The 461,373-nt window shown below is 48.2% G+C and carries 418 protein-coding genes, 3 tRNA genes, 1 other RNA gene, 6 pseudogenes, 2 riboswitches and 2 other annotated features (2 of these 432 only partly in view); of the genes and pseudogenes, 267 read left to right on the top strand and 161 right to left on the bottom strand.

What is annotated here, in order from left to right; all coding sequences use genetic code 11:
- Positions 1–1,820, top strand: partial view of an ABC transporter permease gene (locus LACPH_RS08130; RefSeq protein WP_306386596.1) — the 3' portion only. 256 nt of this gene lie to the left of the window's left edge; only the last 1,820 of its 2,076 coding nucleotides appear in the window; the start codon falls outside the window, past its left edge; it ends in the stop codon at positions 1,818–1,820.
- Positions 1,821–1,988: 168 nt separating this feature from the next.
- Here LACPH_RS08130 and LACPH_RS08125 read toward each other — a convergent pair whose 3' ends face one another.
- Positions 1,989–2,495, bottom strand: a complete 507-nt coding sequence (locus LACPH_RS08125; protein ID WP_025012703.1) for a hypothetical protein — start codon at positions 2,493–2,495, stop codon at positions 1,989–1,991.
- 68 nt (positions 2,496–2,563) lie between these two features.
- Here LACPH_RS08125 and LACPH_RS08120 point away from each other — a divergent pair, with 68 nt between their 5' ends.
- From LACPH_RS08120 to LACPH_RS08110, 3 genes are all read left to right on the top strand, one after another.
- Entirely contained in the window at positions 2,564–3,301 is a 738-nt protein-coding gene (locus LACPH_RS08120; RefSeq protein WP_306386595.1) for an MBL fold metallo-hydrolase, read from the top strand.
- Between the two features lie 251 nt (positions 3,302–3,552).
- A complete protein-coding gene (gene spxA, locus LACPH_RS08115; protein ID WP_010487825.1) occupies positions 3,553–3,951 on the top strand; it encodes a transcriptional regulator SpxA in 399 nt (132 codons plus the stop codon).
- A 635-nt stretch (positions 3,952–4,586) separates the two neighbouring features.
- Positions 4,587–5,270, top strand: coding sequence for an adaptor protein MecA (locus LACPH_RS08110; protein ID WP_010487827.1), 684 nt, complete (start codon positions 4,587–4,589; stop codon positions 5,268–5,270).
- Positions 5,271–5,385: 115 nt separating this feature from the next.
- On the opposite strand, the gene LACPH_RS08105 is transcribed toward LACPH_RS08110, so the two are convergent.
- From LACPH_RS08105 to LACPH_RS08090, 4 genes are all read right to left on the bottom strand, one after another.
- On the bottom strand, positions 5,386–7,203 hold the full coding sequence (locus LACPH_RS08105) for a glycerophosphoryl diester phosphodiesterase membrane domain-containing protein (RefSeq protein WP_370531173.1): 1,818 nt from the start codon (positions 7,201–7,203) through the stop codon (positions 5,386–5,388).
- The gene (locus LACPH_RS08100) at positions 7,200–8,141 is read right to left on the bottom strand and encodes a dihydroorotate oxidase (protein ID WP_306386594.1); all 942 of its coding nucleotides are present in this window, start codon (positions 8,139–8,141) and stop codon (positions 7,200–7,202) included. Before LACPH_RS08100 ends, LACPH_RS08105 begins: the two co-directional genes overlap by 4 nt.
- Before the next feature lie 129 nt (positions 8,142–8,270).
- A complete protein-coding gene (locus LACPH_RS08095; protein WP_306386593.1) occupies positions 8,271–8,453 on the bottom strand; it encodes a hypothetical protein in 183 nt (60 codons plus the stop codon).
- Positions 8,454–8,465: 12 nt separating this feature from the next.
- Positions 8,466–8,852, bottom strand: a complete 387-nt coding sequence (locus tag LACPH_RS08090; protein ID WP_047107557.1) for a hypothetical protein — start codon at positions 8,850–8,852, stop codon at positions 8,466–8,468.
- 167 nt (positions 8,853–9,019) lie between these two features.
- Here LACPH_RS08090 and LACPH_RS08085 point away from each other — a divergent pair.
- From LACPH_RS08085 to argR, 3 genes are all read left to right on the top strand, one after another.
- Positions 9,020–9,090, top strand: a tRNA-Gly gene (locus tag LACPH_RS08085).
- A 219-nt stretch (positions 9,091–9,309) separates the two neighbouring features.
- Positions 9,310–10,992 carry an arginine--tRNA ligase gene (gene argS / locus LACPH_RS08080; RefSeq protein WP_306386592.1) on the top strand — a complete coding sequence of 561 codons (1,683 nt, stop codon included), beginning with the start codon at positions 9,310–9,312 and terminating at the stop codon, positions 10,990–10,992.
- A 49-nt stretch (positions 10,993–11,041) separates the two neighbouring features.
- Positions 11,042–11,497 carry an arginine repressor gene (gene argR / locus LACPH_RS08075; protein ID WP_306386591.1) on the top strand — a complete coding sequence of 152 codons (456 nt, stop codon included), beginning with the start codon at positions 11,042–11,044 and terminating at the stop codon, positions 11,495–11,497.
- A gap of 98 nt (positions 11,498–11,595) precedes the next feature.
- On the opposite strand, the gene LACPH_RS08070 is transcribed toward argR, so the two are convergent.
- The gene (locus LACPH_RS08070; protein WP_306386590.1) at positions 11,596–12,426 is read right to left on the bottom strand and encodes an RluA family pseudouridine synthase; all 831 of its coding nucleotides are present in this window, start codon (positions 12,424–12,426) and stop codon (positions 11,596–11,598) included.
- Between the two features lie 111 nt (positions 12,427–12,537).
- On the opposite strand from LACPH_RS08070, the gene LACPH_RS08065 reads away from it, so the two are divergent.
- The 3 genes from LACPH_RS08065 (at position 12,538) to LACPH_RS08055 (ending at position 16,110) form a co-directional block, all read left to right on the top strand.
- A complete protein-coding gene (locus LACPH_RS08065; RefSeq protein ID WP_306386589.1) occupies positions 12,538–14,580 on the top strand; it encodes a PBP1A family penicillin-binding protein in 2,043 nt (680 codons plus the stop codon).
- A 22-nt stretch (positions 14,581–14,602) separates the two neighbouring features.
- Complete coding sequence (locus LACPH_RS08060) at positions 14,603–14,950, top strand: YlbF family regulator (RefSeq protein ID WP_306386588.1); 348 nt, start codon at positions 14,603–14,605, stop codon at positions 14,948–14,950.
- Between the two features lie 191 nt (positions 14,951–15,141).
- Positions 15,142–16,110, top strand: a complete 969-nt coding sequence (locus LACPH_RS08055; RefSeq protein ID WP_087912309.1) for a 3'-5' exoribonuclease YhaM family protein — start codon at positions 15,142–15,144, stop codon at positions 16,108–16,110.
- Positions 16,111–16,202: 92 nt separating this feature from the next.
- Here LACPH_RS08055 and LACPH_RS08050 read toward each other — a convergent pair whose 3' ends face one another.
- The 3 genes from LACPH_RS08050 to LACPH_RS08040 all read right to left on the bottom strand — a co-directional run bounded on the left by LACPH_RS08050 (position 16,203) and on the right by LACPH_RS08040 (position 18,046).
- On the bottom strand, positions 16,203–17,108 hold the full coding sequence (locus LACPH_RS08050) for a peptidylprolyl isomerase PrsA (protein ID WP_010487850.1): 906 nt from the start codon (positions 17,106–17,108) through the stop codon (positions 16,203–16,205).
- A gap of 147 nt (positions 17,109–17,255) precedes the next feature.
- The gene (locus LACPH_RS08045) at positions 17,256–17,615 is read right to left on the bottom strand and encodes a YtxH domain-containing protein (protein WP_306386587.1); all 360 of its coding nucleotides are present in this window, start codon (positions 17,613–17,615) and stop codon (positions 17,256–17,258) included.
- Positions 17,612–18,046 carry an HIT family protein gene (locus LACPH_RS08040; RefSeq protein ID WP_010487852.1) on the bottom strand — a complete coding sequence of 145 codons (435 nt, stop codon included), beginning with the start codon at positions 18,044–18,046 and terminating at the stop codon, positions 17,612–17,614. The genes LACPH_RS08045 and LACPH_RS08040 overlap by 4 nt, the downstream gene beginning before the upstream one ends.
- A 97-nt stretch (positions 18,047–18,143) precedes the next feature.
- Between LACPH_RS08040 and LACPH_RS08035 the strand changes: the two genes are divergently transcribed.
- From LACPH_RS08035 to trmB, 4 genes are all read left to right on the top strand, one after another.
- Positions 18,144–18,875 carry an ABC transporter ATP-binding protein gene (locus LACPH_RS08035; RefSeq protein WP_306386586.1) on the top strand — a complete coding sequence of 244 codons (732 nt, stop codon included), beginning with the start codon at positions 18,144–18,146 and terminating at the stop codon, positions 18,873–18,875.
- The gene (locus LACPH_RS08030) at positions 18,872–20,086 is read left to right on the top strand and encodes an ABC transporter permease (protein WP_306386585.1); all 1,215 of its coding nucleotides are present in this window, start codon (positions 18,872–18,874) and stop codon (positions 20,084–20,086) included. The genes LACPH_RS08035 and LACPH_RS08030 overlap by 4 nt, the downstream gene beginning before the upstream one ends.
- A 209-nt stretch (positions 20,087–20,295) precedes the next feature.
- The gene (locus LACPH_RS08025) at positions 20,296–21,069 is read left to right on the top strand and encodes a phosphotransferase family protein (protein ID WP_306386584.1); all 774 of its coding nucleotides are present in this window, start codon (positions 20,296–20,298) and stop codon (positions 21,067–21,069) included.
- Positions 21,070–21,473: 404 nt separating this feature from the next.
- Positions 21,474–22,112 (top strand): tRNA (guanosine(46)-N7)-methyltransferase TrmB, encoded by a 639-nt coding sequence (gene trmB / locus LACPH_RS08020; protein ID WP_306386583.1) that lies wholly within the window; start codon positions 21,474–21,476, stop codon positions 22,110–22,112.
- Here the strand turns inward: trmB and LACPH_RS08015 are convergent.
- Positions 22,109–22,450 carry a hypothetical protein gene (locus LACPH_RS08015; RefSeq protein ID WP_306386582.1) on the bottom strand — a complete coding sequence of 114 codons (342 nt, stop codon included), beginning with the start codon at positions 22,448–22,450 and terminating at the stop codon, positions 22,109–22,111. The genes trmB and LACPH_RS08015 overlap by 4 nt on opposite strands.
- Positions 22,451–22,612: 162 nt before the next feature.
- Between LACPH_RS08015 and LACPH_RS08010 the strand changes: the two genes are divergently transcribed.
- The 20 genes and pseudogenes from LACPH_RS08010 to LACPH_RS07920 all read left to right on the top strand — a co-directional run bounded on the left by LACPH_RS08010 (position 22,613) and on the right by LACPH_RS07920 (position 47,378).
- Positions 22,613–22,930: a thioredoxin family protein gene (locus LACPH_RS08010; protein WP_010487858.1), complete on the top strand. Its 318-nt coding sequence runs from the start codon at positions 22,613–22,615 to the stop codon at positions 22,928–22,930.
- Positions 22,931–22,944: 14 nt separating this feature from the next.
- Positions 22,945–23,583, top strand: coding sequence for a YtpR family tRNA-binding protein (gene ytpR, locus LACPH_RS08005; protein WP_306386581.1), 639 nt, complete (start codon positions 22,945–22,947; stop codon positions 23,581–23,583).
- Between the two features lie 171 nt (positions 23,584–23,754).
- Positions 23,755–24,540 (top strand): annotated as a pseudogene (locus tag LACPH_RS14295) (DNA translocase FtsK); the annotation flags it as partial.
- A gap of 87 nt (positions 24,541–24,627) precedes the next feature.
- Positions 24,628–26,130: pseudogene (locus LACPH_RS14290) on the top strand (DNA translocase FtsK); the annotation flags it as partial.
- Entirely contained in the window at positions 26,127–27,449 is a 1,323-nt protein-coding gene (murC, locus tag LACPH_RS07995; RefSeq protein WP_306386579.1) for a UDP-N-acetylmuramate--L-alanine ligase, read from the top strand. The pseudogene LACPH_RS14290 and the gene murC, both read left to right, overlap by 4 nt.
- A 271-nt stretch (positions 27,450–27,720) precedes the next feature.
- Complete coding sequence (locus LACPH_RS07990) at positions 27,721–29,241, top strand: AcpB/EbpR/MafR family transcriptional regulator (protein WP_306386578.1); 1,521 nt, start codon at positions 27,721–27,723, stop codon at positions 29,239–29,241.
- Between the two features lie 416 nt (positions 29,242–29,657).
- Positions 29,658–33,164: a cell surface protein gene (locus LACPH_RS07985; protein ID WP_306386577.1), complete on the top strand. Its 3,507-nt coding sequence runs from the start codon at positions 29,658–29,660 to the stop codon at positions 33,162–33,164.
- A 34-nt stretch (positions 33,165–33,198) separates the two neighbouring features.
- On the top strand, positions 33,199–33,975 hold the full coding sequence (locus LACPH_RS07980) for a WxL domain-containing protein (protein ID WP_049172123.1): 777 nt from the start codon (positions 33,199–33,201) through the stop codon (positions 33,973–33,975).
- A gap of 5 nt (positions 33,976–33,980) precedes the next feature.
- On the top strand, positions 33,981–34,352 hold the full coding sequence (locus tag LACPH_RS07975) for a hypothetical protein (RefSeq protein WP_306386576.1): 372 nt from the start codon (positions 33,981–33,983) through the stop codon (positions 34,350–34,352).
- 85 nt (positions 34,353–34,437) lie between these two features.
- On the top strand, positions 34,438–35,460 hold the full coding sequence (locus tag LACPH_RS07970) for a WxLIP family cell surface protein (RefSeq protein ID WP_370531172.1): 1,023 nt from the start codon (positions 34,438–34,440) through the stop codon (positions 35,458–35,460).
- 292 nt (positions 35,461–35,752) lie between these two features.
- Positions 35,753–36,463: a Bax inhibitor-1/YccA family protein gene (locus LACPH_RS07965; protein ID WP_306386574.1), complete on the top strand. Its 711-nt coding sequence runs from the start codon at positions 35,753–35,755 to the stop codon at positions 36,461–36,463.
- A gap of 173 nt (positions 36,464–36,636) precedes the next feature.
- On the top strand, positions 36,637–39,282 hold the full coding sequence (gene polA, locus LACPH_RS07960) for a DNA polymerase I (protein ID WP_087912296.1): 2,646 nt from the start codon (positions 36,637–36,639) through the stop codon (positions 39,280–39,282).
- An 11-nt stretch (positions 39,283–39,293) separates the two neighbouring features.
- Positions 39,294–40,142 carry a DNA-formamidopyrimidine glycosylase gene (gene mutM, locus LACPH_RS07955; protein WP_306386573.1) on the top strand — a complete coding sequence of 283 codons (849 nt, stop codon included), beginning with the start codon at positions 39,294–39,296 and terminating at the stop codon, positions 40,140–40,142.
- Positions 40,139–40,741, top strand: a complete 603-nt coding sequence (gene coaE / locus LACPH_RS07950) for a dephospho-CoA kinase (protein WP_087912294.1) — start codon at positions 40,139–40,141, stop codon at positions 40,739–40,741. The genes mutM and coaE overlap by 4 nt, the downstream gene beginning before the upstream one ends.
- Positions 40,742–40,795: 54 nt before the next feature.
- Positions 40,796–41,263: a transcriptional regulator NrdR gene (nrdR, locus tag LACPH_RS07945; RefSeq protein ID WP_005687991.1), complete on the top strand. Its 468-nt coding sequence runs from the start codon at positions 40,796–40,798 to the stop codon at positions 41,261–41,263.
- Between the two features lie 68 nt (positions 41,264–41,331).
- Positions 41,332–42,681 carry a replication initiation and membrane attachment family protein gene (locus LACPH_RS07940; protein ID WP_306386572.1) on the top strand — a complete coding sequence of 450 codons (1,350 nt, stop codon included), beginning with the start codon at positions 41,332–41,334 and terminating at the stop codon, positions 42,679–42,681.
- Positions 42,681–43,616 carry a primosomal protein DnaI gene (gene dnaI, locus LACPH_RS07935; RefSeq protein ID WP_306386571.1) on the top strand — a complete coding sequence of 312 codons (936 nt, stop codon included), beginning with the start codon at positions 42,681–42,683 and terminating at the stop codon, positions 43,614–43,616. Before LACPH_RS07940 ends, dnaI begins: the two co-directional genes overlap by 1 nt.
- Before the next feature lie 555 nt (positions 43,617–44,171).
- The gene (thrS, locus tag LACPH_RS07930) at positions 44,172–46,145 is read left to right on the top strand and encodes a threonine--tRNA ligase (protein ID WP_049172139.1); all 1,974 of its coding nucleotides are present in this window, start codon (positions 44,172–44,174) and stop codon (positions 46,143–46,145) included.
- A gap of 155 nt (positions 46,146–46,300) precedes the next feature.
- Positions 46,301–46,693 carry a hypothetical protein gene (locus tag LACPH_RS07925; RefSeq protein WP_306386570.1) on the top strand — a complete coding sequence of 131 codons (393 nt, stop codon included), beginning with the start codon at positions 46,301–46,303 and terminating at the stop codon, positions 46,691–46,693.
- Positions 46,683–47,378: an enhanced serine sensitivity protein SseB C-terminal domain-containing protein gene (locus tag LACPH_RS07920; protein ID WP_306386569.1), complete on the top strand. Its 696-nt coding sequence runs from the start codon at positions 46,683–46,685 to the stop codon at positions 47,376–47,378. Before LACPH_RS07925 ends, LACPH_RS07920 begins: the two co-directional genes overlap by 11 nt.
- A 2-nt stretch (positions 47,379–47,380) precedes the next feature.
- On the opposite strand, the gene LACPH_RS07915 is transcribed toward LACPH_RS07920, so the two are convergent.
- Complete coding sequence (locus LACPH_RS07915) at positions 47,381–48,334, bottom strand: sugar-binding transcriptional regulator (protein WP_306386568.1); 954 nt, start codon at positions 48,332–48,334, stop codon at positions 47,381–47,383.
- Between the two features lie 120 nt (positions 48,335–48,454).
- Here LACPH_RS07915 and LACPH_RS07910 point away from each other — a divergent pair, with 120 nt between their 5' ends.
- Positions 48,455–49,204 (top strand): DeoR/GlpR family DNA-binding transcription regulator, encoded by a 750-nt coding sequence (locus tag LACPH_RS07910; protein ID WP_306386567.1) that lies wholly within the window; start codon positions 48,455–48,457, stop codon positions 49,202–49,204.
- A gap of 318 nt (positions 49,205–49,522) precedes the next feature.
- On the opposite strand, the gene LACPH_RS07905 is transcribed toward LACPH_RS07910, so the two are convergent.
- Entirely contained in the window at positions 49,523–51,976 is a 2,454-nt protein-coding gene (locus LACPH_RS07905) for a glycyl radical protein (protein WP_306386566.1), read from the bottom strand.
- A gap of 314 nt (positions 51,977–52,290) precedes the next feature.
- On the opposite strand from LACPH_RS07905, the gene LACPH_RS07900 reads away from it, so the two are divergent.
- The 5 genes from LACPH_RS07900 (at position 52,291) to rplT (ending at position 55,389) form a co-directional block, all read left to right on the top strand.
- The gene (locus LACPH_RS07900; RefSeq protein WP_306386565.1) at positions 52,291–53,079 is read left to right on the top strand and encodes a glycyl-radical enzyme activating protein; all 789 of its coding nucleotides are present in this window, start codon (positions 52,291–52,293) and stop codon (positions 53,077–53,079) included.
- Between the two features lie 158 nt (positions 53,080–53,237).
- Positions 53,238–53,939: a fructose-6-phosphate aldolase gene (locus LACPH_RS07895; protein ID WP_306386564.1), complete on the top strand. Its 702-nt coding sequence runs from the start codon at positions 53,238–53,240 to the stop codon at positions 53,937–53,939.
- 265 nt (positions 53,940–54,204) lie between these two features.
- Positions 54,205–54,720 (top strand): translation initiation factor IF-3, encoded by a 516-nt coding sequence (gene infC / locus LACPH_RS07890; RefSeq protein ID WP_171024638.1) that lies wholly within the window; start codon positions 54,205–54,207, stop codon positions 54,718–54,720.
- Between the two features lie 77 nt (positions 54,721–54,797).
- Positions 54,798–54,998, top strand: a complete 201-nt coding sequence (rpmI, locus tag LACPH_RS07885) for a 50S ribosomal protein L35 (protein WP_003565872.1) — start codon at positions 54,798–54,800, stop codon at positions 54,996–54,998.
- A 34-nt stretch (positions 54,999–55,032) separates the two neighbouring features.
- Positions 55,033–55,389 (top strand): 50S ribosomal protein L20, encoded by a 357-nt coding sequence (gene rplT, locus LACPH_RS07880; protein WP_025013361.1) that lies wholly within the window; start codon positions 55,033–55,035, stop codon positions 55,387–55,389.
- 135 nt (positions 55,390–55,524) lie between these two features.
- Here the strand turns inward: rplT and LACPH_RS07875 are convergent, their stop codons facing one another.
- From LACPH_RS07875 to LACPH_RS07855, 5 genes are all read right to left on the bottom strand, one after another.
- Positions 55,525–56,088 (bottom strand): LOG family protein, encoded by a 564-nt coding sequence (locus tag LACPH_RS07875; protein ID WP_306386563.1) that lies wholly within the window; start codon positions 56,086–56,088, stop codon positions 55,525–55,527.
- 73 nt (positions 56,089–56,161) lie between these two features.
- The gene (locus tag LACPH_RS07870; RefSeq protein WP_306386562.1) at positions 56,162–57,130 is read right to left on the bottom strand and encodes an NADP-dependent oxidoreductase; all 969 of its coding nucleotides are present in this window, start codon (positions 57,128–57,130) and stop codon (positions 56,162–56,164) included.
- Positions 57,131–57,135: 5 nt separating this feature from the next.
- Positions 57,136–57,777 carry an alpha/beta hydrolase gene (locus LACPH_RS07865; protein WP_306386561.1) on the bottom strand — a complete coding sequence of 214 codons (642 nt, stop codon included), beginning with the start codon at positions 57,775–57,777 and terminating at the stop codon, positions 57,136–57,138.
- Between the two features lie 15 nt (positions 57,778–57,792).
- On the bottom strand, positions 57,793–58,761 hold the full coding sequence (locus LACPH_RS07860) for a ring-cleaving dioxygenase (protein ID WP_306386560.1): 969 nt from the start codon (positions 58,759–58,761) through the stop codon (positions 57,793–57,795).
- Complete coding sequence (locus LACPH_RS07855) at positions 58,754–59,653, bottom strand: VOC family protein (protein ID WP_306386559.1); 900 nt, start codon at positions 59,651–59,653, stop codon at positions 58,754–58,756. Before LACPH_RS07855 ends, LACPH_RS07860 begins: the two co-directional genes overlap by 8 nt.
- Before the next feature lie 242 nt (positions 59,654–59,895).
- On the opposite strand from LACPH_RS07855, the gene LACPH_RS07850 reads away from it, so the two are divergent.
- From LACPH_RS07850 to LACPH_RS07795, 12 genes are all read left to right on the top strand, one after another.
- Positions 59,896–60,432 (top strand): YqeG family HAD IIIA-type phosphatase, encoded by a 537-nt coding sequence (locus LACPH_RS07850; RefSeq protein WP_025013367.1) that lies wholly within the window; start codon positions 59,896–59,898, stop codon positions 60,430–60,432.
- Positions 60,413–61,537, top strand: a complete 1,125-nt coding sequence (gene yqeH, locus LACPH_RS07845; RefSeq protein WP_306386558.1) for a ribosome biogenesis GTPase YqeH — start codon at positions 60,413–60,415, stop codon at positions 61,535–61,537. Before LACPH_RS07850 ends, yqeH begins: the two co-directional genes overlap by 20 nt.
- Positions 61,538–61,621: 84 nt before the next feature.
- Positions 61,622–61,933 carry a YhbY family RNA-binding protein gene (locus LACPH_RS07840; RefSeq protein ID WP_047107524.1) on the top strand — a complete coding sequence of 104 codons (312 nt, stop codon included), beginning with the start codon at positions 61,622–61,624 and terminating at the stop codon, positions 61,931–61,933.
- Between the two features lie 8 nt (positions 61,934–61,941).
- Positions 61,942–62,592: a nicotinate-nucleotide adenylyltransferase gene (locus LACPH_RS07835; protein WP_025013370.1), complete on the top strand. Its 651-nt coding sequence runs from the start codon at positions 61,942–61,944 to the stop codon at positions 62,590–62,592.
- Positions 62,585–63,184: a bis(5'-nucleosyl)-tetraphosphatase (symmetrical) YqeK gene (gene yqeK / locus LACPH_RS07830; RefSeq protein WP_070650473.1), complete on the top strand. Its 600-nt coding sequence runs from the start codon at positions 62,585–62,587 to the stop codon at positions 63,182–63,184. The genes LACPH_RS07835 and yqeK overlap by 8 nt, the downstream gene beginning before the upstream one ends.
- Before the next feature lie 3 nt (positions 63,185–63,187).
- On the top strand, positions 63,188–63,547 hold the full coding sequence (rsfS, locus tag LACPH_RS07825) for a ribosome silencing factor (protein ID WP_306386557.1): 360 nt from the start codon (positions 63,188–63,190) through the stop codon (positions 63,545–63,547).
- Positions 63,544–64,281: a class I SAM-dependent DNA methyltransferase gene (locus LACPH_RS07820; protein ID WP_306386556.1), complete on the top strand. Its 738-nt coding sequence runs from the start codon at positions 63,544–63,546 to the stop codon at positions 64,279–64,281. Before rsfS ends, LACPH_RS07820 begins: the two co-directional genes overlap by 4 nt.
- A 49-nt stretch (positions 64,282–64,330) precedes the next feature.
- A complete protein-coding gene (locus LACPH_RS07815; RefSeq protein WP_306386555.1) occupies positions 64,331–65,467 on the top strand; it encodes a nucleotidyltransferase in 1,137 nt (378 codons plus the stop codon).
- Between the two features lie 65 nt (positions 65,468–65,532).
- Positions 65,533–66,081 carry a YceD family protein gene (locus tag LACPH_RS07810; protein WP_306386554.1) on the top strand — a complete coding sequence of 183 codons (549 nt, stop codon included), beginning with the start codon at positions 65,533–65,535 and terminating at the stop codon, positions 66,079–66,081.
- A gap of 268 nt (positions 66,082–66,349) precedes the next feature.
- Positions 66,350–67,768, top strand: coding sequence for an NADP-dependent phosphogluconate dehydrogenase (gene gnd, locus LACPH_RS07805; RefSeq protein ID WP_010487912.1), 1,419 nt, complete (start codon positions 66,350–66,352; stop codon positions 67,766–67,768).
- Positions 67,769–68,156: 388 nt separating this feature from the next.
- Positions 68,157–68,843, top strand: coding sequence for a response regulator transcription factor (locus LACPH_RS07800; protein ID WP_003565833.1), 687 nt, complete (start codon positions 68,157–68,159; stop codon positions 68,841–68,843).
- Positions 68,843–70,429 carry a HAMP domain-containing sensor histidine kinase gene (locus LACPH_RS07795; RefSeq protein ID WP_306386553.1) on the top strand — a complete coding sequence of 529 codons (1,587 nt, stop codon included), beginning with the start codon at positions 68,843–68,845 and terminating at the stop codon, positions 70,427–70,429. Before LACPH_RS07800 ends, LACPH_RS07795 begins: the two co-directional genes overlap by 1 nt.
- A gap of 242 nt (positions 70,430–70,671) precedes the next feature.
- On the opposite strand, the gene yidC is transcribed toward LACPH_RS07795, so the two are convergent.
- Both yidC and LACPH_RS07785 read right to left on the bottom strand, forming a co-directional pair.
- On the bottom strand, positions 70,672–71,661 hold the full coding sequence (gene yidC / locus LACPH_RS07790; RefSeq protein ID WP_049172171.1) for a membrane protein insertase YidC: 990 nt from the start codon (positions 71,659–71,661) through the stop codon (positions 70,672–70,674).
- Between the two features lie 58 nt (positions 71,662–71,719).
- On the bottom strand, positions 71,720–72,001 hold the full coding sequence (locus LACPH_RS07785; RefSeq protein ID WP_025013374.1) for an acylphosphatase: 282 nt from the start codon (positions 71,999–72,001) through the stop codon (positions 71,720–71,722).
- Positions 72,002–72,245: 244 nt separating this feature from the next.
- On the opposite strand from LACPH_RS07785, the gene LACPH_RS07780 reads away from it, so the two are divergent.
- From LACPH_RS07780 to LACPH_RS07725, 12 genes are all read left to right on the top strand, one after another.
- Complete coding sequence (locus LACPH_RS07780) at positions 72,246–73,007, top strand: TrmH family RNA methyltransferase (RefSeq protein WP_306386552.1); 762 nt, start codon at positions 72,246–72,248, stop codon at positions 73,005–73,007.
- Positions 73,008–73,090: 83 nt separating this feature from the next.
- Positions 73,091–73,594, top strand: coding sequence for an HD domain-containing protein (locus tag LACPH_RS07775; RefSeq protein WP_306386551.1), 504 nt, complete (start codon positions 73,091–73,093; stop codon positions 73,592–73,594).
- A 540-nt stretch (positions 73,595–74,134) separates the two neighbouring features.
- On the top strand, positions 74,135–74,521 hold the full coding sequence (locus tag LACPH_RS07770) for a winged helix-turn-helix transcriptional regulator (RefSeq protein WP_010487928.1): 387 nt from the start codon (positions 74,135–74,137) through the stop codon (positions 74,519–74,521).
- A gap of 379 nt (positions 74,522–74,900) precedes the next feature.
- The gene (gene pheS, locus LACPH_RS07765) at positions 74,901–75,947 is read left to right on the top strand and encodes a phenylalanine--tRNA ligase subunit alpha (protein ID WP_306386550.1); all 1,047 of its coding nucleotides are present in this window, start codon (positions 74,901–74,903) and stop codon (positions 75,945–75,947) included.
- Position 75,948: 1 nt separating this feature from the next.
- Complete coding sequence (pheT, locus tag LACPH_RS07760) at positions 75,949–78,360, top strand: phenylalanine--tRNA ligase subunit beta (protein ID WP_306386549.1); 2,412 nt, start codon at positions 75,949–75,951, stop codon at positions 78,358–78,360.
- A gap of 178 nt (positions 78,361–78,538) precedes the next feature.
- A complete protein-coding gene (gene mltG / locus LACPH_RS07755; protein ID WP_306386548.1) occupies positions 78,539–79,690 on the top strand; it encodes an endolytic transglycosylase MltG in 1,152 nt (383 codons plus the stop codon).
- 237 nt (positions 79,691–79,927) lie between these two features.
- The gene (gene udk / locus LACPH_RS07750) at positions 79,928–80,566 is read left to right on the top strand and encodes a uridine kinase (protein ID WP_306387691.1); all 639 of its coding nucleotides are present in this window, start codon (positions 79,928–79,930) and stop codon (positions 80,564–80,566) included.
- Positions 80,567–80,632: 66 nt separating this feature from the next.
- Complete coding sequence (greA, locus tag LACPH_RS07745; RefSeq protein ID WP_010487938.1) at positions 80,633–81,103, top strand: transcription elongation factor GreA; 471 nt, start codon at positions 80,633–80,635, stop codon at positions 81,101–81,103.
- A gap of 228 nt (positions 81,104–81,331) precedes the next feature.
- Complete coding sequence (gene liaF, locus LACPH_RS07740) at positions 81,332–82,036, top strand: cell wall-active antibiotics response protein LiaF (RefSeq protein ID WP_306386547.1); 705 nt, start codon at positions 81,332–81,334, stop codon at positions 82,034–82,036.
- On the top strand, positions 82,033–83,097 hold the full coding sequence (locus LACPH_RS07735) for a sensor histidine kinase (protein WP_306386546.1): 1,065 nt from the start codon (positions 82,033–82,035) through the stop codon (positions 83,095–83,097). The genes liaF and LACPH_RS07735 overlap by 4 nt, the downstream gene beginning before the upstream one ends.
- A complete protein-coding gene (locus LACPH_RS07730; protein ID WP_039639112.1) occupies positions 83,090–83,755 on the top strand; it encodes a response regulator in 666 nt (221 codons plus the stop codon). Before LACPH_RS07735 ends, LACPH_RS07730 begins: the two co-directional genes overlap by 8 nt.
- Positions 83,736–84,035, top strand: coding sequence for a HesB/YadR/YfhF family protein (locus LACPH_RS07725; RefSeq protein WP_010487945.1), 300 nt, complete (start codon positions 83,736–83,738; stop codon positions 84,033–84,035). The genes LACPH_RS07730 and LACPH_RS07725 overlap by 20 nt, the downstream gene beginning before the upstream one ends.
- A gap of 95 nt (positions 84,036–84,130) precedes the next feature.
- On the opposite strand, the gene LACPH_RS07720 is transcribed toward LACPH_RS07725, so the two are convergent.
- Positions 84,131–86,725 (bottom strand): YfhO family protein, encoded by a 2,595-nt coding sequence (locus tag LACPH_RS07720; RefSeq protein WP_306386545.1) that lies wholly within the window; start codon positions 86,723–86,725, stop codon positions 84,131–84,133.
- Between the two features lie 145 nt (positions 86,726–86,870).
- On the opposite strand from LACPH_RS07720, the gene LACPH_RS07715 reads away from it, so the two are divergent.
- From LACPH_RS07715 to LACPH_RS07695, 5 genes are all read left to right on the top strand, one after another.
- Positions 86,871–88,997, top strand: a complete 2,127-nt coding sequence (locus LACPH_RS07715) for a peptidoglycan D,D-transpeptidase FtsI family protein (protein WP_306386544.1) — start codon at positions 86,871–86,873, stop codon at positions 88,995–88,997.
- Positions 88,998–89,186: 189 nt separating this feature from the next.
- On the top strand, positions 89,187–89,876 hold the full coding sequence (locus LACPH_RS07710; protein WP_306386543.1) for a rhomboid family intramembrane serine protease: 690 nt from the start codon (positions 89,187–89,189) through the stop codon (positions 89,874–89,876).
- Positions 89,873–90,127, top strand: coding sequence for a YqgQ family protein (locus LACPH_RS07705; RefSeq protein ID WP_049169498.1), 255 nt, complete (start codon positions 89,873–89,875; stop codon positions 90,125–90,127). Before LACPH_RS07710 ends, LACPH_RS07705 begins: the two co-directional genes overlap by 4 nt.
- Positions 90,120–91,082 carry an ROK family glucokinase gene (locus LACPH_RS07700; protein ID WP_010487954.1) on the top strand — a complete coding sequence of 321 codons (963 nt, stop codon included), beginning with the start codon at positions 90,120–90,122 and terminating at the stop codon, positions 91,080–91,082. Before LACPH_RS07705 ends, LACPH_RS07700 begins: the two co-directional genes overlap by 8 nt.
- A 22-nt stretch (positions 91,083–91,104) precedes the next feature.
- Positions 91,105–91,512, top strand: a complete 408-nt coding sequence (locus tag LACPH_RS07695; RefSeq protein WP_010487956.1) for a rhodanese-like domain-containing protein — start codon at positions 91,105–91,107, stop codon at positions 91,510–91,512.
- A gap of 70 nt (positions 91,513–91,582) precedes the next feature.
- Here LACPH_RS07695 and LACPH_RS07690 read toward each other — a convergent pair whose 3' ends face one another.
- Positions 91,583–91,762 carry a DUF3042 family protein gene (locus tag LACPH_RS07690; protein WP_010487958.1) on the bottom strand — a complete coding sequence of 60 codons (180 nt, stop codon included), beginning with the start codon at positions 91,760–91,762 and terminating at the stop codon, positions 91,583–91,585.
- Between the two features lie 68 nt (positions 91,763–91,830).
- Here LACPH_RS07690 and miaA point away from each other — a divergent pair, with 68 nt between their 5' ends.
- On the top strand, positions 91,831–92,790 hold the full coding sequence (gene miaA, locus LACPH_RS07685; protein ID WP_306386542.1) for a tRNA (adenosine(37)-N6)-dimethylallyltransferase MiaA: 960 nt from the start codon (positions 91,831–91,833) through the stop codon (positions 92,788–92,790).
- Entirely contained in the window at positions 92,774–94,036 is a 1,263-nt protein-coding gene (locus LACPH_RS07680; protein WP_025013682.1) for a methionine gamma-lyase family protein, read from the top strand. Before miaA ends, LACPH_RS07680 begins: the two co-directional genes overlap by 17 nt.
- A 107-nt stretch (positions 94,037–94,143) precedes the next feature.
- Here LACPH_RS07680 and LACPH_RS07675 read toward each other — a convergent pair whose 3' ends face one another.
- Positions 94,144–96,234 carry an Orn/Lys/Arg family decarboxylase gene (locus tag LACPH_RS07675; RefSeq protein WP_306386541.1) on the bottom strand — a complete coding sequence of 697 codons (2,091 nt, stop codon included), beginning with the start codon at positions 96,232–96,234 and terminating at the stop codon, positions 94,144–94,146.
- 306 nt (positions 96,235–96,540) lie between these two features.
- On the opposite strand from LACPH_RS07675, the gene LACPH_RS07670 reads away from it, so the two are divergent.
- The 4 genes from LACPH_RS07670 to LACPH_RS07655 all read left to right on the top strand — a co-directional run bounded on the left by LACPH_RS07670 (position 96,541) and on the right by LACPH_RS07655 (position 102,630).
- Complete coding sequence (locus LACPH_RS07670; protein ID WP_010487965.1) at positions 96,541–96,903, top strand: MerR family transcriptional regulator; 363 nt, start codon at positions 96,541–96,543, stop codon at positions 96,901–96,903.
- Between the two features lie 18 nt (positions 96,904–96,921).
- Positions 96,922–98,262, top strand: a complete 1,341-nt coding sequence (glnA, locus tag LACPH_RS07665) for a type I glutamate--ammonia ligase (protein ID WP_010487966.1) — start codon at positions 96,922–96,924, stop codon at positions 98,260–98,262.
- A gap of 241 nt (positions 98,263–98,503) precedes the next feature.
- Positions 98,504–100,897 carry a Xaa-Pro dipeptidyl-peptidase gene (locus LACPH_RS07660; protein ID WP_306386540.1) on the top strand — a complete coding sequence of 798 codons (2,394 nt, stop codon included), beginning with the start codon at positions 98,504–98,506 and terminating at the stop codon, positions 100,895–100,897.
- Positions 100,898–100,968: 71 nt separating this feature from the next.
- Positions 100,969–102,630: an ATP-binding cassette domain-containing protein gene (locus tag LACPH_RS07655; RefSeq protein WP_306387690.1), complete on the top strand. Its 1,662-nt coding sequence runs from the start codon at positions 100,969–100,971 to the stop codon at positions 102,628–102,630.
- Positions 102,631–102,709: 79 nt separating this feature from the next.
- Here LACPH_RS07655 and LACPH_RS07650 read toward each other — a convergent pair.
- A tRNA-Arg gene (locus LACPH_RS07650) sits at positions 102,710–102,783 on the bottom strand.
- A 355-nt stretch (positions 102,784–103,138) separates the two neighbouring features.
- Between LACPH_RS07650 and LACPH_RS07645 the strand changes: the two genes are divergently transcribed.
- From LACPH_RS07645 to recN, 16 genes are all read left to right on the top strand, one after another.
- The gene (locus tag LACPH_RS07645; RefSeq protein ID WP_010487969.1) at positions 103,139–103,261 is read left to right on the top strand and encodes a hypothetical protein; all 123 of its coding nucleotides are present in this window, start codon (positions 103,139–103,141) and stop codon (positions 103,259–103,261) included.
- Between the two features lie 211 nt (positions 103,262–103,472).
- Positions 103,473–103,712: a hypothetical protein gene (locus LACPH_RS07640; protein ID WP_306387689.1), complete on the top strand. Its 240-nt coding sequence runs from the start codon at positions 103,473–103,475 to the stop codon at positions 103,710–103,712.
- A gap of 192 nt (positions 103,713–103,904) precedes the next feature.
- Positions 103,905–103,973: a sequence feature (ribosomal protein L21 leader region), on the top strand.
- A gap of 30 nt (positions 103,974–104,003) precedes the next feature.
- Positions 104,004–104,315 (top strand): 50S ribosomal protein L21, encoded by a 312-nt coding sequence (gene rplU, locus LACPH_RS07635; protein ID WP_005684402.1) that lies wholly within the window; start codon positions 104,004–104,006, stop codon positions 104,313–104,315.
- 11 nt (positions 104,316–104,326) lie between these two features.
- Positions 104,327–104,677: a ribosomal-processing cysteine protease Prp gene (locus LACPH_RS07630; protein WP_010487974.1), complete on the top strand. Its 351-nt coding sequence runs from the start codon at positions 104,327–104,329 to the stop codon at positions 104,675–104,677.
- Between the two features lie 18 nt (positions 104,678–104,695).
- Positions 104,696–104,986 (top strand): 50S ribosomal protein L27, encoded by a 291-nt coding sequence (rpmA, locus tag LACPH_RS07625; RefSeq protein ID WP_003564659.1) that lies wholly within the window; start codon positions 104,696–104,698, stop codon positions 104,984–104,986.
- A gap of 75 nt (positions 104,987–105,061) precedes the next feature.
- Positions 105,062–106,129, top strand: coding sequence for a M24 family metallopeptidase (locus LACPH_RS07620; protein WP_306386539.1), 1,068 nt, complete (start codon positions 105,062–105,064; stop codon positions 106,127–106,129).
- 87 nt (positions 106,130–106,216) lie between these two features.
- Positions 106,217–106,780 carry an elongation factor P gene (gene efp / locus LACPH_RS07615; RefSeq protein ID WP_010487979.1) on the top strand — a complete coding sequence of 188 codons (564 nt, stop codon included), beginning with the start codon at positions 106,217–106,219 and terminating at the stop codon, positions 106,778–106,780.
- Between the two features lie 20 nt (positions 106,781–106,800).
- Complete coding sequence (locus tag LACPH_RS07610) at positions 106,801–107,256, top strand: Asp23/Gls24 family envelope stress response protein (protein WP_010487980.1); 456 nt, start codon at positions 106,801–106,803, stop codon at positions 107,254–107,256.
- Between the two features lies 1 nt (position 107,257).
- The gene (gene nusB / locus LACPH_RS07605; RefSeq protein WP_010487981.1) at positions 107,258–107,665 is read left to right on the top strand and encodes a transcription antitermination factor NusB; all 408 of its coding nucleotides are present in this window, start codon (positions 107,258–107,260) and stop codon (positions 107,663–107,665) included.
- Positions 107,666–107,787: 122 nt separating this feature from the next.
- A complete protein-coding gene (gene folD / locus LACPH_RS07600; protein WP_306386538.1) occupies positions 107,788–108,639 on the top strand; it encodes a bifunctional methylenetetrahydrofolate dehydrogenase/methenyltetrahydrofolate cyclohydrolase FolD in 852 nt (283 codons plus the stop codon).
- The gene (gene xseA / locus LACPH_RS07595; RefSeq protein ID WP_306386537.1) at positions 108,632–109,981 is read left to right on the top strand and encodes an exodeoxyribonuclease VII large subunit; all 1,350 of its coding nucleotides are present in this window, start codon (positions 108,632–108,634) and stop codon (positions 109,979–109,981) included. Before folD ends, xseA begins: the two co-directional genes overlap by 8 nt.
- Entirely contained in the window at positions 109,974–110,201 is a 228-nt protein-coding gene (locus LACPH_RS07590) for an exodeoxyribonuclease VII small subunit (protein ID WP_010487989.1), read from the top strand. The genes xseA and LACPH_RS07590 overlap by 8 nt, the downstream gene beginning before the upstream one ends.
- A complete protein-coding gene (locus LACPH_RS07585; RefSeq protein WP_306386536.1) occupies positions 110,198–111,046 on the top strand; it encodes a polyprenyl synthetase family protein in 849 nt (282 codons plus the stop codon). The genes LACPH_RS07590 and LACPH_RS07585 overlap by 4 nt, the downstream gene beginning before the upstream one ends.
- Positions 111,046–111,876: a TlyA family RNA methyltransferase gene (locus tag LACPH_RS07580; protein WP_306386535.1), complete on the top strand. Its 831-nt coding sequence runs from the start codon at positions 111,046–111,048 to the stop codon at positions 111,874–111,876. Before LACPH_RS07585 ends, LACPH_RS07580 begins: the two co-directional genes overlap by 1 nt.
- Before the next feature lie 102 nt (positions 111,877–111,978).
- Entirely contained in the window at positions 111,979–112,431 is a 453-nt protein-coding gene (locus tag LACPH_RS07575; protein ID WP_010487998.1) for an arginine repressor, read from the top strand.
- 4 nt (positions 112,432–112,435) lie between these two features.
- Complete coding sequence (gene recN, locus LACPH_RS07570) at positions 112,436–114,133, top strand: DNA repair protein RecN (RefSeq protein ID WP_306386534.1); 1,698 nt, start codon at positions 112,436–112,438, stop codon at positions 114,131–114,133.
- Positions 114,134–114,375: 242 nt separating this feature from the next.
- Here the strand turns inward: recN and LACPH_RS07565 are convergent, their stop codons facing one another.
- Positions 114,376–114,678, bottom strand: coding sequence for a hypothetical protein (locus LACPH_RS07565; RefSeq protein ID WP_306386533.1), 303 nt, complete (start codon positions 114,676–114,678; stop codon positions 114,376–114,378).
- Between the two features lie 99 nt (positions 114,679–114,777).
- Between LACPH_RS07565 and LACPH_RS07560 the strand changes: the two genes are divergently transcribed.
- Positions 114,778–115,485 carry a patatin-like phospholipase family protein gene (locus tag LACPH_RS07560; RefSeq protein ID WP_049169510.1) on the top strand — a complete coding sequence of 236 codons (708 nt, stop codon included), beginning with the start codon at positions 114,778–114,780 and terminating at the stop codon, positions 115,483–115,485.
- 80 nt (positions 115,486–115,565) lie between these two features.
- On the opposite strand, the gene LACPH_RS07555 is transcribed toward LACPH_RS07560, so the two are convergent.
- Positions 115,566–117,023 carry an ISNCY family transposase gene (locus LACPH_RS07555; RefSeq protein ID WP_306386520.1) on the bottom strand — a complete coding sequence of 486 codons (1,458 nt, stop codon included), beginning with the start codon at positions 117,021–117,023 and terminating at the stop codon, positions 115,566–115,568.
- Positions 117,024–117,204: 181 nt separating this feature from the next.
- Between LACPH_RS07555 and gmk the strand changes: the two genes are divergently transcribed.
- The 25 genes from gmk (at position 117,205) to ftsY (ending at position 147,263) form a co-directional block, all read left to right on the top strand.
- On the top strand, positions 117,205–117,831 hold the full coding sequence (gene gmk, locus LACPH_RS07550; RefSeq protein ID WP_025012432.1) for a guanylate kinase: 627 nt from the start codon (positions 117,205–117,207) through the stop codon (positions 117,829–117,831).
- A gap of 58 nt (positions 117,832–117,889) precedes the next feature.
- Positions 117,890–118,138 carry a DNA-directed RNA polymerase subunit omega gene (gene rpoZ, locus LACPH_RS07545; RefSeq protein ID WP_010488005.1) on the top strand — a complete coding sequence of 83 codons (249 nt, stop codon included), beginning with the start codon at positions 117,890–117,892 and terminating at the stop codon, positions 118,136–118,138.
- A gap of 215 nt (positions 118,139–118,353) precedes the next feature.
- Positions 118,354–119,553, top strand: coding sequence for a bifunctional phosphopantothenoylcysteine decarboxylase/phosphopantothenate--cysteine ligase CoaBC (gene coaBC, locus LACPH_RS07540; protein WP_049169488.1), 1,200 nt, complete (start codon positions 118,354–118,356; stop codon positions 119,551–119,553).
- Between the two features lie 4 nt (positions 119,554–119,557).
- Positions 119,558–121,975, top strand: a complete 2,418-nt coding sequence (gene priA, locus LACPH_RS07535) for a primosomal protein N' (protein WP_306386532.1) — start codon at positions 119,558–119,560, stop codon at positions 121,973–121,975.
- Between the two features lie 58 nt (positions 121,976–122,033).
- Positions 122,034–122,990, top strand: a complete 957-nt coding sequence (fmt, locus tag LACPH_RS07530; RefSeq protein WP_306386531.1) for a methionyl-tRNA formyltransferase — start codon at positions 122,034–122,036, stop codon at positions 122,988–122,990.
- Complete coding sequence (gene rsmB / locus LACPH_RS07525) at positions 122,977–124,317, top strand: 16S rRNA (cytosine(967)-C(5))-methyltransferase RsmB (protein ID WP_306386530.1); 1,341 nt, start codon at positions 122,977–122,979, stop codon at positions 124,315–124,317. Before fmt ends, rsmB begins: the two co-directional genes overlap by 14 nt.
- A 9-nt stretch (positions 124,318–124,326) precedes the next feature.
- Positions 124,327–125,070 carry a Stp1/IreP family PP2C-type Ser/Thr phosphatase gene (locus LACPH_RS07520; RefSeq protein WP_047106281.1) on the top strand — a complete coding sequence of 248 codons (744 nt, stop codon included), beginning with the start codon at positions 124,327–124,329 and terminating at the stop codon, positions 125,068–125,070.
- Positions 125,067–127,058 carry a Stk1 family PASTA domain-containing Ser/Thr kinase gene (pknB, locus tag LACPH_RS07515; protein ID WP_306386529.1) on the top strand — a complete coding sequence of 664 codons (1,992 nt, stop codon included), beginning with the start codon at positions 125,067–125,069 and terminating at the stop codon, positions 127,056–127,058. The genes LACPH_RS07520 and pknB overlap by 4 nt, the downstream gene beginning before the upstream one ends.
- Positions 127,055–127,960 (top strand): ribosome small subunit-dependent GTPase A, encoded by a 906-nt coding sequence (rsgA, locus tag LACPH_RS07510; RefSeq protein WP_010488012.1) that lies wholly within the window; start codon positions 127,055–127,057, stop codon positions 127,958–127,960. The genes pknB and rsgA overlap by 4 nt, the downstream gene beginning before the upstream one ends.
- A gap of 153 nt (positions 127,961–128,113) precedes the next feature.
- Entirely contained in the window at positions 128,114–128,764 is a 651-nt protein-coding gene (gene rpe, locus LACPH_RS07505; RefSeq protein ID WP_306386528.1) for a ribulose-phosphate 3-epimerase, read from the top strand.
- Positions 128,761–129,429 carry a thiamine diphosphokinase gene (locus LACPH_RS07500; RefSeq protein WP_306386527.1) on the top strand — a complete coding sequence of 223 codons (669 nt, stop codon included), beginning with the start codon at positions 128,761–128,763 and terminating at the stop codon, positions 129,427–129,429. The genes rpe and LACPH_RS07500 overlap by 4 nt, the downstream gene beginning before the upstream one ends.
- A gap of 155 nt (positions 129,430–129,584) precedes the next feature.
- A complete protein-coding gene (gene rpmB / locus LACPH_RS07495) occupies positions 129,585–129,770 on the top strand; it encodes a 50S ribosomal protein L28 (protein ID WP_010488015.1) in 186 nt (61 codons plus the stop codon).
- Positions 129,771–129,992: 222 nt separating this feature from the next.
- Positions 129,993–130,355, top strand: a complete 363-nt coding sequence (locus LACPH_RS07490; protein ID WP_010488017.1) for an Asp23/Gls24 family envelope stress response protein — start codon at positions 129,993–129,995, stop codon at positions 130,353–130,355.
- Positions 130,356–130,414: 59 nt separating this feature from the next.
- A complete protein-coding gene (locus LACPH_RS07485; protein WP_306386526.1) occupies positions 130,415–132,091 on the top strand; it encodes a DAK2 domain-containing protein in 1,677 nt (558 codons plus the stop codon).
- A gap of 109 nt (positions 132,092–132,200) precedes the next feature.
- Positions 132,201–134,240, top strand: coding sequence for an ATP-dependent DNA helicase RecG (recG, locus tag LACPH_RS07480; protein ID WP_306386525.1), 2,040 nt, complete (start codon positions 132,201–132,203; stop codon positions 134,238–134,240).
- Between the two features lie 23 nt (positions 134,241–134,263).
- Positions 134,264–135,313, top strand: a complete 1,050-nt coding sequence (gene plsX, locus LACPH_RS07475) for a phosphate acyltransferase PlsX (RefSeq protein ID WP_306386524.1) — start codon at positions 134,264–134,266, stop codon at positions 135,311–135,313.
- Positions 135,314–135,343: 30 nt separating this feature from the next.
- Positions 135,344–135,586 (top strand): acyl carrier protein, encoded by a 243-nt coding sequence (gene acpP, locus LACPH_RS07470; RefSeq protein ID WP_047106272.1) that lies wholly within the window; start codon positions 135,344–135,346, stop codon positions 135,584–135,586.
- Positions 135,587–136,055: 469 nt separating this feature from the next.
- Positions 136,056–137,078 (top strand): ABC transporter ATP-binding protein, encoded by a 1,023-nt coding sequence (locus LACPH_RS07465; protein WP_010488029.1) that lies wholly within the window; start codon positions 136,056–136,058, stop codon positions 137,076–137,078.
- Positions 137,079–137,080: 2 nt separating this feature from the next.
- Complete coding sequence (locus tag LACPH_RS07460) at positions 137,081–138,034, top strand: ABC transporter ATP-binding protein (RefSeq protein WP_010488031.1); 954 nt, start codon at positions 137,081–137,083, stop codon at positions 138,032–138,034.
- Positions 138,034–138,996 (top strand): oligopeptide ABC transporter permease, encoded by a 963-nt coding sequence (opp4B, locus tag LACPH_RS07455; protein ID WP_025012446.1) that lies wholly within the window; start codon positions 138,034–138,036, stop codon positions 138,994–138,996. Before LACPH_RS07460 ends, opp4B begins: the two co-directional genes overlap by 1 nt.
- Before the next feature lie 16 nt (positions 138,997–139,012).
- Complete coding sequence (locus LACPH_RS07450) at positions 139,013–139,924, top strand: ABC transporter permease (protein WP_087912241.1); 912 nt, start codon at positions 139,013–139,015, stop codon at positions 139,922–139,924.
- A gap of 192 nt (positions 139,925–140,116) precedes the next feature.
- Complete coding sequence (locus tag LACPH_RS07445; RefSeq protein ID WP_306386523.1) at positions 140,117–141,907, top strand: oligopeptide ABC transporter substrate-binding protein; 1,791 nt, start codon at positions 140,117–140,119, stop codon at positions 141,905–141,907.
- Between the two features lie 91 nt (positions 141,908–141,998).
- Complete coding sequence (gene rnc, locus LACPH_RS07440; RefSeq protein WP_010488038.1) at positions 141,999–142,694, top strand: ribonuclease III; 696 nt, start codon at positions 141,999–142,001, stop codon at positions 142,692–142,694.
- Between the two features lie 19 nt (positions 142,695–142,713).
- Positions 142,714–146,268 (top strand): chromosome segregation protein SMC, encoded by a 3,555-nt coding sequence (smc, locus tag LACPH_RS07435; protein ID WP_306386522.1) that lies wholly within the window; start codon positions 142,714–142,716, stop codon positions 146,266–146,268.
- A complete protein-coding gene (ftsY, locus tag LACPH_RS07430) occupies positions 146,268–147,263 on the top strand; it encodes a signal recognition particle-docking protein FtsY (RefSeq protein WP_087912238.1) in 996 nt (331 codons plus the stop codon). The genes smc and ftsY overlap by 1 nt, the downstream gene beginning before the upstream one ends.
- A gap of 92 nt (positions 147,264–147,355) precedes the next feature.
- Here the strand turns inward: ftsY and LACPH_RS07425 are convergent, their stop codons facing one another.
- Together LACPH_RS07425 and LACPH_RS07420 are read right to left on the bottom strand one after the other, a co-directional pair.
- Entirely contained in the window at positions 147,356–147,670 is a 315-nt protein-coding gene (locus LACPH_RS07425) for a hypothetical protein (protein WP_010488042.1), read from the bottom strand.
- Positions 147,671–148,110: 440 nt separating this feature from the next.
- Positions 148,111–148,302 carry a hypothetical protein gene (locus LACPH_RS07420; RefSeq protein WP_306386521.1) on the bottom strand — a complete coding sequence of 64 codons (192 nt, stop codon included), beginning with the start codon at positions 148,300–148,302 and terminating at the stop codon, positions 148,111–148,113.
- 240 nt (positions 148,303–148,542) lie between these two features.
- On the opposite strand from LACPH_RS07420, the gene LACPH_RS07415 reads away from it, so the two are divergent.
- The 6 genes from LACPH_RS07415 (at position 148,543) to trmD (ending at position 152,343) form a co-directional block, all read left to right on the top strand.
- A complete protein-coding gene (locus LACPH_RS07415; protein WP_049169472.1) occupies positions 148,543–148,884 on the top strand; it encodes a putative DNA-binding protein in 342 nt (113 codons plus the stop codon).
- 12 nt (positions 148,885–148,896) lie between these two features.
- Complete coding sequence (gene ffh, locus LACPH_RS07410) at positions 148,897–150,333, top strand: signal recognition particle protein (RefSeq protein ID WP_010488046.1); 1,437 nt, start codon at positions 148,897–148,899, stop codon at positions 150,331–150,333.
- Positions 150,334–150,428: 95 nt separating this feature from the next.
- On the top strand, positions 150,429–150,704 hold the full coding sequence (rpsP, locus tag LACPH_RS07405) for a 30S ribosomal protein S16 (RefSeq protein ID WP_003564756.1): 276 nt from the start codon (positions 150,429–150,431) through the stop codon (positions 150,702–150,704).
- 12 nt (positions 150,705–150,716) lie between these two features.
- A complete protein-coding gene (locus LACPH_RS07400; RefSeq protein WP_049169471.1) occupies positions 150,717–150,971 on the top strand; it encodes a KH domain-containing protein in 255 nt (84 codons plus the stop codon).
- Between the two features lie 69 nt (positions 150,972–151,040).
- Complete coding sequence (gene rimM, locus LACPH_RS07395; protein WP_049169470.1) at positions 151,041–151,559, top strand: ribosome maturation factor RimM; 519 nt, start codon at positions 151,041–151,043, stop codon at positions 151,557–151,559.
- Complete coding sequence (trmD, locus tag LACPH_RS07390; protein ID WP_306387688.1) at positions 151,549–152,343, top strand: tRNA (guanosine(37)-N1)-methyltransferase TrmD; 795 nt, start codon at positions 151,549–151,551, stop codon at positions 152,341–152,343. Before rimM ends, trmD begins: the two co-directional genes overlap by 11 nt.
- Before the next feature lie 159 nt (positions 152,344–152,502).
- Here the strand turns inward: trmD and LACPH_RS07385 are convergent, their stop codons facing one another.
- Complete coding sequence (locus tag LACPH_RS07385) at positions 152,503–153,960, bottom strand: ISNCY family transposase (protein WP_306386520.1); 1,458 nt, start codon at positions 153,958–153,960, stop codon at positions 152,503–152,505.
- A 229-nt stretch (positions 153,961–154,189) separates the two neighbouring features.
- On the opposite strand from LACPH_RS07385, the gene rplS reads away from it, so the two are divergent.
- The 6 genes from rplS to LACPH_RS07355 all read left to right on the top strand — a co-directional run bounded on the left by rplS (position 154,190) and on the right by LACPH_RS07355 (position 159,535).
- Positions 154,190–154,537 (top strand): 50S ribosomal protein L19, encoded by a 348-nt coding sequence (gene rplS, locus LACPH_RS07380; protein WP_010488055.1) that lies wholly within the window; start codon positions 154,190–154,192, stop codon positions 154,535–154,537.
- Between the two features lie 516 nt (positions 154,538–155,053).
- Positions 155,054–155,230, top strand: coding sequence for a hypothetical protein (locus LACPH_RS07375; RefSeq protein WP_010488057.1), 177 nt, complete (start codon positions 155,054–155,056; stop codon positions 155,228–155,230).
- 31 nt (positions 155,231–155,261) lie between these two features.
- The gene (locus tag LACPH_RS07370) at positions 155,262–155,507 is read left to right on the top strand and encodes a DUF896 domain-containing protein (protein ID WP_049169468.1); all 246 of its coding nucleotides are present in this window, start codon (positions 155,262–155,264) and stop codon (positions 155,505–155,507) included.
- 60 nt (positions 155,508–155,567) lie between these two features.
- Complete coding sequence (locus LACPH_RS07365) at positions 155,568–155,789, top strand: YneF family protein (protein WP_010488061.1); 222 nt, start codon at positions 155,568–155,570, stop codon at positions 155,787–155,789.
- A gap of 190 nt (positions 155,790–155,979) precedes the next feature.
- The gene (locus LACPH_RS07360) at positions 155,980–157,737 is read left to right on the top strand and encodes an ABC transporter ATP-binding protein (protein ID WP_306386519.1); all 1,758 of its coding nucleotides are present in this window, start codon (positions 155,980–155,982) and stop codon (positions 157,735–157,737) included.
- Positions 157,727–159,535, top strand: coding sequence for an ABC transporter ATP-binding protein (locus LACPH_RS07355; protein ID WP_306386518.1), 1,809 nt, complete (start codon positions 157,727–157,729; stop codon positions 159,533–159,535). Before LACPH_RS07360 ends, LACPH_RS07355 begins: the two co-directional genes overlap by 11 nt.
- Before the next feature lie 82 nt (positions 159,536–159,617).
- Here LACPH_RS07355 and LACPH_RS07350 read toward each other — a convergent pair whose 3' ends face one another.
- The 3 genes from LACPH_RS07350 to LACPH_RS07340 form a co-directional block, all read right to left on the bottom strand.
- Positions 159,618–160,400 carry a DUF1003 domain-containing protein gene (locus LACPH_RS07350; protein ID WP_047106258.1) on the bottom strand — a complete coding sequence of 261 codons (783 nt, stop codon included), beginning with the start codon at positions 160,398–160,400 and terminating at the stop codon, positions 159,618–159,620.
- Between the two features lie 38 nt (positions 160,401–160,438).
- Positions 160,439–161,833: an amino acid permease gene (locus LACPH_RS07345; protein WP_306386517.1), complete on the bottom strand. Its 1,395-nt coding sequence runs from the start codon at positions 161,831–161,833 to the stop codon at positions 160,439–160,441.
- A 185-nt stretch (positions 161,834–162,018) separates the two neighbouring features.
- The gene (locus LACPH_RS07340) at positions 162,019–162,669 is read right to left on the bottom strand and encodes a lysophospholipid acyltransferase family protein (protein ID WP_049169464.1); all 651 of its coding nucleotides are present in this window, start codon (positions 162,667–162,669) and stop codon (positions 162,019–162,021) included.
- A gap of 82 nt (positions 162,670–162,751) precedes the next feature.
- On the opposite strand from LACPH_RS07340, the gene LACPH_RS07335 reads away from it, so the two are divergent.
- The 26 genes from LACPH_RS07335 to lepA all read left to right on the top strand — a co-directional run bounded on the left by LACPH_RS07335 (position 162,752) and on the right by lepA (position 193,771).
- The gene (locus LACPH_RS07335; RefSeq protein ID WP_306387687.1) at positions 162,752–163,486 is read left to right on the top strand and encodes a tRNA1(Val) (adenine(37)-N6)-methyltransferase; all 735 of its coding nucleotides are present in this window, start codon (positions 162,752–162,754) and stop codon (positions 163,484–163,486) included.
- On the top strand, positions 163,476–163,742 hold the full coding sequence (locus LACPH_RS07330) for a GIY-YIG nuclease family protein (RefSeq protein ID WP_306386516.1): 267 nt from the start codon (positions 163,476–163,478) through the stop codon (positions 163,740–163,742). The genes LACPH_RS07335 and LACPH_RS07330 overlap by 11 nt, the downstream gene beginning before the upstream one ends.
- Positions 163,743–163,897: 155 nt before the next feature.
- On the top strand, positions 163,898–164,686 hold the full coding sequence (gene rpsB, locus LACPH_RS07325) for a 30S ribosomal protein S2 (protein ID WP_010488078.1): 789 nt from the start codon (positions 163,898–163,900) through the stop codon (positions 164,684–164,686).
- Between the two features lie 84 nt (positions 164,687–164,770).
- Positions 164,771–165,652, top strand: a complete 882-nt coding sequence (gene tsf / locus LACPH_RS07320; RefSeq protein WP_306386515.1) for a translation elongation factor Ts — start codon at positions 164,771–164,773, stop codon at positions 165,650–165,652.
- Between the two features lie 226 nt (positions 165,653–165,878).
- Positions 165,879–166,598 carry a UMP kinase gene (pyrH, locus tag LACPH_RS07315; protein ID WP_010488080.1) on the top strand — a complete coding sequence of 240 codons (720 nt, stop codon included), beginning with the start codon at positions 165,879–165,881 and terminating at the stop codon, positions 166,596–166,598.
- Positions 166,598–167,155 (top strand): ribosome recycling factor, encoded by a 558-nt coding sequence (gene frr, locus LACPH_RS07310; protein WP_010488081.1) that lies wholly within the window; start codon positions 166,598–166,600, stop codon positions 167,153–167,155. Before pyrH ends, frr begins: the two co-directional genes overlap by 1 nt.
- Before the next feature lie 372 nt (positions 167,156–167,527).
- The gene (gene uppS / locus LACPH_RS07305) at positions 167,528–168,280 is read left to right on the top strand and encodes an undecaprenyl pyrophosphate synthase (RefSeq protein ID WP_306386514.1); all 753 of its coding nucleotides are present in this window, start codon (positions 167,528–167,530) and stop codon (positions 168,278–168,280) included.
- Positions 168,281–168,315: 35 nt separating this feature from the next.
- On the top strand, positions 168,316–169,104 hold the full coding sequence (locus LACPH_RS07300) for a phosphatidate cytidylyltransferase (RefSeq protein ID WP_010488089.1): 789 nt from the start codon (positions 168,316–168,318) through the stop codon (positions 169,102–169,104).
- Between the two features lie 16 nt (positions 169,105–169,120).
- Positions 169,121–170,362: an RIP metalloprotease RseP gene (gene rseP / locus LACPH_RS07295; RefSeq protein WP_306386513.1), complete on the top strand. Its 1,242-nt coding sequence runs from the start codon at positions 169,121–169,123 to the stop codon at positions 170,360–170,362.
- 23 nt (positions 170,363–170,385) lie between these two features.
- A complete protein-coding gene (locus LACPH_RS07290) occupies positions 170,386–172,116 on the top strand; it encodes a proline--tRNA ligase (RefSeq protein ID WP_087912226.1) in 1,731 nt (576 codons plus the stop codon).
- A 128-nt stretch (positions 172,117–172,244) separates the two neighbouring features.
- Positions 172,245–176,579 (top strand): PolC-type DNA polymerase III, encoded by a 4,335-nt coding sequence (locus tag LACPH_RS07285; RefSeq protein WP_306386512.1) that lies wholly within the window; start codon positions 172,245–172,247, stop codon positions 176,577–176,579.
- A 252-nt stretch (positions 176,580–176,831) separates the two neighbouring features.
- Positions 176,832–177,311 (top strand): ribosome maturation factor RimP, encoded by a 480-nt coding sequence (rimP, locus tag LACPH_RS07280; RefSeq protein ID WP_306386511.1) that lies wholly within the window; start codon positions 176,832–176,834, stop codon positions 177,309–177,311.
- Between the two features lie 16 nt (positions 177,312–177,327).
- Entirely contained in the window at positions 177,328–178,539 is a 1,212-nt protein-coding gene (gene nusA / locus LACPH_RS07275) for a transcription termination factor NusA (RefSeq protein WP_049169458.1), read from the top strand.
- Positions 178,540–178,550: 11 nt separating this feature from the next.
- The gene (gene rnpM / locus LACPH_RS07270) at positions 178,551–178,844 is read left to right on the top strand and encodes an RNase P modulator RnpM (protein WP_010488102.1); all 294 of its coding nucleotides are present in this window, start codon (positions 178,551–178,553) and stop codon (positions 178,842–178,844) included.
- A gap of 2 nt (positions 178,845–178,846) precedes the next feature.
- Positions 178,847–179,146: a YlxQ-related RNA-binding protein gene (locus LACPH_RS07265; RefSeq protein WP_049169456.1), complete on the top strand. Its 300-nt coding sequence runs from the start codon at positions 178,847–178,849 to the stop codon at positions 179,144–179,146.
- Between the two features lie 20 nt (positions 179,147–179,166).
- Positions 179,167–181,953 carry a translation initiation factor IF-2 gene (infB, locus tag LACPH_RS07260; RefSeq protein WP_306386510.1) on the top strand — a complete coding sequence of 929 codons (2,787 nt, stop codon included), beginning with the start codon at positions 179,167–179,169 and terminating at the stop codon, positions 181,951–181,953.
- A gap of 193 nt (positions 181,954–182,146) precedes the next feature.
- Complete coding sequence (rbfA, locus tag LACPH_RS07255; protein ID WP_003565780.1) at positions 182,147–182,500, top strand: 30S ribosome-binding factor RbfA; 354 nt, start codon at positions 182,147–182,149, stop codon at positions 182,498–182,500.
- 128 nt (positions 182,501–182,628) lie between these two features.
- Positions 182,629–183,420 (top strand): DUF475 domain-containing protein, encoded by a 792-nt coding sequence (locus LACPH_RS07250; protein WP_306386508.1) that lies wholly within the window; start codon positions 182,629–182,631, stop codon positions 183,418–183,420.
- A 54-nt stretch (positions 183,421–183,474) separates the two neighbouring features.
- Positions 183,475–184,383 carry a tRNA pseudouridine(55) synthase TruB gene (gene truB, locus LACPH_RS07245; protein WP_306386507.1) on the top strand — a complete coding sequence of 303 codons (909 nt, stop codon included), beginning with the start codon at positions 183,475–183,477 and terminating at the stop codon, positions 184,381–184,383.
- A gap of 5 nt (positions 184,384–184,388) precedes the next feature.
- Positions 184,389–185,333 (top strand): riboflavin biosynthesis protein RibF, encoded by a 945-nt coding sequence (gene ribF, locus LACPH_RS07240; protein ID WP_306386506.1) that lies wholly within the window; start codon positions 184,389–184,391, stop codon positions 185,331–185,333.
- A 1-nt stretch (position 185,334) separates the two neighbouring features.
- Positions 185,335–186,480 carry a radical SAM family heme chaperone HemW gene (hemW, locus tag LACPH_RS07235; protein ID WP_306386505.1) on the top strand — a complete coding sequence of 382 codons (1,146 nt, stop codon included), beginning with the start codon at positions 185,335–185,337 and terminating at the stop codon, positions 186,478–186,480.
- A gap of 158 nt (positions 186,481–186,638) precedes the next feature.
- Positions 186,639–187,685 (top strand): heat-inducible transcriptional repressor HrcA, encoded by a 1,047-nt coding sequence (gene hrcA, locus LACPH_RS07230; RefSeq protein ID WP_049169452.1) that lies wholly within the window; start codon positions 186,639–186,641, stop codon positions 187,683–187,685.
- A 66-nt stretch (positions 187,686–187,751) separates the two neighbouring features.
- Positions 187,752–188,345, top strand: coding sequence for a nucleotide exchange factor GrpE (gene grpE, locus LACPH_RS07225; protein WP_306386504.1), 594 nt, complete (start codon positions 187,752–187,754; stop codon positions 188,343–188,345).
- A gap of 30 nt (positions 188,346–188,375) precedes the next feature.
- Positions 188,376–190,244, top strand: a complete 1,869-nt coding sequence (gene dnaK, locus LACPH_RS07220) for a molecular chaperone DnaK (RefSeq protein ID WP_306386503.1) — start codon at positions 188,376–188,378, stop codon at positions 190,242–190,244.
- 113 nt (positions 190,245–190,357) lie between these two features.
- Complete coding sequence (gene dnaJ / locus LACPH_RS07215) at positions 190,358–191,530, top strand: molecular chaperone DnaJ (RefSeq protein ID WP_049169449.1); 1,173 nt, start codon at positions 190,358–190,360, stop codon at positions 191,528–191,530.
- Between the two features lie 402 nt (positions 191,531–191,932).
- Positions 191,933–193,771 (top strand): translation elongation factor 4, encoded by a 1,839-nt coding sequence (lepA, locus tag LACPH_RS07210; protein WP_306386502.1) that lies wholly within the window; start codon positions 191,933–191,935, stop codon positions 193,769–193,771.
- 155 nt (positions 193,772–193,926) lie between these two features.
- On the opposite strand, the gene LACPH_RS07205 is transcribed toward lepA, so the two are convergent.
- The 3 genes from LACPH_RS07205 to LACPH_RS07195 form a co-directional block, all read right to left on the bottom strand.
- Positions 193,927–194,157, bottom strand: coding sequence for a hypothetical protein (locus LACPH_RS07205; protein ID WP_306386501.1), 231 nt, complete (start codon positions 194,155–194,157; stop codon positions 193,927–193,929).
- A gap of 5 nt (positions 194,158–194,162) precedes the next feature.
- A complete protein-coding gene (locus tag LACPH_RS07200) occupies positions 194,163–194,639 on the bottom strand; it encodes an ASCH domain-containing protein (RefSeq protein WP_306386500.1) in 477 nt (158 codons plus the stop codon).
- Positions 194,640–194,832: 193 nt separating this feature from the next.
- A complete protein-coding gene (locus LACPH_RS07195; protein ID WP_049171355.1) occupies positions 194,833–195,204 on the bottom strand; it encodes a hypothetical protein in 372 nt (123 codons plus the stop codon).
- Between the two features lie 293 nt (positions 195,205–195,497).
- Between LACPH_RS07195 and recJ the strand changes: the two genes are divergently transcribed.
- The 9 genes from recJ (at position 195,498) to LACPH_RS07150 (ending at position 203,242) form a co-directional block, all read left to right on the top strand.
- Entirely contained in the window at positions 195,498–197,792 is a 2,295-nt protein-coding gene (gene recJ / locus LACPH_RS07190; protein ID WP_306387686.1) for a single-stranded-DNA-specific exonuclease RecJ, read from the top strand.
- Positions 197,789–198,316, top strand: a complete 528-nt coding sequence (locus LACPH_RS07185) for an adenine phosphoribosyltransferase (RefSeq protein ID WP_010488148.1) — start codon at positions 197,789–197,791, stop codon at positions 198,314–198,316. Before recJ ends, LACPH_RS07185 begins: the two co-directional genes overlap by 4 nt.
- 87 nt (positions 198,317–198,403) lie before the next feature.
- Positions 198,404–198,904 carry a Cys-tRNA(Pro) deacylase gene (gene ybaK / locus LACPH_RS07180; protein WP_087912218.1) on the top strand — a complete coding sequence of 167 codons (501 nt, stop codon included), beginning with the start codon at positions 198,404–198,406 and terminating at the stop codon, positions 198,902–198,904.
- Between the two features lie 16 nt (positions 198,905–198,920).
- Complete coding sequence (locus LACPH_RS07175; protein ID WP_049171364.1) at positions 198,921–199,238, top strand: DUF960 domain-containing protein; 318 nt, start codon at positions 198,921–198,923, stop codon at positions 199,236–199,238.
- A gap of 121 nt (positions 199,239–199,359) precedes the next feature.
- A complete protein-coding gene (locus tag LACPH_RS07170) occupies positions 199,360–200,136 on the top strand; it encodes an N-formylglutamate amidohydrolase (RefSeq protein WP_306387685.1) in 777 nt (258 codons plus the stop codon).
- 1,377 nt (positions 200,137–201,513) lie between these two features.
- Positions 201,514–201,601: transfer RNA gene (locus LACPH_RS07165), tRNA-Ser, on the top strand.
- Positions 201,602–201,861: 260 nt separating this feature from the next.
- A complete protein-coding gene (locus tag LACPH_RS07160) occupies positions 201,862–202,248 on the top strand; it encodes a hypothetical protein (RefSeq protein ID WP_010488153.1) in 387 nt (128 codons plus the stop codon).
- Positions 202,248–202,451, top strand: coding sequence for a hypothetical protein (locus LACPH_RS07155; protein ID WP_087912215.1), 204 nt, complete (start codon positions 202,248–202,250; stop codon positions 202,449–202,451). The genes LACPH_RS07160 and LACPH_RS07155 overlap by 1 nt, the downstream gene beginning before the upstream one ends.
- A gap of 404 nt (positions 202,452–202,855) precedes the next feature.
- Entirely contained in the window at positions 202,856–203,242 is a 387-nt protein-coding gene (locus LACPH_RS07150; protein ID WP_010488156.1) for a DUF1093 domain-containing protein, read from the top strand.
- 164 nt (positions 203,243–203,406) lie between these two features.
- Here the strand turns inward: LACPH_RS07150 and LACPH_RS07145 are convergent, their stop codons facing one another.
- The gene (locus tag LACPH_RS07145) at positions 203,407–203,655 is read right to left on the bottom strand and encodes a hypothetical protein (RefSeq protein ID WP_010488157.1); all 249 of its coding nucleotides are present in this window, start codon (positions 203,653–203,655) and stop codon (positions 203,407–203,409) included.
- A gap of 104 nt (positions 203,656–203,759) precedes the next feature.
- Between LACPH_RS07145 and LACPH_RS07140 the strand changes: the two genes are divergently transcribed.
- From LACPH_RS07140 to LACPH_RS07105, 8 genes are all read left to right on the top strand, one after another.
- Complete coding sequence (locus tag LACPH_RS07140; protein WP_306387675.1) at positions 203,760–204,365, top strand: DNA-3-methyladenine glycosylase; 606 nt, start codon at positions 203,760–203,762, stop codon at positions 204,363–204,365.
- Positions 204,362–204,856 carry a DUF3013 family protein gene (locus LACPH_RS07135; protein WP_306387674.1) on the top strand — a complete coding sequence of 165 codons (495 nt, stop codon included), beginning with the start codon at positions 204,362–204,364 and terminating at the stop codon, positions 204,854–204,856. The genes LACPH_RS07140 and LACPH_RS07135 overlap by 4 nt, the downstream gene beginning before the upstream one ends.
- 61 nt (positions 204,857–204,917) lie before the next feature.
- Positions 204,918–205,871 carry a 50S ribosomal protein L11 methyltransferase gene (gene prmA / locus LACPH_RS07130; RefSeq protein ID WP_306387673.1) on the top strand — a complete coding sequence of 318 codons (954 nt, stop codon included), beginning with the start codon at positions 204,918–204,920 and terminating at the stop codon, positions 205,869–205,871.
- The gene (locus LACPH_RS07125) at positions 205,871–206,599 is read left to right on the top strand and encodes an RsmE family RNA methyltransferase (protein WP_306387672.1); all 729 of its coding nucleotides are present in this window, start codon (positions 205,871–205,873) and stop codon (positions 206,597–206,599) included. Before prmA ends, LACPH_RS07125 begins: the two co-directional genes overlap by 1 nt.
- Before the next feature lie 37 nt (positions 206,600–206,636).
- Complete coding sequence (locus LACPH_RS07120) at positions 206,637–206,960, top strand: membrane protein (protein ID WP_049171380.1); 324 nt, start codon at positions 206,637–206,639, stop codon at positions 206,958–206,960.
- Between the two features lie 337 nt (positions 206,961–207,297).
- Positions 207,298–209,523, top strand: coding sequence for a RelA/SpoT family protein (locus tag LACPH_RS07115; RefSeq protein ID WP_306387671.1), 2,226 nt, complete (start codon positions 207,298–207,300; stop codon positions 209,521–209,523).
- 123 nt (positions 209,524–209,646) lie between these two features.
- The gene (gene dtd, locus LACPH_RS07110) at positions 209,647–210,093 is read left to right on the top strand and encodes a D-aminoacyl-tRNA deacylase (RefSeq protein ID WP_306387670.1); all 447 of its coding nucleotides are present in this window, start codon (positions 209,647–209,649) and stop codon (positions 210,091–210,093) included.
- Entirely contained in the window at positions 210,093–210,719 is a 627-nt protein-coding gene (locus LACPH_RS07105; protein ID WP_306387669.1) for an HAD hydrolase-like protein, read from the top strand. The genes dtd and LACPH_RS07105 overlap by 1 nt, the downstream gene beginning before the upstream one ends.
- Positions 210,720–210,799: 80 nt before the next feature.
- On the opposite strand, the gene LACPH_RS07100 is transcribed toward LACPH_RS07105, so the two are convergent.
- The 4 genes from LACPH_RS07100 to LACPH_RS07085 all read right to left on the bottom strand — a co-directional run bounded on the left by LACPH_RS07100 (position 210,800) and on the right by LACPH_RS07085 (position 213,406).
- Entirely contained in the window at positions 210,800–212,122 is a 1,323-nt protein-coding gene (locus LACPH_RS07100; RefSeq protein WP_306387668.1) for an N-acetylmuramoyl-L-alanine amidase family protein, read from the bottom strand.
- A gap of 140 nt (positions 212,123–212,262) precedes the next feature.
- Positions 212,263–212,448 (bottom strand): HAD family hydrolase, encoded by a 186-nt coding sequence (locus LACPH_RS07095; RefSeq protein WP_306387667.1) that lies wholly within the window; start codon positions 212,446–212,448, stop codon positions 212,263–212,265.
- Positions 212,449–212,479: 31 nt separating this feature from the next.
- Positions 212,480–212,866, bottom strand: coding sequence for an HAD family hydrolase (locus LACPH_RS07090; protein WP_370531197.1), 387 nt, complete (start codon positions 212,864–212,866; stop codon positions 212,480–212,482).
- Between the two features lie 81 nt (positions 212,867–212,947).
- Entirely contained in the window at positions 212,948–213,406 is a 459-nt protein-coding gene (locus LACPH_RS07085; RefSeq protein WP_306387665.1) for an HIT family protein, read from the bottom strand.
- A gap of 627 nt (positions 213,407–214,033) precedes the next feature.
- On the opposite strand from LACPH_RS07085, the gene hisS reads away from it, so the two are divergent.
- The 5 genes from hisS to LACPH_RS07060 all read left to right on the top strand — a co-directional run bounded on the left by hisS (position 214,034) and on the right by LACPH_RS07060 (position 219,815).
- Positions 214,034–215,317 carry a histidine--tRNA ligase gene (gene hisS, locus LACPH_RS07080; RefSeq protein ID WP_049171389.1) on the top strand — a complete coding sequence of 428 codons (1,284 nt, stop codon included), beginning with the start codon at positions 214,034–214,036 and terminating at the stop codon, positions 215,315–215,317.
- A gap of 1 nt (position 215,318) precedes the next feature.
- Positions 215,319–217,124 carry an aspartate--tRNA ligase gene (gene aspS, locus LACPH_RS07075; RefSeq protein WP_306387664.1) on the top strand — a complete coding sequence of 602 codons (1,806 nt, stop codon included), beginning with the start codon at positions 215,319–215,321 and terminating at the stop codon, positions 217,122–217,124.
- A gap of 93 nt (positions 217,125–217,217) precedes the next feature.
- Complete coding sequence (gene msrB, locus LACPH_RS07070) at positions 217,218–217,661, top strand: peptide-methionine (R)-S-oxide reductase MsrB (RefSeq protein WP_306387663.1); 444 nt, start codon at positions 217,218–217,220, stop codon at positions 217,659–217,661.
- Positions 217,662–217,892: 231 nt separating this feature from the next.
- Positions 217,893–218,813: a YitT family protein gene (locus LACPH_RS07065; protein WP_010488175.1), complete on the top strand. Its 921-nt coding sequence runs from the start codon at positions 217,893–217,895 to the stop codon at positions 218,811–218,813.
- 114 nt (positions 218,814–218,927) lie between these two features.
- Complete coding sequence (locus tag LACPH_RS07060) at positions 218,928–219,815, top strand: deoxyribonuclease IV (protein WP_306387662.1); 888 nt, start codon at positions 218,928–218,930, stop codon at positions 219,813–219,815.
- Here LACPH_RS07060 and LACPH_RS07055 read toward each other — a convergent pair.
- The gene (locus LACPH_RS07055; RefSeq protein WP_049171399.1) at positions 219,812–220,642 is read right to left on the bottom strand and encodes a pyruvate, water dikinase regulatory protein; all 831 of its coding nucleotides are present in this window, start codon (positions 220,640–220,642) and stop codon (positions 219,812–219,814) included. The two genes, LACPH_RS07060 and LACPH_RS07055, sit on opposite strands and share 4 nt — an antisense overlap.
- Before the next feature lie 280 nt (positions 220,643–220,922).
- On the opposite strand from LACPH_RS07055, the gene rpsU reads away from it, so the two are divergent.
- The 11 genes from rpsU (at position 220,923) to glyS (ending at position 229,741) form a co-directional block, all read left to right on the top strand.
- Complete coding sequence (rpsU, locus tag LACPH_RS07050; RefSeq protein ID WP_005687665.1) at positions 220,923–221,099, top strand: 30S ribosomal protein S21; 177 nt, start codon at positions 220,923–220,925, stop codon at positions 221,097–221,099.
- 27 nt (positions 221,100–221,126) lie between these two features.
- On the top strand, positions 221,127–221,561 hold the full coding sequence (locus tag LACPH_RS07045; RefSeq protein ID WP_306387661.1) for a GatB/YqeY domain-containing protein: 435 nt from the start codon (positions 221,127–221,129) through the stop codon (positions 221,559–221,561).
- A 379-nt stretch (positions 221,562–221,940) separates the two neighbouring features.
- The gene (locus LACPH_RS07040; protein ID WP_010488201.1) at positions 221,941–222,927 is read left to right on the top strand and encodes a PhoH family protein; all 987 of its coding nucleotides are present in this window, start codon (positions 221,941–221,943) and stop codon (positions 222,925–222,927) included.
- Between the two features lie 3 nt (positions 222,928–222,930).
- Positions 222,931–223,389: an rRNA maturation RNase YbeY gene (gene ybeY / locus LACPH_RS07035; protein WP_049171404.1), complete on the top strand. Its 459-nt coding sequence runs from the start codon at positions 222,931–222,933 to the stop codon at positions 223,387–223,389.
- Positions 223,373–223,771, top strand: coding sequence for a diacylglycerol kinase family protein (locus LACPH_RS07030; protein ID WP_070651915.1), 399 nt, complete (start codon positions 223,373–223,375; stop codon positions 223,769–223,771). The genes ybeY and LACPH_RS07030 overlap by 17 nt, the downstream gene beginning before the upstream one ends.
- A gap of 2 nt (positions 223,772–223,773) precedes the next feature.
- Positions 223,774–224,163: a cytidine deaminase gene (locus tag LACPH_RS07025; RefSeq protein ID WP_010488204.1), complete on the top strand. Its 390-nt coding sequence runs from the start codon at positions 223,774–223,776 to the stop codon at positions 224,161–224,163.
- The gene (gene era, locus LACPH_RS07020) at positions 224,160–225,062 is read left to right on the top strand and encodes a GTPase Era (RefSeq protein WP_306387660.1); all 903 of its coding nucleotides are present in this window, start codon (positions 224,160–224,162) and stop codon (positions 225,060–225,062) included. The genes LACPH_RS07025 and era overlap by 4 nt, the downstream gene beginning before the upstream one ends.
- Complete coding sequence (recO, locus tag LACPH_RS07015) at positions 225,062–225,877, top strand: DNA repair protein RecO (RefSeq protein ID WP_306387659.1); 816 nt, start codon at positions 225,062–225,064, stop codon at positions 225,875–225,877. The genes era and recO overlap by 1 nt, the downstream gene beginning before the upstream one ends.
- Before the next feature lie 111 nt (positions 225,878–225,988).
- A complete protein-coding gene (locus LACPH_RS07010) occupies positions 225,989–226,300 on the top strand; it encodes a hypothetical protein (RefSeq protein WP_306387658.1) in 312 nt (103 codons plus the stop codon).
- Positions 226,301–226,773: 473 nt separating this feature from the next.
- A complete protein-coding gene (glyQ, locus tag LACPH_RS07005) occupies positions 226,774–227,670 on the top strand; it encodes a glycine--tRNA ligase subunit alpha (protein ID WP_029345495.1) in 897 nt (298 codons plus the stop codon).
- Position 227,671: 1 nt separating this feature from the next.
- On the top strand, positions 227,672–229,741 hold the full coding sequence (glyS, locus tag LACPH_RS07000; RefSeq protein WP_306387657.1) for a glycine--tRNA ligase subunit beta: 2,070 nt from the start codon (positions 227,672–227,674) through the stop codon (positions 229,739–229,741).
- Between the two features lie 132 nt (positions 229,742–229,873).
- Here the strand turns inward: glyS and LACPH_RS06995 are convergent, their stop codons facing one another.
- Positions 229,874–230,056 carry a hypothetical protein gene (locus LACPH_RS06995; RefSeq protein WP_306387721.1) on the bottom strand — a complete coding sequence of 61 codons (183 nt, stop codon included), beginning with the start codon at positions 230,054–230,056 and terminating at the stop codon, positions 229,874–229,876.
- Here LACPH_RS06995 and dnaG point away from each other — a divergent pair.
- The 9 genes from dnaG (at position 229,982) to LACPH_RS06950 (ending at position 238,800) form a co-directional block, all read left to right on the top strand.
- Positions 229,982–231,706 carry a DNA primase gene (dnaG, locus tag LACPH_RS06990; protein ID WP_306387684.1) on the top strand — a complete coding sequence of 575 codons (1,725 nt, stop codon included), beginning with the start codon at positions 229,982–229,984 and terminating at the stop codon, positions 231,704–231,706. The genes LACPH_RS06995 and dnaG overlap by 75 nt on opposite strands.
- A 13-nt stretch (positions 231,707–231,719) precedes the next feature.
- Positions 231,720–232,970 carry an RNA polymerase sigma factor RpoD gene (gene rpoD / locus LACPH_RS06985; protein WP_080958079.1) on the top strand — a complete coding sequence of 417 codons (1,251 nt, stop codon included), beginning with the start codon at positions 231,720–231,722 and terminating at the stop codon, positions 232,968–232,970.
- A gap of 149 nt (positions 232,971–233,119) precedes the next feature.
- Positions 233,120–233,830, top strand: coding sequence for a tRNA (adenine(22)-N(1))-methyltransferase (locus LACPH_RS06980; RefSeq protein WP_306387656.1), 711 nt, complete (start codon positions 233,120–233,122; stop codon positions 233,828–233,830).
- A complete protein-coding gene (locus LACPH_RS06975; RefSeq protein WP_306387655.1) occupies positions 233,817–234,611 on the top strand; it encodes a Nif3-like dinuclear metal center hexameric protein in 795 nt (264 codons plus the stop codon). The genes LACPH_RS06980 and LACPH_RS06975 overlap by 14 nt, the downstream gene beginning before the upstream one ends.
- A 175-nt stretch (positions 234,612–234,786) precedes the next feature.
- Positions 234,787–234,975 (top strand): 2-hydroxymuconate tautomerase, encoded by a 189-nt coding sequence (gene thmT, locus LACPH_RS06970; RefSeq protein ID WP_025012407.1) that lies wholly within the window; start codon positions 234,787–234,789, stop codon positions 234,973–234,975.
- Positions 234,976–235,009: 34 nt separating this feature from the next.
- Positions 235,010–235,357, top strand: coding sequence for a metal-sulfur cluster assembly factor (locus LACPH_RS06965; protein ID WP_306387654.1), 348 nt, complete (start codon positions 235,010–235,012; stop codon positions 235,355–235,357).
- Between the two features lie 107 nt (positions 235,358–235,464).
- Positions 235,465–236,208, top strand: a complete 744-nt coding sequence (locus tag LACPH_RS06960) for an SAM-dependent methyltransferase (RefSeq protein WP_306387653.1) — start codon at positions 235,465–235,467, stop codon at positions 236,206–236,208.
- Between the two features lie 317 nt (positions 236,209–236,525).
- Positions 236,526–237,482: an ABC transporter permease gene (locus LACPH_RS06955; protein WP_087912188.1), complete on the top strand. Its 957-nt coding sequence runs from the start codon at positions 236,526–236,528 to the stop codon at positions 237,480–237,482.
- Complete coding sequence (locus tag LACPH_RS06950) at positions 237,469–238,800, top strand: RsmF rRNA methyltransferase first C-terminal domain-containing protein (protein WP_306387652.1); 1,332 nt, start codon at positions 237,469–237,471, stop codon at positions 238,798–238,800. Before LACPH_RS06955 ends, LACPH_RS06950 begins: the two co-directional genes overlap by 14 nt.
- Positions 238,801–238,888: 88 nt before the next feature.
- Here LACPH_RS06950 and fni read toward each other — a convergent pair whose 3' ends face one another.
- The 3 genes from fni to mvk are packed head-to-tail and all read right to left on the bottom strand — an operon-like array spanning position 238,889 to position 241,836.
- Positions 238,889–239,923, bottom strand: a complete 1,035-nt coding sequence (gene fni / locus LACPH_RS06945; RefSeq protein WP_306387651.1) for a type 2 isopentenyl-diphosphate Delta-isomerase — start codon at positions 239,921–239,923, stop codon at positions 238,889–238,891.
- Complete coding sequence (gene mvaD, locus LACPH_RS06940; RefSeq protein WP_087912185.1) at positions 239,889–240,893, bottom strand: diphosphomevalonate decarboxylase; 1,005 nt, start codon at positions 240,891–240,893, stop codon at positions 239,889–239,891. Before mvaD ends, fni begins: the two co-directional genes overlap by 35 nt.
- Positions 240,894–240,900: 7 nt before the next feature.
- Positions 240,901–241,836 carry a mevalonate kinase gene (gene mvk, locus LACPH_RS06935; protein WP_306387650.1) on the bottom strand — a complete coding sequence of 312 codons (936 nt, stop codon included), beginning with the start codon at positions 241,834–241,836 and terminating at the stop codon, positions 240,901–240,903.
- A 122-nt stretch (positions 241,837–241,958) separates the two neighbouring features.
- Between mvk and LACPH_RS06930 the strand changes: the two genes are divergently transcribed.
- From LACPH_RS06930 to LACPH_RS06890, 9 genes are all read left to right on the top strand, one after another.
- The gene (locus LACPH_RS06930) at positions 241,959–245,498 is read left to right on the top strand and encodes a PD-(D/E)XK nuclease family protein (RefSeq protein ID WP_306387649.1); all 3,540 of its coding nucleotides are present in this window, start codon (positions 241,959–241,961) and stop codon (positions 245,496–245,498) included.
- Entirely contained in the window at positions 245,495–249,205 is a 3,711-nt protein-coding gene (addA, locus tag LACPH_RS06925; protein WP_306387648.1) for a helicase-exonuclease AddAB subunit AddA, read from the top strand. The genes LACPH_RS06930 and addA overlap by 4 nt, the downstream gene beginning before the upstream one ends.
- A gap of 43 nt (positions 249,206–249,248) precedes the next feature.
- The gene (locus LACPH_RS06920) at positions 249,249–252,029 is read left to right on the top strand and encodes a helicase C-terminal domain-containing protein (protein WP_306387647.1); all 2,781 of its coding nucleotides are present in this window, start codon (positions 249,249–249,251) and stop codon (positions 252,027–252,029) included.
- A gap of 171 nt (positions 252,030–252,200) precedes the next feature.
- Complete coding sequence (locus LACPH_RS06915) at positions 252,201–252,692, top strand: cell wall elongation regulator TseB-like domain-containing protein (RefSeq protein WP_025012400.1); 492 nt, start codon at positions 252,201–252,203, stop codon at positions 252,690–252,692.
- A 52-nt stretch (positions 252,693–252,744) separates the two neighbouring features.
- On the top strand, positions 252,745–253,920 hold the full coding sequence (locus LACPH_RS06910) for a pyridoxal phosphate-dependent aminotransferase (RefSeq protein WP_025012399.1): 1,176 nt from the start codon (positions 252,745–252,747) through the stop codon (positions 253,918–253,920).
- A 30-nt stretch (positions 253,921–253,950) separates the two neighbouring features.
- Positions 253,951–255,249, top strand: coding sequence for an asparagine--tRNA ligase (gene asnS, locus LACPH_RS06905; RefSeq protein ID WP_087912180.1), 1,299 nt, complete (start codon positions 253,951–253,953; stop codon positions 255,247–255,249).
- Between the two features lie 54 nt (positions 255,250–255,303).
- Positions 255,304–255,924 (top strand): DnaD domain-containing protein, encoded by a 621-nt coding sequence (locus tag LACPH_RS06900; RefSeq protein ID WP_306387646.1) that lies wholly within the window; start codon positions 255,304–255,306, stop codon positions 255,922–255,924.
- A gap of 68 nt (positions 255,925–255,992) precedes the next feature.
- Positions 255,993–256,646, top strand: a complete 654-nt coding sequence (nth, locus tag LACPH_RS06895) for an endonuclease III (RefSeq protein ID WP_306387645.1) — start codon at positions 255,993–255,995, stop codon at positions 256,644–256,646.
- The gene (locus LACPH_RS06890; protein ID WP_306387644.1) at positions 256,643–257,107 is read left to right on the top strand and encodes a deoxycytidylate deaminase; all 465 of its coding nucleotides are present in this window, start codon (positions 256,643–256,645) and stop codon (positions 257,105–257,107) included. The genes nth and LACPH_RS06890 overlap by 4 nt, the downstream gene beginning before the upstream one ends.
- Before the next feature lie 187 nt (positions 257,108–257,294).
- On the opposite strand, the gene LACPH_RS06885 is transcribed toward LACPH_RS06890, so the two are convergent.
- Together LACPH_RS06885 and recU are read right to left on the bottom strand one after the other, a co-directional pair.
- Complete coding sequence (locus tag LACPH_RS06885; protein ID WP_306387643.1) at positions 257,295–259,601, bottom strand: PBP1A family penicillin-binding protein; 2,307 nt, start codon at positions 259,599–259,601, stop codon at positions 257,295–257,297.
- The gene (recU, locus tag LACPH_RS06880) at positions 259,594–260,220 is read right to left on the bottom strand and encodes a Holliday junction resolvase RecU (protein WP_049170407.1); all 627 of its coding nucleotides are present in this window, start codon (positions 260,218–260,220) and stop codon (positions 259,594–259,596) included. Before recU ends, LACPH_RS06885 begins: the two co-directional genes overlap by 8 nt.
- Before the next feature lie 66 nt (positions 260,221–260,286).
- On the opposite strand from recU, the gene LACPH_RS06875 reads away from it, so the two are divergent.
- The 6 genes from LACPH_RS06875 to LACPH_RS06850 all read left to right on the top strand — a co-directional run bounded on the left by LACPH_RS06875 (position 260,287) and on the right by LACPH_RS06850 (position 264,416).
- On the top strand, positions 260,287–260,862 hold the full coding sequence (locus LACPH_RS06875) for an SLOG family protein (protein ID WP_049170408.1): 576 nt from the start codon (positions 260,287–260,289) through the stop codon (positions 260,860–260,862).
- 55 nt (positions 260,863–260,917) lie between these two features.
- On the top strand, positions 260,918–261,316 hold the full coding sequence (gene gpsB, locus LACPH_RS06870; RefSeq protein WP_010488257.1) for a cell division regulator GpsB: 399 nt from the start codon (positions 260,918–260,920) through the stop codon (positions 261,314–261,316).
- A gap of 12 nt (positions 261,317–261,328) precedes the next feature.
- Positions 261,329–261,694, top strand: an RNA gene (gene rnpB / locus LACPH_RS06865) — RNase P RNA component class B.
- A gap of 270 nt (positions 261,695–261,964) precedes the next feature.
- Positions 261,965–263,116 carry a THUMP domain-containing class I SAM-dependent RNA methyltransferase gene (locus LACPH_RS06860; RefSeq protein WP_306387642.1) on the top strand — a complete coding sequence of 384 codons (1,152 nt, stop codon included), beginning with the start codon at positions 261,965–261,967 and terminating at the stop codon, positions 263,114–263,116.
- Positions 263,117–263,119: 3 nt separating this feature from the next.
- On the top strand, positions 263,120–264,055 hold the full coding sequence (locus tag LACPH_RS06855; protein WP_306387641.1) for a phosphoglycerate dehydrogenase: 936 nt from the start codon (positions 263,120–263,122) through the stop codon (positions 264,053–264,055).
- 133 nt (positions 264,056–264,188) lie between these two features.
- Positions 264,189–264,416, top strand: coding sequence for a hypothetical protein (locus tag LACPH_RS06850; protein WP_025012388.1), 228 nt, complete (start codon positions 264,189–264,191; stop codon positions 264,414–264,416).
- 82 nt (positions 264,417–264,498) lie between these two features.
- Here the strand turns inward: LACPH_RS06850 and lplA are convergent, their stop codons facing one another.
- Both lplA and LACPH_RS06840 read right to left on the bottom strand, forming a co-directional pair.
- Complete coding sequence (gene lplA / locus LACPH_RS06845) at positions 264,499–265,512, bottom strand: lipoate--protein ligase (RefSeq protein ID WP_049170414.1); 1,014 nt, start codon at positions 265,510–265,512, stop codon at positions 264,499–264,501.
- A gap of 184 nt (positions 265,513–265,696) precedes the next feature.
- Positions 265,697–266,875: pseudogene (locus LACPH_RS06840) on the bottom strand (RNA-guided endonuclease InsQ/TnpB family protein); the annotation flags it as partial.
- 722 nt (positions 266,876–267,597) lie between these two features.
- Between LACPH_RS06840 and LACPH_RS06835 the strand changes: the two are divergent.
- Positions 267,598–269,502, top strand: a complete 1,905-nt coding sequence (locus LACPH_RS06835; protein ID WP_306387640.1) for a M13 family metallopeptidase — start codon at positions 267,598–267,600, stop codon at positions 269,500–269,502.
- Between the two features lie 237 nt (positions 269,503–269,739).
- Positions 269,740–270,630 (top strand): LysR family transcriptional regulator, encoded by an 891-nt coding sequence (locus LACPH_RS06830; RefSeq protein ID WP_049169839.1) that lies wholly within the window; start codon positions 269,740–269,742, stop codon positions 270,628–270,630.
- A 167-nt stretch (positions 270,631–270,797) separates the two neighbouring features.
- Here the strand turns inward: LACPH_RS06830 and nrdF are convergent, their stop codons facing one another.
- From nrdF to nrdH, 3 genes are all read right to left on the bottom strand, one after another.
- Positions 270,798–271,778: a class 1b ribonucleoside-diphosphate reductase subunit beta gene (gene nrdF / locus LACPH_RS06825; protein ID WP_049169838.1), complete on the bottom strand. Its 981-nt coding sequence runs from the start codon at positions 271,776–271,778 to the stop codon at positions 270,798–270,800.
- A 53-nt stretch (positions 271,779–271,831) separates the two neighbouring features.
- Positions 271,832–274,003 carry a class 1b ribonucleoside-diphosphate reductase subunit alpha gene (gene nrdE, locus LACPH_RS06820; RefSeq protein ID WP_306387639.1) on the bottom strand — a complete coding sequence of 724 codons (2,172 nt, stop codon included), beginning with the start codon at positions 274,001–274,003 and terminating at the stop codon, positions 271,832–271,834.
- 69 nt (positions 274,004–274,072) lie between these two features.
- The gene (gene nrdH / locus LACPH_RS06815; RefSeq protein ID WP_010488276.1) at positions 274,073–274,303 is read right to left on the bottom strand and encodes a glutaredoxin-like protein NrdH; all 231 of its coding nucleotides are present in this window, start codon (positions 274,301–274,303) and stop codon (positions 274,073–274,075) included.
- A 318-nt stretch (positions 274,304–274,621) separates the two neighbouring features.
- Here nrdH and LACPH_RS06810 point away from each other — a divergent pair, with 318 nt between their 5' ends.
- Together LACPH_RS06810 and LACPH_RS06805 are read left to right on the top strand one after the other, a co-directional pair.
- Positions 274,622–276,073, top strand: coding sequence for a helix-turn-helix domain-containing protein (locus LACPH_RS06810; RefSeq protein ID WP_306387638.1), 1,452 nt, complete (start codon positions 274,622–274,624; stop codon positions 276,071–276,073).
- A 137-nt stretch (positions 276,074–276,210) separates the two neighbouring features.
- Positions 276,211–276,537 carry a hypothetical protein gene (locus LACPH_RS06805; protein ID WP_306387637.1) on the top strand — a complete coding sequence of 109 codons (327 nt, stop codon included), beginning with the start codon at positions 276,211–276,213 and terminating at the stop codon, positions 276,535–276,537.
- Positions 276,538–276,706: 169 nt separating this feature from the next.
- Here the strand turns inward: LACPH_RS06805 and cls are convergent, their stop codons facing one another.
- Positions 276,707–278,176 (bottom strand): cardiolipin synthase, encoded by a 1,470-nt coding sequence (gene cls / locus LACPH_RS06800; RefSeq protein ID WP_306387636.1) that lies wholly within the window; start codon positions 278,174–278,176, stop codon positions 276,707–276,709.
- A gap of 299 nt (positions 278,177–278,475) precedes the next feature.
- On the opposite strand from cls, the gene LACPH_RS06795 reads away from it, so the two are divergent.
- Complete coding sequence (locus tag LACPH_RS06795; protein ID WP_306387635.1) at positions 278,476–279,078, top strand: nitroreductase family protein; 603 nt, start codon at positions 278,476–278,478, stop codon at positions 279,076–279,078.
- A 119-nt stretch (positions 279,079–279,197) separates the two neighbouring features.
- On the opposite strand, the gene LACPH_RS06790 is transcribed toward LACPH_RS06795, so the two are convergent.
- Positions 279,198–279,596: a ribonuclease HI family protein gene (locus tag LACPH_RS06790; RefSeq protein ID WP_306387634.1), complete on the bottom strand. Its 399-nt coding sequence runs from the start codon at positions 279,594–279,596 to the stop codon at positions 279,198–279,200.
- Between the two features lie 24 nt (positions 279,597–279,620).
- Here LACPH_RS06790 and LACPH_RS06785 point away from each other — a divergent pair, with 24 nt between their 5' ends.
- The 14 genes from LACPH_RS06785 (at position 279,621) to LACPH_RS06720 (ending at position 295,822) form a co-directional block, all read left to right on the top strand.
- On the top strand, positions 279,621–280,025 hold the full coding sequence (locus LACPH_RS06785; protein WP_306387633.1) for an EbsA family protein: 405 nt from the start codon (positions 279,621–279,623) through the stop codon (positions 280,023–280,025).
- A gap of 12 nt (positions 280,026–280,037) precedes the next feature.
- A complete protein-coding gene (locus tag LACPH_RS06780) occupies positions 280,038–281,711 on the top strand; it encodes a formate--tetrahydrofolate ligase (RefSeq protein ID WP_306387632.1) in 1,674 nt (557 codons plus the stop codon).
- Between the two features lie 108 nt (positions 281,712–281,819).
- Positions 281,820–282,287, top strand: coding sequence for a signal peptidase II (lspA, locus tag LACPH_RS06775; protein WP_025012380.1), 468 nt, complete (start codon positions 281,820–281,822; stop codon positions 282,285–282,287).
- A complete protein-coding gene (locus LACPH_RS06770) occupies positions 282,284–283,204 on the top strand; it encodes an RluA family pseudouridine synthase (RefSeq protein WP_306387631.1) in 921 nt (306 codons plus the stop codon). Before lspA ends, LACPH_RS06770 begins: the two co-directional genes overlap by 4 nt.
- 376 nt (positions 283,205–283,580) lie before the next feature.
- Positions 283,581–284,129, top strand: coding sequence for a bifunctional pyr operon transcriptional regulator/uracil phosphoribosyltransferase PyrR (gene pyrR, locus LACPH_RS06765; protein ID WP_010488286.1), 549 nt, complete (start codon positions 283,581–283,583; stop codon positions 284,127–284,129).
- Positions 284,130–284,132: 3 nt separating this feature from the next.
- Complete coding sequence (locus tag LACPH_RS06760; protein ID WP_010488287.1) at positions 284,133–285,440, top strand: uracil-xanthine permease family protein; 1,308 nt, start codon at positions 284,133–284,135, stop codon at positions 285,438–285,440.
- Positions 285,427–286,368 carry an aspartate carbamoyltransferase catalytic subunit gene (locus LACPH_RS06755; protein ID WP_306387630.1) on the top strand — a complete coding sequence of 314 codons (942 nt, stop codon included), beginning with the start codon at positions 285,427–285,429 and terminating at the stop codon, positions 286,366–286,368. The genes LACPH_RS06760 and LACPH_RS06755 overlap by 14 nt, the downstream gene beginning before the upstream one ends.
- An 8-nt stretch (positions 286,369–286,376) precedes the next feature.
- Entirely contained in the window at positions 286,377–287,651 is a 1,275-nt protein-coding gene (gene pyrC / locus LACPH_RS06750) for a dihydroorotase (RefSeq protein ID WP_306387629.1), read from the top strand.
- Positions 287,648–288,730, top strand: a complete 1,083-nt coding sequence (locus LACPH_RS06745) for a carbamoyl phosphate synthase small subunit (RefSeq protein ID WP_010488293.1) — start codon at positions 287,648–287,650, stop codon at positions 288,728–288,730. The genes pyrC and LACPH_RS06745 overlap by 4 nt, the downstream gene beginning before the upstream one ends.
- Before the next feature lie 2 nt (positions 288,731–288,732).
- Positions 288,733–291,915, top strand: a complete 3,183-nt coding sequence (gene carB, locus LACPH_RS06740) for a carbamoyl-phosphate synthase large subunit (protein WP_306387628.1) — start codon at positions 288,733–288,735, stop codon at positions 291,913–291,915.
- A 52-nt stretch (positions 291,916–291,967) separates the two neighbouring features.
- Entirely contained in the window at positions 291,968–292,837 is an 870-nt protein-coding gene (locus LACPH_RS06735; protein WP_306387627.1) for a dihydroorotate dehydrogenase, read from the top strand.
- Positions 292,834–293,553, top strand: a complete 720-nt coding sequence (gene pyrF, locus LACPH_RS06730) for an orotidine-5'-phosphate decarboxylase (protein ID WP_306387626.1) — start codon at positions 292,834–292,836, stop codon at positions 293,551–293,553. Before LACPH_RS06735 ends, pyrF begins: the two co-directional genes overlap by 4 nt.
- Positions 293,546–294,187 carry an orotate phosphoribosyltransferase gene (pyrE, locus tag LACPH_RS06725; protein ID WP_306387625.1) on the top strand — a complete coding sequence of 214 codons (642 nt, stop codon included), beginning with the start codon at positions 293,546–293,548 and terminating at the stop codon, positions 294,185–294,187. The genes pyrF and pyrE overlap by 8 nt, the downstream gene beginning before the upstream one ends.
- 561 nt (positions 294,188–294,748) lie before the next feature.
- Positions 294,749–295,822, top strand: a complete 1,074-nt coding sequence (locus LACPH_RS06720; protein WP_370531196.1) for a PTS sugar transporter subunit IIC — start codon at positions 294,749–294,751, stop codon at positions 295,820–295,822.
- 140 nt (positions 295,823–295,962) lie between these two features.
- Here the strand turns inward: LACPH_RS06720 and LACPH_RS06715 are convergent, their stop codons facing one another.
- From LACPH_RS06715 to LACPH_RS06705, 3 genes are all read right to left on the bottom strand, one after another.
- On the bottom strand, positions 295,963–296,274 hold the full coding sequence (locus LACPH_RS06715; RefSeq protein WP_025012370.1) for a MazG-like family protein: 312 nt from the start codon (positions 296,272–296,274) through the stop codon (positions 295,963–295,965).
- A gap of 13 nt (positions 296,275–296,287) precedes the next feature.
- The gene (locus tag LACPH_RS06710; RefSeq protein ID WP_306387623.1) at positions 296,288–297,988 is read right to left on the bottom strand and encodes an NFACT RNA binding domain-containing protein; all 1,701 of its coding nucleotides are present in this window, start codon (positions 297,986–297,988) and stop codon (positions 296,288–296,290) included.
- Positions 297,989–298,123: 135 nt separating this feature from the next.
- The gene (locus LACPH_RS06705; protein WP_306387622.1) at positions 298,124–298,396 is read right to left on the bottom strand and encodes an AbrB/MazE/SpoVT family DNA-binding domain-containing protein; all 273 of its coding nucleotides are present in this window, start codon (positions 298,394–298,396) and stop codon (positions 298,124–298,126) included.
- A 186-nt stretch (positions 298,397–298,582) separates the two neighbouring features.
- Between LACPH_RS06705 and LACPH_RS06700 the strand changes: the two genes are divergently transcribed.
- The 15 genes from LACPH_RS06700 to LACPH_RS06630 all read left to right on the top strand — a co-directional run bounded on the left by LACPH_RS06700 (position 298,583) and on the right by LACPH_RS06630 (position 311,441).
- Positions 298,583–299,449 carry a DegV family protein gene (locus LACPH_RS06700; protein ID WP_049169823.1) on the top strand — a complete coding sequence of 289 codons (867 nt, stop codon included), beginning with the start codon at positions 298,583–298,585 and terminating at the stop codon, positions 299,447–299,449.
- A 74-nt stretch (positions 299,450–299,523) separates the two neighbouring features.
- On the top strand, positions 299,524–300,084 hold the full coding sequence (locus LACPH_RS06695; protein ID WP_025012366.1) for an NUDIX hydrolase: 561 nt from the start codon (positions 299,524–299,526) through the stop codon (positions 300,082–300,084).
- A 298-nt stretch (positions 300,085–300,382) separates the two neighbouring features.
- Positions 300,383–301,480: a histidinol-phosphate transaminase gene (hisC, locus tag LACPH_RS06690; RefSeq protein ID WP_306387621.1), complete on the top strand. Its 1,098-nt coding sequence runs from the start codon at positions 300,383–300,385 to the stop codon at positions 301,478–301,480.
- A gap of 141 nt (positions 301,481–301,621) precedes the next feature.
- Positions 301,622–301,876 (top strand) — a binding site (T-box leader).
- A 148-nt stretch (positions 301,877–302,024) separates the two neighbouring features.
- Positions 302,025–303,173 (top strand): ATP phosphoribosyltransferase regulatory subunit, encoded by a 1,149-nt coding sequence (locus LACPH_RS06685; RefSeq protein ID WP_306387620.1) that lies wholly within the window; start codon positions 302,025–302,027, stop codon positions 303,171–303,173.
- Positions 303,170–303,799, top strand: a complete 630-nt coding sequence (gene hisG / locus LACPH_RS06680; RefSeq protein ID WP_306387619.1) for an ATP phosphoribosyltransferase — start codon at positions 303,170–303,172, stop codon at positions 303,797–303,799. The genes LACPH_RS06685 and hisG overlap by 4 nt, the downstream gene beginning before the upstream one ends.
- A gap of 1 nt (position 303,800) precedes the next feature.
- Positions 303,801–305,081 (top strand): histidinol dehydrogenase, encoded by a 1,281-nt coding sequence (gene hisD, locus LACPH_RS06675; RefSeq protein WP_306387618.1) that lies wholly within the window; start codon positions 303,801–303,803, stop codon positions 305,079–305,081.
- A 41-nt stretch (positions 305,082–305,122) separates the two neighbouring features.
- Positions 305,123–305,707 (top strand): imidazoleglycerol-phosphate dehydratase HisB, encoded by a 585-nt coding sequence (gene hisB, locus LACPH_RS06670; RefSeq protein ID WP_306387617.1) that lies wholly within the window; start codon positions 305,123–305,125, stop codon positions 305,705–305,707.
- Positions 305,707–306,333 carry an imidazole glycerol phosphate synthase subunit HisH gene (hisH, locus tag LACPH_RS06665; protein WP_306387616.1) on the top strand — a complete coding sequence of 209 codons (627 nt, stop codon included), beginning with the start codon at positions 305,707–305,709 and terminating at the stop codon, positions 306,331–306,333. The genes hisB and hisH overlap by 1 nt, the downstream gene beginning before the upstream one ends.
- Positions 306,311–307,060: a 1-(5-phosphoribosyl)-5-[(5-phosphoribosylamino)methylideneamino]imidazole-4-carboxamide isomerase gene (gene hisA, locus LACPH_RS06660; protein ID WP_306387615.1), complete on the top strand. Its 750-nt coding sequence runs from the start codon at positions 306,311–306,313 to the stop codon at positions 307,058–307,060. Before hisH ends, hisA begins: the two co-directional genes overlap by 23 nt.
- Positions 307,029–307,787: an imidazole glycerol phosphate synthase subunit HisF gene (gene hisF, locus LACPH_RS06655; RefSeq protein ID WP_306387614.1), complete on the top strand. Its 759-nt coding sequence runs from the start codon at positions 307,029–307,031 to the stop codon at positions 307,785–307,787. The genes hisA and hisF overlap by 32 nt, the downstream gene beginning before the upstream one ends.
- Entirely contained in the window at positions 307,784–308,107 is a 324-nt protein-coding gene (gene hisI, locus LACPH_RS06650; RefSeq protein ID WP_306387613.1) for a phosphoribosyl-AMP cyclohydrolase, read from the top strand. The genes hisF and hisI overlap by 4 nt, the downstream gene beginning before the upstream one ends.
- A gap of 6 nt (positions 308,108–308,113) precedes the next feature.
- Positions 308,114–308,446, top strand: a complete 333-nt coding sequence (gene hisE, locus LACPH_RS06645; protein ID WP_306387612.1) for a phosphoribosyl-ATP diphosphatase — start codon at positions 308,114–308,116, stop codon at positions 308,444–308,446.
- An 80-nt stretch (positions 308,447–308,526) separates the two neighbouring features.
- Positions 308,527–309,615 (top strand): histidinol-phosphate transaminase, encoded by a 1,089-nt coding sequence (hisC, locus tag LACPH_RS06640; RefSeq protein WP_306387611.1) that lies wholly within the window; start codon positions 308,527–308,529, stop codon positions 309,613–309,615.
- Between the two features lie 146 nt (positions 309,616–309,761).
- Complete coding sequence (locus tag LACPH_RS06635) at positions 309,762–310,559, top strand: fumarylacetoacetate hydrolase family protein (RefSeq protein WP_306387610.1); 798 nt, start codon at positions 309,762–309,764, stop codon at positions 310,557–310,559.
- Positions 310,560–310,805: 246 nt separating this feature from the next.
- The gene (locus LACPH_RS06630) at positions 310,806–311,441 is read left to right on the top strand and encodes a nitroreductase family protein (protein ID WP_087912145.1); all 636 of its coding nucleotides are present in this window, start codon (positions 310,806–310,808) and stop codon (positions 311,439–311,441) included.
- 181 nt (positions 311,442–311,622) lie between these two features.
- Here the strand turns inward: LACPH_RS06630 and LACPH_RS06625 are convergent, their stop codons facing one another.
- On the bottom strand, positions 311,623–312,825 hold the full coding sequence (locus LACPH_RS06625; RefSeq protein ID WP_306387609.1) for an MFS transporter: 1,203 nt from the start codon (positions 312,823–312,825) through the stop codon (positions 311,623–311,625).
- A 97-nt stretch (positions 312,826–312,922) separates the two neighbouring features.
- Between LACPH_RS06625 and LACPH_RS06620 the strand changes: the two genes are divergently transcribed.
- From LACPH_RS06620 to LACPH_RS06605, 4 genes are all read left to right on the top strand, one after another.
- Positions 312,923–313,618 carry a response regulator transcription factor gene (locus LACPH_RS06620; protein WP_306387608.1) on the top strand — a complete coding sequence of 232 codons (696 nt, stop codon included), beginning with the start codon at positions 312,923–312,925 and terminating at the stop codon, positions 313,616–313,618.
- Positions 313,611–314,570 (top strand): sensor histidine kinase, encoded by a 960-nt coding sequence (locus LACPH_RS06615; protein WP_306387607.1) that lies wholly within the window; start codon positions 313,611–313,613, stop codon positions 314,568–314,570. The genes LACPH_RS06620 and LACPH_RS06615 overlap by 8 nt, the downstream gene beginning before the upstream one ends.
- Positions 314,571–314,663: 93 nt before the next feature.
- The gene (locus LACPH_RS06610) at positions 314,664–315,434 is read left to right on the top strand and encodes an ABC transporter ATP-binding protein (protein ID WP_306387606.1); all 771 of its coding nucleotides are present in this window, start codon (positions 314,664–314,666) and stop codon (positions 315,432–315,434) included.
- Positions 315,431–317,416, top strand: coding sequence for an FtsX-like permease family protein (locus LACPH_RS06605; protein WP_306387605.1), 1,986 nt, complete (start codon positions 315,431–315,433; stop codon positions 317,414–317,416). Before LACPH_RS06610 ends, LACPH_RS06605 begins: the two co-directional genes overlap by 4 nt.
- A 116-nt stretch (positions 317,417–317,532) precedes the next feature.
- On the opposite strand, the gene LACPH_RS06600 is transcribed toward LACPH_RS06605, so the two are convergent.
- From LACPH_RS06600 to parE, 8 genes are all read right to left on the bottom strand, one after another.
- The gene (locus LACPH_RS06600; protein ID WP_047106130.1) at positions 317,533–317,886 is read right to left on the bottom strand and encodes a hypothetical protein; all 354 of its coding nucleotides are present in this window, start codon (positions 317,884–317,886) and stop codon (positions 317,533–317,535) included.
- A gap of 104 nt (positions 317,887–317,990) precedes the next feature.
- On the bottom strand, positions 317,991–319,112 hold the full coding sequence (gene xerS / locus LACPH_RS06595) for a tyrosine recombinase XerS (RefSeq protein ID WP_306387604.1): 1,122 nt from the start codon (positions 319,110–319,112) through the stop codon (positions 317,991–317,993).
- A gap of 1,061 nt (positions 319,113–320,173) precedes the next feature.
- A complete protein-coding gene (locus tag LACPH_RS06590; RefSeq protein ID WP_047106129.1) occupies positions 320,174–321,106 on the bottom strand; it encodes a manganese-dependent inorganic pyrophosphatase in 933 nt (310 codons plus the stop codon).
- Between the two features lie 28 nt (positions 321,107–321,134).
- Positions 321,135–322,103 (bottom strand): LysR family transcriptional regulator, encoded by a 969-nt coding sequence (locus LACPH_RS06585; RefSeq protein ID WP_274784846.1) that lies wholly within the window; start codon positions 322,101–322,103, stop codon positions 321,135–321,137.
- Between the two features lie 120 nt (positions 322,104–322,223).
- On the bottom strand, positions 322,224–323,075 hold the full coding sequence (pflA, locus tag LACPH_RS06580) for a pyruvate formate-lyase-activating protein (RefSeq protein WP_274784845.1): 852 nt from the start codon (positions 323,073–323,075) through the stop codon (positions 322,224–322,226).
- Positions 323,076–323,213: 138 nt separating this feature from the next.
- Entirely contained in the window at positions 323,214–325,475 is a 2,262-nt protein-coding gene (gene pflB, locus LACPH_RS06575) for a formate C-acetyltransferase (RefSeq protein WP_010488355.1), read from the bottom strand.
- Positions 325,476–325,728: 253 nt separating this feature from the next.
- On the bottom strand, positions 325,729–328,170 hold the full coding sequence (gene parC / locus LACPH_RS06570; protein WP_274784844.1) for a DNA topoisomerase IV subunit A: 2,442 nt from the start codon (positions 328,168–328,170) through the stop codon (positions 325,729–325,731).
- A gap of 6 nt (positions 328,171–328,176) precedes the next feature.
- Entirely contained in the window at positions 328,177–330,189 is a 2,013-nt protein-coding gene (gene parE, locus LACPH_RS06565; protein WP_049169803.1) for a DNA topoisomerase IV subunit B, read from the bottom strand.
- 311 nt (positions 330,190–330,500) lie between these two features.
- Between parE and plsY the strand changes: the two genes are divergently transcribed.
- Positions 330,501–331,124: a glycerol-3-phosphate 1-O-acyltransferase PlsY gene (plsY, locus tag LACPH_RS06560; RefSeq protein ID WP_049169802.1), complete on the top strand. Its 624-nt coding sequence runs from the start codon at positions 330,501–330,503 to the stop codon at positions 331,122–331,124.
- An 80-nt stretch (positions 331,125–331,204) separates the two neighbouring features.
- Here the strand turns inward: plsY and LACPH_RS06555 are convergent, their stop codons facing one another.
- The 19 genes from LACPH_RS06555 to LACPH_RS06465 all read right to left on the bottom strand — a co-directional run bounded on the left by LACPH_RS06555 (position 331,205) and on the right by LACPH_RS06465 (position 354,812).
- Positions 331,205–332,083: an aldose 1-epimerase family protein gene (locus LACPH_RS06555; RefSeq protein ID WP_274784843.1), complete on the bottom strand. Its 879-nt coding sequence runs from the start codon at positions 332,081–332,083 to the stop codon at positions 331,205–331,207.
- A gap of 39 nt (positions 332,084–332,122) precedes the next feature.
- Positions 332,123–333,532: an ATP-dependent protease ATPase subunit HslU gene (gene hslU / locus LACPH_RS06550; protein WP_049169800.1), complete on the bottom strand. Its 1,410-nt coding sequence runs from the start codon at positions 333,530–333,532 to the stop codon at positions 332,123–332,125.
- A 32-nt stretch (positions 333,533–333,564) separates the two neighbouring features.
- Positions 333,565–334,089: an ATP-dependent protease subunit HslV gene (gene hslV / locus LACPH_RS06545; RefSeq protein WP_025013523.1), complete on the bottom strand. Its 525-nt coding sequence runs from the start codon at positions 334,087–334,089 to the stop codon at positions 333,565–333,567.
- Positions 334,090–334,208: 119 nt separating this feature from the next.
- Entirely contained in the window at positions 334,209–335,105 is an 897-nt protein-coding gene (gene xerC, locus LACPH_RS06540; RefSeq protein WP_274784842.1) for a tyrosine recombinase XerC, read from the bottom strand.
- A gap of 210 nt (positions 335,106–335,315) precedes the next feature.
- On the bottom strand, positions 335,316–336,635 hold the full coding sequence (trmFO, locus tag LACPH_RS06535; RefSeq protein WP_274784841.1) for a methylenetetrahydrofolate--tRNA-(uracil(54)-C(5))-methyltransferase (FADH(2)-oxidizing) TrmFO: 1,320 nt from the start codon (positions 336,633–336,635) through the stop codon (positions 335,316–335,318).
- Positions 336,636–337,130: 495 nt separating this feature from the next.
- Positions 337,131–339,215 (bottom strand): type I DNA topoisomerase, encoded by a 2,085-nt coding sequence (gene topA, locus LACPH_RS06530; RefSeq protein WP_049169797.1) that lies wholly within the window; start codon positions 339,213–339,215, stop codon positions 337,131–337,133.
- A gap of 265 nt (positions 339,216–339,480) precedes the next feature.
- Complete coding sequence (gene dprA, locus LACPH_RS06525; protein ID WP_306387603.1) at positions 339,481–340,296, bottom strand: DNA-processing protein DprA; 816 nt, start codon at positions 340,294–340,296, stop codon at positions 339,481–339,483.
- A 51-nt stretch (positions 340,297–340,347) separates the two neighbouring features.
- Positions 340,348–341,106 carry a ribonuclease HII gene (gene rnhB / locus LACPH_RS06520; protein WP_306387602.1) on the bottom strand — a complete coding sequence of 253 codons (759 nt, stop codon included), beginning with the start codon at positions 341,104–341,106 and terminating at the stop codon, positions 340,348–340,350.
- Positions 341,090–341,950 (bottom strand): ribosome biogenesis GTPase YlqF, encoded by an 861-nt coding sequence (gene ylqF / locus LACPH_RS06515; RefSeq protein ID WP_087913256.1) that lies wholly within the window; start codon positions 341,948–341,950, stop codon positions 341,090–341,092. Before ylqF ends, rnhB begins: the two co-directional genes overlap by 17 nt.
- Positions 341,951–342,603: 653 nt before the next feature.
- Entirely contained in the window at positions 342,604–343,314 is a 711-nt protein-coding gene (locus LACPH_RS06510; protein ID WP_274784839.1) for a uracil-DNA glycosylase family protein, read from the bottom strand.
- Positions 343,315–343,408: 94 nt separating this feature from the next.
- Positions 343,409–343,744, bottom strand: a complete 336-nt coding sequence (locus LACPH_RS06505) for a DUF6176 family protein (RefSeq protein WP_087912126.1) — start codon at positions 343,742–343,744, stop codon at positions 343,409–343,411.
- Positions 343,745–344,006: 262 nt separating this feature from the next.
- Positions 344,007–346,154: a hypothetical protein gene (locus LACPH_RS06500; protein WP_274784838.1), complete on the bottom strand. Its 2,148-nt coding sequence runs from the start codon at positions 346,152–346,154 to the stop codon at positions 344,007–344,009.
- Positions 346,105–349,683, bottom strand: a complete 3,579-nt coding sequence (locus LACPH_RS06495; protein WP_306387601.1) for a DEAD/DEAH box helicase family protein — start codon at positions 349,681–349,683, stop codon at positions 346,105–346,107. Before LACPH_RS06495 ends, LACPH_RS06500 begins: the two co-directional genes overlap by 50 nt.
- A 225-nt stretch (positions 349,684–349,908) precedes the next feature.
- Entirely contained in the window at positions 349,909–351,378 is a 1,470-nt protein-coding gene (locus LACPH_RS06490) for a S41 family peptidase (RefSeq protein ID WP_440941493.1), read from the bottom strand.
- A complete protein-coding gene (locus LACPH_RS06485; RefSeq protein ID WP_010488395.1) occupies positions 351,320–351,562 on the bottom strand; it encodes a YozE family protein in 243 nt (80 codons plus the stop codon). Before LACPH_RS06485 ends, LACPH_RS06490 begins: the two co-directional genes overlap by 59 nt.
- Before the next feature lie 2 nt (positions 351,563–351,564).
- Positions 351,565–352,083, bottom strand: coding sequence for a peptide-methionine (S)-S-oxide reductase MsrA (gene msrA / locus LACPH_RS06480; protein ID WP_025013418.1), 519 nt, complete (start codon positions 352,081–352,083; stop codon positions 351,565–351,567).
- Positions 352,084–352,107: 24 nt separating this feature from the next.
- Complete coding sequence (locus LACPH_RS06475) at positions 352,108–352,749, bottom strand: YpmS family protein (RefSeq protein ID WP_274784836.1); 642 nt, start codon at positions 352,747–352,749, stop codon at positions 352,108–352,110.
- Positions 352,750–352,754: 5 nt separating this feature from the next.
- Positions 352,755–353,600 carry an SGNH/GDSL hydrolase family protein gene (locus LACPH_RS06470; protein WP_306387600.1) on the bottom strand — a complete coding sequence of 282 codons (846 nt, stop codon included), beginning with the start codon at positions 353,598–353,600 and terminating at the stop codon, positions 352,755–352,757.
- Positions 353,601–353,969: 369 nt separating this feature from the next.
- A complete protein-coding gene (locus LACPH_RS06465) occupies positions 353,970–354,812 on the bottom strand; it encodes a DegV family protein (RefSeq protein WP_025013421.1) in 843 nt (280 codons plus the stop codon).
- Positions 354,813–355,005: 193 nt separating this feature from the next.
- Between LACPH_RS06465 and trhA the strand changes: the two genes are divergently transcribed.
- Positions 355,006–355,647 (top strand): PAQR family membrane homeostasis protein TrhA, encoded by a 642-nt coding sequence (gene trhA, locus LACPH_RS06460; protein WP_025013422.1) that lies wholly within the window; start codon positions 355,006–355,008, stop codon positions 355,645–355,647.
- Positions 355,648–355,788: 141 nt separating this feature from the next.
- Here trhA and LACPH_RS06455 read toward each other — a convergent pair whose 3' ends face one another.
- The 5 genes from LACPH_RS06455 to LACPH_RS06435 form a co-directional block, all read right to left on the bottom strand.
- Positions 355,789–356,280: a dihydrofolate reductase gene (locus tag LACPH_RS06455; protein WP_274784834.1), complete on the bottom strand. Its 492-nt coding sequence runs from the start codon at positions 356,278–356,280 to the stop codon at positions 355,789–355,791.
- Positions 356,281–356,396: 116 nt separating this feature from the next.
- Positions 356,397–357,347, bottom strand: coding sequence for a thymidylate synthase (locus tag LACPH_RS06450; protein ID WP_274784833.1), 951 nt, complete (start codon positions 357,345–357,347; stop codon positions 356,397–356,399).
- A 27-nt stretch (positions 357,348–357,374) separates the two neighbouring features.
- Positions 357,375–359,267 (bottom strand): ABC-F family ATP-binding cassette domain-containing protein, encoded by a 1,893-nt coding sequence (locus tag LACPH_RS06445; protein WP_274784832.1) that lies wholly within the window; start codon positions 359,265–359,267, stop codon positions 357,375–357,377.
- A 95-nt stretch (positions 359,268–359,362) separates the two neighbouring features.
- Positions 359,363–359,818 carry a hypothetical protein gene (locus LACPH_RS06440; RefSeq protein ID WP_025013426.1) on the bottom strand — a complete coding sequence of 152 codons (456 nt, stop codon included), beginning with the start codon at positions 359,816–359,818 and terminating at the stop codon, positions 359,363–359,365.
- A 125-nt stretch (positions 359,819–359,943) separates the two neighbouring features.
- Entirely contained in the window at positions 359,944–361,140 is a 1,197-nt protein-coding gene (locus LACPH_RS06435; RefSeq protein ID WP_274784831.1) for a CCA tRNA nucleotidyltransferase, read from the bottom strand.
- Between the two features lie 101 nt (positions 361,141–361,241).
- Here LACPH_RS06435 and LACPH_RS06430 point away from each other — a divergent pair, with 101 nt between their 5' ends.
- Positions 361,242–362,120: a YitT family protein gene (locus tag LACPH_RS06430; RefSeq protein WP_087912116.1), complete on the top strand. Its 879-nt coding sequence runs from the start codon at positions 361,242–361,244 to the stop codon at positions 362,118–362,120.
- 11 nt (positions 362,121–362,131) lie between these two features.
- On the opposite strand, the gene LACPH_RS06425 is transcribed toward LACPH_RS06430, so the two are convergent.
- The 8 genes from LACPH_RS06425 to LACPH_RS06390 all read right to left on the bottom strand — a co-directional run bounded on the left by LACPH_RS06425 (position 362,132) and on the right by LACPH_RS06390 (position 370,886).
- Entirely contained in the window at positions 362,132–363,400 is a 1,269-nt protein-coding gene (locus LACPH_RS06425; RefSeq protein ID WP_274784830.1) for a tetratricopeptide repeat protein, read from the bottom strand.
- A 302-nt stretch (positions 363,401–363,702) separates the two neighbouring features.
- Complete coding sequence (gene hbs / locus LACPH_RS06420; RefSeq protein ID WP_003658248.1) at positions 363,703–363,978, bottom strand: non-specific DNA-binding protein Hbs; 276 nt, start codon at positions 363,976–363,978, stop codon at positions 363,703–363,705.
- Positions 363,979–364,211: 233 nt separating this feature from the next.
- Positions 364,212–365,519 carry a ribosome biogenesis GTPase Der gene (gene der, locus LACPH_RS06415; RefSeq protein WP_025013430.1) on the bottom strand — a complete coding sequence of 436 codons (1,308 nt, stop codon included), beginning with the start codon at positions 365,517–365,519 and terminating at the stop codon, positions 364,212–364,214.
- A 141-nt stretch (positions 365,520–365,660) separates the two neighbouring features.
- Complete coding sequence (rpsA, locus tag LACPH_RS06410) at positions 365,661–366,974, bottom strand: 30S ribosomal protein S1 (protein ID WP_274784829.1); 1,314 nt, start codon at positions 366,972–366,974, stop codon at positions 365,661–365,663.
- Positions 366,975–367,062: 88 nt separating this feature from the next.
- Complete coding sequence (gene cmk / locus LACPH_RS06405) at positions 367,063–367,728, bottom strand: (d)CMP kinase (RefSeq protein WP_274784828.1); 666 nt, start codon at positions 367,726–367,728, stop codon at positions 367,063–367,065.
- Between the two features lie 65 nt (positions 367,729–367,793).
- Positions 367,794–368,450, bottom strand: coding sequence for a LysM peptidoglycan-binding domain-containing protein (locus tag LACPH_RS06400; protein ID WP_274784827.1), 657 nt, complete (start codon positions 368,448–368,450; stop codon positions 367,794–367,796).
- Between the two features lie 59 nt (positions 368,451–368,509).
- The gene (locus tag LACPH_RS06395; protein WP_274784826.1) at positions 368,510–369,919 is read right to left on the bottom strand and encodes a RecQ family ATP-dependent DNA helicase; all 1,410 of its coding nucleotides are present in this window, start codon (positions 369,917–369,919) and stop codon (positions 368,510–368,512) included.
- Positions 369,906–370,886, bottom strand: coding sequence for a helix-turn-helix domain-containing protein (locus tag LACPH_RS06390; protein ID WP_274784825.1), 981 nt, complete (start codon positions 370,884–370,886; stop codon positions 369,906–369,908). Before LACPH_RS06390 ends, LACPH_RS06395 begins: the two co-directional genes overlap by 14 nt.
- 82 nt (positions 370,887–370,968) lie before the next feature.
- Here LACPH_RS06390 and LACPH_RS06385 point away from each other — a divergent pair, with 82 nt between their 5' ends.
- Positions 370,969–371,226, top strand: a complete 258-nt coding sequence (locus LACPH_RS06385) for a ferredoxin (RefSeq protein WP_274784824.1) — start codon at positions 370,969–370,971, stop codon at positions 371,224–371,226.
- 171 nt (positions 371,227–371,397) lie between these two features.
- On the opposite strand, the gene LACPH_RS06380 is transcribed toward LACPH_RS06385, so the two are convergent.
- The 11 genes from LACPH_RS06380 to dnaE all read right to left on the bottom strand — a co-directional run bounded on the left by LACPH_RS06380 (position 371,398) and on the right by dnaE (position 383,457).
- A complete protein-coding gene (locus LACPH_RS06380) occupies positions 371,398–371,976 on the bottom strand; it encodes an ECF transporter S component (RefSeq protein WP_049169776.1) in 579 nt (192 codons plus the stop codon).
- Between the two features lie 97 nt (positions 371,977–372,073).
- A riboswitch (FMN riboswitch) is annotated at positions 372,074–372,192 on the bottom strand.
- A gap of 76 nt (positions 372,193–372,268) precedes the next feature.
- A complete protein-coding gene (locus LACPH_RS06375) occupies positions 372,269–373,015 on the bottom strand; it encodes a pseudouridine synthase (RefSeq protein ID WP_274784823.1) in 747 nt (248 codons plus the stop codon).
- Positions 372,999–373,616, bottom strand: a complete 618-nt coding sequence (gene scpB / locus LACPH_RS06370) for an SMC-Scp complex subunit ScpB (protein ID WP_025012923.1) — start codon at positions 373,614–373,616, stop codon at positions 372,999–373,001. The genes LACPH_RS06375 and scpB overlap by 17 nt, the downstream gene beginning before the upstream one ends.
- Positions 373,616–374,341 (bottom strand): segregation and condensation protein A, encoded by a 726-nt coding sequence (locus LACPH_RS06365; protein WP_274784822.1) that lies wholly within the window; start codon positions 374,339–374,341, stop codon positions 373,616–373,618. The genes scpB and LACPH_RS06365 overlap by 1 nt, the downstream gene beginning before the upstream one ends.
- Positions 374,316–374,702 carry a riboflavin biosynthesis acetyltransferase RibT gene (locus tag LACPH_RS06360; RefSeq protein WP_010488456.1) on the bottom strand — a complete coding sequence of 129 codons (387 nt, stop codon included), beginning with the start codon at positions 374,700–374,702 and terminating at the stop codon, positions 374,316–374,318. Before LACPH_RS06360 ends, LACPH_RS06365 begins: the two co-directional genes overlap by 26 nt.
- Positions 374,703–374,767: 65 nt before the next feature.
- Entirely contained in the window at positions 374,768–375,649 is an 882-nt protein-coding gene (gene xerD / locus LACPH_RS06355; protein ID WP_274784821.1) for a site-specific tyrosine recombinase XerD, read from the bottom strand.
- A gap of 4 nt (positions 375,650–375,653) precedes the next feature.
- Entirely contained in the window at positions 375,654–376,535 is an 882-nt protein-coding gene (locus tag LACPH_RS06350; protein ID WP_274784862.1) for a S1-like domain-containing RNA-binding protein, read from the bottom strand.
- A 41-nt stretch (positions 376,536–376,576) separates the two neighbouring features.
- A complete protein-coding gene (locus LACPH_RS06345; RefSeq protein WP_010488461.1) occupies positions 376,577–377,038 on the bottom strand; it encodes a DUF441 domain-containing protein in 462 nt (153 codons plus the stop codon).
- Positions 377,039–377,263: 225 nt separating this feature from the next.
- Complete coding sequence (pyk, locus tag LACPH_RS06340; RefSeq protein WP_010488463.1) at positions 377,264–379,030, bottom strand: pyruvate kinase; 1,767 nt, start codon at positions 379,028–379,030, stop codon at positions 377,264–377,266.
- 59 nt (positions 379,031–379,089) lie between these two features.
- The gene (gene pfkA / locus LACPH_RS06335; protein ID WP_010488465.1) at positions 379,090–380,049 is read right to left on the bottom strand and encodes a 6-phosphofructokinase; all 960 of its coding nucleotides are present in this window, start codon (positions 380,047–380,049) and stop codon (positions 379,090–379,092) included.
- Between the two features lie 111 nt (positions 380,050–380,160).
- Entirely contained in the window at positions 380,161–383,457 is a 3,297-nt protein-coding gene (gene dnaE / locus LACPH_RS06330) for a DNA polymerase III subunit alpha (protein ID WP_274784820.1), read from the bottom strand.
- Between the two features lie 95 nt (positions 383,458–383,552).
- On the opposite strand from dnaE, the gene LACPH_RS06325 reads away from it, so the two are divergent.
- On the top strand, positions 383,553–383,747 hold the full coding sequence (locus tag LACPH_RS06325; RefSeq protein ID WP_010488470.1) for a YjzD family protein: 195 nt from the start codon (positions 383,553–383,555) through the stop codon (positions 383,745–383,747).
- Positions 383,748–383,929: 182 nt separating this feature from the next.
- On the opposite strand, the gene LACPH_RS06320 is transcribed toward LACPH_RS06325, so the two are convergent.
- The 10 genes from LACPH_RS06320 to obgE form a co-directional block, all read right to left on the bottom strand.
- On the bottom strand, positions 383,930–384,790 hold the full coding sequence (locus LACPH_RS06320; protein WP_049169770.1) for a hypothetical protein: 861 nt from the start codon (positions 384,788–384,790) through the stop codon (positions 383,930–383,932).
- Positions 384,791–384,881: 91 nt separating this feature from the next.
- Positions 384,882–386,435, bottom strand: a complete 1,554-nt coding sequence (locus LACPH_RS06315; RefSeq protein ID WP_274784819.1) for a bifunctional metallophosphatase/5'-nucleotidase — start codon at positions 386,433–386,435, stop codon at positions 384,882–384,884.
- Positions 386,432–386,986, bottom strand: coding sequence for a DUF1836 domain-containing protein (locus LACPH_RS06310; RefSeq protein ID WP_274784818.1), 555 nt, complete (start codon positions 386,984–386,986; stop codon positions 386,432–386,434). The genes LACPH_RS06315 and LACPH_RS06310 overlap by 4 nt, the downstream gene beginning before the upstream one ends.
- 457 nt (positions 386,987–387,443) lie before the next feature.
- On the bottom strand, positions 387,444–387,635 hold the full coding sequence (gene rpmF / locus LACPH_RS06305; RefSeq protein WP_005686472.1) for a 50S ribosomal protein L32: 192 nt from the start codon (positions 387,633–387,635) through the stop codon (positions 387,444–387,446).
- 180 nt (positions 387,636–387,815) lie between these two features.
- Complete coding sequence (clpB, locus tag LACPH_RS06300) at positions 387,816–390,422, bottom strand: ATP-dependent chaperone ClpB (RefSeq protein WP_274784817.1); 2,607 nt, start codon at positions 390,420–390,422, stop codon at positions 387,816–387,818.
- Between the two features lie 125 nt (positions 390,423–390,547).
- On the bottom strand, positions 390,548–390,874 hold the full coding sequence (locus tag LACPH_RS06295) for a LapA family protein (protein ID WP_274784816.1): 327 nt from the start codon (positions 390,872–390,874) through the stop codon (positions 390,548–390,550).
- A gap of 13 nt (positions 390,875–390,887) precedes the next feature.
- Positions 390,888–391,673, bottom strand: a complete 786-nt coding sequence (locus LACPH_RS06290) for an SDR family NAD(P)-dependent oxidoreductase (RefSeq protein ID WP_274784861.1) — start codon at positions 391,671–391,673, stop codon at positions 390,888–390,890.
- Positions 391,674–391,783: 110 nt separating this feature from the next.
- Complete coding sequence (rnz, locus tag LACPH_RS06285; protein WP_274784815.1) at positions 391,784–392,743, bottom strand: ribonuclease Z; 960 nt, start codon at positions 392,741–392,743, stop codon at positions 391,784–391,786.
- A gap of 196 nt (positions 392,744–392,939) precedes the next feature.
- A complete protein-coding gene (locus LACPH_RS06280) occupies positions 392,940–394,943 on the bottom strand; it encodes an acyltransferase family protein (RefSeq protein WP_274784814.1) in 2,004 nt (667 codons plus the stop codon).
- Between the two features lie 40 nt (positions 394,944–394,983).
- Positions 394,984–396,270, bottom strand: a complete 1,287-nt coding sequence (gene obgE / locus LACPH_RS06275) for a GTPase ObgE (RefSeq protein WP_049169764.1) — start codon at positions 396,268–396,270, stop codon at positions 394,984–394,986.
- A gap of 248 nt (positions 396,271–396,518) precedes the next feature.
- Here obgE and LACPH_RS06270 point away from each other — a divergent pair, with 248 nt between their 5' ends.
- From LACPH_RS06270 to LACPH_RS06260, 3 genes are read left to right on the top strand one after another with little or no spacing between them, the layout of a single operon-like run.
- Positions 396,519–397,268 carry a DeoR/GlpR family DNA-binding transcription regulator gene (locus LACPH_RS06270; RefSeq protein ID WP_010488501.1) on the top strand — a complete coding sequence of 250 codons (750 nt, stop codon included), beginning with the start codon at positions 396,519–396,521 and terminating at the stop codon, positions 397,266–397,268.
- Positions 397,265–398,179, top strand: a complete 915-nt coding sequence (gene pfkB / locus LACPH_RS06265; RefSeq protein ID WP_087912096.1) for a 1-phosphofructokinase — start codon at positions 397,265–397,267, stop codon at positions 398,177–398,179. The genes LACPH_RS06270 and pfkB overlap by 4 nt, the downstream gene beginning before the upstream one ends.
- A 9-nt stretch (positions 398,180–398,188) precedes the next feature.
- Complete coding sequence (locus LACPH_RS06260; RefSeq protein WP_039638981.1) at positions 398,189–400,159, top strand: PTS fructose transporter subunit IIABC; 1,971 nt, start codon at positions 398,189–398,191, stop codon at positions 400,157–400,159.
- A gap of 110 nt (positions 400,160–400,269) precedes the next feature.
- Here LACPH_RS06260 and uvrC read toward each other — a convergent pair whose 3' ends face one another.
- The 3 genes from uvrC to LACPH_RS06245 form a co-directional block, all read right to left on the bottom strand.
- Positions 400,270–402,078, bottom strand: coding sequence for an excinuclease ABC subunit UvrC (gene uvrC, locus LACPH_RS06255; protein WP_010488516.1), 1,809 nt, complete (start codon positions 402,076–402,078; stop codon positions 400,270–400,272).
- Between the two features lie 506 nt (positions 402,079–402,584).
- Entirely contained in the window at positions 402,585–403,331 is a 747-nt protein-coding gene (locus tag LACPH_RS06250) for an amino acid ABC transporter ATP-binding protein (RefSeq protein ID WP_010488519.1), read from the bottom strand.
- Complete coding sequence (locus tag LACPH_RS06245; RefSeq protein WP_274784812.1) at positions 403,321–404,778, bottom strand: ABC transporter substrate-binding protein/permease; 1,458 nt, start codon at positions 404,776–404,778, stop codon at positions 403,321–403,323. Before LACPH_RS06245 ends, LACPH_RS06250 begins: the two co-directional genes overlap by 11 nt.
- A gap of 433 nt (positions 404,779–405,211) precedes the next feature.
- On the opposite strand from LACPH_RS06245, the gene LACPH_RS06240 reads away from it, so the two are divergent.
- Entirely contained in the window at positions 405,212–405,373 is a 162-nt protein-coding gene (locus LACPH_RS06240; RefSeq protein WP_049169759.1) for an SPJ_0845 family protein, read from the top strand.
- Positions 405,374–405,489: 116 nt separating this feature from the next.
- Here the strand turns inward: LACPH_RS06240 and LACPH_RS06235 are convergent, their stop codons facing one another.
- The 5 genes from LACPH_RS06235 to LACPH_RS06215 form a co-directional block, all read right to left on the bottom strand.
- A complete protein-coding gene (locus LACPH_RS06235; RefSeq protein WP_010488525.1) occupies positions 405,490–405,780 on the bottom strand; it encodes a nucleoside triphosphate pyrophosphohydrolase family protein in 291 nt (96 codons plus the stop codon).
- Complete coding sequence (gene yihA / locus LACPH_RS06230) at positions 405,777–406,379, bottom strand: ribosome biogenesis GTP-binding protein YihA/YsxC (protein ID WP_274784811.1); 603 nt, start codon at positions 406,377–406,379, stop codon at positions 405,777–405,779. The genes LACPH_RS06235 and yihA overlap by 4 nt, the downstream gene beginning before the upstream one ends.
- A gap of 199 nt (positions 406,380–406,578) precedes the next feature.
- The gene (gene clpX / locus LACPH_RS06225) at positions 406,579–407,829 is read right to left on the bottom strand and encodes an ATP-dependent Clp protease ATP-binding subunit ClpX (RefSeq protein WP_010488530.1); all 1,251 of its coding nucleotides are present in this window, start codon (positions 407,827–407,829) and stop codon (positions 406,579–406,581) included.
- A gap of 161 nt (positions 407,830–407,990) precedes the next feature.
- Positions 407,991–409,331, bottom strand: a complete 1,341-nt coding sequence (tig, locus tag LACPH_RS06220; protein WP_274784810.1) for a trigger factor — start codon at positions 409,329–409,331, stop codon at positions 407,991–407,993.
- A 186-nt stretch (positions 409,332–409,517) separates the two neighbouring features.
- Positions 409,518–411,254: an ABC transporter ATP-binding protein gene (locus LACPH_RS06215; RefSeq protein WP_274784809.1), complete on the bottom strand. Its 1,737-nt coding sequence runs from the start codon at positions 411,252–411,254 to the stop codon at positions 409,518–409,520.
- A 149-nt stretch (positions 411,255–411,403) separates the two neighbouring features.
- On the opposite strand from LACPH_RS06215, the gene LACPH_RS06210 reads away from it, so the two are divergent.
- The 4 genes and pseudogenes from LACPH_RS06210 (at position 411,404) to LACPH_RS06195 (ending at position 413,910) form a co-directional block, all read left to right on the top strand.
- Positions 411,404–411,778 carry a MerR family transcriptional regulator gene (locus LACPH_RS06210; protein ID WP_087912089.1) on the top strand — a complete coding sequence of 125 codons (375 nt, stop codon included), beginning with the start codon at positions 411,404–411,406 and terminating at the stop codon, positions 411,776–411,778.
- Between the two features lie 71 nt (positions 411,779–411,849).
- A complete protein-coding gene (locus LACPH_RS06205) occupies positions 411,850–412,224 on the top strand; it encodes a carboxymuconolactone decarboxylase family protein (protein WP_025012906.1) in 375 nt (124 codons plus the stop codon).
- 5 nt (positions 412,225–412,229) lie between these two features.
- Positions 412,230–412,954, top strand: a pseudogene (locus LACPH_RS06200) (SIR2 family NAD-dependent protein deacylase).
- An 89-nt stretch (positions 412,955–413,043) separates the two neighbouring features.
- The gene (locus tag LACPH_RS06195) at positions 413,044–413,910 is read left to right on the top strand and encodes a DUF3737 family protein (RefSeq protein ID WP_274784808.1); all 867 of its coding nucleotides are present in this window, start codon (positions 413,044–413,046) and stop codon (positions 413,908–413,910) included.
- 409 nt (positions 413,911–414,319) lie between these two features.
- Here the strand turns inward: LACPH_RS06195 and tuf are convergent, their stop codons facing one another.
- From tuf to rpsO, 5 genes are all read right to left on the bottom strand, one after another.
- Positions 414,320–415,510: an elongation factor Tu gene (gene tuf, locus LACPH_RS06190; RefSeq protein WP_010488554.1), complete on the bottom strand. Its 1,191-nt coding sequence runs from the start codon at positions 415,508–415,510 to the stop codon at positions 414,320–414,322.
- A gap of 217 nt (positions 415,511–415,727) precedes the next feature.
- On the bottom strand, positions 415,728–416,633 hold the full coding sequence (locus LACPH_RS06185; protein ID WP_274784807.1) for a tetratricopeptide repeat protein: 906 nt from the start codon (positions 416,631–416,633) through the stop codon (positions 415,728–415,730).
- An 83-nt stretch (positions 416,634–416,716) separates the two neighbouring features.
- The gene (locus LACPH_RS06180; protein WP_047106075.1) at positions 416,717–418,399 is read right to left on the bottom strand and encodes a ribonuclease J; all 1,683 of its coding nucleotides are present in this window, start codon (positions 418,397–418,399) and stop codon (positions 416,717–416,719) included.
- A 311-nt stretch (positions 418,400–418,710) separates the two neighbouring features.
- The gene (locus LACPH_RS06175; protein WP_274784806.1) at positions 418,711–419,400 is read right to left on the bottom strand and encodes a hypothetical protein; all 690 of its coding nucleotides are present in this window, start codon (positions 419,398–419,400) and stop codon (positions 418,711–418,713) included.
- A 445-nt stretch (positions 419,401–419,845) separates the two neighbouring features.
- Positions 419,846–420,115: a 30S ribosomal protein S15 gene (rpsO, locus tag LACPH_RS06170; RefSeq protein WP_005685642.1), complete on the bottom strand. Its 270-nt coding sequence runs from the start codon at positions 420,113–420,115 to the stop codon at positions 419,846–419,848.
- A gap of 247 nt (positions 420,116–420,362) precedes the next feature.
- Between rpsO and rpsT the strand changes: the two genes are divergently transcribed.
- Positions 420,363–420,617: a 30S ribosomal protein S20 gene (gene rpsT / locus LACPH_RS06165; protein WP_010488569.1), complete on the top strand. Its 255-nt coding sequence runs from the start codon at positions 420,363–420,365 to the stop codon at positions 420,615–420,617.
- Positions 420,618–420,763: 146 nt separating this feature from the next.
- Here rpsT and holA read toward each other — a convergent pair whose 3' ends face one another.
- From holA to LACPH_RS06060, 22 genes and pseudogenes are all read right to left on the bottom strand, one after another.
- Positions 420,764–421,825 carry a DNA polymerase III subunit delta gene (gene holA / locus LACPH_RS06160; protein ID WP_274784805.1) on the bottom strand — a complete coding sequence of 354 codons (1,062 nt, stop codon included), beginning with the start codon at positions 421,823–421,825 and terminating at the stop codon, positions 420,764–420,766.
- Positions 421,812–424,016 carry a ComEC/Rec2 family competence protein gene (locus tag LACPH_RS06155; protein WP_274784804.1) on the bottom strand — a complete coding sequence of 735 codons (2,205 nt, stop codon included), beginning with the start codon at positions 424,014–424,016 and terminating at the stop codon, positions 421,812–421,814. Before LACPH_RS06155 ends, holA begins: the two co-directional genes overlap by 14 nt.
- Positions 424,013–424,204, bottom strand: a pseudogene (locus LACPH_RS14285) (ComEA family DNA-binding protein); the annotation flags it as partial. The gene LACPH_RS06155 and the pseudogene LACPH_RS14285, both read right to left, overlap by 4 nt.
- Before the next feature lie 77 nt (positions 424,205–424,281).
- Positions 424,282–424,675 (bottom strand): annotated as a pseudogene (locus LACPH_RS14280) (SLBB domain-containing protein); the annotation flags it as partial.
- Positions 424,676–424,756: 81 nt separating this feature from the next.
- Positions 424,757–425,845, bottom strand: a complete 1,089-nt coding sequence (locus LACPH_RS06145; RefSeq protein ID WP_274784803.1) for a SepM family pheromone-processing serine protease — start codon at positions 425,843–425,845, stop codon at positions 424,757–424,759.
- On the bottom strand, positions 425,823–426,326 hold the full coding sequence (coaD, locus tag LACPH_RS06140; RefSeq protein ID WP_039638970.1) for a pantetheine-phosphate adenylyltransferase: 504 nt from the start codon (positions 426,324–426,326) through the stop codon (positions 425,823–425,825). The genes LACPH_RS06145 and coaD overlap by 23 nt, the downstream gene beginning before the upstream one ends.
- Positions 426,319–426,885: a 16S rRNA (guanine(966)-N(2))-methyltransferase RsmD gene (gene rsmD, locus LACPH_RS06135; RefSeq protein WP_087912081.1), complete on the bottom strand. Its 567-nt coding sequence runs from the start codon at positions 426,883–426,885 to the stop codon at positions 426,319–426,321. Before rsmD ends, coaD begins: the two co-directional genes overlap by 8 nt.
- Entirely contained in the window at positions 426,872–427,219 is a 348-nt protein-coding gene (locus tag LACPH_RS06130; protein WP_025012967.1) for a YlbG family protein, read from the bottom strand. Before LACPH_RS06130 ends, rsmD begins: the two co-directional genes overlap by 14 nt.
- 17 nt (positions 427,220–427,236) lie before the next feature.
- Positions 427,237–430,674 (bottom strand): pyruvate carboxylase, encoded by a 3,438-nt coding sequence (locus LACPH_RS06125; protein WP_274784802.1) that lies wholly within the window; start codon positions 430,672–430,674, stop codon positions 427,237–427,239.
- Positions 430,667–431,839: an FtsW/RodA/SpoVE family cell cycle protein gene (locus LACPH_RS06120; RefSeq protein ID WP_274784801.1), complete on the bottom strand. Its 1,173-nt coding sequence runs from the start codon at positions 431,837–431,839 to the stop codon at positions 430,667–430,669. Before LACPH_RS06120 ends, LACPH_RS06125 begins: the two co-directional genes overlap by 8 nt.
- Before the next feature lie 288 nt (positions 431,840–432,127).
- On the bottom strand, positions 432,128–433,972 hold the full coding sequence (gene typA, locus LACPH_RS06115; protein ID WP_010488589.1) for a translational GTPase TypA: 1,845 nt from the start codon (positions 433,970–433,972) through the stop codon (positions 432,128–432,130).
- 268 nt (positions 433,973–434,240) lie between these two features.
- A complete protein-coding gene (locus LACPH_RS06110; protein WP_025012969.1) occupies positions 434,241–435,020 on the bottom strand; it encodes an inositol monophosphatase family protein in 780 nt (259 codons plus the stop codon).
- A gap of 2 nt (positions 435,021–435,022) precedes the next feature.
- Positions 435,023–435,304: a UPF0223 family protein gene (locus tag LACPH_RS06105; protein ID WP_010488593.1), complete on the bottom strand. Its 282-nt coding sequence runs from the start codon at positions 435,302–435,304 to the stop codon at positions 435,023–435,025.
- Positions 435,294–436,187: a lactate dehydrogenase gene (locus LACPH_RS06100; protein ID WP_274784800.1), complete on the bottom strand. Its 894-nt coding sequence runs from the start codon at positions 436,185–436,187 to the stop codon at positions 435,294–435,296. Before LACPH_RS06100 ends, LACPH_RS06105 begins: the two co-directional genes overlap by 11 nt.
- A gap of 305 nt (positions 436,188–436,492) precedes the next feature.
- Entirely contained in the window at positions 436,493–437,896 is a 1,404-nt protein-coding gene (gene lpdA, locus LACPH_RS06095) for a dihydrolipoyl dehydrogenase (RefSeq protein ID WP_049169739.1), read from the bottom strand.
- Between the two features lie 2 nt (positions 437,897–437,898).
- Positions 437,899–439,539, bottom strand: coding sequence for a dihydrolipoyllysine-residue acetyltransferase (locus tag LACPH_RS06090; protein WP_274784799.1), 1,641 nt, complete (start codon positions 439,537–439,539; stop codon positions 437,899–437,901).
- 17 nt (positions 439,540–439,556) lie between these two features.
- Positions 439,557–440,534: an alpha-ketoacid dehydrogenase subunit beta gene (locus LACPH_RS06085; RefSeq protein ID WP_010488601.1), complete on the bottom strand. Its 978-nt coding sequence runs from the start codon at positions 440,532–440,534 to the stop codon at positions 439,557–439,559.
- Positions 440,535–440,536: 2 nt separating this feature from the next.
- Positions 440,537–441,649 (bottom strand): pyruvate dehydrogenase (acetyl-transferring) E1 component subunit alpha, encoded by a 1,113-nt coding sequence (gene pdhA / locus LACPH_RS06080; protein ID WP_049169737.1) that lies wholly within the window; start codon positions 441,647–441,649, stop codon positions 440,537–440,539.
- Positions 441,650–441,910: 261 nt separating this feature from the next.
- The gene (locus LACPH_RS06075) at positions 441,911–442,726 is read right to left on the bottom strand and encodes a P-type ATPase actuator domain-containing protein (RefSeq protein ID WP_049169736.1); all 816 of its coding nucleotides are present in this window, start codon (positions 442,724–442,726) and stop codon (positions 441,911–441,913) included.
- 216 nt (positions 442,727–442,942) lie between these two features.
- Positions 442,943–443,106: riboswitch (M-box (ykoK) riboswitch) on the bottom strand.
- Positions 443,107–443,211: 105 nt separating this feature from the next.
- Positions 443,212–443,766, bottom strand: coding sequence for a peptide deformylase (def, locus tag LACPH_RS06070; RefSeq protein ID WP_010488607.1), 555 nt, complete (start codon positions 443,764–443,766; stop codon positions 443,212–443,214).
- Between the two features lie 185 nt (positions 443,767–443,951).
- Positions 443,952–445,979 carry a glycoside hydrolase family 127 protein gene (locus LACPH_RS06065; protein WP_274784798.1) on the bottom strand — a complete coding sequence of 676 codons (2,028 nt, stop codon included), beginning with the start codon at positions 445,977–445,979 and terminating at the stop codon, positions 443,952–443,954.
- Positions 445,980–446,371: 392 nt separating this feature from the next.
- Positions 446,372–446,821, bottom strand: a complete 450-nt coding sequence (locus tag LACPH_RS06060) for a hypothetical protein (protein WP_087913252.1) — start codon at positions 446,819–446,821, stop codon at positions 446,372–446,374.
- Between the two features lie 570 nt (positions 446,822–447,391).
- Here LACPH_RS06060 and LACPH_RS06055 point away from each other — a divergent pair.
- From LACPH_RS06055 to LACPH_RS06045, 3 genes are all read left to right on the top strand, one after another.
- A complete protein-coding gene (locus LACPH_RS06055; protein WP_010488611.1) occupies positions 447,392–447,604 on the top strand; it encodes a DNA-dependent RNA polymerase subunit epsilon in 213 nt (70 codons plus the stop codon).
- A 4-nt stretch (positions 447,605–447,608) separates the two neighbouring features.
- A complete protein-coding gene (rnjA, locus tag LACPH_RS06050; RefSeq protein WP_047106055.1) occupies positions 447,609–449,291 on the top strand; it encodes a ribonuclease J1 in 1,683 nt (560 codons plus the stop codon).
- Positions 449,292–449,458: 167 nt separating this feature from the next.
- Positions 449,459–450,409, top strand: coding sequence for a diacylglycerol/lipid kinase family protein (locus LACPH_RS06045; protein WP_306387534.1), 951 nt, complete (start codon positions 449,459–449,461; stop codon positions 450,407–450,409).
- A 127-nt stretch (positions 450,410–450,536) separates the two neighbouring features.
- Here the strand turns inward: LACPH_RS06045 and LACPH_RS06040 are convergent, their stop codons facing one another.
- From LACPH_RS06040 to LACPH_RS06005, 8 genes are all read right to left on the bottom strand, one after another.
- Entirely contained in the window at positions 450,537–451,754 is a 1,218-nt protein-coding gene (locus LACPH_RS06040; RefSeq protein WP_025012978.1) for a GNAT family N-acetyltransferase, read from the bottom strand.
- A gap of 6 nt (positions 451,755–451,760) precedes the next feature.
- On the bottom strand, positions 451,761–454,229 hold the full coding sequence (gene recD2, locus LACPH_RS06035; protein WP_274784796.1) for an SF1B family DNA helicase RecD2: 2,469 nt from the start codon (positions 454,227–454,229) through the stop codon (positions 451,761–451,763).
- Entirely contained in the window at positions 454,216–454,884 is a 669-nt protein-coding gene (locus LACPH_RS06030; protein ID WP_274784795.1) for a tetratricopeptide repeat protein, read from the bottom strand. Before LACPH_RS06030 ends, recD2 begins: the two co-directional genes overlap by 14 nt.
- Positions 454,885–454,926: 42 nt before the next feature.
- Positions 454,927–455,589: a histidine phosphatase family protein gene (locus LACPH_RS06025; protein WP_274784794.1), complete on the bottom strand. Its 663-nt coding sequence runs from the start codon at positions 455,587–455,589 to the stop codon at positions 454,927–454,929.
- 236 nt (positions 455,590–455,825) lie between these two features.
- On the bottom strand, positions 455,826–456,959 hold the full coding sequence (gene mnmA / locus LACPH_RS06020) for a tRNA 2-thiouridine(34) synthase MnmA (RefSeq protein ID WP_306387529.1): 1,134 nt from the start codon (positions 456,957–456,959) through the stop codon (positions 455,826–455,828).
- Positions 456,960–457,152: 193 nt separating this feature from the next.
- Positions 457,153–459,423 (bottom strand): ATP-binding cassette domain-containing protein, encoded by a 2,271-nt coding sequence (locus LACPH_RS06015; RefSeq protein WP_274784793.1) that lies wholly within the window; start codon positions 459,421–459,423, stop codon positions 457,153–457,155.
- 207 nt (positions 459,424–459,630) lie between these two features.
- Positions 459,631–459,972, bottom strand: a complete 342-nt coding sequence (locus LACPH_RS06010) for a DUF1831 domain-containing protein (RefSeq protein WP_274784792.1) — start codon at positions 459,970–459,972, stop codon at positions 459,631–459,633.
- 307 nt (positions 459,973–460,279) lie between these two features.
- On the bottom strand, positions 460,280–461,373 hold the 3' portion of the coding sequence (locus LACPH_RS06005) for a cysteine desulfurase family protein (protein ID WP_274784791.1). 70 nt of this gene lie beyond the right edge of the window; only the last 1,094 of its 1,164 coding nucleotides appear in the window; its start codon lies beyond the right edge, outside the window — the gene reads right to left on this strand; its stop codon occupies positions 460,280–460,282.

The raw sequence follows: 461,373 nt of genomic DNA, 5'->3' as shown, positions 1-461,373 counted from the left end.
GTGATCAGGAGATCGGCTTATACCGACTTTTGGGATTATCTGGAGCCAAACTTGGCCTGACCGTGTTTATTGAAAGCTTGATTGTCGGTGCTATCGGGTTTGTGGCTGGTGTCTTGCTTGGACTTATTCTGTCGCCATTGTTAGGCATGGTGTTGATTCGCCTGATGGCCTTGCATACGCCGATTGGTTTTATGGTTTCGCCGTCAGCGTTGCTGGATGTTTTGACATTGATGGGCGTTGTCTATCTGTTAGTCGGTGCGGTTAACGCCATTTACGTTCAAAATCCACTTCGGCAATTCATTCGGCAACAAGATGTGCCGGTTGCGCCTAAACCGCAGACCTGGTGGCGTTTTTGGCTTGGCATTGGCGGTTTTACGTTACTGGTCGGTAGTTTATTAACCATGTTACGCCTGTTGCCGATTAGCGGCAGTTTAATGCGCTTGCTGCCATGGATCCCGGGTCGAATGATGCTGCCGATTTTATTGGTCGTAGTCGTGGCAGCTTTGTTACTGGGGCTATTTTTAGTCTTCGCCGACTTCCTTCCAGGATTAGTGGCGTGGTTTCAACGTCGTCATGAGATGCAGACCCGCAATGCAAGTGGGATTTCCCGTCATCTGATTATCAAAAGGTTGCAAGGCAATGCCCATTCATTGTGGTTGACGACTCTTCTTTGCGCGGTGACGATTACGATGCTGGGCAGTTCCGTCATGCTTTTCCAATACAAGCAGGAGCTGGTGTTGCGCGAAATTCCAACGACTGTCGTGGCCTCCGGTGTCGGCGTCGATAATGTGACCGACGTTTTGAAAAAAGCCAAGGTTAAGCCGACCCATGCGGTTACCATTTCGTCTAAATTAGTCTATGCCGAGATTCGGTTACGGGATCAGGTCGGGCAGGTTCGCGAGCAGCCTGGTGTTTACAATGTTGTTGCAATGCGTGATTATCGGCGGGCGGCACGACTACAAAAGGGTTTAACCCCAGTTCGATTACGCCAACAGGAAGCTCAGCTAATGTTGCCAAACAGAACCGGGTTTCGACCGGTTGGCGCGCGGCGTAATCCGGATCGGGCGATTATGTTACCAGGCAGTGATACGTCACTTCGGCTTACCCAAACAACCAATCTTTTTCCAACTGGCAGTAACAACTATTTTGATCGGGGATTACTGGTTAGTGACCAGACATTTAACATGTTAGAAGGCACCCCGGACCGGCTATATATGGCTAAGCTGCCAAAAACCAAGACCGCGCGACGGGCACTGGCACAACTGCAGCATCTGGACAATAGCCAGAATCTACAGGAATACGTCAATATAGGTGACAATGAGCTGGCAGGCGATGATTTGACGGTCACTAATCGGGTGCGTACCAAAATGAACTTCTGGCGCAATCCGATCGGGCTGCAAGCATCGCAACAAAATTTCGTCAGTACGTTATATGGCTTTTTACTATTTTTGATCTTACTGTTAAGCGGCGTTTTTGTGGTTGCAACCGGCAGCATTTTATTGCTCAAACAAGTCATCGCCGTTCGTCAGGAGACTCGGCATTTTCAAATACTGAAGCATCTGGGGATGGATCCGCAACAGATTCGACACACGATTTATCGCCAGGCGGGGGTTGTTTTCGCCGTCCCACTTGTATTCGGTATTATCATGGCACTGTGTGTGATCAGCGTGATGACCAATTATCTTGATAATCCGCCGTCGCGTTATCTCGGTCTGATGATTGCCATTTATGCCGGGATTGACTGGCTGTTTTATCAGGCGACTGTGCATGTCATGATTCGTATGGTTGATGGGCCGGTTAGCCGGTGGGTTAGCGACTGATGAAAATGCATCAAAAAGCACCAGAATGACCAGCGAAGATCAGCGATAACGGTGGTTAGTTATTGGCGATCGGTTCTGGCAAATTCTGGTGCTTTGAGGTTAGACGAATACTTGCCGGCTCACAGGACTGACATGTTAAAAATTTTCCGGCTACATGACCGGCTCGGCTTAATCTTTTTGATGGGGGTCAATGACGGTATACCCCGCTTCATGAAAGCCATTAGCCGAAGCGGCGCGGCGAATGAACTCCTTGACTGATGAGAGTGCTGGGGTATTCTTGAACTCGTAGTAGTCATTGCTGGATTGCCAGACAGAAACCATCAGAAAATTATCAGGGTGTTTGACTTCTTGCGCCAACAGGATGTGATTTTCCCCAAGCAAGATGTCGTGGTTATCGATCAATTGTTTGATTTTTGATAAGAACACTTTGACATCGTCCGTGTCCAAATTAAAATACATGAACTGCACATAGCCGTTTTGTTCGGTTGGGCCTAAGCTCGTAATGATGTCGTAACGCAATGGCGCACTGAATGTCGCCCGGCCACTCGGATCGTAAATCATGTAATCCAGGCCGCTTTGTGCCGGTTTTAACAATTTTAGTTGGGGATCATGGCGCTCATCGAGCAATTTGACAAGGAACGACTTGCTACCGAAGACTGTTTGTATTGTGGACATACCGACCACCTCCACACTTATTATAAACTTCTTAGTGGCTTTTCAGGTTGAAAGGGAGGAAAAACTAAATGAAATTGACAGTTTTAGGTTATCTTGGCGGTTATCCGGATGCCGGCCACGCGACCAGCACCTACTTAGTTGAAAGCGGCGATTACCATTTATTAATGGATTTAGGCAGTGGCGGTCTGCTTGCCTTGGAGAAGGTTTTTGATCCATTGCAACTAGACGCCGTATTGCTGACGCATTATCACCACGATCACACGGCGGATGTCGGGGTGTTGCAATATTATTATCAGTTGCATAAGGGTGACAAAAAAGTCTCGCCACTGCCAATTTACGGTCACACGATGGATCCGCTAAACTTTGGCAGTCTAACCTTTGGCCAATTTACACAAGGCATGGGCTACTCCGCTGACAGTACCTTGCATTTAGGACCGTTCACGATCACGTTTCTTGAGACGCAGCATCCAGTGCCAGCCTTTGCCGTGCGGATTGTTGAAACAGGGACCAATAAAGTGCTGGTCAACACAAGTGATACGCGTTACTTTCCTGGATTGGTACCGTTTGCAAAAAACGCCGATCTCTTGATGGCAGATACCAATTTTCTGGCGGATCAACCGACACCACGATGGCATTTAACCGCACCTGAGGCCGGCCGCTTAGCAAAGGATGCCGACGTCAAGCAACTCTTGTTGACACATTTGCCGCAACAACTCGACCTTGATACCTTAAAACAACAGGCTGCAAAACAAGCAGTGGGCATACCAATTTTGTTAGCGACAGATGACTTGACAATTAATGTCTGATAGTGATCATAAATGTTCACTTAAAATGAGAACTAAATGTTAAAAAATTAGTTATTATAACTTGAGCTATTTTTCACAAGAAAACTTATAAAAACGTTGATTGTGCAGAGATCTACAGAGATTTCAAAATTGGATTTTCAATTTTTAAAAAATTATTTTTCTGAATATGATTGCGCCGCTTCGAGGCAATCTCGTATACTATACCTGTAGTTGAGAAGGATTCCTCGTCAAAGAAAAAGGAGCGAGCGCTCATGGTTATTTTATACACGTCCCCAAGTTGCACATCTTGTCGGAAGGCGCGCGCCTGGTTAAAGGAAAATAAGATTCCCTTTAAAGAACGTAATATTTTTTCTGATCCATTGAACGTTGATGAAATCAAGCGGTTATTGATGATGACCGAAGAGGGTACCGAAGAAATTATTTCAACACGTTCGAAGATCTTCCAGGAGCTAGGGATTAACATCGATGAATTATCGACTGGCACGCTGATTAAACTGGTAGCAAAATATCCGGGTTTACTGCGGCGGCCGATCATGATGGACGACAAGCGTCTTCAGGTTGGTTATAACGAAGACGAGATCCGGCGCTTTTTGCCGCGGTCTGTGCGTACCTTGGAACTTCAACAGGCGCAATTATTGGCAGGATTTTAATTTGAAAAGTCGTGGTCTTTTACCCGCGTGACTGTTGTACTTACACAAGCTAGCAGCCAATCGGTCATTAATCATAAAACAAATAACAAATTGTCTCGACACGCGTATAAGTGTTGGGGCATTTTTTCGTTTTGACGAATAAATTTTTTTGGGGGGAGGATTTGGTTCTGAAATGCGTTGACTGGCCAGAAGCCTTGCAATACGGGCCTTGGTCACTGCACTGTGGCCAGATTGAGGGGTGTGGGGCAATCCGGCTCCGAAACGCGCTCGCAGGCCCAGAAACCTCCACATAAGGACCTCGAACCTAAATGGCCAAAGCCCAGCCATTTAGGTTCGGAGGCCACTTATGCTCCGGTTTCTAACCGGGCCTGCTCACGCTCTGAAACGCGTTCATTGGCGCAGAAGTCTGCGTGTAAGGACCTCAGCCGCAATGGCCTAAAACCGGGCCATCACGCTGAGGCCACTTACACTCCGACTTCTAACCGCGCCAATTCACGCTCTGTGCACTAGACTTGATCATAGCGCTTACGTGCGGTAGAATGCCTTGACGTAGTAAATCTGCTATAATGTAGTAAGTGGTCATGTGATGAACCACAGAACTCAGGGTTCCGTGACTAAAGTGAGGTGCAGCAATCATGGAAATGGAACGGATTAATGCAAATACGATCCGGGTCATGTTAGGTAACGATGATCTAGCGCAACGGGGGATTACGGTATTGGATCTGCTTGGCAATCACAAGCAGATTGAGAGCTTCTTTTACAGCATCCTCGATGAAGTTGACAAAGACCATACGTTTGCCACAAACGAGGCCGTGACGTTTCAGGTCATGCCAAGTCAATCCGGGCTCGAATTGTTGATCAGTAAGAATGGTCAAAAGAATGATGATAGCGACACCGGTTCTGATGATGACAGTACGGACACCCAAGTACCGGATTATATTCGTCAGCAGCTGCAGGGCTTAGACGCCAATGATCAACACGATCAGCAGGCAGTCGACGAAGGCGGTTATATTGACGCTAAAAAGGCTCCGCAAACCGAACTCGTTTTGAAATTAAAGGACTTTGAAGACTTTATCAGCCTTGCGCAGACGCTGCGTTTGGAAGGCGGAAAGAGCGACCTTTACCGGTATAAGCAAAATTATTACCTCGTATTAACGTTCTATCCTAATGAGATTTCCTCTAACGAAGCCCATGACGAAATGGCGGTTGCACTGGAATTTGGTGATCGTTCGCCACTATCATCCGCGGTTCTGTCCGAATATGGTAAGCGTTTGATGGAGACCAGTGCGTTAGAAACGGCACGTTATTACTTTAAATAAAATAGGTTCAGTAACTGAGCGATATTGATCGTCTAAAGAAAGCCGGCACCTTTTCCAAACTGGAAAAGATGCCGGCTTTTGCGTTGTCTGTGCTCAAAAGATGTCACTCGAGGCATTAAAATGGTGCATTGTCTTCGGTTGAAAAACCATTCAAATAATTCAAGAGCTGATCAGCATAACTAGGGTGATCATTCATCTCGCGCAACGTCGTCTTTAACAGACGCAACTGATCAGTGATGATGCCATCAGCGTCCATGAACGTCATTTTCTGCATGTCATCAGGATCGTTAATGGTCCAAGCATAGACAGCTTGATGATGGTCGTGGGCTTGATCAGCAACCGTGATAGAAAGTGTGGTTGATTCTAACGTATAGCCGCTAGCTGGCGTTTCTGGGAAAACCAACGTGTACGGTAAAATAAAGAACGTCTTAAGCTTCGGAACCCGTTTGCGCAGCGTCTTAACCACACCGTAATCAAGCGAATGGACTTGATCATGATTGGCTAATAAGCGTTTGGCATAGCGGTTGATGAATCGATCCATCATCTGCGGACTGTCCTGTGGCGTTGTTTTGATCTCCACTAGCAGTTTTTGATGAACCTGTTCAGCTGCGGCCAAATATTGGTCAAAGCTTGCGACTTTGGCTGCGTGGCCATTTTCGCGCGCGGTCAGTTGCGTGATTTCCGCCAGTGTTAGTTGATGTGGCGTCGCGTCTTTACCAGTTAGAGCCTTCAGATTCTCGTCGTGCATGACGACAAACTGATGATCCTTGGTTTCGTGAAGATCCATTTCGACATAATCTGGTTTTTCTTTGGCAGTTGCCAAAAGCGCTGGAATGGTGTTTTGAACACCGTTGCCGTTATCGACACCGCGGTGAGAGATCGTTAACGGCTGGGTGGTTAACGCGCCGATCAGGTAGGCATGATAAAACAGACTCGTTCCGCCGATAATCATCATGATTAAGGCAAATGCGCTCACTCTAAAAACCCAATTGCGCCGCGGCTTTGGTGCTTGTGCAATTCGGTCTTGACTGTCGATCAGATGAAACGTTTCCGCTTGCGAAGTCGCCAGTTGGTAAAGCATGACGGTGAAGAAGACCGTGATCAACAACATCGCAGCCTGTAACAAGCCAAGGTTGATCGTGGCACCAAGTAGCGACCATTGCTGCCATTGCTGGTCAAGATAGGTTTGAAACGCGTACAGACCAGCGACTAGCAGGATCGAAAGCACCAACACGGGAATCACAATCAGGATAACTGCCCATAAAGTTCGCCAGGTTTGACCGCGGGTTGCCCGCCAGCTGCGAACCACCGTTGCCCGCGGCGATTGATCATTGAGGATTAGTGCGGGCAGTAAAGGCAAGAGGCGAATAGCCAGCCAAGTGCCCAATAAATAAAGCACCACGATCAAAACGGCTAAATACCACCGATCAAAGATGTAATCGATGATGAAATCAGGAATGGTCAGTTTTGCCAATAAACTGGTTTTAAAAACGATGCTTGAAAAGGGGAAGATTAACACGAAGTAAGCAATTAAACTCAAAATGGTCGTGGGTGTCAGGCGCCTGGTTTTCCTAATAGTGGCGCCGGCCAGTTGCCTAAAGCTTAAGTGTGTTTGCCGATGAATGTTTTGAATGCCTAACAACAAAAATGCAAACTGCCAGTAAACAAACAACAGCAATATCAGTCCGATTAGCACCAGTAACAGTGCTGTGACCGGTTTGGCCGCGGCAATCTGTCCCAGGTTAGTCAAAGTAATATAGGGTACCTTTCCTAAGCGTAAGACTTGTTGGGCACCGAAAGTTAGTAGTGGGATGATGGCGAGACCGACGACTAAATTGGTCACGCTAATAAGCAGAAAATAGGCACCCCAGTGTCGGGCAAAGTCTTGACTATTGTGCTTGAAATACGCCCAGACTCTGATTTTTTCGTTCATGATAAGACTTTCAATTGCCCCTTGAAGTCGCTAATGGCACTGTAGCCCTTAGTTTGCATCACGGCGCGTAACTCCCGAGTTAACCGCGTGAACGCAGCGGGGCCTTCTTCTTGCAAGAGAGTACCCACCTGCACAAGACTTGCGCCGGCCAGAATTAAATCGTAAGCATCCCGGCCGTTGGTCACGCCACCGGTTCCGATCAGTTGAATCTTAGGATCGAGGCGCTGCGAAAAGGCCCGGACGTTAGCAAGTGCGATTGGTTTGGCGTAAGCACCGCCGATGCCGCCAAAGCCACCCTTAGGCTTGATCAACGCCGTGTCGGTTTCTGGATCAATCATCAGGCCGTTGCCAAGACTGTTAATCGAATTGACGAATTTAAGCGGAAATTGATTGAGAATCGCTGCCATCTGGTCGAATTGTGCAAGGTCAAAATAAGGCGGCAGCTTAACGCCAGCCGGTTTGGTAAAGAAGCTAAAGAGATTAGTCAAAACTTCTTGCGTCCGGTCAAAATCATAACCGGTCTGAGGCTTGCCGGGAACATTCGGGCAGCTTAAATTGAACTCAACCAAACCGTTAAAATTTGAATCTTCAATGGTGTGGGCCATCGCCAGATTTTCTTCCATGGAAAGACCGGCAACTGACAGAAAAATCGGCTTGTCAGGATGGGCTTTTTGAAAGTTCAGTGCATAGTCCAAGTAATACTCGAGACCTTCATTAGGCAACCCCATGGAATTAATCGAGCCTAGTTCTAAGCGGGCATACCGCGGGCTGGGATTGCCAAGCCGCTTTGCCCGTGTCGCGCTCTTGGTAACCAAAGTTCCGGCATCGCTTTGTGCCAGTTCATCCAGTTCGTCTTTGGTGTAGCAACGTACGCCACTGGCATTCATAAACACGTTGTCAAATTGAAACTTATCAATACTTGTATGCAGATCAGTCATAAGCCCACTCCTTCAATATTTGCTGTTCCTATTTAAGCATAGAAAAGCGCCAGAAACCAGTCACCGGCTCGCCAGCCAAACAAAAACGCCCCGGCATCGCGGAAAAGATGGCGTACGGAGCGTTAATCATCAAGTGAAGGCATTCAAAATCAAAGCAATTAAAGCAACCGCACCACTCATCAGCGTCAAACGACGAGCGCGATCAGGCGGCCGATGCCTAAGCATTAACACCAGCCAACTCAATAAACCGACAAAAGCCGAGAGAATACCAACAACAAAGACTGCCAACAAGATCATTTGAAAAGTTCGCATCTTGTCAGTGCCCTACAAAGCAACATTGTCATTTGGCGTTACCAAGCCTGCAAGTTTGGCGGCTTTTTGCCGAATATCGTCTGGCGGCGTTTGCGGTAAGGTAAAGTGTGTCTCCATCTTGTGGGGATCAAAGTCTGGCGTGACACTCACTAACGAGTAGAAAACGTTGCTTGAAACAGTATCCGGAATATCTGACAGTGTATAGGCGCGGATCTCGGCTTCTTTTTTTGGCAGATGGCTTAAGAAATCAGCCAAGACCCGATATGAATAATAAACGGTTTCTTCATACGTTGTCCCGACTGCCTCAGCATTAGGGATATTAGGAAAACTGATGCGATAACCAGTTTTGGTTTTCTCGTTGCGCGCCACGAAATAATAGTGACGTCCCGTTTTTGCCATCTCAACCACTCCTCTTCTTTCCTATTATTATAGCACGGTGAGAAAGATTAACAACAAAATTACGCGTACTCATTTTTAAGATGTTTTCTCATTGAAATCATAGAAAAAAAGACCGATTGCGGCTTTGCAAATGCGCATCGCCGTGATACACTTATATGCGTTGGTTTGCGGTCGTAGTTTAGTGGTAAAACTCCAGCTTCCCAAGCTGGTGTCGCGAGTTCGATTCTCGTCGACCGCTGTATAGGTCCGAAGAGAAAGAGGATGTCAGGTCAATCGGCGTTTTGACAGTGAGATCGGCTAGTGCAAACGATCACGTCAGACCAGGCGGCGCGCTTTTGAGGATCAGTGTTTTGAGTGGACATATGTCAAGTAGAGTGGTACCGCGGGCAAAGGCTCGTCTCGTCGATAAGGGAGAGATGGGTCTTTTTTCGTGGCATCATCATTTTAGGAGGAACTTATGGATTTTAAAGAACTTGTTGTCAATGCCCTTAAACCAGCCTTGGCGGGTCAACTGGATGAAGCGAAGATTGCCACGTTAGTTGAAACGCCTAAATCGTCTGACTTAGGTGATTATGCTTTTCCAACTTTCTCATTAGCCAAAATCCTGCATCGCGCACCCAAAATGATTGCCAGTGATTTGGTGGAAAAAATCGATGCGGCGCCATTTGAACAGGTTAAAGCGGTTGGCGGTTACGTGAACTTTTATTTGGACAAGATTAGTTTTGCCCACGAAGTCCTGAAAGCCATTGCGCAGGAAGGCGAGCATTACGGCGATGCCGAGTTGGGCAAAGGTAATGTCCCGATCGATATGAGCAGCCCTAATATTGCCAAGCCAATGTCAATGGGCCATCTGCGTTCGACGGTTATCGGCAATGCGCTGGCCAATATTTTGGCAAAAGTCGGATACAGTCCAATTAAAATCAATCACCTTGGCGACTGGGGCACCCAATTCGGTAAGTTAATCGTGGCCTATAAAAAATGGGGCTCCGAAGATGCGGTCAAAGCCGATCCGATCAAAAACCTGCTTCACTATTATGTGCAGTTTCATGAGGAAGCCGAAAAGGACCCCGAATTGGAAGGAGAAGCACGGGCATGGTTCAAACGCCTTGAAGATGGCGATGACGAAGCACTCACGCTATGGCGCTGGTTCCGGACCGTGTCACTGGCTGAATTCAACCGCATTTACAAGATTCTCGGCGTGGATTTTGATTCCTACAACGGGGAAGCCTTTTACAACGACAAAATGGACAGTGTTGTCAAAACGCTTGAAGACAAACACCTGCTTAAAACCAGTCAAGGTGCCGAAATTGTTGATTTAAGCAAGTACAACCTTAATCCGGCGTTGATCAAGAAGTCCGATGGGGCCACGCTTTACATGACGCGTGACTTGGCTGCGGCAATTTTCCGTAAGAATCATTATCACTTTGTCCAAAGCCTGTATGTGGTTGGCAACGAACAGCGTGAGCATTTTCAGCAGCTGAAAGCAGTCTTGCTGGAGATGGGGTATGAATGGGCCAATGATATTCACCATATTCCGTTTGGTCTGATTACGGCAAATGGCAAGAAATTGTCAACCCGCCGCGGCAACATTATTTTACTGGAAAAGGTTTTAAACGATGCGGTTGATCTAGCCAAGCAGCAAATTGCCGAAAAGCACCCGGATTTGCCGAATGCGCAAAAGGTGGCCCATGAAGTGGGTGTCGGGGCGGTTATTTTCCACGACCTGAAAAATGAACGTTTGGACAACTTTGATTTCAATTTGGAAGAAGTGGTTCGGTTTGAAGGCGAAACCGGTCCTTATGTCCAATATACCAATGCCCGGGCGCACAGCATTTTGCGGAAAGCAGACATCGCGCCTGCGCCGGAAGTTGCCTTGAGCGATCCGGCTGCATGGGATGTTTTGCGGGCATTAGGCGACTTCCCAGCCATTGTTGCGCGTGCTGCCAAGGAGTATGAACCTTCCGTGATTGCCAAGTATGCCTTGCGTTTGGCCAAAGCGTTCAATCAGTATTATGCCAACGTCAAAGTTTTGGTCGAAGACAGTGAATTGCCGTCACGGCTGGCGATGGTGAAGGCGACCACGCAGGTTTTGGAGAATGCCTTGCATTTGCTCGGTGTGGCCGCACCGGAAGAGATGTAGTCCGTCATATCATCGCGACTAGCGACAGCGTCATGGTGGAGGTATTGGGATGAACAAAAATGAACGACAGGCAGCGTTGGCGCGGATTATTAACCAAAAGCCAATTGCCACCCAAGAAGAGCTTCTGGCAGCATTAAAAGCGGCCGGCATTGATGCCACACAGGCAACGATTTCCCGCGATATTCGCGAAATGAAAATCGTCAAAGCACAAGACGCCACGGGAACGCTGCGGTATACGATTTTTCGTGGCTCGGCGGAATCACAACTCGAGCGTCTAGGCCGTTCGATCCGTGAAGTCGGCTTGTCAATCACCCGGGTTCAATTTATGAATGTCATCAAAACACTGCCGAGTAACGGTAACTTGCTAGCTGCGATCATTGACGATATCGATTTCGAACAGGTCGTCGGCACCATTGCGGGCCATGATACCATCGTGGTCATTAGTCCCGATGAAGAGCAGGCGAAGTGGTTTGAAGAAGCATATCGGCATGCTTTTGATCGGTGATGGCGGTGTTGCTCAGGTCATGTGTGCTGAGTTTACAAAAGACGCCATAGTGGTTGGATATTGCTAACCATTATGGCGTCTTTCCATGTTATCCAAAGCTAGAACGGCACCGGACTAGTGACGGCGAGTTGTTCGTCACTAAGCGGCTTTGTAAGGCGAACGCGATAGGCGTGCAGGCGCATTCGCGGTTCATCACTTGGCAATGCGTATAATGGATCACCGATGATTGGATAGCCGATGCTGGCGAGATGGACGCGGATCTGGTGGGTGCGGCCGGTTTCCAGGCGAAGCAGAACGGTGGCAGTTGTCGCTGTTTCCGCAATCCGTTGGTAATGGGTGACAGCCGGGGCACCATCAGGACGAATCATCCGCTTGCGTTTGTCTTGCGGATCATGGCCGATCGGTGCGTCAATACGGCCTTCTTTGGGGATGCCGCGCTGAACTACGGCAAGATAGTCGCGGTGCATGGTTTTGGTCGCCAGCTGCCGATTAATAATGGCTTGTGCAAGCGGATTTTTGGCAATGACTAAAAGTCCGCTAGTCGCCATATCGAGCCGGTGCGTGATTAGCGCCGGTTGAGGGGCCAAGTAGGCCGCGGCCTGATTCATCAAGGTGCCGGTTTCGCCCGGCTGATTCGGATGGGTTTTCATGCCTGCAGGTTTGTCGACAATGAGTAAATTGTCGTCTTCAAAGCGGATATTGAGGTGAGGCGTTTCCGACACATAGGCCAGGCGAATCGGTTCGTCGTAAGTCATGGCGACACGGTCACCGGTGACTACTGGTTCGTTAAAATGGCGATAATGCCCATTTACCTGGATCGAACGGGCAACGCGCATCTGATGTTGCCGTTTGCGGGGAATCAACCAGGATTGAAGCTGATCACGCAGGCTGGCATGCGTTTTAGCAATGGAGACAATTTGAAATAACAAAAGTTTTCCTCGTTTCCTTTGTCCATAAAGTTTGCTTAAAAACCTGAAGCCGGGATTTAGGTAGCGCCTGGCTATGCTACAATAAATAAGATTCACAATAGGAGGGCAGGCATGGAATTTTTATCACGTGTCTGGCAGGGCATTCGGTGGTTCTTCCGCCGGTTTCAGGTGATTCGTTGGCTGATTTTAGTCGGTCTAACGGTCATTTTGGTGTTCTCTGCCTGGTTTACTTATAAAGCCAAAACCGCTGATGTTCAAAATATTAAAAGTACCTTGCAAACCAAAACGGTCATTTATGATGATAACAATGAAGAAGCAGGGACGTTGTATGGTCAAAAAGGGACCTATGTTGAGTTAAACGACATTAGTAAGCAGGTCCAAAATGCGGTGATCTCAACAGAAGATCGAACTTTTTATACCAATGGCGGGTTCTCGATTAAAGGGATCTTGCGTTCTGCATTCAATTACGTGATCCACCACGGTCAGATTATGGGTGGTGGTAGTACGATTACCCAGCAGCTCGCCAAAAATACGTTATTGACGCAGAAACAGACGATCATGCGTAAGGCGCAGGAATTGTTCATGGCCATTCAGCTGAATAAAGTTTACTCCAAGCAGGATATCCTTGCCATGTATCTCAACAATGCGTATTTTGGCAATGGTGTTTGGGGCGTGCAGGATGCGGCGAAACGGTATTTTGGCAAAAATGCCAGTCAATTGGATGCCAGTGAAGGGGCCATTTTGGCAGGGATGCTGCGTAATCCCAGTTACTACAATCCTGCTGACCATAAAGGCAACGCCATTTCCCGACGCAATGTCGTTTTACAACTCATGGTCGATAACAACAAGCTCACCCAGGCACAGGCCAATGCGGCCAAAGCCCAGTCGGTGCAGGTTGTCGATGCCTTTTCAACGGCTAATGCGCAAAAATATCCGTCTTATTTCGATTCGGTTATTGAAGAAGCGCGGAGTGAAGGTATTAGTGTCGATGTCATTCTGAACAAAGGTTATAAGATTTACACGAACCTAGATCAAACGTATCAGCAGAATCTGCAAACCAGTTTTGAGCAGAACTGGGCATTCCCGGCCGATGCTGCGGATGGTAAACAGGTTCAAGGTGCCTCCATCATCTTGGATCCCAAAACCGGTGGTGTGCGCGCAGTCGTGGGCAATCGCGGTGAGCATACTTTCTTAGGGTTTAACTATGCCACCCAGCTGCGCAATTCACCCGGTTCGACAATTAAGCCGCTGATGGTATACACGCCGGCACTGGAAAATGGCTACCATTACGATTCGATTTTGAAAGACGAAAAGCTTAGTTATGGCAAAAATCAATATACACCGACCAATGCTACGGGAACTTATCTGGGCACTGTGCCGATGTATAAGGCGCTGGCGGATTCGATTAATGCGCCGGCGGTATGGTTGTTAAACAAGATCGGCGTTCAAAAAGGCGTTTCCAGTCTTGATCGTTTCGGCATCCAACTCAAATCAAGCGACCAGAACCTAGCAGCGGCACTGGGGGGGTTGAAAAACGGGGTGTCCCCGCTCATGTTGGCGCGGGCGTATGCGGCGTTTGCCAACGGCGGTAAGCTGCCGACGACCCATTTTATCCGTAAAATTGTCGATGCGACGGGCCAGACGGTGGTCGATAATTCGAATCCGCCAAGCCGGCAGATCATCTCCAAAAAAGTGGCCCAGGAAATGACCAGCATGATGATTGGCACGTTCAACGAAGGCACCGGCTCGACGGCCAAACCATCTGGCTACACCATTGCCGGGAAAACCGGCAGTACCGAAGTGCCAAGCAGTTGGGGCTATGGTACAAAAGACCAGTGGGTTGTCGGATATACACCGGATATCGTCAATGCGACCTGGATCGGTTATCCGACAACCGACAGTCAGCATTTCCTGCAGGGCACAAGCACTTCTGGCGTAGCACCGTTGTTCAAGCTTGAAATGTCCAAATTAATGCCCAATACCCCGCAAACTGCCTTTGATACCAAGGATGCGGCACAAATGGCAAGTATTCAGACACCAGAAAAAAATGACGATATTTGGCAAGGAATTCAAGATGGTATCGATAAAGGCATAGACAGTGCCAAGCAAACTGTGGGAAAATGGTATGATAATATCAAGGGCTGGTTCAAATAGGCTCAAAAAAGTGAGGTAAAGTATGGCAAACGTTTACGACACCGCTAATCAGATGGCGGAAGATATCAAGACCACTCAGGAATTTCAGGATCTCAAGAAGGCTTTTGATCTGTTGAAGTTGGACACCGTTGCTTATGGCTTGTTCCAACAGTTTCAGCAAAAGCAATACGAGATGCAGCAAAAGTCAATGCAGGGAGAGGATTTTACGGATGAAGAAGTGAAATCGCTGCAGGCACTTGGCGACAAGATGCGCGACATCCAACCAATCCAAAACCTGATGGCCAAGGAACAAGGCCTGTCACAGATGATGGACGAACTGAATAAGATCATTTCCCAGCCAATTATTGATGTTTATCAAAGCAAACCTTAATCAGTTAACTGGGTCAGTGTAGGTGCTGAATCCGTTTAGGAACCTGCACTAGAAAAAGTTCCGGAGAGCGTCATCTCTGGGGCTTTTTTATTTTGGCAACAAGTGACGAACAATTGAGACCTTCCTTGTACTTTAGGACTGACATCGGTATGATTTAGTTAGCTTGTATAGTAAAGGAAAAGGTGACAACCGTGGCAAAACGGCTTTTTGATTACCATAATGAAGAAGATGTACGGCTTCCCGTGCTGATTAAATCGGCTGAAGTTCGCGTAGCCAAGAATGGCAAAAAATTTATTGCGATGATTTTCCAGGATAACTCCGGCCATATTTCCGGGAAGTTCTGGGATGCCACCGCTAATGATATTGCCCAGTTTAAAGCGGGTGAGGTGGTTCGGCTATCCGGAAAACGTGAACTATACCAAGGTAATCCGCAAATCAAGATTTATTCAATGCGCCTTGCAACACAGGAGGAGGGCAACGATCCCAAGAATTTTGTCGAGCGGGCACCGGAAGCGCCTAATGCCATGGAAGAAGAGCTGAATAGCTTTATTTTTGAGATCACCAACGCCAACTGGAATCGCATCGTCCGTAAGTTGATTAACGATCACAAAAAGGCGTTCTTCAGTTATCCGGCTGCCAAGTCGAATCACCATGCGTTTGCTGGCGGGCTGGCGTTTCACACGCTGAGTATCTTGCGGTTGGCCAAAAGTGTCACCGCTCAGTATTCGAGTCTAAATAAAAGTCTGCTATACGCCGGGGCCATTTTGCATGACTTAGGCAAAACCATCGAATTAAGCGGATCGATTTCGACCGATTACACAGTACCCGGGAATTTAATCGGGCACATTGTCTTGATTGACGAGCAAATTGTGCTGGCTGCCCATCAGCTTAAAATCGACATCAATGGGGAAGATATGTTGCTGTTGCGGCATGTGGTTTTGGCCCATCACGGATTGCTTGAATATGGCTCACCGGTTCGCCCGCAGTTATTAGAGGCGCAAGTGCTGCATGAGCTGGATGAGATGGATGCCTCTATCAATATGATGACCACCGCTTACCAGCATGTTGATCCGGGGACGTTTACCGAACGACTTTTTGGCATGGATAATCGCCGCTTTTATCGGCCGACAAATGGTCAGACATTTCCGGATCCACATTGATGTCATTAAGCAAGCATGACTAAAAACTGAAGGTACGCAAAAAGGCTCGCGCCACGTCCGCGAGCCTTTTGTTATCCTGTTTGGGCTAGGTTTTAGTTGGAAGTGCTTGAACTGCTTGAGCCGCTGCTCAGGTAGCTTGAAAGAACGTCTTTAAGGTCGTTATCCTTAATTGAAACGTTAGCCTTCTTCAAGACTTTGGTAATAACACCGTTCATCACGGTCTGATCACTCTGCCATGAAGTGTAAATCTGATTTTCCAGATCCTTCTTGTGTTCCTTCATGGTACCTTTCTTGCCGATGGAAATGGCACGAATGACATGGTACCCATATTGGGTCTTAACCGGTGTTGTCGTGATATCGCCAGGCTTTTTGAGCTTGAAGGCAGCCGTCTTGAAGGTTGAATCCAAGCTGGTATCCGTGTTATCGAAGGCAGTTAACTTACCACCTTTATTCTTGGTACCTGTATCGATAGAGTTCTTCTTGGCCAAAGCTTCGAAGTTCTTTTCGGTTGGATCCTTTTGATAATCGGAAATGATTTGCTTAGCTTCATCTTCGGTCTTAACCAAGATATGTTGTACCTGAATCTTTGGTTGGTACTTCTTCCACTGAGCTTCAATTTGTTTGGTCGTTGGCTTCTTCATGTCCTTTAAAGCAACTTCGGAATACAACGTTGTCCGGATTTGATCTTTGAAGCTTGATTCGGTGTAGCCGTTTTGTTCAAGCGTTGAATCAAATGAAGAACCATATTGCTTCTTCAGCTTGTTGAACTGGCTGTTGACCTTTTTGTCTGATACCTTGTTCGGGTATTGTTGTTCTAACGCCTTTAAAACGATCATGTTACGTAAAGTCGCTTGACCGGTGGTGGTCTTCTTCATGGCGTTATAATACTCATCTTTGGTGATCTTGGCACCCTTCATATTTGCAACAGTGCCGCTTGAACAGCCTGCTAAGGTCACTGCTACAAACAAGCCAACAACGCCGAGAATCCATTTTTTCATGCAATCACACATCCTAATCTAAAAAGTTTCTGTTTAACACTGCCGTCTACTATACCATAACTTATCGCCACACGCCGATCTTCACATAACTTTCAATAATCCGTCACGGCTTGGCGACAATTGCTTAGGCCATTTTCAATGTTTTGGTTAAGGTTTTTCTATGGACGTCGGTGGTTGGGTGCCGAGTTCGTTGACCGCCTCGTTGATATTGTCGACATGTTCCTGAATTGCTACGGTGCGCGGCGCTGTTTCGAATTCGAACGTTTCAACGCTATTCGTAATATCTTTCATAGCTGGCTTGAGCGTTTGATCAACTTCGGCTGACAGGTTCGTTAGCGTCTCACTTAGGTGGTTGACGCTTTGGCGAACTTGGGTGACGCCATTGGCAACGCCGTTAAAATAAGCCGCGATCTCCTGTTGCCGTTGCGGGCCGGTTTTTTTGGCCGTCAATATTCCATAAATCGTACCGGCAACCGCGCCTAATAAAAAGCCGTGACGAAATTTCATGCTTGTGCCTCCAGCTGGTTGCGAATTTTGGCGGCAACGGCCTCAAGCTTGGCATTATCGTACTGAGCGCTGTGATCGCCGAAATGCATACCGAAGTCGTCTTGATCGCTGTAGCGCGGGATCAAGTGGATATGTGAATGAAAGACGCTTTGATAAGCAACTTTGCCGTTATTGTTCAAAATGTTCATGCCTTTGATCGCCGGATTGCTTGCCTTAATCGCCCGGGCAATTTTAGGCACCCGTTCAAAAACTGCGGCGGCCAGGTCGGTATCATAGGCAAAAATATCGGGAACGTGTTTCTTAGGTACGATTAACGTATGGCCCGGCGTAACCTGCGTGATATCCAAAAACGCCTTCACGACATCGTCTTCATAAACCGGAACGTTGGGAATCTCATTGCGAACAATTTTACAAAAAATGCAATCAATCATGTCCTTGCCTCATTTCTGCTTACGCTTTTGTTAATAGAAACCTTGATTTCATGCTATCATATCCCTAACTGAAATTATACAGATAGGGACTGGTAAGATGACTTTAACAATTGATGGACTCACTGGCGGTTACGGCAATTTAACGATTCTCAAAGATGTCAGCTTCTCGGTACCTTCAGGCAAAATTGTCGGGTTAATCGGTCTTAACGGGGCAGGTAAATCGACGACTATTAAACATATTATTGGTTTACTGACGCCCCAAGCCGGCACAATTGACTTAAACGGTAAAACATTAAATACCGATCCAACCGGTTTTCGTGCCAGTCTATCTTATGTACCGGAAACCCCGGTGCTTTATCCGGAGTTGACGCTTCGCGAGCATCTTGACATGACGATCATGGCTTACGATCTTGATAAAGACGCAGCTTGGCGCGAAGCCGATACGATGCTGGAACGGTTCCGCCTTGACAACAAACTGGACTGGTTCCCGGCTAAATTTTCAAAAGGTATGCAGCAAAAGGTGATGATAGTGGCGGCGTTTATGACGCATGCCCAACTATTCATCATCGACGAACCGTTTACCGGTCTTGATCCGCTGGCCATTCATGATCTTTTGGACATCGTCACGGCTAAAAAGCAGCAAGGGGCATCGGTGCTCATGTCAACGCATATCCTGGCAACCGCCCAGCAGTATGCTGACGAGTTTGTGTTGATCAAATCCGGAAAAGTGCGGGCGACCGGCGACATGGCCTCCCTGAAGCAACAATTCGGTTTGCAGGACGGCAGCCTGGATGATATTTACATGAAGATGACGGAGGAAAAAGCATGATCAAGTTGTGGCGAACCCGCCTCCGTCAACACGTACAAGAACAGCAAAAATATTTGCGGTTGGTGTTTAACGATCATTTCGTTTTGATTTTGCTGATTTTGTTTGGCGGTGCGCTTTATGCATATAGTCAAATTGTTAAAACCTTGCAACCTTCTGGATGGCTTGCTTTAGGACTGGCTCTGATTTTCACCGGCTTTCTGAGCCTTGGTCAGCTGGCCACGCTTGCGGAAGCACCGGATCAAATTTTCTTGTTGCCAAAAGCCGAAGCCTTTAAAGCTTATTTGTTGAAGGCACGCCATTATAGCATGATCCTACCTGGCGTCTTGTTGACGTTTACGAGTTTAGCGATGTGGCCGTTATTTGCGCAGCTTGGTCAGGATCCGGCAAGCGGAACGATGGCATTGCTCGTGTCCTTGTGGTTGTTTAAAGATCTTGATTTGTGGTTGCAGTTTTTACAGCGGTACCACCTGCCGATCCGCTGGCATCACCAGCGGCTTATACTGCTTAACATTGCGTTCATCGCCTTGTTTGGCGGATTTTACCTTCATCCTGCCATGACGCTTTTGGTGGCGTTAATCTTGGATCTTGTTTTTAGATGGCAGTTAAAATCGGTGCTTGACCAAGGGCAATTGAATTTTTCCGCTTTAATTAGCTTGGAAGAGGCACGAATGGGGCGGCTGTATCGGTTTTACAATCTCTTTACCGATGTGCCTGGCTTAGCCAACAGTGTCCATCGACGCCGATATCTGGATGGCTTGTTGAAACTGGTCAAGCCCCAGCAGGCAACGACATGGCTATTCCTGTATTTGCGTGGCTTTTTGCGCGGCGGCGAATACCTTGGTTTGTATGTGCGTTTACTCGTCATCGGTGCCGTGATCGTGGCCGTTTTGTCACCGTGGTGGCTGGTGCTGGGCTTTGCCATCTTGTTTCTTTACATGGTCGGGTTCCAACTGTTACCGTTTTATTATCAGTATGATGATATTGTCTTTGTGCATTTGTATCCCGTGGCGCCTGAGCAGAAGCCGGCTGCGTTTGAGCAGCTGTTAACGGTTTTGCTGTTGATTGAAGTACTGACATTTACGCTTGTGACACTTGTTCGGCTGCAATGGTTGGCAGCCGGGTCAATCTTCATCGGCGGGGGACTTTTCGTGTGGGCATTTACCCGCTGGTATGCGCGCATGCGGTTAAAACAGCATCACGTCATGATTTAATCCTGTTTGGCTGACAGCTCTAAGTCAAATCAAAAACGTTCGGTGGAAAATGAAAAGCCTGCGTATTTCGTCAGGTCAGCTGCAATTGGCAGTTAGTCTTGACGGGTAAATCGCAACTTAGTAATATGAAACGTGGACGCACGAGCGCCTGGGAGTGTCTTTTTGATGACTAGAACCATTCCTGCGGCCAGATATAAGGAGTAGTGCCTATGGAGTTTGAATTAGATGCCGGGTGGTCCCTGCAGCCTGCAGGCGGTTCCACCGGAAGTGCGTTTCTTGGGGTTTATGCGAATCAAAAATATTTCCTTAAACGTAACGCGTCACCATTTCTTGCGGCACTTTCAGTTGAACACATCACCCCGCGGTTGCTATGGACGCGCCGGGTCAGTACCGGCGATGTGTTAACCGCACAAGAATGGTTAGACGGCGAAACGTTGACCCGCGAGCAAATGATGCAGCCGGTCGTCGCCAGCATGTTAGCAAAGGTGCACCACTCAAGTTTATTAAAGCGAATGCTTCGCCAAGTTGGCGGTCAGGTGTTGGATCCTGATCAGTTACGCCAATCGTTGTTGCAAAACTTTCCCGAAAATCTCGCGGCCCAACCGCGAGTGGAGCAGGCACTGGCGGAGATCCAACGCTGGGTGCCGCGGGTGACCGTGCAAAGTGTCTGCCACGGCGACCTGAATCACAAAAATTGGCTGCGAGCAAACGGCCGCCTGTATTTAGTTGATTGGGAGCAAGTGGCGGTGGGCGATCCGGCTTATGATCTTGCCGATGTCATGGCGCATTATGGTAACCACGACACGTGGCCGGCGTTCCTAGCAGCTTATGGGGCAAACGTGGATGATCATTTGCAACATCGGCTTTATTGGTACAGTGACCTGCACTTATTAAGCGATATGAAGACCGCTGCGTTACATCAGCGATCGGATGAAGTGGCAAAAGCCCTGCGCCAGTTCGAAGTACTGCAATCCACACATTGAAGTGGTGCAACAAGTATCAAATCAAAAGGCCTGTGGCAAAATGGCTTTGTCGCGGGTCTTTTGATTTGTTGAGTGTGAGCCGGCGCGGTTAGAAGCCGGAGCATAAGTGGCCTTGAATCTGAATGGCCGGGCTTTGGCCATTCAGGTTCAAGGTCCTTATGTGCAGGCTTCTGCGCCGGCGAACGCGTTATGGAGAACTGAGCGTGAGCCAGCCCGGTTAGAAACCGGAGTGTAAGTGGCCTTGGGCGTGATGGCCGGGCTTTGGCCATTGCGACCAAGGTCCTTACACGCAGGTTTCTGGGCTGGCGAACGCGTTACGGCAGCCACCAGCCCTAAACAAATATGCAAGTTGACTCAAAAAATCACCGCATTAAACAATACTCAAAGATAAGGAAACGATACCAATGCGATTACGTAACAAAACATGGGCTAAACCATTGATTGAGGCTCATCCAGAGATGATCCTCGTACGGCCAGAAAAAATGCCCGGTCAGTGGCAGACACGATTTGCTCAGAAGCAGCCACTATATCTTGAAGTCGGCTCTGGCAAAGGGCAGTTTATTGTTGCCATGGCTCAAGCCCATCCGGAATATAATTTCATCGCTTTGGAATTGCAGGAGGCGGCCATTGCCATGATTCTAAAGAAGCAGGTGGCGTTAAAACTGCCTAATCTTCAGCTCGTTTTAGGCGATGGCGCCGATTTAACTGATTATTTTGCTGATGGTGAAATTAGCGGTTTGTTTTTGAACTTTTCCGATCCATGGCCAAAAACCAGACACGAAAAAAGGCGGCTGACTTATCGTGACTTTTTGCGGCAATATCAAGCAATTATGAAACCAAACGCGTTGCTGCAGTTTAAGACCGATAATCAAGGGCTTTTTGAATATTCGTTGGTGAGCATGAATAACTTTGGCATGACCTTTGACCTCGTGTCGCTTGATCTTCATCACGACAAGCGCGTTACAGATAATGTGCCAACCGAGTATGAGGAGAAGTTCAGTGCTGACGGCGGCCGGATTTACGAGTTAGTCGCGCATTTTTAGTTTTCAACCAAGTGAAGTTGGTGGAGTCGCCATAAATAGCCATCAGGTTGTACCGCAAATTCAAATTGTTGGCGTGTATGGTGTTGACGTATCGTCAGGCCGCCTGTATAAACTCGGATATGGTGCTGATTAGGCGTTTCAATCGTTGTCGGATACATGGCAATCCAACTGTTCTCAATGGTTTCGCGGTTTGCGAAACCGGCTTTAATGTTGGCTAGGAGCCGATTAGGGATGGTTCGGTAATAAAGTCGGTGATGAATCAGCACCGATGTTCCCGCTGTGATGATGCCGGTTGCTAGCCAGACAGCAAAAGACGATCTTAATTTCGAAACTCGCATGATAGCCCTCCTTAACGCAAAAGATGCGACGACTTTTTTCAGTTATCAGCTTGTGGCTAAACGTCTAACTTAAGTATAATGTAACTAATATGAAGTGGCATTGCACCAATGCGATTTTCCTGTTATAGTTACTTTTAAATAGTAAGTGAAAGGATGTTGGCTATGAAAGAACTTGGATCGAATACAGCAATTTTGGATGAGGTTAAAAAACCAGGTAAGAAAATGCTGTTCTTCTCTGCAGATTGGTGCTCGGATTGCCGCTTTATCAAACCGGCAATGCCGGAAATCGAAAAAGATTTTCCGGACTATGAATTTGTCGCGGTTGATCGCGATAAGAATTTAGAAGTTGCCCAGGACATGGGTGTCTTCGGTATTCCTAGCTTTATTGCCTTTAATGACGGCAAGGAAGTCGGCCGGTTTGTCAATAAAGATCGTAAAACGAAACAACAAGTCGAGGACTTTATCAACGGCTTGCATTAATTTTGGAGGTACACATGCTCATTACCAGTTATAATCAATCAGCATTCGGCGATACGTTAATTGCTATCACAGGGCCGGATACAGCGACACAGACAACCCAGCAAAATGGGGACGTTGTGGCGATCTTAAATGACCAAAATCAGGTGATCGGCTATAACTTTTTCAAAGTCAGTCAATGGCTGGGTTCTTTAACAGGCAAAGGTCAGGTTAAGTTGACCAAAGAACAAGTGGCAAAACTAAATGTCGCTATTCAAGAAGCAGGATTACCGGGCCAGCTTGAAGCAGATGACAAGCCCAAGTTTGTGATTGGCAAAATTGTCGATTTCAAGGACCATCCTGATGCTGACCATCTACATGTGGCGCAGGTTGATATTGGTGAGAAGCAGGTGCAGATTGTTTGCGGTGCCCCCAACGCTGCTTTAGGGCAGACGGTTGTGGTGGCATTGCCTGGTGCCATGATGCCAGATGGTAAGATTATCTGGCCCGGCTCTTTGCGTGGCGTTGCCTCTTACGGCATGATCAGCAGCGCCCGAGAGTTAGCTATTCCAGGGGCACCACAACGACGCGGTATTCTCGTGATGCCAGATGAACTGGCTGCCGGTACTCCGTTTGATGCTAAAGAAGCCGCTAAAGTGGTGGCTGCACAAGCCTAATAGAATATTCAAGGTAGATTGTAAATCGACTCAAGTGCAATGATGCTTGAGTCGATTTTTTGTGAGCGCGGTATGAGGAAAAGATTATTTTTATAGATCAAGGATTCGGGGAACCGGTGCGTATGCTAAAATGGAGACACTGTTAAAACACGACAAAAAGGGGATTCAATCATGGCACATTATGATGGGCCGGCATTTTTACATCAAAATAACTTGCCAACACCTGAATCCGAATTAACGAATTCGAAATGGAAGCAGCCGCAAGATGAGCCATATCACTTGCCACCGCAGCTGGCGCACGCGCCGAAAAAACCGGTGAATCCGCGAAAAGTTGCAGAAGCACAGGCAGATTTGCGGGCCATGAGCCATCCGTTGCCAAGTCATGATCGCGATCGAATTGCGAGTCTCACAACACCGAATAGTACGGTTCGAACCCTGCCAAAAGAGCGGATTGACTATCAGAAGATCGCGACTGCTTTAAGGCCGGATGAGCAAAGCGTTTATCTTTTTGTGGGTCATGGCACCAAGCCAAGTAAGCAGATTGAAGCTGATTCATTAGCGATTGCGGTGACACCATCGGAATCTGTTAGCGAAGAAGAAGGGGCGTCAGCGGCAACTTCAACAACTGCTTCCGAACCAGTTGCAAGCGACCAAGCCGCGGCTGTTCATGAGGCAAGTGAACAGCAGAAGCCGCATGCCGTTGCAGCAGCTATTGCCGAACCAGTTGAGCCGCAGCCGGCGTCTGATGCAGAGGTGCAAGCGACGACTGAAGAAGACGTTAAATCTGCACCGTCAGTGGAAGTTTCATCAATGCCAAAGACGCCATCCGCCAATGCCGGGCAGGAAACGAAACCGCATGGGCCTAATAGCCGCAAAGCTGCCCGAATCGAGGCGTTAAGACGCAAGCATGAAGCCAAGAAACTGCGCAAGGCGTTAGCAGCACAGAAGGCGAAGTCGTTAGTAAGCAGGGATGCCGAAAGTGCACGGTCAGCGCCGTCAATACCGGAAGCACGCGGCGCAGGCGAGGCGTCTACAGCACAATCGCAATCAGGAACAGCCGGGCTGCCTGCGTCAATGACAACCTCGGAACACCCTATTACGGCGGTTAGTGCAGATGATGCCACCACAGAGACCATTCCGCCATTAAACATACTGTCGCCGCCAGTTGTGGCTGATCAGGCAGCTCAACATGAGTGGGTGCTGCAACAGCGCCAGCGACTTGATCAAACGCTTCAAGCCTTTAACGTGGACGCACATGTGGTCGCTCATACCATCGGTCCCACCGTGACGCAATTTCAGGTCAGTTTGGCAAGCGGGGTTAAGGTTAGCAAAATCACCAACTTGAATGATGACCTTAAACTGGCACTTGCTGCCAAAGACATCCGCATTGAAGCTCCGATTCCCGGGAAAAATACGGTTGGTATCGAAATCCCCAATTTGAAACCGCGACCGGTCATGTTACGGGAAGTGCTCGATACTCCCGCCTTTCAACAAGCAAAATCGCCTTTAACCATTGCACTTGGGGTGGATCTTTTTGGTCAGCCAGTCGTCACAAATCTGGCCAAAATGCCGCACGGGTTGATTGCCGGTGCGACCGGATCGGGCAAGTCGGTCTTTATCAATAGCTTGCTGGTTTCGTTGTTGTACAAAGCCACGCCACAGCAAGTTCGTTTGCTTTTGATCGATCCTAAGGCCGTTGAGCTGGCTGGATACAATGGTTTACCACATCTGGTGTCGCCGGTTATCTCCGATCCTAAAGCTGCCAGCGCGGCATTGAAGTGGGTTGTTACCACGATGAATGACCGTTATAAGAAGCTGGCAGCGGCCGGCGTTCGAAATCTGGAACAATTTAATGCGAAGGCTAAGCGCCATCAAGAATATAACCAAGTGTTGCCGTATTTGGTCATTATTATTGATGAGTTGGCGGATTTGATGTTGGCAGCTGGTAGCGAGATTCAAGACGATATTGCGCGGATCACCGCCAAGGCGCGTGCGGCTGGTATTCATTTGCTGGTTGCCACCCAACGTCCTAGTGTTGATGTGATCACCGGTACGATTAAGAATAATATTCCAACGCGAATTGCCTTCATGACCGCCAGTCAAATTGACTCGCGAACCATTATCGATACCGCTGGCGCAGAACGGCTTTTAGGCCGCGGCGACATGTTGTACTTAGGCAACGGTGCCAGTCAGCCGATTCGACTGCAAGGTACGTTTGTCGATCGGGAAATCGATCAAATTGTAGATTATGTGAAGGCGCGGCAAGGACCGCGGTACTTATTTGATCCAGCAGGACTTGTCAAGTCGGCTGAAGCCGAAGCCAGCTATGCCCATGAAGATGAGCTTATGCCCGATGTTTTGGACTACCTGGCTGGTGAACGCCACATTTCGACATCTAAACTGCAGCGCGTCTTTTCAATCGGGTACAATCGCGCGGCAAATCTCATTGATACACTGGAAGCTCGGCATCTAGTGTCGGCAGCTAAAGGCGCCAAACCGCGTGAAGTTTATTACACACAAGCAAAGAAAGAGGAACAATCGTCATGACAGAGGCAACCTATTATTTTATTGGTATCAAAGGCTCAGGAATGAGTGCGTTGGCACTGGTGCTACATGATTTGGGCCACAAGGTGTTGGGCAGTGATATTACCCAGTACACATTTACACAAAAAGGTTTGGCAGCAGCCGGAATCACCATGCTACCATTTGATCCTGCCAATCTGAAGCCAGGCTACACCGTCATTGCCGGCAACAGTTTTACCGAAGATCATCCGGAAATCAAGCAGGCCAAGGCGATGGGGCTGACCATTTATCGCTATCATGAGTTCCTCGGCCAATTGATTAAGGGTTATACCAGCATCGGGGTTGCCGGTGCCCATGGCAAAACCAGTACAACGGGGTTGCTGGCCCACACGTTAAGTGGTGTTGCCAAAACCAGTTATTTGATCGGTGATGGTACCGGCAAAGGCGTGCGCGATTCAAAATTCTTTGTTTTTGAAGCGGACGAATATCGGCGGCATTTCTTGGCTTATCATCCCGATTACATGATCATGACGAACATCGACTTTGATCATCCTGACTATTATCACGGCTTTGAAGATGTCTACGATGCTTTTGAAACTGAGGCTAATCAGGTTCAAAAAGCGATCGTGGCCTGGGGTGATGATCCATGGTTACGCAAATTAAAGGCTAAGGTGCCGGTTTATTATTACGGCACCAGTGATCGGGACGATTTTCAGGCGCGGAACGTGGATCGCGACACTAAAGGCAGCAGTTTTGATGCCTATTTCCACGATCAGCTAATCGGCCACTTCTTTGTTCCATTGTTTGGCGAACACAGTGTCCTCAATGCGTTGGCTGTTGTTGCAGTCGCACATATGGAGAAACTTGACGCTGGGTTAATTGCCCGTGAGCTGGGAAACTTCGGCGGGGTCAAACGGCGCTTTGCCGAAAAGGATCTCAAGGATATGATCATCGTGGACGATTATGCCCATCATCCTAATGAAATTAAGGCAACGCTGGATGCAGCCCGCCAAAAGTATCCTGATAAAGCGATCATTGCGGTTTTCCAACCTCATACTTATAGCCGAACCAAAGCCTATGAACCGCAATATGTCCAAGTGTTGAGCCAGGCTGATCAAACGTTCCTGACACCGATTTTCAGTTCTGCCCGTGAAAAAAATGGCAACATTCGGTCAGAGGACGTTGTGGCCCAAATCAAAGGCGCTGCGGTGATCCATCAGGAAGACATGCGACCACTGCTCAAGTTCCATCACGCGGTTGTTGTCTTCATGGGCGCCGGTGATATTCAAAAGTACGAAAAAGCTTACGAGTCGTTACTTAATGAAGAATCATTCACTAAATGACTAAAAGGCCGCTGAACCATTTCAATCGATTGTTTTATTGATGTGTCCCAATATGGGTACTGTGTCTTACGCCAAGACCAGTTGCTTATATTGGGTTTTTATTTGGATTAAAAGTCATATTAAAATTATACATATTATAAAAACGTCTATTTTCCGGATAAAAGACACTAAAAAAACAAGCTGACATGATAACAATGTCATGTTAACATGATGAAACATTGATGAACGATAACTTAGAATAATCCAATGGTAAGATCGCGAGGCGAATGGCATGGATTTGTATGATTTTATTGAAAGCAACGAAGCTAGAGATGTGAAGCTGTTGCAGTTACTTTTGACAGCCGGAACGCATGGCTGTTCTTACTCCCGATTACTCGAAAGTCTACAAGTGACACCAAGTACACTTGCTGCCACTGTGGCGTCTTTGCAACAACGGCTGCAGGCATTTGACGAAGCAGCTCAAATTAGACAATGTAACGAGGGAAAAGGGCGCAGGCTCTTTTTGGAAACGCAAAAGCCGGTGTTGTTTGATGACTTGTACCGGAAACTTTTGCGACAGTCGAAGGAATATCAGATCTTGGCAACACTACTGGAAAAAGGAAAATGTCGGGTTGACGAGTTCGTCGCGCAGTTGTACATGAGTAAAGCCGCTGTGTTTCGCAAAATCAAACAATTAAATCTCGGACTGAAGTCGCATGCGATCAAAATCAAAAATGGTACGTTGGTTGGCTCAGAGGTTGAGATTCGATATTTATATTACCAATTGGTTTTAAATAGCTATGATAGCGAAGAGCTTGCAGCTTTGGCGGCAACTTTTTCGGCCCGGCGTTACATTAAGAGATTCGAAGCACGATCAAAGGTTAAATTTTCTCCTCATGGTGAAATCAAGATTTGCGTTTGGCTGGACATTGCACTTAAACGCCATTTTACTGGTGATAAAAAATTTACCGGCATCCCGGAAGAAACGCTTCATCAGCTGGAAGTAAATCCGCTTTATCACATGATTAGAAATTGGCTATTTGAAATTGCCAAGCAATATGCGCTGGCTTTGGATGAATTTGAAGTCTATAACATCTATATTTTTGTTTGTTCGATGGACATCATTGATTTCTCAGCAACTGATCCTCGTCACGTTGAAAAATATCTGGCACTAGCTTTACCGACTGTGCAGCAGCGGAATCAATATTTTATGGCGGCGTTGCGGCAAATCTGTGCGGGCTTTGAGACGCAGTGTTCAGATGCTTCCAGGATCCGCATGCGGTACACATTAAATCAATTACATCATCGAATTCAGTTTTTCCAAGGAGACTTTAGGTTATTGGCTCAGCCATCTGACCGGGTGTCAATCAATGATCAGCAGTTGCAACATTTAGAAACATTGGCCAGTGAGTTGACTGCGATCGTGGCCAAGGATGACCCATGTTGCACTGCGCCTGCTAAACGGCTTTTTTTAACGCAGCATTATGTGCGACTTTTAATGGTGACCCATGTTCAAATCGCTAAACCGATTCGAATCGGCCTTCTGCTGAACGACGACTGGTTGGCGACATCTGCGGTAATGGCGCGCTTAAAACTGGCTTTGGCGGGCATGTGCTCGGTTGTCCTTGAAATTGCGGAGGCACCGGCGACATATGATTTACTAATTACCAGTTTCAAAATGTCGTCAGCCGCAATTGCCGCTAAGCATCATTATCGAATCAATGAAATTGAAACAACTTACGATATTGATCAAATCAAGTCTTTGCTGCTCAGCATCATTCGCGAGCAAACTGCCATCTCCAGCCAGTTTTGAAAAGGCAAGGACGAAGCTCAGATCCGCTTTCAATTAATAATTTATGGCATTTAGGTTAATTGGAAGATGAATATTTGGTATTTAGAAAATAAAATAGAATTGATGCAAGAAGCCGTTTTTACAACGAAAGTAACTGATCTTAATTAGCAAAAATTAATATACACGATAAATATAAAACAATATAAAAGCCAAAATCAGAATCTCCAAAAATCATAATGCCCAAAAATGTGAAATTTATGAGAGTGCCAGGATCTATAAAATTAGTTTTTGTAACATTCAGTGTTACACAATTGGATATTATGAAAGGAGTGATAAAGGTGCCGTCAAAGCACATAAGATGGTGTTTCGTGCTATTAGCGCTGTTTACCGGTGTATGCATCAGTTGCGCATTTTTTGCTTTTGAGAAGCAAGGTAACGTGCAAACGCGGTTTAAAGACCGGATTGCGAACCCAGTTAAGGCCGCTGATCGTCGCATGGCTGGGAATACACAGTATGGCAAGCTGAAGCAACCAGCGATGGTGCCTTTAAGCAAAACGGCCGGCCCTGCCTTATCAGCAAGACTGCTACTGCCTGGAGCAAGGATTGAGGGACAGGATGCAGTGTTTACACTGGGTGAGTATTTTAGTACCCAGACAAGATCACGGTGGATGAAGGGTGCTTATGAAGCTGATGGCACCAGTGTCCCATATTCCAATTCGAATATTTGGCCAACAATTCCCGACAAGGTTCAGAGCGCGACACGGCAAATGGGGTTGAATGAACCCAATAAGCGAATTGACGTGTTGTATAACAATCAACAGATTGATTTGCTGTTTCATTCGCGCACAGGCAAAGTGACGGGCGTTGGCTCGGCAACTGCTAAATATGGTAATGCCATTATTGTTAATGGCCGAGAAACCTCAGCAAATCGCAATGCCATGGGCGTTTTGTCCTTGGTTGACAGTGATCCGGATGGGGTTTTAAAAGTGATTGCCACATCTGGCGGTAGTAGTGACAATGGAAAAATCAATTCAAACTTTGGGGACCAATTTTATGGTCGGTTTGAATATATTTCGATGCGGGATCACAAATTTTTGAATTTGGGCTTTTTTCAAGACAATACTGCTGGTGCCACCGGGAATACCAAGAAGCAGGATTTTCTGAATCAGTGGGGTTTGAATCGCGTGCAACCCGTTCAGCTGGGTGACATCATTAAAGTGGAAAATGTTGAAGGCAAAATCAGTTATGCCAAAGACTCACAGGTGCATACGTTGTCGGAAGCTGAATATCCCAATATTAAGAAAGCGGTTTTCTTTCAAATCACGAAACAAGGGTTTAAACCGATGAAAGTGAACCAGCTTGAAACCAGAGTTGTCGATGTGCCACAAAATGCCACTGATGCGGAATTAGATGCAACGTTCCCTAAAGCACTCGGCATTAAATACAATATCGTTGCTAAGCGGTTTAGAACGCGACCGGATGTTAGCAAGCCCGGTAAAACCAAAGCATTTGTCCGGACTTTTGAAGTGTTAGAAGAAGATCGCGTTGCGGATTTTGACTATGAAGTCGAATTAAATGTGATTCCGGCTGGCGACATTAAAGCTAGGGACGGTCATTTTGTCCTAGGTGAACAGTGGCGGGCGAAAAATTTAAAACGCATGTTTGTCAGCGCCAACCAAATTGATGGCACCCCGGTTGCGTGGGTGGATGATCAAATCGAACTTTTGCTACCGCAGGCAATCAACGACAAGCTGAATGCTAAGACTAGGCGGATTGATGTCCTGTTCCAGAAGCTTCCTGCACCGTTCCTCTTCAATTCGAATACGGGTCACATTCAGTCCACGCAGACGGCAACGGCAACCTATGGTAACGCCATTGTTATGCGCGGCCAGGGTGACGAGGCTGGTCAATCGCGTGATGCCGGTGGTGCCTATGTGTTGTTGAATGATGACGGCTTAAAAGTCATCGCCACTTCTGGTGCGGCTAATGATAATAACGCACTCAATGACCAGTTTAAGGGAAAGCCATACGCTGCGATTGCTCATGTTGATATGAAACAGTCAACCACCAAGAATCTGTCAAAAGAATCACTCAATTGGTTTAATGGTGATGCTAAAAAGCAAGACTTTCTGAATGCGTGGGGCAACAATCGTGAATTGCCGGTCGAACCGGGTGATGTCATCTTAGTGGCCAATGAAGCAGGTAAAATCGGTTATACCCAGGATTCTAAAGAACAGCAACTGACGGCGATTAATCGTCCCAAGGAGCTTTATTTTGAAATTACCGATAACGGTTATCGACCACTACAGGTGAATCAGTTAAAACCACAAAGTGTCAATATTCCTGTTCATGCCACTCAAGATGAAATGGATCTACGGTTGCGTGAATTCTTTAAATTACCGGCCAAAGCCAAGCTGGCAATCAAACGTTATGAAAGTAACCCTGACGTCGGTAAAGTCGGCAAGACATCGGCAAAGGTAGTCGTTTCCGAAAAATTAATGAGTGGTAAGGAAGTTGAAGCCACCTATGACGTGCCGGTTCAAGTTGTGAAGCGAGCCACTTTTGCGACTCAGCCAATCACCTTCAATTTAGGTGAAACTGTCACGATGGCGAAATTAGGTGCGATGCTTGTGTCAGCTAAAGAGTACGATGACCGCGACGTCAAGTGGGGTGATCAGAAGCTCTCGATCAATCGGCCGCAAGCCATCGACAAGTTGTTAAATCCTAAGAACCAGCGCTTGACCAAAATCGGTAATCCCATTGATGTGACGATGCGTTTTGATGCCAGCACTGGGAGCGTCTTGTCCACCAACACCATGAAGGTTGGTTATGGGAATGCGATTGCGATCAAAGGTTATGAAATGACACCGCGCTATGCTGGCGGCGTCTTGGCGCTTGTTAAAGAGCAGAATCAGTTGCAAATCGTGGCAACGGATGGTCTCGATGATGATAATCGCGAGGTTCACAGTATCTTTCCAAAGCAGAAGTATCTCAGCACGTCTCTTTATACCACCACGGGTACCATGTTAACCGTACATGATCGCAAACAGCTTGCTGCCGAAATGACAGCAAATGGCGATACTCGAAAGCAACAGCTGCTGGATCAGTGGGGAAAAGATCGGATTGCCGCGACCAAACCTGGCGATGTACTTGCTGTGGAACATCTTGAAAACAAAGTGAGTTGGATGCAAAACGGTGTTGCCCAAAGTATGCCCAAACGTCAAAACAAAAAGGAGTGGCTGTTCGAAGTCACCGATCAAGGCTATCGATTGTTAGATTTGAATCAAATGGTTTTCCCAGCATTAACATTTGAAAACCATACGGATCCGTCGAAGGTCGAACAGGTCATTAAAAATGAAGTTGCCAAGCAACAGGCGTCATTGAAGATTGAATCAATTGACATGCCTGACTTAAAGACTGTTGGGAAAAAGCAAATTCAACTCAAGGTCAGCCAAGCCAGCGTTGCCAGTGTTAATCAGCGGATTGCCTATGTGTACGAGATTCCTATTGAAGTAACTGAAGGCAGTCTCAGCTTTGTTCAAATGCCTAAAGTGATTGATTTTGGTAGTGTCCGGATTGACGGGCAGAAGATTGAAGTCCCTAGAGTAGGCGATCAATCAACCATGACGATTAAAGTCAGAGATGGTCGGAGTCGAAAGACAAGTTGGACGCTTGATGTTCAACAACAGTCGCCATTGACCGACAGCAAGCAGCGAACGGTTAAGCAATCGCTATTGTTTTTCCGTGAAGATGCACATGAATATCCGCTGAAAGTGGGTACGAATCAACGGATTAAGAAAGTTTCCAAAGCACAAATCGATCATAGCTTTACCTATGATGCGCAAGCAGGGTTGTTGCTACGCATTCCGGAGAATATGTTTGATTTTTCGGCTGACACTTATGATTTTAAATTGCAATGGACGTTAGGCGACACACCAGTCTGAGATGTGAAGAATTTATTCAGGAGGAAGATGACAAATGAAGACACACACAAAATTAAAGTTCATGGCGCTTGCGGCGTTGACGGTGGGGATGGCAGCGAACTCAGCGGTTGTCCATGCCGACGACGCCCGCACGGTGACGACTGACGGCAGCGTCAAGATTATGCAATCAGATGCGCCGACTCGGGTTTTAAATCCACTTAACCCCAAAGACAAGACGCCGGGTACGGTGGCTAATGGCGACAATACCAAAAATGCAGGTGGTGAAGGCTTAACGTTAGACTATGTGTCGCAACTTGACTTTGGCCAATTAAAGTTGGATCCGACTGTTGCGACAACAGTTTATGCTAAGCCTGATCAGTGGACAGGCCAGGATGGCAAAACGATTCCGGTGCCTAATCGCTTCCAAGTGACGGATAAGCGGCTGGGGGCAGACGCTTGGAAGGTCAGCTTGTCGGCATCCGATCTGAAGTCAGACGAAAAGGATAGCCAAGGAAAGACAGTTAAGCTGGAGAATGCTTTCATCACGTTGCTGGAAAGCAGTGTCGTGGATGGCCAGGCTCGCGATGCTAGCAACCATTTTGGCCTAAGCAAAGCCATTAAAGTTTATATGGGTGACGGCCAGGCGACTGACGTTTTGGCGGTCAACGACAAGGATGTCGCCAAGGGAACCTTTATTAACCTTTTCAATCCGGCTAAGGCAGGGGAAGGTGTGTCATTGACCGTTCCGGCTGAGAGTTACACGACGAAGGGCTTGAAGTCAGCTGAATTCACCACCAAGTTGACATGGACGCTAACCAGTGCGCCGATTTAATCAAGATGATGAAGAAAGGTATCAGCGGGGCTCTCGTCATCTTTGCCTTCTTGGTGAGCATGCCACCCGGGCAGGTTACCGCTTCAGCTACCTTTGAAACCGAAGCGCGCGTTCAAATCGTTATCGACCCGTCCGGCCAACGTGGCGGGTCGTTGCCACTGCCGGACTTTAAGTCGATTCAGATTAAGAGTCCAAAAGTGCCTGACCGTGGATCGTCTCCGTTAAGCATTGAGAGCGGAGGTGCTCGATACCTGCCAAAACTAAACGAATGGATCAAAAATAGTCTGGTGCTTTGCGGCAGTGGCATTCTCTTGATCGCGAGTGTTTTGTATGGTTGGAAAAAGGTTATGGATCGATTAACTTTAAAGAAAGGATAAGACCCAGTGCAAATATCAGTGCCTGGCAAACTGAGTGTTGGTGTGGCGTGATAGCTGAACTTTTGGGCTGGTTTCAAGACGAAAAATGATTAAGAAAAATTGGCTTTTATTGAGCTTGGCTATAGGGTTGATTGCTTTTGGGATTGGCTTGCGGCCGCAACAGGTGTTGGCTGCTGATGATGCCGGCTTTACCGTCAAAACGGTTTTACCGGCAAACCAGCGGGATACAAGTCAGACATATTTTGATTTGCGGGTCTCACCGAATCAGGGGCAGGATCTAGAGGTCGTGATCCAGAACCGCAACACAGCACCTTTGACAGTTTTACTGGCTGCCCACTCAGCGTTTACCAATGATAACGGGGTCGTTGAATATGGTAAGTCTCCTAAACCGGCTGATCCGACTTTACCGGTTAACCTGCAGGAAATTGTGACGTTGCCGGCTGAGGTGACGATTCCTGCCTTGAGCCAACAAACGGTTAAGATTCACTTAAAAATGCCGGCCAAGCCCTTCTCAGGAACGGTGCTTGGCGGGTTGCAATTCAAGGCCAAGTCTGATGATAAAGGCAACGAAAAAGGCGCTGTAACCAATCGCTATGTTTATGCGGTCGGCTTAATGTTATCGGAATCCGATCAGCCGGTCGTACCGGATTTGAAATTGCGACAAGTGGCAGCGGATAACGATCACGGTCAGCCGGCAATTCTTGCTAATATCCAGAACTTTGAAGCAGCCATCCTGCGCAATTTGCACGTGAGCGGTTATCTTTATCGCCAATCAGGCGGTAAGGCGCTTTATCGATCCGAAAAAACTCGTATCAACATGGCACCGAATTCCAATTTTAATTTCAAGCTTAATCTTGGTAAAGGCCCGTTGGAACCGGGAAAATATCGACTTAAGCTGGTTGCCAAAGGAGGCGGGCGCACGTGGAACCTGACGCGGACATTTACCGTTTCCAAGAAAGATGCCGACAAGTTACGTGAGTTATCTAAGCCGGATACGCCAGCAGCATCGATACCGTGGTACTTGATTCTCATCGGTGGGATCGTGTTAGGTATCAGCCTTTATGCCGTTTTCAAGAAAATCCAATCAATTCGTCGCCACAAACGGTAATCTGATTCACCGACTCTGCTCAATGACGAAGTTGCCTGAGTGAGTTTGAAAATCATTGCCGTAAGTTAAGAAAGTAGGCCTTCTCATACTCGTTTTAGAGTGAATGAGGAGGCTTTTTGCTGTTTATCTGCGTCATTAAACGGTACAATAAAATCACTGCACTTCAAGATATTGAGAACATTATCAGTCGTCAAGCCCAGTGGTACAAGATAAGATCGGTCGTTGGTCGGACTGACAAATGCTACAATAGCAGTTATAATAGATACAGATAGTTGAAAGGAATGAACACAATATGCAAGAACGCCGTGTTGTGAACGAGGCCGGCTTGACACAGTTCTTCTCCCGCATCTACACCTTGATGGGGAGCGGGCTGATTGTGACGGCGCTCGTGAGTTATTTATTGGGAGTCACTTTTAAAACTGATTACGTAAACTTTGTTAGTGGCCACCAAATTGTTTTCTGGATTATGCTTGCTTTGCCGTTGATTTTGTCCTTCTTTGTCACAGGACGACGGGCACAGGCAAGTCCGGGTTACGCAACGTTGATGTTTTATCTGATGTCCGCAAGCTTTGGATTTACCTTTGCGAGTGTGGCAATGGTTGCGCGGACCTCGAATCTTGCAGTTGCATTAGCAACAACGGCAGTGGTCTTTCTGGTCATGTCGATGGTCGGCCATTTTGGCAAGCGTGATTTGAGCAAGGCTGGCAACATTGCAATAGTTGCGTTGGTTGGCGTAATCCTGATGTCGTTAGTTAACATGTTTATGGGTTCGGGTGGTATTCAAATGTTGATTTCCTATGCGGTTCTGATCATCTTTATCGTCTTGACCGCTTGGGATACACAACGGTTAAAGAACCTATACCTGACAACTGGCAGTGACGGTCAGGCGGCTATTTCGGAAAATTCCTTGGCTGTTGTCGGAGCATTGATGCTCTATCTTGATTTCCTGAACCTATTCACCGCCATTCTGCAGATTCTGGGCGTTGGCAACAATAATAATTAAATGTATTCAAAAGCTGGCTGAACGCCGGCTTTTTTTCTACCCAAAACTAACGCTAGTAGCGAACCGCCAAATATGACCCACCCGCCAAAAAGGCCTAGAATTTGGTACAATGATTGTGACAATTAACTCATGACATCTTCAGAGGTGGTCTGAGAAGAAAAGGAAGCTCATATATGACGAGTCAAACTAAATTATTGCTGATTGACGGCAACTCGATTGCGTTTCGCGCTTTTTTTGCCTTATATAATCAGCTCGATCGGTTCACCAATCAGGATGGGCTGCATACGAATGCGATCTATGCGTTCAATAACATGCTGGAAATTGTTTTGAAGTCTGTTCAACCGGACGCGGCATTGGTGGCATTTGACGCCGGTAAGACCACGTTCCGCACCGCGAAGTACGCTGATTATAAAAGTGGCCGGGCCAAGACACCAAGCGAGTTATTGGAACAGCTGCCGTATATCAAAGAATTGCTTGACGATATGGGCATTCAGCATTATGAATTAAAAGATTACGAAGCTGACGACATCATCGGAACCATGGCGAAGCGGGCAGATGACGCTGGCTGGCAAACGACGATCGTGACCGGTGATCGAGACTTGACCCAATTGACCACCGACCAGACGACAGTGCAGGTGACTGTCAAAGGCGTCAATGAACTTGAAGCGTATACGCCGGAGCATGTTAAAGAAAAGCTGGGGATTACGCCGACACAAATCATCGACCTGAAAGGCTTAATGGGTGACACCTCTGACAATTATCCTGGGGTTACCAAAGTCGGCGAAAAAACCGCGTTGAAATTGCTGAAGCAGTATGGCAGCATTGACAACCTTTATGCGAATATTGACGGGATGAAAACGTCCAAGTTGAAAGAGAATCTTATCAATGATAAGGATAAGGCTTATCTCAGTAAGCAACTTGCCACGATTGATCGCGATGCTCCCGTCACAGTCGATTTGGCGGATGTCACTTATTCCGGTCCCGATTTAGCTAAACTGCGGGAATTTTATACCAAGATGAACATGAACTCGTTACTGAAAAAGATCGGCGGGGATGTGGCTAAACCTACGCAGCCGGTTCATTTTTCGGTGCTGGATGATAAGTCCATTTTGGCCCTGACGAAAATCACGGAACCAATCACTTTTGAAATCGAAATGTTGGACGACAATTATCATATTGCCGACCAGATTGGTTTTTTTATTGGCACGAAAGACGAAACGTATGTCAGCACGGACGTTTCCTTGCTGACGATTCCCGAAGTGACCAAATGGCTAGGTGATTCGAAGCGGGATTTGACGGTGTTCGATGGCAAGCGCAACATTGTGGCTGCCCATCGCTTAGGATTAGAGTTACCGGACATCGCGTTTGATGTTTTACTGGCTTCATACTTGATCAATCCGGACGAAAATAGCAATGATTTAGGCAAAATCGCCGAAGACCATGATTATCACGACTTGCCGCGGGATGAAGATGTTTATGGCAAAGGAGCCAAGCGCCAAGTACCAGAAGATAAAAAGCTATTTGCCCAATTTGCCCGCAAGTCAATGGCACTTTTTGCGTTACGTCCCGACTTAACCGAAGATCTGGCTAAACAGGAACAGACCGATCTTTTCACGGACATGGAAATGCCATTGGCGCGCGTGTTGGCAGAGATGGAAATTCAGGGAATCACGCTTGATGCCCAGACCTTAAAAGATATGGGTACAGAGTTTTCACAAAGCATCAAGGTGCTGGAAGAAAAGATTTATGGTGAGGCTGGCGTTAAGTTCAATCTGAATTCGCCAAAGCAACTGGGCGAGATCTTATTTGAAAAGCTGAATCTGCCGGTCATCAAGAAGACCAAGACAGGTTATTCTACCAGTGTCGATGTCTTAAACGAGCTAAAGTCTGCCAGTCCAATTGTTCAGGATATTCTGGATTATCGCGGGTGGGCTAAGTTGAATTCGACGTATGTTGTGGGGTTACTGAAGGCGCAAATGCCGGATCACAAGATTCATACCCGTTACTTGCAGACGTTAACCCAGACCGGCCGCTTAAGTTCCGTTGATCCGAATATGCAAAACATTCCAGCGCGAGACGAAGGCAAAATCATTCGGAAGGCGTTTGTGCCGTCCCATCCTGATTGGCAGATTTTTAGTTCGGACTATTCGCAAATCGAATTACGCGTGTTGTCACATATTTCCGGTGACGAAAATATGCAACAAGCCTTTAAAAATGGCGTCGATATTCATGCCAACACAGCGATGAAGATTTTTGGCTTGGATTCACCGGATCAAGTCACGCCGGATATGCGACGGCAAGCCAAGGCAACTAATTTTGGAATTGTTTATGGTATTAGCGACTATGGCCTGGCACAGAATATCGGAATTTCGCGTAAGCAAGCCAAAGCTTTCATTGATGGCTATTTCGAGCAGTATCCTAAGGTTCATGATTACATGGCCAATATGGTTAAAAAGGCGCGCGAAGACGGTTACGTCGAGACACTGTTCCATCGCCGCCGCTATTTGCCGCAAATTCATTCACGTAACTTTAATTTACGTAAATTTGCTGAGCGCACCGCGATGAACACGCCGATCCAAGGCAGTGCAGCGGACATTATCAAAGTTGCAATGATTCGCATGCAAAAAGCGTTAACCGATGCCCATCTGCAAGCCAAAATGCTGTTGCAAGTGCACGATGAACTCATTTTTGAAGCTCCCACCTCAGAAATGGAACAGCTTGGCAAACTTGTGCCTAAGATCATGGACTCTGCCGTGCAACTGGACGTGCCGTTGAAGGTCGATAGCCACTACGGCCCGACTTGGTTTGATGCAAAATAAGGAGAACGGGAATGCCAGAGTTACCTGAAGTCGAAACGGTTCGCCGTTCATTATTGCCACTTATCAAAAACAAACGGATCACCGCGATTAGTACGAATTGGGCGAAAATTCTGATTAATGGCTTGCCAACTTTTCAAAAAGAAGTCGTCGGCGCTGCTGTCACCACGATCGATCGCCGGGGAAAATACCTGTTGATTCGGCTGAACAACGGTGAAACCATTGTCAGCCATTTACGCATGGAAGGTCGCTATTACGTCGTTAGCGATGACCATACGCCATTTGACAAGCACGATCATGTGACTTTTACGTTCCAGGATGGAAGCCAACTGCGCTACCGGGATTTACGCAAGTTTGGCCGCATGCGCTTGATTCATACTGGTCAGGAACAATCGGTGCCGGCGTTGGCAAAATTAGGTCCGGAGCCGACCCCTGCGACGTTTGACGAGGCGGCGTTTGCCCAAAAACTAAAACGCCATCATAAAGCGATCAAATCGGTTTTACTGGATCAGACCGTTGTTGCCGGTATCGGCAATATTTATGCCGACGAAGTTTTATGGTTGAGTCGTTTGAATCCATTGCAGCCAGCTGATACGCTGACAAAAAAAGAAATTCATACCTTACATGACAATATTATCAAGGAGTTAGATGCTGCCCTTGCTGCTGGTGGCACCAGTGCTCATACCTACGTGGATGCAAAAGGTAACCGCGGCTCTTTTCAAGATGCCTTGCATGTTTACGATCGGGAAGGGACGCCTTGTGATCGCTGCGGCACACTCATTGTTAAAATCAAAGTCGGCCAACGCGGTACCCACTATTGTCCCCACTGCCAACCTCTGCATCAAAGGAGGCGTCCGGCATGACCTATTTATTGGGTTTGACAGGCGGTATTGCCTCAGGAAAGTCAACGGTGAGTCGAGTCTTTAAAGCAGCTGGCTATCCAGTCGTAGATGCCGATGTGATTGCGCGCCGGATTGTCGAACCCGGTCGGCCTGCACTCGCCCGCATTGTCCAGGCATTTGGGCCACAAGTGCTGCGCGCGGACGGTAAACTCAACCGTGCCAAGCTTGGTGAGATTGTCTTTTCCCAACCGCGACGTTTGGAGGCGCTGAATCAAATTAATCGACCGTACCTGCGCGCGGCGATTAATCAAGCGTTAGAGCAGGCAAAAGCCGGCGGTGCTGCGATTGTAGTTGGCGACATTCCACTTCTTTATGAAGCTGATTATGCCGATGCATTCGATGGTGTTGCTGTGGTCACCGTTGCTCCTGATGTTCAACTGGCCCGGCTGATGGCCCGCGATGGTTTGACAGAAGCCGAAGCCAAAGAACGCATTGCATCACAGATACCCTTGGCGGAAAAAGCGGCCATGGCTGATTTTGTCATTGACAATAACGGAAAATCAGAAGCAACGATTGCCCAAGCGAAAGCCTTAATCCGCCAGTTACAGCACCTATCATAAGCGGCGTGTGCGTGCTATAATTAATTATCAAACTTTGATTAAGAAGGTGGAGTCGTGCAATGTCCCCATTGCCATCATAATAGTTCGCGGGTCGTTGATTCGCGTCCCACAGACGGCGGTCGGGCGATCCGACGCCGGCGCGAATGCGAGAATTGCGGGTTTCGCTTCACGACTTTTGAACGAGTCGAGCAAACCCCGTTATTGGTAATTAAGAAAAATGGTACCAGAGAAGAGTTCAATCGTGAGAAGATTCTGAAAGGGCTGATCCGGGCCGCAGAAAAACGACCGGTCACCATGGAGCAGATGCAAGGGATCGTTGATTCGGTTGAAAACCAATTGCGTGCGATTGGTGAAAATGAAGTTTCCAGTCAAGCCATTGGCGAGTATGTCATGTCCAAGCTAGCAGATGTTGACGACGTGGCTTATATTCGCTTCGCCAGTGTTTATCGGCAGTTCAAAGATATGTCCGTCTTCATGCAAGAGCTTCAGGATATGATGAAGAAGGAAAAGACTAAGAAATAGTGAGCGCAAAACAAGCGGACCTGGGGCAGTTGTCTCAGGTCCGTTGTCTGAAAAGAGGTGAATTTGCTATGCAGCGTCCGGATACGTTTATGCCACAAGCAGGCTTTGTGTTGACCAAGGCAGGTTATTTTAGCGACTTTGATGAAAAGATCGCCATCTCGCTTTATCAACCGCTCGTGGGGCCGATTGCCATGGCGCTTTATCTAAGTCTATGGCAGGAAGTCAAAGACCGCGCTTTGGTGACGGATCGGCGCCCGCAACTCTGGCTATTGGATTTGTTGGATATCGACATCGATCAACTCTTTGTGGCTCGCGTCAAACTGGAAGCAGTCGGCTTATTGCGAACTTATACGCAAGTCGATTCCCTAGGACGCTATTACGCGTATGAACTTTATCCGCCAGTGCAGCCAGATGCCTTTTTTAAAGATGATTTGATGGGCCTGTTGCTTTATGACAAGGTTGGTGAAAAACGGTATGACGAACTGGTTGCACAGTTCAGTCTGAAACCGGTTCGCCGCCCGGAATGGCAGGAGATCACGGCAAACTTTTTGGACGTGTTTCGCTTTGACCACAACTTAAGCGGGGAACCAAGTGCGGTGGTTGCCGCCAAAAAGGCAATGGCTCAAAATCAGCCTCAACTACCGCGGCTTGGTAATGGCGAAGGCTATGACTGGGAACTTTTGCAATCGTTGTTAGCCAACAGCAATATTCAGTCAGGTCAATTAGCCAAACACCAAGAGGCACTGTATCAAATCGCCGGGTTTTACGGGATTCAACCACCTGACTTTGCGCGGCTGATTAGTCGAGCGACGGATGTGATGACGGGCAAAATCGACTTGAACGCGTTGCGGCGGCTGGCCGAGCAAAGTTATACCCGCCAGCAACCTCAAACTAAGCCGCAACCAGTGGCAACCAAACCGCCAAAAGTGGCCAGTGCCGACGAAGCGCTGCTGAAACGGGCCAAAAGCATGCCGCCACGCCAGTTTTTAACCGCAACCAAGCAGGCTAAAAATGACCGGATGTATCCGGCCAATAATGAATTGCGCGCGGTACAGAGCCTTAGTGAACGCAACGTTTTTGATGCCCCCACCATTAATATTTTGATTGATTATATTCTCCGAACGAATGACAGTATCAATCAAGCTTTGATGGATGCGATCGCAAACAGCTGGTTGAAGGCCAATGTGACGAGCCCGGAAGCAGCGTTACAGCAGATTCATACGTTTGAAGAGCAAAAAGCAACTGGAAAAAGGCGTTTTCAAAGCCAATCCAAAGGTGTGCGGCAGGAAAAGCTGCCAGATTGGGCTAAGGAAGGCTATCAACCCAAGAAGAAAAAGGTCAGCGAAGCAGATCGCCAGACGTTGGCTGCCCAGTTGGAAAAGTTACGACAACTTGGCGATAAGGGAGGGACAAACTAATGGAAGATATGCGCAAACGCTTGGCAATGCTAATGGATTCCCGGCAGTGGCGGGAGCGGTATTTCAAAATGGTCAAGGCAGCCTTGCAGGATCCTGATGTCCAGACCTTCCTTAAGCAACACGAGGCAGAATTAGCTGACGATGCGATTGATCGCGGCACGGCCAAAATCTATGAATTCGTCAGTGAGCGGAACAAGATTGCCCGTGGTGAATTACCATTGGCGCCTGGCTATCAACCCACGTTAGTCGTTGCCAACGGGCTGATCGATGTCGCTTATGAGCCGACAGATGCAAAGCTTGCGGCTGACGAAGAGGCCAAGCAGGCGTCGCTAGTGACCTCTGTTAATATGCCTAAAGATATTCACGATGCAAGTCTGACAAGTTACGATCCGACCGATGAGCGGGTGGATGCGCTTTTGGCCGCAAACCGGTTTGTATTGGCAGTGGTCGCCGATCCCAAAACATTTCATCAAGGCTTGTATCTAAGCGGTCCATTTGGTGTCGGTAAAACCTATTTGTTAGGTGCCATTGCCAATGATCTTGCCAGCAAAGGCGGCATTGCCACGACGCTGATTCATGTCCCGACCTTTGTTGTTGAAATGAAGAGTGCCATTGGCAGCAACACGGTGTTGAAAAAAATCGATAGCGTCAAACGTGCGCAAGTGCTGATGCTTGATGATATTGGTGCCGAAAGTATCAGTCCCTGGGTGCGGGATGATGTGCTTGGCATCATTTTGCAATACCGCATGCAGGAAAAAATGCCGACGCTGTTTAGCTCCAACAAAAGCATGGCCGATTTAACCGAATCTTTGGCCGGGACTGACCGCGGTAATTCCGAAATGCTAAAAGCCCAACGCGTCATGGAACGGATCCGTTTTCTCGCAAAAGAAGTAACGGTCGGCGGAGAAAATCGACGCAATCCGCTGGCTAATTAAGTGCGACTCCAAAAAGAATAACGCAATTTTCAGAAAACCGCTTGCACCCAGCCGCGCAATGTGGTTCAATGTAGCTATCGAAGACGGAAGCAATAAAGGATCATCCGACAGAGAGCAAGGCCGCGGCTGAAAGTCTTGCAAGATCTGATCCGAACCACTTCTTGAGATTGCCGAAAGGCCCAGTTGCGCAGGTTACGCGTTAATGAAGTGGCCCGCAGCAAGACTGTCGGCAACCTGGGTGGAACCGCGATCACAAATCGTCCCTGATGTCTCTTAGGAGATGTTAGGGGCGATTTTTTTGTGAGCGTGAGCCAGCCCGGTTAGAAACCGGAGTGTAAGTGGCCTTGGGTGTGATGGCCGGTCTTTGGCCATTGCGGTCAAGGTCCTTACACGGAGATTTCTGCGACTGCGAACGCGTTATCGCAAGCGGAAGCCGCAGTGTCTGGAACTGAAGCGTTGTGCCCTTAGGCATTGTGACCAAGATCCTTACGCACAGGTCTCTGCATCGGTGAACGGATGGTTTCTTCGAAAAAACAACAAAGGAGAGTCTTTCTTATGGCATTAGATATTACGTTTCCAGATGGCAATGTTAAACAATTTCCAGATGGTACAACGGTGAAAGCTATTACAGAAGGCATTAGTAACAGTTTGGCCAAAAAGGCGGTTGCCGGCAAGTTGGATGGCGAGTTGATCGCTTATGACGAACCGATTGCTCATTCTGGCAAACTGCAGATTATGACCAAGGATGATGCCGAGGGGCTGACGGTTCTCCGGCAAACGGCAGCATTTGTTTTGGCTGCAGCACTCAAAGCTTTGTATCCTGATATTCATTTTGGTCAGGGTCAGGCAACCGAGGATGGCTTCTATTACGATACAGATCGGGCAGATGGCCAGGTGAGTGTCGATGATTTGCCAACGGTTCAAAAGAAAATGGAAGAAATCATTAAGGCCAACGCTGCTTTGGAACCGGTTGTTCTCAGTCGTGCCGATGCTTTTGCCCGCTTCAAAGACGATCCTTTCAAGAAGCAATTGGTCGAAGCTGCTGGCGATCCGATTAAGGGTTACAAGCTCGGTGACTTTGTTGATTTTGAAGAAAAGGTCCTGCTACCAAGCCTCAAAGATCTGAAGCATTTCAAACTGCTGTCAGTTGCCGGCGCTTACTGGCAAGGCAAGAGCAGCAATCCGATGCTCCAGCGGATTTACGGGACGGCTTATTGGAGTGAAAAAGGTCTCGAAGATGATGCTAAACGCCGTCAGGAAGCCGCTGAACATGATCACCGGGTTATCGGCCGCGACTTGGATCTTTTCTTCGTCGATCCTAAAGTCGGTGCCGGTTTGCCTTACTGGATGCCAAATGGGGCAACAATCCGGCGGGTGATCGAACGGTATATTATCGACAAGGAAATCGCAGATGGCTACGAACACGTTTATACGCCAGTGCTTGCCAACCTCGACTTATATAAGACATCCGGTCACTGGGATCACTACCGCGAAGACATGTTCCCGCCAATGGACATGGGCGATGGCGAAATGCTCGAATTGCGGCCAATGAACTGCCCGAGCCACATTCAGATTTACAACCACCATATCCGCTCTTATCGCGAATTACCGCTGCGCATTGCTGAATTAGGCATGATGCACCGCTATGAAAAGTCCGGCGCACTGTCCGGCTTGCAGCGTGTTCGGGAAATGACGCTAAATGACGGCCACACTTTTGTTGCCTTGGATCAGGTTCAAGAAGAATTTAAAAAGATTCTGCGCCTGATCATGGACGTTTACGAAGACTTCAACATTACCGATTACAGCTTCCGGCTTTCATATCGTGATCCCAAGAATACCGAAAAGTATTTTGATGACGATGAAATGTGGACCCGCAGCCAGAGCATGCTTAAAGGTGCGATGGATGATCTGCATCTTGATTACTACGAAGCTGAAGGCGAAGCTGCCTTTTATGGGCCAAAGCTGGATATCCAGACCAAGACGGCCTTGGGTAATGACGAAACGATGTCGACCATTCAGTTGGACTTCATGTTGCCAGAACGCTTCAACCTGACCTATGTTGGCAAAGATGGTGAAGAACATCGACCAGTCATGATTCATCGTGGCATTGTCGGCACGATGGAGCGCTTCATCGCTTATCTGACCGAAATCTACAAGGGTGCCTTCCCGACCTGGTTAGCCCCGACGCAGGCTGTTTTGATTCCGGTTAACAATGATCTGCACTTAGACTATGTCAACCGCATCAAGCGCCAGATGTTGGCCGCTGGCTTGCGGGTCAAAGTCGATGATCGGAATGAAAAGATGGGCTACAAGATCCGCGAAGCCCAGACTAAGAAGATCCCGTATACGGTTGTCGTTGGTGATAAGGAACTCAACGATGCTGCCGTTTCGGTTCGGCGTTACGGTGATGAGCATACCGAAGAAGAAGCCGGTAACATGTTCATTGACGCGATGGTCGCCGAAGTCAAGAACTACAGTCGCGATGGCAAAACCAAGCCTACCGAGGCGAAGAAGGTTTTAGGCGATTAATAGCCGTCCTTTAAAGTAAACCGAAAAGATCTGGGCCAGTTGACTCAGATCTTTTTGTTCGCTGCCCTACAATTACCTGGCACTTTTTCGCCGCCTATTGCCATGTATGATACACTGGACACATTTACGACAGACAGCAAAGAAAGGGTGACTAGGTGGTTATTGCGTTATGGGCTTCATGGCTCGTTTTATTTTTCGTCACAAAAATTTTGGCAGCCAGCTTGTATTTTGTTGTTCTACTGGTTTACTTGAAGTTACCGTGGCGGACTCCCAGTCAGCGCGGCCGCTGGCTCATTGCCCATCGTGGTCGCGGCCTGCTGGTGCTGATGGGGATCGTGATGCTTTTAACGGCATTGGCCGCGTATGGCATTGCCAATTGGTGGTTCGGCAAAATCGAATTTCAACCTCAAGGCGTGGCGGTTTTCGGCAGTGTCGGCATCGTTTTATTGTCATGGCTAATCGGCTTACCTAAAAAATTACGGAATTTTCGCAATAAAATGAACCTCAACCAGCAGCAAAATAAAGGAGAAGATGACGATGACCAATGAGCCACAAGTTCAAAATCCCCAGTTAATTCATTTGATGCGGCTTTTAAGAACGGATCAAAATGATGACACGCAAGCGGCTTTTTATGCTGGCTTAAAAAGCGCCAAGTTTATGTTGCCAGTCGGAACAGCACGCACAGGGGATCCCACCGTGGTGATGCTCACCGATGACAATGGGCATGACTATTTACCGATTTTTACGGATCAGGCAAACTTTGCCAAAAGTCCGGATCACGATCATTTTGCGGTTGCGACGATTGCTGATTGTGCCAATTTCCTATATGAGGATCGCGACATTTTCGGCGTGGTTATTAATCCATATGACGAAAACATGGTATTGTCTCGGGCCAATTTATTTTATGTGGCCAAACCGGATCAGGCTAAGCACGGCGAGGCGGTTCGAATTAGCGAGCCACCTCGCGAAACCGCGGATCTTGTTGAGCAGTTACGAGAATACCTGCCAAAAATGCCAACTGTGCACGCTGCTTATCTCGTCACCATGATGCGTGCTGATGATGCCCAGAGTTTGCTACTGGTTGTCGATGCTGACAAAGACGCTGATTTACACGCATTGGTTGGTTTTGCGGAAGCTTACTTACCGGAAACTCAGCAATTTCATGTCAGTCCAACCGATAATGAACTAGGCAGATATGTCAGTGGTGAGTTTTCGCCTTTTTATCAGCTATGACATTATTTGTCTCTCAGCGTATTGATCCGTTCCGCAGTTTGTTGATCGGTGATTAAAGTGTTGATTAGATCCATCCGTAAGCAAGCGTTGATTGCTGGCGCTTTTGATAAACCACGCGCAACCGCAACGGTGTTGGGCGTGGTTTTTAATTGCTTGGGATCGATCGCAATCGTACGTGAAAATAGATCACCGCGCAGTATTTTACCGTTACGATCGAAAAAAGTACAACAGCAATCGCCAATGACTTCGCGATCAGACAGCTCGTCAAAATCCTGAGTTGACAGCAGGTCACGCCAACGACTTGTTCCTTGTCTCAATGCCCCGCCAATCCCAACGAAGGCTAAGTCCAGATGTGCCCAAGCATCCCGCACGGGTTGGAATTTTTGTGAATTCACAATCTGATCGTGTAACGCTTGTGTTTTTTGCACTGCAGCAGCATCAATAAACAAAGCTTTGCCATTGAACTGACGAGCCGCGTCATAAACGATCGCGTTGACGTGGTATTTAGTATTTTTAGGACTTGGTCCGCCAACTAATGGGACGAAAATGGCGTTGGTGTGGACGGGATGGTTGAGTTGGCCAATCATGCCAGCTAGCGTTGTTCCCCAAGCAAAACCAACGCGATCGTGCGGTTTGATCACACGTTTGAGGTAGTGTGCTGCTGCTGTTGCGAGTTGTTGATTTTTAGCCTCAACCGAATCACTTGCTGAAGAGGGAATGATCACTACTTGGCGCAGTTTAAAAGCCTGCCTCAACTTTTCCTCAAGCTCAAAGATTTCGGTATTGGCGTGATTGACCCGGACTGTCACAATGCCTTTGGCGCGGGCGCGTTTTAGTAAGCGACTGACAGTTGAACGGTCAATATTGATAGTTTTCGCAATTTGCGATTGGGTTTGATCTTTCACGTAATATAGATAAGCAACTCGAGCAACAAAGTCATCTGGTTGTTCAGACATCACCATCACCTCCCACCAAACGTAGCATAACAAATGTCAAACGTAAACAAATTGGGTTCATTTGAAACTATATATTTACGATATTAAGTGATAAACTTTAAATACATCGGAGGGATCAGCATGGGAGAAAAGCGCATTGACCGTATCCTTGATCGCGTTAATCAAGCCGGAGAGATTGAAGTTTCTCAGTTAGCGAAAGAACTTGCAGTTTCGCAGGTTACAATCAGAAAAGATCTAACGACTCTCGAGGATAAAGGTCTGTTACGAAGGCAGCATGGGGTCGCGATTCTAAACGATCCAGCCAATTTACGTTTTCGCTTGGCACAACATTATGAAACTAAGGAGAAAATCGCAGCTAAAGCAGCAGCGCAGGTCAAAGATCATAGTACGATCATGATTGAATCTGGATCGACTTGTGCCTTACTAGCCGAAACCCTCGGTAAAGAAGGCAAGCAAATAACCATCATTACGATTTCAAGTTTTATTGCGGATTATGTCAGCAATTATCCAAATTTAAGCGTGATCTTGCTGGGCGGGAACTATCAAGCTACTGCGCAGGTTTCTGTTGGTCCATTGACAAAGCAAATGTTAGCGAATTTTCAGGTGCAGCAGTTGTTTGTCGGCACAGACGGTTTCAGTGCTCAGCAAGGTTTTTATGGCAATGATATCCTTCGCACCGAAATCGTTCAGGCAATGGCGCGGCAATCCCGGTTTGTGACTATCCTGACTGATTCGAGTAAATTCAATTCTGTTAGTCTTGTGCATCAGTTAGATTTCACAGACATCAATCAAGTGATCACAGATAAAGGGATTCCACAAGCGGCTCAACAAGCTTTAGAAGACGCAAATGTCAAGGTGACCATTGTATGACAGAGTCACCTGTTGTGGAATACCACAAGACTCAACAACGTTCCAATCTAATTTTACTCTATTCGTCACAAAATACTGTGGCTACCGCAGATTTAACTGGATTGCTTACGCTAGAAAGACTGAACGCAACGGCTTCGATGTTCCTTTTAAATAAGGGCTATCGAAGCCGTTTTAAATGGACTTCACAATCTTGCACTTACATCGAGCAACAAAAAGCGAACACACCTAAGCATGTTCGCATAGTTTGACAGTAAATGATGTTGCGGTCATTTTTTGTTGAAGTGGTTAAATGCGGGAAGACTGAAAATCAGCTGGCTTTTAAAAGCTTTGTTCGGTTCTTGCAATGATATCATCCTGCGTTTCCTTGGACAATCCAACGAAAAAGGCAGAGTATCCGGCAACGCGAACGATTAGATCGCGGTGTTGGTCAGGATGTATTTGGGCATCAATCAAAGTTGCACGATCAACAATATTGTATTGAACATGGTAGCCATGCAGCCTGTTGAAGAACGTGCGCAGTAATGCTACCAGTTTCATGCAAGACTCGGTCGTTCGCAGGATCTGCGGTGACATCTTTTGGTTCAGTAGTACACCGCCAGTAATGGCTTTGGTATTAAGCTTGGAGACACTTTTGAAAACAGCAGTCGGTCCATTGGTATCCATGGCGTGTTCAGGTGAACAACCTTCGGAAAGCGGTGTCCGCGCATGACGGCCATCTGGGGTTGCCAAGGTACTGTGACCTTGACCAACGTTGGCTGAAATCGAGCTTGTTCCGGCGTAGCGAAGACCACCGATTGGGCCGCGACCATAGCGCGTATTTTTGTATTTTGCGATTTCATCAATATAAGGTTGATATGCATCAGCAATCAACTGATCGACATAATCATTATCGTTACCATATTTTGGCGCGTCATTGAGCAACATCTGGCGAATTTGTTCACCGTCAGCACCGGCAAAGTCGTTTTTGAGGGCTTCCCACAGCTGTTCGGGAGTAAGCTTTTTTTCTTCGAAGACTAATTTTTTAATTGCTGCCAGTGAGTCTGCTAAGTTAGCGATTCCGACTTGTAAACCGGAAATGAAATCGTAAACAGCTCCGCCTTCTTTGATCGTTTTGCCGCGACCAATACAATCATCTGTTAACGTCGAACACAAGATATCGGGATATCCCTCCTCCAAGACCATGTCGCAGGTATTCTCGATAATGACACTCTGTCTGGTGATCTCTCGCAGTGACTTGTCCCATGCGGCCATCAATTGATCGTAACTGGTCATTTCCGAAAAGTGGCCATAGTCAGGTAAAAGCTGTTTGCCGGATTCAGGATCAACCCCACCATTCATGACAATCAGAAGTGTCCGAGGGAAATTAACAAAGCTCATTCCGGTGCAACGATAGCCCCATTTTCCGGGGATGGCAGTTTCCACGCAGCCAATGGCAGAATAGTTATACGCATCTTCTTTTTTAATGCCGCGGGCGATGAAGGAAGGGATAATGATTTCATCGTTGTTGAAAGCCGGCATTCCAAGGCCTTGCTTCACGACTTGCACGCAGGCCAGCATAAAATCGTCAGATAAATTCTTGTGATAACGGACGGTTAGGTTTGGCTGAGGGAGATGCGCTTGAGCGATTGCTTGAAGGATCAAATAGGACATTGGGTTAACAGCATCTTGTCCGTCTTTGGTCTGGCCACCGATTGTAATGTTTTGGTATAGCGGTGAGCCGGCTGAAAACTCTGTGTGCGCCCATGATCGAACCTTGTTGATCGTCAAAGTCTTCAAAGCGAGGTTTGTCAACAGTTCGACCGCCTGATCTGACGTTATTCGCCCGGCTTTGATGTCAGCTTCATAGAAAGGATCCAAGTATTGGTCGACGCGGCCGTATGAAACAGAGTGACCATTGGATTCGATTTGGAGGATCAGGTGGATTAACCAAACCGATTGAACAGCTTCCCGAAAAGTTGTTGCCGGTTCGTAAGGAACTTTTTGCAAAATCGTGGCGATCTTTTCGAGGTTGGCTTTTTCGTTTGGATCAGCCGTTTTGCTGGCCATTTTTGTTGCGAGGTCAACGTAACGCTGAGCAAAGCGCCGCACTGCGTTAATCACGATCAGGCTGGCCTGATAGAAATAAAGTTTCTTTTGTTGGTCATAGTCAGTCAGGTCAAGGTCAGCCATCGCCGTCTGAACCCGAGCCTCGTACCACTTCAAGCCTTTGTTGATTAATGTGGTGTAGTCTACTGCGATATGACCGTCACCGGAAGTGATGTTGCCGTCAGCGCCGATAATCCCTAAGTCGTAGAAAAGACGGCTTTTAGGAGGGAAGGCGGCTAATCCGCGATCCTCCAACGTATTGTTTTGCCAGTATGGCGCAATTTCGCGGAGTTTCTTTTTACTGTCTTCAGTGATGTAGAAAACGTCACCTGGACGTTTTTCGAAGGTATCTAGTTCGTCAATAACCCAATTCATCGAATATTCAGGGAAGACTGGAGCCCAACGATTTTTTTGTGCTTGATTGCCGACGATCAAAGTTTCAGGCTCAATAAAAATCGTCATCTTGTCGAGAATATGTGCGAGTAACTTGGCTCGTAAAACATCCACTTGTTCATTTTGGTGCGCTTTGTAAGCCTCTGTCGCCAATATGGCACGTTCTGGATCGACATATGGTTTTGCATTGATAATCTTGTTACGTAAATTGTTCATACGTGGTGTTAACTTGCCGAATTCACCTTGTGTGATGGGCGTGAATTTCGTAGTTTTATTTTGTACGACAGCATCCATAATGGTTCGACCTCCTTGAAATAAGCATTTCATGGCAATAATCGGTTGCGTCTAACTGATTACAAACAAAATGTAACATTGCTTCATTCGTAAATCAATCAGCAAGCATCATGTTGCTCGTGATTGCACAAATGTGCTTGGCCAAAATTTTTGAACTTGTTGGCTTTTCCCGGAGCTAAGCCAAAAAGACCGATCCTTAGCTAAATAACAATGAAACACTTCTATAAAATCTAAACAAACGTGTTTTACCACAATTCATAATTGTTGCGTTCGTAAGTGAATATGCTAACGTATGAATTGAGGAGGTGCTGATTATGTCCAATGAACTAGGACTAGTATTCAATATTCAGAAGTTTAGCCTCAATGATGGTCCGGGCATTAGAACGGTCGTGTTCTTTAAAGGTTGTCCATTGCGTTGTAAGTGGTGTTCAAACCCTGAATCACAATCGGGGAAACCGAAACCTATGTACGATGAATCGAAGCAACGCAATGTGACAGTCGGGCGATGGTATACCGTTGATGATGTGATGAAAATCATTGTTCAGGATATGGATTTTTATGAAGAATCCGGTGGGGGTGTCACGCTTTCCGGTGGTGAGATTCTTTTTCAGCCTACTTTTGTCACGGCATTAGCAAAGGCGTGCCACAATGCCGGCATTAATGTTGCGTGCGAAACAACTGGCTATGCTAATCCAAAAGTGTTCACGGATCTGGCTCAGTACATTGACTTGATGTATTACGACTGTAAGCAATGGGATTCTGACAAGCATCGAGCAGGGACAAATGCGCGCAATGAACTTATTTTGAAAAATTTGCAAACGGCGATGCAGATGCAAAAACTGACTGTACGTGTTCGCATACCAGTTATTCCCGGCTTTAATTATAGTGATGATGATGCGAGGCATTTTGGCGAACTATTCAATCGTATTCATGTCCCAGAAGTGGAGTTATTGCCGTTTCACCAATTTGGTCTCAAGAAGTACGAAGACTTGCATCGAGAGTATGCCTTGAAGGATGTTAAGCAGCTTCAGACAACCGACCTCGAAAGCTTTCAAGAGATCTTGCAACAAGCGGGGATAAAAGCAACTATTAACGGTTGGTAATTTTCGTGGAATGGCACACAGACGCACGAAATAATCAGTATTTAGACGTTCAAGCGCTGGTCAGTGTGAGATGTTCATATATTATGTTAACGGATCACACTTGATGAAACTTGAGCTAGATTATCGTAAAGACAACAGAAACTATATGAGGTGGAAAAATGGAATTTCTTTTAGACACGATTCACATTGCTGATATTGAAAAATACGCTAAGATCATTTCTTTAGCTGGGGTGACATCCAATCCAACGATCGTGAAGAAAGAAGGCAAGGCCAACTTTTTCGATCATATGCGCCAGATTCGTTCCATTATTGGTCGCGATAAGTCTCTTCATGTTCAGGCTGTTGGCCAAACCACAGATGTGATTGTTAAGGATGCCTTTGCAATCGTTTCTAACATTGATGAAGATGTTTTTGTCAAAGTACCGACGAATGAGGCAGGACTTGCTGCGATCAAGATTCTGAAGCAAAATGATGTTCATGTGACTGCAACCGCGATCTACAGTGAATTCCAAGGCCGCCTTGCGATCGAAGCAGGGTCAGATTATCTGGCGCCTTATTATAACCGGATGATCAATATGGGTATTGATGCCAAACAGGTCATTAAGCATCTTGCGTATCAAATTGCGCTTCAGCATGCGCCTACTAAGATCCTGGCTGCCAGCTTTCACACCGTTGGACAAGTAAATGACGCTTTCCAAGCTGGTGCTCAGGCAGCAACCATGGGTGTCGATATTTTGCGCTCTGCCTTACAAAACCCTGCTATTAGTAATGCCGTTCTTGACTTTACCAAAGACTGGGAGAGCGTTTATGGTGTCGGCACTAACATCGCGACACTTGCTGACAAAGTTCTTGATCACTGATATTTTATATGCAAAGAGTTTAAAAAAGCCGCAAAAAAAACAGCTGCGGTCAGTACAATCCAAACATACATCGACAACGAGCCTCTTGACGCTGGCGGGTTGCTACTGTATAGTTATTGCTGTTGAGAAAAAGCAGAAGTTCCCGCTTCTCGCCCACGTCTTTAGACCTCTAGGCTCATTAGTTCGGTATTTAATGAACAGCGGGGGTCTTTGCGGCCACGCTGTTTTTGTTTTTTCTCTGAAATTCACACGGAGGTGAACAACCATAGCAAGAGATCTGATAGTCAATGACAGTATTCGCGCACGTGAAGTTCGATTGATCTCCCAGACCGGTGAACAGCTCGGCGTTAAGAGTACGCGTGACGCCTTGGCCATTGCCGAGGATGCAAACTTAGATGTTGTCTTAGTATCGCCTAATGCCAAGCCACCGGTTGCCCGCATCATGGACTACGGGAAATTCCGATTCGAGCTGCAGAAGAAAGAGCGCGATGCTCGGAAGAAACAAAAGACTGTCACCATTAAGGAAATCCGCTTGAGCCCGACCATTGGTGAAGCAGATTTCAATACACGGCTTAAGAACGCGACGAAGTTCCTGAAAAAAGGGGACAAGGTCAAAGTGAGCGTTCGATTCCGTGGTCGAGCAATTACGCACAAGGATCTTGGTCGTAAGGTTCTTGAGCAGATGGCGGATGCCGTTAAGGAAATTGCTACTGTTGAAACTCATCCAAAGATGGATGGTCGCAGCATGTTCTTAATGCTTGCACCGCGAGCCGATAAATAATCATCGGCTAATGTTACAAAGGCGTGCACGGCTTTAAGTAGTCGTGCGCGCATTGATGTTTAGAGGAGGAAAAAGACATGCCAAAATTCAAGACCCACCGCGCTTCCGCAAAGCGTTTTAAGAAAACCGCATCAGGTGCCCTTAAGCGCGGTCACGCATACACGTCACACCGTTTCCACGGCAAGACGAAGAAGCAGCGTCGTCAATTGCGTAAGTCAGCATTGGTATCCCACTCAGATATGAAGCGGATCCGCCAGATGCTCAGCCAGATGAAATAATAAGCTATCGGATTTGATTTGAGGAGGAATTCTAATGCCACGTGTTAAAGGTGGAACAGTTACTCGTAAGCGTCGTAAGAAGGTACTGAAGCTCGCTAAGGGTTATCGTGGTGCCAAGCATTTACTGTTTAAGGCAGCAAGTGCCCAGGTCATGGTTTCGTATCGCTATGCATTCCGCGATCGCCGCGCCAAGAAGCGCGATTTCCGGCGTCTTTGGATTGCCCGGATTAACGCAGCAGCGCGCATGAACGATATTTCTTACAGCAAGTTGATGCACGGCCTGAAACTCGCCAATGTCGACATGAACCGTAAGATGCTCGCTGATCTTGCTGTCAGCGACCCGGACGGTTTCAAGGCTTTGGCGGATACCGCTAAAAAGGCTTTGGCTTAATCATCATGTAACCTGTTGACTGGCGTAGGTTCTAGTTGCGTCAGTTTACGCTTACATATAAAAAAGACACGTCATTCCATTCGCTCTGAATGAAATGGCGTGTTTTTTATATGAGTCATATACAAGCTTGCTTGGTTAATGATATTGTCGTACCCCGAGCGGTTGGTAATTAGCGATGAACGTGCTAATTTCCTGCAGATCAGATGAAAACAACAGGTTGTCAAATGCATCCTGGTCGAAGAATCCTTGATCTACGGCCGTTTGGTACATCTGATGCAGCGGCTCGTAATAGCCGTTTTGATTAAATAAAATGGTAGGGCTGGCGTTTAATCCGATCCGGGAAAAAGAAATGGCTTCCGTAATTTCTTCTAACGTTCCCGGGCCGCCGGGTAAGGCGATATCGACATCGGCTAGTTCAATCATTCGGGCCTTACGGGTGCCCATATCCGCGACAACTTCCAAATCCGTCAGGTCAGGCATTGCCAGGCCGCGATCTGCTAACACCTGAGGCATGACGCCAATGACTTGACCGCCATGTTGAAGCGTACTGCCAGCAACCGCACCCATTAAGCCCAGTTTGCCGCCGCCATAAACCAAAGTATCACCACGCTCGGCAATCCAGGCACCAACCTGTGTAGCTGCCTGAAGAAATTCATCATTAACGCCATGATTGGCACCGCAATAGATTGCAATTTTCATATCGTCCCGCCTTTCCGTGCATGTTGTTATCATACGGCGGGAAAAGGCGGGTCGCAAGCGGTTTTTTGAGGCACTACAGGTGGTTAACGTCTTTGCGAATCGGGTGGATGACATGGCGGCCTTGCATAACGACTAACTTGCCTGGCGCGTGATGCGTTTCCAGCATTTCATGGCCGGCAATCACACCGTCAACATTAAATGGGAAAGCCTGAGCGACACGAACCTGTAGTCCCCATTTTTGGGCGACATCTGTGAGATAGGCAAAGCCATCATGCACCGAGTAGTCCTTCGAAGGATTTAATTGCAAATGTGTCACGTCAGGTTTGCTGCTGAGATCAACATCGGCATAAGCCGTTGTGACATACTGACCGTTTGACTTAACAAGTTTTAATGCAGCGCCATGATCGGCAGCGCCGAACACGGCATTGACCACAGCATCGGCTGCATCTTCCGGCAAGTCGTCGGTATAGCTGAAGATTTGATCGGCACCTAACTGCCGCAGATACTCGCGATGCTGCTCACCAGCCACGGCGATGACGTGCAACTTTTCAAACTTGGCAATCTGCACCAAGATGGCACCGACGCCACCGCTGGCACCGATGACGCCCAGTGTTTCTCCAGGTTTAAGATTCAACATATAGTGAAGAATGTTAAATGCTGCCAAGCCGACTTGTGGTAACGCCGCAGCATCCAAAAAGCTTAGCGCAGTCGGCTTTTTGTAAACTTTAGAGGTTGAGGCCGTCACAAACTCACTATAACCGCCGATTGGACGATAATTCAAAACGACATCGCCTACCGCAAAGTCGGTGACGCCTTCACCTAGCTTGGTAATGCGGCCAACCACATCCGTTCCCGGTACCACGGGAAACTTAACTTTCCGGAACGCTGCCTGTTCACCGCGGCGCAGAGAAGCATCATAAGGGTTCAAGCCAAAACCCAGAACCTGCAACTGCACTTGTCCGGCTTTTGGCTCCGGAACCGGTGCTTCAATACTTTTAAAAACACTTGGTTTGCCGTATTCCTCAAACCCAAAACGTTGCATAAGATTCACCTCCGTTGCCAATCCTGCAGTCGGCCACTATTCGCCAACCAGGATTTGGCATTTGCCAATTCAGCTTCATTTAAATTATGGCTTTGCCCGTGCCGGAAAATCGTCACGTCCGCCCCTTGTTCTTTGAGATAAGTGGTCAACACCTTAAAGTTCTGGGCTGGCACGATCGGATCCTGATCACCATGGGACATCCAGACTTTGACATCGCTTAAATCTTGCTTTGAATCAACCGTCGAAAGCGCCATCGGGTGGAAAAAGATGCCAGTGTGAAAAGCATCGCGCCGTGTCAACAATGCGCGTGCGGCTACATTGGCGCCGTTTGAATAGCCGACGACCACAAACCGGTTATAGTCAATGTTGAATTTTTGGCAAAGCTCATTTAAAACCGAAAAAAGCCAAGTGGTTTCCTGCTCAAGGTTGGCTAAATCAAAGCCGCCGTTTTCCGAATGCCGGAAATAACGATTCATCCCTTGTTCCTGAATGCGTCCGCGAATCGATAGCATGGGACTATTAGGCGACAGGTATTTACCAATCGGCAGCAAATCATTTTCATTGCCGCCTTGGCCGTGTAGCAATAACAAAGGGGAGACGGTGGGGTCACCTTTTACAAAAGTATAATTGACGTTTTCTTCTGCCATAACTACCTCCACAAATTAACGACCGCGCCAATCGGTTTTGACTGGTGTGAGCTGCTTTTCGATTTCATCACGTTTGCTTTCCAAGAATGGCGGCAACTCAAGGTGGATGCCAGCTTCATCATAAGTTTCGTCTTGTAAGAAGCCTGGTCCGGTTGTGGCGATTTCGAAAAGAATTTGCGGTGCTGCCCGGAAATACTCGGATTTAAAGTAGAAGCGGTCCACGTAGCCGGATTGCGGCAGGCGATATTGCTTGATGCGATCAATCCACGTGCCAAGCGTCTCACGTGTATCCGTGGAAAAGGCGGCGTGATGAATGTTACCAAAGCCTTCAACGGCAATTGGCAGATCTTCGCGGTGTTCCAAAATGACCTGTGCTCCGTGACCACCATCGCCAACTTCGTAGAGGGACCAGTTACCGTCTTCGGCGATCTTGGTATAACCCATAATTTCCGTTAGCACATATTGCATGTGGCCGAGATTGAAAATCGTAACCGTGACCGGCCCAAGACCGGTGATGGCAAATTCTTCTGGAACATCATTGTGTTTCCAAGGGGTGCCACCTGCGACCCCATGATTGTGTTCATCGGAGATAAGCTGAAACTGCTGATCATCCTGATCGTGGAAATTAATGATTTTGGCATCAAACTGGGTGCTGATGCCATCGTTTGCGACCCCTTTTTCCGCAAATCGCTTGAGCCAGTAATCTAAGGCAGCATCACTTGGTACCCGGAAGCTGGCCCGCGAAATCATATTCGTGCCTTTTTTGCCTTTTTCCTGATTAGGAAACGTGAAGAAGGTCATGTCAGTGCCGGCAGTACCTTGGTCATCGGTAAAATAGAAGTGATAGGTGTCTAAAGCATCCTGATTCACCGTTTTCTTGATCAGGTGCAGCCCTAAAGTTTTGCTCATGAAATCAAAAATGGCTTGAGGGTCACTTGCCATGGCGGTGACGTGGTTCATGCCGAGTAACGGATGTTCAATCATGGAAATCCACTCCTTTGGTTTTGAAATAACTTTCAATGGTCGCCCGCTGCGCTTCAAACTTCGGCGGCAGGCCCAGTTTCTCACCTAAATGCTCAAGCGGCTCGTCTAATGTAAAGCCCGGCGACTGGGTTGCAAATTCAATGCGGTTGTCCGCCGGATCACGAACATAAAGGCTTTTAAACCAGCCGCGATCGGCAAACTCTTCAACTTCATAACCATGTTGTGCGGCAATGGTGCCAAGACGCGGCAACGCTTCTTCATGGTCAACGGTCAAGGCAAAATGATCCATACTGCCACGGCCAAACCGTTTGACATCGTCAGTCAGGCTCGGTTTTAGTGTCAAAGTGTTGCCCGCTGCCAGCTTAAATTGTTCATGTTCGGCTTTCTGGCCTAGCATTGCTTCGAAGAAAGCCTTCTCAGCCTCGTGATCAGCAACAGGGATGTCAACATTGATGAGGCCGGTGATCTGTCGGTTGCCGGGGATGTCGTTAGGAACCGTTAAATGATCTGACAAAGTCTTCTGGAAGGCAATCAGCCGAACTGGCGTATCAGAAGGATCAACCAACGTCAGACGGTCCGCGGCTTCAGAAATCACACAACCGGCTTGCTGCAGCCGTTCAAACCAAAAAGGCAAAGAATCGCTAGGGATCGCCAAATCAATTCCACCTAATTGATTGCGCCCGTCATAACGGTGGCCAAGTCGATCAATGACGAAAAAAGTCACGACGCTGCCAGGCGTTCCCTGATAATCACCGAAAAACAGATGCCGGATGTGAATGTTTTCCTGATTCACGGTGTTTTTTACCAACCGCAAGCCCAAAACATTTGTATAAAAATGAATAGTTGCGGTTGCGTCGCCAGTTAAAAGCGAGACATGATGCAAACGGGTCATGGTGTTGCCTCCTATTTTGAAACACTTACTAAAAATAAGTATAACAGGCTTAATAACGGAATGCGAGCGTTTGATTTCAAATTCATCGTACCCTGTTTGCAACAATAAGGCGATTATTTCGTCTTTTTAAAATAGCGTTTTCATTGCGGACGCGTCGAAGGTATTAGGCAAACGGCCTCGCGCTTAGGCATCTTTTCCGCTATAATATAAGGATATGAACAACCGGAGAGGGGACAAGATTTGTGGCAGTTTTTGAGCCGACTTGGCTGGTAACGAATATCTTCAGTCTGACGCCTGCCAGTCTGAAACAGCAAGGCATTAAAGCGGTGTTGACGGATCTTGATAATACGTTGATGGCTTGGGATCATCCGGAAGGTACGGCTAAACTGACTCGCTGGCTTTCAGATCTGAAAAAAGGCGGCATTCAAGTGGTGGTCGTCTCAAATAACAACGCTAATCGTATCCACAAAGCAATGGCCAAGCTTCAAGTCGCGTATGTGGCGCGAGCATTGAAGCCGTTGCCTGTGGGGATTACCAAAGCACGTAAGGAATTAGACTTAAAACGTTCGGAAGTGGTGATGGTCGGGGATCAGCTCCTGACTGATATTTGGGCTGGCAACCTTGCCGGCGTGCGCACGATTCTAACGCAACCACTGGTGGAAAGTGATGCGTGGAACACGCGGATCAATCGGTTTTTTGAAGGCTTCGTTTTTAAAGCACTTGCGAAAAAACGGCAGCTGAATTATCAGGAGGATATTCATGGACACCATCAAAAATGATGAAGAGCGCCGCTGCATAGGCTGTGGCGCTATTTTACAGACAACCGATCCAAAACAACCCGGATACTTGCCTGCTGCTACTTTAGCTAAAGCTAACACTGAAGACGATATTTATTGTCAACGGTGTTTTCGGTTGCGGCATTATAATGAAATCGCACCGGTCACATTGACAGATGACGACTTTTTACGTTTGTTGAACGCAATTGGTGAGAGCAACGCGCTAATTGTGAATGTGATTGATATTTTTGATTTTAATGGCAGCGTGATTCCCGGATTACACCGGTTTGTCGGCGATAATCCGGTCATTTTGGTGGGCAATAAAGCCGATGTTCTACCTAAGTCGCTGAATCCGAACAGGTTAAAAAATTGGTTGCAGCAGCAAGCCAAAGCACAGGGGTTACGCCCGGTTGCGACGATGCTGGCCAGTGCCAAAAAGGGGTTTGGCGTTGACGACTTATTAAACGCAATCGAAAAATATCGAGAGCATCGCGATGTCTACGTTGTTGGCGTGACAAATACCGGAAAATCGACTTTAATCAACCGAATTATCAGGGAATTAACGGGTGTTGAGAACCTGATTACCACTTCGCGTTTTCCAGGCACAACGCTGGATCGGATTATGATTCCGCTAGATGACGGCCAGTCGCTGATTGATACACCAGGTATTATTCATCGGCATCAGATGGCACATTTTGTGGGACCTAAGGATTTAAAACTGGTATCCCCGACATCGGTGATCAAGCCGGCCACCTATCAGTTAAATGAAGGACAGACGATTTTTCTTGGTGGATTGGCGCGATTCGACTATCTTCGCGGCGGCCGTCAGTCGTTCGTGATCTACACGGATAATCAATTGCCGTTGCACCGCACCAAGTTAGCTAACGCTGATGATTTTTACCAAAGACATGTTGGCGGCCTGCTTGCGCCACCGCAAGCCGATGAAGTGGCTCAGTTTCCGCCACTGGTACGGTTTGAGTTCACCCCAAAGGAAAAGTCGGATCTCGTTTTTGCCGGACTTGGCTGGATTACCGTACCGGCCGGTGTCACGATCGCAGGCTATGCGCCTAAAGGTGTGGATGTTCTATTGCGAAAAGCATTTATTTAAGTTTGATTGCGATCGCAACGATGTGGCTAGCCGCAGTTGAGTCAAAGTTGACGAAAGTGCCATCAGAGGAGTTGTTTTAAAAATATGTTAACTGGTAAACAGAAACGCTATTTACGGAGCCTGGCGATGACGACCAAACCGTTGATTCAAGTTGGCAAAAATGGGCTTGGTGATGCGTTTGTCGCTGGGGTCAAAGATGCGTTGGAAACGCGAGAACTGGTGAAAATCAGTTTGTTGCCAACCGCCGATGATACCCCGCGGGAAGTTGCTGACACTTTACAGGCCGCGATTACCGGCTTGGAAGTGGCTCAGATTATCGGCCGCACGGTGATTGTCTACAAAGAAGCAGCCAAAACCGAGCATCGCCGAATTAGTCTTGAAGTGAACGCACGGTAGGGATTGCGATGGAAAAGACGCAGAGTGTCACCTTAACTCAGCCGGTCATCTCAGTGGCGATGCGCGAACAGATTCTAGGTGTGCATCGCCGCAAGCAGGTGGGCCTGTTTGGCGGAACCTTTAATCCAATTCACAACGGCCATTTAATTATGGCGGAGGCAGCGGGCACCGAACTCGGCTTGGAAAAAGTTTACTTTATGCCGGATAATCAGCCGCCACATGTTGATACTAAAACAGCTATCTCGGCACGGCACCGGGTGAACATGGTACAATTGGCCATTGCTGACAATCCGCTTTTTGGATTGGAAGGCATCGAAATACGCCGAGGCGGTATTAGTTATACCTATCAAACCATGCAGGCGTTGCGACGGCTACATCCGGACACTGACTATTATTTCATCATCGGCGCTGACATGGTCGATTATTTACCCAAGTGGGCTCATATTGATGAACTGGTCAAACTTGTGACTTTCGTGGGCGTTAAACGCCGCGGTTATACACCGGCCAGTCGCTATCCGATTTTATGGGTCGATGCCCCGCTAATCGATATCAGTTCGACCGCGGTGCGTGAACGGGTGCAAAATGGACGCAGCCTGCGTTATTTGGTACCAGATCCAGTTATTGACTATATTCAAAAAGAGGGATTATATCGTGAATGAACATCAGTACCCTGACAGCTTGACACACGGCTTAAGCCGCCAAGAAATCTTAAATCGCTTACGCAATCGCCTGGACGAACCGCGTTACGAGCATTGCCTGCGCGTGGAACAAACGGCCATTGAACTGGCTAAGCGATTTGATCAAGATGTTGATCGTGCCGGTTTGGCCGGTTTGCTGCACGATTATGGCAAAGAAATCCCGGTCGAAACCTACAAACGGGTGATTGTCGAAGATGGCTTTGATCCCAGTTTGTTGCAATATGGCCGAGGCGTCTGGCACGGGGTTGTCGGCGTTCATTTTATCCAAACCGAAGTCGGCATTACGGATAAGCAGGTCTTGACTGCGATTGCCCGGCATACAACCGGGGATCCGGAAATGACGCCATTAGATGAATGTATCTTTGTCGGCGATTTTATTGAGCCGCAACGGGCTTTGCCTGTCGAAGCCAAGGCGCGCAAGGCTGCTGAAACGAATCTGGAAGAGGCCAGTCGCATCGAACTGGAAAATACGTTGATGTACCTGATCGGCGCGCGCAAGTTGGTCTTTCCTAAAACACTGTTAACTTATAATGCATTTTTATCAAAGGAGTAGTTTATGGTCGACGCAAAAACAATGTTGGAAATTGCTGTTAAAGCCGGCGATTCAAAGCGGGCCGAGGATATTGTCGCTTTGGATATGCGCGGTGTGAGCTTATTGGCGGATTATTTTGTCATTATGAGCGGCACTTCAGATCGTCAGGTACAGGCGATTGTGGATGAAATCGAAGAAAAAGAAGAAGCTGCGGGTGTCGATATTCGCCGAATCGAAGGCAAAAAAGGTTCGAAATGGATGCTCATCGATTTAAATGATGTGGTTGTTCATGTCTTTATGCCGGAAGAACGGCAATTCTATAACCTTGAGAAATTGTGGCAAAGCGCCCCGCTTGTCAACGTGGATCAGTGGGTTGAGGCATGATTTACACCACTTTTGCCGAAGTTTATGACAAATTGATGGATCAGTCACTGTATTTACGGTGGCGGGATTACGTTCAGCAGCGGGTAGCGCCAGCCAATCAGCCTTTGTTGGAGTTGGCAGGCGGTTCGGGCTTTCTCGCCGTGTTGTTGGCACAGTCAGGCTATCAAGTCACCGATCTCGATCTGTCAGACGACATGTTGACATTGGCCGAAGAAAAAGCACTTGCTGCTGATGTTGATTTAACGCTGATCCAAGGTGACATGCGGGATTTACATGACTTGCCGAAGTTCCCCGTAGTCACCTGTTTTGATGATTCCATTTGCTATATGCCCGATCTTGAGGCAGTTAAGCAAGTCTTCGCCCAGGTGGCGGCATTGCTGCCTTCAGGCGGGGATTTTCTTTTTGATGCTCATTCGCTTTACCAGATGGATCACGTTTTTCCGGGCTATATGTACAATTATCAAAGCGATGACTTTGCTTTTTTATGGAACAGTTTTGTTGGTGAAAAACCGCATAGTATCGAACACGATCTGACGTTTTTCATTTATGACGAGGACTTAGATGCTTACAAGCCGCTAACTGAAACCCACAAGGAGCGCACTTATCCGCTGGAAGATTATCTTGCGGCACTACAGGCGACCGGCTTTGAAAAGGTTGAAGTCACGGCTGATTTTGGGGCGCACCCGGTTTCGGCCAAGAGTACCCGCTGGTTCTTTCACGCCAAAAAACGGTAAGTAGAAACAAATCATGATTTGACTGACGAAGACGATTCTGGAGGTGCGTATGCAAGCTGTTGGCATGATTGCGGAATTTAATCCGTTTCACTCGGGCCATGCTTTTGCATTGGCTAAAGCGCGAAGTTTAACGCACGCCGATGTCGTCGTGGTGGTCATGTCAGGTAATTATGTGCAACGCGGCGAACCGGCGATTTTTGATAAGTGGGTACGCACAGAGGCAGCGCTGACTCATGGCGCCGATATCGTGATTGAATTACCGGTCACCGGTGCCGTTCAAGCGGCCGATCAATTCGCCAAAGCCGGTGTGTCGGCTTTGGCAGCGTTGCATGTATCGGCACTGGCATTTGGAACCGAGCACCCTGAGCTAGATTATTTAGATCTTGCCCGGCAATTAGCGTCGGCTGATATTACGGACCCGGGTTTTGCCGATTATACGCAGACTTACGCGACCCAACTGAATGCTGCGTACGCGAAGGTGGCGGGGATTACGCAGACGGACCCAAACTTTATGTTGGGCTTGAGTTACGCCAAGGCAGTTTTGGCATTACAGGTGCCGATGCAGCTTTACCCATTCGGGCGACAAGGCGTTGCTCACGATGAGCAGCAGATCAAGGCTAATTTTGCCAGTGCATCGGCGGTGCGGCAACACTTGTGGCAAGGCGAGCCTGTCACAGGTATTGTACCGGCAGATTTGATTTCGGTTTATGCTGAGCAACCGCAATATGGCTGGTCGCAATTTTTCCCATGGCTAAAATATCGCCTGCAAACGGCTGATTTAGCTGAGTTGCGGCAAGTAGCGACGATGGCAGAGGGGTTGGAATATCGGTTCACCCAGCAGATTGATGGTGCTCATGATATGACCGAGTTTTTGCACCGGGTTAAGTCCAAGCGCTATACCTATGCCCGATTACGACGGCTCGCCCTAGCCATCACGCTGAATATGACGACCGCTGCTGTCACAAAAGCTCGGCGCCTGCCACAACTCCATGTCCTTGGGTTTACACCGACTGGCCGACAATATCTGCGCACTGTCAAACACCACTTGGCTTACCCCTTGCTCACACGTGTCAGTGCTGATATGCTTGCACCGGATGGGGTCTTAGCCATGACCCACCGTGCGGATCGATTAATCACAGCCATTGGCGGCGTCGAACAGAATTATGGTCGACCGCCACTCATGTGAGGCGTATGAATTGGTTTTTATCCGAAGGTCCTAGGCTTTCGAATGTATTTTTAAGGAGGATCGCCATGTTGAAATGGACCATTCAGGAATTAATGAAACATGATGTGCAACCGTTACACTTTAGTACCACGTTAGATGTCAAGGCTGATCTGCAGGATCGCGATCCGGAGATTCTTGATGTAAGTCCCATTCAGGTGAGTGGGGATGTGTTGTATGATCGCGGCGATTTTCTGGTCAGCGTCAATCTGACCGGGACGCTCGTGGTACCTTCCACCCGCAGTCTGAAACCGGTGACGATGCCGCAGAATTTTACCTTCAGCGAAATCTATTTAACCGATGAAGGCCATGCGGATCAGTATGAAGACGGCGAAATCCTGATGCCCCTCGAAGAATCCGAGCTTGATCTTTTGCCAGCGGTCGAGGATCATTTGTTGCTCAGTATTCCTATGCAGGTGCTCACACCGGAAGAAGCAGCCACCGGTGATATGCCTGCCGGAGATGAATGGGAAGTGCTCGCCGAAGATGAATACAAGAAGCGGACAGAAGAAGAAAAGAAGGCAGATAATCCCTTTGCAAAGTTGAAGGGGATGTTCCCGGATCAGGATGAATCGTGATGTGTGTGTTTGTTGCTGAAAAGAATCAGGCAAACCTGAATGATAAAAGATGAACAGATACTAGGTTCTAATCATGAATTAAGCAGTGCTCACAGGCTTAGGTCGGGGCACTGCTTTTCTTATTTGCTAGGTCACTCAGTCCGAACTTGGCTAACTTGAAAATAATACATTTTACCTGCCTGCGAAGGCTTCTGAAGACTGTTAAATCAAGGCTGTTTCTGCTAACATGAATGGAGTAAATGTTGAAATTAATGAGGAGGTTTCCGTAATGGATAAACCACAAATCGGCGTTGTCGGTATGGCTGTAATGGGTAAGAATCTTGCCTTGAACATTGAAAGCCGCGGCAATACCGTTGCAATCTACAATCGAACCGGAAGTAAAACCAAGGCGGTTGTTGACGAGCATCCAGATAAGAAGTTGGTACCAAGTTATAAGATCGAGGACTTTGTTGCTTCGCTCGAAAAGCCGCGCCGAATTATCATGATGGTTAAAGCTGGCGCCGGCACTGACGCGGTTATCAAGGAATTGTTGCCGTTACTTGATAAAGGCGATGTTTTAATTGATGGTGGGAACACTTTCTTTGAAGATACCATGCGCCGGAGTGCCGAATTGGACAAATCCGGCATTAACTTCATCGGCATGGGCGTTTCCGGTGGCGAATTAGGTGCGCTGCACGGTCCTTCCCTCATGCCGGGTGGTCAAAAAGAAGCCTATGATCTGGTTGCACCAATTCTTGAAGCCATTTCCGCAAAAGCTGACGATGGCGCACCATGTGTCACTTACATTGGACCAAATGGGGCCGGTCATTATGTCAAAATGGTGCATAACGGCATCGAATACGGTGATATGGAACTTATCGCTGAAAGTTACAATTTGATGCGTAACCTGCTTGGCTTGGATGTTAAAGAAATTGCCGACATTTTCAGTGACTGGAATAAAGGTGAGTTGGATTCCTACCTCATTGACATTACGGCCGACATTTTAACTCGCAAGGATGATCTTGGCAGCGACAAGCCAATTGTTGACGTGATTCTGGATCGTGCCGGTAATAAAGGCACGGGTAAATGGTCATCACAATCAGCGCTTGAATTGGGCGTTCCTCAGAGTGTGATTACCGAATCTGTCTATGCGCGTTACATCAGTGCCATGAAACAGGAACGGGTTGCAGCAAGTAAAGTTTTGCCAAAGCCGGTTGCCAACGTTTCGGTCGACAAAAAAGAAGCCATCGAAATGATTCGCAAAGCCCTGTACTTCAGCAAGCTGATGTCATATGCCCAAGGCTTTGAACAAATGCGCTTCGCCTCAGAAAAATACGACTGGAATCTCCAATATGGCGAATTGGCAAAAATCTGGCGTGCCGGCTGCATCATCCGTGCCCGCTTCTTGCAAAACATCACCGATGCTTATAACAAAAAGCCTGATTTACAAAACCTCTTACTAGACGATTACTTCCTGAATATCGCCAAGAATTATCAGGAAAGTGTCCGTGATCTGGTTGGTCTTGCCGTTAAAGCCGGTGTGCCGGTTCCAGGTTTCTCCGCAGCGATCAGCTACTACGACTCATATCGTTCGCCAGTGCTGCCTGCCAACCTGACCCAGGCACAACGCGATTACTTTGGTGCCCACACCTACGAACGAACCGATCGCGATGGCATTTTCCACTATAGTTGGTACCACGAAGCTTAAAATTTTAATGACCAATTGATCGAGTCAATCCGCAAACATGCCGAATTGGCTCTTTTTTGGTTAAAGGCTGAGCTAAAAGATGTACGCTGATGGCTTGATGGAAATTGGCGATAGACCGCTTATGAAAATAAAATTAGAGAAGTGCTGGGCGAGTGGGTAACTCGGTTAAGTATGAGCGTGGACCTGTTTATGAGAACCTGTCCGGATTGAAAAATGAGAAAACCACCGAACAAACTTTTTTCAATGGCGATTGTGCCCATCATTGCGCGGCTTATAGCCAAAATGAGAAAACTGTGCTAAACTAGCTTAGCATCGTTTTTTAATGAGAAATCACGAATAAAGTTGCGTTGCGTGTGTGGTGCCACTAAGAAAGCATAAGGAGACCCTGATGAGTAAAATACTGATTATTGAAGACGAAAAAAATCTTGCCCGGTTTGTCGAGCTGGAATTAAAACACGAAGGCTACGAAACGGAAGTCCATTTCAATGGCCGCACCGGACTTGAGGCGGCGTTGGCTGAAGACTGGGATGCTATCCTGCTTGACTTGATGTTGCCAGAGTTGAATGGCCTTGAAGTCTGCCGGCGGGTACGACAGGTCAAGAATACGCCGATTATCATGATGACCGCCCGTGATTCTGTGATTGATCGCGTTAGTGGCTTGGACCACGGCGCCGACGATTACATTGTCAAGCCATTTGCCATCGAAGAATTGTTGGCGCGGTTACGCGCGTTGTTACGCCGAATTAGTATCGAAGGCGAAAACAACACCGCTAAACAAACCACGATCAAATATCGCGACCTTGTGATCGAGAAGGAAAACCGGGTTGTTCGCCGCGGTGATGACATTATCGAGCTGACCAAGCGTGAGTATGAATTGCTTTTGACTTTGATGGAGAACGTCAATGTGGTCCTTGCCCGTGACGTTTTGCTTTCCAAGGTCTGGGGTTACAACTCCGATGTTGAAACGAATGTTGTCGATGTTTATGTTCGCTATATTCGTAACAAAATCGATCGGCCGGGTGAACCAAGTTATATTCAGACGGTTCGGGGAACCGGCTATGTCATGCGCTCGTAATGGTGATTAAACAGACAAGTACCGGGCAAAAGAAGAAAAGTCCCCGCATCTCGTTAAAGGTCAAATGGGCCGTAACGGTTGGTGTCGGGATTTTTGTCACTTTTGTCACCTTTTCGATGATTCTATACGGTGCGATGCGACAGATTCTGTTGAATCAGGAGCGCCGAACCGTCACGGACACGCTTAGTACCGTTGTCCAACGACTTTCCCCAGTCAGTGGCGATTTGACCATTGCCCAAGTTGTTCCGCGGTTGGAAGGTACAACGGCGTCGGATCAACCTTCGTTACCGGCACCGAGTGAATCACGTGAGCGGATTTTTTCTGATTCGGTGATTCAAAAGTTGGCGCAGGCCGATGTGAGTGTGTCGGTTTTTTCACGCGATCGCACGAATATTTTTCAGTCACGGGATACCCCCATCACGTTAGGCAAGGTTCATGGCACCGAGGTACAGGAGAGCCATATTGGTGATTTTAACGGTCTGGTAGGCACTGCACCAATTTATTCGGCCACGACGTCTGACTTAATTGGTTATGTACAAGTGACGAATAAACTAACGGCGTTTCATGCGACCATGCACGAAATCACCTTACTGATTATGGGATTGAGCTTTGCGGCGGTGTTGATTTCAATTCTAATTGGTTATATTTTGGCGACGCGCTTCTTAAAACCCATTAAATTAATCACGAATGCCATTGATGTGGTGAATGAGGAACCGGAAAGCACCGTTCGCATTCCCGCGTTGAAGCGCAACGATGAGCTCGGTGACCTAGTGCTTGAATTTAATGGCATGTTAGATCGGATTCAACGTTATATTGATCAGCAAAGCGAATTTGTACAGGATGTCTCGCATGAGCTGCGGACGCCGGTTGCCATTTTGGAAGGCCATCTGCAACTATTGAATCGGTGGGGCAAGGATGATCCTGAGGTCTTGGATGAGTCCTTGAAGGCATCGCTGCAGGAAATCACCCGCATGAAGAGCCTGATTCAGGAGATGTTGGATCTGACCCGAGCTGATCAGGTGGATATTCAGTTTCCAAATGCTGTGGTCGATGTGCATAAAACCGTTCAGCAGGTTGTCGCAGACTTTCGGATGATTCATCCCGACTTCACGTTTACGTTAGATGATGATCTTGAGAAGACCACGTATGTTCGCATGTATCGTAATCATTTAGAGCAGGTCATGATCATTTTAATGGATAATGCAGTCAAATATTCGACTAACCGGAAAGAGATTCATGTGTCAATGGCGCAAAACAGTGGCAATGGTGTTGCTTTGGCCGTGCAGGACTTTGGCGAAGGCATTGCCGAAAAGGATCGACGCCGCGTGTTCAATCGCTTCTACCGCGTTGACAAGGCTCGCAGTCGGGAAAAAGGCGGCAATGGGCTCGGATTATCGATCGCCCAACAGTTAATTGAAAGCTACCACGGACAAATCGAAGTCGACTCGGCGTTGGGACATGGTTCCATTTTCCGAATTGACTTGCCGACCATTACCGAAGCAAAAGCGAAGGCGCTTAAGGCTCAGGAAGAAGCTAAACAGGCGGCTGCTCCGAAGGGCGATACCACGATTAAAAGTAATCTGTGACTTCAAAGTTGATTAAAAAACGTTAGCGCTTCTCACGTGAAATCGGCTGCAAAGACAAATTTTGTCTCTGCAGCCGATTTTGTTGTTTGACGGTCAAAAGTTACATTCATCCCTCGAACCTTGGCGATTGCCCGCAACTTTCAACGTTTGGGTGCCGTACACGTGATGAAGCCGGCTATCGTGATCGCCTCCAGTATTAAAAAAGCCGCCCGCGAAAACGGACGACTAAGAAACGTGACAGTTTACTTGCGTGGTCGCTGCTGCTTACCAGCGTTGCGCTTGCGTAATTTGTTATGGTCGATGGCATCTGGATCTGCCGGCTGGTGACTGCCGCTAGTCGCACCAGCTGTCGCAGTGACTTTGCCCCAGTCATCAAAGGTATGTTCATTAACAACGATGACCGGTGGATTTTCTTCCATTTCTTCATCAAGCCGCTTACGAATGTTAGGCGTTACGATGTAAGTCACAATCGCTTGCTGGATGATGAGGATAATGCCGCCAGCACCAAAGTAGAGACCTAAGCCGGCATTGTACATCATACAAAAAATAAACGTCATGATCGGGTTCAAAAAGGCCGTTGTCTGCATCGCTTTTCGCTGTTCCGGCGGCACGCCCTGCAACATGATCAAGCTGACCACAATATACGGCAAGGTGGCTAAAATTGTGACGATGAAATTGGAGTGGCCTAGTTGAATACCAAAGAAGGTTGCCCGCGAGATTTCCGGTGAGTACGCAATGGCTTGGTAAAGACCTGAGAAAATCGGCAACTGAATGAGCATCGGCAAACAACCCATGGACGGAATCATACTCGTCCCGTTGGCGGAATAAATTTTCCGCATGTAGTTATTGGCAGCTAATTGTTGCTCCGGGGTTTTGGCTTTTTTGGTCGCTTCTTGGACAATTTTCAGTTGTGGCTGGAGGATCTTTTGCTTTTCCTGATAAGCCGTCATGGTCCGTTGTTGCCGTAACATGAGCGGTAACACGATTAAGCGGACCAGTAAGGTGATCACGATAATCGCAATCCCGTAGCTGCTGGTCGTGCCGACAAACCCGGCAATCCACTCCATCAAGTGCTGAAGTGGCAGCCCAATGACTTTATAAAAAGTGCCAAAGAATGGATCCGTTGGTGGTTTAAGCGTGACCCCTTGTTTCGTGGTTGGAGCACACGCGGCTAATAATAAGGGCAATAAGCCCACAATCCCTAATGTAAATACTTTTTTCGACTTGTGCATGAATAATTTCCCTTCAAAATGTCATCGGGTTTAACTATACTGTATGGGCTGAACGGATTCAACCGGTGACGCGAAAACCATGGAAGTCTGGAATGTTTTCCAAGGGCTTCTCTTCATAAGTCGAAACGTTAGCGTAAGGATTAGGACCTGCCTTAACCTGGGCGACAAATTTTGCCAGATTAAGCGGTTCGCCAGCTGCCTGAATAAAAACAGAGCCGTCAGAGCGGTTTTCGATAGTGCCGCTAATGTTCAGATTATCTGCAATCATCTTCGTGGCCCAGCGGAAACCGACGCCTTGCACCCGGCCACGGACGACGATTTGTTTAGCGAGTTTGACCAAAAAGACACTTCCTTTCCTACTATCACGCGCTTCTAGTATCAGAAAGCTTCTAGGTGCGCTCATTTCGTGAGAAAACTGCCTGTGAAAAAGCATCAAAGTCCTCATCCGTGCTTTCTCCACATTCCATACTAGTGTAGCATAAGGCTTATGAGTGCGGCGACAATGGACTAAAGTTTGATTTTTAAAAATGAACTTGTCGGCAACTGTAAACATCGCCGAACATTGGCGCCAGAAGGAGAATTTTATGGAATATATTTCATCACCTAAGAACGACAGAATCAAGACCGCTAAAAAATTAACCGTTAAGAAACACCAAAAAGATGCCGGACGTTACTTATTGGAAGGGCGTCATTTGGTTCAGGAGGCGCTGGCGAGTGGTCAGACGCCTTACGATATTTATGCAACCGAAAAATATTTGGATGACCGCGCGCTCAAGCCGTTTTATGACAAAATCACCCAGATTTCGGAATCAGTAGCGGAACATCTCAGTGACACCGAGACACCGCAAGGCATTTTTGCGGTTATGCCACGGCAGGCCGAACAATTACCTGAGCCTCTGAGTGGGCAATTTTTGATGTTAGACGCGATTCAGGATCCCGGCAATGTCGGAACTTTAGTACGTACGGCAGATGCTGCCGGCATCAAGACCGTGATTTTCGGGCAGGGAACGGCCGATGCTTTTGGCCCAAAAGTCTTGCGGGCTATGCAGGGCAGTCAATTCCACGTCCGTATCGTCTCCGCCAAGCTGATGCCGATTATCAAAGCGCTGCAACGGGCCGGCATTCCGGTTTATGGGTCGGAACTCAATGAGAAGGCCAAGAGTTATCGCAAGATTCAGCCAAGTGCGCAATTTGGTTTGATCGTCGGTAATGAAGGTAACGGTATGGATCCTGTTCTTTTAAAGCAAACCAATACAAATTTATACATTCCCATTCGCGGGCAGGCAGAATCGTTGAATGTTGCGGTCGCTGCAGCAATCATGATGTTCCACTTAGTTGGGGATTAAGAATCTATTATGAAGGTGCCTTTTAGGGGCGGAAGCTGTTATACTATAAGTGTGTTCATCAAACCACAAAAGGAGCAGATGTCTTGAGCAAAAAACGCGATTGGCAATCGGATGCTGAGTATGTAGGGTATGTGGCTGATTTATTGGCCAAGCCTGAGGTTCAGCGACTGGCAGAACACCCGCAACATCATTATTCTAACCGATTGGAGCACTCGATCAGTGTTTCCTATCAGAGCTATCTGATCGGGAAACGGCTGCGTCTGAATGTTCGTGCGATCGCCCGAGCAGGCTTGTTGCACGATCTGTTTTACTATGATTGGCGCAAAACCAAGTTTGACTTGGGGACGCATGCCTTTATCCATCCCCGGATTGCTTTACGGAACGCTGAGAAGCTGACCGAATTGTCACCGATGGAAAAAGACATCATCATCAAGCACATGTGGGGCGCAACAGTTGGCTTGCCTAAATACAAGGAAAGTTTTGTTGTTTCCCTAGTCGATGATTATGCTGCGATGGATGAGGTCGTCGTACCATGGATGCACAAGCTCCGGCATCCGATCCACACCCACTTAAAAGCTTTAAATTAGGATCGTGATATGACGGTGGTAGTTGCCACCGTCCACACGGGAACCGCGGATATTTATCTGCGGTTCTTTCTGTTTTGAAAGGTTCTGACATAATTCAAGTTCACAATATAAAAACAAACATTCATAAACTTGGATCATGTTCACTCTTTGTTTTCGCAAAGTAATTCGGGAGAGTTATTGAGACATTAGTGCCAAAGCGGAGCAATCGCAGGCCAGATGGGGCTCAGCAGTGGAAACAACACAGCGACCGATTTTTGTCGCTGATGTTGTTAGGCGACTTTGAGACAGTGGTTTTCTGGCTCAAAGCGCCGTCACAGCGTTCCAGCCCCAGCTGGCCGGAGATTGCGTAGTTTGGCACGACATGGAACTTATTGCCTAAGACTTTTTTGATCGTTTTGGGACTCCAATAATTAAGTGACTTTATTAGCAGTTTTACTTGGTTTGTCTGGACTTTCTTATACATCGGGTTGTAATATTTTGCCAGTGTGGTATGCTAGCACTATCTAAATGTAAGTAAGTGGGAATAATGAGGTGAGTAGAGTGGATGCAACAGTAACCAGTACAACCGATTGTCAAAGTCAGCAAGTCGCTCTTTGTCCTAAATTTCAACATACATTTGAAATTCTAGGCAAGAAATGGAACGGTTTGATCTTGGAAGTGTTATTGAACAATGGCAATTCCCGGTTCAAGGATATTGCGAAGCTGATTCCGCGTTGTTCAGACCGGGTTTTGGTTGAGCGTCTGAAAGAACTTGAGGGCGAAGGCTTGATCAATCGTTTGACCCATAAGGATTCGGCGTTAATCGAATATGCACTGACAGATAAAGGCCGGGCTTTGAATTCGGTGATGGCAGCGGCACACGCTTGGGGCGATGCCTGGGTTACAGATGAAGAGTGCCACGCCAATGAGACTCAGAAAAACGCGTAATTCACGCGTTTTTTCTTTTTAACAGGCGCCAGTTAAAAAATCAGCTCTTGACGTCAGCGCTCAATTTGCTAAGCTTGTTTTATCTAAAAACATAAAAACCATGACGAAAGCCCAAACAGGCTGGTAAGACAGGGAGTGACGTTCATAGGACTGCGAGACGTCTCTTATCAAAATGTTTGTCTTCACTTTCCGAGTTGACTTTTGAGGTGGCGACACTTAGAAAGCTCCGGCCTAGCCGTTACCTTGTTGAGTGCATGGATCAGTGTGTCCATGAACAAGGGTGGTACCGCGACGCTTCGTCCCTTTTGAAGAGGGACTTTTTTTATGCCTTCAAACGCATAAAAATGCCGCTTGGAGTCAGTAATCGAGGAGGAAAAATATGGATTTTCAAACCAAGCTCGAACAACTTTTTCAACAAAACAACGAGCGCATCAAAGAAGTCAATTCGTTGGATGACTTGAATCAGATTCGCGTGCAGCTATTAGGGAAAAAAGGGCCGATCACCAGCGTCCTGCGTGGGATGAAGGATCTTGCAGCCGATGAACGACCAAAAGTCGGTGCATTTGCCAACAAAATTCGTGATGAGTTGAGTGCCGCGATTGAAGCCCGCAAAGCGCAATTGGAACAGGCAGTTATTGATGCAAAATTGGCGTCGGAAACCATTGACGTGACATTGCCGGGTGACCCGGTTGTTGCTGGTACGCCGCACATCATTATCCAAATCATGGACGATCTTGAAAGCTTCTTTATGGGCATGGGCTATCAAGTGCTGAGTGGTCCGGAAGTCGAGGAAGATCATTATAATTTTGAAATGATGAATATCCCCAAAGACCATCCGGCACGCGATATGCAGGAAACTTTTTATATCAACAATGAATTGTTGATGCGGTCACAGACGAGCCCGATGCAAGCGCGGACCATGGAAAAACATGATTTCAGTAAGGGACCGCTGAAGATGATCAGTCCAGGTGTGGTTTATCGTCGCGATGATGACGATGCCACGCACAGTCATCAATTTCACCAAATGGAAGGATTAGTCATTGATAAGCACATTACCATGGCTGATCTCAAAGGCACCTTACTGGCCATGTGTCAGCATGTGTTTGGCGCTGATCGAACAATTCGGTTGCGTCCGAGTTATTTTCCATTCACGGAACCGTCTGTTGAAGTCGATGTTTCCTGCTTCCGTTGCGGCGGCAAGGGCTGCCCGGTTTGCAAGTATACCGGGTGGATTGAAGTCCTCGGTGCCGGCGTGGTGCATCCGAATGTTCTGCGGGCAGCTAAGATTGATGCCGATGTCTATGGTGGCTTTGCATTTGGCCTCGGTCCGGATCGGTTTGCCATGCTGAAATATGGCATTGACGATATTCGCAGCTTTTATACAGACGACTTGCGCTTCCTAACGCAGTTCAGTCAGGAGGGTTAAGATGAACGTTTCATATGATTGGTTAAAAGAACTCGTCAATGTCCCGGTTTCACCAGAAGAACTGGCTGACAAGGTTTCCCGAACCGGGATAGAAATTGATGGGGTTAAGCACCCTGACGCCGGATTGAAAAAAATTGTGGTCGGGAAAGTGCTGACAAGTAAGCCGCATCCGAATTCCGATCATCTCAAGCTTTGTGAAGTGGATGTCGGCGAAGCGGAGCCGCGGCAGATTGTTTGCGGTGCTCCCAATGTCGCTGCAGGACAAACGGTCATTGTGGCACTGCCGGGCGCGCGGATTGCGGACAATGTCAAAATTAAAAAAGGCAAAATGCGCGGCGAAGAAAGCCTCGGGATGATTTGTGCACTTCAGGAAATCGGCTTTAACGAAAACGTGGTGCCGAAGTCCTATTTAAACGGCATCTATGTTTTTAACGAACCATTGAAGCCAGGCAGTGATGCATTAGCCGTGTTAGGCATGCATGATGCCATTTTGGATTTTGAAATCACGCCAAACCGCGCGGATGCTTTAGGAATGCGCGGTGTTGCGTGGGAGGTCGGTGCCACCTATGCCGAAAAACCGCATTTTGAGGAGAAACCGTTAACCGAGGGCACAAAGCCGATTGCCGATTATCTAAGTGCGGAAGTCAAAGATGCCCACGATGCACCGAGCTATCAGCTGCGGGTTATTGATCATGTTAAGGTCAAAGAAAGTCCACTCTGGTTGCAACGGCGTCTCTGGAATGCCGGCGTTCGACCAATTAATAATATTGTCGATATCACGAATCTGATCATGTTGGCATATGGTCAGCCGCTGCACGCGTTTGATTATGCCAAACTCGGCAGCCAACACATCGAAGTCCGCCGGGCCAAAAACGGTGAGCCGTTAACTACCTTGGATGGTCGGGAACATGAACTGGATGATCGCGACATCGTCATTACAAATGGTCAGGTGCCGGTTGCTTTAGCCGGGGTCATGGGCGGTTTGAATTCGGAGATCTCCGAAACCACCACAACCGTTGTCGTTGAAGCGGCTAGTTTTAATCCGGTTAATGTGCGGAAAACCGCGTTGAAATATAATCTGCGTTCAGAGGCGTCTTCCCGCTTCGAAAAAGGCATCAATCTGGCTGATATTAATCATGCCTTGGATGCTGCTGTTGCCTGGATGGCTGAATTGGGAGGCGGTCAATCGGCTAAAGGCACTTTGAGTCCGACTGCTGTTGAAGCCAAGGATGTGGTGGTAGATATCTCCCTAGACCACATCAATCACGTTTTAGGCACCGATCTGCAAGAAGACCAGGTAACCGGCATTTTTCGCCAGTTAGGTTTTGGCGTCACAGTTGCGGACGGTCTTTTTGCGGTTGCGGTTCCGCCACGCCGCTGGGATATCCACATTAAAGCGGATCTGGTTGAAGAAGTTGCGCGTATTTATGGCTTTGACAATTTACCAAGTACCTTACCAACGACAACCATGACGATTGGGGAATATACCCCGAAGCAGAAACGGATTCGGCGGACGCGGCATCTTCTTGAAGGGTTGGGCTTAACGCAGGCGATCACTTATGGCTTAACCACTGCCAAAGCGGCTGAGCAATTCAAATTGCAACCAGGCAAGCCAACTCAGGTTGATTCGCCGATGACAACCGATCACGCTGTGTTACGCATGAACATGGTCACTGGGTTATTAGATGTCATTAAATACAATCAGGCCCGTAAAGAAACCAATGTGGCGATTTATGAGCAGGGCCGCATTTTTACCAAAACCGGCAATCAGGTTCGCCCGACTGAAATCGAGTACCTAGGTGGTGCATTGACTGGTCAGGTGACGACTAAGACCTGGAACCAGGATGCCCGTCCCGTTGATTTCTTTTACGTCAAAGGGATTGTCACCCACTTGCTTGAAGATTATTCATTGACAGAGCCGGTACGGTTTGCGGCAACGCAGGCAGTGGCCGAACTGCATCCGGGTCAAGCTGCCGACATTTTTGTTGGCGACACACGCATTGGCTTCTTAGGACGCCTGCATCCCGCATTTGAACACGACAACCATTTACCAGAAACGTTTGTCTTTCAGCTAGATCTCGATGCGTTGTTCGTTGCACCAAAACAGGAAAAGATTGCCCAACCGGCGCCGAAGTTCCCGGCCGTCACGCGCGATATTGCGCTTCAGGTGGCTGAGACCGTCACAAATGCGCAAGTGATGGCTGTCTTCCGTCAACATGGCGGTGCTTATCTCAAGCAGGTTAAACTTTTCGATGTTTACGCAGGTGAACACATTGCTGAAGGCCAAAAGAGCTTGGCATACACGCTGACTTATCGGCGGGATGACCAGACGCTGACTGAAGACGAAGTGACGCAAGCGTTCGATCGTGTTAAGTCTGCGTTAGCATCAGATTTGGCTGCTGAGATTCGCTAATCATCAGTCGCAATTTACCGCGTAATTAGGTATGATGGTCACTGGTTATTAAGCTGCTGCCGAAGATAGTTCGGCGGTGGTTCTGTTACATAAGCGGCTGTATGCTGCCAGTTTGGATTACAGGCACATTTAGTTTAATCCGCGATAAACAATAGTATGTAAAAAGGAGGCATCTTTTTTGGATAGGCGATCCCGACATGTAGAGGACAAACGGCGGTTGCGCGCCGATGAAAAAAAGGCGTCGCACAAGATTGTCGCGTGGGTTCTGGGTATCTTGTTTGCGGTGCTGGTGATTGTTGGCCTGATGGGGTATCGGTACGTCCACTCGGCACTTCAGCCGGTGAATCCGAATGGTCAGACTTCTGTCAATGTAACGGTGCCTGCAGGTTCATCCACCAAACAAATTGCCGCCAAATTGGAAGCCAAGCACGTGATCAAAAGTGCCATGGTGTTCAATTATTATGTCAAGTTTCACAACATTGCTGACTTTCAGGCCGGCAGTTATCAGTTGACACAACGTGATTCGATGAATCAGGTGATCCAAAAGTTGCGGGCTGGCGGCACAGCAGCCACCGCGGCCGGACAGCTGCTAGTTAAAGAAGGCGCGACAATCGAGCAAATCGCAACATCCGTGAATAAGCTGGGTAAGTCAAATCAGAATTTGACAAGCAAGAAGTTCATGGCGCTCATGAAAAATCAGACATTCTTTGCTAAAATGGCCAAGAAATACCCGCAGCTTCTGAGTTCTGCTGCTTCGGCTCAAGGCGTTCGCTACCGCTTGGAAGGTTATCTTTTCCCAGCCACTTATAGTGTGAGCGCTGGCGAGACGGTAGAAGATCTGGTTGAAGCGATGTTAGCCAAAACCGACAGCGTCATGCAAAGTTACTATAAGAGCATCAAGAAGCAAGGTTATACGGTTCAGGAAGTCATGACCTTGGCTTCGCTGGTTGAGCGTGAAGGGGTGACCCAGGAAGATCGCCGGACAATTGCCGGGGTCTTCTTGAACCGAATTGATGCGGATATGCCATTGCAATCCGATATTTCGGTTATGTATGCTTTAAACACACATAAAACCCATTTGACCAATAAAGATACCAGTGTTGATTCGCCGTATAACCTATATGTGCACACCGGTTACGGGCCGGGTCCATTTGATTCGCCAAGTGAGCAAAGTATCACCGCGGTGTTGAGTCCAAACGACCGCAGCAAGCATTATCTGTACTTTGTTGCCAACCTGAAGACCGGCGAAGTGCTGTATGCCACCACGCGTGAACAACACGACGAGAACACGGCTAAGTTTGCCAGCGATAACTCATCAGTCAATAAGTAATTTATATGTTGGCCCTAGCGCCCCTTATCCACGACTTTAGTAGCATGATTTACTTATGGATTGATCTTGACAGGCAAGACGGAGCAGTTCTATCGTGTTAGAATCAGTGGCGAAAGTTTAGTGACTCAATTAAAGAAAAACGGCCTTGGAAATGATGCTTGAATGCTGGACATCTTTTCCAAGGCTGTTGTGCGCAGTTTTTTCTGTCAACGATTTAAATTGAAAGAAGGCCAGCAGATGCAGCAAAAGAAACCCATTGTGATCGGTGTGACCGGTGGTTCTGCCAGTGGCAAGACCAGCGTCAGTCGGGCGATTTTCGATCACTTTTCCGGGCATTCTTTGCTCTTGCTGGCACAGGATGCGTATTATAAGAAAAGCGACAAACCGTTCTCTGAGCGGAAGAAAATCAATTATGATCATCCGTTGGCGTTTGACACTCCGCTACTGAAGCATCACCTGGATGAGTTGACCCATCGCCACGCGGTTGACCAGCCCGTTTATGATTACACGATTCATAATCGTTCGGATAAAACGGTGCACCTTGAGCCTAAAGATGTGATCATTCTTGAAGGGATTCTGATTCTTGATGATGAGTCGTTACGTAACATGATGGACATTAAGGTATTTGTCGATACAGATGACGATATTCGTGTCATTCGTCGGATCCGGCGCGACATGATTTCGCGCGGGCGGACACTAGATTCAATTATTAATCAATATTTAAAAACCGTAAAACCGATGTATCATCAATTTGTTGAACCAACGAAACGCTATGCGGATCTGATCGTTCCGGAAGGCGGTCAGAATCAGGTCGCCATTGATTTACTGGTGACCAAGATCAAAGCCATTCTAGCGGAACGCGGTTTACAAGAGTAGCCATTGACAAATGGCTCCCGGATTAATAAAGTGACTAAGGAAAATAAGAAGTGAGGTAAGTATTTTATGGCAGACAAAAGCTATCCGATGACAGCAGAAGGTAAAAAGAAACTTGAAAACGAGCTTGAAGAGCTTAAAACCAAGAAGCGCCCAGAAGTCATTGAGCGCATCAAGGTAGCTCGGGGGTTCGGCGATTTGTCCGAAAACTCAGAGTACGAAGCAGCCAAGGATGAGCAATCCACACTTGAAAATCGGATCGTGACGATTCAAACAATGCTGCGTTACGCCGAGATCATTGATGCCAAGGCCGTTGCCAAAAACGAAGTCTCCATTGGTAAAAAAGTGACCTTTGAAGAAGACGGCGACGAGGAAACATACGAAATTGTCGGGGCAGCGGAAGCCGATGCTTTCAATGGCAAGATCAGTAATGAAAGCCCGATTGCCCAAGGCCTTATTGGTCGTAAAGTTGGCGACAAAGTTACCATTAACACCCCAGGCGGCGAAATGACCGTGACGATTACAAAAGTTGAAGGCTAATCTCATTTTATAAAAGCTAGCCGGCAAGCACATCTCCGACGACGAGGATGTGCTTGCTGGCTTTTCTTATGAGCAAATATCACTTGCAGGTGAATATCAGCCTTACGCCCTAAGCTAGCGAGCCTTTGATTCGTTATAATAAATCAAGGATATGGTAGTGGGCTACGAATTTGGTGATGCCTCACTGCCAGATAAATTCACTAGTTTGATTAAAAGGAGGGATCGCAAATGCGCCGCTGGCAACTGTTTTTGGGGATTGAATTTGCGCTCTTACTCTGGCTAGGATTCCAGATCATTACGAATCCCATGGCGTTGGCAACGATCCTGATTGGCTTTCTGTTTCTTTTCTTAGGCATGCACTGGCACCGGCTGCGGACTTTTAGTGTCACGTTTGGCGGTGTTTTAATGGTACTAGGTATTTTCATTAATCCCGCGATTTGGCTCATATTGATGGTGGCCGGGATCTTTTTGATGATGATTCTGACCAAGCCAAAAGCAGGCTTTTCTGTTTGGAATCATAAACAGTACGTTGCGCCGGTCACGGAGGCCCCAGGCAAAAAAGCTGGACGGCGAACCATTCATTCCTGGGCGGGGCGGCAAACGATTGCACCCAGTTACGATTGGGATGACATCAACATGGTGGTGCCGGCCGGCGATACCATCATTGACCTGGGCGACACTTTTTTACCCAAAGGCGATAGCGTGATTATGATTCGCAAAGGCTTTGGTAAAACCAGAATTTTGGTTCCCGTGGGTGTTGGCGTTGCTGTAGAACATGCGACGTTTTATGGGCGGCTGCATTTTGAAGATTCCGATTCGATGCTGCATAGCCAAAGTGTGACCGCTTATTCGCAGGATTACGATGATGCACCGCGCCGAATCCACATTATCACGAATGTGGTGGTGGGCGACTTGGAGGTGCTGGCAGTATGAGAAGACGGATGTTAGTCGGCTTTTTTATGATCCTGCTGGTCTGGACGATTTTGGTCGAGGCCTGTTTGGTGTTTATGCTGGCAAAAGTGACTCGTCATGATTTCCTGCAACTGTTGTTGGCGAACGTACTTTCGGCGCCGCTATTTGTTTACCTTTTCATCGGGGCATTACTGATAAGCTCAGGCGCCACCGTGATCGTGTTATGGCGGCAACGGGTGATGCGCAATCAACTGGATAGTCGCCTAGCGCAATTAAATGCTGGACAATATCAGGCCCCGATTTTTAATCGCTCCCAGCAAGCAGTTGCTGCATTAGGCCAACAGCCAGCTGACTTGCTTGAAGCGTTACGGCAAAAAATGATACGCTTACAACGTGAGATTGAACGTTATAGTAATACGCCTGTCCGCTTTTCCGGCGAAACCCGTGAGGCCATTCTAACCGGTGAACGGCATCGGTTAGCTCGCGAACTGCATGATTCCGTTTCCCAGCAGTTATTTGCGGCGATGATGATGTTGTCCGCACTGCGGAGTGTCGCAGAACGCGATCCTAAGCAGGAGGCTTTGCAGAAGCAGTTGGATACGATTCAAAAAGTGATCAATGAAGCCCAGGCGGAAATGCGGGCGTTGCTATTGCATCTGCGTCCGACCAACCTTGAAGGCAAGTCGCTAAAGCAGGGAATCATTCAGTTGTTGAAAGAATTGCAAACCAAGATTACAATCAAAATCACATGGCAATTGGATGACATTAAGTTAAATGCGGCGACTGAAGATAATCTTTTCCGGATCGTTCAGGAGTTACTTAGCAATACATTACGCCATGCCAAGGCCGATAGCCTCGAAGTTTATCTGAAGCGGTTGCAAGATATGGTTATTTTGCGTATGGTGGATGATGGTGTTGGGTTTGATCCAAAAGAAACTAGTGGCAACGGTAACTATGGTCTTGCCAATATCAAGGAACGCGCGGCGGCCATGGGCGGAACAGCCAAGGTTGTGAGCGTAGTCGGTCAAGGAACCAGTGTTGAAGTCAGAGTACCGTTATCAAAGGATGTTGCGCATGATTAAAGTATTGATCGTTGATGATCACGAAATGGTTCGATTGGGACTGGCGACGTATATTGGCGTTCAGCCTGACTTAGAGGTGGTCGATCAAGCCGAAAACGGGCAGGAAGGCGTCGATATGGCGCTGAAGGATCGGCCTGATATTATCTTGATGGATCTGGTCATGCCCGTTAAAGATGGTATCACAGCCACTAAGGAGATTCTGAAAGCATGGCCACAAGCGCGGATTATCATTTTGACCAGTTTCATCGATGATGCCAAAGTGTATCCAGCCATGGAGGCAGGGGCGGCGAGTTATATTCTGAAAACCGCCACAGCGGAAGAAATTGCCAAAGCCATCCGCCAGACTGCCAAGGGCGAACGCGTACTTGAGCCGCAAGTGACCACCAAGATGATGAATCGCATGAATCATCCGCAACCACAGTATGACGAACTGACCAACCGCGAACGCGAAGTTTTGCAGTTGATTGCGCAAGGCAAGTCGAATCAGGAGATTGCCACAGCATTATTTATTACATTAAAAACGGTTAAAACGCACGTCTCAAACATATTAGCCAAGTTGGATGTCGAGGATCGGACCCAGGCAGCGATTTATGCGCTAAAGCATGGTCTGGTCAAAAATGATCAAGGAGATGATGGGGTTGCAACTCGCGATCACTGATAAAGCAAGTCAATGGTTTCACCGTGAATTGAATTTACCGGATCAAGGTGCCGGTATTCGCTTCTTCGGGAAAGCTTATGGGAAGACCCAGGTTCATGATGGTTTTAGCGTGGGGATGACAAGGGATGATCATCCAGAGCATCCAATTATGTCAGTCGAAAAAGACGGCGTGACCTATTTCGTCAATCCGACCGATGCATGGTTCTTTGAAAACCTTGCGATGACGGTTGATTATGACGCCCATCTGGATGAACCTAAGTACGAATTTAAAGAAGAATAAGGCAGATTGTAGTCATACTTCATGTATGATTAATCTGCACGCAAAAAATCCTTGGGCGCGGTTGGCTGTTGCGTAAGGATTTTTTGCTTTTCAGATCATGATTTCCGATAGGGCTGGTGCCGAGTTGTGACAAACCACCACCTTGTCGTCAGAAGCAAGCCGATAACCGTTATCAGGCTGCCCCAGCCCAATAATGGCGGCGTGTAGCGCATGGTGATGCGATAATGCCCGGGCTTAAGCGGAATGGCCATGAAAATGCCAAGACTGGTTTTGACGGAAACCGGACGGCCGTTAACGCGGACGTGCCAGCCTGGTGCCGTTGGGATCGTTGTTTGTAACATTTGGTTTGGTCTGCGAATGGTGACATCAGCCGCAATGGTTGTGTCAGTGGCGTGTTTAACCCGCCAACCGCCAGCTTGTAACTGTTTGAGATCGTGTTGGATAGTACCGACATCAGCTTGATACAGACCAACATTGTCAAACCACGCTTCCTTTTTATTGAGCTGAAAAGTTAATGATTGCTCCTGGAGACCCTTCTTAGGTGTGACATTCACTGTGATGGTGTCGTTAAAACTGTCAGGTAGCGCCACGATTTTCCCATTTTGCTTGAGGCTCACTAGGTGATTGGCAAAATGACTGCCAAGCGTCAGAACGTAGCATTTTCCCGCTTGCGGTTTGAAACGATAAGTCACAGTATGGCGGCCTTTGCCAATCTTGGTAAATGTCGACGTGCCATTTGATGTCGTGCGGCGGACGCCGGAAAGCGACGGCTCGGGGAGTGGCAACGCCCTAAAATAAGGATCGGTGTCTTTTCCCAGTGCGGCCTGGAGAATAAACGATTGATTGGCGACAGGTGTATCACTATAAAGTTGCTGTTTCAGTAAATCGGTGCTGGCCGCAAAGCCGATTTGTTGAGCGAATGGCGACCGCAGAATTTTCCAGGGGCCGACTTGGTTCACTTGCCGATACCACTTTAAATCAGGTCGTTGCCCGGCATCAGGGAGAGAAGACAGCGCATGAGTCGGCGTCAAAAAATACTTCATCCCCAGCAGGCTATCCGTGATTAACGTGCCATTGGTGTATGCAACCGAGCCATCGTCTTCGGGTTGGCCAATTTGTCCAAAGAACTTCGGCAAAGCAGGCTCAAGCAGCGAGTTAAATTGGTCAGCCCCGCGATAGTTGCCAGTCATCGGATCGTTACGCGTCCGAATTGTAGTTTTGCCAATGCGAAAGAATCCGTGATCTTCTTTCTTAACGGCGTTGGCATCTTGGACGAGCGCCGCGGTATAATCGTGGTAATCACGGTGGTCGAGGTAAGCCAGCTGATTCAGTGTCAGAATCATGCTGCCGCTCATGTCGACCAAAACAATGGCAAACCCAAACCATAACGGTCGGTGCTGGTCCAGACTGAGCCACACGAGCACTAGTAACAGCGAACCGATACCAAACACGAGATTACCGAAAGTCAAAAAGCTGAAGTGTTTCAGATTAAGTGCGACATCACCATAAATCAGCCCGAATACGATGAGTAAAATGACGAGCTTTTGAAGCGATAATCCTGTTTCTATCTTTGCCAGACTACTAATACCTAAACTCAGGAACCAGAAGCACAAGACAAATGTAAAACGATACGGATACCAAACCGGAAATTGAAAACCATGCCACAATAAATCCAGCGGTTCGAACATGCAGGAAAGTAGCAAGAAACCGGTCACCAAGGCAGCCGCAATTTTCTGCCGCCATGACTGCTGTCTGGATAAGAAGAAAAGGACTGCTAGAACAAATCCTAAGGCGCCGACGTAAATATTCGGGAACCCTGAAGGCATTTGATCAAAGTTGAAACTGCCCGGGATCAGCTTGCTTAACAAGCGATCCGGGGCATACTCAAAGCGCCACTGGAACGTTTTGACCGTATAAGTTGCTTTGGATTGGGCAAGTTGAAACCAGGTTGGAAGGAGTACCACGGCGCTGCACATAGCTGCCAGTAAGCTGGCGCCTATAAAGCGCAGGCCGATGCGCCAGGCGTGCCGCCAAGACTTGGCATGGGCACCGAGCCAATAAGCGGCGTATAATACCAGAAACAAAGCGATCATATAGCCTGTGTAAAAGTTAATGATTAGGGCAGCTGCCAGCCAGCCGATATAGGCAATGTTCCGGCCTTTGGTGAACAACGCCTCCGCACTTTGAACGATCAGCGGCAGCAAAATCGCTGCATCTAGCCACATCAAGTTGAAACTGTTTGCCAACAGCCAACCGCTAAGCGCATATGCCAATCCAAAAGCGGAAATCATCAGCCCGTTAATTCCGTGGTGTTTGGCATACCACCCCATGGTTAATCCGGCCGTGCTGATTTTTAGAATCATGATCAAAAAAGCAGCAACATCCAGCATGTCAGCGGGGAAAAGAATTACCAACAAATTAAACGGACTCAGTAAATAATATGCAAAGACGCCAAACATGTCGCCGCCTAATCCTTTATTGAAGGCATAAAAAAGCTGTCCCGGGTGGCCGAGCAGAGTTTGGCGAAGATAGGCAAAAAAGTCAATATACTGTTGGCCCAGATCAACCGTGAGCACGCTGCTGGAACCAAACGGGAAAACGCCGCGAATAGCAAAGTAAAAACCGACTAACAGTCCCGGCAGTAAAAAACTAAGGATCAGCGGATTGTTTTTTAACCATCGTCGTCGCACAGGTACCCACCAACTTCTAAATTAAAATTAATTCCGGCTTATTTTCGTCCGGCATCGCTATTTCAAGCATATCATAAGACACATAGCGTTTTGCCGGGTTCTTTGCTACACTTTAAAAGATAGAGATTTCAAAGGAGCATTTAGGGTGAAGTACATTCGTACACCGCAGCCGAAACGAAATAAAAGTCACATTCCGTTTCGCTTAAATTTATTGTTTTTCATTGCGTTTCTTTTGTTAGCGGCACTGGTTGCCCAGCTAGCTTATTTGCAGATTCTAAATGGTCCCCGATTGGCTGCCGAAGTCGATCGGACGAACAAAACAACGGTCACCGGCAATGTACCGCGTGGGTTGATTTATGACAGTAAGGGACGCGCGCTTGTCACTAACAAGGCCAACAATGCGATTACCTATACCAAGAGTGTCGGGACCAAATCTCAACAGATGTATGACATTGCCAATCAGCTGGCAAGGTTGATTGATAAGCCGGCTGAGAATCTGACCAAACGTGATTATATTGACTATTACCTGGCCCAGACCAAGGTGTCAAAAAGAATCACCAAAAAACTGCCTAAGAAGATTCAGGATTTGCCGTCAGCGGATTCGGATAAATTGTACAAATATCAAGTTGCCTATGTTCGCCAACATATGCCGACGTTGACGCCTATTCAAAAAGAGGCAGCCGGGCTTTATAAAATCATGAATGGTGCTACGCAGTTATCCACGGTTTATTTGAAAAATCAAAATGTCACTGCCCACGAAGTCGCGGTTGTCGGTGAGCGGCTGACACAGATGCCAGGCGTTAACCTTGGTACTGATTGGGAACGCTCATACCCTAATGGCGAGTCGATGACCTCGATCATCGGCCGCGTTTCCAACGAAAAAAGCGGGCTGCCTGCGGATGAATTGAACGCATACTTGGCGAATGGGTATGCGCGCAATGACCGTGTCGGCACCAGTTACTTGGAAAAAGCGTACGAGAATGTTTTAAAGGGATCAAAGAGTCAGACCCAGGTTGAAATCGGCAATAATAACCAAATTGTCCAGTCGGTTTCTAAATTCAAAGGACAGCAAGGTGCCAATCTGAATCTGACCATTGATTCGGAATACCAAAAGAAAGTCGAAAAGGCGTTGGATGACACCTTTAGTTCGGTTCGCTCGGCCGGTGCCGGCAGTTTATCGGATGGTGCATATGCCGTGGCAATGGATCCAAATACCGGGCGGATTCTGGCCATGGCCGGGCAACATCAGGATACGCAGACCCATAAAGTCGAAGACGATGCGCTTGGGGTTATCAATCGTGCCTTTGTTGTCGGGTCTGCGGTCAAAGGGGCAACGGTTCTCGGTGCACTTCAAGACGGAGTTATTACGGTTGATCACAATACCCAGGCAGACACGCCGATTTATTTGCCGGGTACACCAGTTAAAAAATCCGTTTACCCTGTCGGTACGTTCAGCTCGCTGGATGCTGCTTCAGCGCTGGAAGTGTCCAGTAACATTTACATGATGTGGCTGGCGATGAAGGAAGGCCATTACGCTTACTCGCCAAATAATTATCTAAAACTAGACAACAACATTTTCAGCAAGATGCGCGGCTACTTCAATCAGTTCGGTTTAGGGATTAAGACCGGCATTGACTTACCTGGTGAAATTGCCGGGCTAGAAGGTAAGACGCATGACACGTCAGGTAACCTACTCGTGGGGTCAGCGCTGGACTTGGCTTACGGGAACTACGATAACTACACCTTGATTCAGATGCTGCAATACATCAGTGCGATTGCTAATAATGGCTACCGGATGCGCCCTTATCTGGTCAATAGTATTAGTCAGACCTTGAGCGATGGCAGTAAAGGACCGACTTTAAGCACCACTCAGCCATCTGTGACGTCTAAAATCGAGAATACGCAAGCGCAAATCGATCTGGTTAAGCAGGGCATGTGGCAGGTTGTCCATGGTACGAACGGGTGGACGACGGCGACGTCTCTGAATAGTCTGAATCCTGGGGTCGCTGGGAAAACCGGGACTGCGCAAGGCTTTACTCGTCAATCAAAAGGGTCGGCGTTGACTGAGACCATTACGGAAAGTTTTGTTGGGTATGCGCCCGCGAAAAATCCCAAAATTGCGATCGCGGTTATTATTCCCAACCTGAAAGCTGAAACGACGACGCCTTATCAGCTGCAAATTGCCAAGGAAATGTTTAGCGACTTCTACAAGATGAATGACATCAAAGAAGACAAGGGCTATTCCATTCATCAAAAGACCGTCAATGGTTAACGTTGTTTTGTTGGCAGCGTGTGCAAAAAATGCTAAACTACTACAAGAACATGGCCGTCAAGTGATTGATTGGCACTGGTGGCAATGGGAAAACAACAGGGTCACCTGTTGTTTTTTTAGCGAGATTGCCGCTTGGCGACGGTTATACACGCACTTGCTGCTTGGACAGTCAAGTTAGAAAGGATTTCAATGAACTACGCAAATTGGCGCTCACGTTTTCAAAATTCAGCCTATGTGACCAACGGCATTCTGGCCGTCACGATTTTGGTGTTCATTCTAGAGACACTTTCCGGTGGCAGCACCAATACTGAAGTGCTGATTGCTTATGGTGCCCGAGCTAATCCGCTTATTTTATACGGACAATGGTGGCGCCTGATCACCCCGGTATTTGTTCATATTGGCTTAACGCACATCTTGATGAATGGCTTTTCGTTATATTTTTTAGGCGAAATGACGGAACGTTTATTTGGTCATTGGCGGTTCTTCCTGCTATATTTCATTTCCGGTTTTGCCGGCAACGTGGCAAGTTTTGCTTTCAGTCCCAACACGTTGGCAGCAGGAGCCAGCACCGCGATTTTTGGGTTGTTAGGAGCTTGCTTGATGTTGGGGGATACCTACCGCTATAACCCCGTCATTCGGCAATTGTCGCGTCAATTTTTGTTGTTGGTTGTCTTGAACTTGGCATTTAACCTTTTCTCTAGCGGCGTTGATATTTATGGACACATTGGCGGTGTGCTAGGCGGTTTCTTAGCGGCCGGCATGTTGGGAGCCCCGGCACTTGGTCGTATGGGGACTGTTCGGCGCGTCGCTTCGGCAGTCACCTTGATCTTTGGACTGGTTGCTTTGATTTTATTTGGAATTCAGCGCGGAATCGTATGAAAACTTATTATGATGTTTTGCAATTATTAAAGAGCTTTGGCACTTTTATCCATGTCGGTAAACGGGTGTGGGATATTGAGCTGGCAGCACTAGAATTAGACCGTTTGCATCAGGCAAAATTGATTGACGATAAGGTTTATCTGAATGCGAAAGTTGTTTTGCGGCATGCCCATGAACAAGAAGAGCAAGATCCCTTGAATCACGATTTACCTTTGCATTCGAACCAACGGAGGAATGATCAAAATGAATAATCAAAAATTAATCGGGGTTGACTTAGGCGGTACAACCATTAAATTTGCTATTTTAACGCAGGCGGGCGATATTCAGCAGCGCTGGAGTATCGACACCAACATTCTGGATGAAGGCAGCCATATTTTGCCGGATATTGTGACGTCAATTAACGAACACCTAAAACTTTACAACATGTCGCCAGCCGATTTTGCCGGCATCGGCATGGGGTCTCCGGGTTCTGTTGATATCAAAGCTGGCACCGTTATTGGCGCATATAATTTGAACTGGAAAACATTACAGCAAGCCAAAAAAGTGATCGAATCCGGCACCAAGATTCCTTTCAACATTGATAATGACGCCAATGTTGCGGCATTGGGCGAACGCTGGAAAGGCGCCGGTGAAAATGATCCGGATGTGACCTTCGTGACGCTCGGTACGGGCGTTGGTGGGGGCATTATTGCAGATGGCGAGCTGTTACATGGCGTTGCCGGTTCTGCCGGTGAGTTAGGACATGTCACCGTCGATCCGGTTAACGGGTATCTATGTACCTGTGGCAAGCGCGGCTGCCTCGAAACAGTAGCTAGTGCGACCGGCGTGGTGCGGGTTGCTCGGGACATGGCAGAAGAATTTGCCGGCGACTCAAAGTTGAAGCAAACGCTGGACGATGGGGACGAGATTTCTAGCAAAATCGTTTTCGATTTGGCAAAAGACGGCGATCGCCTGGCTTTGATGATTGTGGACCGGGTTTGCTTCTATCTTGGTTTGGCCTTAGCGAACGTTGGTAATTTATTGAATCCGAAATTCATCGTCATCGGTGGCGGTGTGTCGGCAGCGGGCGACTTTTTGCTTAAACGCGTCGATAAGTATTTCAAAGAAAATACGTTCCCGAATGTTCGTGAAACCACCCGATTGCGGTTGGCAACGTTGGGCAATACAGCTGGCGTCATTGGGGCCGCAAGCTTGGCGCTGAAGTAAGGGAAAAAGGAGAGTCGTGTAAGTGTTAACTTATCTGTTAATCTTTGTTGGATTATTTTTAATTTACTGGGGCTTCAGCTGGTTGTGGAGCTATTATCAAAAGTCGAAATTCAAGGCCATCGGTGGCGAAATTTCACCTGAAGAATTTGAGCACACGATGCGCAAAGCCCAGATTATCGACTTACGGGAACGCAACGAATTCAAAGCAGGCCATATTCTTGGTGCGCGTGACCTTCCGTATACGCAGCTGCGTGAGCGGTTAGGCGAGATGCGTAAAGATTTGCCGGTCTATCTCTATGACAAAACCGGCGTCCTTTCGTTGCGGGCAGCACGGCGCTTGCGCAAGAATGGCTTTGAGAAGATCAGCTGGTTAAAAGGCGGTTACGATAACTGGTCAGGCAAAATCAAAAAAAGCCCGACTAATTATTGAGCCGTACATAGGCAGCAAAAAAAGCAATCGCACTGGTCGATTGCTTTTTTGTTAAGCGATGCTTATTTGCTTAGCCTTGATGGGCTGAGAAGCGTTTGCGATTAGCTTTGCGCCGATTTTCATTGATTTCATCGGCCTTGGTTTCAACAGGTTCGACATAGTTTTTCTTGAAGGCGAAAACACTGCCGGCAATGGCGCCAAGCGTCATCAACGTGCCAACGAAAAAGCCGCGTGCAAATTTATGTTTCATGAGAATCCCCCCTGATTGGTGATCTGTGATACTGAATTTATTATACTATATTGATGGAGCTTAATGAAATGGATAAACCGGTAAACCGCATCGTCATGATTGTGGGACCAACAGCAGTGGGTAAAAGTGATCTTGGCATTTACTTGGCCCAGCAGCTTCAAGGCGAAGTCATCAATGGTGATGCGTATCAAATTTATCGTCATATGAATATCGGTACCGCCAAAGTCATGCCTGACGAGATGGCTGGCGTCCCGCATCATTTACTGGATATCGTTGAGCCAACGATGCCTTACACGGTTGCTAAGTTTAAAGAAGCCGCCGAAAATGCCATCACGATGGTCAGTGAACGGCATCATCTGCCGATTTTAGTTGGCGGGACCGGTTTTTATTTGAATAGTTTACGCCTGAATCTGCCGCTGGGTGGTAAAGCGCCGCCAAAAAGTGTCCGTCAGCGATGGCAAAAGGTATTAGCCGAGCATGGTGCGTCATGGTTATGGACGCAGTTGGTACAGCGTGATCCGGTCGCGGCCAAGCAGATTGAACCTGCTAATACGCGCCGGGTGATTCGCGCACTGGAAGTCATTGAATTGACTGGCAGGCGGTTTTCCGAACAGCCTCAGCCCCAACCGCTTTATGAAACATTGGTTATCGGCTTGACCACGGACCGCGCGGTTTTATACGAGCGAATCAATGCGCGGGTGGATGCCATGATGGTTGAGGGACTGGAAGCAGAAGTCGCCAATTTGTTAAAAACCGTTCCGCCTGATGCTCAGGCAATGCAGGCCATTGGCTATAAAGAACTGGTTCCATATTTTAAAGGTCAAGCTGATTTGGCTGACTGTGTGGCACTCATCAAGCAGCATTCACGCCACTTTGCCAAACGGCAGCTGACGTATTTTCGCAACCAAATGCCGACACACTGGTTTGATTTGGTTGCTCATCCGGAAGAAAAGCAGGCAGTGGTTGCGTTAGTGCGGCGATGGCTGAAGCAACCGGTTAAAGGAGAAAAAGATGAGTTGGACAGATAAATTTGATCCCGCCTTATTAAAAATGGTCAGGGAAGTCGATACCCAAATCGCACCACAATTGGCTGCGATTGATGAACGAATTTTGGAGAACCAAGATAAAGTTTTAACGAGCTTTCAGAAACACCATGTTGCCGAAAGCTATTTAACCGGATCAACCGGTTATGGCCATAACGATGAGGGCCGCGATGTGCTTGAGGCCATCTATGCTGACGTTTTAGGCGGTGAAGATGCGCTTGTGCGGCCGCAATTTGTCTCCGGCACCCACGCCATCGGGGTTGCATTGCTTGGGCTTGTCCGCCCGGGGGATGAGATTTTGTACATCACCGGAAAGCCGTATGATACGTTGCAAGAGGTGTTGGGACTTGCTGGCAACGGCATTGGTAGTCCTAAAGAATATGGCATTGGCGTCGATTATGTCGATCTTTTGCCAAATGGGGCAGTCGACAATGACGCGGTTAAGGCACGGCTGACCGCTAAAACCAAAGTGGTTGCGATTCAGCGTTCGCGTGGGTATGCAACGCGCGATTCGTTTACGGTTGATCAGATTGCCGCAATGATCAAAGTTGTTCGCAGCGTTTTGCCAAATGTCTGGATTTTTGTCGACAATGCTTATGGCGAATTTTCCGAAACAACCGAACCACTTGAAGTAGGCGCCGATGTCATGGCGGGGTCGCTGTTTAAAAATGCTGGGGGCGGCATGGCCAAAACCGGTGGGTATATTGTCGGCAAGAAGGATTTAATTGAGCGCATCAGCTATCGCTTTACAGTTCCTGGTCTTGGTGGTGCCGAGGGGGCGACTGTCGGTGCGCTGGCTGATATGTATCAAGGTTTCTTCATTTCACCGCAAACAACCGGTAATGCGATTAAAGGCGCCATCTTTGAAGCAGCCTTATTTGCAAAGTTAGGCTTAGATGTATCACCAACCTGGGATGCGCCGCGGACGGACCTGATTCAAACGGTTAATTTCGGTAATCAAGCTGACATGGTTAAGTTTGCCAAGGCAATACAAGCCAATTCGCCCGTTGATAGCTTTGTGACGCCGATTCCGGAGAAAATGGCTGGTTACGAAGACGAGGTCATTATGGCCGGTGGGACGTTTGTAGCCGGTTCGACAGTTGAATTTTCCGGGGATGGTCCGTTGCGTCCGCCATACACGCTTTATTTGCAAGGCGGTTTGACTTACGCGCATATTAAATTGGCAACTATGGGGGCGGCACAATCGACTTTTTTTGATCAAGCTAAATAAACGATTTGTATGTCAAAAAGCGCCAGCGTCACTGCAAACAGGCAGTGCACTGGCGCTTTTTTGATTTGCTCGTGAAAAATGTAAAGTCTGAAAAATTCCAAAAATCGCTATTTCTCAGCGACGACCTGCACGTAAGGTTCACCGTCCGCACCGGTCACAATGCCCTGAATCTCTGGCGTGAATCCGGGAAAACGACGGATGCCGGCAAATAGGGTTTCAAAATAGTGAATGGCCACAGCTCGCCAGCGTTCGCCCGGCACGACGACGAAAATGCCAGGAGGATACGGTAATGCCCCAGCAACGGCGATTCGGCCTTCCGCAGCCTGCAGTGGCACGGTGTCAAATTGTCCACGGACAAAACAGCGATCGGCCGTTTGTGGGGTCATAGCAGTCGGTATGTTGTTCGTATTTGTGAAAAGCAACTGTTGCTGCTGGGCTAATTTAGCTTCGCGGAAAAAATCGGACATTTGCTGGCCCAGTTCGCGTAAGGTCAGATCCTTGTACGCCTCGCCGGTTTCAGCAACTAATTTTGGCAATGTTTCGGTAACGGTTTTGTTGGCAAAGTAATCTTTTTCGAATTGTTGCAAAACTCGGCGAAGGTGCTGCCAGTCGGCTTTAGCAGAACCCGGCGTCACCAAAAATAGCAAGCTGTTCAAATCGGCTTTTTCCGGGACAATTCCGTGATCAAGCAAGTAGCGATCGACCAACCAGCCGCTAACGCCAAATGTTGCCGTTTCCGGTAACAGCACCGTGACTTTGCCAGGGTCAAGAAACGCTTGGTTCGGCTTTAAGTGCAGGAGCTGATGCCACTTAGCGTTAGGCACCATTGCCCAGGCTTCTGCAGAAGTCGTTGCCTTTTGCGGGGTAATTGCGGTTAACGTTGGATTTTGATAGGCCAAAAACAAGCGAGAATCACTTAACGAGCGACGAAAGGCGAGTGCTGCCTGAAGAGCGTCCGCCCAGATTTTTTGACCGCGGCGGCCTTGATTGATCGCAGTATTAGCGACCAACGATGCATAAAGTGGGTAAGAATAGCTAGTGGTGACGTGTTTTAGGTAAGCATGGTTGAATTGCTCATGGGTGACATAGCGTGGCTGTCCTTTGATGTGCGCATCTTTTTTATGAATCTGAGACGCTTGGCCGAAGCCGGATTGTTGCTTGTGAACGCTTTGGGTGACAATAATGCCCGGATCATCCGGACCTAATGGCACCTGCAAAGGATCCATCGGCTTCATGGCCGGAATGAACGGCTCATAGCCGCCCCAAGCAGCGTCAAAGGCGATGTAATCCGTCAATGGGCCAAAAAGATCAAGTAACTGGCGGACATTAGGAACAATTCCATCGAAGGTTTCCAGCTCAAGAATGGTCAGTCTAAACGGATGGCGCTCTTTGGCTTTTTGCGGATCAATGGCCGCAACCAGTTGGCGTAGCCGGTTAGCGCTGATATCAGTAAGGTCGAGTGGACCGATTAATCCGCGTTGGGTACGGAGGGTGTCAAGGTAAACCGGGCGCGCCCCATTTTGCACCAGCGCAGCATTATAAAATGATTTGTGATTATTGCGGTCAAACAAGACCAGATCACCTGGCGTCAACAACGCACTAGCCACAATGTTGTTGGAGCCAGTCGTGCCATTGGTGACAAAATAAGTTTCATCAGCGTGGTATAACCGCGCCGTGGCTTGTTCAGCTGCCAGCGGGCTGCCGCCATGTGTCAACATGTCCCCCAGTGAAGTGACCACATCGCTGGTATCGCTGGCAAAAAAAGTGTCCCCATAAGCTTGATAAAGTAGATAACCGGCGGGGGCCAACCTATCATACTGGCCGCTGTGGTGACCGGGAGTGGCAAAACTTGTCGGGTTTGCCTGTGCAAAATTCAGTAGATCATTTAGAAAGGCGGGAATCATCGTCTTTTCGTAATGTGTCGCTGCCGCGGTGATTTGAGTGAGCAAATTAGCATCAAGTCGCGGTGCTTCAGTCACGTCCAGCTGGCCGGTTGAATCATTTTGGCGGTGGCCAATGACAAAGACCGGCAAAGGCAGTTCACTGACAACAAGTTGGTCAAAGACATTTTGATCGGCCGCATGCACCACCACTGCATTGAAAGCTGCCAAAGGGTAATCATCAAGTGGCAGCCAGTCGGTAGGTAAGTTGACAGATTTCATGGTCGGGGTGTACCCAACGTGTAAATGTAAGGTCATGACGACAACGTCCTTTCGGAAACCTAGTTACTGTTATCATACGTTTCATAGCCGAAAATACCTAGAAAAAATCTGGCTCGCAGTAAGGTTTCGGATTGCTCGGATAATATGGACAAGAATGGCAAGTTGACTTAGCAAAAGACGCTTCTTTTTTGAATAATTAGCTCAACATATTGGTCTATAACAAGTTGACCGTAAAAATAAAATTTTTTCATTTTTTACGGTAAATGTCAGAAAACCTTACATGTTGCGTTGACACCGTTTATCTGGTTTGATAAGCTGACATCGTTGTAAAGGAGGATGCCTATGGCTGAGATCGCTGATCTGAGAACGCGATCGGTTTTGCCGATTGGTACAGTTATGTTGTTAACAGACTTGACTGCCCGCCAGATTCGTTACTATGAAGCCCAGGGGTTGGTCAAGCCCGAGCGCAATGCCGGCAATCACCGAACTTATTCGCTTAATGACGTTGATGAACTACTGGAAATCCGCAGTCAGATGGCCGATGGTTTCACGCTGGCTGACGTCAAGCGGTTGAAGCATCCACGTCATCGCGAGGATAGTGATGCCGAAGTTCGCAAAGTGTTGCGCGACGAACTGCTGAATCAGAGTCGACTCAATCAAAGCCCGGATCCGGGTCCCACCATCGGCTTCCGACAATCACACTAAAGATAGGAGTTCACGTATATGGCAAGAAAAGCAATTACCGCTGATGAGATTCGCCAGACAGTTAAGGATGAGAACGTCTTATTCTTGCGCCTGATGTTTACCGACATTAACGGGATCATTAAGAACGTCGAGGTGCCGATTTCCCAATTGGAAAAGGTGCTGAATAATAAGATTACCTTCGATGGTTCGTCGATTGACGGTTTTGTTCGAATCGAAGAAAGCGATATGCTGCTCTATCCGGATCTTAACACTTGGCTATTGTTCCCGTGGGAGAATGATCACGGTAAGATTGCCCGGCTGATCTGCTCAGTTCATCGTCCAGACGGCACACCTTTTGGCGGCGATCCGCGTAACAATCTGATCCGTGTCGTGAATGAAATGAAAGAAGCTGGCTTCACAGCTTTCAATATCGGCCCTGAACCGGAATTCTTCTTGTTTAAACTGGACGAAAATGGCAATCCGACAACGAAGCTGAACGATCATGGTTCTTACTTCGATTTTGCGCCGCTTGATATGGGCGAAAATTGTCGGCGTGATATTGTCCTTGAGTTGGAAAAGATGGGCTTTGAAGTCGAAGCTTCCCACCATGAAGTGGCACCGGGCCAGCATGAAATTGACTTCAAATATGCCGATGCGTTAGACGCTGCCGATAACATTCAAACCTTCAAACTTGTGGTCAAAACCATTGCCCGCAAACATGGCTTATACGCGACATTCATGCCTAAACCACTTCACGGCATCAACGGTAGCGGCATGCACATCAACATGAGCCTTTTCCACGACAAAGGCAATGCTTTCTATGATCCAAATACCGACGATCAGTTGAGTGAAACGGCGATGCATTTCCTTGCCGGCGTTTTGCGCCATGCTTACGCGTTGACCGCGGTTAACAACCCGACCGTTAACTCGTACAAACGACTCGTACCGGGATTTGAAGCTCCGGTTTATGTGGCTTGGTCAGGCAAAAACCGCTCACCACTGATTCGGGTACCACAGTCACGAGGATTATCCACCCGCTTAGAGTTACGTTCGGTTGATCCGACTGCCAATCCTTACTTAGCCATTGCTGCAATCCTTCAGGCCGGCCTTGATGGCGTCAAAAACCAGTTGAAGCCGGAAGAAGCGGTAGATCGTAACATTTATCGGATGCAAGACGACGAACGCAAAGCAAATCATATTCAAGACCTCCCATCAACCTTGCACAATGCGTTGAAGGCATTGGCGGCTGATGACGTGGTCAAGGCTGCCCTTGGTGAACATTTGTATCAAAGCTTTATGGATTCGAAGAACCTCGAATGGTCCGCATACCGCCAGCAGGTTTCCGAATGGGAACGGCAACAATACCTGGAATTGTATTAATTCCAGCCACCCAAAAGCTGTTGTTAACTTTTTCCTTGACTAACTGGTAAAAACAGTCAAGCATTCAGTAATTTAAAAAGACTTCAGGCGTGATGGCGTCTGAAGTCTTTTTGCGTTAACGGTGCTTATGAAAAGCTCACCGCCATCGTAGGTGCGTTTATGCGGGTTAATAGTTGAAAACGCTAAATGAGATGGCTACACTGAATTTATCACATTTCTCTCATAAAGGACGGCACTGCTCATGAAATTAAACCAATTCGCTCGATTAACCCCTGAATTTAGCCAACAATTAACGGAACTTGCTCGCATCGGCTTGCCGGCAGATCCCCAAGGCCATTTTGCCAATACTGCGGCAGCCTTGTACGCGGCCTTTTTTCCAGAGGCATATCAGCTCGCTGCAAAACAAGATAAATTTGCTCAGATTGCAGTTAATTCGCGACAGAATCTGGCTGAATGGTTGGCATCGGGGCCCACGCAGATGACCCGGCGCGACTTTTATAATGTAGCTTTGCAACTGCTGGGGTTCGAAGCCTTTACCGACTTTGACCTGAGTGATCCGTTGGCTTTTATGGCGGCTACAGAGCTGCCAAGTGTCGATCACGATCTGCTTGATACTAGGGATCTGCTTAAGGCTAGCTACTTATTGCTGACGACGCGAACCAAACATTTAGTCAACTTTCTCGATGATTTAGCCAATCGTGGCTTTTTCAAAGATTTTCAGTCGTCGGCAACCCAACCGAAACCTTTATTGTTTAATGGTAAAGTGCAACAGGTTTTCGATGCGCGCCAAGCTATCCGTGAGGTGGTATGGATTGAGTCTGATGTCGACTCAGACCACGATGGAAAGCGGGATCTTTTAGAAGCGACGATTTATCGACCAAAAGCCACCGAGCAAGGATTGAAGGTTCCCGTTTTGTTTACCGCGAATCCATACTTTCATGGGACCAATGATGTGACGGCTGCGACGCATGTTCCGGAAACGGTTTTGGCAGTCAAGTCACATGGGGCCTCGAAGGCGGAAGTGACAGCTACACCGGCTCAAACCGAAGACTTACCGAAGCGGGTCGTTACTGGCGAGGTGACAGAGGCACAGGCTTATGCCGAAGAAAATAGTATGTATGCGTTCAATGATTATTTTCTTGCGCGCGGATTTGCTGTGGTTTACTCAGCGGGAGTCGGGACGCGGTATTCAGACGGCTTTCGGACCATTGGTGGACCTGAGGAAACGGCCGGGGCTGTGGCAGTGATCGAATGGCTGACCGGTAAGCGCCGGGCGTTCACGAATCGTACTTCAGGTGTTGCTATTAAAGCTTGGTGGTCAACCGGCAAAGTTGCGATGACCGGTAAGTCCTACTTAGCCACGCTGGCCATTGCTGCGGCGACGACCGGCGTTGAGGGGTTGAAAACCATCATTGCCGATGCCGGCATTTCTAGCTGGTATGATTATTACCGCGAAAATGGGCTGGTCGTGGCGCCCGGCGGCTTTCAAGGCGAAGACGCTGATGTTTTGGCAGTTGATACGTTTTCCCGGCAGAAATCCGGCGGCGATATGATTCGCATCAAGTCGGCTTGGGAGCGGCATCTTGCTGCGATTACCCGTGATCAGGATCGGACGACGGGTGCCTATACCGCGTGGTGGGATGCGCGTAATTACCGCAAAAATGCCGCCAACGTCAAAGCCGACGTGGTGTTGATTCACGGGCTCAATGACTGGAATGTGAAACCTAAAAACGCGATTCGCTTCTGGCAGGCAATCTCAGATTTGCCGATTCAAAAGAAACTGATTTTACATCAAGGACAACATGTTTATGTTCACAATGTTCGCTCGTTGGACTTTTTGGACATGATGAACTTGTGGTTGACACATGAGCTGTTAGGGGTAGCCAATGATGTTGCAGATGTTTTGCCGAATGTTATTGTGCAAGATAACGTGACTCCGCAGACCTGGTCAGCCTATACCGATTTTGCTAATCCGGAAGCGGAACATGTGACAACTGAGGTCAACCTGAAGAATGACTTTGAAGCAGCTACCGATCAGTTTACCGATCATGCCACGGCAACGTTTGCGGCGCAACATGACACCAGCGCCAGTTTCGAAAAGGCCATCATTACCCCTAATAGTGCTTACGCTAACAGCCGGTTGTGGTTGACCCAACCAGTGCTTGAGCGTGATCAAATCCTGGAAGGCATTCCACATCTTGAGCTGACGTTGGCAGTTGATGCACCGACCGGCATTCTTAGTGTTCGGCTCGTGGATCTCGGCGAGGCCAAGCGTTTTGGCGAAACCGCAGCCATCGTTGCGGCCAATGATTTACAGTTAGGCTTTGATTTTAAAACAACCGATATTGTCGAATTCAAGCCGGCCGCTAAGCCAACCCTAAGTAAACTGATAACGTTAGGTCATATTAATTTACAAAATCCTAAAAACGCCTACGAAGTGCAGCAAATCACACCGGGCCAGTTTTTTCAAGTGAGTCTGGATCTGCAACCGACGCACTATCACTTACCGACCGGCCGGCAGCTTGCCTTAATCATCCATGGTGCCGATATGGCGCAAACCATTCGCCCGACAAAAACCACGCATTATCAGGTTGACTTGGCGAAAAGTACTTTAACATTGCCATTCCGACTTTAAAAAGTACCGTCCACGGTTGAGGACAACATCGTCATAAGTTTGCGCCGTCTCGGGAAAAGGACGTGAAGCGGATGGTTCATCAGGAACGTCAGATTAATTTACGTTGGGTTATTCGACAGTTGCCGCTGACTTTAATAGTGGTGCTATTTTTACTGAGCCTGACAAGCACTTTGGAGCCAATTTTAAATGGCGTGGTTTTCGGTCAGCTGGTCAATATTGACTTCAGTAATCTCGACGCTGTGGTGCGTTATGTGTCATTAGCTGCAGCTGCCTATCTCGTTACCTATACATCGCTGTATCTGTTTTTTCGCGCCCAGCAGCGGGCCGTCCGGGTATTGAATCAGGCACTCAAAACCGCGTATTTTACTGCTTCAGTCGCGCATGCAGGCACTGACGCCACGGAAGTTTCTGACACGATCAATGATGTGACCGGCGTTGCGAAACAAATTGAGCAAGCCTACTTTGTCGGACTTATCAACATGCTGCAAGAAGTGATTGGCTTGATCATCGCTGTGGCTTTTATCCTGAAAACCAATGTCGTGTTAAGTTTGGTCTATGTGTTATTTTCTGCATTGTCACTGCTTCCGAGTCACTTTGGCAGAAAGAGTCTGGCAAAAAAGTCGAACATTTGGGCTAATACCAATGCCGGTTTGGTCTTGAGTATGAAAGACATTTTTCAAGGCCGAATGGAAATCTTTAATTTTAAAGCCTGGCCGGTCTTCTTCACCCGATTTAAGCAGCACCTGAGCCAAGAAGAACGCGACTATGAGCGAATGAATAACTTCCAATATTTATTCCAATATGTGTCTTGGCTATTTGCCATTGCGGCGTTTTTGCTACCACTTTTTATCGGCCTCCTCTTGATGGCCAAAGGATTGTTTGGTGTGACGACCAGCGTCATTTTGACACTGACAATGACGGCAGATTCTGTTGTAGGCGGCGCTCGGAGTTTGAGCAAATGGCAAAGCCAAATTGTTAGCACGAGTCAGCTGCGCGTGTTACCGGCGGCTGGTAAATTTGAAATATCCAAGGTTGATGATGGGGAGCCAAAGCCTGAAGTGCTGGAAGGTCAGCTTGAGATCAGCGATCTAACCGTGGTGCGCGATCAGCATTTAATTTTGAGTGATGTCAATATCCGCCTTGAACCGGGAAGCAAAGTCATTGTGACCGGTCCTTCTGGAATAGGTAAGACAACCCTTCTAAAAGCCATCACCGGTCAAGTGACATCTCAAGGTGCGATTCGTTTTGCCGGTCAGCCGCTGCATGCTGGTGAGTTTGTTTTGGTGTCGCAAAATGTCTGGTTGTTTAATGGTACGTTGCGGGATAATATCACGTTATATCAGGCTTACGATGATGCCACGGTTTTGGCGGTTTTGCGGCTGGTGGGCCTTGATCAGGAATTGGGTGAGCATGTGCTTGATTTCAAAATTGTTGATAACGGCAGTAATCTATCAGGTGGACAAGCGCAGCGCATTGCGATTGCCCGCGGACTGTTGCGCAAAAGTCCCATCTTTTTACTTGATGAGATTTCCTCAAGTCTTGATCAGACCAATGCTGATAAAATTCATCGCATTATTTACACGCTACCTGCAACGGTCATTGAAGTCGCGCATCATTATCAGGAAGCCTTGGCGCAGGCGTATGGCGTAAAGATTTACGAAATGGTTGATCACAGGTTGCGGTTAAAAAGTGAGGATTCCAGGGAAGTTGCTACTGGCACAGAAGCTATTTAAGGGCGGCATTTAAGTAACCTTGGGTAAAACAAAAAGCCCGAGGTATCGGACTTTGAGTGGGAAATCTGCTTACTTTAAGTGTGCCAGCCGGGATTTGAACCCGGGACAAACGGTTTAGAAGACCGTTGCTCTATCCAGCTGAGCTACTGGCACAAATCGTTATTAAGTATACGAGAAGCGCGGGTAGGCGTCAACGGAATGTTGAGGAACTTGGACTTTGTGAGGTGGGGCGAAGAGTGTTTAATGGTGCGGGGGGTTACGTGTTGGCAGCTTTACAGCACTCGTAGTTAGGCAATCCGGCTTTGAAACGCGTTCGCAGTCGCAGAAATCTACGTGTAAGGACCTCAATCCTAAATGGCCAAAGACCAGCCATTTAGGATTGAGGCCACTTACACTCCGATTTCTAAGCGCTCCTGCTCACGCTCTTGACTTCCTAACAATAAGTGAGTAACATACACTCAATCGCTACCGAAGGCCATTCACATTTTTTAAGAATGGAGGGATTCTGATGGGATATCGAATCCAATTGAACATGAAGACGCAAGAATTTATCGCGATTGATCCGCACAATGCTAAGCACATTGGTAAAGGCGAGACAATTGAAAAAGCGTTGCAACAACTGAAGAAATAATGTCTTGCTGCTGGTAGACTTACTACCAGCGGCTTTCTTTTTTGCCAAAGGACTGGTGACATGAAGACTTTTTATGCTATATTAGGTTCCTTGGCAGGGGCAGGCTCAGATTTTTTCTGGGCCTTTTTCTTTGTCTCGAAGTCGCAGATTAAAACGTTTCCTTGTTGAAACTGTTTGGCTTGGCTATAATTCCATCCAGGGGGTGGCACTGATCATCATTTTGCTGAACATCTTCATTTTACTGGTTACCGCTGCATTGCTAATAACGGTAACCACCCAACTCAGAAAACCGATTAATTGGATTGTCGATGGTGTTTTATATGTGGCCTTACTGCTGATTAATGCAGCATTTGGCGGCTGGTTGACTTTCTTTGCCCTGATATATGCGCTTTTTATGCCAGCAGTCATCATCGGCATTTGGTTGTATCGCCAGCAGCACTTGCCGCAATAAGAAAGCTACTGTCTTAAGTCTGCAATTTAATTTGACCATTTAATTGACGTCAAGCCGAGTTGCAAAACGGTAGCGGGTTTGGAACAATCAAAAGCTGTTATCATCAGCGATCGACAAAAAACGGCTATTATCGGCGATGTGCTTGCAACTTGGCGTGCTGTCTGGTAATATTAGTCCGTTGTATTTGGCACCCCTCCTATGCAACCGCACATCGTTAGGTTTTAAGCGTAAGCACCTAACTTGGCGAGTCTTCAGGGGAAAAGCCGAGAGGCAAAACAGGAGGTGCACACAGTGTACGCAATTATCAAAACAGGCGGCAAGCAGTATAAAGCTGAAGTCGGTGAAGCCATCTATGTTGAAAAACTTGATGCCGAAGAAGGCAAGCAAGTTACTTTTGACGAAGTGATTATGGTTGCTGGTGAAGGTGATGCCAAGATTGGCACGCCAACTGTAGCCGGCGCAACCGTGACTGGCAAGGTCGAAAAACAAGGGCGCGAGAAAAAGGTTGTTACTTACAAGTACAAGCCTAAGAAGCACTCTCATCAAAAGAAGGGCCATCGTCAGCCATACACGAAAGTCGTTATCGACGCGATTAACGCATAAGAGGTCAGTTTATGATCAAGGCAATTTTTCATCGCGATGAGCATGGCGATATCGTCAGTTTCGAACTGAGTGGCCATGCCGATGCCGGTAAAACCGGCAAGGATATCGTCTGTGCTGCTGTTTCGGCTGTGAGTATCGGCGCCGTCAATGGTGTCGAAGCGCTGGCGGGTTTTAAGCCTGACGTTGATGCGGATGAGGTCCATGGCGGCCATCTGCAAATGACACTTAAGTCGGCAATCACTGGCGAACAGTTGCACATTAGTCAGATTTTGTTGGAAAATTTATTGCTTGAATTACAAAGCATCCAAGATCAATATCCTGATCGCATTTTGATTACGACAAAACAATTAAAACAAAATTAATTCTCGGAGGTGTACGTTATGTTAAAGATGAATCTGCAATTCTTCTCTCACCATAAAGGTGGCGGTTCAACATCTAACGGCCGTAATTCTGCAGGCCGGCGTTTAGGTAGCAAGCGTGCCGATGGTCAGTTCGTTAAGGCAGGCAACATCTTGTATCGCCAGCGCGGTACCAAGATCCATCCTGGTGAAAACGTTGGCCGCGGCGGCGACGATACCTTGTTTGCGACTGCTGACGGCGTTGTCAAGTTTGAACGCTTCGGCCGTGACAAGAAGAAGGTTTCAGTTTATCCGGCAGCAGCTGCTGAATAAATATTGATGACGTCCCGGTAATCGGGGCGTCTTTTTTTCAAAATTTTAAAATGACGTCAATAAGGAGTGGTTTGGATGGATCGAATGACAGCATTACAGGCGCGGATTCTGGACAAGAAATTAGATGGCTTTTTTGTTACCGATGCCACCAACGTTACTTATTTGACAGGTTTTACCGGTGAAGAAAGCGCCTTGCTGGTGACGCCGGAGAAAGCTTATTTTATAACGGATTCCCGGTTTACCGAGCAGTTTAAGCAAGAGGTACATAATGCCAAGTTGGTGTTGCATCAGGATGGGTTGTTTAAAACGGCAGGTGATTTAGCCAACCAATTGCAGTTGACTCGCATTGGTTTTGAAGCCGTTCACCTGAATTATGCCGATTATGAAGCCTTTGATCTTTTAACACAAGGAACACTGGTGCCAACCCGTGACTTTGTTGAAACCCAACGCGAAGTCAAAGACGATGAGGAACTGGCCTTGATCAAAAAGGCGGTTGCCATTGCCGAAAAGGGGTACCAGCATGTTCTTGATACGATCAAACCTGGCATGCGGGAAATTGATATCGCCAATGATTTGGACTTTTTCATGCGGCAACTTGGTGCCAGCAATGTCTCGTTTGAAACAATCGTAGCTTCCGGTACGCGTTCGGCAATGCCACATGGTTCCGCAACGGAAAAGAAGATTGCCAAAGGGGATATTGTGACCCTCGATTGGGGATGCATCTATCACGGCTACATGTCCGATTTGACGCGGACATTTGCAGTCGGGGAACCGGATGCCAAGCTTAAGACGATTTACCAAATTGTTTATGCGACGAATCAAAAAGTGCAACAGGCTTTGAAACCGGGTGTCATGGGCCGGACGATTAATGACTTGGCGCATAACGCAATTAATGACGCTGGCTATGGTCAATATTTTGGCCATGGTACCGGACATGGCATTGGCTTGTCGATTCATGAAGGCCCTGGCGCCTGGGGTCCTTATCTCGATGTACCAGCCGCAAAGGGCAATGTCGTGACCGATGAACCCGGCATCTATGTTCCGGATCTTGGCGGTGTCCGAATCGAAGACGATTTGGTCGTGACTGCAGACGGTAATCAGAGTCTTAGTCAACCGGCGCCAGCTGAGTTACTGGTACTGTGAAGCCGTCCACGTGGCATGGCTGTTGCAAGCATCTTCACCGCTTGCTAGAATAGATTTAGCTTACAACTGAATGTATGGAGGAAGTTCATGATATCTGTTAATGATTTTAAGAATGGTTTGACGATTGAGGTCGACGGTGACCTATGGCGAATCGTTGAATTTCAACACGTTAAGCCAGGCAAGGGTTCGGCATTTGTTCGCTCAACCTTGAAGAACCTGCGCACGGGTGCGGTACAGGAAAAAACGTTCCGATCAACTGAAAAGGTTGAAAAAGCGCAGATCGACAGTAAAAACATGCAGTACCTTTATGCCGATGGCGATAATTACGTATTCATGGACACCGATACTTACGATCAACTGACACTTCCTGGCGATGAGATTCGCGACCAGTTGAATTATTTAAAAGAAAACATGAATGTTAAAATTATCATGCACGGCAATGAAACCCTGGGTATTGAGTTGCCGAAAACCGTTGACTTAACGGTTAAGGAAACCGAGCCAGGCATTCGCGGTAATACCAGCAGCGGCGGTTCAAAACCAGCCACCATGGAAACCGGACTAGTCGTTCAAGTGCCGTTTTTCATCAACACTGGCGATGTACTGACGATTAACACGGATGATGGTACTTACATTTCACGTGCCAATAATTAAGGCTTAGGAGGGTTCTCGCGATGGCTGAAGAAACCAATATCATATTAGCAAATCGGACGGATGCCCAAGGGACCATTGAAATTGTTCCTGAAGTTTTGGAAGTCATTTTGGGCATTGCTGCGAGTCAGGTAGACGGTGTCTATCAAATGCGCGGTACATTAGGCTCTTCAATTAACGCCTGGTTTGGCCGTGCCAACCACGGTAAAGGCGTTAGTGTTACAGTTGCCGATGATAAGATTACGGCTGATGTCTACGTTTATCTGGATTATGGTGTCTCCGTTCCGAAAGTGGCTTTGGCCATGCAAGAACAGCTACGTGAACAGTTACTCTTTATGACGGATTTGACGTTAAGCGAAGTGAATGTGCATGTCGTTGGCGTCATCCCTGAAAAGACGGAAAAAGTCAATCCGGATGATCTGTTTAAAGATGACGACACTGATGAACCATCGACAACGAGCAGCAAGGATGACGATTAACATGGAATCACGACACGCGATCCGTGAAGCTGCCTTTCGAGCGCTTTTTGCGTTGGCAACGAATCCGGAAGCAGATAAAAGCGCCGTATACGCAGAAGTTTTACCTAAAGATACTGAAGTGCCGCCTTATTTAAGTGAATTGGTGGAAGGCGTCTTGACGCATCAGGAGGCGTTGGATGCTGCCTTAACCCCTCAGCTTAAAAAGGGGTGGACGCTGAGTCGTTTGACCAAACCGGATTTAATGATTCTGCGCTTGGGCTTGTATGAAATTCGCTATGAAGAAGCGATGCCGGAAGCTGCGGCAATTAATGAAGCCATCAATTTGGCCAAACGTTACAGCGATGACCAATCTGCTAAGTTTGTCAATGGCATTTTGGCTAATTTTATTGAAGCATCGCCGAAAGCGTAAGTTAACCGGTCAAAGACAATTACTTTGGCCGGTTTTTGCTTTATACCGGTACTTGACGCGATCGAGGAACCGAACATTGGTTGTTATATCAGACAATGCTAATCAAATGGGGAGTGGTTTTTGTGGCAACGCGATTGGATGGCAAGGTAGTTTCAAAACGCATTCTTAGTGAACTTCAACAGACAGTGACTGGTTTGGCGCAACAAGGTGTGACGCCAACACTTGCAGTCATTTTAGTGGGATCGGATCCGGCCAGCCAGGTTTATGTGCGTAACAAACAACGGCGCGCCGAGGAAATCGGGGTTCGTTCCTTAATGTTTAAGTTGCCAGAAGAAACCTCTCAGGAAACCTTATTGGCAAAGGTAGCTGAATTGAATCAGGATCCCGATGTGGATGGCATTCTGGTCCAGCTGCCATTGCCCAAGCAACTGGATGAACAGGTCGTGATTAATGCAATCGATCCCGATAAAGACGTGGATGGCTTTAGCCCGGTGAGTGTGGGCCGCTTGTGGACCAATGAACCGACTGTTGTGGCTTCGACCCCTTATGGCATTATGGCGCTGTTAGATGCCTATCAGATTGATGTCACCGGTAAGCGGGTGGTCATTGTTGGCCGCTCGAACATTGTCGGCCGGCCGCTCGCTGGTCTGATGGTGAATCACGATGCGACGGTGACCATTGCCCACAGTAAAACCCGTGACCTTAAAGCGTTAACCCGTGAAGCGGATATTTTGGTTGTTGCCATTGGCGTGCCGCATTTTATTGGCGCTGATGCGGTTAAACCCGGGGCAACGGTTATTGATGTCGGTATTTCGCGCGGAGCTGATGGTAAACTGCACGGCGATGTTGATGCCGAAGCGGTTGAGCCTATTGCTGGTGCTTTAACACCGGTACCGGGTGGCGTAGGACCAATGACCATTGCCTCGCTAATGGCTCAAACGGTTGAACTGGCGAAGAGGCGATTGCATGGTTGATACTGACCAGTACTTAAGTGTCACCGCACTAACCCAATATTTAAAACGTAAATTCGATGCCGATCCTTATCTGGCCAAGGTTTATTTAACCGGTGAAATTTCCAACTATCGTAAACGGGTGGGCAATCAATATTTTTCGCTCAAAGATGATCACGCTAAGATTGGCGCCTTGATGTTCCGCAATGCTTTTAGCAAGTTGCAATTCAATCTTGAAGAAGGCATGAAGGTTCTGGCAGTTGGCCGCGTTAGTCTGTATGAACCAAGTGGTGAATACCGGCTGATTGTGGAACGGTTGGAACCGGACGGCGTTGGCGCACTCTACCAAGCCTTTGAACAGTTAAAGAAAAAGCTTGCTGGTGAGGGGCTATTTGATCGCAATAAACGTCCGTTGCCGTTGTTTCCTAAACGCGTGGCGGTTGTGACCAGTCCCAGTGGTGCGGTGATTCAGGATATCATGACCACTGTGGCGCGCCGTTATCCGATTCTACAGCTGACTCTTTTTCCGGCGGTTGTCCAAGGCGATCAGGCAGCGGATTCGATTGTCAAACAGTTGAACCGCATTAAGGCGATGTCAGACTTCGATGCCGTCATTATCGGCCGCGGCGGCGGTTCGATTGAAGACCTGTGGCCGTTTAACGAAGAGAAAGTGGCGCGGGCTTTAGTCGACATGCCGATTCCGATTGTCAGTTCGGTCGGCCATGAAACCGATACAACCATTACGGATTTCATTGCCGATCGGCGGGCGGCGACGCCAACGGCTGCTGCGGAAATCGTAACGCCGGTGACGCTGGTAGACGCACTTAATCGCATCTCGGAAGATCGTGTGCGTCTGGTCAATGCGATGCACAACCGCCTCAAAAATGCTGCCAGCCGACTGCAGCGCTCTGCAGAAAGCGTCGTCTTAACCCAGCCTGATCGTTTGTACGACCAGTACGTGCAACGCGTTGATCAATTGCGGCAGCGACTTAATCAAAGTATGGTCAATCAATTGCGCGAAAATGACCATCGTCTGGCCATGGCGACGCAGCAACTTGATGGGCGGCAATTACTGATAAAAGTCGTGAACCTCAAACGGCAACTGCTCGATGATCAACACCGTCTAGATCGGGCAGTCATCAGTGTTGTAAAGGCTAAGCGTCAAGCGGTGGCCAATGCGGCGCTTGGACTGGACCATTTGAGCCCATTGAAGATACTGGGCCGGGGATTTGCTTACGTGACAGATGACACCGGGCAGATGCTCAAAAAGACAGATGACTATGCGGTCGGTGCCGACATTCACATTCATGTTGCGGATGGTCAAATTGGCGCTCATGTGACAACAAAGGAGAAGAATCATGGCTGAACCTACGTTTGAAGAAAAACTTGCCCAACTTGAAGCAATTGTCAATCAACTGGAGCAAGGCGATGTACCACTTGAAAAAGCTTTGGATCAATTTAAAGCTGGCGTGAAATTGAGTCAGGAACTCGAAAAAACATTGAAGTCAGCCGAAAAGACGGTGACAGAAATGGTGAGTGACGATGGCACTACCCAACCTTTTCAACCTAAAGAAGGCCAACAATGAATCCGATCTTAAGTCAATGGCGGACAGCCGTTGAACATACATTAGATGAAACACTAGCACAGGTACCTAACCCGCATTTGCGCGCGGCAATGGCTTATTCTGTCGATGCAGGTGGTAAGCGATTGCGTCCGCTTCTGTTATTGAGCGTGGTTGCCATGTATGATGGTGTGGTTGCTGAGGCACTGCCTGCTGCCGCCTCGCTTGAATATGTGCATACTTATTCACTGATTCATGACGATTTACCCGCGATGGATAATGATGATCTGCGCCGCGGCAAACCGACGAATCACAAGCAGTTTGGCGAAGCGTTGGCGATCTTGGCAGGTGACGCACTTTTAACCGATGCTTTTGCCTTATTGAGTCAACATTATCCGGATAAAGGCGCTGCGTTGATTCAGATTCTTGCTGAAGCGGCTGGTAGTTCTGGGATGGTTGAAGGCCAGGTACTGGATATGGATGGTGAGCGGGTCCACTATGATCTGGCGACACTGAAGCACATGCACCAAGCTAAAACCGGTGCCTTGATTCAAGCCGCAGTGGCGATGGGCACCGTATTCGTAACGATCCCCGAAGCTGATCAGGCGGCCTTGGCAGATTTTGCGGCTGCTTTTGGTCTCGGTTTTCAGATCAAGGATGATATTAACGATGTCACCAAAACAACTGCCGAGTTAGGCAAAACAGCGGATAAGGACGTTGCCGAACATAAAAACACCTTCCCCGAGCTACTTGGACTAAAAGGTGCCGAGCAGGCGTTGGTAACTCAAATTCAGCAAGCTGATGCAGCGTTAAAGAGCTTAACCGTCGATGCGGCGACGCTACAATCGATTTTGGCGGTGTTGAAATAATGGAAAAAGTCAAAAAAGAACGAGTCGATGTCCTGCTGGTTGAACAGGGACTTTTTGAATCCCGCGAACAAGCAAAGCGATCGGTCATGGCTGGTGAGGTCTATGATCAGAACAACCAGCGCTTGGACAAGCCCGGTGTCAAGATCCCAGGCGATGCGATTTTGCACGTGAAAGGTAAAAAAATGCCGTATGTCAGTCGCGGCGGGCTTAAACTGGCAAAAGCCTTGAAATCGTTTCACCTTGATTTAACCGGCAAAACGGTTTTGGATATCGGTGCTTCAACGGGCGGTTTCACTGACGTTGCGTTACAAAATGGTGCCAAGATGAGCTATGCCTTGGATGTCGGCTATAATCAGTTGGCGTGGAAATTACGGGAAGATCCGCGAGTCAAAGTGATGGAACGCGTGAATTTTCGCTACAGCAAACCAGAAGATTTTACTGATGGCCCGGTTGAATTTGCGATGACGGATGTTAGCTTTATTTCATTGAAGTTGATTTTACCGCCACTAAAAGCAATTCTGATTCCCAATGGCCATGCGGTTGCGTTAATTAAGCCGCAGTTTGAAGCAGGCCCAGCCCATGTTGGCAAGCACGGCATTGTCCGTGATCCCCAGGTGCATCGCGATGTTTTAAAAATGATCGTTGATTTTGCCAGTGCGACTGGTTACAACGTTTTGGGATTAGACTATAGCCCGATTAAAGGCGGCGAAGGCAATATTGAATTTTTAATTCATTTACAAAATGCCGAACAAATCCCGGGTAAAGTCGCGCCAACTGTAGACATTGAGGCAACATTGAAGGCTGCTTATGCCGAATTAAAACGTCCTTAATGTATATTTATGCAAAACCGTGGCAACCCTGCAGTGCATGCGCTATGCTAGAGCTAAAGCATTCTGAGCTACTGGGATGCCATTTTTGATAGAGGTGAGCATATGCGCAAGCGTGAACGACAAGCAACCATTCAGCGGTTAATTCGGGATGAGCCCATTGAGCGGCAAGAAGACTTGGTGGCGCGTCTTAACGACCTGAACATTCCGGTAACCCAAGCAACTATTTCACGCGACATCAAAGAAATGCAGTTGATTAAAGTGCCAGCAGGGGAAGGCCACTATCGCTACAGTATGCCAGTTGAAAAGCAGCTTCCGGCAACTGACAAATTGAAGCGGACGCTTGTAACGGCGATGAAGTGGGGCGAAGCCATGGATAACTTTGTCCATTTAGCCTTGTTACCGGGGACGGCGGCAGCAGTTGAAACATTAATTGAGCAGTTGGATGATCAACGGATTTTTGCAACGATTAGTGGTGATGCCTCAATTTTGATTATTTGTCGGTCGGCGCAATATGCGTCAGCAGTGTTGTCTGAACTTGAGGCAATGGTGGGGTGAAGCAATGTTACAAGAGTTAGCAATTCATGATTTTGCCATCATTGACAACCTGGCATTGAGTTTTCAGCCGGGGATGACGGCGCTTACAGGAGAAACCGGTGCCGGGAAGTCAATCATTATTGATGCAGTTGGTCTGCTTGCCGGTGGGCGCGGATCAGTGGACTTCATTCGGACCGGCACCGCCAAAGCCAGCTTGGAAGGTTTGTTTGACGCGCAAGCAAATCCGGCTACTGAAGACAAATTGCAGGCATACGGGGTCATGGATCCGGATCAAAAAGACACGGTCTTATTACAGCGGGAACTATTCCGCAGTGGACGTAATGTTTGCCGCGTCAATGGACATTTGGTGAATACTGCCACGTTAAAAGCTATCGGCGAGACGCTGGTCGACATTCATGGTCAAAACGAACATCAGCAGTTAATGCATTCCGAAACGCACTTAGGTTTGTTGGATGCCTTTGCTGGTGATGATTTGCTGAAAATTCGGCAACAGTATGCCGAGGTTTATCACAATTACCAACACACCTTACAGGCCGTCAAGCAAAAACAGGCAAACGAACAGGAATGGGCACAACGGCTGGACATGCTGAAATTCCAGGTTAATGAAATTCAAAGTGCAGATCTGCATCCGCATGAAGATACGGATTTAAGTACCGAGCGGGAACGCCTCGCCAATTTTCAAAAAATTAATTCAGCGTTACAGGAAAGTTATGCATTGCTAAGCGACGAAGAGGTTAATGCGCTTGACCAAATCGGCCAAGCCATGTCGAGTATGCAAAGTATTGCGGATTTGGATCCTGATTTTGCGGCCATCGCCGATAATCTGCAAAGTGCCTATTACAGTTTGCAGGATGTCCAAAATGATTTATCTAACGAGCTTGATGATCAGGAGTTTGATGAGGGTCGGCTTGATGAAGTTGAAAAGCGCCTTGATTTATTTAATCAACTCAAACGTAAATACGGTGAAACGCTTGATGAAGTCATTGCCTATGGTAAGCGTGCGGCCGCAGAATTAAGTCAGATGGAGCAGGCCGAAACCTCGGTTGAAGATCTAGACAGTACTTTGAAAGAATCCCGCGCGCAGTTGCAAAAACTGGGGTCAGCCTTGTCCAAGCGGCGGCATGCGGCGGCCAAACAACTGACCAAAGCGATTCATGAACAGCTAGCATCGCTATACATGGATAAAACAGTCTTCTCGGTTCATTTCACGAAGGCCAAAGATTTTCGGCCAGATGGTTTGGACGAAGCAGTTTTCTATATCCAGACAAACCCAGGTGAAGAAGCAAAACCGCTGGCTAAAATTGCCTCAGGTGGCGAACTGTCGCGCTTGATGCTGGCAATGAAAACGATTTTTGCCCGATCCGAAGGTGTGACAGCCATTATCTTTGATGAAGTTGACACTGGGGTATCCGGTCGAGTTGCCCAGGCAATTGCCAATAAAATCAGCCTCATTGCCAAATCTTCGCAGGTTCTTTGCATTACGCATCTGCCACAGGTCGCTGCTATGGCGGACCACGAGTATGTGATCAGTAAAAACGTCCATGACGGGCGAACCACCACGCAAGTTAACAAACTAACGGCTAAAGCACGGGTCGATGAAATTGCCCGTATGCTGGCTGGTGAAAAGATCACCAAACTAACGGTCGAACACGCCGAAGAGTTGTTGAAAATGGCCGATGAGTTCAAACACGGTCGGACATGATCTCGTTCGGCGTCCAGGCTTAGCCATTAAGTGATGTACATTTACGGAACTGAATAGCAAAAAATCGCTCGCAAGATATAATTTTTGTCTTTGCGGGCGATTTTAATTTGAATGCAATGGTTTATCTGTGCGGTAAATGCACGATGACAGCCATAATCCAACTAGGCGACTTTAGAGACGCATCTTTAGCTTCTAATACACAACTTCTACTGTTCAACATAACAGGAACTAGGACAGGTCTATTAATCAAAGCGTTTAATGAAGTTAACACTTGTGCTGGTCATGACGCGGAAAACGTTGCTGTGGTATGCTTTGACTAGAAAGCGGTTGTTGCCGAGCGTCCGAATAATGTGACCAACAAACGGTGCCGATTCGTGATTAAAGAAGAGTGCCACTTTATAGTGACGCTGCATGGCCTGATCAATGAAAAGATCCACCTGATGCATTGGCATGCGAGCAGTGGGCGCTGCCAGATCGAATATTTCGCGATAAGAAGCCACAAGATGCTGGGTGACGCTTTGCAGTGCTGATGATTTATTTTCCATGATCAAGCCTCCGAACATTTGTTTGTAACTTCATTATACGAACATGTGTTCAAACTTGCAACTACTTTTTTAACTTACGATCGCTTCAGTTACAAGGTGATGTGCAAACGGAGGTGCGTTAGTTTGACCCTTGCAGTTGTTTTCGGTGGTGGCGCGGCGCATGGCGCATATCAGGCAGGTGTGTGGACTGTTTTGGGTCCGCAACTGGCACCGACTTTTGTGATCGGTTCTTCAATCGGAGCCATTAACGCGGCGGCAACAGCCCGCATGACGCCATTCCAATTAGCCCGCTGGTGGCAATATTTTACGGCACGCAAAATGACCGGACCGGTGTTTGCACGGCGGAATTTTGTTCCACTGCTTGATCAAATGCTGAAGATGCCGAAACGCGATGATCGAGCGGTGCTGGTTGTGACAACCTCGCTGCCGGATTTTAAAGCTCATGTCACTAGGTTAGACGTGCTTGATGCCGTGGATGCCAGAGAATGGTTATTAGCATCAAGTGCGATGCCGGGTGTGTTCACGCCGATCAAACGACAAGGCGTTAATTTTGTGGATGGTGGCGTGGTCAATGATTTACCGGTTGATCTTGCCAGAGATATCGGTGCTGATTTTGTCGTGGCGATTAGTGGTGAAGGCATTGGCCGCATCGGTCATGATCACGGCGATTGCTATCTAAAACCCAGTCGCCGGTTGCCGCAGCTCTTTGATTTTCGGCCAAGTGCCATCGCTGCCATGTTGGAATTGGGTCGTCAGGATGCCAAAAAAGCGTTACCCCGCATGACGTTTTTGTTACCACATCAATGAAGCAGTGTCAAGCGATTTTCGACTTTGACAGTAAATTCCATAAAACATGCGTCCGAAAACTGGACGCGAGATGATCCTAATTAGACTTGAATCGCTTGTGAATTCTTGTATGGATATCGTTCGGCGACCAACTGTTTAACCCTTGTCCTGTTAATGCCAAGAGAATCAAGGTAATCGCGATAGTTAGCGCGGCGCCACGGATGCGTGATTGCCGGGATTTTCTTGGTTCGTTTAGGAGTTGGTGCCGCAGCTGGCGTAAGATCGAATTTGGCTGACATGAACTGTTCTTTTGGCACACAGAAAAGGTCGTACACCTGGTCATCATCAGTGGTCATATAAAGTCTGCCCGTGAAGCTTTTGATGACTAAGACCTTTGTATGCGGGGGTAAATAAACCAATTCGCCATTCCGGTGTGGCAGATAGCGTTTGTTATCAAAGCGAACACAATGTCCGTGGCCGATGCTGCGTTCATTGGCAATGATCAAAATATTGTCAATTTCCTTGGGTGTTAGTTGCTTATCAAACACCGACATGCTACTTTTGATGGTAGATGCGAAGCGGTCATTGTAACGCTTGATAAAGCCGACCAAAAACCGATTGGCATCTGCGATTGTGGTGATGTTATGCAACCGCAGTTCACTTGTGAGCCGATCTTGAAAAGTCTCCAGAAGACGTTCTATGCGGCCTTTGGCTTGCGGAATACTGGTGACCGAAAGTTCTGTTCCAAGTGTCTGGCAGGCATAACCGAAACGTGTAAGAGGGTTCTCGGTCGAAGGTGAGCCCTCTTTTTTGTTGCTGTTAAACACGGTGCGCCGATCCGTTAGGAATTCTGCTGGAGCGCCATAATCGCGAAGGACTTGGGCAAACACATGATAATAGCCGCTGAGTGTTTCTTGTTTGGCAAAGTAGCCGCCGACAACGTTCCCGGACTGATCATCAATGGCTGCGTGTAAGGTGGTTTTTTGAGTACCAAACCAATACTCCCAGGAAGCATCCATTTGTACCTGTTCACCAGAATAATGTTTCCGAGGACGTTCTGGATGGGCTTTGATGTTTTCAACGACCTCGATGGCTGACAAGGTGGCTTCATCACGTTTGGATAGGAGCTTGGACTTCTTTTCTTTTTCTTTTAATTCACGCTTGACTCGGCGCTTGGTGGCTTTATGGGCTTTGGGTGAGAGAATGTGGTGGTGTCTGAATAAGAGCCGGAGTGAGGATTCGGAGATGGCGATTTGTTCGGCAGTGGTTAAGAACTCGTGAAAATGGGCGATGTTGAATCCGGCATACTTGTTGGTGTACAGACGAATAATCTGGCGTTCGAGTTGCGCGTTGCGTTTGTTGGCGGGCTCACGACCGGCATTGCCATGGATAAAGCCGTCTTTGCCTTGTTGCTTGTAAAGCTTGATCAATCGGTAGATGGTTCGTTCGGAGCGCTTGAGCTTAACGGCTGCGCGTTGCACGGAGGTCTTACCATTGACCACTGCTTTGATGACTCGGTAACGTTCTTCTTCTTTCATTGTTAAGACAACCTTCTTCATGTGATTCCTCCTAGATGTATCTTCTAAGAGGTTACAGTTTTTGTGACACTTTGGCTAACTGCTTACTTAAGACAATATCGCTTGCGGTCGACAGTTTTTGTTACCACATCAATGAAGCAGTTGAAATCAGCGTCGAAAAAGTGCAAAATGTTTGGTAATACTTAACGAAAGAGGTTCACACATGCACGAACGGGGGATGCTGATTGTTTTGTCTGGCCCTAGTGGCGTTGGCAAAGGAACAGTTCGGCAGGCCATGCTGAATGGTAACTATCGGGATTTTCAATATTCAATTTCAATGACGACACGCCAAATGCGGCCCGGTGAGGTTGACGGGGTTGATTATTATTTCAGAACCAAGGCGCAGTTTGAGCACGAAATTGCGACAGGTGGTATGCTGGAATATGCGAAGTACGTGGATAACTACTATGGTACGCCGCTGAAATATGTGAATGAGACGCTTGATTCCGGGCGTGATGTGTTACTTGAAATCGAAGTCAATGGTGCTATGCAAGTGCGCAAAAAATGTCCCAATGGCGTTTTTATTTTCTTGACGCCACCAGACTTAGGTGAGTTGCGCCATCGGCTAAAAGGCCGTGGTACCGATGACGATGAAACGATTGATAAACGCATTCGCAAGGCAGCTTCGGAAATCACGATGATGGAGAACTACGATTATGCCGTGGTCAATGACAAGGTTGATTTGGCTGTAAAACGGATTGAACGCATCATTGAAAGCGAACATTTACGGGTGCCACGCGTGATTGATCGTTACAAAGGCATGTTGGCAAGTGCCGACTTAGCCAGATAAGGACAGGCTGACTGCTCGCCGCGGCAGAGCAGCTATTATGACAAAAAGGAGCTTCATTATGATTATTTATCCTTCTATTGACAAGTTACTGGAAAAAGTACCTTCACGCTATTCGCTAGCGGTCTTGGCCGCAAAACGCGCTCATGAACTCGAATCTGGGGATCTGAAAATGTTGTCTGATTATAAATCTGACAAGAGTGTCGGCAAAGCACTTGAAGAAATTGCCGCGGGTGACGTGGTCATCGATCCAAAGTCCAAGTTACTTGAACGCGATGCTGAAAAGCTGGATCACAAGGAACAAGCATAAGCACCCATGATGTTCATCCATTTGGGTTTGCGCCAATAGGAAAAGGAGGCAGGGACACTGCAAAAAAGTCCACTGCCTCTTTTTGTTGAGCGCGAGCAGGAGCGTTTGGAAATCGGTAATCCAGACTCTGACGCTCGGTTCTCGCAACCATGCAAGCATGCCGCTCACTGTTTGCTATAATGAACCTAAGAATACAGAAGTAAAAGGGGTGCCTCATGAAGAAGCAACAGATAGCCCTGTTTGTCACTGGCGGCATTGCTGCTTACAAAACGCCGTTGCTGGTCCGGGCGTTAGTAAAAGCAGGCCATGATGTGCGCGTTGCAATGACAACAAGTGCTGAAAAGTTTGTCACGCCGGAAACGCTTGCGATTGTTAGCAAGCACGCCGTTTTGACGGATGGACATGAATTTGACCATCCCGAACATGTTGCCCACGTAGCTTTGGCTCGTTGGGCCGACTTAGGCGTTATTGTGCCAGCCACGGCGAATACCCTGGCAAAACTGGCGGCAGGCATGGCCGATAACGTTGTGACGACAACCTTGTTAGCAATGGCCGCACCCAAGCTCATGGTGCCGGCTATGAATGATCAAATGTGGCAAAATCCGCAAACACAACACAATATAACCAAGCTAACCGCACAGCAAGGATATCTTTTACTGCCACCGGCAACCGGTCAGTTAGCAGAAGGCTATGTCGGCGTTGGCAGAATGCCAGAGCCAGACCAGATTGCCCTTTACATCGAAAGCCTTGATGAACCGCTGCTAAAAGGCCGGCATATTATCGTGTCAGCCGGGGGCACCAAGGAGCGATTGGATCCGGTACGTTTTTTAACCAATGATTCATCTGGCAAAATGGGTACCGCTATTGCCAATGCAGCGGCTGGTGCCGGGGCTACAGTCACGCTGGTCACAACGAAGCAATTGCCAGTTGTTCCTGGCGTGACGGTTAAACCGGTGACAAGCGCTCAGTCGATGGCTGATGCCATTATGATTGAGTTTGAAGAGGCCGATGCTGTGGTGATGGCGGCAGCGGTGGCGGATTACCGGGCACCGACCATTAGTGACCATAAATTGAAAAAGGTTGACGCCAATAGCGGCTTAACATTGACCTTAGTTCAGAATCCGGATATTCTGGCGACGTTAGGCCAAAAGAAAACCCATCAGTTAGTAATTGGATTTGCCGCCGAAACCAATGACTTATTGGCCAATGCTCAAGTCAAACTAACGAAGAAAAAAGCAGATATGATCGTTGCCAATGCGGTTGATGCAACGCACGGGTTCAATGCCGATACGGATGCTGTGACTTTATTGCGGCCAAACCAACCGCCAGTGACATTACCGGAGATGTCCAAGCAACAAGTGGCCGTCGCACTGATCAAACAGTTAGCAACGATGTTACCGAAACAAAAGGGGTGAGCGCTTGGCAACGATTGCTAAAGTGATTGTGGATGTTCCGACCATGCAAACTGATCGGCCGTTTGATTACCTGGTGCCACAACGTTTGGATGGTGCACTTCAAGCAGGCATGCGGGTTTGGGTGCAATTTGGCAAAGGCGATCGCAAAGTCAGCGGCATGGTTGTGGCCATTGCCAATCAAAGTCAATATGATGGCGAACTTAAGCCACTCCTGGATGTACTCGATCCGGCACCGGTGCTTAATCACGAAATGCTAGGATTGTCCAAATGGCTGGCAGAAACCACCTATTCATTTTGGATTGCCTGCATGCAGACGATGCTGCCAGCGATGCTGAAGATCGATGCCGTCAAGGTAGCCGAACCACTGGGATTGTCTGCTGATGAGCGCACGCGGTACTTCGGTCAAGCGGATAGCGTCGCCATGAATACGTTAAGTGACGAGCAACAGATTGCGCTGATGAAGTTGGCCCAGGCCGGCAAAGTGGCGATTTCTTACATCAAAAAAGATCGAGCGCGGGTCAAGAAGGTCTTTTATCTTGTGCCGCAGTTGTCACCTGAGCAGGCTGAGGAGCAAAAAAATCAGGTACGCAAAAACGCCGTCAAACAGCTGGAACTGCTTTCCTTCATCAAAACCTGGTCGGCGGAACATCAGCGCCCCTTGTTAACGGAAGTGGAGCATCGCCATCACCTGACAAAATCGGTTATTAATCAGGCAGCGGCAAAAGGCTGGCTAAAACTAGAAGCGCATGAAACCTACCGAGATCCATATCCACAACTCCAGCATCAACCGTTGACGCAACCACTGCCGCTCACAGACGAGCAGCAGGCAGTGGTCAAAACCATTAACGCGGCCGTTAAAGCTAAGGAACCTGAGACGTTCTTGTTGGAAGGCGTCACCGGTTCCGGTAAAACTGAAGTCTATCTTCAGGTGATTGCCCAAGTGCTAGCGGCTGGGCAGACAGCCTTGATGCTGGTTCCCGAAATTGCGCTCACGCCACAGATGGTGGATCGCGTCAAAGGTCGGTTTGGCATGCACGTGGCGGTGATGCACTCAGGCTTGTCAGATGGTGAAAAGTACGACGAATGGCGGCGAATTGCCCGCGGCGAAGCCCAAGTGGTCGTCGGCGCCCGCTCTGCTGCTTTTGCGCCGTTGAAGCATATTGGCGTCTTCATCATGGATGAGGAACACGAAACCAGTTATAAGCAAGACTCCTCGCCACGTTACCATGCACGTGACGTCTTGTTAAAACGGGCGCAGATTCATCATGCACCGGTCGTTTTAGGCTCCGCAACGCCTTCACTGGAATCACGTGCCCGAGCGGCAAAAGGCGTCTATACACTGTTACGGTTGCCGCATCGAATCAATGATCAACCGTTACCACCGGTTCACATTGTGGATATGCGTGAAAGCTTTGCGCAAGGTGGGCAAGAAGACTTTTCCGCGCCGCTGTTGGACGCTTTGAAGTTACGGCTGCAGCGTCATGAGCAAAGTGTGTTGCTGCTGAATCGCCGTGGTTATTCGAGTTTTGTTATGTGTCGGGATTGCGGTTATGTTGCAAAGTGCCCTAACTGCGACATCAGCCTCACGTTACACATGGATACGCACACGTTGAAGTGTCATTATTGCGGCCACGAAGAAGCCATTCCGCGGCACTGCCCGCAGTGTGGCTCGGATAAAATCCGTTACTTCGGCACCGGTACGCAAAAAGTGGAAGCACAATTGCAAAAGTTGCTGCCAGATGCACGGATTTTGCGTATGGATGTCGATACCACACGGCGCAAAGGTGGTCATGCGCGGATTTTGAATGCTTTTGGGGCCCACCAGGCAGATATTTTGTTAGGCACCCAAATGATTGCCAAAGGATTGGATTTCCCTGACGTAACATTGGTTGGCGTGATTAATGCCGACACAGCGCTAGGTTTGCCGGATTTTCGAGCAAGTGAGAAGACTTTTCAGTTGTTGACGCAGGTCAGTGGCCGTGCCGGGCGCGCTGATAAGCCCGGTGAAGTATTTGTGCAGACCTTTAACCCGGATCATTATGCCATTCAGTATGCCAAACGCCAGGATTATGAAGGCTTCTTTCGGCAGGAAATGGCGGTTCGTCATCAAGGCAACTATCCGCCGTACTTCTTTTCGACTAAGATCGGTGTCAGTCATGTCGATGAAACCCAAGCTGCTAAAGCCATTTTTTCGCTGGCAAAGGAGCTACGCGATCGGTTATCCGATCAAGTGATCATGCTTGGCCCGACGCCCGGACCGATTGCCCGTTTGAAAAATCGCTATATTTATCAGATCGTTTTAAAATACAAGCATGAGCCGACGTTGGCTGAAACATTGCAACACATTCTTGAAGAAACCCAACAAAGCAGTCGTCAAGGCTTTCAGGTGACGATTGATCCCGAACCACTTTCATTTGTGTAAAAAAACAACAACCGATTCGTTAGTATCTTGTTAACGAACTTAAGGTTTGGAGGAAAATATGACTTCAGTAATTTTCTTAGGCACCCCCGATTTTGCGGTACCCATTCTAGAAGGTCTGATTGACCAAAACTATGATGTTGTGGCGGTCATGACCCAGCCGGATCGAAAAGTCGGCCGTAAGCAGAAGGTGGCTGCCAGTCCGGTTAAGCAGGCTGCCGTCGCCCATGACATCCCCGTGTTACAGCCGGAAAAACTTAGCGGCAGTCCCGAATTAGCTAAGGCAATTGCTTTGGCGCCTGATTTAATTGTAACGGCGGCTTACGGGCAGTTTCTGCCGACCAAGTTTCTACAGGCGGCACGCATCGCGGCGGTCAATGTCCATGGCTCTTTGCTGCCAAAATATCGCGGCGGCGCGCCGATTCAATATAGCATTATCAACGGTGATGCCGAAACCGGCGTGACGATTATTGAGATGGTGAAGAAAATGGATGCCGGTGACATGTTTGCTCAAGCTAAGTTACCACTAACCCGCCAAGATGATACCGGCACCGTTTTTGCTAAGCTGTCGTTGTTGGGCCGCGATTTGTTGTTGGCAACACTGCCGAAGATTATTGACAACACAGCAACCCGCACCCCGCAGGATCCGGAAAAAGTGACGTTTGCGCCAACGATTACCAAAGAACAGGAACATCTCAACATTCACTTACCGGCGCAGGCCTTGGATCAGTGGGTGCGTGCGCTTCGGCCTGATGTGGGCGGCTATGTTTACATGAATGGCCAGCGAACGAAACTGTGGGCAGTGACGCCATTGGCCGAAAAAACGGATTTGCCTGCTGGCAGTGTCGTAGAACGCAGCAAGCATCAATTGGTGGTGGCGGCTGGAGATCAGACCACTTTTCAAATTGACGAATTGCAGCCGGCCGGTAAAGGCAAACAACATATTGCCGATTATCTAAATGGTCCTGGCCGTGATTTGACAGTCGGACAGCAGGTGATCACTGATGAAGCCAAATAATCCGCGATTGCTGGCAGTCCAGACGTTGACCCGCGTTGTGGGCAAAGGCGGTTACTCCAATCTGACCCTTGACCACATCATCACTAAGTATCGGCTTGACAGTCGGGATGCTGGTTTGCTGACCAACATTGTCTATGGGGTGATTCAGCATCAATTGACCTTAGATTATCTGTTGCACCCGTTCGTCAAAAATCGCCAACTGGATCCTTGGGTTCGGTGTTTGCTGCAAACTGCGGTCTATCAACTACAGTATTTAGATAAAGTGCCGGCGCGGGCAGTTTTTTTTGATAGCACCGAAATCGCCAAACAACTGGGCCATCAAGGCATTGCCAAGTTTGTGACCGGGGTGCTGCGGCAAGCACAGCGTACCGGTTTCCCGGATCCTGCAAGCATTAGCGATCCCATCGAGCGACTTGCTATCACCAGCAGCACGCCGCTTTGGCTTGTCAAGAAACTACAGGAACAGTTGGGTGTCGCCAAAACAGCCAGCGTACTGGCGGCCATCAATCAGCCTGCGCATGCGTCCATTCGCGTCAATACCACTAAAACAACGCCAGATGCTTTGCTGAAAATCTTACAGCCGAGCTTTCCTGAACTACGGGAAAGCCCGCTGACGCCGATCGGCTTGATTGCTCCCGGCGGACATTTGGCGGGCACGCCGGAATTTGCTGCAGGGGATTACACCATGCAGGATGAAAGTTCGATGTTGGTGGCGCCGAGTCTGGATATTCAGCCAGGTGATGCAGTGTTGGATGCATGTGCGGCTCCTGGTGGCAAAACGACCCACATTGCCCAGTATCTTGATCCTGATCAAGGAGGACGTGTTACGGCATTGGACCTCCATGCCAACAAGATTCGGCTAGTTCAACAAAATGCCAATCGTTTGGGATTAGCTGATCGGGTTTCTGCCCAAATGTTGGATGCACGGCAAGTTGATACAACTTTTGCTCCTGAATCATTTGACAAGATTTTAGTTGATGCGCCTTGCTCCGGATTGGGACTGATTCGCCGTAAACCGGAAATCAAGTACACCAAACAGGCTGATGATCCGCGCCATTTACAACAGATTCAGTTGGCGATTCTTAATAGCGTGGCGCCCACATTAAAAATCGGTGGCCGCCTGACGTATAGTACATGTACAATGGTGAAAGAGGAGAATCAGGATGTTGTCGCGCAATTTTTGGCTGCTCATCCTGAATTTGAACAGGTGCCGGTTTTGACGCTCAAGCCATTAACCAAGGCGCATGGGGCACCGGCACTGCAACTATTTCCAGACGATTATGATACCGACGGCTTTTTCATTGCCAGTATGATTCGCCGTAAATGAGGGGTATGTATGGAGTTTGCTTATCGCACGGACATCGGTCGGCGGCGACCAAATAATCAGGATTATGTCGGCATTTTCAAGAACAAATCCGACGCAACGTTTGCCTTAGTGGCTGATGGGATGGGTGGCCACCGCGGCGGCGATGTTGCCAGTGAAATGGCGGTCTCGCATCTTGGCTATGCGTTTGAAAAGACCGATACGGCGGAAATCGAGTCAATCGTGCGTTGGCTTATTTTTGAGTTGCAACAAGAAAATGACATGATTTTACAAAAAGCCAAGCAATACACTGATCTGTCTGGCATGGGAACAACCGTGGTGTCGGTCATTATCAGTGGCTCACGGTTTGTCGTGGCCAATATCGGTGATTCGCGCGGGTACCTTTATCGTAACGGACATCTGATTCAGATTACTGAGGATCATAGCTTGGTCAACGAGCTGGTGAAACATGGCGAACTGACGCCTGAAGAGGCCAAACGCTTTCCGCAACGGAATGTGATCACCCGTTCTTTAGGGGTCAGCAGCGATGTTGACGCTGACGTAACGATCTACGACATGGAGTATGATGATTACCTGCTGCTTTGTTCAGACGGCCTAACCAATATGGTTGACAACGAAAGCATTGCGGCGGTTTTACGCGAGGATATGCCGATTGGCAGCAAGGCCCAGGAATTGATTCTTCAAGCCAATGCCGCTGGTGGACCGGATAATATTAGCGCCTTGATCATTCATCAGGATCGGAGGGAACCGTCATGATCGAGCCGGGGACGATTTTAAATGAACGCTATAAGCTCATCAAAACATTAGGCGAAGGCGGCATGGCCAACGTCTATTTAGCGCACGATCTTATCCTCGATCGTGACGTTGCGGTCAAGGTTTTGCGACTTGATTTACAAAACGATCCTGACACGGTTCGGCGGTTTCAACGTGAAGCCATGGCGACCAGCGAATTGGTGCACCCTAATATCGTGTCGATTTATGATGTGGGTGAAAGCCATGGTCAGCAGTTTCTGGTCATGGAGTATGTTAAAGGCTCTGATTTAAAGCATTATATCGTTGAGCATTTTCCGATTCCGTATCAGCGCGTTGTCGATATGATGGAAGAAATTCTGTCTGCGGTTCAAACGGCTCATGATCACAATATTATTCACCGCGATTTAAAACCGCAGAATATTTTGATTGATGCAAACGGGCATGCCAAAATTACTGATTTCGGGATTGCTGTCGCGCTATCGGAAAATTCCATGACGATGACCAATTCGTTATTGGGATCGGTTCATTATCTTTCCCCTGAGCAGGCTCGGGGGAGTATGCCCACGCGACAAAGCGACATTTATGCGCTCGGGATCATTCTTTTTGAAATGCTGACGGGGTCGGTTCCGTTTGAAGGTGATTCAGCGGTCTCAATTGCGTTGAAGCATTTTCAGGAAGAGGTTCCTTCAGTTCGAGCGTTTGATCCTCATATTCCGCAAGCCCTCGAGAATGTTGTCTTCAAAGCGACTGCCAAGAATCCTGCCAATCGGTATACCAGTGCCGAGGCCATGGCCAGCGATTTGAACACTGCCTTGAGTCCTGCCCGAGCGCATGAAGCCAAGTACGTGATTCCTAAGGACGATTTGGATGAAACGCGAGTTGTGCCGATCGTTCCTAATGGCCCAACTCCGCCGCACAATTCTGATGGCGGGGCGGATCAGCCCGCTAGTCAAGCTGCTCCTGAGAACCGGCCTAAAAAGAAGCGCCGCCGCTGGCTTATTGTGGCTATCAGTGCAGCCGTGGTTCTTTTGTTGCTGATCGGGATTGGCGTTGTGACGGCCAATCAAAAGGCAGACGTAACCGTACCCGATTTACGCGGTATGACAACTGCTCAAGCCAAAACTGCGCTTAAAAGTGCGCGGTTGAAGGTCGGAAAGTACCGCTATGCATACTCAACCAAGGTGGATAAGGATTTAGTCATCGATTCTGATCCTAAACGGCAAGTCAGCGTGAAAGAGTCGTCGAGCGTCAACCTGATTTTAAGTCGGGGACAACCGCGAATCACGCTGGATAATTATGTTGGGCAGGATTACAGCGATGCCAAGTCTGACCTGCAAAAACGGGGCGTGACTGTGAAAGAGAAGCTGATTAAAACAAACGAAGCGGCTGCAGGCAAGATTCTGTCTCAAAGTATAAAGCCAGGGAAAAAAGTGATCGCCAGCAAGACAACGATCACGTTTGAAGTTGCCGAGCCGGTTAGAGTCAAGAAGGTCAACACGTCGTTTGCGTTGCGTGACCTTACCGGATATACAGAAAAGAGTTTACGTGACTATGCTAATGAGGTCGGTTTAAAGATTGTCATCAGTCAAGCTTACTCCGACACGGTCGATACTGGCATGGTGATTAGTCAGAACCCGGCTGCAGGGACACAGGTTCAATCCGGAGCCACCGTGAATGTCACCATTTCCCAAGGTGCAGACCCTGATGAAGTCAAAACCGTTTCAAAAACTATTTCGATTCCGTACCAGGCACCATCTGCTGCTTCCGGTAGCGCGAGTGCCAGCGCAAGCAGCAGTGGCGTGACACCAAATGGCATTCAGGTCTTTATTGGTGATAAGACACACAATATCAGTGACATCAATAAAACATTCAATATCACGGCAGATGACCAAGTCACGATTACGTTGCAGGTTAGCAAGAAGTATCCCGGCAGCTACCGCGTTGTTCGGGATGGCACAGTGATTGCGCAGGAGGCAAATATTACCCAATGAGTGATGAATTAACCGGAAGAATCATTAAACAAATTAGTGGGTACTATGATATTGCGGTCGGTGAGACAGTTTATCGCACCCGTGGCCGTGGAAGTCTGCGCAATGATAACATCACACCGCTGGTTGGCGACTTTGCGGCCTTCCAACCCGGTCATGGGGATGATGAAGGTTATCTTTTACGGATCCTGCCACGCCAAAATGCGCTGGCCCGTCCGCCAGTCGCTAATGTGGATCAGGCCTTACTGATTACCTCCGCCGTTGAACCGGACTTTTCCTTGAATTTATTGGATCGCTTTCTGGTTTATCTCGAAGGTCACGCGATTCATGCCGAGATTTATTTGACCAAAACCGATTTGGCACCTGCCAAATTACTGGAAAAGATTCGAACATCATTGACAGGCTACCAAGCGATCGGCTACGCTGTTTTTGCGCCGGAGCATGTTTTTGATCAGGCGGTTTTAAAGCAGGTTCAGGCTAGCTTTGCGGATAAATTGACGATTTTCACTGGCCAAACGGGGTCAGGAAAATCGACTTTGATCAATCACTTGGTGCCGGGACTGGATTTGGCGACTGCGTCTATCAGTCGTGCGTTGAACCGCGGGCGGCATACGACGCGGACAACAGATTTGTATCCGATCCATGGCGGGCTAGTGGCTGACACTCCGGGGTTTTCATCGCTTGGCTTGCTAGACGTGACCCTAGATGATTTACGCGACCGATTCCCTGAATTTGTTGCCTTGGCACCCAACTGTAAGTTTCGCGGGTGTCAACATGTCAGCGAGCCACATTGTGCAGTCAAGGCAGCTTTGGCCGCTGGCAAGATCATGGCGAGTCGCTATGAAAATTATTTGCAGTTTCGCGAAGAATTAAGCGGTAAGCGCCCGGTTTATAAGAAAAAGTAATCGATCATGCGTGGACTGGCTTTTAAGCGCGCGGTTCACGCTCACATTAACGCGCTCGCCAGCGTAGAAGCCTGCGTGTAAGGACCTTGGTCGCAATGGCCACTTACACTCCGGCTTCTGACCGCGCTGGCTCGCGCTCACGGAGGGATTCCTATGAAAATTGCCCCATCAATTTTAAGTGCTGATTTTGCTCATTTAGCTCGCGATGTTGAAAAAGTCGAGGGAGCAGGGGCGGATTTGTTGCATGTTGATGTTATGGATGGCCATTTTGTCGGTAATTTGACGTTTGGCCCATTGGTTGTTCAGGCGTTGCGTCCAGTAACGAATCTGCCGCTGGAAGTGCATCTTATGGTGAGCGATCCGGGTGTCTGGGCGCCGCAATTTGCCGAGGCCGGTGCCGATACGATTTTGGTGCACGAAGAAGCAACCAGCCATCTGTATGGTGTCTTGCAACATATTCGTGCTGCCGGTGTTCGTGCCGGGGTGGTGGTGAATCCTGGGACGTCATTGAGCAGTCTGGATGAAGTGTTGCCCCTTGTCGACCAGGTTTTGGTGATGACGGTCAATCCCGGATTCGGTGGGCAGAAGTTTCTGACGCCAATGGTTGATAAGGTTGCGCGACTGCACAAAATTCGACAGGAACGTGATTTGCATTTTGACATCGAAGTTGATGGCGGGATTAACGACCAGACAGTGAAGGCGGCCGCAGCAGCCGGCACCGATATCTTTGTGGCAGGTTCCTATGTGTTCGGCGCACCAAATGTCGGTGACGCAATCACGGCACTGCGCGAGGCGGTCAAATGACAGACGTCAATATCATGGCTGGCGGACCGCATGAGAATCTCTCAGAGGACTGGCAACAATTAGTCGGCGAATGGATCGGGGTTGATCGAGGCACCCTGCGATTGGTCAAAGCAGGTATTAAGCCAGTATTGGCAGTCGGCGATTTTGACTCATTAACAGCGAGCGAATTTCAATTAGTTCGAGAGCGTGTTCAAAAGATTGAGCAAGTCCCGTCGGCAAAAGACGATACGGATACCGAACTAGCGGTAAAGGCGGCCTTAACGGATTTTTCCGCAGACAAAGTGACACTGATCGGGGCAACCGGCGGCCGACTGGATCATTTTTTGTCCAACTTGTTTTTGCCACTTCAGCCGCGTTTTCTTGATGACATTGAACGGATCCATCTTCTGGACGAGCAAAATCGCGTCGATTATTACGGTCCGGGAAAACACGAAATTCAGCCGTTACCGGGTTATCGCTACGTGGCGGTTATTAATTTAACGCCCGTGACGGCTTTGACGATCATTGGTGCCAAGTATCCTCTGAAAGCGTGGGACGGTGCGTTTCCTTACGCGTGGGCGTCAAACGAATTCATTGGAAACGAACCGTTTACGGTCAGTTGGACAGCAGGCCAAGTTGCGATCATTTACAGCCGCGATCGTATCGGTCAAAAAGTCGACAACTAGCTAGCAAATGACAGTCAGTGTGTAATCATTGTCGCGGCCAATCGAGGCTGTCAAGTAATTTTACTTTGCAAAACTTCTTGCATTCGCCGCGGGGCTATGATAAGTTAGTTGAGTGAAAAATTCGAGGGTGACCTTGAAAAAAAGGAGGTCATATTGTGGCTAAAGATGTTATTACAGGTCGTCATACCACGTTTGGCAACAAGCGTTCACACGCTTTGAATTCAAGCCGGCGCACATGGAAAGCCAACCTGCACAAGGTTCGTATCCTTGTTGATGGTAAACCAAAGCGGGTATGGGTTTCTGCACGTGCCCTTAAATCAGGTAAACTGACCCGGGTTTGATCCCATAAATACAAAAAGATCCTGACAATGAATGTGATGCATCCATCATTGTCAGGATCTTTTTGCTTCTTCAGCGCGGAAGTCGGAGCATCCGTCAGTGAGAAGGCCTAGGCAGGAATCCACAAGCGGTGGCGCTTTTAATGCTTTCGTGCCTATGCTACACTAACTGGTAGAATTGTACGCGGTGTGAAAGCGCATCGTGAATGGCTAGGAGGATTCAGCATGGCGGTCAAAATCAAAACCAAGTATGGGATTATCGACATTTCCAACAATGTCATTGCAACAGTGGTTGGTGGTGCCGCGACATCGATTTACGGGATTGTCGGGATGGCAAGCCGTAACCAGATTCGGGATAATCTCAATGACATTTTGAAGCGTGAAAATTATGCGCGCGGTGTTGTGGTACGCCAAACTGACAATGGCGTGAAAATTGAAGTCAATATCATTGTCAGCTATGGCACCAAAATATCCGAAGTTTGCCGAAATGTCCAAGACAAAGTAAAATACAACCTCGAAACGATGTTGGGGGTCACAACCGACGAAGTGACCGTCATCGTCCAAGGCGTCAAGGTATTAGGCGACTGACATAAGGCACTGTCATCTGACGGTGTGACGATATTAAAGTTCTTCGAGGAGGATGTTTCGTGGCAGTAACCGAAATAACGGCGACTAAATTCCAGGACATGATCCGGGTAGCCGCACATCGCATCAATAAAAATGCTGATTTTGTGAATTCATTAAATGTTTTTCCGGTGCCTGATGGCGATACCGGGACCAATATGAATCTGACGTTTCAAACCGGTGCCAAAGCAGTGTTGGAATCTAACGACGCTGGCGTTGGCGATCTCGCCAAGCATTTAGGCAAGGGCCTGCTGATGGGCGCCCGCGGTAATTCGGGGGTTATCAGTTCCCAGCTTTTTCGTGGCTTTGCCAAGAGCGTAGAAGGTAAAAAGAGTCTGACTGCTCAGGACTTGGCTGACGCGTTTGCTCATGGCGTCGAGACGGCGTATAAAGCGGTAATGAAGCCGGTTGAAGGCACCATCCTGACCGTTGCCCGCGAAGCAGCTAAAGCCGGCTTAAAAGCGGCTAATGGCTCAGATGACGCTTTGGTCGTGATGACGGCCGTTGTTAAGGGTGCTAAGCGTGCATTAGCCAAGACGCCGGATCTGCTGGCTGTTTTGAAAGAAGTCGGTGTGGTTGATTCAGGCGGTCAAGGACTCGTTTTCATCTATGAAGGATTTCGTGAAGGCTTATCCGGCGAAGTCAGTTCGGATGTTCATGATGTCACGGATGAAGAAATGACCGAAATGATTAATGCCGTCCACCACCAGAGCGCCCAAACCCAACTGGATCCGGCCGACATTGTTTATGGTTATTGTACCGAAATGATGGTTGAACTCGAAACCGGCGATCATTTCAAGCACTTTGATTATGAACCGTTTCGTAATTATTTGAATACCCTTGGTGACTCGACATTGGTGGTTGCTGATGAAGAAGTGGTTAAAGTTCACGTTCATACGGAACATCCTGGTACGGTTTTTCGTTACGGCCAGCAGTTCGGTGAGCTTATGAAAATCAAAGTCGATAACATGCGCTTACAACAGGAAAGCATTATCGAACGGGAAGGCTCTCTAGATGCTCATGCCAATGACCAACCACTAGCGGAAATGGGTGTTGTTGCCATCGCTGCCGGTGAGGGACTCGGCGAGTTATTCAAGAGTCTGGGCGTGACTTACGTGCTAAATGGCGGGCAAACCATGAATCCAAGCACCAATGACATTTTGGATGCGGTGAAGGCCGCTCACGCTAAGCATGTGATCGTCTTACCAAATAACGGCAATATTTTCATGGCGGCAGAAGCTGCTGCTAAGGCCGCAACTGACGTAGAAGTAGCTGTCGTGAAAAGTAAGACCATCAATCAAGGCATGACCGCTATGCTTGGGTATAATCCAGACGCCGATTTGGCTACCAATCAAAGCGAAATGACCGCACAACTACCGAATGTGATTAGCGGTTCTATTACGCAAGCAATTCGCGATACCACCATTAATGGACTGGCTATCAAAAATCACGATTGGATGGGGATCATTGACGGCACGATTAGCGTCACTGATCAGGATCGCCAACAAGCAGCGATTGCCATGGTAAACAAGATGATCAATGACGACAGCGAAATTGTCACGATCATTGTGGGCGCCGATGCTAATCAAGACGAAGCGAAGAAAATTGCGGATGCGGTCGGCAAAGCGCATCCGGATCTGGAATTTGAAATTCACCAAGGCGATCAGCCGGTTTATCCTTATCTTGTCTCAGTCGAGTAAACAAGTTGCTTTACTGCCAAGGTGTCCCGCATGCGGGGCACTTTTTTGCGACATGAAAGGCTAAGCACAGTTCGTCGTTTACCATCTTATTGCGAAGGGAGGGATGATGATGGCGCTCACGGACCCGGTTAGCGTTTTACCCGGTGTTGGTCCTAAGCGTGAAGAAGGCTTGGCCAGTTTAGGCATTCATACGGTCGGTGATGTTCTGTTTTATTTTCCATATCGCTATGATGACCTTAAAGTTAAAGACCTTGCTGAAGCAGCCGATCAAGAAAAGCTGACGATCAAAGGCGTCGTGGTTGCCGATCCGGTTATTAGCCGTTTTGGGCCGCATCGCAGCCGGGTGAATGTCAAGCTGCAGGTCGAACGCAGCGTCATTCTGGTCACTTTCTTCAATCAACCGTGGTTAAAAGATCGCTTTCAGATGGGCGATGAAGCAGCAATTTTTGGCAAGTGGGATGCCCAGCGCCGCAGTTTGACTGGGATGAAAATTCTGGCCACCCAGTCACAGGATCAGCCGTCCATGGCAGCGATTTATACTGTGAATAAAAACATCCGGATGGGTACGTTGCTAGACCTGATTAAAGCGGCGTGGGCGCGCGATCATCAGCATATCCATGATCTGATCCCTGCTAGCATTCGTGAGCATTATCGGTTAATGACGGACGAACAGCTGGTCCATGGGATGCATTTTCCCGACACGCCGCAAGAAGCCAAGGCAGCGCGCCGAACCGGTGTTTTTCGCGAATTTTTCCTGTTTCAACTGCAAATACAAGCGCTGAAACAGCTTAATACCAACAGTAGCAACGGCCTTGCTATTCCGTACGACAATCAGGCGTTGCGCGCACTGATTTCGACGCTGCCGTTTTCATTGACCAATGCGCAAAAGCGGGTTGTGAATGAGATCTGTGCGGACATGCGCCGGCCCAATCATATGAATCGCCTGTTGCAAGGGGACGTGGGCAGCGGGAAAACGATTGTTGCAGCGATTGTCTTGTATGCGGCGGTTACAGCCGGCTATCAGGCTGCCTTGATGGTGCCGACAGAAGTGCTGGCGGAGCAACATTTTGCTAAGCTGCAAAAACTTTTCGCCAATTTTCCGGTTAAGCTGGGGCTCTTGACGGGATCGACAACCGCAAAGAGGCGACGTGAATTGCTGACCGACCTGCGAATGGGCACACTTAATTTGATCATCGGTACCCATGCGCTGATTCAAAAAGGCGTCGATTTTAAAGCCTTGGGGTTGGTGGTTATCGATGAGCAGCATCGTTTTGGCGTTAATCAGCGTAAAGTGCTTCAAGAAAAAGGGCAGAAACCGGATTTGCTGTCCATGACTGCGACGCCGATTCCTAGAACCCTGGCGATTACGGCTTATGGCGAAATGGATGTCTCAACCATTGATGAATTACCGGCAGGGCGTAAGCCGATCACGACTACCTGGCTGCGTAAGAACCAAGTCGGTCAGGTTTATCGGCTGATTCGCAGTCAGGTGCAGGCAGGAAGTCAGGTGTTTGCCATTACCCCGCTGATTGCGGAATCGGAAAAGATCGACCTGCAAAACGCCGAGCAGCTTTTTGCAGATATGCAAAAAGCGGTTGGCAATCTTGGGCAGGTTGCGTTGTTGCACGGCAAAATGAAGCCGGATGAAAAAGATCGAATCATGCGGGCGTTTAGTCAGGGTGACATTGCGGTGCTGGTTTCGACGACGGTGGTTGAAGTTGGGGTGGACGTCCCCAATGCGACGGTGATGGCCATTTTCGATGCTGATCGCTTCGGCCTATCGCAACTTCACCAGCTCCGCGGCCGGGTGGGTCGTGGTAATAAGGCAGCACAGTGTTTGCTGATTGCTGACCCTAAAAATGAGCAAGGCATCGCCCGCATGCAAATCATGACCAAAACCAATGACGGCTTCTTGTTAGCCCAAAAAGATTTGGAAATGCGCGGTTCGGGTGATATTTTTGGAGATAAGCAGTCAGGACTGCCGGAATTTAAAGTGGCCGATCCTGTCGGGGATTTTCCAACTCTGGAAGCTGCCCAACAGATTGTGGCCCGAATTTTTAAAACTGATCCGCACTTGTTGGAACCTGAGCATCAACCGCTAGCCGCTTATCTGGCTGCTAGTCGGCAGATGAACGGCAGTTTGGATTAAATGCGAAAGGAACGAAGGATTTTATGAAAATTGCAATTGATGCAATGGGCGGTGACCACGCTCCGGAAGTTGTGATTGCCGGAACGGAAAAGGCACGCGACCATGACGCGGATTTGGAATTTATCCTTTATGGGGATGAAGCCAAAATCAAACCTTTGATTCATAATCAGGATCGGCTGACGATCGTGCACACGGCCGAGAAGATTAACAGTGACGATGAACCGGTTCGGGCGATTCGGCGCAAGAAACAAGCTTCGATGGTGTTGGCGGCGCAAGCAGTTAAACAAGGCGACGCGGCCGCGATGGTTTCACTAGGATCCACTGGGGCGTTATTGGCAGCTGGTTTATTCATTATCGGCCGGATCAAGGCCATTGAACGGCCGGGTTTGTTGCCAACGTTGCCAACTGTTGACGGTAAGGGCTTTGTGATGTTGGACGTTGGTGCCAATGCGGAAAATCGCCCGTATCATTTGTTGCAATACGCGATCATGGGCAGCTACTACGCTAAAGACGTTCGCGGCGTCGCCAATCCGCGCGTGGGTCTTTTAAACAACGGCACAGAAGCAAACAAAGGCGACAAACTGCACCAGGAAGCACACGATCTTTTGGCTGCGGCCCCCGGAATCAACTTTGTGGGCAACGTCGAGTCTAGCAACATTCTCAACGGACCTGCCGATGTGGTCGTCACTGACGGCTTTACCGGCAACGCAACGTTAAAGGCAATTGAGGGCACCGTCCGCACTGTCATGCACATGTTAAAGGGTGCCATTTATGATGGCGGTGTTTCCGGAAAATTAGGTGGTCTGTTTTTGAAAAACAACCTCAAGTCGATGGCACAAACCTTCGACATTTCATCGTACGGCGGTGCGGTCTTGCTTGGGCTTAAAGCGCCGTTGGTCAAAGCTCACGGCGCGGCTGATGCTGACACGGTTTATTACACGTTGTTGCAGACAGCTAAAATGGTCAAAAATGGCACGGTAGCCAAAGTGGTGGATTATTTTGACGCTCACCCTGAAATTGCCGAAGCGAAAACCACTGATAAAGCCGTAGACAACGACGCTGGAAACAAGTAAACTAAATTGGCAGATGAATGGAGGAGCGGCATGAGTGAAGACGAAATTTATCAAAAGATCGCAGGCTTGATTCAGGACCATTTTCAGTTAAGTCCTGACAAAATCAGTCCAAGCTTGAATTTCAAGCAAGACCTTGATGCAGATTCGATTGACATTGTCGAATTTGTTTTGGAACTCGAAGATGCGTTCGGCGCGGAAATTCCAGATGACGATGCGGAAAAGATCCAAACGGTTCAAGATGCGGTTGATTACATCAAAGCACATCAAAAATAGTGAATGCGTTAGCTGCCAGTGATGGCGGCTTTTTTATTTGTGAGCGCGAGCCGGAGCGGTTAGGAGCCGGAGTGTCAGTGGTCTTGGTCGCAATGGCCCGGGATTAGGCCATTGCGACCAAGATCCTTTACATGCAGGCTCCTGCGCCGGGGAGCGCGTTATGGTGAGCGCGAGTCACTTTCGTTTTTACGAGCCGCACGCAGATAAAGGACGTTTTCTTCAAAACATCCACAATTTTTGATATGATCACCTTGCAACATCATGTTGAAGATGATCGGTTTTTCCTCAAAGTTCCCCGCCTTTGTGCATGACTAGTTGCTGGATTTTTTGGTTAATTTCGCGCTTCAATGGCGTTGGGACGCATTTTTGGCTTGCATAACCACTATAATTTCTTTATACTTAGAGACAATTATTTCAAAAATCTCATCTTGTTTTAATCTTGCGTCAAGGACGCAAAGGAGGAGTTCGTTTGGATAAACCTGAAGATTTGCTGCTAGATGTGCAACATCTGCACACCGGATTCAGACTTGGAGATGCTTTTTATGATGCTGTCGATGATGTCAGCATCACGTTACGAAAAGATGAGATTCTGGCGATTGTAGGTGAATCAGGCTCCGGCAAGAGTACTTTGGCAACCAGTATTATTGGGCTTCATGATCCGCGTAATACAAAAGTGACCGGTGATATCTTGTATAACAATCTGAATCTGGTCGGGTTAAATGAAACCCTATTTGATCGGATTCGGGGTAAGGATATTGGCATGATTTTCCAGGATCCGTTAGCTGCGTTGAATCCGTTGATGCGGATTGGCGAGCAAATTGAAGAGACGCTGGTTTACCATACCAAGATGAACAAGGAAGAACGCGATAAACGGGTGCTGGAACTGTTGAATCAAGTCGGCATTCCCAATCCCGAACGGACGGCACGTTCTTACCCGCATGAACTATCTGGCGGGATGCGGCAGCGGATTGTCATTGCGATTGCGATTGCCTGCAAACCACCGATTATCATTGCCGACGAACCAACTACCGCTTTGGATGTCACGATTCAGGCACAAATTCTGGATTTGTTGGAAGACATTCAACGGGAAATGCATTCCGGTATTATTTTAATTACCCATGATCTAGGCGTTGTGGCCGAAACCGCTGATCGCGTGGCGGTGATGTATGCGGGACAGATTGTTGAAAGTGGCTCGGTGATGGATGTCTTCAAACATCCGACTCACCCGTATACGCGCAGTCTGTTGCGCTCGATGCCGCAAGCCGACTCCGATGATGACGAGTTACACGTTATTCAAGGCGTGGTGCCGTCATTGAAGAATATGCAGATGGAAGGCTGCCGATTTGCTCCCCGAATTCCATGGATTCCGGCATCTGCTCACGAAGAGCATCCGACCATGCATGAGGTCGCACCTGATCATTTTGTTCAGTGCACGTGCTACAAAGACTTCTATTTCCCGGATGACGACCAAGCGGCTGAAAAAGGTGAGTAATTATGGCAATGATTGAAGTTAGAAATCTAAAAATACATTATCCCATTCGTTCCGGCTTCTTTAACCGGGTGACGGATCACGTGCTGGCAGTTGATGGGATCGATTTTGATATTGAACAAGGCGAAACATATGGCCTGATTGGCGAGTCCGGTTCAGGTAAATCGACAACCGGTAAAGCGATAGTTGGGCTGGAGCCGGTGACGTCCGGTTCGATCATGTACAAAGGCCAGGACATCACTAAACGCAGCGTTCGCAAGCACATGCAGTACAACAAGGATGTGCAGATGATTTTCCAGGATTCGCTATCTAGCTTGAATCCCCGTAAGCGCATTGAGGATATTATTGCAGAGCCAATTCGTAATTTTCAGAACCTGACCAAAGACGAAGAGCGTCATCGCGTTCAGGAACTACTGGATATCGTGGGGATGCCAAGTGATGCTTTGTACAAGTATCCACACGAATTTTCCGGCGGCCAGCGTCAGCGGATCGGGGTTGCCCGAGCCATGGCGACGAATCCTAAGTTGATTATCGCCGACGAACCCGTATCGGCACTGGATTTGTCCGTTCAAGCGCAAGTGTTGAACTTTATGAAACGCATTCAGGAAGAATACAACATTTCTTATCTGTTCATCTCACATGATCTGGGCGTTGTGAAACACATGTGTAAAAAGATGGCGATCATGCATCGTGGCCGTTTCGTTGAAATCGGAACGCGTGAAGATATTTATAATCATCCGCAACATATTTACACGCAACGGCTTTTATCCGCGATTCCTGATGTTAACCCCGATGATCGCGAGGAGAACAAAGAACATCGGCGCGAAGTCGAACGCGTTTTTAAAGAAGAAGAATCTAAATATTATTCCAAGGAAGGCCGCGTTTTGGATCTCCAGAAGATTTCCGATACACATTACGTTGCGCTGCCAGATTCAACGATGAAGGGAGTGCATGATTAATGTGGAAAACAATTCTACGCCGGATCTTAATCATGATCCCGCAATTGATTTTACTGAGTGTGCTGGTTTTCGTCCTGTCGAAAATGATGCCAGGGGATCCGTTATCCGGTAATTTTCAGCAAGGGCAAAGCGCAGCGCAGATGGCGGCCTTACGTCAACAATATGGCTTGAATGACCCGTGGTATATTCAATATGTCAAATGGGTTGGCAACATGTTCCATGGTGATTTGGGTCAGAGCTTCGTTTATAAACGGTCGGTAACTGGTCTGATCGGTGAACGGGCTGTGAACACATTCTGGCTGGCATTGATGTCAACGGTGATTCTCTATGTTATCGCTATTCCAGCCGGTGTGATTGCCGGCCGTTATGAAGGTAGTAAACGAGATTCTGCAATTTCGGTTGCATCCTTCATTTTGATGGCCGTACCACCATTTGTTTTCTATCTGTTAGGGCTCATTTTCTTCGGCTTCTTCTTACAATGGTTCCCAACCGGCGGGAGTGTGTCGTCAACGTATAATCCGGGAACACTGGGCTATGTCTGGGATCGGATCTATCACATGATTCTACCGGCGTTAGTCGCGGGGATTATCACGACGCCAAGTACGATTCAGTATCTGCGTACCGGGGTCATCGATAATACTCACCAGGACTTTGTTCGGACCGCTCGTTCTAAAGGTGTGCCGGCCCGCGTTATTTTTGATAAACATATTTTGCGTAATTCCTTATTGCCGATTGCAGCGTTCATGGGTAATCAAATTACCAGCCTGCTGGGCGGCTCCGTCATCTTGGAAACCGTCTTCAGTTATCCTGGAATGGGTCAACTCTTTGTTTCGTCGATGACCAGCCGTGATTATCCGGTGGTTATCTCGCTGGTGCTTTTGTTCGGCTTCCTGACGTTGCTTGGTAACTTACTGTCAGATATCATCATGAGTATCGTGGATCCGCGGATCCGGATCGAGTAGAAGGTGGGGAAAGTTTATGCAAAACAATGCAAATGAAGTGGCGGCTAACACCACAAAAATTGAACAATCACCTTCTAACTTCAAGGTGATTCTGAACGAATTCCGCAAAGACAAGGTTGCTGTGGTCTCACTATTCTTAGCGGTTGCGATTATCCTTGCTGCTTTTATTGGCTCAATGTTGTTTAATGTTGGTGGTGCAACGCAGGTTAGTATCATGGATCGTTATACGGCGCCTGGTGTCAATGGCTACATCCTTGGTACCGATGAAGGCGGCCGGGATATGTTCAAGTATTTGTTCTTTGCTGCCCGCAACTCGATTACTATCGGGATTTCCGTTGCTCTAATCATCGAGTTTGTTGGCGTCGTGCTTGGAACAATTTCCGGATATTTCGGTGGTTGGATCGATTCTGTGATCATGCGACTAGTTGACTTTTGGATGATTATTCCGTCATTGCTAGTTATCATTGTGTTGGTCACCATCGTTCCGCAGTATAACGTTATTAGCATCATTTTGATTATGTCCGCTTTTTACTGGATGACCACGACTCGACTGATGCGCTCGTTAGTGCTATCGGAAGCTCGTAGTGAATACGTCATGGCCTCAAAAACATCAGGAACATCGAACTTCAAAATCATGTTTACCGGTGTTTTGCCAAATATAAGTTCATTGATTATTACTGACTTAACCTTGACAATTGCCAGTTCTATTGGGATTGAGACGGCGCTTTCTTTCTTAGGCTTTGGGTTACCAATGGATACACCTAGTTTGGGGACCTTAATCGGGTACGCTTCAAATCCTGACTTGATCTTTGATCGTTGGTGGGTTTGGTTCCCTGCAGTGCTGGTCTTGCTGACATTGTCACTCTCAATTAACTTTGTTGGCCAAGCTTTGCGGCGCGCGGCAGATTCGCGGCAGCGACGTGGTTAAGTTGATTTACTTTTTCTGAAATTTCATGAAGAGACACTCAGACAAAACTGGGTGCCTCTTTATTTTTGAAGAAAAAAAGAAAAATTTGTGGCGAAACATTGGTCATTCAGCTCTAATTATGCTATCATTTAATTCACATGAAGCGTTGCTTCGCTTACATATTGCGATGACGGCGCGGAAGGGGGAAAAAGTATGAAAAAGCGTTCTGTGCTCGGAATGATCACGCTCGCTACCGCTTTATCCATCACCTTGGTAGCCTGTGGCAGTAAGAGTTCGAACTCCAGCTCAAGTACATCTAATAAGGCTGTGAAATTACCGATCTCTTATAACAACACCAAAAAGGCAATTAAGGGTGGTACTCTTAATGTCGGTGTCGTTGACGACTCACCATTTAAGGGGGTTTTCAACGAGGAACTTTATACGGATGCATATGATAATGATTATATGTATCCTGCGGCTGAAAGTCTCTTTGCTTACAACAGCACCTTTAAGTTCAATAACAAAGGTGCTGCAACACTGAAGCAAGACAACAATGCCAAAACAATCACTGTAACGATTAAGCCAAATGTCAAGTGGTCGGATGGCCAACCGGTTGTTGCACGTGATTTGGTTTATGCATACGAGATCATTGCGAACAAAGCAACCAAGAGTCAACGTTATACTGAATCTCTCCAGAATATTGAAGGCTTAACCGAATACCATGAAGGTAAAGCCGATTCGATTTCTGGATTAACCATGCCTAAAGGTGATAATGGCAACACGCTGGTCATTCATTTCAAGGAAATGAAACCTTCGTTCAACACATCCGGCAATGGTTACTTCCTAGAAAGTGCCGCACCTTATCACTACTTGCATGATGTGGCTTTCGATAAGTTGGAATCAAGCGACAAGATTCGTAAGCATCCGCTTTTCTTTGGCCCATACAAGATGAGCAAGATTGTTGCAGGCCAAAGCGTTCAATATACGCCTAACAAGTATTATTGGAATGGCAAGCCTAAATTGGACAAGATCACCTTTGAAAATGTTTCTTCTGCTTCCAGTGCATCTGCGCTTAAAAATCACAAGTACGATCTGGTTTATGAAATGCCAACTGATACATGGAACGATTGGAAGAGTGTTAAGGGTTATCAAAACTTAGGTCGTCAAGGTCTGATTTATACTTACATCGGCTTTAAGTTAGGTAAATGGGACGATAGTAAGAGCGAAAATGTTTATAATCCTAAGGCAAAGATGGCCAACAAGAGCCTACGTCAGGCCATGGGTTATGCGCTCAACAATGATGAGGTTGCTTCTAAGTTCTACAATGGTACCCGTTCTCGTGCAACAACGTTGATTCCTCCTATCTTTGGTAAAGCTCATGCTGACCTAAAGGGTTATGATCTTAATATCAAGAAGGCTAATAGCTTACTTGACAAGGCTGGCTACAAGAAAGGCAAAGATGGTTATCGGACTGATCCAAATGGTAAGAAGTTGACCATTAACTTTGCTACCATGGCCGGTGGTTCAACGGCTACACCGTTGGCTCAAGATTATGTTCAGCAATGGAAGAAGATCGGCTTGCGTGTCAAGCTGACAACTGGTCGACCAATGGAATTCAATTCCTTCTACGATAAGGTTCAGAAGGATGATAAGAGCGTTGATGTTTATCAAGCTGCATGGCAGTTGTCATCTGACCCATCTCCAATGGATCTGTACTCGCAAAAGGCACCATTTAACTACACGCGTTTCGTTTCGGACAAGAACACGCAATTGTTAAATGACATTGATGGCTCAAAGGCAATGAATCAGAGTTATCGGAACAAGGCCTTCCGGGCATGGCAAGAATACGCCCAAGATGAAGCCTTTGTTATCCCAACACTGTATCGTCAGCAAATCTTCCCAGTTAACAAACGTGTGAAGAATGCTAGCGTTGACTATGCTTCGGCTAACAACCTGAACTGGGCTAAGATTGCTGTTACCAGCAACAGCACAGCGAAGAACTAGTCAAAGTACCTCTAAAAGGCATCTGCAATCGCAGGTGTCTTTTTTGGTGCGCTCTTGTATAATTAGAAGGTGATAAAAAGGAGGGCTCTTCATGGTTGCCTCAGAGTTTGTGAGTGAATTGCGTCAGCGTTATGGGATTGAATTTCACGATCTCAGTCTATTGGATGAAGCCTTCACGCATTCCTCGTATGTTAATGAACACAAAGAATTAGGGCTAAAAGATAACGAGCGACTTGAATTTCTTGGTGACGCGGTGCTTGAACTGACCGTTTCTGACTATCTATATCGTAAGTTTCCGGATAAGCCGGAAGGTGATCTGACCCGTATCCGTGCTGCCGCGGTTCAAACTGCAGCCTTTTCGGCGTTTTCAAAAGAGGCGCATTTTGATCGCTATATTAAGCTGGGAAAAGGTGAAGAAAAAGCCGGTGCCCGCAAGCGATTGACGTTGCTGGAAGACTTGTTTGAAGCATTTAACGGTGCCTTGTACTTGGATCAAGGCCGTAAAGCCAATATCAAATTTGCCGAACAGATCATTTTTCCTAAGATTGATGCCGGTGAGTTTTCGGCTAACCAGGATCATAAGACTGCATTACAGGAAACCCTGCAGCAAAATGGTGATGTGGCGATTGTGTATCACCTCCTGGATGAAAAAGGTCCTGCTCATGAACGCCAATTTCACGTTGATGTTGAAGTTGAAGGCAGAGTATTAGGAACCGGATTCGGTAAGAATAAAAAAGCGGCTGAACAAGCTGCAGCCAAGGCGGCTTTAGCCCGCTTGAAAAAGTAAGAACTAGAATGGGGTCATCATGGAATTAAAGCGTTTGATCATTAATGGCTTCAAATCATTTGCAGATAAAACCGAAATTGATTTTGTATCCGGTCTGACTGGGATTGTTGGGCCAAATGGTAGTGGAAAAAGTAACATCACCGAGGCGATTCGCTGGGCATTGGGCGAGCAAAGTGCCAAAAGCCTGCGCGGCGAGCGAATGGGTGATGTTATCTTTGCAGGTACGGACAGCCGACCTGCTTTGAATCGTGCGGCGGTTACCATGACCTTCGACAACAGCGATGGCTACCTAAAAAATCAGCCAGCCGAAGTTTCGGTGACGCGCCGATTGTATCGCGATGGCACCTCGGAATTTCTGCTCAATAATCAAGATGTTCGGTTAAAGGATATTGTTGATCTGTTCATGGATTCCGGCTTGGGACGTGAGAGCTTTTCGTTTATCTCGCAAGGCCGGGTTGAAGCGATTTTTAATAGCAAACCAGAAGAACGCCGGGGCATCATCGAAGAAGCCGCTGGCGTTTATAAATATAAGCAACAGAAAACCAAAGCCGAGCGCGAGTTGGCTAACAATGACGACAACCTAGCGCGGATTAACGATATTATTGTCGAGTTGAAGCATCAGGTTGAACCACTGCGAGAGCAAGCTTCACTGGCCAAGGACTATCAGCAGCAAACTGCTGACTATAAGAAGATTCACCAAACACTTTTGGCGCTGGAGATCGAACAGCTGGCGGCGGAGCAGGAGAAGACGCAAGGTGAAGCCAAAGTGACCAAGGCGACCATTGCGGCGCTGACGGCAAAGGTTAAGGATCTGGAAAATCAGTCCGAACAGTTGAGTGCGGTGGATCATCAGCATGAAGAACGGTTGAACCAGCTGAATGACCAGGTCTTGAGTCGCTCGATGAAGCTGGAAAATCTCAGCGGTGAAGCGAACCTCTCTAGCGAACGCTCGGCCAACGCGGCGACAACCTTGGCTGATTTAAAAGATCGGTTGACCCACGCTCAGCAGGCGCTAACAGAGGCAAATCAGCGACTGGCCGACTTAACCAAGCAGCTTGATGCCTCCCAGAAAAAACAGCAAGACCTCAAGGAACAGTTGGCCCAACAAAAGCAAGCCAGCCAAGACCCGGCTGCTTTGAATCGTCAGTTGGAGTCTGTCCAGAATCACTATATTGATTTGTTGAAAGCTCAAGCTGACAATAAAAATGCCCAGGCAGCCTTACAAAAAGACCAGCAACTCGCGGCGAGTCAAAATGCGGCGCACGATCGGCGAATCTATGAGCTGAGCAAGCAGGCGCAGGATCAGGAGGCCAAGGTCAATACGCTGTTAAGCCAGCAGCAAAAGTTACAGGCTAAAGCAGAAACGCAACAAACTGCCGTTGAAGAAGCTAAAACCAAGTTGAATCAGCTGCAACAAAACCGCAGTGCCCAGCAGCAAACTTATCAAGACGAAATGGCGACTTATCAACGCGCACGTGCACGGTATGAGACGCTATCTGAATTGAATGAAGACTATGCGGGCTTTTATAACGGCGTTCGGGTTGTGCTGAAGCATAAAGCAACCTTGCCGGGTGTGATTGGTGCGGTGGCTGAATTGTTGGAAGTACCGACCGCTTACCAGCAAGCGTTTGATTTGGCCTTAGGTAGCAATCTACAGGCCATTGTCACCCGCGATGAAACAGCAGCCCAACGCGCCATCAGCCTGTTAAAGCAACAGCGAGCCGGTCGGGCGACTTTTCTACCTGCTGCTGTGATGCGGCCACGTGAGCTGCCAACTGCGGTTTTGCAACTTGTCAAAGGCGCAGATGGCTTTTTAGGCACGGGTCTGCAGCTTGCCCAATATCCGGCTGACCTAAAGTCCGTGATGGCTAATCTGCTAGGGAGTGTCTTGATTGTCGATACCCTGCCTCACGCGATCACCATTGCCAACACCACTCATCACCGTTATCGTATTGTAACGACGGCTGGGGATATTTTGAATCCAGGTGGCTCACTGACAGGCGGCCAGGTCAAGCAAGGCCGGCAAGCTTCACCGCTGGCACGCAATCAGGAAGCCCGCCATCTCAAGACGCAACTGCAGGAATTAGTCGAAGATCTCAAAAAGAAGCAAACCGCCTTGACCGAACTGACCAAGCAGGAGAACACCGCCCAAACCGCATGGCAAGACGCTCAGGCGCAGTCTCAGGCGTTAGCAGCCGATCTAACGGCCATTACCAGTCAGCACACTGCGCAGGCAGAGACGCTACGGCAGGCGCAGCGACAGTTGGCTGCCGCACAACAGGCTAATACGGCTCAGGCTGATTTAAGTACCAAAATGACCGAGCTTCATCAAGCGGGCAAAAAAATTGCTCGTGACATCGAAGACGCTCAGTCAGAAATTGAACAACTTAAAGCTGCCGCTGCCGCTGCGGCCGATTCCCGGTCGAAACAAGCAGCAGCCGAGAATGCCTTGAAGACGAAGCTGGCAGTGGTGACCAATGACTTGCAGACACTGCATGATCAGCATCAGCAATGGCAGACGCAGGCAAGGGATGCAACCGAACAAATCACTGAACTTCAGCAACGCATTGAGCACATTACCGCAACGGCTAAGGAAACGGCGGCAGAAAAAGCCAGTCGTACGGCCACAATTGCCAAGTTGCAAGAGGAACTGAAGCAACTGAAAGCCGAGCAAACCAAAGTCACCCAAACCAAGGCAGCCAATCGCGGCAAATTAAGCGAGATTTCTGCTAGGATTACAACGACCTATGAACAACAGCATCAGGCCATGGCTACCTCCGAACAACAGGCAGTGGCCCTTAACCGGGTGAAGTTGGGCTTGGATGCTCGCCTGAACACGTTAGCCGAGGATTATCAGCTCACTTACGAAGCGGCCAAAGCTGCCGTGGTGCCGGATCACGCACCGATTCCTGAATTAAAGAGCAAGTTGAAGCTTTTGAAACGCGGCATTGATGAATTGGGGCCGGTTAATCTGAATGCGATCGAGCAGTTCAAAGAAGTCAATCAGCGCTACGAGTTTCTCACCAAGCAGCAGGACGATCTTTTGGCCGCTAAACAGCAGCTTGAAGAGACGATGCACGAATTGGATGAAACCGTCAAAACACGATTCAAAAATATGTTTGACCAGACGAATAGTGCGTTTGAAGCGATTTTCCCGCAAATGTTTGGCGGTGGGCATGCCCATCTCAGCTTGACCGATCCTGACGATCTGTTAGCGACCGGCATTGAGATTTCCGCACAACCGCCTGGCAAGAAGCTGACGCGACTGTCATTGCTGTCAGGTGGCGAACGGGCGTTAACCGCGATTGTGTTGCTTTTCGCGATTCTAAAAGTCCGTCCGGTGCCATTTTCGATTTTGGATGAAGTTGAGGCGTCCCTGGATGATGTCAACGTTAACCGGTTTGGCGAGTTCTTACGCCATTATGCCAGCGCGACCCAATTTATCGTGATCACGCACCGCCACGGCACGATGGTTGCGGCCAATGTCTTGTACGGGGTGACCATGCAGGAATCCGGTGTGAGTCGGATTATGGCAGTCAGTCTGGATCAATCACAGAAAGAGGCGACAAGTTAATGGGACTTTTTGATGCGATTAAAAAGGCGTTCACCGGGGATGAACCGGAAACGCCTGAAGAAAATAAATATGATGAAGGTCTGAAAAAAAGCCGCAGCAGTTTTGGCGAAAAACTTAATGCGTTATTTGCCAACTTTCGGACGGTGGATGAAGACTTTTTCGATGATCTTGAAGAGATGCTTATCGAATCCGATGTCGGGTTTGAAACAGCGGTTCGGTTGAGCGATGAATTGCGCGAAGAAGTTAAGCTTAAAAATGCGAAGGATCCCAAAGCCGTTTCGCGAGTTATCGTTGAGAAGCTGGTAGATATGTATGGTGAGGCCGGCAAAGGTGAAGATAACCAGCTCCACTTTGCCGAAGAAGGGCCAACTGTCTTTCTGTTTGTGGGCGTTAATGGCGCCGGCAAGACGACCACTGTTGGCAAGCTTGCGCATCAGCTTAAAGAAGAAGGAAAGCGCGTCTTGCTGGTGGCAGCCGATACCTTCCGTGCCGGCGCTATTCAGCAATTGCAAGAATGGGGCCGCCGCGTTGATGTGCCGGTGGTGGCCACGAAAGAAGGCGGCGATCCCGCAGCCGTTGTTTTTGACGGCGTTAAGCGGGCAAAAGAAGAAGGCTACGATGTGGTGTTGGTCGACACCGCTGGCCGCTTGCAAAACAAAGTCAACTTGATGAATGAGTTGAACAAGATTAAACGCGTGATCGTCCGCGAATTGCCGGATGCGCCGCAAGAAGTCTTGTTAGTGCTGGATGCCACGACCGGCCAGAATGCGCTGAATCAGGCGAAAGAGTTTAACCAGACGACCCAAATTACCGGCATTGTGCTAACCAAGCTAGACGGCTCTGGCAAAGGCGGCATTGTCTTGGCAATCCGCAATGAGCTGCATGTACCGGTCAAGTTAGTTGGGCTAGGCGAAAAAATGGATGACTTGCAGGCATTTGATCCGACGAAGTTTGTGACCGGCTTGTTTAAGGGCCTGATTGAAGTCAAAGCCTAAGTCAGTACAATCAAAAGAACAGAAAAAAAGCGTTGCACCCGTTCGTTCAAGTGCAACGCTTTTTACGTGCGTCAATCCAGCGCGTTGATGATTTAGGCTGTCTGGACTTTCTTTTCCCGGCCAAAGATGACTTGCAAGATAACCAAGACAAGGTAGCCGATTAGCAGGTAAGTGAACCAAGCGGATGGTTGGACTTTACTTGCAAACCAGTATTGTTGCCATGCCGTATTGCTCATGATCCATGCAAATAGCCAGCCTAAAAGACCGAAGATGGTGTTGATAATAGCAAAGAACCATAAATTGCCGTTTTCATGGTTGCTCAGGTAAACACATGAGAAAACCAAACTCCACAATCCCCAAGCAGCAAGGACAGCAAACACGGCCCAGTAAATAAAGGTTGCGACCATATTCTTCCCTCCAATTTTTCACATGTTCAGTGTACCACGAAATGAGGCAAAACCGGAAATGTGAATCCGCTTTCGTCGATCCATCCTGTTTTGTCTAGGTCATAATTCACAACGGCAGTATGGTTCTTTGTTTTTCCAAGAATAATTCGGCAGAGTGTCGAGATGTTAGTGCCAAGGCGGAGCAATCATAGGCCAGATGGGGCTCAGCTGTGGAAACAACACAGCGACCGAGCTTTGTCGCTGATGTTGTTAGGCGACTTTGAGACAGCGGTTTTCTGGCTCAAAGCGCCGTCACAGCGTTCCAGCCCCATCTGGCCGGAGATTGCGGAGTTTGGCGCGGCCTAGAGCCTATTGCCTGAGACTTTTCGTTATCGTTCGGAAGTCACTAAACTGTGAATGCTTTTTCAGAATTATGCTCATCCCCGAATGCGGCTTCCTAACTACACAAGCTGGACATATTCTTTAATCAACGTCACTTTGTCTTGGTCGCTACGATGATACAACAGCTCTTGCGCTAGTGCGATCGCCAGAAAGTGATAGTCGTTCTCATCAAGCAGATGGATGGTAGCGTCAACTAAATCATCGGTAGTTTTAAAACCAGCTGCTGTCATTTTTAGATCCGTTTTTGGCATGTGAAATCTTGTCCTTTCTAAATGACGATAAGGCGGTTGTAACCGATTACATTTTAAGCACTTAATGACCGTTCGTCTAGCTTGTCGTCTTTTTTAAAACGTGCTTGACGTGAGATGCGCTGACTATTTTCCGGTGACAATTGACCATTTCCAACGATACCGGTATCCTTATACAAGGACCATGTTCAAGCGGCCGGAGAACTGATGTACCGGCAATCATGGGATTAAAGGAATGACATGATGGAAATCGAAAAAAATTATCGCATGAACTCATTGTTTGAGTTTTATGGCCCGTTATTAACGGATAAACAACATGCGTATTTGGCTTTGTATTACGGCGATGATTATTCGCTGGGCGAAATTGCGACTGAATTCAACGTGTCGCGCCAGGCGGTTTACGACAATATTCGCCGAACCGAAGCCAGTCTGGAAGAATATGAAAAGAAGCTGCATCTTTTTGCCAATTACCAAGCGCAAAATGAGGCGGTGGATGCGCTGGTGGGCTATGTCCGCACCCATTACCCGGACGACAAGGTTTTGAGCACATTATTAGAACGAGTCGCGGATCAAACCGCGAAATAGCAGGGGGATACTATGGCATTTGAAGGATTATCGGAACGGTTACAAAAAGCCTTTAGCGGATTACGGCGAAAAGGTAAGGTCAGTGAAAGCGACGTTCGCGAGGCCATGCGGGAAATTCGGCTGGCGTTGCTGGAAGCCGATGTCAATTTTGATGTGGTTAAGACGTTCATCAAAAACGTCCGCACTAAAGCAGTTGGTACAGAAGTACTCGAAAGCCTGACCCCCGCCCAACAAATCATTAAGATTGTCAACGACGAGTTAGTCAAAACCATGGGCGAGGCAGCGGTGCCGCTGAACAAGGCGCCGCATATTCCAACCGTCATTATGATGGCTGGGTTGCAAGGGGCTGGGAAAACTACAACGGTCGGCAAGCTGGCCAAGTATTTGATGGACAACGAGAAGGCGCGGCCTTTGCTAATCGCGGCCGACGTTTATCGACCGGCAGCGATTGATCAGCTGCAAACCATCGGCAAGCAGCTGAATGTGCCAGTGTTTGAGATGGGCACCGATACCGATCCGGTTGAAATTGTGCGGCAAGGCTTGGCCACCGCTAAAGAAAACAAAAACGATTACGTCCTCATCGATACCGCCGGCCGCTTGCAGATTGATGAAAAGCTCATGAACGAGCTTAAGAACATCAAAGCACTTGCGCATCCGAATGACATTTTGCTGGTCGTTGATGCCATGACCGGTCAAGCGGCGGTTGATGTTGCCAAAGGCTTCAATGAACAGCTGGATATTACCGGGGTTGTTTTGACGAAGTTGGATGGTGATACCCGTGGCGGGGCAGCACTGTCGATTCGCGCGGTCACTGGCAAGCCGATCAAGTTCATCGGGCAAGGCGAAAAGATGGACGCCTTGGATGTCTTTTATCCGGACCGGATGGCCAATCGGATTCTTGGCATGGGTGACATGCTGACGCTGATTGACAAAGCCCAAAAGAACTATGATGAAAAGCAAGCTCAGGAAGTCGCTGAGAAGATCCGTGAGAATTCGTTTGATTTTAACGATTTTCTCGATCAGATGGACCAAATTAGCAAGATGGGGCCGCTTGAGGACATCATGAAGATGATTCCTGGGATGGCGAATAATAAGGCGTTGGCAAATGTCAAAATGGATCCTAAGGACATTGCCCACATGAAGGCTATTGTTTATTCGATGACCCCGCAAGAACGGGAAAATCCGGATTTGCTGAATCCGAGTCGGCGGCGGCGGATCGCCGGTGGTTCAGGCCGGCCGGTTGTTGAAGTCAATCGCATGATTAAACAGTTCAATCAAAGTAAACAAATGATGAACCAGATGAGCAAAGGCAATATGAAGGGCCTTGACGGACTCATGGGTGGCGGTGTTTCCGGCAAGCTAGGAAAAATGGCGATGAACTCAATGGTCCGCAAGCAAAAGCGCAACAAGAAGAAGCGGCTTAAAAAGGCCAAGCGATTCCATTCATAAGCCGAACAATTTTCCGTGTAAAGAAAAAAGGCTTTACAGCTTAAATTTTTTTTGCTATGCTATCAAGGTTGATAAATGAGCAGGAGGTGGACTTAGTGGCAGTTAAAATTCGTTTAAAGCGGATGGGTTCAAAGCGTAAGCCTTTCTACCGGATCGTTGTAGCAGACTCACGCTCGCCGCGTGACGGTCGTTTCATCGAAGCCGTGGGCTATTACAACCCGTTGACTAATCCAGTCGATTTAAAGTTAAATGAAGAAGATATTTTGAATTGGCTTCAAAAAGGCGCACAACCTTCAGATACTGTACGTAACTTGCTTGGCAGCAAGGGTATCATGCAGAAGTATCATGAAGCGCGCTTTGCTAAGAAATAAGGGCGGTCTTAAATGGTGGATATCGGTAGTTTGATCAAAGCCATTGTTACCCCACTGGTTACCAAACCAGAAGCCGTAAAGGTGACGGCACATGAAACAGGCGAGTATATGGCCTTTGATCTGGCTGTTGCACCTGAAGATGTCGGCCGCGTGATCGGCAAACAGGGCCGGGTTGCCCAGGCAATCCGAACCATTGTATACAGTGTTAAAAGCCCGTACAATAAGCGGGTGCGGCTCAATATTTTGGATGCGCCGCATACAAAATAAAAAGGCTGGCGCATACCGCGTCGGTCTTTTTATTTTGACATGACTGGTGGAGACATAAGGAGGAAATGTATGCCCGAGTATTATGATATTGGTACGATTGTGAATACCCATGGCATCCGCGGTGAGGTTCGCGTACTTGTGACGACAGATTTTCCGGAACAGCGGTTTCAGGTGGGGAAGACAGTTTATGTTGCGACTTCGCCCAAAACGGCACTGACGATTCAGTCGGTTCGCAAGCATAAAGGCCTCACGATGCTGACGTTTAAAGGCTATACGGATATTAACCAGGTTTTACCGTTCAAAGGGAAAAAACTGCAGGTCACGGATGCTGCCCTACAGCCGCTCGAAGCCGGCAGCTATTACTATAAAGATATTATCGGCTTGACGGTGATTGATGAGCATGGTCAGACACTCGGTCAAGTTAGCGAGATTCTCAGCCCCGGTCCTAATGATGTCTGGGTGATTCCCCGTGCCGGTAAAAGCGAAATTTTGTTGCCGTTTTTAAAATCTGTGGTACAGTCGATTGATCTGGAACACAAGGAAGCGCACGTCATCGTGCCAGAAGGGTTGATTGACGATGCAGATTGATGTTTTAAGCTTGTTTCCAAATATGTTTGAGCCATTGCGCGAAAGCATGATCGGAAAGGCACTTGAACGCCATTTGCTTAACTTTGATGTGGTTGATTATCGTAGTTATAGCCACGACAAACACCATCATGTCGATGACACGCCTTATGGTGGCGGTGCAGGGATGTTGCTCAAGCCGGAACCGCTATTTGAGGCCATGGACGGGGTTAATCAACGCCATCCGGGGCCTAAGCGGGTTATTTTGATGGATCCGGCAGGCAAAAAGTTCGACCAGCAAGTCGCGCGGGAACTCTCCCAAGAAAGCCACCTGGTCTTCATTTGTGGGCATTACGAAGGCTATGACGAACGGATTCGGACACTTGTCACCGATGAATATTCACTTGGCGACTATGTCCTAACCGGCGGCGAGCTGCCGGCAATGGTTATGATTGATGCCATTGTCCGGCTTTTGCCAGGTGTTTTGGGTAATGACGAAAGTGCCCACACCGACAGTTTTGAAAATGGCCTGCTAGAATACCCGCAATATACCCGTCCGCCTGAATATCGCGGCATGAAGGTGCCAGAAGTCCTCCAAAATGGCAACCATCAGCTGATTGCGCGCTGGCGGTTAAAGGAAAGTCTGCGTCGAACCTATCTGCGGCGGCCGGATTTACTTAAACAAGTCGAGCTTGATGATGCCGCCAAAAAACTGTTACGCGAGGTTAAAACAGAAGAGGCTACTAAAGCAGCAGAAAGACGGTTAAATGCAAGCACCCGGAACGCAGAAGATTCGGAGCAAAATTAGGCCCGAAATGCTACGAGGTTTTTGGATTAGGCAGTCTGGTTGTTTAGAAACATAGCGGCTAGCCAATCTTGTAAAGAATTTTATTGTCAAGCGATTTTCGACTTTGACAGTAAATTCCACAAAACATGCGTCCGAAAACTGGACGCGAGATGATCCTAATTAGACTTGAATCGCTTGTGAATTCTTGTATGGATATCGTTCGGCGACCAACTGTTTAACCCTTGTCCTGTTAATGCCAAGAGAATCAAGGTAATCGCGATAGTTAGCGCGGCGCCACGGATGCGTGATTGCCGGGATTTTCTTGGTTCGTTTAGGAGTTGGTGCCGCAGCTGGCGTAAGATCGAATTTGGCTGACATGAACTGTTCTTTTGGCACACAGAAAAGGTCGTACACCTGGTCATCATCAGTGGTCATATAAAGTCTGCCCGTGAAGCTTTTGATGACTAAGACCTTTGTATGCGGGGGTAAATAAACCAATTCGCCATTCCGGTGTGGCAGATAGCGTTTGTTATCAAAGCGAACACAATGTCCGTGGCCGATGCTGCGTTCATTGGCAATGATCAAAATATTGTCAATTTCCTTGGGTGTTAGTTGCTTATCAAACACCGACATGCTACTTTTGATGGTAGATGCGAAGCGGTCATTGTAACGCTTGATAAAGCCGACCAAAAACCGATTGGCATCTGCGATTGTGGTGATGTTATGCAACCGCAGTTCACTTGTGAGCCGATCTTGAAAAGTCTCCAGAAGACGTTCTATGCGGCCTTTGGCTTGCGGAATACTGGTGACCGAAAGTTCTGTTCCAAGTGTCTGGCAGGCATAACCGAAACGTGTAAGAGGGTTCTCGGTCGAAGGTGAGCCCTCTTTTTTGTTGCTGTTAAACACGGTGCGCCGATCCGTTAGGAATTCTGCTGGAGCGCCATAATCGCGAAGGACTTGGGCAAACACATGATAATAGCCGCTGAGTGTTTCTTGTTTGGCAAAGTAGCCGCCGACAACGTTCCCGGACTGATCATCAATGGCTGCGTGTAAGGTGGTTTTTTGAGTACCAAACCAATACTCCCAGGAAGCATCCATTTGTACCTGTTCACCAGAATAATGTTTCCGAGGACGTTCTGGATGGGCTTTGATGTTTTCAACGACCTCGATGGCTGACAAGGTGGCTTCATCACGTTTGGATAGGAGCTTGGACTTCTTTTCTTTTTCTTTTAATTCACGCTTGACTCGGCGCTTGGTGGCTTTATGGGCTTTGGGTGAGAGAATGTGGTGGTGTCTGAATAAGAGCCGGAGTGAGGATTCGGAGATGGCGATTTGTTCGGCAGTGGTTAAGAACTCGTGAAAATGGGCGATGTTGAATCCGGCATACTTGTTGGTGTACAGACGAATAATCTGGCGTTCGAGTTGCGCGTTGCGTTTGTTGGCGGGCTCACGACCGGCATTGCCATGGATAAAGCCGTCTTTGCCTTGTTGCTTGTAAAGCTTGATCAATCGGTAGATGGTTCGTTCGGAGCGCTTGAGCTTAACGGCTGCGCGTTGCACGGAGGTCTTACCATTGACCACTGCTTTGATGACTCGGTAACGTTCTTCTTCTTTCATTGTTAAGACAACCTTCTTCATGTGATTCCTCCTAGATGTATCTTCTAAGAGGTTACAGTTTTTGTGACACTTTGGCTAACTGCTTACTTAAGACAATATCGCTTGCGGTCGACAGCTAGCCAATCTTGTAAAGAATTTTATCTTTACACGCATCACCGGACATGCTAAACTTATTGATTGTGATACGTCACATATCAACGGCATTCCGCTGTTCGGGATGATTATGAATGTCGGCAAAGGAGAAAGACCAATGAACCCATTGATTCAAGAAATTACCAAGAAACAGTTACGCGACGATATTCCTGACTTCCGTGCAGGTGATAACGTCCGCGTCCACGCCAAGATCGTTGAAGGCGAACGTGAACGTATTCAGCTCTTTGAAGGCGTTGTAATCAAACGTCGCGGTGTTGGCATTTCCGCTACCTACACTGTTCGTAAAATCTCAAACGGTGTCGGTGTGGAACGGACATTCCCATTACACTCCCCACGGGTCGAAAAGATTGAAGTCACCCGTCACGGCCAAGTTCGTCGGGCAAAACTCTACTACCTACGCGCACTCCGCGGCAAAGCAGCACGTATCCGCGAAAAGCGTCGTTAATCTTGGAAAAGGCCGGAAACGGTCTTTTTTTGTTTTGAGCGTGAACCGGCGCGTTTAGAAGTCGGAGTGTAAGTGGCCTTGGGCGTAATGGCCGGGCTTTGGCCATTGCGACCAAGGTCCTTACACGCAGACTTCTGCGCCGGTGAACGCGTTATGGGAGTTGACGGGGGATCCCACTCCAAAAGCCAGATTTCTGCGACTGCGAGCGCGTTATGGGAGTTTCGGGGATTCCAGCCCCAAAAAGTTGCCGGGCTTTGGCCATTGCGACCAAGTCCTTACACGCAGACTTCTGCGCCGGTGAACGCGTTATGGGAGTTAACGGGGATTTCCCAGGCCCAAAGCCACGCAAGTATAAGAATCACGAAAAGTCCTTACATGCAGGTTTCTGAGCTAAAGAGCGCGTTATGGGAGTTTCTGGGGATTGTCCAATCCAAATTCCACTACACGACAGAAACAGTCCCGGCACCCCCCAAAACACCCCACCACCGCGCCACGACAGACTCGAGGTGAAGGCTCATGAACGATCAGTTGATTTATGTTGTCTACTACGCGGACCGCTTGGCACCTATCGAGTTGCTCAAAGCCTTCTCTTCTCGGCGCCGTGCCGCAGAATATGTTGCGATGTTACAAAATGCGCCGTATCCTGATCATGAAGCCGCAAATTATCACTACCACGCGGTTCAACTAAATTAAGTGATGATATTAAAACTTAGGGGGCAACATGATGGCACAACAACCAAAAGAACGACTGGATCGGATCAATGAATTAGCCAAGAAAGATCGCAGCGTAGGGTTGACACCTGAGGAAAAAATCGAACGTCAACAGCTGCGTGAAGCTTATTTAAAAGATTTTCGTGCCGGTTTACGCGATCAAATCGAGCACACCCAGGTTTTTGACAAAAAAGGACAAGAAATCACCAGCAAAAAAGTCCAAAAAATCCAACGCGAACATGGCTGGCGGAAAGATTAGTCTTTTCAACAACAAAGCGCTTTAGTACAATGAGAAATGAAACTTGAAGGAGGCCGCACATTGCTAATCACAATACTTGTGGGGATCATTGCGTTACTGGTCGGCTTAGCAGGCGGATTCTTCGGCGCACGGGCATATATGAAAAAGTATTTTCAAGATAATCCGCCTGTGAACGAAGACATGCTGCGCACCATGATGATGCAAATGGGGCAAAAGCCATCTGCTAAGAAACTGAACCAAATGATGGCGCAAATGAAACAAGCCCAACGTAATGCTAAGTAATTGCTAAGAAAACGCGGTGACAGAGATCTTTTCTGTCATCGCGTTTTCGCGTCCTAACGATGTTTGTGCTATCATGAGAGAATATTCATAACTAACGGCGCTTATGAGAAAACATAAGTCATTTATTTCATAAAACAAGCAGCTTGATTCTGAACGCGCGAATTAGGTTGGCGATTTAAGGAGCATGGTTGTGGGAATTTTTAGAAAATTAGGGTGGTATTTTAAACAAGAGTGGCGGCGTTACCTGTTAGGCGTGACTTTTTTACTATTAGTAGCCTTGGTTAATTTGATTCCGCCAAAGGTCATCGGCGATCTAGTTGACGCGATGAGTAAATCACGGCTGACAGGCAATTACCTTGCCCTTATGCTGGGGCTGCTGCTGTTCTCCGGAATTGCGCAATATCTCTTCCGTTATGGATGGCGTAATGCAATCTGGGGCGGGGCCGCAAAGTTGGAGCGCACGTTGCGGACCCGTTTATTTTGGCATTTTATGAAAATGGACGCGACTTTTTATCAAAAACATCGCACCGGGGATTTGATGGCTCATGCTACCAATGATTTAAACGCGGTGCAGAATGTGGCCGGTGCCGGAATCTTGACATTATTTGATTCGTTTATCACAGGAGGTACGACCATTATTGCGATGATTTTAGTGGTCGATTGGCGCCTGACGATTGTGGCGATTTTGCCGATGCCTCTGCTGGCCGTGATGGCACGTAAACTGGGCACCAGACTGCATGCTGCGTTTTCCGAGTCGCAGGCAGCATTTTCGCGGTTGAATGATAAAACGCAGGAAAGTGTCAGCGGTATCAAAGTGATCAAGACATTCGGCCAGGAAGCGGAGGATACCGCCGACTTTAACCGGATTGTCGATCGAACCGTGCAGATTAATCGCCGGGTTAATTTTATTGATGCATTATTTGATCCGACGACTAGTCTCATTATGGGCCTTACTTATGTCATTACGATCATTTATGGCGGCTGGCAAGTCGTGCACGGCCAAATTTCGATCGGCCAGTTAGTTTCATTTGTGACCTATGTTTCGGCGTTAGTCTGGCCTATGTTTGCGATTGGCCGCCTGTTTAACATTCTTGAACGTGGGAATGCCAGCTATGATCGGGTCAACGAACTGCTTCAGGAGCGCTCGACGATTCTTGAAGCCAAAGACGCGATTACCACGCCGGCGCATGGTAATATCCGGTATCAGATCAACAAGTTTAGTTACCCCAATGATCAGCAAGTGGCCTTGAGTCGGGTTCATTTTACTTTGTTGGAAGGCAACACGCTCGGGATTGTCGGGAAGGTCGGCGCCGGCAAGAGTACGATTTTCAAACTTCTGTTGCGTGAATTCGATAGTTACGATGGGTTCATTGAATTCGGCGGTCATAACATCAAGGATTATTCGCTGGATGCCTTGCTTGATTCGATCGGCTATGTCCCGCAGGATAATTTTCTGTTTTCAACCACGGTTGCTGACAACATTCGCTTTTCCGCTTTTGAAAAGGGCCAGCAGGACGTGGAAAATGCCGCCAAGGAAAGTGCTGTGCATGATGATATCAAAAAATTCACATCAGGCTATGAAACCTTGGTTGGCGAAAAAGGCGTCAGCTTATCTGGCGGACAGAAACAACGCTTGGCCATCGCTCGGGCGGTCATCAATGCGCCTGAATTGTTGATCCTGGATGATGCCTTGTCAGCAGTGGATGCGAAAACCGAAGAAGAAATTCTGACCAACATGAAACGTGATCGCGCGCATAAAACAACGATCATTGCGGCTCATCGCTTGAGCTCAGTGATGCATGCCGATGAAATTATTGTTTTGGAAAACGGCCAGGTCATTGAGCGTGGTACACATGCCCAATTGTTGGCCAAACATGGTTGGTATGCCGAAATGTGGGCAAAGCAGGAAATGGAAGCAGCGGAGGAAGGTGACGTACGTGGCAAGTAAAGGTTACGAAAGTGCATGGTCTAAAAGTATCCCGGTGCGACAACAGATTAAGATTATGCGTCGACTCATGGGCTTTACCCGACCATACAAACGTCAATTCATCGGTGCGATTGTTGCTGCGGCGTTATTGGCAGGTATGAACGTCTTACTGCCAAAGATCCTGCAGATTTTTATGGATCGGTATTTGGCGAATCAAAGTGCGACCGTCAAAATTCTCCTATTGTTTGCGGTCTTATACGCATTTGGCACCTTCGTAAAAGCCGTCTTTCAGTTCTTCCAGACCTTTTTATTCAACATGGGCGCTGAACGGGGACTTGAAGATGCGCGGCGACAGTTGTTTGCTAAACTGCATACACTTGGCATGCGGTATTTTGATCAGACGCCGGCTGGTTCGATTGTTTCGCGCGTCACGAATGATACCATGACCTTCTCTGATTTCTGGAACGTTATTTTGGCGGTTATCGTCGGCTTGTTCTCGGTTATCAGTAGTTTCACTATCATGTTTGCAGCAAATCCTAAAATTGCGTTGTTGGTGGCTGCGTTCTTACCCATTTTGTTAGTGGTTGTCTGGTATTACAGCACGTACAGCTCCAAAGTTTATCGGCACATGCGCGAAAAGCTTTCCGAGTTGAATACCCAGCTGAATGAATCGATTGAAGGTATCAGCATTATTCAGCAGTTTCGCCAGGAAAACCGGATTAGCCGTGAGTTTGAAGCGACGAATCAGGAATACCTTGACGCTCGAAAGGCCATGATTCGCGTGAACTCCTTGCTGCTGTCGTCTGTGATCAATCTGTTATACTCGTTCGCATTGATTGCAGTCTTGTGGACGTTCGGGCTGATTTCCATGCATAGTTATGTTGAAGCTGGTTTGGTGTATGCGTTCACCACGTATACTGCTAACTTCTTCAATCCGATGGTCAACATGATGGATAATCTGTCGTTTCTACAAGACGGTGTGGTAGCTGGTAGCCGAATTTTCCGGATTTTGGATAGCAAAGAGTACGCGCCCGCCCAGCACCCTGACGCGCATGCGGTGATTCAGCAAGGCAAAATTGAATTCCGCCATGTTAGTTTTGCCTATGATGGCAAGCACGATATTTTGCATGATATCAGTTTTGTTGCCAACCCTGGGGAGACGGTGGCATTAGTCGGTCATACCGGTTCGGGTAAAAGTTCGATTATCAATGTCATGATGCGCTTTTACGAGTTTGGCAAAGGGCAGATTTTGATTGATGATGTCGACATTCGTGATTACCCGATGGAGGAGTTGCGGAAGAAGCTTGGTTTGGTGCTGCAGGATTCCTTCATGTTTTATGGGGATATCAGTAGCAATATTCGCTTGTTCAATGATCAGATTACGGATCAGCAGGTTCAGCAAGCGGCTGAATTCGTTCAGGCGGATCGCTTCATCAACAAATTACCGGATCACTATCATGCCAAGGTTATTGAAGGCGGAAGCGAGTTTTCCAGCGGCGAACGGCAGCTCATTTCATTCGCCCGCACGGTTGTGACGAATCCCAAGATTCTCGTCTTGGATGAGGCAACTGCCAATATCGACACAGAAACCGAGTCAGTGATTCAAGAAGGCTTACGGCGTATTCGGCAAGGACGGACCACGATTGCGATTGCCCATCGTCTTTCGACCATTCAGGATGCCAACCTTATTTTGGTGCTGAATGCCGGGCGAATTGTCGAACGTGGGACGCATGAATCCTTATTGGCTAAACATGGTCGCTATTATGAAATGTATCATCTGCAAGTCGGTGACAGTGGCGCTGAATCCACTGACAAATGATGGTTATCCGAAAATTTGGTGTAAAAAAGAACATCCGCTGTTTGGTAAGTGGGCATCACATGCCACGCCAAATAGGGATGTTTTATTTTTTCGATTTTTCCTCGTGCACGGCCTTGTCGGTTTCATCCTGACTGGCTTTAAGTAGTTCAAGCTGTTGGCGGGTTTCCGTCAACTGGTTGACCATTTCGCCCATAACCTCAACTGTCAGGCGCTGACTTTCAAATAAATTCGGGTTGTCATCGGCAATAATGTGGTCCAGTTTGGAATGAAGTAAGCGAATCTCTTCTTCTGACTTAAGATTAACATGATAGTCATTCTTGGCTTCAAGTCGATCATACTCAGCCGCCCGGTTCTGACTCATCATAATGAGCGGTGCCTGCAACGCTGCTACCATACTCAAAAAGAGGTTTAATAAAATGAACGGGAACGGATCAAACTTATGGCCAAAGATGCCCACAGTGTTGAGAATCATCCAAACCACCATGAAGCCGGAGAAGATGATGATAAACGGCCATGAGCCGGCATACTTGGCAACCGCGTCAGCAATTCGTTCGCCGAATGTGTTCGTTGCTTCCATGTTGTCGTAAACATCGGTCAGTTGAAAATCATCCTTGACCAATGCCTGCGACATTTTACGGTTGATCTTTTCATGGGCCCGTTCATCTTGGCGTTGTTGGCGTCGCATCCGTTCAAGCCTATAATTTAATAAATGCGAATTGCAGATGAAACTATTCTTAGTGGCCTTGGGATAATCGTTTTTGATAATGTTGACGAGTTTGGTTTCCAGATCACTCAAGAAAAGTCCATCACTGATGGCATATACTTGACCATCCACAAGGCAGGTTGCTGTTTGTTTATTGACCAATATTATTTTCCTCTCTTAAGTAAATATGATGTTGATTGTTACCTGATTTTTGCTTCGGAAACGTGCCCGTGTCTGATGCCATAGCTGAAATAAATGACCAAGCCAAACGCAAACCACGCGAGACTCATAAGCCAGGTTTCAACACTTAATTGGGTCATGAGCAACAGGCAAAAGAGAAACGACACGATTGGCGTCACTGGATAACCGGGAACGTGAAAGCCATCGTTAGTGATGGCTTTATGTCGACGTAACGGGATGATGCCGATGGACACAAACGCGAATGCAATCAGCGTGCCGATGTTAACAAGGTTGACCAGCTGGTTTAGCGGCACCAGCCCGCCCATGATCGCGATAATCGCAACCACTGTCCAGAGGGCATTTTCCGGTAGATGTCCGCTAATATGACCGAACCAACGGGGAAGCAAGCCATCACGGCCAATAGCATAAATCAATCGGGATGAGCTGTAAATCATCGTGACCATCATGGTGAACATGCCTGCCAGTGCACCAACCGAAATGAAACCGCCAAGACCGCGTAAATGAACCGCACCGAGTGCAAACGCAACTGGATCAGCAACGTCCAGTTTGGTAAATGGCACCATTCCTGTTAAAACAATGGCGACTAAAACATATAGGACTGTGGCGATGATCAAGGTACCGATAATCCCACGAGGCAAGGTGTGTTGAGGTTGCTTTACTTCAGGAGCTGACGCCGACACTGCGTCAAAGCCAAGGTAAGCAAAGAAAACCATGGCGGCCCCGGCGAGAACGCCTTTGGCACCAAATGGCAGGTAAGGATGCCAATTCGCCGGCTGAACGTAAAAGAAACCGACGATCACGAAAACAAGAATGATAAGCAATTTAACTAAAACCATGAGTCGATTGATCGCCATCGAAGACTGCATGCCACGCGAAAGCATAATGCCGATTAACAAAACGACAAGGACGGCAATCAGGTTGACATAAGTACCGTGGCTAGGCGAGAACGGTCCGGCAATCGCTGCGGGCAAGTGAATATGAAAACCAGTCAGCAAGCTGGCAAAGTAGGCAGAAAAGCTAGTCGAAACCGCAGCAACTGCCAACATGTATTCAAGAATGAGTGCCCAGCCAATGATCCAGCCAAAAACCTGCCCGAAAACAATATTGCCATACGCATAGGCCGAACCCGCCACCGGCAGTGCCGAGGCAAATTCCGCATAACACATGGCAGCTAATGAACATACAACCGCCGCCAGAATGAACGCTATCGTGATCGCAGGGCCACTCGTTGTAGCGGCAACGGTACCAGGCAAAATAAAAATCCCAGTACCGATAACGGCGCCAATGCCTAATGCAATCAAATCTCGCGTCGTTAAGCTTCGTGTCAGTAAATCATCAGCTTTAAGTGCAGCCGCCAAGTCTGGCTTACGGGTCATTCTTTTCCAAAGATTCATAAGGATACTTGTCCTTTCTATTCTGCGCCGGGGAGCGCGTTATGAAGAAGTGAGCGTGAGCCAACTCCTGTATCGGCGAACGCGTTGAGGGGGCTGAACGTTCACCGGGTACTACACCCAAAAGCACATAACATCAAACGGTTCAACACAAGCCCATCCAACGAAAAAGGTTCGACAAGCGAACCTCAAACGTCACCATGTTCTTTTTCTTCCAGATATTTCTTCTTATCAGGAATGTACTTATAATCCGGATTGATCGCGTGATCCAACGCCGCAAACTTTTCTTGCAACTGATCGCTAAAGGTTGCGAGCGCTTCGTCAGTCAGCCGACCTTTTGGAGGCTCAACCGGTGATCCGAAACGGACAATTGCAGGTTTGCGTTTAAACAATGACCAAAAAGTTCCCGGGCCTTGATAGACAGCCGGTACAATCGGCGCTTTTGCCAACTTGGCAATCAGAATCGCCCCGCCTTTCATATCCGCGGAGTAACGCGAGCCGGTAGGGAAAATCATTAGCGCCTTATTTTCCTGCTTTAAAGCCCGGACCGGAACCTTGATGGCACTGGGACCGGGATGCGCACGATCAACCGGGAAAGCCCCAACTTTAACAAGTAACCAGCGCAACAGGGGATTTTTAAACAATTCGCTTTTTGCCATAAATGAAAAATGGTGCGGCCAAGAGGCAAGTGCGAGGAAAACCGGGTCGAGCCAGGAGCGGTGAGGCGCAACCAGGACAAATGGCCCGTCAGGCAATTGTTGCTTATCCTGAGCCTTAACATGTCCATTGATGAGCCAGAGTAAACCGGCTACGACATAACGCAGAAAACTATAAAACATGGCTTATTCTTCCTTCATGGTTAAACTTTTGTGGTAAATTATACCATTGTAAACCAGCTTTCGGAGGAAAAAGGTGTTGGAGATGTCATTATTGCCAGGTGAACGGGTCGACGTGCTGGCCAGTCGCAACATTAAAATCATACAAAGTGCCGCTGTATTCTCGTTTTCATTAGACGCAGTTTTACTGGCCAATTTCGCCCAAGTCAAGCGTCACAGCCGAATAGTGGACTTAGCAGCTGGCAATGGTGCGGTCGGGCTTTTTTTGGCACGCGAAACAGATGGCCAGGTGACCATGGTGGAATTACAACCACGGCTGGCAGATATGGCGCGTCGTAGTGTCGAATTGAATCATCTGACAAACGTCGATGTGCATGCGGGTGATTTAGCACAGACAACTCAGGTGGTCGCAAAGGATTCAGTTGATGTTGTGACGTGTAATCCACCCTATTTCAAGGTGAGTGACCAAAGTATCACCAACCCGAATGATCATCTTGCTTTGGCGCGACATGAATTAACCACTGACTTTGCTACCGTGGCAAAAGTCAGCGCTGATTTGTTGAAGTATCAAGGCAAAGCCTTTTTTGTTCATCGCCCTGAACGCTTGGCGGAATTGCTGGCAACTTTGACCGCGGCCGGTTTGGCGCCTAAGCAGTTGCAATTCATTCATCCGCGCGAGGATCGAGAGGCAAACATGGTTTTGATTGCAGCCATCAAAGCCGGACGACCGGATGGCTTGCGAATCATGCCGCCACTGATTGTGCATGAGGCAGATGGCAGCTATACGCCAGTCGTCAGGAGGTTGTTGCATGGTGAGTAAGTATTATTACTTTTACGTACTCTTATGCGCCGATGGAACCTTCTATGGCGGCTTTACTGATGACGTTGACGCACGATTAGCCACGCACAACGCCGGTAAGGGTGCGAAGTATACGGCATCGCGGCGGCCGGTTCGGTTGTTGTACCAGGAAGCGTTTCCTGAAAAGCACGAGGCACTGTCGGCGGAATGGCATTTTAAACATCAAAGTCGTCACAAAAAAGAGCAATTTTTAACCGCACATCATGTCAAGTGGTAGGGATTGTCAAAGTCGTGGAAAGTCTGTATACTTTATCGAGTGCGGTATGCACAAACCACATTGACTGACTGATCGTGAGTGGGGTGCTTCCTTTGAAGTCCACCTGCGAGCTGACGTTGTCAAGAGGAATAAAACCATAATGGAGGAACAAACACATGGCAGTATTAAGCATGAAACAGCTTCTTGAAGCTGGTGTACATTTCGGGCATCAAACCCGTCGTTGGAATCCTAAGATGAAGCCGTATATCTTTACGGAAAGAAACGGTATCTACATCATCGATCTGCAAAAGACCGTTAAGATGATTGACGATGCTTATAATTTCGTGAAGGAAGAAGCCCAAAACGGCGGCGTCTTCTTGTTCGTTGGAACAAAGAAGCAGGCACAAGATGCCATTGCTGAAGAAGCAACCCGCGCTGGTCAATACTACGTTAATCACCGTTGGCTCGGTGGTACGCTGACCAACTGGAACACGATTCAAACCCGGATCAAGCGGCTTAAAGACATCAAGAAGATGGCTACAGATGGCACTTTTGATGTCCTTCCTAAGAAAGAAGTTTCACTTCTGAAGAAGCAACAAGAAAAGCTTGAAAAATTCCTTGGCGGCATCGAAGACATGCCACGGATTCCGGATGTGCTGTTCATTGTTGACCCACGCAAGGAAAAGATTGCGGTTCAGGAAGCACAAAAGCTGAACATTCCGATCGTTGCGATGGTTGATACAAACACCGATCCTGATGATATTGATGTCATCATTCCTTCTAACGATGACGCGATTCGTGCCGTTCGTCTGATTACTTCCAAGATGGCTGATGCAATCATTGAAGGCAACCAGGGTGAAGACCAAGGCGACGACCAGGACCAGCAGCCAGCTGCCGATAAGAAGGCTGACTCCATGGAAGATATCGTGGAAGCCGTTGAAGGCGACAACAAGAGCGCTAACTAATTAATTAAACATTAAGCTGTCTGAGGGTTTCGCATACTGCAAGATCTGCAGGCAGCTTTTTTACAATCAAGGAGGATCAGATCCATGGCTCAAATTACTGCTGCACAAGTTAAAGAATTACGTGACCGCACCCAGGTTGGGATGATGGATGCCAAGAAGGCGTTGGTCGCAGCCGACGGCGATATGGACAAGGCGATTGATGTCTTGCGCGAAAAAGGTTTGGCAAAAGCGGCTAAGAAGAGCGGCAACATTGCGGCTGAAGGTTTGGCAGAAATCGCCATTGATGGCAACACTGCTGCAATTGTCGAAGTGAACTCGGAAACCGATTTTGTGGCTTCAAATGACCAGTTTAAAGACTATGTCAACAAAGTAGCAGCGGCGATTGCTGCTAACAAGCCAGCTGATCTTGACGCTGCCAAGGCGACCAAGATGAGTGATGGTCAGACAATCGATGAAGGTGCTATTGCCTTGACCGCGGTTATTGGCGAAAAGATCAGTTTGCGGCGTTTCCAGGTCGTTACCAAGACAGATAATGAACATTTTGGTGCCTACTTGCATAACGGTGGCCAAATTGCCGCTTTGACGGTTCTGGATGGTGCCGATGACGACACTGCCAAAGATGTCGCAATGCATGTTGCTGCGATCAATCCTGAATATCTAGATCGCAGCAAGGTGCCAACTGATGAATTGAAGCATCAGACAGATATTTTCACTGAAGAGACCAAGAACGAAGGCAAGCCAGAAAAGATTGTCCCTCGTATCGTTGAAGGCCGAGTTAACAAGTGGTTGAGCGAGATTTCACTGGTTGACCAGGAATTTGTTAAGGATCCGGACCAAACCGTTGCCAAGTACGTTGCTGCTAAGGGCGGCACCGTCAAGGGTTACGTTCGTTATGAAGTCGGCGAAGGTATTGAAAAGAAACAAGAAAACTTTGCTGATGAGGTCATGGACCAAATCAAGGGTTAATGGCCCAACAAAAGGGGGACTGTCGACGAGGCAGGGCCCCTTTTCTATGGCAAAATGAAGGCGTCACGTTTTGGGCAAGGAAAAATTGACTGTCAGCGGGCGTCATGAATTTTTAGCTATCCAGTTGAAGAGCTGGTAAAACAGGGCAGTTGTCTGCAGCTTCTTGCCGCAGAAATGCTGCGACTATGGTAAAATAGTGCCAGCAACCAACGGAGGGATAAGATACATGGTCAAATATAATCGGATCGTTTTAAAAATCAGCGGAGAAGCGCTGGCAGGAGAGGCTGGTTTTGGGATTAAGCCGCCCGTCATCGCGACGATCGCTGAACAAATCAAGCAGGTGCATGAACTGGGTGTGCAAATCGCCATTGTTTGCGGCGGGGGCAATATCTGGCGCGGCGAAACCGGTGCCGAGATGGGCATGGAACGCGCGCAAGCCGATTACATGGGCATGTTAGCCACCGTCATGAATGCACTGGCTTTGCAGGATAATCTGGAAAGCCAAGGTGTCCCGACTCGGGTACAAACGTCGATCGAGATGCGGCAGATCGCAGAACCTTATATTCGACGCAAGGCCATTCGTCATTTAGAAAAGGGCCGGGTGGTGATCTTCGCTGGCGGTACCGGCAACCCGTACTTCAGCACAGACACAACGGCAGCGTTACGTGCTGCAGAAATCGGTGCTGATGTCATTTTGATGGCGAAGAACAACGTCGATGGCGTCTACTCCGCTGATCCTAATAAAGATACCCACGCCGTGAAGTACGAAAGTCTCACGCACATGGACATTATCAATAAGGATCTGAAAGTCATGGACTCAACCGCCAGCACGTTGTCAATGGACAATGACATCGACTTAGTTGTCTTTAACTTGAATGAGCCCGGTAATATCAAACGGGTTGTGGAAGGCCAAAAGATCGGCACCACAATCGAAGGGAGAAGCTAATGGCAAATCAAATTATCGAACAGGCAAAAACCAATATGGGCAAAACCGAAGAATCATTGCAGCGCGAACTAGGCAATATTCGCGCAGGTCGCGCCAACGCCAGTTTACTTAATCAGATTACGGTGGAATATTATGGTGCGCCGACCCCGCTGAACCAGATGGCAGCTATCACTGTTCCTGAAGCGCGGGTCTTACAAATCAGCCCTTATGACAAATCTGCGCTGAAAAACATTGAAACGGCTATTAATGCCAGTGATTTGGGCATTAATCCGGCTAACGATGGCGACGTGATTCGTCTGGTAATTCCGCAACTCACAGGCGAGCGCCGGAAGGAAATTGCTAAAGAAGTCGGCAAATTTTCCGAAAATGCCAAAATTGCGGTGCGCAATATCCGGCGTGAAGGACTTGACAAGCTGAAGCGCCAGGAAAAAGACGGTGATATCACCGAAGATGAATTGCATCGGCTTGAAAAAGACATGCAAAAAGTCACGGATGAAGCAACTAAGCGCATTGATGATATTGCTGCAGCGAAGGAAAAAGAAATTACCGAAGTTTGAGATCACTGAAGCTTAATGGTTGTGGGCAAACCTCAGAGGAAATCTGGGGTTTTTGTTTTTTTTGGTGGTGCATGGGAGTGTGGGCGTCTGTGTGTAAGGGCTTTGGGCGGGATGGCACAAAGCTTTTCACTTTCAACTGCCGGTGTTGAGTGAAGTACTGTTAGCCGATGCTGCATGGAAACGCGCTCCCCAGCGCAGAAGCTTGCGTGTAAGGACCTTGACCGCAATGGCCAAAGCCCGGCCATCGCGGTCAAGCCCACTTACACTCCAGCTTCTACCCGCGCTGGCTCGCGCTCTTGTCTTTTTTCTGCTACAATCGTTTAAGACATTTGGTGCTTGAGGGTACCATGGACGTTGTGAGGAGGCGCCAGTTTGGCCACAGCCAAAGGTTCTAAAGTAAAGCTTGATCTTTCACGTATTCCTGCGCATATTGCGATTATCATGGATGGTAATGGCCGCTGGGCGAAGCGGCGGTTTTTGCCGCGGGTTGCCGGGCATAAGCAGGGCATGCAAAATGTTAAAACCATTACCAAGGCGGCGAGTCGCCTTGGCGTTAAGGTTTTGACTTTGTATGCTTTTTCAACCGAAAATTGGAAGCGGCCAGGTTCTGAGGTCAATTACTTAATGCGCTTGCCAGTCGATTTTTTTAATGACTTCATGCCTGATTTAATTAAGGAAAATGTTAAAGTTGAAGTTATGGGTGAGTTGACCGACTTGCCTGAGCCGACACGTCAAGCGAGTGAAAAGGCAATGGCTGATACGGCTAATAATACCGGGATGATCCTCAACTTTGCTTTAAACTATGGCGGTCGTGATGAATTGGTTCACGCCGCTCAAAAGTTGGCTAAACAGGTTCAGGAAGGTGCACTCAAGCCAGAGGAAATTGATGATTCCCATTTTTCGTCTGCTTTGATGACAGGATTTCTGGGCCAGTTGGCTGATCCGGACCTGCTGATTCGGACCAGTGGCGAGTTGCGGATTTCTAACTTTTTACTGTGGCAGATTGCTTACAGTGAACTGGTTTTTGTGGATGATTATTGGCCGGACTTCTCACCGGCTGCCCTTGAGTCGGCGATCGCAGCTTATCAAGCGCGGGATCGCCGCTTTGGCGGTTTGAAAAAATAATCAATTAATGAAATGGTGATGGAGGATTTATTATCATGAAACAACGGGTCATAACGGCGGTCGTTGCCTTAGCGATTTTTATTCCGATTTTAATCCTGGGCGGCGGTTGGATCGATACAGCCGGGGCGGTTTTGGCATTGATCGCTTTGTCAGAAGTCTATATTATGCGGAAGCGGATTATTCTTTCGCCGGATTTCCTGATTGCGGCGCTTGGTGTCTTGGTCGTGGTTTTGCCAAATAGCTTTTTCCGCTGGCTGCCTGCCTTTTTGGGCCGTATCGATTTGATTTATGTTGCGGTTGCCTTGTTGCTATTCTTAACGGTCACGACCAAGAATCGGACAACCTTCGACGATATCGGCGTCTCGGTGCTCTCGTTCTTTTACATTGGCACCGGTTTTCATTATCTGATCAGCGTGCGGAATGATGCGGGGCTGGATACGTTGATGTTTGCGCTGCTGATTGTCTGGCTCACTGATACCGGTGCGTATATGATCGGCCGCAAGTTGGGCCGCCACAAGTTATGGCCGGCGATTAGCCCCAACAAAACGATTGAAGGCAGCATCGGTGGCATTGTTCTGGCGTTGATTACTGCTGCTATTTACTTAATGTTCTTACCGCAATACTATACATTCTGGCCGATGATGGGCATTGCGCTGTGTTTATCCGTTATCGGGCAAATCGGGGATTTGATTGAATCCGCGTTGAAACGTTTTTATGGCGTTAAGGATTCCGGGAAAATTTTACCGGGACACGGCGGCATCTTGGATCGATTCGACAGTCTACTGCTGGTATTGCCAATGTTGCATCTCTTTGGCATTGTCTAACCTTTAAGGAGCACATATGACCACAATCATTGCTTTTATTGTTATCTTCTGCATTCTTGTGGTGGTTCACGAGTTTGGCCATTTCTACTTTGCAAAACGCAGCGGTATTCTGGTGCGTGAATTTTCGATTGGCATGGGTCCAAAGCTTTGGGCGTCACATAAGAATAATACGACCTACACATTGCGCCTGTTGCCACTGGGCGGTTATGTGCGTATGGCAGGCTGGCAGGACGATGAAGATGATATCAAACCGGGCACGATGCTGAGCTTGATTTTGAACGATGCCGGTAAAGTTGTCCGCATTAATGCCAGTGACAAAACAACATTAGAAGGCGGCATGCCGGTTCAGGTCAGTCGCGTCGATTTGGTCAAGGACCTTATCATCGAAGGCTATCCGAATGGTGATGAAGATGCCTTGCAAAGTTGGCAGGTTGATCATGACGCCACTATCATCGAAGAAGATGGCACAGAAGTCCAGATTGCGCCGGAAGACGTGCAATTTCAAAATGCACCGGTTTGGCGGCGGCTCTTGGTCAATTTTGCCGGACCGATGAATAACTTTATTCTCGCTATTTTGACGTTCGTCATTTATGGCCTGATTTTTGGTGTGCAGATTTTGAATACTAATCAGGTTGGAACCGTTCTTCCCGACTATCCGGCTGCCCAAGCAGGACTTAAATCGAATGCTAGGGTTGAATCCATCGATGGTAAGAAGATTCATTCATTTACGGATCTTTCAACACAGGTCAGCAAACATGCCGGCAAATCAGTCATGTTTACCGTCAAACAGGATGGCAAAACGCAAAATATTGCGATTAAACCGGATAAGAAAGGCAAGATTGGCGTGATGGTGCCCGTTGAGAAGTCACCGGCGCGCGCCTTTACTTATGGGTTTACCCAGACATGGGATCTAGCTGTTCGTACATGGGATGTCTTGAAGTCAATGGTCACTGGCGGTTTTTCACTTAATAAATTGGCCGGGCCGGTTGGTATTTATACCATGACCAGCCAAAGTGCTAAAGGTGGACTGGCTGGCTTGTTGTTCTTCATGGGTTACCTAAGCCTTGGTTTGGGCATTTCCAACCTACTGCCGATTCCGGTCTTGGACGGCGGGAAAATTCTATTAAACCTGATCGAAATCATTCGGCGCAAACCACTCAAACCGGAAACTGAAGGTGTGGTCACGATGATCGGTCTGGGTTTGATGGTCTTGCTGATGCTCGCCGTCACGATTAATGACATTATGCGTTACTTTTAAATAAACTAGCTTTGGAGGCTGACATGAAACAATCACGGATGTTTATTCCCACAGAAAAAGAAGTACCGAGTTCGGCGGAAGCAAAATCACATAAAATGATGTTGCGTTCTGGCTTTGTTCGCCAAGTTCAAGCTGGTGTTTACGCTTATTTGCCGCTCGCTGAACGCGTCCTAACTCGCATTGAAGCTATCATTGACGATGAAATGACGAAGATTGATGCGGTTAAGATGAAGATGCCGGTCTTGTTGCCTGCCGAACTCTGGGAAGAATCCGGACGTTATGAAACTTATGGACCGAACCTGTTTAAGTTGAAAAATCGCCAGGATCGTAAAATGATTCTGGGGCCGACCCATGAAGAAACCTTCACGGACTTGGTTCGCAATGAACTAAAATCGTACAAGCGCATGCCGCTGGTTCTTTATCAAATTCAGGATAAGTTTCGTGATGAAGATCGTCCACGCTACGGCGTCTTACGCGGTCGTGAATTTATTATGAAAGATGCCTATTCGTTTACCAGCAATGATCAGGATCTGGATACGATTTATCGCCAGATGGAGCATGCTTACACCAATATCTTTGATCGCTTAGGGCTGCGCTACCGCACCATTATCGGTGATGGTGGGGCCATGGGCGGTAAGGATTCCAAGGAGTTCTCCGCGATTGCGCCCATCGGTGAAGATACTATCGTCTATTCGGATAGTTCCGACTATGCTGCCAATTTGGAAATGGCCACCAGCATGGCGCTACCTAAGCAAGGCGTAGAAGCTCAGGCGGAATTAAAACCGGTTGATACCAAAGATGCCAAAACCATTGCGGAAGTTGCCGCATTATTGAAGGTACCAGAACAAAAGCTGATTAAGGCCGTTTTGTTTATGGCTGATGGCGCGCCAGTCTTGGCTTTGGTGCGTGGTGATTATGAAGTGAACGACACTAAGCTGAAGAACATTTTAGGTGCGGACTTTCTTGAAATGGCAACCCCTGAACAGGTTGAGACGGTCATGCATGCCGAAGTTGGCAATATTGGTCCGGTTAACGTCGACAAAGACGTGCGGATTATTGCCGATAACAGTTTAAGCGGCTTGACGAACTTGGTGGCAGGTGCCAATAAGGCGCACACCCATTTTTTAAATGTTAACTTTGATCGCGATGTCACGCCGGAAAGCTTTGCTGATATCCGCTTTGTCAAGGAAGGCGAAGTCTCGCCGGATGGCCAGGGCGTGCTTAAGTTTACCCGGGGGATCGAAATCGGCCATATCTTTAAGTTGGGCACACGTTACTCAGAAACCATGGGCGCCAATTTTCTCGATGAAAATGGTCGCAGCCAACCCATCATCATGGGTTCATATGGGATCGGTGTTTCGCGCCTGCTTTCAGCGATTGCCGAACAGCAAGCTGACGATCATGGCTTGATTTGGCCAACGACGATCGCACCATTTGACATTCACTTAATTCCGGTTAATCTAAAGCGCGAGGAACAAAAGACGTTAACTGCCTCAATCGAAAGTATGCTTGAAGAGGCTGGTTACAGCGTTTTGGTTGATGACCGTAATGAGCGGCCGGGGGTTAAATTCGCCGATTCCGACTTGATCGGGGTGCCATTACGAGTGACAGTCGGTAAAAAAGCGGTCGACGAGATTGTTGAACTAAAGTTGCGTAAAACCGGCGAGACCATTGAAGTCAAGAAGGAAGAGCTGATCAGTTCGATCAAAATCCTCATGGCCCAGCTGCATAAACAAGAACAAGCAAAAGCATAATTGATTACGATGATGCTGGGGCAAAATCGCCAATCCGATGATCGCCATGTCGAAAGCAATTTCGGCATGGCATTGATCACCACGCGGCGGGTTGTCCCAGTTTCTGCCATCTAAGAGGGGTGCACAATTTGGCTTTATCCCAACATGAGATGTTTGAAAAATTACTGGATCAACTTGATTTGCCAGCGGATGTCAAAAATGATCCGGCGCTGGCAGAAGGTGTGGTCCAAGGCGTGACCATCCACGAGCAATCACAGCGGTATGACTTTACGCTGGGATTCCCTGCGATTCTGCCGTTTCAGATTTTTAATCCACTGGCAACGCAACTGCCGCTTGCATTTAAGCAAATTGCTAAGACCAGTTTAACCATTTCGGTGGCTCATCCGGTTTTAACCGATGAATTGCTGGCTCAATATTGGCGATTTGTCGTGCAAAATGCGGAAATCGGTACCGGGATCGTGCGGGAGTTGTGTGAAAAGCAGGTTCCGACCTTGGTCAATGGTCGTGCGGTGATCACCGCGGAAAACGAACAGGTTCGCCAATACTTGATTCATCAAGGCTTAGGCAAGCTTGAGGAAACCTATCAGCAAGTCGGATTCACCGGGTTGCGGATGCAGGCAGATGTTGATGAAGAGCAGGCTGCTCAGTCAGTGGCCGCCTTCGAAGCCCAAAAAGCCGCCCAAACGGCCAAAATGGCGCAGGCCGCGGCCGAAGTGGTTAAACGCCAAGCCGCCAAGCAGAAACAAGAAACCACTGATGGCCCAGTTCAAATGGGTCGTCAGTTGAAAATGAGTGACCCGCCACAGCAGATGGTGACCATCACACAAGAAGAGCGGTCGGTTACCGTTGAAGGCTACGTTTTTGATGTGGAAGTGCGTGAGTTACGCTCCAAACGCCAATTATTAATCTTTAAAATCACGGATTACAGTTCCAGCTTCATTGCCAAGAAGTTTAGTAACGGCGCTGATGATGAGGCGATGTTTGCCCGAATTCAAAAAGGCCAATGGTTACGCGTACGGGGCAGCGTTCAGGAAGATAATTATTCCCGTGAATTGACGATTAATGCTCAGGACATTCAAACCGTTTCACACCCTGATCCGACTGATGACGTGGAAGGTGAAAAACGGGTTGAACTCCATTTGCATACCAACATGAGTCAGATGGATGCAACGAATTCGATCACTGATTTTGTTAACCGCGCAAAAGAATGGGGTCATAAAGCCATCGCCGTGACGGATCATGCCGGCTTACAGGCTTACCCAGAAGCACACACAGCGGCAGATAAGGCCGGATTAAAAATGCTATACGGCGTTGAAATTAACCTGGTTGACGATGGCACACCTGTCGCTTATCGTGCTAACGAACCTCGCGACCTTGCCGATTCCGAATATGTCGTCTTTGACGTTGAAACAACCGGATTGTCAGCAGTCTATGACAAGGTCATTGAATTGGCCGCGGTTAAGATGAAAGATGGTCAAGTGATCGATCAATTTGAAGAAATGATCGATCCTGGTTTTCCCTTGTCAGAATTGACGATTAATCTGACGCATATCACTGATGACATGGTTCACGGTTCGAAATCGGAAGAAGAAGTCTTCAAACTTTTCCAGCAATTTTGTGACGGTGCCATTATGGTTGGCCACAATGTGACGTTTGATGTGGGCTTCCTGGATAACGGGTATGAGCGCCACGGACTTCCGGACATCGAGAATCCTGTTATTGATACGCTGGAATTGTCGCGCATGCTGCATCCGGAACGCAAGAATCATAAGCTCGATACGTTGGCTAAGCTATATAAGGTCAGTCTGGAACACCACCATCGCGCCAACGCCGACGCCGAGGCAACCGGTTATTTGCTTTACGCTTTGGAAAAGGAAGCGGCCAAACTTTATGGCATGACCAAGCTTAATCAACTCAATGATCGGGTTGGAGCGGGCGATGCTTACAAGGCTGCCCGGCCAAGTCATGCCGTGGTTTTGGCTAAGACGCAGGCGGGATTGAAGAATCTGTTCAAGCTGGTTTCACTTTCCAATGTTAAATATTTCTACCGCGTACCGCGGGTGCCACGCAGTCAGTTGCAAAAATTGCGTGAAGGTTTGCTTGTCGGATCGGCCTGCTCCAATGGTGAAGTTTTCACGGCAATGATGCAAAAAGGGGAAGCCGAGGCCCGGGAAAAGGCTGCTTTCTATGATTATCTTGAAATCCAGCCTTTACCGGTTTATCAGCCCTTGTTGGAAGCAGATTTGATCAAAGGCGAATCGCATCTAAAGGATATTTTGCAAAAAATCATCAAAATCGGCGAAGACATGGAGAAGCCGGTGGTGGTCACCGGGGATGCTCATTACCTTGATGAACACGATGCCATTTATCGCAAAATTTTGATTCATAGCCAAGGCGGTGCCAACCCGCTGAATCGTCACAGTCTGCCTGATGTGCATTTTCGCTCAACTCGGGAAATGCTGGATGATTTTGACTGGCTAGGTGCTGAAAAGGCCAAAAAGTTGGTTGTGACCAACTCCAATCTGATTGCGGACTGGATTGACGATGACATTTCGCCAGTCAAAACCAAACTCTATACGCCTGATGTGCCTGGTGTGGAAGATAAACTCAAGCATGATGTCATGACCACTGCCCATAAATTATATGGTGATCCTTTGCCGGAAATCGTCGAACAACGGCTGGACAAAGAGTTAAAAAGTATCATTGGTAACGGATTCTCGGTCATCTACAACATTGCCCAACGACTGGTTTTAAAGTCGAACAAGGACGGATACTTGGTTGGTTCGCGAGGATCGGTTGGTTCTAGTTTGGCGGCGACGATGGCGGGCATCACCGAGGTCAATCCGCTGCCGCCGCATTATCGCTGCCCTAAGTGTCAATACAGTGAATTCTTTACGCATGGCGAAGTCGGTTCCGGTTTTGACTTACCTGATAAGGTCTGCCCGAAGTGTGGCGCCGAGTTGCACAAAGACGGTCACGACATTCCCTTCGAAACCTTCCTCGGGTTCCACGGCGATAAGGTCCCGGATATTGATTTGAACTTTTCCGGTGATTATCAACCGATCGCCCATAACTATATCAAGGTCATGTTTGGCGAGGATCACAGTTTCCGGGCCGGAACAATCGGTACGGTTGCTGACAAAACGGCTTATGGTTATGTCAAAGCTTACGAACGTGACACTGGCCAGCAACTGCGCGGGGCCGAAATCGATCGGCTGGCACAAGGCGATACCGGGGTTAAACGGACAACCGGGCAACATCCTGCCGGCATTCTAATCGTCCCGGCTGATATGGATATTTACGACTTTACCCCGATCCAGTATCCTGCTGACGATCAAAACGCCGCCTGGATGACGACCCACTTTGATTTCCATTCGATTCATGACAACATTTTGAAAATGGATGTGCTGGGCCATGATGATCCGACCATGATCCGCATGCTGCAAGATTTATCCGGAGTTGAGCCGAAGTCAATTCCGACTGATGACCCTGGTGTGATGGCGCTTTTCTCTGGCACTGAAAGTCTCGGGGTTACCCCTGAACAGATCAACTCGAAAATGGGCACACTGGGCATTCCTGAATTCGGTACTCGGTTTGTCCGCGGCATGCTCGAAGAAACCAAACCGACAACCTTCAGCGAATTACTTCAAATCTCCGGTCTTTCACATGGGACCGACGTGTGGTTAGGCAATGCCGAGGAATTGATCAAGCAAGGCATCGTTACGCTAAAAGAAGTCATCGGTTGTCGTGACAACATCATGATGGACTTGATTCATTGGGGCATGGATGACTCGATGGCCTTTAACATTATGGAACACGTGCGTAAAGGGCGCGGAATTCCGGATGATTGGCAAAAAGCCATGCGGGAAAATGAAAATGTGCCGGATTGGTACATCGATTCCTGCCTGAAGATCAAATATATGTTCCCGAAAGCCCACGCTACAGCGTATATTTTGATGGCGTTACGAATTGCCTGGTTCAAAGTTCATTATCCGCTGGTGTACTACACGGCTTACTTCTCGGTCCGTGCGGAAGACTTTGATCTGGCCGCGATGAGCCACGGCAAAGAAGCGGTTAAGGCCGCGATGAAAGAAATCACTGACAAAGGGATGGATGCTTCGACGAAAGAGAAGCAACTCCTGACCGTGCTTGAGATTGCCAACGAATGTCTGGAACGCGGCTTCAAGATTAAAATGATTGATGTCACTAAGTCTGATTCGCATGATTTTCTGATTCAAGATGACCACACGATTCTGGCGCCGTTCCGTGCGGTCCCGGGGTTGGGCGATAACGTTGCGAAACAGATTGTTGCTGCCCGCGAAGAGAAACCGTTCCTGTCCAAAGAAGATCTTGCCAATCGTGGTAAAGTCTCTAAGACACTGATTGATTACATGACAACCAACCATGTGCTAGACGATTTACCAGACGAGAACCAACTCTCGCTTTTTGATGGATTATTTTAAATTGTCAGGCAATATGATGGTGGCATAACCTCAAAGTAGCAAAATCATGTGAAGTTGGTAGTGACGCTTACTACCACAACGGACTGCCTGTTTGCAAGTGACGGCTATCTATGGTATTGTAGCAATAGTAAAGTAAGGTTCTGGCGGTGAGTGAGCAGCGATGCTCACTCTTTTTATTGGCGAACGTCATGATGTTTGTCTGGCAACCGTTAGAATCAAAAGTCTTGAGTGAACAATAAAGGAGGCGGTGGCTTGAGTACGCAATCGGTTGTTGAAACCGTGACCGCTTTGGTCAAACCGATTTTGGACGACCATCATTTTTACCTCACGGATGTCGAATTTGTGAAGGAAGGCGGCGGCTGGTACTTGCGGGTGTATATCGACAAGCCAGGTGGCATCACACTGGATGAATGTGTGTTGGTCAGTGAAGCTTTGTCCGAGAAACTGGACAGTATGGACCCGGATCCGATTCCGCAACAATACTTCCTTGAAGTTTCCAGTCCCGGTGCCGAGCGACCGTTGAAACGTGAGATGGATTATGAGCAGGCAGTCGGCGACTATATTCATGTCTTGCTATTCAAGAAGCTGGACGGTAAGAAAATCTTCGAAGGCACTTTGAAAGATCTGAAACCTGACCAGTTGACATTAACGGTCAAAGATAAAAGCCGCAAATTCGATCAGGTCATCGACCGAAAATTGATCGCTTCTGCACGGTTGGCGATCGAATTCTAGTGGAGGTAAGAAAAGCATGTCAAAGGAAATGATCCAAGCACTTGACGCCTTAGAGCAAGAAAAAGGCGTTAAGAAAGAGGTTGTGATCGAAGCTTTGGAAGCCGCATTGGTTTCCGCGTATAAGCGTAATTACAATCAGGCGCAAAATGTCGATGTGGAATTTGATCCCAAGCAAGGGGACATCCATGTCTATGCTGTCAAAGAGGTAACTGATGAAGTTTTTGATTCGCGACTGGAAGTAAGCCTCAAGGATGCCTTGGCGATCAATAAGGCTTACGAAATCGGCGACAAAATCAAATTCGAAGTCACCCCGAAGGACTTCGGACGAATCGCTGCCCAAACCGCCAAGCAGGTGATTATGCAGCGTGTGCGGGAAGCCGAACGCAGTATTGTCTATGATGAGTATTCCCAGTATGAAGATGAAATTTTACAAGGGGTCGTCGAGCGGCGCGATAATCGCTTCATCTACGTTAACTTAGGCAAGATCGAAGCCGTTTTAGGCCGTCAAGATCAGATGCCGAACGAGAAATATGAGGCGCACGATCGCATCAAGGTTTATGTGACCAAGGTCGAAAATACCAGCAAAGGCCCCCAAGTCTTCGTTAGTCGGACGCATCCGGGCTTGGTTAAACGCTTGTTTGAGCAAGAAGTTCCGGAGATTTTCGATGGTACGGTTGAAATTGTCAACATTGCCCGTGAACCTGGCGATCGGACGAAGATTGCGGTTCGGGCGACTAATGATGCTGTCGATGCTGTCGGTACGACGGTTGGCCCGCGCGGTGCTCGAGTGCAGGCGGTGGTCAATGAGTTGTCAGGCGAAAACATGGATGTTGTTCAGTGGGAAGAAGATCCTGCCGATTACATCGCCAATGCCTTGAATCCGGCCCAGGTCATCGCGGTTCAGTTCAACGATGAAGATAATGACCGTTCGGCAACCGTGATCGTTCCTGATTATCAGCTGTCACTGGCCATCGGTAAAAAAGGTCAAAATGCGCGGCTTGCCGCAAAGTTGACTGGCTATAAGATCGATATTAAACCAGAATCCGAAGTTGAATTCGTGGATGACGATGAGTTGTCAGAGGCGGAAGCTGAAGCAGCAGAGGCGTCAGATGATCAGGTCGACAACACCGAGGCAGCTAGCGATGAACCAACCGAAGCCGAACAATCGGATGACACATCCGAGGCAACACCGGTCACCCCAAACGCTGATGACCAGTCACAGGCATAAGGAGGCGAGCCATGAAAAAGCGTAAGATTCCAATGCGCAAGGACTTGCTAAGCAACACGATGATGCCCAAGAAAGAACTTGTTCGGATTGTTAAGAACAAGGAGAATGTTGTCGCAATCGATCCGACTGGCAAAGCAGCAGGACGGGGCGCATATGTAGCGTTGAATCCTGATGCTGTGAAACAGGCTAAGGGAAAGAAACTGATTGACGCAGCCTTCGGTATCACCATTGACCCGACCTTTTATGATGATCTTTTTGCTTATGTCGATCACCAAAAGGCGCGTCAGGAACTATTCGGCAAGTAACCATGCAAAAACAAGCCGTTTTGAATTTATTGGGATTGGCCCGCCGCGCCAGTCGCCTTACCACCGGTGACCAACTGGTGTTAGGAGCGATTCGTTCCGGCGATGCAAAGTTGGTGTTCGTCGCCAGTGACGCAAGTGCCAATACCCGCAAGAAGTTTTCCGATAAAAGCAGCTACTATAAAGTTCCTTTGGTGACAGTATTCTCCAAAATGGACTTATCACAGGCTATTGGTAGTGATCGTTCAATCATTGCCGTGGCAGATGCAGGCTTCGCCAAGAAGATGCAAGAGCTGCTCACCTAAATTACAGGGAGCGTGAAGAAATGGGCAAAAAACGCGTTTATGAATTTGCCAAAGAAATGCACGTCGATAATAAAGACGTGATCGATATTGCCAAAAACTTGGGTATCGAAGTAAAGAATCACATGTCCTCGATCGATCAAGATCAAGAAGCAAAAATCAAAGGGGTGTTGAGCAAGTCTTCAGCAGCTAAAACACCTTCAACATCAGCGGCTGCTAAACCGACCAAGTCAGCAGCGCCTGCAAGTGCTAAAGATAATCAGCATGCAGCTGCAGAAAAACCGACCCGGCATGAGCATAAGCCGGCACGGTCTAACAAAACCGCTGACGGTAAAATCATTTTAAGTAAGTCAACGATTTTGCGGCCACGGGGCACCCAGACAGCGCATAAGTCCGGGAATCACAACCGCGGTGGCGAGCAACCGGCAGCGGCCGCTAAGACAGGAAACCGGAACACCAATCGCAGCAACAATAACAACCGTTCTGCGAATAACAATCGCCCGAATGATCGCAATCGGCGCGATCGTAATCGCCGGTTTGACAACCAGCGTGTGACCGGCCCAATGCCACGTGCCGGCCGCCCGACCGCAGCTAACGGTAATCCGCGTCCGGTCGCCGGAAATGGCGGGAAATTCGTCAAGCCGGAATCCGAACGGCAACAGCCAAAGCGTCAACAAGAGGCTAAACCGGCTGTAGCGAGTAAACGTCCTGAACGCTCTGAATCGACTCGTGCAAAACAGCGGCCACAAACGGAACAACGGCCGCAACGGACAGAACAGCGTCCTCGCACCGAACAACAACCAGCTGCAAAAACCAATCAACGCTTTACAAAACCGGCTGCCGTTACGCCAGCTGCCAAACCTGCAACGGTCGGCAGTCAGGACAACCGCAATAGTCGGCGCGGTGGTGGGAATAACAACTTTGGTCGCGGCAACAGCTTTGGGAATCGCAACGGGTTTAACCGCAACAGCAACCGGCGCAACAAGAAGAACAAGCGCCGTCAGCAGAGCCAGCCGAAGAAGGAAATGCCACAGCGCAAAGAGCGACCGTTACCAGAAGTCTTGAATTATGAAGTTGGGATGAATGCTCAGGAATTGGGCAAGATTCTTCATCGTGAGCCAGCTGAATTAATCAAGAAACTGTTTATGCTGGGCGTGATGGTCAACCAAAACCAGAGCCTAGACAAAGACACCATCGAACTTCTGGCCACCGATTATGGTATTGACGCGAAGGAAAAGGTTCACGAAGATATTTCCGATTTGGACAAAGTGTTCGAAGAAGAAAACAAGAACCAAGACAACTTGCAGCCACGGCCGCCAGTTGTGACGATCATGGGGCACGTTGACCATGGTAAAACAACCTTGCTGGACAAGTTACGGCATACGCACGTGACTGAAGGCGAAGCCGGTGGCATTACGCAGCATATTGGCGCGTATCAAGTTAAATTACGTGATCGCTTGATTACGTTCCTCGATACTCCGGGGCACGCGGCCTTCACCAACATGCGGGCGCGCGGTGCCGATATTACCGATATTGTTGTCCTCGTGGTTGCTGCTGACGATGGTGTGATGCCGCAAACGATTGAAGCGATTCATCACGCCCAGGCTGCCAAGGCGCCGATCATTGTGGCGGTCAACAAAATCGATAAACCAGGTGCCAATCCGGAACACGTCATGGAACAATTGACCGAATATGGGCTGATTCCTGAAGACTGGGGCGGCGACACGATTTTCGTCAAAATCTCAGCTAAATTCGGTAAGAACATCGACGAATTATTGGAAATGATCTTACTGGAAGCGGATGTGCTTGAATTGAAGGCTAACCCGGATCAGCGAGCTGTCGGTACGGTTATCGAAGCACGTTTGGATAAAGGTAAGGGACCGGTTGCGACTGTCTTGGTTCAACAAGGAACTTTGCATACCGGTGATCCGATTGTTGTCGGAAATACCTTTGGTCGTGTCCGTGCTATGACTAACGATCATGGCCGTCGAGTCAAGGACGCGTTGCCATCCATGCCAGTCGAAATTACCGGGCTTAACGACGTGCCGCAATCCGCTGATAAATTCGTTGTATTTGCGGACGAACGGACTGCGCGGGCGGCCGGTGAAGAACGGGCAAAACGGGCTCAAGAAGAAGAACGTAAGAACACAACGCATGTCACTTTGGATAATCTGTTTGAAACAATGAAAGAGGGTCAACTCAAAGAAGTTGACGTTATCATTAAGGCGGATGTCCAAGGATCTGTTGAAGCTTTGGCAGGTAGTCTTGAGAAGATTGAAGTCAAAGGCGTTCGGGTCAACATTATCCACCAAGCAGTTGGTGCGATTAATGAAAGTGATGTGACACTGGCCGCAGCAAGTAATGCCATCATCATTGGCTTCAACGTTCGGCCGACAGCAATGGCTAAGGCGCAGGCAGAACAGGATGATGTTGATATTCGCCTGCACAGTGTCATCTACAAGGCAATCGAAGAAGTCGAGTCTGCGATGAAGGGTATGCTGGAGCCAACTTATGAAGAGAAGGTTATCGGTACGGTCACCGTTCGTGAAACGATTCCGGTTTCCAAAGTCGGCACGGTTGTCGGTGGTTACGTTGACTCCGGGTATATTACCCGCGATGCCGGCGTTCGCCTCATCCGTGATGGTATTGTCAAATATGAAGGCAAACTCGGTTCACTTCGTCGGTTTAAAGATGATGTCAAGCAAGTTCGCCAAGGCTTTGAACTCGGGCTGACCATTGAGAATTATAATGATATTAAAGTCGGTGATCAGATCGAAGCCTTTACAATGGAAGAAGTACCGGTTAAGTAAACAGTGTACGGAAGTCATTTAAGGGATAGGCGTTTGCTGGCTGTGAAAAGTTGACGAACGCTCCACCATAACGCGTTCGCCGGCGCAGAAGCCTGCGTGTAAGGACCTTGGTCGCAATGGCAAAGAGCGCCATCACACTTACACTTCGGCTTATAAGCGCGCCGGCTCACGCTCAACAGGAGGTAATTCGCAGATGAAGCATCGTATCGGTCGAGTTGAGACTCAGATCCAACGTGAAGTTGATGATATCTTGTTAAAGGATGTTAACGATCCGCGGGTCAAAGGCGTGACGATTACCGGAGTCAAACTGACCGGTGATCTGCAACATGCCACCATTTTCTACAGTATTCTCGATGATGCACCTGATAAAGTCGAAGCAGCCCAAACCGGTTTGGATAAAGCCAGTGGACTGATTCGGCGTGAAGTCGGGCAGCGGATTCGGCTGTTCAAGGTGCCGGAAATCGAATTTGCTCAAGACAAATCCGTTCAGTATGGTGCCCGTATTGATCAGTTAATTAACGAAGTGCGGCGCAAGAATTTAGAATAGCGTTGTTCAACCAGAAAGGGTTCAGTCGCAAAGACTGGATCCTTTTTTGGTGCACCAATTTTCAATAACATCATCATGCCAACGAGCAGTCTTCTTTTTCTCGCAATAGCCGCTTTAGCTTTCCTGGCTTGAACGGTATAATAATAAACATTGAGAAGGGAAGGATCACGATCAAGTTTTTAGGGGCCTTATACGGACCATTCTTTTCTATCCACAACTGGCAGCTGGCTTTTTCGGTCAGCGGCTTAGTCACGATTTTTAGCTTAATCCTTTTAGAATGTATGCTCTCCGTTGATAATGCGGTTGTTCTCGCTGCCCAGACTGAACAGCTTAAGGCCGAGTCGGATCGCAAAAAGGCCTTGATGTATGGCATGGGCGGGGCGTATCTGTTTCGCTTCATTGCCATCGGACTGGGAACTTACTTATTACAGTTTTGGCCGATTAAGGCACTTGGCGCTTTGTATCTGGTATGGATGAGTGCCAGCTATTTTTATGCGATTCGTCATCCTAAAAGTAATACAGACAAAAAGGCTAAACGTGCCCATGGTTTATGGGGTACGGTTTTTCAAATTGAAAGCCTCGATATTGTTTTCTCGGTGGATTCGATCTTGGCAGCTTTGGCCGTCTCCAATAATCCGGTCATTGTTTTAATCGGTGGCTGCCTGGGTATTTTGGCGATGCGGATCGTTGCCCAAGTGATCACGACCTTCATTGACCGGGTACCTGAATTGGAAACCGCGGCGTATGTCCTTGTTGGTCTCATTGCCATCAAGCTTGGATTGAGTTTGCCTATGATCAACGTTAAAACGCCGGACTGGCTCTTTTCGATTTTGGTGGTGTTGATTTTCATTTGGGCGGGATGGCGCCATGCGGTCCATGCCAAGCATCATCGCAGTATGTATACCAAGCCTAAAGCTTGATGAGATACAACAATTAACGTTTTTTAATTCTGAAAACTGAAAGGGACCGAATTCATGAACGGCATTCTTCCGCTGTATAAACCGACCGGCATGACCAGTGCCGATGCCGTTTATCATGCACGCAAGCTTCTTCACATTAAAAAAATCGGTCATTCCGGCACGCTTGACCCAAACGTTGACGGTGTTTTGCCGCTCGCGATTGGCGCGGCAACCAAAGCTGTGCCCCAATTAATGGCCAGTGGCAAAATTTATACCGGCGAAATCACCCTTGGTTTTGCCACGACCACTGAAGATCTTGATGGCGAGGTGGTGAAACGAACGCCGCTGGTGAAGCCGGTACCGGTACATGAACTGGATCAGGTGCTCACGCAATGGACAGGTGAAATTACCCAAGTACCGCCGATGTTTTCCGCAGTCAAAGTCAATGGCAGACGGTTGTATGAATATGCCCGGGCAGGTGAGTCGGTTGAACGGCCAAAACGTCAGGTAACGGTAAAACGCTTTGAGCGAACCAGTGAACCGATTTTCGACGCAACTCAAGGGATCCAACGTTTTCGTTTTGAGGCTGCGGTGTCTAAGGGAACCTATATCCGAACCTTGGCAGTTGATGTTGGCCAATCGCTAGGCGTCGCTGCGGTAATGAGCCAATTGACGCGGATTAAAAGCGGCGGCTTTACATTAGCCCAAGCGGTCAGTCTTGAAGCCTTGGGGCAACATATTGCTGACGGCACCTTAGCGTCAGTGATCCAACCGATTGATATTGCGTTTGCTGAGTTGCCGAAAGTTGATTTGACAGCCGACCAGTATGACGATGTCCGACACGGCCGATTTTTGACCCTTCAGTTGGATGGACCACGGGTTCGGCTGCATTACGATGGCGTTTTGAAAGCCATTTATCGGTTCGAAAAACACCAGTATCGCCCGGATATTATGTTTTTAGCAAATGAGAAGAATGAGAGATAATTTTGATGGAAGTCATTGATATTCACCCACCGTTGCAAGCATCAGCGGCGCCGCCACAGCCCATTGTTTTAACGCTGGGTTTCTTTGATGGCGTACATCGCGGCCATCAAGCCGTGATTAAAGCAGGAAAGCAAATTGCTTTAGCCAAAAAATTGCCGTTAGCCGTGATGACATTTGATATTCATCCGGCTGTTGTCTATCGCGGCGTTAGTAAAACAACGATTCAGTATCTGTCAACGCGTGACGAAAAGATTAATTTAATGCGGCAATTAGGCGTGGATTTGTTGTATTTTGTTCACTTTACACCAGAATTTGCTGCCTTATCGCCGCAAGCGTTTGTTGACCAATATTTGGTGGGCCTGAAAGCCGATACAGTTGTGGCCGGTTTTGACTATACTTACGGTAAACGCGCGATTGCCAATATGGCGTTGCTGCCCGACTACGCGCATGGCAGGTTTGAAGTTGTTAGCGTACCTAAGTTGGCCGAAGATGGTGCAAAAATCAGCTCGACCCGGATTCGTGATGCGTTGGATCAAGGGGATATCGATACGGCAAACGAGCTTTTAGGGTACGCTTATTTAACGACTGGCAAAGTGGTGCATGGCGAAGCCCGTGGTCGAGAACTTGGCTTTCCAACCATTAATCTGGCAACATTAGGTCAGCAGCGGCTTCCTGGTATCGGGATTTATGCCGTGACAGTAAACGTGGATGGTACTTGGTATCTGGGGATGGCTTCGATCGGCCGTAATGTTACGTTTGGCAGTGATCGCGATGTGACGCTTGAGATTAATTTGCTGGATTTTAGCCGTATGATTTATGGCAAAACTGTTCAGGTTCGTTGGTACCACTATCTACGCGGTGAAGTGAAATTTGCCAATGCAGAAGGTTTGATTATCCAGTTAAAGAAAGATGAAGCGGCGGTCCGTCAGTATTTCGCGAGGAAGGGTTAAAATGGCAGGCGCATATATTCATATTCCGTTTTGCGAACATATTTGTTACTACTGTGATTTCAATAAAGTCTTCATTGAAGGTCAGCCGGTTGATGACTATGTTGCGATGTTGCTTAAGGAAATGCGGATGGTCATGGCTGAGCATCCTGATGAGAAAATCGAAACGGTCTATGTCGGTGGTGGAACGCCTACAACGTTGACGTCCAAACAGTTAGCAACACTTTGCCAAGGCATTCGCGACATCTTGCACTTCGATTCTGGTGAATTCACGTTTGAGGCGAACCCCAATGATTTGCTGACGACCGATAAGTTGCAGGTTTTACATGATTATGGTGTCAATCGACTTTCAATCGGGGTTCAGTCTTTTAACGACGATGTCCTCAAACGGATCGGACGGATTCATCGCGCTAAGGACGTTTATGTTGCGATCGCCAATGCCAGAAAAGTCGGTTTTGATAATCTGTCGATTGATTTGATTTTCCGATTACCTGGTCAAAGCCGGAACGACTTTTTAAATAGTCTACAAAAAGCACTCGATTTGGATTTACCTCATTATTCGACGTATTCACTCATTCTTGAACGGAAAACCATCTTTTATAATTTGATGCGCCAAGGCAAATTGCGCTTGCCAACGCAGGATGTCGAAGCCGATATGTATCAGGATGCCATTGATCTAATGGAAGCACATGGCAGACATCAATATGAAATCAGCAATTTTGCCAAGGATGGCTATCAATGCCAACACAACCTGCTTTACTGGCAAAATGACAAATATTTTGGCTTTGGAGCTGGTGCGTTTGGTTATCTTGGGCGCGATCGGTATCACAATTATGGTCCGATCAAACAGTACCTAACGCCGCTTCACACCGATCGTTTACCGGTTTTGGCCCATCACTTGGTTCCGGTGTCCGAACAAATTGAAGAGGAAATGTTTCTTGGTTTGCGAACCATGCGCGGCGTAAGTGAAAAACGCTTCTATCAGCGCTATCATCTGACCGTTGATGCCGTTTATGGCGAGACCGTACCTGAGTTGGAAAGCCAAGGCTTGTTACAGCGCGATAATGGCTTCATCCGGCTGACTAACAAGGGCAAGTTTTTAGGCAACGAAGTCTTTCAACAGTTTTTGCTTGACGAGCCGCTTATTTAAACGGCTCTTTTTTCTTTAAAAAATGGCCGCCACTGGCTAGAAACACCGAAAACACTGAAGATTTTAGCAATGTCGCCTTGACTTTGCTAACGGTGCTTGGTATATTATTCAGTGTATTAGCACTCGTGCGAAACGAGTGCTAAAGGTGAGGTGAGAAAATGTTGACGAAACGGCAAGTGCTCGTCTTAAAAGAAATCATCCGCCTGTTTACTGAAAGCGGAGAGCCGGTTGGTTCAAAGCGATTGATGCGCGAGTTGCCCATTCATGTCAGTTCCGCCACAATCCGTAATGATATGGCGTCGCTAGAAGATGCCGGTTTGATCACCAAGACCCACAGCAGTTCCGGGCGCGTACCGTCAACGCAAGGCTATCGTTATTATCTCGATCACCTTGTTGAACCGGTGCGTGTTTCGCATCAAGAACTGGCGACTATCAAGCAGGCATTTAGCCAGCGGTACAATAAGATGGATGAGATTGTCGCGCAAAGTGCGCAAATTTTGTCCAATCTGACGAGTTACACGGCCATTAGCTTGGGACCTGAAGTAACCAATATCAAGCTGACAGGTTTTCGCCTTGTTCCATTAGGCAATCATCAAGTCATGGCGATTTTGGTCACGAATAACGGTAACATTGAAAACCAGGTCTTTACCGTATCGCAAAACATCTCATCCGATGAGCTCGAAAAGGCGATTCGAATTGTCAATGATCAACTCGTTGGACTGCCATTAATTCAAGTTGCACAGCGGCTGAAAACCGATGTGCCTTCGATGTTAATGCAGTATCTAACCAGTCCTGAAGGCTTTTTGGATATCTTCGGTAACGTTTTGAAATCAGCTGCGTCCGAGCGCTTTTACGTTGGCGGGCGGTTGAATCTGATGGATTACCTAGGCGATTCCGATATCCATGAACTGAAAAAGATTATGTCATTGATTGACGCTGATCACGGTGATCTGACGGAACTGCTTGGCGGACCGATTCGTCAAACGCCGGTTCAAGTACGTTTGGGGCCAGAGCTTAAGCCAATTGATTTGGCCAACCTCAGTTTAATCACCGCCAGCTACGATGTTGGTGACCACGGCACTGGGATGATCGCCTTGCTAGGCCCGACACAGATGCCTTATTCGAAAATGATCGGACTGCTGGATGTTTTCCGTGAAGAGCTGGCAAAACGGTTGACGGATTATTATGCCAACTTTGATCAATAAAAATTAAAAAATATTTGTTGTGTGGATCCATGAATGCCAGCAAATATGGTTTAAAGGGAGGATACCATGGCAGAAAAAAAAGCAAAGCAAACCGCAGCAGATACCGACAAACAGGCAAAACAACCTGCTGAAGCGTCAGGATCTTCGCTTAAAGAAGACATTCTGAAAGAAAGCATCGCTGATCTCAATGACCAACTAAAAAGCAGCCAACATGATGGCGAGCAGTTGAAGAAAGAACGTGATGAATTCGAAGATAAATATCTGCGGGCAGCCGCGGAGATTCAAAATATGAATCATCGGTTCGAAAAAGAGCAACAGAAGCTGCTGAAGTACGATGGCCAGAAGTTAGCAAAGGCGATTTTGCCAGTTGTCGATAATCTTGAACGTGCGCTTGCAACCGAGGCCAAAGATGATAGTGCTGCTTCACTAAAAAAGGGTGTCCAAATGGTTTATGACCATTTGGAGCGTGCTTTGAAGGAAAACGGCATCACTGCTATTGATGGCACCGGCGAAAAATTCGACCCGAATACCCAACAGGCCGTACAAACAGTCGCGGCTGATGACAAACACGCAGCTGATACTGTCGCGCAGGTCCTGCAAAAAGGGTATTATCTCAAAGATCGCGTTTTACGCCCTGCTATGGTCGTTGTTGCTAAATAATTAAACTGAAAATAAAGAAGGTATAACAATATGAGTAAAGTTATTGGTATTGACTTAGGAACCACCAACTCAGCTGTTGCGGTTTTGGAAGGCAATCAGCCAAAGATCATTACAAATCCTGAAGGCAATCGGACCACACCGTCTGTTGTTGCGTTTAAAGATGGTGAAATTCAAGTCGGTGAAGTTGCCAAGCGTCAGGCAATTACCAACCCGGATACGATTGTTTCGATCAAACGCCACATGGGCGAAGCCAACTACAAAGTTAAGGTTGGCGACAAGGAATACACCCCTCAGGAAATTTCAGCGATGATTCTGCAATACATCAAGAAATTTTCTGAAGACTATCTGGGCGAACCGGTTAAGGATGCCGTTATTACCGTGCCGGCTTACTTCAATGACAGCCAACGTCAGGCTACCAAGGATGCCGGTAAAATTGCCGGTTTGAATGTACAGCGGATCATCAACGAACCAACCGCCTCAGCATTGGCTTATGGCTTGGACAAAGGCGACAAGGATGAAAAGATCCTGGTTTATGACCTTGGCGGTGGGACCTTTGATGTTTCCATTCTGCAATTAGGTGATGGCGTCTTTGAAGTTCTGTCAACCAATGGCGATACCCATTTGGGCGGGGATGATTTTGATAACAAGATCATCAACTGGTTGGTTTCCGAATTCAAGAAGGACAACAACATCGACCTGTCTAAGGACAAGATGGCCATGCAACGTTTAAAGGATGCTGCTGAAAAGGCAAAGAAGGATCTGTCTGGCGTTACCCAGACCCAGATCAGTCTACCATTTATCTCTGCTGGCCCTAATGGACCGTTGCACTTGGAACGCACTTTGACGCGTGCTCAGTTTGACGAAATGACCGCTGACTTGGTTGCCAAGACCAAGCAACCGGTTGAAAATGCGTTGAAGGATGCTAAGCTAACCAACGCTGACATCGACAAGGTTATCTTAAACGGTGGTTCTACACGAATTCCGGCGGTTCAGGAAGCCGTTAAAGAATGGACCGGCAAAGACCCAGATCACAGTATCAACCCTGATGAAGCTGTTGCTTTGGGTGCTGCTATCCAAGGTGGTGTCATTTCCGGTGATGTTAAGGATGTTGTTCTGTTGGATGTTACGCCGCTGTCCTTGGGTATTGAAACCATGGGTGGCGTCTTCACCAAATTAATCGATCGTAACACCACCATTCCGACTTCCAAGAGCCAGGTCTTCTCAACTGCAGCTGATAACCAGCCTGCCGTTGACATTCACGTTCTGCAAGGTGAACGGCCAATGGCAGCGGATGACAAAACGCTTGGTCGCTTTGAATTGACGGATATTCCGCCGGCACCACGTGGGGTTCCGCAAATCGAAGTCAAGTTTGATATCGATAAGAACGGGATCGTTCAGGTTTCTGCCAAAGACCTCGGCACCGGCAAGTCACAGAACATCACCATTAAGAGTTCCAGCGGTTTGTCCGATGAAGAAATCGAACGCATGAAGAAGGAAGCCGAAGAAAACGCCGAAGCCGACGAAAAGCGTAAGGAAGAAGTCGACTTGAAGAACGATGTCGACCAGTTACTCTTCCAGACCGACAAGACGCTCAAGGACGTTGACGGCAAGGTTCCTGAAGAAGACATCAAGAAAGTCAAGGATGCTCAGGAAGCTTTGAAGAAAGCGCAACAAGAAAACAACCTTGATGACATGAAGCAAAAGCGGGACGACTTGAACAAGCTGGTTCAGGACATGACCGTTAAGCTTTATGAAAACGCCCAGAAGAATCAGCAGGCACAAGGCGGCGCTGCGAGTGGTGCTGCAACCGGTGCAACGCAAGGCGATACCGACAAGAAGTCTGACGATGATACCATCAATGGCGATTACAAGGATGTTTCTGACGACGATAAGAAGTAAGGTCGCAGATCATCAGCAAAAAGCCGAAGCCGCGGCGCGGTTTTGGCTTTTTGTTTGAATTATGCTATGCTGAATTGGCATTTTCAGTCACGATCTGAATCGAGGAGGAACTCATGGCGGATCAGAAAGATTATTATGAGACGCTCGGTGTGAGCCGGGATGCCGATGATGACACCATTCGTAAGGCTTTTCGCAGGCTATCGAAAAAATATCATCCCGATCTTAATCACGCACCAGGTGCAGAGCAAAAGTTTAAAGAGATAAATGAAGCCTATCAGGTCCTGTCTGATCCCCAGAAACGTGCGGCCTATGATCAGTATGGTTCTGCTGATGGTCCGCAGGGATTTGGCAACGCCGGCGCAGGAGGAGGCCAGGCAGGCGGTTTTGGCGATTTCGGTGGCCAAGGTGGTTTTGGCGGCGGCTTTGACGATATCTTCAGTCAATTCTTTGGCGGAGCTGGTGGTGGTGCTCAAGCGAATCCGTCAGCACCGCGTCAAGGCGCCGATTTACAATACCGGATGGACTTGACGTTTGAAGAGGCGATTTTTGGTAAAGATACCAAGATCTCCTACGATCGCGAAGCTGTTTGTCATACCTGTCATGGTAGTGGCGCTAAACCGGGTACCAGCCCGGTAACGTGCCATAAGTGCCATGGTACCGGTTACATCCAGGTACAACGAAATACGGCCTTTGGCACGATGATGACACGCCAGGTTTGCGACGTCTGCGGCGGTACCGGTAAAGAAATCAAAGAAAAGTGCCCGACTTGCCATGGCAGCGGTCATGAACAAGAACGTCACACTATTGATGTCAAGGTTCCAGCCGGCGTTGAAGACGGTCAGCAAATGCGGCTGCAACAAGCTGGTGAAGCGGGGACCAACGGCGGGCCTTACGGTGATCTGTACATTGTTTTCCGAGTTGCACCAAGCAAAAAGTATCAACGGGACGGCGCAGAAATCTATCTGACCATCCCATTAAGCTTTGCGCAGGCTGCATTGGGCGACGAAATCAAAGTCGATACGGTTCATGGACCGGTTGAGTTGAAGATCCCGGCAGGTACCCAAAGCCAGACTAAGTTCAGACTACGCGGTAAGGGTGCGCCAAGACTGCGCGGCAACGGAACCGGCGATGAAATTGTTACCGTCGAAATTCAAACGCCAAAGCATCTGAATGAGAAACAAAGAGCAGCATTGATGCAATTTGCTGCTGCCAGCGGTGAAGATGTCACGCCGCATAATGGCACGTTGTTTGACCGTGTTAAAGAAGCGTTTAAAGGCGGGAAATAAAGCGCTAAAATTAATTGACACAAAAAAATCGGTTCTGGAGGCAACTTGTCGCTGGAACCGATTTTTTGATATCCTTGTCTGGCAACTTCAATCTAACTTGTCTGGTTGCGGAAACGCGCTCACAGTCGCAGAAGTCTGCGTATAAGGACCTTGGTCGCAATGGCCAAAATCGGGCCATCACGCCCAAGGTCACTTATACTCCGACTTCTAACCGCGCCAGCTCACGCTCTGCTTGAAACGCGTTCGCTGGCGCAGAAACCTGCATGTAAGGACCTTGGTCGCAATGGCCAAAATCGGGCCATCACGCCCAAGGCCACTTATATTCCGACTTCTAACCGCGCCAGCTCACGCTCTGCTATAATAAGAATCAAACGTTCGCTTAGAAAGTAGGCACTATTAAAGATGAATCATGAAGAAATGCTGGAACGACAAAAGCATATCCGCAATTTTTCGATTATTGCCCATATTGATCATGGCAAATCGACGCTTGCCGATCGCATTTTGGAATTAACCGACACCATTGCCAAGCGTGACATGCAGGCGCAAGTGCTTGATGATATGGCGCTTGAGCGGGAGCGCGGGATTACGATTAAACTCAACGCGGTCGAATTGCACTATAAAGCCAAAAATGGCGAAACCTATATTTTCCACTTGATTGATACGCCGGGACACGTTGATTTTAGTTATGAAGTCAGTCGCAGTCTGGCGGCGTGTGAAGGGGCACTGTTAGTTGTCGATGCCACTCAAGGGGTCGAAGCCCAAACGCTCGCCAATGTTTATTTGGCGATTGACGATGATCTGGAGATTATTCCTGTCATCAACAAAGTCGACCTGCCCAGCGCCCAGCCGGATGTGGTCAAAGAAGAAATCGAGGAAATGATCGGTCTTGATGCTTCCAATGCGATTTTGGCCAGTGGCAAAACTGGGCTCGGTGTTCCGGAGATTCTTGAGCGGATTGTGAAGGACATTCCTGCACCATCGGGAGATATCAACGCACCCTTACAAGCTTTGATTTTTGATTCGGTTTACGACGATTATCGCGGTGTGGTGCTTGATGTCCGCGTTAAGGAAGGCCAGGTCAAGGTCGGTGACACCATTCAGCTGATGAGCAATGGCAAACAGTTTCAGGTGACAGAAGTCGGGGTCATGTCGCCTAAAGCCGTTAAGCGCGACTTTTTGATGGTAGGGGATGTCGGCTACATTACTGCATCAATTAAGACGATTCAGGATACTCGTGTCGGTGATACTGTCACACTAGCGGATCGGCCGGCAAAAGAACCATTAAAAGGCTACCGGAAAATCACGCCAATGGTTTACTCCGGACTTTTCCCGGTCGATAATGCGAAGTTTAATGATTTGCGCGAAGCATTGGAAAAATTACAGCTCAACGATGCGGCGCTAGAGTTCGAACCAGAAACGTCCCAGGCGCTTGGTTTTGGCTTCCGTTGTGGGTTCCTAGGGCTGTTACACATGGATGTCGTCCAGGAGCGCCTGGAACGCGACTATGGCCTTGATTTAATCATGACAGCGCCAAGTGTGGACTATCAGGTAGTCCTGACAGACGGAACCGAAAAGACCATCGATAACCCAGCTGACATGCCGGATGCCAGTGAAATCAAAGAAATTCGCGAACCCTACGTGAAGGCTTCGATTATGGTGCCAAACGATTATGTCGGTCCGGTCATGGAACTATCCCAGCGTAAGCGCGGCGAATTTGTTACGATGGATTATCTGGATAAGTATCGGGTTAATGTGATCTACGAACTACCGTTATCAGAAATTATCTATGACTTCTTTGACGACCTCAAAAGCAGCACTAAAGGCTATGCGAGTCTGGATTACGAGATTATTGGTTACCGTCAAAGTGATCTGGTCAAAATGGACATCCTGCTCAATGGTGATCCGGTTGACGCTCTGAGCACCATCGTTCACAAAGACTTTGCTTATGACCGCGGCAAGGCTATTGTTGCCCGATTAAAAACAACCATTCCGCGGCAACAGTTTGAAATTCCGATTCAGGCAGCCATCGGCAACAAGATTATCGCCCGCAGCACCGTCAAGGCTTATCGTAAAAACGTTCTGGCTAAATGCTATGGCGGTGACATTACCCGGAAACGCAAATTGCTGGAGAAACAAAAGGCCGGTAAGAAAAGAATGAAAGCGGTGGGGTCTGTGGAGGTGCCTCAGGAGGCGTTCATGAGCATTCTTAAGATGAATGACGAAGAAAGCCGCGGTAAATAGCGGTTTGTAGTCATTTAAATCTGTAACGTTTACTGAGACTGTTCCTCTAAACGGCAGCTCTGCATTTTTGACAGCTGACAATAACTCATAGTAGCGAAACAACCAGGCGCTGGTGATCCGTGGCGTCTGGTTGTTTTAATCTACTTTCGTGCAGTCTAATAGCCCTCATTCTTACGCTGATGATCATCCACAATATGTTTTGCCTTATGTGCCAGCTTGCGTTCCGGTTTGAAGAACTGGTATGCGCCATAGGAAACCAATCCGCCGAGCGCCGTAATGCCGAAAACAAGGATGTAGATAGTCGCGTCTAAAGTCGGGTGAGGGATGTCCTCGAGTTTCCCTGTGACTTTCTTTTCCGTTAATGCCGTGCGATTTTTAAGACTCATGTTCGTCACCTCGCTTGAACAATCGGATAAACCGTGTGAAACTCTTCGACCACAACCATTGATGAGGCGGGATCAAACTGGATACCGTTTGCCTGATATTCGCGGCGGAAAAATGCCTCATGAGCTGCACGCCAGCTTGCCAACGATTGGAAGCCTTCGCCTTCACGTTTGGCGATCGTGGCATCGACTTTGGTAAATGGCGTCACAAACACATTGTCCGTGAAAGTCAAGGCGACAGGGCGATCCTGACGATCCAAGATGATGTTGTAAACACCGGCAATTGGTAGTGGATCCTGCTCAATGGTATAGAGTTCAAAGCCGCTGGTGGTTGCGGTCTTTTGGCCAGTTTTAACCAGAGCAGCCAGCTCGTCAGCCAACTCAGGTCCGCCCAGTTGATAGGCATCTTCGTAGGTTGCGGCGGGTAGATCCAATGCAGCTTTGGCTTTAGCAAAAAAGTCGTCCAATACTTGCTGATCAGCCATGACTTTCACGTCCTTTCTTTATCATTATTATCACACAATTCTCAAAATGGTGCATGATTAACTCATTAAAAGGCCGCACACATGAGTATCAGTCAATGCCCGCCATTAGGTCCTTCTTGATACAGAAGCATCATTTAACAGTAAGAAAAAAATCGATGCCTTGCGCGGGCATCGATTTTGTCAACATTCAGTTTTAGAATACTTGTTCGTCAACTTTGCGCATGACGATCTTCGGTACGGTTAAACCAAGTTCATTTGCCAAGGTTTTCATGGCTTCTTCACGTGTCTTGATTTTATCCATATCCCAGATGATGTTGGCGATTCGGCCATTTTCATAATCAAAAGGTTCCTCGTAGAAGTAATCATCGTCGTTGTCACTGTGAAGTTTTGCGGAAACCTTCTTCGACAATGCCCGGGTGTAATCGCGGTCGATCATTTCCGGAACATCTTTTTCCGTTACATAACCGACTTTCTCAATTTGCTTAGCTGCCTTATCGACTGCTTCGTCAGAAACTGTAATCTTCTTGCCGGCCTTTTCATTGAATTGGTCTTGAGATTTTGCCATGGTGCTTCCTCCTTAAAAATCGTAACGGTCTGCGAAAGGCTTTAATCCGTTACGCTTTGTCTAATAAAGACAACCCTTCAATTACGGATTGCCCGGTTAAAGTCGCTGACTGGAGTAGGGCTTTCTAACAATTCAATTATATCACGCTTTTTCTTGCCCGAACGGATGGGTTTGGTAAAGAAGCGATAGAGGAGGTTAAGAAGGCCAGTGCTGCAATGGAAAACTTGTGGCAACCAGTTAATTCGTGGCGGGTTGTCTGGTATACTGGATCGGTTAGAAAGGAACGAAACAATATGACGCAGTATCAGTGGCAACTCGCCGCACAACCCGATCCAGCAGCCGTTCAACAATTAAGCCAGACATTAGGCGTGCCGGCCTTTTTGGCGATTTTGTTATGGCAGCGCGGTATTAAGGATAAATCTGACTACGAAGCGTTCGTGCACCCGGATATCAGTCGGCTGCACGATCCGTTTGCGTTGCACGACATGGATAAGGCAGTTGCGCGAATCCTGAAAGCAATTGAGCGCAATGAAAAGATCACGATTTACGGTGACTATGACGTTGATGGCCTGACAAGCAGCGCCATTATGCTTGAAACATTGCAGAGCCTTGGCGCGGAACCTGATGTGTTTATTCCGGATCGGTTTGCTGACGGTTACGGTCCGAATGCCGAAGTCTACGCCTATTTGCAAAAAACCGGCACGCAACTGGTGATCACGGTTGATAACGGGGTCGCTGGAGCTTCTGTGATTGATCCTGCTCAGGAAGCCGGGATGGACGTTGTGGTCACGGATCACCATGAACTGCCCGCAAACCTGCCTCATGCGGTAGCGGTCGTGCACCCGCGGCATCCTGAAGGTCATTATCCTTTTGGCGATCTTTCCGGTGCTGGCGTGGCGTTTAAAGTGGCGACCGCGCTGCTTGGCGAGCCGCCGCTTGAAAGCGTCGATTTGGCTGCCTTAGGGACGATCGCGGATTTGGTTAGTCTAACCGATGAGAATCGCGTCATTGCACAGTTGGGTTTGAAAATGATTCAAACTCAGCCGCGGGTCGGGATTGCCGCGATCTTAAAAGAGGCGGGCGTTGCCCCGGAAACTGTCAACGAAACAACAGTCGGCTTTGTGATTGGTCCGCGACTGAATGCACTAGGACGCATGGGCGATGCAAATCCCGGCGTCACCTTGCTGACGACTTTTGAAGAGGATGTTGCGGCTGATCTGGCGCAACAGGTTGGTAAATTAAATCAGGAACGCCAAGGATTGGTCAGCAAGATTGCTACAGAAGCACTGGCAATGGCACAGACCCCGGAAAACCAAGCCGCCAAGACCTTGCTGCTGGCGAAAAAAGGCTGGCACGAAGGCGTTGTCGGGATCGTAGCCAGCAAAGTGGTTGAGGCGACCGGAAAGCCGACACTGATTATGAATATCACTGATGACGGTATGACTGCTAAAGGCTCGGGTCGTTCCATCGAAGCCTACCATCTTTTTAACGCCTTAGAACCGGTTAGAGACAAAATGGTGGCGTTTGGCGGGCATCATATGGCGGTTGGATTAACAGCCAAGACCGAGGCGCTACCGGCAATTCATGCACAGATGGAGGCGGCTGCAGCAACGATGCTCAAAACCGTGCCAAAGCCGACGCTGCCGATTGCTGCGCGTCTGGAAAATGATGATTTGACGTTAGCGCATTACGAATTGATTCGCCAACTTGCGCCTTTTGGCCAGGGCAATCCCGAACCAACCTTTTCACTTCGGCCGCAAGTGATTCAAAATGTGAAGCAAATCGGCAAGGAAAACACGCATCTCCGGTTTCAGGTGGATAACGGCATTAATGTCATCGGTTTTGGCTTTGGTGAGGCCGCCGCAACGCTGGTTGATGCCCAAGCCGTTAAGCTTGCTGTCCGACTGGATCAGAACACTTGGCAAGGCAATACGAGCTTGCAGCTGATGCTAAAAGATTATGAAGTCAAGCAACCGCTAGTCATTGATTGGCGAATGCCTTCTGTTGACGGCAGCCAGTTCAAAAGCAGTCACACCTATGTCTTTTTTGATGCGAAAGTTAAGCAGCAGTTTGAGCGGCAATTCTCCTTTGGTGGCCCGACGCTGACGGCTGAGCAAGTCACATCGCCGCTAGCCAACGCTGTTTTGGTTGATTTACCGCAGAATCGTGCACAATTGCGGGCAGTCATGCAGCAAATCCAACCACCAGTCGCCATTATGTTTTACGGCGCACCCAGTCATTTAGTAGCCATTCCGACGCGCGTTGAGTTCGGCGCTGTTTTGCATTTTCTCAAAGCCCATCCCGGTTTTGACAAACACCATATTCCTGCGATCGCTAAGGCTGTGCACTTGACGGTTCATCAGGTGATCTTGGCGATTCAGGTGTTTTTTGAACTTGACTTTGTTACAATAGATGGTGCTTTTATTTCTCCAGTCACAGCACCGGCCAAGAAGCCACTGCAGACGGCCAAGGCTTATGCAGCGCGCGAGGAATTTCTGACGCTCGCGCAGCAGCTGCAAACCATGCCGCGAGCCCAGTTAGAAGCGATGTTGCTGACGGAGCATACAGACAGTGAGGTAGGATCATGACCATCAATTTTAAAGATTACATCGCAAGTGTGAAAGACTTTCCGGAACCGGGGATTATTTTTCGCGATATTTCGCCGCTGATGGCAGACGGAAAGGCCTATGCCGCAGCAACTGACGAAATTGCCGCTTACGCCCAGGACAAAGGCGTTGAGATGATCGTCGGTCCGGAAGCACGCGGCTTTATTGTTGGTTGTCCGGTCGCTTACAAGTTAGGCATTGGTTTCGCACCGGCCCGGAAAAAGGGAAAGCTGCCGCGGCCAACCGTTAAGGCCAGCTATGATCTGGAATATGGCGAAGCCACCCTTTATTTACACAAGGATGCCATCAAGCCGGGGCAACGGGTCCTGGTTTGTGATGACCTGCTGGCAACCGGGGGTACCATTGCCGCAACGATTCGCCTAGTTGAACAACTGGGTGGTGTGGTGGTTGGTACAGCCTTTTTGATTGAATTAAGCGACTTACATGGCCGCGATAAGATCAAGGACTACGATATGTTCACGTTAATGGCATACACCGGCGCTTGATGGTGGTATTTTCGCTGCAATTGCCCTAGTATTTTAAGTGAAGGTTTTCAAGTAGGTCAGATGGAAATTTCGTGAGGAGGGGTCGCAATGGCTAAACATCATAAGACAGAAAAAACCTTGGTCGAAAAAATGTTAGACAAAGCGGGCATTACCTACGTGCCTTATGAATTTCCGACCGAAGAAGTGGGCGACGTTGCCCAGTTGGAAGTCGATCACCTCGATGTTCCGGAACATCAGATTTATAAAACGCTGGTATTGACCGGCAACAAAACCGGTCCGGTGGTTGGCGTTGTTCCCTTAGACCGACATGTCGACTACAAGAAGCTAAGCAAGGTCTCCGGTAATCGTAAAGTAGGCATGGTGCCATTGAAAGACCTTGTGAAAACGACTGGCTATGAACACGGCGCTAACACACCGATTGGCATTCATGAACGCCACAAGTACCCGATCTTTATCAGTCAAGAGGCCGAAAATCAGCAGCAAATGATTGTATCAGCTGGCAAAGTCGGCCGTTCCGTTGGCATTGATCCCAAAGTGTTGGCAGACTTTGTCGATGCACAGTTTGCGGATATTGCCACGCAGGACTGAGGAAAGGAGCCAAGTCATGTTTGAAGCAAATCACAGTCGATTCGCGACATTTGGCATCATTTCGAACTTGCCAGGCGAAATTATCGATAGTATTTGGATGATCATCGACCGCAACTTACAAGGCGTGGTGCCACTGAACAACTTACTGCGCTTTGATCTGCAGAACAATCAAGGTAAGCTCACGGTTCATTTTAGTGAGGAAGGGGCCGACACGGAAATGGCCGTGGATCTGCCATTCCCATACGATCCCAGCTTCCCGGACACCGTGATGGCTTATGATGATGGTGAGAGTCAAACCATTCTTTTACCTGAAGAAGGCCACCGCGAGTCGTAATGTCGCGCTTAATTAAGTAGAAAAGCTAATCAGCACTGGGCGAAAATCGTTCGGTGCTGATTTTTTACGGTGCATCGTTTGCAATAAGGGGGGTGCTTCATATTTGAATAACCAAAACGCGATGTACACGGTGTTGAATCCGGAGCATGATTCACCGGTCGTCATCAGTTTACCGCACAGTGGCACTTGGCTTCCTGATTCCATGAAACAGGCATTGTTACCAACTGCTGTGCTAGCCAACACGGATTGGTTTTTGCCGGAACTCTATCGCTTTTTACCAGCCGCTGGGTTTACGACATTGATCAATCATGTTAATCGGTATGTAGCCGATCCCAACCGCGCCGTGACTTACGATCCGCACCATGATTATCGCTCGGCCACTATCTATCAACGCAACACGTTTGATCATCCGCTCTACGCAAAACCTTTGACGACTGCGCAGATGCAGCAACGCGTCCGCATGTTTTATTGGCCTTATCGTCATCAGCTGGCTAGCTTGCTGAATCAAAAGAAAGCAAAATTTGGTCAAGCTTATTTAATTGACCTGCACAGCTTTGCCCAATATCCATATTATCCGGGCGTTAAGCCAAAAACCATTGTCTTAGGCAACGATCATGATCGGACTTCTAGCAAAGTATTTCGGCATGCACTAACCAACCGGTTGATCGAGCAGGGTTGGACTGTCGAAAATAATTTCCCATTTCGCGGTGGCGACATCACACGTTATTATGGGCATCAACAGGGGATAACGGCGATTCAAATTGAACTGCGCTATGACCAGTACATCGCGCACAGGGCTTTTGGCGAAGAAGTGCTCACGCGCTATCAGCCGGATATTTTTGGGCAGGCGCAAAGGCGTTTAGCTTTTTTGACAGATTTTTTGAATCGTCTGGATTAAAGCGGGCATCTTGATCTCAATGGTCGCGTTGTCGAAATCCAAATCAGAATAAAATGCTAAAAAGACAAAAAGACACCGGTGAGTTATTTTCTCACAGGTGTCTTTTGATAGTGGATGCAAACAGGCAAGCTTTCTTTATCCCCCAAACCAGCAGGCAATACTGAGCAGAAGAATGGCTGACCGATGAAGAGTGAAGAGCAACAAAAAGAATGAGTATATGGCACTGCCACTACACTTGAAGAGAAAATAGGACATCAAGGAAGAAGTTTTCCCTGAGTAAGGAACATTGGAGCTCCCAGCAGATGATATCAAATACTTGATTTAAAAATAGATCATTTTATATGCTATAAATTAATTATATTATATATCGGGAACGAAATTAGCGCTTCCATTTATTGCTAAGTAAGCATAAAATATCAGTGACGTATTTGATCACCCTGATCATTATTGCTGAATTGAGGTGCCGCCTTTACTAATATACAAAATAATTTGAGAATAGCTTAAATCATTATGGAATCGCGCTTACTCAAGGACAGAATCAAAGAGCTTGTTAAATCATGAATCGTTCTAGATTACATTGTGACCATCGTTATTAGACTTTTTAGCAATTTAGAACCAATCTAGCTGATATGTGGTGTAAATACATTGAAAGTTTTGGGGGATAATCGAATGTTTAATTTTATACAGACCAGTTTCGAAAATCTAAATAAATGGATAAACAGTTCTACAGGGAATTACAACATGATTCTTATGATCTTGCTCTTTTTATTCTTTGTCTCCACTCTGTTATTCGCGTATGCCGCCGTTAGAAAGAAAACAAATGTCATACAACTTCTGTTCATAACCTTGTTTGCAAGTCTTGTTATTGATACTCTTTTCTTAAAGGATCCGGAGATGCATTTGTTTATACTTTTTAAGTACGTCATCGTTTTCATCATTGGAGCCATTTTAGCTTTAATAATTTAGCTCCTTAATCCATGAGATTATTGGGCGATAGTCAGCTTGTTGTTTTGCCAGGACCGAGCAATGTTTTTGTAGTGTTTATGAAACCATTAAAATAAAATCATACAATACTGAGAGATCATGCAAGCTGTAATGAATTAATGACGTCTTCATCGTTCTCGCCAGCATAGCAATTTCTTAGACTTTCTTTTCACGAAGTCTTCTTAAGCCAAATTGTTCAAGTTAATCAGGCTAATTTCGGACAGCAAGCTCCTGTTAATTATTATCGTATTTTTGAGTTGTCACGTTCCAGAGATCTTTTGAATGAATACTCACTTTTACAGCAACAGCCACTATCAACAAATTGAAGTGATATTTTTCAAGAGAATTGCTTCCCAAAGCGCAGGCATTTTGTTATACTGGTTCTTGTGTTTTGGAGAGTTGGCAGAGTGGTAATGCAACGGACTCGAAATCCGTCGAACCGGCTAATACCGGCGCGCAGGTTCAAATCCTGTACTCTCCTGAGATTGAAAGAGCGTGATACCGGGATTCAACGCCTGTTATCACGCTTTTTTTACGCCATTAGTCTGGTTCCAAAATCGACTATGCGAACCTGCACATCACGCGGTCGGTTTCCATCCAGTCCGTTTCATTTTTACTCGCTATACCACAATTCAACAGCAGAAGATTAATAACCTTTGTATAAACAGGATCCATCATCGTGCAATGGTTTCTGCAAACTTGTATAATACAGTTACTGCTAAAACAAGGGATGATCGACACTTGAAAATTTCCATTAAAAAAGTACCGGCACTTTATGATTTGATTTACGGGGCGTTTGCCCTTGTGATGCTGATTGTTGCGATCGTGACGACCTTGCCCAACGGATTTTCTTTTACAAGCGTTGGCGCAACGCTGATGACATGGGCGGACCATCTGTGGTGGTTGACTGTGCCTGGCATCATTTTTCATTTACTGTCGTATTTTGTGAGTCAACATTCACGATTGCTAACAGTGGGCAACATCATTGGGTTATGCGCCTTTATTGCCTTTATTTTGATTCCTAATTATAGTGTCTTCGCATTGATTGGATTGGTCGTTGCCATGCTGCTTATTTTGAGAGGCGCCAATCGCTCACATCGAATGCGCGAGGAGTCGGAGGTGTCATGATGCCTTGGTTAAAGCATAAAAAAGATGACGAACCGGAAGTCGGCATTGGCGATCATGATTTTAGCCAGTTTGTTAAAAATGCCCGCCGCGATCCGCAACGTTTCAAGGCGGTTCAGTCAGTCTTCAGCCGACTAAAACGCAGTCCGCATAAAAACAATAACAATCATCCGCCAGTGAAGCATTCACCCAAAGATGCGCGTTAAAGCCATTTAGTAGTTGTACAAGAAGGTATATCAGCCTCGGGACAATCTTTGTCTCCGAGGCTGATTTTGTTGCGCGCATTGTGCATGCCTTTGCCGTGAAAAAATCTAAAGGTATTTCGAGATTAGCTGCTGCCGGACGATACTTGCAAAGGTATTAAAGCTAAATTATGAGTAATTATTTTGTTGTTTTGATCTTACAAAAATGTTCGATCAAGTCCTTATTTAGCCCTTAAAATGACGCTATATAAACCGATACAACTAACACAGATACCTATGTATTCCTTGTCCACCTTACGTTCATGACATTTTTGTCACGATTTAAGGAAACCCTAAAGGCGGTAAAGATAGTTGCAACTTTTTATTTGGATTGACATAATGTTGGTAACAAAAAGGAGCGATTATCCATGAAAAGAGTTATAGGTGTGGTTGCGTTACTTGCGGTTCTCGTTTTGGGCTTTTTTGGTTATCAGTATTGGAACAGTACCTATAATGGGGTTGAAGCTTATGCCGTGGTCACTGAAGGCAAAAAGGAAGCTTCCAAGAATGATGATGGCTCGCCTTATAAAGTGAATGGCAAACAATACTACACGTATGAATACGATTTCGTCTGGATCACAAAAGATGGTCAAGAACGAAAACTCGGGTTCTCATCTCCAGAATCGGCTGATCCCAAGCCATTAACACCAGGGACGTATGTTAAAGCCAAGATTTCGCAAAAGCGGGTCATTGCTGGCCCACAAACCGTTTCAGCTGATTCGGTTCCTGCGGCGATTAAGGATAAACTTAAGTAGTTTTCGGTGGCATTGAGAGCATGACGCTAGCATGGCATGGACATAGTACAGAGACCTGAGCTGAGTCCGACCACGCCTTGCTTTCTAGCCATATCGGTTCACACGCAAAAAAGAGGCAAACAACAGCCCATTAAGACTGCTAGTTTGCCTTTTTTTGCTAGCCGTTATTTTTGGTCAGGCAATGTAAGCGCGCCGTCTTCGACCAATTTGCTTAAGATTCGATAAAGTAGTTCTTCGGAAAAATCCCGCGACTCTGATAGCAAATAACTATAGGTGTCGGCCACACCCGGATCCGGTACTTTGGCTAACCATTTTTGGAGGCGGGCATTGACCTTGTCGTCTGTGTAGAGTTCGGAGACCAGTGTATCGGCTTGTTGACTGATAAGCGCGCGCAATGCTAAGTTTTCTGCCATGTTCAGCTTCCTTTCCAGTTGATTACTATTATACTTGGCGATGTTTTGAAGGCAAAGCCACTTAGCCCTTTGCATTCGTCTGAAGCTAGGCTAATATATTAAGCATGATAATTCCTTGGTTAGCAACACAACCAACACTTCAATCCGCCCAACAATTGCTGGGGATGAAGTTAAGTTTAGCCAACTGCAGCGGCTTAATTGTCGAAACCGAAGCTTACCTCGGTGTTCGCGATCAAGCGGCACATGCGTTTGGCAATCGGCATACTAAGCGCAATCACAGTCTGTTCTTGGAAGCAGGGACGGTTTACGTGTATCAGATGCGGCAATACTGTTTGCTGAATATTGTGACCCAAGCAGCCGATGTTCCTGAGTGCATTTTGATTCGCGCGCTTGAACCGATTGCTGGACTGGCGGACATGGCACAACGACGTCATCAAACCGGGGTCGGACTTACAAACGGGCCGGGAAAGTTATGCCAGGCGTTAGCGATTGATCGGCAGCTCGATGGGACTGTGTTAAATGACGGTCAATTAAAACTAACGCCAACAGCGTATCGACCACAGAATATCGCAGTCGGTCCCCGAATCGGCATCCCCAATAAGGAACCTTGGACAAGTGCGCCACTGCGATTTTATGTGTCCGGCAATCCGTTTGTGTCGGGCTTGCCGCGGCGAGACCAGGATCGGAAAATGAAAGGATGGCAAGCATGAGCCAACTGAATATGTTAGATGCAATCGGCGAGAAAATGGATCAGCTCGATTTTGACGGCGATCTTAGTTTGAACTGGGATAAGGATGCCCACGTCATTGAACTGGAAATCACGATGACAGCACAGGGTGAGGCAGGCATCGAGGTTGAAGACCAAAACGGCGCGACCATTGATGACGGACCGGTCACTTATCAAGATGCGATTCTTTTTTATGACGAAACCCGGCTGCATGGTGAAGATTATGTCGATGACTATCTGGCCATTTTCGGGTTTAACGGCAAGAAAGGCATTGACGTCGCAACCGTGGATGCGTTGTTCATTTACTTGCAGGATTTGCTGGACGATGGTGAAAGCGATCTGATGGATTTTGTCGATGGCACGTCTGACAATGATCTTTTTGCACTGAATTTCGACGATGCGGCGTTTGAAGAGATTCTGGCGCAACAGCCTGACGCCAACAATCGGATCTTTTTGCCGTATCCGAAGTATTAATAAGTTGATGAGTTAGTGTCAAACGCGATCGGATGTTAAGTGACATTAAAAGGAGATCTTGATGAACAACGATTGGACAGCGTTAACGGTAACAACCTCAACTGAAGCGGTAGAGGCGGTTAGCAATATTTTGATGGAAGCCGGAGCCGAGGGGATTCAAATCAAGGACGCTGCTGACTTCAAAAAAGCGACAATTGATGCTCACGGAACTTGGTTCGACCCGACGACTATTCCGCATTTGGCTTCAGGCGCCCAGGTGATTGGCTATTTTGATCCAGCCACTTCACTCATTGAACAGCGCGATCACATTGCGGCGCAAGTCAAAGCATTGAAGCAATTCGGATTAGATCCCGGAGCGGCAACGGTCAAGTTGACCGATGTGCGGCAGGCGGATTGGGCCAATGTGTGGAAACAGTATTATCATCCGCTTCGAGTTTCGCGGTTTTTGACCATTGTGCCTAAGTGGGAACATTACACCCCGGAACAAAATGGCGAAATCGTCTTAACGCTGGATCCGGGCATGGCGTTTGGCACCGGTACTCATCCGACCACCCAGCTGATGTTAGGATTACTGGAATCAGTGGTGCGGGGCGGCGAGACGATGATTGATGTCGGAACGGGTTCCGGAATTTTGGCGATTGCAGCCGAGCGTTTGGGTGTCAGCCGCATTTTAGCCACCGATGTCGATGATGTTGCCGTCAAAAATGCCCAGTCTAACATTGAGCTCAATCCTGTCAGCCACATCACGGTAAAGGCAAATGATTTGCTACAAGGAATCACGATGTCTGCTGATTTGATTGTTGCCAACATTTTAGCTGAGGTTTTAGTGCCTTTAATTCCGCAGGTTCAGGAACGCTTGAAGCCCAGGGGTCATTTCTTGCTTTCCGGCATTATCGCCGACAAAGCTGCCTTAATCACGCAGACTTTGCAGGCCAATGGGTTTACGATTGCCCAACGGCGTGAAACAGGCGGCTGGGTGGCACTCGATGCCGTGATTCAAGAGGAGGACGACTGATGCAACGGTTTTTCACCACACATAAGTTGCATGAAAAGCAGACGTTAACATTGGAACCAGCGATTTCCAAGCATGCCATTAAGGTGTTGCGGCATGAGGTGGGCGATGTGATTGAGTTGGCCGATCCCGAACGCCACGTTTATCACGCCACGATTCAAACCACAGATCCGTTGACGGTCTTGATCGGCGAGGATGTCACGCAACCCGTTGAACTGCCGATTGCAGTTGAAATTGTCTGCGGTGTCAGCAAAGGCGATAAAGCCGAGTGGATTGTCCAAAAAGCAACCGAATTAGGCGCTGCCAAGATCGGCTTTTTTAATGCACAGTGGGGCACTGCCCGCTGGCCGGCCGAACGGGTTGCCAAAAAATTGAGCCGGCTGGCGACCATCGCTCAGAATGCCGCAGAACAAAGTCATCGCAATCTGGTTCCTGAAGTGGCGATGTATGCTAAGCTTAGTGATGTAGGCAATAGCGCGGCAGTCAAGCTGGTTGCTTACGAAGAAAGTGCCAAGCAAGGCGAACATGCGGCACTGGTAGCAGCGTTGGCAGAAAAGCCGGCATCATTATGTGTTGTTTTTGGTCCGGAAGGCGGTATTTCACCGGCTGAATTAGCTGGGTTAAAAGCAAATGGCTTCACACCAGCCGGTCTTGGCCCACGAATTTTACGGGCAGAAACGGCGCCGCTGTATTTGCTGAGTGCTGTCTCAGTTCTCACCGAGCTTTCTTAATTAAAAATTGAATCATTGATAAAGGAGACTATCGCTGATGAGTCGTGTCATGAATTGGGTCAAAGTTCCGCGCAACACCATTATTTGTTGGAGTGTCTTCGTGACCTTGCTCCTCCCTTGGGTCTTCCCGTTACTGCATCTCAGCACTGCCATTCGCGTCGGTGTGCTGTTCATTTTGATCAATATGTTGAGTGCCTGGTGGATTGGCAAAATGATTCATCGCCATCATTTAGGCTGGTGGTGGCTTCTGGTTTTACCTGTTTTGTTTACGTTGATGGTTTTATGGCGCTACAAATGGTATGGGTACTTTTTTCCGCCGATCTACATCGTTTTAAGCCTACTGGCAATGGCAAAGGACTAGCATTTTGCCAGAGAATCGTTATAATTTAAGGGTAGTCTAAGAACAGATGAAACCAGCTGTACGACTATTGTTTCATCAACAACGTGCAGCGATCATGCGCGAACTGACGCGATTAATCAAGCGTAACGAAGCGGCGATAAGCGTGTTGTCCCGGCCAAGTCGGAACAGACCGTTTATCGCCCTTCTCATAATGTCGGTGCGCCTATTAACGCGCTCACCGGCGCAAAAGTCTGCATGTAAGGACCTTGAACGCAATGGCCAAAAACCGGCCATCACGTCCAAGGCCGCTTACATTCCGACTTCTAACCGCGCTGGTGAGCGCTTAGGAGGAATTGGAATGGCCGAAGAAGTTGAACTTACCCAACCGGATGTCATGAAGTTGTGCAAAGCTTATATGAATCCTGAACATTTGGCATTCGTCGAAAAGGCCTATAAATTTGCTGCATACGTCCATAAAGATCAGGTTCGCAAGTCCGGTGAGCCTTACATTATCCATCCCATTCAGGTAGCCGGGATTCTTGCCGAATTAAAAATGGACCCGGAGACTGTGGCTTCTGGGTATTTACATGATGTCGTCGAAGACACCAATATTACGTTAGGTGATATTGAAGAAGTATTTGGACACGATGTTGCGGTTATTGTTGATGGCGTCACCAAACTGAGCAAAGTCACGTACGTTGCGCATAAAGATGAACTCGCCGAGAACCACCGGAAGATGCTGTTGGCAATGGCCAAGGACTTACGGGTCATCATGGTCAAATTGGCGGACCGTCTGCACAATATGCGGACGCTCCAGCACTTACGCCCGGACAAGCAGCGGCGGATTGCCAATGAAACATTGGAGATTTATGCGCCTTTAGCTGATCGTCTGGGGATCAGCACCATCAAGTGGGAGCTTGAAGATTTGTCGCTGCGCTATCTAAACCCGCAACAGTACTATCGGATTGCCCACTTGATGAACAGCAAGCGAACCGAACGCGAAGCTTATATCCAAGAAGCCATTGAAGAAATCAAAAAAGCGTTGGCTGACTTGCATATCAAATACGAAATCTATGGTCGTCCCAAGCATATTTATTCGATTTACAAAAAAATGCGCGACAAGCATAAGCAGTTTGACGAACTCTATGATTTGCTTGCCATTCGGGTGATCACCGAAACGATTAAAGACTGTTATGCAGTTTTGGGTGCCATCCACACCAAATGGAAGCCGATGCCAGGGCGGTTTAAAGATTACATCGCGATGCCAAAAGCCAACCTGTATCAAAGTATTCATACAACGGTCATCGGGCCCATGGGCAAACCGCTAGAAGTGCAGATTAGAACTGAAGAAATGCATCACGTGGCTGAATATGGTGTTGCGGCACACTGGGCCTACAAAGAAGGTCAGACCAGTAAAGTTCAGTATGACAAGGCTGGTAAGAAACTGGATATTTTCCGCGAAATCCTCGAACTGCAGGATGAAAGCAGCGATGCGGCCGACTTCATGGAAAGTGTCAAAGGCGATATTTTTACCGATCGGGTTTATGTATTTACGCCCAAGGGTGACGTCTATGAGCTTCCTAAGGGGAGTAATCCACTTGATTTTGGCTATCTCATTCACACTGAAGTCGGTAATCATACGGTCGGGGCAAAGGTCAACGGCAAAATCGTACCGCTGAATTATGTGCTCAAAAACGGCGATATTGTCGAAATGCTGACGGCCAGTGGCAGCGCTCCGAGTCGTGATTGGATCAAGATTGTTTATACCTCCCGTGCCCGCAACAAGATCAAGCGCTATTTTAAGCAAGCCGATAAAAGCGAAAATGCCGAAAAAGGCCGTGATATGCTGGAACACGAGCTGCAAGAGGAAGGGTATACGCCTAAAGAGTTCCTAACCAAGGAAAACCTGTCCGGGCTCATGCAGCGGCTGAATTTTCAAACCGAAGATGAACTGATGAGTTCGATCGGCTATGGTGAATATACGCCGAAAGTCATTGCCAATCGGCTGACCGAGAAGTATCGCCACGAGAAGGCTGAAAAAGATCGTAAAGCTAAAGAAGCCGTGATCTTGTCGAAAAATCAAAAAGTGACGACAGTTTCCAGCGAACGCCACCAGCCACAAACCCATTCCGAAGATGGCGTGGTTATTGAAGGCGTCGATAATCTGCTGGTTCATCTGGCTAAGTGCTGCATGCCTGTACCTGGGGATGCGATTGTCGGGTACGTCACCAAAGGCCGCGGTGTGACTGTTCATCGTGCTGATTGCCCCAACGTTCAAAATTCCAAGGAAATGTCCGGCCGGCTGATTGAGGTTCGCTGGGAGAATGAAGAGGATCAAAAGCAGCTCTTCAACACGGATCTCGAAATTTACGGATACAATCGCAGCGGATTGCTGAGTGATGTTCTGCAGGTTCTCAACGCCCAAACCAAAGCCTTGAATAATATCAATGGCCGAGTCGACCATGACAAAATGGCTGACATTCATGTTACCGTCGGGGTCCGCAACCTTGCCCACTTGGATAAGTTGATGGACGCAGTTAAAAATGTCCCGGATATTTATGAAGTTAAACGGGCCAATGGTTGATCGAAGGCAGCAATCGAGCAACATCGCCAGCTTAGACTGAGATGTTTGTTCCTGCTGCTTTTTCGGCCACAGCGAAACAGCTCAGGTTTCAAATGAAAGTGAACGAGAAAAGGAGAGACATTTATGCGCGCAGTTGTACAACGCAGTCTTGCCGCCCAAGTGACCATCGAGGGGCAGACAGTCGCGGCCATCGACCATGGTTTTGTCGTGTTATTAGGCGTCGGTCCGAACGATACCCAGGCCGACAGCGACTATCTGGCGGAAAAAATCAGTAAATTAAGGGTGTTTAGTGATGATGCCGGCAAAATGAATTTGGCCTTGGCAGATGTCGGTGGTCAGATTTTGTCGATTTCCCAATTCACGTTATATGCCGATACCCGCCGTGGCAATCGGCCGAGTTTTACCAATGCAGCAGCCCCGGCTTTAGGCGAGCAACTGTACCAAGCCTTCAATGCCAAACTACGGCAACTGGGGGTCACAGTGGCGACCGGTGAATTCGGTGGCGATATGCAGGTGAGTCTCACTAACGACGGTCCAGTCACCATTCTGTTTGATACGGAGGCGAAGTAATGCTGGTTAATGCTATTTGGGATTTTGACGGCACGCTGTATGATTCCTATCCCGGCATGATGAAAGCCCTCAGAAGCCTCGTATTGGACAACGGCGGGCAAATTGAACCGGATGCTTTGTACCGCCTAGTCAAAAAGACTTCGATCAAAAAGTTTCTAACCGATTTCGGTGGCAAAGTAGGGCGCTCGGTGGATGAATTAGAGGCTGACTACCATCACCGTGCCCGTGCTTACCTTCATGACATTCATCCTTACCCGGCGGCGCTGCCAGTGTTACAGGCAATCAAGGACCAAGGTGGGAACAATCTGTTGTTAACGCATCGCGATCACAGCGCATGGCAGATCCTAGCGAATGATCATGCGGATACGTTGTTTCTCGGTGGTGTGGATTCCGATCTGAACCTACCGCGCAAACCGGCACCGGATGCGATTCAATATCTGCTTGACCGGTTTCAGCTGAATCCGGCAGTCACTGCGATGATCGGTGACCGTTCTCTGGATATTGATGCTGGCGTCAACGCAGGGGTCAAAACCATTTACTTCAATGTTGATGAGTTAAATGCTGCACCGCAAGCGGACTTTAAGGTGAATGCTTTGGAAGAAATTCCGCCTTTGTTCCGCAAGTAAATAGTTGCAACCAAAATACCCGCTAAGGCAGCTGCGGTTGCCTTGGCGGGTATTTTAGTTGGTCGAAAACAAATGAAACGTTATTGGTGATTGCCAGCCTTGAAGTAGGCGTTCAATCCATTGACGATATCCGTCGCTATTTTGGACTGATATGTCGGATCCTTGATGTGTTTAAAGTCTTTGTCATTGTTGATGTAGCCCATTTCGTTCAAAATGGCCGGCTGCTTGTTATCACGCAAAACTTCATAATTACCAAAAGCCACGCCACGATTTTCCAGCGGCAAGCCAGTCAGCGCGCCATTAATCGACTTGGCCAGCGCGAGATCCTTTTTACTGCTGTAGTAGTAGGTGGTGAAGCCTGAAGCAGAGTTTTTGGATGGGCTGGAGTCAAAGTGGAATGAGATGAACGCATCTGCGTGGGCATTGTTGGCAGTGGTCGGCCGTGGCGCAAGATCAACAAACGTATCGGTGGTGCGTGTCATGATGACGTTTGCTCCGGCTGCGCGCAAGGCATTGGCGACAAGGTCTGCCGTTTTCAGGGTGTAGGTCTTTTCATAATCAGAGCCATCATTGGCAATGGCGCCGGTATCGGTACCGCCGTGACCCGGATCAAGAACAATCGTCGCTTCGGAAAGCTTAGTTGCGGCTTTTTGCGTCTGACCATCATTCGGTGCGCTGACTGTCCAACTAGCCACAAAACCGGTTTTGCCATCAGGCGCGGTAACCTGATACCAATCATCCTGCTGCTTGATAACGGTCAGTTCCGTGCCCTTGTCCAGTTTTTCGACAACCGGCGCATTGATACCTGCTGCATTTCGTAAATTAGTCGTTGTGTTGGTCGTGACTTTTAGCGAGGGATTGCTTTGGGTCTGCGTCAGATTTGCTTGGGCAGGTTGCGCGAGGTTCGTTGTCTGGCCGGTCAGCTGAACACTGCTGCTGGTGATCCACGCCGCAGTATTGTTATAGGCGATTTGCGTCCAGTTGCCTTCCTGATAGACGACCTTCACACTCACGCCAGCATTAAGGGAGCCTAATTGTTTGGCATCCTGGCTCGCATATTCGCGCACATTGACCGGTTGATTGACGGTGGCAACTTTTGCCCGAGTCGTGGCAGCTTCGCTTTGATCGACCAGCCATGATGCCACCCAACCAATTCGATTCCCGGCAAGCCGCACTTGGTACCAGGAATTCTTGGCACCGATAATCGTCAGCTGATTGCCCGACTTAACCTGGCCCATAATGCCATAAGCAAGCCCGGGCCCCAGCCGCACGTTAACCGTGTCGGCCTTGACCGTCATATATTGCGTATTAGCCATGACACTGGTCGTCGCCACACCGACGCCAAACAACAGCGCCAGCAAAATGATCAATGGCCATTTTTTTAATTGTCCGATAGGTTTCATGACCCAGCCTCACCATTCTCTAAAAATCGTTAAGTTCATTATAGCAAATCGGCTGGTAAAAAGGCGGTAAAGACGGTTTTAGCGGTCTGGAAAGGCGACTCCAGGTTATTTTCAACTTAGCGTGTAAAAAAATACCCGTCTCAATCAGACAAATCCTGCGCGGCAAGTTTCGCAATGTACGCTGGCACTGGTGTCAGGTCATTAAAAACCAGATAGGGCTGATACCTTGTCATGCCGTTGAGATGCTCACGGTTGATCCAGACTTTTTGCCAGCCCATCTTTGTACAAGGAACAATATCCCACCAAAAACCTTTGGCAATATGCACGTGCTGTTTGGTGGAATGACCGATTTGATGATCAACATACTGAAAGAATGCCAGCGTTGGCTTGTAACAACCCGTTTGTTCCGGTAAAAAGATAGCCAAGCGTTGCGGCATTATCGGCCATGATGTCAATCGAGGCATTCGACATGAGAAGCAAAGTGTGTTGCTTTTCTTTAAGTTGTTGAAGAACGGCCATGACCTCGGGAAAGGGCCTAAGTTGATGATAAGCTTGAACAAGCAATTTTGCCTGCTTTTGAAAGAACAATGCCGTTCCAAATATCATATCTAAGTATTCAAGATCCCTTTGAATGAGGTTTTCATAAGGCACGATTGTCTCACCGTACATCAGACGATCTTCAAAACTGCTGTATGTATTGACATCTGTTGTCTCATTGCGTTTACATTTGCGCGCCAGTTGCATCAGCAATTGCTTAATCGGGGTGGTATCTAACAAAGTCCCATAACAATCAAACGTTAAGATCAAACGAACACTCCCCATTTTTTAATAGTCAGATTCAAGTTGCAGTTTCAATGCATCGGTAATTCGCTGCCGAATCATATGATGCCTAATAGGATCGTATTGGTATCGCGAATCGCTCCAGTACGACGCGGGATACAACCAAACCGGCTTTGCCAGACGGTTCGGGCTTTCTGTTTTGTATCGTGGGAACACATGGGCATGTAAAAAGTGATCAGTGTTACCAAGAATGTCATAGTTCACGCGCACCGGCTGGCATGCAGATAAGACCGCATCGCCCAAAGCGGCCATACTTTGCAAAAATAAGGTCTGTTCAGGTTTTGTCAATTGATTTAAGCTACCAATTTCGCGTTTTGGCAACAACACGCTATAGCCGGGAAGAAACTGAACATCACCAAAAACAGCAAAGCCACCTGGTAACTCTGCCATCACCATCGGATTTTTACCCGCTAAAGCCGACTGAATGCGATTATCTTGCCACACCGCCATCATCCCTAATCAAAATTTAATTTTGTAAATTAAAATCATCATACGCGCATGGCTTTTTAAAGACAATGTCGCTCTGAAAGCAAATTTAGCGTTTACATCTGGCTAAACGCCGTTGACAAAGCTTTCTGCAAACCGTATGCTTTAAACAATAACTAAGACCTGTGACGGAGTAGGATAGATCAACTTTAAGCGACCCGGAGATGGTGAAAGCCGGGACCGATCGAAAAGACACTCCCGAGGTGATCAAATTCCGGAACGCCACCGTTATGGCAAAGTAAAACACAAGGTGGTACCGTGTCCGCACCCTTCGAGCAATCGAGGGGTGCATTTTTTTAGAGCGCGAACAGGAGCGTTCAGAAATCGGAGTGTAAGTGGCCTCAGCCCTAAATGGCTGGTCTTTGGCCATTTAGGGCTGAGGTCCTTACACGTAGATTTCTGCGACTGTGAGCGCGTTTTCGGAACCGGATTGCCTCCCAATATCTATTGTTCCAATCCCATAGTCGAACGGAATTTCGCCATTTAGACTCGAGAACCTTAGACAGGCTCCCGTAACACGCCCACCATCAAAATCTACCCGATCACCCAACCCCATCACATCTCTCAGACTACAGGAGGTCCCTCATGAATTATCAACGTCCAAAAGGCACAGCCGATATTTTACCTGGCCAAAGTGAACGTTGGCAGCAGGTAGAAGCTGTTGCCCGTAAAATTTTTGCTCAATACCAATACCGTGAAATTCGTACACCGATTTTTGAAAATGTCGATGTATTTTCGCGCAGTGCTGGGGACACCAGCGACATCGTGACCAAAGAAATGTATACCTTTAAGGATAAAGGCGATCGAATGATGGCCTTGCGTCCTGAAGGCACTGCCGGTGTCGTGCGAGCCTATGTCGAGAACAAATTATACGGTCCTGAGTATGCGAAGCCTTACAAAGTTTACTATATGGGGCCGATGTTTCGGTATGAACGCCCGCAAAGCGGCCGCCAGCGGCAGTTCCATCAAATTGGGGTCGAAGCTTTTGGCAGTGATTCTCCGGTGCTCGATGCCGAAACCCTCGCCTTGGCTAAGCAGTTACTTGAAGCTCTAGGTGCCAAACACCTTAAGTTTGTCATCAATTCGTTGGGCGACCCAGCGACGCGTAAAGCATTTCATGCAGCGCTCGTTGATTACCTGACGCCGTTCAAAGATGAGCTTTCTGAAGATTCTAAAGTTCGCTTAGAAAAAAATCCGCTGCGCATTCTCGATAGTAAAGATCGTCATGACCAAGAGATTGTCGCCAATGCGCCTTCAATTCTGGATTATCTGACCCCGGAAGCCCAACAGCATTTTGACCGCGTGAAGACATTGCTGACAGGGCTGGGGATTGATTTTGACGTGGATGCGACCATGGTCCGCGGACTTGATTATTACAACCACACGATTTTTGAAGTCATGTCCGATGATAAAGTCTTTGGTGGCGGCTACACGACGATCTTGGCAGGCGGCCGTTATAACGGGCTGGTTGAAGAACTCGGCGGTCCCGAGACTCCCGGAATTGGTTTTGCTATGGGCGTCGAACGCCTGATGCTGTTGATGCAATCAGATCAAGAAGCAGCGCAACCGGATGCCTTCATCGTTACCATTGACCAAGGTGCTGACCAAGAAGCCTTGCAAATGCTGACAGCCTTGCGTCAACAAGGCTTTACCGGCGAAATGGATTACATGGGCCGCAAAGCAAAGGGCCAGTTTAAAGCAGCCAACAAAGCGCATGCAAAGCTGGTTTTGACAATAGGCGAAAGCGAACGCGCAGCCGGCACCGTCCAGATTAAAAATATGGCAACCGGCCAGCAACAAGCTTTTCCTCAAGCAGATGTGTTGGCAGATTTTGGTAAAATTTATACGCAAGTAACGGAGGCAAAGTAGTATGAGTAAACGAACCTGTTATGCCGGTGATGTGACCACCGACTATGTTGATCAGGAAGTAACCTTAAAAGGGTGGGTGCAGAAACGTCGCAGTCTCGGCAGTTTGATTTTTATTGATCTGCGGGACCGGGAAGGCATCGTTCAACTTGTTTTTTCTGAAGAATTTGATCAGGACGCGTTGACAGTGGCCAATTCGGTGCGCTCCGAGTATGTGATCGAAGTCCATGGGGTGGTCAAAAAACGCAAGCCGCAAGCGGTGAACCCAGAAATGAAAACCGGCGATATTGAAGTTGAAGTCCATGACATCACTATTTTGAACAAGGCCAAAACGCCGCCGTTCTACATTGAAGACAATGTCGCCGTAACAGAAGAGACCAAATTAAAGTATCGCTACCTTGATCTGCGCCGGCCAGAGATGCAAAAGAACATCTTTACCCGCGCCCACATTATGCGTAGTGTGCACCATTACTTAGATGACAATGGCTTTATTGATGTCGAAACGCCGACGTTAACTGCTAGTACGCCTGAAGGGGCCCGGGACTATTTAGTGCCATCGCGGGTTTACCCTGGTAGCTTCTATGCTTTACCACAATCACCGCAATTATTTAAGCAGCTGCTGATGGGGGCCGGATTTGATCGGTACTACCAAATCGCCCGGTGCTTCCGCGATGAAGACTTGCGCGGCGATCGCCAACCGGAATTCACCCAGATTGACCTTGAAACCAGTTTCTTGACGGCAGAAGAGATTCAAGATATTACTGAAGGCCTAATTGCTCAGGTGATGCACGATGTAAAAGGCATTGATGTCAAATTGCCATTCGAGCGGATTACCTGGCAGGATGCGATGGATAAATACGGTTCCGATAAGCCGGATCTTCGCTTTGGCATGCAGATTCAGGATGTTTCCGATTTAGTCAAAGATTCTGATTTCAAAGTTTTTGCGGGTGCCGTGCAAAATGGCGGCCAAGTGCGGGCAATCGTTTTGCCTGGCGGAGCCGATAAATATTCACGGAAGATGATCGATGCCCAACAGGATTACATCAAACGCTTTGGTGCCAAGGGGCTGGCGTGGATGAAAGTGACAGATGACGGCATTAGCGGCCCCATTGCCAAGTTCTTTGGTGACGGCAAGGCGCTGACAGAGGCGGTTGGCGCCCATGCCGGTGATCTGGTTCTGTTTGTGGCAGATAAGGCAAAGGTCGTTGCTGATTCATTAGGTTATCTCCGCACCCATTTTGGTCATGATCTTGGTTTGATTGATGACAAGCAGTTCCGCTTCTGCTGGGTGGTTGACTGGCCGCTGTTCGAATACGACGAAGGAATTCAACGTTGGGTTCCGGCGCATCATCCATTCACGATGCCAAACGAGGAAGACGTTCATCTGCTTGACACCGATCCGCATGCAGCACATGCCCAAAGTTACGATATTGTTTTGAACGGCTATGAATTAGGCGGCGGATCCATCCGTATTCACGACCGGGAAATTCAAGAAAAAATGCTCAAAGCACTTGGCTTCACGCCGGAACGTGCCCAAAAGAGTTTTGGCTTCCTGCTGACGGCGCTTGATTACGGGTTCCCGCCGCATGGTGGCTTGGCGATTGGGTTGGATCGGTTTGTCATGCTGCTCACAGGCCGTACCAATATTCGCGATGTGATTGCCTTCCCGAAGAACAGCAAAGCCAGCGAACCGATGACCAGTGCACCTTCACCAGTTGCGGACGTACAGCTTAAGGATTTAGGTATTGAAGTTCGGCCAGATGTCGATCCGGAAAAAGAGCATGAAGGCGACAAGAACTTAACCGAATAAGGGGCGTCACTTTTGCCTAAAACTGTTATGCAATTTAATTGCTGACAATCGAAACACCTACCGCTATAATGAATTGTAGCGGAGGTGTTTTTTATGTTTGATAAAGCAAAACGGCCGTCAAAAGCCGATCTAAAGAAGCAACTGTCACCTGAAGCTTATGCGGTTACGCAAAAAGCCGCGACTGAACGGCCGTTTTCCGGTCAGTATGATGATTTTTATCAAGATGGCATCTATGTAGATGTTGTTAGCGGCGAACCGCTATTTTCCTCCCAAGATAAATATGATGCCGGCTGTGGCTGGCCATCTTTTACCAAACCGATTGCAAAACTCGCCGAACACCGGGATCAGAGCTTTGGGATGGAACGCGTCGAAGTCCGTAGTCCCGAAGCTGATTCACACCTTGGTCACGTCTTTACCGATGGCCCGATTGCAAAAGGCGGCTTGCGCTATTGCATCAATTCCGCAGCGCTGCGTTTCATCCCAGTTGCCGATCTCGAGAAAGAAGGCTACGGCCAGTACCGACAACTATTCAAATGAGCGTGAGCTGGCGCGATTAGAAGTCGGAGTGTAAGTGGCCTTGGGCGTGATGGTCGGGCTATGACCATTGCAACCAAGGTCCTTACACGCAGACTTCTGCGCCAGGGAACGCCTTATGACACCCGTCAAAATAAATAAACCGACCGATTTTTTGATTTGGTAGCAATCAAAGACCGCCCTTGTTATACTTGATCACGACATGATTATGGGTGACAGGGAGCGGTTTTTGATATGGAAGAGATTGATCGGCTAATTCGCCGACATCAAAATTGGTCACGATTATCAGCGGCATTTTTCTATAGTATTTGTGTCGCTGTTGCATTGAATATGTTTTGGGAACCGGGCGGGGTTTTTGCCAGTGGCATTACCGGTGCGGCCCAGCTTTTGGCGACTGTGGTGCGAAAATGGTTTAACTTCGACATTGCGCTGCCATTCTTTTCGCTGGCGACAACGGATTTATTTTCAACTGGAACCCTGCTATTTTTCTTAAACGTGCCACTGTTTATTCTGGCATGGAAGGCAATCGGGCACCGCTTTACAGTGTTCACTTTTTTGGCGGTTATCTTCTCGACGATCATGATTCGGTTGCTTGGGGTATTAACGCCGCTGACCAAAGATCCCATCGTTTGTGGTATTTTTGGGGCGGTTGTGAATGGCTTGGGTACCGGGTTTGCTTTGCGCAATAATATTTCCACTGGCGGTATCGATATTCTGGGGATCGTGTTGCGCAAGCGCACCGGGCGGACAGTTGGCACGATCAACATCATGTTCAATGTGCTGATTATCTTTCTTGCCGGTTTTGTTAATGATTGGCCGCATGCGTTGTATTCGGCATTGGCAATCTTCATCAATGGGCGGGTCATGGATTCGCTATACACGCGCCAGCAACGGCTGCAGGTTATGATTGTGACTGCCCGGCCTAAGCAGGTGGTTCGGGAGATTCAAGGTTCGCTACGCCGCGGCATCACCATTGTTCACGATGCAGAAGGAGCCTTCCATCACGAGGAAAAAACCATCCTGTTCACGATCATTTCCCGAGCCGAAATGTATGACTTAGAGCAGGCCATGCGTCACAGCGATCCGTATGCATTTGTGTCAATTACGGACTCGGTCAAAATCCTTGGCCATTTTTACGAGCCAAAAACGGATTAACTGCGCTAACATGAACCCGGAAAACAGCCGGGTTTTTTGATGAAATTTTTTCTGATCAACCAGCAATCTCAATTGAAACGATTGCTGGTTGATCATACATAGGGGGCTTTTTAAATGTTAATCGGTGCCAATGTCAGTATGAAAGGCACAAAAATGTTGTTAGGAGCCGTTGAAGAAGCAGCTAGTTATGATGCCAATACGCTGCAGTTTTATACGGGCGCACCGCAAAATACACGGCGTAAACCAACGAGCGAAATGCACATTCCTGAAGGGCTGGCGGCGATGACCAAAGACGGCATCAGTCATACCGTTATTCACGCACCTTATATTGTTAATCTTGGCAATACGAAGAAACCCGAGAACTTTGAATTTGCGGTGCAATTCATGCGGGAAGAAGTTGCCCGGGCGGATGCGTTACACGCCTATACCATGCCATTTCATCCCGGTGCGCATGTGGGCGCCGGTCCTGAAGCCGCCATCAAGCAAATTGTGAAAGGCTTGAATCTTATTATTGACCCTAAACAGAACGTCACGATTGCGCTTGAAACCATGGCAGGAAAAGGAACGGAAATCGGCCGTTCATTTGAGGAACTTGCCGCAATCATTGATGGGGTGACTTATAACGAAAAGTTACGCGTGACTTTTGATACTTGCCATACCAACGACGCCGGTTACGATGTTAAAGATGATTTTGATGGCGTTTTAAATGAATTTGATCACGTCATCGGTGTGGATCGACTGAGCGTCATTCACGTGAACGATTCCAAGAATCCGCGTGGTAGCCATAAGGATCGCCATGCCAACATCGGTTTTGGAACAATCGGGTTTGACGCTTTAAATCGAATTGCCCATCATCCCGCATTGGAAAAGTTACCCAAGATACTCGAAACCCCGTATGTCGGGCCAGATAAGAAACATCAGGTCCCGCCATACGGGGAGGAAATCAAGTGGCTCAAAAGCGGCCATTTTCAACCGGAAGCTTTGCGCCGGTTGATGGATTAATGGGTTTCGGTATTTTCAAACTCATCTAAGCCCATGTGCTCCAAAATCAAGGTTGCAGTTTCTTCAATCGATCGGTGTGCGGTGTTAATCACCATGCAGCCGATTTTTTTGTAGAGATCTTCAGCAAACTTCAATTCTTGATTAACTTGATCACGCGCCGAATAGGCAGTGTCCGGATTCAAGCCATATTGAATCATGCGCTGACGCCGAAATTCCATTAAAACGGAAGCATCGGTGGTCAAGCCGACAATTTTTTTAGGATCGACCTGCCAGATTTCTTCGGGAATATGGGCATTGGGTACCAAAGGCAAATTGGCGACTTTGAGATTGCGATTGGCGAGAAAAAGGGACAGTGGTGTTTTGCTTGTCCGTGATACGCCGAGCAACACAATATCTGCTTCCAAAAAGCCTTTCGGGTCTTTGCCGTCATCATACAAGACCGCAAATTCCATCGCCGAAATCCGATCAAAATAACGTTCATTGAGATCATGCACGGCACCTGGAACGTGGTTGGGTTCTTCATGCGTAATTGATTTGATGCCGCTGATGATCGGCGACATGACATCGATCGCGATGACGCCTTGGTCTTTGGCGTAATGCGTTGCCAGTTGGGCGAAACCGTCCGTAACAAACGTCATGATCGCCAACGCATTTTCTTTCTTTGCTTCATCAAGTGAACTGTAGATCTTTTCCTTTGTATGAATAAACGGAAATCGCACGTAATGGGCTTCAAATTCCGGGAACTGTGCGGCAACCGCCTGTGCAAGTCGCAGTCCGGTTTCACCAACCGAATCTGACATGATGTATAAATTCAATTCTTGGGTCATAATGCCACCTCGCTACTTAGATAACGCTATCATAGCATAATTCAAATGAGCACGTGAATGTTGAAGAACAGGTTACCAGACGCTAGCAAATCTTTGATTGTGACCGGTAATGGCGTTAAGATTTAGTTAAGACAACATCTTTGTCAATAACAGCGGTTGTTTATATAAAAATCTGGAATCGCTTATTGACGCGTGGTTGTCAGTTTTGTATACTAATAAACGAACTATTGGCTATGATATCCGTCAGTGGTTACACAAGTGTCGGAGGGAGGGATATCACATGGCTAAGACAGTTGTTAAGAAAAACGAATCTCTCGATGACGCTCTTCGGCGCTTTAAGCGTACTGTATCCAAGTCTGGTACACTCGCTGAATACCGCAAGCGTGAATTCTACGAGAAGCCTAGCGTACGCCGCAAGCTGAAGTCAGAAGCTGCGCGTAAGCGTAAGAAGTATTAATAAAGGACTTGGTGAATAGTGGCTTTAATGGATGAGCTTAATGCTCAGATGAAACAAAGCATGTTAGCCAAGGACAAGGTAACGTTGAGCGTCGTCCGGATGTTGAAAACAGCGTTGGTCAATGAAAAGATCAAAGTTGGCCATGAGCTTTCCGAGGATGAAGAAAAGAGCGTTCTTGCGACTGAATTAAAGCAGCGCAAAGAAAGCGCTTCTGAGTTCAAAAAAGGCGGCCGTGATGATCTGGTTCAGGAAACCGAAGCTGAAATCAAGGTTGTGGAACGTTTTCTGCCAGCCCAGTTAAGCAAAGCCCAAGTAGCCGACATCGTTGATGCAACAATCAAAGAAGTCGGAGCAACAGGCAAGCAAGACTTCGGCAAGGTAATGAAGACGCTGATGCCCAAAGTTAAAGGCCAAGCTGATGGCGGTCTCGTCAGCAGCGTGGTAAAAGAAAAACTTAGTTAACGACAAAGCCGGTGTTAGCACCGGCTTTTTATTGTGGTGATTGCGCGCGTTGTCGAGTGTTGGCGTTTAGGTTGCACATGGGCGAAGTGCAAGGGACTGTCGCTTTTTGGCGCGGAAACGCGTTCGCAGGCCCAGAAATCTCCGCATAAGGACCTCAAGCACAAATGGCCAAAGCCCAGCCTGTGGCTTTCTGGCGCAGAAACGCGCTCACAGTCGCAGAAATCTACGTGTAAGGACCTCAGACCTAAATGGCAAAGACCAGCCATTTAGGTCTGAGGCCACTTACACTCCGATTTCTAAGCGCTCCTGCTCGCGCTCTTAAAATATGCTAAACTAATACCATCTTTACCGCTTAAAATATTTGTTAGGGGGCCAATATTTGGCACAGGAAACCTCGGAGAAAATTTTCCGACTTAGTAATCCCGACATGGCGATTAACCTTGTCGGCATTAATGATGCTAATTTGACGTTGATTGAAGAAGGCTTGAACGTGCGTATTTCGCCTTTTGGGGACGAATTACGCATTAGCGGTGAACCGGAGACGGTTAGTTTGACTTTGCAGCTGCTGGAAGCAACGAGTAAGTTGTTGTCGCAGGGCATTAAGTTGTCACCGCAGGATATTGCCAGTGCGGTTGCCATGGCGAAACGCGGGACATTGGAGTATTTTGCCGACATGTATAGCGAAACCTTGCTGCGGGACGCTAAAGGCCAGCCGATTCGAGTTAAAAATTTTGGCCAACGCCAATATGTCGATGCGATCAAGCATAACGATATTACTTTCGGGATCGGTCCTGCCGGGACAGGGAAAACTTTCTTAGCTGTAGTCATGGCCGTTGCGGCGATGAAGGCCGGACAAGTGGAGCGGATTATTTTGACGCGACCGGCCGTCGAAGCAGGGGAAAGTCTGGGCTTCCTTCCCGGTGACCTCAAAGAAAAGGTCGATCCTTATCTGCGCCCGGTTTATGATGCGTTGTACGCCGTTTTGGGTAAAGAACACACTGATCGGTTAATGGATCGCGGTGTTATTGAAATCGCACCGTTGGCCTATATGCGTGGCCGCACACTCGATAACGCTTTTGCCATTCTTGATGAAGCGCAGAATACAACGCAGGCACAAATGAAAATGTTTCTAACACGTCTTGGTTTCGGCTCAAAAATGATCGTCAACGGCGACATCACGCAAATCGATTTGCCGAATAATGCCAAAAGCGGTCTGCTACAGGCGGAACAACTGCTTAAAGGGATTAGTCACATTGCCTTTACACAATTTTCATCACAAGACGTTGTGCGGCATCCGGTTGTTGCCAAGATTATCGAAGCTTACGGCAAACACGATTTACAGCTGCAGAAACGGACAAAGGAGTAAGCGATGGATTTAGAATTATACGATGATGATCATTTATTAGACGCACAACATCATGATCTGATTCAGAAATTGGTTGCTTTTTGCGGACAACAGTTAAAATTACCAACTGATACCGAAATGTCCATTACGATTGTCGGTGATGATGACATTCAGAAGATTAATCGTGACTATCGCGACACCGATCGCGCAACAGATGTCATTAGTTTTGCGATTGAAGATGGCGAAGACGATCTGCCGCTACTTCCAGGCATGGCAAAGAACATTGGCGATCTGTTTATTGATCCGCTGACGGTTCGCCGCCACGCTAAGGAATATGGCCACAGCTTTGAGCGCGAGCTGGGGTACACGGTGGTTCACGGCTTCTTACATCTAAACGGCTATGATCACATTAAGCCGGAAGATGAAGCCGTGATGATTCCGCTTCAAAAGAAAATTCTGGCAGCTTATGGCCTTACCCGATAAACAAATCGGCAAAAACAAACATTTTATCCAAAGCGCCCGCCACGCGCTCGATGGGCTGCGCGTCTTTTTTGTCGACGAGAATAATTTCAAACGGGAATTTACCAGTGCAACGTTGGTGATTATTGCCGGCATCTGGCTAAAAGTACCGCCTTTTTCTTGGTTCGTCCTGATTCTAGCCATTTTGCTGGTTTTCTTAGGCGAATTATTGAATACCATTGTTGAAAATCTGGTGGATTTCATTATTGGGGAACACTATGATTTACGGGCAAAAAAAATTAAGGACATGAGTGCTGGCGCCGTTTTGCTGGTATCCTTAATCGCCGTGGTCGCCGGCGTTTATGTCTTTGGGCCACCATTGTTAGACCTTTTGAGGAGTTGGTAATGTTGTCTGTTTTACGTACCGCTGCCTTGGCAGCACGCGAAAATGCGTATGTTCCTTATTCCCATTTTGCGGTCGGCGCGGCTGTCCGGGTTGGTGACCGGATTTTTTCTGGTGCCAATATCGAAAATGCCAGTTACGGCCTAAGTAATTGTGCTGAGCGGAGTGCGATTTTTGCGGCTGTGAGCGCTGGTTATACCAAATTGGATGAATTACTGGTGATCGCCGACACGGAAGGCCCGGTTTCACCTTGTGGGGCATGCCGGCAAGTCATCAGCGAGTTCTTTCCAGCCGATGCGGTCATCACGCTGGCCAACGTTCGCGGCGATTCGCAACAAACAACGCCGCAAGCATTACTGCCAGGGGCATTTTCGAAAGGAGACTTAAACGCGTGAGCGAACATCATTCTGGCTTTGTGGCCATTATCGGTCGACCAAATGTCGGCAAATCAACTTTCATGAATCGGATTTTGGGTGAAAAGATTGCCATTATGTCACCTAAGGCCCAGACAACGCGGAATAAAATCAACGGCATCTATACCACGCCAGATGCCCAGATTGTGTTTGTCGACACGCCAGGGATTCATAAGCCTAAAAATGAACTTGATGACTACATGGATAAGGCAGCATTGTCGACCCTGAATCAGGTTGATGCTATTTTGTTCATGGTCGCTGCAGATGAGCAAAAGGGTGCCGGCGACGCCTATATTATGCGGCAACTTGCTGAGGTGAAGAAACCGGTATATTTGATTTTGAATAAAATCGATCTAGTTAAACCGGACGATCTTTTACCGCTTATCGAAAGCTATCAGCATGATTATGACTTCGCCCAGGTCTTCCCGATCAGCGCAACCATGGGTAACAATGTCGATGACTTATTGACCTCGTTGACCGCAGCTTTGCCAGTTGGGCCGCAATATTATCCGGAAGATCAGCTGACCGACCATCCGGAATATTTCGTCGTGGGTGAATTGATTCGGGAGAAAGTCCTCGAACTTACCCGCGATGAGGTGCCGCACGCCACAGCTGTCCAGGTCGAGCGCATGAAGGATCGCGAAGGCAGCAAGCTACAGATTGAGGCGTACATTATTGTCGAACGCGACAGTCAAAAGGGAATTATTATCGGCCGCGGTGGACAAATGCTAAAGCAAATCGGAATTCGGGCACGCCGGGACATTGAGAATTTGCTGGGCGATAAGGTGAACTTGAAACTGTGGGTTCGCGTCCAGAAAAACTGGCGCGACAATAATGCTTATCTCAAATCACTCGGCTACAACACAAAGGATCTGCGGTAATGGTCAAGCAAGCGCAAACCTTTGAGGGACTCGTGATGTCCCGCCAAAATTATCGCGAATCCGATATGTTGGTTAAAATTTTAACCGATCAGTTCGGTAAGAAAATGTTTCTGTTGAACCGGGCGCGCAAGCCCGGTTTTACTTTAGCTGCTGGCATTTTGCCATTTACGCATGCCGACTACATCGGGGAGATTCGTGAGTCGGGCCTCTCGTATTTGTCCGCAATTAAAAATGCCACGCAATACCGGCAGATTTCAACCGATATCACGCTAAACGCTTACGCATCGTACATCTTTGGGTTGCTCGATCTGGCTTATCCGGATGGGCAACCAGTCGAGTTTTGGTTTAATCAGATCAAGCAAGCCTTGCATTTGATTGATACCGGTCTTGATCCGCAAATTATCGCTAATGTGATCGAAGTTCAGATGCTTAAAGCGTACGGCGTGGAGCCCAATTGGCGCGGTTGTGTGATCGACGGTCGTACTGATTTGCCGCTTGATTTTTCTGAAAGCTATGGCGGTTTACTCTGCCAGCGTCACTGGGATAAAGATCCCCATCGACTTCATGCCAGTGCACGCGCGATCTTTTACCTGCGCCGATTCAGTACGTTGAATCTGGGTCAGGTTAAACACATTGACGTTAGGCCTGCCACCAAAGCCGAGCTAAAACGCATTCTGGATGTCATTTACACTGATATGGTCGGCATAACCCCCAAGGCCAAGCGGTTTATCGACCAAATGAATCACTGGCAGGATCGCCTTCCGGACGCGCATCAACCCAACGACTCCCAGTCGGACAACGAGCATCGAGAATAGTCATTGCTTTTCCACGTGTTTATGGTAGATTGAATATAAGTAAGCGATTTTTGAATTGATAATTTTTGGGTGAAAATGATTTTAGTGGGTGTTTTAAAAGGGGTGGCGAGCATGGCAAAGACATTACCCAGAGCTGTCAAAGTCTGGATGGGCGCAAACATACTGCAAATCGAGTTTGATAACGGACAAACGCGTTTTATGAGGACACATTTTATTGATGACTATGTTTCCGCATGGTCGCCAAGCAAGGGTAAGGGCAAACGAATCAAGCTTCTTATTGATCCTACATGGGAATGGTTCGGCTCAAATGCCAGAATCAAATCTGATGGCAGCATCATCCTTTTTGAAAAGGATACTTACACGCCGGAGGAGCTTTGGAACAACAGCAAACCCAGCATTGATCATTTGTCTGGGGTTAATTAACATTTCTTGAAGCGGCTTGGTGGCATGGCCATTTTCCGAAACGCGTTTACTGGCGCAGAAGTCTGCGTGTAAGGACCTCAGGCGCAATGGCCAAACCCGGGCCATCACACCTGAGGCAACTTACACTCCGACTTCTAACCGCGCCAGTTCACGCTCTGTTTTCAGAAAGTCGCTTGACAGCCCCCACCGCGATGCTATACTTATTAAGAAAATTGAATCGGTGATGAGAAAAAGGGTCATATCGGTACTGAACTTCAGCGAGTCAGGGATAGTGTAAGCCTGGTGGCGGTCGGTATGATTGGCGTTTTCGAACCAAATGATGAAGCTGCAGGCAGGTTTTGTAACTGTCTGAAGTAGGGTGGAACCGCGCAGAAGCGTCCCTACGCCATATCTTGGCGTAGGGACGTTTTCGTGTTTATAAAAACAGTAGCCCGAGCTAGGATCCACTTCAATTCACCGGGAAAGAGGTTGTCATGACAACAAAAATGGACATCCAAACGATGATCCAGACCCTGCAAAAATTCTGGGGTGACAAAGGCTGCATGTTGATGCAAGCCTATGATGTAGAAAAAGGTGCCGGCACCATGAGCCCGTATACCTTTTTACGGGCAATCGGACCAGAGCCTTGGAATGCCGCGTATGTGGAACCATCGCGGCGCCCGGCAGATGGTCGTTACGGTGAAAACCCGAATCGGCTGTTCCAGCATCACCAATTTCAGGTGGTCATGAAGCCGTCGCCGGAAAACATCCAGGATTACTATCTGGATTCACTGGCTGCGCTTGGCATCGATCCTTTGGAACACGATATCCGCTTTGTGGAAGATAACTGGGAGAATCCTTCCATGGGTTGCGCCGGTGTTGGTTGGGAGGTCTGGCTTGACGGGATGGAAGTCAGCCAGTTTACGTATTTCCAGGTGGTCGGCGGTCTTGAAGTGTCGCCAGTGACGAGTGAAATTACCTATGGCGTTGAACGTCTGGCCTCTTACATTCAAGACGTTAACAGTGTCTTTGATCTCGAATGGGGCGACGGTGTTTTGTATGGCGATATTTTCAAAGAACCTGAATATGAACACAGCAAATATGCCTTTGAAGTCAGCGACCAGAAAATGTTATTGGAATTTTTCGATGCTTATGAAAAAGAAGCATGGCGACTGATGGATCTCGGCTTGGTTCATCCGGCTTATGATTACATTCTCAAATGCAGCCACACCTTTAACCTACTAGATGCACGCGGGGCAGTCTCTGTGACGGAACGAGCCGGGTATATGAGCCGGATTCGCAAGATGGCGCACAAGGTCGCCCGGGCATTTGTAGCTGAACGCAAAAAGCTGGGCTTCCCATTGCTGCAGCACAAAACGGAGGTGCAATAACATGACGCATGACTATCTGATCGAAATTGGCCTTGAAGACATGCCTGCCCATGTTGTCACGCCAAGTTTGAATCAATTCCACGAGAAAACAGTTGCTTTTCTAAAAGCCAACCACCTTGAACATGGCCGCATTGACCGTTACGCAACCCCGCGGCGGCTTGCGTTACTGGTTCATGATCTGGCCGCTAAACAAGCAGATGTTGAAGAAGATGTCAAAGGCCCGGCGAAGAAGATTGCCCAAGATGCAGATGGCAATTGGACGAAGGCTGCGATCGGTTTTTCACGCGGTCAGGGCATGACGCCAGACGATATTGTCTTTAAAACCGTCAAAGGGGTCGATTATGTTTACCTGCATAAAGCGATCAAGGGAAAAAGTGCTGCCGAGATTCTGCCAGGGATGCTGGATGTCATCAAGAGTCTGACCTTCCCGACGCGAATGAAGTGGGGCGCGTATGATTTTGAATACATTCGCCCGATTCACTGGTTAGTCAGTTTGCTGGATGGTGAAGTTGTGCCGATGAAGTTGCTGGATGTTGAAGCCGGTCGTGTGACTCAGGGCCATCGCTTCCTCGGCAAACCCGTTTCCTTGCCGAATCCTGATGCCTATGTGTCTGCTTTAAAAGATCAATTTGTGATTGTGGAACCAGCGGCGCGTAAGCAGCTTATTCGCGACCAAATCAAGCAAATTGCCACCGATCATCAGTGGCAAATCGATCTTGATGCCGATTTATTGGAAGAAGTCAATAATCTGGTTGAATGGCCAACTGCTTTTGCCGGCACGTTTGACAAGAAATATCTGGCCATTCCTGAAGCCGTTCTGATCACCTCAATGAAGGACAATCAGCGTTACTTTTATGCCCGCGATGCGAACGGGAAAATGGTCAATGCCTTCATCGGCGTCCGCAATGGTAACCGTGATCACTTAGCCAACGTGATTGCCGGAAATGAAAAAGTGTTGACTGCCCGCCTTGAGGATGCCGCCTTCTTTTATGCAGAAGATCAAAAACGCAGCATCGCCGACGATGTTGAGCGCCTGAAAGCCGTCAGCTTCCACGATAAAATCAGTTCGATGTACGACAAAATGGCGCGTACAAAAGTTATTGCCGATTTGCTTGCTGACCAGTTTGGCCTCTCTGCCACAGACAAGGCTGATCTGGACCGCGCGGCATCGATTTACAAGTTTGATCTGGTCACATCAATGGTCGGGGAATTTCCTGAATTGCAAGGCATCATGGGCGAGCATTATGCGCAACTAGCTGGCGAAAAACCGGCTGTTGCCCTGGCCATTGCCGAGCATTACGAACCGATTGCCGCAGATGGGGCGTTGCCACAAAGTCTGGTCGGCACCGTATTAGCCGTTGCTGACAAATTGGATTCACTCATGAGCTTCTTTGCGGTTGATCTGATTCCAAGCGGCTCTAACGATCCATACGCTTTGCGCCGCCAAGCATACGGTATCGTGCGCATGATCGCCGCCCACGACTGGCCATTTGCGCTCGCTAAACTGCAGCCAGCGATTGCCCAAGCATTAGCTGCTGCAGGGAAAACAAACGGACTTGACTTTGCGGCCCATCAACAAGAACTTGACGACTTCATCATCGACCGCGCCAAGCAACTGCTGCAAGCTGAAAAAATCCGCCACGATATCGTGGAAGCAGTCACGGTTCGCAGTGACGCCGATATTGCCGGTATTTTGGATGCAGCCAAGCTGTTGACAGCTCACGCAACGGATGATGACTTTAAAGCGGTCATGGAAGCCCTAGGACGGGTTTTGCGGATTACCGGTAACAAAACTGTTGATACTCCGGTCGATCCCGATAAATTTGAAAATGCAACTGAAGGCCAGCTGCACGAAGCAGTGACGACGACGGCTAAGACCTTCGATGCTGAACCGACCGAAGCCGATTACCAAGCATTAAAAGCCTTGGTTGAGCCTATTAATGCTTATTTTGACGCCACGATGGTGATGGCCGACGATGCCGCGGTGCGGGCTAATCGCTTGGCTACCTTGCAGCAACTCGCCCAGCTTATTCGCCAATTTGGTGATGTCAGTCAGGTGATTGTTAAGTAGATTTGCCTTTTTGACGAGGACGCGCTATACTGTATCTTGTATTATTATGCCGATAGACTATTGAAAAGTCGCATTTCACATGAGAAGTGCGACTTTTTACCGCTATTTCAGTCGGTTCAAGTCGTGCAACAGTCAAGCGGGAGCGCCATTGCTGTTGCGCCTGTCATGGAAAGGGAGTGAGCTGATATCGCCGGAATGATTCCAGAGGCCACTGTCGATCAAGTCCTGAAAGCAGTTAATATTGCTGACTATATCGGACAATTTGTCCAGTTGCGTAAAACCGGCCAAAATCTTTTTGGCCTCTGTCCTTTTCATGAAGAGCATACGCCATCATTTTCCGTCAATGAGTCAAAGCAGATTTTCCATTGCTTTTCATGTGGGCGAGGTGGCAATGTCTTTAAGTTCGTGATGGACTACGATAATGTCACGTTTCCCGAAGCCGTTAAGAAAGTGGCTGATTTCGCCGGTATCCCGCTTAATGTGCAAATCGGTCACGCCGCACCGGTTGATCCGGAAATTGCCAAGCAGCAACACATCCTGCAAGATACGGCTGATTTATTTCACCACATTCTGGTCAACACCGAAAAAGGTGAAGCAGCACTGGCATATTTGCATAAGCGCGGGTTAACCGATGAAACGATTGAAGAATTCCAGCTGGGCTACGCGCCGGAAGAACGCAATCTATTGGTGGCTTTCCTGAATAACCGTAAAATCGATTATCAGGATCAACGTGCAAGTGGTTTATTTGTCGAAGATCAGGCAGGCAAACTGTTTGACCGCTTTAACGATCGTGTCATGTTTCCGTTGACAGACGGCAATGGTAAGGTGGTCGGTTTTTCCGGGCGGATCCTGCAAAATGATAAGTCGCAGGCCAAGTATCTGAATAGTCCGGAGACAAAGTTGTTTAACAAACGCGATGTTCTGTTTAACTTGCATCGCGCAAAAGCCGAAATAGGCCGCGACGGGGGACCGATTCTTTTTGAAGGCTACATGGATGTCATTGCTGCTTATCAAGCCGGCGTTAAAAACGGCATTGCGTCAATGGGGACCAGCCTGACGACCGAGCAAGTCGATATCATCAGCCATTTGAGCAAACGGTTGACTGTTTGTTACGATGGTGATGAACCCGGCCAAAGAGCCATTGAACGCGCAGTGACGATGTTAGCCGATCATCCTAGGCTGCAAACCGATGTGGTGGTTTTGCCGGATGGCATGGATCCTGATGAATATATTCGAGCCCGCGGTGCTGAAGCTTTTCAGGCGCAAGTCAAGTCGGTTTTGACACCAACAGCTTTTATGTTACAATTCTTGGCCCGCGGCGTGGATATGCATAATGATCAGGCAAAACTGACTTACCTGAATGCTGCACTCAAAATCATCGGTAAAATCGGTGATCCGGTTGCGCGAGCAGTCTATGTTAAACAACTAGCCGAAACGACCGATGTACCGATCGCGGCGTTGAATCAAAGTTTGCCCAAACCGCAGCAGTCACAACCGCCCGTTGCGCGTCCCGCTGTCACGGAACAACCGGCACGCCCGCTTGATCGATACACGGCGGCACAACGGCAGTTATTATATTATGTATGGCATGATGATTTGGTAATGCAGCGGTTGAAAAATGCCGCATTTGCATTTCCAACCGCTTATTTCCAGACACTTTTTACCGGCTGGCTGAACTTTTTGCATGAACAGCCAGACGGTGATTTGGCAGGATTCCTGGATCGGGTTGATCCCGAACTCAGCGGCGTGGCGGCGGATGTTGCCATGCAGTCATTGCCTGAAGCCACTGAGGCAACCATTGACGAGTTAATTCAGACGATCACGTCTGCCTCGACGGTGACCCGACTGCAGGCAATCAAACAGGCGATTGTTGAAGCGCAACGTTTGGGAGACAAGCAGAAACAAGGCGAGTTAACGGTTCAATATGTGAATCTCATGAAACTTTTGAAGCAACAACAAGGCTAGGGGAGGAACTTTAATGGCTGAGAAAAAAACAGCAACTGAAGTAAGCAAGACCACAAAGAAGACAACGGCTGCATCTGCCAAGAAGACAGCAACCGATGTGAAGGCGACGGCCAAAAAGACCGCAACCAAGAAAACAACGGCCAAGAAGACTACCGCTAGCAAGACCCACACAACCACAAAGGCATATGATAGTGCTGTCAAGGCTGTGATCAAAGATTACAAGAAGAAAAAGCAGATTACCGAAGATGACCTGACCGCTAAATTGATCAAGCCATTCGAGCTTAAGAGCAATGCGATTGATGATTTGATGCAGAAAATCGAAGACAACGGCATTGCGATCGTCGATGAGAATGGCGAACCGGCAACCATCAGCCTGAAGAAGCAAAAAAAGGTTTCCAAAAAGGAAATGAGCGACATGTCTGCACCTTCAGGGGTTAAGATCAATGACCCTGTGCGGATGTACCTGAAGGAAATCGGTCGTGTTTCCTTACTGACGGCGGACGAAGAAGTCGCGCTGGCGCTGAAGATCGAACAAGGCGATCAAGAAGCCAAACAACGCCTGGCTGAAGCCAATTTACGGTTGGTTGTTTCAATTGCCAAGCGGTATGTCGGCCGGGGCATGCAATTCCTGGATCTGATTCAGGAAGGCAACATGGGCCTGATGAAGGCGGTCGAGAAGTTTGATTACCGCAAAGGCTTCAAATTCTCCACGTACGCGACCTGGTGGATTCGTCAGGCGATCACCCGTGCGATTGCCGATCAAGCCCGCACCATTCGGATTCCGGTGCATATGGTTGAAACCATCAACAAGCTGATCCGCATTCAGCGGCAACTGCTTCAGGATCTTGGTCGTGAACCAACACCTGAAGAAATTGGTGCCGAAATGGATATGCCAACTGAAAAAGTCCGTGAAATCCTTAAAATCGCCCAAGAACCGGTATCCCTTGAAACCCCAATTGGTGAAGAGGACGATTCCCATTTAGGTGATTTCATTGAAGATCAGGACGCCACCAGTCCGGAAGACCACGCTTCCTATGAACTGCTCAAGGAACAGCTGGAAAGTGTTCTCGATACCTTAACTGACCGCGAAGAAAATGTTTTGCGGTTGCGCTTCGGTCTTGACGATGGTCGTACTCGGACACTGGAAGAAGTCGGCAAAGTCTTCGGTGTGACCCGCGAACGGATTCGGCAAATTGAAGCAAAGGCGCTGCGGAAACTACGCCATCCAAGTCGTTCCAAGCAACTTAAAGATTTTCTTGAATAATTAAAGCAAGTCTGCAAAGCCGCCGTCTCTCGGTTGAGAGATAGCGGCTTTTTGCGTTCAAACCAATTGATTTTAGACCGAATACCAGCATCTTCGCATCAGTTTGTTATAATGAAAACTGTTAATTAGATGAGGGGATCGTAAAGTTAATGGATCATATACATTTATCAAAGCGCCTGCAAACGATCAGTACGTTTATCGAACCCGGCGAACGGGTTGCGGATATTGGTACCGATCATGCTTTTTTACCAATTGAGCTTGTGCAGCGCGGCATCATTCAATTCGCCGTCGCCAGTGATATTGGCGCCGGTCCGGTGGCAATCGCCAAACAAAACGTGGCTGCCGCGGGGTTAACCGAGCAAATCGACGTGCGCCAGGCAGACGGCTTAGCCGGTATCAAGCCGGTTGATGCCATCTCGACCATTGTCATTGCTGGCATGGGCGGGCAATTAATTACCAATATTCTCGACGCAGGTAGTACGCGCATGGACGGCACTGAAACACTGGTACTGGCGCCGAATCGTCACCAATATGATGTCCGTCTCTGGCTAGACAAGCATGGATACGGTATTATCAGCGAACAGATTGTCGAAGATGAAGGTCATATTTACGAGATGATGGCAGCTGGTAAAACCAAACCAGATGTTCCGTATTCAGAAGCAGATCTGCGCTTCGGCCCCATTTTGCGCCGCCAGAAAAATCCGGTGTTTATGAAAAAGATGCATCGGGAGGCTGAGAAGACCGAAGCCGTTCTTGAGGGGTTGGCAGACGCGCGAATGGTGCCACTGGCTAAGATTCGCGAACAGGAGCATATCCTGGCGCTCATTAAGGAGGAGTTAAACGCACATGACAAGCGGTAAGCAGATTATCAATCGATTCGAAGATTATGCACCTTTAAGCCTTGCTTGGGAACGGGATCCCAGTGGGCTGCAATTAGGCAATCCAGAACGAACAGTCAAAACGGTTTTGGTGACCCTTGATGTTCGTCCGGAAGTGGTTGAGGAAGCCGAAGCGGTTCATGCTGACATGATTTTTTCCCACCATCCGGCCATGTTTCGGCCAGTTCACAACCTCGACCTGCGGGTACCGCAAAACGCTATGTATGCGCAGATTCTGAAGGACGATTTGCTGGTTTATAGCGCCCATACGAATTTGGATCGGGTTCAGGAAGGTATGAATGACTGGCTGGCCGAAGCACTCGGTTTAAGCCAGGTCGTGCCGTTTATTAACGAAGGTGAAGGCGCCAATATGGGGCGGATCGGCCTTTTACCGGAACCAGTCCGGCTCGAAGCCTTCGTTGAACAGGTCAAAGCTGCTTACAACGTTAAGGGACTCCGGGTGATCGCGCGCGACTTGGATCGCCAGGTTCAGCGGGTTGCCATTCTTGGCGGTGATGGCGGCGACGCGTTCAACGATGCCAAGGAAGCCGGCGCGGATGTTTTCATTACCGGTGATGTGTACTATCACACCGGCCATGACATGTTGGCAGCGGATTTGCCCGTCATCGACCCAGGCCATCACATCGAAGCCATCATGAAAGGCAAAGTAGCCGCCTTGATCAATGAATGGGCAGCGGTAGAAGGTTGGGACGTCAAAGCTATTCCGTCCAAGTTATCCACGGATCCGTTTACGTTTATGTAGTCACCGTCAGATAATCCAAAAATTCAGAGATCAATCGCTGTGTTTGCCAAATTGCCAACTAACGCCGAGAGAGCAGCATATGTTAGGTTTCGCGAAAACGTGCGCAAAACGGCTTTGCATGCTAAAATGAAACAAATTAACTTTCACCAAATGATGATTGAAGGAGCGAAATGCTATGCCATTAGTCCATATTGATTTAATCGAAGGCCGCTCACCGGAGCAATTGAAGGCACTTGTCAAAGATGTCACTGCCGCAATTGTTAAAGATACCGGCGCCCCAGCTGAACATGTGCACATTGTGTTAAACGAAATGGCAAAAGAACATTACGCCGTTGCGGGTGTTTTAGCGGCCGATAAGGCGTAAGGTTCTGCAATTTTTTGGAAAGAAGGGACCGCTGATGGCAGATCATAACGAAGCCACCACCCAGGATCAGGCATATTTTGATAAAATGAAGCAACAGATTCTTGATGCGCTGGAGACAGTGATCGATCCTGAATTGGGAATCGATTTGATTAATCTTGGGCTCATTTACGGGGTTGATCTGGATGAAGATGGCAAGTGTACCGTTGAAATGACGCTGACCACGATGGGTTGCCCATTGACGGATATGCTGGATGCCGATATTAAGCGGGCCTTGACTGCGATTGATGGGATCGAGAGTGTCGAAATCCATCTGGTTTGGTACCCGGCATGGGGCCCGGAACGGCTCAGTCGCTATGCCAAAATGGCACTGGGTATCCATTAACGTTTTGGTTGTCAAAATTCACCGTAAAAGCCGCCGTTTCTGGCGGCTTTTGAGTGTTTTCCTGCAAGTTTCTTTTTTACTAGCATTCGTTAAATATCGAGGTTGACATGGCTTATTGGACCCGGTTAAATGAATTAGCGCGCAAGTATACGCCCATTTTGCCACTTAAAGAACAAATGACGGCAATGGATGCGTGGCAAAGGGCAGTGGCAAATCATCGCCTGCCGCAACACGCCTTACCTTGGTTAGGATTGACTGCGCCGCAAATCGAACATGCTTTAGCTTTGCCTGACGCTCGATTGGCAGAGTTGCAACAACTGGATCATTTGTTGCATAATTTTCGGCGTTACATTGCGTTTCATTATGGGATGTGGTCATTTGTCCACACCGACTTCTTTAACGTCTGGCATCATTTATATGGCTCCCAGCGGTATTTGGAAGTCGCAGCCGGTAACGGTTACGTTAGCGCCGGGTTGCGGGCGCAAGGGGATACCACAATTACAACGGACGCGCACACTTGGGTCAAAGAAAACGTGACCGGCCAGCAACCCTTAGTCCCAGTTAAAACCGCCACCGCTAATGCTTCCTTGTTCCTATATGCCGACCAGGTTGATGCGGTGGTCATGGCGTGGAGCCCGGATAAGGATCCGAACGATGTGCGCTTTTTACATATCATGGCGCGGTCTTTTCCCGATAAACAATTGTTTGTGATCGGTGAGCGCCAAGGGGCCACCAACAGTCGCTTGTTTTGGCAGGAAGCTCGACAGGTACCGGATAGACGCGTGTTCGCGTTGAATCGGGCCTTGGGTCATTTCGATGCGATTCATGAGCGGGTGTATCGGTTGCAGTGATGCTGGCTGGTGGATTAGGGACTGTTTCTGACAGTGCATTGTTAGTTGAAAAGAGAGTTTTCTGGCGCCATAACGCGTTCGCCGGCGCAGAAACCTGCGTGTAAGGACCTTGGTCGCAATGGCCTAAGCCCAAGGATACTTGCACACCATTTTCTAAACGGGCTGGTTCACAATTCTGTTCGCCCATAACGCGTTCGCCGGCGCAGAAACCGGAGTGTAAGGACCTCAGTCGCAATGGCCAAGACCGGGCCATCACGACTGAGGCCACTTACACTCCGGTTTCTAAGCGCGCCGGCTCACGCTCACAGGAGGGTCACGTGAAAAAATTATTTTTGATTGATTTTCTATGGATCGGCTTGGCAATTTTGGCTGGGTTGGTTTGGTCGCAGCATGATCAAAATGAATATGCCAGCCAGCTGGATCATCTTGGGATGTCTGAAATGGCGCAGGAATATGTCACGAGCAGTTCGCGAAGTGTGACGAAGGCGGTGGCTGAGCTTGAGAAAACCGATTTTTCCGGTTACCAGGTGCAGTTTGTAACGAAACAGCTGGTTTACGTGTATCAGCGCGGGTCGGTCGCGAGTCTTCCAGTGGAAACCGGGCAATGGTTTTCAACGGGGGATTTTGCCTCAAGTCTGCCCGTGGCGGTGGTCGGCCATGATTTAGCAGATAAGCTTTATACCGGCAGTAATAATCAACGTTATCTGAGTGTTAACAGCCAGTACATTCCGGTCATGGGAACAGTCGGTACGCGCAAGGGCAGCCCCCTTAACAAAGCAGTTTTCTTGAATGCTTCGCCGAGTATGGCTAATGAAGGTCTGACCTTAAAGCACGTTAAAATTTATGTCGATGGCGCCAATCAGCATAGTAAGACATTGAAAACTATTTTACGAGCGAGTCGCGTCCATCGCGTTCATTTTAGCGACAGCGATGCGGCTACCTGGTGGCGCGCTTATGGGCAAACTGCTTTATTCTGTGTGTTACTGCTAATGGGAGCAGGAATCTTAAGTTTATTGATGGTCACATTGATCGGGCCGTTACAAACATCCGGTTTGGAGATCAACATGCGCGCCAGATACTTACGCGGTGTTTTGTCCAGTTGTGCCAGTCATGTGGGCATCAGTCTGTTTCTCGGCGGCTTGTTTGCCAATTGGTGGTTCTACTTCACCACCCGGACCAATATCTGGAGTTTTCTGGTTATTTTAACGATCGCCACTATTATTTTCCTGCGTTACTTAATTCGCAGAAAGGATCGAACAAGTGCAACTACCTGAAGCTTTTAAAGAAAAATATACCCGACTATTAGGTGCGGATGCGGCAGCTTTTTTAGCCAGTTTTGATGCTGCACCGGTGAGTGGCTTCCGGCGCGATCCCGCCAAACCCTGGCCGCTGGATGAAGCAACGGATGATCCTGTTCCTTGGAGTCCTTGGGGGTATTACGGCAAAATTGCCGGAAACGATATTGATCATGTGGCCGGTCTCGTTTACAGCCAGGAACCCAGCGCTCAGTTTGTGGGCACGGTCGCTGCGCCACAAGCAGGTGAACGGGTTCTTGATCTTTGCGCCGCTCCTGGCGGTAAGTCGACGCAATTAGCTAGTTATCTGGGCGATACCGGCCTGCTCGTCAGCAATGAGATCAACCCAGCCCGCTCCAAGGTGCTATCAGGCAATCTCGAGCGCTGGGGCAGCCAAAACATTCTGGTGACCAATAATGATCCTGATACGCTGGCGAAGGCCTGGCCGCAAACGTTTGACCGGATTTTGGTTGATGCACCGTGTTCAGGCGAAGGCATGTTTCGCAAGGATCCGGATGCAGTTCAATATTGGCATCGTGATTATCCGGCCGAATGCGCTGCCAGACAAAAGCAGATCCTACAAGCGGCCGTTAAAATGCTGCGACCCGGCGGCGAGTTGATTTATTCGACATGTACCTTCAGCCCGGAAGAAGATGAGCAAATCATTGCATGGTTATTGACAAACTATGACATGACGCTTGAGCCCATCAAAACCTATCCGGGAATGGAAGCCGGGCGACCGGAATGGGCCGATGGCAACCCAGAGTTAGCCAAAGCGGTACGCTTGTTCCCCCATCGGCTGCGCGGCGAAGGTCATTTTGTGGCTAAATTACGCCTAGCTGGCGAAAAAAAGGTGCACACCCCTGCAACGGTTTCGGTCAAACCTTTAGCTAAGCCAGCAATGGAAGAGGTCCGCGACTTTTTTGCGACCAGTTTAAATCAGCCGTTAACCGGGCAATTCTATCGTCACGGTGATTTCTTGTCATTGCTGCCAGCAACCATGCTGCCGTTTGACCGGATGAAAGTGGTGCGGGCAGGTTTGGAACTTGGCAGTTTTCGCAAAAAACGTTTCGAACCCAGCCATAGTTTGGCGACCGCGTTATCGCCAAATACGTTTCAGACCGTCATCGAGGTCGATCAGGATGGTTATGCCCGCTATCGCCATGGTGAAACCTTACCGGCAATCGCCACTGGTAAGCGATTTGTGTTACTCACGTTTGAACACAAACCGTTTGCGATCGGCAAATTGGTCAATGGCACCATCAAAAACTTTTATCCAAAAGGGCTGCGCGTTTAGCCATTAAAGGGTATTAAAAAAGATGATCCAAGAGTGCGACTTTTGACTCTTAGATCATCTTTTTTGTCGGTCCTACTGCTGTTAACGGTCAAATCGCCGGCAAATTGCGAGCACGGCGATAATGCTCCAGTTCGGTGCCGAGAAGGGCAGGAGCAGTTTGCAAGGCTTGCCAGTTTGTGACGCCAAGCAATGCATAGAGTTGCCGGATCTGGTGTAGGAACGCCTGAAAATAAGCGAGCGTTGCGGTATAGCCGGTTTGGATCAAATGATGAAGCACAAGTCCGCTAATCCCGACCGCGTGGGCACCTAACCGCTGCGCTTTGACCACGTCTAGCGGCGAACGAACACCACCGGTCGCCAGAATCGTCAGCGGCAAGCCACGAGCCTCAAGTAGCGATTCAGCTGTCGTCTGACCCCAGTCCCGCATATACGCAAAGTCCTGCTGCGGCCGGCGCGCATTTTCAATAACGGCGAAATTGGTGCCGCCGCGACCGCCTAAGTCGACATAGCGGATACCCAACTGTTGCAAAGTCTGCAAGTCTTCACGAATGAACCCGTTACCGACTTCTTTTGCCACCACCGGAACGGAGACTCCCGCTGCAATCGCCTGAATGTTGTCCTGCCATAAAAAGTCGCGATCACCTTCAGGCATAACAACTTCCTGCGCCGCATTCAAATGCACCTCCAGCGCATTCGCGTGCAACATGGCCACTGCCTTCTTGGCTGCGTGTACATCATGACCGGCACCGATGTTAGCCAGAATAAAGCCATCAGGATTGTGTTGCCGTAATGTCGTGAATGTTGAACTCAACTCGGGATCATGCAAGGCGACTGACTGCGAACCACTGGCAATTGCAACACCCAACGCATTTGCCAATCCGCCGAGTTGGGTATTCAATTTGCCGGTCTGTGGCGAACCGCCAGTCATCGCGTTAATATAAATCGGCCAGCGCCACCCAAAAGGTAACGGAGGCGTCAGATCAACATCAGCTAAGGCCGTTTCCGGAAGCGCACGATGAAGCAGTCGGATTTGATCAAACCCGGCATTAGCATCGGCTTTGAAATATTTTTCCGCCAAGAAGACGTGCTCATCCTTGCGATGTGATTGCTGACTCTGTGTCATCAAACTGCTCCTTTGTAATCACTTGAGCGTCTGGGCCAATTTTAGTGCTGAGGATGCGATCACCGAAAGCTGGCCGCAATGCGGTCATGAGCACATCCACATAGGGTGCCGTTGTGAGAATTTTGACATTAGGTCCCGCATCCATGGTGACAAAGGCCGGAATACCGAGTCGGCGCTGTTCCTGCACCAATTGCCAGGCGCGTAAGGTTTCTGGCAGAAAGTAGGTAAACGGCGGCTCTTCAGCCATGATCGCAGCGTGCATACGCATACTTGACAATTCAGTGAGCGCGCCGATCGTGTCAAAATCGTCTTCAGCCAACGCCGTGATCATGGGACTTATCAAGGTTTCGTTAGCCTCCACCCACGCCTGGTAATAAGGGCTGGTTGCGGCCGTATTGGCCATGCCGGTGCGGGAACTGACCGCTTTTTTCTGATCCGAAACGGTGACAACCAACATGCGTAACGGCAAGGTCGGCTGAATCGCCAAGGGTTCGGCAAATGAAGAGGCATCGTCAAAGCCGCGATGCCAGATGACGGCGCCGCCAAAAATCGATCGGGTTGCCGAGCCGGATCCGCGCCGAGCCAAACGCGATAAGTCGGTCGGGGATAAATCTAAGCCAGCGGCACGACTGGCGGCCAATGCCAATGCCGCAAATGCCGAGGCAGAACTGGCCAAACCGGCAGCAGTCGGTACGTGGTTCAACGAGCTCACCCGGGCGCGGGTTTTAATATTAGCTAACTTCCGGACGTGATCCAAGAACCGGCTGACAGCGACTGGCGATTGTGGTTGATCATTGAGGACAAACTGGTCTTCTGAAAGTGTTGAATCAAACGTCACCGCTGTATCTGTATAAAAATCGTTCAGCGTCAGAGAAATGCTGCTCGTTGCCGGCAACATAAACTTCTTGTCAGCTTTACCCCAGTATTTAATGAGCGCAATATTCGTATGCGCACGTGCGTAAGTTGTCATAGGTGCCTCATTTCGTTTCAAAGTGATATTCCCAGACCTTGACCGCATTAGCTGCTTTAAGCGCCTGAATAATCGTCGGCGCCTGGTCTTCTGCAGCAAGGGCAATCATACAGCCGCCTATGCCGGAGCCAGTTAATTTAGCCCCATATGCGCCGTGATCGATGGCGACATTAATCAATCGATCCAGCTCCGGACTACTGACACCAAGTGCAGCCAAATCGGCCTGATCGCGATTCAATAGTTGCCCTAACATGATGATATCATCCTGTGCCAAAGCTAATGCTGCCTGGCGAACCGCGGTGCCGATGTCCGTAATAAGCGGTCGATAAACTTTAGGCGCCTGTTTAAGCTTTTGCGCGACAAGATCGACCGCGACTTTGGTTTGACCCGCAATGCCGGTATCAGCAATAAGCAAAACGCCATTCCGCGGCATCATGATTGACCGCAATGATTTGCCCCGAACAAACCACTGCGGCTTTTCAGCACTAGCCGTTGCTGCATCTAAGCCGCTGGGGTTGCCATGTAGCGCTTTTTCGGAAATATCGGCCCAGTTCAACAACGCCGTGCGCGTTAACGGCGTCTGAAACGCATCGTAAAAGGCCCGCACGACCGCCACCGCAGTTGCAGCTGACGATCCCATTCCTCGTTCAGATGGCAAGGCACTGGTAATGGTAAGGTGAAAACCTTGCTTACTGGCATCGAAGAACACAAGCAACCGGCGAATCAGCATGGCAATGCCGGCAAAGTTGGTCAGTTGGCCCGCGTTCAAATCACCGGTAAAAAAAGCCGATGTAACCTCCTGCCGCCCATCAGGCAGCGGCGCCACCCGCGCTGACAAGCCGATGCTTTTGACCGGAAGCGCAATAGCGGGTTCCCCATAAACGACCGCGTGCTCCCCAATAAGAATGATTTTTGCGTAACTTTTACCCGTCCCGATTTCCATATAAACACCTCGTTAATATTCTTTACTTATGATAGCGCAAACGCCGATCGGACACTACTTAGTTATGCTAGACTAAAGCATAAGTCATCATCACCATTGATTGAAACTTGAGGAGGCACAGCATGGGGCTGCAGTTTATTTTAGGTGACGCAACAAGGGATCATGCTCAAACCATGGCAGCTATGATCCAGGAACAACTCGCGGCTGATCCGCAAAATCAGATTTTCTTTTTAGTGCCGAACCATATTAAATTCGAAGCAGAAATCGATCTTCTCAAACGCTTGCGCCAATTGCAACAGGGTGAGGCGGATGCGTACGCTCAGAGTCGGGTGCAGGTACTGTCATTTTCGCGTCTGGCCTGGTTTTATTTGAAAAACACGCCACTTTATCAACAACCACGGCTTGATCAGGCAAGCAATACCATGTTGGTGGCCAAAATTCTGGCTGATCGGCAAGACGACTTGACCATTTATGCCGGCGAAGCGCAACATACCGGTTTTGTGACGCAACTTGCCGATCAACTAAGCGAATTGATGATCGGCCGCATCACGGCCGAAGATCTGATGCATACGGTATCGGCTTTAGCTCCCGGTGATCGGCATCGCGCGAAGTTGCGCGATCTGGGGATCATTCTTGACCAATATGAAGCAGAAATCGGCCCTTATGCCACGACCGCAAGCTTACTGAGTGGCTTGCAGCAAGCCATGCGCACGCAGGACCTAAGCCATACGTTTATCTATCTCAATGATTTTAACGTATTTTCTGCTTCTGAGTCTGCGTTAGTCGAAACCATGCTCGAAACAGCCGCCGAGGTAACGCTCGGGTTAGTGCTGAATAAGCCATATCCGCTTAATCCGCCAGTTGCTCCTAACTTATTTTTGCCCGCCGGTCGACTTTACCAACGGCTTTATCAAAAAGCGAAAACGCTGCATGTTCCGATTCGCCCGGATCGATTTGCGGCACCGCGTCAAATCAGTCGCGGCATGCAACAAGTTGCAAATTGGTGGGAGGCCAATACGGACCTGCAGCCACCAACAGCACCGACTTCTGAAACCGCTGAGCAAATCCATTTGGCGATCGCGACCGATCCGTATCAGGAACTGCGGCATGTGGCTCAGCACATTTATCGCGCAGTTCGGCATGGTGCGCGCTATCGTGATTTCCTGATTTTAGCACGACGATTGGAGCCTTATGCAACCGTGATTCCGGCGATTTTTGCCGAATTTTCGATCCCGCAGTTTACTGATTTGCAACGACCGATGAAAGACCATCCGCTAGTTGTCTTGATGGAAAGTCTGTTTGCGATTCAAAAACACGATTATCAGTATCAAGATGTCATGCGTCTGCTGCACACGGAGCTATTGTTGCCGGAAGGGATGTCACTGGCCGAATTTCGGGATGCAGTGGACACAACGGATAACCACCTAGTGCGGACGGGCATTGCCGGGAAGCAGCGCTGGACGCAACCAGCTGCATGGCGCTATTTTCAGCGCAATCCTGACGCCGATGATCCGCAGATGGATCCGGAAGCTGCTAAAACCGCGCAGATCAATGCGATTAAAACGTTGATCGCCCAAACCGTCCCAACGTTGCTAAAACAGTGGCAGACCGCAAAAACAGGGGCGGAGGCTGCAGGTGACCTGTATCGTTGGTTGGACGCAAATGGCGTTGTTGATCAACTGCGCGCTTGGCGACAAACTGCCAGTGACGCCGGTGATCTGACCCGCAGCCGCGCCCATGAACAGGCGTGGACCACTTTTACCGCGTTATTGGACGACTATGTCACGATTTTGGGCAGTGCCAAATTTGACCGGGAGCAGTTTCACGAATTGCTGGCCGCGGGATTTGCCAGTGCCACGTACACCCAGATCCCGGCGACGCTTGACGCGGTTGTTATTTCTGAAACCGGATTGGTGCGGCTAGCGAAGGCAAAACATGTATTCGTCATTGGTGCAACCAATACGGCCATGCCGGATGTTCCCACTGATGATGGCGTGTTGAACAGTGAGGAGCGCCAATTGTTGGCTGCTCAATTGCCGGATGATCGCTTCTTGCCTGAACAGGGACCGGCAACGACTTTAGGCGATCCATTTATCAACTACCTGGGCTTCATGGCAGCGTCAGACGAATTGACGTTGAGCTATCCGGTTCAAAACGCCCAGGGAAACAGCGAAAATCAGGCTTCACCTTATCTTCAGCAAATGGGAAATGCACTGCACCTAACGCCAACCGCCTGGGCGCCGGTTTCGCTGACAACGCCAGTCGAAACCGTTTTAGGCAGTCCGCGGGCAATGTTGAGTGACTTTGTGCGCGCTGCTGGTGATGCCCAACAACAAAAGCTGCCGTTGGGTCAAGCGTGGCAAAGTGTTTTGGCGGCGTTGAAACAAACCGATTTGGCAACGTTATCCCGCCGCCTCGCCGGTAGCTTAACCTATCAAAATGATCCGGGGCACCTTGATCCGGATTTAGCCATCCAACTTTACGGGCGGGACATGAATGTGTCGGTTTCCCGGCTTGAAACTTACTATCTGAACCACTTTGAATATTTTCTCAAGTACGGCTTGCTCCTGCAACCGCGCCCGGAATTCGAACTTTCACCAGCCGACACCGGCAGTCTGTTTCATGCGGTGCTGGATCGCTATTTGACCCAACTACGCGAAGAACATGTGGCACTGGCAGACGTTGACCCAGCCGTCATCGCTGCCGCCATTCCGCCACTTGTCGAAGACATTGCCAGCCAGCCGGGCTACGAAATTCTCGGCAGCACGCATCGCATGCTCTATCTGACCAGACGTTTAAGCCGGCTACTGATCCAAGTACTGGTCAACATGCGTCAGCAACAACAACGCAGTGGGTTTCGTCCGATACGCACCGAATTGCAATTTGGACGAATCGGGGACACCAAAGGCTTGCCGGGGTTATCCTGGCCGTTGCCGCATGGTGGCCGCGTTAACGTTCGCGGCAAAATCGATCGCTTAGATGTTTATCGTGAACCGAATGCGCGCCGCTTTATCATTGTTGACTATAAGAGTACCCAGCATCGGTTTAATGACAGTGATGCCTATTACGGGATTGCCTTGCAAATGCTGACGTACATTGAAGCCATGACAAACGTTCCTATCGACCCGCCGTTTGTACCGGCCGGCGCACTGTATTTCCATCTTCAGGATCCAACGCTTCAATACACGCCGACGTTGGAACCGGTTATTGAGCGGCTCAAGAAATTCAAATATCTGGGTTTTCTGGTTGCCAATCATGGTGACGAACTTGCCGCGGTCGATCGTACGATTTCACCGGAAAGTGGCGGCGCTAGCGAGGTCGCTCCGCTAGGCTTTAAAAAGGATGGGAGCTTCAACCGTAGCCAGTCGAATATTTTAACGCCGGATGATTTACGCGCTTACTTGGCACACAATCAAGCACTGATCATCGATGCGGCCACTCAAATTCTCTCCGGCAATATTGACCTGGCACCTTTCCAATACGGTCAATCCTCAGAAGTCGTCAGCCGCAGTGATTACCAAAGTATCATGCTTTTTGATCCGGCAACGGGATTTGACCACTATCATCATGTTCCTAAATTAAAACGGAAAGATGTCGTCAATCGCCTCACAACGGACCCTAAGCAGACGCCAGATTCTAAAAAGGAGACACCGCAATCATGACAAAATTTACTTCGTCTCAACAGGCAGCGATCGATCATCATGGCCATGATGTGCTGGTTTCTGCTTCTGCCGGTAGCGGCAAAACGACGGTGTTAGTTGAACGGATTATTCAGAAGATCCTCAAACAGCATGCCGATATCACCAGAATGTTGATCGTCACTTTTACCCGCGCAGCAACCGCCGAAATGCGAACCAAAATTCAATCAGCTTTAAAACAGACACTGACGCAAAAACGGCACGAACTCAATGCCGAAGATCGCCGCCATTTATCCAATCAGATTGCGATGGTGAATGCGGCTAAGATCAGTACTTTGGATGCTTTTAGCCTACAAATTGTCCAAACCTACTATTACGTCATCGATCTTGATCCCGGTTTTCGGTTACTCACGGATGAAACGGAACGTTATATGTTGCAGGAACGCGTTTGGAATGACTTACGCGAGCAGTTCTATGCAGGTGACGATGCGGCCGCCTTTGAACAGTTAACGGCTAATTTTAGCGGTGACCGTGATGATAGTGGCCTCCAGGATTTGATGTTTGAGCTAATGCGTCAAGCAGCGGCGACGACCGATCCTGAAGCCTATTTGCGTCAATTAGCCGAACCGTATGCACCCGAGGCATGGGAGCAAACCTTCAACACCCAAATCTGGCCGCAGATGAAACAAAAATTGCTGCAAATCACCACAGATCTCACCCAAGCAGCAGCACTGGCCGATCAATTACCGAACCCGATCTGGCAGCGCCAAATCGAAGCCGATCTGGCACCACTGCAACATTTATTGGAAAATGCCACCCCAACTTATGACACGGTGCGCGACGTTTTGGCTGATCATCAATTTGAAACATGGTCGAGCGCCAGAAAAGGGCTTGATGACAATGATAAAGCAACCAAAAAAGCGGCTAAACAATTACGTGATGCGGCCAAAACCACATGGCAAAAACAAGTTGCGCCGGAATTTGCACTGACAGGTGAACAAATCAAGGATCTGCTGCAGACGGTTCAGCCAATGATGCAAATGTTGACAAAAGTGGCACGACAGTTTTTGGCGGCCTTAACCGCTGAAAAAGCAGATCGTCATGTCCAGGATTATAGCGACATCGCCCATAACGCGTTGAAGATTCTGCAGCAACAAGATCCCCAAACCGGCGCACCGATTGCCGAGAATTATCGTGCTAGCTTCGATGAAGTGATGGTCGATGAATATCAGGATATCAGTCCGCTGCAGGAAGCATTATTAGCAGCTGTCAGCACTTCTGACCCTGGTGACCGCTTCATGGTAGGGGATGTCAAGCAAAGCATCTATGGCTTTCGATTAGCCGATCCGCAACTCTTCATTCACAAATATCAGTCTTTCGCCGATCAACCTAGTGATCCTGCCGCTCCCGAACGGATTATTCTGGCAGAGAACTTCCGCTCAACCAAGAACGTGCTGGCATTCACCAATCTTATTTTCAGCCAGATCATGGATCCCGAGGTAGGGGACTTAAGCTATGATGATCGCGCCGCTTTGAAGTATGGGGCCGTGGATTACGACGAATGCCATCCGGCGGTCAAAATGCTGTTATACAGCAAGGCCACCTCAGATGAGGATGATGACGGAACTGACGCACCTGATTTACCGGAAAGCGAAGACGATGATGAACCTTTAGATGTCGCGACCGGTCAAACCCAAATGGTCATCGCGGAAATTCAACGGTTGGTTGAGGATCCGGAGGCGAAATTATGGGACCGGAAGCAACAGGCTTACCGCCGCATCCATTATCGTGACATCACCTTGTTAACCCGCCAAACCACACAAAACAGTCTGATCCAGACACAGTTTGCTGCAGCCGGCGTACCGCTGTTTGTGGCAGATACGAAGAACTTCTTTAAAACCACCGAACTGATGGTCATGCTTGCGTTGCTTAAGATTATTGACAACCCCAAGCAGGATATTCCATTAGTTGCGGTTTTGCGTTCGCCAATTGTCGGACTATCAGCGGATCAACTAGCGCTCATTCGCCTAGCAGCCAAACAAGTTCCTTACTATGATGCGGTCACTGCCTTTTTGGCTGCGACACCGTCCACGCCGCTAGCCAAGCAAACCCACGCAACACTCACGCAATTTTTCCAGCAATTAAAACATTTTCGCGACCTTGCACGCGAAAATGACCTTGTGACCCTGTTATGGGCGATTTATCAAGAAACGGGTTTTCTCGATTATGTCGGCGGAACCCCCGGTGGCAGTCAACGCCAGGCCAATCTGCAAGCCTTGATTGACCGGGCCCAAACGTATGAGTCAGGTGGATTTAAGGGCCTGTTCGCCTTTATTCATTTCATTACCCTCATGCAAAAACAGGATCAGGATCTCGCCACACCTGCCCAAGTCGATCCGGATCAAGACGCGGTTAGGTTAATGACGATTCATAAAAGTAAAGGCCTCGAATTCCCGGTCGTTTTTGTCATGCAAACCAATAAACATTTTAATCGACGTGATCAACGTGGCGCGGCCATTTTGACCAAAAATGGCATCGGCGCTAAATGGCTGGATCCGGGAACCCGGGTTGAATACGAATTACCGCAGTATCAGGCCGCAAAAGCCGCCCGCCAAAATCAGACGCTTGCTGAAGAAATGCGCCTGCTGTATGTCGCCCTAACCCGAGCGCAGCAACGGCTATATGTTGTTGGGGCAACGATGAGCGGCCAGCAACTCACATCTGCCGACAAAACGGTGGCAAAATGGGCTAAAGAAGCAGAAGGCGAACAACTGGTACTGGCTCCCCAAGTTCGCAGCGCGGCAACGAATTACCTAGATTGGATCGGTCCGGCACTGATTCGTCATCCCCAAGTCAAAGGTTTAGCCGAAACTACCGTAAAGCCTGCTCTCATCGGTGATTCAACCGAATTTGCCATTGAAATCGAGGTTAATCCGCAAGTCAAACCGGCGGCCACCGCTACAAAATCAGCTCCGGCTGAAGCGCCGTCACTCGACTTAAACAGCTGGTTCAAGCAGCAGTATCCATTTCAGGCCGCTACCACCACTGCCGGCTTCCAAAGTGTCTCGGAAATTAAACGGGCCTTTGATGACCCGGATACGATGGAACTGGTGAGTGCCGATCGGTTTTTGGGACCCCAACCGCCGCTGGGAGATTTAGCCGCACCGGTATTTCTAACCCAATCATCAGGTGGCGTCAGTGCAACTGCTGTCGGCACGGCTACCCATTTGTTGTTGCAACTGGTAGACTTGACACAACCGGTTACCCATACAAGCCTTGAAGATTTACGGCACCATCTGATAACCACGGGTGCCATCCCACAGGAAGTGGCTACTCGTATCGACTTGTCCGCTCTAGTGCGGTTTTTTGCAACTGACTTGGGTCGCCTGTTGCAGGCCAAACCGCAGCAGGTTCATCGGGAAGTGCCATTTTCCATGTTGTTGCCAGCGGATCGTTTATTCGAAGGTTTGAAAGATGATCCCGGCGAAGACGTCTTGATTCACGGGATTATTGACGGTTTCGTCAGTGATGCTGAAGGGGTGACGCTTTTTGATTATAAAACGGATCACGAACCTAATCCCGAAGTATTAGTGGCGCGTTATCGCGGTCAGCTGAACCTTTATGCACAGGCATTGACCCGGCTGCAACCCAAACCGGTTAATCATCGTTATCTGGTTCTGTTGCGAACCGGTACGATTGTTGATTTGGTGGCGAACCCCATCGGGAAATAGTATGATAGACGCAGTATGTTTAGACGGGAATGGATAAGAATTTATGAATGCTGACACCACGTTTGCTGTGGTCGATCTGGAAACAACCGGCACCAGCGTCAAAGATGGCGACCGGATGATTCAGTTCGGATGCGCCTTGTTGCGCCATGGCAAAATCATTCAAACAATTTCACAAATGGTTAATCCTGATCGCTCGGTGCCGCAGACCATTCAACGGTTGACAGGGATTAATCCCGATCGGTTAGTCGCAGCACCGTATTTTGACGAAGTGGCACCGGTTTTACACGACTTGCTGACAAACACGGTTTTTGTTGCGCACAACGTGAATTTCGATTATCCATTTTTGAATGCGGAATTTGAACGGGTCGGCTTGCCAAAATTGCAGTTGGAGGCTATTGATACCGTTGAACTGGCGCAGGTTCTACTGCCGGAAATCAGCAGTTTTCGCCTGAGTGATTTAACCGCGTATCTGGCCATTCAACACGATAATCCACACCAAGCCGACAGCGACGCGATCAGCACCGGCAAATTGCTATTACAATTAACCAAACGATTTCAGGAACTGCCAACTCCGACCCAACAGGCGCTAATTCAGCATCGCGGTGGATTTATTCGGGAAACCGGCGATTACCTTAACCTGATTGCGACACCGCCGAGGCCGCTTAAAAAAGCATACGTTCAAGTCGGTTCGTTAGTACTACGGCGCCCTGTGACACCGACAACCGACTTTGCACTTGCAGGCACCTATCCGGCAACCGACTTAGCCAAAAAGCATCTGTTGCAACCGCGTTATCGGTTTCGCAAGGCACAAGCCAAAATGATGGATGCCATCTTTGCCCATACGCATCAACCTGAGCAACCGTTATTTGTAGAAGCCGGGACAGGGTTAGGGAAGACATTAGGCTATCTCTTACCTTATGCTTACGCTGCGACCCCTGAGCACAAACTGGTTATTGCAACGCCAACATTGGTTTTGCAAACCCAGCTGATGCAGAAAGCCATTCCGGCCCTCAACGACTTGCTAGGGCGCACGGTGCCAAGTGTGGAAGTTAAAAGCCCGCAGCATTATCTGGATCTAAATAAATTTGCTGCCAGCCTGCATCAGGAAGCACCGACCCGGCAAACCCAGTTACTGCAAATGAAATTGCTGGTTTGGCTGACCCAGACGACGACAGGCGATTTGGACGAGTTGCATCTGACGACATATCGTGCGCCGTTGTTTTTGCAGATTCGGCACACCGGCGATGTCGGGACGCCGTTTACCAATCCGTTTTACACGTTGGATTTTTATCGACGTCTCCAAACGGCCATGGACGCAGCGGTAATTGTGGTCACGAATCATGCCTTTCTTGCGCGCCATGTCGAGCAACTTGCAGGTGGACAGCCATTTTTGGTGGTGGATGAAGCACAGCATTTTGCGGATAACACCGCAGCAGCGTTCGCCCAACATATGGCGTTAGGCCATTTGCGGCGTCAATTGCGCCATCTATGGCAGTTAAGCGATCCCGATGAATCTCACTCCTTAGTTGCGGTCTATCAAAGCGAGCCGGCGATGCAAATGGTTCTGCGACAACTACATCAGTTAACGGAAACGGCGCAAACAACCGTCACCACTTTGCAGCAAGACATCTACCGGCACTTTTTCCACGGTAAAACGACGGCGATGTCTGGTTTTGTCAATTTAAGTTTGGATCCGGCCGCCGTCGACTGGCTGCGTGAAACTCAGTCGGATAAGGTTAAACTATTAATCAAAGTCATTGGTCGGCTGACAGTGACGGCAGATAAACTGACGGCTGATTTTAATCAACGGCCACGGTTCTTTTTAAAAAGTGACGGTCAACGTTTTCAGGCACTAGCAGCATTGCGCATGAGTTTGGCTGATCAACGCAATCGGCTGCAGGAAATGCTTCGACGATTGCCGGAGCTAATCAACGGCCGGGCTGCCGTTGCGTCAATTACCTTGAGCCAGGTGAAGGATGTGGCAAGCTTAGGCTTAAGTTGGGATGTTTTTCAGGTTGGGGCAGCGGTGCAACAGTTACTTCGTCAATTTACGGCACCGGTTTTCGTCGGCGCAACGTTGACGGCTGCCCGCTCCTTTGATTTTTTGACCCGGCAACTAGGCTACCCTGAGTTGCCGGAAACGAGTTTTCTGAAACTCCGCAGTCCGTTTCATTATCGTGACCAAGCCAAGGTGTTGGTTGCGACAGATGTGCCAAACGCCAGTGAGGTGTCAGCATCAGCCTATGCGGACTACCTTGCTCAGGCAATTGAGCTACTTGCTGATAATCGCCATCAAACCATTGTGTTATTCAACTCTTTGGCGGTGATCGAGGAGGTTTATCAACGACTGATCCATCGCCCCATTGCCGACCACAAAGAACTGTTGGCACAAGGCGTGACCGGCTCGGCGGAAAAGATTGCCAAGCGCTTTGCGGTCGGCGAACAGAGCTTGTTGTTAGGCGCAGCCAGCTTTTTTGAAGGTATCGACTATCCTGATCGCTTGCTCGAAATGGTCATCTTAACCCGGTTACCGTTTGACGCACCGGAAGCGCCCATCACCAAGGCCCGCTATGCGCAAATCAAAGCCAGCGGCGGCGATCCATTCACCGACGATGCACTGCCACGGGCAACGCTTCGCTTACGCCAAAGCTTCGGCCGCCTTATCCGTACCGAAACCGACCGCGGTGCTTTCGTCATCTTGGATCCGCGCTTCATCACTACGCAATACGGTAAAAAGATGCAAAAATCCTTACCGAATATTAAACCCATGACCATGCCTCTAAACGATATGCCAGAGTATGTCAAAATGTGGCTAAGAGCGTGAACCGGCGCGCTTAGGAGTCGGAGTGTAAGTGGCCTTGGGGTGATGGCCCGGGCTTAGGCCATTGCGACCAAGGTCCTTACACGCAGACTCCTGCGCCGGTGATCGCGTTTCAGCAGCATCGGCCAACCTTATACTTACAACTCACTCACCCAACAAAGGAGGGAACAACCCATGCGGCGTCACCGACGTTTTGATTGGCTCAAATTTTCCTTGATCAGCGGCCTCATCATTCTCATCATCGCGGTTATCGGTATTTATGCCAAAAGTATCTCGCCTTATCAGCAATTACGCAGCCAAGCTGAACGAATTGCCACCAATCGGGCCGACCTGAAAACGATTAACGGCTTTTGGTGGTATAACCGCGATAAAAGCTACCTAAGCGTTGCCGGACGAACGCAAAAAAATAAGTCCGTCTACGTCGTTATTCAGAAAAAAACCGGTAAAGTCGACATTTTGAACCAAAAATCCGGTATCACTCGGCAACAGGCGATCCAACAAGCGACAAGTGACAACAACCCGAAGAAGATCTTAAACGCTTCCTTAGGTAAACGTGGCTCGGAATTCGTTTGGGATATTGGCTATCTGTCAAAGTCTGGTAAACTGAATTACGTGACGTACAGTTTTCGCAGCGGCGAACAGCTGAACGCGATCAAAAATCTATAAATTAGCATGATTCGACATCCTGAGTGGTGTCGACACTGTAGGAGGCGCCCTCGTGCATTTAGCAAAAAGAATCCTCAACGTTGCACCGTCCGCGACATTAGCATTAAGTAATCAGACTAAGGAACTGAAGGCGAAAGGCGCCGATGTGATTGACTTGTCGATCGGTCAGCCGGATTTTCCGACCCCCAAAGCCATCGATGACGCGGCAGTTGCTGCCATTCAAGCCGGCAATGCTAGCTTTTATACGGCAGCAACCGGTATTCCGGAATTAAAACAAGCCATCAGCGATCGGATTTTTGCCCAGGATGGGGTTCGCTATCCGGCGCGTCAGATTGTTGCGACCACTGGGGCAAAGTTTGCTTTGTACGCCTTATTCCAGATTTATTTAAATCCAGGTGATGAGGTGTTGATTCCGGTTCCGTATTGGGTTTCCTATGAGGAACAGATTAAATTAGCCAGCGGCATCCCACACTTGGTCATGCCAGCAGTTGGCCATAAAGTCAGCGTTGATGATCTTGAAGCTGCGCGAACGGACAAAACGCGCGCGTTGATCATCAATTCGCCGCAAAACCCAAGCGGTGTCGTCTATAATCGCACCGAATTGACCTTAATCGGCAACTGGGCCTTAAAACATCACATTCTGGTGGTCACTGATGATATTTATCGGGATCTGATTTATAATGGCACATCCTATACATCCATGATCAGTATTGATCCTGACATTGCAGATAATACGGTTTTAATTTCAGGTGTTTCCAAGTCTTACGCCATGACCGGGTGGCGAATCGGCTATGCGGCGGGTCCGGAAAAGCTCATGCAAGCCATGGCAACCTTTATCAGCCATACCACCTCCAATCCTGCAGCCGTCTCCGAATACGCTGCAGTAGCGGCGCTTACCGGTGACCAGAGCGTTGTCGAAAAGATGCGCCAGGCGTTTGAAGAACGGCTCAATCTTTTCTATGATCTGCTAGCCGAAATTCCTGGGTTTGATATGGGCGAAAAGCCACAAGGGGCCTTTTACCTTTTCCCGAATATTAAGCGAGCAGCGCAGTTGAGCCATTATGGCACCGTTGATGATTTTATTAGCGCACTGTTGAATGAAACCGGGGTTGCGATTGTTCCTGGGCGCGCCTTTGGGATGCCGGATCATGCGCGCATCAGTTATTGTAAAGATCTTAACAGTCTGCGCGAAGCAGCGCGGCGCATTCAGGAATTTGTCCGGAAATAATTTTATATTTTTAAAGTGGGGAGTTAAGGCATGACCGAAAAGATTCGCATCATTGATGCAAAGGAACATGTAAACGAAGAAGTAAAAATTGGCGCGTGGTTGACTGACAAACGAAGCTCTGGCAAGATTGCCTTTCTTCAGTTACGCGATGGCTCGGCGTATTTTCAAGGCGTTGTTTCTAAAGCCGACGTGTCTGATGAAGTGTTTAAACTCGCCAAGGAGCTGCGCCAAGAGTCCAGCATGTGGATCACCGGTGTTATTCATCAAGACAGCCGCAGTCATTTTGGCTACGAAATTGAAGTGCGCGATATTGAACTTGTCGGCGACTCTGAAGATTATCCGATTACCCCTAAGGAACACGGGATTGAATTTTTACTGGATCACCGCCATCTTTGGTTACGGTCCAAACGGCAATTTGCCATTCAACAAATTCGTAACGAAATGATCCGGGCAACCTTTGAATTCTTTAACAACGAAGGCTTTATTAAAATGGACCCGCCAATTTTGACCGACTCGGCACCGGAAGGCACAACCGAACTGTTTGAGACCGATTACTTTGATAAGAAAGCTTATCTCAGTCAATCCGGCCAGCTGTATGCTGAAGCGGGGGCAATGGCTTATGGGAAAGTTTTCACTTGCGGTCCTGTGTTCCGGGCGGAAAAGAGCAAGACCCGCCGTCATTTGACTGAATTTTGGATGATCGAACCGGAAATGGCCTTTTGTCATCAGGAAGAAAGCCTCAAGGTTCAGGAGCGTTATGTTGCTTACTTAGTTCAGGCGGTGTTGGACAACTGCAGTTATCCGTTGCATTTGCTCGGTCGCGATCCTGAAGTCCTCAAACAATACACCAAGCTCCCATACCCCCGCATCAGCTATAAAAAAGCGATCGAAATGCTGCAGGATGCCGGAATGGATGTGAAGTATGGTGATGATTTTGGTTCGCCTGAAGAAACCTACCTGTCTGACCAATTCGATCAGCCGGTGTTTGTTTTGAATTATCCGAAAAACATCAAGCCGTTTTATATGTTGACGGATCCGGATGACCCGCAGCAATATGTCTGTGCCGATATGCTGGCACCTGAAGGCTATGGTGAAATCATTGGCGGTTCCGAACGTGAAACCGATTATGACACGTTAAAGGCTGCCATCGAAAAAGCCGGGCTTGATTTGGATGAATACGAATGGTACCTAGACTTGCGCAAGTATGGATCCGTGCCGCATTCCGGTTTTGGTTTGGGTCTGGAGCGGGCAATTACCTGGATCTGCAAGCTGGATCACTTACGCGAAGCCATTCCATTCCCACGCATGATCAATCGTTTGAAGCCGTAATGGCACGCAAAAGTCGGACGCCAACGCGCCGGCTTTTTTTGGAGGGTCACAAAAATGACTGATTTAAGGACTTACACTGAAGCAGGGCAGTTCAGTGTCTCGAACCTGCTGTTTGACCATTATCCAGCATTGGGGCTGACACAGACAGAATTTCTGACGTATCTTTTTTTGGACCAATGGCAATCCGAGCATCATCAGGCACCGGATCTCAAAGCATTAGCCAACCAGATGAATGTCGCACCTAACGCGATTTACACAGCCATTGAAACCTTGATTCAAAAAAAGGCGATCGTGCTGGAAAGCGTTCCTGACAATCAAGGGCGGATGCGTGATTACTATGATCTCAGTCCGCTACTTGCAAAGATTCCGAATAGCGGCCAAACCGCCAGCACGGCGATGACGCAACCAAATGCCGATGCCCAGACAAACGTTTTCAACCAAATCGAAATTGAATTTGGCCGGCCGCTTTCCCCGATTGAGCAGGAAACCATTCGGGATTGGTTGACCACTGATCATTATCTGCCGGAGGTCATTTTGTTGGCATTACGCGAGGCGGTTTTGAATTCGGCGTACTCATTAAAATATATGGATCGCATTTTGCTAAACTGGGAACGCCGCCATCTCACAACCGCACAACAAGTCCAAGCTGACATTAAGCGGCATCAGGAGCTTTAGATTCACCATCACATCAGATCATACTTTCATCGAGTAAAAGCGGTGAAAGCCAACTAGGAGGCGCATTCATGACTGACGCAGAGGCTAGGCAATTGTTTAACCAAATCATGGCACTATATCCTGATCCCGAACCGACGTTACACGCGACAAATCCCTTTGAAATTCTGGTAGCGGTGATGCTGTCGGCGCAAACGACAGATGTTGCCGTCAATGCTGTCACCCCGGCATTGTTTGCGGCTTATCCAACTCCGGAAGCAATGGCCGCTGCGCCGGTGACGGATATTGCCGAAAAAATCAGCCGACTCGGGTTGTACCGTACGAAGGCGGCCCACTTAAAAGCATTAAGTGCCATTTTGGTTCAGTCATATGCCGGCAAGGTCCCAGCTGATGCAGCTGATTTGGTTAAGCTGCCAGGGGTCGGCAAGAAAACGGCGACGGTCGTACTTAGCGATGCGTTCGGCATTCCTGGCGTGGCCGTCGATACACATGTCAGTCGGATTGTGAAGGGGTTGGGATTAGTTTCGCCTAAGGCCACGCCAGTTCAGATTCAGAAGCGACTGGAAGCATTAATGCCGAAGTCTACCTGGATCAAGTTGCACCGCAGCCTGATTCGTTTTGGTCGCGAGCATTTACGCGCCCGCGACCCAAAAATACCGGCCGGTTCCGAATGGTCATTTTTAGCAGAGCATTACGCGCCGCTTAAGGAGGCAGCTAAGCATTGACAGATAAAATTGTGCCATCTAAACGAAGCGTTCACCGCGAAAGTTGGGATCATTATTTTCTCGAACTCGCGCAACAAGTTTCGGAACGGTCAACTTGTGAGCGGGCCACGGTTGGCGCTGTTTTAGTGCAGGAACACCGCATTATTGCCACAGGCTATAATGGCGCCATCAGTGGTGATCCGCATTGTGATGAGGCAGGGCACTTAATGCGTGACGGCCACTGCATTCGCACGATTCACGCAGAGATGAACGCAATTATCCAATGCGCAGCCAACGGTGTCAGTACCCACGGCGCAACCGTTTACGTGAACTTTTTCCCGTGTCTGAATTGCACCAAAGCTTTGATTCAAGCCGGGATTAAGCGCATTGTTTACGCGCACGACTATCGCAATGACCCATATGGTGAGGCGTTGTTAAAACAACATCATTTAGATGTCTTACACTTAGCACCACAAGATTAACGTTATAGAAAAGGTCCCACTGTTTGATGTGCCTGCATCAAAGTAGTGGGGCCTTTTGACATGAAGTGTGAACTCGAAAGGGTCCAAAATCCAATCAAGTTTCCACGTCAAAAAAACTCGACGCCACCGCCAAAACATTTGGCAGTAACGTCGAGCTTTTTAGTATTCAGTCGGCAGTTTAAATGCCTTACTGATTGCCGCTAGAGGAGCCACCACCGCTTGCCGATGAAGGCGTACTATTTGAAGATGATTCTTCTTGTGAAGCCTGCGAGGCACTTGGCGTTGTGACACTCGGTGTGGAAACACTTGATTCAACACTTTCGGAAACTTCACTGCTTGAGCTTTCATCACTGGCATGAGAAGACGAGGATTCGGAACTCGTGCTTGAAGACGATGACTCAGCGACGGCTTTACGGCTGCTTGGCCCATGACCACGGACGTACAGTTCCTTAGTTGTATTACCTGAGCCGCCAGTAATCGCGGTTCCTGGATTGCTGCCTTTTAGAATGTTGTAGGATTCAACCGTATCTGGTTTGGTCCAGTCGCGATTATCCAGATTCTGTGAGGTATAACTCATCAGCGCTTTGTATATTTTCTGCGAGATCTCCTGCTCAGCATAACTAATGCCATGCGACGTCGGTTTATCGTAGCCTGTCCAAACCGAAATGACCCGATTGCGCGTATATCCGGTAAACCAAGCGTCCTTAGCAATTCCCGTTGCGTTTAACGCCGGATTTTGTTTAAGTTCGGCATCGCTGTAATCGGTGGTCCCGGTTTTGCCGGCCTGGTGAAGTCCGGAAATAGCTGCCGCGGTACCGGTACCCTTGGTCAAGACACCTTTCAGCATGTCGGTAATCATATACGCGGTACTGGACTTCATCGCGCGCGTTCCTTGACTGTTGAAGGTCTGCGTGTTGCCGTCAGCACTCACAACCTTGTTGACGTAATACGGTTTGTAATACGTGCCGCCGTTTGCAAACGCGCCATAAGCGCCGGCTTCTTGAACCGTGTTAACCGAAGCGCCAATCGCACTTGAGAGGTATTGTTCCGAACTTGGCAAATCAATGCCCAAGCCTTTCAGGAACTTCACGGCGTTGGTCATACCGACAGCGCTCAAAGTTTTGACTGCCGGAATATTCCGTGATTGTTCGAGGGCGGTCCGCATGGAAATCCGGCCTTGATATTTTTTATCCCAGTCATATAAGGAAATACTGGTTCCCGGATACTGGTAAGGTTCATCCAGCATTTGCTCATACGTGGAATAGTTCAGATATTCAATTGCCGGGCCATAATCCATGAGTGGTTTCATGGTTGACCCATTACTGCGGGTGTTTTGCGCCGCGCGGTTATAGGCAAGGCGAACATCGCCGGTTTTACGGCCACCAATCTGTGCCAGCACTTCACCATTATCCGGATCGGTCATGGTAACCCCGGTTTGGAAAGAATCATCAGGGAAGTTCACATAGTCATCGGTATTAACAATGTCATACAACCGGCGCTGAGCACTCATGTCAATATTGGTATAGATATCCAGATTATCAGTATACGGATTTAACCCGGTTTTCTTCTTCACTTCGGCTATCACCTGGGTGAGGTAAGAATCGACAATCTTGTCATTGGTCGTGGTATTAGTTTGCTGCTGTTTCGGCTGCAAGCCATCCGTAATCGGCGTAGCCTTGGCCTTTTTAGCGTCTGCTGCTGTAATCTTCTTGTCCCGCAGCATCGCATCAATAACCGCATTGCGGCGCTGGGTTGCCTTTTGCGGATATTTGTAAGGATCATAACCGGCAGGGCTTTGCGGAAGGCCGGCAATAAACGCCGTCTGCGCTAACGTCAGATCTTTGAGCGATTTATTAAAATAAAACTTGGCGCCGGTGCTCATCCCGTACTGACCATAATTCATGAAGACTTTGTTGATGTAGTACTCCAAAATTTGATCCTTGCTGTATTTTTGCTGGACCTGCATCGCCAACCAAGCTTCTTGAGCTTTACGGCGCAGGGTTTGGTCAGACGACTTGGTACTAAAAACAGATAGCTTGATCAGCTGCTGGGTCAGCGTTGAGCCACCCTGAAGGCCGTCACTGGTTCCGGTCAGGTTGTTGAAGGCGGCGCCGATGATTCGAACCGGATCAATGCCTAACTTTTCATCGTAGAATCGGCGATCTTCAATTGAAACAACGGCATCTTTCAACCGCTGCGGAATTTCGGAAGCTTTCACGTAATCACGGTTTTCGAGTCCAAGCGTCGTGATCTCGTTTCCGCTGCGATCATAAATGGTGCTGGAACCGCCTGATTCCAACTTCGCCTGGGTGACTTCAGGGGCATCTTTGGCATACCAAGAGAACAGGCCCACGCCTGCAATGAAGAGGACAAGCAGTCCAAGCAATGTCCACTTGAGAATACGCCGCCACAATTTCTTGGGCGGCTTGGGTCCATTAGTGAGTTTATCTTCGCGGCGTCGCGCCATTCGCGACATGTTCTGATTATCAGCCACGCAAATTACCTACTTTCGTTTCGATCAACCAGTCAACCCCGTCAAGAAACGGCACGACCGGTTGCAACTGCGGATGGAGTTCAAATCCGTGTTGAATGATTTTTGTTAAAGGAATCGACTTACGGCCACCGGTGCTCTGGTGATCCCAGCATGCGATTAATCGGCTTGCCGGAAAAACAAAAAGCCGCTTAATTGTCGCAAATCGAATCACAACAAAACAGATCCCGTTTTGCTTCAAGCAACGCCGAAAATGATCAATCTGGTGCTGATGGAAGTTTTTTAGCGGGAAGCTTGTCTTATTCTTGGTTTCCTTGGCCTCAAAGTCAAGGTAATAACCACGATAAACCCCATTATAATCTGTGGTGGAAGGGGTCTTAAAGTAGGCTTCACGAATCACCGCCTGGCTACGTTTGGGGTAGTCGACTTTTACAATTTGCACAGGCGTCGGCTTTTTATACACGACCGCCTTGTCAACACTGCGATAATACTGATTACTGAGATTAAGTTCTTCTTCTAATGTCATCCCACGCCCGCCATAAATCGTTGGGCGCGAAACGGGATCCGGTGATAATTGCGTCCCGTCTTTGTATGGATTACCATTGGGATAACGAATGGTCATGCGATCACACTCCTGGCGCTATTATACCAATATCAACCGCGTTGGCCTAATATTTGGAGGAAAATCATGGCTGGAAAACGATTGTGGATAACCGGATACCGTGCCTATGAACTCAATGTCTTTGGCAATCAGGACCCGAAGCTAAAAGTCCTTAAAACTTCATTAAAAAACACACTGCTTCAGTATCTGGATGAAGGCCTGAACTGGCTGATTACCGGCGGCCAATTAGGCGTTGAGCAGTGGGCAATCGAGGTTGCTTTAACGCTGAAGCCATTGTATCCCGACTTTAAAATTGCGATGATGCTGCCGTTTACGGATTTTGGCTCAAAATGGAATGAAGCCAATCAGGGACAATTGGCCGCACTACGCCAGCAAGTCGATTTTTCCGACGCGGTTTCGCAGGCGCCATATCAACGACCAGCACAGTTACAGGGTTATACGCGGTTCATGACCGCACACACGGATGCTGCGGTGATTGTTTACGATCCGGAGTTTCCCGGTAAGCCGCAGTGGGATTACCGCGCTGCCGAAGATATGGCAAAACGGCGTGATTATCCGGTCACGTTGATTACGATGGACGATTTGGAAGACACTGCCCAAGAAATGGCAGAAGCGGAAAATGAGCATTTTCAAAACGATTGAGATATGGTAAGCTTATTGTTAGTCTGGTTCCATGAAAACAATGAGGTGTGTCGGAATGGATAGTAACAAAGAAACAAAATTTAGTATCCAGTACGGACCTAAAGATATTTTGGACAAGAAGTTCAAGAATAAGGTTCGCGGTTATGATCCGGATGAAGTCGATGAATTTTTAGACGGCATCATTCGTGATTATGAAGCTTTTACTAACGAGATTGATCGACTGAAAGAAGAAAATGCAAAGCTGTTTAGTCGGGTCGATGAGCTAACCAAACAGCTGAGTGTTTCCAAGAATGTCAGTGCGCAGACACCGCAAACCAACGCTGCCGCCACAAATTATGATATTCTTAAACGTCTGAGTAATCTGGAGCGTCATGTTTTTGGTTCAAAGCTGTCGGATAGCGGTAGCGCTGATACCCACGATGACAACAGCCATTCCGACGTTGACCAATATTGATGATCACATGTAGATCCTGAGTGATCGCGGTCTGCATCTGCAGGCTGAGGAAAGTCCATGCCCGCACAAGCTGCGATGCTTGTAGTGTTCGTGCTAAGCCCAATAAGCTTAGGGACCGTGTCAACGGTTACGGCGACCAACCGCGCTAAGGTTTCGACTATGCGCCAGTAGGTCTGAAAAGTGCCACAGTGACGAAACGTTCAGGGAAACCTAAACGGTGGAACGGGTAAACCCCGCGAGCGAGTAACCCAAACTTTTGGTAGGGGCGTTTTGCCAAGCAAACTGAAGCGACGGCAATACAGCGGCAACGCTGAGATAGATGATGACTGAAGGAACCTGCGCCTGAACAGGCTCTGGAACAAAACATGGCTTATAGGGATCTACATGCAGGCACAGCTCGGGGAGACTCGGGCTGTTTTTTTGTGAGCGCGAGCCAGCCCGCTTAGAAACCGGAGTGTAAGTGGCCTTGGGCGTGATGGCGGTCTTTGCCATTGCGACCAAGGTCCTTACACACGCAGGCTCCTAAGAACATCCCGTCACCAACAATTCCCCCCACCTTAAAATCCAACATCGCCAACCCCGCCAAAAAAAGTTAAACTAAACCTGAACATCATTCTTTAAACCGGCATTTTGAAAGGAAATCACGTCATGACATATCAACTCGTCGCAACCATGGCAGCAGGACTGGAAGCTGTTACGACCAAGGAACTAAAAGCTCTGGGCATCGAGACCCGAACCGAAAATGGCAAAGTGTATTTTCAAGGCGATGATCAAACCATTGCCTTAACCAACGTCTGGTTGCGCAGTGCCGATCGAATCAAAATCGTGGTCGGTCAGTTCAAGGCACGCACTTTTGATGAATTGTTTGAAGGCGTCAAAGCGTTGCCGTGGGATCAGTATTTGCCACTAGATGCGGCGTTCCCAGTTGAAGGCCGTGCGGTTCGCTCACAGCTGCATTCTGAGCCTGACGCGCAAGCCATTACCAAAAAGGCGATTGTCGAGAAAATGTCGGCCGTTTACCACCGCACCACCCGTTTACCCGAAACCGGAGCTAAGTATCCGCTTGAAGTTTCGATTTTAAAAGATGTGGCAACACTGACGCTGGATACAACCGGTCCCAGCTTATTTAAACGCGGCTATCGGATTGCCAAAGGGGAGGCACCGCTGAAAGAAAACTTTGCGGCGGCACTGGTTTTGCTCACCAACTGGCATCCTGATATGCCGTTCGTCGACCCCACAACCGGTTCCGGAACCATCGCGATTGAAGCGGCTTTGATTGGCCATCATTTGGCGCCTGGCTTACAACGACACTTCGCATTTGAAAACTTCGGCTTTTTTGATCAAAACGTGTTGCAGACTACCAAAGATCAGGCTATGGATCAGGCAGACTTTGACCGAGAACTTGATATTCAGGCGAGTGACATTAATGGTGACATGATTGACATGGCCAAATTAAACGCCCAGCAAGCAGGCTTACTTCATAGTATTCAGTTTAAACAGTTGGCGGTTAAAGATTTCACGACCACTAAAGAAAATGGCGTCATAGTGGCTAATCCGCCTTATGGCCAACGTCTAAGCGATCAAGCGGCCGTCCGCCACCTATATGCGGAAATGGGTCGGGCTTTTGCGCCTTTGACCACCTGGAGCAAATACATTCTAACGAGCGACATGGGCTTTGAGAAAGCCTATGGCAGCAAAGCAACCAAACGCCGCAAACTATACAATGGCACAATCCGAACCGATCTTTTCCAATATTGGGGTAAACCCAATTGGCACCATCACAACAGAAAAGAGGGATGAATCGTGAAGATTCTAAATAGCTTCAGTCTTGAACCGGCGCAACGGCAGGCATTGGAAAAAGCCGGGCATACCGTGATCGAAGAAGACCAACTGGACGCAACGACCACCCAGCAAATCGATGTCATTTACGGCTGGCATGCAGCCTCAGCAACGGTTAATTATGACCATCTGCAGTTTGTCCAGGCAATGTCCGCTGGTGTTGACTATTTACCGCTCGCTGATTTTGCCAAGCATCACGTCTTACTGGCCAATACCAGCGGCATTCACGCAGAACCGATCGCTGAATATGTGCTCGGCGCTTTGTTCACCATCAGTCGTGGCATCCTACCGGCGATTCGCGCAGGGCGCCAGATGTGGACATTGCGTCAGGAACGGCCGCCAATGACGCTACTGAAGGGGTTAACGGTGGTTATTTTCGGAACCGGCCATATTGGCTCGACGATTGCCTCCAAGTTGCAAGCACTAGGATTGCATACGATTGGTGTCAGTGCCCATGGTCGGCCTGCAGCTGGCTTTGAGGATGTCGTGACCGATGCCGAGACAAAGCGGGTGATTCGAACGGCTGACATTGTGATTAACGCACTGCCGCTCACGCCTGCTACCAGATATTTTTACAACGAAGAATTCTTTGCTGCTCTCGATCGGCAGCCAATTTTCGTTAACATCGGCCGCGGGGCGTCCGTTGAAACAGCGGCACTCGTTCAAGCGTTGCAATCCCAGCAGTTGCGTGCTGCTGTTCTTGACGTGGTCGATCCTGAACCATTGCCGCAAACCTCGCCGCTTTGGGACATGGATCAGGTTTTGTTGACACCTCACATTTCCGGCACGGTTCCTCATTTGCGCGACCAAGTTTTTAAAATTTTTAATGAAAACCTCCAAGCCTTGGTATTAAACGGTCAATTAGCAAGTCATCAAGTCGATCTGAGCCGAGGTTACTGAAATTTAGTCCGGCAACCGTTATACTGAACTCGTAAACGTTTTCAGTTACTGTATTGCCCGGCAAAGCGGCAATACGCGTTGAAACAGTTGCCGCCAGCATTTCAGACGGCATGAAGATGAAGGAGGAATTCTTATGGCACAACGCCCGGAAGAAATTACCAACTTGCTTCAAGATGCTTTACACTCACAGCACGAGGTTGCGATCGATACGATCGATCGCCGCTGCCTAAAAGGCCGTGTCGTCGACATTAAGGCGGCAAAAGTTAAGCCGTACAACGAACGCGGCGTCATTACGGTAGCAACTGGGCGAGGAGCTAAACGAATTCAGGCGTACGCCATTAGCCAAATTAAATATAATTAACGCTTCCACGGAGGCGTAGATAAAAGGGGCAGCCGGTAAAATGGCTGCCCCTTTTTGGAAAAATATTTGAACTGATTAATGCTTAAGGTACCAGCAAGTTGATCACGTCATCTTTAGGAATATTGGTGAAGTAATCATTGGTGTTAATGCCATCCAGCGTCTCCTTAACTGCCTGAGACGTATACGGCTTGTCTTTCAACGCAGCGGCGACGTCAGCAACATCTTGTGGTCCAAAGAAGTCACCGTAGAATTTAACGTTTGCGATTTTGCCGTCTTTAATATCAAAACGGGCATCGATTGTACCGTAATCGAAATGCTTACGCTTCTTGGTAGTGAATTCCGGACTGTGGCCATAAACCCAGTCCCAATTGTTGTAGACATCGTCATAAATCTTCTTAATTTCGACTTGGTCGGCGTCAGTAACGTGATATTCCTTGTCTTTAATCTCGGCAACATCATCCACACCGAACAAACGCGTTAACAAGATATCCCGAAATTCCGGAAGTGTCATATCTTGATATTTTTTGTCCAAGTAAGGGCGCAGGTTGGTGACCCGACTCTTAACTGATTTGATCCCTTTACTCTTAATCTTGTCTTCCGGTACGTTGAGGACCTTTGGAATGACACTCATGTCCACATCCAGCATTAAAGTACCATGAGAGAACGTCTTGCCGTTGCGGGTGTACATCGCACTGCCAGAGAACTTCTTGCCGTCAACCAGCATATCGTTGCGGCCGGAAACCTCGGCGCTCGTGGCACCCAACGTGTGAATCGCATCCACAATCGGCTGAGTGAAGGACTTGAAGTCGCCGAATTCTTCAGAATCGCTATCGACCACAAACGAGAAGCACAGGTTTCCCAAATCATGGTACACCGCACCGCCGCCTGATAGCCGCCGCGTTACGACAATATTGTGCTCCTCAACATACTTCTGATTCAATTCTTCCAGTGTATTCTGGTTGCGCCCGACAATCACACTCGGCTTTTCATAATAAAAAAGCAACAGTGGCTCATCAAACTGTTTGGCGTTCATCAAATACTGCTCCGTCGCCAAATTCTCGCGAATATCGTGGGACTTCATAATGACATAGTACATCTATGGGTTTCCTGCTATATAAAACGTGGAAGAATGTCTCTTTGACACCAATAAAGGTTTTATATATTTCCTTTCTTGATTGACAATCCTACATTTCATTTAGTCCCGTCAACAACGGTATTCCCGCACTGAAATAAATCAGCCCGACAGTGACCGCCTCCTGAACTTTAAGGGTATAGCCTACCCCGTAAACCTTTGATTTCGCATAAGCTATCAGATTCTCAACGGCATTTTCGTCTCGCCGCAACTTCACCCCACACTGGTAACAATGATAGTCATCGTGGCCGGTCCGGTGTTTTAAGTTGCCGCTTAGCGTGACCCGTTCATCTGCCGTTTTAACATGACCGCAGCGGGAACAACGTTGTGTACTGGGGTAAAACTGATCCGCTAGCACTAACGTATTCCCATACCAGTCAGCCTTGTACTGCATGATCACTTTGAACTTGCCAAACAGGGATCGATGCAGGTTCTTGGCGAGACGTTTATTCATGCGCATGTGTTGATTGTCTAAATCTTCAATCCCAATTAAGTCATAATCAGTGACGAGCATAGTCGTAAACTTTTGCAGCAAATCCGTTTGAATCCGTTCAACTCGTTGGTACTGGCGCTTCAACTTGGTTCTCGTTGTGCGATAAGCCGCAGAGTTAAAACGCTTGGGATTTACTTTCCGTTTGCGAGCTAATTGGCGCTGATAATGAGCAATGCGGGCATAAAGTATTGGCAGACGATCAGGCAAGGTAGGTTGGATAGCGTAGCCAGTTGACGTTCGATAGTCAAACTTACCGATGTTGGCATCAACCCCAGTGACAGTTAGAACCGGCCGCTTTTCAACAGAGGTCTGAACCTCAATTGAAAAGGAAGCATAGTAACCGTCAGCGGCTTGAACGACGCAAACTTGTTTCAATTCTCCTTGCCAATGCGGTTGCTCGGCTAGTTTGATGTCATACCAAGCACCAGCTCCACGGGGTTTATCCAAACGTAACTTGCCATTTAGAAGTTGCGCTCGATCCGTTTTGAACGTTTTGCGAGATCGTTTCTTAGATTTCCAGTTGGGCTTACCATGATCTGGCATCTTCGGATTGAAGTAGTTCTTCCACGCCTTACTTAAATCGTTTACCGCGAGCTGTAAAACTCGGGCTGATTGTTCGTACTGCCAGTCAGCTTTGTTCCAAACCAGCTCATCGCGCACTTTACGTTCATTTGGTCGCAGCGTTTTGTCCGCCATCAGGAGAGATGCGTCGTACATGACATTCCAAGTTTCGAGGGCCTGATTCCAGCAAAACCGGTGATAGTTAAACAATCGCTCCAGTTCGCGCCGCATGGTTGCATTGGGATAGAGCTTGATCTTATGCGTTTTAATCAAAAGTTGTCACCTCCTCTCAATTAGCTGGTTAAACGCTACTCGAGAGGAAGCTTGAAGTAGACGTTCAAACCAATACTAGCTAGCGTAACTTTGGTAAGAACCATCATACAGTAGCGATTCAGGTTCTTGTCAAGACATTTCGCCAGTTAACTTGGTTTGAACACATGGGCACCTTCCACTTAATTATTTTGTCCATGTTGTACCACTTGATTCCATACTATTCGATATATTTGAGTGCTGTTAACATCCTCCTTGTGAGCGTGAACCGGCGCGGTTAGGAGTCGGAGTGTAAGTGGCCTTGGGCGTGATGGCCCGCTCTTTGGCCATTGCGACCAAGGTCCTTACACACAGACTCCTGCGCCGGTGAACGCGTTATGATGAAGCGTGAACTGGCGCGGTTAGAAACCGAAAGGCCGGTTCAACATCCGATCTTGTGGCACTCAACGAAGATTGTTAAGCGCCATTTGGTACATGGTCTATTTTAACGAGTTAATCATTAAAAAGAAAGCGATTTCGATTGTAAACAATTCATTAGTCTAAATGGAATCGATTCCATAAAATATTTTTATATGGCGCAGAGTGAACACCTTTTAACAATCGTTCTATTCGGCTTTACAGTGACAATGACAACCGGCACCATCGCTCAACTGATTCCTCGTGCAACTAAATGAGAAATGCGTTAAGATTGTCATATATCGTTTTATTATGAAAGGAGCTTTTGAATGACGAGTAAAGTGCGCTACCAAGATGATCTATACCGAGCAGTAAATGGGGCCTGGATGGATCAAGCAGTCATTCCTGATGACAAAAGCAGTACCGGCGGCTTCCAGGATTTAGCCGACGAAGTAGAAGAAAAAATGATGGCTGACTTTGCAGCTGTTGCCGATGGTTCAAAAGAAGCTCCGGACAAATATTTTGCCCAGGCAGTCACGCTTTATCAGCAAGCCAAGGATTTTAAGACGCGTGACGCTGCCGGCTTTGCACCGGCTTTACCAACGTTGCACCAAGTTGCCGCCATCAAAGATTTGGCTGACTACAATCAACGTGCTGCCGAGTTACTGCAGCAACAGCTCATTGATCCGCCGTTCAACGTCTTCATCGATGCCGACATGAAGGACACCAGCAAAAATGTGATTAATCTCATGGGACCCAAGACCATTTTGCCGGATACTTCCTATTACGCCAAAGACAATCAAAACGGAGCCCAACTACTTGCGATCTTCAAAGACATGATGAGCAAGCTACTGGCATACACCGATCTTGATGAAGCGGCGCAAAAAGCAACCTTGGCAGGCGCGCTTGCTTTTGATGCCGAAATTGCTAAACACGTCAAAAGTTCCGAAGAGTGGGCGGATTATCCAAAGGCTTACAATCCAATGCCGACAACCACCGTCATTGAAAAGCTCAAACCATTTGATTTTGAAAACTTCCTGAAGGCAATTTTCAAAACGGTTCCGGATACCATTGTTGTCGCCGATCCGCGCTTTTTGGATGAATTCGGTCAGTTATTCAATGAAGCCAATTTTGCGAACTACCGCGACTGGCTTTATGTATTAAGTCTCGATAGTGTTGCAGGTTTCTTGAGCGAACCGCTGCGACAATTAGGCGGCACCTATAATCGCGCATTATCCGGGGCACCGAAATCACCGGATCAGGTCAAGCATGCCTATCGGGTTGCCAATGCCTATTTCAGTGAGCCAATCGGTATTTACTATGGCCGCACTTATTTTGGCGAAAAGGCGAAAGCCGATGTAACCCAGTTGGTGGAAAAAATGATTGCCACATACAAACAGCGCCTGGCCAATTCTGATTGGCTCTCACAACCAACCAAAGATAAAGCCATCCTGAAGCTGGATAAGATGGTACTTAAAATGGGTTATCCGGACAAACCTGAAGCGATTTACGATTTGCTCCACGTTGATCCAGAAAAGTCATTACTTGAGAATTTGAAAGCCATGCAAATTGTTCAGCAACAATACAATTACGATAAGCTGGGCAAGCCGGTTGATCGCAGTGTCTGGAACATGCCGGGTCACTTGGTCAATGCCAGTTACGACCCGTCAAAAAATGACATCACCTTCCCAGCAGCGATTCTGCAGGCGCCATTTTATTCATTGAAGCAAACTGCCTCAGAAAACCTTGGTGGCATCGGTGCCGTTATCGCTCACGAAATTTCGCATGGGTTCGATAATAACGGGGCACAGTTTGACGAATTCGGTAATATGGTCAACTGGTGGCAAAAAGCAGACTATGCGCACTTTAATGAGCTAACCAAAGCCATGATTGACGAATTTGACGGTCTCGAAACCGAAGCAGGCAAAGTTAACGGTAAACTCGTTGTGTCGGAAAATATCGCCGACGCCGGTGGTTTGGCGGCAGCTTTGGATACTGCCAAACGCGAGCCGGATGCCGATCTGCGTGCATTTTTCATTAACTGGGCGCGTATCTGGCGCTCCAAGTCCCGCCTAGAACGGGCAAAGATGTTGCTGGCCGTTGATGTCCACGCCCCGCATGAGTTGCGTGCCAATATCCAGCCGCGTAATCTGGATGACTGGTACACGACGTTTGACGTTCAACCGGGCGACGGCATGTATCTACCGCCGGAAAAACGTGTTCAAATTTGGTAGCCCCATTAGCATCGACTCATTGAGTCGATGCTTTTTTAGAAGAATGGCGCTAAACAAAGCACCACGCAATGCTGATAACCAGAAGTGAATGCATTGAAGCATCATCTTCCGAGCAGCGGATTTAAGCCACAGTTGAGCAAAGGCGTGTGAAAAGGAATACAAAGTGGTCTTGATAGGTTATAATAGTTATAGGAAAGCATCTGCGATAATCAGAACTGATAGGAAGTAGGGGAGTTTATGGAACTGCAGACGTTGCGTAACTTTATTGAAATTGCCGACCATGGCAGTATTACGGCTGCTGCCAGAACATTAGGTATTTCCCAGCCGGGGTTATCGCGGCAATTAAAAGATCTAGAAAAAGAACTGGGTGTTAAGTTACTGATCAGGGGGAATCGACGAGTCACCTTGACGGAAGATGGCACCTACTTATTGAACCGGGCTCGCGAGTTAACCGCCATCGCCGAACGCACCAAAAATAATTTGCAAGGCAAACATACACTGGGTGGTGATCTTTACATTGGTGCCAGCGAAACCAGTGGCAAGCGCCTGATGTTGCAGGTTGCCCAATCACTCCGGCTGCAGTACCCCAGTCTACATGTCCATGTGACTTATGGTTCCGATGAAAGTCTGATTGCTAATCTTGAAGCGGGCATGTACGATTTTATTCTACGTCCAGGCAAGGAACAGACTCAGTACGAAAGCCTGCCGCTCCCGATTCGCGATGCCTGGGGCGTCTTGATGACCACAGATGATCCCTTAACCGATAACCTTCTGATCACGCCAAATGATCTCAATGATAGCGAGCTGATTCTGCCGCGGGCCACGCATACTCGCAATGCCTTTGAACACTGGCTAGGACAGGGACTCGACCCGGCTTACATTGTTGGCACCTACGATTTGACCGCTGATGCTTTAGGCATGACCGCAGTCGGATTAGGGCGCGCGCTATGTCTTGAATATCTGGCGACGCAAACATCGAACACTTCCTTAACCTTCCGTCCTTTAGCTCCGGCATTAGCCGATCCGATTGCGTTAGTGTGGAAAAGGGATCGTGAGCTTTCACGCATCGCCCAACGCTTCTTAAGCCTCGTCCATGAAACGATCAGCCAGCAAAAAGCAGAAAGTTAGACCGAAAGGAAAAGAGGATCTCGTACGATCATCCAAAATGAGCTATTCCTGACATTCTGATTTAAAAAGAGAATATCAAAAACCGGCTCCAGATGCATATCGCACATAACCTGCGACGCATTTGGAGCCGGTTTTTTAATTTCTCAACACATTCATTTCCGAAAGCCTTACTTATCATGGCCTTCGTCTTCAGTTGAAAATGTATAGTCGTCATCCTGCATGGCTTCAACCTGTCCCAGTCGATAACCATTACCGACTTGGGAGAAGAAGTCGTGGTTGGCTGTTGACGTCGAAATGCCGTTCATAACGATCGGGTTCACATCATCAGCCGTATCTGCAAAGGCCGTTTCCTGGCCCAGATTCATAAGCGCTTTGTTGGCGTTGTAACGCAGGAATGTCAAAACCTCGTCCGTCCACTTTGTTTTAGCATACAAATCATTCGTATACTTCTCTTCGTTTTCGTACAAATCGTAAAGTAAATCGTACATCCAATCCTGCAATTTTTGCTGCTCGGCTTCTGGCAATTCATTGAAGCCTAATTGGAACTTGTAGCCGATGTACGTGCCATGGACACTTTCATCCCGAATGATCAGCTTGATGATCTCCGCCACATTGGTCAGCTTGTTGTTGCCTAAATAATAGAGTGGGGTAAAGAAGCCTGAATAAAACAGGAAGGTTTCCAAAAAGACACTGGCAATTTTCTTTTGCAACGCCGAACCATTGTGGTAAATATCGTTGATCTTGTTGGCTTTGTACTGAAGATGTTCATTATGATTCGTCCAGTCGAAGATTTCATCAATTTCAGCAGGGGTGTTCAGCGTTGAGAAAATTGACGAGTAACTCTTGGCATGAACACTTTCCATAAACTGAATGTTGTTCAATACCGCCGTTTCCTGCTGCGTCCGGATATTCTGCCGCAAACTTGCCATGCCGTCTTGACTTTGCAGGGTATCCAGCAGCGTCAACCCGCCAAAGACATGCCCGACAACCCACTGTTCATCAGGACTCAGTGAGCGCCAATCGTCTAAATCATTGGACAAAGGGATCCGGGTGTCCAGCCAAAATTGTTCCGTCAACTTTTCCCAAGTCGCCTTATCGACTTCATCTTCAATCGCATTCCAGTTAATCGCAATATATTGTTTTGCCATATTCCTCGCTCCTTGTATGTAAAAACAGGGGAGATCCCCCTGTTAAAAGATAATCAAATTGAGCAACTTTCACAAGCGTTGCTGCCGATTTCTTCCTGGTCATCGGTGTAAGTCCGGATGTAGTAAATCGACTTCAGACCTTTGTGATGTGCGTAGTTCCGCAAAATATTCAAATCACGCGTCGTCATCTTGTCGGTTCGGCCGTCTTTCCACGGATAAAGGCCAGCAGGAATGGTACTACGCATGAACAAGGTCATCGCCATCCCTTGATCAACGTGCTGTTGGGCAGCGGCATAAACATCAATGACTTTACGCATGTCGATGTCGTAGGCACTTTGATAGTAAGGCATGGTGTCATTCGATAAACCAGGCGCCGGGTAGTAAATGGTGCCGATCTTCTTTTCCTGGCGATCCTCGATCCGGTTAACAATTGGCTGCAAGGAGGCACTGGTATCGTTAATATAGCTGATCGAGCCATTAGGGGCCACAGCCATCCGGTTTTGATGATACAAGCCGTCCTTCATAACACTCTCTTTGAGCGCTTCCCAGTCCGCCTGGGTCGGAATGTGAACATCCTTGAACAAATCACACACCTTGTCGTACTTAGGTGCCCATGATTGTTGGATATACTTGTCAAAATAACTGCCATCAGCGTATTTGCTGTTTTCAAAATTATGGAAGGACTCGCCACGTTCTTTAGCAATCTTGTTGGATGCCTTCAACGTGTAATAATTCAGCAACAAGAAATAAATGTTGGTGAAATCAAGGCTTTCCGGTGAACCATAATACATATGGTTCTTAGCAAAGTACGTGTGCAAGCCCATCGCACCAAGGCCGATGCTGTGCGCCATGTGATTACCGTGCTGAACAGATGGCACAACGTCGATATTGCTGTGATCGGTGACATAGGTCAATGCCCGAACCATGGCTTCAACGCTGTGACCAAAATCGCGACTACGCATCAAATTAGGAATATTCGTGCTGCCTAGGTTGCAGGAAACATCTGTCCCTAAGACTTCATATTCCTGTTTGTTGTTAAGCTTGGATGGTACCTGCACCTGCATGATTTCCGAGCACAAGTTGCTCATGATGATTTTGCCATCGATCGGACTCGCATTGTTGGCAGTGTCGATGTTGATGATGTAAGGATAGCCAGATTCCTGCTGCAATTTGGAAATTTCATTTTCCAGATCGCGAGCCTTGATCTTGTATTTCTTAATGTCCGGATTGGCCACCATATTATCGTATTCCTTGGTAATGTCCACATACGAAAATGGCTTGCCATAAGCCCGTTCAACCGAATAAGGGGAGAACAGATACATATCGGCGTTGTCCTTAATAAGCTCGTAATACTTATCAGGCACAATGACGCCGAGACTAAGGGTCTTTACCCGATACTTTTCATCCGCATTTTCCTTCTTGGCACCCAGGAAACTGATGATATCAGGATGGAAGACATTCAAATAAACCACACCGGCACCTTGACGTTGGCCCAGTTGATTGCTATAGGAAAAAGAATCTTCCAACAACTTCATGACCGGCAATACACCACTTGCAGCACCGTCAATGCCTTTGATTGGTGCACCGGCTTCACGCAGGTTCGACAGCGTCAGGCCAACCCCGCCACCAATTCGTGACAACTCAAGAGCAGAGTTAATCGCGCGGCCAATCGAATTCATGTCGTCGGTAATTTGCAGTAGAAAACAGGAGACCAATTCACCACGGCGTTGCCGACCAGCGTTCAGGAACGAAGGGGTAGCCGGTTGATACCGCTGATGGATCATTTCATCCGCTAAGTCAACCGCCAGCTGCTCATTACCATCCGCAAAGAAGAGGGCATTGGCAAACACCCGATCTTTGTAGTCTTCAAGATATTGAGTGCCGTCGTCCGTCTTTAACGCATACTGAGCGTAATACTTATAGGCCGCCATAAAGGACTTAAACTGAAAATGCTGGGCCGTCAGAAATTGATCCAGCTTTTCCAGGAAGGCCGGCTGATACTTTTTTAAAAAGTCGGCTTCATAATAGTGATGGTCAACCAAATACTTCAAGCGCTCTTGTAGCGACGAAAACTTCATCGTATTTGGCGCCACATTTTCAGTCAAAAAGGCTTGTAAGGCTTCCTTGTCCTTATTGAGCGGAATTTGGTCGTTAACGGGAATATTGATCTCGTTGTTAAGGGCGTAATAAGTAACCTCGTCCGGACTGATTGTTTTTAATGACATGCTAATCCCTGCTTTCACTGCAATTTATCTTCATTCGGTTAAGTTCGATGCGATAAAAAAACTGGCTGTTCAGACAGCCAGTTGCTTCAAGGCATCCGGTCGAAACCCGGAGAATGAATCAAGCCCATCTGCTTCAAGAACAGGAACCTGCTGGAATCCCTTTTTCTTTAAGTAATCGATGTATTCAGGTTCCTCGTTGATGTTGTGTTCCGTAAATGGAATCTTGTGGGTATCGAGGTAGCGCTTTGTCATCCGGCATTGTGGACAGCCATTGCGCGTGAACAGTGTGATGTTACGCATAGGTATCATCCTTTCTTGTTATCTTATGTAGTTTAGAATACTCAATATTGGGGTGCATGTCAATGAAAAACACCATATCTTGGGGTTAATTTTTTTGATGCCCCAAAGCATATGGTGTCGACTTGATTTTCGCTTACTTTTAGTATAGCAAGAATGCATGCCAGGCGCCAGTGTTAATCAACCATAGGCCGACTTAATGCGGCAAAAGCCTGCCCGCTAAGGAAACACGCGTCTGAGACAAGTGCACAAGCATCATTTATCCGGTTGCCGATCTTCTTTGCTATACTATAGCAAAAATTTGGAAAGGAAGTCGTCACCATGGCGTTTGAAGAATTGTTCCTAGACCGCGAAGAACGCGAGCGGTTGGCGCTTTATGGCGATTTGCGAGACGCGCCTAATCGGCAAATGAATATTGCAACGGCAGCGATGGTCCGCGGCGAGAGCTACCGGCAACTGCGACGGCAAATGGCGAAAGTCGCCGAGGATTTACATGCCATTGATCCTAGTGCGCCACCTTTATTACGTAGAGGGGATGGCAATATGACGGCACCGCCTTCGATTAGTCGGGTTCGCTACCGGATCTTTTTGTTTCGCCGTTCGCTTCCCGGAAAGCTTTTGGTCAAAACACTGATGCAACCTGATTTAACGTTGCCCATGTTATTAGAAGAAACCGGTTTCTCCCGGGCAGCTTTTTTCCGACGGATTTCCGCATTACGCGGGTACTTGCGCCAAAAAGAGGTCACCATTAATCTCACGCCTTTGGCACTTGCCGGCGCAGAGCCGCGAATTCGCCAAGTTTATCGCCAATTATTGTGGCAGCTAGTCGACACCCAGGATCCACTGTTTGCCACGATGATGCCGCAGTCCCGCCAGCTGGTTCAGTCTTTGCAGGCAGCCGGTTTGATTCGACCGGACTTCTCCGTCAAGCAACTTCAATTTTCGGCCAACATTAATCTGTATCGACTGCAGGCGAATCATTCGATCGGCAACACCCTGAATTTCGCGGCATTACAACCTCGCCCAGTGTTGCCTGATGAGCTGCCAGATGTCTTGGCACATTTACCCCGTGAAGTGGCGGAAGCCGAAATCCTTTATTTGTATCTCGGGCAGTGGCGGATTCCGCGTTTCCACACTGAACAACAATTCGACGCTGCCGGATTTGTCGGTTACCATGTTGCCCACAATACCTCGGCGTGGCAGACCGTCGAAAAAATCCGCACCGAATTCAGTCGGCATCTAATCGGTATTTCACCAGCAGTTTCCAAAGATCTGGCCTTAGCCGGCAATTTATTGAAAATTCTGATCAGTGAACGGATTTTTCCTGATGGCGCGTATATCGACTTAGCGAAAACTGCCAGCCCAATGCGGCCGCTTTTTCCACGTCTTGGCAAGGCGATTGAAGCCTTTTTTGCTCGGGAAGAACCGGATGAGAAAGTCCGTTCAGAGATCATCGACGGCTTCTACCAATTGCTTTGGCCATTCATGACCGACAGTGCGGTTGCCAATAAGCTAAAAGTAGCGCTTGATCCGCTGATGCCACAGCCATTGTACGAAACCGTGCGGCTTAATCTTGTGCATCCCGCCTATATCCGTTTAGTCACCATTGACCAACATCCCGATTTCGTGATTTCCGCGCATACTTTGGCTGCAAGCGAGGAATCCAGTGTACCTGATACCCCGGTCTTTTATCTAGACAGTGAGCGCTTTGAAAGCTGGTCTGCGCTGTATCAAGTATTATTTCGTCGCTCACGCCAGCAGTTTCATCTCTGAAAAATGGGCAGGCATCACCGACGCAAACTTTAATAGATTAGTAAAAACGCTGTTACCGATGCTTTTGGTAAAATAGGCGGCGTTGATGAAAATCCGGCGTAGGTGCATACTAAAAGTATTAGGAGATGACTGCGAACATGAAACGAGACAAGAAAGCAGACGAGGCCGCTGTCGTTGATATGAATGACACGTTGATGGACTATGCCCATAAACGCCAGCCACATGTCGAAGATCTGGCTGAAGAATTAGCTAACCGCGCTAAAGATGATTTGAGCGCCATTGATGCCTACCTGAAAGATGGCGGCGAGGCCCGCAAAGAATATCAGGCGATTGCGGAAGGCTATCTGCGCGACAAATACAGCCTGGAAGGCGACGAGTTAACGACTGCCCGTGACACACTTGTCCAAGCCGCCATCCACTATCTTCTCGGCCACACCAAGGCACTAGACGATTGGCAACGGTAATCAGCCGACTCATCAAGCCTTCTTCACTGCCATTATGGCGATCAGCTAAACACATATCATTATTTTGAAAATGCTATATTTCGGTCACAAAAACGCCGCCTCAGTGCCCCATGCTGACGCGGCGTTTTTGTGACAATATAGTTCAATTTCTGATGACTTACAGGCTGGCTTACAAAATCGGCGACAGGAGCCGAGAAAAGTCCTGTTTGAAGCGTAACCAGCGGCTTTGACTAGCGATAATCGCTGGTGTCAATAAGTAGCTCTGCTTCATATCCGCTTCAAAGATTTCGGCAAGTGCCCCAGCAACCTTACGATCGTAAATGAAGGCATTCACTTCAAAATTCAATTTAAAACTACGAATATCGAAATTGGCTGACCCGACACTGGCAATGGCATCGTCGACAACCACGGTTTTTGCATGCATGAAGCCATGTTGATAGTGGTAAATTTTAACGCCAGCACGAGCCAGATAGGTGGCATAGTACTGGGTCGCACGGAAAATAAACGGATGATCCGGCATATCGGGAATCATGATTCGGACATCAATGCCCGACATGGCGGCGGAAACGAGCGCATCAATCACCGTGTCATCCGGAACCAAGTAAGGACTTTGAATCCAAACCGACTTGGTAGCGCTGGTGATCAGCTTGGTGTAACCTAACTTGATTTGCTGGGTAGGGCGATCAGGTCCCGATGCGACAATTTGAATCGGTGTGCTGCCAGCCGTCATGTTCTCGTTTGAGCGATTTTCGGTACTATCCTGCTCGACATTGTAGGCAATCTCGTCCTGTTCACCGACCGTCGCATTCCAATCCATTGTGAAGCGAATTTTCAGCGCATAAATGGTGTTACCGATGATACGCAGGTGGGTATCGCGCCAATAGCCGAATTTTGGTTTACGGGAAACATACTGATCGCCGACATTGAAGCCGCCAATATAGCCGACATGATCATCAATCACAACGATTTTGCGATGATCGCGGTAATTTAAACGAAAGTCGGTAATCGGATGTTTGGAGCTAAAATAGCTTTCAGCCTGACCGCCGACATCGGTTAGTCGGCGCCACCATTTTGCCGAGGCACCCATCGACCCCCAAGCGTCATATAAAACCTTAACCGTCACGCCTTGTTTGGCCTTTTTAATCAATAATTGCTGAAACTGATTGCCTAATTCATCATTATAAATGGTGTAATACTCGACATAAATGTAGTGCTTGGCGCTTTCAATGTCGCGAAACAACGCAGCAAACTTCTTTTCGCCATCGGTATAAAGCTGAACCTGGTTATGGGCCAGCACCGGTGCCTGGGCCGTATTCAGGAAAAAGGCGGTCAGAGCTTTAGCTGCAGGCGTATAATCCGTCGGCGGCAAAAGTTTGTTCCGGGCATTTTCGTGTTTTTGAAGCGACACAAACGCTTTGACCCCAGACTCATACTCACGCTGAATCCGGCGTAGTTTTTTGGTCGAGAGTCCGCGACCCGCGAACAGATAAAAACCGAACCCGATGATTGGCAGGAAAATCAGCACCAGCAACCATGCCCAAGTTGTCGAAATGTCGCGAACTTCACGAAGAACCGTAAAAATCGCACCCGTCGTGTTCAAAACCAAAATAATAATAATTAGCCAGGTGATCAGCGACATACCGCACCTCCAAGAAGAATAGTTTCATTGTACCCAAGCCATCCATCTCTGTCACGTTAACGGGACCAATCCCTTCTGGTAAATACGCTTAAGTGTGATCGTGACCTGATGATCGAGCCATATGTCGCACTTTCTGAAAAAATATCGCTCAAGGGGTTTACTTACTAATAGTGAGTTGGTAAACTTACTTTTGTTCTGCTACATTTTTGCGCATTGCCTTTCCTGATGGCTAGTGAATAGCTAAGTTATCGGGTACATGCGTGACAACGTGGCCATTAATAGAAAAAGGTGGTTTTCCTGTGAATCAAGATCTTCTGAACCTTCTCAAGCAACGCCGCTCCATTTACGCACTCGGCAAAGATGTTAAGCAAAAAGACGATGACATCATCGAACAAGTTGAATCTGTCATTCAGGCAACGCCAACGGCCTTCAATTCGCAAACGACCCGAGCAGTTTTCCTATTTGGCGGACAACACGACAAGCTTTGGGATATCGTGGTTAAGCGCTTGAAGAGTGAGGTCCCGACTGAGGAAGCCTATGAGGCAACCAAAAAGAAAGTTGCTGGCTTCAAAGCTGCCTATGCAACGATTATGTACTTTACCGATACCGACATCGTGAAGCAGCTGGAGCATGACTTCCCGCTGTACGCAGATAACTTTGCAACTTGGGCAGAGCAGGCTCAGGGATCGGCTCAACTCAACACCTGGGTGGCCTTAGCTAACAATGGCATTGGTGCAAATCTGCAACACTACAATCCCATCATTGATGATCTTGTCAGCGACGCCTTTGATATCCCGCAAAACTGGCAATTGCGTGCCCAGATGCCGTTTGGTTCCATCGAGGCACTGGCACAAGATAAGGATTATATGGATCGTACCAGCCAGTTTAAAGTATTCATGTAATCACAGGTGCTGAAGTCTTTCGGCTGAGGCGATACCTTACTTTAAAAATCTATGTTCATGCCAAAAGAGGCCGCGATATTCCGAATAATGGAATGTCACGGTCTCTTTTTGGCGAAAAATTAACTTTTCGTCTCTGCTTCACGTAACCCTTGCTGAGCCAACGTGTGGGCACCACGATTTTGGCGATCAGGTAACCAGTTAGGCAGCACAAGCGGAAACCGGTCAATCAAGGCCAGCAATTCTGCGGTTAAAGCAGGATAATGTTTGGCATAGCGCTTTTCGATTGCCTGAACGACCAGCTTGGAGTCACTATAAAACGCCACGGGTACAGTTGTGAGTTCAGCTTCGATTAATAAATTAAAGCCGGCAATCGCTGCAGCAAATTCCGCCTCATGATTGGTCATCGGCGGTAAAGCGGCATGTCGTTGAATCTGCTGAGGCAAACCGCTGACTAGGATGCCAATGCCAGTCGGGCCTGGGTTGCCTTTTGTAGCGCCATCTGTGTATAGTTTAAGCATGATTTCTCCTAAGGAAGTGACAAATTGGCTGACTATCGAACACATTATCAACCTGCCTGGATCGATTTTAGCATGTTTTGGAGCGCGATCGTGATCGGTCTCAGCTTGGCGATCATCGTCCAGCTGGAAAGTACGAAACCTTCATGGCTGGCGATTGCGATTGCGGCGATTACGGTTTTGACGGCTATCGGCCAGATTTTGCTGCTTCGCCTGATTGCGACTGAAAAAGGCATCCGATTAACCAGTCTTTTTAAAAGTAATACAATCAATCTGTCCTGGAGCGAAATTGAGGGGTTTACGTCCGGCCATTTGACAGTTATGCTTAAAACCAAACAATACGGTCGGGTTTCGTTCCTGATGTTCGGTAAAAAACGAAAGCAAAAGATCGTGGCGTTGATCGAAAAAGGATTGGAAACATCAACTAAATAAGGAGTGTGTTGTATGTCTGATATTGAAATTGCCCAGGCCAATGAAGCGACCTCAATGTGGCCAATTACGAAAGTTGCAGCAAATCTAGGCCTGACCGATGATGATCTGGAACTTTATGGCAAGTCTAAAGCCAAACTTAGCTTCGCGGCTCTCAATGCGTTAAAAGACAAGCCTTTTGGCAAGCTTGTTTTGGTGACCTCGATTAACCCGACTCCAGCTGGTGAAGGCAAATCGACGATTACGGTTGGCTTAGGCGATGCGCTTCAGCAGCGCGGCCAGCATCCCGTCATCGCATTGCGGGAGCCATCATTAGGCCCGGTGATGGGGATGAAAGGCGGAGCAACCGGCGGCGGTTATGCGCAGGTTGTGCCGATGGAAGACATCAACTTACATTTCACCGGTGACATGCACGCTCTGACAACCGCGGTCGACACCCTCGCAGCCTTAATCGACAACCATCTGCAACAAGGCAACACACTTAATATCGATCCACGGCGAATTCTTTGGAAGCGCGCTTTGGATATTAACGATCGGGCATTGCGCCACGTCACGATCGGGTTAGGCGGCCCAACCAGCGGTGTTCCGCGTGAAGACGGGTTTGACATTACCGTCGCAAGCGAATTAATGGCCGTCCTGTGTCTTGCGGAAAACATCGCGGATCTCAAAGCCCGCATCAGTCGCATCGTAATTGGCTATACTTATGATCGCAAGCCAGTAACCGTAGCCGATTTAAAGGTCACCGGCGCCATTGCCATGTTATTACGGGATGCGTTGAAGCCAAATCTGGTCCAGACGCTGGAACATACGCCGGCGTTCATTCATGGCGGCCCGTTCGCCAACATTGCCCATGGCTGCAATTCCGTTTTAGCTACCCGGACAGCGTTGCAACTGGGGAACATCGTCATTACCGAGGCAGGTTTCGGCGCTGACCTTGGCGGCGAAAAGTTCATGGATATTAAGACACCTGTTTTGGGTAAAACCCCGGATGCTGTGGTTATTGTGGCAACGGTTCGCGCCCTGAAATACAATGGTGGCATTGCGTTAGCCGATTTACAACAGGAAAACCTGGATGCCTTGGCTCAAGGTTTTGCGAACCTTAAGCGGCATATTCACAGCATGCAGGGCTATGGCGTGCCTGTTGTGGTAGCCGTTAACCGCTTCACAAGCGATACAGATGCCGAGGTTCAGTGGCTTATCGATGCTTGCGCAAAATTAAACGTCAAAGCTGTTACCGCAACGGTTTGGGCTGACGGCGGCCGCGGTGGTTTAGCAGTGGCCGATGCGGTGTTGGATGCCTTGAAGCAGCCGGCAAGTTTCACGCCACTCTATGATGTACATCAGGATGTCAAAACCAAGATCAAAACCATTGTGCAAAAGATCTACGGTGGTGGTGACGTTGTTTATGAAGGAAAAGCCAACGCTGCACTGCGAACGATCGCTAAAAATGGTTGGCAGGATTTACCGGTTTGCATGGCGAAGACCCAGTATTCATTGACCGATAACCCCAAAACATTAGGGGCACCTGAAGGATTTACGATTCACGTACGCGACATTATCCCTAAACTCGGCGCAGGGTTCTTAGTCGTGATGACCGGAACCGTTTTGACCATGCCGGGACTACCAAAAGCACCAGCTGCCTTAAACATGGACGTCACCGACGATGGTAAAATTTCCGGACTCTTTTAAATCATTCATGTTTTCGGCACAAGATGTAACCGTCATTTTTCGAATGGCGGTTTTTCTTTTGGCGCGGTACACTTAAAGACAAATGTCATTTATTCAGGGGGAACTTCTGTGTTTATCTATGTGATCGTTGCAGCTGTCTTGGTTTTGATTGATTTTGTCATTAAAACCTGGGTGAGCGCGCATATTCCACTTGGCGAAAGCCAGCAACTGATTCCGGGCGTGATTGATCTCACGCACATCCGTAATACCGGTGCGGCTTTTTCCATGTTTGAAGGGAAACAGTGGTTCTTCTACGTCACAACGGTTCTAGCGTTTGTGGTCGTTGCGTTGCTTTGGCGTGATAGCCTGCACAAACCGGTTTATCGCCTAGGCCTGACACTGATCACGGCAGGGGCGATTGGTAACTTCATTGATCGGCTGCGGTTTCAATACGTCACGGATATGTTTCACCTTGAATTTTTGGATCAGTGGCGATTCAACGCTATTTTTAATTTTGCTGATATGTGCATCACATTCGGGGTGATTCTGGTTTTGGTGTTTATTTTATTTGATCGCGACAAGGCGGTGTCCGCATGACCGAGACCTTTACCATCACGACTGAACAAGGGCGCATCGATAAGGTGATCACGGCACATGAATCGACCCATACCCGCAGTCAGGTACAAAAATGGCTTCAGGACGGCCTGGTCACCGTTAACGGCCAGCTGGTGAAGGCCAATTACAAGGTCTTGTCAGGAGATGTCATTGCCGTTTCAATTCCGGAAGCCCGGCCCTTAAAAGCCGTTGCGGAGCCGATTCCGCTTGACATTGTCTATGAAGATGACCAGGTGATCGTGGTTAATAAACCGCAAGGCATGGTTGTCCATCCTGCACCGGGTCACCCTAATGGCACCTTGGTGAACGGCCTGCTTTATCATACTGACTTGCCCGGCATCAATGGCGTCATTCGGCCGGGGATTGTGCACCGGATCGATAAAGATACTAGCGGCTTGCTGATGGTGGCTAAAACCGAAAAGGCCCAATTGAGTTTGTCGGCGCAACTTAAAGCCAAAACGTCTATTCGTGAATACCTTGCATTAGTTCACGGGACGTTTAAAGAAGATGAGGGCACAATCGATGCGCCGCTTGGCCGTGATCCGCGTGACCGCAAACGGCAGGCGGTGGTTGCTGACGGTCGGCATGCTGTTACCCATTTTCAGGTACTGGAGCGATTTGCTCACTATACCTTGATCAAATGTGTTTTGGAAACCGGCCGGACCCACCAGATCCGCGTGCACATGGCTTACATTCACCATCCGGTAGCAGGCGATCCTTTGTATGGGCCTAAACGCACACTTCCAGGCAACGGCCAATTTCTTCACGCCGCCAAGCTCGGTTTTGTCCATCCAACCACCGGCAAACGCTTAACTTTCACGGCACCGGTCCCCGAAGTTTTTGAAAAAACCTTAGCCGATCTGCGCGCAGGCATTGACAAGACCCGCAACGTCCGGTAATCTTAACTCAATCAAACAAGCACCTTTAACTAAGTCCAGTGAGGCTTAGAAGGTCCCTTTCCGTTGCGGCGGATTATTCAGGCTACGGTCGCCTTCTATCCAAATTGGATGGGAGGCGCTTTTTGTTTGAGCGCGAACAGGAGCGCTTAGAAATCGGAGTGTAAGTGGCCTTGGGCGTGATGGCCCGATTTTGGCCATTGCGACCAAGGTCCTTACACGGAGATTTCTGCGACTGTGAGCGCGTTATAGAACGCAAAAGCCCAAGCACCTAATCGCCCCCCCAATAGAACGATCTCAGCGGAACAGCCCCAAGCAAGCACCTTTTCCACTCACAACCCACACCAATCAGCATACATACAAGAAAGGATGGCACATCATGACACAGTCCAAACAAGTAGTCGACGAGGTAACGATGAAACGCGCATTGACCCGAATCAGTTATGAAATCATCGAACAAAACAAAGGCTTGAACGATCTCGTTCTTGTCGGCATTAAAACACGGGGGATTTATCTGGCCCACCGCATTGCCAAGCGACTTGAACAGCTCGAAGGCCTGCAGGTACCAGTCGGCGAACTGGACATTCGCTTTTATCGCGATGATGTTCATAAGATCGATCACGAACATCAACCCGATGTTGAAGGTGCGCAGCTGCCAGTTAACATCACTGGGAAGCACGTCATCCTGGTAGACGATGTCATTTTCACTGGCCGCACCATCCGCGCGGCCCTGGATGCCTTGATGGACGAAGGTCGCCCGCGGAAGATCAGTCTGGCAGTTTTGGTTGATCGCGGCCACCGTGAGTTACCGATTCGTCCTGATTTCGTCGGCAAGAATATTCCAACCTCCCTTGATGAACAGATTCAGGTACAGGTTGCGGAACTTGACGGCAAAGACGGTATCAGCATCGAGAAGATGGGGGACTAGTCAATGGCTTTTCACAACGATGAAGCGGTGCTGGACATCGGCGACAAGCCGAAGTTCGGTCAATGGGTGGGCTTATCCATCCAGCATCTTTTCGCCATGTTTGGGTCAACCGTGCTGGTACCGATTTTGGTCGGTTTGGATCCGAGTATTGCCTTATTCTCAAGCGGCGTCGGCACTTTAGTTTACATTTTGATCACCCGCGGCAAAATTCCGGCCTACATGGGCTCAAGTTTTTCCTTTATTACCATCATGCAAGCGTTAATGAAAGGCGCCGGTTATCCCGCGATCGCCCAAGGTACCGTTGCTGTCGGGGTTGTTTACCTGATCGTAGCCTTGATCGTTGCCCGCAGCGGGTCGGCTTGGATTGATCGTGCCTTACCGCCGATTGTCGTTGGGCCGATTGTCATGGTCATCGGGTTGTCACTGGCCGGCACTGCCGCAACTGACGCCACCATGCGAACGATTTCCGCGACCAAAAGCGTGTATGATTTGCGCTACTTCGCCGTTGCCATGATCACGTTGGCTTCGGTCATCATTTACAACATGTATCTCAAAAAATTCATTAGCTTGTTACCGATTCTGTTGGGAATTGTCACTGGCTATGTGGTAGCGCTACTGTTTGGCATCGTGGATCTGACATCGGTTCAGCAAGCTGCCTGGTTTGACCTCCCGAAGTTCGAGTTGCCATTCATCAGCTACAAACCGCAGCTTTACTGGGGTGCAATTCTCTCAATGGCGCCCATCGCTTTTGTCACCATGACCGAACACATGGGCCACATCATGGTCCTCAACAAATTGACAAAACGCGACTTCTTCAAGGATCCGGGCCTGAATCATACCCTAGCAGGGGATGGCACGGCTTCCATTATCGCCGGTTTCGTCGGCGGCCCACCGGTCACCAGTTATGGTGAAAACATTGGCGTGCTCGCCATGACCAAGGTCCACAGTGTTTATGTGTTAGGTGGCGCTGGCATGTTTGCCATCCTGTTCGCTTTCATTGGTAAGTTAAGTGCTTTGATTCGCAGTATTCCAAGCCCGGTCATCGGCGGCATCAGCTTCCTGCTGTTCGGCGTCATCGCTTCCAATGGCTTACGGGTTTTAATTGACAACAAAGTCGACTTTGACAAAAAACGCAACCTGATGATTGCCTCGACCATTCTTGTGATCGGTATCGGCAATGCCAGCCTGCAATTCGCCGGGTATCAATTCTCCGGCCTTGCACTGGCAACCGTGATCGGAATCTTCCTGAACTTTGTTTTACCAGAACATGCCGCTAACGAAGAAGGGGCAGAAAAAAATGACCTTATCTAATCTTACTGATACACCGTTTAAAGATTTTGTTTCCGCTGAACAAGTTGACGAAAAAAGCGCCTTGGCACTAATTAACCGGGCCGAAGACTTCAAGGCTGGTCAGACAGTTCATTTTCCAGAGCCGATCTACGCTGCCAATTTATTCTTTGAAAATAGCACCCGCACACACACCAGCTTCGAAATGGCCGAACGCAAACTAGGGTTGACCGTTATTCCTTTTGATCCGGCCCACAACTCGGTTTCGAAAGGCGAAACCTTGGAAGATACGATCAAAACGATCGGTGCCATCGGTGTCAACATCGCTGTGATGCGTCATTCTAAAGACGGCTATTACAAAGAGCTCATGGGCGCTTGGCCGACAACCGCTATTGTCAATGCTGGCGATGGTGCGGGTCAGCATCCATCCCAGATGATGTTGGACTTAATGACGATTCACGAAGAGTTCGGGCATTTTGACGGCCTGAATATCGGGATTGTCGGGGATCTTAGCCACAGTCGGGTTGCGCGCAGTGACATGCAAATGCTCCACAGACTCGGTGCGACGTTGCATTTTGCCGGGCCAAAACAATGGTACGATCCTAGCTTCGACCGTTACGGCGACTTCATCAGCGTGCCAGACTTGGTCAAACAGGTCGACGTTTTGATGTTACTGCGGGTTCAGCTTGAACGGTTCAATGCTGACAACCGCGAAGCATTTTCCAAAGAAAGCTATCATGCAAAATACGGTATCACGGATGCTTTAGCCAAAACCATGAAGCCCAATGCCATTTTCATGCATCCGGCACCGGTCAACCGTGACGTTGAATTAGCCAGCGACTTGGTTGACGGTCCGCGCTCACGAATTTTCACCCAAATGCAAAATGGCGTCTTCATGCGGATGGCGATGCTTGAGGCGGTCATCAACGCCCGTCACTTCGGAGAGGAGTAACTTTACTTATGCTCATCAAAAATGCCCATATCATCAGCGATACCGAATACACGGCGGATATTCAGATCACCGACGACAAAATTACTGCGATCGGCCAGCAACTTGCTGCCCGCGGTGATGAAACCGTCATTGATGCCACCGGTGCAACAGTCGTTCCGGGATTGATTGACGTCCATGTTCATTTTCGCGAACCTGGCTTTACTGCTAAAGAAACGATTAAAACCGGGGCTCAAGCAGCCGCACATGGCGGGTTTACAACAGTTGTTGCGATGAGCAATCTAAAACCTGTTCCCGACACAGTCGCCACCTTGACACCGGTATTGGCGAAAAACCGTAACGATGCCAAGATTACCGTCCGGCAGTTTGCCCCGATTACGCATGACTTACATTCAGATCAGCTAGTCGACATGCCGGCATTGCTGGAAGCAGGCGCTCTGGGCTTTTCCAATGACGGCGTTGGCGTCCAAGATGCCGATACCATGTATCAAGCTATGAAACAGGCGACTAAACTGAAAGCCCCGATTGTCGCCCATATCGAAGATGCCAGTCTCATGCACGGCGGCGTGATCAATGCCGGCCCGGTTGCCGAGAAGTTGAACTTACCTGGCATCATCAATCAAACCGAAAGCAGCCAGCTGGCGCGCGATCTGGACTTGGCAGAAGCCACCGGTGTTCATTACCACGCCTGCCATGTTTCAACTCGCCAAAGCGTGGCCTTGATTCGCGAAGCCAAAAAACGCGGCGTTCACGTCACCGCCGAAGTTTCGCCACATCACTTACTACTTGATGAAAATAATATCCCAGGCGATAATCCGATGTTCAAGATGAACCCGCCATTGCGTTCCCGCGCCGATCATCTGGCCTTACTTGAAGGCTTGCAAGACGGCACACTGGACATGATCGCCACCGATCACGCGCCGCATACAGCTGCAGAAAAATCCGGTTCTTTTAAAACTGCGGCGTTCGGCATCGTCGGTTCCGAAACCGCCTTTCCACTGCTTTACACCAAACTGGTCAAATCAAAAATGTTCACGCTTAAGCAACTGATTGCCAAAATGAGTAGGGTTCCGGCAGAGAAGTTTGGTCTGCCAGGCGGCCATATTACGGTAGGTGGTCCCGCTGATCTGACGATTCTTGATTTGGATACCACATACACCATTGATCCTGCTGACTGGTTCTCAAAGGGCAAGAATTCACCGTTTATCGGCGAAAAAGTTCAGGGCCAGGCCTTGTATACGATCAGTCGCGGGCGGATTGCCTATCAAAAGGGAGGACAAGCATGAAGCGCTATTTAATTCTTGAAGACGGCAGCGTTTTTCCTGGCGTCGGCTTTGGTGCGGAAACCGTCACAACCGGCGAAATTGTGTTTAACACCGGCATGAGCGGTTATCAGGAAACGATTACCGACCAAAGTTACAACGGCCAGATCATTACCTTCACTCAGCCGCTTATCGGCAATGTAGGGATCAACCGCGATGACTATGAAAGCATTGATCCCACCGCCAAAGGCATCGTGGTGCGCGAGGTAGCCAGGGTCACCGGTAACTGGCGCAGTCAAATGACACTCGATGAGTTTCTTAAACGCAAACATATTCCCGGCATCAGCGGTGTTGACACCCGTGCTCTGACCAAGAAAATTCGGGAAGTCGGTGCCATGAAGGCCAGCATTGTGGATGCAGCCGATGAACATGCTTTTGATCAACTCAAAGCGTTGGTGCTTCCGAAGAATCAGGTGCAACAGGTTTCGACTCAGCAAGCCTATCCGGCACCTGGTACCGGCCGCAATGTGGTGGTCATCGATTTTGGTCTCAAACATAGCATTTTACGGGAATTGGCCAAGCGCCAATGCAACGTAACCGTGTTGCCAGCGACGACAACAGCTGCCACCATTCTTGAATTGGCACCGGATGGGGTGATGCTGACCAATGGCCCCGGCGATCCAAAAGATGTGCCGGAAGCGCTGGATATGATTCGCGGCATTGAAGGTAAAATTCCGTTATTCGGGATTTGCCTCGGCCACCAGTTGTTTGCCCTGGCCAATGGCGCTGACACTTTTAAGATGAAATACGGTCACCGCGGCTTTAATCATCCGGTCCGCGAAATTGCGACTGGCCGCATCGATTTTACCAGCCAAAACCACGGCTATGCCGTTGATCCGGACAGCATTGATCCGGACACCTTGTTAGTGACCCACGTTGAAATCAATGATGGTACGGTAGAAGGCTTACGCCACCGGCTTTACCCAGCCTTCACGGTTCAGTTCCATCCGGATGCTGCTCCGGGTCCACATGACGCCGACCATCTTTTTGATGAGTTTATGGAAATGATGGATGCATTTTCAGATCGTACGCAGAAAGGATAATCATGCCAAAACGTCAAGATATTCATAAAATCTTAGTGATCGGCTCAGGTCCGATTATCATCGGTCAGGCCGCAGAATTTGATTACTCGGGGACTCAGGCTTGCCTTGCCTTACGTGAAGAAGGCTATGAAGTTGTTTTGGTAAACTCCAATCCGGCCACCATCATGACCGACACGGAAATCGCGGATCGAGTTTATATCGAGCCGTTGACCGTCGAATTCGTCAGCCAGATCTTGCGTAAAGAGTTGCCAGATGCCATTTTGCCAACAATCGGCGGACAAATCGGTCTGAACCTTGCCATGAAACTAAGCAACACCGGCATTTTGGACGAGCTCGGCATCGAATTGCTGGGCACCAAGCTTAGCGCAATCGATCAAGCCGAAGACCGCGAATTGTTCAAAAATCTGATGCAAAAACTCCACGAGCCGGTTCCGGAGTCCGCCATCGCCAACAACGTGGATGAAGCGCAGGAGTTTGCCGACAAAATCGGCTTTCCTGTCATCATTCGCCCAGCCTTCACCATGGGCGGCACAGGCGGCGGTATTGCCGATAATGAAAAAGAGCTTGCCGAAATTGCCGAAAACGGTTTGAACCTGAGCCCGGTCACTCAAGTGTTGATCGAGCGTTCCATTGCCGGCTATAAGGAAATCGAATTTGAAGTCATGCGCGATGCTTCCGATTCCGCCATTGTGGTCTGCAACATGGAAAACTTCGATCCAGTCGGTGTGCATACCGGCGATTCAATGGTCTTCGCGCCAACACAAACGCTCACGGATAAAGAAGTCCAGATGTTGCGTGACTCAGCCTTGAAGATCATTCGTGCGTTGAAGATCGAAGGCGGCTGCAACGTTCAGTTTGCACTTGATCGCAACAGCTTCAAGTACTATGTCATCGAAGTCAATCCTCGGGTCTCCCGGTCCAGCGCGCTAGCTTCCAAGGCCACCGGTTATCCGATTGCTAAAATGGCTGCCAAAATTGCGGTCGGTTTGCATCTGGACGAAATCAAGAATCCGGTCACCAAGAAGACTTGGGCCGAATTCGAACCGGCCTTGGACTATGTGGTTACCAAATTACCGCGTTTCCCATTCGATAAATTTGAAAATGGCGACCGCACCCTCGGCACCCAAATGAAGGCCACCGGTGAAGTCATGGCGATTGGCCGAACGCTTGAAGAAAGTCTGCTAAAAGCGGTACGCTCACTTGAAGTCGGCCTCATTCATCCTCGCCGTCCGGCTTTTGCCAAGCTCAGTGACGATGAATTAAGTAAGCATATCATTCAAGCCAACGATGAACGACTCTTTTATCTAGCTGAAGCATTTCGGCGGGATTATACCATCGATGAAGTCGCCGAATTGTCCAAAATGAACCCATTCTTCCTCGACAAGATTAAACACATCGTCGAATTGGAACGGGAACTGGCTGCGCATAAAGCCGATTTGCCGTTGCTCGCTGAAGCAAAGCGTTATGGTTTTGCTGATGAAGAAATTGCCCAGCTTTGGGGCTTACATGCGGATCAGATTCGGCAAATGCGCAAGGAACAGCACATTTTACCGGTTTACAAAATGGTCGATACCTGTGCCGGCGAATTTGCTAGTGATACCCCGTATTACTACAGCACTTATGAAAGCAGCACGGAAAGCTTCAAAAGCGATAAGCCGAGCGTCTTAGTCATCGGTTCCGGTCCGATTCGGATTGGCCAGGGGGTCGAATTCGATTATGCAACGGTTCACAGCGTTAAGGCCATTCAAAAAGCCGGCTATGAAGCCATCATCATGAACAGCAATCCAGAAACGGTTTCCACTGACTTTTCGATTGCGGATAAGCTGTATTTTGAACCCTTAACCCTTGAAGATGTTCTGAACGTCATTGACCTGGAACAACCAGAAGGCGTGATCGTGCAGTTTGGCGGCCAAACAGCGATTAATCTGGCGGAACCACTGGCTAAACGCGGCATTAAAATTCTGGGCACCTCCGTTGAGGATCTTAATCGGGCGGAAGATCGGGATCTGTTTGATCAAGTCATCAAACAATTGAAGTTACCGCAACCAGAAGGCGGTACCGCAACCGATAAAGCCGGCGCACTGGCAGTTGCAGAAAAGATTGGTTACCCGGTTTTGGTTCGGCCAAGTTACGTATTAGGCGGTCGGGCGATGGAAATCGTGCATGATGCCGATGAATTAGCCAGTTACATTGATCGGGCTGTGTCGGTTTCCCACGACCATCCGGTTTTGATCGATCACTATCTGGTCGGCAAAGAATGCGAAGTTGATTGCATCTCCGATGGTGAAACGGTGGTTTTGCCGGGGATCATGGAACATATCGAACGCGCCGGCATTCACAGCGGCGACTCGATGGCTGTTTATCCGCCGCAAACCTTCAGTCAGGACATCATTGACCAGATTACCGATGCAACGATCAAACTTTCACGGGCTTTGAACTGCATCGGCTTGATGAACGTCCAATTCATCATTCATCAAGGCAAAGCATATGTCATCGAAGTTAATCCGCGAGCCAGCCGAACGGTTCCTTTCTTAAGTAAAGTAACCAATGTCAAACTGGCACAAGTTGCGACCTTGGCGATTCTTGGATTGAGTCTGAAAGAGCAGGGCTTTAAAACGGGCTTACTGCCAAACCAGGCAGGGATCCACGTCAAAGCACCAGTGTTCAGCTTCTCCAAGTTGAATCACGTTGATAGCTTGTTAGGGCCGGAAATGAAGTCCACTGGCGAAGTTATGGGCAGTGATACCACCCTAGCCAAAGCTTTGTATAAAGCATTCGAAGCAGCCGGCATGCACTTGCCACAATTTGGCCGCGCGTTAATCACGGTTAAAGACGCTGATAAAACCGAAGCAACCGAACTGGCCAAACGGTTCCGCGAAGTCGGTTACCAGCTGGTCGCCACCAGCGGCACAGCCAAAGCATTTGAAAAAGCCGGGATTACGGTTGAAACCATCGAAAAACTTGATAGCGGCAAAGAAACTATTTTGGAAGACATTGCCGACCGCAAGATTCAGTTGGTGATCAACACCATGACCGCCGACAAGAAGACCTCAAGTGATGGCTTCCGCATTCGGGAAACTGCTATCGAACATGGCGTACCATTGATGACCAGCCTCGATACCGCAGATGCCATTTTGAAGGTCTTGGAATCACGGGCATTCTCAATGACACCAATTAGAAGTTAAAGCCGACAACTGCCGGCAGCAGCAGCCGTTACAACAAAGGAGGCAGCATCACATGATTCAATTACCCGGCTTTACGATGAAGAATCCGTTCATGCCCGCCAGCGGGACATTCGGTTTTGGCGAACAATACGCCAAACAATATGATTTGAATCTGCTGGGGGCATTGGTGACCAAATCAACCACCTTATTGCCACGGGTTGGCAACCAAGGCAAGATTTTTGCTGACGGCCCGAGCAGTACACTGAATGCAGTCGGGTTGAAGAATCCAGGATCCGAGGTTGTGTTACGCGAAAAACTGCCTTGGTTGGCAAAGAACTATCCTGATCTGCCAATCATCGCCAGCATTGCCGGTGCCGATGTTGCCGAATATGCGGCGGTTGCTAAAAAGTTGAGCGCGGCCCCAAATGTCAAAGCTCTGGAAATTAACATTTCCTGCCCAAATGTGAAACAAGGTGGCATGGCGTTTGGTACGAATCCGGTGGTTGCTGCGGCCGTCACGCGCGCTGTCAAGGAAGCCAGTTCGGTCCCGATTTTCGTTAAACTCACGCCTAATGTCACCGACATCACCGTGATTGCCAAAGCAGTCGAAGCCGCGGGTGCAGATGGCATCTCCTTGATTAACACATTGGTGGGTATGCGCTTGGATATCCACACGGGTCAACCGGTTTTGGACAATGTGACCGGCGGTGTTTCCGGTCCGGCCATTCTACCGATAGCACTGCATCTGGTTTATCAGGTTGCCCACACTGTTCATGTTCCGATTATCGGCATGGGTGGGGTCAGCTCCGGTCACGATGCTGCCGAGATGTTAGCTGCAGGGGCCCAGGCAGTCGCAATCGGATCGGCCAATTACTATGAAGAAAAGGCAATTCCTAAAATTGCCGCAGCATTTGCACGCATTCAGGAAGGACAGGCGGTATGACACCTATCATTGCACTCGATTTTAAAGATCAGGCGACCACACTTGATTTTTTAGCGCGTTTTCCCAAAGATGAACGGCTTTTCGTCAAAATCGGGATGGAACTTTTCTATGCTGAAGGGCCGGCGATTATTACCGCCATTCAGGCAGCGCACCCGGTTGACATTTTCCTCGACCTAAAACTTCATGATATTCCGAACACGGTTGAAAAAGCCGCTTGGCAATTAGGCAAATTAGGCGTGACACTGACAACCGTGCACGCAGCCGGCGGTAAGGAAATGATGCTGGCAGCCAAACGCGGCTTGCTGGCAGGTGCCAAAGCCGCGAATCATCCGGCACCTAAAATGCTCGCCATTACCCACCTGACCTCAACCGATCAAACCATGCTGGAAAACCAATTGTCCATCGATGTGCCACTGAATCAGGCAGTTCAACACTTAGCGGCCATCGCGCAGGCCAGTGATGCAGACGGCGTTGTTGCCAGTGCCTTAGAAACGCCATTGATCCGCAGTGTGACTAAACCTGAATTTCTCGTGGTCACACCAGGCATCCGGCCACACGGTGCCGCAATCGGCGACCAAAAACGGGTCGTCACACCGGGTCGAGCCAAACGGTTAGGCAGTTCGGCCATTGTTGTCGGCCGCCCGATCACACAGGCACCTGATCCAGTTGAAGCCTATCAATCGATTAAGAAAGCGTGGGAAACAGCACATGACTAAACTAGAAAACCAAATTGCCAGCGATTTACTCCGCATCAAAGCCGTCACATTACGTCCCGAAGAACCATTTACTTGGGCAAGCGGGTTAAAAAGTCCAATTTATACCGATAATCGTCTCACTATCGGTTACCCTGACGTTCGCAGTAAAATTGCGGCCGGCTTAGCCCAGGAAATCGTGGCTCATTACCCGGACGTGACGGCCATCGGTGGGGTGGCCACTGCCGGGATTCCGCATGCGGCTTTAGTCGCCAATCTGCTGAACTTGCCATTGGTTTATATTCGGAGTAAGCCTAAAGACCACGGGCAGGGGAGACAGATTGAAGGGCACCTTCCAGAAGACGCCAAGCTGGTCGTCATTGATGACCTGCTATCGACGGGCGGTTCCGTGCTCAGTGCTGTGGCCGCAGCGCAAAAAGACGGCGTCAACGTTCTGGGTGTCGCAGCAATCTTCAGTTACCAACTGGCAGCAGTGACCGCTAACTTCGCCAAGGCGGGTTTGCCATTCTTCACGCTGACAAATTATACGGCGCTCATTCAAACTGCTGAAGCTCAAGGCGCCGTTACGACTCAGCAGCTAAGTTCCTTACATCAATGGCGTGAGGATCCCGCCAAGTGGGGCGATCGGTTCCAATAATCGCTAGGCCGTCGAGCATATTCATCAAAATTAATCTGAAAGGCCCTGTCAGCAGTGTTGATTTTCAACATTGCTGACAGGGTCTTTCTTTGTTGAAATGTTTCTAAAGCTACGATGACGTTTTGCAATTTTCGTGCGTTGGCTATGACTATCATTAAAAGTGCAATTGCAAACAGCTGAGCATACTGACTGTTTCATATTAAGCGTAGTGCTTCCTGATAACGATCATTGAGTCACAATCATGTCTAAAGATGTCCAGCAAATACTGAATATGCCTTTTTAAAATTGAATTAATAAGTGGGTTTCTCTTGATCTAAAGTTCACGTATTGACGGCCAAAACGGTTAATTTTGCGACTGCAATTTATCGTTGCGACCATTGCAATGCCCACTGATGTATAACAGAAAAATTCTATTAATTAATTTCAATCTAACGCTAGACTTACCTGCACATTTTCTGTTAATATTCTCATTACATTCTTATTAAGGGGGAAAATTCAATGGCAGGAGATTCAACAACAAAAGGAATGCCAGCTGCAGCCGAAACACTTGCTGACGCACCGATGCAAGGAGAGCGAGGTTCTCACGCGACGACTACTCAGGCAGCCAGTATGACAGTGACGGCTTTTATCAATAAGGTTTTATCAGGAACAGCGTTAGGGGTCATTATTGGATTGATTCCAAATGCGGTTTTGTCCGGTATTCTCAAGTATTTTGGAACGAACACATTTGCAGTAACCTTGACGCAAGTCGCAGCCATTTTTCAAATTGCCACCCCCTTAATTATTGGCGGCTTAATCGCGCTGCAATTTGAACTGAAGCCTTTGCAGATGATGGTAACGGCAGGGGCAGCGTTTGTTGGCTCAGGCGTCGTGAAATTCAACCCGGCCACGAAAGCCTATGTTGGTGCCGGGACCGGCGATTTGATCAATACCATGATTACGGCATCAATCGCTGTCTTAGTCTTGCTATGGGTGAAAGATCGGTTTGGTTCAACGGCTGTCATTGCTATGCCAATTCTAGTCGGGTGTGGCGTCGCTTATATTGGGGTACTGTTGCTGCCATTCATCGCAGCTTTCACTACCGCGATCGGCGATGTCATCAATAGCTTCACCACTTTGCAACCGATCCTCATGGCTGTTCTGATCTCCTGTTCTTTTGCCATTTTAATTGTCAGTCCGATTTCAACTGTTGCTATCGGGCTGGCGATCCAACTTCACGGCGTTTCGGCAGGGGCGTCAGCAATGGGCGTTGCCGCCACAACCTTGGCACTGGTGGTTTATTCCTGGAAGGTCAACAAATCTGGCGTCACGATTGCCATTGCATTAGGCGGAATGAAAATCATGATGCCAAATCTGTTTAAACATCCAATCATCCTGCTGCCATGCTTGTTCACGGCAATCATCTCGGCCATCCCGGTTGCGTTATTGTCAATCAGCGGTACCCCACAGTCGGCCGGCTTCGGGATTGTTGGCATGGTCGGGCCGCTTGCCGCCATGGATGCTGGTTTGGCGATTCCGCTGGTTTTACTTTGCTGGATTGCTATTCCAATCGCGGCAGCATTGCTAAGCAAAGTGCTATTTGAAAAGATGCTAAAATTGTTCGACAGTCGAATCGTTTTCAAATTTTTGGGTTAGTAAAGACGCGCCCTAAAAATATCCAAAAATAGTAACCAAAAAATGACCAAACATCCCCAATCGTAAACGGGTATATTTGGTCATTTTTTAGTGGCCGTAGAACATGATCGCGCAGTCTCAATCTTTACCTAGACACTGCTTCATTCAAGATGCTTATGGCCTTGCGCATCGTAAACACGATGGTCATTGATGGCAACTTTTGCATTAACCGCCTCAGCCAAATCAATCCCCTTGATTTCGGCGATGCCGAGCAGATAAATGGTGACGTCAGCCAATTCTTCAGCGATATTGTCTTGGTCGCGCTTAAGCAGTGCTGTGGTCAGTTCAGCCATTTCATGATAGGCGAGCAGCATTTCAAAATTGGTATCGGTCGTGTTCCAGCCATGTTTAACTTTGTTAGCAATAATGTGTTCCTGAATCGGTCGACTAATTTGTGCAGATGTGTTGGTCATTTAAAATCCCTTTCTATTTCGTCGGCGGGGTGCGCAGTTTGTCGACTAATTCAGCATCTGGCGTGACACTCACCGTTTTTTGCCCTTCGTAAACAACAAAGCCGGGTTTGGCGCCATTGGGTTTACGAATTTTCTTCACTTCAATCCAATCAACGGGAACATTGGCACTTTCCCGAGCTTTAGAAAAATATGCAGCCAATTTAGCCGCTTCTAGCAGTGTTTTCTCACTGGGCTTACTGCTGTCGATAATGACGTGCGAGCCAGGAATATCCTTGACATGCAGCCAAATATCGGTTTTCTTGGCGGTATGCAAGGTCAGTTGGTCATTTTGTAAATTATTTTTGCCCACCCAGATTTTCGTACCATCACTGGCATAAAATTGATCCGGCTTGGAAACTTTCTGGCGTTTGTTACCTTTCTTCTGCTTCTGTTTCCGCAAATAGCCTTGCTGCTGCAGCTCGAGGCGAATATCGGCTAAATCCTTAGGGCTGGCCACATTAATTTGGGCCATAATGCCTTCCAGATAATCGAGTTCCTCCTGATTTTCCTGCATTTGTTGGTTCACATGAGCAACCGCATTGCGTAATTTCGTGTATTTGGCAAAATATTTCTGGGCATTGCGCGAAGGGGTAAGCTGATTCGAGAGTGTAATCTTAATTGGCTGATTATCCGCATAAAAATTTGGTAATTCGATGCTGGTCATGCCTCGCTGTACCTGACTCAGATATGTCGTCAAAATTTCGCCACGAATGCGGTAATCATCGGCCTTCTCCGTTTCCTCCAGCGTGCGTTTCAATTTACGCTGTTTTTTACGGTCTTTATCGATGACGTTTTTAATCACATGAATCAAGTTGCCGCCTTGTTGCAAGACGCGATCGTGCTCGGCTTTTTGTTCATAATACGCGTCAAGCATCGTACTCAAGGTCGGGTAGTGCTGCTGATCACCTGATAGCGACTGATAGGGGATGGCAGTAAAGACCGCTTTTTTGCCTTGCGTCGTAATCGTCGGCGCTGGCGCTTCAAGTTCCTTGAAAAAGCCATCCCATCCAGCATCGCCTTGATTGAGGCGCAAAGCCAGTTCCGCAGCAGAATCCTTGGCTAATCCTTGATAATGTTGCTGAAGCAAGGCGGCGCGGCTGAGTGTTGGCGTCACTTGACGTTCTAGTTCGTGGTAAAGTCGATCAGGATCATCAAACGGATTGATTTTGTCCTGTTTTGGCGGCTCCACATACGGCGCACCAGGCATCAACGGGCGATAGCGATTCTGGTCAGCCGAGACGTGACGAATTAAATCAATGATTTTTCCGGTTCGCTTGCTAACCAAAAAAATATTACTGTGTCGGCCCATCATCTCGATAATCAAACGCAGTCTTAACTCATCACCCAGTTCATCGCGCGTTGAGAATTCAAAATGCAGCACGCGATCGTTTTGCACCTGATGAACTGCCGTTAATGTTGCGGCGTTAAAATACTTTCGCAATGTCATGGTAAAGGTAGCGGGAACGTCGGGATTCGTAAAGGGAATATGGGTAATTTGCACCCGCGCGTACTGCGGATTGGCCGACAGTAGCAGGGGATGATTTTTACGTCCAGCACGAATGGTAATCACGACTTCGTTTTCATAAGGCTGTTGAATTTTTGCAACACGGCCTCCGCTTAAGATTCCGTTAAGCTCTTGGGCCATGGCATGAGTAAAGATTCCATCAAAAGACATGTTAATCCGCTCGCTTTCCAATTGTCCCAATCATTTTACCGGTTTTAAGGCGTTTATGGAAGAGCGAGAGATTTGCGTCCTTCAGTAAGATCAAGAATGAGGAAAATGACGTTGCTCTAGTGAAACCTTCTCTTTTCAGTCATCGATCAACTCTGCCCCAACATCTTTTCCCCAATCAGGCTCAGGTGTGTCGATACTACCGTGGGCCGCATCCTGTTCGCGAATGATCGACCATAGATCCGACTTTTGTTCTTTATCGATCATAACTTGTCCATGATCAGTCAGCTGAAAAACAAGCTTATCATGATCGCTCAATCCCAGTTTTTCACGAACGGCCCTGGGAATAGTGATCTGGTGCTTACTGGTCATTTTGGCCACAGCCAATGTGGTATGCTTTGAAGTCGTCATTGCAAGGTCCTCCTTAGAATTGTCTATGCTCAAAATATAGCATAGTTAGTGTTGAAAGGTAGTATCTGGAGAACGGTTGAAGCATCCAGCGTCAAATTTAGATAACACGCTCCCGGGTGTTTCTCCTTGATCTTTGCATTTTATGGTATGATGTAGACAATCATTTTTAAAAAAGTGGGTGCCTGTATGAAAACTGCTATCGTGACGGATAGTACCTGTTATCTGCCGCAAGCCGAAATCGACAAACATCACATTACCGTGGTGCCGATTCCGGTCATTCTTGACGGCGCAGTCTATGACGAAGGTAAGGATATTACCACAGAAGAATTCTACGCCAAACTAAAAACCGCAAAAACATTTCCTAGCACCACGCAACCGCCACTGGGTGAGATGCTGAAGCTTTACGAAAATCTCGCCAACGAAGGCTATGACACCATTATCAGCATTCATCTTGCCAGCACGATTTCCGGCTTTGTCAATACCTTAAAAGGTGCCGTTGATGAAGTTCATGGCGCTAAAGTTTATGTTTACGATTCCCAAATTACCGTTATCCTAATGGGCTGGTTGGTTCTAGCCGCAGCGCAAATGGCTGAGGCCGGCAAGGATCCGGAAGCTATTTTGGCTCGGCTGGATGATCTGCGCAGCACCATGGGCGAATACTTCATTGTCAATGACTTACAGAATCTTGTCCGCGGCGGCCGCTTAAGTAATGCCTCAGCCTTTATTGGCGGTATGCTGAAAATTAAGCCATTATTAACTTTCGACGATCAGTCCCATAAAATCGTCGCTATCGAAAAAATCCGTTCCATCAAAAAAGCTTACGCCCGCGTTGAGACATTGTTCCAGCAAGAACTTGAACGAGTCGATTATCCGATTCGCGCTGTGGTGATTCATGCTAATGACCCTGAGGAAGCACAGCGCTGGTTGACGGATCTTCAGCAGAAGTTTCCGACTGTTCCGTTCGAACTTTCCTATTTCGGCCCGGTTGTCGGGACACACTTAGGCGAAAAGGCCATTGCCCTAGCATGGATGAAGGATTTCACCAAAGCATAAGTAAAGTCGCGTCCAGGCGCGGCTTTTTTGATTTGAGCGTGAGCAGGAGCGCGTTATTTTGAGGAGGACTCAGTATGTTTTTTGACCAACCCTTAGCGAAGGGAAAAATTTTAAGTGAAACGCCGCATTATCACGGTCCGATTTTCGATGTTGTGACGCAAAAAATCAAAACGCCTGATGGTCTGACGGTTGAACGCGATTTGATTCGCCACGCCAATGCTGTTGCCATGCTGGCACTGACAAACGATGGGCGAGTGTTAGTCAATCGGGAATATCGGGTGGCAACCAACAGCGAAGTTTTCGGATTGCCTGCCGGATTAATCGATCCCGGTGAGGATTGGCAAACGGCAGCAAGCAGGGAACTGCACGAGGAAACCGGTTATCTGACCCATGATTTGCAATGGCTAACCGCGGTCCGTTCCAGCGAAGGGATGACCGATGAAACAGTCAATCTTGTGCTGGCCAAAATTAACTTAGCCGCCAAAACATCGCAAGATTTCGATAAGGACGAATTCGTCACCAGCCGTTTAGTGCCGTTTTCTGAGCTGGTTGAAGGCGTCAAAGCAGGTAAAATCAACTCGGCTCAAACCGTTGCGGCAGTGACTTACTATTTAGCCTTTGTTGCCAATAGCTGATGTTCGCTGATCCATGACACCAAACAGGCACTAAAGGACTGAATTCCGTCTTTTAGTGCCTGTTTGTGTGGGCAAAAGTCGATGGCGAAAAACTTTTGGCAACGAACTTCGTCTGGCGTAGGTGATAAAAAAAGCGCCAATGTCTTTTATATTTAGCGCAGTTGAATAACATTTGAAAATTTCAAGAAAGAAAAACAAGGTTAGTCTCTGTTACATTTATGAATATTTATGCATTTTATATTTACATTGCACCCAAATGCGGGTAAACTCTAAGGCAATTAAGAAAGCAGGTGGCGTGATGTTGCGCAAAAGTATCGCCGGGTTGCCGGATTATGTATCGGACAGCACCCCGGAAAGAATCGCGAAGGCGGCAGGTTTGGCAAAACTAACGCGCTTATCTTTTAATGAAAATCCTGTCGGTACTTCTCCTAAAGTGCAGGAAGCCATTGCCAATTGGACTTTTTCACAAGCTCGCAGTTATCCTGATCCGGATGCCATGCCGTTGCGAACTGCCGTGGCGGAGCGGCTGCACATTCCTGCTGATCAACTACTTTTTTCAAGTGGCTTGGACGAAATGATTGCCTTGATTTGCCGAACCTTCCTTGACGTTGGCGACGAGAGCCTTCAGCCATGGCCGACTTATCCGGAGTATCAGCTTCAGGCGGCGATTGCGGGTGCTGTGACGGTCAATGCACCGGTCGACGATGCCACAGGAAGCATTGATCTTCAAGCCCTGTTGGCAGGCATCACACCGAAAACGAAAGTCATTTGGTTATGCAACCCAAACAATCCCACCGGAACCTACTTACCGGTCAGTGAAATTGCCGAATTCATGGCACAGGTGCCGCCAGAAATTTTGGTTGTCGTGGATGAAGCCTATATTGACTTTGTTGATCAGGTCGCCAATCCTTCCGTCTTGCCGCTGATCACAAAGTTCGCCAATTTATTGGTGATGCGCACCTTTTCCAAACTTTACGGACTCGCCAATTTCCGCGTTGGTTTTAGCATCGTCCCCAAGGCGCTCATTCCGAAAATGCAAAACGTGCGCTTGCCTTATAACATTAGCGGCCTCAGTCAGACGGCCGCTTTGGCAGCATGGAAAGATGTTGCTTTCACGCAAAAAGTTAAACGCCAACTTTTTGCGGCGCGCCAGCAATGGACAGCATTCTTCGATCACCATCACATCCGGCATTACGCCACCCAGACCAACTTTATGCTGTACCAAGTGGCGCAACCACAAGCATTAGGCGCTTTCTTAAAGCAACATGGCTATCTGGTGCGCGATAGTATGGTTCCCGGATGGATTCGCCAAAGCTTTGGAACCCCAGAACAGGATGCTGAAGTGCAGGGGTTGTTGCTCGATTTTCTGAAAACGACATTTCCACTGGCAAAATGATCATTTTGAATATCGCAATCTCGTTCTTGCTTCTAAATTAAAAAACAAACGGTTGGCAATCGGCGGAACCTAATGCAGTTATTTTAAAAAAGTAGTTGACATTTTTCTAAAGGTCGTTATGATTAGAGTCACATTAACAAACATGAAGTTGTGATTAGACCAAGTAAGCTACCACCGATCCCAAGAGAGCGCCCATTGCTGAGAAGGCGCGATCGACCAGCCGAACACACATCTAAGAACTTGATGGCTGAACCAAGTAGGCTGTCACGCACCCGTTGCGTTATCACCGCTGCCAGTCACAGTTCGCGCAAGCCGACTTGCGGCTGGTAGGTGAGGTTTGGGTCGTGAGGTCCAAACAAAATTGAGGTGGTACCGCGATCACTAATCGCCCTCGAAAACGTAAAAACGTTTTCGGGGGCTTTTTTTATGTGAGCGTGAGCCGGCGCGCTGTAGATAGCAAAAATTCAACTAGACTAATCACCAGCCAACACGCCCCCAATAACTTCACACCAGAAAAACTTGCGCCAACGAAAGGAGCACCGTCATGTCAAATCGCCATTTGCCTGTTGGTACCCGCGACGAATTCGGGCCGCGCGCTATCCGTAAAGAAAACCTAATTCAAATCATGAGCCGCCATTTTATCGATGCCGGATTCGATAGGGTTAAAACGCCCTTGTTGGAATATCGTGATGTTTTCCAGTCGTTGACTGTCAAGGGTGAACAACCTTATCAGATGCTCGATGATGCAGGGGAGACCGTTGTGATGCGACCGGATTTGACGTTGCCATTGGCGCGCTTGTTGAGCACCACCAATATTCAGCCGCCGGTTCACTGGTGGTATGTCGGCGATATTTTCCGCGTCAGAAAAAGTCTGAGCGGTACCTACAACCAAATCACCCAAGCAGGCATTGAATTGATCGGTTACGCGTCTTTGAAAGCCGAATGGGCGTGTTTAAACGAAGCCATCCGCATTTGTAATGATTTGAAGGTTGGCGATTTAACGCTAGAACTTTCCGATGCACGCTTTGTTCCGCAAATTCTGCAGGCTTTGGCGCTGGACCCGGAGACCGAAGCCGCATTGCAGACGGCCTTTTTCGCGAAGAATCTCAACGCCTACGAACGGTTGATTGAACCACTGGCTGCCAATGCGTTGTACCCCTTCTTAAAGCAATGGCCGTGGTTATTCGGTCCAGCTGCGACCGTTTTCGAACAATTAAGGCAATTATTGCCACCGGCATTTGTAAGCGATCAGGTAGCACGTCTGCAGACGACAGTCGATTTCTTGAAGGACCAATTCCCAGATCTTAACGTCACGTTGGACTTAACCAGTCAGCCGCCGCAATCGTATTATACCGGCCTCTTTTTCCACGCCTACGTCCCTAATCGGCGCGAATATCTGTTTAGCGGCGGGCGCTACGACCGGCTCATGGCCAGCTTTCAACGCGATCTGCTGCCGGCGGTCGGATTGGCATTTGATGTTGATGCCTTAACGGACACCGTTCAGGAACCAACCGCATCATCGCAGACCTTTGTTTATAGCTTACCTTCCCAGTGGCAGGAAGCAGCAGCGGTTGTCGCCACAACGCCCAATGCCCGGCTTTGCCTCGTCGATTCGCTTGCTGAAGCCCGGGCATTGGCAAAAAGTCGCCATGCTCGCTTAATTGATCTTTCCCCCAAGGAGGCCACACTATGACGTTAACCATTGCATTGGCAAAAGGCAGGACAACTGAACAGGTGCTGCCACTACTCAGCGCTGCCGGTATTGACTGTACGCCGCTCCAGAAAAAAAGCCGGCGCTTGCTCTTTACCGATGATCCGGATTTCCATTTTGTCCTTGTCAAAGCGCCTGATGTCTTGACTTACTTGAACCGCGGCACGGTGGATATTGGCATTGTCGGTTCGGATATCCTCGAGGAACAAGGTCATCAACAGTTTGACCTGTTGGATCTTAGAACCGGTCGTTGCCGCTTCATTCTCGCATCAACCCCTGACTTTGACCCATATCAGACAAGTCGCAAGCGAATCGCCACCAAATATCCGCACATCGCCCAGCGCTATTTTCAGACACAAGGCGAAGACGTTGAGATGATTAAAATTGAAGGGTCGGTTGAGCTGGCACCGCTGACCGGCATGGCTGATGCGATTGTCGACATCACTGAAACCGGGACGACCTTACGCGAAAATCATTTGAAGGTTTTTGCAACACTAACGCCAGTGTCCACCCATCTCGTGGTGAATCGGTTGGCGCTCAAGCAAAAGAAATCTGCCATTTATCAACTCATCCAAGCACTGAAACGGGTTCGTCCCCAGGAGGTTTAACATGAAAATTCTTACCGGCACTTTAACCCAACTTCAAAAACAAGTCGCTGCCCGCGAACAAAACCTAACACAAAATACGGCGGTTCAAACAACCGTACAGGAAATTCTGGCTAACGTGAAAGCAAAAGGAGACGCTGCTTTACGCAACTACAGCGCGCAACTTGACCACGTTTCAATCGACGACCTGCGCGTTCCACAAGCAACAATTGATGCTGCCTTGGCAAACTTATCGCCGAAATTATTAACAGCGTTGAACTTGGCCAAGACCAACATCACAAGTTACCACCAGTTAGAAATCAGCCATGGCTTTATCGATAGTCCGTCCGCAGGCATCATACGCGGCCAAAAAGTGACGCCGCTTGACGCAGTTGGCTTATACGTCCCCGGAGGTACCGCTGCTTATCCGTCAACGATTCTCATGACGGCGATCCCGGCCAAGCTTGCAGGCGTCAAAAAAATCGTCATGGTGACACCACCGCAAAAAGCGGGACTTAATCCTGTGGTTTTGGCCGCTGCCAAATTGGCTGGTATTGACGAAATTTACCAGGTCGGCGGCGCCCAGGCGATTGGGGCTTTGGCTTTTGGTACGGAAACCATCCCGCGCGTTGACAAAATCATGGGCCCGGGGAATCAATACGTTGCAGAGGCCAAGAAACAGGTCTTCGGAGCCGTTGCCATTGATATGATTGCCGGTCCATCGGAAATCGGAATTATTGCCGACGATTCGGCCGATCCTGTGCGGGTAGCTGCCGATCTCTTATCGCAAGCAGAACATGACCCCAATGCCCGGGCAATGCTCGTTACACCTAGTGAAAAGTTGGCTGAGGCCGTCAGTGATCAAGTCGAAATTCAGTTAGCAACGTTGCCACGAGCGGCCATTGCCCGCACTGCGATCAGGAATCAGGGCTTTATCGCTGTTGTTAACGACACGGATGCCGCATTTACCCTCATGAACACGATTGCGCCGGAACACTTGGAGATCCAATTGCCGGATCCGATAACCTACTTAAATCAAATCCACCACGCCGGCTCGGTATTCCTTGGCGAAAATGCTGCAGAACCGGTAGGCGATTATGTGGCTGGCCCGAACCATGTCTTGCCGACTGCCGGATCGGCGCGATTTTTCTCACCCTTAGGCGTTTATGATTTTGTGAAACGAACCCAATTTATTCAATACAGTTCCGAAGCGCTAGCGCAGCAAGCCGATGCGATTGTCACGTTGGCGCGAACCGAAGGGCTGGACGGTCACGCCGAGGCGATTTTGAAACGAACAACCCGATAAATGTTTGCCAACGTATCACTGAGCGACAAGGAGGTATTCCCATGCGAACAGCCACGATCACCCGAACAACCAAAGAAACCCAAATTACGATTAGTCTCAACCTTGATCAGCAAAGCGGTATTGCCATCGATACGGGCATTGGCTTTTTTGACCATATGCTAGAGGCGTTTGCCAAGCATGGCCGCTTTGGCCTGACAATCAAAGCCCAAGGCGACCTGGATGTCGACCCGCATCACACGATTGAAGATACCGGTATCGTCTTAGGCAGCTGTTTTAAGCAGGCACTCGGCGACAAAGCGGGTATTGAACGTTTTGGCAGCGCCTTTGTTCCCATGGATGAAACACTGGCCCGCGTTGTCGTTGATCTTTCCGGTCGCGCCTACCTGGTGTTTGACGCCGAGTTAACCAACCAACGATTGGGCGGCTTTGACACGGAAGTCACCGAGGATTTTTTTCAAGCAGTTGCCTTTGCCGGCGAGTTTAACCTGCATGCTGCTGTTTTATACGGACGCAATACCCATCATAAAATTGAAGCCTTGTTCAAAGCACTTGGTCGCAGCATGCAAGCGGCCGTTGCCGAGAATCCGGCCGTCAAGGGGATACCGTCAACTAAGGGAGTGATTTGATGATCGTCATCGTGGACTATGACACCGGCAACACGCTTAACGTCAAAAAAGCACTTGACTATCTGGCAATCGATAATCAGCTTTCCGCCGATCCTGCCGTTATCATGGTGGCAAGCGGTCTGATTTTGCCAGGGGTGGGCGCCTTTAAAACGGCCATGAACGCCTTACAGCAAAGACATCTCATCTCGGTGATTCAGGCCTTCGCCGCCACTGGTAAACCATTACTTGGCATCTGCTTAGGCATGCAGCTGTTGTTCGATCGCAGCGAGGAGTTTGGTGAAACGCAAGGCCTGGGACTTATCCCCGGACAGGTCGTCGCGATTCCGACAAAAGGGGGTATCACGATCCCGCACATGGGCTGGAACACTAACACACTGACCCAAAACGATCCGTTTGCAGCAGGATTTGCCAATCAAGCGACCTATTTCGTGCATTCTTATTACGTCCAAACAAAAAGTGCGTATACACTCGCCACGACCGATTACGGCCAACCACTGACCAGTATCGTTCGGCGCCAAAATATTCTCGGCACGCAATTTCACCCAGAAAAAAGCGGTGCGATTGGCCTTGCCGGTTTGCAGCGTTTTAAGGAGATGACCGACCATGCAACTTTATCCAGCCATTGATTTATTAGCCGGCAAAAGCGTCCGCTTAACGCAAGGCGACTATGAACGGGTCAGTTTAAGCGCTGACCCGTTAGACCAAGTGGCGCGACTGAACACAGCCGGCTTAACCCATCTGCACCTGGTTGATTTAGACGGCGCTCGCGCTCAACAACCGATCAATCAAGCTGCCATCACGGCCATTCGCCAACACACCTCGGCGTTTATCGAATTAGGCGGCGGCATTCGCAACCTAACAACGATGAATCAGTATCTGACAGCCGGTATCGATCGCCTTGTCCTTGGTTCCGTTGCCATTACGGATCCTGATATGGTTGCACAGGCGGTTGCGCAATTTGGTGCACAGCGAATTGTTGTTGGCATTGACGTTCGTTCAGGTAAAGTCGCCACAAACGGCTGGCTGACCACAACTCGGCAAAACGGCGTGGACGTGATGCAAACGATGCAGGCAGCCGGGGTGCAGACGGTGATCGTAACCGATATCGGCCGGGATGGCACGATGCAGGGGCCAAACGTTGACTTACTAAGGACGCTTCAACACGCCATCCCTGAGATCAACATTGTAGCCAGTGGTGGTGTTCGGACGCTGGCTGACTTAACCGCCTTACGCACAGCCGGCATTCACGCCGCCGTTATCGGTAAAGCGTGGCAAACCGGCGCCATCGATCTGAACAAACTCAAAGAATTGGAGGATGACGATGCTGACCAAACGAATTATTCCATGCCTTGATGTCGATCAGGGACGGGTTAAAAAAGGCGTTCATTTCATCCAGCTCAAAGATGTTGGCGACCCGGTTGCCATCGCCAAAGCTTATGAAGCCCAAGGAGCCGATGAACTTGTCTTTCTGGACATCACTGCCACGACTGACGCCCGCCAAACCATGACCCAAACAGTGGCCGCAGTGGCAGCGCAGGTTTTCATGCCGCTCACAGTTGGCGGGGGGATTCGCTCAGTTGCCGATATGCACGACTTGTTGCGCGCCGGAGCTGACAAGATTGCTTTAAACTCGGCTGCTGTGAAGCAGCCGAAACTTATCACGGCCGGTGCCGAGACATTCGGCAGTCAGGCGGTAGTGGTCGCCATTGACACCCGGTGGCAACCTGAACGCCAACGCTACCAGGTCACGATTAATGGTGGCCGCACGCCGGTGGATCTCGATGCAATTAGGTGGGCCAAACAGGCAGTCGCCGCCGGAGCAGGTGAGCTGTTGGTCACGTCAATGGACGCTGACGGCACGCAGAAAGGCTTCGACTTAGCTTTGTATCGCCAATTAAGTGCCGCGGTGACCGTTCCCATTGTTGCAAGCGGCGGTGCAGGTTCCGCCGAAGATTTCGTTTCCTTGTTCAAAGAGACCGCCGTTTCGGCCGGCCTCGCCGCGTCAATTTTCCATTTTGGTCAATTAACCATCCCCGAAGTCAAAACGGTTTTAAAACAAGCAAAGGTGGCGGTTCGATGATCGCACTTGATTTTAAAAAGGGCTCAGGGTTGATCACAACGGTTATTCAAGATGCTCGAACCCAACAGGTTTTGATGGTGGCGTACATGAATACCGAAAGTTTTGAGAAAACCCTGGCAACCGGTGAAACCTGGTTTTGGTCGCGCAGTCGCCAGATGTTGTGGCACAAAGGTGAAACTAGCGGCAACATCCAAAAAGTCCAATCAATCGCCGTTGACTGCGATGCGGACACGTTGCTGATATTGGTTCTACCCGCCGGTCCTGCCTGTCACACCGGGCACACGAGTTGTTTTTATCGCACTTATGCAAGAAAGGAATGATCAGCCATGACAGCTGACAAACAAAGTATCACCGAACTATATGATCTCATCAAAGACCGCCAAGCCCAACCGATTCCCGGTTCCTATACGGATTATCTCTTCACCAAGGGGCTGGACAAGATTCTAAAAAAAGTTGGCGAGGAAAGCACCGAGGTCATTGTCGCTGCCAAAAATCCTGATGACGCCGCCTTTGTCCTCGAAGTCGCCGATCTGACTTATCACATTCTGGTGTTGATGGTTGAACGCGGTATCACGCTTGATCAGATCGAAGAAGAATTGGCGAGTCGCGAAGGGAAAATGAGTCGTCTGAAGGAACGCAGCAGCATCAATAAGTATTGATGGTTGAATAGCCCGCGGTAGCCACACATTTAACGCCGCTGGTTCACGCTCACTTTTTTGCACACGAGGAGGAAAAGAACATGCTTAAACACACCGTTGAGCATTTACAACCTTACATCCCAGAAAAACCACTGACCGATTTAAAAAAAGAGCTGGGGTTAACCAGCCTGGTCCGAATGTCAGCAAACGAAAATCCTTTTGGTACCAGTTCTGAAGTGAAACAGGCGGTAGCTAGCTGGAACTTTGCGCAAAGTCGTGATTATCCGGACGGTAACGCGAGTCAGCTGCGCATGGCGGTGGCTAACCAACTTCATGTTGCGAGTGAGCAGCTTGTGTTTGGTAACGGTCTTGACGAAGTGATTGCCTTAATTGCCCGAACCTTTTTGGAGCCGGGGGATGAAGTTGTCGAGCCTTGGCCAACGTTTTCCGAATACCGGTTACATGCCGAGATTGAAGGCGCCAAGGTGGTGGATGTCCCGGTTCAACCCGAAACCGGCAACTTCGATCTAGCCGCGATGGTGCAGGCCATCACACCCCGAACAAAGCTGATATGGTTATGTAACCCGAACAATCCCACAGGCACACTGCTGTCACTGACGGCATTAACCCGGTTCATGCGCCAAGTACCGGAAGATGTACTGGTTCTGGTAGACGAAGCTTATATCGAATTCACCGACGACTATCCCGCCACAAGTGCAATCGGCCTGCTGCCGCAATTCGATAATCTGGTTGTCTTACGCACTTTTTCCAAAATCTACGGCCTGGCCAATTTTCGCGTTGGTTTTGGTATTTTCCCGAAGCAACTGGTCAGCTATCTTCAGTCGGTTCGCTTACCTTATAACCTCAGCACCATCGCACAATTAAGCGCACAGGCTGCATTGGCTGATCAGGGGTTTGTTCAGACAACACGAAGCTGCGTTCGGCAGGCACGTCGCAGCTGGGAAACTTTTTTGACAGATAGCGCGTTGCCGCATTATCTCAGCCAAACAAACTTTCAATTTTTTCAGGCACCACAAAATCAAGCGCAAGCCCTCAAGCAGGAATTGCTCCAGCACGGCTTTCTTGTTCGTGATGGACTCATGCCTGGCTGGTTGAGAGTCACTTTTGGAACCGCAAGCCAAAATCAAGCCGTTCAGCAAGTTATTCAGGCGTTTCAGGTGAATCTCTGATGAGCGTATACCAAGATCGTGTCTTAGTTCATCGCCTCGCGTCACCTAAGATTAACTCATCTATCACGGCTAATGCATTTGGCACCACGATTTTTCAGAAGTAAACTGAATGCGTGCCTTAATACTTCTGAAGGGAAGTTTTTCAAGTGAAAATTGCCAACATTGGCGGTCAGCCGCATGTGATCACGTCAGCATCGACCGCCCAGCCGATTACGAATGCGCCGGATGTGTTAACCGCTTTAACGCAGCCGGCATCATTAACGCTCGGGTCGACCGTTCAATTTAGCGCTAACCAGCTGGAAGCACCTCTCACGACTAGCCAGCAGATTTTTGCGATCGGGATGAACTTTTTGGATCACTCGGAAGAAATTCACATCAAGTTGCCAACGGTTCCAAGTGTTTTTACCAAATTCAGCAGCTCATTGGCCAAGCCGACTGCCACGGTGCGCATGCATGGGCCCAAAACCGACTGGGAAACCGAGTTAGTCGTGGTGATCGGGCTTGGTGGCCGCAATATTCCTGAAGGCGAGGCGATGCGCCATGTTGCCGGCTGGATGGTCGGCGAAGATTTAAGCGATCGGGCTGTTCAGTTTGCCAATGCGGAACCGCAATTTTCTTTGGCAAAGTCGTTTCAAAACTATTCACCCATCGGTCCGTGGGTCACATCACCTGACGAAATCGCCAATCTGGATAGGCTACAAATCACAACAACGGTCAATGGTCAGGTGATGCAGCAGGCAAGTCTGGACCAACTGATCTTTAAAGTACCCACGTTAATCCATTATCTTAGTGGGATTGTGGCACTGCAGCCCGGCGATCTCATCTTCACCGGAACGCCGAGTGGTACAGGTGTTGGCCGCGATCCGCAAGTCTTTTTGAAGCCTGGCGATCAATTGACAGCGGCGATTACAGAATTAGGTGCATTACAGTTGACGATGGCATAGCAGACTAATGATGGCGCTTTCATTTTTCTTATAAGGCCTATACCATTTTTAAATATCACTAGGAAAACGCCAACATTTAGCGTATCCTGAAGATGTCCAAAAATATTAACGCGTTCCCCGGCGCAGAAGTCTGCGTGTAAGGACCTTGGTCGCAATGGCCTAAGCCCGGGCCATCACACCCAAGGCCACTTACACTCCGACTTCTAAGCGCGCCGGCTTACGCTCACATTCTAAGAGGTGAATTTGATGTTGGAAAACAATAACTTTGATGAAGTCGTCATGAAACGCCACACTGCACGCGAATTTGATCCGGAAATTACTATCAGCAAAGGCGAATTGCTACAGATGATTACTTATGCGACAAAGGCGCCGAGCGCATTAAATATGCAACCGACCCGTTTTGTCGTGGCCCAAAGTAACGCAGCAAAAGAAAAAATCGCCAGCGTGGCTGGAACTAATGCACCGGAAATTTTGTCCGCATCCGCGGTTGTGCTTGTCGGTGGTGAACTGGATTTAGGGCCATTTGAAGCAGAACTGTTCAAGCGAGCAGCGGCAGCAGGCTTGCTGACCGACCGCGCCGTTGAGCATCAAAAACCCATGATCGAGAATCTGGTAGCATCTTTCCAAACCGACAAACAGGCGTTACGTGAATTCATCATTCAAAACAGCAGTCTGGCCGCTATGTCCTTCATGTTGGCTGCGCGCGCCTATGGCTATGAAACCGGCGCCATGACTGGTTTTGATCACGAGAAGATCTTACCGGCACTCGATCTTGATCCTGAGCATTTCATGCCAACGCTGCTTATTGCTGTGGGTAAGCCAAAGAATGCGCCGGACTCACTTTATCGAATCCCAGCAAGTAAAGTCACCTTTTTTAAATAAACATATTGCTCGCAAACGTCTGCTGGTGGGTCATGATGACTGACCACTGGCGTCTTTTACCAGCAGCTCTTCAGCGATTTTAAACTTGAATAGAAAAACGCCTCATCACACATGAAGTGCCGTCGTCCGGCCTGTCGTGATGAGGCATTTTTGAATACATCGTGATCAGCAGTAGGCATCGCTACCAACTCAATTTTTTTAACCGCTGCCAGAACCAGTAGGCAACGCCAATTAATAATAGCCCAGTGATGATGAAGATCCATCCGATTGGCACCCAGTCTGCCAATGGTCCATACGCCAACATCGCCAGCGGATAGATACCGGTCGATAGGATTGCCCATAACGAAAAGACGCGCCCTAATTTATCTGCTGGTACGTTCTCCTGCAGATAAATTGTCTGACCAGCTTGAATCAACGGATAAAAAATACCGGAAATAAACATGAAGAACAGATAAGTGATGAACGGCTGCTTAAGCCCCATTTCCGCAAACGCAATACCGCTACCGGCAAAGCCGATGGCGATGAGGCCAAGCTGGTCGCGAAACTTTTTGTGACGGGCAATAAACAGGCCACCCAAACCGGCTCCGATCGTCCACGACCATTCGTTGAACGTTAAATGCCAGACTTCCGAGCCAAATGTCCGATTCACATACAACGTTGATAGTTGCGAGGATGGCGCAATTAAAATAAAGGCCGCGCCGGTAAACAACATGAACGCCAGCAGCAACGGTGTATTCCCCACGTAACGCAGGCCGGCCAGGATCCCGTTTTGACGTTTGCTGGCCCGATCTCGGCGCGCAGTTGGCGTCGGTACGTGAACCACCCCTAGGCAAAGTACCGCTAACGCCGCAGTCAAGGCATCAATGACGAATATCCAGAAGATTCCCAGATCGCTGAGAATATAGCCTGCCAATAATGGTGACATCACCAACATTGCCGCCATCAAAATTTGATTGTAGCCATTCACCCGCGTAATTTGTTTGGCTGGCACCAGCTGCGGCAATAAGGCATTGGCCGCTGGATTTTCCAGTCCGTTGCCAAAGCTGCGGATCACGGCAATCACCAGCAACAGCCACAGCTCCTGAGTCACAAAAGCAAACACGTAGGCAACAGCGAGGGTCAAAACCGTGACCGCAACGGCAGAGAGGACAATCAACCATTTTCGATTGTACCTATCAGCCAAAACTCCAGCGGATAAGGAGATTAAAATTGCCGGTAACGAAGTCGCCAATGACACATAAGTCATCCACGCGCCTGAAGACGTTTTTAAGGCAATGTCCCAAAGCACCGCAAAAAAGACGGTTGACGTACCGAAAACAAATAAATTTTGACTTAACAGAAAAGCCGCAGTTTGTCCTTGCCAGCCGATTTTTGATTGTCCCAACTTAAACACCTGAAATCAGTTAAAATAGAAACTGACTTTAGTGTAAATCAAAAGATCAAAAAAACCCACGAATCACCACGAAGGGAGCGCAATGAGCATGCCCCAAAAGATTTTTATTGTTGAAGACGACGATGTGATCGCTAAAACGATCGCCAATTACCTGAATCGCTGGGCGTTCACGGTCAGCCTGGTTAAAAAATTTGACCAAGTCGACAAAGAAATTCGCGCCGCGGCACCGGATCTCGTGATTATGGACATCAGTCTGCCATATTTTAACGGCTTTCACTGGCTAAGTGAGCTGCGCAAGCACAGCAACGTACCGGTTATTTTTCTGACGAGTTCCGGCGATGATATGAACCTCGTGATGGCCATGAACCTGGGTGCTGACGACTTTTTGGCCAAACCGATCGAATTGCCGGTTTTGTTGGCGAAGATTCAGGGGATGCTGCGGCGGACTTATCAGTATCAGCAAACCGAGACTAATTTAACCCACGACGACTTCACGCTGGTACCGACTGATAATCAGCTACGCTCACCAGCAGGCGTGCTTGATATCACACCCACCGAGACTAAATTATTGAGCCTTTTGTTTAGTGCCAATGGGGAAGTTGTGACCCGCGAAGCCATGATTGAAAAGCTGTGGGAAGGTGACGAGTTTATCGACCGCAATGCATTAGCCGTGAATATGAATCGGCTGCGCAAGAAAGTCGCACCGGTTGGCCTGGCGCAACTGATTGAGACGGTCAAAGGTAAAGGTTATCGGTTGGCCAGCAAGGAGGCCGGCCATGATTAAGGCTTATTACCATGCACGCTGGATGGTTTGGTTAAGCCTGCTCACGTTGCTTCTGACCGGTCTATTGGCAAATTGGCTGATTAATGTCTCAATTGAGGTCATCCTTAACATGTGGCTGTTCGCCCTGATTCCGTTACTCGTGATTGGCGGTTACGATCTGTGGCGTTTCAACCGGGAATGGCAGCAATTACAAGCGGATGTCTCGTTGCTGGACGATACCCAAATCACCGATCCGTTGGGCCGCGCATATTATCAAAAAATCCAGTCTTTGCAACAAACTGTGCGAAAAAACAGCGATACCTACCGCGATCGCGAGCAGGAAATGTTAGACACCTTGCAGTTGTGGACGCACCAAATCAAAACGCCGCTAACGGCTTTGGATTTGCTACTGCAGGTAGAACCGGTCAATGCAAACGATGCCCGGCTGGAAATCAGCAAAATCAATCGCTATCTAACAGTGATGTTAAACTACCTCAAACTGACAACCCTCAACACCGATCTGGTTTTAACCGAAGTGGCGCTAAAACCACTCGTCAACGAAACCGTTCGCGATCTGGCCAAGTTGTTTATCGCCAAGGATTTAACGGTCTCCGTCGAAGCATTGCCAACCGTTGTCAGTGATAGTCAGTGGCTGCGGTTTATTTTTGAACAACTCTTGACGAATGCCATTAAATACACGCCGCGCGGGTCCATCCGGATTTACGCAAAAGGGGATGCCGTTTTTGTCGCCGACACGGGTATCGGAATTTTGCCAGAAGACCTGCCGCGGATTTTTGAACAAGGGTATTCCGGCTATAACGGGCGCGCCACGCAAAAGGCTAGCGGATTAGGCTTATTCCTTAGCCGTCAGATCGCCGAAAAATTAGGCTTGCGGTTAACGGTGACGTCAAAAGTCGGCGTTGGCAGTACGTTTGCGATTCATTTTCCCCAAACCCGATGGCTGGCAGAGTAAGCCAGCTTACCAGCTTGTAAGCAACCGCAGCTGACTGTAAGTAGTTTTAGGGTGCCATCCCTTTTAAGCTAGTCAGTGAAAGGGGAAGATCGTATGTCAACGTTACTTAAATTAAAAAATGTCGAAAAAACCTATACAAGTCGGGGCGCCCAACCCGTTCAAGCATTGGTTAATATCAGTTTTACAGTCGAATCAGGCGAATTCGTCGCCATTATGGGGGAATCCGGATCCGGTAAAAGTACGCTGCTGAACCTGATTGCGACACTGGATAACCCTACAGGTGGCGAAATCACGCTCAACGGCCAGGATTTACGTAAGGTTAAAGAAGGGGCACGTGCTAAATTCCGGCGGGAGCACCTTGGTTTTATTTTTCAGGATTTTGACTTGCTTGATACCTTCAACGTGCAAGACAACATTTTTCTGCCGCTGGTTTTGGCAAAAAAGCCGCTGGCGATCATGAAAGAACGCCTGGCTAAACTCGCACCGCGGTTGGGCATCAGCGACCTCTTACAAAAGTATCCCTATGAACTCTCCGGCGGCCAGCAGCAACGGGTCGCCGCTGCCCGCGCCATGATCACGGAACCGGAAATTCTGCTGGCCGATGAGCCGACTGGGGCGCTTGATTCCAAAACTTCGAGCGAACTCTTGGACTTGCTGACAGACGTGAATGCCCAGAGTCAGCAAACCATTCTCATGGTGACGCATAGTGCCATTGCTGCCAGCCATAGCAAGCGGGTACTTTTCATCCGGGATGGCCAAATTTTCCATCAACTTTACCGGGGCGAACTTGATCAACCGGAATTCCTGACCCGAATCAGCGAGACGATGACGGCGATGCTGACGAAGGAAGGCGAAGGCCAATGAAATTCTATTTCAAGCTGGCCGCCACCAACCTCAAAGCTGACCGCCGCTTATTTGTCCCATTTGTCATCACCACCAGCTTCCTAATGGCAATCAATCTGATCATGCTAAATGCCTATGCCAGCAGTGATGTTCTGTTCAGCGAATTTGGCGCTTCGGCTGGCAGATCGCTGTTCATGTTTGGCTCGGTCATTACCGCAATCGTCTCCATCATTTTAGTGATTTATGCCAACAATTTTCTTCGCAAGCAACGCATCCGTCAGCTCGGTTTGTACAACATCATCGGTTTTGGCAAAGGCGAACTCAGCAAAATGATGGCCATCGAAAAATTGCTGCTTCTGTTGACAACATTGCTATTGGGCGGTGCTTTGGGAACAGTCCTGTCGCGGATTAGCTATCTGACACTGGCCAAGGTGCTGCATGTCAACCACCACCTTGAGTTTGGTCTGAGCCAACAAGCTTTCAGCATTGCCGGCATCATCACAATCGGACTCTTCATCATCTTAATGTTCATCGATGAAATCTGGCTTATTCGCAAGCAGCCAATTGACATTGTTCGCGAACAAAGCGCCGGTGAGCGGGAACCGAAGATTGCGTGGTTCACGCTGATTTTCAGCCTTGTATGTTTAATCGCCGGCTATACACTGGCCGTTGTCATCACCAATCCGCTGGAAGCCATGAGCATGTTTTTCTTTGCGGTCATACTGGTCATCACAGGAACATATGGCTTATTCACGTCGGGTTCGGTTTTTGTCTTAAAATGGCTGCGGCGTCGAAAAAACTATTACTACCAGCCTAAGCATTTCATTAATGTCTCGAATCTGCTTTACCGAATGCAACAAAACGGCGCCGGTTTAGCATCAATTGCCATTTTGGTGACCATGACCCTCATTACGCTGGCCACGACCGCCACGCTTTTCTTTGGCATCAATGAAATCGTTAACGCACAAACGCCAGTCGACTTATCATACTCCCTTAAAACAAATGATGCCGAAGCTGCCAATCGCGTCACCGAGCTGGCCAAAACCCATCACGTCCGTATCCGGTCAATTCGCACGTTTACTGGCCCTTCCAGCACGTTGGCATTGCGTGAAAAAAACCGGTTGAATTCCCAAAGCAGTATCAACGGACCGTTTGGCTTTGACAATGCCCGCAGCGTCCAGTTGATGACCATTGCGAACTATAATCGTTACACTGGACAACACCGTTCGCTGAATGGAAACAATATTCTTATTTACACGTCCAATCATTTCGCTGGCAATACTCTGACAATCGGGAAGCAAACTTATCATGTCGCAACGCGGGTTTCAAGCTTTCCCAATGCACCGAAAACGTTTATTCCCAATCTTTTCGTCGCATTTCCATCTGAAACACAAATGCTCGCGGCATTGCATCATTTGTACCCGAAAAAGACCATGGCCGAGCTTAAAACAGATGTCACCACGAATCAGGATTTAATGTTGAGCGGCAGTCATGTCAACCAAACTAAGCTGTATCAAGATTTAAACAAAAGTGGCATCGCACTTCCTGACACTGTTCAGTCCCGCGCCGTCAACTACGACGATACCGCCAGCATGATGAGCAGCTTTCTGTTTCTCGGCATCGTCTTTGGTGCCACGTTTATCTTGGCAACTTTGCTGATTCTTTATTACAAGCAACTGGCAGAAGGTTATGCTGATGAGCGGCGTTACACCATTCTCCAGCGAGTCGGCTTAAGCCTGCGCGAGGTGCGGTCAACCATCAACAGCCAACTACTCATGCTGTTTTATCTGCCGTTGGTCGTCGCTGCCATCCACGTTGGCTTTGCCTTGCCATTCGTTCAGCGAATCATGATGCTGTTTGGCTTGCCTGATTGGCAATTCTTCCTGACCGTTTCACTCATCACGTTAGCCATTTTTGCCGTGATCTACGTGTTAATGTATCGTCTGACCGGCAATGTTTATTACCGCATCGTTTCCCGCCGCCAGCCAACCAGTCGCAGGTAGGTAAGGGGACGCTGGTGATAGTCCGGTAACCACCAAAACTCTAAAAAAGTGCCGTTCCTGACCCATCGTTTGTCTACAACGATACTGTCAGAAACGGCATTTTTAGTTGTTATGTCTCAAGCCGGCTGCAAGGCTTTAATCTCGGCAATCAGCTTAAGCAGGTTTTGTTCAGCGGTTTGATAATCGGCCATTTTATCGGCGAATTGCTCATCAAAACCGGCAAGGCCACCTGCCGCAAATGCGTATTCGAATGGATAAACTGCTTCATAGGCAGCCGCAAACCGCTTTAGCAGATCATGATACTGCTCACCGCCAAGCTGTAAGGCCATCTGAATCACCCGAAAATCCGTATAAGCCATTTCGAATTGAACGGCCCAAGCCCGCATGAAATCATGCCGCGCCTGAATATGCAGAAAATGGTGCTCGGTGGTCCAAGCCAGCCGGTTCACTGAATCCTTAACATCCAACACAATGAATCACGCCTTTCTATTTACCCTTATGCTAACTGGCTTCATTATAAGCCTGTCCATGCAAAAACGCCTGAATAACACCCTTCTAGGCTAATTCAGGCGCACTAGTTTTCATGCGGTTGTTGGGTGTGCCGATCCAACGCCTTGGCTGCTGTTTCAGAAACCTCACGCAGCGCAGCTTTCCCGCGCTTATCGCTCAGGTTAATATAGAGATCAGTCGCACTTGTGGTCGTCTGCCCAAGCTGATCGGCCACTTGTTGCACATCCTTGGTTACCGTATAAATATTCGTCCCTAAAGTATGTCGCGCTTTATGCGGCGTGGACGGTCGACCATAAGCCGTCGTGTAACGTTTAAAAAAGGCCTCAATCGTATTTTGGCGAATCCGCTTCACAGTTTGACCGATCTGCGTCACAAACAGCGGCGACGTCGGCTTTTGGTAACCAATGATGGCCGCGCGTTGTTGTAAATACGCGGCAAGATAGGGGTCAATCCAGTCCGCAAAATTCACCCGATCCTGGAAATTGCCTTTGCGCACAACCTGCACCGTGTGGCGATCCATATTCAAATCTTCCAGATTCATATTAACCAGCTCGCTCACACGCACACCAGACCCAAACAGCAACGCAATAATCGCCAAGTTGCGCTGTTTGGCTGCATTAAAGTAAGCCCGTTGCTTCGAAGGTAACTGATGGGCATAAACCTGATCCAGCCAATGCAAAAACTTAGCATCTTCACCGTCCACAAACAGCATTTCCTGCAATTTGTGATTGCGATAAGCCGTCGTCTCGGCATGGGTTTTTAATTTAACCTTATTCCAGACATTGCGGTAAAAGTAAGGCTCACCGTCTTCATGCGGTTCACTTTCCTCGGTCAAAAATCGATAAAGTGCCTTAATGCCCACCAATCGCAAGGCAACACTGCGCCGCGTCATCCGTTTATTTGGATGCGTTTTGGAAGGCCGCTCTAGCAGATAAGCCATAAAAGCCTGCGCATCGCGTAAAGAAAGGTGTTCCAGCGTTTCAAGCGGCACAGATTGCGGGGAAGTGGCGGTCGTCACGCCGCTAGTGATCAGCCATTCAAGAAATTCCTGATAAAAATGCAGATACTGGTAAAGGGTAGAGTCAGCAATCGGAATTGCTTTTTGACTGTGATAGTAGTCCTGAATGTAGTCAGGCAAAGAGGGCAGCATGGCGTGGATTAATTTTGGATAATTCTGAGTCGACAAACAGCATCACCTCGAACATATGTTTTCTTCTAGATAATGCTAGTATACCTGAAAAAAGAGGCTGGTGCCGAGGAAGATGAGCGACTTAACCGCGATTTAACGCAGATTGTTTCGGCAAAATGATGTGAGACTGTATTGAATAAAGTTCTAGCTTTATCCAAAGGTAAACGTCAAAGCCTGGTTAAGGTCGCCAAATCCCGTTAATTCTTAAACGTGTTTATTGATCCGAATTTATGTATGAAAACTCGCTCGCACCACCGAACTTTAAAATTCGCCGTCTGCAGCACTGGATGCTGCTTGCTACTGGAAAAATTCAGTTGGTGGTTGTTGTTTGGCTACAATTTTGAACAAGCTTCAGCAATTCATCATGAATCAGCAATCAGCCAAAATATGCGGCCATCACAAAAGTGGCAATCATGCAACAATTGATTGATTTCTGCCAGTCTGGGCAAATTTACTGATTATCCGATAAATGTCCGTTTAAGCCAAAACATCTGCATAAAGTTTGCTGATCAGTCATCGTACATAAAATTTGCAAAAAATTCTTAACCTCGAATCAAACCGCTGCTTTTGGGCCGATCTCGTTGCTGTTAAAAATTTCCGATACCCACGAGTGGGGGAGTGCTGGCGAGAATTTACTGCCACGGGAAAAACTGAGAAAAGTTCCGCGTTCTGGATATCCATTCTAGTTTACATAATATATATTATACGAAGTAGTGGGCAGATCGTTGATTTCGTAGATTTTCTGGGAAGTTAACTCAAATTACGCAAATCTAGCTCTCGTGTGCTCATTGAACCGATCAGTTAAACGTTGCGTAAATTTCCGTCACTCATACGGTCAATCAAGTCTACATCAAATCTTAACTCACAAAAATTTGCTAACCACGCATGATCATCATCGTCAGGACATCTGCTTTCAATCGAATGAATCCGCTTTAGTTTAGCTTAAGTGTTTAGTTTAGCTTAAGTGCTCTACCATCTTGCCAACTTAAACAACACAAAAAATCGCAGCCAAGGTGTTCAGCTGCGACTTAATTAACTATATTCGTAAAACGGACAGATCAACCTTCAAATACTTTTTGCATCGGTGGCACGACTTGCTTTTTACGTGAAACTACTCCAGGCAATGCCAAACGAGCGTTCGTATCAAACTTTTCGTTAAATGCTGCCGCGACTTTATCGCGATCCGCACCAACAGCAAAGCCGGTTGAGTTGCTGTTCAAAATATCCGTCGCGATCAGCAGGAAGTCGTCATAACCCTTTGCCTGTGCTTCCTTGGTCATGGCGTTCAATAGATCATCCTGACGCGCATAGATGTCATCCAAGTCAACGGTATTGACCTGGCCGATCCGGATCGACTTGCCGCCCATTGTGAAGCTCTTGGCGTCGCCTTCAATAATATCCATATCAGACTTAGCAGCTAAGTTTGTGCCGGCCTTCAGCATAGCTAAGCCGTATGATTGCAAATCAATTCCGGCAATTTTAGCCATTTCAGGAAGAATCTTTTTGTCCTTGTCCGTGGCAGTCGGCGATTTCAGCAACAATGTGTCGGAAATCAACCCCGATGCCATCAAGCCAGCCAGTGTTGGCGAGATCGTGTAGCCGTGTTCCTGAAATAGTTCGAAAATCACGGTGTTCGTGCTGCCAACCGGTTCTGCGCGATAGAACAGCGGTGCAGCGGTGTGAAAGTTCGCAATCCGGTGATGATCAACCACTGACGCAATCTGCACGTCCTCGATATCAGCAACACTCTGTTGAAATTCGTTATGGTCCACCAACATCACAGTGTCAGTTTCATTTGCTGCAGTTTTAATGACCCGCGGTGCTTGAACCTTGAAATGATCCAAAACAAACTTGGTCTCGTCATTTGGTTCACCGAGTGCTACTGCTTCAACATCTGTGTTGCCCGCCTGCTTTTGAAACTCGGCCCAGCTCATGGCACTGGTAATCGCATCCGTATCTGGGTTTTGATGTCCAAAAATCAAAGTCGTCATATTAATCGATCGCTCCTCAGCTCAATATTTACCTTTCAATCTTACCACTGTTTTCGCCGACCCGCGACAGATAATCTTTTTCTGCCAGATAAGCATCAAACGTCTTGAAAAAGTTCGCAATCCGCGGAATGTCGGCCTTTTCTTTGCGATAGACGAACGAGGTCTCAAAGCGAATCGCCGGTTCGAATGAAACTGCGTGGGCCTTTATTTGATCAGCGTGAGCCGTTACGAAACTCGTCGGCAAGGCAGTATTCACGCCGGTGTGATTAACAAACTGCGTAAGTTGATATGGCGTGGTAAAATGCGCCACCACATGCGGAAAATCAACCATCTGATTCTTGTAGGCTTCGTGAAGCATCTGCCCCAGGAAATAATCATCCGGATAAGTAACCCATGGTTCAGCAAGCGTATCTTTAAAATGAAGGCGCTTACGATTTGCCAACGAATCGTCATGATGCAAAAACAGCAACTGCTCATCGAGAATTTTCTTGCTGGCATATGGTTTCCAGTTCTTGATCGTCTCGTCAGGCAGATTCATAATCGCCAAATCAACCTGATTGTTTTCTAATGCTTCCCATATTTCGTGGCGTGTCATCATCCGCAAAGTAATTTCAACTTCGGGATTCAAATCATAGTAATGGGCAATGAAGGCGTTAAAGGCACTGTCTTCAATCGAACTCAATAGCCCAATATTAATTTTACCCACAGTGGCGCTGGTAGTTTGCTGAATCTCGTCGGTCGTCTGATTCAGAATCTCATAAATCTCGTGCGTTGCCTTCAACATCGTCTGACCGGCATCCGACAAATGCAGTTTTTTCCCGACAGAATAGAACAGCGGTGCTCCCACTGTCCGCTCCAGCTTCTTAATTTGCTGCGTTAAAGCAGGCTGGGTAATGCCCAACAGCTGAGCAGACTGGGTATAGTTCATCGTTTCTGCGAGTTGCAGAAAATACGTGAGAGTCTTGGAGGAAAAAATGCGCTCTTGCTTCGTTTTCATGGGCGGCTTCCCTTTCATTTATAAATTTATAATACTGATCAATCATCATCATAAGTGGCATTTAAAAAAAACGCAACAGATTTGCCGCGTTTTTAATCGTTACGTTAAGTTCTAACTAAACTACGCCTTGGCAGCCGGACGCGGACGCCAATTTTGCCAGCCAGTGTAATCTTGGACATGCAACAGATTTTCCGCATTCTTAACTCGATCTGCTGATGGTGGTTCGATGCCTTCCAGTGGATAGGTAATGCCAAGTTCATGGTATTTTTTGACCCCCAGCGTGTGGTAAGGAAGGATTTCGACTTTTTGAACCACATGCTTGTCTAACGTTGCGATGTAATCCCCTAACCGTTTAAGGTAAGGATCAAAATCAGTGCGTTGCGGTACCAACACGTGTCGAATCCACATATCATCGCCGTGAGCAGACATATATTGAACCATATCCAAAATATTTTCGTTCGGGAATCCCGTTAATTTTTTGTGTTCAGCGGAGTCAATGTGCTTTATATCCACCAATGAAATATCTGTGACCGCCATGAGTTTCTCAAACTGACCAAACCAAGGCTGATCGCGGGTGAATGGGCCACCTGAAGTATCGAGGCAAGTTGAAATGCCAAGTTCTTTGGCTTTAGTAAAGAGTTCAAGAATGAAGTCGATTTGCACCAGGCTTTCCCCACCGCTGCAGGTAATGCCGCCTTGTTCGCCCCAGAAAGCCTTATAGCGCTGTGCATCCGCCAAAATCTGATCAGCGGTCATTTCCTCACCGACGCCGATATTCCAAGTGTCAGGATTGTGACAGTATTGGCACCGCATGCGGCACCCTTGCATAAAGACGACAAAGCGAATCCCGGGGCCGTCAACTGAACCGAAGCTTTCGACCGAGTGAACGTAACCCTTAATTGGCCCTTCATGATCCTGCCCGACCTGTTCCAAAATGTTTAACGGGCTTTGTGATTGATCGATAAGTTTCATCTATGCCGCCTCCACTGCTAGTATGCTGATAGTTTTCAAACGATTTTCATTTCAGTTTGTCAAAAAACGGCAACAGCAACGTTGCCGTCTTTTGACAAAACAGGAATGATTTCCTGTTTTGATGTTGAGTTAACTGGATTACATTTCGTCGAAGAATGTCCGTGCGATAACGTCATCTTGCTGTTCCTTTGTCAGGTCCGCGAAGTATACGCAATAGCCTGAAACCCGGACAGTTAAGGTTGGGTATTCTTCTGGGTGCTTCTGTGCATCGATCAACGTTTCCTTGTTGAAGACGTTGATGTTTAGATGCATGCCGCTGTTCTCCATATAACCGTCGACCATGTGAACCAAGGTATCCTTACGGGTTTCATCATCATGTCCCAAGGTATTTGGTGTAACCCCGAACGTGTTGCTGATACCGTCAGTTGCGTAGTGATACGGAATCTTAGCGGTGGACATCAATGAAGCCAAGGCACCGTTCTTTTCTGCGCCGTATGCCGGGTTGGCACCTGGTGAGAATGGTTCGCCTTTCTGACGGCCATTTGGTGTTGTTCCGGTATTCTTACCATAGACCACGTTGGAGGTGATGGTTAGAACACTGGTACTCAACTTAGCACCGCGATACAGATGATGGGTATTCATCTTGTTGTAGAAGGTCTTCACCAACCACTTAGCGATGTTGTCGGCCCGATCGTCATTGTTACCATAACGCGGATAGTCGTCGTTGTCAGCAACAAAGTCAACCGCAATACCATTTTCATCGCGAATCACTTTAACATGACCGTACTTGATCGCACTGATAGAGTCAACCGCATGTGACAAGCCGGAAATACCAGTTGCAAACGTCCGGTTCAGGCGGGTGTCCTTCAATGCCAATTGTGCTGCTTCGTAGTAATACTTGTCATGCATGTAGTGAATGACATTCAGCGCATTAACATAAACGTCAGCTAGCCAGTCCATCATCTTGTCGAACTTCTTCATGAATTCGTCGTAATCGATGTAATCACTGGTGATTGGTTCATATTCAGGACCCACTTGTGCTTCCTGGATTTCGTCTTTCCCGCCATTGATGGCATATAAGACGGTCTTTGCCAGGTTTGCCCGAGCGCCAAAGTACTGAACGCCGTCAGCGATCGGCTGTGCGGATACACAGCAAGCGATGCCATAATAGTCCGTGCCCCATTCGTTACGCATCAGATCATCATTTTCGTATTGAATGGTTGAACTTTGGATGGAGACTTCAGTTGCGTAGCGCTTGAAGCCTTCTGGCAAGCGTTCGCTCCACAACAACGTAATGTTGGGTTCCGGTGCTGCACCCATGTTGTCTAAGGTCTTCAGGAACCGGAAAGCGGTCTTGGTGACATGATGCCGACCATCATTACCCATGCCAGCCAAGGACAGGGTTGCCCAGATCGGATCGCCGGAGAAGAGTGAATTATATTCTTCAGTCCGAATGAACCGAACCATCCGCAATTTCATAACCAAATGATCGATCAGTTCTTGAGCCTGTTCTTCGTTTAACTTGCCGAGACGCATATCCCGTTGAATGTAGGCATCGATAACCGTATCGATCCGGCCAACGGACATCGCCGCGCCATTTTGCGTCTTAACGGCTGCCAGATAGCCAAAGTAAATCCATTGAACGGCTTCTTGAGCGTTTGCAGCTGGCCGAGAAATATCATAGCCATATTCTTTGGCCATTTTCTTCATATCGTTCAACGCTCGATATTGTTCATTGATTTCTTCGCGCAGTTTGATGACATCATCGGTCATTTCGCCGTCGCCGGTCAGGTTGTAGTCGTTAACCTTTTCTTCCATCAACCGATCAATACCGTAGATGGCAATCCGTGGGAAGTCTGAGACGATTCGGCCACGGCCATAAGCATCAGGCAACCCAGTCACGATTTTGTAGTGACGAGCCTTGCGCATTTCTGGTGTATAAGCATCAAAAACGCCTTGGTTATGGGTTTTACGATATTCGGTGAAAATCTTGTGTTCGGCAGGATCGGTTTCGAAGCCATAAGCTTTCAACGCATCTTCTGCCATCCGAATACCACCAAACGGCATGAATGCACGTTTGAATGGCTTGTCGGTTTGAACGCCGACAATCTTTTCGAGATCTTTGTTGAGATAGCCAGGGCCATGTGACGTAATGGTTGATGGAATGTTGTTGTCTGCATCCAAAACGCCGCCATTGGCACGTTCTTGCTTCTTCAAGTTCAGAACCTGGTTGTTCAAAACAGTTGTTGCTTCAGTGGGGCCAGCAAGGAAACTCTCGTCCCCATCATATTGGTTCAGGTTATGCTCGATAAAATCGCGCACATTGATTTCTTCTTGCCAGTCACCGCCGTTAAAGCCTTCCCAATAATTAGGAACTTTGGTTTCGTCAAGCTGTTTCATAGGTGTTTGCCTCCTAAAGTGAATTACAGATGTGACAGTTCTTACAAACTCAGTATAACACGGTGCGGGATCTATGCAAGCGTTTTATTGCCTATATAACAGGGGTTCTTTTGTTTTTTTAGTGTATTTAGTTGTTTCATAAAAAATGCTTAAGAGCTATTTTGATAAGTTGTGCACAATCGTTCTGTACTATAATAATTAAAAATAGCCGCTCCTGTACTATTACAGAAGTGGCTATTTTGGTATTTCTTGTTTAGTCCTTTTCCGGAATCACTTCACGGGTACGGACAAAGACCGGTGTCCCTTGAACATCCGTATCGATGATAAATGAGCCGTTGGAGTAACGATCACCGGTTGGGTGTTGGCTCGGCGTCAGCGTGACAACTTTGTCAGCATCAGTCAGTACATCCAAGCGGGTATTCACATCAACTGCCATCATGGCGACGATGCGATGCGGATCACGCTTAAGCTCGCGCAAGACCAGCAGACCGCGTCGAGCCCGACTCATTTCGCCGACTTCACTTAATGCCATCCGTTTGAAGGCGCCGCGTTGGGTCAGAATCCCGACCACCGCACTTTGCGGGTCTTTAACCAGAATGAAGTTAACAACCTCGTCCTCCGGTTTTAGATCCATACTTTTAACGCCGGTTGCCCGTGCGCCAACAGTCGAAACATCAGCTAACGGGAATGTTAATCCATATGCGTGCCGACTGACAACAAAAACATCTTGCGACTGATCAGTGGTGAAATAAGCATTCGTGACCACTGCACCGGCCGTCTTGAGCTTCATAGCCAGCATCGGTTTGCGTTTGTAAGTTCGCTGCGGCTGTAAATCACTCAGCGCTGTCTGTTTAATATAGCCATCACTGGAACCAAGAACAAAACTACCGGCAATGTCCAACTGATCAAAGGCAAAGACTGCCAATACCTTTTCATCGGTACCCAGTCCGACTGTCTGGCTCAGGTGCTCGCCAGTATCTTTCCAGCGGGCATCACCGATTTCGTAAACCGGCCGATAAATGATGTTCCCGGCATTGGTCACAATATAAAGGTGCTGCAGCGTGCGCAACTCACCAGTGAAAATGGCCAAATCATTCGCTTTGAGCCCGTTATCGTCAGGGTCAACGGCCTGATAACTGCGCAACGAACTGCGCTTGACGTAGCCATCCCGTGATACTTGAACCATAACTGGCTCATCAGCAACCGTCACCGTCGTTGCAACTTCAAGCGTTTCAATTTTAGCCTGGATGCTGCTACGGCGATCATCCCCGTATTCCTTGGCAATCCGCTTGAGTTCCTGCTCGATGACCCGATCACGCGCGGCCGGCCGCGCCAGAATATCCTGATAACCAGCGATAGCCTTAGCCAGTTGCGCCGCTTCGTTTTGTAAGGCAGTAATATCGGTATTGGTCAGGCGATACAACTGCAAGGACACGATAGCTTCTGCTTGCGCTTCGGAAAAGTCAAACTGCTTAACCAGATTACGCTTGGCATCGCCTTTATCCTTAGAAGCTCGAATAGCCGCGATCACCTGATCCAAAATCGACAGCATCTTGATCAGGCCTTCAACAATATGCTGCCGAGCCTGTGCTTTGTTCAGTTCATACCGCGTGCGGCGAGTGACGACATCACGGCGATGGGCAACATACGCTTCCAGCATCGGCTTTAAACCTAGCAGTTTTGGCTGCATATCGGCGATGGCAACCATATTAAAGTTATAAGTGATCTGCAGGTCGGTATTTTTGAACAGATAATTCAAAATGCCTTGGGCGTCGGCTTCTTTCTTCAGCTCAATGACAACGCTTAAACCAAAACGGTCACTTTCATCCCGAACTTCGGCGATGCCATCGACTTTCTTATTAAGGCGCAGTTCGTCGATTTTTTTAATCATCAAGGCTTTATTGACATCATATGGGATCTCGGTGACAACAATCTTTTCCCGTCCGCCACGCATGGTTTCGATATGCGTGCGTGAACGCACAACAATCTTGCCGCGGCCGGTTTCATATGCTTGCTTGATGCCGTCAAGCCCTTGAATAATCCCACCGGTTGGAAAATCCGGGCCTTTGACATATTGCATCAAGTCATTTAGGTCAGCTTGCGGGTGCTTTAACAGGTACAAAATGGCATCCACTACTTCGCGCAAGTTATGCGGCGGAATTTCGGTCGCGTAACCAGCGGAAATACCGGTCGCACCGTTGACTAACAAATTAGGAAATCCAGCCGGTAAAACTGTTGGCTCCTGCGCCGTGTCATCGAAATTAAGGACCATGTCCACAGTCTCTTTATCGATATCCGCCAGCATCTCTTTACTGATCTTGCTCAGGCGCGCTTCCGTGTACCGCATTGCGGCAGGCGGATCCCCGTCCATCGAACCGTTATTACCGTGCATTTGAATCAACGGTGCCCGCAGCTTCCAATCCTGGCTGAGCCGGACCATTGCTTCATAAATCGAACTATCGCCGTGTGGATGATAGTTACCCATAACGTTACCGACACTTTTGGCCGATTTACGAAAACCTTTATCGTAAGTGTTGCCATCCTGATTCATCGCAAACAAAATTCGGCGCTGAACCGGCTTTAGCCCGTCACGGACATCCGGCAATGCCCGTTCTTGAATGATGTATTTCGAGTACCGGCCAAACCGGTCGCCCATGACCTCTTCTAAGGTCAACTCCTGAATCTGATTGGCCAATGGCTTTTACTTTCCTTTCTTGTCTAACTGTTTAACGATTTGCTTGGCACCAAACTGTAACTTTTCGTGATTAGCTGTCGGTGTTTCCAAAATACTACCGTCGTCATCCATGTCAAACTTAACATGATGTTCAATCCATTCACGCCGGGGTTCGACCCGATCCCCCATCAAAGTCGTCACGCGCCGTTCGGCTAACTGGGCGTCGTCAATCCGCACCCGAATCAACGTGCGCGTCTCTGGATTCATAGTGGTTTCCCACAACTGATCAGCGTTCATTTCCCCAAGTCCTTTGAAGCGAGTCAGCGTATAGCCCTTCCCCATGGCCTTGGTTTCCTTAGCCAGCTCTTCATCGGTCCAGGCATAGCTGATCTTGGTTTTAGCCCCAGCACCTTTTTGCAGCCGATATAGCGGCGGTAACGCAATATAAACCCGTCCGGCATCAATCAGCGGCCGCATGTACCGATAAAAGAATGTCAGCAACAGAATCTGAATATGCGCGCCATCGGTATCCGCATCGGTCATGATAATGATCTTGTTGTAGTTTGCCTGCTGGATGTCAAAATCCGCCCCGACACCGGCACCGATTGTGTAGATCATCGTATTGATTTCTTCGTTCTTAACGATATCCTGCAGCTTGGCCTTTTGCGTATTCAGGACTTTCCCACGCAACGGTAAAATCGCCTGGAACTTACGATCTCGCCCTTGTTTAGCAGAACCGCCGGCCGAATCCCCTTCGACTAGGTAAAGTTCATTGCGTTTAGGATTTTTGGTCTGTGCTGGGGTTAATTTACCGGAGAGCAGTCCCTGATCTTTTTTCCGCTTACGGCCGGTCCGACTGTCATCGCGCGCCTTACGCGCTGCTTCGCGGGCATCCCTGGCCTTAATCGCCTTACGTACGAGTTCCTGGGACTCTTCCCCATTTTCCATCAAAAACGTGGAAAGATTTTCGTAAACAATACCGTCGACAACTGTGCGAGCTTGCGGGGTACCCAGTTTGCCTTTTGTCTGGCCTTCAAACTGCAGGATTTCTTCAGGAATCCGCACGCTTAAAATACCGGCGAAGCCTTCCCGAACATCACTGCCTTCAAGGTTCTTATCCCTGTCTTTCAACAAGCCGACTTTGCGCGCAAACTCATTAAACGCTCGGGTCATCCCACTGCGCAAGCCGATTTCGTGCGTGCCGCCATCGCCGGTGCGCACATTGTTGACGAAGGAAATAATATTTTCGGAATAGCCATCATTATATTGGCCGGCAAAGTCAACCACAATGCCATCTTTCTTGCCTTCAAAATTGATGACCTGCGATAAGGCATCTTTGCCTTCATTAAGATACTTGACGAAACTCACCAAACCATCCGGATAGTGGTACTGATCCTGCTTACCGGTGCGCTCGTCAATTAAGTTAATCGTAATATTTTTCAGCAAAAAGGCTGATTCGCGCAACCGTTCGGCGAGTGTATCATAGTTGAAAACCGTGGTCTGGAAAATTGTCGGATCCGGTTTGAAGGTGATTGTGGTGCCATTTGGTTCATTCACTTTGCCTAGCTTTTGCAAACCACCGTCTGGATGACCACCGTTGATGAAGTGCTCCTCAAAAGCCCGTTTGTCGCGGACAACCCGCACGGTCAGTGATTCAGATAAGGCATTCACGACACTGGAACCGACTCCGTGCAGACCGCCGGATGTTTTATAGCTATTTTGGTTAAACTTCCCGCCGGCGTGCAGCACCGTTAGGATCACTTCAATCGTCGGCTTGCCGCTGGGATGCATCCCCGTCGGCATCCCCCGTCCATGATCCTGCACGGTAACCGAATTATCGGCGTGAATGGTTACATTGATTTCGTCCCCAAACCCCGCGAGCGCTTCATCGACTGAGTTATCCACGATTTCATAAACCAAGTGGTGCAACCCGCGGCCATCGGTGGAACCAATATACATCCCAGGCCGCTTGCGAACGGCTTCCAGGCCGTGCAGCACCTGAATGGATGAATCATTATATGCTTGCGTTGCTTTGTCCATAATAAACTCCCTTTTTGAAACAACTAATTTATAGAATACACCACGCACCCGCAGAGCGCGAACAAAGCATGACTAAAAAATGCTTAGAAAACGGCACGAAGACGATCTCGGCCAACATTCGCACACAGCCGCTTTATGAGCTACGTATTTCCGGTGTAGCCTTTACGTCCATAAAAAGTCTGCGTTGACGTTTCTCTAGGGCATTTAACCCATTATTGCAAATCGAATGTGTGTTCGCATTATTTTAACGGCGTATCACTCAAAAGTCAAAAATGCTAAAATAGTTTTTAAGTCTGAGAGGAGGGGCACACTTGGTTCTTGTGCTTTGTTTTATACTCGCTTATTTCATTGGTGCCATTCCGTTTGGTGTGGTGATTGGCAAAGTATTTTATCATACCGACATCCGCAAAGGTGGCAGCCATAATATCGGGACAACCAACGCTTATCGAATGCTAGGACCGGTTGGCGGAACACTGGTGTTGCTATTGGATATTCTAAAAGGAACGTTGTCAGCCAGTTTACCGATTTTGTTTGGAATTGACCACCACTGGCTGATTCTGATTGTCGGGCTGGCGGCTGTCTTAGGCCATACCTTTTCGATTTATATTCATTTCAAAGGTGGCAAAGCAGTGGCGACGAGTGCCGGCATTTTGCTGGCGTATAATCCGGAATTCTTCTTCATTGCCTTTGCTATCTGGTTTAGTCTGATCTTGCTAACGTCCATGGTCAGTGTCGCCAGTACACTTGGCATGGTCATTATCACCTGCTGGTCGCTTGTTTATCACGACTGGTTGCTGACCACCGTGGCTTGCGGTCTGCTTGTCGTTTTCTTCATTAAACATCGGGCCAATTTTAAGCGCATCAAAGCGGGCGACGAGAACATGGTCCCATTTGGCCTCGGCCTTTACTTACGGCAACACCGTCGCCAGCAGTAAAGAACACAAAATATACCACGCAAAAAGACATCCCCTGTTGGATGTCTTTTTGTCTTTAAGCACCAGTGCCGGTAACAGTATCAGAAAATGCTGATCGTGTAGCCTTTTTCAAATGCTGTGCCGGGTTCCAGACGATTAATGCCCAGTTTCTTGGTTAAATCGCCGGTCGTGCCAATCGTATCTGCGATGCCCCACCACGGCTCAATGCAAACAAACTCACCCGTCTTGGGATAGGGGCTCCATACGCCTAAGTAAGGTGTGTCTGTCATGGTGACACTCACACCGTGTTTGGTTTTGTCCGAAAGCAGATTAAACGAGGTCTTACCAAGCGGAGCAAAGATGAGTGCATCGTTTTTAAACGTCTCATGGGTCAGCGCCAGATTGGCATCAGTTGCGGCCAGCGTTCGGTGCGTATAATCCACGCCTTTGCCGGCAACCAGCGGAATTTGAACCAGCGACTTGCGCGGTTTGAAGTTCATGTAATAATCCGTAAACTGCGTGTCTGCTGTCATCGGAACTTTGAAACCAGGGTGTCCGCCAACACTGAAATACAACGGAGCCGTTTTATCAGGATTATCGACATGGTAAGTGACATGCAGATTATTGTTTTCCAATGCGTAGGTGATAATCAGCCGAAACGCAAAGGGATACATGGCGCGAGTTTTATCGTCATCTTTAAGAACAAGGCTGGCCTTAAAAGGCGTTGCCGACACGACTGTGAAATCACGATCACGGGCAAAGCCATGCTGGGTCATGTGGTAAGTTTTGCCAGCATAATGATATTGGTCATCAGCCAATGCCCCGACAATCGGGAATAATACCGGTGCGTGCCGCGGCCAGACTTCCGGATCAGCCTGCCACAGGCGCTCACGCCCAGTCAGGTTATCCTTGATACTAGTCAGCTCGGCACCATGCCGACTGATGTCAACGGTCAAAAAGTCATTTGCAATCGTTACCATACATCCTCATCCTTTATCTACAGTTCTCCACGGGTTGCCTTACAAAATATACCGGGTCATGTTCGTATCGGCAGCGATATGGCCGATCTTATCATCGACATACTGCTGGGTCACCGTCACACTGCCCATTGCCATATCCGGACCTTCGTAAAGCACATCTTCCAATAGCTTTTCCAAGATGGTTGCTAACCGTCGCGCGCCGATATTATCGGTATCGTGATTAACCTGCGTGGCAATTTCGGCAATCCGATTAACGGCTTCCTTGGTAAACGTGATTTTCACGCCATCAGCACCGATCAAGGCAATATATTGTTTAATCAACGCATTGTCCGGTTCGGTCAGAATCCGTACGAAGTCTTTTTCGGTCAAATCCTTTAGCTCAACCCTGATCGGGAACCGACCTTGCAATTCGGCAATCAAATCACTCGGTTTGGCTTCAGCAAATGCCCCTGAACCGATGAACAAAATATGATCGGTGTTGATTGGCCCATACTTGGTGTTAATCTGCGAGCCTTCGACGATTGGCAAAATATCGCGTTGAACCCCTTCGCGAGAAACTTCACCACTGGTATGCTTGTCGCCTGCTGCGATTTTATCAATTTCGTCAATAAAGATAATGCCATTGTTTTCGGCACTCTGGATGGCGTCGTGATAAATATCGGCATGGTTGACCAGTTTATCCGACTCTTCTTTAATGAAGATTTCGCGGGCTTCCTTAACGGTCATGGTGCGCTCGACTTTTTTCTTGGGCATTAACGCACCAATCGTATCACTTAAGTCAATCCCCATTTGGCCGTACATATCACTCATGCCGCCGCCTTTTTTCTCGTCGTTGACGGCAACGGTAATTTCCCGATCCTCTAGCAAGCCTTTTTCCAGCTGTTCAGCGACACTCAGGCGTTTGTTCCGAATGTCATCGGTCACTTCGCCACCAGCATCGGCATCGTCAGCAGCAGGTGTCTTGCCGTTTTGCATACCTTGTAACATGTTCATCATTTCAGCCATCGGATTCGAGTTCTTTTCTTTGCGAATCGCTGGTACCAAAATTTTAACGAGGCGTTTGTTGGCTTCCTTTTCGGCGCGAACGCGGACTTTCTTGAACTGCTTTTCTTCTTCCATCGCCACTGCGGTTTCAGCAAGATCACGGACCATGGATTCAACATCCCGACCGACATAGCCGACTTCCGTGAATTTGGTCGCTTCGACTTTAACGAAGGGTGCGTCCACGATTTTGGCTAATCGCCGGGCGATTTCCGTTTTTCCGACACCGGTTGGCCCAATCATCAACAGGTTCTTCGGTGTGATTTCTTCTTGCATCTTGGGTGACAACTGCATCCGGCGATAGCGATTATACAAGGCAACCGCAACGGCGCGTTTGGCATCGTCCTGACCGATGACATATTGGTCAAGTTTTTCAACGATTTGTTTAGGTGTTTGAACCTCTACCATTTTAAACCTCCTGTGAACGTGCTCTGGCCTAGTCAGAAACTCTCAACGATAATGTTGTGGTTGGTGAAAATGTCAATGTTACCGGCAATATTAACTGCCTCTTTGGCAATGTCGGCCGGCGTCATATCAGGCGCATGCCGCAACATCGCAATAGCGGCCGCCTGCGCAAAATTACCGCCAGAGCCGATTGCCACGACATCCTCGTCCGGATCAATGACTTCTCCAGACCCGGATACAAGTAATAGATCATGTTCGTCCATGACAATCATCATGGCTTCGAGTTTTTGCAGCGTTGGATCTTTACGCCAATCCTGTGCCAGTGCCACAGCGGAACGCCGTAAGTTGCCGGCATAGTGCTCGAGCTTCTTTTCAAACCAATCTTGTAAAGTGAACGCGTCGGCAACGCCACCGGCAAAGCCGATGACAACCTGATCATGATAAATGCGCCGAACTTTTTGGGCGTTGCCTTTCATAATGACTTTTTCGCCCAGGGTAACCTGGCCATCGCCTGCTAAAGCGGTCACGCCATCTTTTCTAACTGCTGCAATTGTTGTCATTGTTACGCTCCTTTTCATTTCCCTGATAAGTCGGAACTCATCAACGGTGGCGGTTATCAGCAACCGACCAATAGTCATACTTTAGAAAACTCAAGCACCGATTGCATCGTACTTTAGTCTTAATGATGCTTAGGATAATATTTCATATACTCGTTTTTCAAATGCGCCATCGTGACGTGGGTATAAATCTGGGTCGTCGACAGACTCGCATGGCCTAGCAATTCCTGGACGGTGCGTAAATCCGCTCCATGATCTAACATGTGCGTGGCGAAGCTGTGCCGCAACATGTGGGGATGGATATTGGCAGTCAGACTCGTCTGTTTAATAAGCTGATCCAGAATGTATTCAATCCCGCGTGCTGTGATCGGCCGACCATACTGGTTGACGAATACCACCCGATGTTGGGTTTGGTGCTTCTGCATCAACGTCTGGCGCCCATCTTTTAGATACGTTTGTAACGCGCGCTGGGCGTACTGACCAAACGGCACGTAACGATCCTTATTGCCTTTCCCATGAATCAGTAACAACCCTGTATTAAAATCCACCTGGCTGAGTGTTAAGTTGGCACACTCGGAAACCCGGATGCCGGTGCCGTACAAGACTTCCAGCAGCGCCCGATTGCGCTGATCAAGTGGCGTTTTGCCTTCAACGGTTTTAAACAGTTCCTGAATTTCTGCTTCATAGAAAAACTGCGGCAAGTGATGGTGTTGCTTCTTCAGCTCGACTAATTCAAATGGATTGCGCTTCACAGCATCAATTCGTACCAGGTACCGATAAAAGCTCCGCAAACTGCTAATTTTTCGGGCAATGGAAGTACGAGCCAGTCCCTGTTTATTCAAATTGGTTAAGTAAGTCTGAACGTCCAGGTCATCTACCTTGCTAAAATCCGTAAACCCGCCATTGGCCTTGAGAAAAGCCTGGAATGCTTGAATGTCGTTTAAATACGCCGTGACAGTTTCTGGTGAATACTGCCGCTCGACCGTTAAGTATTCCTGAAAAGCTGCAATTGGCTTCATCCCGACATCCCTCCGCTTAATAGATTAACATAAAAAGAACGATTGTTGACGTTTTCAGAAGCCAAACACTGATAGGGAGCGGCAATTTTTCGCTCTCCGGACACCAAGATTGCTTAAGCGTTGGCCTTGTTTCATTATAACCGTTCCTTTATGAAGATAACATGACACGACAATGAAAAAATCCCGGTTACCCGAGATCTTTTTTTATTTTTAAAGTTGGTTCACGCGTCTTAATTCAGTTTTAAATGCTGCAAGATCGGTCAAGGCCCGTTCTGCTAATTGCTGGTTACGCTCCTTCTTTTGCCGTACCTTAACTGCTAGTGGCGGCATAATACCAAAATTAGCATTCATCGGCTGAAAATGCGTTGGTGAGGTGTGGGTGATGTAATGTGCCATGGCACCCATCGCCGTTGTTTCCGGAAATACCAGTGGCGGCAAATCTTGCGCCAACCGAGCTGCATTCGTCCCAGCAATTAATCCGCTGGCCGCACTTTCGACGTAGCCTTCAACGCCGGTCATCTGCCCTGCAAAGAAGAGATCCGCACGCCGCTTAGACGCATACGTCGGTTCGAGAACAGCCGGTGACTTCATGAACGTATTACGATGCATCACCCCATAGCGGACAATCTGAACATTTTCCAATCCCGGAATCATCCGGAAGACCCGTTTTTGTTCACCCCACTTGAGATGCGTCTGGAAGCCCACGATGTTATACAGGCTCGCTGCCGCGTTATCCTGCCGCAGCTGAACGACCGCATACGGTGTTTTGCCGGTTCGCGGATCCTCCAAGCCAACTGGTTTCAGCGGACCGAACAGCATGGTCTTAATCCCGCGTTTGGCCATCACTTCAATTGGCATGCAGCCTTCAAAGACCGTCATTTTTTCAAAATCGTGGCCTTCCGCAACCTCAGCGGAGATCAATGCCTGATAAAACGCTTGAAATTCTTCCCGATTCATTGGGCAATTTAAGTAAGCAGCTTCACCACGATCATAGCGGGACTTTTTGTAGACGATGTCGGTATCAATGGTGCTGGCGTCCAAAATCGGAGCGGCCGCATCAAAAAATGATAAGCCGGCTTCACCGTTTAAGGCGACAATAGCATCAGCCAAACCCGGTGCGGTCAACGGCCCCGTAGCAACCACTGTCACCCCTTCAGGGAAATCAGTTAGCTCTTCATGAATGACATGAACCCGGGGATGCGCCATGAGTTTCTGGGTCACTAACTGGGAAAATGGCTCGCGGTCAACCGCTAGCGCACCGCCAGCTGGCACGGCGGTCGCATCAGCACTTTGAATAATAATCGAATCTAAGCGCCGCATTTCTTCTTTCAACAGTCCAACCGCGTTCGTAATCTGATTGGCACGCAGCGAGTTTGTACAGACCAGTTCCGCAAAATTGGCGGTGTGATGCGCCGGGGTCATGGTAACCGGACGCATTTCATATAAATTGACGTCGACACCTGTTTGGGCGATTTGCCAAGCGGCTTCTGAACCGGCTAGGCCAGCGCCAATGACGTTAACAATAGGCATGGTGAATTCCTCCTTTGGTGTGGTGTTTGGGTTGATGGTGGGACGGGGGTTCTTAAAGTTTGTTTGACGTGGGTTTTTGTGATGTTACATTTAACATGTGCTTTATTGGCGCAGAGGCTTGTGTGTAAGGGGCCTTGGGCGTAATAGCCAAGGAATATCTTCTTGTGGAAAGGTTTTTGGCCGATGCTGCCGTAAACGCGCTCACCGGCGCAGAAGCCTACGTGTAAGGACCTTGGGCGCAATGGCAAAGCCCACGCCATCACGCCCAAGGCCACTTACACTCCGGCTTCTGAACGCGCCGGTTCACGCTCTGCCGTAAACGCGTTCGCTGGCGCAGGAGTCTGCGTGTAAGGACCTCGGTCGCAATGGCCAGAGAACGGCCATCACGCCCGAGGCCACTTACACTCCGACTCCTAAACGCGCCAGCTCACGCTCTTGCCTAGTTTATCAAAAAAACCAGCAGACCCAAAGGATTCGGGCTTGCTGGTTTTGGTTTTATGCTTTTTGTAAAGCTTCCTTGTAATCGTTGTTTGGGCAAACGACTTGGGTGCCGGCTTTGGTTTTCTTTTCGACTAAGAAGTGACCACAGACCGGGCAGTCGCGGCCAACTGGTTTGTCCCAGGAGACAAAGTCACAGTCTGGGTAGCGGGAGCAACCATAAAAGACACGGTTACGCTTGCTCTTGCGTTCGACCACCTGACCCTCGTGACACTTAGGACAAATGACGCCAATTTCTTTGACGATCGCCTTGGTGTTGCGGCAATCCGGGAAGCGCGAGCAGGCGTAAAATTTACCATAACGTCCCATTTTGATGACCATGGGTGCGCCACAGATGTCGCAGTTAAAGCCTGCTGGTTCGTCCTTAATCTGAATCTTTTCGATGCCGGTTTCGGCGTGCGCTACTTCTTTCTCAAACGGCTTGTAGAACTGGTCAATAACCTTTACCCAGTTGGCTTCGCCGGTTTCGATGCTGTCTAATTCGGACTCAACATTTGCCGTGAACTTAATATTGACGATATCAGGGAAGAATTCAACGATCAAACTGTTGACGATTTCGCCTAATTCGGTCGGTTCAAAGCGGCGGGCATTGAGCTTGACGTAATAGCGCTTCTGGATGGTTTCAATAGTCGGAGCGTACGTTGACGGCCGACCAACACCATTTTCTTCCAATGCCTTAACCAGATTCGCTTCCGAATAACGGGCTGGCGGCTGGGTAAAATGCTGCGCCGGATCGGTTTTCAGCATTTTAACGGCATCCCCGACAGCAAGCGGCGGCAAAACATTGTCTTTTTCGTCGTTATCCCGCGAGGATACGTAGAGCTTAGTAAAGCCTTCAAACTTCATCTGACTGCCATTAGCACGGAACGTAACATCATTTTGGTCAAGAGTAACGGCGACGGTGTCGATCACTGCCGGTGTCATTTCACTGGCAACAAATCGGCTCCAAATCAACCGATATAGCTTCATTTGGTCTTTATCCAAAACCGAAGCCAGACTTTCGGGCGTCCGCAACGTACTGGTTGGGCGAATCGCTTCATGGGCGTCTTGAGCCCCTTCCTGAAGTTTGCCTTGACGGATTTTAACGGCGGCATAAGCTTCGCCGTACTTTTCGTGCAGATAGTGGCTGGTCTCGGTTTTGGCGACATTCGAAACACGAGTGGAGTCAGTACGCATATACGTAATCAACCCGACCGTGCCTAACTTGCCGCCTAAATTAATACCTTCGTACAGCTGTTGGGCCAACATCATGGTTTTCCGGGTTCGGAAACCCAGCTTACGGTTGGCTTCCTGTTGCAAGGTACTGGTGGTAAACGGCGGTGCCGGAAAACGCTTGCGCTCTTTCTTAACTACTTTGGTCACGTTAAACGGCTTGGTTTTATCGACCTGGCTTAAGACTTTTTGAACAGCCTCATTATTTTTTAAGGCCTGTTTCTTGTTCTTGATGCCGTAAAAACTGGCTGTAAACTTTTTGCTGCGGCCTTTCTGGAACTCTGCATCCAGTGACCAATACTCTTCAGGAATGAAATTCTTGATTTCATTTTCGCGATCAATGATCAGTTTTAATGCAACGCTCTGAACTCGGCCGGCACTTAAGCCTTTTTTGACCTTCTTCCACAGCAACGGACTGATGGAATAGCCTACAAGCCGATCGAGAATCCGCCGGGCCTGCTGGGCATCGACGAGATCCATATCAATTCCGCGTGGCGCCTTAAACGCGTTTTTAACTGCGTCTTTGGTGATTTCGTTAAAGACGACACGATTTTTGGCTTGGGGATCCAAACCGAGAATATGACTGACATGCCACGCAATGGCTTCTCCTTCACGATCCGGATCGGCTGCGAGATAAACGCGGCTAGCTTTTTTAGCGTCTTTCTTTAAGGATTTAATGACATCGCCTTTACCACGAATCGAAATGTACCGAGGTTCGTAGTTGTTTTCAACATCAACACCCATTTGACTCTTAGGTAAATCACGAATATGCCCTAAACTAGCAACAACTTTATAGGTGCGGCCAAGATATTTTTCAATGGTCTTGGCTTTGGCTGGCGATTCAACAATGACTAACTTCTTGTCGGCCATGAACGCGCTCCTTCCGGTGGCATTGCTACAACAGCAAGCCCTGATTGATTTGTGCGGGCTGACGGGTTACCGTCAGTGCTTCATGATTCAGCAGGTTACTACGATCGGTCACAGTGGCGCAATACACTTCCGCCTAAAGCCATCCGATCACGCCTGCTGGCTCAAAACAGTTGCTATCATAAGCTAGTCATTTTGCTCTTGTCAAATCAAATGAAAATTTTCCTACTATAGAAAGGGCACTTTAGAAAGGGCACTTTTTGGCACTTCACGGGTAATAATGCAGGTTCTCAATCAACGTATCCGAACCCGTCACAATTGCCGCGCCCGCTTGAATTAGTGCATTGGTTCCCGCGCCTAAACGCTCGCCAAAACGATTAGGTAACGCAAAAACTTCACGATTATGCTGCAAGGCATAATTTGCCGTGATCAGACTGCCGCTTTTGATTTCCGCTTCAGTGACCATCACCCCATGCGCCAACCCGGCAATAATTCGATTACGTGCCACAAATTGGAACCGTTGCGGAGCTGTTCCGGGCGGGTACTCGCTCACAATCAACCCAGCGCGGCCGATCCGTTCCTGCAGCAAACGATGCTTAGCCGGATAGACCTGATCAATACCGTTAGCGATCACCGCAATCGTCGGCAAACCAGCTGTGAGTGCCGCCTCATGGGCCATGCTGTCGGCGCCGGTTGCCAAGCCGCTTGCAATCGTCATCATCGGCAGTTGCGGGAATAATTGCGCTAAGGCGGCCGCTGAATAACCGGTAGCCTTGCGCGAACCAACAACACCCAATGTCAACTGTTGAAGCAACTTTATCTGACCGCGATAAAAAAGCACCAGTGGCGGCTGGGGAATTTCACGCAACCGTGGTGGATAAGCAGCATCGACATAAGTGACGTAAGCTGACTGCCGCGCTACCGCCAATAATGGTTCTGCCGACTGAGTCAGTTTCTTGTCAAGTTCGCGTTGAAATGCTGTTAAATCGGTTTTGGCACGAATAGCTTCTTCCAAAGCGACCGCCAAGCGCGGATTCTGATGGGTTACTAGATGCCAAGTTAATAAAAAGTCACGTAATGTCATGCCAGAAGTTCCTCCTGTCAATACATTACGCGGCTTAACGACAATCACACCTTAGGAGTTTAAACAATCACGCACTGGCCCAAAACTTCGCCGATGAATCGGCGTGACGCCATGAGCAGCCAGACCTGCTAAGTGTGCTTTCGTACCGTAACCCATGTTGTGTTTAAAATCATAACCAGGATAAACTTGATCGTACATCACCATCAGCCGATCCCGAATCACTTTCGCAACAATACTAGCCGAGGCGATGCTAATACTATTTGCGTCGCCTTTTATCAACCGTTCTTGTGGCAAATCGACCGGCACATGCATCGCGTCTACCAGCAAAAACTCCGGCGCAACGCGTAAATGACTCACCGCCGTTGCCATCGCAAGTTCAGTCGCGTGGTAAATATTCTCCCGATCGATCTCGCGATTATCGGCAACGCCAATGCCAACCGCGATGGCCTCCGTCAAAATATGCGGGTAGAGCACATTGCGCTCGTGAGCCGTCAGTTGCTTTGAATCATTCACTGGCCATCGAAAATGATGCGGCAGGATAACCGCCGCCGTCACAACTGGGCCAGCCAGCGATCCCCGCCCTACTTCGTCTAACCCAGCAACATACTGGTACGTTCCCCATAACTGGCGCTCATACCTGCTGCGATATTTCAGTGCCACCGCCTCGGCAGCGCGATGGTCCTCACGCCGTTGATAAGCCGACAGTAATTTGCCCGCACCAATGCGACTATCATTTTTGAGCGCCGTTAAGATCGCGGGATCGACATGATCTGCTTGCAAAAGCGCCTTATACTCACTCAGTGTCGGCATCGGTCTCACCAGGCTTTTCCAAGGTAAAGCGGCCTAATTTCCCCTGCCGAGCATCGAAAATCAGCCGTTCCGCCATTCGATTGAATTCCTCTCCGAATCCCTGCGTTTTTGTCAGCTTCACCAGCAAGTCATGCGGTGCTGCTTGCAAGTCAATATCAGTGAGATGGTAAGCTTTTTTCAGGGCGTCCGGGTAATGTGCCATAAAATAAGTTAAGCCATATAAACCGACCACATCTTCTTGGAATACTGCGTCGGCAATCGCACCGGTAAACGCCAGACGCATCCCGATCGTCTGTGAGGCAAACTTGGGCCACAAAATCCCAGGGGTATCCAGCAACTGAAAATTATCACTCGCCTTTAACCACTGTTGATTCTTGGTCACACCGGGCTTGTTGCCAGTTACCGCAATATTGCGATGAACCAGGCGATTCAGAACCGTCGACTTGCCAACGTTAGGGATGCCAATACACATCGCCTTGATCATGGGATTACGAATCCCCCGCGACTTCTTCCGAGCAATTTTCTCCGCCATCAATTTGGTGGCCAACTGCGGAATTTGCTGCAGTCGTTTGGCATGTTGCGCATCAATCGCAATCGCGGCAAAACCTTGATCTTGATAGTATTGCACCCATTCTCGTGTCAGGGTCGGATCCGCCAAATCTTGCTTATTGAGGATCACCATGCGCGGCTTTTCGCCAATTATTTCATCTAACATTGGGTTGCGCGATGATTCAGGTGTACGCGCGTCAACAACCTCAAGAATGAGATCGACTTGTTTAATTTTTTCCTGTACCTGTTTACGGGCCTTCGCCATGTGGCCCGGGAACCATTGAATTGCCAAGATTTTCAGACTCCTTATGGGCAAAATACTTGTTTATATCTGAGTTATATAAAGCTTGTTTAAAGTTTGATTTTGAAAGTTACCGATGCTTATGTTACACGAGAAAACAAGTACTGCCAATGCGATTCAAAACACTGCATCACTCAAATCAAATTATTCCCAATATTTTTTACAACCAGTGAATTCCATGATACAATTTCTATAGTTGAATAGAGGCCATCGAGTTGCCCCTCGATGGCCTCAAGCGCAGTTCAGAAGACTGGATCAAAGCTAGTTCTTACGAGCTGGCTTTTTTAGTATCTGGCGAGCCTTGGCGTAATTGAGATACGCCTTGGACAAGATCCAGACAGCGATGGCAAAATCAACCATCGCGAACCCTCCAGTCACTCCGATTTTGCATTGACCTCACCTCCGCCTTCAGATAAATAGTTGAGGGGTGATGTCCTGCAAAACTGCTGGGCTAGATCTCTTTCGGGAGCTACCCTTGTGATGCTAGATTATCGTTAGTATAGCAAACCACTTAGATATAGCATAGACTTTGAGTCTAAGTTTAGTGCGGTTCAGATAAAGAAGAGCTTATTTCAATCCATAGGAAAAGATGGCTCTTTTTCCTAAAAGCTTGTCCAAATCGTCGAATAGCCATAACGCTTGTGTCGTCAAGTTCTGCTTAATGCTGAAATATATTTTTCCATATAAAAGTCCTTGTTTCTGAGATTATATTGCATAATGTAGCGTGGGTGTTCAAGTGGGACGATTGATTTAAAGAAGTGCTCTGCCTGATTAATTTCATTTAATTTCCTATAGTTTTCGCCACTTCCAATACAATAGCAAACTTCCGTGTTCACTCCAAACTCAATCTGACTTCGCAGTGAATTTACAATAAATGGTAACAGCTTTTGCTGAAGGCGTCTGTTCTCATAATAGTTGCAATTGACCTCATTGCCCTTTTCATTTACTTTGATCAATCCTAGAGGGCATACAAAACTTAGAAAAAAGTCTTTGTAAAATTTATCCTTACCACCGTACTTGTCCATAACGTCGTATAAGAAGCTTGATGAGCCTCGATTAACCCGAAATTCATTAATTGTAATACCTGTCTCTTTTTTAAGCTCATCTTCATCTTCAAAAGGAACGCCGGTTATCGCTGTTCCACGGCGTGCAGGTGAACTTCCAAGTATCAATCGCCGCGGCTTGGTGTCATTGAAATACTTTTTATAAAATGTCGTCACTGTCTTATTGACGGCATTTTTTTGAGTACCGCTAAAAGGATTGACTATGCGATAGTTTCTGGGCAAATCAATTGAGACATGCTTGAGGCTTTCACTAAATGCCAATACTTTGTTGGCAAAGGTTTCCTGCTGATCCATCTGTCTTTCTCTCCCCTTGGTACTCTTCGTGGCAGCGAGTTGTCTCTTCACCATAAACAAAGTTCTTTAAAAATATGATAAACCCCAAAGCTATTCAGTTACCTATCAGGTTCGGATTAACAAATTCATTTTCCAGCCGGAACTTCAAGCTTGGAACCGATTCATCAATACATTCACGCCAAAAAGCAACGTGAGCCTGATCGATGGGATTGGAACTTTCTTCAACATCTGGACTAGGCGCGGTTTGCTCAGAATACCAGCACAGATACATCCGACTATTACACGAAAGCGAAAAGATTCGCTCAACGGTGATGTGTTCAGGCACTAAAGTTGCATTGACAGCCTCCTGATGGCTTTTCAAGAAAGCCATCCATTCTTGGGCACGCGCAATTTTGTCGGGATGGACAGCAAATCCTTCTAATTCAATCAATGTTGTTCAACTCCTCCGATTATTTCCTTAACCTTACAGAAAAGCGCACACCCAATCAAGGCATGCGCTCATCTAAATAACTTCAATCTAACTTACTTCGTGACTTCCTGCACCGCGGCTTTCACCATCGGATCATCTTTCGTGAGCTGATCGCTCAACCCTTGTGCAACAGCTATTCGGCTGTGCTGATTGCGTTGAATTTGTTGACTTGCTGGAAGGATTTAACGGTTAAGGCAAATTTCTAGCATTAATTGTTCTTATTCTACCGATATTCAGGATGCTGTCTCAGCACACTACCCCAATATTCCCTGAGATATTTCACTGGATATGGCACGACTGTGTACTGACCACTGCGGACAAACTCGACGCTCATCATAGCTGCCAGTTTAGGAAATAATTCATCAATTATACCAGCGTCACCTGCTAGTGGCAAAAGACGGCGCAATGTCACCGCACGATTCACAACCGGTTTTAACGATTTATCGCTGCCTACGAAGTAAAACGTGTTAAAATGCCCTTCGCCTTCTTCAATACGCGTAAGGCCAATCCATTTCATCCCTGCAAGTGGCGAGTCCGGCAATTCACGCTGTAGGGTTGTTTTCAGTGTAAATGTCGCATTTTCGGTCAAAAACTGGTTAACCTGTCTCATATCGCGACGCTTCGGATTGAGTCCTGCTTTGCGGGCTGCTTCATCCAAATCCTTTAATGGAAAATTGGGTGGCATACTAGTCACGAGCGCTTGCAATTGTTCATATGCCGCAACATAGTCTGAGTCTCCGGAAACCATTGGCCGCAGTTTTTTTAATTCTTCAACTACTTCGCTTCTCGTAAGGGGTTTGTCAGGCCTATTAAGTTCCAGCTGTTTCCGGATTTGTTTACCATCTGGCATAATCGTGCGGTTGAGGCGTTGAATCAACAGTTGTTTATTCCCAGTACGCACAACACAATCTACACTATTCCATGCGGACTGAAAATTTGGACGCGCAAGACTATCAAACACCCTTTTGCAAACCTGCGTATACTCATCATCGCTGGTTAAAGCATTTAAGCGCACTTTTTTCTTAGAAAACCTTAGAGCCATCTCTGGTGTAAAGGCTAATTTGATAACCATGACTTCGGGATCGAAGGATTTTTTCAAGAAGGCGAAGTAGTAAAACTCCAGCGGCTGCGTCAGACTGGCAAGCTTTGGTTCTACCGTTTTTAATTTCCCATTTGCCAAGTCACGCTTAATACATAATTCTTGAATAAGTTTTACTATTGCCACATCTCGCGCAGGATCGTGATGCTTCCCTGACACCTTTGGCTTCCACGTGATTTCCTTGTCGCCCTCTTGATAATGGCCGAAATTTTCTACCGTCAGATGTTGGACAATTTGACCATTCTTAGCTACTTCATAACCATCCTCCGCCGCGCTACCACGGACATCGCGAATAACCTGTATGTTGAATCCAGATTGAATTTTCTGCGAACGAACAACACGTATGCTGTTTTTGCGTACCAGTTGGCTTCGGGTCAAATGGTCGGCCAGTTGATCAGCCAATTCCTGTGAAAGCCGATCGTTCACCTGAGCGTAAATATTAAGTGAAGAGCCAGCTAATTGTTGCCAAATGGTTTCACGTTTGCTGAGCTTCAAACGTGAAGAATGTTCGACTAAGCTTTTGTGGAACGTCACAGGTCGAAGTAGATATTTTCCCTCATGTAAATTAAGATTGTCGAGAACGAGTTGCGCGACGCCAACTTTGCATCTAAAGAAGCTTGATAAATCTCGTAATGATAGAAAGTCGATATAATTCCGATTTGATGTGTGATTACCCCGAACAAAATAGATTCCGGGTGACGGCTGGTAACGGCGTTGAAAGCGTTCGCGCTCGCTATCATATTGATAAATTCGTTTGTCCCACTGGAATTCGGTTACTTGCGTGAAAGTTTGGATGCTCAAATCCAGATCCTGCTGCCAATTAACCTTTAACTTCAGCGCATAATACTGTTGACGCATATCAAGAAATTGCCGATACCAGTCTTGCCCTGAGATCAGAAGCTCGGGTGTCTTGCAAGGCTCTGAAAGTGACTTTTCGTGAGCAGATTGTTGATTTATCAGTAGCTGCAACAAATGGTTGGGGTAGATCTTGAAATCCCTCATATCATCCAACAGTATCTTGTGAAATTCCAGACCATCAATATTCGGTAAAGCCGGTAATTGGCGAAACATAATGAGATAATCACCTTTTGTGTCACGACCGCTGATACGTGTAACTGCCTGTGGCGACCATGATGCAAGCAATTTGTTATATTCCTTAAAGGCGCTCATATCTTTAATCTTCACAAACAAGAACTTAAAATCTGCTTGCAACTGCATCATATTAATCTTGTAATCTAATCGTGTCGTTCGAATCATTGACTGCTGTTCCATTCAGGAACCTCCAAACATTTAATTTTTGCTCAGGCGTTAGTAAAAACTTTCCTTGATGATCAATGAGACCGGAGATTTCAAGTATCTTCCCGTCAACCGTCATAACAGGTTGTATTTGATTGCTGGCCAGAATGTTAATAATAACGACACGCCATTTCCGTTGCGTGTTAGCCTGTAATTTTGCCAGCTTTGCTTCAACTTTTTGACGTTCAGCTTTTGTGTCAACGTCAGGTGCATCACGCCAATTTTTGAAATCAAGGGCCACTTTTCCTTCCCATTGAAAATCAAACAGTTCGTAATTTTCAGGCTTGAAAAAATCCTCTAACTTAAGCGACCACTCGTTTTGAAAGATAAACTGACCACTCACTTCACCAAGCAGTCCGCGATAGTTGTAAAACTGGGCTGGATTCAAGATCCGTTCATTTGGTTCCCACTTTGTCGGAATATCTAGCGACTCAAGTGCCTCTTTTAGACCTGGATAACGACACATTGCGACTAAACCTGCCGCTTCAGCCGAAACTTCCATACCGGTTCCATTAAAATCAAACTGACCTCTTTTATGATTAATTGGTTTGACTTCATAACTGACATCTAAATGCTCGTTCAATAAATATTGCAAACCGAATTCGTCGTCACGTTGTTGAAAGACCTGACTGGATTTCAAATCCTTATCGCTCACAGTGGGGTGGCGTACATAAAACCATCTGGTGTCATGATAGATTTGTGCCCAGCTTTTACTGGTCTGTAAATACGCCAAAACGAATCGAAAATCACGAAATGTATTAAATGTCGCATTCTGTTTGGCAATTTCAGCACTAGGCTTCTCAAAGTCACGCTCCCAGTCTTTAGCAGCCACCAGTAAGCAGCGATATTCTTGACCAGTCTTCTCTACGTCGATACCACTGTCCGTCACCATCTGTAACACATTCAAAGGCATAACAAGGCGAATTACGGGCATTTTGTTGAAAGAACGGTTCATTCTTCCAAGCGCTTGAATGATGGTCCGTGAATAGCTGACATAAAGACTGCGAGCATATTCAGGATGCCTCTTAAGCTTTTGCTGTTGTAAGCTAGTTAAATATTCATTTAGATATTTGATGTTTATCTCATTAGCATCAAAAAGATATTCTCGCTCAATAATGGAATGAAGCCCTGCTGCATCCATCCCAAACGGCAAATTGCTGCTGAGAATATGGGTGACTTCCCCTAAATACATGCCGGCTAAATCAATGGTATGTTGACGAGGATCATCTTTACTAACCCCCTTTGGCGCAATGTTGGCAGCTTGCTCCCTTTCGAATTCATTCATCTCGTGTTGGAGATTTTGTCCAATGCCGATCGTTTGATAAGCGCTCAAAATATAGACGCGTTTACCACCTTGGCTAACCAAATTCAAAGCCTCGGAAAGCTGCTCTTGAACCCCTTCTTGATTCCGCGACGAGACAATCCTAAGTTCCGTGTTCACACCATCCTGCCCACCGACTAATTCTTTAAGGGTTGTAAAAGTCTCCTTAATATAATTCTCATCCATTCTCCCATCAGCACCGGGGAGTAATGCTTGCAAACCCAAAAACGACGTCATTGATGGATCAGTCAGAAAAATGACAAAACTGTTGAACAGGTTGAGGTATCGTCTTGTAAAGTACTTTTTGTCAATCCGTGATTGCTCCGAGGCCGGAATACAATTCACTAGCTTTGCCAATTCCGCATCTAGTTCCCAGATTTTCTTGTTATCAATCTTTTGATTGCTTCTCGGAAGTATTTCCGAAAAAGAACGATCAACAATACCCGTTTCTACTTTGACTTCAATATTCTGTTTGGCATAGCGACTTTCAAAGTCAAATTCTTTAATGGTCGTCTCACTCAGGTAATGAACACCATCCAGCAGACGCGGACCAAGCATCTCTCTAAGATAATCAAGGTCATAGTTGTCTAACACGGTAGGCAAAGTAGCAGTGGCAGATAAACCCAAAACGTTCGCCTTGCTTAAAAGATTCAATAAATAACGTTCGGGTGTCTCATTAAAAAAGCACGCATTAATTTTTGTTTGCAGGTCATGCTGGGGATCATTTGTGAACTGGAATAAACTCAGCCCCCATTGCTGGAAACGTCGGCCACTGTGAGTGTGATAGGTTGTTTTGACCTTAGTGGGCGATGAAAAGTCATGGCCCAATGAAAACAGAATCTTAGCTTGGGATTTAGACAATCCCAAAGCAGCGTATATACTGAAGCAAGCATCCTCAATCGTCATAGCATCATCAAGCGAGCTTAACTTCTGATTCTCTGAAACCTGGTATTCCCTGGCCTGATTCAAAATAAACTTCGTTGTTCCTTTAAGAAACACAGAAATTCTCGGCAACATTCTGTGAAAATGTAAGTCGTTTCTAGCCTGTCCACCGAGAACAACTTGCCCTAACTCCTCATCAAAATAGGCATGCCAAGGTTTTCCCACGCTCACCCAATTTGTTTGAGGAACGTGCATAACAAATCCTGAATCCCTCCCTTGTTCCTCCATTTTGTACAGAAAGTCCAGTTTGAACTCAGCTGTCAGTTGTTCTGCGTCGTTCAGGATTCTCTTAAATGCATCGCGGGAGGTGAAGCTTTTTCCCAGCTTGGCCGGTAGTTGTCCTTCATTAACTTTATTCAACCCTTTGCTAAGATCTACAAACAAAGAATTTAAATCAGCTTGTATCTTCAAGGCTTCATCAATAGCGCTCTCTAAAATCTGCTTTTTGGTGCTATCAAATTCATCAAGGACGACTAATGCATCTTTCAGGATCGGAGAATACCGGAATGCCTTTGATCGTTTTTCGAAGAATGGTGTATAGCTTTTAATAAACTTGGCCGTTGTTAAAATAATGATTTGCTTTTTTTCTAAATCAAACGTCGGATACGTTTCATTTAGCCATTTCGAATCCGCTTTCGGTTGCTTACTTACAAATTCGCGGATCTTCCCTTTACTAATACTATTTAACTTGAACGCAGATGCTCCCTCTCCGGAGATGTTCCTGAGTTTCACGTGAGCTTTATCTGCCAAAATCATGATCATCGCCCGACGAACTTGATAATCAGCACGGCTAAGCATGGTCCAAGCATTCTTCAGATCAAATTCGTTCTCTTTCATCATTCCAAAAGATTTAAAAGCATTTCCTAAGTTTTCTAAACTTTTTTGAAAAATAGGTGAATTCCGATAAAGGTCGGGGATTTGTTGACGATCCCAGTCATTGATCAATTTGTTGACGGTATCTTCCAACGAACGAACAACCGCTACTCGCTCACTAAAAGCTTTATGTACTGCACCTGACTCTTCACGCCAAGCAGCCTCAAAATCCTGTTCTTTCAAATTCTTTTTCTGATCGGTTACAAAAAAGGCGCGAAAGTTTTCGTGCTTAACGGCATAGCGGCACAGAGCCCGGATAATTGTATAACTTTTCCCGGTACCTGTGGGCGCGTTCAACAGCATCAAGGCATGTTCCGGAGATTGCGACTGTAACTTTTTGATCATTCCTAAAAAATCGGATACTTGCATTTTATTAACTCACATCTTTCTTTGTTTCTGGCTTAAGTAAGGATGATGTAGATTAACAGTCCGTTTTCACACGAGGACTTAGCTATTTAATTAAGCCAGTATACTTTTATTTCAAATAGTATACAGTATAATTTTGCACAATCAATATTTATATTAGTATTTAAACGTAAAAAAATACGCCCACACCTTTAAGGCATGCGCGCATCTAAATAACTTCAATCTAACTTACTTCGCGACTTCCTGCACCGCGGCTTTCACCATCGGATCATCTTTCGTGAGCTGATCACTCAACTTCTGGGCAAGAGCTGCCAAGGTTTCCTGATCGGCTGTGCCGGTTGCGTCGAGTTTGTTGGCTTGCTGGAAGGATTTGACGGCTGCTTGAGTCGCATCGTCGTATTGGCCGTTAACGTTAACAGAACCAACTTTCAAAGCCGTCAACATTTGCTGCAGGGATTTCACATCGCTACCCTTGTCTCCGGGCTTGAGCTGGGTCGCATTGATCAACGTGATTTTGGCCGCAGCCGGATAGTCAACCTTCACATCGGGGGTTAAGCCCTTGTGGTTGATCCAGGTGCCGTCTGGTGTGAGCCATTTGGCAACGGTCAGTTTGAGCTCTTTGTTACTGCCCATTTCGCCGACATTTTGAACGGTGCCTTTACCAAAACTCTTCTCACCGACTAACGGAATATTGCGGTTTTGGTGCAATGCAGCCGCCGTGATTTCGCTGGCCGAAGCTGAATTGCCATCAATCAGCACCGCGGTTTTCTCAGTGATCTTAAAGCCGCCATCAAGCTTCTTGCCAGCTTTGTAGACCTCTTTGGCGCCGTTACGGTCTTCGATCTGCATCACGGTTTGGCCATTCTTGGAAAACATCGAGCTGATCGACAAAGCAGCTGTCATCATGCCGCCAGGATTTTGGCGCAGGTCGAGCACAAAGGACTTTGCGCCTTCTTTACGCAATTTTTTAACGGTCGCTTTGAATTGCTTCACAGTCGGTTCACTGAAAGTGGAGATCGTGATGACACCAACCTGCTTGTTTTCCGGCGCAAGCTTACCAGTCACCGTATCAACCGTAATCTTCTTGCGCTTCATGGAAAATGTTGCCTGCTTGTTGCCGCGCTTGACCGTCACTGCAACAGTCGTTCCGATTTTACCGCGAATTTTGTCAACCGCTTGCGTGACCGTCTTTTTGGCGACATCTTTCCCGTCAACTTTGAGCAGGACATCGCCTACCTGCATGCCGGCTTTTTTGGCTGGCGTACCTGGCAAAATGCTGGCAATCGACAGACTGTCGTGATTTTGTTGAATCGTGGCGCCAATTCCCCCAAACGAGGCAGAGATGGTGTCGTCAAGGTCGGTTTTGTCATTGTTTTGCAAATAGACCGAGTAAGGGTCGTCAAGCGTCCCCAACATCCCCTTGATCGCCCCGTCTGTCAGCTTGGTCGTGTTCACCTTTTTGTAGTAATTGTTGGTGACTGTTTCGTACGCGGAAACGACAGGTGCCAATGCCTTAGGAACGCCGGTTTTCAGCACGCTTTGTTGGGCCTGCTGATACGACAAGGCATAGCCGCCTGCTGCACCGCCGCCAAGCGCAACTACAAAGATCAAAATGACCGCCCACAGTGGAACCTTGTGTTTATTGATTGGAATCGCCTCCTGTGCTTTCGCTGGCCAGATAGTCGTGGTACGTTTCATCAAAAATCGCCATTGTCGGCAGATAATTACCGTTTAATTCCAGGTAATCACTTAGCCGATGGTAATCTTTCTCCTGTTTCGGAAAACTTTGATCCAGAAAAGCGTTCTTGGCAAACTCGGCAATTTCCCCATGGTCATTGGGATTGCGCAATGTCATGAGATATTCGTAAAAAGTCCGATGCATGATTAGTCCTTCCAGTTTTTGTCAATAAAAGCTTGGCGTTGTGCATGTTCCATTGCGTACCGCCGCGGATTCTTGGCGTAAAATTGCTGATGCTCCGGTTCGGCCGGATAAAACGGTTTGGCCGGTTCAATCTGGGTCACAATCGGATCGGTGAAGCGTCCGCTGGCTTCTAACGCCGCCTTCGACGCTTCAGCGGCTTTGCGTTGCGCTTCGTCTTTCACGAAAATAACCGGCCGATAATTGTCGCCACGATCCTGAAACTGTCCCATGGCATCGGTCGGGTCGGTTTGTTGCCAATAGATCCCCAGCAATGTCGGGTAATCAATAACGTCTGCATCAAAAGTGATCTCAACGGCTTCAGTATGACCGGTCGTATGCGAAGACACCTGTTCATAAGTTGGATTAGGCACATGCCCACCGGTATAACCGGAAACCACATTTAAAATGCCAGGCTGTTCCTCGAACGGTTCAACCATGCACCAAAAACACCCGCCGGCAAAAATAGCAGTTTCTTTTTTCATGTTTCATCAGCCTCTTTCTAATGGTTACGGCTCATCAGGCAGATAAACCGCAAATTCAAGATCATCATTGGTGAGATCCAATTTGGTGGCCTTTAGTGTCATCCCATTTTGAAGTTTAAATTGGCTCAATTTTAGCACAACAGTTCCGGCCTTACTATTCAGACTTACCCAACGCGGGATTTTATAACTATTACCGATATAACTCATGACAAAACTAATCGGCACCGGTAACGCACCGACATTCAGATCCTTCGCTTTGAGCAGCACGTCGCCATTTTTCAGAACCAATGGATCGAACGTTAACTGAAATTTAACGGAATTGCCAAGGAATTTGAACTTACCGCTTAACGCAGCCTCGTTCGTACCCAGCGTCACCGCATATTTGACGTTGCTGTCACGCAGATAATTTTTTAAATAGTGGGCCATGATGCGATTGGCACTGGCTTTGGTGAGCTTCACGGTGAAAACCGGTTCATTCGTGGTCGTGGCGGTTTTAGCGGTTGTGTTGATGTTCACCGGTGTCAAAATTGTCTTCGTGAACCAGATACCGGTTCCCAGCAGTAACCCGACCAGCACAAGCAATAACCATTTCCACCAGTTAATCCCGGTTCTGATTTTTTGGGGCTGCGGCGTGTTTCGCTGACGTGATCGTTTCTTTGCTTCCATCCTACCTACTCCCACTCTTTCTTCGTTGCCTGTATTTGTTTCATAAGCTGCTTCGTCATCTGCGCATAACCAGCATTATTGGGATGAAAATGATCCTGAGAGAAAATAAGCGGATTACCTTCGCCGGAAGTTGCTTCTTTGAGCGCTTCTTTAGCCGAAGCCTTGTTTGCTGCTGTGTCCCCGCTCGACAAAACGCTGTCAATATCAACGTAGTAAACGTGTTTAAACTGTTGTAATGTTTTTTGAGTCGCTTGATTCCAGGCAGTGACGCTGTTGGTCATCGCCGTCATTTTTGGAAAATAAACGTAAAATGGATTGTAAATGCCAAAAACGTAAATCGGCGCGGATGGGTTTTCCTTGCGAATCGTGGTAAGCAGCGTTGTCAAGCGTTTCTGAAACGCAGCACTGCCTGCCGTGATCTGCTTTTCGGACAACGTCAAAAAGTGCTTTTGGAGGACATGCATTAAATCATTTCCGCCGGCAGTCATGGTAATGATATTGGCGCGTTTCAGGTCAGCACGGATCTTGGCTTGTTTGTTGATGCGGTTGAGAATTTGCGTGCTAGTGTCGCCGCTGACCCCGTAATTTTTAGTCGTAACCTGATACTGGCCGGTTGCCTCTAAATCGCTTTTCGTTAACCCGACATACCCGCCATTGTTGGTTGCGTCGCCGACACCATAAGTTAACGAATCGCCAACCGCCGTCAGCTGGATCTGTTTAGGCGTGCTCGAGGCAACTTTAACCTCACTAGGGTCGGTTGCCGGCCCAAACAGCTGCCACCCGCCAAACGCCAGCAGGCAGGCAATCAGCACGACGCTACAAGCTATAAAAATATTTTTTAATTTAGCCATATTGCCTCCCATAAACGCATGTGTTGTTGATCATAATAGATTATTGTACTTGACCGCGGGCGAATAAACAAAGGTGAATGCTTTTTGACTTGTTTTTATGGTATCGATACCAGTTATTTTTGCGTGGTGGTTGTTGGCGTTTAGCAAGCGGTGTTTGATTGAGTGCGGATGTGTCGTTGGGCCTGCGCTTGGCTATAACGCGCTCACCAGCCCAGAAACCTCCACATAAGGACCTCAAGCCTAAATGGCCAAAAACCAGCCATTTAAGCTTGAGGCCACTTATGCTCCGGCTCCTAACCGCGCCGGTTCACGCTCACAAACAAAAAAGGCCAACGCCTCCGCGCCGGCCGATCGAAGTTTATATAAAATTTAATCAACGTAATAAATGATCGCAAGGGCGCCGGGACCGGTGTGGGTTGCGATGACCGGATCGGTTGGCCGCACCAGAACCGGGACGCTTGGTAAGACTTCCGCAATGCGCTTGCCAACGTCTTCACCTAACTCGGTTGCACCCGCCGTTGAAATGCCAACACTTTTTATATTCGGCATTTTGGCCATTTGACTGATTGTTTCAGTGATAAAGTTATTGATGGTCTTCATGCCGCGGCCTTTGCGTAGCGCTGACAACTCGCCATCTTTCAACTGCAAAACAACTTTGATATTCAAGAATGACGAAATCAAACCGGAAACGCGACTAATCCGTCCACCTTTAACCAAGTTATCCAAACTCGTGACCCCTAAAACCAATGTTGTGTTGTCGCGGATTTGCTTGATTTTATCAAGAATCGTTTGCAGATCCTTACCGGCCTCTGCCATTTCCGCAGCTGCCAGAACCTGAAAGGCCAGGCCGCGATCCGTCGATAACGAATCAACGACCGTCACTTTGCCCTTTGCAAGTTGCGCGGCCTGCCGTGCTGAGTTAACGGTGCCACTGAGCGTTTCCGTCATATGAATCGCCAACACCTGGCTCCCATCGGCAGTCAACTTATCGAAAACATCCGTAAAAGTGCCGATTGCCGGCTGGGATGTCTTTGGCAGATTATGCGCCGCTGCCATTTCATCCATAAAGTCTTCGCGGGTGATCGTTTCACCGTCAATGTAAACCGTATTGTCAATCATAATAGTCAACGGAACAACCGTAATATGGTACTTGCTGATCTCTTCTGGAGTCAGTTGAACGGAGGAATCCGTGACGATCTTGATATTTGCCATGTCTGAGCCACGCTTTCTGTTAGGTTCGTCTACCGTCATAATTATAGCAAACTCCCTAACCAATGTCAGTATACATTACCTAGTTATCATAACTACATTGTGTTGTTTTGTAAACCGTAACATGGTAGAATTTGATGTGTAGCAGCGACAGTCGCATTCAAAATTTACACGGCTGTCTTCAAGGAGGTTGGCAATGCGCGTGTCAAAATCAAGCCATTATGAATTTAACAATGAAATGTTTAGCGCCATCACCCATGCGTTCGCACTCGGCTTGGCTGTGATGGGAACCGTCATGTTAGGCGTTAAGGGAATCAACAGTGGTAGTCAGGTCGAATTATTCAGCCTTATCGGGTTCGGTGTTTCGCTGATGTTGCTCTACACTGCTTCAACTGCCTTTCATGGTTTCTATTTTAGCAAGGCCCGCCATGTTTTGCAGGTACTGGATCACTCCGGCGTCTTCATTTTAATCGCCGGTTCCTACCTGCCGTATTGCTTGGTGGCCATTGGCGGCAAACTCGGCACCGGTCTTTTAATCGCCATTTGGACTTTATGCCTCGGGGGAATTGGCTATAAGCTCTTTTTCCTGAATCGCTTCAAACATTTGGAAACCATGATTTATGTGGTGTTAGGTTGGCTCTGCGTGATCGGCATGGTTCCGCTATGGCATCACCTGGGCCCGGTCGGATTCAGCTTATTAGTGGCTGGCGGCCTAGCTTACACTGGTGGTGCCATGCTCTACTTGCAAAAAGGCATCCCATACATTCACGTTATCTGGCATCTCTTCGTCATCCTTGGCAGCTTGTGTATGTACTTGTCGATTTACTTTTACCTATAAACGTAAAATAGCCACAGAAAACGTCTCTCCTTGCAGTGAAGAGACGTTTTTTGTGGCTAAAATGCTGCCGTAATCCTGGCTACGGCATGCTCAGCTAGCAAATACTGATACCTGAAGAGGTTCCAAACTCACGATGTTGAATTAAGCTTTCTTTTTCCAAACTTCATACGTATGCGTCAAATCTGGATTGGCATCTTCAACGGTGCGGCTGGATACTTTGGTGAAGGCATCCCAGTCTAACGGAATCATTTTCGTATCGCCATCAAAGCTTCCGGCCAATCGCGTGACCAACAAGGTATCAACGTCATCTTTAAAGGCCGTAAAAATTTGTGCGCCGCCTGCGATGACGAGATCCTGATCAGGGTGCTGTTTGGCGTAAGCGAAGACCTCAGGGACATCATGCAGCACCACAGCCCCCGGCGCCTGATAATCGGTTTGATGGGTCAAAACAACATTCGTGCGCTCAGGCAGCGGCCGTTTGGGAAAGCTTTCGTAGGTACGCCGCCCCACAACCATGATTTTACCCACTGTCTGTGCTCGAAAATAATGTAAATCATCTGGCAGATGCCAAGGTAAATGGCCATCCTTGCCGATAATACCATTGCGATCCTGTGCCCATAAAAATTCGGTCATATGAAACTCCCCCTTGATCGTTGAAAAATCTCCAAGTCGCTGGATAAACACTTTTGCCATCAATGATTTAATTGATCATAACACGGGCCGCATTAATGAGTCCCCTGACAAGCCCGTCAAACCGCAACTGGCGCCTTGATGGCCGGGTATGGATCATAGTTCAGCAATTTAATATCTTTCATCTCAAAATCAAAAATATCGTGCTTATCCGGATTCAAAACCAATTTTGGTGCTGGACGCGGGGTGCGGGTCAGTTGCTCTTTAATTTGATCAATGTGATTGACATAGAGATGAGCATCGCCAAATGTATGAACGAACTCGCCGACTTTTAGCCCGCACTGGTGCGCGACTAAATGCGTCAGTAACGCGTACGAGGCAATGTTAAACGGGACACCCAGAAAAATATCGCCTGACCGCTGGTAAAGTTGCAAGGACAACTTGCCGTCATTGACATAAAACTGATAAAGCGTATGGCAAGGCGGCAATGCCATGGTCGGAACATCTTCGGGATTCCAAGCTGACACGATCAAGCGCCGCGAGTATGGGTGGGTTTTGATCTGCTCGATAACATCCCCTAGCTGGTCGATAGTTTGGCCGGTACTGGTGCGCCAGGCACGCCACTGGGAACCATACACCAACCCGAGATCGCCATATTTCGCAGCGAAGGCATCATCGTTCAAAACCTTTTCGTCGAACTTAGCCATTTCTTCCTGATAAACTTTTGCAAACTCGGGATCTTTTACCCGCCGATGACCAAAATCCGTCATATCCGGTCCGTGGTATTCCGGACTGGTGACCCATTTTTCAAATGCCCATTCATCCCAGATATGGTTTTTGTGTTGCAGTAAGAACCGAATGTTGGTGTCGCCGCGCAAGAACCACAACAGTTCACTTTTAATTAAACCAAATGGCACTTTTTTAGTCGTCAGCAACGGAAATCCCTTGCTGAGATCAAAGCGCATTTGATGTCCAAAAATACTGTAAGTGCCGGTGTGGGTGCGATCGGGTTTGAAATGTCCTTCATCGAGGACTTTTTTTGCAAGATCCAGATATGGCTGCTCTAACATCGTCTTTCCCCTTCTATCGTTCATTGCTCATACATATTGATCCAGCTCGGCGAACCGGTCGAACTTCTGGTCAATCGTCTGGTTGATTTTGTCAATCTTTGCCTGAAGATCACCTAACTTAACGTAATCTTCGCCGTTGACATCGGCCATTTCCGCCTTCACTTTGGCCAAGCGCTCGTCGAGTTCATCGAGTTCTTGTTGCAGTTTATCATACTCTATTTTTTCAGCGTATGTGAGTTTCGACTTCGCTTTCGGCGCAATTTTTTCCGGTGCCGGTTTGGTTGCGACAGGCTTAGCTTTTGGTGTCGCCGGTTGCGCGGCTTGCTTAGCCAGGTAATCGGAAAATTCACCAACAGCGCGGTCAATCTGGCCATTGCCATTGAAGATCAGCAGCTGATCGGCCACTTTATCAAGAAAATAGCGATCATGCGACACGGTGATCACGGTGCCGGGAAAATGATCCAGATAATCTTCTAAGACCGTCAACGTCGCAATGTCCAGGTCGTTCGTCGGTTCATCCAACAGCAAAACATTCGGTTGCCGCATGAGCACCTGCAACAAATACAGCCGCCGCTTTTCGCCGCCGGAAAGCCGTCCGATTAACGTGCCGTGCATATTGCGTGGAAACAGAAACTGCTCCAGCATCTGGGTCACTGATACCCGTTGACCATCTGCCTGCACGACTTCTTCGCCGACTTCTTGCAAATAGGTAATGATCCGTTTATTTGGATCGAGATCGGTATTCATCTGGGTGTAATACCCCAACTGAACCGTTTCTCCTAACGAAATCGTGCCGCTGTCCAGCTTCTGCTTGCCGGCAATAATATTGAGTAAGGTTGACTTACCGGCCCCATTTTGCCCGGTAATGCCAATACGGGTTCCTGGCTGCACCAGCCAGTTAAAATCGTTTAAAATCACGTGATGACCAAAACTCAGATTGGCGTGGTTCATTTCGATCACTTTCTTGCCGAGCCGCGCACTGGCAATCTGGATCGGATCCAATTGCTGATCAGGTGTCGGCGCATCGTCTTTAGCTGCTTGCAGTTCTTTAAACCGATTGATCCGCGCCTGCTGCTTGGTCGACCGTGCTTGAACGCCCGCATGCATCCAAGCCAGCTCCTGGCGATAAAGTTGCGCCTGTTTATGGTTAGCCGATTTCTCAGCCTCCAGTTGATCAGCCTTTTTGGCGACATATGCCTGATAGTTGCCTTGATACTGGAAAAGTCGGCCGCGATCCAACTCAAAAATGCGATTGGTTACGCGATCCAAAAAATAGCGATCGTGGGTGACCACGATTAAGGCGCCGCGATAATTACTTAAATATTTTTCGAGCCAAGCGATGGAATCAAAGTCGAGATGATTTGTCGGCTCATCCAGCAGCAAGAGATCAGGTGATTCAATCAAAACCTGCGCCAGTCCTACCCGCTTTTGCTGCCCGCCGGAGAGGCTACCGACCCGAGCCGACAAGTCATCAATATGCAGCTGTGTCAGAATCGTCTTAATGTCGGTTTCGGCCGACCAAGCATCTTCTTGGGTCATGCGGGCATCGGCTTTGGTGTAGGCATCGGTTTTCGCCTGATTCAGCGGATCCTTGGTGTAGGCAGCCAATGCCCGTTCATACTGCCGAATAGCCTGAAAAACCGGCGAATCGCCGCGATAAATGGCATCCATAATCGGCAGCTCAGGATCAAGATCAGGTACTTGGGCCAGGTAGCTGATGCGATAATTCTTCGGCGTTTTAACCGTGCCGGCGTCTAATGCTTCCAGCCCAGCCAAGGCGCGAATCAGCGTGGTCTTTCCGGTACCGTTCACCCCGATCAGCCCGATGCGTTCGCCTTCATTAATTAAAAAATCGATTTGTTTGAATAATTGCTTGTCACCGTATGCCTTGCTCAGGCCTTCTGCTGTTAGCGTCTGCATGTTGTCCCTCATTTCCCTTGTATCGTTGTCCATCTTAGCAAGAAGCAAGGCACAAGAAAAGGCCGACTCACTTGTCGACCTGTCTGTTTGCTGCCTTAAATCCGTGGATATTCGTCGTCCACGGTATGTTGGGCATCAATGACGATGTAAAGATGACCATTCTTGGCTAGCTTACTGGTTTGATACTCATTATCAAGCCCGCTCGGATCTTTTTGCTTAAACGGGAAGTAAATTTGAACCTGTTTTTTGGCTTCGGCATCGAATACCAAGTCCATTTTTTCAATGTCCTGATATTTCGTAGCTCGACCAAACATGCCCATTTCAAGTGAACCGGTGTTGATGTCGCTTGATTTGACATGATCGGCTTCCGGTAAAATTTCAACCTTGAAGCTCTTGCAAGGATGAATTTCCTGAATCTGGCCGCCGTGAATCCGCCCATAGCTGGTGGTTACCCGGCTGATCCAGACATCGGCCAGCTCATCATGCTGGACCGTCCATTCATCACCATTACGAAAATGAAAAACCAATTGTTCAAAAACATGTTCTGCCATTAGAAATCCCCCTTCACGATCACACCAGCATCAAGGTTGGCCAGAAACTTTTGGGAAGCCTTGCGACCATGCATTGATCCTGACGTGACGTTGTTGTATGTGCTTACATGCTCATCATAACACACTCACTGCCGTTCTCGAGACATTTCAATTGCTGCAGGCAACAACTTTTTGGGATCATTAGGCAAAATGCCGGCCACAACCTGTGATTCAACCTGATGCAGCAATTTTCCCATTTCGGGGCCGGGACGAACACCGGCTGTGATTAAATCACGCCCGGTCAGTGCTAGCTCCTTTTTTGAGTGAATTGGCAACTGGGCATATGCTGCTGCCAGCGCCTGTCGATCAAAGTTCGGTTCCAGTAAGGCGGCCACTTCACCAGCAATTGCCACAGCTCGGGAGCCGGCAGTATACAAATCCCAGGCAGTCGGCGTTGATATTTTGGCCAGCAGCGTCACCGTCTGACTGACCAGATCAATTAAGTCGTTAGATTGCTTCCAGGCTTTTAAAGTTGGTTCCGGAGCTAACTTGAGCATAAAAAGCAGCGCGCTCCAACCGCTGGCAATACCGCTAAAAGGGGTGTCCGGTAGCTCGCTAAAGTGCCACAAAGCCGTTCGCTGGCCAGCCAGTTCCGGGGCATACGCAAACAATCCGGTCGTCACAAAGTCTTGAATACCAAACCGTCGATCAATCCCTATCAAAAGCCGGTTAAATTCCGCCGCAGTCCGTTCAACCGAAATATGCTTTAGCAGCGGAGCATTTGCCGTAATTGCTTCTTTGGTCGCCGGCTCAATGTGAAAACCCAGCTGACTTTCAAACCGGACGGCGCGCATCATCCGCAGCGCATCCTCGTGAAAACGCTCGTGCGGATCACCAACTGCCCGCAACTGGTGCTTTTTCAAATCGGCCAGTCCGTCGAATAAATCAATAATCGTGCCGTCATGGCGAACTGCCAAGGCATTAATCGTAAAGTCTCGGCGTTTGAGATCTTCTGCCAATGACCGGACAAATGTCACGTGATCCGGCCGGCGAAAATCCTGATACCGCGACTCGGTTCGAAATGTGGTGACTTCGTATCCCGTCCCATGGTCCAACACCATCACAGTCCCATGCTCGATACCGGTATCGACGGTGCGCTTAAAAATGCGCTTAATCTCCTCCGGGTAGGCTGAGCTGGCGATATCGACATCATGGATCGGCAGCCCTAACAACGCATCGCGCACACTGCCACCGACAAAATAGGCTTCATAACCGGCTGCTTCGATTTTTTTTAAAATGGGAATCGCAGCTTGAAAATCAGGCTGCTTTAAATCTAACTGCATTTGCCCTACTCCTTTTGTTTTGGCGTTGACCTCACCTCAAAAATACCGCAAAATAAGATTTCTGTTAAAATGAGCTTAAATTCTTTTTTGGGAGGCACCTTATGTCACGCAACATGCGGGTTTGTCTGGATCTTTTGATGATTGTTCTCGGTTGTGCTTTATACGGATTTGGCTTGGTCTATATTAACATTGCCAACCATCTGGCAGAAGGCGGCGTCACGGGGATTACGCTGCTGATTCGTTACTGGTGGCACGTGGACCCGGCTTATAGCACGGTACTGCTTAATATCCCGCTTCTCATCGTGGGTTATAAGTTTCTGGGAAAACGGGCGTTGGCGTATACGATTTTCGGAACGTTAATGTTGTCGGCATGGCTGTGGATATGGCAGCGGGTGCCATTAAGCATCGATATTCACCACGACTTGTTCATTTCCGGGGTGCTGGCCGGTCTTTTCGGTGGCTTTGGCAGCGGCTTGATTTACCGCCATGGTGGGACGACCGGTGGCACCGATGTTGTGGCCAGAATTGTCGAACAACAAACCGGGGTGCCGATGGGACGGACCCTGCTAATTTTTGATGCAATCGTTTTGACCATTTCGCTGACTTATTTAAACCTTGAATTGATGATGTACACACTGCTGGGTGCCTACGTCTTTTCCCGCATCGTCAACTTTACGTTGGATGGCGCATATGCAGCCAAGGGTGTGCTGATCGTTTCGGACCACAGTCAAGCCATTGCCACTGCAATTATGAATGATCTTGAACGCGGCACCACCTTTTTGCACGCGGAAGGCGGCTTTGCGCATGATCGCAAGCAAGTCGTTTACGCGGTTGTTGCGTCAACGGAAATCGCCTATACGAAACGGTTGATCGAGGCCATCGATCCCCACGCCTTCATCAGCATTCTGGATGTCCACGAAGCATTAGGCGAAGGCTTCACTTACCAGAAGAAACGGCGACGACTTTTGTTCGGCCACTAATCCCTCGCACTTTAATCCGCCTCATCATTGAGTTCATCTAACCGCATTTGCATGTCATCATCGGTCGGCACCAATTTCAGGTAACGAACCAAAGCGGCTTTGAGTTCGGCGCGGGCACCGGTTGACTGGAAGAAATCAATCAAATCATGAAGAAAGTCTGGCGAATCCTGGAAGCGATTGAACGCTAACAGGTAATTCTCCCGGGCTTTTTTAACGTCATCCAATCGATCGTAACTTTTAGCCATGTTCCAGTAAATCTGCGGGTCGACATCACCGCTGCGATCAATCTGGCTAAGAAAATCGATATTCTCCTGATCGCGTTCCTGCTGAACCAGAAAATTACTCCAGGCCAACATATTGCCTTGATCTTCCGGATCGATTTTCAGTGCTTTTTGTAAATAATTTTCGGCTAAATCGGGATTATCTTCACTAAGCGCTAGTTTGCCGCCTAACGCGTATAAGTTTGGGTTCGTGTTGTCGACCATAACTCCCGCTTGAACGGTGTCTAAGGCCTTATCAGGCTGATTCTGGGCCTCATACGCACGTGCCAACGGTAAATAAGCATTGGCATAACTTGGATCGGTGTCAATTACCGCCTGTAAGTTGGTAATGGCCTTGGCCGGATCGTCCAACTGCAGGTACAAACCGCCAAGCTCAAATCGGCCATTGAGATCCAACGCATCCACCCCGACGTCTTCATAGGCAGCCACCGCGTCTTCATACTGGCCGGTTTGCGCCAGACTGGCCGCCAGCCGTGCTTCAATGTTAACCCCGGCAAGTTCTTTGGTCCCGCCAGCAAGAAGCTCGTTGTACGCCGCAATTGCCTGAGGAAAATGGCCCCAGTCAAAATAAAACTCACCAAGCGCAAATGTTACGACCGGCTCTTTGGGCGCCAGTTTTTTGGCTTCCAATAATTTCTGCTCGCTGACTTCATACAACCCCAGTGTCTGATAAACATCGGCGGCGCTTACCAGACTTTGGACATAAGCCGGATCGCCTGGCTGAATGCGACTCAGATAGTTCAGTGCGGCATCTGTATCGCCGTCAGAAACCGCAATATCGGCTAAAGCAGTGGCCAAGTCGCCTTGATCCGGATACCGACCTAACAGGCCCTGATACAGCCGCTTAGCCTGGCCATTGAAGCCCATGGCGTAAAGTTCTTCAGCTAGATTATATTGGGTTTCGTCGTCATCATGCTTCAAAACCTGCGTAAAAAGTTGCCGCGCCGTTTCCATCTGACCTGCTTCAAGTGCATCGAGCATTTTTTGTGCGTAACTCATAGCTGCCTCCGTATCTGAAAAGCCAAAATAAATTCCATATGCATAAGTTTAACATGTGTGAGCGTGAACCGGCGCGGGAGAAGCCGGAGTGTAAGTGGCCTTTGGAGTGATGGCGGACTTTGCCATTGCGACCAAGGTCCTTACACGCAGGCTTCTGCGCTGGTGAACGCGTTAATGTGAGCGTGAACCGGTACTTGAGCCAGTAACCACATCATGACTCATCACTGCCAAAACGCGCAAAAACCGAGTCCGCTAAGACTCGGTTTTTGGTGATGCTTTAATAGCTGACCCAATTGAACCGTTTATTTAACGGCATCCTTGAGTGCTTTACCAGGCTTGAATGCTGGTACTTTAGATGCTGGGATCTTGATCTCGGCACCGGTTTGTGGGTTGCGACCCTTACGAGCAGCACGCTCACGAACTTCGAAGTTACCAAAGCCGATTAATTGAACCTTGTCACCCTTTGAAAGGGAATCCTGGATGGAACCGAAAACTGCATCAACAGCTGCGGTTGCGTCCTTCTTGGTCAAACCGGTTGCAGTTGCAACGCTTTCGATCAATTCTGCTTTGTTTGCCATGAACATTTCACCTCCATAATTGATTAGATGCGTGAACACCTAAACATGTCCATTCCTGACTGCTCAGGAATGAAGAAACAATGATAATTATGTATCACCATTTCAGGTTTAAACATAGCATAGCAAGCCCGCCGTGACAAGGTTTTTGCCAAAATTTTTGCCTGATAATCGCGGATTGGTTATCGAAAATCTCGATTTATTGAATGAAAAGTCATTATCCAACATTGTAAAAATTATTTACGTTGACGGGCAATGACGTGAATCGGCGTCCCGCTAAAATCAAATGCCTGACGCAACTGGTTTATGAGAAAGCGCTCGTAAGAAAAGTGCAATAAATCGGGATCATTCACGAAAACCACGAAAGTTGGCGGTTTGACGGCCACTTGCGTCATATAATAAATTCGCAAGCGTTTCCCATTAACTGTCGGTGTTGGTGTGACAGTAATGGCATCCATCAAGACATCATTCAATACGCTACTCTGAATTCGCCGGGTTTGGTTTTCTGAAACCTCGACGATCATAGCTGGCAAGCTCTGTAAACGTTGTTTGGTCTTAGCTGAGACAAAAATTATCGGCGCATAATCCAGATATTGGAATTCCTGGCGAATCAAATTCTCAAAATCTTTCATGGTGTGATTATCTTTTTCGACCGTATCCCATTTATTCACCACGATAATAATACCGCGTCCAGCTTCATGGGCATAACCGGCAACTTTCTTGTCCTGTTCGCGAATGCCTTCTTCCGCATTAATGACGACCAAAACCACATCCGATCGGTCAATCGCACGTAAAGCCCGCAGTACGGCGTATTTTTCCGTATTTTCGTAAACCTTGCCGCGTTTACGAATCCCGGCGGTATCAATCATGGTAAATGTTTCGCCATCGGCTTCAAACTTGGTGTCGATGGCGTCGCGCGTTGTGCCTTCAATGGGACTCACGATGACGCGATTCTCCCCTAGAATGGCATTCACAAGCGATGACTTCCCGACATTCGGGCGGCCAATCAGACTGAACTTAATACTATCGTCTTCAACTGAATTGGCTTCTTTAGGGAACGCCGCCAAAACAGCATCCAAAACATCGCCTAAACCGATGCCATGGGTACCGGAAAGCGGAAATGGTTCGCCAAAGCCTAATGAATAAAAGTCATAGATATCCTGCCGGCGCTCTGGATTATCGACTTTGTTTACAGCCAAAACAACCGGCTTTTTCGCTCGATAAAGTATCTGTGCCACCCGTTCATCAGCATCAGTGACACCTGCTTCGACACTGGTCAAAAACAGAATCACATCGGCTTCCTCAATGGCAATTTCAGCCTGATCTTTAATTTGGGACAGAAACGGCTCATCGCCGAGATCAATCCCGCCAGTATCAATGACCGCGAATTCTTTGCCTAACCATTCGCTTTTACCGTAAATCCGATCGCGCGTGACGCCTGGCGTATCTTCAACAATCGAAACCCGTTCACCGAGAATCCGATTAAAAATAGTTGATTTACCGACGTTGGGCCGGCCGACAATGGCAAGTGTTGGTAAAACCATGTTGTGGCCTCCTTTCTTTGCTGAGGTCTTTTATGAGCACTTTTAAAATGTATCGCAACCGATCCGCTAATTTTATGTGCAACAGACCGTTAGCCATAAAAAAAGTTGAGCCAAGGCTCAACTTTTTAAGGGACGTAACAATTACTTGTTGTCATCCTGATCATCGTTCTTACCTTTAGCAGCGTCTTTCAACGCATCGCCCAAGATATCGCCGAGTGAGAAGCCGGAATCATCTTGCTGATATTCAGCAGGAATTGATGTCGACTGATGACGATCATTGCCACGACGCGGACGGGATGAACGGCGACGTTCGGTGTTGCCATTGTTATTGCCGCCTTCGTGCGCTGGCGTTTCGCTGGCGCCTGCTGGACGATCCTGTAATGCTTTGATGGACAATGCCAAGCGATGTGCGTCAGGGTCAACTGACAGCACTTTAACCTTCACTTCTTGGCCTTCCTTTAAAACATCAGCTGGCGTTGCAACATGTTCATGTGAAATCTGGGAAATATGAACAAGGCCTTCGACACCAGGGAATACTTCAACGAACGCACCAAACGTCGTCAAGCGCTTAACCGTGCCGGTCAAAACTGAGCCAGCCGGTGCTTTTTCTTCGATATTATCCCATGGCTGTGGCAGGGTTGCCTTGATGGACAAGGAGATGCGATTACGGTCAGGATCAACATTCAAAACTTTAACCTTAATCTCTTGCCCAACCTTCAAGACATCACTTGGCTTATCAACATGGTCGAATGAAATTTCAGACACATGAACCAAACCATCCACACCGCCGAGATCAACAAAGGCACCAAAGTTGGTCAACCGAGCAACCTTACCCTCAACGACATCGCCTGGTTGAATCTTAGCAAAGATTTCTTTGCGTGCTTCAGCCTTACTTGCTTCAACAATAGCCCGATGCGAAAGAATCAAGCGGTTTTCACTAGGTTCGATTTCAATAATCTTAAATTCGAGTTCTTTGCCTTTATATTGATTGAGATCTTCAACAAAGTGATCTTCAACCATTGATGCCGGGACAAAGCCACGAACACCGGCATTGACAACCAAGCCACCTTTGACAACGCTGGTGACAGGTGCCGTGATGGTTTCGCCGGCTTCATATTTAGCCTGGATTTCTTTCCAAACCTTTTGTGCTTCAAGACGGCGCTTGGACAGCAAGAACTGACCATTTTCTTTATCTTTGCCAACCGTTGAAAGCACAACTAAATCAAGTTTGTCGCCGACCTTGGCAACATCGTGAATGTCATCGATTGGCTGAGTTGATAACTCCTTGATCGGGACCACGCCTTCGACGCCTGTTCCTTCGATCCCAACGATCAATTGTTTATCTTCAACAGCAAGGACATCTGCCTTGACAGTGTCACCAATCTTTACTGTAGTGACACTCTTAAGGGCGTCCGCCATTGTTTCGGTGTTCTCATTAACGTTATTATCACTCATGCCAAAAAATCCTCCTATGCAGCTGTATACTGGATCTATTGTACTTGAAAACGAAACAAATTACCAGCGCTTATTTCGCTCCGGTTAACTAATGGGTTTTCGTTTCTGTCACTAATGTCAGAATCCGTGCCACGACTTCATCAATCGACATATCGGTCGTATCGATCCGAATCGCGTCAGACGCCTGCCGTAAAGGCGATACCGCCCGATGGGAATCTTTACGGTCCCGCTCGGCAATTTCTGCTTCAAGTGTTGCCAGCGGCGTCGTGATCCCCTTTTGAATATTTTCTTTATAGCGCCGCTTAGCACGCTCTGTAACTGACGCTACCATGAAAATTTTCAAAGCAGCGTTTGGCAAAACGGTTGTCCCGATATCACGGCCATCCATCACAATATCATGAGTCGCCGCAATATCACGCTGCCGCTTAACCAATTCGGTTCGCACGCGCGGTAACGCGGAAACCTGGGACACATTATTCGTCACATCGGGTTCACGAATGGCCAGCGTCACGTCCTCGTCATTCATGAAAACCCGTTGTTCCGTTTCACCGGGGGTAAACCGAATCACCATCTTGGCGAGATGCTGCATAATGGCTGTTTCGTCGTCCAGCGGTAATTGATCCTTAAGCGCCATATATGTGACGGTACGATACATCGCACCGGTATCGCAATAAATAAAGCCCAATTTCTTGGCGACAAGTTTTGCAATGGTACTTTTACCGGCACTTGCCGGGCCGTCGATCGCAATCTGCATGAATTTCCTCCACAACACACGCCCCTGTTCATCACGTCAATGGCACGAACAGGGGCGCGTTACATTTATTTCACTTTTAAAACGGTTCCGGGTGTCAGGCTGGAATTGGCGCTAAGGCCGTTCAACTGCAAAAGTTCATCCAACGACATACCATGGTTTGCCGCAATTCGGTAAAGATTATCCCCTCTAACCACCGTGTACGAGTTGGCCGCGGTGCTAGCCTGACTCGGCGCTGTCGATGCTACACTAGGTGTTTGTGCAGAAGCAGTGGTAGTCGAAGCAGCAGTTGTGGCTTCTTTACTTGCCACATGTTGAGTCGACGGCTGCTGTGACGGCTGCTGACTGCTTGCTTCTTTCGTAGAAGCTGAAGAAGCCTTTGCCGCTTTAGAAGACTTTTCGGATTTTTTAACCTTTGATCGATGGCTGGCTTTCTTGGCGCTCTGAATCACCACTTTATCATTTGACAAATTTGAGCCACTACTGCCTTGGCTGCCCCAAACCTTGACGTAAATAATTGGCGATAAAACGAGCAAAATCAAAATAATTGCCAAAATCCATGTAAATTTTGAGCTGCCTTGGCGTTTTTTACGGGTGGCCAATCGACTTAAATTGCCTTGGTCATCACGATCATCATCGAAAAGGGTTTCCCAAGGCTTGTTTTGATCGTCACGCTTATGTTCTTGATCCGCACTGTCATGTTGGTGTTTATCTTTTTCGGCCATCACGAACCTCCTCACTACATGGATTTATTGTATCATATCGCAGCAAATCAGGACGCTGCTTATCTAAAGATTTGCCTAAAAACGGCTTGCCAGTGTGTCGGCTGGGTTGTCTGATGTCTTTTTTCTGTGACAAAAGTTTGTAAGACGTCCGACGTCACTGGGCCGCAGCAAAATGAGCCATGTGCCGGAACCGGTGAATCAAAGTGCTTAAGTAATAACGCCCGTCGACAACCGGATGCGTTGACAAAAGCTGCCATCGCCGCAAAACTATTCTGTTTTTCCGTCATTCGCTTCTCAAGTTGCTGCTGCGTTTGAAGCAGCGAAAAGCCGGCCGTAATATACGCTTCAATCAAGCTGACTTGCGGGTCATCAAAATTGCGATAAATCTCCGGGTGGGCAAAAATAGTCTGAATCATCGTTTGGTCAGGCAGCATTCCTGCCAGCGCCTGACTGCGTTTCAAGTCATCCTGAGTCACCACCATCGCCGCTAAACTAGGCGCCCCATCACGCCCAGCGCGACCGATTGCCTGGTAATACGCTTCAAGTGATTCGGGTACATACAAATGAACGACAAGGCGGACATTTGCCTTATCGATGCCCATGCCAAAAGCACTTGTGGCGCAAATCACCTGAAGCTGATCGGATTGAAACTGCCGCTGAATCAAATCACGCTGATGCTGGTCCAATCCGGCATGATAAAAGGCGGCTGCAGTTCCGGCTTTTTGCAATTCGCCGGCCAGGTTCTCAGATGCTGCTCGGGTCGGACAGTACACAATCGTTGACCCAATGTTTGCTGCCATAATATGTTGAAGCTCCTGCTGCTTTGCTTTCTCATTGGGACAGACATCAACCCCGAGAAAAATATTCGGGCGATCAACCGAACCGGCAATGGTGACTGGTTTTTGCATGCCCAATTGCGTCAAAATATCCGTGCGAACCCGTTCAGGAGCGGTTGCCGTGAGCGCCAAAACGGCATCAACGTGTAATTGGCTTCGGACTTGTCCCAACTGTAAATAGGCCGGGCGAAAATCCGGGCCCCATTGAGAAATACAATGCGCCTCATCAACCACAAACAAGCCCAAATCAAGTTGCTTGAGTGCCGCCAACACATCCTTACGCTGCAACATTTCCGGAGAAATGAAAAGATAACGATACTGGCTCAAGTTTTGCAAAACTTCAGGAAACACATTTGGGGCAATTTGTCCCGACAAAGCCAAGACCCGTTTCTCACCCGCCGCCTGCAACCGGCCCACCTGATCGTGCATCAAAGCAATTAAAGGCTCGATAATCAACGTTGGCTTTGCTTTGATGATCGTTGGCAACTGATAACAAAGTGACTTACCGCTACCGGTTGGCAGGATCCCCAAAGTATCCTGCCCTGCTAAGACTGCCTGAATAATTGCTTTTTGTCCGGGCCGAAAATGTTCAAAGCCGAAATGGTCGGCCAATAAAGTTTCAAGTTGCGGCACGCGGCCATCTCCCTTGCAGTTTAAAAATCTGAAACAAACGAATTTGGAAAAACTCACTGTCCGGAATCATCGCCAGTAACGCCTGATGATCCTGCCATTGATCCACCTGATCCAAGGCATGATGCACCGCTGGCGGAATCAGTTTAGCTATCGGAATATCTTGGCCCATGATCGCAGCTAATAGCAAATGTTCTTTGACAGTACTCATTTTGCGATGACTTTGTGCGGCAACTGTCGCCAAATCAACGCCTGACCGAACTTGCTTTAAGGTGGCTTGAGCTGGACGCGTCACTAAATCTTGCGGCCCACCCCACAAGGCATACCATTGACTCTTGTTCGCAGCAATTTCCTGGACCAATGCAGCTAACGCATTCACATTGGCAAAATGTGCCTGTAATGTTGCCGGTTGGTGCTGACCCGCGTAGCCATGCCCGATTAGGTTAGCAGCAAGCTCATCAGCGAGTGACTCTGGTAACCGCTCGAAAAGATCAGTTAATTCATCAACCGCAGTCTGGATACTCGTTTGCCGATACCAACGTTTCACAGCTTGTTGGATTGCCCAATCAGTACTGATCGGGCGGTAAGCTTGTGAATGATAACTGGCCTCAGATAAAACCTGAATCGCTAAAAAGAAGCGCGGTGCGAACTTGTCAACGCGCATCCACGGTTGGTAGTAAGTAGGTAGTGACACCCTCTGAGCTGCTTGTGTCTGACGCTTTTGACCGGTTTCCGTTAGCACCAGCCCGGTTTCCGTCGTAGCCAAATACTTTTGTGTTTTTAACCTCGTCACGGCAGCCAAAAACGCTTCTTTTGACAGTCCCGGATAAAGATGAAGCCACTGCAACTGATGATGACTCAAAGCCGCATAGAGGATAGAAATCGTTTGTTTGCCTGTCAGCAGGCCAAACACCGACCGTTCGCGGCGTGGTTGGGTATTAAAAAATTGAATCACCAAGTCCGGCAACAAAATGAGCACCTCTTTTTACGGTTATTATTGTACAATGACAGGTAGTTGAAATCATGACAAAAGATTGAAGGCGAATATGATAATGGCTTTATATGGCAGAGTGGAACGACCTGAATGTATCGCGTGTGGTTTATGTCAGATGCTGGCGCCAGACTTATTTGACTACGATCAGGCAGGCATCGCCTATTATAAGCCTGATCGCAATACCGGCACAAAAGCGCTTGATGATCAGGCAACGATTCATTTTCGTTTAGCGTATAAACGGTGCCCGACGCATGCAATCAAACGCAGCGACCATCCGTTTGCCGCCGATCCTTATACGCCAACCAAGGTAGAATAAGTCAGCTGTCTCTCTCATACATCGATTAACGCTGTATTCATACATTACGCCGTTTTCAAATGATGCCTGCCTGTAGCCAGTCGCGCAAACAAAAACTTCCGCCAAATTGACGGAAGTTTTTGTTTACAAACGTGCAGTTGCTAAAGGTTCCAAAAATCCTCAACGAATCAATTAGTGGCTCATCTGCATTTCTTGACGGGCAAGCCAAGGTGCCAGTGCCTTCGCAATCGCAAAGAAGGCGACTGAAATCACGACACCCTTAATCAGATTGAATGGCACAACGCCAATCAGCACATAACGGGTTAGCGACATGCCTAAGTTGAAATTGAAGACCGCCATGTACATCGGCGTGATGACCAGCCAGTTCAGAATGCTCATCACCAAAGTAAGACTTAAAGTACCTAAAACCAGACCTTCAACTTGGCGCCATAAACTGTGTTTGCCGCGGATGGTATAAACCACCGGCAGTAAGAATCCAACACTGGCAATAAAGGCGGCCAAATCGCCGATGAGGTTCACAACGCCGCCTCCGGTCAAGGCAAAATGGACCAGACTCCGGATAAAGGCAACACTGATGCCGCCAACCGGTCCATAAAGCAGCCCTCCTAGCAACACAACCAAGTCAGATAAATCCAACTTCAAGAATGGAAACGCCGGAATAATCGGAAACGAGAACATCATCAACACGTAACCGATCGCTGCCAAAAGTGCGATACCCACCAAACGATGAACTTTAGAACGACTTGCCATAATACATAACCTCCATGAGGCCGTCTTCCGGAACTTAAAAAGACCTATTCCTCCTTCAGGGGGGAATAGGTCTCGATTGAATGCAGATTCAAAAAAGCCCCATCTTCTTCCATCTAGACTATCACTATCGGTACCGGATTCACACCGGTTCCACCGCAAACGCGGGTCGCGGACTATACCGCCGGTCGGGAATTACACCCTGCCCTGAAGACGAACCAATTATTTAATTACAAACATACTTTATCAGAGGTGCGGCTTAAATTCAAGCACTTGCCTTGAAAACGTTAACAACTTAATGTTTTTCGTCCTGATCACCCGTAAGTTGCCGTAAGTCATGCAACTCCTGCGGTTTAATCTCACGGTGTTCTCCCGGCTGTAAACCGGCAAGTGTCAGGTTGCCATAAGCTTCACGGGACAGCTTGATCACTGGGAAACCAACCGCTTTAAACATCTTCTTCACCTGATGATTCATGCCTTGATGAATGGTGAGCGCCACAATCGCTGTTTTCTTTGCCTTATCTGTCGACAGAATCTCGAATTTTGCTGGTGCCGTCATCTTACCGTCAATGACCACCCCGGCTTTAAGCGGCGCTAAGGCAGGTCGATTCGGAATGCCTTCCACTTTGGCGACATACTTTTTCTCGAGTGCATAGCGCGGATGCATGAGGTGGTTGGCTAACTCGCCATCATTAGTCATCACTAACAAACCGCTGGTGTCATAGTCTAGGCGGCCAACCGGATAAAGCCGTTCGCGAATATCTTCAAAATAATCAGTCACGACTTTCCGGCCTTTGTTGTCCTCGACTGCGCTAATCACACCACGCGGTTTATAAAACAGAAAATACCGTTTAGCTTCTTTGCCAATTGGAACACCATCTACTTCAACGTCATCATGCGGACCGACTTTAATGCCCATTTCAGTGGTCACTTGGCCATTGACTTTCACACGTCCCGAGGCAATGAGCGTCTCTGCATGACGGCGTGAGGCGATGCCGGCATTGGCAATGACTTTTTGCAATCGTTCAATTTTGGTTGTCATCTTGTTGGTTTTGCTCCATTTTCTTATCGTCTTCAGCCTGTTGGGACTGACCATCATCACGAAATGCTGTAAAAAGATCGACTTCACCGGTATCTTCAGGTGCATCGGCCAATGGCGGCAGATCAGCCAACCGATTGAGGCCAAAGTAATCAAGAAAAAACTGGGTGGTCGCATACAGAATCGGCCGTCCCGGCGCTTCTTTACGGCCGGCTTCTTTAATCAATTGCCGGGATGCTAATGTTGTCAGCGCACCGGAACTTTGAACGCCCCGAATTTCGTCAATTTCGATTCGCGTAATCGGTTGCTGATAAGCAATGATGGCTAAAACTTCCAGCGCTGCCTGTGACAAACCAGCAGCAGGCGGACCGGCAAAATACTTTTTGATAGCAGCGGCAAAGGCCGGTTTGGTTAATAAGTAGTAGCGGTCAGCAAATTGTTGAACCTGTAAGCCGCGCTGCTCGTCGGCGGCCAGCTTTTGCTGATATGCCTCTAGCTGTTGGCGCATCGCACTTTCGCTGATTTCCAAAATCCCGGCAAGTTCGCCTAGGGTCACGCCGCTTTCACCTGCTGTATACAGAATAGCTTCTAATACCGGCTCCATTAAGCGGCCTCCTTCAGCGTCACCGTGATCGGATCAAACGGCGCATCTTGTTCGCAAATCACCTGATCACTTTTCATCAGTTCCAACAAAGCCAAAAAGGTCGTAACCACTTGCTCAACCGAATGAACCGCCAATAAATCAGCAAAAAGACACTGGCCGTCTTTTTGTAACGTCTTCAGAACTTCTCCAATGCGTTTTTCGACCGACACCGGCTCGGTTTCAATATGGGCAATCGTCTGGCGGGCCGCCTGTTGCGCCTTCATCACCCGGGACATCGCTGCCTGCAGGTCAATCAATTTGACGGTGCCCGGAGCGAGCGGCACAGCCATTTTCTCGTCTGGTAATGTCGTCGGCTTGGCAAAGGATTGTGCCCGTTTAGCTTCCCGGTGCTTTAAATCTTTGGCTGCTTCTTGGTAAACCTGATAAGTCAACAGTTGGGCCACTAAATCTGCCCGCGGATCGGTTGGCTCCTCTGGTTCAGTGGTTTCCGGTTCCGGTTGCGGCAACAAAAGCCGACTTTTTAAAACCATTAAATTAGCGGCCATGACAAAATAATCGCCGGCTACATCCAGCGCCAGATCCTGCATCTGGTGCAGGTAGTCAAGGTACTGGGTGGTAATCTCGGCGATCGGAATATCGTAAATATCCACTTCGTTTGTCCGAATCAAATGCCACAACAAATCCAGCGGTCCGGAGAAATCATTCAGCACGAGTGTCAGTGCCATGGTCATCCTCTTTTCGAAACTTGTTAAAGGCAGCTATCAATGACGCATGCTCTAAAGCACCCATCAGTTTCTTATCAGGGAAAAGCTTCGTCAACTCTGTCAGCGCAGCAAACGCCGTCGCCTGATCACGGAAATTCGGTGAAAAGCTCAAATGCCGCACCAAAACAAAATCATCACTTAACTCGATACCGATCACACCGACAAAATCATGCCCCTGCTTATACAAATACAGCGCATGCGAATCGTCTTCGGTGTACATCTTAAGTTCGGTCTTCAAGTGTCCGACATCTTTGAGATCGGGAATAAAAGACAAAAGTCCCATGGCGATCTTTTCGTAGTCGTTTTTGTATTTAACCAGCATATTTGCCTCCAAGAAATACTCTCGTAACACTCTATCATACAAACCGCGTTGGAGCAACGTACTCCCTAACCGCGCGGATGCGTTTTATGGTAGACCGCAACCAAATGCTGATTACTAAGATGCGTGTAAATCTGCGTCGTACTAATGTCGCTATGTCCCAGTAATTCCTGAACAACCCGTAAATCCGCCCCGTTTTCAAGCAGTCGGGTTGCAAAACTGTGTCGCAGCGTATGCGGGGTGACATCTTTTTGAATGCCGACACTGGCAATATAGGCCTTTAAATTCTTCCAAATTGCCTGCCGGGTGAGCGCATGTCCATGAAAATTGACGAAAACAGCTTTAGGTTGATGCTGCTTAATCAACCGTGGCCGCGCATCACGCAAATAACGGTTGACCCAATCCGTTGCCTGAGGACTGATTGGCACGAGCCGCTCCTTGTCACCCTTCCCAGTCACCTGCAACAAGTTCATGGCTAAATGCAGTTGATCCATGCGTAGCCCGATGAGTTCCGACACGCGCAACCCGGTCGCATACATCAATTCAAAAATGGCGCGATCACGCAGGCCAAGTGGTTTCGTAATATCCGGTTTGGCCATAAGCGCGTCGATTTCTGGGCCTGACAACGTTGCCGGTAAATGTTGCGCTTTTTTGGGGGTATCGATTTTGGTCATCGGGTCGGTTTTAACGGCCCCTTCCCGCAGCAAAAATCGGTAAAATTTCCGCAGCGCCGAAATCATGCGACTGACCGACGCAGGCGCTTTCGTATCGTTTTGTTTTTTCAAAAATGCCTGAATAACAACAAAGTCTTCCGGAAAGGTGGTCCGTTTTTGCGAGGTCAGCCACGCCTGAAAGCTCATTAAGTCCTGTTGATAGCTTATTTGCGTCGTGGACGCCAAGCCTCGCTCAACATCTAAATAATGAATAAAATCTGCAATCAACCCGTGCATATTCTTACTCCTGAGATGCGTTACCGTTTGTCTTTAACAAAATCGTATAACCTGCTTCTTCTTTAATCAATCCGGCTTTCAATAAGTGACCTAATGCCCGCTTAAACGCGCCTTTGCTAATGCCAAAAACCTGTTTAATCGCATCTGGATCGCTCTTGTCAGTATAGGCGATCTTGCCAGCAGGATCATGTTGCAACACCGCCAAAATCATCGCCGCATCGTCGCCAATCGCCTGGTATGCCCGTGGCTTCAACGATAGATTCAGTTCGCCTTGATCGCTGACACCAATCACGCGGGCATGCAACACCTGACCCAGTCGCGGCTCGACATCACGTTGACTTGGATGAATAAAGCCAAGGTAAAAGTCATCTGTCAATACCCGCGTACCCGCCATTTTCAGGCGATAAGCCGTTGCGGTCACATCAGCATTCATTTGGTCAGGTTTGGCACGATTGGCCACTGCCCGAATAATCGTTTCGTCGGCGAGATTGCCCCACAACCGGTCTTTTTTATCGGTTGTCAAAGCAATCATCAGCTGATCTCCGCGTTGAGGCCAAAGTCGATTGAGCTCAGGCAGTTGATCCTCACTCACCACGATATCTTTATCAGGTAAGCCGATATCAACAAAGACCCCTAAATCGCGGCGTACTTCGACAACCGGTGCGAATGCGTAGTGATCGCGGCCCACCTTAGGTAATTTAGTTGTTAACCGGGCTTCACCATGTTTGTTCTCATAAGCAAAACCTTCAAGTTCACTGCCGATCTCAGGCAAAGCTGCTAATTCCTGCCGATCGGTTGCCAAGGTAACGCCATCGTACTGAGCAAATACTTCTTTTTCATTGTGATCCGTCACGTGTGCGGTGACGATTTGGCCATTGAATTTCATTTTAATGATCATGTCTCCCTTTTAGCTGGATCCGACTTGCCTTACCGTCCAGGCAGTATGTTGAACGCTGTCAAAATAACATAAGTAATACCACTAGCAATCACCGGACCGGCAGCGATGCCTTTTAAGAACACAACCCCTAAAATCGTGCCAAAAACCAAAGCAACTGTCATTTCCGGACTCATGGCTAGCAGACCGACACCCTTGGCAGACAACACTGCCACTAAAACGCCGCAGCCAATGGCAATCCAGCCAGCCGGACTTTTGATCACGTGCAGTAACTCTTTCAAGCCGATTTCACCAGTCGCAATCGGCACCATAATCGCAGCTGAGATAACGGTGACACCCCAGTTAATGCCTTGACTCTGCAACAATTTCATCAAATGCTGCGTTTGCGGCAGTAATTTTAGCACCATCACGACAGCAACGCCGATCACGAGGCTCTTATTTTTGCCGACTAACGCAATGATCAAAATGGCCAGTAAAAATAACCAACTTTCCACAGATGCGCTCCTCCAATCATTTGCCGATCAGGATCATCGGCTGCCTGCTATTCATCTCATCAATTCATACTGCTCTTCATTATAAGCTACCCGATCATCGCTGACGAGTCCCCAGTCATTTTTGCTAGCAGTTAATTGCTAAAATGAGAACTCATTTCAGCCATCAAAAAACTCCCGAGTTTCCTCAGGAGTTTCTGAAAACCAATGTTAAATTGATTGTCCGGATTAAAGGGCGTTGGTAGCACCTTTATAAACAATCCCCCGACGAGAATCAACGGTAATGATCTGGCCGTCAGAGATAACGCTGGTAGCATTTTCAGCACCAACAACAACCGGAATGCCCATGGCAATGCCGACAACAGCAGCGTGACTAGTCAAGCCGCCAGTTTCAACAACCAAGGCAGCCGCTTTTTCGATTGCTGGCAGGTAATCTTTATCGGTCGTCTTAACAACCAGAATGTCACCCTTTTGCATCTTAGCAGCAGCTTCTTGCGCATTGCTTGCAATGACCGCTTTACCAATCGTGGATTCGTCACCGACACCTGAGCCTTGAACCAGCTTGGAGCCGATAAGCTGAACCTTCATAACGTTGGTTGTGCCAGATTCACCAACAGGAACACCGGCAGTGATCAGAATCAGATCGCCTTCCTTAGCAAAGCCAAGGTCTTGAGCCTTCTTGGTTGCCAAGTCGAACATGGCATCGGTGTTAGCAGGCTTGTCGGCAATGATTGGGTAAACACCCCAGTTAACCATCAAACCACGTTGGGTCTTCTCGTTGAAGGTAATGGCAAGAATGTCAGCCTTCGGACGATACTTGGAAATCATCCGTGCAGTGTAACCGGATTGGGTTGCAGCAACAATGGTCTTGACGCCGAGGTTACGAGCCGTGTGTGCAACACTTTGGCCAACAGCTTCGGTAATGTTCTTGTTGCTGTATTCCTTCAAGGCAAATGCATCTTGATCCATCATCGCTGCTTCGGTATATTCGTCGATCCGGGCCATTGCAGCAACAGATTCAACCGGATAATCACCATTAGCAGATTCACCGGAAAGCATCGTTGCATCCGTACCATCAAAAACAGCGTTCGCAACGTCGTTTACTTCCGCACGGGTAGGACGAGGGTTTTCCTGCATGGAGTCAAGCATTTGAGTAGCGGTAATAACCGGCTTGCCCAAAGCATTGCACTTCTTGATCAACCGCTTTTGAACGATCGGAACATGTTCAAATGGAATTTCAACACCCATGTCGCCACGAGCAACCATCAAACCGTCAGAAACCTTCAAGATGTCATCGATATTGTCGATACCTTCTTGAGATTCAATCTTAGGGAAGATCTGAACATTAAGCGCGTTCTTTTCTTCAAGGAGTTCACGAATGTCCAAAACATCCTGAGGCTTACGAACAAAGGATGCAGCAATGAAGTTGATCCCGTGATCCAAACCGAAACGAATATCATTGGAGTCTTTTTCAGTGATACCAGGTAAATTGATGGCAACGCCTGGAGCATTGACACCTTTCTTACCGCCAAGAACACCGTCGTTTTGAACAACAGTGACAAGCTCGCGGTTCTTCTCGTCTTTTTCGGTGATCTTCATGTCGATCAAGCCATCATCGAACAAAACGTGGCCGCCAACATGCGTGTCATCGTAAAGACCAGGATAAGTAACAGCAACCTTTTCCTTAGTACCCTTCAAACTGGCATCCATGGAGATGCGAACTTTATCACCCGTGTGGAATTCGATCGTGCCATCAGGGGTATCCTCAAGCGTGGTCCGAATTTCGGCACCTTTCGTATCAAGCATGATACCAACGGTCTTGCCCGTGATCTTTTCAGCCTCGTGAACCATCTTCATCCGTGCCAAGTGCTCTTCGTGATCACCATGGGAAAAGTTGAAACGGAAAACGTTGGCGCCCGCTTCGATCAACTTAACGATGATGTCAGTGGTGTTACTAGCAGGTCCAAGTGTGCTGACGATCTTGGTTTTTTTCATAAGTGAAATCGCTCCTTGCAATTATTTAAACAGACGTTAATGTCGTTTGTTTACAGAAATTAAAATGTTAACTCTTCCGCCAAGGTGTAGAGCGAAAGTTCAGCGTGGTGCTTAGCATCAAACAAGGTCCGGACGTCATGCGCCGTGATCTTGTTGTTTTCAATACCGACTGCCAACGCACCCTTGCCGTCCAGCAAAAGTTCAACGGCGTAAGCACCCATTTGTGAAGCCAATACGCGATCACGAGCGGATGGTGCACCGCCCCGGACAATGTGGCCCAGAACCGTTGCACGTAACTGGAAGTCGCCGTAAGCTGCCAATTCTTTGGCAAACTGATCGGCATGCATCACGCCTTCAGCCAGCAAAATAACCGCGTGCTTCTGACCGCGTTCACGGGAACTCTGCAACTTCGATGCAATCTTTTTAACATCAAAGTCATGTTCCGGAATGATGACATCTTCAGCGCCACCGGCTACACCGGACCAAAGTGCGATGTCACCGGCCTCACGACCCATGACTTCGACAACAAAGGTACGTTCATGGGAAGCCGCGGTATCACGCAACCGGTCAACCGCTTCAACCACGGTATTGACCGCAGTATCAAAACCAATCGTAAAGTCGGTGTACGGAATATCGTTATCAATCGTCCCCGGCAAGCCGATCGTATTGAAACCGTGGCGGGTTAATGCCAAAGCTCCGTGATAAGAACCATCGCCGCCAATGACAACTAATGCTTCAATCCCGAACTTGTTTAGCTGTTCAACCCCGCGCAACTGGCCTTCTTCTTGAGCAAATTGCGGATAGCGGGCCGAGTACAGCATGGTCCCGCCACGCTGAATCTTATCGCCGACAGTTGACTCGCTCATTTTAAAAATATCGCCAGCAACTAATCCGGCAAAGCCATAATTGATGCCGTATACTTCAAGGCCTTCATGCATCGCCTTGCGAGCAACAGCCCGGACCGCAGCGTTCATGCCTGGTGCATCGCCGCCACTGGTCAAAATACCAATGCGTTTCATTATTTCACCTCATGCATATTCTTTTGCGATATGTCCTACCACAAATACTCATTGAGTTTACCACTTTTCTGAAACAAAGTCCTTGAAAATGAGAACATTTTACAATTTTCTCTAGGACTCCTGACGCGTTCTTAGGACAACATTGTTGGCGCCGAACTGTGACTTCAAGGCTTCCACCAATGTTGTATCAGCCTTGACCCAGTACCGCTTGTCTAACAAAATACTTTCACGAGTGGCAGTGTCCACAGTGATAACAGGTGTTGTTCCATGAGCGGCTTGCAATTTTTTCAGTAAATCGGTTCGCAAAGCTGTATCCTTCGCGTCCAGCCGAATGAATAATTCGGCACTTGGCAGGCTAGCTAATAACGGTTGTGCATCCTGAATCCGATTTACCACCAGCTGCAAATCATCATGACGCTTTTCCACGCGCCCGTTCACGAATACCACCATATCCGTGGTTAAGTCTTCGATCGTCGGATACAGGTTCGGAAAAACTGTCAGTGACACATTGCCGGTTGCATCCTGGCCGTCCACAAAGGCCATCGGTTTACCTGTTTTCGTCCGAATTCGTTTGATATGCCGCACCAGCAGCAAAATGTTCACCGTCTGCCCTTCCTCCAGATCGCTGACGCTCACCAAGGTATATTGGGTTTTCAACGGCGCATATTTATCAACCGGATGTCCGGATAGATAAACCCCAAGAACCTCCGCTTCGGCTTCAAGCCGCTCACTAGCGGACATTTCCGGCACTTTGATTGTTTTAGGCGCCAACATCGAAAAGAGCCCGACGTCGTTGCCTGCCAATTTAACAGAATTAATCAACTCGTCCAGATTGGCTAGCGTTTGCGCCCGATTCGCATCAAACGTATCAAATGCCCCGGCAAGAATCAATGATTTAAAGTTGTCAGCTTTTAGCCACTTGGGATCCAATCGTTGTAAAAGATCGCGTAAGTTTTTAAACGGGCCATTTTGACGGGCGGTAAAAATGGCTTCGCTAAAGTCGCGGCGCATCCCTTTGACGGACAACAGGCCAAAACGAATTTTTCCTTGGCTTAATTTAAAACCGCCATTGCTGGCATTAATATCAGGGCCTAGCAAACCGACTTTCCGGGCCTTGGCTTCTTGAACGTAGGTGCGCAGTTTTGGCAGATTGTTCATACTGGCATTCATCAAGGCAGCAAAAAGCGCTGCCGGATAATGAACTTTTAAATAAGCCAGCCAAAAGGCAACCTTGCTATACGCAACAGCATGTGAACGGTTGAAGCCATAATTTGCAAACCGATCAATGTAGGCGTAAACGGTTTTGGCCGTTTCTTCAGGGAATCCCTGTTTAACGGCGCCTTCGATAAACTTGTCCTGTTCGGCTGCCAGTACTGCGGACTTTTTCTTGCTCATCGCTCGTCGTAACAAGTCCGCTTCGCCAAGACTGAAGCCGCCCATAACGTTGGCAACCTGCATGACCTGCTCCTGATAAACGAGCACGCCATAGGTCGGCTTGAGGATTTCGGTCAGCGCCGGATCTGGGTAGGCAATCGGCTCCTGGCCGTTTTTGCGAGCAATGAAAGTATCGATATTTTCCATTGGCCCGGGCCGATACAAGGCATTAACCGCAACGACGTCTTCAAATGCAGTCGGGTGCAATTTTCGCAAAACATTTTTAATGCCGGAAGACTCGAACTGGAAAACCCCATTGGTGTCGCCTCGCGCAAACAAGTTTAGCGTCGGTTTGTCATCCAGCGGAATGGTCTTGGGATCAAACGGCTTGCCGGTATCCCGTGCCACAAAATGGCTGGCAGCGGCCAAAATATTAAGGTTCTTCAGTCCCAGAAAATCCATTTTCAACAAGCCCAACGCTTCAACGTCATCCTTGGGAACCTGAGTTTGTTCAAGTCCGTCACCACTGGGCTGCAGCGCCACAGTATCAGTTAGTGGCTCTTCTGACAGCACGATACCCGCCGCATGCGTAGAGTAATGCCGCGGCAGCCCTTCTAAGGCTAGCGCGGTTTGAAACAGCATCCGATTTTTGGGTGAGTCGGCAACCAAATTCTTGAGCGGCTGGCTTTGCTCATAAGCTGTCTTCAAATCAATGTGAAACAAATTAGGGATTGCCTTACTCCATGTGTTACTTTCAAACTGACTTAAACCAAATACCCGCGCAACATCACGAATCGCCTGCTTGGCCCCGAATGTTCCAAAAGTAATGATCTGAGCCATGTGATTCTCGCCATACTTGTCGTGCACATACTGAATTAACTCGCCGCGGCGGTTGTCTGGAATATCCAGATCAATATCCGGCATCTGCGCCCGTGCCGGATTCAAAAATCGTTCGAACAGCAGATTATATTCAATCGGATCGACTTCGGTGATGGCCAGCGCATAACTCACTAACGAGCCAGCCGCCGAACCGCGCCCGGCGCCAGTCATGATGTTCACTTTGTGCGCATAATTCATGACATCCCAAACCACCAGAAAATAATCGGCAAAGCCCATTTCAATAATGACATGCAGCTCATATTGCAAACGTTTCTGGTAAGCTTCTGGAATCGGCTGGCCATGAAAACGAGCGGCAAGACCGGATTTAGCCAGTTTGGTCAAATAATCTTTCGACGGTATCTGATCCGGCGTCTGGTAATGCGGCAGCTGAGGCTGTTTAAAGTCAATGGTGACATCGGCACGGGCGGCAATGTCAGCGGTATGATCCACCGCTGTCTGTAGCCCAGCCGCTGCAAACGGTGCAGCAGCGTCTGTTGGCGGTTTTAACCAAGCTTCACCGGCATCGGTTAAAACCGGATCACGAAAGTTTAATTGGCTGCCTTCATCAATGGCAACCATGACTTTTTGCGTAAAGGCATCGGTTGGGTCACGATAAAGAACATTGCCCAATGCCAGCGGTTCAAGCTGGTGCGCTGCGATAAACGCCGGAATAGCACTGTCAAGATGCGCCTCATCCACACCGACATAAACCGACGCCGGCTGCTTGGCTTTTAAAGCCGTTAAAAACGCCATTGCCTGCTCATCGTGATGCGTCGTAACGGCCTCCGCAAATGGCGAATCCGGCAGCGCAATGGCGGCCAACCCAGTCAGCGGTAATAAATCAGCAAACTTAACCGGTGTCTTCGCCAGCATGATTTGCGTCGATAATTTCAAGAGTTGGTGATAGCCCGTATTGTTTTCGGCAATGACTAACAAGCGGGCATCGTCAATATCAATCTGCATGCCTAGCAACGGCTTTAGCCCTGCAGCTTTTGCCTGGCGATAAAACTCGACCAGACCGTAAACCACATTGGTGTCGGTTAAGGCAATGGCCGTGTAACCCCTTGTTTTGGCTGCCTGAATCAAATCAGGCAGTGCCAATGGGCTGTGTAATAGGGTATAATTGCTATGAACCTGTAATTGGGTAAACGTCATCTTGCCACCTCACCCCTATTATACTGAAAATTGTCACAATTTCAGTTGATTTCATCAAGAGTCGTGGTAAGATGACGACAGAAAAGAGGGATTTCATGCGGTATCTACCTACCATCGTCTGGGGCCTGATCCTCGGCCAAGTTGTCGGCTTCCTGGTCGGCGCCTTAAGCGGCAGCAGTTACGATCCTAAAACAAGCGCGATCGTTAGTGTTATTTTCATCGTGATTTTATTTTTCTTCCCGCCGGTTATGCAGCACTTTGCCAAGTCAGCAGGAAAACCAGAACATTAAACTACAACGTGCCAATTGAACACGCTTGACAGATCAGTATCCCAAAAAAGCACCTGGAGACGGCCTTCGTATTGGCTGCCCTCAGGTGCTATTTTCATGATCTCTAAATTTCGCTGTTCAGTTGGGCCCCAAACTACATGATCAGTGCGCGTGGAACCAGCCATTCAACGATTTTGGTTGAACTACTTTGTGACGTAAAGGTACAAAGCGGTGGTTGAATAGCCAACATCAAAATGCACACCGTTGCTCTTAATCGTGCTAATCGTTGTAGCGTTGTTCTTAGATTTGGCGTCTTTTGTCAGTTTCTTGAAGTGCGAGAAAACGGTCTTGGCATTGGCACCGACCGCCGTACTGAGGAGCCCGAAATCAGTTGCGAAGGCTTGCATCTTCTTGCTGTCCTTGAGAACCGCTAACGGCACAATAACAGCAAAGCCCATTGCCTTGCCATGCGCAACACTCGCGCGATAATTGATATCAGCGGTTTTTAAGATGGACTGAATGCCAGTTTTGGCCGTTGTTGGCAATTGATTTGCCTTTGTATTGGCCGTTGCCTGGGCCATCAGCGTTTTAAGTGCCTGTGCCTGTTGTGCAGCTGCCATTTTTTCTGCAGGGGTCATGCCAGCCGCATTTTTTTGGAGCGCAGCCGCTGCTGCCTGCCCTTGTTTCAGTTTAGCTTGATCAGCTTTTGAAAGACTCGATACTGCCAGCATCTGATTGAATTTAGTTGCAATATCGGCGTAATTCCCCAATGACTTGCCTGCTTTAACAGTAACATTAGTTTTGAGTGAACCCGCCTTGAGGTTAACCTTCTGTGCCTTATCGGTGATCGGTACATCGATGACAAACGTGCCACTGTTAACCGGCACGCTTCCTTTGCCAGCGTCACTGGTGTAACTGACGCGTTTAACGCCACTGGCATTGCCCTTGACCGTTGCAACTAGCCCATCACGGCCGTAAGTTGTTTTTGTGGTGCTTAATTGCTGTCCGCAGCCTACCAGCAATAATGCCAATAGACCAATCAGACCGTATTTCCAAAACTTCATGACGGAACATTCCCTTCACTTGATCTCAATTAATGACGTCCATCAGCATAAGCGTTCACTGAGCACTTGACAAGCAAAATATGACTCAGTGTCACATTGACGGCAAGACGGTGAAATTATGATCTGCCACTGCTTCTAAATCCGGATGAACTTTCAAATAATCAGCAATCAATTCGGTCATATCTTTTTGATTTTCGCGAATGATCTTTTCCGGTCCAAACATAGCAAAATTACCACCACCGGCTGCTCGGTATTGGTTGACGGCAACATCATAGGTTTGCGCTGCTGTCACCGGTTGCCCATGGTACGTCAGTTTGGTCACGCGTTGACCGACTGGCTGGCGAATGTCCAACGTATAATCGATGCCCTGATACATATCATAGTTGTAATGTTGCGGTTTAGGCCGCTCGAATCGTGGCGTGACAGTCAATTGACCATCAGCAGTCAGTGAAAAATACGTCGCACATTGTTCTAATGCAGCTTTAAGATCCGCACCGGTCAATCGCAAGACAGCCAGTGTATTAGGGTAAATATAATTGGTCACGACATCGCGCATCGTAATCGTCGCGCCAAAACCGCGGCCTTCGTTATTAAACAAGGCGGTGCCGGAAATGTCGGCGCCGGTACTGGCCATTTGTACTCGCTGAATAAACTCGATATAAGGGGTTTCATGCACCCGCGACGCAAACGGATCCCGGATCCGCATGTCCCCTTTGACTTTTGCCAACGGTTGATCAAGCCAAGTCTCAACAACTTGGTTGAGCGGCTGAGCAGCGTTCACAATGGCTTCGCTGGCAGCCGATGCGCCGGCTTTAACCAAAACCGCTTTACCATCTGTTACCTGATAGCCAGTTGCAGTTGGGGTCAGGGTTAAAGTGATTTTACCGACTGCTTCGCCGCGATAACCTGGTTGCGTGGTCGGAACCCCATTGACGGTCGCGGCTAATTGGCGGTGTTGATGCCCTGTAATCAACGCATCAATCCCTGGAATTTGAGTCAAAGCATAACCCACATTTTCACCGGTTAAACGCTCGGTGGGCTGCCCCGTTCTTAAATCCCGTTCAAAACCGCCGTGATATGCCACAATGACAACATCCGCCTGCTGCCGTAAACGCGGCACATAATACTTCGCCGTTGCGATTACATCCTGAAATTGAAGCCCGGCAATATTTTTAGGTGCCTCCCAGTGCGGAATATAGGAAGTTGTCAAGCCAAGAACAGCAATTTTGACCCCATCCCGTTCAAAAATTTGATAAGGAGCACCAAAAGTGGGTTTACCATCACGGGTAATATTCGCATTCAACGTTGGATAATTCAGCGTTGCCAGCGCTTGCCGTAAATAGTCGGCACCATAATTAAACTCATGGTTGCCGATGATGCCGACATCATAACCAATCGCGTTGTAAATTTGTGTAAGCTGCTCCGGCTGGCGACTAATCTTGGCGACATAATACGCTAATGGCGAGCCTTGCAGCCAATCGCCATTCTCAATCGTCAAAACCGGACCTGGGGCAGCAGCTTTTTGCGCATCCAAAATCGTTTTGGCTTTGGCAAAGGAGAAAGGCAGGTCCTGCTGGCGTTTAACATAATTAGTGGGCAGAACAAAACCATGGGTATCGCTGGTCGACAATATCGTGAGTTTCATGCCTTTTTTCCTTCCTTCGGCGCCGGTTCTTCTTCAAGTTCCAGCATTTTTTCAACCATGAGCTTTTGCAAAACCGCATTAATCGCCAATGTCACCACTGCATGCTGAGTCGCCGTGGTGTCTGGTTTATTAACCCGGTTAATGGTCAAGGCATCATTAAAATCTGAGTTTGCCTGCTCAATGGCACTGACAAATGTAAGGATAAAGGTGTCATACGCTTGAGCGACTGGTCGATCTTCTTTGGCAAAACGGATCCCCTTTGCAATCATGTCCAACGCAAAAACCGGTTTCAACATGGCAATCACTAAAATATTCGCCAATTGTTCCGGATGGTATTTTTTCTTGATTGGCGCCTTAATCACCCCTTTTTTGACATAGTTGTTCACCATGGTCGATGTGATCTCACCAAAACCAAGCGGTGATACAATGTCATTCACATATTGAATAACCTGATCCATGTAAAGATCAAATTGGGGTAAATCGGCCCAGCGCGGAAACTGTGCTTCTTGAAGTTGTCGCAGGTAGTCAGCAAATTTTTTGTTATCAGCCATATTGCACCTCGTTTTAGCTACATTATATCATGACAGTTAGTTTTGATAACCAAATGTTCACTGGTTCAATAGTTGAATTTCTACTATGCTATTTGTCCTGTATTTATTTAATTTCTAAAGATCTGATTATTTATAGGGGGCTATCTATGCATGTGTTTTTTCGGTTCTCGCGTTTGGTTACGCGATCACCGGCGCAGAAGCCTGTGTGTAAGGACCTCACACCTAAATGGCCAAAATAACGTTAACGGGAAGCACTGTTCTATTGTAGGCAAATGTGTAGTCGACTTTCGCTTTCTATAACGCGCTCACCTGCGCAGAAGCCTGCACATAAGGACCTCGCACCTCAATGGCCAAAGACCAGCCATTGAGGTGCGAGGCCACTTATGCTTCGGCTTCTAACCGCGCCGGTTCGCGCTCAACAAAAAAGCCAACACCGATGATGTGTGTTGGCTTTTTGTTATGCATTTGCGTTATCGTCAGACTTCTTGACCACTTGTGCACCCTTGTAATAACCCTTAGGTGAAACGTGGTGGGAAACGCGGTATTCGCCGGTTGCTGCATCGAATTGCAAGTTAGGCACATTCAACTTAATGTGACCGCGGCGCATACGCTTCTTGGTCTTTGACGTTCTGCGTGCTGGAACTGCCATGAGCGGAAAACCCCTTTTTTAGTAAGATTTCTAAACTACTTTATACGGTCGATGATCAAAATGCAAGTCCGATCATCGTCACGCGTGGACAGAAACTTGTTCTGTCACAGCAACGCTAATCATACATGAAAAGCGGCGTCAAGGCAAGGGTCTTTACAGAATAATTCAGTTGTTGCAAGCTTACGCCTTGGCTGCGACCTGCTTGGCTTTAAATTGCAACTGATCGTCGACAACAGTGATCACGACTTCCTGACCGGGTTCGATGGTGCCGCGAATGAGCTCTTTGGCCAATGGTGTTTCAACGGCGCTGGTAATCAAACGTTGCAGCGGCCGAGCGCCAAATGCCGGATCGTAGCCCTTGTCTGCCAGCCAGGTCTGTGCTTCTGGCGTAATATCCAAAGTGATCTGCTGATCGGCCAACCGGGTTCCCAACTGATGCAAATCTTTAACGGCAATTTGTTTAACATCATCCAGTGAGAGCGGGTGGAACATGATAATGTCATCAATTCGGTTCAAGAATTCCGGTTTGAAGGCCTTATTGACCAGTTGACGCACTTGATCCTTCGCCTGCTGACTGACGGTGCCATCAGCTTGAACGCCATCCAAAAGGTATTCCGAACCCAGATTCGAGGTCATAATGATGATCGTGTTCTTAAAATCAACCGTCCGGCCTTGTCCATCGGTTAAGCGCCCGTCATCTAACACTTGCAATAAGATATTGAAAACATCCGGATTGGCCTTTTCGATTTCGTCCAACAAGACAATCGTATATGGATTACGCCGGACCGCTTCTGTCAATTGCCCGCCTTGTTCATAACCGACATAACCCGGCGCGGCACCGACTAACCGGGAAACACTCGCCTTTTCCATGTATTCGGACATATCAATGCGGACCATGTGCTTTTCCGAATCGAATAGATCCTCAGCCAACGCTTTGGCAAGTTCGGTCTTCCCGACACCTGTGGGCCCCAGGAAAAGGAAACTGCCCAGCGGACGGCTTGGATCTTGCAACCCGGCACGCGAGCGCAAAACCGCATCGGAAACTGCGGTGACTGCTTCATTCTGACCAATAACGCGTTTGTGCAAATTGTCTGCCAGATGCAGCAACTTTTGGCGATCGCCTTCAACCAGCTTAGCAATTGGAATGCCGGTTTCCCGAGAAATCACTGCCGCAATTTCATTTTCAGTCACACTTTCCTGTACTAACCAGGACTGGGGTCGATCGTTGTTTTCCATAGCTTGCAACTCTTTTTCAAGTTGGGGGATCGTGCCATGTTGTAGGCGGGCCGCGGTTTCTAGATCATAACGGCTTTGGGCATCTTCTAGTTCATGCTTAGCCTTGTCAATCGCCGACTTTTTCTCGTTGAGCTGCCGAATATCTTTCTTTTCTGCTTCCCACTGTGCCTTTAACTTGTTTGTTTTTTCCTTCAAGTTAGCCAACTCAGCATCAGCGTTCTCTAAACGTTTTTTACTTGCCGGATCACTTTCATTCTTCAACGCCTGCTGTTCGATTTCCAATTGCATCTGTTTGCGTTCAGCAACGTCCAGTTCGGTTGGGCGGGAGTTCATTTCGACATTGATCGTTGCGCACGCTTCGTCGACTAAATCGATCGCCTTATCTGGTAAGAACCGATCCGTGATATACCGGTTCGACAAGGTTGCGGCTGCCACGAGCGCCGAGTCATGAATTCGTACCTTGTGGAAAATTTCAAATCGTTCCTTCAAGCCGCGCAGAATGCTGATCGTGTCTTCGACGCTTGGTTCCTGTACCAGAACCCGCTGAAAACGCCGCTCCAAGGCTTTGTCTTTTTCAATGTTTTCGCGATACTCATCAAGCGTTGTAGCCCCGATCAGATGCAACTCACCACGCGCCAGCATCGGCTTAAGCAAGTTGCCAGCATCCATGGAACCCTCAGCGCGACCGGCACCGACAATGTTATGAATTTCGTCAATAAAAAGAATGATTTGACCTTCACTTTTTTTGACTTCTTTCAAAACCGACTTTAACCGTTCTTCGAATTCCCCACGGTATTTGGCACCTGCTACCAGACTGCCCATATCCAAGGAAATAATCGTTTTATTTTTTAAATTGTCCGGCACATCGTTTTTAACAATCCGTTGGGCCAAGCCCTCAACGATCGCGGTTTTCCCGACCCCCGGTTCGCCAATCAAAACCGGATTGTTCTTGGTTTTACGACTCAGGATTCGGATCACATCGCGGATTTCCTCATCCCTACCGATGATCGGGTCCATTTTTCCGCTACGAGCCTCTTTGACGAGGTCAGTACCGTATTTCTCCAGACTCTTGTAGTTGGCTTCGGCATTCTTGCTGGTCACTTTTTCCCCGCCACGGATCTTGTCGATCACCTGACGCAACTTCTTGGCATCGACTTTAGCATCGTTGAGTAAGTACTGGGTAATCGTGTTATAGCGTTGCTGATAAAGCGCAAGTAACAGTGCCTCGGTTGAAATGTAAGTGTCACCGAATTCATCTTTAACGGTGTTGGCGTCTGTCAGTAATTGTGCCAGGTTATGGGACATACTCTGGCCATAAGTACTGGCGCCTTCCACGACTGGCTCAGCTTCAAGCGCCGCATCAATGGCTGCATTCAGTCCTTGAACATTCACGCCGGCCTCCCGATAAATCTGCTCAGCCAACTGATTAGGTTGGACCAGACTTTTCATGACATGCGGAATGTCAATTTCTTGATGATGCCGCACTTGGGCAATTTGCTGCGCAGCGCCTAAAGCCTCGGCAACTGCTTGGGTAAAATTATCTGGATTCATCCACGTATCCCTCCATAACCGTTCATTAACTGTTTATTGTTTTCAAATCCACTTTACGATATTGGTCAGTAAAGGTCAAACATTATCGAATAAAAAACGCGAATCGCATCATCCGCGTTTTGTCGTTATTTTTTCGTTGAATCAACTGGCTCTTCCTTAGGTGCCTGAACCGGTTTAGGCTCTGGCTTTTCGGCTTTGTTCGCCTTCGTCAATTCAGTGATACGCTGCTGCAATTCACGAATCTGTTTTTTGGCATTGGCAACGGCACTGGTTGAAATGAGCCAAGTGACCACCGCGCCGATTAACACAGAAACCGCAATGATCACGATCAATGGCCACTCCAACTGAATCCCAAAAAAGTTAACCGAAACGCCTTGACCATTTAGCAACGCAAAGATAATCAAAATTAAAGCAAGTACCAATCCAATAATAAATCGTTGTTGACCCTTCATTCAAGCCACCCCTTTATTTTTTGTTCAGCAAACCGCCTGCTAACCAATCGCCGATATGTGGAAATAAAGTATACAGGTCGGCACCCAGATTCATCAACCAAGGTGTATTGATTTCCCGCACCGGATGGTTAAATGTTGCAACAATTCGCCGCGCCAGTTTATCGGGATCCAATACCAGCCAAGAAACGCTGGCCAAGTAGTCCAATGCGCCGGCCGATTTGAAGAAGTCGGTTGCAATCGGTCCCGGGTTAACGGTTGTCACGTTGACCCCAAATGGCTTCAATTCCAGTCGCAGACCGTTACTATAACCCACCACCGCAAACTTTGTCGCCGAATAAATAGCTGACTTGGGTGTGGCAATTTTACCGGCCATCGATGAGACATTGATGATGTGTCCTTGGCCACGAATCGCCATGTCGCGTCCCAGCAGCTTGGTTAAGTACATGGTTCCCAAAACATTCACGCGAAACATGCGTTCAACCAAGTGCATATCCGTGTCAAATGCATTCTCAAAATGACCAAAACCGGCTGCGTTGACTAACACATCGACAGATCCGACGGTGGCATGAATGCGCTCAACGACGGCTTCAATAGCGACAGGATCAGCCACATCAACCGGAAAAGCAAACGCTGGCCGACCAGAAAGTGAACTTGCCTCTGCTTGAGCCTGACGCAACTTGTCACGTCTACGTGCTAGGAAAACCACCGTTGCCCCTTTTTTGGCGGCTTCCAACCCAATTGCTTTACCCAATCCGGCTGATCCGCCAGAAATAACTACTGTTAGGTGTTGTTTCACGATGCTGCTCCCTCCTTGTACGCTTTGCTGTTCCAATCACGCTTAAGCCACTGTCACTTCAAGCCGGCACTGCTTTTCAGCCAATCACCATTGTCGCTTGCTGACAGAACCGGTTATTGAACGGATCCCGCCGACGTCAACTGGGGACTGGCAAACGGAATATTAACTTCTTCAAAATCCTTCACCACGTGGGTATTGGGGAAAATACGCTGGGCACTTTTTTCTAACATCGCAACGCCGGGGCCAAGATACCGCGCAGAAATGTGATTCAGCAACAACTTGCCGACACCGGCGCGCTTGGCTAACTCGGCAGCCTGAATATTGGTTGAATGATAGTACTGTTTGGCTAACTGGCTTTCGTCCGGGCCAAAAGTACTCTCGTGAACCAGAACATCTGCACCAGCTGCTAGTGGCAACGCGCGACTGCATTTTCTGGTGTCGCCAAAAATAGTCACAATCCGGCCCGGTTGTGCTGGCCCGATAAAATCATGACCGTCAAACGTCCGGCCATCGGGCAACGTCACCTGTTTACCTGCCTTTAACTCGGCATAAACCGGTCCAGACGGAATTTTAGCGGCCCGGACCTTATCAATCAGCAACTCACCCGGATGTGGCTTTTCCTCAACCCGAAACCCAAAACTGGTGATGCGATGGTCAAGTCGGTCGAAACTGACTTTAAAGGTCTGATCTTCAAAAACCGTTCCCGGATGCCGCAGCAACACAAACTTTAAGGCATAACTCAAATGACTCTGGGAAACCTTCAGACTGGTTCTAACAAAATCCTCAATGCCAGGCGGCCCGTAAATCGTGAGCGGATCAGTGCCGCCTTGGTTAGCGCGACTCGCCAAAAACCCCGGTAACCCGAAAATGTGGTCGCCATGCAAATGGGTGATGAACACCTTGGCAATCTTTCGCGGTTTAATCGTGGTCTGCAGAATCTGATGCTGGGTGCCTTCGCCAACATCAAATAGCCAAACCTCATTGCGTTCGTCAAGCAGCTTTAAAGCCAGACTGCTGACATTGCGAACTTTGGAAGGCGAACCGGCGCCTGTACCCAAAAATTGAATTTCCATACCATACTTCCTATTCTGTCAAACTTCACTTTGTAGTCTACCACAAGTCCTGCAGAATTATCCTTGTTTGATCGCGGATAACGCTGCTTAGCTTTGGCAAAGCGGCACACAGGCAAAAGAAAGTTCCGATAAGAACGATTGGCTTTCCAACCCCTTACCGGAACTCAGTTTAGTTGACGCCAGCTTCAATAAAATGTTAATCAGCTGACTGTTTGGTTTTATCCAAAATGGTCTTGGCAATAAACGCCGCATACTGTGGGTTACCTGTTGGATTCATGTGCACCATATCCTTGTAGAACCAATCAGGATGTCCTTCAGATTTACGGAACCAGTCAATCACCGTCAGATTCTTATATTGCTTTTGCGCAGCGTCCAACCTGCCATTGACATCATTTTGCCATGCCCGCGTTGGCACCCGCACATTAATCCAGAAGACTTGCCGATCCGGACCAATCGCCTGCATCATCTGAGCAAGCTGTTCGTCGGAAAATGGGCCGTTGGTGCCTAAACCGATTAACACAACGTTCGCTAACACGCCTTTTTCCGCATAACTGCGAACCAGATCAATACTATTGATCATTTGCCGAGATACAGCCGCATCAATCACTGCTTTAGGGAAAATCTTCTGTAGGCCCTCTTGCCCGTCAAGCATGACTGAGTCGCCAATCGCGGTTAATCCCAGATCCTGGGCCCGTTGCAATTCGATTTGGGTTAAGCCATATTGTTCATACTCTTGGTTAACCGGATGGGCCTTGGCTTGCGAAGCATACTTCGACTCCTGTGCACGGGATCGCGATTTTTGTTCAGTTTTATTTTTGGCTTCTTTACGCTCTTCGGCTAAGCTAGAACGCATGGCTTCCAGACGCTTGGCCTTTTCCTTAGGCGATTCCGCGCGTTTCTTAAGTTGTTTGGCCAGCGGCGAGTCGTCGCCAACCGCCTTAGCTGATGGTGCCTTGGCTAAACCAACACTGCCAATCGCCAGAATGACCAACGCTGCATAGCTAATCCAACGCGCCTTGCCCATACGTTTCTTCGGATCCGCCAACCCCTTAATGAACGTCCAGGTTTTATGGTAGTCAAAATGTGCTGCTGGCTGTTCAATCCACCGATACGAGGCCTCGGTGATCAACACGATTAAGATGACCTCAATCACCGGATACAAAACCGGATGATCGGCAATGTTGCGGAACCGGTTTTCCCAGAAAATCATGACTGGAAACTGGTAGAGATATAAACCATAGCTGCGGCTGCCAATATAGCTAAACAATGGATTGCTCAGCAAGCGATCAAAATGCGCCGCCGGATGGGCAACAACCGCAACCAGAATCGTCGTCAAAATGGAGAACAGCACCATGCCACCTTCATAAAGAAAGCTGCTTTGGGCGTCAACCGTGAAGACCATGGCTAATAAACCAACGAAGCTCACCGTTCCCATTAAATCGAGACTAACCACCCACTTACGCGGTAAATGCTCCGAAAGCCGACCACTTGGCCAAATGAACGCTAAGGCGGCACCGAGCAAAATCGAAAACGCCCGTGTGTCAGTCCCATAATATAACCGGCTCGGATCAAAGGCTGCAGGTGACGTGTGTGCAACGGTCATCATGTACAAAATAGCCATCCACGCACCGCTGGCCGCCGCCAAAATCAAGACAATATTGGCAATCTGATGCCGGTTTTTAACTAATAGCAGCAAGCCTAAAACCAAAAATGGCCATACCAGATAATACTGCCCTTCGATTGAAAGCGTCCACAAATGCGTGAAAGGTGATTCGCCGTTAGCATAGCGCGCAAAATAAGACTGACCGTTCAAAATCTGCCACCAATTATAGACATAAAGTAAATTGGTCAACACCATCATATGCAGATTGTGCAGGAGATTTTGCGAAAAAAGCGTGATATAAGCTGCAGTTCCAAACAAAACGGTAATGAGTGCCGGATAAAGACGTTTAAATCGCCGAATGAAAAAACTCTTAAAATCAATTCGCCCATTGCGATTAAACTCGATCAATAAGCCATCCGTAATTAAATAACCGGACACAACCATGAAGATCGGGACACCTAGGTAACCACCCCGAAATAATTCGGGACGCAAATGATACAGGATAACACCAATGACACCAATTGTCCGTAAACCGTCAAATCCATGAATATACCGGCGCTTTCGTCTACGCGTCTGTTTCAATTGAGGCCCCACCATTCTTTAAAAAGATTACTGCTCCCAGCTAGTTCACTGGAGATTATTCAACAAATTCAAAGGTAAAATCATCAATCGCAACTAAATCGCCGCTTTGCGCACCTGCTTCGCGCAGCGCATCGTCAACACCCATACTCCGTAACTGCCGCGCAAACCGCATGACGCCATCTTCGTGATCAAGATTCGCCATCTTAAACGCACGTTCCACTTTTTCACCGGTTAAAACAAAGGTGCCATCGCTATCCCGCGTCACCTTCAAGGCCGGTTCGGGAGCAAACTTGTAATCGGCGGTTTTAACGGTTTCCTGTTTCGGTTCAAATTGTGGTGCGGTTTTCAGCACTTGCGCGGTGCGATGCATTAACGGCATGACCCCGCGATGCGTCAGACTGGAAATTTCAAAAATATTGGCTGGATCAATGCCACGCTTAAGCAAAGCTGCTTTAAACTCAGCAAATCTTTCATCTGCGCCTGGCAGATCCATTTTCGTCGCAACAATTAATTCCGGCCGCTTTAAGATATTCTCATCATAAGCACCTAGTTCGCGACGAATCTGGTCATAATCTTCCAGCGGTTCGCGGCCGTTTTCCGGATCCATTTCAACCAGATGCAACAGAACCCGCGTCCGCTCAACATGCCGCAAAAACTGGATACCAAGGCCGACACCATGTGAGGCGCCTTCGATTAAACCCGGCAAATCAGCCATGACAAAATCGGTGCCGTCGTCTAGCTGGACCATGCCAAGGTTTGGCACTAATGTCGTAAACTGGTACGCGGCAATCTTGGGCTTAGCCTGCGTGACCACCGACAATAAAGTTGACTTGCCGACTGACGGGAACCCAACCAGGCCGACATCAGCGAGGACTTTCAACTCCAATTTAATGAAGCGATGTTGTCCGGGTTCACCATTTTCGGCAATTTCCGGCGCAGTGTTTTTGGGTGACACAAAATGAATATTACCGCGCCCGCCACGACCGCCTTTGGCAACAACCAGTTCCTGCCCTGGCTTCGTCAGGTCACCGAGGACTTCGCCGGTATCGGCATCGGTGACTGTGGTTCCTGCCGGTACGGCAATCCGCCGATCTTCAGCTGCCCGCCCATACATGGACTTGCCCTGGCCATTGCCACCAGCTGGCGCTTTGAAGTGGCGTTGGTATCTGAAGTCCATCAAGGTTCGCAACCCTTCATCGACATATAAAATGATACTACCACCACGGCCGCCATCACCTCCAGCCGGGCCGCCAAACGGCACGAATTTCTCACGCCGAAACGCGACCATGCCGTCACCGCCTTTGCCCGCCTGAACTTCTACTTGTACCTGATCGACAAACATTGGCGATCCCCTTTCTGAAAAAACATAATTTATAATTATACCCGTTAACCCGCCATCCGCATAGCAGATCGCATGTCTTTCTTATTTTACCACGTCAGACAGTAGGACAAGTACTTTAAGCACAACAAATGAAAAAAGTGCAAAGTCCCTTGAAACACGCCTGTTTTTGACCGTTGTGAATGTTTTTAACGGTTTTAGGTTGATTTTGAACGTTTCATCAGTATAATGAAGAGCGAGGTGAAACGAAAGTGCTTACAGAAGAACGGCGGCAATACATTCTTAGCCAGTTACAACAGCATACTGTCGTCAAATCAAAAGCGTTAATGGCGGCTTTGGACGCGTCAGAATCAACCATTCGGCGAGATTTGGACGAACTTGAAGCCGCGGGCGAACTTAAACGGATTCACGGCGGAGCGAAACGTATCAACGGCCTTGGCGACGAACCCGATGTGGCCAGCAAGTCGACCCAAAACTTACGCGCCAAACAAGCCATTGCCCGCGCCGCCGCCCACCAAGTCGAACAGGATGATTTAGTTTTCCTGGATGCCGGGACAACGACAGCCCAACTCATCCCTTTTCTGGCTGACCTTGGGGTGACGGTGATCACGACTGGTGTTGATAATGCCTCTTTACTGGCGGATTATCAAATTCCGACGCTGATGCTTGGCGGCATGGTTAAGTCAGCAACCAAAGCGCTTATTGGCGCGACCACTGCAGAAGCACTTCATCACTATCGTTTCGATATTGCCTTTATCGGCACGAATGGGATTCACCCTGAGTTTGGGAACACCACCCCTGATCCGGAAGAAGCCGTGATCAAGCGCTTGGCGATTCATCAAGCACGTCAGCCGATGATTCTTGCCGATCCAAGTAAGTTCGAACAGGTCAGTTTCGTGAAATTCGCCGACATTGGCGATGTCACGATTCTCACCAGTTCATTACAAGGACTGCCAGCAGGTTACCACCGGTTCCAAAATATTAAGGAGGTTCATTCTTGATCTATTCAGTTACGCTCAACCCTTCGATTGATTATGTCATCGAATTGCCGCAACTTGACCTCGGTGCTGTCAATCGTTTGACTCACGCGGTTAAGCTGCCAGGCGGTAAAGGCATTAATGTCAGTCGAATTCTTCAGACACTTGGCTTGCCGACAACTGCTTGGGGATTTCTCGGCGGATTCACCGGCACCTTTATTCAACAACAACTCGATGCCATCGCGATGCCTTGTGACTTCACGAAGATCAAAGGTGATACCCGAATTAACGTCAAACTCAAAGCTGAATCGGAAACCGAACTCAACGCAAGCGGGCCAACCATTACCAATGATGAAATTGCCGACTTTAAAGCAAAGCTAGCCAAACTCGCAGCCGGCGATGTCGTCGTGATGTCTGGCAGTTTGCCACAAGGGCTGCCGGCCACTTTTTATCGTGACTTAATTCCGGCCATCCATGAGCATCAAGCCGATTTTGTTATTGATACCACCGGCCAGGCACTGCTGGACACGCTTCCGGATCATCCACTGGTCGTCAAGCCAAATCACCATGAACTCGCAGCCTTATTCAACGACAAGCCGTATGCCGACAATGATGCCATTATTAAGGCTGGTCGCCGCTTATTGGATCAAGGGGCACAGCACGTTTTGATTTCGATGGCTGGTGCCGGGGCCCTGATGATTGAACGCGATCATGCTTGGCTCGGGACAGTTCCAAAGCAGCCGGCCGTCAACTCGGTCGGTGCCGGTGATAGCATGCTGGCGGGCTTTACCGGAACGTTTGCCCAAACCCATGACGCCTTGGAAAGTTTCAAGGTCGGTATCGCGTGCGGTTCTGCGACTGCCTTTTCCAAGGATCTTGCCACTGCCGATAAAATCGCTGCTGTTAAACAAACCATCAGCATCACTGAAGTTTAGGAGGACAAAATGGACATTCGTGACTTACTACTAAAAAATGTCATGATCATGGATCTCAAAGGAACCACCAAAGAGGCTGTGATCAATGAAATGGTCGACAAGTATCACGCAGAAGGCATTGTAACCGATGCCGACGAATATCGTCAGGATATTTTAAAACGTGAAGCTGAGTCCACCACTGGGATTGGTGAAGGCATTGCGATGCCTCACGCCAAAGACAGTGCCGTTACTCGAGCAACCGTGCTTTTTGCAAAAAGTGCCAAGGGTGTTGACTTTAACGCGCTCGATGGCCAGCCGGTACACTTATTCTTCATGATTGCCGCCCCTGAAGGCGCCAACAATGAACATCTTGCCGCTCTGGCTGCCCTATCTTCCCTTTTAATCAATCCAAAACTGGTAGCGGACTTGAAGCAAGCCAAAACACCGGACGAGGTACTGGATTTATTCGGCAAGGCTCAAGCCGAAAAAGTTGCTAAAGATAAAAAAGAGGCTGAAGCGGAAAAAGCACAGGAAGCTAAAGATGCTGCCGCTAAGCAAGCCGAATTCAAAGAAGAAAAGCGTAAAGAGCGACCATTTATCGTGGCTGTCACTGCCTGCCCGACCGGGATCGCCCACACGTACATGGCGGAGGCTGCGTTAAAAGAAACTGCGGAGAAGATGGGTGTCGATATTAAAGTCGAAACCAACGGCTCCGAAGGGATCAAGCATAAATTAACCGACAGCGATATCAACCGAGCAACCGGGGTCATCGTTGCTGCTGATAAAAAGGTCGAGATGGATCGGTTCAACGGTAAGAAGTTGCTGAACCGGCCTGTCATCGATGGCATCAAAAAGCCTGAAGAATTAATCGAAGAAACCCTTAAAGGTCAGGGGCAGGTCTTCCACGCAAGCGGTGCGGATGCACAAAGTTCTGATACTGAAGAAACTTCTGGTGGTAGCCTCTGGAATCGCATTTACAAAGACCTGATGAACGGTGTTTCCAACATGCTGCCATTCGTTGTCGGCGGCGGGATTATCATGGCGATCTCATTCATCCTTGAACAATGGTTGGGTAAGACTTCCATGTGGTTCACCTTCACTAATAATCTGGGGACATTTGCTTTTAGCTTCCTGGTCCCAGTACTAGCGGCGTATATCGCTGAATCTATCGGTGATCGACCAGCCTTGATGCCTGGGTTCGTTGGTGGTTATATGGCAACGGTCGCTTCCGCTTCGGTTGTGAAGGCTCAGAATCCGGCTGGTTTCTTAGGCGGTCTGGTTGCTGGGTTTGCTGCCGGCTGGATGATCGTTGGTCTGAAAAAGGCCTTGGCCAAAATGCCGAAGTCACTGGACGGCATGCGCACCATCCTGCTTTATCCTGTGATTGGCTTGGCCATTATGGGCCTGCTGATGTTCTTCATCATCAACCCGATCTTTGCCGCGATCAACGGGGCGTTAATCAGTTTCCTTGAAGGTATGGGAACCGGTAATGCCATTCTCATCGGTGTCATTTTGGCTGCCATGATGAGTATCGATATGGGCGGCCCGTTCAACAAGGCTGCTTACACGTTTGCCATCGGGGTTTATCAGGCATCTGGCTTTAAAGACGGCCGCTGGATGGCTGCTGTCATGATTGGTGGGATGATTCCACCACTGGCCATTGCGGTTGCCTCCACCTTCTTCCCGAAGAAATTCACGTTGCAGGAACGTAATGCCGGCTTATCCAACTATGCACTTGGGTTGACCTTTATTACTGAAGGTGCGATTCCATTTGCCGCGACCGATCCCGTGCATATTATCGGTAGTTCCGTTGTTGGCTCCGCGATTGCCGGCGGGTTAACCCAGCTCTGGCACGTCAATGTTCCGGCACCGCACGGCGGCATTGTGGCGCTTCTGCTAACAAATCAGAAACTGGGGTTCGTCATGTCACTCATCATCGGGACTGTCATTGCCGCGTTAATTCTTGGCTTCTGGCGCCCGGTGGCTAAAGAGAATCAATGATTCGTTTTAGCGCAGGTTCAACCTGTACCATTAATTGATGCTCAAATAAAAAATCGCAGCGACAAACAAATCGCTGCGATTTTTTTGTATCCAATTTTTCTGAGTAAGACTTAAACCCGACGCGCTGGCGTTGGATCAGCCGTTAGCGAAAGTTTCAACGCCTGCGCCACGCGTTTGGAAATCCCAAGCTCCTGAATGTCTTCGATCGGCGCTTCTTTGATTTTGGTGATTGTTTTAAACTTACGCAACAACTTCAGGCGGGTCTTGGGACCGACACCCTTGATGCCTTCCAAACGCGATGCCAGTGAGTTCTTGGCATGCAACTGACGGTGAAATGAAATTGCAAACCGGTGAACCTCATCCTGGATGCGTTCCAGTAAATAAAAGCCCTGTGATTTCGGATCCAGATTAATCATTTGATCAGCATTGCCAAACAGAAGCGCTGCGGTTTTATGCTTGTTATTCTTAACCATCCCGGCAACCGGAATATCAAGGTTCAATTCATTTTCCAAAACGTCCTTGGCAGCATTCATTTCAATTTCGCCGCCATCCATCAAAATCAAATCTGGCAGTGCCGCATGTTCCTTTAACAACCGGGTATATCGCCGCCGAATGACCTCACGCGTATTCGCCGCTTCGTCCGCACCATTATGAGTTTTGTCAGCATCCAACTTATATTTGCGATAGTTGTTCTTGGCTGGCTGTCCGTCAACAAATTGAACCATTGCAGAAACCGGATCGGCACCTTGAATATGACTGTGGTCAAAAGCTTCAACCACATGGCCCATTGGTAACTTTAACGCCGCCATCAATTCCTTCATGGCCCCGATTGTTGTGCGATTATCCAATTCCATCAAACGAAACTTATCTTCGAGCTTGATTTGGCTGTTCTTCGCTGCTAATGCCATCAAATCGCGTTTCTCGCCTCGTTGCGGGGTACGCACCGGAACACCTAGGATATCAGCAAGCACCTTATTATCCAGCCCTGCCGGCACCAAAACTTCATGTGGTTTGACATTATTTTTGCGACTGTAAAACTGCAAAATGAACGATTCGAACTCTTCTTTTGCCGTGTTAACGACCGGAAAAAGCCGCGATTCGCGCTTCATCAACCGCGCCTGACGAATGAAGAAGACCTGGATACTGATCCAGCCTTTGTCCATATAAAAATTAAACAAATCACGCGTGGTATTGTCATTCGAAATAATCTTTTGCTTTTCAACGGTTTGTTCGATGTAATACAACTGGTCACGAATCTCCGCTGCCCGTTCGAACTGCAGATTTTTGGCTGCCCGCTCCATTTTTGCCGTCAGACTGGCCTTGGCTTTGCTGACGTTACCATTCAGGAAACGTTTGATCCGAGCAATCTGGTCGGCATATTCTTTTTCCGGTACAGTGCGAAAACATGCGCCCAGACACTGACCCATGTGATAATACAGACACGGCCGTCCTTGATACCCGTTGCACCGGCGTAATGGGTACACTTTTTGAATAAAATGCATCGTTTCCTGCGCCGCATAAACATTGGGGTACGGACCGAAGTAGTAGCCGCCATCTTTGCGAATCGTGCCGGTGATTTCAATTTTTGGATCGCGCTCGTGCGTAATCTTGATGTAAGGATAGCCAGTCCCCTTTTTGAGCTTGATGTTGTAATACGGCTGGTACTTTTGAATCAACGTGATTTCAAGCAAAAACGCTTCTTTATTCGTCGAGGTCACAATATAGTCAAAATCAGCCACCTGTGCCACCATCGCTGCTACTTTGCCATCATGTGAGCTCTTGAAGTAAGAGCGAACGCGATTCTTTAGATTCTTGGCCTTACCGACATAAATAATCTTCCCGTTAATATCTTTCATCTGGTAACTGCCGGGCAGATCCGGCAGCAACGATAATTTATGCTCAATGTGTGCTGATGCCATCGTAATCTCCTTATAAAACAAATGTTCGCTTAGCATTATAAAGATTCTAAAATTAGATTGCAAGCGACGCACTTGCTGCGCATAGCTGCGATTGTAAAGACATCTTGGCAGTTGGCATCAAATGAGATTGAGCCACATTTCTAGTGACCTGTTCTTAACTCGCAGAGCTCCAAATGATTCAGAAAAGCTTAGGCAATGAGTCTCCTGCCGTGCCAAACTCCGCAATCTCCGGCCAGATGGTGCTGGCGACGCGAAGCTAGAGCGGAGACGGCGCTTTGAGCCAGAAAACCGCTGTCTCAAAGTCGCCTAACAACATCAGCGACAAAATCGGTCGCTGTGTTGTTTGCACGGCTGAGCCCCATCTGGCCTACGATTGCTCCGCTTTGGCACTAATAGATTGATTGACTTAACGAATTATTTTCAGGAACGCAAAAAGCGAACACTCAATGCATGTTCGCTTTTGGATTGTGAACTGGAGTTTCTTCTCAACTTCGACTGGGCAAAACTTATTGCGCCAAAATCTTGGACAGGAAATCCTGTGTCCGGGCTTCCTTGGGGTGTTCGAACAGTTCTTCAGGTGTGCCTTTTTCAAGAATTTTGCCGCCGTCCATGAACCAGACTTGGTCGGCCACGCTGCGGGCAAAGCCCATTTCGTGGGTCACCACCACCATCGTCATACCGGTTTTGGCAAGATCCTGCATAACCTTGAGCACCTCGCCGACCATTTCGGGATCCAATGCACTGGTCGGTTCGTCGAATAGCATGACATCCGGATGCATCGCCAGCGCCCGGGCAATGGCTACCCGCTGCTGTTGGCCGCCGGAAAGACTGGCTGGGTAGGCATCGGCTTTTTCGCCCAAGCCAACCTGTTCCAGAAGTTCCTTGGCCGTTTTGGTTGCTTCTTCATCCGTCACGGTTTTGACTTTCAACGGCGCCAGCTTGATATTTTCCAAAACCGTCATATTCGGGAAAAGGTTGAAGCTTTGGAACACCATGCCCATTTTTTCACGGACATTATCAAGCTGCTTTTCGCTGAGATCAACCAAATTAGTGCCTTCAAACAGAATCTCGCCTTGTGTCGGCCGATTAAGCAGATTTAAGCTGCGCAAAAAGGTACTTTTCCCGCCACCGGATGCGCCGATCACAACAATCACATCACCTTGATTGATGGTTTCGCTAATATCATTCAAAACCACATTGTCACCAAACTTCTTGGTCAGGTGGTTGATTTGAATTAAAGGTTTATGCTGCATGATTCATCTTCCTTTCAAAATGACTCAGGAGCTTGGACAGCCCGAATGTCAGGACAAAGTAAAGGACCATGGCAACCAGAATTGGTTGAACCCCTTTGTACGTCGCGGTTTGAACCACTGTCAGCTGATAAATCAGGTCCGTGACCCCAATGATGGAGACAATGGAGCTTTCCTTAATCAGCGAGATAAATTCATTCCCCAGCGCCGGCCAGATATTCTTAATGGCTTGTGGTAAAACAACACTTGTCATTGTTTGCCGTTCCGATAGCCCAAGCGAACGCGCTGCTTCGGTTTGGCCGACCGGAATGCTATCGATCCCGCTTCGGATAATCTCGGCCACATACGCAGCGGAATTAAGCGATACCGCGATAAGTCCGGCGACTAGTGCCGGAATGTCGATGAAAATCCCGATCCCGAAGTAGACAAACATGACCTGAATCATCAACGGTGTGCCTCGGACAAATTCGATGTAAGCAACGCCGATGAGATGTGGCAGGCGATGTTTGCTCAACCGCAATAAAGCAAAAATCGTACCGAGCAAGACCCCGAAGAACGCCCCAATGGCACTGATGAGTAAGGTGTACTCAACCCCTTTAAGGAAATAAGTCCAGTAGTGCAACATACTCGTATCTTCGGTATTCGTCTTCATGTAACTGCCGGCGGTTTTAAGGTATTGCGGAATCAGCTTTTTCTGTTTGATCTCCGCCAGACTCTTATTGGCCGCTGCCACCAACGAATCAGATCCTTTGGCAAACCCAATCGCCGTCCCCATCGTGTCGCTGGAGAGATTAAAATGCCCGGGAATTTCGACAAGCGAATCGTCATTGGACGTATACGCCTGAGCAACCGCCCCTTCAGCCACAACGCCAGCCACTTTATGCGTCTTTAAAGCCAGGATCAAATCGGTAACCTTCGTCAGTCCCAAAGTCGTGCTTGATTTCATCTGGGTTTTGGCCAAGGTTTCTTGAAGACTTCCGTTTTGGACCCCGACTTTTTTATTGGCAAAGCTTTTGTGGTCCTTATAAATCTTGGCATCGGTTTTATTGATGATAATATCCTGGCCCGATTTATAATACGTATTGGAAAAGTCAATCGACTTACGGCGGGCATTGGTTGGCGACATCGCAGCAAGCACCATATCAACCTTGCCCGATTGCAAGGCGACCAGCAATGAACTAAAATTCATCTGCTTAATCACCAGCTTGACGCCAAGATCTTTCGCAATTTTACGAGCAACCTCGACATCCATGCCGACAACCTGATTCTTACCATGTTTATTCACCAAAAACTCATAAGGTGCATAATCGGGGCTTGTCCCCATAACAATTGTGCCTTTTTGTTGAATCTTTGCCAGACTGTCATCAGCGTGAACGGTTTGCATATTTAAGGTCACAACTGCGGCAAAAACTGCGAACAAAGCGACTAACCAGCGTTTCAAATGATTCATAATACCCTCCTTGATTACAAGAACGTACTATACGCTAAAATTCATTTTTATGCAACTAATATTCATAATTTGATTTTCAGCAATTTACTTGGTAGATAATGGCATCCTTGACTGATACGGTAGCGACTATCAACTACCCGCGCCAAGCCGCGTCTCTTCTTTTAAGTGCGTTCTCTGGCACGGGAGTCTGCGTGTAAGGGCCTTGGTCGGAATGGCTAAGCCCAGCCTGTGGCTTTCTTGCGCCAAAACGCGTTCGCAGGCCCAGAAACCTGCACATAAGGACCTCAGCCCTAAATGGCCAAAGCCCAGCCATTTAGGGCTGAGGCCACTTATGCTCCGGTTTCTAACCGGGCCTGCTCACGCTCTAAAGTCGCGGACCTAGACGCTTCGGATTGTTGATGCTATACTTTCACCAAGGAAAGGGGTGGCGTGCATGGCACTTAAGATCAACACTCAAACCAACCTGAACGACATGTTCGATAAATTTGCAAGTTTACCTGGTGATAAGGAACAGGCAACCGGGCCGGATCCGAAACATCAAGAGAAACTGGCTAAAAAAGCCCATAAAACCGACGAGAAAAAAGCAAAGGATTAACTTTGTGATTCAGTATGCTGTGTAAAAAATGGTGAACAACAAAAAAGATTCAAGCGCTGACCCTCGGCGCTTGAATCTTTTTTTATGCACACTTGATTGAAAACTCTAAATGAAGATTACTTCTTTGATTGCGGATACCGCTTTGCCAACGTCTTAATATTGTCGTTCGCGACATCATCAAAATCAATATCTGCCCATAAAGCAATCTGTGAAAGGTACCACAGCACATCGCCTAATTCATGTTTCAGCTCTTCTTTGTCCAGATCCTGACCTTGGAAAGTATACTTTTTAATCAAGTCAATGGCTTCGCCGCTTTCACTGGCCAAGCCTAAAGACAAATTAGTCAAAACATGTTCGTTCCCAGCCAATGTGCGATTGGCTTTTTGTTGATACTCATTAAAATTCATTTCAAACTTCCCTCCACACCCGCTGTCTGCTCCAACCACGACCAAATGGTATCATAACCTTCACCTGTCACGGCCGAAAACGGAATCACGACATCTGTTTGATTCAAGTCCATGCGTTTGGTAATTTGCTTAACCACATGCAGCCGTTTGCTTTTAGGCGTTTTATCGATTTTGGTTGCCACAACTAGTGTTTTAATTTGATAGTACTTTAAGTATTGATACATGCTGATGTCGTCGGCTGTCGGATCATGCCGACTATCCACCAGCAACACGGCACCATGCAGCGGCTGCCGTGTTGTCAGGTACGTCTCGATCATCGCAGCAAACTTCGCCCGTGCCGCTTTACTGACCTTAGCATAGCCATAGCCAGGAACGTCAACAAAAAAAAGCCGACTATCAAGGTCATAAAAATTAAGCGTCTGGGTTTTCCCAGGCACGCTAGAAGTTCGCGCCATGGCTTTGCGCTTGATCAGTTTATTAATGAGTGAAGACTTTCCAACATTGCTCCGTCCGAGAAAGGCAATCTCCGGACGACCATCTGTAGGATATTGCGCAGCTGCCACTGCACTGATTGTCAGTTTGACATCATGGACGTCCATCTTGAATGGCCTCCTTTTCTTGTTATCACTTTAATCGACGCAAATACGCTGTTGCCTTCAATAGTTTAGCATACTTTGCAGGCACTCGCCTCACCGATCGGCAGGATAAAGATAAGCAGGCGTGCCACTAAGTGATGCGCTACAAACGCAAAAAAGCACCAGGCTGTTGCACCTGATGCTTCCTCATGCCTATCTATTATTAAGATGCTTCGCGGCCCTTGGTTAAAACCAATTGTGGCTTAGCTTTGCCTTCAACGGCTGCCTTGGTAACAACCACCTTATCCACATCGCTGCGGCTTGGCAGATCAAACATGGTATCCTGCATAATGGCTTCCATGATCGACCGCAATCCACGCGCACCGGTGTCACGGACAATTGCCTGATGAGCAATGGCCTTCAACGCGTTAGGTGTGAATTCCAGATCGGTATCATCCAGACTCAATAGCTTCTGATACTGCTTAACCAGTGCATTCTTAGGTTCCGTCAAAATGCGAACTAAGTCATTCTCGTTAAGTTTCTCCAAAGCTGCCAGAATCGGGATACGGCCAATGAATTCAGGAATAATCCCAAACTGCATCAAGTCTTCTGGAATAATCTGCTGCATCAAGGATTTATCCGGATCAACCTGATTGTTGGAGTCCGTGCCAAAGCCGATGGTCTTCTCCCCGATTCGATTCTTCACGATACTTTCAATGCCGTCAAAAGCACCACCAACGATAAAGAGGATGTTGGTCGTATCGATTTGAATGAATTCCTGCTGGGGATGCTTACGGCCACCCTGCGGCGGAACATTGGCAATGGTACCTTCCAAAATCTTTAGAAGTGCCTGTTGAACGCCTTCACCTGAGACATCCCGGGTAATTGAAACGTTCTCGGCCTTTTTGGCGATCTTATCGATTTCGTCAATGTAGACGATCCCTTTTTCTGCCCGTTCAACGTCGTAATCAGCATTTTGCAACAATTTAAGCAAAATGTTCTCGACATCTTCACCGACATAACCGGCTTCGGTCAACGTTGTCGCATCCGCAATGGCAAACGGCACGTTGAGAATCTTGGCAAGTGTCTGTGCCAGGAACGTCTTCCCTGAACCGGTTGGCCCGATCAGCGCAATGTTGCTCTTTTGGAGCTCGGTATCGTCTTTCGTTGCCGTCTGCATCTGATTAACCCGCTTGTAGTGGTTATAAACGGCAACCGAAAGCGCCTTCTTGGCGGCATCTTGACCAATAACATAGTCGTTAAGGGTCTTCATGATCTCAATTGGCTTCGGTACTTCTAGCAGATTTTGATAGGCTTCTTCTTTAAATTCTTCGTCAATGATCTCTTTGCAGAGGTCAATACATTCATTACAAATATAAACCCCAGGGCCAGCAACGATTTTCTTCACTTGATCCTGTGACTTGCCGCAAAAAGAGCAAGTAACCGGACCCGTTGTTTCAACGTTGTCAAACATCTGATTCAACCCTTTCTTGTTACCTTTATTCTACCAGAACCGTCAAGTACCGACTAGCAACGACACAGTTAGGCTTTGTCAACAAAACTGCTTGCTAGATGCGTGCCTCAAGACGACAAAAGAGACGATCAAGGATCGTCTCTTTGACGCGACATTGACACCTATTTATCGGTTTCACTATCAGAATCAGCCTTGTCAGCTTCTTCGTCCTTGGCTGGTTCAACTTCTTTGGCGTTATCCGTAATGATATCAATGGCTTCTTTAACACCGATATCATGCTTCAGCATATCTTCGCTTAAAGCCTGACGAACAGCCTTTTCATCCATGTTGTATTCAGAGGCAAGATTCTTAACCTCTTCCTTAACCTGATCCTCGGTTGGCTGAATATCTTCAGCTTTTACAATCGCTTCAAGAACCAAGTTGGTACGAACACGGGTTTCGGCGTCGGCCTCAAACTGCTTGTGCAAATCAGCTTCGGTCGTACCGGTTAGTTGATAGTACATCTTCGGGTCGATCCCTTGGCGTTGCATATTGCCAAGATATTGATCCATTTGGTTATGCACTTCTTGTTCGATCATGGCACTAGGCACTTCTTCGATCGTCGCATTCTCGGTTGCCTTCTTGATTGCCGCTTCCTGCACAGCATTCTTGGCAGCTTCCTTACGCTGATCGGTCAGTTCCTTCTTGATCTTCTGCTTTAATTCATCAAGGGTGTCAACATCCTCATCGAGGTCCTTGGCAAAGTCATCATCAAGTTTCGGCAATTCCTTAACCTTGACTTCATGAATCGTTGTTTTGAATTCTGCGGCTTTGCCAGCAAGATCGGTGGCTTTGTAGTCATCCGGGAAGGTCACTTTTACTGTGACTTCATCGCCAGATTTGTGGCCGACAAGCTGTTCTTCAAAGCCAGGAATAAAGGAGTTGGATCCTAATTCCAGGCTATAGTTCTTGGACGAGCCGCCATCGAATTCTTTACCATCGATGGTGCCGACATAGTCAATGACAACGGTGTCACCGTTTTCGGCTGCTTTATCATCCTTGACCACCAGTTCGGCTTGTTGTTCGCGACGCTTTTCCAGTTCAGCGTTAACATCGTCGTCAGATACCTCAACATCTTGCTTAGGCACTTCAACGCCTTTATATTCGCCAAGCTTAACTTCAGGCTTAACCGTGACATTTGCCTTGATAACCCAAGGCTTGCCTTCGTCCATCGACTCAACATCGATCTTCGGCTGGTCGACTGGATCGATCCCGGATTCCTTAACCGCTGCTTCATACGCATCCGGCAACAAAATATTTAACGCGTCTTCGTATAATGCTGCGTCACCGTACATCCGCTTGAACACCGTGCGGCTTACTTTGCCTTTTCGGAATCCAGGAACGGTCAGGTTCTTGCGAACACGTTGAAACGCCTGGTCTAAACCTTGTTGAATTTTTGGTAAATCGATTTCAAAAGTGAGTTCACCATCATTGGTGCCCTTTTTTTCCCATTTTGCAGACATGCTGTACCTCCGACAATTAGTCTCGCAATTCACATTGCATACTTAATGTATGATACCCGAAACCGGTGGGAATGTAAACGTTGTGCCGGAAAAAGGCTACATTAGATGTTCTTTTTTCACATTTAAAACTGGTACATGAGGATCTCAATGGTGGTGCGAACATTTGAGTGTCAGGGTTTTGCCTGACTAATTGAACTGCAAATCATAAAGTTCTTTATAACGACCGTTTTGCGCCATTAACTGCTCATGATTCCCGGCTTCAACAATTTGGCCGTGCTCTAACACAAGAATTTTATCAGCGTGTCGCACGGTTGAAAGCCGGTGCGCGATCACCAACGACGTCCGGTCGGCCATTAATCGATCGAAGCTGGCTTGTACAAAACGCTCCGACTCATTGTCCAAGGCTGCGGTTGCCTCATCAAGGATGACAATCGGTGCATTTTTCAAAAAGACCCGGGCAATTGCAATTCGTTGCTTCTGGCCGCCAGATAACCGAATTCCGCGCTCGCCTACCTGAGTCGCCAGACCTTGAGGCAAACTGCGTATAAAATCGGCAATGTTAGCCGCTTCGGCAGCCTGCCAAATCGCTGCTTCGCTGGCAGATGGCGTCCCATATTCAAGATTCTCCTGAATAGTGCCATCGAGCAGAATCACATCTTGCGAAACGATGGCAATCTGTTGGCGTAAACTCATCAGATCCGCCTGGCGCAAATCGATGCCATCCATCAGAATTCGCCCGCCAGTAGGATCATAAAACCGCGCCAATAAATTCGTAATCGTCGTTTTCCCTGCGCCGGAAGAACCCACTAGCGCTACCACTTCTTCTTTATTGATGGCAAAGTTGATGTCGTGCAACACCGGCACATCCTCATCGTAACTGAAGTCAACGTGATCAAACCGAATTTGTTTCTGAAATCGCGGTAAGCGCACGGCGTTTGGCGGCGACACGATTTGCGGTGAAGCGGCCTGCAATGCCTCAATTCGCTCAAATGACACCGTCGCCTGTTGCAGTTGTTGAATGAGTCCGGTCAACTGACGAATCGGCGCCTGTAAAATGCCAAGATAAGCGGTATAAGCAACGATCAAACCGACCGTGAACTGGCCATGCATGACCTGAATAGCACCAAAGCCCAAGATAATCGCCGTTCCTAAATAGTTAACGAAGTCGGTTAACGGCGAAAAGGTTGCACTGAGTTTGGTTGCTTTAAGCTGATAGTCACGGTTGCGCGCATTGGCGTGTTGAAACGTGGTTGCTGTCATTTCCTCGGTTGTAAAACTTTTAATCAATCCAATGCTGGTTAAAGCCTGCTGAATTTGATTATTCATCATCCCGGAGCTTGCCCGCACCTGGCGATAAGCTGCCCGAATGCTGCGCACGAAAATATTGTTCAAAACAAATAAAACCGGAAAGGTCAACAAAATCAGTCCGGTCAGTTGCCAGTCCTGAACAATCATCAGAACCAGCACCACGACAAAACTGAGCAGGCTGCCAAATAATCCCAGCGTATTGCTCGAAATTAGCCGCTGCAACGTATTCACGTCGCTCGTGAGCACCACCATCAGATCACCGGTCTGGCTCGTCTCGAAATACCGCATATCCAAGCCTAACGTGTGCCGAAACAAGTCATCACGCATGCGGGCAATCGCATGTAAACTGACCTGCCCGATCCAATAAGTGCTGAGCCCGCTTAGCAAGCCGGCCACCGCCGTCAGCAATAATGCCAAGGCAATCGCGCCAAGCAGTGTCCCCATAGCGCGTTGGGGAATCACCTGATCAATGACATATTGCGTTATTCGCGGAACCAGGTACGAAGCCACGGCTACGCCAACTAACGCTACAATGATACGTAACAATTTACGTTTCATATCCGCCAGCTGGCGCCAGAAAAATGCGATCATTCGCCAAGTTGTTGATTTCGCCAAATGAATGCCCCCCTTTTCCGAAGCTTTATCATATAACAATAATTTTAATTAAGCGATTAAAATGCTCAGGCTTTTATATAAGTGTTGACTAATCTTACGGAAAGTCTCATCATACAACCCAACATGATCTATGAAAGAAGGCTTCACTGATGGGCTACCCGATTGGTAAATTTTCAAAAATGGTTTCACTGTCAATTGATACGTTACGCTACTACGAAAAAGAACACTTAATTGTTCCCGACCGCGATCAAAATAATCGCCGAACCTACACAGACGCCGACCAACGCTGGATTGCCTTCATCAAACGGTTAAAGGCTACCGGCATGCCCATTAAGGAAATCAAAACGTATGCACGTTTACGTTATCAAGGTAATAGCACGATTGACGAGCGTCTGGAGTTGCTATTCACCCAAAAAGCCCGCTTAATGGCGCAACGACAGGAAATTGATGCCCATATTGCATTCTTGGAAAATAAAATTGCGACGTATCATCAGCTAAAAGCAAAATTGCTAGAAAAGAATTAAAAAAAATGATTGACATGGAGTTAACTCCAGCATTTAGGGTAAAGACATCCTAAATGAAAGAGGTTATGAACATGTCAGAAAAAACACGATTAGAAAATGGTCAGGAAACCCTTGCTCAAGTTGATGGTGCAGCGGCTGCCAACGTCATGCATTCGCTAGCAGATATTGCGCCTGATGTTGGGAAGTATATTTTGGAGTTTGCTTTTAGCGACATTTACAATCGTCCCGGGTTGGATTTAAAGCAACGGGAAATGATTACCCTGACCGCGCTGCTTATCCAAGGTGACACTGCCGATCAACTACAAGTCCATCTCAATGGCGCGCTTAACGTTGGTTTGACCAAAACCGAAATCGTCGAAACCATGATTCATTGCATACCCTATATCGGCTTCCCTCGGGTACTCAATGGCTTAACCGTTGCGCGGCGCGTTTTTGAAACCAGATGAGCGCCATGAGCCAAAAGCAACGTTTGCAACAGGCAGCAGCGCTGATTCGTCAACATCACCGAATCGTTGCATTTACGGGCGCCGGTATCTCGACTGAATCGGGAATCCCGGATTTGGATGGGATTGATCAAATCTTAAAAAGATCGCATAAATTTGCCGGTAATGTCTTTCGTTTTCTTGACCCGAAAGAGGCGATCGCCGACCACATGCTTTTTACCAAATGTACCGGCAGACATTTTGCCAACCGCAGGCACGTCCCAATAATGCCCATAAAGCGTTAGTACAACTCGAACAGGCAAAAAAGCTGCTCGGTGTTGTGACGATGAATGTTGACTATCTACATCAAAAAGCCGGAACCCACAATATTGCGGAATACTGGGGTGATGTCCGGCGTAATCATTGCACGATTTGCCATCGCCCCAGTGACTGGCAAAAAACGCCGACAGCTGCCCTCCCGCTTTGCCCTAACTGTGGCGGACTGATTTTACCGGATTTCGTTCTAAGGCACTTGGCAACTTATCCAGACGAAATTCGGCACGGCCAGCAAATGCTAGCACAAGCGGACCTATTATTAATCATTGGCACGCGTCAATCCGCCTCAGGTTTTCGGTTGGGTTGCCCCAAAATCGTCATCAATGCATCCCGAGTCTCTATGGAAAACCTGGCAGAGCCAAACACTGTTTATTTATCTGGTAAAGCTGCTGAGATTCTCAGTAGCATCGTAGCTTGAAAAGTCTCAGATCATTGTGTTAACGGTCTTAAAAATGCCGCATGCATCAAATCATTTTCTGGAACCACAAAGAAAGAAGCGAACCTATCATGGTGAATTACAACAATCAATTTTTTCATGGTGAACGTCCCTTGTTCGGTCAGGAACATGCCACCATCGTTGGTACAACTTTTGGGAAAGGCGAGTCCCCTCTGAAGGAAAGCCGGCATATCAAGTTAAATCAATCAATCTTTCAGTACAAGTATCCTCTGTGGTACAGCCAGCACATTGCAGTGACGAACACCATTTTTGAAACCATGGCTCGATCAGGCATCTGGTATACGGTTGACATCGCGGTTTCGGATAGTGAGATCCAGGCTCCGAAAACTTTTCGCCGGAGTCAGGACATCCGTCTAAAAAACGTCCATTTTTCCGATGCAAGTGAAAGTTTGTGGAACTGCGATCACATCAGCCTCGACCACGTGCAGGCAAGTGGCAACTATTTCGGCATGAACAGCTCGAACATCGTTGCCGACCATCTCAATTTGATTGGTGATTACGCCTTTGATGGTGTCAAAAACGTCGAGATGCATCATTCCACACTTGTGGCTAAAGATGCGTTTTGGAACTCTGAAAATGTCACCATTTACGACTCCACCATCAACGGCAATTACCTCGGCTGGAATGCCAAGAACCTGACACTCATCAACTGCACCATCGAGAGCAATCAGGGATTGTGTTATATCGATCATTTAACCATGAAGAACTGCGCGCTACTCCATTCTGATCTGGTTTTTGAATATAGCACCAATATTGATGCGGATATTTGCTCAGATATTATCAGTGTCAAAAATCCAGGCAGCGGCAGTATTCGAGCGCAATCTATCGGTAAAACCATTTTGGAAGCTGATAAAATCGAACCTGAGAAAACGCAGATCACATTGGCGGAGCCTGGCGAAACGAAGCAGTCTGCTTAAGGGTAATCTGACTAACTTCAGGGATTTGAGCAAGTCGTCCTCTATGAGCAGTGGCAGCCAATCAATCGTACTAAAAAATCTCAAGTCTTACTCGGCTTGAGATTTTTTTGGTTGTTTGAAATAGGTATTTTTTCGCTGGCGTAAGAGTTTGCGTGTGAAGGTTTGTGGGCGTCACGTCCATAGATACGTTAAAAGGAGCTATTCTATTTGAGGCAATTAAGTATCTTACGTGCGCTTTCTATAACGCGCTCACTGGCGCAGGAGCCTGCGTGTAAGGACCTTGGGCGCAATGGCCAAAAACGCCATCACGTCCAAGGCCGCTTACACTCCGGTTTCTAACCGGGCTGGCTCGCGCTCAAACAAAAAAGCCCACAAGCAAGCTTGCGGACTTTAAACGTTTATTCAGAAATTAGTCAAGAATTTCGGAAACAACGCCGGCGCCAACAGTACGACCGCCTTCACGAACGGTGAACTTGGTACCTTTTTCGATAGCAACCGGAGCAATCAGGTCAACTTCGAAAGTAACGTTATCGCCAGGCATAACCATTTCAACGCCTTCTGGCAATTCGATCACACCGGTAACATCGGTGGTGTGGAAGTAGAACTGTGGACGATAGTTGGAGAAGAATGGCGTATGACGGCCACCTTCTTCTTTCGTCAGGATATAAACTTCACCCTTGAACTTGTTGTGCAACTGGATGGAACCTGGCTTTGCCAGAACCTGACCACGTTCAACTTGGTCACGGTTGATCCCACGAAGCAGAACACCAACGTTATCGCCGGCTTCACCAAGATCCAAGGTCTTACGGAACATTTCAAGACCCGTAACGGTGGACTTGAGAACATCTGGCTTCAAGCCGATGATTTCAACTTCGTCGCCGACCTTAACGGTACCACGATCGATACGGCCAGAAGCAACAGTACCACGACCAGTGATGGTGAAGACATCTTCGACAGGCATCAAGAATGGCTTGTCGGTTTCACGAACTGGGGTTGGAATATATTCGTCGATGGTATCCATCAATTCCATGATAACCTTTTCCTGTTCCTTATCGCCTTCAAGTGCTTTCAAGGCAGAACCACGGAGGACAGGAATATCATCACCAGGATAATCGTATTCGCTGAGGAGTTCCCGAACTTCCATTTCAACCAAGTCGATCAATTCTGGATCATCAACCAAGTCAGTCTTGTTCAGGAATACAACGATGTAATCAACACCAACCTGACGTGCCAACAGAATGTGTTCACGTGTTTGTGGCATTGGGCCATCAGTTGCGGCAACGACCAGAATCGCACCGTCCATCTGCGCAGCACCGGTGATCATGTTCTTAACGTAGTCAGCATGCCCTGGTGCATCGATATGTGCATAGTGGCGCTTTTCCGTTTCATATTCAACGTGGGCGGTGTTGATGGTGATGCCACGTTCTTTTTCTTCTGGTGCAGCATCAATCGAAGCATAGTCCTGCGCTTTGGCAAGGCCTTTCTCCGCCAATACTTTGGTAATAGCCGCGGTCAATGTTGTTTTACCGTGGTCAACGTGCCCGATCGTACCAATGTTTACGTGGGGCTTTGTGCGTTCATAGTGTTCTTTTTCAGCCATGAAAAAACGAACCTCCTGTATTTTTCGTAAGAATACAGGATACGTTTGTGTACCCTGATAATCCTTTACGTTTAAGTGTACTACATTTGAGCGTAAATACCAAAACAAATATCTACGCTGGAAATGAATTCCAGCAATGAGTATACATGGTCATTTTCACTTTGTAAACAGATAGCGTCAAGTTTCTTTCATTTACAGTGAAAACGTGTCATTTCGCCTATTCGGACAATTTCGCCGTTTCGGCTGCCTGCCATGCGAAAAGTTTGTCAAAACCAGTTGCTTTTCCCTGATGATGATCAAGATACGCCTGCACAAACGCCGCTTGATCCGGAATTAACCGTTCAATATCCGGATACAAAAATGCGACTTGCACTCGTGCCATCTGGATCAACGCCTTGCCTAACTCCTGATCGTCATCGCCCAGCGCCTCCTGAAGCCGTGCCAGAATCTGTGGTCCCGCCGTTTCCTCCGCCATTCCCGGTAGTTCACTGGGGATCAGTGTCTCCTGCCGATCGTAAGCTTGATACTGCACCGGCTGATCATACCCGACATTTGTCAGCAAATCTAACAATGAGACACGCATGGCAACCGGCACTGACAGATCCGTCAGATCAGGTACCGCGGCTTCAATCAGCTGTGCTTTTGGCAGAAGTCCGATCTGGCTGAACAGATCTTGTTGTTCTTGCCGTGAAAAGCCGCCCAAATGGCTTAGTTTTCTCACCAAGTCTGCAATTTGTTCGCCTCGCTGCTTTAAGACCACTGCTTCAGCCTTTTCGATTTGTTTCAGAAAATGCTGCCGCCGCTCCGGCTCCAGCTCACGCAACATCGTCCGCGCCATAACGAAACTCAATGTACCCAGCCAGGCATCCAGTGCCAGTTGGGTGTCTGCATCGGTTTCTAAAAACGTTTTGTAATGCGCCAGGATCACATTGAGACTTTCATGATATTGCTTAAGCCCGTTCAGACTGGCCGCTAATGGCCGGGCAATGGCAAAATTCTGTTCCACCTCATAGGCCTTTTCAAGATGTGCGGCTGCCGAGGCAAAGTTGCCTTTTTGCAGAGCTTTCTCACCAATAACAAAGTGGCGATTTTCGTTATCCGGTAATGATACCATCTTTGCCATACGATCCTCCTATCTTGCCGATAATCACTTATCTCTAGGCTAAACAAAAAAATCCGGATACGGTTCCGAATTTTTTTACTTAGCTATTGGCGCTTGGCACTATTTTGGTTAACTTCCATGATCACCGGCAAAATCACGGGACGGCGCTTGGTTTGCTCAAACAAGAAGCGGCTGAGCTTATCGCGAACATCCTGTTTAAGATGGGTCCAATCAAACTCCTTGTTATCGAGATTCTTTTGAACCGTTTCTGTGACCAAAGTGCCGCTTTCCGCAAGTAAGTCACGGCTGGTTTTCAGATAAACGAATCCACGACTGGTTACTTTAGGCGTGGAAACAACCCGCTTTTTCTTGCGGTCAATCGTGACGACGGCAATAAAGATGCCATCTTCGGCAAGCATTTTACGATCGCGCAGGACGATATTACCGATGTCCCCAACGCCAATGCCATCGATCATGGTGTTACCGGCATTGACATGACCGGAAGCATTCATCTGGCCTTTTTCATAGCGTAAAATGTCGCCCATGCCGACAATAAAGATATTTGCTAGCGGGATTCCGGCTTCGTGCGCGATTTCCGCATGCGCCGCCAACAGCCGATACTCACCTTGAACCGGTATCAGATATTCCGGCTTCAGCAGGTCGATCATCAATTGAAGATCATTCTTATAGGCATGGCCGGAGGAATGAATATCATCGCCCAAAACCTTAACGTCCCCACCAGCGCGATAAATCATATCTTTTGTCCGCGCTGCCATGGTTTCCATCGCATGGGCAATGGTTGTCGTGATGAAGACGAGATCGCCGTCATGAATGTGGATGAGGCGATGGCGTGATGTTGCCATTCGTTGCAGCGACTTCATTGGTTCGCCCATCCGGCCGGTTTCGAGAATGACGGTTTTTTCTGGCGCCAATGCCTTCAATTCCTTGGTTTTAGCCAAAATATCGTCATTAGGCAGCTTGATATAGCCTAAGCGAATGGCCGTCTTAACCACCTTTTCGACATCACGGCCGGTCAAGACGACCCGGCGACCGAGTGATGCGGCGGCATTAATGACTTGCTGAATCCGCTGAATGTTGCTGGCAACCCCTGCCACAATAATCCGGCCATCCTGATATTCAAATGTTTCTTTGATATGGTCGTATATTTCATGCTCATTGGCATTCGGATAAGGCGATTCCGCATTGGCTGAGTCTGACAACAACGCCAGGACCTTCTTATTGCCGATCTGTGCCAGCCGCGACCAGTCCGTTTGATACATCGGCGTAGCACTAGGGTCAAACTTAAAGTCCCCAGTGTAGACAATCTGACCTTCACTGGTTTCAATATCAATCCCCAATGAACCCGGAATACTATGCGTAGTCTTAAAGAACGACACAGACACATCGCCAAAATCGATCACGGACTTTTCGTCAATGACATGAAAATCCTTAAATTTCTTGGCCTGACTGTCATGCTGCATAAAGACTTTGGCCATGGCAATCGTCAATTCCGATCCAAAAACCGGAACCGGATGATCTACCAGAAAATACGGCAGCGCCCCAACAGCATCTGCATGCCCGTGACTCAGGAAAATACCGGCAATACGGTCAGCATTTTCGGTTAGGTAGCTAAAATCGGGAATGACAACATCAATTCCCAGTAACTCATTATCAGGATATTTCAATCCAAAATCGCATACAAAAATTTGGTCGTCAACTTCGACGGCGTACATGTTTTTTCCGTTTTCACGTACCCCACCAAGAGCGACCAGATTGATCTTCGTCATGGTTTCACCTCGTGGTTAAATTATGGAAGCATCGTTGACAACCGTGCGTTGCAACATGCTTCCGCCGAATAAATTCTGCTACCAGTGTAACACACGAAGCGGTGAAAACCTATAGAACCGACATTGCCGGCACCTGATCCTATGATGTTTGAATGCAAAAAGCCTCCCCGAACTGCCGGCCTAGCAACGTTTGATGAGCTGGTAGCAAGTCAGCGAGCTGCATAAGACGGATTTATTCGAACAGGCAGGTAACGTGACTACTAGCGTTCTTTTTTCAATGGTCGTTTTTAGTTGCTTGTACTGCCATCCATTCACACTTCGTCGGCAAAGAACCTGCGGACAGTTGCCTGATTTTGCTTGGCCGCTTCAAGTGCAGCCTGATAACCGGCATCGCTAGTTTGTGCGGCATCCAAATGGTACGCGGCGACTTCGCGGCCATCCGCTAAAACCACGGCAACTTCGGGCGAACTGCCAGCAGCAAATTGTCGCCCATGATCAAGCGCCATTACCGCTAGCGCCGCGCGATCAGTCACTGGGCCAAACCCGACACCATGAGCATGCGGCAGCAGATTAACTAACCAAGTGCGCAAGTCAGCTGGTTGTAATTTTTGATCAGGCACCGTTAAAAACGCCGCTTCGCCCAAGGACCAAAAGTCCAGAGATGTGCCAGCAGGTTGGCGAATTAAAGTCAACGGGAAAGTCTTGCGTGGCCGGTTGACATCATCAGATGAAAACGACGTTACCATTGCTTTAAGCGAGTCTGGTAGTATAGACGTGTTCACGTCAAATCCGAGCAAGCGTTTAGCGATCAGCCGGATTAATTGCACAATCGCCGGATCAATTTGGGACGTGATAACTTGATCCGGCTCATCTCGAGTCACGGCAACAAATGCCCATTGGCCGCTTATGGCCGCAAGTACCCAAGCACTGTTTGGAGTGACCCCCAAAACGGTGACCCGTAATAGTTGATTTTGGTAGCGCTGACGGTACTCCTCATACATATTCGCCCATCCCCTTAGGTAGTTTGTCTAGCTGTTACGTTGGTTATAGCATTTTGACCTAGGAATATCCAAGATGATATCAGGCGCGTATGGGTGCAGGAGCCTGCGTGTGAGGATCTTGGTCGCAATGGCCAAAAACTGCCATCGGGGAAAAGTGTTCTATTCAATGCCTGATACGATACCCTTCTTCTGATTTCTATAACGCGTTCGCAGTCGCAGAAAGCTACGTGTAAGGACCTCAAGGCTAAATGACCAAGACCGCGCTTTCCCTTGCTACTACCATAACGCGTTCACCAGCCCAGAAACCTGCACATAAGGGCCTCGAACCTTAATGGCAAAGCCCAGCCATTAAGGTTCGAGGCCGCTTATGCTCCGGTTTCTAACCGGGCTGGTTCACGCTCACATCAAAAAAGGCCGCCTCAACAGGCGACCTTTGGTGAATAGCTTAACGACGCAGGCCTAATGACTTGATTAAGTCACGGTAGCGGATGATATCTTTGTTACGCAGGTAAGCCAGCAAGTTACGACGATGGCCGATTTTCTTCATCAGACCAACGTAGCTGTGATGATCTTTCTTGTGAACGGACAAGTGATCGTTTAATGCCAGAATTTCTGCTGTCAAAACCGCGATCTGAACCTCTGGTGAACCAGTATCACCATCATGTCGTGCATATTGCTTAATGATTTCGTTCTTTTGAGTTTGGTCAATTGCCAATGTTGTGTACCACCTTTCTGAATATTGCCTGAAACTGAGTAAAGCGTCGGTGGATCGCCAAACTAAGTATCAGGTTCAAAGTACTGTCTAACTTTACCGGAGTTGACCGGCGATTGCAAGTCATTTTAGCTATCAAGCAATTTTCCTTTACAAGTTTTTATTGCATTGGCCGCTTGGCTTCTGTATAATAGCGTCTGTTGAAACTTATGCAGTTTTATCATAATCCACTGTTGGAGGTGAACATCTCATGCCACAAATCAAATCTGCAATCAAGCGTGTTAAGACACAAGAAGCCGCTCGCGAACGCAACATCGCTCAGTTGAACGCAATGCGTACTGCTGTTAAGAAGTTCAAGAGTGCAACCGAACAAAATGCTGACAACAGTCAGGATCTTTACAAGGCAGCAACTCGTGCCATTGACATGGCAAACAGCAAGGGCCTTATCAAAAAGAACAAGGCCGGCCGCGATAAGAGCCGTCTTTCAGCCCTACTCAACAAGTAATCAAGGCGTTAAGCCAATTTAAAACAGCTACCGCGTGTTTTGCGACACGTGGTAGCTGTTTTTTGATGTCCAAGTATTTGACCAACTGATGACGACCATTACCCTAACAAACAAGCCGCGGTATTTAGCGACCACTCATCGCCCGGTTAACGTACTGATTGACGCTGATTACCACGATGACCAGCCGTTGACTGTCCCGTATATTTAAGCATAAAAAGTTCAAACGCCAATTCCTTATCAATTGTCCCGGTTTTCATAGCCGTTTCGGTATCAACCAAACCACTATATGCTTGCGCTAGCTGTTGGTAAGGCAATCGATCAACTTGTCGCAGTGCCAACTTAACGCGATAAGGATGGGCCTTAAGCGTTGTGGCAATATTCCCTTGGCCATACCCTTTTTGAGCCAACAGCTTAACTTGCAGTAATAAACGAAATTGGCCAAGCATCAAGGCATTCAACCGAATCGGCTCTTCTCGCTGGGCAAGCAGATCCCGATACAATGCCAAAGCATCCGCTGCATGTTTGCGTAACACATCCGTGACCAAATCAAAGACTCGGTCATTGAGTTGCTTGGGTACGAGTGCCGAGACCGCCGCAACAGTTAGCGGGCTACCATCGCTGGCGTAGGTCAAAAGTTTGCGCACTTCTCCCATCATGATGGAATATTGGCCATTCGTGCGCTGCACAAGTGTGTCCAGTGCCGGAGCTTCAATGCTAACTTTATGTTGCTTGAAAATTTGCGCCAGTGCCATGCGGGCAGCGTGTTCATCAAGTGGCGCCGCATCAACGATCAATGCCGACTTTTTCAGTGCTTTCGTCAGTCGCTTACGTTCATCCAACTTTTTGTAAGGTGCCACCAATACCATCATGGTTGACGGGACAGGATTTTCAAAATAGGTCTGTAATCCGGCAAGGTCATGATCAATTTTATCCGTACTCTTCTCGCCGGTTAAAAAGTAAGGCGCGTCAATCACTACTTCTCGATAGTCCCCGAAAAACGGCATCGAAGTAGCGTCGTCTAAAGCCACGCCAACAGGTGTCTGATGCATATCGTAACGGCCAAAATTCATTGCCTTTTGATCTTCGGGAATCATGTTGGCAATTGCTTGTCGGGCCTGTTCGCGCAGTGCCTGTTCTTCGCCAAGAATGAGCGTCAGTGGCGGGCGATCACCATTTTTTAGATGTTTGATAAAATCACGGACCTGCATGTGACTTGGACTCCTTTATTTTTAACCAACTGAATAACTCGTCTTCTTGACGATAGGGACTTGATTCGACCCATATCATGCCTTGCTCATGCGTGCTTACCGCTGGCACACCGGCCTTGGCAAACGTTTCAAGTGTCTCCCGATGCGGGTGACCATAACGATTGGCAACTCCAGCAGAAATTAACGCTGCCTTTAATTCTAAACTTGCAACAACCGCGGGATCGCTGGAAGTTTTTGAACCATGATGCCCTGCTTTCAAAAAATCGGCCTTAAGTTGGCGCGGTAAAACTTGTGACCTTTCAATCGTCTGATCAGCATCACCGGTAAACAACCAGTTACTTTTGCCTATTTTACCATAGAGCACAATCGAATCGGCGTTCTTATCTTGCGGATTGGGGCGCGCATCTACCGTCGGCCAGAGCACCTGAAATTGTAACGGGCCCACCTGAAGCTGCTGATCAGCCGTAACAACCTGCATCGTTCCCACCCGCTGTCGAACCTTACGAATCATGGGATGGCTCTGCGCGGTTGGCGTCGTAATTAGGCGACTGATCGGCATGAGTTGCGCCAGTAACGGGGCATCCCCCAGATGATCCATATGCGGATGGGTCACGACCAATGTATTTAAACGCGCATATCCGCGCGCATGCAGGTAAGGAACAATGGCCCGGCTGACAGGTGGATGACTGGTTTGACCAAAGATTCGTCCGCCAGTATCAATCAACATCACGCCACGGCGAAAAGGCGCTTCGATTAAAATAGCGTCCCCTTGCCCCACATCAAACATCACGACCCGATAATTCGGTTGATACCAGCACCACGCCAGCACAACCAAAAACCAGCTAATGGCGAGTGGCCACTTCAGCCGAGTAATAACAATGGCCATCACAAGCACACCGGCAACAGCTAACCAACTAGGAAAAGCACCGATGATCATTTGTCCCGGCAGTCGGCTCAGTCCGATCAACACGGTTTCCAACAGCTGGAGGGCATCATTGAAAAGGCGTGTCACCCCCGAATGTGGCAATGCCAAAGCCACAACCAAACCGGGCATAATCGCCAATTCAAAAATTGGCATCAATAACCAATTAAAAATCACTGTCAGCACATTAAAGCTAAACGTATGCCAGGCAATAACCGGCATGCCGGCCAGAACCAACCGCCAATTCAGTTGCCATTTACGCATGGTCGGCAAACTAATGAGTAAACCGGTCATTAAATAAGTCAGCTGCCCACCCATCGTCATTAAAATTCGCGGCTGCCAGATTAAATTCACCATCAGCACCATGCCAAATAAATCTAGACCGGTAAAGCCTAACTGAAGATAGCGATTAACGATCCCGGCTAGTCGCATCCAGACAGCACGCCACAAGCCTGCCCCCAATGGCAACAAGAGCAATAAAAGCGGCAACAAGCCCATCAGCGCCAAATCAACAACGCCTTGAGGTATCCGAAGCCGGGCAGCGAACCAGTATAGCGCCGCGACTAATGCAAACAGATGTAATCCGGATATGGAAAAAAGGTGGAAAACACCTAAATCGACAAACGCCTGCCGCTGGGTCATAAAATCATCATCCATTTGTCCCAATAACAATCCCTTGGCATATTGGCGTACCTTAGGCGGTAATTGGGCAAAATATGCAAAGATCTTAACGCGCCACCCATCAATGACATCCTGTAGTTGCTGTTTTTGCTGGAACGAAAAATCTAAGGTTGGTTTAACTAATTCATAAGCAAGTTGCCGACTCTGCCACGCGTAAGTTGCATAATCAAATTCATATTGATTGCGCGCCGGAGCTAGGCGTGTCACTTCGTAAGCACCCTCTAGCCGCACGGGCTGATCATTCGTTGCCAATTTGCTGGCGACCGCCCGGGAGACCGTACCACGACCGCTGACACTGACGCCGTTAGCCGCCCGACCGATAAAACTAACATACCCCTCTTTAAGTTTAATAGCCGAAGCCGGAATAGCGATACTGCCATGTGGCTGGGGCGGATGGCGCCACTGAAGGACATCCATAACGCCGCGTCCCAACCCAATCACGAAAAACAAACCAACACAAATAGAAATCGTTCGATCCGTTTTAATAATCAGCCAAATGACCAATAACCCCGTCACCCACCAAAACCCGATTCCGCCCATGATACCGGCAAGTAAAGCAACTGTCACCAAAATAAGCCGGCCGCTCATGGCCCCAGCGTAAACTGCGGAGCCAAAGTTTCAAACGTTTTATCGCCGATTCCCGGCACTTCCTTGAGCTCGGCAATCTCTTTGAAACCGCCATGACTATCCCGATAATTAATAATATCAGCGGCTTTTTTCGGTCCGATCCCGCTAATCGTTTGCAGCTGGGTCGCATCTGCTTTATTGAGATCAACAGCACCGCCGCCACCAGCGGCTTGAGTCTTCGCTTCGCCGCTTGAAGCAACCCCGGAAGTTGCCGTAGCGGCCGGTGCAGCAACCGTCTCCCCTTTTTCCGGTACATGCAGGCTTTCCTGATCACTGGCAATTTTGGCTAAATTAACCTGTTGCATATCGGCATTGGCCGTCAGCCCACCAGCAGCTTTGACGACCTCGTCCCACCGCGTGTTTTCCCGGACCGGATAAATACCAGGCCGCAAGACTGCCCCTTTGAGATGCACAAATCCTTGCGATGGCCGACTGCGACTGCTTGCACTGCCGGAAGAACGGGACATCATCACCTGCGAACTGCCGCTAGCACGCCCACTCTCGGACAGCGGTTGGTTAGCCGAACTGCCTTGAGCCTGTTGCCAAAAAAAGAACCCGCCGATGACAATAATCAAAGGCGCGTACCAATATGTTTTGAGCCAATACGTCAGTGTCGTCATTTTTCTCACCTCGACAACACATTACGCAAGCCATTAAAAAAGAACCGCCAAACTGACAGTTCTCGTTTTAAAATCATGACGTTACTTGGCGGTTTTCGAATAATTTTCCATATACCGAATCACATCGCTTAAAGTCTTGACCGGTACGATTTTCATCTTGGTCTTAATTTGCTTAGCCGTCTGCACCGCTTCCGTATAGTTGTTGACATAATTCGGATCATAATGCTTCAGCTTTTTGGTGGCAGGCTGATTCGGAGCAAAGAAAACTTTGGCCCCCTTGGCATCCGCGGCGACCACTTTCTTATCGATGCCGCCGATTTGGCCAACGTGTCCGTCCGGATCAATGGTGCCGGTTCCGGCAATCACGTGCCCGCGGCGCAAATTCTGATGGGTGATCTGGGTATAGATCTGTAAGGCAAACATCGTTCCGGCACTCGGACCGCCGATATTCCCCGCATCAATCTTAACCTTAGGATCACTCGTGACTGCTGTGTTTTCGGTCAGCGTGATGCCAATGCCGGCGCGCTTTGTCTGTGGCAAGCGAATCAACTTCGCCGTGGCCTGTTTGGTCTTACCTTGATGTTGATACGTCAGCGTAATGGCCGCGCCCACTTTTTGCGATTTAATCGCATTCACATAAGCATCGGCAGTTTTATATGATTTACCATTTAATTTGGTAATGGTGTCGCCGAGAGCCAATTTTCCCTTGAAGGGTGACTGCGGTAAAATCGACATCACATAAATGCCGCGATGGTGGATCTGATACGGTTTCTTGGCAGCTTTGAACGCTGCTGCGACCGCATTATTGGCAGCACTTTTCATATAATAGGCCTGCAATTGATCGTATTCGGCGCTACTGTCATTGCCCATTAAATCTTGCTTGGAGACAATATCGGTGTGGGCCTGCGTTTTGCTAAACAGTAATAACGCTGGTGAAGCGGGACCGACCACGCCCACCGTCGTTAACATATAACTCCCCTTGGCATTATCCTTACTGCCGGTGACCTTAACATAAGGCTTCAACGACTCCGCCGAGCCCGGCACTTCCAGATAATAGTTCGTCGGGAAGAAAAGAAGCGCTGCTAGCACGATAACGCCAACCAAAATACCAATGAGCCACCGCCAGCGTTTTTTCTGTTTTAACCGATTAGTTGGCTTGATGAGGCTCACCTAGTTTCTTGTATAAGGCCTTTTCGACTGGCGCCGGCACAAACCGATGAATGTCGCCACCAAACGCCGCGACTTCCTTGATAATCGTACTGGACAATGCATCGTACTGCTTATCCGCGAGCAAAAAGACCGTTTCAATCTGACTGTCCAAGTCATGATTAACCGTGGCAATATCAGCCTCATAGCCGAAGTCCGCAACGTTGCGAATCCCCCGAATAATAAACTGGGCACCAATTGATTTGGCAAATTCAACCGTCAAACGCCTAGGTGCCGCTACTGCTTTGACATTTGGCAAGTCGGCAGTACTGGCCGCGATCAATGCCAATTTTTCATCACTTGAGAAAAGTGCCTTCTTGCTGGTATTCGTCATCGCCGCTACGACCACTTCATCAAACAAGCGACTAGCCCGCAAAACGGTATCCAAATGACCATTCGTAAACGGATCAAAGCTGCCAGGAAATACTGCGATTTTTTTAGTCATGATCTTCCTCGTTTCGCTCTAAAATCAAAACCTGTGCCACGCCATAAGTCTGGCGCCGAAGTTTGGTGTATCCGGGAATGACCTCAGGATAAACGACATCCAGTCCGGTTTCAACCAAGACCCGGCCTCCGGGTACCAAGAGATCACCGCTGACAAACGCAGCTAACTGGGCAATCGCATGTTGTTGCGCATAAGGCGGATCCATCAAAATGAGATCAAACGACTGACCCGCGGCAGTAAAATGTTCGATTGCTTTGGTAACCGACATTTTTAAGACTGTAAAATCTTCGGAATGTTTGGTGAGTGCCACATTGGCGTTGATCGTTTTGATCGCCGCGTATTGACGATCTACTAACACGGCATCGTGCATCCCGCGCGACACCGCTTCGATTCCCAGTGCCCCGGTGCCTGCATATAAATCAAGGGCATGACCGCCATCAAAATATGGTCCGAGCATATTAAACATGGATTCTTTAACTTTATCGGCTGTCGGTCGCGTCTGGTTACCCGGCACCGCGTTCAGCCGCAAGCCGCGAAAGGCCCCGCTAATGACTCGCATGATGATCCCCTTTTGGCTTGTCAATTGTCATCCGGTCGCGCCGCCGCTGTTTTGCTTTGGTTTCCAGATCTTCTTCTGTCGGTTTGAATTTACCGATATCGCTGCCGAACTCGGTTTTTAATTCCGGACGATGCGACGGTTCGACACGTTTGACAAACCGCAACTTACTTAATTTATTGCTCGCTGCCGTAATTTCGTCGCGATCCATATACAAATAAACATATTTCATGCGCCGCGAAACATACATAATGGTGCCGTAACGCCGCAGCGTCTTAAGTTGCTTAAGTGAATACACCCAAACAACTAGGCCCTGCCGCTGTTTCATTGAAAACATGCTTTCACCTTCTAAACTCACTGCTTGGCGGCACCGGGCTGAAGCTTGGCCAACAGTTCCTGACTTTTAATTAACGCGCCTGCCTCAACATACAAGTGGGTGACGGTGCCGGCAAACGGCGCGTGGACGGTTGTTTCCATTTTCATGGCTTCGATGACAAACAGAGCATCGCCTTTTGCAACCTGCTGCCCTTGTTTGATTGCGACTGAAACAATTTTGCCGGCCATTGGTGCGCCGATTTGGTTCTTGTCAGTCGGTTCTGCCAACTGATGCTGCAATCCGGCACTCTTTTGGTGGGCATCGCGAATCTGGATCTCCTGTTTCTGCCCGTCAACCGTGAAATAAAGCGTCTTCATGCCACTGGCATCCGCCGTCCCGATCGCATTTAACTGAATAATCAGCGTTTTACCAGCCTTGATTGGCACCGAAACGGTTTCGCCAATCCGCATGCCCTGGAAATAAGAAGGCGAGTCAAGTTTGGTGACCGGTCCGATCTGCTTCTGCTTGCGAACAAAGGCCTTGAAAACATCCGGATATAAAATGGCGCTTAAAACTTCTTCAGTGCTTGGTTCAGCCACGCCCGCCGCGATCAAGTCCTGCCGAACAGCGTCGAAATCGACCGGCTTAGCCAGTTGGCCCGGTCTGACAGTCAGCGGTTTTTGCCCTTTGAGGATTTTTTTCTGTAAATCTTTAGGAAAACCGCCAACCGGTTGACCTAAATCGCCTTTGAAAAAGGCAACCACGGATGCCGGAAAATCATATTGTTCACCATGGTCCTTGACCATTTCCGGTGTCAAGTGATTCTGCAGCATAAACAGCGCCATGTCACCGACCACTTTTGACGACGGGGTTACCTTAATGATATCGCCGAATAACGTATTGACTTGCGCATACATGGCTTTAACGGCTTCGAAGTCTGTAATGCCCATACTGCGGGCCTGCTGTTGCAAATTGCTGTACTGGCCACCTGGCATCTGAACGGTGTAAATATCGGTCAGCGGCCCGGTCACCCCGTTACCGAAGTCAGCATAGTATGGCCGAATTGCCTGAAAATAACGATCCAACGACTGGGCTTTTTCAATCGCCACTTCAGGTTGACGCTGATCGCCACTCAGAGCATAGTAAAGACTTTCCAGACTTGGCTGACTGGTTGTCCCCGAAAAGCTACTTTGCGCGACATCAACAATGTCAACCCCAGCGTGCGTGGCTGCCAAGTAAGTAGCAATGCCATTGCCGGTCGTATCGTGGGTATGCAAATGAATCGGTACCGAAACAGCGTCTTTTAACGCACCAATCAAGACTGAGGCCGCTTGTGGTTTAAGCAGTCCCGCCATATCTTTAATGGCAATCATATCCGCACCGGCATCAACAAGTTGCTTGGCCAGCGCCACATAATAAGCCAATTGATATTTTGGATGGGCATCGCTTAAAATATCGCCAGTGTAACACATCGTTGCTTCCGCAAGCTTACCGGTTTGTTTGACCGTATCAATACTCAGCGTCATTTGCGGCAGCCAGTTCAGACTGTCAAATATTCGAAAAACATCGACACCGTCATCGGCAGCCTGTTGAATGAAAGCTTTAATCACATTGTCAGGATAATTCTGATACCCAACGGCATTACTGCCACGAAACAGCATCTGTAACAACGTATGCGGTAATGCTGCGCGCAGTTTTTTCAATCGGACCCACGGATCTTCATTCAAGAACCGGTACGCCACATCAAACGTCGCACCACCCCATACTTCCATCGAAAACAAATTAGGCAAGCCGTTGCCCATATCCTTGGCAACCGTCAGCATATCGCGAGTCCGCATGCGGGTAGCAAATAAACTCTGGTGGGCATCACGAAAAGTCGTATCCGTCAGCAACAGCGATTTGTGGTCTTTTACCCAATCAGTAACGCCATTTGCACCCTTGTCTTTAAGCAGTGCCACTAAATCAGTCTGCGGCTTGGTTGTTGGAAAATGGCTATCGTATTGTAGCTCAGGATAATACTTTTGCGTTTGGCGCTCAACGCCTTTAAACCCGTTGATCGTCACATCGCCGATATACCATAACAGCCGGGAAGCCAGATCCGGTTTAGCTTGCACCTGCAACAATTCAGGATGGGCGTCAATGAATGCTGTCTCTGCCTCACCTGTCCGGAAGGTTTTAGTAGCCAATAGATGCTCTAAGAAAGCGACGTTGGTTTTAACACCGGTAATTTGAAATTCGTGTAAGGCACGCTGCATTTTGGCGACTGCCGCCGGAAAATTCGGCGCATGGACGCTGGCTTTGACCAACAAAGAGTCAAAATAAGGGCTGACGACGGCGCCCGCATAAGCATTGCCGACATCCAGCCGAATACCAAAACCACCCGGAGAACGATAAGTATTGATGGTTCCGGTATCTGGCATGAAGTTGTTTTCCGGATCTTCGGTCGTAATCCGGCACTGAATCGCAGCGCCATTTTCACGCAGCTCATCTTGTTGCGGCAGGTGCAGATCGGCAAACAAATCCGCTCCGGCAGCAATCCGCAATTGCGACTGAACAATATCGACACCTGTGATGAGTTCCGTAATTGTATGTTCCACCTGAACGCGCGGATTAACTTCAATAAAGTAATACTGATCGCCGTCAACCAGAAATTCTACAGTCCCGGCGTTTTCATAATGCAGACTTGCCATCAAGTCCACGGCACTTTGGCAGATCTTCGCACGCAAAGCGACCGGCAAAGCAACTGCCGGCGCAATTTCAACGACTTTTTGCTGGCGGCGCTGGACGGAGCAGTCACGTTCAAAAAGATGCAAAAGATGTCCGTGCTCATCGCCTAACACCTGAACTTCAACGTGCTTAGCCGAAGCGATGTACTTTTCGACGTACATGCGATCATCGCCAAAACTAGCCTTGGCTTCATTAACCGCATTTTGATACACTGCTTCCAGCTCAGCCTCGGAGTGAACGATGCGCATCCCCTTACCGCCACCACCGCTGGCTGCTTTAAGCATCACCGGGAAACCGTGTGTTGCGGTAAAATCCTGAATCTCGCTGAAATCACGCGTTGGCTCCGGTGTTCCCGGGATCGTTGCCAACCCGGCTTTGTGTGCTGCTTCTTTCGCTGCCACTTTATCGCCGAACACATCAAGCAACTCTGAGCGCGGACCGACAAACGTCAATCCTGCACCCCGAACTTTACGGGCAAACGTTGCGTTTTCAGAAAGCAGCCCGTAACCCGGATGAATCGCATCCGCTCCGCTTTGTTTGGCAATGCGAATGATATCATCCATATCCAGATAAGCGGCAATGGGTGCCTTACCTGCGCCTACTTGGTAACTTTCTTGAGCTTTGAACCGGTGAATCGACAAGGCATCTTCTTTGGCAAAAATGCCAACGGTCTTGAGGCCCAACTCCTCACAGGCACGGAAAATCCGAATGGCGATTTCGCCACGATTCGCGACTAAAACTTTATGCATGCGTTTTCTCTACCTTTCGTTGCGTACGTTCGCTATGATAACTGATATTGAGCATAATCCCGACTGCCATCGACAAAACAATCATACTTGACCCGCCATAACTAATAAACGGCAGCGTGACCCCGGTAACAGGTAACACACCGGCGACGGCACCGACATTGAAAACCGTTTGGACAAACATCATCGTCGCAATGCCGTAAGCAATCAGAGTGTGATACGTATTTTTGGAACGAATGCCAATCAGATAAAACCGCATCACCAGGAAAAACAGTAAGCCTAGTACGACCACTGTGCCGACTAAGCCCAGTTCTTCGGCAATGACAGCCAAAATGAAATCAGTATAAGGCTCAGGTAGATACCCCAGTTTTTGACTGCTCATCCCCAACCCGACACCAAACAAGCCGCCATGATTAATAGCATAAAGCGAATTAACCACCTGATTACCGGCCGCGTTTGCCTTTTCAAAGGGATGAATCGCGGCAACCAACCGCTGATAAGCATAATTATGTTCCAGACCCGGGAAGTGATAATGCGAGACAATGTAATAACCCAAGACCCCTGTCGCAATCAGTGCAACCAGCCAAAGTAAGCCATAGCGCATTGGAATCCCGCTAGACATCACCACCACCAGCGTGATCAAAAAGAGAATGGCGAAACCGCCAGTATCCGGTTCGACGAAAACCAGCAACATCATCATGCCGGCAATAAATAGCGGCTGCCACATCTGACGCAGGCGAAAATTTTCCTGCCGAAAGCTATCTTCGCGCGACGTCAACATATGCGCCAGATAAAAAATCAAAATCATTTTGGCAAATTCAGACGGTTGCAGGCGAAAACTGCCGATGGAGATCCATGCAGCGGCCCCGTTAACCGCCCGTCCGTGTATGATTAGGTACACCAACATGACAAACAAACCCGACATCAAGACAAATAGCACCCACCGATTACGCAAAATCTTAAGGGCCATATTGTCAAAGAAGAACACGGTTCCGATCCCGAGCACCACAAAAACAATTTGTTGCAATAAGTATTTAGTTTCTGCGGCACCATATTGCCGCTGCACCCAATAAGCGCTAGCGGAATAGACCATCACGATCCCGATGGCACACAGAATCAGATAGGGTACCAAAATGAAGTAATCCACATGGCGTAATTTTTTCCTCAAGAAAAACGCGGCCTTTCAAGCAATGATTGGATTTATTATAGCATACCGACTTCAACCGCCAAGCCGCTTTCAAAACAGTTATCGCTAAGTTTAACTTGTTTTAACTTGATTTTATGCATACCAAGCGTGAGAATCGGCAGCTGTTTTTTCTGAATTAGTGCAACAGGACGGTTCGAAAACAGCCAGTTTGTCGGCTTCGCTGCAGGCAATTACCATTTTTTCACTGCACTACTCGCCTATTTATGCCAAAGAAAAAACCGCCAAAATTGGCGGTTTTCAGAAAATAAACTATTTAGACGCAGCAATCTTCTTACGCTTGGCTGCCTTTTGACGTTCGCCTGTGTTCAAGATCTTCTTACGCAAGCGAATGTTCTTTGGCGTTACTTCGCAGTATTCATCATCATTCAAGAATTCGATGGATTCTTCAAGCGTCATTTTCTTTGGCGTCTTGATCGCAGCTGCGTGGTCTTTCCCGGCAGCACGTGTATTGGTCAGGTTCTTCCCCTTGGTGACATTGACAGCAATGTCATTTTCGCGGGAGTTTTGGCCAACAATCATGCCTTCATAAACTTCAGTTCCGGCATTGATGAACAATTGCCCACGATCTTCAACCGACTGCAAGCTATAAGTGGTAGCAGTACCGGCGTTGATCGAAACCAAAGCGCCTTGAGTACGACCAGGTTCCCAGTTTTTGATAACCGGCGCATACTTTTCAAAGGTGTGGTTCATGATCCCGTAACCGCCAGTGGAAGATAGAAATTCAGTCGAGTAGCCGATTAAGCCACGAGAAGGTGCCAGGAAAGTGAGGCGAGTTTGCCCGTTGCCTTCATTTTCCATGTTCTGCATTTCGCCTTTACGTTGGCTCATCGCATCGATAACCGTACCGGTATATTGTTCCGGCGTATCGATCTGCACGTTTTCAAACGGTTCCATCATCACGCCGTCGATATCGCGATAGATAACTTCTGGGCGGCCGAGTTGAAGCTCGAAACCTTCACGCCGCATCTCTTCAACCAAAATGGACAGATGCAGTTCCCCACGACCGGAAACCATCCAGGCACCGGCCTGATCGGTATCGTCAACACGTAACGATACATCAGTCTGCAGCTGGGACTTCAAGCGTTCTTCCAGTTTGCGCGCAGTGACATTTTTACCTTCGCGACCGGCAAACGGGCTGTCATTGGCCACAAACATCATTTGCAGCGTCGGTTCGTCAATCCGTAGAATCGGTAATGCTTCCGGTGTGTCGGCAGCCGTCACGGTTTCACCGACAAAAATGTCGTCCATCCCGGAAACGGCAATCAGATCACCGGCTTTAGCGGAGTTGATTTCAGTCCGAGTTAACCCGAAGAAACCAAATAATTTCGTCACGCGGAAGTTCTTTTGCGAGCCATCCAATTTCATAACCGTCACATTGTCGCCGATTTTAATCTTGCCGCGGAAAATCCGGCCAATACCGATTCGGCCGACATAATCGTTATAATCCAGCATGGCCACCTGGAATTGCAACGGTTCGTCACTATTATCGATTGGTGCAGGAATCGTTTTGATAATAGTATCAAAAAGTGGATTCATCGTGTGCTTCTGAGTTGATAAGTCGGAATCCATGCTGGAAGTCCCGTTAACGGCGGAAGCATAGACCACAGGAAATTCCAACTGCGCATCATCGGCACCTAATTCGATGAACAATTCAAGTACTTCGTCCACAACTTCTTCCGGACGGGCACCCGGTCGGTCAACCTTGTTGATGACCACGATAGGCGTCAAATGCTGTTCCAGCGCCTTCTTCAAAACAAAGCGCGTTTGCGGCATCGGGCCCTCAAAGGCATCGACAACCAGCAAAACCCCGTCAACCATCTTCATAACCCGTTCTACTTCACCGCCAAAGTCGGCATGTCCCGGGGTATCAAGAATGTTGATCGTTGTATCGCCATACTTCACCGCCGTGTTTTTACTCAGGATGGTGATACCACGTTCCTTTTCAATGGCGTTGGTATCCATCGCCCGATCTTGTAATTGAATGTGTTGATCAAGTGTATCCGATTGTTTAAGCATCTCGTTAACCAAAGTTGTCTTACCATGGTCAACGTGGGCAATGATCGCAATATTGCGAATATCGTCACGTGTTTTCACGTTTCTACTTCCTTTCTGCTGGCACTACAGGCCGCTTACCACATTAAAAAAGTGCCAGCAACTGACACAGTTATACGATTTTGAATTATAACACACTCTACCCAATCTGTCTGGATTTTCTGAAAAGTGAATTGCTTCACGCAGCCATTTTAGTTGGATTTTCGTAAAAGAACCGCTGTTAGGCTAATAAATAGACGAAAAACCGGCGTCTCGAACAGTCGCCGGTCATCGTTGCTCGTTTGTGAGCGCTACTTATTGTGGCTTGAAATCACTCGCCAGCCATCATTGTAAGAATCGTGCGATGCGCTTGCGGTGTGGCAGCCACAACGACGCCTGGTTGACGCAGATCAATCGGTGAACCATCTTCGCGACTGAATTGAACACCCAGACCCTTTGTAATCGCCATGCCGGCCGCCACATCCCAAGGCTGCAAATATGAAACGTAGCCAAGTTGTCGGCCTAACGCGATTTCGATAAACTCCATGCCAGCACTGCCACTCATTCTCGGCCCGGAACTTGCCAACGCAATATCACCTAAATGTAGCCGATTCTTGATCGTCATTGGACCGGTCACACCCAACAACCCGTCTTTCAGTTGCAAATCCGGTAATTTTGTCAATGTTCGTCCCGCAAACGTAACAGGTATTTCCGGTCCGCCACTCAGCACCTCATTACGCATGACGTCCATAATTGCCCCGACAACCGGTTGTCCGTCACGATAAACACCAATCATGATCGCGAAATGAGCCTGCTGTTTGACAAAATTCATCGTACCGTCAATCGGATCGACAAAAAAGACCAATCCGTTGAGATCCGTATCATCATGGGCATGGCCTTCCTCGCCGATAATCCGTGCTGTCGGATACTCGGCTTTGATGTGATCAATTAGAAATTGCTGGTTAGCTTTATCGACATTGGTGACCAAATCATTGCGATTACTTTTACGCGCGACATCTAATGGTTTCGCCATTTCCGCTAAAATTTGCTTTCGACTTTCCGCAAACCAGCTGATCAGGGTCTGCCGTAGTTTTTCTGGATCTTGCGTCATACTTAACTCACCTTCACCTTAATCTTTTGGCTCACACCTTGGCGCGCCATCTGTACAACAGTATACATGGAATAGCCGGACAGTGCTTCAAACTCCCGATCCAGTTGACGTTCAGTGCCTTTATCTGGCACCACCTGTTTGAATCCACGGTAGGCTGCCAACAGGTTATCCCGATCGACGCCATGCTCATACGCATCTTCAACGAGTGCAAAGAAAGTCGTCACTTTAATTTTTTCGTCAGTTGTCCAGTCAAGGTCTAGTGGATAGCTGTAATTAGGTTTCATTTTTATCTGCTCCTTGTTCGATTGCTTCGATTTCGGCTTGAACAGCTTGAATTGCTGTGCTCAAAGCCGCCTCTTCATCATCGGACCCCGCAACTGTCGCCAGTGTGACCACGCCACGTTCGTCCAACAAAATCGGTGAGCTGTCAACTTGTCCGGTTTCATCGTCAGAATCTCGCAGATGTGCGAATGTCCCAATGAGCTTTTCGCCAGCAAACGCAGCCAGAATCGGTTCTACAAGCCGACCCACCAAAACGGTCAAGGCGCTTGCCAAAAAGGCATGAACAGCCGAAGCCGCTTCGGTAAAAACGGCTTGGTCATCATTTAGTAACCGCAATATTGGCGTTGCCCCGACATAGGCCCGACTCCAGATCAATACCGGTGATTGGCTGGTGCCAACGACATAAGCCGTTACTTGTTTGGCCGGGACAGCCAGTCGATCCGCTAAGAATTGTTCAAAGCGCCACGTCGCACCGAAAGTCCCTAATCCGACAACCTGCCGTTTATTCAGCCCGGAGAACCGCTGGGCAAAATAAGTGAAGCGTTCATCATGCGTCATCGCCACGACAACCCGACCCGTAAAGCCTGCTGCCATCGCTGAATTCAGAACCTTACGAATTGAGGCAATGTTGGTCGCCACAAAGTTTTCATCATCCGGCGTTTCGGTATCAGTTAGAATCAACACATCCGCCGTTTTGAGAACTTTCGGGGTTACCTTGATAAACGTATTGTGGCAAATTTGACTCAGTGCCGTCAAACCGGCGACATCCACCAATGCCGCATCCGGCTCGTAGCAACCAATTTCCAGATCAAGTGGTGACGCAATTAACGTTTGCAAAAGTGCTTGTGTACTACAACTGGCTCCGTGAACGACGACTCTTTGCATGAAACCCCTTCCCCTCAGTTGCGTTACCTATATTCTAGCGGAAGCGCAATCTTAAGACAAAATTAAAAAGGACTTTAGGTGCAATTGTTAACTAACTGAAATATTAACGCCTTCTCATATGAAAATACCGTTGTTATCTTCTGTCCGGTGGTCATAAATTGCCCTGAATTTTCAAAGTTAGCAAGATTAGTCTTTTAAAAAGTGTGCACAAAAAAAGACACTGGTGAAAATCCAGTGTCTGCTTAGTGATCCTAGAAATTGTGACCCGAAACTAAAACTAATTCTGACAATGACCGATCCAGCTGCTAAATATTGATTGGTAAGCCTAATGCAACTTCGGCATCGTCCATGATCGTTTCGCTTAAGGTCGGATGCGGGTGAATGGTCAGCGCCAAATCCTCAACGTTCAGACCGCCTTCAACAGCGACAGTCAGCTCGGAGATAAGATCACTGGCACCGGCACCGGCTACCTGACCACCAATAACCGTGCCGTCTTCATTGGTGACAAGACGGACAAAGCCTTCTGTTTGGGCCAAACTCAAGGCGCGACCATTAGCAGCGAATGGGAACTTGCTTGCCTTGGCTTTGATGCCCTTGGCTTTGGCTTCTGCAAGCGTCATGCCAGTCGTGGCAAGCTCAGGATCTGTGAAACAAACAGCCGGCATTGCTTTATAGTCAACCGCACTCGCTTTGCCGCTGATCGCTTCAGCAGCTACCTTACCTTCGTAGCTCGCCTTATGGGCTAACGCTGCACCCGGAACAACATCGCCAATTGCGTAGATGTTTGGCTTGTTAGTGCGGCCTTGCGCATCAACCTTGATCAAACCGCGATCAGTCGTTTCAATGCCGACAATGTCCAGTCCTAAATCATCCGTATTTGGCCGACGTCCGACAGTGACCATGACATAGTCAGCGGCCAGCGTCTGTTCTTTGCCGTCAGCGGTATAAGTGACCTTGACACCGTTACCGGTATCTTCAGCTTCTTTGGCCATCGCATTCGTGATAACCGTAACACCGCGCTTCTTAAAGGAGTTCAATACCAACTGAACCATATCCTTTTCAAAGTTCGGCAGAATCGAACTGGTCCCTTCAAGGATCGTGACATGTGCACCTAAGTTTGCATAAGCGCTTGCCAATTCAGAACCGATGTAGCCACCGCCGATAACAACAAATTCTTTAGGAACCTCCGGCAAATTCAAGCCACCGGTCGAATCAAGAATTCGCTTACCAAACTTAAAACCCTTAATTTCAATCGGTCGACTGCCGGTTGCGATAATCAGGTTTTTGAAAGTATACGTTTGGGCAGAATCCTTCTGCATGACCCGTAAACTATGATCATCCTTTAAGAAGGCCGTACCCATGATCGAATCGATCTTGTGCTTCTTGAACAACATTGAAACACCGCTGGTCAAGGTGTGAACAACCTTATTTTGCTTCCAGTCCTGGGTCTTTTTGAAGTCAAGATCCGCACCCTTAGCGTTAATGCCGAACGTGCTGGCGTCCAAAGCATCTTGATAACGATGCCCAGCATTAATCAACGCTTTTGATGGAATACAGCCAACATTCAAACAAACACCGCCGATGAAAGTACTTTCGATCACGGTAACTTTCTGGCCCATTTCAGCAGCCCGAATGGCAGCAACATAGCCGCCGGGGCCGGAGCCAATCACAACAGTATCCAAATCGATTGCAAAATCGCCTACAACCATACTTATCCCTCCATCAACAGCAGATCAGGATCTGCCAACAATTTGTCCATCAGATTCAATGCTGTTTGCGCCAGCGCACCATCAATTAGACGGTGATCATAACTCAAACTCAGCTTCAGCAGATTACCGACAACAATTTCGTTATCAGCATTGACGTATGGTTCCTTGGCAATTTTACCAACACCAAGAATTGCAACTTCCGGCTGATTAATAACCGGTGTGAACCAGCCGCCGCCAATTGATCCGACATTACTGATGGTCATGGAACCGCCACGCATTTCATCTGGCTTCAATTTGCTGTCATAGGCCTTCTGCGCATTGTCACTGATCTCTTTGGCAATTTCAAACATACTCTTGGCATCGGCGTTCTTGATAACCGGCACGTACAAGCCATGATCCGTGTTGGTTGCAATCCCGATGTTGAAATAATGCTTGTAGACAATTTCATCGGTGGTATCGTCAATAGACGCATTAAATTCAGGATACTCACGCAAGACGGTGACCAGTGCCTTGACGATGTATGGCAAGAAGGTCAGCTTAATGCCTTTATCAGCCGCATACTGCTTGTATTTCTTGCGATGAGCCATCAACTTAGAAACTTCGACTTCATCAAAGCTCGTGACATGTGGACTCCGCTGCTTGGATGACAGCATTGCCTTCGCAATTGCCTTACGCGTTGGGGTCATCTTTTCACGTGTCTCAAGTTCGGCTTCGCTGCCGCTTGAAACATATGGTGCAACAGGTTGCGGCTTTGGTGCTGCCGGTGCTGCTTGAGCCGGAGCAGACTTAGCTGCCGCTTGTGCTGGTTGTGCCGGAGCCGCTGCTGTGGTTGAAGCACCTGCCTTAAACGCATCAACGTCAGCTTTGGTAATGCGGCCGTGCTTACCGGTTGCAGGCACTTGCGAAATATCAACGCCTTGTTCACGCGCGTATTGCCGAACAGAAGGCATTGCCAAAATTTCGCGATTTGGATCTGTTATTGCCGGTACGGCACCTGCCGCCGGGCTTGGTGCAGAAGCAGTCTCTGCCCCAGCAGTACTCGTTGCCGGTGTAGCTGCCGGCTCACCGGCAACTGGCGTATCGTTATGGCCCGGAGCATCAATATCAACCAAGGCGTCGCCAACAGATGCCGTTTCCCCTTCAGGAACCAGAATCTTGACAACTGTTCCGGTAACCGGAGATGGAATTTCTTCGACACTCTTATCGCTTTGAACTTCAAGAAGGGTGTCATCCTCCTTGATTTCATCGCCAGCCTTCACGTCCCACTTGACAATTTCACCTTCTGCCAAGCCTTCGCCTAATTCCGGAAGCTTAAACTGATATACCGACTTAGCTGCGGCCGGTGCAGGTGCAGCCGGTACAGCGGTTGAAGCTGCTGGTGCTGCCGACTGTGCAGGCGCGCCGGAGCCATCATCGATTTCAACCAACAAATCACCGACCGAAGCTGTTTCGCCTTCCGGTACTAAAATTTTTAAAATTTTCCCGGATACTGGCGACGGAATTTCTTCGACACTTTTATCACTCTGAACTTCAAGAAGGGTGTCATCCTCCTTGATTTCATCACCAGGTTTAACGTCCCACTTGACGATTTCACCTTCTGCCAAACCTTCGCCAAGTTCTGGCAGTTTGAATTCAAAAGCCATGTTGGCACCTCTTCTCTCTAGAAATTAACGGTTTCCCGAACTTTAGCTTCAATATCCTTGGCATTTGGCAGCCAAATATTTTCGGCTTGACCAAATGGGAACGGCGTGTCAGGAGCCGCAACCCGACCGATCGGTGCCTCAAGTGACAGAATTGCCCGTTCAGAAATTTCACTGATAACGTTGGCGGCAACACCGGCCATCCGCTGGGCTTCCTGAACGACCACTGCCTTATGCGTTTTCTTAACCGATGCAATGATGGTCTCAACATCAAGCGGGGCAATAGTTCGTAGATCAACAATTTCTGCATTGATGCCATCTTTGGCTAGATTATCAGCCGCCTTGAGCGCTTCACGAACCATCGCACCATAAGTGATGATCGACACGTCAGTTCCTTCACGCGTTACCGCAGCCTTATCCAGCGGCACCGTGTAAGTCCCTTCTGGAACATCCTGACGGAACGACCGGTAAAGTTTCATGTGTTCAAGGAATAACACTGGGTCATTGCTGCGAATGGAACTAATCAGCAAACCTTTAGCATCGTACGGGTTACTTGGAATAACAACCCGCATGCCCGGGAACTGGGCGATCAAGCCTTCAAAGTTATCACTGTGCATTTCCGGTGTATGAACCCCACCGCCAAATGGTGCCCGAATGGTAATCGGCATGGACCGCGTACCACCCATCCGATACCGCATCCGCGACATCTGACCGCCAATACTATCCATGGTTTCAAAAACGAACCCAAAGAACTGGATTTCCGGAATCGGCCGCCAGCCGGTTAATGCCAATCCAATGGCCAAACCGCTAATGCCTGACTCGGCAAGTGGCGTATCAAAGACACGATCCTCACCGTGTTTAGCCTGCAAGCCATCCGTTGCCCGGAAGACCCCACCGTTTTTACCAACATCTTCGCCGAATACCAAGGTTTTAGGGTCGTTCGCCAACTCAACATCAAGCGCATCAGTGATGGCTTGGATCATTGTTTTTTGTGCCATGGTTACTTCGACTCCTTTCCTTGAAATTCTGCCAGTTGTTCCGCCACATTCTGCGGTGATTCCTCATAGGTATCTTTCAGGAACCGCGATACCGTTTGCTGTGGTGCCTTATCGGCTTCGTTAATGGCATTCTTAATATCGTCTTTAACCTTTTCGATCAAGGCGTCTTCCTTGTCCTTGTCCCAGAGACCTTTATCGGTTAGGAAGTTACGCATTCGAATCAACGGATCACGTTTCTGCCACAATTCATCGGTTTCCTTTGAACGGTAGCGTGTCGGATCATCGCCGGATAACGTATGCGGACCATACCGATAAGTCAGTGTTTCAATCAAAACCGGACCATTGCCGGCCGCAGCCCAAGCTCTGGCTTCCTTGGTAACTTCATAAACGGCCAGTGCGTCCATACCGTCAACCTGCACGCCGGGAACCCCGGCAGCCACCGCCTTTTGAGCCAGCGTCTTGGCCGCCGTCTGATTGGCACGCGGAACGGAAATCGCGAAGCCGTTGTCTTGAACGATAAAGAGTGCCGGTGCTTTAAAGTGTCCGGCAAAGTTAACGCCTTCATAGAAATCTCCCTGTGACGTACCACCATCACCGGTATACGTAAAGGCGACTTCATCGCTGCCATTTTTCTTCAAGCCAAGCGCAACACCGGCAGTCTGCACATACTGCGCACCAATAATGATTTGTGGTGGCAGTGCATGAAAATCTTCTGGATATTCGTTACCTGCGACATGGCCACGCGACCACAAAAATGCCTTGTCCAGTGGCAGGCCATGTTGGATCAGCTGCGGTAAATCACGGTAGGCTGGCAGCAGCCAATCTTCTTTTTTCATTGCCGCATGACTGCCAATCATGCTGGCCTCTTCGCCTGCACTCGGCGCATAAAATCCTAAACGTCCTTGCCGGTTTAGCGCTGTTGCCCGTTGATCAAGCACCCGTTGCCAAACCATCTTGGACATCAAATCAACCAACTGATCATCACTGAGATCGGGCATGATATCAGGATTGACGACTTTGCCAACCTCATCCAGAATCTGGATCGTCGGCTTAAAATCGGCATCTTGATTGTCTAACAGTCGTTTAAAATCAACTGCAGCATGCTGTTTTGCCATAATCAGAACCTCTTTCCATTCCTGTAGTTATTAACCCAGGAAAACTGTACTAATGAAAATCTTTACAAACAAAGCGTAACATTGCAAAATTGTCGTTGCAAGCGTTTTATTTCAAGGTACACAAGAAGTACTTTTTACGAAAAAAAGCCGCCCGTTATGTCATTGTCAGACTATAACAGGCGGCCCCTTTTATTAAGACACAAAAAAAGCACGTCGTTTCACAATCGCGTGCCTCTTCATCATCAAAACATTGTCCGTGCATCACGAGACCGGATCTTGGTTGTGCCAGAAATCACTGGTTTTACTGTGATGTTTCATGGCGCCAACCAAGGTGGCGTGGCGTGCAAAATCCATATCCAGCTGAATTTGCACTGCACGATTTATTTGTTTGCTTTTGAACAATTCTGCCGGGAGAATTGATACAGTCATGCGAGCCACACAGCAAATCTGTTTCAACGCAAGTGTTATAGCGGTAACCGCACTCATTACAAGTGAAGTTGACGCTAGATTTGTGGATTGATTCGCAAGCTGCATTAACGCACGGTCCAGTAGACCATTATGCCAAACTGCAGTCACCGTTGCTTGGGCGTCGGTTGCCATCACGGCACCAGCCACGCCCATTCCTGCAGGCACCTGCTGATTCAATAAAACCAGCATCCCGGCCATGTCACTTGGCAAGGTTGCGTGCACTTCAGGGGACAATGCAACATCAACAGGCAGTTTTTCTCCCGCTGTCAGCATCAAAACGTCGCCAACGACAAGGTCTTGCGCCTGAACCTGACGAACCAGTCCTTCACGCACGACCAACACTGATTGTTGGGGATTACTTTGATGCCGAGTCAACGCTGTGATCAAATAAACAACCACAGCAATCAAAAAACCAAGCAGTATCGCAATAATAGCAGTTAAAAGCCAGCTGTGACTGACAAAGCTAATTAGGCTGCTCACACCAGCCAGTACCGCCAGCAAAGGCAAAAAGAGTTTTGTCTTGCTGATCGAATTCTGGTGGGGTGTCACTGCTTTTTGAGCCCTTTGCGCTTCATAGCGTGTCAGGCCGCTTGATATCATCATCAACATCGACAAACTCCTTTCCGTATATCCCGAAAAGAGCCGCGATGCTGCCAAATCCATTAATTTCACTTAAGAGATCGTAGCGGCAGCATAATGGGCCTTCCGGGATCCGCTAAATCGCTGCTACTACCGCTACTCTTTGAAGATTGTTCCATTATGCTCACCACCTTTTCTACTTTCCCTCAGATAAAAAAACTGCACGCCGATTGAGGACGTGCAGAAATAGCATCCCAATCGTTTAGTTTTAGCACTATACGCCTAGAAGCGAGCTTCAGTTGCGTTAGCGTAAGCCTTAATGGGCAAACGCAGTTGACTCAATTGGCATCTCTCGATGTTTCTGAGCAGCAACATTGTTCGTATAGGAGCCTCACCTAACGGAAAGCACCGTATTTATTTACCGTAATCTATAGTAGCCGATGAAAAGAGGGATGTCAACAATAACACGCACCCTCTTCCACAATTGTGCCGACCGCAATGAAAATTCAGCTGTTTTAATGAATCAAAACAGCATTTGGATCGATTGAGAAGGGATGTTCCTTATTGATGTGGTCGTAAAACAAAACACCATTCAAGTGGTCAATCTCGTGCTGGCACACAATGGCAGGATAGTTCTTAAGGCGGACTTTTTTATGTTCTCCGGCCTCGTTTTGATAAGCAATCGTGATGCGATCGGCGCGAACGACATAACCGGGAATATCTTTATCAACAGACAAGCAGCCTTCACCTTCAGCAAGAGCAGCGTGCTGTACGCTGTTGCTGATGATCCGCGGATTGATCAAAACTTCCTTGAAAAGGATTTCGTTATTTTCTCCGGGCACGAGAACCGCAGCCATCGCTTTGCTCTGGCCGACTTGCGGTGCTGCCAAACCAACGCCGGGGCGCAAATGGTATTTTTCGTTTTGCTCTTCATCTTGACTAATCACCAGATAGGCCATCATGTCGTGAGCCAATTTTTTGTCTTCATCAGAAAGAGGAAACGTTACCGGCTTAGCTCTTTCACGCAAAACTTTAGCGCCGTCACGAGTGATATCCTTCATTAAATACAAGATCCGTACCTCCGTTCATTTCTTTTACTAGATTAGCACACCGCTGCAAGTGTGAAAAGCAAAGCATGAAAGAACCCTTAGAAATCAAAGCATAAGTGACCCCAGGCAATTATTGCCGTCCCCCACGTTCCAGTTAGTTTTGGTAAGCATTCGAAGTGTTGATTGTGTTACAGCAAAATTACACCTCACCCAGCCAACCAGAGGAACCAAATCATTAGGTATCGCGAATCACCCTTACATCTGGTGCACCAGACCATCATTTCTCCTGGGGTTCGATTCGCCCATGCAAAGTACGGGATGAAAGTGAGCTGCTTCTTATGCGTCAGCGTGGTTGCCGGTGTACCGTAGAGGTTGCCAATCGGCGTGGCGGCGTCCGTGTGCAGGGCCGTCGTGGTAATCTTCACTATCGGCACCGCAAAGGTTTGATCATCGGGGGTGACGGTGAACGCCGGGGTTACCGGCAGGGTATTGGCCTGGAGCTGACAGCCATTATCTGCTTGTTCTAGCGTGTAGACCACTGGCCCGCGCTGGATGGCAGTTTTGCCCACATCGTCCTTAACTCGGGGGTCGGCGTGGACCATTTGCACGCTCATGTCTAGCGTGACTGCGATCTGCGTTGTACCCGACCAATTTCTCTTAATCCTCAGGTAGCCTTGATCCAGTTCCACAGCCAACGGTTGACCATTGACGGTCACCGCGTAATGATCACGACTCCAAGCAGGAATTCGAATTGCCACAGTCGTTTTCACCGTTTTCTTTGCCGTGATGGCAAACTGCACATCACCAGACCAGGGAAAATTGCCGGTCTGCTCAATGGTTAGCCCGTTATCGAAAGTGGTCTCATTGCCGATGAACTGATCCGCATAAATAGCATCCTCCGTCACGGTGTAGATGTACTGATCTACCGACGCCACCAGTCGGGCGAGGTTCGGCGGGCGGCAAGCGCAGCCAAACCAAGCGGCACGCTGCACTTTAACATGGGACTTCATGGGATCTTCCTTGCTGGCCTTGGGATCTACTTCCAAAGGATTCACATAGAAGAAATGCTTTCCATCCGGGGACATGCCCGAAATCGTACCATTGTATAGTTCCCGCTCCAACACATCACCATAATCGGCATCCTGGTAAGTATCTCGCATCTGCTTAGCAAAGAAGGACATCGCACAAGAAGCGCAGGTCTCGGCATAGGCTGTGTCGTTGGGCAAATCATAATCGAAGGTGAAGGCTTCGCCCTTGGGTGCCGACGAGCCCACGCCGCCGGTAATATACATCTGCCGGCGGGTAACGTCCTCCCATAGACGCTGGCTGGCAGCAAAGAGACTTTCATCCCCGGTCTGCCGAGCCACGTGGGCCATACCGGTGAGCAGATAGACCATCCGGACGGCGTGGCCCTCCACACTGGTCATTTCTCGAACAGGCACGTCATTTTGGAAGTAAGATGGTTCTGGATCCGGCTGGCTGGCATCGCTATAGTAGGGGTCCTCAATCTTCTTAGCTTGAACGTTCTTAAGCTGTTCCTCGAAGAAATTATTGGGCCGGGTGCCTCGCTGGTCGATCATGTACTTTGCCACCCGGGTGTACTTGACGTCGCCGCTTTCGTCGGCCAGTTTGGCCAGCGCCAACTCAATCTCCGGGTGCCCGGGATAACCGTGCATCTTTTTATCTTCGGGTCCAAAGTTGGCATCGATGCAGTCACCCATTTTCTTGGCGATGTCCAATGCCTTCCGATAATGTGTCGTCTGATAGTAGGCAACCCCGGCTTCAATGTAATGGCCCATGACGTACAACTCGTGGCTCAGGGACACGTGAGTGAATTTATGCTCCGGCGCTTCAATCTGAATGTATGTGTCTAGGTACCCATCCGGCTCCTGAGCTTGGCTAATGATGTCGATGACGTTGTTGGCGATACCTTCTAATCTCTTGTCCGGTGCATATCGAAGAGCATACGCCACGGCTTCCAACCACTTGTAGACGTCGGAATCTTGGAACCAGAAACCATAAAAGTGTCCCTTGGCCAAGCCAGCAGCGATTTTTAGGTTCTCGACAGCATGGCTCTTTTCCACGGCGTCGTATGCCCCAGCGTTTTCTTTCTCAATCGTGATGGCCCTGTCGTCGTTAATGACTGACCACTGGTAAGGAATTAGCTTGTCTTTGACGATGGTCCTGTACTTGGTCCAGAACGGATCTGTGACTTTGATGTTCTCGATTTTCATATGTACATTTCCTCCTATAATTTCAACACAGCTGTAAATCTTGTACGACAAAGGCTGTATTCAATAAAAAAAGCACTTAATTTCCTGTACGCTTAATGGTCATGTTGTTGTTCCCATTTTCTCTGGTTCGTGTCGTTACTTATTAGCATAGTGCGGAACCCGCTCTATGTTAAAAAGTATAATGGCGTTAAAGAAGAACCGATCCAAGACTATTTTTCAGCCTTGAATCGGTTCCTTTCATTTTTGAAGTTTCTAGGGCGTTGGAAATTTTACCTTCGCACATGCTTTCTTTTAGCTATAAGTTATGGTCCAGCCTTTTAACCGCTTGGTCCCTGCAAAGAATGATTTTCGCAACAACAATGACTATGTGCTGCACCTTCTACATCATTCTCTCACGCCACGCGATTGACATCACGGACATACTCAATGGTTGCTTGGTTGGTGATGAACGCGACATCGACATGCAATTGGCCGTCCAATACAAAAAAATCGGTAATCACAAAAGGCGGCAATGCAGGATCCGAACTTGCAATGTCCAATTCTTCGGCTGCGTTCTGCAAAGCTTTTTCAAGGGGCTGCTGTTTGAGGGTTTTTGTTTGCAACGGTAATTGATATGAAAATGCCATGATGCCATGTCCCCATATGTCTGCCATCGGTTTTGACACCAACGGCTTAGCGACGGGAAAGTTCAGTGTCTGTAAAGCTGCCGCCATTGTTTGATCTGTTAATCGTTGGCTGTGATGAAGTAATATTTGAATGGCTTTGTTGCGCCGCCAGCGTTTCCTAAATGCTAAGAGAATTGCCACGACAACCAGTAACAGGACGACTAAAAACCATGCTATGACGTCCACCCCCTTCTAGAGAACACTTTTGTTTCTTCTATCATTATTATACCTAAAACCAGTCGCAACTCGCTAATCCGACAAAAACATTTGGCAGTCATCGCCGTTAATCTAAAATTCTGAAAAGTGCTGACTCATTTTTTAACTCGCAATCGTGAGTGTTAACGCGGAAGCTGACGTGTAAAAGTGGTAATGGTAATCGCTAAAATCCGCTACGCACCGTCCAATCCTGCTGTTCAACATGTAACTGCCCTCTTCAAAATGCGTTCATAACTGCCCTCTTCAAAATGCGTTCTCTGTTCATTCCTTCTTGATTATGCTAAACTATTGCTAGCTGTTGTATTCACAACAAATCGATCGGTCATAAAGGTTTTAGGAGTTGTGGCAAGAAATGAACCGCAGCAAAGGTGCTTTGTTGCCATTTTGCGGTTCAAGCGGTGCGAAATATCGGCCATTCCAAGGAGATCGACCATGTTTTTTTATGGTTCGTTATCTCGGTAGTGTGTCCCTTTTTTCGGAAGCCATTTTGTCACACTTCCTTTCTTTTTGTACCACGGAAGGAGTCCAATCATGATCTACAAAGTCTTATATCAAAAAGACAAGGTCCAAAATCCGCGGCGGGAAACAACCCAGACGCTTTACCTCGAGGCGCCATCTGCGGTTGAAGCGCGTGCACTTGTAGAAGCGAACACGCCTTACAACATTGAATTTATCCAGGAACTCTCCGGAAATTTCCTGGAGTATGAGGAAAAGTCAGCTAACTTTAAGCTGACCACCTTCTAATCATATGAAATTAAATATTAAAAATAACGAAACCGCCGTCTTTGCTGTCGGCGGTTTAGGTGAAATCGGGAAGAACATGTACGGGGTTCAATTCCAAGATGAAATCATCGTCATCGATGCGGGGATCAAATTTCCTGAAGATGATCTGCTTGGGATTGATTATGTCATTTCCGATTATTCCTATTTAGTTCAGAACAAAGACAAGATCAAGGCTTTGGTCATTACCCATGGCCACGAAGATCATATCGGCGGTATTCCCTACTTCCTTAAGCAGGTTCCAAACGTCCCGATTTATGCTGGGCCGTTAGCAGCTGCCTTGATTCGCGGCAAGCTGGAGGAACACGGCTTGTTACGCACAACAAAGCTGACGGAGATCAATGAAGACACCGTTTTAAAGTTTAAAAAACTGAGTGTTGAATTTTTCCGCACCACCCACAGTATCCCGGATACCTTGGGTATTGCCGTCCACACGCCACAGGGAATTGTCATTCAGACCGGTGACTTTAAGTTTGATCTGACGCCGGTTGGTGACCAACCTTCACCGAATTTTCAAAAAATGTGTCGTTTCGCCGAAGAAGGCGTCCTAGTCTTAATGTCTGATTCGACCAATGCCGAGATCCCGACGTTTACCAAATCAGAGCGCTTTGTCGGTAAGTCGATTCGCCATATTTTTGATCGAATTGATGGGCGCATTATCTTCGCGACATTTGCGTCCAACATCTCGCGAATTGCCCAGGCTGCTGATGCCGCCATGGCACATGGCCGCAAGATTGCGGTCTTTGGCCGTTCGATGGAAACCGCGATGGTCAATGGCCGTGAGCTAGGTTATCTGAACATCCCGGACGATGTTTTAATTGACGCCCACCAGTTGAATTCACTGCCTGCCGATAAGGTTATGATTCTGTGCACGGGTTCGCAAGGTGAACCAATGGCTGCGTTGAGCCGGATTGCGAATGGTACCCATCGCCAAATCAGCATTCAGCCCGGTGACACGGTAATCTTCTCCAGTAATCCGATTCCGGGCAACACAGTCAGCGTTAACCACGTGATTAACCAGCTGAGCGAAGCCGGTGCCGAAGTGATTCATGGCAAAGTCAACAACGTCCATACTTCCGGCCACGGTGGTCAAGAAGATCAGAAATTGATGTTGCGCCTGATCAAACCGAAATTCTTCATGGCCTGCCATGGTGAATATCGGATGCAAAAGATTCACTGTGAACTTGCCCAACAATGCGGGGTTCCGGAAAAGAATTGCTTCATCATGGAAAATGGTGACGTATTGGCGCTCACGGAAAAAAGTGCGCGGATCGCGGGCCACTTCCCTGCTGGTGATGTTTACATCGATGGCAGCGGTGTTGGCGACATTGGCAATGCGGTTATCCGCGATCGCCGTATGTTGTCAGAAGAAGGTTTGGTCGTTGTAGTTGCAACCATCAACATGCAGAAGCAAGCGGTTTTGGCTGGCCCGGATTTGCTCTCACGCGGATTCATCTACATGCGTGAATCAGGCGAATTGATCAACCAAGCGCAACGGCGGGTTTATCGCACGATCAAATCCACTTTTTCCAATAATGAAAAAGTAACCGAGGCAAGTTTAAAAGACGCGATTATCAGTAACTTGCAGGAATTTCTGTTCGATAAAACCGAACGACATCCAGTTATTTTGCCGATGTTGATTTTACTTTAAAGCCGACTTGTCAAAAACAATCGTCATTGAAATGTCGATCATGACCGTACTGCCGCATTGTTGCCGGCAATACGGTATTTTTTTGGCTTCTGGAGAAGACGTCATTGCATTGTTTTTCTTCAGTTTTTCGGTATAATTGATTGCGTGTCTGATTAGGAGGAAAGTTGATGGCGGCTGTTTTTTATTATCTTATCTATAACCCGGCGGCTGGTGGCGGTGCGGCCATCCCGATTTTTAAACAGATTAAGGCCGTCTTGGATCAGCGCCAGTTACCTTACGCGATCAAAACCTCGCGTTATCCTGGCCATACCAACGTTATTACCAAACAGATCGGTAACTTCAACACGCATGAACATCCGGTTCTGTTGGTGATCGGCGGCGATGGCACGTTGAATCAGGCTATCAATGGATTAATCGGCACTCGTCAACATGATATCCCGGTTGCCTATGTACCAGCCGGATCGGGCAATGACTTCGCGCGGGGCATCGGTATGTCAGAGGATCCGATGCATGCGCTAGAACAGATTCTGCAAGCTTCTAAGCCGGTTACAATTGATATCGGTCGCTACCACGAACGAACTCGCGATGAATCCGGTTATTTTGTCAATAATATCGGCATTGGGTTTGATGCAGCCGTCGTCAATGCCGCCAATCACAGCGACAGTAAGCAACTGTTAAACAAATTCCACCTCGGCAAGTTAACCTATTTATTCCATGTTCTCGGCATGTTACTGACCCGCCGCCCTTTTCCAGTGGCAGTTTATGAAAAAGGTGTCCGCCATTTTTTTCACCATGCTTATATTTGTACCACCACGAATATTCCTTACTTTGGCGGCGGCATCCGGCTTTACAAACCCGCCGATCCGACTGATGGCCAGTTAGACTTGGTGATCGTAGAATGGTTCAATATCGTCTCATGGGCCTTGGCAATGCTACAACTGCTGCGCGGCAAAACTCCGACCAGCAAAGCCATTCACATCTTTCATACGAATAAGCTAACGGTCGAGACGAGTTCCCTGGAATTCGGCCAGATGGATGGCGAAGAGATGGGAACGCGACCATTTGAAATTGACTTCTCAGTGGCCAGCCAGCGCTTTTGGATTGACCGCAGTATTTAAATGAATGACAAAACGGCGCCGATTCTTTGTGAAATTTCACAAGGATCGGCGCCGTTTTGTGCTATTCAGTGCTCTTATTGATCAACGTGTGCTAAACCGTTACTTAAATTGCACTGCCAAGATTCAATCAGAAATAATCTGAAAAGTACGGTTCTTCCATTGGCACGGCATTTTCCAACAATTTAATGGCGTGTTTACTTGCCGAAAGCCGTTCGATTTGGGCCAAATAAGAAGGCCGCCGATAACTCATGAGCATAGTCGTCAGTGTCTGGATGTCTGTCGTAATGGCTTCACCAACCGGCCGATCGGTAATGTGCACCTGCTGATTTTCATCCCAGTAAACACCGAATGTTCCGTTGTTCCATGGCGCTAACGGATCGCTCACAATAAAGTGGAACGGTTCAGTCGTCTCCGTTGCAAACGGGTATTGCGCCAAGAAGGCTTTGACATCCACAATTCGCGCCATGAAGTAAGGTTTAATGGTTTGATAGATATCACCGTCATCCAAGAGAAAATGCAGCGGCTCATTTTTGTAAATATTGCCTTTAACATGTGTCACCATTGAAAAATGGGCACTGATGAAGTTCCACAACCCGACGCGGGCTTCCTGATTGGTGTAGATCATTTCCTTCACGTGGAAAACCTCGTCCGCAATCCAATACAAAACATAGCCTTGAGGTTGATCGTCGGCATCATAATACACACCGGCAGTCCGTTCTTCTTCATTTTCCCAGCGCCAGTACTCGTCCCAGTTTAACTGGTTGCGGATCATGGCACCGTGATTTTTCATGGCGAAGCGGTTGTATGTCTCAATCACGTCAGGATCATCAATTTCCAAACGCTCAACGTGACCAGGAACATTAACCTGTTTCGGCAGCTGGGTATCTTTGACGTCAAATGTGAGATGATCCGACATGATCTCCCAGCCTTTTTTGCGATAAAACGGAATGCTGTAGGGATACAGATACGAAATCCATTGTTTGTGGCTGCGCATATGCTCCAAGCCCAACTTGACCAAATCATGCATCAGCCCATGCCCAGCGTATTCCGGATAAGTCCCGACGCCGGTTAGTCCGGCCATTTGATACAACGTCCCATGAATGTTCACCGTGCAAGGATAAATGGCAAGGGAGCTAACAAGTTCATCTTTATGAAACCACCCCAACACATCTGACTTTTCCAAAACCGGACGCTTGGCCCGCTCCAACTCGCCTTCTTCATAGCCGGATTGTTCTAGGTCTTTTTGCGTGACCTGAAACACATAAGTCAATAAGTCGTTGAACTGCTCAAGATCCTTAGGTGTCACTGGCTTAATGACCAGTGACTTGCGTATGTTGTCCTCCATACAAAATTAATTCTCCTTCGTCATAAACATTTGCGGGGTTATACCATCCATCCCAATCATCGGATCAATTTTCTGTGAGGCTGCCAACGCCGGCGTTAACTGGTGAGGCGCTGTTTTGGCTGCCCTAACTTCATTATCCGAGTCGGAACCATTTGTGTCAATTTGTGCGGATTGTTGCGGCAACGCTGGTCGTAGTACCGTAGCTTCTTCGACAGCCGTTTGCGATCCTTCGATGTCAAACACCTGCTGCAACCGCTGAACCAGCCCTGTATGCCGATTCACGGCCACTTCGCCAACTGCCGTTTCAAAAGCTGCAAGTTCACCCACCAAAATCAGAAATGACTTTGCTCGGGTAATGGCGGTATAAAGCAAGTTTCGCCGCAACATTCGCCGACTTTGCAAGGTTAGCGGCAAAATCACCATCGGGAATTCGCTCCCTTGAGCTTTGTGGATCGACGTCGCATAGGCCAGCGTGATTTTGCTAAAATCGCTACGCTTATAGGTGATCTCATTGCCGTCAAAATCAATCGTCAGCTCATCGGTTTTGCTAGATGCTTCCTTCGCTAACGTGATCCCGACAATCTGGCCGATTTCGCCATTAAACACATTCTGATTAGGATCATTGACCAGTTGCAGAATTTTATCACCGATTCGATACTCGGTGTCGCCAAAATGAACGGTTTTGGTCCGCGCGCTGCGTTTAGGATTCAAAATATTCTGCAACATTGGGTTGAGGCGATCAATTCCCGCGGTTCCGCGATACATTGGTGCTAACACCTGAATGTCGGCGATCGAAAATTGCTTGACGGCCGCCCGCTTCACAACTTGACCTACGACTTCCGGCACTTGGTTGGGCGCGCATGCCAAAAAACTGCGATCCACTTGTGGTTGCGTGAAATCGTCAGGAAGTTTGCCGGCGTTCACCGCATGGGCTAACGGAATGATCGAACTATCGGCATCCTGGCGATGAATATGGGTTAATGCGGCTTGGGGCAGCGCACCGCTGCGTAAAAGATCCGCAAAAACCTGTCCCGGACCTACACTTGGCAGCTGGTCTTTATCCCCCACCAGCACAATCTTCATGCCGGGGTGAAGTGCGGTCAACAACGTCCGGAATAAATACGTATCGACCATCGACATTTCATCAATAATCAACAGCCCATCCGGCAGATCATTGGGCGCAAAATCCTGCGTGTCCACGCCCAGTCCCAATAACCGATGAATGGTACTGGCCGGTAACTGCGTCGTCTCACTGATTCGCTTAGCTGCGCGGCCAGTCGGTGCTGCCAACATGATTGGAAAAGGATCATCCGAGTTATACTGATTGGCATCTAACGAGAGGTCATGTAGTCGCGCATAAGTGCGGACAATCCCATCTGTCACGGTCGTTTTTCCGGTACCAGGACCGCCCGTCAATAGAAAAATCGGGGATCGCAACGCCGTCACAATTGCTTTTTTTTGGACATCATCGTAGGCAATGCCGGTGTCTGCCTGTACTTCGGCTAACGTTTTTTCAATATCTGGCAGCTCAGGTTCTTCAGCCTTCGCGCCTGCTTCGGCTAATCCCTTCAACTGACGAGCAATCTGCCACTCCGAATCATAGAGCCGTTTAGGAAAGATCCGTTTGCCCTCAGCGACCAGCTCATTATCTTTAGCAAGGGTCACAATGGCCTGACCAACGTCATCCGGCTTAACGGCAATATTCCGTGCCCGCTCTAACAAATCAAGTGTCTGGGTAACGAGCGTGCGCAGTTCGACAAAAGTGTCCCCTTCGCCATCGGTCAGGCGTTGCAACGTGTCCATGACGGCTCCGCCGAGACGCAATTGCGAATCCGGTGCGATATTCAATTTGGCAGCAATTTGATCCGCACGGGTAAACCCGATGCCGGCAATATCATTGATGAGTTGATATGGATTTTGCTTAATCACTTCAAGCGCGTCATTTTGGTATTGCTGATAAATCCGCCCCGCCATGTTACTGGTGAAGCCGTAATCATTCAGTCCGATGATGACGCGTTCCATGCCTTGATTCGTCTTGAGATTGTCAACCAGCATTTTTCGCTTTGCAGCGGTGATGCCAAGGCCTTCAAGCGATGCCGGATCATCGAGAATCTGATTAATCGCATCTACCCCAAGCTTACCAATGATCTTCTCGGCAGTTTTTGGCCCGATACCCGGAAACTTATCCGAACTGAGGTAATTGATCAAACCGGTTTTGTTGGTTGGCTGATCAACGTGATAATTATCTGCTTGAAACTGTTGGCCATACTTGGGATGGTCGATTACGTGACCGGTAAAGGTGTAAGTTTCGTCTTCCTTGATGTCACCAAATGTTCCGGTCACGACAATATCTGGTTCGGTCCAGGTAATGGTCGTAGCCGTAATATCAATCAGGAGAATTTTAAAAAAATTCGTTGGATTCTGAAAGAAAATGCTTTTGACCCGGCCGGTGACACTATCCTCATGCCTGTCCATCATGACCCTCCTGTAACTTTAAAAACCGGTTGATGTCGGCGACCGCGCTGGCCTTTTGATCATAGCCTTTCGGATCGAGTTGCTTGGCTTCATCCAGATAACGGCTGCCATCCTTACCGGCAGCACTCAATGCCATACCATAAGTAAACAGAATTTGCGGTTGTTTGGCGTCAAGCAATGGCTTCAAAATGTCCGCTGCCGCGTCAAATGCCTGAGCTGCCAACAACAAATCAGCCGCAAGCAACGCCGCATCGGTTTGTTTGGGGGCCAATTCGTGGGCGGTGAGGGCAAATGCGAGGGCTTTTTTCGTTTGTCCTGCCTGTTGGTAACTCAGTGCCAACATGTAAGTGGCATCGTTCTTGAGGTGCTTGTCCTTGCGACACTTGGCAAACCAGGCTGCTGCAGCTGGATAATCCGCCTGGGCATAGGCAAATAAGCCGGCCGTATATTGGAGTTCAATATCAGTCGGGAAAAGGTTGCGGGCTTTGGCGAGTAGTTCTCCCGCCTGATCCAAAGCTTTCAAACTGATGAGCATCGTTGCCAACATGGCGTAGCGCTTAGGATCTTTCGGCGCAGCATCAATGGCTTTGACGGCCGCATGTATAGCCTCTTCGTGTTTTCCTTGATTAAATGCGGTTAAAATATCTGAATCCATAACAACCTCTTTACTCATATCGTGGTCATGCTGTGTCAAAAATCAAATGGTGTCGGTTGGTTTTGGCGGTTCCGGTAAAAAGCCGGTCTCATTCCAGTCGATTAATTTAAACGGCAGACTTGGTCCATCTGCCTGTAAAATCGTCACGCTGCTGTTTGTAAGGCCACCGTCTTTGCGAATCTCGGCTAATGGCGTCCCCAGCAAGCTTTGAATGACTGCAGCCAGTGCGGCGCCATGACTGACATACAATAAATTAGCCTCACCAGTTCGATCCATTGCGACCGTCGCAACAATGGCCGGAATGGCGCGATTAATCAGCTGGGGAAACGACTCGCCATGAATTTTTCGCGGATCATAAGCAGCCGGTTCATGCCGAAAAGCATGTAACTCTTGCGGAAAATGTTTGGCAACGTCACTGAACGTCATGCCTTCCATTTTGCCCAAGTTAAATTCCCGCAACGCTGGCATAACCGTTAACGGAATTGTTTCATCCAAATCTTTGATTAAAGTCTGCGCCGTCACCCGCGCGCGCTTAAGCGGACTCACATAAGCGTGGGCAAAAGGAATACCACGCAAATAGTCGGCCAATGCCTTGATTTGCTCAAAACTTTCCGGAAGCAACGGGGAGTCCCCATTTGCGCCTTGATAACGTCCTTGATTATTCCATTCGGTTTTGCCATGGCGTACAAAATATAATTTGGTCACAAGCCGCTCTCCTTTTACGTCTTAACCTTTTCATTATCAGTATTTTCGCCATAAATATCAAGCACACTCAAGGATGGATCAAAACTGGTGCGTCGCAACTAAAACAAATCACCAATGAAAACTCAAAAACGAACTTACTTCCATTTTGCAAAATTTGGAAGTAAGTTCGTTTTCGTACTACATTGTGAATTGTGTTCCCCACTTTGAAACTTTTTCTATTTGGGTCTCATACGTTACTAAACGTACTGCAACTCATTCGTGTGGGCATAAGCTGCATCAATGGTGCCGCCGCCTAAGCACTCGTCGCCGTCATAAAAGACAACGGCCTGACCGGGAGTGATGGCACGAACCGGCTCGTCAAAATCAACCGTGGCTGTACCGTCCGCATGATAGTGAATCGTAACGCCCGTGTCACGCTGGCGATAACGGAACTTTGCTGTCATGTGGGTGCCTTCTGCAGGCGCCTCTCCGGTTGTCCAGTTAAGGTTTGACGCACTGAGACTCGTGGCCATCAAGGCAGGATTATCAAAACCTTGGCCCACGTAAAGGATATTCTTGTCTAAATCTTTACCAACAACAAACCAAGGCTCAGAATTTTGCGAATTGCCGCCGATGCCAAGGCCTTGACGCTGACCGATCGTATAATACATCAGCCCGTCATGGGTGCCCATCTCGACACCATCAACGGTCATCATTTTACCGGGCTGCGCTGGCAGATAGGTACTTAGAAACTGCTTGAAGTTCCGCTCACCGATAAAGCAAATACCGGTCGAATCCTTCTTTCTCGCTGTAGCAAGTCCCGCAGCAGCCGCAATCTTACGTACTTCCGGCTTCTGCAGGTGGCCAATCGGAAACATCGACTTCTTAAGCTGATCCTGGGAAAGCTGACTCAAGAAATATGTCTGGTCTTTATTACCATCAGCCCCACGCAACATGTGAGTCACGCCATCCTCATCGGTCTTCACTTGCGCATAATGGCCCATCGCAATGTAGTCCGCATTTAACTGCTCAGCATAGTCCAAAAATGCCTTGAACTTAATTTCCTTGTTGCACATAACATCAGGATTTGGTGTCCGGCCGGCTTTATATTCGTCTAGGAAATATTGAAAAACCCGATCCCAGTACTCTTTTTCAAAATTAATCGAGTAATAAGGGATCCCGATTTCACTAGCGACCTTGGCCACGTCTTCATAATCCGTGGTCGCCGTACAAACGCCATTTTCATCGGTGTCGTCCCAATTTTTCATAAAGACACCGACAACATCATATCCCTGTTGCTTCAGCAAAAGCGCCGTGACACTGGAGTCAACGCCGCCGGACATGCCGACAACAACTCGGGTGTTGGAATTGTCCAAAACAATCACCATCATTTCATCAGATTCTGGAGATATCCGATTTGAAGGTCGAATTCCAGTAAGTGTTATTATAGCAGGCCACAAAAAGATAGCAAGCACAGCTCTGCACAAGCCTTTTCCAACTTTTGAGTTAAAGAGGGCCAAGTTTTTTTAAATCGATCAGGCGCGATGTGACGATTAAAAGGCTTCGGCCATCCCGTTTCTGGCATTATGCCCGCCGTTCCGGAGCTTCGTTATATTGGCGCAATGCCTGGCCGGTTCGGGATTGCTTGACCTGCATGCTAGCTTCCGGGGTTCCGGCGTATAAAATCCGCCCACCATAAATGCCGGCATCAGGACCCATATCAATTAACCAATCGGCCTGACTGATGACTTGCAGATTGTGTTCGACAATGATCAGTGAATTTCCGGCGTCCACCAAATCGTCAAACAAGCGCAACAATTTGGTGATGTCCTGTAAGTGGAGGCCGGCTGTCGGTTCATCAAGTAAGTAAACTTCGCCCGTGCGGTTTAATTCAACCGCCAGCTTGAGGCGCTGCTTTTCCCCACCTGACAACGTGGTCAGCGGCTGGCCGAGTGTTAGGTAATCAAGCCCCACCCGCGCCATATTCCGTAGCGGCTTGGCAATCTCACTTGTTTCAGCGAAGAAGGTTTGCGCCTTAGCAATCGGCATTTGTAACACATCGGCAATATTTTGCCCGTGATAGGTGTAACTCAGTGCCTGATCGTTATAACGCCGCCCGTGGCACTGTTCACAAACCGAGACAACCGGATCCATGAAGGCCATATTCGTGATCGTCACACCTTTACCTTTGCAGCGTGGGCAAGCGCCGCGGCCATTGTAGCTAAACCAACTGCTGCCGACATGGTTCGCGTGGGCAAAAACTTTGCGAATCGGGTCCAGAATTTTCAGGTAAGTTGCCGGCGTTGAGCGAATGTTGGCACCGATGTCGGCCTGTGCCAGGTCAATATATGGCACCGTCAAATGATCGCGTAATGCGCTGACCAGCGTACTTTTACCTGAGCCAGCAACTCCGGAAATCACGGTTTCGATGCCCAAGGGAATGACGGCATGGACATCTTTCAAGTTGTGCCGCTTAATGTGAGGCAGATCAAGCGTCGTCTTGGCTGGCCGCGGTTGACGAAACGTCAGTCGCCGTTTAAGCAGACGGCCAGTCAGCGCTTGGCTAGCCAACAACTGCGGATAGGTGCCGGTGAACGTGATGTGGCCACCGGTTGTGCCGGCACCGGGACCGACTTCGACAATGTAATCACCTAATGCAATTAACGCCGGATTGTGTTCGACAATCAAAATCGTATTGCCTTTTTGCTTTAACCGCACCAGTGCCCGCTTAATTAATTCAATGTCATGCGGGTGGAGGCCGACGCTGGGTTCATCAAGAATATAAACCATGTCGACCAAAGCGCTGGTCAGAAACTTAGCGATTTTGATGCGCTGGGTCTCGCCACCTGAAAGTGTTTCTGTCGGCCGATCCAACGAAAGGTAACCTAACCCGATATCAATTAAAGCATCGATTTTCCGCAACAGTTCGCGGATCACATCTTGCGCTAGTGGAACCTGAATTTTCTTCAAAAACTCCCGCACATTGACCAGATCCATTTTTAATACCTGCGCAATATTGGTCTGATTGATGAGGCAGGTCAACACTTCCGGACGCAAGCGCGTGCCATGGCATGCAGGACAGGGCTTGCGCGTCACGATTTCGGCAAGTGCCGCTTTGTGGTGCTCCGCTTCTTTTTTGCCAATAATCGATCGCTTGATGCGCGGCACAACCCCTTCATACAGAGCCGTTCGCGGCCATTTGGCAGGTGCATGCTTGAGTGTCTGTTGCGGCGCATATAACAACAGCTTCATTTCTTCCGGCGTATAATCCCGTAACGGTTTATCGTTGTCAAACAACCCACTATAGACATAGCGCCGCCACCGCCAAGTATCGGGCCCGAAACTGACAAAAGTAATGGCGCCTTCGTTCAATGATTTGTTGGGATCAATCAACTTTTTAACATCAATATCATCGACATAGCCGAGTCCCTGACACGTTTGGCACATTCCCTGTGGCAGGTTGAATGAAAAGGTATCCGAATAACCGATAAAAGGTTTGCCAATCCGGGAGAATAGCAGCCGTAAAAGTGAATAAATTCCGGTATAGGTGGCTAGCGTCGACCGGGCATTTTTCCCGATTCGTTTTTGCTCAACCACGATGGCGACCGGTAAATGGTCAATCGAACCCACGTCGGGCTGACCATACTTGGGCAGATATTGCTGGGTAAAGCTGGGAAAGGTTTCGTTTAGTTCCCGGCGCGATTCAGCCGCGATGGTGTCAAAGACCAACGACGACTTGCCTGACCCAGAACGCCCGACGAAAACCGAAACGGCGTACTTTGGAACTTTAATATTCACGTGTTGCAGATTATTCTGATTGGCGTTATGCACTTCGATAAAACCGTGCTCGAACATCCAGCGTCCTCCTCTAACCATTCGTGTGCTTACTGACGCGTGCTCACCACAACGCGCCCGCTTACGCTAAAAAATTCTTAATAATACCAGCTTAGCACTTTTGCTTTTCAGGAATGACCCCATCACGGCAAATCAATCGTTCATGCTCAACGAAAAAAGCAGCAATCTCCTCACACACAAGAAGATTACTGCTAGTTTCAAACCCGATTACTTAGGTTCAATAACGCCGCGTTCAATTAAATTGTTAACCCAGTACTGATACTGTTCAACATTTTCTTTGGTGCAGTCGTTTTTAAAAATGTTAATCGCCTTTAGGCCGTTCCCAGTAGTTACATCAAGTTGAAACTTGTCCAGGTTCTTCGCCACCGTCATTTTGAGCTTATTCGCCGTCGTGTACGGTGAGTTAGGATCCAGTGACCGCTGCAACTGAAAATTGCCATTCTTGGTTTGAACAAAGCCAAGATCGATCAACGTAAACCGTTTCAACTCTGAACCAATTCGATAAGTCTTCGGATCGCCTTGCGCAGATCCTGTGGGTGCTAATGCCATTATGAAACATCCTCCTGAGCGTGAACCGGCGCGCTCAGGAGTCGGAGTGTAAGTGGCCTTGAGCGTGATGGCGGTCTTTGCCATTGCGACCAAGGTCCTTACACGCAGACTCCTGCGCCGGCGAACGCGTTAATGTGTGAGCGTGAACCGGCGCGTTTAGAAACCGGAGTGTAAGTGGCCTCGGGCGTGATGGCCCGAACTTAGGCCATTGCGACAGAGGTCCTTACACGCAGGTTTCTGCGCCGGCGAACGCGTTAATACAAGCGTGAACACGCTTTACTAACATTAAGTTTAGCATATCATGCGGCTACTGTGCGGCTTGTTTAGCAGCCAGCCGTTGCACAATCGGCAGTAGCGTATTAATGAAGGCTTGAATATCTTCCTGAGTGGTCTGTGCCCCAAAAGAAATACGGATTGATTCGCCCAACCGCGGGCTGTCTGCACCAAACATTGCGGTCAGGACGTGCGAAGGCTCCAGCGACCCCGCCGTGCAGGCAGATCCGCCTGAAACAGCCACACCTGCCAAATCGAGGTTGGTTTGTAAGGCATAGGTGGAAATGCCCTTCAGCCATAAGTTGAAAACATGATTGACATTGTCAGGTCTGATGTCGCCATTAATTGCGTAAGGAATATCGGCATCATCTAAGGCGTTCATGATTTGTTTCTTGAAGCCAAGATATTTGGTCTGGCGCTTTGCCTTTTCTTCAGAAGTGATCAGCTCAACGGCCCTTGCAAAACCGGCGATACCGGCAATATTTTCGGTTCCTGCACGGCGTTTGAGTTCCTGCTCGCCGCCTTTTAGCAACGATGGAAACTGCACTTTGGGATCGCGATATAAGAAGCCGATCCCCTTTGGTCCGTTGATTTTGTGCGCGGACACACTCAACATATCAATGTGCTGGGCTTTGACATCAATATCCAGTAATCCATACGCTTGAGTGGCATCGGTGTGGAACCAGGCTTGATGATCAACCAGCCGTTCGCCGATTTCAGTGATCGGCATGCGGCTACCGACTTCGTTATTGCCCATCATGATCGTAACCAGAATCGTGTCATCATCCAGAGCTGAATCAAAATCAGCCAACCGAATGCGCCCATTTTCGTCAACCGGCAGATAGGTGACCCGAAAGCCCTCTTTTTCCAGGGCCTTCAGTGGCTGCAAGACTGAAGGATGTTCAATCGCAGTTGTAATGATGTGCTTCCCCAAAGCAGCGTGGGCATGCGCCGTCTGGGTAATGGCCGTATTGTTGCTTTCGGTGGCGCCACTTGTGATGACCATCTCGCCGGGCTGGGCATGAATTGAATCGGCCAGAATTTTTCGACTTTTGTCCATTACGGTATGTGCTTCCCGGCCAAACCAGTGAGTCGAGCTCGCGTTACCAAAGTCATGCTGCATTTGAT

Origin of the sequence: Lacticaseibacillus parahuelsenbergensis (assembly GCF_030770265.1) — a bacterium.
Lineage (GTDB): Bacteria > Bacillota > Bacilli > Lactobacillales > Lactobacillaceae > Lacticaseibacillus > Lacticaseibacillus casei.
Note: the sequence above shows the minus strand (reverse complement) of the source record. Positions and strands in the feature narration are given on the sequence as shown.

Coding starts and splice junctions, on each gene's coding strand:
- argS (WP_306386592.1), top strand. CDS start 9,310: ATGGATTTTAAAGAACTTGTTGTCAATGCCCTTAAACCAGCCTTGGCG.
- rbfA (WP_003565780.1), top strand. CDS start 182,147: ATGAAGCATCGTATCGGTCGAGTTGAGACTCAGATCCAACGTGAAGTT.
- LACPH_RS07865 (WP_306386561.1), bottom strand. CDS start 57,777: ATGGCAGAAGAAAACGTCAATTATACTTTTGTAAAAGGTGACCCCACC.
- uvrC (WP_010488516.1), bottom strand. CDS start 402,078: ATGGCATCAGCACACATTGAGCATAAATTATCGTTGCTGCCGGATCTG.
- rimM (WP_049169470.1), top strand. CDS start 151,041: ATGCCCGAGTATTATGATATTGGTACGATTGTGAATACCCATGGCATC.
- LACPH_RS07290 (WP_087912226.1), top strand. CDS start 170,386: ATGAAACAATCACGGATGTTTATTCCCACAGAAAAAGAAGTACCGAGT.
- fmt (WP_306386531.1), top strand. CDS start 122,034: ATGACTTCAGTAATTTTCTTAGGCACCCCCGATTTTGCGGTACCCATT.
- LACPH_RS07690 (WP_010487958.1), bottom strand. CDS start 91,762: ATGAAACATAAATTTGCACGCGGCTTTTTCGTTGGCACGTTGATGACG.
- xerD (WP_274784821.1), bottom strand. CDS start 375,649: ATGCACGGGTTGATTGCAGATTTTATTCATTATTTAGATGTTGAGCGA.
- rpmF (WP_005686472.1), bottom strand. CDS start 387,635: ATGGCAGTTCCAGCACGCAGAACGTCAAAGACCAAGAAGCGTATGCGC.
- LACPH_RS07300 (WP_010488089.1), top strand. CDS start 168,316: ATGAAACAACGGGTCATAACGGCGGTCGTTGCCTTAGCGATTTTTATT.
- LACPH_RS06980 (WP_306387656.1), top strand. CDS start 233,120: ATGGATCATATACATTTATCAAAGCGCCTGCAAACGATCAGTACGTTT.
- LACPH_RS06425 (WP_274784830.1), bottom strand. CDS start 363,400: ATGAGTTACGCACAAAAAATGCTCGATGCACTTGAAGCAGGTCAGATG.
- LACPH_RS06375 (WP_274784823.1), bottom strand. CDS start 373,015: ATGACAACCAAAATTGAACGATTGCAAAAAGTCATTGCCAATGCCGGC.
- LACPH_RS07185 (WP_010488148.1), top strand. CDS start 197,789: ATGACCATCAATTTTAAAGATTACATCGCAAGTGTGAAAGACTTTCCG.
- cmk (WP_274784828.1), bottom strand. CDS start 367,728: ATGCAGATTGCGATCGACGGCCCGGCAAGTGCCGGTAAAAGTACCATT.
- LACPH_RS06040 (WP_025012978.1), bottom strand. CDS start 451,754: ATGGAGGACAACATACGCAAGTCACTGGTCATTAAGCCAGTGACACCT.
- LACPH_RS07140 (WP_306387675.1), top strand. CDS start 203,760: ATGATAATTCCTTGGTTAGCAACACAACCAACACTTCAATCCGCCCAA.
- LACPH_RS07965 (WP_306386574.1), top strand. CDS start 35,753: ATGCAAGAACGCCGTGTTGTGAACGAGGCCGGCTTGACACAGTTCTTC.
- LACPH_RS06320 (WP_049169770.1), bottom strand. CDS start 384,790: ATGAAGTTTTGGAAATACGGTCTGATTGGTCTATTGGCATTATTGCTG.
- LACPH_RS06245 (WP_274784812.1), bottom strand. CDS start 404,778: ATGAATCATTTGAAACGCTGGTTAGTCGCTTTGTTCGCAGTTTTTGCC.
- rseP (WP_306386513.1), top strand. CDS start 169,121: ATGACCACAATCATTGCTTTTATTGTTATCTTCTGCATTCTTGTGGTG.
- recD2 (WP_274784796.1), bottom strand. CDS start 454,229: ATGGACAGGCATGAGGATAGTGTCACCGGCCGGGTCAAAAGCATTTTC.
- LACPH_RS06455 (WP_274784834.1), bottom strand. CDS start 356,280: ATGACCGAATTTTTATGGGCACAGGATCGCAATGGTATTATCGGCAAG.
- LACPH_RS08030 (WP_306386585.1), top strand. CDS start 18,872: ATGATCAAGTTGTGGCGAACCCGCCTCCGTCAACACGTACAAGAACAG.
- LACPH_RS06735 (WP_306387627.1), top strand. CDS start 291,968: ATGATTCAATTACCCGGCTTTACGATGAAGAATCCGTTCATGCCCGCC.
- LACPH_RS07490 (WP_010488017.1), top strand. CDS start 129,993: ATGGCGGTCAAAATCAAAACCAAGTATGGGATTATCGACATTTCCAAC.
- LACPH_RS06450 (WP_274784833.1), bottom strand. CDS start 357,347: ATGTTAGAGCAGCCATATCTGGATCTTGCAAAAAAAGTCCTCGATGAA.
- LACPH_RS07520 (WP_047106281.1), top strand. CDS start 124,327: ATGGAGTTTGCTTATCGCACGGACATCGGTCGGCGGCGACCAAATAAT.
- LACPH_RS07620 (WP_306386539.1), top strand. CDS start 105,062: ATGGATCGAATGACAGCATTACAGGCGCGGATTCTGGACAAGAAATTA.
- LACPH_RS07940 (WP_306386572.1), top strand. CDS start 41,332: ATGCAGCGTCCGGATACGTTTATGCCACAAGCAGGCTTTGTGTTGACC.
- dnaJ (WP_049169449.1), top strand. CDS start 190,358: ATGGCGGATCAGAAAGATTATTATGAGACGCTCGGTGTGAGCCGGGAT.
- LACPH_RS06915 (WP_025012400.1), top strand. CDS start 252,201: ATGCGGCGTCACCGACGTTTTGATTGGCTCAAATTTTCCTTGATCAGC.
- LACPH_RS06850 (WP_025012388.1), top strand. CDS start 264,189: ATGGCACAACGCCCGGAAGAAATTACCAACTTGCTTCAAGATGCTTTA.
- LACPH_RS07735 (WP_306386546.1), top strand. CDS start 82,033: ATGAGAAGACGGATGTTAGTCGGCTTTTTTATGATCCTGCTGGTCTGG.
- grpE (WP_306386504.1), top strand. CDS start 187,752: ATGGCAGAAAAAAAAGCAAAGCAAACCGCAGCAGATACCGACAAACAG.
- LACPH_RS08120 (WP_306386595.1), top strand. CDS start 2,564: ATGAAATTGACAGTTTTAGGTTATCTTGGCGGTTATCCGGATGCCGGC.
- LACPH_RS07205 (WP_306386501.1), bottom strand. CDS start 194,157: ATGAGTCTTAAAAATCGCACGGCATTAACGGAAAAGAAAGTCACAGGG.
- rsmB (WP_306386530.1), top strand. CDS start 122,977: ATGAAGCCAAATAATCCGCGATTGCTGGCAGTCCAGACGTTGACCCGC.
- LACPH_RS07370 (WP_049169468.1), top strand. CDS start 155,262: ATGGCACAACAACCAAAAGAACGACTGGATCGGATCAATGAATTAGCC.
- pyrR (WP_010488286.1), top strand. CDS start 283,581: ATGACACAGTCCAAACAAGTAGTCGACGAGGTAACGATGAAACGCGCA.
- LACPH_RS06760 (WP_010488287.1), top strand. CDS start 284,133: ATGGCTTTTCACAACGATGAAGCGGTGCTGGACATCGGCGACAAGCCG.
- LACPH_RS06295 (WP_274784816.1), bottom strand. CDS start 390,874: ATGAAGGGTCAACAACGATTTATTATTGGATTGGTACTTGCTTTAATT.
- mutM (WP_306386573.1), top strand. CDS start 39,294: ATGCCAGAGTTACCTGAAGTCGAAACGGTTCGCCGTTCATTATTGCCA.
- LACPH_RS06510 (WP_274784839.1), bottom strand. CDS start 343,314: ATGGATCAGCAGGAAACCTTTGCCAACAAAGTATTGGCATTTAGTGAA.
- LACPH_RS06830 (WP_049169839.1), top strand. CDS start 269,740: ATGGAACTGCAGACGTTGCGTAACTTTATTGAAATTGCCGACCATGGC.
- LACPH_RS06430 (WP_087912116.1), top strand. CDS start 361,242: ATGTCACGCAACATGCGGGTTTGTCTGGATCTTTTGATGATTGTTCTC.
- LACPH_RS07265 (WP_049169456.1), top strand. CDS start 178,847: ATGCAAAAACAAGCCGTTTTGAATTTATTGGGATTGGCCCGCCGCGCC.
- pflA (WP_274784845.1), bottom strand. CDS start 323,075: ATGAAACTTATCGATCAATCACAAAGCCCGTTAAACATTTTGGAACAG.
- LACPH_RS06180 (WP_047106075.1), bottom strand. CDS start 418,399: ATGACGAAGATCAATCTGGTCGCTCTTGGTGGGGTACGTGAAAACGGA.
- msrA (WP_025013418.1), bottom strand. CDS start 352,083: ATGAAAAAAGAAACTGCTATTTTTGCCGGCGGGTGTTTTTGGTGCATG.
- LACPH_RS06385 (WP_274784824.1), top strand. CDS start 370,969: ATGGCTTTATATGGCAGAGTGGAACGACCTGAATGTATCGCGTGTGGT.
- LACPH_RS06965 (WP_306387654.1), top strand. CDS start 235,010: ATGGCAGATCATAACGAAGCCACCACCCAGGATCAGGCATATTTTGAT.
- LACPH_RS08040 (WP_010487852.1), bottom strand. CDS start 18,046: ATGATTGATTGCATTTTTTGTAAAATTGTTCGCAATGAGATTCCCAAC.
- LACPH_RS07855 (WP_306386559.1), bottom strand. CDS start 59,653: ATGACCCGTTTGCATCATGTCTCGCTTTTAACTGGCGACGCAACCGCA.
- LACPH_RS06685 (WP_306387620.1), top strand. CDS start 302,025: ATGTCAAATCGCCATTTGCCTGTTGGTACCCGCGACGAATTCGGGCCG.
- nusB (WP_010487981.1), top strand. CDS start 107,258: ATGGAATCACGACACGCGATCCGTGAAGCTGCCTTTCGAGCGCTTTTT.
- rnpM (WP_010488102.1), top strand. CDS start 178,551: ATGAAAAAGCGTAAGATTCCAATGCGCAAGGACTTGCTAAGCAACACG.
- rsfS (WP_306386557.1), top strand. CDS start 63,188: ATGGTCGACGCAAAAACAATGTTGGAAATTGCTGTTAAAGCCGGCGAT.
- frr (WP_010488081.1), top strand. CDS start 166,598: ATGGCAAATCAAATTATCGAACAGGCAAAAACCAATATGGGCAAAACC.
- trmFO (WP_274784841.1), bottom strand. CDS start 336,635: ATGCCTATTGTTAACGTCATTGGCGCTGGCCTAGCCGGTTCAGAAGCC.
- LACPH_RS06620 (WP_306387608.1), top strand. CDS start 312,923: ATGCCCCAAAAGATTTTTATTGTTGAAGACGACGATGTGATCGCTAAA.
- recG (WP_306386525.1), top strand. CDS start 132,201: ATGGCGCTCACGGACCCGGTTAGCGTTTTACCCGGTGTTGGTCCTAAG.
- LACPH_RS06995 (WP_306387721.1), bottom strand. CDS start 230,056: ATGAAAAGGACAGAGGCCAAAAAGATTTTGGCCGGTTTTACGCAACTG.
- LACPH_RS08110 (WP_010487827.1), top strand. CDS start 4,587: ATGGAAATGGAACGGATTAATGCAAATACGATCCGGGTCATGTTAGGT.
- LACPH_RS06700 (WP_049169823.1), top strand. CDS start 298,583: ATGAAAACTGCTATCGTGACGGATAGTACCTGTTATCTGCCGCAAGCC.
- coaBC (WP_049169488.1), top strand. CDS start 118,354: ATGAAGAAGCAACAGATAGCCCTGTTTGTCACTGGCGGCATTGCTGCT.
- murC (WP_306386579.1), top strand. CDS start 26,127: ATGACAGAGGCAACCTATTATTTTATTGGTATCAAAGGCTCAGGAATG.
- hslV (WP_025013523.1), bottom strand. CDS start 334,089: ATGACAACAATTGCAGCAGTTAGAAAAGATGGCGTGACCGCTTTAGCA.
- LACPH_RS08125 (WP_025012703.1), bottom strand. CDS start 2,495: ATGTCCACAATACAAACAGTCTTCGGTAGCAAGTCGTTCCTTGTCAAA.
- carB (WP_306387628.1), top strand. CDS start 288,733: ATGCCAAAACGTCAAGATATTCATAAAATCTTAGTGATCGGCTCAGGT.
- dnaI (WP_306386571.1), top strand. CDS start 42,681: ATGGAAGATATGCGCAAACGCTTGGCAATGCTAATGGATTCCCGGCAG.
- LACPH_RS07700 (WP_010487954.1), top strand. CDS start 90,120: ATGAATAATCAAAAATTAATCGGGGTTGACTTAGGCGGTACAACCATT.
- hisC (WP_306387621.1), top strand. CDS start 300,383: ATGTTGCGCAAAAGTATCGCCGGGTTGCCGGATTATGTATCGGACAGC.
- clpX (WP_010488530.1), bottom strand. CDS start 407,829: ATGTTTGACAACGTTGAAACAACGGGTCCGGTTACTTGCTCTTTTTGC.
- coaE (WP_087912294.1), top strand. CDS start 40,139: ATGACCTATTTATTGGGTTTGACAGGCGGTATTGCCTCAGGAAAGTCA.
- LACPH_RS06065 (WP_274784798.1), bottom strand. CDS start 445,979: ATGAAAATCGAGAACATCAAAGTCACAGATCCGTTCTGGACCAAGTAC.
- miaA (WP_306386542.1), top strand. CDS start 91,831: ATGGATAAACCGGTAAACCGCATCGTCATGATTGTGGGACCAACAGCA.
- LACPH_RS07675 (WP_306386541.1), bottom strand. CDS start 96,234: ATGACCTTACATTTACACGTTGGGTACACCCCGACCATGAAATCTGTC.
- rpsA (WP_274784829.1), bottom strand. CDS start 366,974: ATGAGTGATAATAACGTTAATGAGAACACCGAAACAATGGCGGACGCC.
- LACPH_RS07030 (WP_070651915.1), top strand. CDS start 223,373: ATGGCCTTACCCGATAAACAAATCGGCAAAAACAAACATTTTATCCAA.
- hisI (WP_306387613.1), top strand. CDS start 307,784: ATGATCGCACTTGATTTTAAAAAGGGCTCAGGGTTGATCACAACGGTT.
- LACPH_RS06630 (WP_087912145.1), top strand. CDS start 310,806: ATGTTGGAAAACAATAACTTTGATGAAGTCGTCATGAAACGCCACACT.
- LACPH_RS08090 (WP_047107557.1), bottom strand. CDS start 8,852: ATGGCAAAAACGGGACGTCACTATTATTTCGTGGCGCGCAACGAGAAA.
- LACPH_RS06755 (WP_306387630.1), top strand. CDS start 285,427: ATGACCTTATCTAATCTTACTGATACACCGTTTAAAGATTTTGTTTCC.
- LACPH_RS07580 (WP_306386535.1), top strand. CDS start 111,046: ATGGAAAAAGTCAAAAAAGAACGAGTCGATGTCCTGCTGGTTGAACAG.
- liaF (WP_306386547.1), top strand. CDS start 81,332: ATGCGCCGCTGGCAACTGTTTTTGGGGATTGAATTTGCGCTCTTACTC.
- gnd (WP_010487912.1), top strand. CDS start 66,350: ATGGATAAACCACAAATCGGCGTTGTCGGTATGGCTGTAATGGGTAAG.
- LACPH_RS07810 (WP_306386554.1), top strand. CDS start 65,533: ATGTTGAAATGGACCATTCAGGAATTAATGAAACATGATGTGCAACCG.
- LACPH_RS07590 (WP_010487989.1), top strand. CDS start 109,974: ATGGCTGAACCTACGTTTGAAGAAAAACTTGCCCAACTTGAAGCAATT.
- LACPH_RS07335 (WP_306387687.1), top strand. CDS start 162,752: ATGTCATTATTGCCAGGTGAACGGGTCGACGTGCTGGCCAGTCGCAAC.
- glnA (WP_010487966.1), top strand. CDS start 96,922: ATGGCAAGAAAAGCAATTACCGCTGATGAGATTCGCCAGACAGTTAAG.
- LACPH_RS07055 (WP_049171399.1), bottom strand. CDS start 220,642: ATGACCCAAGAATTGAATTTATACATCATGTCAGATTCGGTTGGTGAA.
- LACPH_RS06590 (WP_047106129.1), bottom strand. CDS start 321,106: ATGACGACTTTGATTTTTGGACATCAAAACCCAGATACGGATGCGATT.
- clpB (WP_274784817.1), bottom strand. CDS start 390,422: ATGAATCCAGATAATTTTACCCAAGCAGTTGCCGAGGCTTTAGGCGCT.
- ybaK (WP_087912218.1), top strand. CDS start 198,404: ATGGCTAAACATCATAAGACAGAAAAAACCTTGGTCGAAAAAATGTTA.
- LACPH_RS06805 (WP_306387637.1), top strand. CDS start 276,211: ATGAAACGAGACAAGAAAGCAGACGAGGCCGCTGTCGTTGATATGAAT.
- LACPH_RS06100 (WP_274784800.1), bottom strand. CDS start 436,187: ATGCAAAGAGTCGTCGTTCACGGAGCCAGTTGTAGTACACAAGCACTT.
- rpsT (WP_010488569.1), top strand. CDS start 420,363: ATGCCACAAATCAAATCTGCAATCAAGCGTGTTAAGACACAAGAAGCC.
- LACPH_RS07100 (WP_306387668.1), bottom strand. CDS start 212,122: ATGAAACCTATCGGACAATTAAAAAAATGGCCATTGATCATTTTGCTG.
- LACPH_RS07385 (WP_306386520.1), bottom strand. CDS start 153,960: ATGAAGAAGGTTGTCTTAACAATGAAAGAAGAAGAACGTTACCGAGTC.
- pyrE (WP_306387625.1), top strand. CDS start 293,546: ATGACTAAACTAGAAAACCAAATTGCCAGCGATTTACTCCGCATCAAA.
- hslU (WP_049169800.1), bottom strand. CDS start 333,532: ATGGTAGAGGTTCAAACACCTAAACAAATCGTTGAAAAACTTGACCAA.
- LACPH_RS07585 (WP_306386536.1), top strand. CDS start 110,198: ATGAATCCGATCTTAAGTCAATGGCGGACAGCCGTTGAACATACATTA.
- ybeY (WP_049171404.1), top strand. CDS start 222,931: ATGGATTTAGAATTATACGATGATGATCATTTATTAGACGCACAACAT.
- yihA (WP_274784811.1), bottom strand. CDS start 406,379: ATGGACGTCCATGATGTCAAACTGACAATCAGTGCAGTGGCAGCTGCG.
- LACPH_RS06045 (WP_306387534.1), top strand. CDS start 449,459: ATGGCGGCTGTTTTTTATTATCTTATCTATAACCCGGCGGCTGGTGGC.
- LACPH_RS06400 (WP_274784827.1), bottom strand. CDS start 368,450: ATGGCCGAAAAAGATAAACACCAACATGACAGTGCGGATCAAGAACAT.
- LACPH_RS06155 (WP_274784804.1), bottom strand. CDS start 424,016: ATGAGCGGCCGGCTTATTTTGGTGACAGTTGCTTTACTTGCCGGTATC.
- LACPH_RS07115 (WP_306387671.1), top strand. CDS start 207,298: ATGGCCGAAGAAGTTGAACTTACCCAACCGGATGTCATGAAGTTGTGC.
- rpoZ (WP_010488005.1), top strand. CDS start 117,890: ATGATTATTTATCCTTCTATTGACAAGTTACTGGAAAAAGTACCTTCA.
- LACPH_RS06210 (WP_087912089.1), top strand. CDS start 411,404: ATGGGCTACCCGATTGGTAAATTTTCAAAAATGGTTTCACTGTCAATT.
- LACPH_RS06105 (WP_010488593.1), bottom strand. CDS start 435,304: ATGAAACCTAATTACAGCTATCCACTAGACCTTGACTGGACAACTGAC.
- hisC (WP_306387611.1), top strand. CDS start 308,527: ATGCTTAAACACACCGTTGAGCATTTACAACCTTACATCCCAGAAAAA.
- LACPH_RS06175 (WP_274784806.1), bottom strand. CDS start 419,400: ATGTATGAGGAGTACCGTCAGCGCTACCAAAATCAACTATTACGGGTC.
- LACPH_RS07875 (WP_306386563.1), bottom strand. CDS start 56,088: ATGAAAATTGCAATCTATTGCGGTGCCAATCATGGCGTTAATGATGAA.
- LACPH_RS08025 (WP_306386584.1), top strand. CDS start 20,296: ATGGAGTTTGAATTAGATGCCGGGTGGTCCCTGCAGCCTGCAGGCGGT.
- LACPH_RS06615 (WP_306387607.1), top strand. CDS start 313,611: ATGATTAAGGCTTATTACCATGCACGCTGGATGGTTTGGTTAAGCCTG.
- LACPH_RS06770 (WP_306387631.1), top strand. CDS start 282,284: ATGACCGAGACCTTTACCATCACGACTGAACAAGGGCGCATCGATAAG.
- LACPH_RS07645 (WP_010487969.1), top strand. CDS start 103,139: ATGGGATATCGAATCCAATTGAACATGAAGACGCAAGAATTTATCGCG.
- obgE (WP_049169764.1), bottom strand. CDS start 396,270: ATGTTTGTCGATCAGGTACAAGTAGAAGTTCAGGCGGGCAAAGGCGGT.
- LACPH_RS08065 (WP_306386589.1), top strand. CDS start 12,538: ATGGAATTTTTATCACGTGTCTGGCAGGGCATTCGGTGGTTCTTCCGC.
- LACPH_RS06090 (WP_274784799.1), bottom strand. CDS start 439,539: ATGGCTTTTGAATTCAAACTGCCAGAACTTGGCGAAGGTTTGGCAGAA.
- LACPH_RS07840 (WP_047107524.1), top strand. CDS start 61,622: ATGTTAACTGGTAAACAGAAACGCTATTTACGGAGCCTGGCGATGACG.
- LACPH_RS06470 (WP_306387600.1), bottom strand. CDS start 353,600: ATGGCTAAATTAAAAAATATTTTTATAGCTTGTAGCGTCGTGCTGATT.
- thmT (WP_025012407.1), top strand. CDS start 234,787: ATGCCATTAGTCCATATTGATTTAATCGAAGGCCGCTCACCGGAGCAA.
- topA (WP_049169797.1), bottom strand. CDS start 339,215: ATGGCCGACAAGAAGTTAGTCATTGTTGAATCGCCAGCCAAAGCCAAG.
- LACPH_RS07670 (WP_010487965.1), top strand. CDS start 96,541: ATGGCTGAGATCGCTGATCTGAGAACGCGATCGGTTTTGCCGATTGGT.
- nth (WP_306387645.1), top strand. CDS start 255,993: ATGACTGACGCAGAGGCTAGGCAATTGTTTAACCAAATCATGGCACTA.
- LACPH_RS06075 (WP_049169736.1), bottom strand. CDS start 442,726: ATGTTGATGATGATATCAAGCGGCCTGACACGCTATGAAGCGCAAAGG.
- LACPH_RS06360 (WP_010488456.1), bottom strand. CDS start 374,702: ATGCTGGTTAAATACAAAAACGACTACGAAAAGATCGCCATGGGACTT.
- LACPH_RS06125 (WP_274784802.1), bottom strand. CDS start 430,674: ATGCATAAAGTTTTAGTCGCGAATCGTGGCGAAATCGCCATTCGGATT.
- LACPH_RS07010 (WP_306387658.1), top strand. CDS start 225,989: ATGGCAAAGACATTACCCAGAGCTGTCAAAGTCTGGATGGGCGCAAAC.
- LACPH_RS07975 (WP_306386576.1), top strand. CDS start 33,981: ATGATGAAGAAAGGTATCAGCGGGGCTCTCGTCATCTTTGCCTTCTTG.
- trhA (WP_025013422.1), top strand. CDS start 355,006: ATGCGCGTGTCAAAATCAAGCCATTATGAATTTAACAATGAAATGTTT.
- scpB (WP_025012923.1), bottom strand. CDS start 373,616: ATGGAGCCGGTATTAGAAGCTATTCTGTATACAGCAGGTGAAAGCGGC.
- LACPH_RS07090 (WP_370531197.1), bottom strand. CDS start 212,866: ATGCAACTGGCGCGCAAATGTAAACGCAATGAGACAACAGATGTCAAT.
- rpoD (WP_080958079.1), top strand. CDS start 231,720: ATGGCTGAGAAAAAAACAGCAACTGAAGTAAGCAAGACCACAAAGAAG.
- LACPH_RS07120 (WP_049171380.1), top strand. CDS start 206,637: ATGAGTCGTGTCATGAATTGGGTCAAAGTTCCGCGCAACACCATTATT.
- tig (WP_274784810.1), bottom strand. CDS start 409,331: ATGTCTGCAAAATGGGAAAAAAAGGGCACCAATGATGGTGAACTCACT.
- LACPH_RS06920 (WP_306387647.1), top strand. CDS start 249,249: ATGAATGCTGACACCACGTTTGCTGTGGTCGATCTGGAAACAACCGGC.
- LACPH_RS07555 (WP_306386520.1), bottom strand. CDS start 117,023: ATGAAGAAGGTTGTCTTAACAATGAAAGAAGAAGAACGTTACCGAGTC.
- yqeH (WP_306386558.1), top strand. CDS start 60,413: ATGGACACCATCAAAAATGATGAAGAGCGCCGCTGCATAGGCTGTGGC.
- LACPH_RS07655 (WP_306387690.1), top strand. CDS start 100,969: ATGGTTCATCAGGAACGTCAGATTAATTTACGTTGGGTTATTCGACAG.
- LACPH_RS07895 (WP_306386564.1), top strand. CDS start 53,238: ATGGAATTTCTTTTAGACACGATTCACATTGCTGATATTGAAAAATAC.
- hisS (WP_049171389.1), top strand. CDS start 214,034: ATGAATTATCAACGTCCAAAAGGCACAGCCGATATTTTACCTGGCCAA.
- yidC (WP_049172171.1), bottom strand. CDS start 71,661: ATGCACAAGTCGAAAAAAGTATTTACATTAGGGATTGTGGGCTTATTG.
- LACPH_RS06585 (WP_274784846.1), bottom strand. CDS start 322,103: ATGAAAACGAAGCAAGAGCGCATTTTTTCCTCCAAGACTCTCACGTAT.
- LACPH_RS06380 (WP_049169776.1), bottom strand. CDS start 371,976: ATGGCAAGTCGTTCTAAAGTTCATCGTTTGGTGGGTATCGCACTTTTG.
- lpdA (WP_049169739.1), bottom strand. CDS start 437,896: ATGGTTGTAGGCGATTTTGCAATCGATTTGGATACTGTTGTGATTGGC.
- LACPH_RS08060 (WP_306386588.1), top strand. CDS start 14,603: ATGGCAAACGTTTACGACACCGCTAATCAGATGGCGGAAGATATCAAG.
- LACPH_RS08010 (WP_010487858.1), top strand. CDS start 22,613: ATGAAAGAACTTGGATCGAATACAGCAATTTTGGATGAGGTTAAAAAA.
- LACPH_RS07105 (WP_306387669.1), top strand. CDS start 210,093: ATGCTGGTTAATGCTATTTGGGATTTTGACGGCACGCTGTATGATTCC.
- LACPH_RS07175 (WP_049171364.1), top strand. CDS start 198,921: ATGTTTGAAGCAAATCACAGTCGATTCGCGACATTTGGCATCATTTCG.
- LACPH_RS06900 (WP_306387646.1), top strand. CDS start 255,304: ATGACTGATTTAAGGACTTACACTGAAGCAGGGCAGTTCAGTGTCTCG.
- LACPH_RS06495 (WP_306387601.1), bottom strand. CDS start 349,683: ATGCAAGTATCCGATTTTTTAGGAATGATCAAAAAGTTACAGTCGCAA.
- LACPH_RS08015 (WP_306386582.1), bottom strand. CDS start 22,450: ATGCGAGTTTCGAAATTAAGATCGTCTTTTGCTGTCTGGCTAGCAACC.
- addA (WP_306387648.1), top strand. CDS start 245,495: ATGACAAAATTTACTTCGTCTCAACAGGCAGCGATCGATCATCATGGC.
- mvk (WP_306387650.1), bottom strand. CDS start 241,836: ATGGAAATCGGGACGGGTAAAAGTTACGCAAAAATCATTCTTATTGGG.
- LACPH_RS07705 (WP_049169498.1), top strand. CDS start 89,873: ATGAAAACTTATTATGATGTTTTGCAATTATTAAAGAGCTTTGGCACT.
- LACPH_RS07415 (WP_049169472.1), top strand. CDS start 148,543: ATGGAAATCGAAAAAAATTATCGCATGAACTCATTGTTTGAGTTTTAT.
- LACPH_RS07730 (WP_039639112.1), top strand. CDS start 83,090: ATGATTAAAGTATTGATCGTTGATGATCACGAAATGGTTCGATTGGGA.
- ribF (WP_306386506.1), top strand. CDS start 184,389: ATGGAAGTCATTGATATTCACCCACCGTTGCAAGCATCAGCGGCGCCG.
- rpsU (WP_005687665.1), top strand. CDS start 220,923: ATGGCTAAGACAGTTGTTAAGAAAAACGAATCTCTCGATGACGCTCTT.
- LACPH_RS06315 (WP_274784819.1), bottom strand. CDS start 386,435: ATGAAACTCACGATATTGTCGACCAGCGATACCCATGGTTTTGTTCTG.
- LACPH_RS07680 (WP_025013682.1), top strand. CDS start 92,774: ATGAGTTGGACAGATAAATTTGATCCCGCCTTATTAAAAATGGTCAGG.
- prmA (WP_306387673.1), top strand. CDS start 204,918: ATGAACAACGATTGGACAGCGTTAACGGTAACAACCTCAACTGAAGCG.
- LACPH_RS07910 (WP_306386567.1), top strand. CDS start 48,455: ATGGGAGAAAAGCGCATTGACCGTATCCTTGATCGCGTTAATCAAGCC.
- acpP (WP_047106272.1), top strand. CDS start 135,344: ATGAGTGAAGACGAAATTTATCAAAAGATCGCAGGCTTGATTCAGGAC.
- LACPH_RS06010 (WP_274784792.1), bottom strand. CDS start 459,972: ATGGCATTAGCACCCACAGGATCTGCGCAAGGCGATCCGAAGACTTAT.
- gmk (WP_025012432.1), top strand. CDS start 117,205: ATGCACGAACGGGGGATGCTGATTGTTTTGTCTGGCCCTAGTGGCGTT.
- lplA (WP_049170414.1), bottom strand. CDS start 265,512: ATGTACTATGTCATTATGAAGTCCCACGATATTCGCGAGAATTTGGCG.
- asnS (WP_087912180.1), top strand. CDS start 253,951: ATGACCGAAAAGATTCGCATCATTGATGCAAAGGAACATGTAAACGAA.
- pyrH (WP_010488080.1), top strand. CDS start 165,879: ATGGTCAAATATAATCGGATCGTTTTAAAAATCAGCGGAGAAGCGCTG.
- hrcA (WP_049169452.1), top strand. CDS start 186,639: ATGTTGACGAAACGGCAAGTGCTCGTCTTAAAAGAAATCATCCGCCTG.
- LACPH_RS06445 (WP_274784832.1), bottom strand. CDS start 359,267: ATGCAGACGCTAACAGCAGAAGGCCTGAGCAAGGCATACGGTGACAAG.
- LACPH_RS06280 (WP_274784814.1), bottom strand. CDS start 394,943: ATGGTGGGGCCTCAATTGAAACAGACGCGTAGACGAAAGCGCCGGTAT.
- LACPH_RS07575 (WP_010487998.1), top strand. CDS start 111,979: ATGCGCAAGCGTGAACGACAAGCAACCATTCAGCGGTTAATTCGGGAT.
- LACPH_RS06185 (WP_274784807.1), bottom strand. CDS start 416,633: ATGGCAAAGATGGTATCATTACCGGATAACGAAAATCGCCACTTTGTT.
- recJ (WP_306387686.1), top strand. CDS start 195,498: ATGACGCAGTATCAGTGGCAACTCGCCGCACAACCCGATCCAGCAGCC.
- LACPH_RS06110 (WP_025012969.1), bottom strand. CDS start 435,020: ATGACGCAAGATCCAGAAAAACTACGGCAGACCCTGATCAGCTGGTTT.
- hisH (WP_306387616.1), top strand. CDS start 305,707: ATGATCGTCATCGTGGACTATGACACCGGCAACACGCTTAACGTCAAA.
- LACPH_RS07200 (WP_306386500.1), bottom strand. CDS start 194,639: ATGGCTGATCAGCAAGTATTGGACGACTTTTTTGCTAAAGCCAAAGCT.
- der (WP_025013430.1), bottom strand. CDS start 365,519: ATGGTTTTACCAACACTTGCCATTGTCGGCCGGCCCAACGTCGGTAAA.
- argR (WP_306386591.1), top strand. CDS start 11,042: ATGAACAAAAATGAACGACAGGCAGCGTTGGCGCGGATTATTAACCAA.
- hisF (WP_306387614.1), top strand. CDS start 307,029: ATGCTGACCAAACGAATTATTCCATGCCTTGATGTCGATCAGGGACGG.
- pyrC (WP_306387629.1), top strand. CDS start 286,377: ATGCTCATCAAAAATGCCCATATCATCAGCGATACCGAATACACGGCG.
- LACPH_RS06605 (WP_306387605.1), top strand. CDS start 315,431: ATGAAATTCTATTTCAAGCTGGCCGCCACCAACCTCAAAGCTGACCGC.
- LACPH_RS07815 (WP_306386555.1), top strand. CDS start 64,331: ATGCAAGCTGTTGGCATGATTGCGGAATTTAATCCGTTTCACTCGGGC.
- dnaE (WP_274784820.1), bottom strand. CDS start 383,457: ATGACGTTTACCCAATTACAGGTTCATAGCAATTATACCCTATTACAC.
- LACPH_RS08045 (WP_306386587.1), bottom strand. CDS start 17,615: ATGAAATTTCGTCACGGCTTTTTATTAGGCGCGGTTGCCGGTACGATT.
- opp4B (WP_025012446.1), top strand. CDS start 138,034: ATGTGGAAAACAATTCTACGCCGGATCTTAATCATGATCCCGCAATTG.
- LACPH_RS06860 (WP_306387642.1), top strand. CDS start 261,965: ATGACATATCAACTCGTCGCAACCATGGCAGCAGGACTGGAAGCTGTT.
- hisA (WP_306387615.1), top strand. CDS start 306,311: ATGCAACTTTATCCAGCCATTGATTTATTAGCCGGCAAAAGCGTCCGC.
- LACPH_RS06710 (WP_306387623.1), bottom strand. CDS start 297,988: ATGTCTTTTGATGGAATCTTTACTCATGCCATGGCCCAAGAGCTTAAC.
- holA (WP_274784805.1), bottom strand. CDS start 421,825: ATGCAGGTCCGTGATTTTATCAAACATCTAAAAAATGGTGATCGCCCG.
- LACPH_RS06875 (WP_049170408.1), top strand. CDS start 260,287: ATGGCTGGAAAACGATTGTGGATAACCGGATACCGTGCCTATGAACTC.
- LACPH_RS08095 (WP_306386593.1), bottom strand. CDS start 8,453: ATGCGAACTTTTCAAATGATCTTGTTGGCAGTCTTTGTTGTTGGTATT.
- LACPH_RS06325 (WP_010488470.1), top strand. CDS start 383,553: ATGCGGTATCTACCTACCATCGTCTGGGGCCTGATCCTCGGCCAAGTT.
- LACPH_RS07135 (WP_306387674.1), top strand. CDS start 204,362: ATGAGCCAACTGAATATGTTAGATGCAATCGGCGAGAAAATGGATCAG.
- LACPH_RS07125 (WP_306387672.1), top strand. CDS start 205,871: ATGCAACGGTTTTTCACCACACATAAGTTGCATGAAAAGCAGACGTTA.
- gpsB (WP_010488257.1), top strand. CDS start 260,918: ATGGATAGTAACAAAGAAACAAAATTTAGTATCCAGTACGGACCTAAA.
- hemW (WP_306386505.1), top strand. CDS start 185,335: ATGGCAGGCGCATATATTCATATTCCGTTTTGCGAACATATTTGTTAC.
- LACPH_RS06235 (WP_010488525.1), bottom strand. CDS start 405,780: ATGAATTTTAATGAGTATCAACAAAAAGCCAATCGCACATTGGCTGGG.
- LACPH_RS06085 (WP_010488601.1), bottom strand. CDS start 440,534: ATGGCACAAAAAACAATGATCCAAGCCATCACTGATGCGCTTGATGTT.
- LACPH_RS06030 (WP_274784795.1), bottom strand. CDS start 454,884: ATGGATTCAGATATTTTAACCGCATTTAATCAAGGAAAACACGAAGAG.
- rpsB (WP_010488078.1), top strand. CDS start 163,898: ATGGCAGTATTAAGCATGAAACAGCTTCTTGAAGCTGGTGTACATTTC.
- LACPH_RS06205 (WP_025012906.1), top strand. CDS start 411,850: ATGTCAGAAAAAACACGATTAGAAAATGGTCAGGAAACCCTTGCTCAA.
- ffh (WP_010488046.1), top strand. CDS start 148,897: ATGGCATTTGAAGGATTATCGGAACGGTTACAAAAAGCCTTTAGCGGA.
- glyQ (WP_029345495.1), top strand. CDS start 226,774: ATGACAACAAAAATGGACATCCAAACGATGATCCAGACCCTGCAAAAA.
- hisD (WP_306387618.1), top strand. CDS start 303,801: ATGAAAATTCTTACCGGCACTTTAACCCAACTTCAAAAACAAGTCGCT.
- LACPH_RS06695 (WP_025012366.1), top strand. CDS start 299,524: ATGTTTTTTGACCAACCCTTAGCGAAGGGAAAAATTTTAAGTGAAACG.
- efp (WP_010487979.1), top strand. CDS start 106,217: ATGATATCTGTTAATGATTTTAAGAATGGTTTGACGATTGAGGTCGAC.
- LACPH_RS07905 (WP_306386566.1), bottom strand. CDS start 51,976: ATGGATGCTGTCGTACAAAATAAAACTACGAAATTCACGCCCATCACA.
- LACPH_RS07420 (WP_306386521.1), bottom strand. CDS start 148,302: ATGCCAAAAACGGATCTAAAAATGACAGCAGCTGGTTTTAAAACTACC.
- recO (WP_306387659.1), top strand. CDS start 225,062: ATGGTCAAGCAAGCGCAAACCTTTGAGGGACTCGTGATGTCCCGCCAA.
- LACPH_RS06485 (WP_010488395.1), bottom strand. CDS start 351,562: ATGCATCGGACTTTTTACGAATATCTCATGACATTGCGCAATCCCAAT.
- dtd (WP_306387670.1), top strand. CDS start 209,647: ATGCGCGCAGTTGTACAACGCAGTCTTGCCGCCCAAGTGACCATCGAG.
- rnjA (WP_047106055.1), top strand. CDS start 447,609: ATGAAATTAAATATTAAAAATAACGAAACCGCCGTCTTTGCTGTCGGC.
- nrdH (WP_010488276.1), bottom strand. CDS start 274,303: ATGCGTAACATCACACTGTTCACGCGCAATGGCTGTCCACAATGCCGG.
- LACPH_RS07150 (WP_010488156.1), top strand. CDS start 202,856: ATGAAAAGAGTTATAGGTGTGGTTGCGTTACTTGCGGTTCTCGTTTTG.
- rpmI (WP_003565872.1), top strand. CDS start 54,798: ATGCCAAAATTCAAGACCCACCGCGCTTCCGCAAAGCGTTTTAAGAAA.
- polA (WP_087912296.1), top strand. CDS start 36,637: ATGACGAGTCAAACTAAATTATTGCTGATTGACGGCAACTCGATTGCG.
- LACPH_RS07170 (WP_306387685.1), top strand. CDS start 199,360: ATGTACACGGTGTTGAATCCGGAGCATGATTCACCGGTCGTCATCAGT.
- LACPH_RS07900 (WP_306386565.1), top strand. CDS start 52,291: ATGTCCAATGAACTAGGACTAGTATTCAATATTCAGAAGTTTAGCCTC.
- infB (WP_306386510.1), top strand. CDS start 179,167: ATGGGCAAAAAACGCGTTTATGAATTTGCCAAAGAAATGCACGTCGAT.
- LACPH_RS06555 (WP_274784843.1), bottom strand. CDS start 332,083: ATGGTAACGATTGCAAATGACTTTTTGACCGTTGACATCAGTCGGCAT.
- LACPH_RS07425 (WP_010488042.1), bottom strand. CDS start 147,670: ATGGTCGCAACCTTTATTTACTGGGCCGTGTTTGCTGTCCTTGCTGCT.
- LACPH_RS07500 (WP_306386527.1), top strand. CDS start 128,761: ATGACAGACGTCAATATCATGGCTGGCGGACCGCATGAGAATCTCTCA.
- thrS (WP_049172139.1), top strand. CDS start 44,172: ATGGCATTAGATATTACGTTTCCAGATGGCAATGTTAAACAATTTCCA.
- LACPH_RS07345 (WP_306386517.1), bottom strand. CDS start 161,833: ATGAATCTTTGGAAAAGAATGACCCGTAAGCCAGACTTGGCGGCTGCA.
- LACPH_RS08100 (WP_306386594.1), bottom strand. CDS start 8,141: ATGACTGATCTGCATACAAGTATTGATAAGTTTCAATTTGACAACGTG.
- aspS (WP_306387664.1), top strand. CDS start 215,319: ATGAGTAAACGAACCTGTTATGCCGGTGATGTGACCACCGACTATGTT.
- LACPH_RS07835 (WP_025013370.1), top strand. CDS start 61,942: ATGGAAAAGACGCAGAGTGTCACCTTAACTCAGCCGGTCATCTCAGTG.
- LACPH_RS07795 (WP_306386553.1), top strand. CDS start 68,843: ATGGTGATTAAACAGACAAGTACCGGGCAAAAGAAGAAAAGTCCCCGC.
- LACPH_RS07800 (WP_003565833.1), top strand. CDS start 68,157: ATGAGTAAAATACTGATTATTGAAGACGAAAAAAATCTTGCCCGGTTT.
- cls (WP_306387636.1), bottom strand. CDS start 278,176: ATGTCGCTGATCACCTGGCTAATTATTATTATTTTGGTTTTGAACACG.
- LACPH_RS07920 (WP_306386569.1), top strand. CDS start 46,683: ATGACCAATGAGCCACAAGTTCAAAATCCCCAGTTAATTCATTTGATG.
- LACPH_RS06350 (WP_274784862.1), bottom strand. CDS start 376,535: ATGAAATTCAATGGCCAAATCGTCACCGCACACGTGACGGATCACAAT.
- LACPH_RS08050 (WP_010487850.1), bottom strand. CDS start 17,108: ATGAAAAAATGGATTCTCGGCGTTGTTGGCTTGTTTGTAGCAGTGACC.
- trmD (WP_306387688.1), top strand. CDS start 151,549: ATGCAGATTGATGTTTTAAGCTTGTTTCCAAATATGTTTGAGCCATTG.
- LACPH_RS07060 (WP_306387662.1), top strand. CDS start 218,928: ATGTTAATCGGTGCCAATGTCAGTATGAAAGGCACAAAAATGTTGTTA.
- LACPH_RS06780 (WP_306387632.1), top strand. CDS start 280,038: ATGTCTGATATTGAAATTGCCCAGGCCAATGAAGCGACCTCAATGTGG.
- LACPH_RS07330 (WP_306386516.1), top strand. CDS start 163,476: ATGGTGAGTAAGTATTATTACTTTTACGTACTCTTATGCGCCGATGGA.
- rsgA (WP_010488012.1), top strand. CDS start 127,055: ATGAGTGATGAATTAACCGGAAGAATCATTAAACAAATTAGTGGGTAC.
- pheT (WP_306386549.1), top strand. CDS start 75,949: ATGAACGTTTCATATGATTGGTTAAAAGAACTCGTCAATGTCCCGGTT.
- dnaK (WP_306386503.1), top strand. CDS start 188,376: ATGAGTAAAGTTATTGGTATTGACTTAGGAACCACCAACTCAGCTGTT.
- ftsY (WP_087912238.1), top strand. CDS start 146,268: ATGGGACTTTTTGATGCGATTAAAAAGGCGTTCACCGGGGATGAACCG.
- spxA (WP_010487825.1), top strand. CDS start 3,553: ATGGTTATTTTATACACGTCCCCAAGTTGCACATCTTGTCGGAAGGCG.
- lepA (WP_306386502.1), top strand. CDS start 191,933: ATGAATCATGAAGAAATGCTGGAACGACAAAAGCATATCCGCAATTTT.
- LACPH_RS07145 (WP_010488157.1), bottom strand. CDS start 203,655: ATGGCAGAAAACTTAGCATTGCGCGCGCTTATCAGTCAACAAGCCGAT.
- LACPH_RS07565 (WP_306386533.1), bottom strand. CDS start 114,678: ATGGAAAATAAATCATCAGCACTGCAAAGCGTCACCCAGCATCTTGTG.
- fni (WP_306387651.1), bottom strand. CDS start 239,923: ATGACACAGAGTCAGCAATCACATCGCAAGGATGAGCACGTCTTCTTG.
- LACPH_RS07155 (WP_087912215.1), top strand. CDS start 202,248: ATGCCTTGGTTAAAGCATAAAAAAGATGACGAACCGGAAGTCGGCATT.
- LACPH_RS07870 (WP_306386562.1), bottom strand. CDS start 57,130: ATGCAACGTTTTGGGTTTGAGGAATACGGCAAACCAAGTGTTTTTAAA.
- LACPH_RS06960 (WP_306387653.1), top strand. CDS start 235,465: ATGGCTTATTGGACCCGGTTAAATGAATTAGCGCGCAAGTATACGCCC.
- LACPH_RS07450 (WP_087912241.1), top strand. CDS start 139,013: ATGCAAAACAATGCAAATGAAGTGGCGGCTAACACCACAAAAATTGAA.
- udk (WP_306387691.1), top strand. CDS start 79,928: ATGCAGCAAAAGAAACCCATTGTGATCGGTGTGACCGGTGGTTCTGCC.
- LACPH_RS06130 (WP_025012967.1), bottom strand. CDS start 427,219: ATGTTTTCAATGAAACAGCGGCAGGGCCTAGTTGTTTGGGTGTATTCA.
- rnz (WP_274784815.1), bottom strand. CDS start 392,743: ATGGAAATTCAATTTTTGGGTACAGGCGCCGGTTCGCCTTCCAAAGTT.
- LACPH_RS06930 (WP_306387649.1), top strand. CDS start 241,959: ATGGGGCTGCAGTTTATTTTAGGTGACGCAACAAGGGATCATGCTCAA.
- LACPH_RS07340 (WP_049169464.1), bottom strand. CDS start 162,669: ATGTTTTATAGTTTTCTGCGTTATGTCGTAGCCGGTTTACTCTGGCTC.
- xerC (WP_274784842.1), bottom strand. CDS start 335,105: ATGAAGCCAATTGCAGCTTTTCAGGAATACTTAACGGTCGAGCGGCAG.
- rplS (WP_010488055.1), top strand. CDS start 154,190: ATGAACCCATTGATTCAAGAAATTACCAAGAAACAGTTACGCGACGAT.
- rplT (WP_025013361.1), top strand. CDS start 55,033: ATGCCACGTGTTAAAGGTGGAACAGTTACTCGTAAGCGTCGTAAGAAG.
- LACPH_RS06705 (WP_306387622.1), bottom strand. CDS start 298,396: ATGACGACTTCAAAGCATACCACATTGGCTGTGGCCAAAATGACCAGT.
- dprA (WP_306387603.1), bottom strand. CDS start 340,296: ATGACATTACGTGACTTTTTATTAACTTGGCATCTAGTAACCCATCAG.
- LACPH_RS06250 (WP_010488519.1), bottom strand. CDS start 403,331: ATGCAGCATAAACCTTTAATTCAAATCAACCACCTGACCAAGAAGTTT.
- tsf (WP_306386515.1), top strand. CDS start 164,771: ATGGCTCAAATTACTGCTGCACAAGTTAAAGAATTACGTGACCGCACC.
- LACPH_RS07710 (WP_306386543.1), top strand. CDS start 89,187: ATGAACTACGCAAATTGGCGCTCACGTTTTCAAAATTCAGCCTATGTG.
- plsX (WP_306386524.1), top strand. CDS start 134,264: ATGAAAATTGCAATTGATGCAATGGGCGGTGACCACGCTCCGGAAGTT.
- LACPH_RS07400 (WP_049169471.1), top strand. CDS start 150,717: ATGGTGGATATCGGTAGTTTGATCAAAGCCATTGTTACCCCACTGGTT.
- LACPH_RS06260 (WP_039638981.1), top strand. CDS start 398,189: ATGGACATTCGTGACTTACTACTAAAAAATGTCATGATCATGGATCTC.
- LACPH_RS06240 (WP_049169759.1), top strand. CDS start 405,212: ATGGCACTTAAGATCAACACTCAAACCAACCTGAACGACATGTTCGAT.
- LACPH_RS06490 (WP_440941493.1), bottom strand. CDS start 351,378: ATGAAACGTACCACGACTATCTGGCCAGCGAAAGCACAGGAGGCGATT.
- LACPH_RS07990 (WP_306386578.1), top strand. CDS start 27,721: ATGGATTTGTATGATTTTATTGAAAGCAACGAAGCTAGAGATGTGAAG.
- pyk (WP_010488463.1), bottom strand. CDS start 379,030: ATGAAAAAAACCAAGATCGTCAGCACACTTGGACCTGCTAGTAACACC.
- LACPH_RS06975 (WP_306387655.1), top strand. CDS start 233,817: ATGACAAGCGGTAAGCAGATTATCAATCGATTCGAAGATTATGCACCT.
- rnc (WP_010488038.1), top strand. CDS start 141,999: ATGGTTGCCTCAGAGTTTGTGAGTGAATTGCGTCAGCGTTATGGGATT.
- nrdF (WP_049169838.1), bottom strand. CDS start 271,778: ATGGCAAAACAATATATTGCGATTAACTGGAATGCGATTGAAGATGAA.
- greA (WP_010487938.1), top strand. CDS start 80,633: ATGGCAGACAAAAGCTATCCGATGACAGCAGAAGGTAAAAAGAAACTT.
- LACPH_RS07445 (WP_306386523.1), top strand. CDS start 140,117: ATGAAAAAGCGTTCTGTGCTCGGAATGATCACGCTCGCTACCGCTTTA.
- LACPH_RS07820 (WP_306386556.1), top strand. CDS start 63,544: ATGATTTACACCACTTTTGCCGAAGTTTATGACAAATTGATGGATCAG.
- msrB (WP_306387663.1), top strand. CDS start 217,218: ATGTTTGATAAAGCAAAACGGCCGTCAAAAGCCGATCTAAAGAAGCAA.
- mnmA (WP_306387529.1), bottom strand. CDS start 456,959: ATGATGGTGATTGTTTTGGACAATTCCAACACCCGAGTTGTTGTCGGC.
- LACPH_RS07980 (WP_049172123.1), top strand. CDS start 33,199: ATGAAGACACACACAAAATTAAAGTTCATGGCGCTTGCGGCGTTGACG.
- rnhB (WP_306387602.1), bottom strand. CDS start 341,106: ATGCCGACACTGAGTGAGTATAAGGCGCTTTTGCAAGCAGATCATGTC.
- xseA (WP_306386537.1), top strand. CDS start 108,632: ATGGTTGATACTGACCAGTACTTAAGTGTCACCGCACTAACCCAATAT.
- LACPH_RS06435 (WP_274784831.1), bottom strand. CDS start 361,140: ATGCAGTTAGATTTAAAGCAGCCTGATTTTCAAGCTGCGATTCCCATT.
- LACPH_RS07915 (WP_306386568.1), bottom strand. CDS start 48,334: ATGTCTGAACAACCAGATGACTTTGTTGCTCGAGTTGCTTATCTATAT.
- LACPH_RS06835 (WP_306387640.1), top strand. CDS start 267,598: ATGACGAGTAAAGTGCGCTACCAAGATGATCTATACCGAGCAGTAAAT.
- LACPH_RS07610 (WP_010487980.1), top strand. CDS start 106,801: ATGGCTGAAGAAACCAATATCATATTAGCAAATCGGACGGATGCCCAA.
- hisE (WP_306387612.1), top strand. CDS start 308,114: ATGACAGCTGACAAACAAAGTATCACCGAACTATATGATCTCATCAAA.
- hbs (WP_003658248.1), bottom strand. CDS start 363,978: ATGGCAAACAAAGCAGAATTGATCGAAAGCGTTGCAACTGCAACCGGT.
- tuf (WP_010488554.1), bottom strand. CDS start 415,510: ATGGCTGAAAAAGAACACTATGAACGCACAAAGCCCCACGTAAACATT.
- trmB (WP_306386583.1), top strand. CDS start 21,474: ATGCGATTACGTAACAAAACATGGGCTAAACCATTGATTGAGGCTCAT.
- LACPH_RS06440 (WP_025013426.1), bottom strand. CDS start 359,818: ATGGCAGAACATGTTTTTGAACAATTGGTTTTTCATTTTCGTAATGGT.
- LACPH_RS06465 (WP_025013421.1), bottom strand. CDS start 354,812: ATGGCAAATATCAAGATCGTCACGGATTCCTCCGTTCAACTGACTCCA.
- recU (WP_049170407.1), bottom strand. CDS start 260,220: ATGACCATTCGTTATCCCAATGGTAATCCATACAAAGACGGGACGCAA.
- LACPH_RS06790 (WP_306387634.1), bottom strand. CDS start 279,596: ATGCTTAAACTATACACAGATGGCGCTACAAAAGGCAACCCAGGCCCG.
- coaD (WP_039638970.1), bottom strand. CDS start 426,326: ATGACTAAAAAAATCGCAGTATTTCCTGGCAGCTTTGATCCGTTTACG.
- LACPH_RS07065 (WP_010488175.1), top strand. CDS start 217,893: ATGGAAGAGATTGATCGGCTAATTCGCCGACATCAAAATTGGTCACGA.
- glyS (WP_306387657.1), top strand. CDS start 227,672: ATGACGCATGACTATCTGATCGAAATTGGCCTTGAAGACATGCCTGCC.
- LACPH_RS06015 (WP_274784793.1), bottom strand. CDS start 459,423: ATGTTCGAGCACGGTTTTATCGAAGTGCATAACGCCAATCAGAATAAT.
- LACPH_RS06745 (WP_010488293.1), top strand. CDS start 287,648: ATGAAGCGCTATTTAATTCTTGAAGACGGCAGCGTTTTTCCTGGCGTC.
- smc (WP_306386522.1), top strand. CDS start 142,714: ATGGAATTAAAGCGTTTGATCATTAATGGCTTCAAATCATTTGCAGAT.
- LACPH_RS07195 (WP_049171355.1), bottom strand. CDS start 195,204: ATGGCAAAATCTCAAGACCAATTCAATGAAAAGGCCGGCAAGAAGATT.
- LACPH_RS07970 (WP_370531172.1), top strand. CDS start 34,438: ATGATTAAGAAAAATTGGCTTTTATTGAGCTTGGCTATAGGGTTGATT.
- nusA (WP_049169458.1), top strand. CDS start 177,328: ATGTCAAAGGAAATGATCCAAGCACTTGACGCCTTAGAGCAAGAAAAA.
- LACPH_RS06715 (WP_025012370.1), bottom strand. CDS start 296,274: ATGACCAACACATCTGCACAAATTAGTCGACCGATTCAGGAACACATT.
- truB (WP_306386507.1), top strand. CDS start 183,475: ATGAACGGCATTCTTCCGCTGTATAAACCGACCGGCATGACCAGTGCC.
- pyrF (WP_306387626.1), top strand. CDS start 292,834: ATGACACCTATCATTGCACTCGATTTTAAAGATCAGGCGACCACACTT.
- hisB (WP_306387617.1), top strand. CDS start 305,123: ATGCGAACAGCCACGATCACCCGAACAACCAAAGAAACCCAAATTACG.
- LACPH_RS06810 (WP_306387638.1), top strand. CDS start 274,622: ATGGCGTTTGAAGAATTGTTCCTAGACCGCGAAGAACGCGAGCGGTTG.
- LACPH_RS07045 (WP_306387661.1), top strand. CDS start 221,127: ATGGATGAGCTTAATGCTCAGATGAAACAAAGCATGTTAGCCAAGGAC.
- LACPH_RS07560 (WP_049169510.1), top strand. CDS start 114,778: ATGTGCAAACGGAGGTGCGTTAGTTTGACCCTTGCAGTTGTTTTCGGT.
- pfkA (WP_010488465.1), bottom strand. CDS start 380,049: ATGAAACGCATTGGTATTTTGACCAGTGGCGGCGATGCACCAGGCATG.
- recN (WP_306386534.1), top strand. CDS start 112,436: ATGTTACAAGAGTTAGCAATTCATGATTTTGCCATCATTGACAACCTG.
- nrdE (WP_306387639.1), bottom strand. CDS start 274,003: ATGTCATTAAAAACAATCAGTCCGGACGAGGTTACTTATTACGCCCTT.
- rsmD (WP_087912081.1), bottom strand. CDS start 426,885: ATGCGAGTCATTAGCGGGGCCTTTCGCGGCTTGCGGCTGAACGCGGTG.
- LACPH_RS07375 (WP_010488057.1), top strand. CDS start 155,054: ATGAACGATCAGTTGATTTATGTTGTCTACTACGCGGACCGCTTGGCA.
- LACPH_RS06195 (WP_274784808.1), top strand. CDS start 413,044: ATGGTGAATTACAACAATCAATTTTTTCATGGTGAACGTCCCTTGTTC.
- LACPH_RS06475 (WP_274784836.1), bottom strand. CDS start 352,749: ATGGAAGCAAAGAAACGATCACGTCAGCGAAACACGCCGCAGCCCCAA.
- pflB (WP_010488355.1), bottom strand. CDS start 325,475: ATGAAACAGCTTGACGAAACCAAAGTTCCTAATTATTGGGAAGGCTTT.
- pknB (WP_306386529.1), top strand. CDS start 125,067: ATGATCGAGCCGGGGACGATTTTAAATGAACGCTATAAGCTCATCAAA.
- LACPH_RS06055 (WP_010488611.1), top strand. CDS start 447,392: ATGATCTACAAAGTCTTATATCAAAAAGACAAGGTCCAAAATCCGCGG.
- LACPH_RS07660 (WP_306386540.1), top strand. CDS start 98,504: ATGAAATTAAACCAATTCGCTCGATTAACCCCTGAATTTAGCCAACAA.
- LACPH_RS08105 (WP_370531173.1), bottom strand. CDS start 7,203: ATGAACGAAAAAATCAGAGTCTGGGCGTATTTCAAGCACAATAGTCAA.
- LACPH_RS07780 (WP_306386552.1), top strand. CDS start 72,246: ATGGAATATATTTCATCACCTAAGAACGACAGAATCAAGACCGCTAAA.
- hisG (WP_306387619.1), top strand. CDS start 303,170: ATGACGTTAACCATTGCATTGGCAAAAGGCAGGACAACTGAACAGGTG.
- parE (WP_049169803.1), bottom strand. CDS start 330,189: ATGGACAAAGCAACGCAAGCATATAATGATTCATCCATTCAGGTGCTG.
- LACPH_RS08035 (WP_306386586.1), top strand. CDS start 18,144: ATGACTTTAACAATTGATGGACTCACTGGCGGTTACGGCAATTTAACG.
- rpmA (WP_003564659.1), top strand. CDS start 104,696: ATGTTAAAGATGAATCTGCAATTCTTCTCTCACCATAAAGGTGGCGGT.
- LACPH_RS06500 (WP_274784838.1), bottom strand. CDS start 346,154: ATGGAACAGCAGTCAATGATTCGAACGACACGATTAGATTACAAGATT.
- mvaD (WP_087912185.1), bottom strand. CDS start 240,893: ATGACAACTTACGCACGTGCGCATACGAATATTGCGCTCATTAAATAC.
- pdhA (WP_049169737.1), bottom strand. CDS start 441,649: ATGGCAAAACAGCATGCTGCAGTTGATTTTAAACGACTGTTAGACAAT.
- ytpR (WP_306386581.1), top strand. CDS start 22,945: ATGCTCATTACCAGTTATAATCAATCAGCATTCGGCGATACGTTAATT.
- pheS (WP_306386550.1), top strand. CDS start 74,901: ATGGATTTTCAAACCAAGCTCGAACAACTTTTTCAACAAAACAACGAG.
- LACPH_RS07630 (WP_010487974.1), top strand. CDS start 104,327: ATGATCAAGGCAATTTTTCATCGCGATGAGCATGGCGATATCGTCAGT.
- LACPH_RS06365 (WP_274784822.1), bottom strand. CDS start 374,341: ATGGCACTGACACTCGTGCTGAATGATTTCTCCGGACCGCTGGATTTG.
- LACPH_RS06720 (WP_370531196.1), top strand. CDS start 294,749: ATGCAAGGAGAGCGAGGTTCTCACGCGACGACTACTCAGGCAGCCAGT.
- LACPH_RS07460 (WP_010488031.1), top strand. CDS start 137,081: ATGGCAATGATTGAAGTTAGAAATCTAAAAATACATTATCCCATTCGT.
- LACPH_RS06310 (WP_274784818.1), bottom strand. CDS start 386,986: ATGGCTGATAACAAAAAATTTGCTGACTACCTGCGACAACTTCAAGAA.
- LACPH_RS06610 (WP_306387606.1), top strand. CDS start 314,664: ATGTCAACGTTACTTAAATTAAAAAATGTCGAAAAAACCTATACAAGT.
- LACPH_RS07860 (WP_306386560.1), bottom strand. CDS start 58,761: ATGATTGAACATCCGTTACTCGGCATGAACCACGTCACCGCCATGGCA.
- rpe (WP_306386528.1), top strand. CDS start 128,114: ATGAAAATTGCCCCATCAATTTTAAGTGCTGATTTTGCTCATTTAGCT.